The following is a 461,373-nucleotide window of genomic DNA, read 5'->3' as shown; positions in this document are numbered from 1 at the left end:
GAGTTCGGTTGAACCTTGGTGATTTCAATCCCTTTGATACCTTTTAAATCATAGTTTTTCAATGTCGCGCCATCTAACGCAGGTAATTCTGTTTTAGAGGAAAGTTGATTTCCATCATCAGCTTGTAATTTCACTTTAACATCGTGAGATTTACCATCGCGTAAGTAAGTTAAACTAATCTCTTTCCCGGCACCTGAGGTGGCAATTTTTGCACGCATTTCTGCGAAGCTTGAGATTTTTTGACCGTTCATCGCCGTGATAATATCTCCCGCTTTAATACCAGCTTTTTCAGCGGCTGATTTAGGTAATACTTCACTTACAAATGCGCCTTGTTGTGCGCTCACATTAAAGGCTTTGGCTAAATCAGCATTGAGTTCGCCACCTTTAATACCAAGCAATCCTCGACGAACTTCACCAAATTCTAAAATTTGTTGCACTAAATTGTTTGCTTGATTACTTGGAATCGCAAAGGCAATTCCTGCATTGCCACCGCTTGGCGAAATAATCGCGGTGTTGATACCAATGAGTTCACCATTTAGGTTGACTAATGCACCACCTGAATTACCGCGGTTTACAGCAGCATCAGTTTGAATATAGTTTTCATAAGCACCGCTATCAGAGCCAGTTGAGCGACCTAATGCAGAAACTATGCCTGATGTAACAGTTTGACCTAAACCAAATGGATTACCAATTGCAACAGTAAAATCGCCTACTCGTAATTTATCGGAATCAGCAAATTTGATTTCTGTTAAATTACTTGGTTTTTCAAGTTGAACTAATGCAATATCTGATTGCTCATCTTTACCCACTAATTTGGCTTTAAACTCACGGCCATCTTGTAATTGCACGGTAATTTTATCAGCCCCGTCAATAACATGATTATTCGTTAAAACATAGCCTTTATTTGCATTAATAATGACGCCAGAACCTAAACCACGGAAGTTCCGTTTTGACTCTCCGCGTCCACCAAATTGTTCAGCAAAACGATCGCCGAAGAAGAATTTAAATTCTTCAGGAATATCGTCTTGAAAAGGAGAACGTGAATCAACTTTTGCTTTTCCTTCAACAGAAAGTGTCACCACTGCAGGTTGAACTTTTTCTAACATGGGTGCCAAACTATTTTGCTCTGAAATAAAGCTTGGTAAATCTGCTTGAACCACAAATGATGTACCTAATACACTTAATCCGAGCGCAATACTGCTTAATACAAAACGTGTTTTTTTCATAAAATACTCCAAAATAGATTTCAGATAACGTGCTCTATGAGACAAAGAAATAAAAAAAATGTTCAATCCTGGATTTATTTCTCATATTTATTGAAAGTCTCTAAAGGAAATCGGAGCAGTACAAAAACGCCTTACAAGTAGCAAATTCTGCAAATTTATGCTCTAATACGCAGAATTTTCTAGTCAATAAAAAGGTTGAAAAATGAGCTGGATTAACCGAATTTTTAGTAAAAGTCCGTCTTCTTCTAGTCGAAAAGCAAATGTGCCGGAAGGCGTGTGGACAAAATGTACTGCTTGTGAACAAGTACTTTATAGTGAAGAACTCAAACGTAATCTTTATGTTTGCCCTAAATGCGGTCATCATATGCGTATTGACGCACGTGAGCGTTTATTAAAATTATTGGACGAAGGTTCAAGCCAAGAAATTGCGGCAGATTTAGAACCAAAAGATATTTTAAAATTTAAAGATTTAAAGAAATATAAAGATCGTATCAGTGCGGCGCAAAAAGAAACGGGTGAAAAAGATGCGTTAATTACCATGACTGGTACGCTTTATAATATGCCAATTGTTGTGGCTGCATCGAACTTTGCTTTTATGGGCGGTTCAATGGGTTCTGTAGTGGGTGCAAAATTTGTTAAAGCAGCGGAAAAGGCGATGGAAATGAATTGTCCATTTGTGTGTTTTTCTGCGAGTGGTGGTGCACGTATGCAGGAAGCATTATTCTCTTTAATGCAAATGGCAAAAACCAGTGCAGTACTTGCTCAAATGCGCGAAAAAGGTGTGCCGTTTATTTCGGTATTAACGGATCCGACTTTAGGTGGCGTATCAGCCAGTTTCGCGATGTTAGGTGATTTAAATATTGCCGAGCCAAAGGCTTTAATTGGGTTTGCTGGGCCGCGCGTTATTGAACAAACTGTACGTGAAAAACTTCCTGAAGGTTTCCAACGTAGTGAGTTTTTACTTGAGAAAGGTGCAATTGATATGATCGTGAAACGTTCAGAAATGCGTAAAACTTTGGCAAGTGTACTGAGTAAATTAACGAATCAACCTTCTCCTTTTGTAGAACCTGAACTCATTTCAGAAGATGAATAATATGCAACTTAAAGCCACTTCGCCACTCGCTGAGTGGCTTTCTTATTTAGAAAAAAGCCATTTTAAACCCATCGATCTCGGTTTAGATCGTATTAAATCCGTGGCAGAAAAATTGGATTTACTTCATCCTACCCCTTATGTGATAACGGTGGGGGGGACGAATGGTAAAGGCACGACTTGCCGTTTGTTAGAAACGATTCTGCTTAATCACGGATTACGTGTGGGCGTGTATTCTTCGCCTCATTTACTACGTTATAACGAGCGAGTACGCATTCAAAATCAAGATTTACCCGATGAAGCACATACTGCCTCTTTTGCTTTTATTGATGAAAATAAAACAGAATCGCTGACTTATTTTGAATTTAGCACCCTTTCTGCCTTGCATTTATTTAAGCAAGCGAAATTAGATGTGGTGATTTTAGAAGTGGGGTTGGGTGGCCGTTTAGATGCGACCAATATTGTGGATAGCCATCTTGCTGTGATTACTAGCATCGATATTGATCACACCGATTTTCTTGGGGATACCAGAGAGGCTATTGCTTTTGAAAAAGCAGGAATTTTCCGCGAAAATTGCCCTGTCGTGATTGGCGAACCTAATGTTCCGCAAACAATGTTAGATCAGGCTAAAAAATTACATTGCCAAGTTTCTCGACGTGATGTGGATTGGTCATTTGAGCAAAATGCTGAAAATTGGCAATGGCAAAATAAAAAAGTGCAGTTAGAAAATTTGCCGTTTTGTCAGATCCCATTGGCGAATGCCGCAACGGCTCTTGCAGCCGTTCAATGTTTACCTTTCGATATTTCAGAACAGACTTTGCGAAAATCTCTGCAAGAGGTAGAACTGGTTGGTCGTTTTCAAGCAATAAAAGCAGATAGACGTGAAAAATTAGCGGATTATCTTGGCGTATCAGTTGAAACTTTGCCAACAATCATCGTTGATGTGGGGCATAATCCTCATGCCGCAAAATATTTATCTGAAAAATTGACCTCACTTAAATGTAACATAGAGGGCAAAATGATTGCCGTATGTGGGATGCTCAAAGACAAAGATGCAAATGGTGTATTTGCGCATTTAACGCCTATTATTGATGAATGGCATTGCGTAACCTTAGGCGGTTATCGCGGGCAGTCAAGCGATGAATTAGCAGAGAAATTGAAAAGTCATTTCCCACATGTTCAAGCTACATCAGATACCTCGGTTATGGATGGTATGCGTAGTGCACTCAAAAGTGCGGTAAAAAATGATGTTGTTTTAGTTTTTGGATCTTTCCACACCGTAGCCGAATTTTGGTCTGTTGTAGAGTAAACATCAATTTACCTTATTTATTGGGGAGGGCAGTGGTTCTGGCTCTCCCAAAAAATAAGGCTCAACACCTAATGTCAAATCCAAAACCGCTTTTATACGCGCAAAAACTTCTCTTATTCGAGTAGATAGATGTAATTCAGGTTGTTTGGCTACAAAACAAATCGCATCAATATCATGTGCTTTAGCAATTAAAAGTGCACGTTCGCAATGAAATTTTTGACTGACAATCGTAAATGCTTGTACTTGGAAAATTTTATCTGCGCGGATAACGGAATCTAGCGTGCGGAAACCTGCAAAATCACGGAACATGGAGGCTTCAGATACGCCCATTTTTCGTAAATCACGAAACATTGCTCTTGGTTCGTTATATTGGACAGTGCGATTATCGCCACTTAATAAAAGGTAATTGACTTTTTGATGATCGATCAACTCTTTTGCAGCAGCTAAACGATACTCGTAATAAGCATTAGGTTTTCCACCAATAATATATTTCGATGTGCCCAGCACAAGAGCATATGCGCGAGGGGGGATTTCATCAATATTCGTGAATATCTTATCACGCACATAAAAACTTACGCCTTTATCGACAAGCAAGCAAAGCATAATCAGTGCAAAGATTGTATAGAGCGATATACGAAAAAGTGTGGTTAATTTTGATGGTAATTTTTTTATTATCATGCCTGTAAACATAATGAAAAATTCCCCGCACTTCAAGGAGAATTTGATGGATTTTATGAATTGCATTGATGTGTGATAATTTAGCCGTTTAGACGGCTAAAATTTCTTGACAACCTAATCGACTTACTGATAGTTTAAGTGCCATTCTCATTATTACAATAGGTTTCCAATGTCTGTGCAAAATGTAGTGCTTTTTGACACACAGCCTTTAACCATGACGCTTGGTGGCAAGCTTTCCCGTATCAATGTCGCGTATCAAACTTATGGTACGCTCAATGCCGAAAAAAATAATGCGGTATTAATTTGCCACGCTTTGACTGGCGATGCTGAGCCTTATTTCGATGATGGTCGCGATGGCTGGTGGCAGAATTTTATGGGAGCAGGTTTAGCATTGGATACGGATCGTTATTTTTTTATTAGCTCGAACGTATTAGGTGGTTGCAAGGGAACAACTGGGCCTTCATCAATTAATCCGCAAACGGGTAAACCTTATGGTAGCCAATTTCCTAATATTGTCGTGCAAGATATTGTCAAAGTACAAAAAGCCTTGCTTGATCATCTTGGCATTAGCCATTTAAAAGCTATTATTGGTGGATCTTTTGGCGGCATGCAAGCGAACCAATGGGCGATTGATTATCCTGATTTTATGGATAATATCGTGAACCTTTGTTCATCCATTTATTTTAGCGCTGAAGCCATAGGCTTTAACCATGTTATGCGTCAAGCAGTCATTAATGACCCTAATTTTAATGGTGGCGATTACTATGATGGTACACCGCCGGATCAAGGGCTATCTATTGCTCGTATGCTAGGTATGTTGACTTACCGTACTGATTTACAGCTTGCAAAAGCTTTTGGACGAGCAACAAAATCAGATGGCAGTTTTTGGGGCGATTACTTTCAAGTTGAATCCTACCTTTCTTATCAAGGCAAAAAATTTTTAGAACGTTTCGATGCCAATAGTTATTTGCATTTGTTACGTGCGTTGGATATGTATGATCCAAGCATTGGGTATGAAAATGTCAAAGAGGCATTATCACGCATTAAAGCTCGCTATACATTGGTTTCTGTGACAACAGATCAACTCTTTAAGCCAGTTGACCTTTATAAAAGTAAACAGCTTTTAGAACAAAGTGGAGTCGATCTACATTTTTACGAATTCCCATCAGATTATGGACACGATGCGTTTTTAGTGGATTATGATCAGTTTGAAAAACGGATTAGAGATGGTTTGGCAGGTAATTAATTAGTCATAAAAAAAGTGCGGTGAAATTTCACCGCACTTCTTCTTTTATAATAGGTTATTCTTCAGAACCGCTTTCTTCTAAAGAATCCTCTTCATCTGCATCACAAACACGCTCTAAACTGACTACATGTTCATCATCGGCAGTACGAATTAAACGAACACCTTGCGTGTTACGACCTACGATGCCCACTTCGCTTACTCGTGTGCGAACAAGAGTTCCTGCATCAGTGATCAACATAATTTGGTCTGTTTCTTCTACTTGAGTTGCGGCAACGACTTTACCATTGCGCTCACTCACTTTAATCGAAATCACACCTTTTGTATTACGTGATTTAGTTGGGTATTCACTTAATTGTGTGCGTTTTCCGTAGCCGTTTTGCGTTGCCGTTAAAATGGCCCCTTCACCTTTTGGCACAACGAGAGAAACCACTTTATCGATATTTAAGTCTAATGATGCTTCAGCGTTGTCATCAGAAATATCTTCAATTTCTACCGCACTTTCATCATCAGAAATATCGTTTGTTAAAGCGAGTTTGATACCGCGAACCCCTGTTGCTAAACGTCCCATTGCACGCACAGCATTTTCTGCAAAACGTACCACGCGACCTTGTGATGAGAACAACATAATTTCGTTGCTGCCATCGGTAATATCCACGCCGATTAATTCGTCTTCATCAAGTAAATTCAATGCGATGATACCGTTTGAACGTGGACGGCTAAATTCGGTTAAGGCGATTTTCTTCACAATACCGCCAGCTGTTGCCATGACTACGAATTTATCTTCTTCATAAGCAGAAACTGGCAAGATTGCAGTAATACGTTCGTTTTCTTGTAACGGAAGAATATTCACAATTGGACGACCGCGTGCGCCACGGCTTGCTTGTGGTAGTTGATATACTTTCAACCAATATAAACGGCCACGGCTAGAGAAGCAGAGGATCGTATCGTGAGTATTTGCCACCAGTAATTTTTCGATGAAATCTTCTTCTTTCATCTTCGTTGCAGATTTACCTTTACCGCCACGACGTTGTGCTTCATAGTCAGTCAATGGTTGGTATTTCACATAACCTTCGTGAGAAAGCGTCACAACCACGTCTTCTTGTGCGATTAAATCTTCTAAATCAATATCGCCAGAAGCTGCGGTAATTTCAGTTAAACGATCATCACCGAATTGTGCTTTTACTTCTTCTAATTCTTCACGAATCACTTCCATTAAACGTTCTGCGCTACTTAAAATATGAAGAAGATCAGCAATTTTAACTAATAATTCTTCATATTCTTTTACAACTTCTTCAAACGCAATGCCTGTTAAACGGTGTAAGCGAAGTTCTAGAATTGCGTTTACTTGCGCTGGCGATAAGTAATATTGTTCGCCTTGAATGCCAAGATTTTCTTCTAAATCATCAGGACGAGCAGAAACATCAAGAAGATTAATAATATCGCTATGTAACGTCCAAGAACGTGAACTGATTGCTGTTGCGGCCTCTTCACGGTTTTTAGAGTTGCGAATGATCGCAATCATTTCATCGATATTAGAACGTGCAACCGCTAAACCTTCCAAAATGTGCGTGCGTTCACGCGCTTTGCGAAGTTCAAAGATAGAACGACGAGTCACCACTTCACGACGGTGTAAAACAAAGGCTTCAATGATTTCTTTAAGATTAAATAAACGTGGCTGACCGTGATCCAATGCCACCATATTGATACCAAAAGTCACTTGCATTTGAGTAAGCGAGTAAAGATGGTTTAATACCACTTCACCTACTGCATCACGTTTAATATCAATTTCAATACGAATCCCTTCTTTGTTTGAAAGGTCAGTAATATTGCTGATGCCTTCGATTTTTTTCTCGCGAATTAATTCAGCGATTTTCTCGACTAATTTTGCTTTATTTACTTGGTATGGCAATTCAGACACGATAATTTGCTCGCGTCCTTTTTCGTTGGTTTCTACCGTTGCACGAGCACGAACATACACTTTACCACGACCAGTGCGATAGGCTTCTTCAATCCCTTTACGACCATTAATTAACGCAGCAGTCGGGAAGTCAGGGCCCGGAATATGTTGCATTAATTCATCAATGGTAATTTCATTGTTGTCGATATAAGCCAAACAACCATTTAATACTTCATTTAAGTTGTGAGGAGGAATGTTAGTTGCCATCCCCACCGCAATACCAGAAGAACCATTTGCTAAAAGTGCTGGAATACGAGTCGGCAATACATCTGGAATCATTAATTCGCCATCATAGTTTGGCGAGAAATTGACGGTTTCTTTATCCAAATCTGTGAGCAATGCTTGCGTAATTTTTTGCATACGCACTTCGGTATAACGCATTGCAGCTGGCGCATCACCATCAATTGAACCGAAGTTACCTTGCCCATCAACCAACATATAGCGAAGTGAGAATGGTTGCGCCATACGAACGATTGTATCGTACACAGCCAAGTCACCATGCGGGTGATATTTACCGATTACATCACCTACAACACGCGCTGATTTTACGTATTTTTTATTGGCAGTATTGCCTTCGCGATCCATTGAGAATAGTACGCGGCGGTGAACAGGTTTTAAACCATCACGAACGTCAGGTAATGCACGCCCAACGATAACCGACATCGCGTAGTCAAGGTAGGAAGATTTGAGTTCTTCTTCGATATTGACAGGGGTGATAGATGATTGGATTGAATCCGTCATTGGTATTCCTTTTTTGATCAAAAATTGTGGCGGATTATAGCATAAAGGTATGTTTTTTTACATTAGGATTTCGCCTAATGGCGACTTACTTTCTTTTGCTTGTACAAAAGAAAGTAAGCAAAGAAAAGTACTCCCAGTTAAATCGCTGATCTTTGCTTTGTTTCAATTTTCTTTACGGCAATTTTCTAAACTCGCAACTACGTTGCTCAAACAGACGAAAATTGCCTAAAAATTGAAAGTCGCAAAGGCGATTTATATGGGGCCCGAGTTTATCGGAGAATCATTTAAACAGTGCGGTTGGTTTTAGGGCGATTTTTATAGGTCGTTTTATTTGTAGGTAGAATTAAATGGGTTCCCTTCTTTTCCGCCTTTGTTTCATAGAATTTGTAGGAAATTTTCGTCTATTTGAGGCGTTTACGGCGAGTTTAGAAAATTTCCGTTAAGCAAATTGTATAAAACAAAGGAAATAAAGAAAAGCAGGGGCACTTTTCTTTTGCCTACTTTTCTTTGGCGAAGCAAAGAAAAGTAGGTCGTACTTTCAAGAATTGAAAGTACGAAATAAGCCTCATTTATTTTTGATGTGATCGCTTTGCTTTCTGCAACTTCCCATAAGCCCCTAGCAACGCCTGATGTTCCTTAAAGTTTTCCAAATTTTCATCACTTGCAGGAAGATTATAGAACGGATTACCACCTTCAGAGACAGCTGCCCAAGCTTGTTTAACTGCATTTTTACCATACATTTTCTCAAACACTGTGCGATATTGCGCTGGGTCTCGATTTTCATCTAAATGTAATTCAATGATAGAAATTAATGCACGGTAATAATTTACACGTTCTGTAGTGAATACGGAGCTATTCATATTCAGCGTCCAGTTTGCCCAATCTAATGCTTGTTCTAACTCACCTAATGCAAGGTGAAGCATTGATTTTAATTCACCGACGCGTAAGGTTGTCCAACCGCTATTTTTCGGTGCAACGATACCGATAAATTCACGCACGCGAGTTGCATCGTCAATATCTTGTCCGTCTAATTCATCTAATAATTCTTGATAGGTTTCCGCATCGTGATGCCAGTTTGGTAAATCGAGTAAAATTTCGCGCCAATCCATTCCCATATTGTTGTTGGCGTAAATTAAATCGTCTGCAGGATAAATATCAGACATGCCTGGCACAATAATACGGCACGCATAGACATCCAAGTGGTTGTAATCCATTACGTAAACTTCTTTTTCATCCGCACGGAAAATCGCCATTAAATTATTGTATTCTTCCTGCGTTGTGTCGCTGAAATCCCAATCAGAAAATTCATAATCAGGCGTTTCTTTGAATAAATCCCAAGAAATTAAACCGCTCGAATCAATAAAGTGGGTTTCTAAATTAGCGTGTTCAGCTACATCATCGTTATTGAAAGATGGCGGTGAGAAAACATCTAAATCTTTCAAGCTACGACCTTGTAAGAGTTCAGTCACCGTGCGTTCTAACGCTACTTGGAAATTTGGATGTGCGCCGAAAGAGGCAAAGCACGTACCGTTATTCGGATTTAATAATACGACGCAAATAACAGGGTATTTTCCGCCAAGTGAAGCATCAAAAGCATAAATTGGGAAACCTTCTTCCTCTAATTTTGCAATGGAAGCCTGAATAGATGGATAGCGATCCATCACTGATTTTGGAATTTCTGGTAGACTGATCGCTTCAGCGATAATTTTGTTTTTCACATAACGCTCAAATACTTCTGACAAGCCTTGCACGCGCGCTTCAAATTTCGTATTGCCTGCAGACATTCCGTTTGAGACATAAAGGTTGGCAATAATACTTTGCGGAATATAAACGGTTTGTTCATCCGATTGACGAACATAAGGCATCGCTACGATCCCACGATCATAATTGCCAGACTGTAAATCTACCAATAGTTCAGGCGTAAGCTCGGCATTAGGATCAAAATAATCCAATAAATAATCATCTAAAATGCCATTAGGCAGTAAGGCATCATCTTCAATCGGGAACCATTTTTCATTGGGATAATGCACAAAATCGCCGTTTGCAATTTTTTGCCCTAAATAGAAATCAGCAAAGAAATAATTAGTGGAAAGACGCTCAAAATATTCGCCAAGGGCAGAAGCTAACGCCGCTTTTTTGCTTGCCCCTTTACCATTCGAAAAACACTGTGGGCAGTCTTTATCGCGAATATGCACAGACCATACATTTGGCACCGGATTTAGCCAAGATGCCTCTTCAATATTAAAACCAAGTGCGGTCAATTTTTGTTGAAATTTTGCAATGCTATCTTCTAATGCGGCATCTTTGCCAGGGATAAACGTTTGTTCTGTCATTTTTGTTCCTAAATGAGAAAAAAGTGTGGTGAATAATAGGGGAGTTTTAATAGTGGGGCAAGATTTTTTCGGCAAAAATAAACCCCGAAATACTTCGGGGGTTTCTACCGAATTTTTAATGTATGTTTGATTGGCGTTAAAGTAACGTTGGATTGAACCGCATTTTCAAGGCAATCGTAATGGTGGCGAAAATTTTCTCATCGTTAAGAGGAAAGTTTTCGCGTAAAGTGCGGTGGAAATCAGTTATATTTATTTGGGCTTGTGATAATTCATTTAATAAAATCGGGAGAGAAAGATTAAGTTGCTCGGCGATTTGTTGAATAGAAAAATGCTCGAAAGTCATCATCAAACGATCCAAATTGCAATAAGAGGGCATGCGATTATGCGTAATAAGATCGGTAAATTGAGTGTTGATTTTTACCCATTTCTTCTTGCGGCTATAAAAATGCAGCAACAAACCAAATACGGCAAATCCTGCAAAGAAAAGATGAATGTCTAAGGCTTGAGTAAAAGGAAGTCCTAGCCACATTGAAATGCCACTTGCAACAACGAAAAGCAAACTTAAGGCTAATCCCCATACTAAGAAAAATTTATAAATTACTTCAAATTTCATTGAATAGTCCTTTTCTACAAAATAACCATAGGAAAATATAGAACACCTAATATTATAGAATTCTTTTATCTTATTTTACTACGTTATATTTGAATCAATATATCGATACTGTAGAATTGGTTGCAATGTCTCGTTTTTAAAAAGTTAAAATGAAAAAATGCTTTATCATTTTAACCGCACTTCACCTGAACTTTTACATCAACATTTGAATAACCACATTGAAAAATCACTATGACTATTTACGACATCAATTTTGCTGAACTTTATCAACAACACTTAATCGCTTGTAATCATTACAACTTGCCTCCGACAAAATGGGATAAAAAAGCCGTGAAAATGGCAGAAAATTTGGTCGGCAAGCCTTCAGCATATAATCAGCAATTATTGCAAGCTATGAATGTGCAATCCGATGAAACTGTGTTGGATATTGGTTGTGGCCCCGGTACCTTGGCTGTGCCTCTCGCACAACAAGGTTCAACCGTATATGCCTTGGATTATAGCAATGGAATGTTAGATTGCTTGGCACAATTCAAGCAGAAATTTGGTTTGCATCACCTCACGACATTTCATAAATCTTGGGCGGAGAATTGGGATGATGTGCCACAAGCTGATGTGGTGTTGGCATCTCGTTCAACATTAGTAGATGATTTGGATGATATGATCGAAAAACTCTGTGCCAAAGCGAAAAAACGTGTGTTTTTGACTTCTGTCACACAACGCCATTTCTTAGATGAGGGCGTATTTGAGGCGATTGGCCGTGAAGATATTGGTTTCCCCACTTATATTTATTTACTCAATCGGTTGTATCAAAAAGGCATTCAGGCAAATTTGAATTTTATTGAAACCGAATCCGGTTGTTTTCAAGGTGAAAGCTACGAGGATTTATTAGCCTCGGTGGAATTTTCTTTAGGCGAACTTTCCGAAAAAGAAAAACAAGGTTTAAAAGCCTTTTACGATCGTAAACAAGCTAACAACGAACGAATTTCTCACGGGCAGAAAAAATGGGCGTTGATTTGGTGGAATGTGGAGCGTGCCTAGCTTTTAAGCTTAAATGCATTTACTGGCTCTAAAAATACCGGTATTTTTGACCGCACTTTTTCTGGGGTAAGCGTCAGTGGATAGGTACGTTTTTGCGCAATGATTAACGTGAGTGAAGAAAAAATTGTTGCGCGTTTATTCTTGGTTGCGATAGGGCATTTTTCAATCACTTCAAAATTGAGCAATGAAAGCCAATCAATCACACGCCAAGTAGGGTAGTGACGCAACGGATAATCTCCCATTTTTCTTTTGAAAATCAGCGAACTTAATGGATTAAATAAAGCAATAAAAATCCAGCCATCGTCAGCTAGTACACGATGAGATTCACGCAGAATTTGATGTGGATCTTGTGCAAAATTAAGCGTATTCATTAAAAACGCGGCATGGATTTCTTTTTGAATGAACGGCAATTCGGTGAGGCTAGCTTGAACTAAGCTAACTTTAGCATTGCAAAGTGCGGCAAGGTTTGGCGTGATTTTTTCGCTCAAAATAATCTGGTGGTGCATAGGTAAATTCGTCGTAACTTCACCACTTAACCCACCGATTTTCAAAACCTGATGACCTAAAATTTTTGGTATCCAAGGCATTAACGTTTGGCGTAAGGCTTGGCAATAGTCATCACCCTTTGGCAAATTTTGCCAACTTTCAGGCTGAATGAAAGGCTTGGTTGCTTTGGCATTCCAGTTTACAATCATTTTATTCCTCCATCACAAATGAAAAGGACAATTATGTTATTTGCTTTGCCTGCGCTGAATGATAACTACATTTGGCTTTATCAACGAGAAAATCTGCCTCTTATTATTGTCGATTTACCTGAAACCGACAAGCTATTTACATGGCTAGATAAGCAAAACGCAAAAGTTGAAGCGGTGTTGCTTACTCACGAACATGAGGATCATACACAAGGTGTGTCGGAATTTAAAAAACGTTATCCAACAGTACCGATTTATGGGCCGCGAGAATGCGAGAAAAAAGGCGCAACTCAAATTGTGAACGAAGGGAAGATCCTTACCAAATATTATCAAATTGATGTCATTCCGACGGGAGGACACACTAAACAGCACGTTAGTTTTTTAGTGGATAATCATTTATTTTGTGGCGATGCGTTATTTTCTGCAGGTTGCGGACGTGTTTTCACAGGTAATTATGCGCAGATGTTTGAAGGTTTGCAGCGTTTGAATACATTGCCTGACGAGACGATTGTTTGCCCTGCTCACGAATATACATTGGGAAATTTAGCATTTGCGGAAACCGTGCTGGTGGAGAAAAGTGCGGTAGAAAAAAGTGCGGTAGAAAAACAACGTATTTTGGTTGAAACACAACAAGCTGAAAATAAACCAAGTTTGCCGACAACCTTAAAACTAGAGCGAGAAATTAATCCGTTTTTACAAGCAAAAACACTTGAAGAATTTACTGCACTTCGTAAAGCAAAAGATATTTTTTAATCATTTGGCACGATTCTAATAAATTTATGATGTGTGAATTTGCTCAATGCGTCACAATTCATTAGAATAATACACCGTATTTTTATCATTAATATGTAGGCAGGATGGAAATAAGGTGTGGTGCTTAAAGTATCATATCTATGTTTTTGAAATTTTGCTTTCTACAGATTATTTTTTAATTATTTTATGACACTTCTTGTTCTCGGCATTAATCACAAAACCGCATCTGTTTCAGTGCGTGAAAAAGTCGCGTTTTCAAATGAGAAACGCGAGCTTGCCTTGCAACAAATTTATCACCAAAACCTTGCTGAAGGTGCAGTGATTCTTTCTACGTGTAATCGCACGGAAGTGTATTTTCATCATCGACAAATCTCGCCACAAGAATGTGAAAAATGGTTGCATAATGCAGAGCAATGGTTTGCTGATATCCATCAACTTTCTTTATCAGAACTGAATCCGAGTATTTATACCTATCAAAATCAGCAAGCGGCAAATCACTTAATGCGTGTGGCTTGTGGATTAGATTCACTCATTTTAGGTGAGCCACAAATTTTAGGACAGGTAAAACAAGCATTTCAAATTACAGAAGATTATTATCAAGCTGCTCATTTACCTCTATCAACAGAGCTTTCTCGTTTATTTCAAAAAACATTTTCTACGGCAAAACGGGTCCGAACTGAAACCAATATTGGCGAAAGCGCGGTATCAGTGGCTTATGCTGCTTGTAGTCTTGCTCGTCAGATTTTTGAATCACTCCGAAACCTAAATATTTTACTGGTTGGTGCAGGGGAGACTATTGAACTCGTCAGCCGTCATTTATTGCGTCATGGTGTGAAAAAATTAATGATTGCAAATCGTACTCGAGAAAGAGCCGTGCAATTAGTTGAGAAATTAGCAACTGAGACGCAGATAGATGTATTTGGTTTAGATGAATTGCAATATGCATTGCATCAGGCTGATATTGTGATTAGCTCTACAGGTAGTCCAAATGTGTTGATCACTCAAGACATGGTGAAGCAATCTCAAAAAGTGCGTCATTATGCGCCAATATTATTGGTAGATATTGCGGTTCCTCGAGATATTGATGAAACGGTGGCAGAACTTGATAGTGTATATCATTATACTGTAGATGATTTGCAAGATATCATTCAACGTAATTTGAATCAGCGAGAGCTAGCTTCTGAACAAGCACAAGAAATTATTTCTCAAGAATGCCATGATTTCTTTGAGTGGTTAAAGGTTCATCAATTCTCTAATTTAATTAAATATTATCGCCAAGATGCAGAGCGGATTCGTCAAGAGCTACTTGAAAAAGCACAATTAAGTTTACAAAATGGCGAGCTCGCCGAAGATATTTTGCAAGAGCTGAGTTATAAACTTATGAATAAATTGATTCACGTACCAACACAGACAATGCAAGCAATGATGAAAAGTAGTAATGCCGAAGGATTACATGCATTTTCTAACGCATTACATTTGGATCATCCGTTGAATGAAAAATAAGGTAAATATTCAAAGAAGAAACCAATATCAATCAGTGATAACTTACCTACGTTCTTTTTAATAATGTAAAAGAACGTAGATTTCCTCCAAGTAACACTTCATTTCAGCTACACATATTGAATATGTTTAGGAAAGCCAATCTCAATATTTAAAGATCGGTTTGTCACAATAACGTTTTCCCTATCTGCGATAAAAAATCTTGATGTCATGGTTTTTTCACCATTATTTAAGAAAATTTCTACAATAGAACGATCAAAGAAAATTTCGATAGTATGAAGTTCGTGTACTTTGCAGTAACGTTGCGATCCAAATTTTATCATTAACTCAGTTTGTGTGGATTGATGACGATCTAAGCAAATTAGGCCATTTTCATAAGATAAGCTTAGCTTTTCCTTAGCTTTATTGGAAAAGAAATCTAATGTAAAGGGGCGATTTTGCGCATCAAATTTCAAATAAGCCAGATCTAAATGTTTAACTTCCATTTTTCCTTTTAATGTGAGGGATAAAAGTGCGGTCATATTTTCATAGATTTTTTTAATTGGGCGCTGGAATAGCTGATTGTTTTTTAACTGAATTTCGCGTGGCATGGTAAGGGCTGAATGCCATTTGAATTGATTTGTTGGATAAGTTAAATCAGGTAAGCCTATCCAGCCTAGTAGAATAGTATTCTCTTTATTTTCTAAACCTGAAAAGGTTTGCGGAGCATAGAAATCAAAGCCTTGATCAAGTTCTGCAATATATTCTGCATCAAAAGTATACTGGTTTAATTGACCGATAGCATAAGTAGCATGATAGTTATTTTGGAACTGATGCGTTTCACGCGCTTTTCCTTGCGGTGACCAAATAAAAATATCTTTATTGCCTAATTTCATCAAATCAGGGCATTCCCACATAAAAACCTGATGGTTATTAAATTTAGGGACGTCAAGTTCACCCAGTAAACGAGGCGTATCATCTAAACTATCCATTTCAAACAGGAGAGCGGTGCCTGTGCGATTTTGCCGTTGCGCACCACAGATAAAACGAATTTTACCTTCAGGAGTCAAGTAAGGTTTAGGATCCCGTACATGTTCTGTATAACCATTAGGTGCTTTTTCAATCAGCGGACGTTTACTGATAAGCATGCCGTTACAATCAAAAATAGCAAGGTTTTGGTAAGGGATTCGTTGATTATCAGTCAAACGGCGAGTATTCCCCGTATAGAATATTGCTAATTTAGCATCGACTTTTAATGCCCCTCCAGAATAACAACCATGAGATTCAAATGGCTCACATGGGATTAAATCATCTGCATGTTGGAAGACTTGAAAGTCATTTGTAATAAAATGTTTCCAGTGCTTCATCCCATGTAATGTATCAAAGGGAAACCATTGATAAAAAAGATGATATTTTTCACCATCAAACACTAAACCATTCGGATCATTTAATAATCCTGTTGGTGGGGCAATGTGATAGGTCGGATAGAAATCTTTATCGCTTTCCACCGTTTGACGTATAGTGTTGAGCTCACCTGGTTCTGCTGCAAGAATACTTTTGTATTTACCGTTGTTAAAAATGATCATTATGGTATTGTGCCTAAATTGAAATGTGCGAATTCAGTGAAAAAAAGTATGTGAACCTTGTATTCACACACTCAGCAACTAATTTTCTAAAAATTCAGTTAATTGATTTTTATTTGGTAGGGCGGACATCGCTCCTTTGGCTGTGGTTGCCAGTGCGCCACAAGCATTTGCCTGAAGAATAATACGAACGAGCACATCCCTATCACGCCAATTTTCATGTTGAGAAAGTCCTGCTAATAAACCACCTACGAAAGCATCACCTGCACCGGTAGTATCAATTGGTTTTAATGCCTTACCTGCAACGACATCCTTTTTCCCTGCAAGGTGATACAATGCCCCATCTTTACCTAAGGTGACAATAATCAATTTCTCAGGATAAAGTGCGGTGATTTTTTCAAATGCTTTTTCAAGGCTGTCAGTATTGGTTAAAAGCGTTAATTCTTCTTCGGAGAATTTCAATACATCAGCGAGGGCTACCGCATCCATAACAATGCTTTTCATTTCATCTAAGCTTGCCCATAGTGATTCGCGTAAATTGGGATCAAAGGAAAAAAATCCTCCTGCAACCTTAATACGGCGAATTGCTTCAAAAGTTGCTTCACGTGATGGGTTATTAATGAGAGCAATAGAACAACAGTGTAACCATTCTCCAGATTTAAAATGAGGGAGATCATTGGTTTGTAAAAACTGATCCGCACTTGGATTAACCATAAAAGTGAAGCTACGTTCACCATTATCTAATCCTACAACCACCGTTGATGTACGATGTTGAGGATCGAGAATCATATGGGTTGTATCTACTTTTTCCGAATTAAGAGTTTCTTGCATAAATTGACCGAGAGGATCATTCCCCACTCTTCCGATAAATGCACTTTGTCCACCTAAACGAGCAATCCCCACCGCCACATTTGCAGGTGCGCCACCCGCACAACGTAAATAGTGATTTTCACCGTCTGGAATTAAATCGACTACAGCATCACCGGTTACCCAAATTTTTTGATTCATTTTACGTTCCTTTATACGACAAAATTGATTAAAAATAACCGCACTTTAAAGCGCGGTTATGTTATGTTTTTATTCTACCGTTATACGAGCAAATTTTCGTTTACCCACTTGGTAAACATTTGTACCTTTTGGTGCATTGTCTTTTACGTTATCGACTTTTTCACCATTGATTTTTACACCGCCTTGTTGAGCAGAGCGAATCGCTTCTGAAGTGGAAGGCACAAGTCCCGCTTCTTTTAATAAGGTGGCTAAACCCATTTCGCCAGAGAACGTAAATTCAGGCATTTCATCAGGCATTGCGCCTTTTTGGAAACGATTAATGAATTCCTGTTCTGCGGCGTTTGCTGCCTCTTCATTGTGGAAACGGGCTATTAATTCTTTTGCTAATAAGATTTTTACATCACGAGGATTTTTGCCGTTTTCTACTTCCGATTTTAATTGTGCAATTTCACTTAATGGACGGAATGAAAGAAGGTTATACCAATCCCACATGAGTTCATCTGAAATAGACATCACTTTACCGAACATATCGTTTGGTGCTTCTGTTACACCGATATAGTTGCCAAGTGATTTGGACATTTTTTTCTCGCCATCTAAGCCAACGAGCAATGGAAGTGTAATCGCAACCTGTGGTTTTTTTCCTGCTGATTTTTGTAATTCACGACCAACAAGTAAGTTGAATTTTTGGTCTGTACCGCCTAGTTCTACATCAGCATCTAATGCAACAGAATCATAGCCTTGTAGTAATGGATAAATAAATTCATGGATGGCAATAGGTTGATTGTTGCCAAAGCGTTTTTTGAAGTCATCGCGTTCAAGCATACGCGCAACGGTGTAGTTGCTTGCAAGACGAATCATACCTTCTGTTCCAAGTTTGCTTAACCATTCAGAGTTGAAGACGATTTTGGTTTTTTGTGGATCGAGAATTTTATAAATTTGCTCTTTATAGGTTTCAGCATTGCGCAATACATCTTCACGGCTGAGTGGAGGACGTGTGGCATTTTTACCTGATGGATCGCCTACCATTCCAGTAAAATCACCAATTAAGAAATAGACTTCATGACCGAGTTGTTGAAATTGACGTAGTTTGTTTAATACAACGGTATGCCCTAAATGAATATCTGGTGCGGTTGGATCTGCGCCTAATTTTACTTTTAATGGGCGATTTTCTTTCAGTTTTTCGATTAAATCCGCTTCTGAAAGGATTTCATCAGTACCGCGCTTTAGTTCCGCGAGAACGGTATTAATGTCAGTCATTATTATTTCCTAATTATGTTTTTTGAAAGGTTTTATTATAGGGATTCTTAGCGATTTGTGAATAAAAAAAACGCCTATTTGTGGGGAAATAGGCGGGAATGTTGGAGTGATTATCTGTTGAACGCTTCAAATTAAGAAAACGCTCTGTTATTGTTGGAATGACTAGATGATAATCGTTATCAATAATCTTGTCAACAAGAAAATGAAAATAATTCTCAAAAAATATTATTTTATATAAGGCACCGATTCTGTTAAGGAAAGTGCGGTAGGAATTCCATTAGAAATTTCAAATTTGCCCGCATAAGCATAGGCTTCAACGCCTTGTTCCATTGCTTCTTTTAATAAGCGATCATATTCGGGATCGATATATTCTGCGATCTTGAAACGATCAAAACCATTGTGTAACCCAGCAAATAGCACTACTGAACGATAACCTTGTTTTTTCATTACGAGTAATTCACGGACATGTTTTTGTCCACGCGTAGTAACCGCATCAGGAAACATACCTAAATTTCCTTTGACTAAGGTGATGGATTTTACTTCCACATAGCAATCGGGTAAGCCTTCAGCTTTCAGTAAGAAATCAATTCGGCTATTTTCTTCACCGTATTTCACTTCAGGATAAATTTCGTGATACATTGCTAGTTCTTTGATTTGCTTATTTTGCAGTGCTTCAAAGACAAGTTGATTAGAACGATGGGTATTGATACAGCAAAGTTGCCCGTTTTCAAGTTGAGTGAGTTCCCAAGTATGAGGATATTTGCGGGTTTGGCTATCGGAATGTGAATACCAAATTGTGTCGCCTTTTTCACCGCACCCCGTCATCGCGCCTGTATTGGCGCAATGAATTGTCATCATATCACCCGTGGGTAGTTCAATATCCGCAAGAAAGCGTTTGTAACGACGAATCAACTTTGCTGATTGTAAAGCTGGAAGTTGCATAAAGTTCCTTATTTGAGTTTTTCTAAACGTTGTAAAATGGCGTTATCGCTCATAGCTTGCATTTTTTTCATTCTCAAAGAAAGTAAGATCGCTGCGAAAGTGAGTGAGACCACAAAGGCAATCCAGAAACCTTTCGCATCAATGTGTGGCACAAGCCAATCTGTACGACCCAGTATATAACCAAGTGGCACACCAATTACCCAATAAGAGAAAAGGGTAATATATAAAATGACTTTGGTATCTTTATAGCCCCGTAAAATGCCGCCAACCACCATTTGGATGGTATCTGAAAATTGATAAAGTGCGGCAAATAATAATAAATTTGCCGCCATAGCGATGACAATTTCATCGGTTACGAAAATAGAGGCAATTTCATAACGGAAAAAAATCGTAATTAATGCGGTAATGATTGTCACCGTTAGCCCTAATAATAATGCGGCATAGCTCATTTTTTTCGCATTTTGTGGTGAGCCAGCTCCCAATGCTTGTCCGACTAAAATCGTTGTTGCCATACCAATTGACATAGGGAACATAAAAATGAAAGAGCTGGTATTCAATGTAATTTGATGGCTCGCAACAATGGTTGAGCCTAGCGGAGAAAGCATTAACGAAGTGAGGGCAAATAACGCCACTTCACAACAAAGTGCAATAGCAATTGGCAAGCCTAAACGCAGTAGTTTTTTAAGCGTTTTGGGATTCGGCATTTCAATTAATTGGCTAAATACTTTTAGCGAGCGTTCTTGAGCATTCGTGTAGGAATAGAACATCATCATTAAGCACATTGCCCAGTTCACAATAGCTGTCGCAATGCCACAGCCCACCGCACCAAAAGCAGGCATGCCAAATTTTCCATAAATAAAAATGTAATTAAGCGGAATATTCAGCAGTAAACCTAAAAAGGTAATGACCATCGCTGGCTTAGTTTTGGCAATCCCATCATTTAAACAACGAAAATTAATTAGCATCAAATAAGCAGGCAATCCCCACAACATCGCATGTAAATAATCGCGTGCTAAATCTGACATTTTGCTTTCCATTTGCATATATTGCAGCGGAATTTCACAGAAATAAATCAGCAAACCTAAAGGAATACTCACGCCTAACACAAGCCAAATGCCTTGGCGAACTTGATGGGCAATGCGATGGCGTTGGCCTGAACCGTTTAGGTAAGAAATAGTCGGTGGTAGCGCCAATAATAAGCCTTGACCGAAAAGCACCAACGGCATCCAAATCGATGCGCCAACAGAAATCGCTGCCATATCAGTGGAACTCACTCGACCAGCCATAATGGTATCCGCTAATCCCATTGAGTTTTGTGCGATTTGCGCTAATAAAATGGGTAAAGAGATTTTAATTAATTTTTTAATATCAGCGTGATATTGGGACAAAAGACGAAAATTCATAAATTTGATATACTAAGAAAAATTTTTAGAAAAGGAGAAAATATGTTTACCGGAATTGTACAAGGCACGGCGCTTATTCATTCAATTACAGAAAAGGCTAATTTTAGAACACAAGTGGTAAAATTACCACCTGAAATGCGTAAAGACCTAGAAATTGGCGCATCGGTGGCAAATAACGGTGTATGTTTAACCGTGACTGAAGTCAATGGTGATCTCGTTAGCTTTGATCTCATGCAAGAAACCTTAAGAATTACGAATCTTGGCTTGTTGAAAGTAGGCGATAATGTCAATATCGAACGAGCCATGCAAATGGGAACAGAAATTGGCGGGCATTTATTATCTGGTCATGTCTATTGTACGGCAAAAATTTCAAACATTCTCGCCAGTGAAAATAACCGACAAATTTGGTTTGAGCTGCCTAGTGCAGATGTAATGAAATACATTTTAACGAAAGGATTTGTTGCGGTAGATGGCATTAGCCTGACTATTGGCGAAGTAAAAGGCACGCAATTTTGTGTGAATTTAATCCCCGAAACTTTGCAACGAACCTTAATGGGGCAACGTAAAGTGGGCGATATTGTGAATATCGAAATCGATCCTCAAACGCAGGCCATTGTAGATACCGTGGAAAATTATTTAAAAGCGAGAAATTTATAGTCTATTGAAATAAAAAGAGCGGTTAAAAAACACAGAATTTTTTAACCGCTCTTTTGTTTGATGACTTCGCTTATTTTTTCGATTTTTTCCATTTCCAGAACAGAAATAGGGCAAGTAAAGCGATGAGCATATAAATCACCATTTGACCTTTTTGGATTTGAGCATGTAACCAGTCTAAATTTTTTGCACCAAGTTCGCCTAAATAAACCCAAATTGGCACAGAAATAATAGCAGCACAGAAATCAATTAAGACAAAACGTGTGTAACTTACACGGCGAGTAATGCCAGAGACCATATAAATTGGAGCACGCAAGCCGGGTAAAAAACGTGCGACAAATAACACACGGTTGCCATATTGGCTGAATTTTTCACGCACCATTCTTAAACGTTGTAATGTCACGATTTTACGCATTGGGCGGAAACGTAAAATTTTTGTACCATAAATACGACCAAGCCAATACATGGTCGAATCTCCCGCAAGTACACCAATCATACTGACGAGCAACATTAAATGTGAATTAACACTTTCAGGATAAAGCCCCGCAATCACACCACCAGAAACTAACGTAATATCTTCAGGAATCGGTACACCAAATCCACAAATAATTAAAACAAAAAGAACAGCCCAATAGCCGTACTCAGTAAAAAATCCAATCAGAAATTCCATAATCTTCCTACTTTATTTTTTAATGAATATCGTAAAAAACTGTTAAGCATTCTAATCTTTTCAGGGTAAAAAGCCTAGAAAAAGTTTGCTTTGAAAAGAGGGATATTCTATAATTCGCCGTCTCAAAGCATAGCTCAATGCTTGTCTTTGAGAGCAATATTTGGAAAATTGCTGGGTCGCCTGCAATTTTTTTCTTTTAACATTAATTTAAAGAGAACATTAAAATGGCATTTAAATTTAACGCTGAAGTTCGTACAGCGCAAGGTAAGGGTGCGAGCCGCCGCCTGCGTCACAATGGTCAAATCCCTGCAATCGTTTATGGTGGCAGCGAAGAGCCAGTTTCAATCATCTTAAACCATGATGAGTTAAACAACGCGCAAGCACACGAATCTTTCTATTCTGAAGTGATCACTTTAGTGATCGGTGGTAAAGAGGTTGCAGTTAAAGTACAAGCAATGCAACGTCACCCATTCAAACCAAAATTGGTTCATATTGACTTCAAACGCGCGTAATTTGTATTTATACAGTTTTATGTAAGTTAAAAAAAGCTCGTCAAATTTGACGAGCTTTTTTGTTTTTATAAGTAATTATTTTTCACACTATATTAGTGATATAGTGTGAAAATGTTTACATATGTAAACATTAGGTTAAATTACTTGACTTATATTTTTTCGCTGTTACTATGCGCGCGTATTTTTCAGGTGTGGGGCGGTTTATGATAAATAGATCGCCCTCAGTTTTTATGACCTTTTAATCTTTAATAGGGAAGACATCTATGAATCAAATTTTCCGTGTAGTCTGGAATCACTCAACACAATCTTGGGTTGCCGTTTCTGAATTAACTAAAGCACATAAGAAAGCAAGTTCAAGTAATACTATTAAGACTTTCTTGGGAGCAACCGCACTTTTATTCAGTTTAAATGGGGTTGAAGCTGCGGTGAATATTGAGTCTACTTCAGGTTCTAATGTCAACTCAGGTAGTACAAAAGCCTCAGGTAACTCTATTGCTATCGGCTCTAAAGCGAATGCATTAGGTGGTGATGAGATTGTTATAGGTAGAGGTGCAGGACGAACAGAAAATAATGGTTCATTATATGGTTCTGATCTAACTAACAGTGGTTTTAATATATCTATCGGTACCAATAGTCGAGTGGGTGAGAAAGGTAAAAAAGTTTCTCAGTCAGTAGCGATTGGTGGTGGAAATGGTAGCTCTGAAAATAAACCTGATGGTGCTTGGGCTAGAGGGACTCAATCTGTTGCTATTGGTGGTAATGCCTATGCTTATGGTGATTCTTCTATAGCAATTGGTGGGGATGATGTAGATGAGGCTGTAACAAAAGAAATTACATATACTAATCCTAAAAATGATCAGTCTAAAAAAGCGACTATAAAGGATGCTTTTACTGATTTAACAGGGAAAAATATTTTGTCTCCTCGTTGGACGCCAACACAAGCTTCGGATGCTGCTGTCGCTGTAGGTATGAAAGCAACTGCAGCTGAGCTTGGTGTAAGTATGGGGACATTAGCTACAGCAAGTAAAGTAAATGCTGTTGCTATCGGTTCTGGCGCTACAGCAAATCGAGATAACTCAGTAGCATTAGGTGGCGGTTCAATTACAGATAAAGTAGGAACTAAACAAACTCAAACAGTGGTGAATGGGATTACTTATTCATGGGCTGGTGGTGCAGATACTGCAGAAGGAGATATTGTTTCTGTAGGTTCTGCTGGCTTTGAGCGTCAAATAAAAAACGTTGCGGCAGGTGAGGTGAGCAATGTATCTACTGATGCAATTAATGGTTCACAACTTTATGGTGTTTTGAGTAATTTAACGACAGGCGCGTTCTTAAATTATGCGGGTGATAATGCAGTCCAACCAAATGTGGATGATACTAAGGTCATCAAACAAAGCATAGCTAACAATCGTTTAGATATTCGTGGTGGTGCAGATAAAGCTGCTTTAACTAATGAGAACATTGGTGTAAACAATGAAGACGGCAAATTGTGGGTTAAATTAGCTAAAGATTTGAAAGGTTTAAATAGCACCACTGTTGGCGGCATTGTAACCAATGCTAGCGGCATTGATATGAGCAATAAACCAATCACAAATTTAGCAGCGGGAACAAATTCAACTGATGCGGTTAATAAATCACAGTTAGATAAAGTCGCAAATAATAATATTAAACTCGGTGGTGATTCCGGGAACACTGATGCTCAGCAGTTAGATAAAACTGGTGGTTTACAGTTTAATGTGAAAGGTACAAATGGCTTGACTACAACAGCCAGCGGTACGGATGTAACAGTTAAATTAGATGATGCCACGAAAGCAGCTGTAGATTCAATTGCGAATAAAATTGAAAATAACAAAATCAAACTATCCGCGACAAATGATTCAACTTCAACCGATCAACAAGATTTAAATAAATCGGGAGGCATTGAGTTTAAGGTCAAAGGTGACAACGGATTAACTGCATCTGCGTCAGGTGATACCGTTACATTAAAATTGGATGATGCGACAAAAGCTAAAGTAGATTCAGTTGATAGTAAAATCGGCGACAATAACATCTCTTTAGGAAGTGATTCAGGTAGTACAGATACTCAGGCATTAACCAATGCAGGTGGGATGAAGTTTAATATCAAAGGTGAAAACGGCTTAACCACAACCGCAAGTGGTAAAGATGTAACCGTTAAATTGGATGATGCCACTAAAGATAAAATTGATAATGCAGCGGATAAGAATTTAAGCAATATTACCGATGCTGGTAAAAAACAAATCAAAGATCAGGTAACTTGGAAAGCGAAGGCTAATAATTCTGGAATCGCCTTGACTGAAGATACGATTGATGACGATGATACCGCTGAAACTATTGGTGCAGACGGCATATTAACGCTAGATGCAGGTAAAAACTTACGTTTACAACGTAAAGGTAAGGTATTCACTTATGGATTAGATTCTGATTTAACAGGCATTAACAGCATCACTGGTTTAGCTAGTACATTGCCAGTAACAAAAAATGATGCAGCTGCACCAACAACCAATCAAGCAGCACCAACCAAAGTGGATGGAACAAAAGCTGCGTCTGTAAATGATATTTTAAATGCCGGTTGGAATTTAAAAGAGAATGATACAGACAAAGATTTTGTTAAAGCTTATGACACAGTGAAATTTGTTAATGGTACTGGTACCACTGCGAATGTAACAGTCACTGACAATGGAGCCGTAAGTGCGGTTAAATTTGATGTGAAAAAAACAACGATTGCCGAGGATATAGCTAAACCGGGTACGATGAAAGCGGGTGATGCAGGAGATAGCTTTGCGACAGCGAACGATGTTGCAAATGCGATTAATAGTGCATTCTGGACTGTAACTTCCGAGAATGATGGCGGAGTGTTAGAGGGTAATAAGACAGAAGAAAAAGTTAAAGCTGGCGATAAAGTCACATTTAAAGCAGGTGAAAACATCAAGTTAAAACAAGATGGTAAAAGCTTTACTTATTCTTTAAATCCTGTGTTAAGTAATATCACGAGTATTGGTGGTAATGGAACTACGATGACCTTTAATCCTGAGGGTGTTGATTTAGGTAGTAAAAAAATTACAGGTTTAGCGCCAGGTGAAGCTCCAACTGATGCAGTTAATAAGTCACAGTTGGATAAAGTAGCAACCAATAAAATTAAGTTAGCTGGAAATTCTGGAGAGACAGAGGAGCAGCAATTAGATAAAGATGGTGGCTTACAATTTAATATCAAAGGTGAAAATGGCTTAACCACAACCGCAAGTGGTAAGGATGTAACCGTTAAATTGGATGATACTACCAAAGATAAAATTGATAATGCTGCAGATAAGAATTTAAGCAATATTACCGATGCTGGTAAAAAACAAATCAAAGATCAGGTAACTTGGAAAGCGAAAGCGAATAACTCAGGAATTGATTTAGACGATGATACGGTTGATGACGATGATACCGCTGAAACTATTGGTGCAGACGGTATATTAACGCTAGATGCAGGTAAAAACTTACGTTTACAACGTAAAGGTAAGGTATTCACTTATGGATTAGATTCTGATTTAACAGGCATTAACAGCATCACTGGTTTAGCTAGTACATTGCCAGTAACAAAAAATGATGCAGCTGCACCAACAACCAATCAAGCAGCACCAACCAAAGTGGATGGAACAAAAGCTGCGTCTGTAAACGATATTTTAAATGCCGGTTGGAATTTAAAAGAAAATAATACAGACAAAGATTTTGTTAAAGCTTATGACACAGTGAAATTTGTTAATGGTACTGGTACCACTGCGAATGTAACAGTCACTGAAAACGGTGCTGTAAGTGCGGTTAAATTTGATGTGAAAAAAACGACCCTTACTGCAGATGCTGATAAAGGTACGGTATCAGCCGGTAATGCAGGGGATAGTTTTGCGACAGCAAATGATGTGGCGACAGCTATTAATAGTGCATTCTGGAATGCAACTTCTGCAAAAACTATAAATGGGGAGGTATCTGGTACTAAAGTACAACCAGTGAAAGCTGGCGATACTGTGACATTTGAAGCAGATAAAAATATCAAGCTTACTCAAGCTGATGGTAAGTTTACATTTGCAACTAAAGACGATGTTGAATTTAATACAGTAAAAGTTGGCGGCAAAGAGGATGGTAAATCTCCAGTTGAGTTCAAAACAGAAAAGGCTAAACCGGCGAGTAATAATGGAGACAATAATCCAACAATTGCGTTAAATGTAAGTTCTGCTGATGGAAAACCTACACAAATTACAGGTGTGGCTTCATCATTAAATAAAGCACCAGTAACAACTGCGCCAAATGGTAAGGATGGGGCTAAACCTGAATCAAATCTAGTTGATTTGGCAAATGCCACTACGCCAAATGCAGTTGCAACTGTAGGTGATTTACAAAACATGGGCTGGATTGTCGGCGCACCTGAAAATGGTTACGTGGATACAGTAAAGAACGCGAATAAAGTAGACTTCAAAGCTGGTTCTGGCGTTTCTGTAACGGGTAAAACTGTAAATGGTATCCGCGAAATTACTATTGCTGTTAAAGAGGGTGAAGTCGTAAAAGACGGTGATCTTACTGCAGTCGTAAATGGTGAAAGTACCCCAGTAACTAAAGTGGGAGATAAGTACTATAAAACCTCTGATATCGATCCTAAAACAGGTAAGCCTGTTGATGAGAAAGTATCACCAGTAACGCCAGATGAAGGCACTACACCAATTGCTAATGCAGGTGATGGCTATGTAACAGGTAATAAAGTTGCTACAGCGATTCAAAAATCTGGTTTTGTTGTTGGTAAGCAAACAGAGACATTATTGGATGCAGACTTTAAAAATGAAGATGAAAAAGTGAATCCTAATGATGAACTTCGTTTTGCAGACGGTAAAAATACAAAAGTTAAGTTGGCAACGAAAGACACTGTTGATAGGGAAGGCAATAAGGTTACGACCACAACCGTGAAATTTGATGTTGATACTGGCACGGTTACAAGTAATAAAGATGGTTCTGTTTCAGGCCCAGTTACGCCTGACATGAAGAAAGCCTTAGATGATGCTAAAAAAGCATTAGCAGATGCAACGACACCTGAAGCGAAGAAGACTGCACAAGATAAGATTGATGCTGCAGAGGCTAATATCAATAATGCTGGTAACCAAATTGCAACCGCTCAAGGTGTTGCGGATGCAATTAATAAGTCAGGCTTTACTTTAACAACTTCAGAAAATGGTGGTAAGAAACTTTCTGGTAAAGATGAAATTATCAATCCTGGTAAGAAAGTTGATCTTGCAGCAGGCAAAAATATGACTGTGAAACAAGACGCTGAAGGTAAAGTCACTTATGCAACAGCAGATGAAGTAAACTTTAGTAGCGTTCAATTTGGTGATAATGGTCCGAAGATTAATGCTGCAGGTGATAACATCAATATTGGTGATAAAGACGGTAATTCAACAAAAATTACTGGGGTTAAAGCAGGTGATATTTCTCCAACAAGTACAGACGCGGTAAATGGTGCTCAAATTTATGCATTAAGTCGTGGTAATGTACCAAATGTGGAAAACATCACGGTAACAAACCCTGATGGTTCAAAAACGACTTATAAAGATATTGTTGTTGATGAGAATGGTACACCAATCTTAAAAACCTATAATGTACAAGGTCAGAAAGAAATTATCACTAACTCTGTTGTTGAAGCAGTCCACAATATGAATGAACAAGGTATCAAGTTCTTCCACTCTAATGATGGTGTAAATCGTCCTAAAGTGGAAACTGCAAATAGCTTTGACTCAAGCGCAAGTGGTAAATTTGCGACAGCAATTGGTAAAAGCGCTGTTGCCCATGGTGATAACGCTGTTGCAATGGGGAATAGCTCTAAAGCATTGGGTAATGACTCTATTGCAATCGGTACAGGCAATATTGTTGAGGCTAATAACTCAGGTGCCTTTGGTGACCCTAACGTAATTAAAGCTGATGCAACAGGAAGCTATGCATTTGGTAACAATAACGTGATTACGACAAAAAATACATTTGTATTAGGTAATGACGTTAATAATGCAGGCAACTCCACTTCGAGAGAAGGCACCGTTGAAAACTCTGTATATTTAGGTAATAAATCAACAGCAACAGCTGGAGATGGAAGCCGTACAGCAAGTTTATATAACATTAAACAAGATGGCACGAAAGGAACAAGTACTACAGCAGGTTCTGTAGGCACTGTAATCACAGCAACGGTAGGTAATATGACTTACGGTGGTTTCCAAGGAGCGAAAGCAAATGGTGTTGTTTCAGTTGGTGCAGCAGGAGATGAACGTCGTATCCAAAACGTAGCAGCGGGTGAAATTTCATCAACTTCTACCGATGCAATCAACGGTAGCCAGTTATATAGCGTGGCTAAAGGTGTAGGTAATCGTATTAATAACTTACAAGGTCAGGTTAATAGATTAGGTAAACGTATGAATGCAGGTGTAGCTGGTGCGATGGCTGCTGCTAACTTAATGCAACCTCACAAACCAGGACAATCAGCTGCGATGGCTGCAGTAGGGCAGCATCGTGGAGAGGCAGCATTAGCCGTAGGTTATTCTCGTATTTCTGATAATGGTAAATATGGTATAAAATTATCCATGGGTGCAGATACACAAGGACAAGTAAGCACAGGTGCTGGCGTATCTTATTTCTGGTAATTCGATTTTACACTATGTTTGATTTAAAGCCTCCGTATATGCGGAGGCTTATTTTTTTATATTAATTTGGCATTATAATAGGTTTATGAGGCAGACAGTTTAATTGCAATAGTGAGTTTATTGAAAGTAAACGTTTACATATGTAAATATGTGTAAATTTCAGGCTAAATTTCTTGACTTATAGTTTTTCGCTGTTACTATTCCGCAGTATTTTTCACGTTTAGGGTGGTTTATGAAAGAGAGTAAGTCGCTTTAATTTTTTATAATTTTTAACTTTCAATAGGAATACATCTATGAATCGAATTTTCCGTGTAATCTGGAATCACGCAACGCAATCTTGGGTAGCGGTTTCTGAACTTGCTTCAGCAAAGGGCAAAACTAAATCAAAAACAATTTCAAAATTAGCCGCACTTTCGTTAGTCACTTGCTCTCCTCTTATGGCTGAACATGCGATGGCTGCTACTTATATTAATCAAGCTGAAGTTAGCACTAAAATTGCGGATCCAATTAAACAAATTGCAATATTGCAAGGATCTTCTCAGGCTGCGAAAAATTCAGACAGTACTATCCTTATTAGTAATAATCCTCTTGTTCGCGCAGGTTCTGTGAAGATTGGTTTTGATATTGCTGATAATCAAGATGGTAATGCTGGAGATACGTTAATTGGTAACCGTATCTCTGCTGGTGGACAGGGTGGTAAAGACTCAATGGCTACCGCTGTTGGTTATGGTGCTCAAGTAGCAGGGCCGGCTGTATCTTTAGGTATTGGTGCACGAGCTGATATTAATGATAATAAAGGTTGGAAGGCTGTACATAATAGTGGTGTTGCTATAGGTGCTTTTTCTTCAATCGGGGGTAATAGAGATGGTGGGGTTGCAATAGGAGCTATTGCTCAGGCTGATACTCATGGGTCAATTGCTATCGGACAATTATCAGGTGCATATCGCGAGTTTTTTGATCGTGATGCTACATCGCAAAGGCTAGGAACTGTTTATAGAAATTCTGAGTCAAATGCTGACTCGACAATTTCTATTGGTAAAGAGGCGGGTGCTCGAGCAACAAGTAGCATTGCTTTAGGTTATGGCGCTACTACTTCTACTATAGGTTCGAATACGATTGCATTTGGTACAAACAGCGTTGCAATTAAGAACAATTCAATAGCATTAGGTAATAATGCAGTTGCAGGTGGATATTCAGACTCTGATCAAACCAGTATCAATTCTAAATTGAATAATCTTAAAAGTGATCTTGCTAAAGCTGAAACAACCTTAACTCAAGAGGAGGAGAATCTAAAAACAACAGATACTCCAGAGCAGAAATTTAGAGTCGCTAGTGCAACTGCAGCGGTTGCTCGTTTGAATTTAGCTATAAAACGTTTGGAAAAAGATCTAGGATACTCTGCCTCAGGAAAAGACGCTACTACTGACGCAATTGCCATTGGTAATGCGTCAAGAGCAACAAACGAAAGTGCTCTTGCGTTTGGTAATACAGCTAACGCAACAGGTAAGGCATCTATTGCGCAAGGTAAAAATACACAAGCAACGGCTGAAAACGCTATCGCAGTGGGTACGAGCTCAAATGTAAGCGGTGCAAACTCCGTAGCATTAGGTGCGAATATTACTAAATTAACAACAGCAAATTCAGTTGTATTAGGTGCGAACTCAACAGAAGTAGATGGAACAACAGGTGCGTCTCATGCAGTTCAAACTGTAAATGATGCAACAGTTCGTACTATTGCTGGTCCTAACTTTACTTATTCTAATTTTGCAGGGAAAGTTGCTGACGCTGGTCGCTATGTAAGTATTGGTCAGGTAGGTACAGAGCGCCAAATTAAAAACTTAGCCGCAGGTGCAGTTACCCCAACTTCTACAGATGCAATCAATGGTTCTCAGTTATATGCATTGATGGATCGTGTTGAAAATAAACAAGAGCCTGTGGTTTATACCAATAAAGCTGGTGACAAGTTAGTTAAAGTTGGCGATAAATTCTATAAAACAACTGACTTAAATGATAAAGGTCAACCAAACAATGTAAATCAAAACGTGCCAAATGATGATGTAATTGCCTCAATGAATAATGCTGGTAATAACACTACAACCCCTATGGCATTGGCTAATATTGCAGGAAACTTACCTGGTGCAAATGGTTCAGATTCCCCTTTAGCTTCAGGTGAATTACCAACGGGAGATAAAGCACCTAAGACCTCAAATGCTGCAACTGTGGGCGACGTGTTGAATGCTGGTTGGAACTTAACAGAAAACAGTAAAGCACGTGATTTTGTTAAACCTTATGATACTGTTGATTTTATTGATGGGAACGGTACGAGCGTTAATGTCACTACAGATACTGATGGTAAAGTAAGCCATATTAAATATGACGTTAAAGCAGCAGACGATAGTATTACTGTTGGTAAGGATGGCATTAAAGTAAATACTGGTGAATTTGCAGAACCAGTATCACCAGCGAAAGATGATACTTCTGGTCAAGTTGCACCTAAGGAAGGCGATAACAAGAAAGTCGCGAGCGTAGGGGATGTTGCTAATGCAATTAACAATGCATTCTGGAAAGTAACTGGCGATGAAGATGGCGGTAAATTTACTGAGGATAACAAGACAAGCATTGAGAGCGTGAAAGCTGGTAATACAGTAACGTTCAAAGCAGGTAAAAACATCAAGTTAAAACAAGATGGTAAAAACTTTACTTATTCGTTAAATCCTGTGTTAAGTGACATCACGAGCATTGGTGGTAACGAAACCACTATGACTTTTAATCCTGAGGGTGTAGATTTAGGTAATAAAAAAATTACTGGAGTTAAATCTGCATTAGATGCTAAGCCAGTAACAACAACTCCAGGTACCCCGGTAACTGAGCAACCTAACTTGGTGAATTTAGGAACTAAACCAGGTGAGAAAGCTCTACCTGAGAATGTATTAAATTCTGCAGCTACAGTTCGTGATTTAGCGAATATGGGATGGATTGTATCTTCTGATAAAACAACTGATGCTACTGATGCTACTGGTGCTTTAGGTGCAGAATACAAAGATACAGTGAAAAATGCGAATGAAGTAAAATTCATTGGCACTGGCGCAGCAACGGTATCTGGTAAAACTGTAGATGGTATTCGTACTATTACAGTAGATGTAAAACAACCAGAAACTGAAACTTTAATATCGACAGGCGGAACGGTTACAAATCCTGAAGGTGATAATGCTAACAAATTAGTAACTGCAGGTAATGTTGCAGAGATGATTAACAATTCAGGCTTTACATTAAAAGCGGATAAAGTCGAAGGTGGTGAAAATACTACTGATGGTGATAATGCTAATAATGAAAAACTGACTGAAAAAGGTGAGTTAATCAAACCAGGTTCAACAGTAACGATGAAAGCAGGTAAAAACATGACCGTTAAGCATGAAGCAAACGGCAATATTACCTATGCAACAGCATCAAATGTTACTTTTGATAGTGTTCAGTTTGGTGAGAATGGTCCTAAGATCACTAATAAAGGTGGAAACATCAATGTTGGTGATAAAAATGGAAATCCTACACAAATTACAGGTGTAGCGTCATCATTGAAGACTGCACCAGTAGAAACTGCACCAAATGGTAAGGACGGGGCTAAACCTGAATCTAAACCTAATCTTGTTGATTTAACAAACGTAACTACGCCAAATGCAGCTGCAACAGTAGGTGATTTGCAGAATATGGGCTGGATTGTCGGTGCGCCTGAAAATGGTTATGTAGATACTGTGAAAAATGCAAATAAAGTAGACTTTAAAGGCGAAAACGGTATTTCTGTAACGGGTAAAACTAATGATAAGGGCGTTCGTGAAATCACCATCTCTGTTGCCGAAGGTAAAGTAACAAACGATGTGAATGTTACTAAAGCTGATGGTACAGTTGTAAATGGTGTAAAAGGTCCTGATGGTAAACTTTATGAAAAAGGTCAGGATGGTAAGCCAGATACTTCTAAACCAATTACTCTTGCAGAAGGAGATAAGGTTAACAACGAAGGTTCTAAATTTGTAAGTGGTAACGCTGTCGCTACAGCTATTCAAGAATCTGGATGGAACATTGGAAAAGCTGATGCTAAAGATGTAACTAAAGCATTTGAAAAAGAAGCTAAAGTTCATGACAAAGTAAATCCTAATGATGATGTTAAATTCGTAGATGGTCAAAATACTGTAGTAAAAATGGTCACTGTGGATGCAAAAAATGAGGATGGTTCGAAAAAAGCGACGACTTTTGTTAAGGTGGATGTAACAGGCTTACCAGTTCAATATACTGATAAGAATGGTACACCAGTAACTAAAGTGGGTGATAAATACTTTACTGTTGATGATAAAGGTAATCCAACTACAACAGAAGTTGCACCTGCAGATTTAACAACTAACATGGTTAATCCTGCGGCAAAACCAAATGAAATTGGTGCACCAACGACATTAGGTAATGTGAAATCTAATCTTCCATCTGTAAATGATGCAGATAAGAACGCTAAAGATGTTGATGGTAACCCTATTGCAGGTAAAGACAATAAATCTGCTCCAATTGGTGCGGCAAAAGCAGCAGATATTGCAAAAAATGCAGGCAATAATGCAGCGACCGTATCTGATGTGTTGAACGCAGGTTGGAATTTACAAAATAATGGTAAAGATAAGGATTTTGTAAAACCTTATGACACCGTAAACTTTGTAGATGGTAAAGGCACTAAAGCTGTGGTAAAAACTGAAGAAGATGGCACAACAAGCAACGTGAAGTTTGACATTGATACAGGTAGCATCACCAATAATGTTGATGGTAGCGTTCAAGGCCCAGTTGTGACACCAGAAATGACTAAAGCATTAGAAGATGCGACAAATACATTAAATAACTTACCAGCGAATGCTCCGGCTTCGGTTCGTAAGGCTGCTGAACAAGCAGTTGCAGATGCTGCAAATAATATTGCAAATGTTGCAAATAAAGTGGCGACTGCACAAGATGTAGCAAATGCAATCAACAAGTCAGGCTTTACATTAACCACTTCAGCAAATGGTGGTGAGAAAATTTCAGGTACGCCAGAAATGATCAATCCAGGTAAAAAAGTTGAAATGGTTGCAGGTAAAAATATGACCGTGAAACAAGAGTCTAACGGTAAAGTGACTTACGCAACTGCTTCTAATGTAACCTTTGATAGTGTTCAGTTTGGCGATAATGGTCCTAAGATTACTAACAATGGTGGAAATATCAATGTTGGTACAGCGACAGGCGCACCAACTAAGATTACAGGCGTAGCACCAGGTGAAATTTCAGCAACTTCAAAAGATGCGGTAAATGGTAGCCAGTTACATGCGATGGGCAATAAGTTACAGGGCCAAATTAATAAATTAGGCAACCGTATGAATGCGGGTATGGCGACTTCTGCAGCTATGGCAAACTTGTTACAGCCGCATAAACCGGGTCAATCTGTGGCAACAGCAGGTGTTGGTCAACACAAAAACCAATCTGCGGTAGCAGTGGGGTACTCTCGTCTTTCTGATAACGGTAAATACGGTGTTCGTTTCTCAATGGGTGCTAATACTCAAGGTGAAGTGACGGGTGGTGCAGCAGTAGGATACTTCTGGTAATTTCACCGCACTCTCGGCATTATGTAGCAGTTGCACAAAGTCCGAAAATTGACTAAAACCGTATTCCAAATTAAATGCCTTTCCGAGATGATCTCGCGAAAGGCATTTATTTTTTCTGAAATTTTACTAACAACATCATCATTTTTCACGCAAATTTTCCATTTTCCGCTGATTTGAGCGTAGCTAATCCGCTCGACCGCGATTTTGGTAAGCTAATTATCTCTTTCTATTTAAATCTGATGAAATATATCTAAGTCAGTTACAAGTTATGCAGCCAACAGCATTTCATCATACTTCATCTGTTCTTCTAATCGCTTGAAGTAATTTTGTGAAATTTCTTCGGGCGCAAAGGCTTGCATGCCAATTAACTCACCTTGACGGTGATTCCCTTGCCAATAACCGACCCATTCTTTGAGTGGTAATACCCATAAACAGCGTTGAAGTACATCAGAAAATAATTCACCATTGGATTTTCTACGATTATCCGACATAAATGCCGCTTGATTGGCGTAATGCAGGGCATATTTATTATCGGTTTTGTGATGTACGCCACGATGTAAATCACGAAAACGTGCGTTAAAGGATTCCGCAAGGTTGTTGTTTATGCCTTTGGCACTAAAGGCTTCTTGATGATTGACCGACCAACGCGTGTAATGGAAATCGAGGTTGTGATAGGCTGGATTTTCATCGCACATAATATCACTGCCTGCGGTGACAAAACGTTGATTTAAGGCGAATACGGTGTTGGCACTTTCGGTGTAATCCATCGCGACAATGGTGCGATTTGAACCCCACATTTGTTCATCGTTGGCGGAGCGTTGGTTCAAGCTGATAATACAGCGTTTAGTCGGGCGGAATTTGGGAAATCTCCGTCCTTTTTCATGTTGGCGTTGTTTGTAGTTGTTTTTGCGGTAGTTTGGCTTGCGTAGGGTAAAATTAATCTACGCCCCATCTTCGTGAATCTCACCTTTCATCGGGCGTAAATCACGCGTTTTAAACAGAGCTTCACGCAACTTATGACAAAGTACGAAAGCGGTTTTGTAATTGATGTTGAGGTGGCGACTAATATCAATGGCACTAATGCCTTTTGAGCTGTTTACCATCAGTAATGTAGCGGCAAGAATATCAACCAAAGGGAGCTTGTGAAAAGCAAAAATCGTGTTGGTGGTAATATAAAAATAACGTTGGCAATGTTTGCAACACCAGCGTTTGCGAGATTCGAGAAAATAGGCGTGGTGGCGAATGCCGCAATGCGGACAGCAGACATCACGAATGTTATCAGGATTGCCCCAGCGTTTTACTTTGAGCAGGTGAAAGGCTTCGCTTTCGGTTAAACGGAAAATATCTTTTAGTCCGATATTTTTGGATTTACTTGCCAATAGGTGATGTTGAGCCATTGTGAATTTCCTTGTGTAGTACAAGGCATTCGAGATTTGCTAAACGCTAGACATAAAAAATCGCCCACTTGAAAATTCAAGTCGACTCAAAGCGTTTATGTCTCGAATACCGTAACACCACAAAGAAATCCGTGGATTTTTAAATAAAAATGGCGACAAACTTAAAATAGAATCTTGATATAAATGCAAGGTTCTACGCCTATTGGTTCATCTTACTTCCAATAAGGAAATGTTAGGCTTAATTAAATAGTGGTTCGTTGGCAAATTGTAGTCATTCTTGGTGGGAATTTTTTCCTAAAGAATGAGATTTGAATGTAATCCTAAATGATGGATTCGTCAAGTAACCCCCCCTTCGGGGTTGATTTACAAGTATGAATAATCAGGTTCTAGTTGTTCGTTGAACCTTGATAACCTGTTCATAGCCACAACAAGGACATTTAGATTTTCTGTCATAAAAATTTGTGGTTTTATTATGTACATCTGTTGTGTAGTAATGAGAAAACTGATCTTGACCTAAATAACGCAATTGAGTTGTGCTTGTTTGGTGTGTACCTGTATGCTGCATATCAAGTTTCTCATATTCAGATAATTTGCTTGTAATGAAGCAATATTGACATTGGTACTGTTTCCTTTTTGACATATAAAATAGATAAAGACCAATAATGATAGCACCAATCAGATATAACCCATCTCTGATTTCTGTTGATGTGTTCATATTGAATAGAATCACTACTATTGCAATAATTAGTCTTAAATACCGTATTTACAAGATTATCTACTTTAGGTGAAAAATTGAATTTTCTACTAATAAATGGATAGATAATTTTAAACAGATTAACAATAATAAACTTTAACATAGTGAGTTCCTTTTAATAGGATATGTTATTTATAACATCGCAAGGTGATTTTCTAGTAATCTGTAATGGATTAGGTAAACAGCTTACACATACAATATCAGATTAGATCAGATAGAATATTGTTTCAATAAAAAGCAACCATTACTAGGTTGCCTAAACTATAATATAAAATTATTAGCGGTTTCTTATTCCCATTTTATTGGTATAGAAGCCACTAATTTCCAACGTAATTTTTCATCATCTGGAGAAGAGACGCGCGCATACGGAGTAGTCGAATCATTAGTGAACTCATCTTGATATTCTTCTTTAATACTATCATATTTTATAATATTAATTTCACCATCAACTAACTTTGTCGCTATACATGCAGAATCAGAACTGACCACCGTTCCATTAAGTAAACCCAAAGAACCTCTGTAAGTTTTAGTGTCTGCATTGCAACCATGACGCATAAAGTCTTTCAGACTACCTAATTTTAGATTCATTTTTACCCTATAAGATGCTTGTTCTGACCAATCCTTTAACTTAGAAATTAAATCTATTTGTTTCTGAGATGGTTCTATATAAAACACCAATTGGTCAAAAGGTTTTCCACTTGCTTCTTCAATACTAAAAGAGGAAACTAAATTTTCTAAATCTAATTTAACTCTTCCTTTATCTTTATAAAGGGCGTGTTCATATTCAATATTTGGACCATTAGCATTTTTAATTTCATAGGAACTCTCGGAAAGTAGATATTTTTTAGCCTTATCAAGGTGATCCTTATAATCATTCTGTAATGATTCAAAATTTTTCTCTAAATACTCTGTGGCTTCTGCCTGTTTACGCTTTAATGAATCATCATTGTTACAATCATATCTAGGAAAATACTCGCTATTTCTCAGATCTATCTTATTTTCAACAAAATAATCCATATATTCATGACGATATAGCATGCCCTTAGCAGAGATCATTTTCACATCTGAGCGACACATGTTTTTTACAGTATGAGGAAATTCAGCTTCATCTAAATTTCCTGATTCTCGATAAGAAAGATCATAATAGGACATGTCATCATATACCGACGATAAAACATCTAACGTACAAAGTGTAGCAACAGTAGGGAAAATAAATTTTCCAAATTTGTTAAAATTCATGATTATTTCCCTGTTTGTTGAGATTTATTGCTTTCTTCGTGTTGTTTCTTACTAAATTTTGCAAACAAGTCTTTCGGATATGTACATACTATCTTTAAGTAAGTTTTGAGAAAATCGGGAGAATTAACGTCAAGCCCAGCGGTTTTACGGTGAGCAACGTAGCAGCCAACAATGAGATAAAAGTAGATGATTTCTTTCATAATTTGTCCTTAAATGCCTAATTAGATAGGTTAAATTTGAATGAATATATGGTTCTGGGCGTGTGTAATTTATTTGTTTTATGATAGAATTTGACTTATAAATTAACTAGCAACAGGTAGTGTCTATTAGCTTCCCTCGTTGTGGGTAAGCTAACCTGATAGTGGGTGATACGGTGAGTGTGAACGAAAAAATCCGAAAAGTCAGAGAATCTAAAGCATGGTCGCAAGAGCAAATGGCTGAAAAGCTGAATATGTCATTAAATGGCTATGCCAAAATTGAACGCGGCGAAACGAAGCTATATTTAGACAAGCTGGAGCAAATTGCCCAAGTATTTGATATTGACGTAGTTGAGTTGATGCAATCTGATGGTAAGAATATCTGTTTTCAAATTGAATCGCCGCTAGGTTCAGTGTATCAAGGTGGTGGGGAAACTCAGTTACTGATTGAGATTGAGCGGTTGAAGTTGGAGCTTTCTCACGCTAGAGAAAAAGAAAGTTTGCTTACCAAAATGCTTGATCAAAAAGATAGTGAGATTCAAGCATTAAAAGATTTACTAAAAATGGTAATGCCTGAATAAGAGGTATATAGGACAAAAAAGTTGCTAATGTTTAGTTCCATAAATGTTAGCAACTCTTTTTTTAGAAAATCCTTTATAAACATGGACTTACGCTTTGGGGGTTAAACTATTGTGATTATTTTGCCTATACGCTCAACTATTTTGTCCTATATACCAAAATATTACTTACTAAAAAATAACAGAGCTAAAATTACGTTTAAAAAAAGTTAAGCTAGTATTTACTACATACACAAAGCCCTGTTTTTTAAATTCTATTTGTTTACGAAGTAGAGCAAATAAATTATTGTTACTATCTCCTTTTATCTCTGTTATACGTTCGATCTTTTCACTATGAGCTAGGATTATTCGTCTAACAATATCATTATTCAAAATGTCTGTTTTATTGATATTTGAATATTGAGCAGAAATACTTTTGTAATTTCCCCAATCACATTCATCTACTGTTAAATCTAAAAAGGAACGGTCTTCTTCACTTTGAAAATATTGATAATGCTTATATGATTCATGCATTGGATAATTTATCAATAACAAACCATATCCTGTTTCATCTTGGAAATGTTGAGATAATTGTAATAGAACTTCATCATTGAATTTAGGGTCATGCGGTTCAAAATCAAAAATCAAAATAATATCTGTAAATCTTTGATTTAATATCTCTAAGTATTGTTCTGAATTTGTATTATTCAAATTTCTAACTCTGCTCTTTAATAAATTAACAATATCTAAATTAGAAATGTCATCAAGATCATAATTATTTTTTATGTAATCATAAAGAGAATAGATTGAGCTTTGATATTGATATATACTTATATCTTCTTCTATTTCAAATAAGGTAATTATTTTATTAAATAACTTTGGTTCTGATTTTTTTCCTTCTGTAATCAATAATATTTTGCTTGGCATTTTCAATTCCTTTAATCAAACTCGCCCGCCTGATATAATTTTTCTAAATTATGCCCTTCCTGCAAATCTCTTTTTGTTAGATAAGGTAAGGATTTAATTTTCTTAGAACTTAGAATGAAATAACAATCAGGTCTTAAAAATTCATTATTCATCAAATCTGTATTATGAGTTGTAAATATACATTGTATTTTAGGAATCTTTTTAAATTTATCAATGATTTTCATGGAGGCTTGATAATGATAGCTTGCATCAAATTCATCTATATACAATAAGGAAATTGCATTTTCAGCCCATTTATAAATAGCAAATAAATTTAATAAACATTTTGAACCACTAGATGCATTCGTTGAAAAATCTAATAAATTTCCATTTTTAAACTTAAAATATAAGTTCTTTTGTTTAGTAGGTAATTCTTTTTGCACAACAGGAATATCTAAATCAATAATATCATTTAAAAACTTATTGAAATCATCAATATATTCATGTTCAAGAATATGATTTATTATTTTCTCTTTAGAATGTTTTGAATTATCTATCCCTAATTCATTTGGAGATGGTGAAAAAACATAAATTTTTCGTATAAAATCAAAAAGAGCAACAATACTTGAATTTCTATTGCCCGGAGATGTAGAGTTGTAATAATGCTTAATTATAGAATATGAACTATCAATTGAATCTAATTCTAGATTATCCAGAAGTTCTTTTGCCTGTATGAGTTTTTTATTTTGAAAATCAAATTCAAATTCTACTATATCATCTATTTCAAGCTTTTCATAAGTTAAAATATTTGAATCTTTTTTATGGTAAGAATATTTAACTTTAGTATCTTCAAATTTGAATTCAAACGAGAATCTAGCATCAGGATATAACCCATTTGCATTTAAATAGTTTGTGCCACTTTCGAATTGATTATCATTATTAGATAAGGTTCTCTTTAAATCTAAAAAAACCTTCCCTAAGTTAGACTTTCCTCGACCGCTTTTCCCATAAATTAAAGCTTTTGATATAATCCCATTTTCTACGCATTCTTTGTTGAAAGAGTATTTTTCATCTACATTAGATAAATCAAAAGTAAATTTATCTTCAAAATTCATAAAGTTTTCAAACGAAGCTCTCAACAACATAATTTTCTCTTTTTGATATAAAAAGTGCCATAACTCCCTGATTTCTTAGATAGAAAAAAACGAAGGTAACTTGAAAATAAGGGGGTATAGTCTTTTTAATATTACACTAAAATTTTAATCTTGTCAAGCCATAAGGAAAAGGTAGGTTAAGTTAACTTTTTGAATAGTACCTCAAACGCAGTTTTCGTATCATTCGACATCATTCGGTAATGATTGATAAGGGCTTGTTCTTTTGCTTCTAATTCATCATTAGGCAAGCCGTAGTACATTTCCCCTTTACCTGTTAGCAACCAGTTAATGTCAATGTTCATTGCTTCTTTAAACTTAATCAGAGCTTCTACGTTCGGTTCTCTTTCATTACGCAAATAATTCTGAATGGAACGGTAAGGAATACCAGAGGTTTCTGAGAATGCTTTGATATTCAAATTTTTATCTTCAATAACTTGTTTTAGTCTTTCACTTATGCTCATTTGAGTATTCCATATTGACTTTGTATGTTCTTTAGGGTAATATTAAAACGTGAAAATTACCCTAATGGGTATATTTTAATGTTAAGCTATCAATAAAGCAAAGTTATTATGACTCAACACTACCTTTTATCAAGCTCGGCAAGGAAGCTGCACCCTATCAAGATGGCACAGCTATCTGATAGTGAAGCGCGTGCGTTGCTATGCCAAATCCGTTGGGGAAGTGAGGAAAATGTCGTGTGTCCGAAATGCGGTGTACAACACGTTGCCTATCGCATTGCCAGCCGTAATCAATGGCGATGCAAACATTGCCATCATACTTTTAGTGTGACATCAGGCACAATTTTTGCTGACCGCAAATTGTCTATTCAGACTTACCTGTACGCTATCGCTTTATTCGTAAATGCCGCCAAAGGCTTATCTGCTTGTCAGCTTTCGCGTGATTTAAACGTACAGTATAAAACTGCATTCACACTTGCACACAAAATCCGTGAAAGTCTGCAAATTCAAAAACAGCTTTTCCCATTATCGGGCGAAATTCATATTGACGGCACTTACGTCCATTCTGCACCACGTCCTAAAAATAAGAAAAATGAACGTGTCGATAGACGTTTAAAAGCGAATGCAAATCCGAATAAACGTTCTATTTTGGTGATACGAAACCGTTATAGTGAAGCGGAAACGGCTCAAAATCCACATTTCATTGGAGCGAAGAAAACCTTAACATTTCAGATTTTATCGGAAAATACCCAAGTCGTGAATAAACTTGCCACCACCTACATTAAAGCAGGTAGTCGCATTCACGCAGACGAAAACTCGGCTTATGACGAATTGATGATTCACTACGATTTACGCCGTGTGAACCATCAAAAAGAATACCGTAGCGATGAAGGTATCACTAACAATCTTGCAGAAAGCTATTTCAGTCGCTTTAAGCGTATGATTATCGGCACGCACCATAAAATCAGCAATAAATACCTCGATAATTACGCCAATGAATGTGCTTATCGTGAAGATAATCGCCGTGTCGATAACCTTAGCTTGTTCAACAGTACGCTTGAGCAATGCCTTGCCACCGACAATGCAACCGACTGGCAAGGCTATTGGCAAGGTAATCACCGTCCAGCAGAAAGGCTCATGATGTAATGGCAAAGAAAATCTACCTTAGTCAAATTCAGGCGAAAGTCGACCGCTTGCAGCGTGAACGAAAGCAAGTATTAGAACACCTTGAATTGGTTGATAGCAAAATCAAAAAGCTCCAAGATGCCTTAGAGGTGATGGAAGCCGAAGCTTTGACTAATGAATACGATACCGAGGTTTACTCTTATCGTACTTATAAACGGCGATTTAAAGGGAAACTCCGCCAATTATTACTGGCAGAATTAAAAGCCGAACCCGACCGATATTTTACCGTGAATGAGTTGATTAAACGCGTATTAATCAAGTGCGGTCAAGAACCTATCATTCACCCTCAACATACCGTGTCGATGCGTGCTGCGTTAAAGCATTGGCTTGATAAAGGTGTTGTAGAACGATTGGAAATTAATGTGGTGGACGTGAAATGGAAATTCAAAGATAATGAGCTTAAAACATAATCAATTTAAGGAAAGTTTATGCTGTATATTCCTCAAACACACCCTAAACGCTATGTCAGTAGTATTGTGGCATTAAACGTGCATAGTCCAAATGGTACGGGCGATTGGCATAGTGCGGCAGCGTTAAATGATGATGCTTATCCGCAAGATTTTTACATTTACGGTGAAAACCAAAAAAGAAACACGAATCATCTATTGGGAAATCTAGGCGTAATTGATGGCACTAAACGATTAAATGAAATGGGATATTACCCTAAAAATTATCCTGTTTGGCTTGCCGACCACCCCCGTGCTTGCGTGGATTATCTCTATACCGCTGTACTTCAAACAGGCTCAATCGGACGTGTTATTTTAGATGATTGGTTCCCTAATGATGAAGATAAACAGTCAGTTTATGATTTGCTGAATCAAATTGAACCACACTTAACTGAACAAGAATGGGAAAATTTACAATTATGGAAACGCAAAAACCCGATAATGTAATGCTCACGGAACGTGATAAACATCACGAAAAATTGATGGTGAATATCCTAAAAAATCTTTCTGATACGCCTTTGGTTTTAAAGGGCGGTACAGCACTTTATCTCGGTTACGGCTTAAACCGTTTTTCCGAAGATTTAGATTTTGACTCTGGTAAGAAGTTAAATTTGCTCAATAAAATTAAAGCATCAGCTCCGCACGGTATTGTCATTGATGAGATTAATGTGAAAAAAGATACAGATACAGTGAGCCGTTATATTGTGAATTATCATATCCGTGATACAGGTGTCAAAGATGCCCTAAAAATGGAAATTTCTTACCGAACACCCGCATCAGATGAGCAAATTACGGTTAAAGATGGCATTCGTTTTTCATCGGTAGAACGCATTATTGATAACAAACTGCACGCCACTTATGATGGTGATAATATTCGAACGAAAGGGCGTGATTTATTTGATTTGCATTTCTTAGCAAGCCATTATGCTGAATATTTCGATGATGAACTTGCTGCACGTTTAAAAGGTTTTTCACAAGATCCTGATAAATTAGTGAGCTTATATCGGGAAGATATTGAAGCCGATCCATTACTAAATAAGATTATGGACGTTGAACAAATTGCACTTGAGCTAAATGAAATGGCAGAAATGATTTATTTCACGCAACAAATGCACAATCACCCAGCTATGCAGGCATTAACGCCTAATGCTCAAAAGCAATTTAAAGCATTGCTAGATGAAGCAACAAATAAGAAAGAAGAAACACCACAAAATGTTGTGTCGTCCTCGCTTAAAATGAAATTCTAAATGATAATAGCGGTATTTCTACCGCTATTCCTTCCCCCTATTCAAACGATTTTAACCGCCATTCTGATGTATCAAACATTCCTCTTTTCTTAATCTTATAATGTAAGTACTTCTCTTGTCGCTCAATGATTCCTTGTTTATATAACTTACGCAGTGCATTTCCGATAGCACATTTATGCTGTATTGTTACTTCAGGGTAATGAGTGGTTAATAACTCTTTATCTATTTTAATCGCATAAGAAGTGATTAAATATAAATCTAGCCATTGATTCTTTTGTTTAAATACTTCTGAAATTAGATACGATAAATTCTTATTGAATGGTTTTTGACGAAGTAATTTTGCAGCATCATAATCCTTTTTAATCGTGTTAAAATCAAAATTGGGATCGATATATCCTAAAGATGTTGTAAAAGAGCTAATCTGTGCTTCTAATAATTTCTCTTGATTAACCAATTCTTTCAATCTATAAGAGACAATCGTTTTTTCTTTATGGCATTTCTCAAGTAACTTTACCATTTGCGAAATTAGATAGGCTTCTGACATAATAAAAATCTCCATTGAATTGTAAGTTCAATGGAGATTGTAGTATTTTCAAGTGGTTAAATCTTTGTGCAACTGCTACATAATGCCGCGCACTCTTATAAATAAAACCGCTCCTTTGGGGCGGTTTTTTGTTTGTTGCCCCAATGCGTTTTTATTTAATGCCAACTTATCGTTCCATTGATATTGATTCCACACTTGATTTGCAATTAGCAGAAAGTTTAATTTCAAAAGAATTCTAAAAAAATTGGCCGCACGTTGCGGCCTTTGTTTTTTGATAAGCCTATTTGCTTTTTCTCAATAAAAAACGCCCCTAAAACTCACCGCACTTTTGTTTACTTCTTGTGCAAAAAAAAGCAAACGTTTGCTATTATTTTTCATTACACTTGATAAATGTAAATTATCGTAAAGATTGTATTTTTAAATTGAACTTCATGACTAAATCTGTATAATTTTTCCACTTTATTTACGCCTGACTTCTTTTATTAATTGAATAAGAGATTAAAGGTATTTTTTAACATCGTGAGATATATATTTATGAATAAAATCTTCCGTATCGTTTGGAGCCAAGCAACGCAATCTTGGGTGGTCGTTTCAGAATTAACCAAAGCACACAAAAAACAAAGTTCATCAAATTCACAAGGAAGTGCGGTCAAATTTTCAGGGAATTTTATTAAATCTTCAGCAGTCGCATTGGCATTATTAAGCGGTCATTCGGCTTATGCAGCTGTTGCAACGAATCCAGCTGGTGAAGGGGGAGCTGATAATGTTGCTTTTGGAGCACAATCGAATGCAAGTGGAGCGGGCGCTGTAGCCTTGGGGAAAACGGCTACAGCTAGCCGTTCTGGTGCAGTAGCCTTGGGAACAGAAACAAAGGCTGAGCACAACAATGCTGTAGCCATAGGTAAAAAAGCACAATCTACAGGAGACAGTGCAATTGCCCTAGGTTTTGAATCTAAATCTACTAGTGACCAGTCAGTTGCTATTGGGTTGCAGACTAATGCAAGTAATAAGCAAGCAGTGGCAGTAGGTTATACAAGTAAAGCAACTGGTGAGTATTCCATTGCTATCGGTAAAGATGCAAATGCATCGAAAGAATCTAGTGTTGCCTTAGGTAGTGGTACACAATCAACGAATAATTACACCACAGCGGTCGGCGGAAAAGCTTTAGCGAATCAAGAAGGAGCTACAGCTTTAGGATATGAAGCTAAAGCTACTGCTACAAATACAATTGCTATAGGTAACTCAGCGAAGGCAGAACAAGAAGGCGTCTTAGCCTTAGGCTCGGCATCGTTTGCACAAGGAAAAGATACAATAGCAATCGGTAACTCAGCAGCTGCCAAAAAAGAGGGAGATATCATCATTGGTAAGGATGCAAAAAGCCGTAACGAAGGTGGTGGACGTAGTGTTGCCATTGGCTTTAAAGCAAGTGCAGGTAGTAATAGAAATGGTCATGAAACAAATGATGCTAGTACGGGAACACGGGGCGATGACGGTAGTGTGGCTATTGGTACGAATGCCTATACAGGACTTAATAAGAATAATACTGCCGTTAACAATTCAGTCGCACTCGGTGCCGGCGCGGGTGTAGGGTATCGCTCTGTGGATACTGATGGAAAACCTCTTGGCGTTGGTACGGATGCGGATGATAACGATAAGGTATTGGTCAAAGCCTTTGGCGGCACTACAAGTACATTAAATTATTTTCAAAACTCAGGAAAGGCTAAAGATGACAACTTCTTCTCGTTCCAAGGTGTAGATATTAATGAAGGTACCGCACTAGGCCGTAACACCCGTGCCATTGGTGACCAATCGGTAGCCATTGGTGCGCAATCTGTAGCAGGTCAAGGCTCTATCGTTATCGGCGGTAATGATATTCAAGCCTATGACAGAAAGAAATATTTTAAAGCTGCGGACCCGAATAGTGCAGATGCCAGAGGTGTTAATGATTTTAATGCGGCAGTCACTCCGGGTACAGGAAAAAATGGACAGCCAATTACGATTACTGAAAAATATAAAGAACTAGTAGGCGCTGGATTAGATAACTCCTATCGTGCTAGCTATGGTCAAGATGGTTCAACCGTAATCGGTATGCAGGCCCACTCTACCACCCCATTGGGCGTGGCGATTGGTACTAACTCTATCGTTCGAAAAGGTGCTTTTGGTTCGACTGCCATCGGTTCCGGTGCGTCTATCTTGGCTAATGCGGAGGCAGCAGTCGCTATCGGTATGGGCGCGGAAGCTCAGGGTAATTACGCCGTCGCTGCTGGTACGGCTGCTCGTGCTAAAGAATCTGCGGTGGCCGCAGGTTATCAAGCAAATGCTAATGTATCTGCGGTAGCTATCGGTGATCATTCTAATGCGACAACCTCTTCTGTGGCTGTCGGTCAGTTAGCACAAGCAACGAAAGAAGCTGATATTGCAGTTGGTCAAGGGGCGAAAGCGTCAGGTGAACAAGGTGCGATTGCTATGGGGCTTGGTACTCAGGCACAAGGTGATTCCTCCATTATGATTGGTGGATCGGAAATCAATAAAGTCGCTGCACAAAAAGTGACATATCAAAAAGAGAAAAAAGATGCCCAAGGGCATGCTGTAATAAAAACAACGAAGAAAAAAGAACTTATTGGTGGTGAAGAAGTAGATCGTACCATTCGTTCTGTCGAAATGGTTGGGGCAACGGGAACCATTCAAGAGGCCTATGGTGAATTAACGAATGGCGCTACCTTAAATACTACTAAATTAGATTATTCTTTAGCTGCGAATAAAAATGGTCATGGATCCATTTCTATGGGTATTCATTCTTTGTCCACTGGAGATTTAGGTACAGCTATTGGTACTGGAGCACGTGTTACCAAATTAGGTGGCGTAGCATTAGGTACCGGTGCAATTTCTGAATTACAAAACGGTGTCGCTATCGGTACAGGTTCAAGAGCGGATGCTAACTCTATTGGTACTCGACAAACAGATATTTCTTACAATAAAGACGGTCATATCGTTCCATTTGATAGCAAGGACGTTGCCTATACATTTTATTGGGCTGGTGGTGTCAATACTTCTGAAGGTGATGTTGTCTCCTTTGGTACACCAGGTGCAGAACGCCAGTTGAAAAATGTCGCAGCAGGTCGTATTGCCGATGATTCTACAGATGCGATCAATGGTTCTCAGTTAAACTCCGTTACCAAACGTATGTCCAGTGGTTGGGCTGTAGAAGCTGAAAAAGATAAAGACAGCTCTGGCGTACTGAAACTCAATGGTGCTGCTGCTACAGCGGGAACTGAAGTACATTCTGCGGATGGTAAAACAACAAAAAGAGAAAACGACGGTACAGCTACAGGCCATGTAGATAAAGTGCGCCTTAACGATGAAGTAAAAATTCGTGTAGGTGATAACTTGGTATTAAATCAAGAAGATGCGACTAGAGCAGCCTATGAAGATCCCGATAACCCAGATCGTAAAACAGGGACTCGTGTTACTTCTAAATTCACGTACTCTTTGAATCCAGAATTAAAAAAATTAAAAAGTGCATCATTTAAAAATGATGAAGGGGATACAACTGTTATCAATGGAGCAGGAGTGACAGTAACTCCTGCAACTGCGGGGAAACAACCTGTTTCGTTAACGACTACAGGTTTGAATAATGGTGGCAATGCGATTTCTAATGTGGCAGGTAATTTACCGAGCACTAAAAATAATGATGCTGCAACAGGCCCAAGTAATGCGACTAAATCTCAAGCAGCCCCAATGTTAGGAAATGCTGCAAATCAAGTAAATCCGACGAATGCAGCGACTGTATCTGATGTGTTGAATGCTGGTTGGAATTTGCAAGGTAACACCAAAGATGTAGATTTTGTGAAAGCCTATGATACAGTGAACTTCCTCAATGGTGACGGTACAACCGCTACTGTAGAAAGTGCAGATGGTAAAACATCTACGGTGAAATACAGTGTGAACCTTGGTAATGGTTTGGAAAAAGGTGGTGATAGTAAGATCACTGTGAAAGCAGCAGATAAATCGTTAGCTGTAGACAATAATGGTGTAAAAGTTAATCCAGCGGATAAGTCGTTAGAAACAACTGACGCTGGCTTAAAAGTTAAAACTGATGGTAATACCATTACGGTTGGAGATAATGGATTAAAAGTTAATACCGGAGAAATTGAACCTGTTACAACTGGAACTAATCCAGGTACTGTAAAAGTAAAAGATAATGATGCTGGAAAAATTGCTACTGTAGATTCTGTGGTAAAAGCTGTGAATAGTGCAGCATGGACAGCGACATCAGCAGCAACATCTGCTGGTGAATTAGGTAAAGCAGCAACTAACCAACTTGTAAAAGCAGGCGACAAAGTTACATTCGAAGCTGATAAAAATATCAAGATTACCCAAGAAGCGGGTAAATTCACATTCTCGACAAAAGATAATGTTGAATTTAAATCTGTCAAAGTCGGCGAAGACAAAGACGGCAAAAAACCGGTTAACTTGACGACAGATAAAGCAACCGATGTATCTAATAACGATCCGGCAAACAAACCGACAACAGCATTGAACGTGTCTTCAGACGGCAAACCGACCCAGATTACGGGTGTGGGTTCCGTATTGAATACAGAAGCAGTGCCGACAATTCCTGCCGGTACGGCGACAAATGCCGCCCAACAACCAAAATTGGTTAATTTAGGTACAGCTCACGGTCAAACTGCATTAGACAATAACGTACTAAATGCCGCGGCAACCGTACGTGATTTGGCGAACATGGGCTGGAAAGTCTCATCAGATAAAGCGACGGGTGCAGAAGATAAATCATACAACGATGTTGTGAGAAATGCGGACGAAGTGAAATTCGTCGGTAAAAACGCAGCCAAAGTATCGGGTAAAACCGAGAACGGCGTGCGCACTATTACCGTTGATGTAGTAGTGCCTGATGTTAAAACAGCCGAGCTTGTTTCAAGCAAAGACGGCTCTGTTATTGCGCCGTCAACTAATCCTGAGCTTCAAAAAGCATTAAAAGCTGCAAAAGACGAGTTGGCTAAATTGCCTAAAGATGCGTCAGATGAACAGAAGAAAGAGGCTGAGAATAAAGTAAAAGCTGCCGAAACAGAATTAAACAAAGCTTTAGATAACAAAGGCGTTGCTACGGCTAAAAACGTTGCGGATATGATCAACAACTCCGGATTTACGCTGAAAACTTCTAACGTGGATGGTGGTGAGAAAGTTTCAGGTGATGATGAAGTCATCAACCCGGGCAAAGCTGTTGAAATGATTGCAGGTAAAAACTTAACCGTGAAACAAGAAGCGAACGGTAAAGTGACCTATGCAACCAAAGACGATGTGTCATTCAATACTGTACAGGTAGGTGGCAGTGACGGTCCTAAACTTACGAAAACTCAGTCTGGAGATCTTAAATTATCCGATAAAGATGACACTAACCCAGTTGCTATTACAAATGTAAAATCTAACCTTCCTGAAACAAAGAATGGTATTCCTGCAGAAGTAACAAAAGCACAGCCAGCACCAACATTGGGAACAGAAGCTAACCAAGTGAATGTAAGTAATGCAGCTACTGTAGGCGATGTATTGAATGCGGGTTGGAACTTACAAAACAACGGCGAAGCCCGCGACTTTGTGAAACCGTATGACACAGTGAATTTTGTAGATGGAATCAATACCAAAGCGGTAGTAACCACGGATGCAGAAGGAAAAGTAAGTAATGTACAAATAGATGTAAAAGACTTACCGATCGCATATACAAATGAAGCTGGAGATAAAGTAGTTAAAGCTGCAGATGGAAAATATTACAAAGAAAGCGATTTAGCTGGAAAGGTATATGATCCAAAAACTAAGAAGTTTAAAAATGCAGATGGAACAGCATTGGATGAGCAACCAACAGAAGTAGCTGGAAATACTGTAAAAACTAATTTAGTAAATCCAAATGCAGCAGTAGATAAGACAGCAATAACAGATCCAAGTACATTAGGAAATGTTAAGAGTGGATTAGATACAATAAAAGATGCGAATGGAGGAACAACACCAACTGCTAAAGATAAAGCAGCAGGATTAGTAAACTTAACTAATGATAAAGTATCTGATAATAATGCAGCAACAGTTGGAGACTTAAGAAAAATGGGATGGGTAGTATCATCTGATAAGACAACAGATGGAACAGGAGAATACTCAGACCAAGTGAAGAATGCTAATGAAGTAAGATTCGTTGGAAAAGGAACGGCTAAAGTAAGCGGTAAAACTGAAGGAAATGTGAGAACGATAACGGTAGAAGTAAATGATCAATTATCAACTAATAATTCAGTTACTCCAGTAGTTTATACAAAAGCAGATGGAACAAAAGTATATCCAATAAAACAAGCAGATGGTACAACCAAGTTCTTTACTAATCCAGATGGAACGGGTGAGGAAGTACCAAATACAGATGTAATTACATCAGTAAATGGTCCAGATGGTACGACAACTCCTACAGCATTAAAAAATGTAAAAGGAAACTTACCGCAAGTAAATGATCAAGATAAGACTGTAAAAGGGCCAGATGGAAAACCTTATACAAAAGATGGAAATAATGTAATAGGAAATACAAAAGCACCAATTACAGCTGTAGAAGCTGCAGATATTGTCAATAAATCAGGAAATAACGCAGCGACTGTAGGTGATGTATTAAATGCAGGTTGGAACCTGCAAAACAATGGTGATGCGAAGGATTTTGTAAAACCATATGACACGGTAAATTTTGTTAATGGAACGGGAACCGTGGCAGTTGTTGAAACAAATAAGGAAGGTTTAAAGAGTAATGTCACCTTTAATGTCGATATGGCTGAAATGACACCAGAAAGTGACGGAACAGTAAAAGGTCCAGTACCACAAGATCTATTAGATGCATTAGATAAAGCTCAAGCAAAAGTTGATGAAAATCCTAAGGATGAAGCTGCGCAAGAAGCGTTAAGAGCTGCGGAAGATGCAGTGAATAAAGCGGGAGGCAATAAAGTTGCTAACGCTCAAAACGTTGCAGATATGATTAACTCATCTGGCTTTACGCTGAAAACATCTGAAGTTGATGGTGGTAAAAAAGTTACTGGAACGACGAAAGGTGATGGTGAATTAATTAATCCGGGTAAAACCGTTGAAATGGTAGCAGGCAAAAATATGTCTGTGAAACAAGATAACAACGGTAAAGTGACTTATGCAACGAAAGATGATGTGTCATTCAATACTGTTAATGTGGGTGCTGACAACACTTATGTAGACGAAAATGGTAAGCCAGTTACTAAGAAAGAAGACGGTACTTACACAGATGAAAATGGTCAGCCAATTGAAGAAAGCAAAGTAACCAAAGTGGCACCAGTTGCAATGAAAGCGGAGAAAGCCAAACCTGCAACGAATAACGGCAATAAAGCGGGAGACAAACCGACGACCGCATTGAATGTATCTTCTTCAGACGGAAAACCGACCCAGATTACGGGTGTGGGCTCTACCTTGAACGTGAAACCTGTGGATACCAATCCGAACGGTACGGCGACAACGGGTGATGCGCGTCCTAACTTGGTTGATTTGGTAGGTACAGACGCTGCACCGGTGAATAAAAACGCTGCGGCAACCGTAGGCGACCTACAAAATATGGGTTGGGTGGTATCGACCAAAGATGGCAACGGCTATAAAGATGTGGTGAAAAATGCGAACCAAGTGGACTTCGTGGGTAAAAATGGCATTACCGTAACCGGCAAAACTAAAGATGGTATTCGTACTATTACTGTTGAAACGGCTCAATCGCCAGTAGTTTATACCGATAAAGCAGGTAACAAACTGGTGAAAGCAGGAGATAACTTCTACCCAGCAGATTCAGTGGTGTTTGGTAATAAGGCTTATCCTGCAGATTCAGTGGTAATTGGTGGTAAAGTGTATCCTAAAGGTACAACACCAGAACAAGTAACAGCTGGCACTGCAACACCAGCAACGGCATTGACGAATGGTAAAAAACCAGCAGATATAATTGCTTCCATGAACAATGGTGATGACAAATCTACGAATGCGCCAATGCAATTGGGTAATGTAGCGCAAGGTGCAGAAACTATCGCGCCAGTGGATGCTAATGGCAATAAACTCGTTAAAGCAAATGACGGTAAGTATTACCCAGAAGGTAAAGTAAAAGCTGATGGTTCATTAGAAGATGGCACAACAGATGCGGATGTAAAACAACCGCTTAAATTGGCGAACGATGGTAAATGGTATCCAGCGGATCAAATCAGTGCGAAAGGTGTTCCTACTAATACTGCAAAAGCTGTAACACCACCAGCGAAGATGGATCCAGCAGCAGGTTTAGTAGACTTTGCAAACTCTAACCCGAACAATGCAGCGACAGTAGGCGACTTGCAAAATATGGGTTGGATTGTTGGTGCACCAGCGAATGGCTATACAGACCAAGTGCGTAATACCAATAAAGTGAACTTTGTTGGAAAAGGAATCGCAACTGTTACAGGCGAAACGGATGCGAATGGTGTTCGTACGATTACTGTAAACGTATCAAATGGCTTAGTGGATGTTGCGAAGAATGACGTAGGTACGCCAACAGGTGCAGTAACAGGACCGAAGAAAGCGGCTGAAGATGCATTAAACGTGGCTAAAGCTAAATTAGATGAGTTAAATAATAAGCCAACAGCAACAGAAGAGGAGAAAAAAGCTGCTCAAGATGCAGTAAATAAAGCTCAAAGTGCGGTGAATAATGCACCTAGTTTGATTGCAACAGCCGAAAATGTTGCGGATATGATTAACAAATCTGGCTTTACGCTGAAAGCGGATAAAACAGAGGGAGATAACTTAACTGCGGCTGATTTGGCAAAAGGTGAGATGATCAACCCAGGCGATACCATCACTATGAAAGCAGGCAAAAATATGTCTGTGAAACATGAGAAAGATGGTTCGATTACCTATGCAACGAAAGACGATGTTGAGTTCAACACAGTTAAAATTGCAAATCCAAATGGTGCGACTTATACCGATAAAAACAACAATCCTCTTGTGAAAGCGGATGATGGTAAGTTCTATCCAGCAGATCAAGTGGAAAATGGTAAGGTGAAAGATCCTGCAACAGCAACACCAGTTGAAGCAGATAAAGTCACAACCAAAGCAGCTCCATCGGTTGAATTTAAAGCTGAGAATGCAACTCCTGCGACAAATAACACAGGTAAAGATAAAGATGATAAGACTGTTGAACCTACAACAGCATTAAACATCTCATCTGACGATGGCAAACCGACCCAATTAAAAGGTGTGGGCTCTGTATTGAATACTGCAGATGTTAATACTTCAACAGGTGATCAACGTGATACCGATGGCAATGTAACAACACCAGCTAAAGAAGCAAAAGACAAACTAGTTAACTTAGGCACTAACCCGAAAAAAGATGATAAACCTTTAAGCGAAGAGACTTTAAATTCTGCAGCAACCGTTCGTGATTTAGCGAATATGGGGTGGGTGGTATCTGCAAAAGATAACAACTACACCAACACCGTGAAAAACGCGAACAAAGTGGAATTCAAAGGTGATAAAGGTATCTCTGTAACAGGTAAAGATGTTACTCAAAAAGATGGTACTGTTACTCGCGAAATTACTGTTGCGATTGCAGATGGTAAAGTGACTGATAAGGTAACGATTAATAAAGGTGGTAAAGATATCCCTGCTATTAAGATTGGTAACAACTATTATGCAGTTGATGATAATGGTAAACCAGTAGGCTACGAAGTAGATGAAAATGGTAAACCGACAGCAAATAATAAACCGATTGATGTGGCAGGTGCGACTATTACGAATGAGGGTAATAAAGTCGTAACAGGTAATACTGTGGCAACAGCAATCCAAGAGTCTGGTTGGAATATTGGTTTGGCTGATTCATCTAAAGCTAATAAAGCATTTGATGATGGTAGTAAAGCGTTATCAGCAGATAAACTTGAGAAAGTAAATCCAGATGACAATGTTCGTTTTGCCGATGGTAAAAATACCAAAGTTCAAGCTGCAACTGTGGATGAGGTGAATAGAGATGGTAAAAAAATCACCAATACCTATGTGAGATTTAATGTTGATTTACCAATTAGTCAAATTACCTCTGAAGATAAGGATGGTAATAAGGTTGCTAAAGCTGCCGATGGTAAATGGTACCCAGTTAAAGAGGGTAAACCTGATACAACCAAAGAAGCCTTAGAACCAAGTAACGTTCGTACATCAGCTTCAATGGATCCTGATGGCTTAGGAGATAAATATACCTCAACAACAAGTCGTGAAGAAGGTTTAACTCCAACTCAGCTTGGTGAATTGACGGGTAAACAAGAGGCTGCTGCAAAAGCCGCAGAAGAGAAGATTAAGGATTTATTGAAAGGTCAATCTAAGGATGTTATTGAGGCCGCTTCTAAAGCTGCAGTGGATGCGGCAAAAGAAGAAGCTAAAGTACAATATCTAAAAGATAATGGCTTAGATAAAGGTACTGGCGGTACAGTCATCTCTAATGTTGCATGGGGTACGAAACCAAGTGATGCGGTGAATGTTGATCAATTACAAAATAGTGGCATCAATGTTCATTCTAGAACGGTAGAAGGTTCAACAGGTAAAGTCATTTCAGGCAATACTTCTCCAACTAAAGTTAAAATGGATGAGACGGTTAATGTTGATGCAGGTAACAATATCGAGATTACACGTAATGGTCGTGATATTGCGATCGCAACTTCAATGACCCCTCAATTTGATAGTGTCCAATTTGGTAAAGAAGGACCTAAGATTACAGGTAAAGCTGCACAACCTGCAAAACCAGCAACAGCGACTAGCCCAGCTACACCAGCTCAGCCAGCTGAACTAAGTGTGAATGGTGCGAAAATTACTGATGTTGCACCTGGTCAAATTTCAGCAACTTCTAAAGATGCTATAAATGGTAGCCAGTTGTATGCTGTAGCTGCAGGTATTGGGCATAAACTTGGTGACTTGAATAACAAGATCAACAAAGTTGGAAAACGTGGAGATGCAGGTACTGCAAGTGCATTGGCAGCGGCGAATATTCCTCAGGCTTATACACCAGGTAAGAGCTTAGTTGGTATTGCAGCGGGTAGTTACCAAGGTCAAAACGGTCTTGCAGTAGGTATGTCTCGTATCTCTGATAATGGTAAGATCATCATCCGTTTATCTGGTACGGCAAATAGCCAAGGTAAAACTGGCGTTGCAGCTGGCGTAGGTTATCAATGGTAATTATCTGATAGCGAAAACATAATAAAAAAAACACCGCACTTTGCGGTGTTTTTTTATATCGGCTTTAAAAATATGCTTTAATTAACATTAAAAGAGAGGAAAATATGCCCCTTATTATGTCATGCCATTTCACTTGCAATGCTTTATTAAAGATTGTTTAATAAGTCTGTTCTCATAATAAGCTTAAAAAAAACATAATGAACTAGTTTACTAGTACAAAAAATAAGTGTAGAGTAACAACATAATTAAACACAACATTTGAAAGCAAGAGAGTGATGTATGGCTAAAGAAAAAATTGAAATTGTCGTGGCAAACGATGATACGCGTATTGAGAAAGTCGATCAGGTTTTACCGCCCATTGCCTTATTAGAAAAATACCCAGCTAGTGAATATGCGGCTAAATTAGTAAAACAAACGCGTCATGAAGCACATAATATTATTCATGGTAAAGATGATCGTTTATTAGTGATTATTGGTCCTTGCTCTATTCATGATCCTAAAGCGGCAATTGAGTATGCAAACCGTTTAAAACCATTACGTGAAAAATATAAAGATAGCCTTGAAATTATTATGCGTGTGTACTTTGAAAAACCACGTACAACGGTGGGCTGGAAAGGTTTAATTAACGATCCGTATTTAAATGATACTTATCGTTTAAATGATGGTTTACGCATTGCACGAAAATTACTTTCTGATATTAATGATTTAGGTGTGCCATCTGCTGGTGAATTTTTAGATATGATCACGCCACAATATGTTGCAGATTTTATGAGCTGGGGCGCAATTGGGGCGCGTACGACTGAATCACAAGTTCACCGTGAGTTAGCTTCAGGTTTATCTTGTGCGGTTGGGTTTAAAAATGCAACTAATGGGGGCGTAAAAGTCGCTTTAGATGCAATTGGCGCAGCAGAAGCACCTCATTATTTCTTATCTGTCACTAAATTTGGTCATTCTGCGATTGTTTCTACAAAAGGGAATGAAGATTGCCATATTATTTTACGGGGCGGTGATAAAGGACCAAACTATAACGCTGAAGATGTGGCAAAAGTTTGTGCGGATATTGAGAAGTCTGGTCGTATTCCACATGTTATGGTTGATTTCAGCCATGCAAATAGCTGTAAACAATTTAAAAAACAAATGGACGTTTGCCAAGATGTATGCAATCAGATTGCATCTGGTTCTAAACAAATCTTTGGCGTAATGGTGGAAAGTCATTTAGTGGAAGGCCGTCAAGATTTAGTTGATGGCAAAGCGCAGACTTACGGACAAAGTATTACGGATGCGTGCATTGGATGGGAAGATTCTGAAATTCTTCTTAAACAGCTTTCTGATGCGGTGATTGCTAGACGTAAAGTGACGAGTAATTAATTGAAATATAATCTAGATACTAGATAGAAGTGCGGTTGATTTTCACCGCACTTTTTTATTTTGACTTTAACTATGCAGCCCATTTCATTTTATCGCGACGTTTCATTTGATGAATTGTATTGGTTACGGTGCCGACAATGGGTAAATTCGACCAATCTTTTGTATTTATATTTGGTGTAGTGGAATCCAATGCCATGAAAAGGTAATTGCCGCTATACGCCATAAATTCATAGACATGAAATTCGTTATTTTCTTCTAATACAACAAGATCACCTGAATAAAGATCATCATTTTTTTCGACAACTAGCATATCTCCACTTTCAATTCCCCAAGCTAACATGTTTGGATTGGTGACATGAATAAAACAGGTTTGCTTTGGACGCTTAATGCAATAAAGATTCAAGTCTAGTTTTTTATTGAATTTAAGGCTGTCATCCATATCACTGAAAAAAGGGAGTGGATTATAAGAAAAATCCATTTCATATTGTGCAGTCAAAGTTTGGTTGTTCATTCTCTTATCTCCTGTTAAATAATATGGATAAATAACCTTTTACCTTGTTTTTTTGTACAGTTAAATTTTACTGGTGTTTCATACAGTGTGTCAATAGCTTAAATAAAAAATTTTTTTATCAGTATGTTTTTAGAAAATATCTAACAAATTTAGAAAAAAGTTCACTTATTGGATAAAAAATAACAAAAAATATTTTCTTTCGATAAGAATTTACGCTATCTTTAATTCCCTTGTAGGTGGATTGGTAACAATCTGAAGTTAAATTTATTAAAAAGAAAGATAAAAGTATGAACACATCTCGTTTATTTCGTCTGTTATTCCAGGGCAATTTAGTAAAAAGAATTGCGACTGGTTTAGTTCTAGGGATCATTATTGCGCTTGTTGGACCTGCCCTCGAAGGTGCTTTAGGTTTTAATATTGCGGAAAAAGTGGGCGTTTTAGGTACCATCTTTGTTAAAGCATTGCGTGCTGTTGCGCCAATTTTGATTTTCTTCCTTGTTATGGCTGCGCTTGCAAACCGTAAGATTGGTACGAAAAGCAATATGAAAGAAATCATTGTGCTTTACCTTCTCGGTACATTCTTAGCAGCGATTGTTGCAGTTATTGCGGGTTTCGTATTCCCAACGGAAGTGGTTCTTGCAACCAAAGAAGATGCCAGCTCAGCGCCGCAAGCTGTTGGTCAAGTTTTATTTACCCTTATTTTAAATGTGGTAGACAATCCATTAAATGCGATTTTCAAAGCAAACTTTATTGGTGTATTAGCATGGTCTATCGGTTTAGGTTTAGCGTTACGTCATGCATCTGATGCAACTAAGAACGTATTATCTGATTTTGCAGAAGGCGTATCAAAAATTGTTCATGTCATTATTTCTTTTGCACCATTTGGTGTATTCGGTTTAGTGGCTGAAACCTTATCTGATAAAGGTTTAGTCGCATTAGGCGGTTATGCGCAGTTACTTGCAGTATTAATCGGTACAATGTTATTTACTGCTTTTGTTATTAACCCAGCATTAGTTTATTGGAAAATTCGTCGTAATCCGTACCCATTAGTATGGACTTGTGTACGCGAAAGTGGTGTAACAGCGTTCTTCACACGTAGTTCTGCGGCAAATATTCCAGTGAATATTGAATTAGCAAAACGTTTAAACCTTGATGAAGAAACTTATTCTGTTTCTATTCCATTGGGTGCGAACATCAATATGGCGGGTGCTGCAATCACGATCACAATTTTAACGTTAGCTGCAGTACACACATTAGGTGTGGAAGTCTCTTTTGTTAGTGCGATTTTATTAAGTATCGTCGCTTCTCTTTGTGCTTGCGGTGCATCTGGCGTGGCGGGTGGTTCATTATTATTAATCCCATTAGCATGTAGCTTATTTGGTATTTCTGATGATGTAGCAGCACAAATGATTGGTGTTGGTTTCATTATCGGTATTTTACAAGACTCAACTGAAACGGCATTAAACTCATCAACTGACGTATTATTTACTGCGGCAGTATGTATGGAAGAAGAACGTAAAAACGCAGCATAATGATGATGCAAATAAGAGAGCGGGCTATGCCCGCTTTTTTTATGTGATTTTATATGCAAAGTGCGGTCTATTTTGATAGACTTCTGCCACGTTTTATTTCCCTACAAATAGGTAAGAAAAATGAACCACTTAATTATTTTTGCTCATCCTAATTCAGAGCGTAGTTTTGGACGAGCGATTGCCAATCGTATTGAGCAAATTAGTCAAGAAAATGGTGTAAATGTATTTTTTCGTGATCTTTATGAAATGAATTTCAATCCAATTTTATCTCATGAAGAATTGCAGAATGCTAACAAAGGTATTATTCCAGAAGATATTCAGCAAGAGCATGATTTTATTCTTCAAGCGGATTTAATTACGTTGGTTTATCCCCTTTGGTGGATGGGATTTCCATCAATTTTGAAAGGCTATTTAGATCGTGTATTAAGTCACGGCTTTGCCTATAAAACGGAAAACGGCGAATCGGTTGGATTGCTCAAAAATAAGCAAATGCAGCAATTTATTACGATTGGCAGTAATGTTGATAAATATAAAGAATTTGGTGTAGATAAATCTCTCAATCATTGTTTAATTAATGGATTATTTAATTACTGTGGCATTGAAAATGTCGAGTTTGAATTATTCGGTGATATTCATTTAATTGATGATGAGGCGCGTAAAGCAATGATTGAACTTGCCGCTCAAAAAACAAAAGAAAAATTGACCGCACTTTTAAAGGAAAAAGCGTAATGTCTGAAAAACAAATTAATAATTTTTCATTAATTAGTCGATTATTCGGTAATCTTTTTTATCGTTCTCCTACCGATGAAGTACTTGCAGGCGCGTTTGCTTGGTTACAACAAAAAGGTTTAAGTCAAGTTTGGGCGTTAGATACTGATAAAGAAAGTGAATTAGCGCTGAATAGCCTACAAGCTAAAATTGATCTCGATTTATTGAACGAAGAGTATCAAAAATTATTTGGTACCCATGGTAAAGTCATGATCTCTATTTCAGCTTATGGAATTGATGTTGAAGAATTTATGAATTTTCGTCTTGTGCGCAATATGCCAGAGGTGGAAAGTGCGGATCATTTTGCTTTATTATTGCTTACCGCCTCTTGGCTTGAAGATAATTCGGATTCTTTAGTGGCTCAGCAAGAATTCTTTGAAACTTTTTTATTACCTTGTGCGGCGAAGTTTTTAACTCAAGTAGAAACGCAATCAACATTGCCTTTTTATCGTGCATTAGCCCTTCTTACACGAGAAATATTGGCAGCGATGGTGGATGAATTAGAAGAAGAGTAGAGCAATATTTTGCCTTCCTCAGAGTTTCGAGGAAGGCAAGAAATGTTTTATAGATAGGTTACAAAATCTTTTGTATCGATAATTCGGCATTCACGTTCGGCTTTTTCCATGCCTGTGCCAATCATGACTAATGCAATTACACGATCCTGTTCACGACATCCGAAAGCTTCTCGTAATGCAGTGCCATTAATCCATTTCCCTGAAATCCACACATTATCAAATCCTAAGGTTTGTGCTGCAAGTTGTAATCCATAAGTTGCACAACCTGCACTTAGCATTTGTTCCCATCCTGGTACTTTTGCGATTGTAGGATCAACTTTTGCTACAACACCGATTACCATTGGGGCTCGATGGGCTAAATTTTCAGCTTTCTTTAATTTTTCTTCATCTAAATCAAATTCGATAACCGCAGCTTTAAGCAGCGTTTCCAATTTATTAAGTCCTTCATTTTCCATGACAACAAAGTGATAGGGTTTTAATTTGCCATGATCAGGTGCACGCATTGCTGCTTGAAAAATTTGTTCTAATTGTTCAGCATTGGGCGCTGGTGCGGTTAATTTTTTATTTGATTTTCTTGTGGTTAAGAGGGTAAGTGCATTCATTGTATTATTCTCTGTCAATAAAAGTGCGGTAGATTATAGCATAGTTTTTGACAAGGCTTTGTGATACGCTAGCGCAAATTTTTTAAAGGTAATTCGTATGTTTCGAGTATTAAAATTATGTTGGAAAGCGCTGTGTTTCATTCGTGATCTCGTGATGAATGTGGTGTTTCTAGGTTTTGTCCTATTGCTAGTGGCGATTATTAGCTTTTCAAGTGGTGGAAAAAAATCTACAACATTAACAGAGGAAGGCGGCTTATTGCTCAATTTAGATGGTTATTTAGCGGATAATCGTGATGAAACACTTCGTTGGCAAGATGCGTTAAGTGAATTGAACGGTGAGTATGTACCAAGAAAAATTTCAACATTTGATGTTGTGTCAGCGATTGAGTATGCGCAACAGGATCCTCAAATTAAAGGATTAGTGCTCGATCTTAATCATTTTGAAGGAGCTGATTTACCTGCTTTAGATTTTATTGGTGCAACGATTAATCGCTTTAAAGAAAGTGGAAAACCTGTTATTGCTTATGCAGATAATTATACACAGGGGCAATATTATCTAGCTAGCTTTGCGAATGAGATTTATCTTAATACAATTGGTCAGGTGGATATACATGGGCTGGCTCAAGAGAATTTATATTTTAAAGATATGCTCGATAAATTGGCAGTGACACCACATATTTTCCGCGTAGGAACTTATAAATCAGCGGTAGAACCTTTTATGCGCAACGATATGTCAGTTGAGGCAAAAACGAATATGCAGCGCTGGTTAAATTTAATGTGGAATCACTATACCTCAATGGTAAGCGAAAATCGTCATATTAAATCAAATGAACTGTTGCCTGCGGCGAAACAATATTTAGCTGAATTGAAAACATTGAAAGGGGATTCGACACGCTATGCGCAAAAACGTGGTTTGGTGACCCATTTGACAACACGTTTTGATTTAGAGAAAAAATTAACCGCACTTTTTGGCAAAAATGCAGATGGGGAAGCTAATTTAGTCGCATTTGATGATTATTTAACACAATTCCCTGATCGTTTAACACCACAGGATAATTCGCCAAATAAAATTGCCGTAGTGAATGTGGAGGGCACGATTATTGATGGGGAAAGTGATGAAGAAAATGTCGGAGGAGATACCATTGCGCGTCTTTTACGAAAAGCTTATGACGATAAAGCTGTAAAAGCGGTGATTTTACGCGTTAATTCTCCAGGTGGAAGTGCATTCGCTTCGGAAATTATTCGACAAGAGGCTGAAAATTTACAGAAAATTGGTAAACCTGTTATCGTATCTATGGGAGCAATGGCCGCGTCGGGTGGTTATTGGATTTCATCTACTTCAGATTATATCATTGCCGATGCAAACACCATTACGGGTTCTATTGGTATTTTCGCGATGTTCCCGACTTTCGAAAATAGCATTAAGAAAATAGGCGTGAATGCTGATGGTGTGTCAACTACTGAATTAGCCAATACATCAGCTTTTTCTCCGTTAGCAAAACCTGTGCAAGATATTTATCAAACAGAAATTGAGCATGGTTATGACAGATTTTTGGAAATTGTCAGCAAAGGCCGTCAAATTTCAAAAACACAAGTAGATAAACTTGCTCAAGGTCAGGTTTGGTTAGGCAGTGATGCATTCCAAAATGGTTTAGTAGATGAGATTGGTTCTTTTAATGAAGCAATCAATAAAGCTGAACAATTAGTGAATCAACGTCAAGAAAAAGCAATGGAATCTTTTAGCGTAGAATGGTTGATAGATGATGATAGCAATAGTTTTGTAAAGACATTATTACACGATACGAAAAAAACAACGCAACGTGCTTTTGCTAGCTGGATAGGGATCCCTGCTCCAATTCAAAAATTACAAAAGGAATTGAATGTATTAACTAAATTTAATGATCCTAAAGGACAATATTTGTATTGTTTGAGTTGTGGAAGCGTGAAGTAAAATTTACGTTTATTATGTTAACAGCACAAGTTTAATACCTGTGCTGTTATTTTTTTGAAGTAAAATTATTCCACGATGCTTCCTTTCAACCACTTTCTCACCCAAGCTCGGTTAGCTGAAAGATTATGTAATATGGCTTCGCTTATTGGTAATGGCTCGCCATAAATGATTGAGGCTAAGGTTTCACCTAAGAGTGGAGCGGAGGTGAGACCTCGAGAACCTAAGGCGGCTGTTAAGAAAAGATTCTGAAAATTGGCCGCACTTTGAATAGGTTGTTTACGGCGGCGGAGGTTGAATAAATTGTAATAATCCGCTTGTTGCTGTTTAAAATGAGGCACGTTTCCCACTATTGGGGCAAGATCTCTTACGGAGCAGCGGATGCCTACACGAGCGAGATTGCCTGATGTATCCACATCTTGAGTCCAAGCTTGAGCGATATTTTGTTGGAGTTTTTGTTGATTTTCTTGTTGTTCTTGTTCGCTAAAATGGCGATCAACGTTATCACGAACATGGCTTGCTCCGATGCAATGTGAGGTTTTTAATTGATCGGCTGGGGTGAGATAACCATCATAACAAAGCACAGATTTCAGTTTGAGTAAGTTTTCTGATGTTGGAATTTGGCTGACTTGCCCGCGGATAGGATAGAGCGGTAGCTTTTCTGTTTGAACAAAATCAGTAATTTTATATCCATTCGCAAGAATGACGACTTCATGGCAGTATTTTTGACCTTGCGTATTTTCTAGTTCCCAACCATTTTCTTGTTGAGAAAGTGCGGTAATTTTTTGTGAGGTTTTAATGACAACACCCTGCTTTTCAAGAAATGAAAAGGCATTTTGAACAAATTGTCTTGGTGCAAGCCAAGCCCCTTGTTCAATCCAACCTCCTTCGCAATTAAGCGGTAATCCCACTTTTTTACTGAGTTGTTCAGCATTCAGCATTTGGAAGATTTCGTTCGGTAAACCAAGTTGAGAAATTTTTGTTAATTTAACCGCACTTTTTTCGTTGTAAGCACATAGTGCTACGCCACAAAATTCGTGTTCAAACGCTATGTTTTGTTCGATTGCCCAATCAAGTAATTGGCGACCGTAACTGAAAGCGTGCAGGTAAAAATCAACGGTGAGCCCATTATCATCGCTAAGTTGCGGATAAAATGCGCCTTGTTTATTGCCTGAGGCATTGAGTGCGAGCGCGTCATCCTCACAATAAATAGTGACTTTTGCCCCACGTTTTACTAAGGAAATAGCTGCACAAAGGGAAGCAACACCTCCGCCGATAATAGCGACATCTTGTTTTTCCATTTTCGCATGCTGAGCGAGATACCAAGGTGTAGAAAGTACGGTAGATTTTGATTGTATTTTTAGCCCACTTAAGCATTCTCGTTTCTTGCCGAAGCCTTTACGTTTTGTCACATTAAAGCCAGCGGATTCAAGTCCTTTTCTGACCGCACTTGCTGCGGTGAAGGTAGCAAAAGAACCATTGGGTTTCGTGAAACGAAACATCAAGTTATAGAGATCATCATTCCACATTTCAGGGTTTTTGCTTGGCGCAAAGCCATCTAAAAACCAAGCATCAATATGTTCATTCATATAATCGCCAAGTTGTGGCAAGTTTTCTGACACATCACCAAACCATAAATCTAACGTTGTCTCTCCAAAATGAATTCGATGACAACCTAGAATCAATGAAGGCCAATAACGTTGCAAATGAGCGCTTAAATCTTCAAACTGCGGATAGGCAAGGTGAGCTTGCGAAAGTGCGGTGATTTTTAGTGGATATTTTTCAAAGGAAATAAAATTTAGGCGTTTTAAAGGATGATTCTCGTGTTGCTGGCGAAATTTACGGAATAATTGGGTTGCTGCAAAGAAATTTAATCCTGTACCAAATCCCGTTTCAGCGATGACAAAATTAGCTTCTTTGTGTGTTATCCAACGTTCCCAAAGTTGATTACCTTGTAGAAAAACATAATCTGTTTCTGCCAATCCATTTTCGTTAGAAAAATAGACATCATCGAATTGATCTGAGACGGGAATATGGTTTTTATTGAAGTGAATCTCAGCATGTTGCACGCTAAAGGTCATTTTTTATTCCTTCCTTGCCTAATGAAATTTGCATATAATAACGCGATTTTCTAAACTGGTCGAACAAATGAATTATTGCTTGAAATATTTTTATTTCGTAGTAATTTTGAGCCGTTATTTTTATATATAAAACAATAAGGAAGAAGCAATGAGAAGAGCTGTAATTACAGGCTTTGGGATTATTTCAAGTATCGGTAACAACAAAGAAGAAGTATTGGCTTCATTAAAAGCAGGGAAATCAGGTATTGAAGTTGTGCCTGAGTTTGTGGAAATGAATATGCGTAGCCATGTTGCCGGAACAATCAAATTAAACCCAAGCGAGCACATTGATCGTAAAGTGTTCCGTTTTATGGGTGACGCAGCGGCTTATGCTTATCTTTCTATGCGTGAAGCGATTGAGGATTCTGGTTTAACAGAAGATCAAGTTTCTAATGATCGTACCGGTTTAGTGATTGGTGCTGGTACGGGTTCTGCACATAATCAGTTAGTGGCTTGTGATGCGGTACGTGGTCCTCGTGGTGTAAAAGCGATTGGTCCTTATGCGGTAACGAAAACTATGGCATCGAGTGTTTCAGCTTGTTTAGCAACACCGTATAAAATTCGTGGTGTGAACTATTCAATTAGTTCTGCTTGTGCAACCTCTGCACATTGTATTGGTCATGCGGTTGAGTTAATTCAATTAGGCAAACAAGATGTTGTTTTTGCTGGTGGTGCAGAAGAATTATCTTGGGAATGTGCTACTGAGTTTGATGCGATGGGCGCGGTTTCAACTAAATATAATGAAACGCCAGAAAAAGCATCTCGTGCTTATGACGCAAACCGCGATGGTTTCGTTATTGCTGGTGGTGGTGCTGTTGTGGTAGTGGAAGAATTAGAACATGCACTTGCTCGCGGTGCAAAAATCTACGCTGAAATTGTAGGTTATGGCGCAACTTCTGATGGTTACGATATGGTGGCACCAAGTGGTGAAGGCGCAGAGCGTTGTATGAAACAAGCAATGGCAACTGTTGATACCCCAATTGATTACATCAACGTACACGGTACATCTACACCAGTAGGTGACGTGAAAGAATTAGGCGCAATTAAAAATGTATTTGGTGACAAAATCCCAGCGATTTCTTCCACCAAATCAATGACCGGTCACTCTTTAGGTGCGGCGGGTGCACACGAAGCAATTTACACGTTGTTAATGTTGGATAATGACTTTATTGCACCAAGTATTAATATCGAAACCTTAGATGAGGCTGCTGAAGGTTGCAACATTGTTACTGAGACGAAAGAAAATGCAGGATTACAAACGGTAATGTCAAATAGCTTTGGTTTTGGTGGTACAAATGCGACATTAATTTTTAAACGTTATAACGGTTAAAACTAACCTATGAAAAAAGCCACTTTCGATTGAAAGTGGCTTTTTTGTAAATTAAAAAGAAAAATTAAGCAACGATACCAAATTGTTCTTTCATTAATGCTTCAAAATCAGTGCAACCACCGATTGGTTTTTCATCAATAAAGATTTGAGGTACGGTTTCTACTGGTTTACCAACAGATTTTGATAAATCTTCTTTAGTAATGCCTTCTGCGTGAATATCCACATAACGATAGTCAAAATCAGCAACTTCGCCTTTTAATTTTTCAGCAAGGTTTTTTGCACGCACACAGTAAGGGCAGCCAGGACGACCAAAAATAACAACGAACATAAGATTTCCTTTTTTGAGTTAAAAATTCTAGGCAATTCTACCTGATTTTTATCGTCTACATAAAGTGTTTTTATTCGTGTAATATACGGAACATCGTAGACAATGAGTTAAATATTATGAAATTACTAATGCTTTGCCGCGAACCTCGTCTTTACAGTTGCCAACGCTTAAAGGAAGCTGCTAAACATCAAGAGCATGAGATGGATATTTTAGATCCGAATCGATGTCTCTTAAAACTCTCACAAAATCCACCGCACTTTCATATTTTTTATCAAGAAAATTCCGAGTCGAAACCTTATTTATTGCCTGATTATGATGCTGTTTTGCCTCGATTTGGCACAACGAGTACGCAAATGGGATGTTCAGTCTTACAGCATTTTGAAGGAAAAGGGACTTTTTGTTTAAATTCATCTCAGGCATTTTTAAATGCGCGTGATAAATGGAAAAGTTTGCAACTGTTGCTGAATGCAGGTGTTCCAGTTCCCAATTCACTTTTAAGTGGCGGTGAAGTGCAAGCTCAGGCGACGGTCCCTCATATCAGTTCACCGACAATTTTAAAAACGCTAAATGGTTCACAAGGAATTGGGGTGATTTTAGCTGAAAAGCCACAAAGTGCGGTGAGCATTATGGAAGCTTTTAAGCAAACCAATATATCTATGTTGCAGCAAGATTTTATCGAAGAAGCGGGCAACGCGGATATTCGTTGTTTTGTGATTGGTGATCAAGTTGTGGCAACGATGCAGAGAATTGGACAAGATGGTGAGTTTCGAGCGAATTGCCATCGTGGCGGAAAAACCGAAAAAATTACCCTAAGCGATGACGAGAAACAAATAGCCATTAGAGCAACAAAAGCTATCGGTTTAGATATAGCTGGCGTGGATTTAATTCGTTCGAAAAATGGATTATTGGTTTTAGAAGTAAATGCAAGCCCAGGCTTAGAAATGATTGAAAAAACAAGCGGGATTGATATTGCCACTCAGATAATTGTTTATGTCGAAACGGCTATAAGCTGTCATGTGAAATAGTATTACTGCTATATTTGATAATAAAAGCGCGTGTTAGTATTCCACGCGTTTTTTATTAGTCAGATAAATTTGCGACTATCATTGCTTGCCCTAAACTCAACCCGCCATCGCCCATAGGGTATTGATGGGCACTTAACACATTAAATTCTGCTAAATTTTCTTTTAATAGTTTGCGTAAGAGTTGATTATGCATCACGCCACCAGAAAGTACGATAGTTTTACAATGATGATATAGTGCTTGTTTCCGTGCTAATTCTGAAAAGCCTTGTGCTAAGGCATAATGGAAAGCAAAGGCTTTATTAGCTTTAGATGTGTCGTAAGCAAGCCAGCTTTGCCAGAAAGTTGATAAATCTAATTGATTATCTTTAATTGCCATTTTAACGGGAATATTCATCGTGCTTTTGTTTTCTTTAATAAAATCAGATTGTGTAGCAAGCGCTTCTAAATGGCAAGCCGCCTCTCCTTCCCAAGAGAGTTTAGTCTCTGTAATCCCTAAACCATAGGCGACTGCATCAAATAATCTTCCTGCTGATGAGATGAGTGGTGAGTTAAGTTTTCGTTGAATCGCATTGGTGAGGGGCTCCCAAGGTAAATGAGAGCAAGTTTTTGTTGCAAATGTTTGCCAATGAGGAACAAATTGTTGTAAATGGGCGATCCAATTACGCCAAGGTTGAGTTGCTGCAAGATCACCGCCAGGTAACGCCACGGCAGGTAATCCACCAAGATGTTGGCAAGTTTCGCCCTCTACAAGCAAACATTCTCCGCCCCAAAGTTGTCCATTCGCACCCATACCAATACCGTCTAATGCGATGCCAATAGCTTTTTCCTTGCAATGATGTTCGGCTAATACGGCTGTAATATGTGCATGATGATGTAAGACGGTGACATAAGGAATAGAAAATTTTTTTGCCAGATTTTTGCCTACTTTTGATGAAAAGTAGCCAGTATGAGCATCAATCGCAATTAAATCTGGTTTAAATTGATAAATTTGACAAAATAAATCAATGTTATTTTCTAATTGTTGTTGTATCAGTTCATTCGCTGTGTCACCAATATGTTGGCTGACAATGGCTTTATTTTGTTTGAGTAGGCAAAAGGTATTTTTAAGATCGGAACCCAATGCCAAAATATTTTTTTCAGTTTGGGTATTTAGGACAATTTCATCGGGTACATATCCTCTTGCTCTACGTAAGCTTTCCACACCGTCAAAGGCTACACGAACTAAACTATCATCTGCGCGTTGCAAAATATCACGATTATGGCAAAGATAGAAATCAGCCAAATGACTTAATTTTTTTACCACACTTTGGTTATCTAGTACGGGCGGTTCTCCACTCGGATTGGCAGACGTCATCACAAGTGGTTGATTTATCTCTCGTAAAAGTAAATGTTGTAATGGATTACTTGGTAACATAATGCCGATTTCATTTAGATTGGGTGCAATATTTTCTGCTAAATTCGGCACTTTATATTTATTTAATAAGACTATTGGTGCAGCTGTGCTAGTGAGTAATTTAATTTCAGCTGGCGTTAGGTTTTGTAGAAAATCTAAACTAGGAACCATTACAGCAAGTGGCTTGCTAGGTCGATGTTTACGTTCACGTAATAATTGAACGGTATGAAAAGCTTGTGCATTACAGGCTAAATGGAAACCACCAATGCCTTTTATCGCAATAATTTTACCTTTTTTGAGTAAATCAGCAGTTTGTTTTAGCGCATTTTCATGTATTGAAAGTTGTTGATATTGATCTTGTAACCAAATGTGTGGCCCACAAACGTTACAAGCGTTAGGTTGGGCATGAAAACGACGATCTGCGGGATTTTTGTATTCATGTTCACAATCAGGGCAAAATGGAAAATCAGACATAGAAGTATTTTTACGATCGTAAGGGATTTTTTTTATGATCGTAAAACGTGGGCCACAGTGAGTACAATTTGTAAAAGGGTAGTGATAGCGGCGATTTTGAGTGTCAAACAAATCAGCGATACAAGCAGAACAGGTTGCCGCATCAGGTACAATTTGTGTATCCATGTCATTATTTTCACTTTCACGGATAACAAATTCTGAAAAGTGCGGTAAATCCTCCCAATATTTTTCTTGCTGTTGGATATCTGTAATTAATGCTAAAGGAGGGAGTTTTGTCTGTAAGTCCTGTAGAAAAGCAGTAAGAGTCTTTTCCTCTGGTTCGATAAAACGGATGAGTACGCCTTGACCATCATTATTGACATCGCCTTTTAATCCATATTCATTGGCTATAAGCCATACAAATGGGCGAAATCCCACGCCTTGTACTTTTCCTTTTATACGTAATTCGATTCCTTTCATCATTTTTCCTGATGTGATATTGAGTGTATTTATAGTAACTTGAAATAGAAAAGTGAAATCTGATCTTTGTCAAAATTTGTTATTTTTAAATCCACCACACCGGCAATGCCACCAAATCTTCTGCTAGCCATAATTTTTGCGGATATTGATTAATAATCACGCCGTTCCCTATTTGGATTTCATCGAGCGGGAGATTATCTTTCAAAATACCAAAGGCTTTTGTCATTTTCTTGTTGGGGCTGGCAGTAGTCTTAATTTCGATAGGGTAGAGTGTGCGATTATGTTCAATCAAAAGATCGATTTCTTTTTGATTGGTGTCGCGATAAAAATAAATGGGGGGCTCAATGCCGTTATTGTAGAAAGATTTAATGACTTCACTTACTACAAAAGTCTCAAAAAATTGACCGCTCTTTGCCCCTTGTTGAATAGTTTCCGGTGTCAACCATTTAGTTAACCAAGCCATTAAACCGGTATCCATCATATAAACTTTCGGGGTTTTGATGGCACGTTTTAGATGATTGTTATGATACGGCTGAAGCAGATAAATGATGCCTGATGTTTCGAGAATTGTCGTCCAGCGTTTAATGGTATCAACGGAAACACCAACTTCTTGCGCAACCTTGCTGTAATTTAGTAATTCACCACTTCGTGCGGCGATAGCGATCATAAATCGCGTGAAATCAGTGATGTTGGTGATATTGGTGAGTGCGCGTACGTCTCGTTCAATATAGGTGGAAACATAGGATGCATAATAAATATCCCAGTTGGTTTCTTGTTGATATAGGCGTGGCATATAGCCTTGGTGGATAATTTGCCAAATATTTTCTACAGGTTTAATAAGTCTTTCACGCGTATTGAGATAATCCATATTGGGCAGAAAAGGAGAATAAAACACCACTTCTTGAATTTCACGCAGAGAAAATCCTTGTAATTTTAATACTGCAATACGACCCGCTAAGGTTTCGGTAACATTTTGCATCAGTTGAAAAGCTTGTGAGCCGGAGAGCAAAAAGAGCCCATTGATTTTTTGTTTATCAATGGCAAGTTTTAAACTGGAAAATAATTCAGGCGCATATTGTACTTCATCAAGGATTAATTTGCCTTGATGGTTGAGCATAAATAGGGTGGGTTCGTTACGTGCTTGATCGAGCAAGATAGGATCATCAAAGGTAATATATTGATGTTCTTTGCTGATATGCTGTAACAACGTGGATTTTCCTACTTGGCGTGGGCCAGTAATGAGAATTGCTGGAAATTGTTTTATCAAAGTTTGCAATAAAGGTTGTATTTGACGTGAATAAAAATCTGACATGATGAAAATTAAATTTAATTTAAGATTGCATAGTAAATTAAACTAAAAAATAGATAGGAAGTAAAGATAAAATCAGTTTAATTTAAGATTATATCTTAAATTAAACTTAAAATCACCGCGCTTTCACATTTAAGTATCGACTTAAATGAAATATTATCAACAGCATTTTAACATTCTATTAATAATTATAACGCTAATTAATTCAATTGCTTACAATCATAACCTATGGAAATAAGAGTCAATCTCAATAATTATTTTACGCATTAAAAAATCGAAAAAATTTATGATCTCAGTCAATAAAACAATTGTTTTACTCTAGTCTGGGTAACTCCGAAGGAGTATCCTTATTTCCAGAGTGGTTATTGGACGTTTGGGTGTAATGCCCTCCACTTACTTTCTGTTTCTATCTATTATAATTTGGGGGAAAATATGAACCGTTTTGTTATAGGTGATCCGAAAGATTGCATTGGATGCAATACCTGTATGGCTGCTTGCAGCGAAGTACACAAAGCTTTTGGATTACAATCCTTTCCGCGGTTACAAGTAATGCGCAACGACGATATTACTGTGCCGATCTTATGTCGTCATTGTGATGATTCACCTTGTGCTACTGTATGTCCTGTGCACGCGATAAAGCATGATAATGACACTATTCAACTCAATGAAAGTTTATGCATTGGCTGTAAACTTTGTGCTATCGCTTGTCCATTTGGGGCGATTACACAGCATGGTAGCGCGCCATTAGACGCACCAAACCACTACGACAGTTTCTCTTTTACTGATGCGGTAAAACGTGATATTCGCACTGCACCGAATAATACCGATGTTCACAATATGCTTGCATGGGAACCTGGTGTAAAAGCCATTGCGGTGAAATGCGACCTTTGCTATTTCCGTGAAGAAGGTCCTGCTTGTATGCAAACTTGCCCAACAAAAACTTTATTCTTAATTAGTGATGAGAGTATCGAACAAGCAAATCGCAAAAAACGCGAAATGGCAATGATGGGTTCTCCTGTTGTGCCAAGATAAAAGTTTATTGTTTGTTTACTCGTTAATCAATGGAGTGAAATTATGAGTTCTTCAATCAGTTTACTCATCACGTCCTTGTTGATTTATGTCGTTGGTGCGTTTATTTCTCTCGCTGTGCGAAAAAATGAACAACTTTCAATCAATATATCCGGCGTGACCGGTGTACTTGGTGGCTTGTTAGGCATTGTTGCCTGCATTCCCGTGCTTATCAGCAACGATACGGTCGTTGATGTGTTTTCAACCCCTTTCGACTTCGCCCAATTTTCAATCCGTATTGACGGATTAGCTGCGTTTATGGTGTGTGTAATTTCTTTAATGGTTATTATCACCGCACTTTATTCCTTTTCCTATGTGAAAGAATACATTGGCAAAGGTGCTGGCACGATGGGCTTCTTTATGAATTTGTTTATTGCCTCAATGGTTGCTTTAGTCACCAGCGATAACGCTTTCTACTTTTTAGTATTCTTTGAAATGATGTCTTTGGCATCTTACTTCTTAGTACTGACCGAACAAGATGACAATGCAACCAATGCGGGCTTATTGTATTTCTTCATTGCTCACGCTGGTTCTGTGTTGATTATGATCGCTTTCTTTATTTTCTATTGCTACGCAGGTAGTTTTGAATTTGAAGCCTTCCGCCACACCGAGCTTTCAATGCCTTTAGCCTTTACGGTATTTATCTTGGCATTTCTTGGTTTCGGCGCAAAAGCAGGGATGATTCCATTGCATAGCTGGTTACCAAAAGCTCACCCAGCTGCACCTTCTCATGCTTCTGCAATGATGTCTGGTGTGATGGTTAAAATCGGTATTTTCGGGATTATCAAAGTTGGTATTGATCTACTTGGCGCGCACAATATGTGGTTTGGTGTGATTGTGCTTGCTTTTGGCGCAGTTTCTTCTGTGCTTGGCGTACTTTATGCCTTAGCAGAACATGACATCAAAAAACTTTTGGCGTATCACACCGTGGAAAACATCGGCATTATTATGATGGGTGTAGGTGTCGGTATGATTGGTATGGCAATCCATAATCCAGTACTTACTATTGTCGGTTTACTTGGCGGTTTATATCACTTACTTAACCATGCGGTATTCAAAGGCTTATTGTTCTTGGGGGCAGGTTCTGTGATGTACCGTTTACATTCAAAAGATATGGATTTAATGGGCGGACTTGGCAAATTAATGCCATTTACTGCTTTCTGTTTCTTGATTGGTACCATGGCAATTTCTGCATTACCACCGTTTAACGGTTTTGTGAGTGAATGGTTTACTTATCAATCTTTATTCAGCCTAAGCCAACACAATGATGTGGTATTACGTATCGCTGGCCCTGTTGCAATCATTATGCTTGCCTTAACAGGTGCGCTTGCCGCACTTTGTTTTGTGAAAGTGTATGGTATTAGCTTTGGTGGTGCGCCACGTAGCGAAAAAGCAGCACATGCACGTGAAGTGCCAAAACCAATGGTGATTGCAATGGCAATCTTGGCATTATGCTGCGTACTTTTAGGCGTGGGCGCTTCTGTGATCACTCCAATAATTGCCAATATTGCAACCGCACTTTCTCATAATGACATGCTTAATTTAGCGGAAAATGGCGTAGTGGTAGCAAGCAATACACCGAATACGGTGCTTTCTACACCAATGGTGAGCATTATGTTGATTGCATTCTTTGTGTTGCCGTTTATGTATTACGCTTACACCAAAGGCAATCGTATGGCAGATCGTGCAAAAGGCAATCCTTGGGCTTGTGGTTATGCTTACGAAATGGATATGGCAGCCTCTGCGGGTAGTTTTACTCGTCCGCTTCGTATTATCTTCAAACCACTTTATACCTTGCGTCAAGTGCTTGACCCTGCGCCTGCTGGTGCAAAAGGTATCAATGCATTAATTTCAGGTGCGACCAAAACAGAACCATTCTGGGAAGAAAAAGTAACAATGCCGATTGCGCATTTTATCCCATGGTTAGGTCGTAAAATTCAATGGCTACAACAAGGCGACTTTCGCGTTTATTGCGTGTATTTCGTGATTGCCTTGGTTGTGTTATTACTTTCCATTGCGTTGATGTAGGAGGAAATTATGATTTCATTACCTTCAGAAATTTCCACTTCCGCTGGAATGTTCCTTTTAGCCATTGTGCAAGCGTTAATTCTTCTCGCTTTGGCACCCCTCTTTTCAGGCATTTCACGGATGATTCGGGCTCGTATTCAATCTCGTCGTGGCCCGGGCTTGTTACAAGATTATCGCGACATTGCTAAATTAATGACGCGTCAAAATATTTGGCCAAATAATGCGGGTTGGGTATCTCGTGTTATGCCTTATGTGTTAATTAGCACAGTCATGGTGGTTGCGATGAGTTTACCCATGTTTACTCATCACTCTCCATTTGGGGCAGGCAGTGATTTAATCACCGTTATTTATTTGTTCGCGTTGTTCCGCTTTTTCTTCTCAATTGCGGGTTTGGATTCTAACAGTACGTTCTCAAGTTTAGGTGCAAGCCGTGAAGTGACATTAGGCGTACTTGTTGAACCAATCTTGATGTTGGCATTCATTGTGATTGCTTTAATTGCAGGTTCTACAAATTTTGCAGTAATTAGCACCGCACTTTCTAGCCAACCTTGGCAGTATCCCGTTGCAACAGTAATAGCCTTAGTTGCCGCTGCTTTTGCGATCTTTATTGAAATGGGCAAAATCCCATTTGACTTAGCTGAAGCAGAACAAGAACTTCAGGAAGGCCCACTTACTGAATATTCAGGCCCTTCTTTCGCCTTATTGAAAGTGGGTTTGAGTTTAAAATCAATGGTGGTTGCCTCTATCTTTGTGAGCGTGCTTTTCCCATTCGGTGCAGCACAAGAGTTCACGGTAAGTGCGGTCATTTTAGGTATCGTTTCTTTCTTTGTGAAATTGCTCGTGGTATTTATCGCCGCATGTGTGTTTGAAAACACATTGGCACGTACCCGCTTTATGCTAACAGGACGTTTAACTGTGGTCGGTTTCGGCATTTCAGTGTTGGCGTTTGTGTTTTACTTCACAGGATTGTAAGGAGGAAATATGGAACGTTTAGCACTAATTACAATCATTTTGCCGTTTGTCGGTGCGTTTATTGTGGGGTTGAACAAACAATCTTTCCCAAAAATTGCCACAATTTTTGCCGCACTTGCTACCCTTGGCACACTTGCTGTGGCAGGGCAGTGGTATGCAAATGGCGCACAATCTGTCACCTATGATTTAGTTAAATTTGGTGATACCGCCATCTTCGGCGTGACCTTAGATGCAGTGAGTACATTAATTGCCTTTGCCGTTGTAGGTTTAGGTTTCTTAATTTGCTTATATTCTTGTGGTTATTTAACCGATAAAAACCGCGAACATCCGCATAACGGATTGCCTCGTTTTTATGCTTTCTTATTGATCTTCATCGGTGCAATGGCAGGCTTGGTGTATTCATCAACTTTAGCAGGCCAGTTGCTTTTCTTTGAAATCACTGGGGGATGTTCTTGGGCATTAATCAGCTATTATCAAAGCCAAAAAGCAATGGCGGCAGCGATGAAAGCGTTGATTATCACTCACGTAGGTTCATTAGGTTTATATCTTGCGGCTGCTTATTTATTCAGCCAATCTGGCACATTCTCTATCACTGCGTTAGAACATCTTGCGCCAGAAGCGAAAACTATCGTGTTATTTGGCGTGATGTTTGCCGCATGGGGTAAATCAGCACAACTTCCAATGCAAATTTGGTTACCAAATGCGATGGAAGCACCAACACCAGTCAGTGCGTATTTGCACGCGGCATCAATGGTAAAAGTGGGCGTCTATATTTTCGCTCGTTCTGTGATGTCAGCTGGCGAAATTCCGCACATTGTGGGTGAAGTAGGGATCGTGATGGCAATGATTACATTGATTTATGGTTTCTTAATGTACTTGCCACAAGCAGATTTAAAACGCTTACTTGCGTATTCAACTATTACTCAACTTTCTTACATTTTCATCGGGCTGTCTCTTGCAGCATTAGGTTCTAAATTAGCCTTTGTTGCAGCGATTGCTTATATCTTTAACCACGCCTTTGCGAAAAGCTTATTCTTCTTGGTTGCAGGTTCATTGAGTTATGCCACAGGTACACGTTCAATGCCTCGTTTACAAGGGATTATGCGCACCATGCCTGTGGTTGGTACAGGATTTGGTATTGCCGCGTTGGCTATTGCTGGTGTGCCACCATTTAATGGTTTCTTCAGTAAATTCCCATTATTTGCCGCAGGTTTCGACCTTGGACAAGAATATTCATGGGTAACTTGGTTAATGGTGATTGCGTTGATTGAATCTACGGCAACATTTGTTTGGTTGCTTTATAAATTTGGTCAATGTGTTATCGGTAAACCATCTGAAGATGTGCAAAATGCGCAACCATTGCCATTCTCTATGACATTTGTTTTAGTGATTTTAATGGTGATGTCTGTGTGTTCTAGCTTTATCGCTGCCTATTGGTTAGGCCTTGCGGGTTAAGGAGAGAATTATGTTAATGATCAATGTATTAGCGAGTTTGCTCATCATTACATCGCTTTGTGTCATTATGGCAAAAACCGCAAAAAAATCCGCGTTGTGCTATGGCTTACAGTCTTTTGTATTGGTGGTGTTATTCGTTTATTTGGCATTTGAAATGCAAGCTCACGAACTTTATATGTGGTCCATTAGTGCATTCATCACGAAAGTATTATTAGTGCCAGGAATTTTAATCTTTTCTTTACGAAAAATTGACGAAAGTCAAACTCCTGCAGGAATGAATGTCGCTTGGTTGATCCCGATCACATCTATCATCGTTTGCTTATGTTACTTTGTTGTCATTCCAGTGAACTTACCGTTAGTTGAACATTTAAAACCAGCATTGTCAGTATCACTTAGCCACTTCCTTTTAGGTTTAGTGTGTATTGTGAGCCAACGCAATATTGTGAAACAAGTTTTCGGTTATTGTTTAATGGAAAACGGTGCGCATTTAACGTTGGCTTTACTTGCCAACAATGCGCCAGAATTAGTTGAAATCGGCATTGCCACCGATGCGATTTTTGCAGTCATCATTATGGTGGTGTTAGTGAATAAAATTTATCGCACTTTCAACACTGTTGATGCTAAACAACTTATGAGTTTGAAGGGGTAACGCTATGTATGAACAATGGATAATCGCGTTATTAGTCGCACCTTTAGTCATCGCTTTTGAAAGCTTTGCACTACGCGGAACAAAAAATCGGACAGTTTGTACCGCATTCCATGTTACCGGGTTAATTTTGATGTTGTTCTTTTCCGTACAAGTCATTTCTGGCGTGTTGGAAAAAGGCAGTATCAGTGCATTTAACAACTGGGTGTATGTTGATAGTCTTTCTGCCATTTTCTTAGGCTTAATTGCTGTAGTGGGTTCAATTGCTGGTGTGTATTCCATCGGTTATATGAACACAGAATTGGAAGAAGGGCATATTGATTTTAAAACCTATGCTCATTACCACGGTTTCTTACACTTATTCTTCTTTACGATGATTGTGTCAGTTATCACCAATAACTTGATTTTAATGTGGGTTGCAATTGAAGCGACAACATTAAGCTCTGCGTTTTTGGTCGGTACTTACAAACAAAAAACATCCCTTGAAGCCGCGTGGAAATACATCATCATCTGTTCTGTGGGCGTTGCCTTCGGTTTATACGGCACACTTTTAACCTTTGCTAATGCAAATGGCGTGCTTGCCGATCCAAGCCAAGCGATTTTTTGGTCAGCAGTGAATCAACAAGCCACTGGTTTAAACCCAATGTTGATGTATATCGCATTCGCTTTCGTATTGATTGGTTTCGGCACGAAGTGCGGTCTATTTCCAATGCATACTTGGTTATCAGACGCACATAGTGAGGCACCAAGCCCAGTGAGTGCAATTTTATCAGCGGTGTTATTAAACTGTGCAATGCTTGTGGTGTTGCGTTACTACACATTGGTTTCAAAAGCGGTTGGCGCAGAATTTCCACAAACTTTAATGTTGATCTTTGGTTTACTTTCAGTGCTTGTGGCGGCGTTATTTATCATCGTGCAATTTGATATTAAACGTTTGCTTGCTTACTCAAGTATCGAAAATATGGGCTTAATCAGCTTTGCTTTCGGTCTTGGTGGCCCAATTGGGGTATTTGCAGGTTTACTTCACACCATCAACCACAGCCTTGCGAAAACCTTATTATTCTGTGCATCGGGTAATATTCTATTGAAATATAAAACCCGTGATATGAATCAAGTGCGTGGATTATGGCGTGTTGCACCAGTGAGTGCGGTGCTTTTCGCTGGTGGTGCGTTGGCATTGGGTGGTATCCCTCCATTTAACGTATTCGTGAGTGAATTTAGTGTTGTGGTTGCAGGGATTACAGCGGGTAAAACTTGGTTAGTTATTTTATGCTTAATTTTACTCACTATCGTGCTTGCAGGACTTGCCTTAATGCTATTAAAAACAGTGCTTGGCAAACAACCTGATAATGTGGAAGCAGGCGAAGTTAGTAAAGTCTCTTTGGCGGCAATGGCCATACTATTGTTGTTAATGTTTGTAATGGGTATCCATATTGCAGAGCCAATCTTGCAGTTACTAAAAAGTGCGGTAGGAATTGTGCTTGGATCTGAACATGTGTCCTTTGGCGATATGCTAGTTTTACCTTGGCAAAGTTTAGCGAAATGATCGACAACTGGGGGAAAAAATGGAATTAACTAAAAATACATCGGTCGATCCGGTAAAAATGCTCGGCAAAAATTATATTGAAGCCGTTAATGCAAAATTTCCGAATACAATTTTAGATGAGGAGTGGTCTACACCGAATCAAGTCACTTTAACAGTGAAAACCAATATGTTACCTGATGTGGTGGAATATCTTTACTATCAACATGAAGGCTGGTTGCCATTAGTTTTTGGTAACGATGAACGTTCAATTCATGGTCATTATGCTGTTTATTACGTGCTTTCTATGGAAGGTGTCGTCAAAACTTTTGTGACGATTAAAGCACTCGTGGATCCTGTTACACTGGAATTTCCTTCCGTGACACCGAAAGTCAAAGCAGCGGTGTGGGGCGAACGTGAATTATTTGATATGTACGGTTTAAAAGCTGTCGGTCTTCCCGATCAACGTCGTTTAGTGTTACCAGATGACTGGCCAGATGATCTTTACCCATTACGTAAAGATTCTATGGACTACCGTTTGCGTCCCGATCCAACTACGGCAACGGAAACCTATGAGTTTATTAATGAAAAAGGCGAAGCGCGTATTGTGCCTATCGGTCCTCTCCATATTACATCAGATGAACCAGGACACTTCCGTTTGTTTGTAGATGGGGAAGATATTATTGATGCGGACTACCGTTTATTCTATGTACACCGTGGTATGGAAAAATTGGCAGAAACCCGAATGGATTACGATCAAGTCAATTTCTTGGCTGACCGTGTGTGTGGTATCTGTGGCTTTACCCATAGCGTTGCTTATGCTAACTCAGTCGAAAATGCGTTAGGTATTCAAATTCCTGAACGTGCACAATGGATTCGTGCAATTTTATTGGAAGTGGAACGCTTGCACAGTCATTTATTGAACTTAGGTTTATCTAGCCACTTTACTGGTTTTGATACAGGCTTTATGCAATTCTTCCGTGTTCGTGAAAAATCGATGACTCTTGCGGAAGTGCTTACTGGTGCGCGTAAAACCTATGGTATTAACTTAATCGGCGGTGTACGCCGTGATATGTTGAAACACCAACGTGAACAATGCATTAAGCTTATTGCAGAAATGCGTGAAGAGCTTAAAACTTTGGTAGATATTTTACTCAATACGCCAAATATGGAACAACGTACTGTGGGCGTAGGAGTGCTTGATCGTCAAGTTGCGCGTGATTTCAGTCCGGTCGGACCGATGATTCGAGGTTCTGGCTTCGCACGTGATGTGCGTAAAATTCACCCCTTCTCTGGCTATGGCGATGTACCATTCAATATGTTCACCGAACAAGGTGGCGATGTGATTTCTCGTGTGAAAGTGCGGGTAAATGAAGTATTTGAATCCATGAATATCATTGATTATATGGTAGATAACTTGCCTACTGGTGCGATTATCACTGAAGGTTTCAATTACACCCCAGGACGTTTTGCGTTAGGTATCACGGAAGCGCCGCGTGGTGAAGATATTCACTGGTCAATGCTTGGTGATAACCAAAAATTATATCGCTGGCGTTGTCGTGCAGCGACTTATGCAAACTGGCCAACTTTACGTTATATGTTGCGTGGCAATACGGTATCAGATGCGCCGCTTATCATTGGTAGCCTTGACCCTTGCTATTCTTGTACTGACCGTGTGACTGTGGTGGATGTACGTAAACGCAAAGCACAAACGGTTTCTTACAAAGAAATCGAACGCTACGGCATTGAACGTAAAAATTCACCATTAAAATAGGGGGCGCACAATGTTTAAATTACTTAAAACCGTATTAAATGCGGGGGATGTTACCACTAAATATCCGTTTAAACCCTATGAAGTTGATCCTGATTTCCGTGGTAAACCAGAACTGAACTCTGATCAATGTATTGTTTGTGCAGCCTGTACAATGGCATGTCCAGCTAATGCGCTTACCATGCGTACCGATCCAGAAACAGGCGAACGTACTTGGTCATTATTTTTAGGCCGCTGCATTTTCTGTGGCCGTTGTGAAGAAGTTTGCCCAACAAAAGCCATTCGTTTAAGCCAAGATTTTGAATTATCAGTCAGCAATAAACAGGATCTTTATCAAGAAACAACCTTCACTACAACGATTTGTCATCAATGTGGTCAACCTTTTGTTTCTCATAAAGAACTCAATTATGCCGTGGATTTATTCAAACAAACGTTGGATAACGATGAACTGGTAAAACATAAATTAGCGGTGCTCAACACTTGCCCAACCTGTAAACGCCAAAACAGTTTGGAAAAAACCGCCGATATGGAATCCAATATGCGCGTGAAATTGGCGTTATTTGATCACGTTAGGGAGATTGCAAGATGAACACACAAATCCCAATGCCCGTGAATGGTATTTCAACGCCATTTAGTGTGGATGAAAACATTGCGAAAATGAAACAAACTTTGTTGAAAAAGATTCAACGTTCCGCTTATGTTTACCGTGTTGACTGTGGTGGTTGTAATGGTTGTGAAATTGAAATTTTTAGTACCATTACACCAACCTTTGACGCTGAACGTTTCGGGATTAAGGTTGTTGCATCACCTCGCCATGCGGATATTTTATTATTTACTGGCGCGGTAACTCGTGCAATGCGTACACCTGCAATGCGTGCTTATCAAGCTGCACCCGATCCAAAAATCTGTATTTCTTATGGAGCGTGCGGTTGTGGTGGCGGTATTTTCCATGACTTGTACTGCGTGTGGGGCGGTAGCGATCAAATTGTGCCAATTGATGTGTATATTCCTGGATGTCCTCCAACTCCAGCTGCGACTATTTATGGTTTTGCAATGGCACTAGGTTTACTTGATCAAAAACTCAAAGGTAAACAAGAAATTGCCGATCCTAATGCTGAGGCTAAATTACGTTTCCCAAATATTCCATTAGATTTACGTGTGGAATTAGAACGTGAAGCGCGTCGTTTGGCGGGCTATCGACAAGGTGGAGACATTGCTAATCAATTTATGAGTATGATGTCTGAAAAAGATCAGGTTCCATTTGGTGTTCGTCTTGGCGAATTTTTGGAACGTGAAGCGGATCCTCGTTTGAGTGAAATCGTAAACCGATTACATGCAATTAGTATGCCGTTTTCGGGATAGTCTAACGATTGCTAAATAAACTAATAGCTCCGTTTTGATTTCTGCCAAATCTCCCCTTCCCCCTCTTTGCTAAAGAGGGGAATAGGAGCGGTCAATTTCAATCTAGTTTTCGGCACTAACAACAGAAAACTAAAATGAGAGAGACGATACTTTATCGCTAAAGAAGAATCTTCTCTTTAGCAAAGAGAGGAATAAGAGCCTCAACCTCAATCTAGTTTTCTGCATTAACAACAGAAAATTAAAATAAGAGAGAAGACACTTTATTGCTAAATAGAAATCCCCCTCTTTAGCAAAGAGGGGTAAGGGGAGATTTGGCAGTATTGATTAGCGAAGAAATTACTTTACAAGTTTTATAGGACGTACCATGACAACCCAAGTTTTTTTCTATTTACTCAATGAGCGTTTTGTTGAAAACGATGAACAAGTTCCAGAGCAAGCCAAGCAAGTAATGTATTATTCCCTTGCGATTGGTCACCACGTTGGAGTAATTGACTGCTTTAAAAAATTGCTAATTTGTGATTATGCAGATTACCAACGTTTTGTAGATACCTTCCCTGAAGGCGATGCAAAACGTAAATTTGCGGGCTTAATGAAATTTGGTGAAATAGTGATTGATTCAAGTCATGTGAATTTATTGGCTAAGGCACTATATGAAAATAGAGCCAATTTTTCGCCTGAACATCAAAAATGGATCGATATTTTAATGGACACGCTTGCTTCCATCCAGCGTGAACCTGTGATGTATATTATGGTGAAACGTCGTGATGAATGAAAATGTAATCCTAACTGTTGGTAACACAATGATGGGCGATGATGGGGCTGGCCCCTATCTTGCTCAGCTTTGTAGTGAAAATCCGTTGACAAATTGGATCGCACTTGATGGTGGTTCTGCACCGGAAAATCTTGTGCATCAGATCCGTGCCATGAAACCAAAGCGTTTAATTATCTTTGATGCCACAGAAATGGAATTGCCCGTTGGCAAAATTCGTATTATCGACAAAGAACTTATCGCCGAAATGTTCTTCGTCAGCACGCATAATTTGCCACTTAATTTTTTAATCGAGCAATTAGAGGAAGATATTCCTGAGGTTATTTTTATTGGTATCCAGCCCGATCTTGTTTCTTTTGGTTTTCCGATGAGTGAAGCTGTGAAAAGTGCGGTAGAATTTTTCTATGGATTTCTAAAAGAGGATGGTTCGTTAAACGAAATTGCAAGATTATAAAGTACATCTCAACGAAAGTGGGAATTTCACAAATATTGTTGAAATTCCCATAATTCTTAAAGATCATTGTCTAGCATTTTAATTTAATTAAACATAGCTGAAATTGACTCTTCATTACTAATACGACGGATAGCTTCAGCAAGCATTGCAGACAGAGTAAGTACGCGTACGCGACCTAATGCTTTAATTTCCTCAGAAAGTGGGATTGTATCTGTTACAACGATTTCATCAATAGCGCCACTAGCCAAATTTTTCGCAGCAGCACCAGAGAATACAGCATGAGTCGCATAAGCAAATACGCGTTTTGCACCACGTTCTTTTAATGCTTCAGCTGCTTTGCAAAGCGTACCGCCTGTATCGATCATATCATCGACAAGAATACAATCACGACCTGCGACATCACCGATAATATGCATTACTTGTGCTACGTTTGCACGTGGACGACGCTTGTCAATAATAGCCATATCAGTATCGTTTAATAATTTAGCTACCGCACGAGCGCGAACAACACCACCAATATCTGGAGAAACAACAATTGGATTTTCAAGATCAGATTTTTTCAAAATATCGTGAATTAAAACTGGAGAACCAAACACATTGTCTACTGGTACATCAAAGAAGCCTTGGATTTGTTCTGCGTGTAGGTCGCAGGTTAATACGCGGTCAATACCAACAGTTGAAAGTAAATCTGCCACAACTTTAGCGGTAATAGGTACACGTGCTGATCGTACGCGACGATCTTGACGAGCATAACCAAAGTAGGGAACAACAGCCGTGATACGACCTGCAGATGCACGACGTAATGCATCTACCATCACAATTAATTCCATTAGGTTATCATTGGTTGGAGCACAGGTTGATTGTATAATGAATACATCTGCACCACGCACATTTTCATTGATTTGAACTTGGATTTCACCATCACTGAAACGGCCAACAGTGGCATCGCCTAGTGAAATATATAAACGTTCAGAAATGTGTTTTGCAAGTTCTGGTGTTGCATTACCCGCGAAGAGTTTAATGTCAGGCATTTTATAAAACCTCAGGTTTAGATTGTCGATGAGTATGAATTGGTGATAGCTGCTTCAACATTGCGTGCAAGGGAGAAACATTGAGTCCTTTAGCGATAAAGCCAAAAAATTCTTCTGGTTTTTGTCTAAATACCGCTTGTGCTTCTGCTTCATGATCAAATTCAGCAAAAACACATGCTCCCGTTCCTGTTAATCTTGCCGGCGCATATTGTAGCAACCAGTTTAGCGCTTTTTCAACGTTTGAATAATGATTTATCACAACTTTTTCGCAATCGTTTACATAAGGTTCACTCAAAAGTTGTTCTAGGGATTTTTTCGGTGTATTACGTGGTAAATTTGGATCTTGAAATATGACAGCCGTCGATATTGAATCATCGGGTTTTAATACAACAAACCATTTTTCAGCAGGTTCACAATAAGTGATTTTTTCCCCGACACCTTCAGCAAAAGCAGCGTGTCCATGTACAAATATTGGCACATCAGCGCCTAGTGTTAAGCCTAATTTTGCCAGTTCATCAATAGATAAATTGGCTTGCCATAAATAATTTAATGCGACCAATGCGCTTGCTGCATTAGATGACCCCCCACCAACACCGCCTCCCATTGGAAGAATTTTATCTAAATGAATATTTGCACCCAATTGAATATTGGCTTTTTCTTGTAAAAGTTTTGCAGCTCGATAAATTAGATTATCTTCTGTTTTTAGATTTGGAATTTCTGGCGTTAAAACAATTCGATTATCTTCTTCACGGATACTCATTTCTAACCAATCGCCGAAATCTAAAAATTGGAAAAGTGTTTGTAATTCATGATAGCCGTTCGGCAATTTTCCGTTGATATAAAGAAATAAATTCAGTTTGGCTGGGCTAGGGAAGCGCAATGGCTTCCCATTTGATTGCGTTGTATTTTGAGAAAGTGCGGTAGAAAATTGATGTGATTTCATTAATGTATTCATTAGTAAATCCACTCATCTACGCGAATCTTTAGAGTTTGTTTCGTGCTGTCATTTTTTAGTAGAATATTTTCAGGCATCGAATTATTTGAGTGATAAGTTAGATAATCTGCTGTCCATTGAGAACCATCCACATGATAAGTAAATGCGCCAAGTAAATGGTTGGTACCGACTTGATAATCTGCATTTATTGCAGGTTGACCTTTTAACCAATAAGCTAAATGCTCTAATGGCACATCCATGCCAATGATCTCTTGTAATAGTAGTTTAGCATTGGCTGCAGATTGTTGATTGCCGTTGTTATCGGAAATTGTCATTCCACTTTGATGCATTTGAATCCAAAGAGTAGATTTACTGATTAAAGAATAGAGTTTAAGCGTATAAGATTTTGGATTTTGGTATTGCCATTCAAAGCGGCTAGAAAAACGTTCTGTAGGACTGATATAACCAATTTGTCCTTTAGCTTGATAGGATTGAATTTTTTGAATCTTTTGTAAATGCTGTTGCCATGTGGCGTCGGTTTTATCGATATATTGCACGTTAACTGGGCGTTCAGCATCCATCGTACAGGCTGTAAGTATGCTGGTTACAAAAAGTGCGGTGAGAAATTTAAACGTTTTCATATTATTCATCAAGTTAATAAGCTCGCGTATTTTAAGGATTTAGTTGAATTGAGTAAAGTTACTTTTATTTGTTAATTTTTGGGGTAATTTGCTTTTGTTTGTTTAACCGCTAAGATTCTTCGTTTCGTCAATTCATTTCTGATTTCTTGTTTCTCAAATCCATCTGCAATAACTTGCTGGACATCTACTTCATTGGCCGCTTGTAATAATTGATTGACGTAATCTATTTGTGGATAGTCTTTATTTTCAAAACCTGTTCTACCTCGAGTATCAGCTAGACATACTTGTAGAAATTCTTGAAAGCGTTGAGGTTTTCTCCACACATCAAAACGATTAAACAGCGTTATGACGGTTTCAGCTCGAAGCTCAAAGGCCTTGTGAATATGCGTATGAAATTCACAAGTCAGTTCTGCAAGTTCTTGAAAATAACTTGGGACTTTCAAGCGTTTGCACAATGATCTAGTCGGTTTTATGCCAGCTTGTTCATGCCCATAATGATGAGGAAGAATATTTTGAGGTGTAAGAGCCTTGCCAAGATCATGACAAATTGCGGCAAAACGGACCGCACTTTTATTTAGGATAGGGTTATTTTCAGTCAAATTAACCGCTTGTTCTAATACCAACATGGTATGAATAAAACTATCCACTTCTGGATGATGTTTTACTGGATTTGGCACGCCATAAAGGGCATCGATTTCAGGAAATAAAACTCTTAATGCGCCTGTTTTATGTAAGGTTTCAAAATAAATTTCAGGATTTTTTTCGTTTAAGGCTTTTTCTGTTTCTAACCAAACTCGTTCCGCCGTGAGATGTTGTAATTCTCCTGATTGGGCAAGTTCTGCCATTAGGGATATCGTTTCCGATGCAATTTTGAAACCGAGAGAATGATAACGGGCAGCAAAGCGTGCCACGCGTAATACTCGTAAAGGGTCTTCTGAAAAAGCGGGAGAAATATGGCGCAAAATTCGATTTTCTAAATCTTGTTTTCCTCCATAAGGATCGATAATTTCACCGTCTTCGCTTTGAGCCATGGCGTTAATAGTGAGATCTCGTCGAATTAAATCTTGTTCTAATGTAATTGTTGGGGAGAAATCACAAATAAAGCCAGTGTAACCTGCGCTAGATTTACGTTCTGTTCGGGCAAGCGCATATTCTTCTTTTGTTTTAGGATTGAGAAAAACCGGAAAATCTTTGCCTACTTGTTGATAACCGAGAGAGAGTAGCGTAGCGGGGGTTGCATCTACCACAATCCAATCACGATCTTTTACCGGTAAACCCAATAATTGATCGCGAACAGCCCCACCAACTAAATAAACTTTCATTCGTGATTATGCCCAGCCATCGCGACGGCGACGTTTTGGTAAAACATAAGGAATAAGTAAGCCGAAGAGTAAGCCTACGCCCAATACTGAACCGCCATAAATAAACCATTGGATAGCAATTTCTCGTTTACCTGCATCAAGCATCGCTTCTAAATCACGATTTTTATTTTTGGTCATTTCAAGTTCACGTTTCAATTGTGAATTTTGTTCTAAAAGATCTGCACTTTGTTGCTCAGCTTGTTTGGTTCGACGTTGCATTTCGACAGTACGTTGTTGCCAATCGCCATCTAAACGACTAAGTTTTAAAGTTAATTCTTGAACTTGAGCTTTTAATTTTGGATTTTCTTCTTTACTACTTGGCGTGTTGCTTAAGTCTGAATTTAAAATCCAAGCTTCACGATTTTTATTGTCGCGAATGAGTGTGTATTTGCCTTGGCGATCTAATACATTCACCGCTTCTCCAGCTTGAATTGAACCTGCAATTTTAAATTGTTCACCAGCACCACGGCGTAAGAAGGTACTGAGATTTTCAGTAACATATTGCGTTTCTGCATGAGCAGTTGCAATACCTGTACCAAGTAAAGCGCAAGATAAAAGTGTATTGTAGATTTTTTTCATGCTTTCTCCTTAAAAACAAAAACAACAAAAGTGCGGCTAAATAAACCGCACTTTTTGTTGCAATAAATTAATTAAACACCGCACGCAATAAATAGAAGATAATAATTGCGAAGAATGCGCCGGCTGGTAACGTGATTATCCAAGAACTAATGATGTTTCGGATAACCGTTAAATTGAGTGCCGCGATACCGCGAGCAAAACCGATACCTAAAATTGCCCCAACAAGTGTTTGTGTTGTTGAGATCGGTAAGCCTGTACCTGATGCAACTACAACAGTCATCGCAGTAGCAAATTGAGCAGCAAAGCCACGGCTTGGCGTTAAATCGGTGATCCCAGATCCAACAGTCGCCATTACTTTTTGCCCCATAGTAATTAAGCCTACAGCAATACCTAATGCACCTAGTGGTAAAATCCACCAAGTTAAGGCTCCACCTGAAACAATTTTACCGCCTTGTTCAACGATAGATACAACCGCTGAAAGTGGGCCAATTGCATTCGCTACATCATTCGAACCATGAGCGAAAGCCATCGCACAGGCGGTTAATAACATTAAAATGCTGAAGACTTTTTCTACCGCACCAAAAGTCCCTTTGCTTGCAGATTGGGTGAATGTTTTGCTTTTAAAATAGAAGTGGAAAAACAGCATGCCTACAAGGCTAATGACAAGTGAAATGACCAAAGTTTCTTTATTGGAAAGATTTAAACCAACATGTTTTAAACCTTTTGTCATTGTTACGATACACAGTACAAATACGGTTATCCCCATGTAATAAGGACCATATTTTTGTGCGTTTTTCAGAGGATATTCGGTATCAAAAATAAGCTTTTGCGTACTTGCAAAGATTGCATAGGCGAGAATACCTGCAATGACAGGCGTGATGAACCAGCTACCAACGATGCTACCAATATTTGACCAATCTACTGCGCCAGGGCCAATCGTAATGCACGCAAATCCAATAATTGCACCGATGATAGTGTGAGTACCTGAAACCGGCCATCCCATTTTTGTTGCGATAAATAACCAAGCACCAGATGCAAATAAAGCAGAAAGCATACCCAGTGCTAAAATATCGGGCGTATCAACAAATTGCATTGGATCGATTACGCCACTTTTAATGGTTTCTGTTACTTCACCACCGGCTAGATATGCGCCAGCAGATTCAAAAATTAACGCGATAATAATTGCTTGTTTGGCTGTTACAGTACCGGAACCTACGGATGTACCCATTGAGTTTGAAACATCATTGGCTCCAATACCGAAAGCCATAAAAAAGCCGAAGGCTGCTGTAATCCACACCAACCATGAACCATATTGACTAATAACTTCCATAGTTAATTTCCTATGTTTTGTTGATTATGAACGCGCCAGCATTAATTCGATGCGTGAGCCAACACGTTGTGCTTGGTCAGCTAGCACGCCAACCCATTCAATAATTTTATATAAGAACATCACATCAATTGGGTTATAACGGCTTTCGATGGTGTAAAGCATTTTACGCAATTTGATCTGCATTTGGTCGGTATCGTCTTCAATGGCATCGAGTTCTTGAATCATATCGTTAACTAATTTTAGTTCACGGCCTTTAAAACCGGTTTCTAAAAGTTGATCCATTTCTTCGATTACTCGATGTGCTTGGTGAATCGCGTCTAAACTACGTTTTACGTAATGTAAGAATTCTTCCTGCATTTCTTCAGGTATACCAAATTGACGGCCAATCATACGGCCTGCAATATCTTTAGCAAAATTTGCTAATTTATCTTGTTGCGTGACTAATTCTAAGAGATCAGTACGATCAATAGGTAAGAATAAACCACGTGGCAATTTCAAACGAATCTCACGTTTCAAGCTATCCGCTTCACGTTCACACTGAGAGATTTCTAAGCGTTTTTCTTCCGCTTTTTCCCAATCCTTTGAGAAGGTGGTTTCAAAAAAAGGAATTAAAAGATCGCAACATTCAGTGACTTTTTCCGAATGCTTTTGTAATGGTTTTAAAGGCGAATGGGCAAATAATCCGAGAATATTATTCATTGCCATAAGTGATTTACTCCATAAGGGGTTAAAAATTCGTGCGCATATTACCCGATTTTTATTAATAATTAAATGTATTTTAGGGGGCGATTCCTTCACTGAAAAGGAAAAGCCGAATTTTTCATCTTTTCAATGTATCATTAATATTTCTTACAACGCGATGAGCCGTATTTACTACCGCCAGGCAAGCATTCACAGGCTTCACCATCGCGATCTCGATCCAAATGATAAGCATGGTGGTTTTCATAATAGCGTTGTGCTTCTTCTTGTGTATTAAAATCTGAACAACGAACGCCAGCATTTATAGGCAATGTGATGGTTAGAAGCATAGAAAATAGAAACAATTTTTTCATAGAGATCTTTTATTAATTGGTTATTTAAAATTAAGTCAAATTATATCCCTTTATATCTATTTTTTGATGTTTAATTTTAAGGAATATAAAATGCTTGATTTATCTATTTTTATCTGTATATTTAAACAGTTTTAAGTTAAAGGGAGCATAATTTTATGAGTAATGAAATTGAAATTAAATTAGCGGTATCTGACCAAGCGTTTAATGAATTAGAAGAACATTTAAAAAACTTTACTTGTTTAGCGCATAAAAAACAGTTTTTGAGCAATACTTATTATGATTATCCTGATCATTTTCTTGCTAAACAAAAGATGGGATTACGTATTCGTCAGGAAGATCAGGAACTTACATTAACGCTTAAAACTAACGGTGAAGTTGTTGGTGGATTGCATAGTCGCCCAGAATATAATTTACCATTAACCGAAAAAGAAACGCCAACTAATGCCCAATTAAGAGAACTTTATTCTTTTGAACAATTACCTAGTTCTACACTACAACCTATTTTCTCCACAGATTTTAACCGCACTTTTTGGTTAGTTGAATTTCAACAATCCAAAATTGAAGTGGCGTTCGATCAAGGTAAAATTATTGCAGGCGAATCTGAGCAACCAATTTGTGAAATTGAGTTTGAATTGAAATCTGGCAATGTGCAGGATCTTTTTGATTTTGTGGAAACTTTGCCGTTCGAAAGAGATATTTATTTTAGTAGTGCAAGTAAAGCAAAGCGTGGTTATTTGCTGAGTTCAAAACAATTTTTAACAGATTGGTTAAATAAATGGCGTGATTTCTTAAAAGAAGAACGAGAAGAAAGTGCGGTAGATTTTTGTGCAAAATTTAATTCCGTGTTGAAAATGGAACAGAAACTTTTGGAAGAAACCTTATCCTTTTCTCCCGCACTTTTTAGCCAAGATTTTATGAAAACAGTGGAGCGAGTTGGGGCATTTTTTAATCTTTATCATTATTATGATGAAAATGGAAAAATCCTAGAAGTGGTGGCAATAGAGAAACAAAAAGAAGCGCTATTACCAGCTTTGTTAGAAAGCAATCAGAAAATTTTTGCTGAAATTCGCGATTTGATTCGTTTTCATAGTGAAACGAAAGACAATGAAAAAACTATTGAAAAATTGACTGCACTTTTGAAAAGTCGAGTTTATTTTGAGCGAATGATCAAATTAATGAGATTCTCGGCATAATACGAATCAACCGTGCAAATGGGTAAGCTATACTTCTAGGTATTATGTCAGCTTGCCCTGAATAATATAACGATATTTAGCCGTAGGTATATGAATACTCGGTTAAAGAATGAGAAGGATGAAAAATGGCTAAAGCCCCGAAAACAGCTTATGTATGTAACGATTGTGGTGCAGAGTTTTCTCGTTGGCAAGGGCAATGCTCGGCTTGTAAAGCGTGGAATACAATCACCGAAGTGCGGTTAATTTCCACGGCAAAATCAAAAAATGATCGTTTTAGTGGCTACGCGGGGGAAACTCAGGCAAAAATTCAAACGCTCTCTGAAATTAGTTTGCAAGAAACACCACGTTTTTCCAGTGGCTTTAATGAATTAGATCGCGTACTGGGTGGCGGGATTGTACCGGGAAGTGCGATTTTAATTGGTGGACATCCTGGTGCAGGGAAAAGCACCTTGTTATTACAAGTCATGTGTGGTTTAGCGAAAAACATGACCGCACTTTATGTGACGGGAGAGGAGTCGTTACAACAGGTTGCGATGCGTGCAAGTCGATTGGGGTTACCAAACGATCAATTAAAAATGTTGTCAGAAACCTCTGTGGAACAGATTTGTAATTTGGCGGATCAGTTAAAACCGCAAATTATAGTGGTAGACTCGATCCAAGTAATGCATCTGGCGGATATTCAATCATCGCCAGGTAGTGTGGCACAAGTGCGTGAATGTGCTTCTTTCCTCACTCGTTATGCGAAAACCCGACAAGTTGCCATTATTATGGTGGGGCATGTAACGAAAGACGGTACGCTTGCAGGGCCGAAAGTGTTAGAGCATGCGATTGACTGTTCATTACTATTAGAAGGCGAAGCCGATTCTCGCTATCGCACTTTACGTAGTCATAAAAACCGTTTTGGTGCGGTGAATGAATTAGGCGTATTTGGTATGACCGAGCAAGGTTTGCGAGAAGTAAAAAATCCATCGGCGATCTTTTTAAGTCGCGGGGATGAGATTACATCGGGTAGTTCCGTTATGGTACTTTGGGAAGGCACTCGTCCTCTTTTAGTGGAAATTCAAGCTTTAGTGGATCATTCAATGCTAGCAAATCCTCGCCGTGTTGCGGTGGGATTAGAGCAAAATCGCTTAGCACTATTATTGGCGGTGTTACATCGACATGGAGGCTTACAAATGGCTGATCAAGATGTCTTTGTCAATGTCGTTGGTGGTGTAAAAGTCAGTGAAACAAGTGCAGATTTGGCTTTGTTGCTTGCATTAATTTCTAGTTTCCGTAATCGCCCCTTGCCACAAGATTTAGTGATTTTTGGTGAAGTTGGATTAGCGGGAGAAATTCGCCCTGTGCCAAGTGGACAAGAACGTATTAGTGAAGCGGCAAAGCATGGCTTTAAACGCGCGATTGTTCCTTTTGGGAACAAGCCGAAAAGTGCGGTCGAAAATATGCAAGTTTTTACGGTGAAGAAACTTTCCGATGCGTTAGCTGTGTTGGATAATTTCTAAATACTTCCATTAGAGATAATTAATAGCCTCAATGGAAATGAATTATCTAATTCCGTTGTACTGAAAACATTAGCAAAATTTGTTAAAATAAACATACTTTTTATTCAAAGAAAAATAAGAAAATGGAAAAAAAACTGAATAAAGCGCTGGATGCGATTGATATAAAAATTCTTAATGAATTACAACGCAACGGTAAAATTTCTAATATTGATTTGTCAAAAAAAGTAGGGCTTTCACCTACGCCTTGTTTAGAACGTGTGAAACGTTTAGAAAAACAAGGTGTCATTATGGGATACCGAGCTCTACTCAATCCAGAATTATTAGATGCGCCGTTACTTGTAATTGTTGAAATCACTTTAGTACGTGGTAAGCCAGATGTATTTGAAGAATTTAATGCGGCGATTCAAGAGTTAGATGAAATTCAAGAATGCCACTTAGTGTCGGGTGATTTTGATTATCTTCTAAAAACTCGAGTTGCTGATATGGCAGAGTATCGTAAATTGCTTGGTTCAACTTTATTGCGCTTACCGGGTGTAAATGATACGCGCACTTATGTGGTGATGGAAGAAGTAAAACAAACTAATTATCTTGTATTGAAATAATAAACTATATGATTAAACGAATTACAGAACGCTTTACACCAAGACAGTATTTAGCTGAATTATTATTAGCATTAACCGCACTTTTGGGACTTTATTTAATTATTGCTTGGTCTAGTTATACACCTTTAGATAATTCTTGGGCAACGGCTGCATCTCATGATGGAACAATTAACAAGGCTGGAGCATTCGGCGCTTGGGTAATTGATCTCCTTTTTGTCTTTTTCGGATATGTTGCACATATTTTTCCTTTTGCTACGTTTTTAGTACCAGTTTATCTATTAAAAATTAAAGCGGTTAAACAGCTTTCATGTACGCGAATTATTTTACGTAGTTTTGGTTTTTTTACTTTAATCATCGGTCTTTGTGTGATGAGCATGTTGCTTTTATCAAGTAATTCTTTTTATTTGAGTGGCGGTGTGCTTGGTGGTTCACTTGTAGTGAATTGGATTTATCCTGTACTCGGTAAATTAGGTGCAATATTAATTGGGTTGGTCTTTGCTGTCATTGGATTCATTTTTTGTTCTGGTGCCTCATTTATTCGATTGCTTGTGACGTTTTATCATTGGCTTACTATGAAAAATGAACAAACTGAAGATGTTAAACAAGATGAATCGGGAGAGGAATTAGAGCAAATTTTGATTCAGAAACCAGATTTTATTCAAAATATGATATTGCCAGAAGTTGCGGAACAAAATGAACATAATCCAAAACTTGTGGAAGATAAGAATGATCGTGAGCTTGGAGAAAACGAAAAGTTATCTAATGAGCAAATGATAAATATTAGTGGATTAACACAGAATATCGCTATTCAAACAGATTATAACGAACTTAATTCACAAAATATTGATGAACAATTTATTTCTGATTTAGGTATGGAAAAATTGCCTAGTGTTCATATTTCAAATGAATTAAATCATCAAATGCCGAATGAAAATGATTTTGTCCCGGTGTGGATTAATAATAAAAAAGAAAAGGGACAGTTGAATAAATCAGAACATGAAATAAGTGCGGATAATTTTTCAGAAATTTCTTTACTACAAGATGATGAAATCCCAACGGTTTCCTTGCGTGAAGGTTTAGCGCATCAGAATGATGAAGAAAATAATTTTTCACATCTTGCTGAAGAATTTGCAGCTCGTGAAGCAGTACGTTTTGCTCAAGCTGATGAACAAGTTCGTTTAGCGGATAATAATTCAGAAATGATGGTTTCTTTACAGAATGAAGTGACTGAAGAACAAGTTAAAACCACAGAGAATACACCTCATTATCAAGGTTATAGTGGTTCACTAATTCATCCAGCATTCCAACAGCCGACAACTAAACGTGAAAAGCCTAGCACGCCATTGCCAAGTTTAGAGTTATTGTCAAAACATCCAGCAGTGGAACAAAATATTACGCAAGAAGAAGTTTTGGAAACATCTCAACGTATTGAGCAACAATTACGTAATTTTAATGTGAAAGCGACTGTAAAAGATGTGCTTGTTGGCCCTGTTGTGACGCGTTATGAATTAGAATTACAACCTGGGGTGAAAGCGTCAAAAGTCACGAGTATTGATACCGATTTGGCGCGTGCATTAATGTTCCGCTCGATTCGTGTGGCTGAGGCTATTCCTGGCAAGCCTTATATCGGTATTGAAACACCTAATCTTCATCGTCAAATGGTGCCATTACGTGATGTGTTAGATAGTAGCGAATTCCGTGATACTCATGCCACTTTGCCAATGGCTTTAGGTAAAGATATTAGCGGAAAGGCTGTGATTGTTGATTTAGCGAAAATGCCACATTTGTTGGTAGCAGGTTCAACAGGATCAGGTAAGTCTGTTGGCGTGAATACGATGATCTTAAGTTTACTTTATCGTGTTCAACCAGAAGATGTGAAATTCATCATGATCGATCCAAAAGTCGTCGAACTTTCTGTTTATAATGATATTCCGCACTTGTTGACGCCTGTTGTAACAGATATGAAAAAAGCCGCTAATGCGTTGCGCTGGTGTGTAGATGAAATGGAACGCCGTTATCAGCTGCTTTCTGCTCTCCGTGTACGCAATATTGAAGGCTTTAACGAAAAAATTGATGAATATGAAGCAATGGGAATGCCAGTGCCAAATCCAATTTGGCGACCTGGCGATACAATGGATACGATGCCACCTGCATTGAAAAAGTTGAGTTATATTGTGGTTATTGTCGATGAGTTTGCTGATTTAATGATGGTAGCGGGTAAGCAAATTGAGGAACTTATTGCTCGCTTAGCACAAAAAGCGCGAGCTATCGGTATCCATTTAATTTTAGCGACGCAACGTCCTTCTGTAGATGTAATTACCGGTTTAATTAAAGCGAATATCCCAAGTCGTATTGCCTTTACGGTTGCAAGTAAAATTGACTCACGAACTATTCTTGATCAAGGTGGGGCAGAGGCGCTTTTAGGTCGTGGTGATATGCTTTATTCTGGGCAAGGTTCATCGGATTTGGTGCGTGTTCATGGTGCCTTTATGAGTGATGATGAAGTTATTCGTATTGCGGATGATTGGCGAGCACGTGGTAAACCTGACTATATTGATGGCATTTTAGAAAGCGCAGACGATGAGGAAAGTGCGGAAAAAGGAATATCAAGCGGTGGAGAATTAGATCCACTTTTTGATGAAGTAATGGATTTTGTTATTAATACCGGTACAACTTCAGTATCTTCTATTCAACGTAAATTCAGCGTAGGCTTTAACCGAGCCGCGCGTATTATGGATCAAATGGAAGAGCAAGGAATTGTTAGCCCAATGCAAAATGGTAAGCGTGAGATTTTATCGCGTCGTCCAGAATACTAATTTAAAAGGAAAGTAAAATGAAAAAAACAACGTTAAAATTTGCCGCACTTGCCTTACTTGGTTTGAGTAATTTGGCATTGGCTGATGCGGCAAGTGAATTGCAAATGCGTTTAGCTAAAGTCGATGTGTTAAGCGCTGAATTTGTGCAAACAGTGACCTCAGGAAGTGGCAAAAATGTTCAACAAGGAAGTGGAAAACTTCAAATTAAACGCCCGAATTTATTCCGTATGGATACTAAAACTCCTCAAGAAACCCAGATTATTTCTGATGGTAAAACCTTGTGGTTCTACGATCCATTTGTGCAACAAGTGACCGCGCAATGGGTGAAAGATGCGGTGAATAACACACCATTCGTATTGCTTACAAGTAACGATAAAAGCCATTGGGATCAATATTCGGTTATGCAACAAGTGGATACTTTCGTATTGAAACCTAAATCTTCAAAAAGTAATATCAAGCAATTTGATATTCGCGTTGATGCTAATGGCGTATTAAGAAATTTCAGTACGACCGAGAAAGATGGGCAAACCAATCTTTATGTTTTACGTAATATTACGAATCAGACGTTGTCTGACAGCTTGTTCCAATTCAAGCCAGAAAAAGGTGTTGAAGTGGATGACCAACGTAAAAAATAACAAATGATTATTTGAAATAAGGGCGTAGAAATACGCCCTTCAATTTTGTGAGAAATAAACATGTCGAACCTCAACTTTGATTTTGCCGAAAATGATTTTCGTCCACTGGCAGCCAAGATGCGCCCAACGAGTCTAGAGCAGTATTTTGGGCAAACTCATCTTATTGGTGAAGGTAAGCCGCTGCGTAAAGCTATTCAAGCTGGGCATATTCATTCTATGATTTTCTGGGGGCCACCAGGTACAGGAAAAACAACGCTCGCAGAAATTATTGCGCAACGTATTAATGCTGAAGTTGAGCGAATTTCTGCGGTGACGAGTGGTATCAAAGAAATTCGTGAAGCCATTGATCGTGCAAAACAAAATCGTCTTGCAGATCGTAAAACTATCTTGTTTGTGGATGAAGTCCATCGTTTTAATAAAAGCCAGCAAGATGCATTTTTACCGCACATTGAAAATGGAACCGTTATTTTCATTGGGGCGACAACAGAAAATCCCTCTTTTGAGCTAAATAATGCGTTGCTTTCTCGTGCACGAGTGTATGTGATGAAATCACTTACAACGGCTGAAATTGAACAAGTTTTGCAGCAAGCTGTAGAAGATCCTGAACGTGGATTGGGTAAAGAGCGCTTAATTTTAGAAGAGAATTTACTGCAAGTACTTGCTGAATATGTTAGTGGGGATGCACGATTAGCTTTGAATTGCCTCGAATTAATGGTGGATATGGCGGATGAAACGGAAAATGGAAAGAAAATTGACCGCACTTTATTAAAAGAAGTCTTAGGCGAACGTCAAGCAAGATTTGATAAACAAGGTGATCGTTTCTATGATTTAATTTCTGCTCTACATAAATCTGTTCGAGGTTCTGCACCAGATGCGGCATTGTATTGGTATGCACGAATTTTAACGGCAGGTGGTGATCCTTTATATGTTGCGCGCCGATTACTTGCTATTGCTTCAGAAGATGTGGGAAATGCGGATCCTCGCGCTATGCAAGTGGCATTGGCTGCATGGGATTGCTTTACTTGCGTGGGGGCTTATGAAGGAGAGAGAGCCATTGCCCAAGCCATTATCTATCTTGCAGTTGCGCCAAAAAGTAATGCGGTTTATACCGCATTTAACACCGCCAAACAGCAAGCGAAAGATTTACCCGATTATGATGTTCCACCACATTTACGTAATGCACCAACTAATTTAATGAAAGAACTTGGCTACGGTGCTGAATATCGTTATGCCCACGATGAACCTAACGCTTATGCAGCAGGTGAAAATTATTTCCCGCCTGAATTAAAAGACACTCAATATTATTTTCCGACGAATAGAGGTATGGAAATTCAGATTAAGGAAAAATTAGAACGATTACGTGAGCAAGATAAAAGTGCGGTGAAAAAACGGTATAAATAATCTTTATTTAGGATATATAAATGCAAAAAACAAATTCAAAAGCCTTTTTAGTGATTTTACTTGGTGTACTTTCTGCCTTTGGACCATTTGTTGTCGATCTTTATTTGCCATCATTGCCACAGCTTGCACAATTTTTTGATACAACGGCTTCCATGACGCAATTAACGCTCACAACGGCAATGATCGGTTTAGCCGTTGGGCAGCTATTACTTGGCCCGATGAGTGATAAATTTGGACGCAAAATACCGCTGATTATTTCACTTTTAATTTATATCATCAGTACGATTTTACTGATTTTCTCACCGAATATTGAAACGATGATTGTATTAAGAGCGGTACAAGGGCTTTCCTCTGCTGGAAGTGTAGTAATTTCTCGTGCGATAGCGACGGACTTATATCGTGGTCGTGAAATGACACGTTTTTTTGGGCTATTAATGACGATTAATGGTATCGCACCGATCATTTCACCTATTTTAGGCAGCTTATTATTAGAATATATTGGTTGGAAAGGCGTATTTTTCTTTTTAGCAATTATTGGTATTGTTGTATTACTATTTTGTCTTCGTTTAAAAGAAAGCCTAATTATTGAAAAACGTTTGAAAGGTTCTGTACTTTCCACATTCTTTACATTTGGCAAGATTATAAAAAATAGAATGTTTATGAGTTATGTTGGTATTGAAAGCTTTTTGCTTGCTGCCATGTTTGCGTATATTGCCGCTTCACCTTTTATTTTGCAAAGTTTTTACGGATTAAGTGTGTTTACCTTTAGCTTATGTTTTGGAGCAAATGGTGCTGCATTAGTTATGGGAGCAAATATAGGTGGTAAGTTGTCAAATCGTACTGCACTTTCTTTTGGGGTATTAGGTTTTGGGATTGTCGTTCTTTACACCATTTCGACACTTATTATTCAACCTAACTGGTTTTTAGTTGAAATTGGCTTCTTTCTTATGCTATTGATGATGGGGCTTACCTTTCCTGCAATTTCTTCATTGGCAATGGAAAGTGAACGTCAATATGCCGGAAGTGCTTCTGCATTACTTGGTTTTACTCCCTTTTTTCTAGGGGGCGTTGTTTCACCATTAGTCGGTATTGGTAATATTTTCTATGCAACAGCTGTGGTGATTTTAGTTTGTGCTTTCATCAGTTTGATAATTTATTTTTTAATTCGTACTAATATTAAGGCATACACAGAATAAAATTTAAATGCGATTAATTTCAAAAAATTAATCGCATTTTCTTTATTTTTTTAATGTAGGAACAAGTTCAGATAAGTTTTTTATATCCTCTTCACTTAATTGGCTTTTTATCCTATTGCCCGCTCCTTCAATTTTTCCACTTTTTCGCTCAGAAAGTGCGGTATAAATTTCTTGAGGAGTCAGGTTATTGATAATTCTTGATTCTCCCATAGCAGATTTCTCACCAGATTTTCCATGGCATGTAGTGCAGCTTCGTTTGTAGAGTTTTTCGCCTTGGGCAAGATTAGTATCAGCAAAGGCCACTTTAGTTAAGCTAAGGCCGAAAATCATAATCAGAATTATTGGGTTAGTTTTTTTCATTGTTTATCCTTTAAACAATTTATCTAAATCATTAGATGGAATTGCGCCTTCATATTTAGCTTGAATGTTTCCTTCAGGGCTAATAATAAATGAAGTGGGCGTACCCATAAGCTGATAACGCTCTGCGGTAATTTTCATTTGATCTTTAATTACAGGCAAGTGGAGTTCACGTTTAGCCACTACGGCTTTGGTGTCCATTTTATCGCCATCCACATTAATTGCAATGAGCGAAACTTTGCCAGGATTGTCTTCTACGAGTTTTTCAAATTCTTTTAACTCTGCAATACAATGTCCACAGGTTTCTGACCAAAAAACTAATAATCGTGTGCCTTTCCAATTCTCAAGGTTTGCAGGATTGCCTTGAAGATCATAGGCGGCAATATCAGGCGCTTTTTGCCCTACTGAGGCAACTTCATCTTTACAAGAAACAGCACCAAAAATAACCGCACTTATGGCAACTAATTTCAATAGTTTATTTGTTCGCATGATTTTCTTCCTTTACAAATTTTCCGTGATGTAAATAAATAACACGATCGGTGAGTTCACCTAACTCTGGATTATGTGTCACCATCACAATGGTGCGCCCTTGTTGATTTAGTTTTGTGAGCAAATCTAGCACTAAAGATTCGTTTTGTTCATCTAAATTTCCTGTTGGTTCATCAGCAAAGATAACGGGCGGTTGATTAACTAACGCACGCGCAATGCAAACACGTTGTTGCTCGCCGCCTGAAAGTTGGCTTGGTCGGTGATCAATGCGATGGCCTAAGCCTACTTGTTCCAATACCGCTTTGGCGGATGCTTCATCAATCACGCTGTGATAATGTTGTGCCAGCATAACGTTTTCAAGTGCGGTCAAATAAGGGATTAAATGGAATTGTTGAAATACCAAGCCGATTTTTTCAGCGCGGAAACGTTGTCGACCGACTTCATCTAATTGAGCGGCATCCACGCCATCTAAAATGACTTTACCTTCACTAGCGGTATCTAAGCCTGTTAAAATATTCATCAGTGTGGTTTTTCCAGAGCCTGAAGCCCCCATAATCGCCACAAATTCCCCTTGTTTAATTTGAATATTAATGTCTTCCAGAGCGGTAACTTGCCCGAAGCGTTTATATAAATGTTGGGTTTCTATTACAAAGTTGGTCATGGTTTTTCTCTTTTATTATCTAATTTATAGGCGTTTCAGTTTTACTCACCCTTCAACACATTCGCAACATTAATACTCAATGCTCGACGTGTTGGAATAATAACAGCTACAAATGCCACTAATAACGAAAGTACAACCGTAATTGGTAACACTGGTAATCGCATATCAATATAAGATTTGAACACGGTTATTCCTAATACTTGAGCTAATAAATACCCCAAGCCAAGCCCGATAATAATCGCACAAAACGCGATAATTAAAATTTCGGTGCTGATTTGGCGAATGATGTCAAATTTTTTTGCACCTAGTGATTTTTGTAAGGCAAATTCTTTGGATCGTTCACCGACAATTGCAATTAATGTAGTGTTCACACATAAGGTTGCAAGCACCAAAATCACAAGGGAAATTAAGCCCATTAAGCCTTTAATTTTTTCTAAAATTTGTCCTTCTGAGGCGGAAACTTTACGGATCGGGCGAGCGGTTAAATCGGGATATTGTTGCATGATTTTTTCGGCAAATTGATCCACTGTATTAGCGCCTTGCTCATTTTGCACATTGAGTAATGCGTTGTTGACTACGCCTTCTTTATCTAACCAATTTTGTGCAAATTCAACATTCACAATAAGCATATTGTCAGTTGCATCACCAGCTTCTACAATTCCTTTAATGTTAAAACTATGTTTTTCTACGGCATTTTTAGACAGTTGTAGGCTATCTCCCACTTTAACATGTAATCGTTCAGCAAGGGTTTTCCCAATCATTGCATTGCGGTCGTCAAAGTTTACGTTGATTTCGGATCCCGTAACTTGCCAGTAAGGGGCGAGGATGCGCATGGCATCAAAATTTACGCCCATCAGAACAATTTTTTCTAAATCACTGCGTGTGACGCCATAAAGGTAAGGACTGGCAGCCGTGATAAAACCATCTGGTGCTTTTTGCAAAATTGCGTTTAATTCTGCTTGATTCATCATTCCGCCATCGGCTGAACCAATGTAGAAATTTGCTCCGAAAGTACGCAGTTCTTGGCTCATTTTGGTATTGATGTCGAAGTAAACGGCAGCCATTGCAGTGACAATACTTGCGCCCACAGTAAGTGCAGTGAAAATAATCAATACTCGTTGGAGGCGTAGTCGCAATGCGCGGAAAATTAATCGCCAGAACATGCTTTGAGTATTCGCGCTTTTATGCTCTGCCATAAAGCACCTCGACAGGGTAAAGTTTAGCGATTTTATGCGCAGGGAACCAAGTGCCAATTACAGCAATAAGAATGGAGAGTACGAGAACACAAGGTACGACGATCCAAGCAAAATCAAGAGGTGCACCAAATAGTGCAGCACCGATAAATTTGGCTAATCCCCATCCGGCTAAACAGCCAAATATTCCGCCTACTAATGCACTTAACACCGCTTCGCAGTAGAACAGTAAGGTAATTTGCCATTGATAAGCGCCTAGTGCTTTCATTAAGCCAATTTCTTTTGAGCGTTCTATAATTCCTGCACTCATTAAGGAAGCAATACCCATTGCTGCGGCGATTAATGCCGCGAAGGTAACGACCGCTAGTAAGAGTTGGATTTTACCAATCACTACACCTTCAGAAGCTGCAACTTGCCAAATTGGGCGAACCATTGCGCCAGAAATTGCTTCTTCTAATTGATGAGAAATTGAAGAAACATAAGCGGTGCAATACCAACGGTCATAGGCTTCCGCATCTAAGGCATCCGTATTGGCGCGCGCTTTACGGGAAAGATCGTTTTCTGGCACAGTGAGGGCAGATACGCGGACGGATTGCACTTTGCCTTCTAAACCTAGCAAATTTTGCACCGCACTGAGGGGCATCACAAGCTGATTATCTTCTGTTCCCCCCGTACTTAAAATGCCTTTAATTTCTACCGCACTTTGTTGGCTTTCGCCGTTATCGTTTGTGTAGCTTAAGCTAAGTTTATCGCCAATTTTCCAACCATTACTTTTGGCAAGTTGTTCGCCAGCAAGAGCAGGGGCGATTTCTCCAAAGTCATTGTTTAAATCATCAACCCATTCCCCTTCTACTTTCCAGTAAGGGCTAATGATTCGTTGTCCTGTGTGGTAATCTTCTTCATCAGGCACGGCAATATTATGATCAAAGAAGGTACCAAGCACATTAATCGTTTTCGGCGCTGAAAGTGCGGTGGAATTTTGTGAAGATTTTGTCACCTGTACATTTGCTGAAAGCAATGGGGCAAAACCCACGATATTATTTCGCCAGAAAATATCTTTGATATTGGGAAGCTCTTTTTCATCTAAAAAATCTTGGCTAGATAATGAAGCACTATGACTGAGTTCATCAGGCAATGCTGCATTGCTGGCTGGCTCCACCAAAATATTGGCACCGTAAGATTTCAGCTCTTTTGCCATTTTGTCACCAATATCAATGGAAACGGCAAGCAGCGCGGAGACTAAGCCAGCGGCTAAGAAAATAGTGATAATGGCGAGCAATTTACGTTTGATACCAAATCGCCAAGATTGAAATAACATTCGAGCAAGCATTGTTATTCCCCTTTTGGATTTTCGTTTTTGTTAATACCGAGATAGTTATCGGGATTATCGCGGAATAAATCGAGATTTTTTTCGTTCTCAAAGAAATAAGTATGCCCTTCGTGGCTATATTTATATTCAGTTTTAGTGTTTTTGAGTTTGGCGCCACTAATCGGATCTTGCACTTCAATTTCCACAATCGTACTGAATAGATTTAAGCCATCTTCAAGGCTTTTACGAGAAATCACGATTTCATTGTCAGTTTGTTGCCAATTTTCAATCGGTACAGGGTTGCAACCGCCCGGTTTACCGATAGATGGAATAAAGAGATGCACGCCACAACCAACACAGACTACTTGATTGCCTTGCATGACATAGCCTTGATCGCCGCAGAGTAGGCAAGCATCGAATACTGCCGCCATACTGACTTTATTCGGTTGGCGATTGATAATGAAAAAGCGTACGGCTTTGCCATCATCAGCAATCCAAACAAAGCGGTGAAGTTTACCGTCTTTAAGTGGCTCTAGAGCTAAATGCACTTCATTTTTGTCATTAAGTTGTACTGGAACTGCTTCAGAAAGCTGTGGTGGTTGAGAGGCAACTTTTTCCCAATAAAGTTGGCTTGCAGCAACAAATAAAATACCCAATATGCCCCAGTAAATGGTGCGTTTTGATGTTTGTACGAAGGCTAATTTTTTGCGTTTTTCAATCAGATCTTTTTCGGCTTTAGCTTCTCTTAAACGTTTTGAATGTGTTTGAATGGTAAAAATACACAAAACAGCGAGCATTAACACAACACAAATGATATTGAGCCAAGCGGTGATTTCCCCTGATTTTGCCACAAAACTTAACCGCACTTTGGTGAGTTCAATGAGTTGTAATTTCATTAGGGTAAGCAGTAGTTCTGCTACAATCGGAAGAATTAACGCGATAAAAAGTAAAAAGCTGAGTGCTAAAAGTGCGGTAGATTTTCCTTGTGTTTTTTGTTGCTGTTTAAGTAAGAAATAGAGCCATGCACTTGAGGCTAAACTAAAAATTACGCCAAAAATGACCGCACTTATATTTAAAATAAAATCAGTGTTGATGACATCTGTGTTGGTGAGTGCGGTGATGTTTGGATCTTTCGCCCAAGTTGCTCCCGCGATAAGCATTAATGCAAATTGCCAGAATGCGGCAAGGTTTGATGATTTGCTCCATTGGCTGATTGCAAAAAGTAAAAAGATAATTAAAAAGCCGATGGTTAGAATAAGATTGGTGGTTTGTCCATTAGGAATATTTAGTCGTAGGACAACACCCAAAGCCAAGCCAATAAGGCTTAACCAAATAAGCGTTTTAGGCGAAATATTGCCTTTTTTAATTGCCCAAGATGCACCGAGTAAAAGCGAAATTGGCAAAAGAGCTTGCAAAACAAAAATGAAAAAATAAGTCATAGAAAGCGGATTTTTAAATGGTAGGGTGGGCTTTAGCCCACCGTTTTTTTATGTCTGATTGTTAATTGGTGGGCTGAAGCCCACCCTACAGCACTATTATTTTAAACCAGTAAATTTAAATTCATAATTTACATCAAATGGTTTCCACCAACGACCCACGCCAGTTTCTTCGTCAGTGTGGCGGTGCATACCAGCTTTTGGTGGCGGATCGATATGGTAAGTTAATTTGTAGTTACCCACGCCCATCATTTTGATGTTTGCGCCATAGTGTGGGCCATCGCCAGCAACCATTGGCATGAAGGTACCTTCTTGTTTAGCACCAGTATCGGTATTAACTAAGGTATAGTTGATGGTTAAATAAGGCATCCATTCACCTTCACCAAAACCGTTTTTGTTACCTTTCACTGCATGAATGTCTGCTTCTAAGTGAATGTCAGATTTTGCTGCAGGTAAGCCCATGCCGCGAGGTTCCATATCTACTGGTTTTAAGTAAACCGCTGCAATTTCCATGTCATTCATAGTAACTGCTTCACCGATTGGATATTCTTGGAATGCGTAAGCAGAAGTTGCTGCAAACATTCCTGCTAATAAACTTGCGCTAAGAAGTGCTTTTTTCATAGTTTCTCTCCTGAGATGAGTTTTGAGTTAATTTGAAACCGCTTTTTTGCTTTGATATTTCATAACAAACAAAGCAAAAATAGCAGCAAGAATTAAGATTGCTTGTGGTACAAGGGTTTCCACATAAGGATAAACACCTAACCACGAGATTTCTGGTACACCGTTAATTAATGTCGGTTCAAACAGTTTACCTTCAATAAGTTCAAGTACAGATTTGCCAGCGAATACAAATGCCATTAAATACATAAATGAACCAGTAAACATAAAGAATGGTTTTAATGGCAATTTAACCACGGTGTAACGCATTATAAAGTAGCAAATCGCGAGTAAAATCACCCCGCAAATAAAGCCGGCAAAAAGATAGGCTAAACTAACCGCACTTTTCGCATCGCCAACTAGGGCATAATAGAACAATACGGTTTCTGCGCCTTCACGATATACAGCAAGGAAACTGGTCAGCCATAAGCCGAATAGAGAGCCTGCTGTTAATGCCGTTGATAGTTTACCTTCGAGATAGCGTTTCCAGTTTTGTGCTTCGACTTTAGAAAGCAACCAGTAACTCATACTAAACAACATGAAGACTGCAATAATCATTGTGAAACCTTCAAGCAATTCGCGGTTTTGGCCTGAGTTTTCAAAAATAAGTTGGAATATGAATGCGGTAACGACGCTTGCCCCTAACGCCACATAAACGGATTGGCGAATAAGTGGCAATTTATCGTGATGATTATTTTTTACCATATAAGCCACAATAGCGGCAACAATTAATAATGCCTCTAAGCCTTCACGTAAAATAATAAGCAAGCTATATAAGAACATGGACCAATCACTTTGTTCTCTGCCTTGTAATATTTGAACGGCTTTCGCTAAGTTTTGGCTTAAACCTGTAGCTTGTTCCTGTAATTTGTCGCCATTTCCCGCTTTCATCAGACTGACTAAACGGGTGAAATAACCTTCTAATTCTGCTTTAAAATTGCTATCGCGCGAGCCCACTTTATTTTCCATACCAGAATTTTCAAATACATCAAAGTAAGTGTCTTGTACAGAAAGCATGGCTTTTTTTGCATCGCCTTGTTCATAAAGGGCAATAGCTTGTTGAATACGTTGGTTGATTTCAGTCGTAATTTTTGCCCAATCTTGCTCCGCAACGTTATCTGAAGTTTGCGCTTGTGATTGTGTCGCTTGAGCGTTTTGTTCATCGCGAGTGGTAGGCAAATTAGGAAGCTGCTCTTCAATATCTTGCAAGAGTTGTGTGCTTTGGTAAGCAATTTCTGTCATTTGATCAGGTTGTTCACTCAAACGAATCAAATTATAGAATTGTTGATTGATCGCGGCTGAAATTTCAGAAGAGCGGTTAGTTCTAACCGACATTTCCATTTCAGAGTTTTTGTAGCCGTCATATTGAGCTTGTTGGAATGCTTTTTTAGCATTGGCAAAATCACCGCTTTCATAAGCGGTAATGGCTTGTGCAATAAAATCATCAATGGTTTTGAAACTTTGTTGCCAATAAGGTTTGATGGCTTGATTATCATAAACGCCGTGCTGACTATCAGCATTGAGTTGATGCCCTTCAACAAGAGAAGGTAAAACTTGCTGTAATTCATTTTTTAAACCGTTGATTTTGGCTTGAACCTCATTCATTGGTTTACCTTCGCCAATCATCTTGCGAATCTCACCAAAAGTGGCTTCCATTTGATAGCTTTTTTGCGCTGAAAAATTAATGCGAATCGGACCTTCTAAATTTTCAAATATTTCAAAATAGGCCATTTGTACTTCTGTTTTGGCATCATCAATTTTGTTTTCTTTAAGAAGTTGTTCGGTGTGATTCAAGCGTTGAGTGATGTCATCTACCCATTTTTGATAGTTGTTTGCAAAAACAGATTGAGACAAAAGAAAGAGGAAGGGAATCATTACGTAACGAAAAACGCGAAACATAAGAGTTAATCCTTTAAATGAAATTTATTCTTATTTAGAGGTTATATTAAATAATAAAAAACCGCAATAATGAAATCGTATTTTTGTGATGGAAATCAATTTATGCTGAAATATTTAGGATTTTTATACAGTGTTTTTGTATAATTTGACCGTTTTTTTATTGATGTACGGAGATTTTTATGACTGCGCAAACGGGTATTTTACTTGAATCTTGTAAAGCAGGTGTATTTTTAGAAGCAAATATTACGGATTATTCTGTTGCCTCTAAAGCTATTCATCAATTCCTTGATAGTCTTGAACAGTTACAACAAGCGTATCCTGATGCTCGTCTAGGTGCTGTGCTCGCTTTTGGTGATAGCGCATGGAAAAAGTTAGGTGGTCAAAGTGCGGCAGAGCTTAAACCTTTCGTAACCTTAGGCAAAGGTGATCTATCTGCGCCTAGTACGCAAACTGATCTTTTAGTGCATATTCAATCGTTACGCCCTGATGTTAATTTTTCTGTGGCACAAGCTGCAGTGAATGCTTTTGCTCAAGCTATTGATGTTCAGCAAGAAATTCATGGTTTCCGTTGGGTGGAGGAACGAGATCTCACCGGTTTTATTGACGGAACTGAAAACCCAAAAGATGCAAAGCGAGCAGAAGTTGCCTTAATTTCAAATGGCAATGATAAAGATGGGAGTTATGTGTTTACTCAACGTTATGAACATAATCTCGCTAAATGGGAAAAATTAAATACAGCAAAACAAGAAAATGTGTTTGGACGCACTAAAACGGATAGCGTAGAAATGGAAGACAAGGCGGATACTTCTCATGTTGGTCGTACAGATTTGAAAGAGAATGGCAAGGGATTAAAAATCTTACGTCAAAGCTTACCTTATGGTACAGCGAGCGGTACGCACGGATTATTCTTTATTGCTTACTGTGCAACGCTTTATAACATTGAACAACAGTTGCTTAATATGTTTGGTGAAAAAGACGGAAAAACTGACCGCATTTTAGGTTTCACCAAGGCTGTAACGGGCGCTTATTATTACGCACCATCTATTGAGCAGTTGAATAAACTTTAATTTATGAAAAACCTAAATTAAAAAAATTTAGGTTTTTTTATGTTTCTTAACTTTTTCTTAAGATTTATTTGTTTTAATACACACATCCAAGCAATGGTGCTTGAAATTAACTTAATTAAAAAGGAAACATTATGAAAAAATTTGCATTAGCAACAATCTTCGCATTAGCAACCACTTCTGCATTCGCGGGTTTTAACGGCGGAAATACTCAAGGCGGTTTTCAACAAGCAACCCCTTCAGCAATTAGTGTAAAACAAGCTTTATCTGCAGCAGATAATTCAATGATTACTTTAGTGGGTAATATCACACAACAAATTGATGACGATGAATTCTGGTTTAGCGATGGCACAGGTCAAATCAAAGTAGAAATTGAACGTCACGTTTGGAATGGATTAAATGTAGATCCAAGCGATAAAGTGAAGGTTTACGGTAAACTAGATAACGAAGCATTCGAGAAAGCAGATCTTGAAGTATTACGTATCGAAAAAGTAAAATAATCATTCTTTGAAAATGGCGAGCATTAGCTCGCTGTTTTTGTTTATAAAGAGCGGTCAATTTTTTATGAGAATTTTATTGATAGAAGACGATAATCTAATCGGCAATGGTTTACAGATTGGTTTAACGAAACTAGGTTTTGCTGTGGATTGGTTTACGGATGGAAAAACAGGAATGGATGCCTTAACCTCTGCGCCTTATGATGCGGTTGTGTTAGATTTAACTTTGCCGAAGCTTGATGGATTAGATGTATTGCAACAATGGCGCTCCAAGCATCAAGATGTCCCAGTATTAATTTTGACTGCCCGTGATACCTTAGATGAACGTGTAAAAGGATTGCAAAGTGGAGCGGATGATTATCTTTGCAAGCCTTTTGCTTTGGCTGAAGTTGCAGCGCGCTTGCAAGCGCTTATTCGTCGTCGTTATGGTCATCATCATTCTGTGATTGAGCATGCTGGCGTTAAACTCGATCCAAATCAGCGTTCTGTTTGGTTGAATAATCAACCCATTTCTTTAACAAGCCGTGAATATAAATTACTTGAATTATTTATGCTGAATAAAGATCGCGTACTGTCTCGCGCATCTATTGAAGAAAAATTATCAAGCTGGGATGAAGAAATTAGCAGCGGAGCGTTAGACGTGCATATTTATAATTTGCGTCAGAAATTAGGTAAGCAATTTATTCGAACAGTACACGGCGTTGGATATGCGTTGGGAGTAACCCAATAAATGAAAAACAAACGTTTAAGTTTTCGTCTTATTTCTGTTCTTTCTTTCACCGCACTTTTTGTGTGGGGCGTATCTACTGCTGTCGCATGGTGGCAGGTGCGTAGTGAAGTGAATGATGTTTTCGATGCCCAACAAATCCTTTTTGCTGAACGCCTTGCCAATTCAGATCTTAGTCATATTCTGTTAGAGCATGTGGAAGATATTAATAAAATCCAGCCACATTCGTTCAAGAAAAACTATGATGATGACGCATTAGCTTTTGCTATTTTTTCTAAGGATGGCAAACGTTTATTAACAGATGGACGTAATGGCGATAATTTTGTGTTTGATAATGAAATTGGATTTGCGAAAGGCTATATGCTGAATGATGACGATGAATGGCGTATTTTCTGGCAGCCTGTAGCAAATGGAAATTTGATTATTGCCGTTGGGCAAGAGCTTGATTATCGAGAAGATCTAATTGAGGAAATGATCTTTGGGCAAATGTGGATTTGGTTTGCAAGTTTGCCTATTTTGATCATCGTTTTAGGATGGTTGATTCATAAAGAACTTCGACCGATTAAACGTTTAAGCCAAGAAGTTCAAACGAGAAAATCTGGTGATGTGTCATTGTTGAATACAGAGGGCTTACCTGTTGAGATTTTACCCTTAGTAAAAAATTTAAATCAATTTTTTGACCGCACTTCGGCTATGCTACAACGTGAACGCCGTTTTACCTCTGATGCCGCCCATGAATTGCGTAGTCCATTGGCGGCATTGCGTATTCAAACTGAAGTTGCTCAACTGGCGGGTGATGATGGGGAATTGCGAGAACAAGCACTTTTGCATTTAACACAAGGGATTGATCGTGCATCGCAGTTAATTGAGCAACTTTTGACGCTTTCAAAACTGGATAATTTACAAGAATTGGAAGAATTACAGCCTATTGATTGGGAAGGCATCATTCAATCGCTGATTGCTGAGCGCTATTTTGTGGCAGAAAAACGTAAAATTACCTTGGCTTTTGAGAAAGAATCTGAACCAAAGCAGAAACAAGGGCAACCAATTTTAGTTTCATTGATGCTTAGAAATTTACTAGATAATGCCATTAAATATAGCCCAGAAGACACAACTGTTTCAGTGAAAATCGCATCTTCTCAGATTATTATTGAAGATAATGGTGGTGGTGTTGACTCTGAAGATTTGAAAAAACTTGGTCAGCGTTTTTATCGCCCAGCTGGGCAAAATGAAAAGGGTAGTGGCTTGGGGCTTTCTATTGTCATGCGAATTGCGGAATTACATGGATTCAAAGTGCGGTTAGAAAATGTTTTAAAAGAAGGGCAGCGAATTGGCTTAAAGGCTCAAATATTTTTATAGACATGTCCTTTAAAAAATAAAACCGAGTAAAGACTCGGTTTTTCTTTTTTAAAATAGGTTGCTGATAAAGATGACTAAAATAATCACTGGCACAACGAATTTCACATAGTTAAACCAGATTTTAGTGAATGTTGAGTTAGGTGTTGGAGAAAGTTCTTTTTTCGCTTCATCTTTTAACACAAAACCAACAAAAATAGCACAACCAAGTGCGGTCAGCATAAAGAGAATATTTCCACTGACATAATCATAGAAATCAAAAATGCTTTTGCCGAAAATGGTGACATCTTTCCATACATTATCCCCTAAAATTGCTGGAATATTACCTAAGACAAAAATACCACCAAGGGTTAAGACAATCGCTTTGCCACGGCGCATTCTGAGCTTTTCTTGTAATGCGGTAATGATTACTTCATAAATTGTGATAGAAGTAGTTAGCGCAGCTATTAATAATAAGCCGAAGAAAATAATTGCAAAGAATTTACCCGCCCATAAGTGAGAGAATACGATAGGTAAACTTTGGAATACTAAAGTTGGGCCTGCATTTGGTTCAATCCCAAAGGTGAAAAGTGATGGGAAGATCATAAAGCCCGCAAGTACGGCAATAATTGTATTGGTAAAACCAGTAATAACTGCAGTTTGTATTAAGTCTTCTTCTTTATTTAAGTAGCTTGAAAGCGTAATTAATACGCCAAAACCAAGGCTTAATGCGAAGAATACTTGACCTAAAACAAAGATAAATAATTGTGGTGTAATTTTGCTGAAATCTGGCTTCAAATAAAATGTAATTCCTTCCATTGCACCTGGTAATGTTACGTTGCGAATAACCATTCCAATGAGGAAGATGAATAGCAATGGCATTAAATATTTTACAGAACGCTCAATCCCACCAATGATCCCTTTAGCTAAAATAATGTAATTCACCACAACAAATAAGAAGGTGTACAGTATAATTTCATAAGGGCTATTGCCGATATGCAGCTCGTAGAAATCTTTGGCGACATCTTTAGTAATAGGTGTTGAGATATCTAAGGTACCGCTGATTAGGCTAATGACATAAGAAATAACCCAGCCACCAAGCACCATATAATACGCCATGATACCGAATGAACCAAGTAAGCCCATGTAGCCAAGGATTTTCCAATATTTGGAAATGCCTTTTCCTTTATCCAGAATTTTATCGCCAAAGGCATCAATGGAATTTACACGTAATCGACGACCGATCACGTTTTCAACGAGAATCATCGGAATACCGATTACGATCATTGCGATACAGAAAAGTAGAACGTAGGCTCCGCCACCATTTTCGCCCACAAGGTAAGGGAAGCGCCAAGTAGCGCCGAAACCGACAGTTGCGCCTGCGACAGTCATGACATAAGTGAGTCGGCTAGACCAAGTTTGTCGCTGTTTATTATTTGTTGTCATTTGTTTTCCTATTTTTAATAAAAAGTGCGGTAAATAATTAGAGTGTTTTATCGCAAAAATTAAAACTCAATTTTTTCTTTATATTCACACAGATCTTCAATAATGCATGAGCCACAACGAGGTTTCCGTGCGATACAAGTGTAGCGCCCGTGTAAAATTAACCAATGGTGAACATCCACTTTAAATTCATCAGGTACGACTTTAAGTAGTTTTTCTTCCACTTTTACAACGTCTTTACCTGGTGCAAAATTAGTTCGATTGCATACACGGAAAATATGGGTATCCACTGCAATAGTTGGGTGACCAAATGCCGTATTTAGTACAACATTGGCTGTTTTTCTACCCACTCCTGCTAATGCCTCTAAGGCTTCGCGATTTTCAGGCACTTCACCGTTGTGCTTTTCAATTAAATCACGGCAGGTTTTGATAATATTTTCCGCTTTGCTATTAAAAAGTCCGATAGTTTTAATATAGCTTTTTAAACCATCTAATCCTAAATCTAAAATTGCTTGTGGCGTGTTTGCAACAGGGAATAGTTTTTCTGTCGCTTTATTCACACCTTTATCGGTTGCTTGTGCCGATAGAATTACCGCAATTAATAATTCGAAAGGCGAATTATACTGTAATTCTGTGGTCGGGTGGGGATTTTGATCTCTTAATCGGGTTAATATTTCGATTCTTTTTAATTTATTCATCTTATTTATCAATTCGATTTTTTATTGCAAGGAGCAAGCCTAATCCTATAAATGCGCCTGGTGGCAGAATGAAAAGTAAAAAGCTACTGTCTGTATGGTAAATATGGAGCGTTAAAAATTGAGCTTGTTCGCCAAATAGATTTTCGATGCCGTCAAAAACCGTACCTTGTCCAATGATTTCACGCAATGCACCAAGTACTGTCAAGCTAAGTGCCATCCCTAATCCCATTGAGAAACCATCCCAAACGGAATGGAGTAAGCTGTTTTTTGAGGCGAACGCTTCTGCTCGACCAATCACAATACAGTTGGTAACGATGAGTGGAATAAAAATCCCAAGTGATTGATAAAGCGTATAGGTATAAGCATTCATTAAAAGTTGAACGACAGTTACTGTTGTCGCAATAATCATCACGTAGATTGGAATGCGGATTTCATTCGGAATATATTTACGGAAAAGCGAAATAACCGTATTTGTGCAAGTGAGAACAAGCATTGTCGCTAAACCTAAACCCAGTGCATTGGTGGCGGTGCTAGACACCGCTAAAAGCGGACAAAGCCCGAGAAGTTGAACAACCGCTGGATTATTTTTCCAAATTCCTTGAGTAAAGATTTCTTTCCACATGGACTTTTGTTGATTCTCAACCGCACTTTCTATTTTTTCTTCTTCAAGTGCGGTATTTTTTTCAGTTAAATCTGTCATATTATTTCACTTGTGTTGAAAGCTGTTGTAACAAGGCTTGGTTATTTAGCATGATTAATGCTGAGCGTTTAGTTTGATTCACCACTGCGCGAGGTGTAATGGTTGCACCAGAAAATTGATCAAATTTCCCACCATCTTTTTTTACCGCCCATTCGCTTAAATTATGCTCATTAATCGATTGATGAGTGAAATTTAGAATCCAGTTGGAAATACGAAGTTCAATTTTATCGCCTAAGCCTGGGGTTTCATGGTGTTCGATTACTCGTACACCTAATATTTCACCTTTCGGATCTAATCCCACAAGCAAGCGAATATCGCCAGAATAGCCATCAGGTGCAGTGGTTTCATAGGCATAGGCAGAAACATTTCCATCTTTTTTCGCAAAATAAATTTTCTGAATGCCCTCCAAATTTTTATCTTGAGGAATAACCGCACTTTCTAGCAAATTATTATTGAAATAATCTTGTGGAATGACCTGTAAAAGTAATTCTCGTTGTTGTGCCGCCATCACCGCGTCAATTTTATCTTTTGTTAGGAAAAAAATACCCGCAGAAATTGCTGTGCAGAGTAGGGCGACAAAGCCTAACAATATTCCGTAACGCGATGTGATTTTTACTGTGCCCATTATTTTTTCCCTTTTGTTGGATAACCAGATACTCGAGGACGCGTGTAATGATCGATAAGTGGAACGCAAATATTACTTAATAAAATTGCGAATGCTACACCATCTGGAAAGTTTCCGTGATAGCGAATGAGATAGACAAATAACCCCACTAATGCGCCAAAAATAATTTTTCCTCGTGGTGTAATGGAGGCTGTGACAGGATCTGTCGCAATAAAAAATGCGCCAAACATCATTGCGCCACTAACGAGTTGGCTAATCGCACTTAAATGCGTGAATCCAGTAAAAGCGGTCGCTGTGGCTAAACAGAAAAAGGTGACAAGCATCGCCACTGGAATTTGCCAATGAATGACACGTTTTAAAATAAGGAAAATTCCGCCCGCTAAGAAAGCCACGTTGACTTGCCACCATCCTTGAGCGAAATCGGTTCCATTACCCATAAAAATAGGCAGTTTAATTAACTCATAAAAATCATTTAATTGAGTGTGACTTTTATAGAAAATTTTTGCGCTATCCAAGGGCGTTGCTTGGGTGATGCCATCAATGTTATGTGTAAGTTGTGAAAGAGTAAATCCATCAGTGGTTAAACCTGAAAATATTAATGAAAACGCATCTGACAAAGTCGGGGGTTCCTGTAATAAATTAATTGGTGGCATCCAAGTTGTCATTTGTAACGGAAATGAAATTAGAAGAATTACATAGCCAATCATTGCTGGATTGAATGGATTTTGTCCTAAGCCACCATAAACCTGTTTACCTAATAAAACTGCACAAAGTGTTCCAATGATGATGATCCAATAAGGTGCATAAGGTGGAATAGCCATCGCCAAAATTAAAGCAGTCAGGGATACGCTGAAATCTGAAAGGTAATTTAACGGCTTTTTACCACGTAATTTTATTGCAATAAACTCAGCGATGATAGCTGTACCAATGGCTAATACAGATTGAAGCACCACGCCAAATCCAAAATAATAAATTTGAGTGAAAAAAGCTGGCATCATTGCCAACGTTACCCAAAGCATAATACGCGCTGTGAGTTTCCCCGAATGAGTATGAGGAGAGCTAACCATTTTAAACATTATTTTATTCCTGATTATTTTCTAATGTTGCTTGTGTTTTCGCCAATTTCTTTGCTTTTGCTCGAGCAATTGCTGCAGCTACCGCTGCTTTTTTCGGATTAAGTACAGTTGAATTTTCTTCTGTCTTTTCTACCGTACTTTCTATGGCTTGAGTGCTTGGAACTGATTCTGTGGTTCCCGCTTGTGCAAGTTTTTTTGCTTTTGCACGAGCAATAGCAGCGGCTACCGCTGCTTTTTTCGGGTCAAGTGTGGTTGAATTTTCTTCTGTTTTTTCTATCGCACTTTCTACGGCTAGAGTGCTTTGAACTGATTCTGTGGTTCCCGCTTGTGCAAGTTTTTTTGCTTTTGCTCGAGCAATCGCAGCGGCTACCGCCACTTTTTTCGGATCAAGTTCGGTTGAATTTTCTTCTGTTTTTTCTACCGCACTTTCTACGGTTTGAGTATTTGAGACTGATTCATCGGTTTCATTTGCTTGTGCAAGTTTTTTCGCTTTTGCTCGGGCAATCGCAGCGACTACCGCCGCTTTTTTCGGATCAAGTGCGGTTGAATTGTCGTCTATTTTTTCTACCGCATTTTCTACGGTTTGAATATTTGAGACTGATTCAGCGGTTTCATTTGCTTGTGCAAGTTTTTTTGCTTTTGCTCGAGCAAGTGCGGCAGCAACTGCTGCTTTTTTCGCATCGGTTGGTTGAGTTTGTTGTTCTTGGTTTTCGACTTGAGATTTCGCTTGCTGACGAGCCAGACGACGAGCTTTACGTTGTGCCATTAAATCAGCGTTATCAGGTAAAACTTCCCCTTTTTCTGAGGTAATCGTTTTAACTTGTACTGATTCTGTTTCATTAGATTTTTTCGCTTTCAAGCGTTCTAGCGCCGCTTTAACAGGATCTTCACCTTTGGTTTGCGCTAATTCTTCTCGACGTGCTTCTGCTGCACGTTGTGAACGTGCTTTACGCTCTTGTTCTTCACGTTCCATTCGCGCTTGTTTCGCTTCAAAGCGAATTTTAGCTTCATCTGATTTTTTCTGTTTTTCTTTTATTTGCCAAATTTTTGCTTTTTCTTGGCGGAAGTACTGAATCAGCGGAATATGGCTTGGGCATACGTAAGCGCAAATCCCGCACTCGATACAATCTTTGAGGGCGTATTCTTCCGATTTTTTGTGATCTTCACTACGAGCAAACCAGTAGAGTTGCTGTGGCATCAAGTTGACTGGGCAGGCATCAGAACAGCTAGAACAGCGAATACAAGCTTGTTCAGGCTCTGGTTCTGCATATTCAAAATAGTCTGGTGCAAGCAAGCAGTTGACAATTTTTGTCACCGGTGCATTGAGGTTGGAAAGTTCCAATCCCATCATCGGGCCACCCGCAAACACTGGATAACGTTCATCAAATCGATAGCCCGCATGCGTCAATACTTGAGAAATTGGTGTACCAAGTCGGACCCAATAATTACCTTTTTCAGGAATTTTATCACCTGTAAGGGTGACGACACGTTCGATTAAAGGTTCGTCATTTATCACCGCTCTTTTAATTGCAAAGGCTGTACCAACATTATGCATCAGTACGCCAATACTAGAAGAACGTGCACCACTAGGTACTTCCATTCCTGTAAGCAGATAAATAAGCTGTTTTGCAGCACCCGAAGGATATTTTGTTGGAATCACTCGAATGCTAATGTCATTTGCTCCCTGTAGCGCTTTGCGGATTGCCTCTATTGCTTCAGGTTTGTTATCTTCAATGGCGATGACTACATTTTCAGGTCGTAGGATATAACGCAAAATACGAATGCCTTCTATGATTTCATCGGCGCGTTCACGCATAAGACGATCATCACAAGTAATATAAGGCTCACATTCAGCACCATTGATAATTAAAAGTTTGACTTTTTTCTCTGCTGATTGAATTTTAGCGGCCGTCGGAAATACTGCACCGCCCAAGCCAGCTATACCAGCTTGATAGATTTTGTTAATGAGTTGTTCTGGCGAGAGTGTTAAAAAATCATCAATAGGATTACGCTCTAGCCATTGATCTAAGCCATCCGCTTGCAAATGAATTGCAGGTTCATCAAGACCAGACGGATGCGCGGCAACATAAGGTTTAATTGATTTAATTGTGCCTGAAGTTGGCGCATGAACGGGTAGCATACGCAAGCCATCGCCTTGCGTTAAAGCTTGACCTTTTAATACGTAATCGCCTTCCTTTACTAAAAGGTGACCTGTTGTTCCTGCGTGCTGTTTAAGAGGAATATAAAAATCTGTGACTAAAGGGTGATGACGTAATGGTTGTGTATTAGATTGTGATTTCATTTCAGGTGGATGAATGCCACCTTTGAAATCCCATAATTTACCGGAATTGAAACGAGATAATACGTCCGCCATTTATTCCCCCACAACCAATTTTTTTTCAGTACCATTTACATTTATTACTGGAATGACTAATTTTGCATCAAACTTCCAATCCCAATTATCGATATTTTTTTTCACGGGAATCATTGATATACAATATGTCGGGCAGGGCGCTACGCAAAGTTCACAACCTGTACAGAGATCTGGAATAATCGTATGCATGAATTTATTTGTACCAATAATGGCATCAACAGGGCAGGCTTGAATGCATTTTGTGCAGCCAATACACATATTTTCATCAATAAAAGCGACTTTCTCGATAGGTTCTTCTACGCCGTCCATAGCTGGCACATCAACACCTAAAATCTCTGCGATTTTTACGATAGTAGGTTGACCTCCAGGAATACATTTTGTGATGTCATCTCCATTGCAAATAGCTTCAGCGTATGGTTTGCATCCAGGATAACCACATTGTCCACATTGGCTTTGTGGCAAAATAGCGTCGATTTTTTCCACAATGGGATCGGCTTCAACTTTGAGTTTAAGTGAAGCAAAGCCTAAAATCGCACCGAAAATTAAAGCGAGTAAAGTGATTATGATGAATAGAAGGGTCATTATTTCTTTCTTTTTCCTGAAAAATACTGAGAGAACCCAATAAATAAAATCAAAATGGTAATAGCCATTAAAAGATAGATCATTTTATTACTTCACTAGTCCTGTGAATCCCATAAAAGCAAGAGACATTAAACCAGCTGTGATAAGTGCGATAGATGAACCTTTAAAAGTTAAAGGGACATCGGCCGCTACAAGACGTTCACGAAGCGCAGCAAAAAGCACTAATACAAGTGCAAACCCAAGAGATGCACCAAAACCATAAACGACAGATTCCGTTAAATTATGAGCAAGATTTACATTTAATAATGCGACACCGAGAACTGCACAGTTTGTGGTTATCAAAGGCAAGAAAATTCCAAGTAAACGATATAGCGTTGGACTAGTTTTATTTATTACCATTTCGGTAAATTGTACCACTACGGCAATAACCAAAATAAATACTAATGTACGCAAAAAAGTAGCATTCAAGGGAACAAGAATATAATGATCAACTAAATATGCGCAAAGGGAGGCGACGGTTAATACAAACATTGTTGCTAGTCCCATACCTACTGCGGTTTCAATTTTCTTTGATACCCCCATAAACGGGCATAGTCCTAAGAACTTTACAAGTACAAAGTTGTTAATTAATGCAGTACCGATAATCAATAAAATATAATTTGTCATTTTTCTTTGCCTTTTATGTAGGGAAGTATTATCGCTATTTATGAATTGAAGAACAATAGGTATTTTTAAATGCGATAACCCTACTATTTATCAGTATTCTTTGTGAAAATAACCATAAAAAGCGGGCAATAATTGTGTGATTAAATTTAGTTGCTGATAAGGCAAGCTAAATGCTGTGCGCTCTTGTTCTGTCATTTCTTGTTTCTCTAACTCCTTTAGGTGGGTTTCAATGTTTTTTTGGAGTTTAGCAAATATATCTGGCGGTATTTTTTCGATATTTTCAAGAGAATAAATAATTTTTTTGGCAACAGGATAGAAACCAGATAAAAATTGTGTAGTTTGTTGTAGAGTATTCATTTTTTCACGATAGGAACCTAGCGCAGAAATATAACTTAATAAGGAATAATTCAGTTTAAGTAAATCAAACCCTTGTTGTAAAAATGCTTTGTATTTTTCAGGTTCATTATTCATGTTTGAAAGCGTTGTACTAAGTGCTGCTGCATATTGATGTGCATTACGACGAGCAATGCGATACTTTAGATCATCACTTTTACCAAATTGTAGTTGACTAATAATATGTAAAAGATAAGTTGCATCACTTTGAACCGCTTTATGGCTAACTTTATCTAATTGTAAATATTTCCAATCAGGCCATAAATAAGAAACAGCAAACCATGAGATAGCCGAACCTAGTAATGTATCAAACAAACGAGGCATGAGTGCAGCTGAAGTATTAAAACCCATAACATCAAAGCTTAACAAGACCTGTAATGTGATAAAAAAGGTAGAGAAGCTGTAATTATTACTGCGAAAGAAGAAAAATAGTGTACTAGTAAGGACTACAAGACCCAGCTTAAGTTCTAAGGTTGGATTAAAATAGGGTAAAAGCGATCCTATTACCACGCCAAGAAAAGTGCCGATAATCCGCTGGCGTAAACGTGTTTTGGTGGCAGAATAGTTTGGTTGGCAGACAAAGACAGCGGTGAGTAAAATCCAATAACCAAGATTAAATTGGAAAAACTCTACGATGACACAGCATAAAAAAACCACTATCGATAAACGTATTGCATGGCGGAAGAGTTGAGATTCAAAGGTAAAGTGGCTAAAAATTGCAGTAGAGATATTTTTTAAGCCTGTAATTTGATCCGTATGAATTCTTGCTAAATGATCAGCATCATCTGTTTCTTGAGTAAGTTGTCGAAGTTGCCAGTTAATACTTTGCAAGTTGTCTAGTAGGGTCTGAATCTCAATAAGCTGATCTTTATCGTGGATGTGTTGTTCTCGATATAGCTGGAATGAGTGCAATGTCCCCGATAGTGCGCGCTCAACTCGTTCATTGAATTGATAGTTTTTATTTTGGCGTAAACTCGTTGTTACTTCTCGGCAAGATTGTGCTTGTAATTCTAGTAAGCGCTGAATACGAAAAATTAAGTCTGTATTTTTTAGTTTTTCAGTAATTTGCTGATAATCAAAATGAGTAGAATTTACACGTTCATGGATATCTTGCGCAGCAAAATAATAGCGGAGCATTCGTTGTGTGCGAGGATGTCGATGTTGACCACGAATACGATAGAATAGTGCTGTACGAACAATATTAAATGCAGAAACTACATTTGCATTTTTCATAGCGAAATTAAGATGTTTTTTTTCTATTTCATTTATTTCATCGGGATCAAAAAAATAAGATTTGGCATCTAAGTAATCACCTAGCGCACAGAAAGCTTTAGCAACACTTTCTTGTACGGGACGATTTGGAAAGAATAAATAGACAATGAGTGTTATTACACTATAAAGTAGCGTACCACATAGAATCATGACAGGGTTGATAAACCATTCATGTATTTCAGGTGTATAGGTTAGTGTAGTATAAAGTGCCACAACTAGTGTACCAAATGCAATGGTACTATAGCGTTGCCCAACAGCACCTATCATAGTAAAAATAAATGTAAGCGCAGTCATCAAGGCAATATATTGTATTGGCTTGCCGATATTTAATTGGACAATAAAGGATGAAATAGAGAAAGCTATCAATGTATAAAAGACATTTTTTAAACGCCCAGTTAAACGATTGTCTAAATCAACTAACCCTCCTGCAATAATACCTAGAATTAAAGGCATAGACTGTTGAGAGATATTAAATGCCCATACGCTAATTGCGGCAATATTTACAGCAATAAAAATAGGAATGGCAGCAATCACTTTAGCATTTAACCAGTTGTTCATTATTCATCCTTATTACAATAGAAAAAGTGAGCAGCAAGGCTCACTTTTATTATCTATATAAGCGTACTCAAACATCAAAGCTTTTTGAACGAGATGATGCGTTAATTGTGGGATTTTGCCCAGTTTAAGAAACGTATTTGAGTTTCCTTATCTGCTTGTTGGAACCAGTATTGAAGTTGCTGTTCTGCAACATTCTCACCTTGAACAACAACTTTCCCTTTGTTTATTTTAGCATTGCTTGCAGAAGCAATTGGCATTGTGGTTGGTATTGCTGCAGTCGAAAATGCTGCAACAGATGCGATTGCACCTGAGGAATTATATGTAGAAAGATCGTTTACCACGTTTGCACTAGGGAATAAACCCTCTTGTTTTAAAACATCCACTTTCGCTGCAATAGTATTACCTGATTTGCTAGTAATATTAATTGTTGGTGTACTATTAAATTTTTCACCTTCGGAGCGGCTACGGATTGAAGGTGCAGAGATAGTAATATCTTCTGGGGAACCTTTGAATGTAACAATGATAGGACTAGATTCAAATAAAGATTGATTAGAACCTGAACCAACAATATCACCTAAACGAACAACTACTTGATGTGTTTCAGTATCATTGATGTTAAATGATTTTGTTTCTTTTAATAATGCTTTTGATGCTTTTTGTCCATCAATGGCTAAAAACTCAAGATTAGATGACGTTGAAACCATTCCAGCAAAGCTCGTTGAGCTAGCACATAATACCGCTAGGCTTAATGCAATAGTGCGTAATTTCATAATTGCTCCTTTTAATAGATAAAAATGAGAACAATGCTTATGCTATGCTAAATTCACTAAAATGAAAATAAAAAAGTGCGGTTGGTTTTAAAAAAGTTTTTTTATGCTAGAATTCTCTACTAAATTAACGATAGCGATTTTTTAATAGGAAAAAATATGAAAGTTTTAGAAGGCTCAGTCGCAGCACCTAATGCAAAAGTTGCAGTAGCAATTGCTCGTTTTAACAGTTTTATTAATGAAAGTTTATTAGATGGTGCAATTGATGCATTAAAACGTATCGGCCAAGTGAAAAATGAAAATATCACTATCGTGCGTGCCCCGGGTGCGTATGAGTTGCCATTAGTTGCGCGTCGTTTAGCTGAAAGTAAAAAATTTGATGCGATTGTGGCATTAGGTACAGTTATCCGTGGTGGTACTGCGCATTTTGAATATGTAGCAGGGGAAGCAAGCAGCGGTTTAGGAAAAGTTGCAATGGATGCTGAAATCCCCGTAGCTTTTGGTGTATTAACCACAGAAAATATTGAACAAGCAATTGAACGTGCTGGTACTAAAGCAGGTAATAAAGGTGCAGAAGCAGCCTTAACCGCACTTGAAATGGTTAATCTTATTCAACAAATTGATGCGGCATAAATCATGACAGAACAAAAACAAGTGAAAAAGCCTTCTGCTCGTCGTCGTGCGCGTGAATGCACTGTTCAAGCCTTGTATTCTTGGGCGGTATCTGGCAATACTGCAGAACAAGTTGAATTAGCCTTTGTGTTAGATCAAGATATGGATGGGGTAGATAAACCTTACTTCCGTAAATTATTTCGTCAAACAGTAGAAAATATTGAAACCGTTGATTTTTCAATTTCGCCTTATATTGACCGCGCTTTTGATGAGCTTGATCCTATTGAAACTGCAATTTTACGTTTGGCCGTTTATGAATTGCGCTTCGAGTTAGATGTGCCATATAAAGTGGTTATCAATGAAGCGATTGAAGTGGCAAAAGTATTCGGTGCAGATGAAAGCCATAAATATATCAATGGCGTACTTGATAAAATCGCACCAGCATTAGGGCGTAAATAATCCTTTTAAATTGAAAATGGCGCGCGTTTTTAACGCGTGCCTTTTCTTTTATAAGATAGGTGAAAAATGGCAATGGGTGAATTTGATTTAATTAAACGATATTTTCAGCCACAAATATTAGTTGATGATTCAGTTCAATTATCTATTGGCGACGATTGTGCGCTGGTTTCCGTGCCAGAGAATTATCAGCTTGCCATTACGACTGATACAATGGTGGAAAATACACATTTTTTACCAATCATTTCACCTGAAGATTTAGCTTATAAGGCCGTTGCAACAAATTTAAGTGATCTTGCTGCAATGGGGGCACAGCCCAAATGGGTTTCTCTGGCATTAACTTTGCCAAATGTAGATGAAAATTGGATTTCAATATTTAGTCAAAGTTTATTGCACACGTTAAAACAATACAACGTCACATTAATTGGTGGTGATACCACAAAAGGCAACTTATCTATTACGATTACGGCACAAGGTTTTGTCGAAAAATGCAAAGGAATTTGTCGGCATAAAGCGCAAGTTGGTGATTTAATTTATGTTTCAGGCACATTAGGCGATAGTGCGGCGGGTTTAACGCAAATTTTATCGAGCAAAAGTGCGGTTGATTCTGATGATGTTTTTCTGCAACAACGTCATCTTAGACCCACACCTAGAATAGAACTTGGACAGGCGTTAATTGATATTGCTCATGCTGCCATTGATCTTTCCGATGGGTTAATCTCTGATTTAGGGCATATTCTTGAACGAAGTCAATGTGGCGCAGAAGTTGAACTTTCTGCTTTACCTCTTTCATCCGCGATTTTGCATAAATATGATCGCACTCAAGCGGAACAATTTGCCTTAAGTGGTGGAGAAGATTATGAACTTTGTTTTACCATACCGCCCGAATCTAAAGATGAATTAGAATTACGCTTGAAAAAATTGAACATACCTTGCACTTGCATTGGTAAAATCATTGAAAAGTACGGTGACTTTTCGACCCGTTTTTTATGGGATGGAAAACCTGTGAATATAACTTTTTCAAGTGGTTTCGATCATTTTAAGGAATCAAAATGACAGAAAATAATCCTCTTAAAAAAATCTCTCTTTTAAATCCTATTCATTTGCTTGCCGTTGGTTTTGGATCGGGCTTAATTCATCCTGCTCCCGGTACTTGGGGGAGTTTGGTTGGAACAATTTTAGGCGTGATTTTACTTTCTTTACTAGACGTAAAAACCTTTTTAATTTTTACCGCACTTTGTTTTCTGCTCGGCTGCTACCTTTGTCAAAAAACTACTGCAGATATGGGGGTTCACGATCATGGTTCTATCGTTTGGGATGAATTTGTCGGTGTATTTATTGTATTAGCGTCGATACCGTCATTATCTTGGCAATGGATTTTGACTGCTTTTGCGTTATTCCGCTTTTTCGATATTTTAAAACCGTTCCCAATTCGTTATTTTGACGAAAGACTAGAAAGTGGTTTTGGCATTATGGTCGATGATGTTTTAGCGGCAATTTATGCGGTGATTGTCGTATTTGCTATTCAGTATTGGATGTTGTGATGCTAAATTTAATCATTGTGCATTTATTTGGATTAATGACACCAGGGCCAGATTTCTTCTATGTAAGCCGAATGGCGGCAAGTAACTCTCGTCGTAATACAGTTTGTGGCATTTTAGGCATAACGCTTGGCATCGCCTTTTGGGGAATGCTTTCTATGTTGGGATTGGCGGTGTTATTCGTTACTATTCCTGCATTACATGGCGTTATTATGTTGCTAGGCGGTAGTTACTTAGCATATCTCGGTTTTTTAATGGCTCGCAGTAAAAAACACGCTCAATTTGAATCGCACTCTGATACTAAATTTAATCAGCAAACCACGATTAAAAAAGAAATTGTGAAAGGGCTTTTAGTGAATTTATCCAATGCAAAAGTCGTGGTGTATTTTAGTAGCGTGATGTCGCTTGTCTTAGTAAATATCACTGAAATGTGGCAAATTATCTTGGCTTTTATGGTAATTGTGGTTGAAACATTTTGTTATTTTTATGTGATTTCATTGATTTTTTCACGTAATATTGCCAAGCGTTTATACAGTCAATACAGTCGTTATATTGATAATATGGCAGGTATTGTATTTTTATTTTTTGGTTGTGTGCTTGTTTATAATGGCATCAACGAAATAATTCATTAATAAAAAAGGAAGTAAAATGACATTAAAAATTGCAATCGCCGGCGCTGGCGGAAGAATGGGGCGTCAATTAATTCAAGCGGTTCATTCTGCGGAGGGTGTAGAACTAGGTGCGGCGTTTGAACGCAAAGGATCATCTTTAGTCGGGACGGATGCGGGAGAATTGGCGGGAATTGGTCAACTTGGTGTAACAGTTTCAGACGATCTTGAAAGCCAAAAAGATAAATTCGATTTATTAATCGATTTTACTCGACCAGAAGGCACCCTTGAACATATTGCATTTTGCGTAGCGAATAATAAAAAAATGGTAATCGGTACAACAGGTTTTGATGAGAATGGTAAAGCGGCGATTAAAACCGCTTCAGATAAAATTGCTATTGTGTTTGCATCAAATTTCAGTGTTGGTGTGAATTTAGTCTTCAAGCTTTTAGAAAAAGCAGCAAAAGTGATGGGCGATTATTGCGATATTGAAGTGATCGAAGCACATCACCGTCATAAAGTTGATGCGCCATCTGGCACCGCACTTTCTATGGGCGAACATATCGCAAAAACCTTAGGTCGCGATTTAAAAACTCACGGAGTCTTCTGCCGAGAAGGAATCACAGGCGAACGTAAACGCGATGAAATTGGTTTTTCAACTATTCGCGCTTCGGATGTGGTGGGGGAACACACGGTGTGGTTTGCTGATATCGGCGAGCGTGTAGAGATTTCCCATAAAGCATCAAGTCGTATGACTTTCGCTAATGGTGCAGTGCGTGCTGGTAAATGGTTAGAAAATAAAGCGAATGGCTTATTTGATATGACCGATGTATTAGATTTAAATAATTTATAAATCAATTTCAATGTCACTTTCTACGTGACAGCAGCATAATAAAATCTCATCAGGTTGAATAAAGGCAAGGGGCGTATCTTTATATGATACCTTGCCTTTTTTGATCTTCACACGACAAGAACCACAATAGCCACTACGGCATTGATATTCATGATGAATATTATTTTTCTCGAGATGATCGAGTAAACTTGTTTCATTATTGAATTCTAATGTGGTTTTACTGTAGATTAGATGAATTTTCATAATAACAATGCAGTGAAATTTGCTGGGCATTATATAAGGAAAATCCATATGTTAAAAATACTGTGTTTTATAACCGCACTTTTTATTACGGCTTGTAGTTCTATTAGCAAAGAACCAGTGAAGACGGTGGATGTTTATATTAAACCTTATTATTCTGCTGAAAATGGAAAAGCAGAAAATGTATTTGTACATAAAGAAATCGATCCTATGCTACGTGAAAATACGATAAAAGGTTATGAAAGTGCGGTGAAATTTGTAGAAGAAAATCCGGCTCGCATTTCACCAATGACGATGTTCACGTTAGCCGCGCGGGCGTACGATTTTGGATTAAGAGATGAAGCTGTTACTTGGTTTTATCGTGGACAAAACCGTTTGATTACCGCACTTTATGTGTTGGATTTACCAAAACAAACGGTGCAGGATAATACAGGGTTCAGCCATGTTGTAGGGCAGTTTATTAATGCTTATGCGTTTTGCAATTTTGATAAACAAAGTCGTGCCGCCGAAAATGCGGTGAAATGGACAATTACGCATCCTTATGAAGTTATTTTCTTACCAACATTGTCCGCAAAATTTGCAGATCGTAGAAAAGCGTTAAAAGAAGCAGAAGAAAAATTAGTTCAACGTTTACAGGAACAAGCACATTTTTTTGCCAATCCAAACAATAAAGAAAAATGGCAAAAAGAGCGGTCAGAAAATTTTGTGAATGAACGATTTTGTTGGTAATAAGAAAAAATGGAATAGCGATAACGTTATTCCATTTTTAGTATGATAAACCATATATGGTTAGAATGTACTTGTTAAACCAAATTTAATGGTTCTTCCTGGCGCTGGCATAGATGAACGAGTCATTGGATCAAGATAATAACGATCAGTTAAGTTTGTCGCAGACAATGACAGCGCAAGATTCTCATTCACTTTGTAGTTCATATACGCATCAACCAAGAACACTGGCTGCCAACGTGGGTTGTTATTGCTATTGGCAAACCAGCCTGCATCACGTAAAGATTTGTTACGAGTTTCTTTCACATTAGTGTGATATACCATACGGGTGCCAACTTCTAATCGCTCATCTAAGAAACGTACACCGAGATTTGAGGTAATGCTGTATTTCGGCAAAATGGCATTTTTTAAGTAGCCGTTTTCATTACCACCATTAACGCATTCAGGATAGGCTTCAAATGTATGTATATCACCTATACCACCAACATCTCGAATTGCTGAACTTTTATCGCAGAATTTATTTTTGATGTTGTAGCTAATACCGATATCACCGAAGATTCGACCTTGATCATAACGAGCGGATAATTCTACACCTTCTAAAATCCGTTTATCAAACTGCTTCATCTCATAATTAATATCACGGTCAAAAATATTTTTCGTGGTATTTTTGTACCAATTTAGTCGAATATCCGCACGGCGTAAACTTGGGAAGAAACCACGTAAATCATGCACATATCCCACTTCAATATTTTTGCTGTGTTCCGGTTTACGTTTATAGAGCGGCGTGAGAATATCAATGGAATAGCCAATGGTATCTTCAAAAATACTCGGCATACGTTTGGTTTCATCATAGCGCACATAAATTCTGGCGTTATCACTTAAAAATGCGGTAGCACTAAAGGAAGGTGCCCAAGCGTGATCTTTACGCTCCGCCTTTTTCATTTTTTCCCACTGTTCTTTGGTTACTGGTGTTTTTTCTGGCGAACCGGAAAAATCAGTACTAATGTCATATAAATAATCTTCTTTCCCAGTTTGTGGATGGATTACTTTTTTTTCTAACATTTCTTTTGTAATGCGTCCATCCGTAAGCGGAAAATGCTCAACAGAAAAATTACCATATTCGTCTCGTTCCCAATAAATGGTCTGCGTTGCAGATTGATCCCATTCACCTTTATCACCACTGAGCTGTGACCAACTATCATATTCCTCATCTGTGGTTGGAGTCCCGCCATGTGAAACAACATACTCATCACGATCATCAAGCCATTTTTGTAATTCTGGTGAATCATCAGCAGGTATTGGATATAATTCTTTAAATTTTTCCTGAAGTGAAATTATTAAATCATTTTTCCTTTCAAAATTTATATAGTCTTGTGTTATTTTAGGGGCGACTTGCTTCAATTTTCTTACTGTAAATGGAATACGTGATTCGGTTAATACCTCTTCCTGTTTTAAGTGTGCAATTTTTTCCTGCAAACCGCGATCTTTAGATTTGTAATGGGTATATTTCATCCCAGCAGTCAGTAATAACCAATCGGTTGGTGAATATTCAAATTTGAAGCCTGCATTAAATTCATTTCGGTTGCCTTTTCGATTTCCTGAACGAGCAGTGTTTGATACTCGGCAAATACCATGTATATCGCCTTCCACACAGGTATAATTTTCCCCTTCTATTTTAGCATCAGTCTCGTATTGATTAAATGCAGTAAGTTGATATTTATCCCAAAGTTCATAAACATTGGTACTGTCTAAAGTTTCACGACGATAATTTGTCATGACACTTAAACGAAGTTTTGGACTTAGTTCCGTGACATTGCTAAAGGTTATTCCCATATGATTATCACGGGCAAATTGCACTTGCGCGGGTTGAGTATTAAAAATCCCATCAATATTTTTAAATTTAGGATTTTTCATATATTCCTTTATTTTGCTATTAAAAATTTCGTAAAAACGATCTTTTATACGTTTATATTCAACGGGATCTTTCACTTGATCTAATTCATAGGCTTTATCACCAAACTCATTTGCGAGATCAAATTGAGATAAAGTACCAATCAGTTGAGTATTATAATCACTAAAAAGTACATCACCCGGTGAGCCGCCCGATGTATTAGTTGCCGTATCATTTTTTACTGCCCATACACCTATTTTTAAATCAAGCCATTTGTTATCCGGCGGGTTATAGGAAAACTCAACATTACCTGTTTTTTGTTTTACATCTGCTAGTGGCCATTGTGTGACGGTATTACGCGCAGCATAGTTATAGCCAAGTCGGGAAGGCATAATGTCGCCGTAATTTATTTGCGTGTCTCGGAAGTTCGCAGAAAGTGAAGCATATTTATTAAAGTGGAGTTTCCCCTTTAATAACCAAGATCGGCTTTCATAAGATGTATTTGGTACTTCTTCACCCGGTTTATAAATTCGAGCAATGAGTGGAATATAAGGGTCATCGGAGTTTTTATCTAAATCAAGCGGGCCAGTTGTTCCTTCACCGTATTTTTTCCCTCCCCGTTTACCAGCAAAATAATTGCCTTTGTTGCGATAAGCATACGCCCCTAAGACTTCATAACCATCATCTTTTGCGGCTAACGCCAAACGTACGGCATTATCGTGTAAAGGTTTGTTTCTGCCTTTTTTTCTTGGGCTAATCCGATCATCATCTTTAAAATACAACGCCCATTCAGCTAATTCTGCACGCCCGTCTGGTGAAACAAGTCGATAATCCTGACCAATAGGTACACCTTCATAAGGATGAGCCTTAATGGAATTGTTGGCTGTCTCCGTTTTAAGTTCAATACCCCATTTTTTGCCAGGCTTAATGATCTCATTAGGATTTAGCGTCGACATACGAATCGTGCCTGCCGCCCCAGAGCGCAAAGTGCGGTCTAAATTTGGGCCTTTTTCCACATTCACTTCACTCACTAAAAATGGATCAAGATAGTTACGATTGCTTACTCCAGAATAACCACGCCAAACGGTAATCGCTTGTTCAGTATCATCAACTAATACAGGAATTCGCCCTTGCCCCCAAGAACTTCGAATGATTGGATCAATCGCACCGCCATTACGCGCATCGCCACTATAGACGCCTGTAATACCACTTAATAAATCAGATACAGATTGAGAATGATAAGTTTCAATTTCTTTTTTGCTTTTATATTCTGTTACGTTGTTTTTGCTATAAATGGAATCTTTTCCTTTTAATGCTATATCATCTGATGAAGCATTAACATTAATTGTGTCTAATTGACGTATCGACTCAGCTTGGCTAAGAGATGGGAGGATTCCGATTAAAGATAAAAATAATAAAGTAGCAGTGTTATATCGTTTTTGTGGATCATTCATATAAACCCCTTAATTTTGAGAATGATAACGCTTATCATACGCTTAAGTTAATGAAAATCCTACTATATAACTTGGTTTTACATTAAAAATGAGAAGATGATCACAATTTTTGTTTTTAGAGTTTGAGTCAACATTTAAATACTTTAAATATTATCATCTGATAAACCAATGATTTTTCGTATTATTCTTTTACTTTTTAAGTACTTGGTATTATCATTACTCGGTTTTTTATTTTATAGAGAAAAGAGAAGCAGGGGAAACTATGCAACATCTGAACGAGCTTGTTGAGAAAGCGAAATTAGCGATTGAATCCATTCAGGATAAAAGTTTAACGGCTTTGGATGAAATCCGTGTCGAATATTTTGGTAAGAAAGGGCATTTTACTCAATTAATGCAAGAATTGCGTAATGTGTCAGCAGAAGAACGTCCGGCTATGGGTGCAAAAATTAACGAAGCAAAACAAGCTGCGTTAGAATTTTTAAATGCAAAAAAAACGGAGTGGGAACAGGCTGAACTTAACGCAAAATTAGAAAAAGAACGTGTTGATGTCAGTTTACCTGGTCGCAAAGTTGAAACAGGTGGCTTACACCCAGTCACTATGACGATTAATCGCGTAACAAAATTTTTCTCAGAACTTGGCTTTTCAGTTGAAAATGGCCCTGAAATTGAAAGTGATTATTACAACTTTGATGCTTTAAATATTCCTAAACATCACCCAGCACGTGCCGATCACGATACTTTCTGGTTTAATCCAGAATTATTACTCCGCACTCAAACTTCTGGCGTGCAAATTCGTACTATGGAAAAAATGCAGCCACCAATTCGCATTATGGCTCCAGGACGTGTATATCGTAATGACTACGATCAAACGCATACGCCAATGTTCCATCAAATTGAACTACTTTATGTGGATAAAAAAGCAAATTTCACAGAATTGAAAGGTTTATTGCACGATTTCTTACGCGCTTTCTTTGAAGAAGATTTACAAGTACGTTTCCGTCCATCTTATTTCCCGTTTACAGAACCTTCAGCCGAAGTGGATGTGATGGGGAAAAACGGTAAATGGTTAGAGGTGTTGGGCTGCGGTATGGTGCACCCAAATGTGTTGCGTAACGTTGGTATTGATCCGAATGAATATTCTGGTTTTGCCGTGGGAATGGGCGTTGAGCGTTTAACAATGTTACGTTATAACGTAACAGATTTACGTTCGTTCTTTGAAAACGACTTACGTTTCTTAAAACAATTTAAGTAATTTCTCGGATTTGAATTAAAAGGATAACAACAAATGAAATTTAGTGAACAGTGGGTAAGAGAATGGGTGAACCCTGCGGTGTCCACCGAGCAATTATGCGAGCAAATTACCATGCTTGGCTTAGAAGTAGATGGCGTGGAAACCGTTGCGGGTAAATTTAATGGTGTCGTTGTTGGTGAAGTAGTGGAATGTGCACAACATCCAGATGCAGATAAATTACGTGTAACTAAAGTGAACGTAGGTGGTGATCGTTTATTGGATATCGTGTGTGGCGCACCAAATTGTCGTCAAGGCTTAAAAGTCGCTTGTGCAACAGAAGGTGCGGTATTACCGGGCGATTTCAAAATTAAGAAAACGAAATTACGCGGTCAACCATCAGAAGGAATGCTTTGTTCATTTTCTGAATTAGGTATTGATGTTGAAGCAGACGGTATTATTGAGCTGCCAGTTGATGCACCAATCGGTACAGATTTACGTGAATATTTAGGTTTAAACGATAATGCCATCGAAATTAGCTTAACGCCAAATCGTGCGGATTGTTTGAGCATTGCGGGTATTGCGCGTGAAATTGGTGTGGTAAATAAACAGCCAGTAAATCAACCGCACTTTGAAGCGGTTCCCGCAACAATTTCTGATAAAGTTCAAATTGATTTACAAGCACCAGAAGCCTGCCCGCGTTATTTATTGCGTGCGGTGAAAAACGTTAATGTGAAGGCTGAATCGCCAATGTGGATGCAAGAAAAATTGCGCCGTTGTGGTATTCGTTCTATTGATCCTATTGTTGATATTACTAACTATATTTTGCTTGAGCTTGGTCAGCCAATGCATGCGTTTGATGCGGCTAAAGTTGCGCAACCTGTTCAAGTTCGATTCGCAAAAGAAGGTGAAGAATTAGTATTATTAGATGGCTCAACAGCAAAACTTCAATCAAATACTTTATTAATTGCCGACCAAAATGGTCCTTTAGCAATGGCAGGAATCTTTGGTGGTGCAGCCAGTGGCGTGAATAGCGAAACGAAAGATGTGATTTTAGAATCCGCATTTTTCGCTCCATTAGCTATTGCTGGCCGTGCAAGACAATATGGTTTACATACGGATGCATCACACCGTTTTGAACGTGGTGTGGATTTTGAATTAGCACGTAAAGCAATGGAACGCGCAACCGCATTATTGCTTGAAATCTGTGGTGGTGAAGCGGGTGAGATTTGTGAAGCAAGCAGTGAAGCTCATCTTCCTAAAGTCAATACCGTTCAACTTCGCCGTAGTAAATTAGATGCACTTTTAGGTCATCATATTGAAACAGAAAGCGTAACAGAAATTTTCCATCGTCTTGGTTTCGATGTTACTTATGCAAATGATATTTGGACGGTAACTTCTGCAAGCTGGCGTTTTGATATTGAAATCGAAGAAGATTTAATTGAGGAAGTGGCGCGTATTTATGGTTATAACAGCATTCCAAACAATGCGCCATTAGCGCATCTCCGCATGCGTGAGCATAAAGAATCTGAGTTAGATTTAGCTCGAATTAAGACCACACTTGTGGATGCTGATTATCAAGAAGCGATTACTTATAGCTTTGTGGATCCAAAAATTCAAAGTTTATTACATCCACATCAAGAAGCACTTGTATTGCCAAATCCAATTTCTGTTGAAATGTCAGCAATGCGAGTGTCTTTGATTAGTGGTTTATTAGGTGCAGTGCTTTATAACCAAAATCGCCAACAGTCTCGTGTTCGTTTATTTGAAACTGGATTGCGCTTTGTGCCTGATGCCAATGCTGAATTTGGCGTGCGTCAAGAATTTGTTTTAAGTGCGGTGATTACTGGAACGGCAAAATCTGAACATTGGGCAGGCAAAGCAGAGTCTGTTGATTTCTTTGATCTTAAAGGTGATTTAGAATCAGTACTTTCTTTAACAGAAGGTGGTAATAGAGTTCGTTTTGTTGCAAAACAATTTGATGCATTACATCCTGGCCAATCTGCTGCTATTGAATTAGATGGTCAAGAAATTGGTTTTATTGGTGCAATTCATCCATCTATTAGCCAAAAACTTGGCTTGAATGGCAAAACTTTTGTATTTGAAATTCTTTGGAATGCAATTGCGGCACGTAATGTGGTGCAAGCAAAAGAAATTTCTAAATTCCCAGCAAACCGTCGTGATTTAGCTTTAGTCGTCGCGGATAGCGTACCAGCAGGGGAATTAATCGCAGCATGTAAACAAGCAGGCGGCGAAAAATTGGTGCAAGTGAACTTGTTCGATGTATATCAAGGTGTGGGCGTCGCTGAAGGCTATAAGAGTTTAGCCATTAGCTTGACTGTCCAAGATAATGAAAAAACACTTGAAGATGAAGAAATTAATGCAGTGATTTCAGCAGTATTAGCGGAGGTAAAACAACGCTTTAATGCTGAATTAAGGGATTAATATGGCTACGATAACTAAAATTGATATTACTGAGAATTTAATTGAAAAATATCAGTTACCTAAAAATGAAGCAAAAAAAGTTGTAGAAAACTTTTTTGAGGAAGTCCGGGTATCACTTGAATCTGGTCATGATGTAAAATTATCAGGGTTTGGTAACTTTGAATTACGTAATAAAGCTTCACGTCCAGGACGTAATCCTAAAACTGGAGATGTAGTGGCAGTTTCTGCTCGCCGAGTGGTAACATTTAAACCAGGGCAAAAGTTACGTGCTCGTGTAGAAAAAACTAAATAGTAAGCAACAAAAAGTGCGGTGAATTTCTACCGCACTTTTCATATGAAAAGGTATGAAAGTATATAAATCATTTTTAATCGCTACTGCCTCGCTGTTTTTATTCGCTTGTTCCAGCTTTCAAAACGATGATTATGCGATGAACTATAAAGGTCAAATCGGTGATCCTATTATGGCCATAGCCATGTTGAGCGAACAACAACATGAATGGGCGGGTACACCTTATGTGCTCGGTGGTGTTTCACGTCGTGGCGTAGATTGTTCCGGTTTTGTGCAGAAAACTTTCTTCGATCGTTTTAATCTTCGTTTGCCAAGAAGTACAACTGAACAAGCCAATTATGGTAAACATGTACGCAAAGAAGATATTCAAACGGGTGATTTAATTTTCTTTAAAACTGGCCGAGGCCCTAATGGTTATCATGTGGGGATTTATGTAAAAGAAGATAAATTCCTTCATGCTTCCACCAGAGGGGGAGTTGTCTATTCTTCAATGCATAACCCTTATTGGTCTAAGGCATTTTGGCAGGTTAGACGGATTTAGATGATTTAAGTATAAGTGCGGTTTTAACCGCACTTGTATTTATTAGAATTATTTAGCTGTTTTTAATTCTTGATAATATTGCTCATAGAATTGAATTGCATCGCCAACGTCATCTTGCCAGTGGCTATTTTTTAATACATCAGCTGGTGGATAAATCGCTGGATCTTCAGTGATTTCTTTTGGTAATGCTTTTTTCGCTTCTAAGTTAGCTGTTGGATAGCCAATTGCTAAGGTTAATTTTTCTGCAGCTTTAGCACCTAACATATAGTTAATAAGTTTATGTGCACCATCTGGGTTTTTAGCGGTTTTAGGAATTGCTAGAGTATCAACCCAAAGTACCGGGCCTTCTTTCGGGAATACCATGTCTAAAGGTGCTTTTTCTTTTTTAGCAATACGTACAGAACCATTCCATAATTGACCGACTTCAACTTCACCCGAGATGAAAGAGTTCGCAGGGTTATCGGAATTGAAAGAAAGTACGTTTGGACGTAGTTTTAATAATTCTTCATAGGCTTGTTTGATAATGGCAGGATCTTGAGTATTTGGATCTTGACCAATTTTCAATAAAGCGATGTTAAATACTTCGCGTGCATCGTCTAATAACTGAACTTTGTTTGCAAATTCAGGTTTCCACAAGTCAGCCCAAGAAGTGAATTGAGCGCCTTTATAAGTGTTGGTATTGAATGCAATACCTGGTGCACCTAATAATTGTGGGAGAGAGTATTTGTTACCTTTATCATAAGGTTTATCAAGCCAATCAGGGTCTAATTCTTTAATAACAGGTAATTTACTGTGATCGAGCTCCATTAACATGCCTTCTCTAGCCATCTTAGAAACAAAGTAGTTAGATGGTGCAATCACATCATAGCCACCAGCAGCACCTTGAGTTTTGAGTTTTGCATACATCGTTTCATTTGATTCTAGGCTTGAAACGATAACTTTGATGCCAGTTTCTTTGGTAAAGTCATCTAAAAGGCCATCTGGTACGTATTCAGTCCATGTGTAGAGGTACACGGTGTCATTGGCAGTAGCCGGAGATTTTGCAGCTTCAGCTTTGCTATCTTTATCATTACAAGCAGTTAAAGTTGCAGCTACTAAGCCTGCAGTAATTAAACCTGCGAATTTTTTCATTTTTGTTTGTTCTCCGTAAAGAGTCGTAAAAAAACCACCTGCCGAATGACAGGCATAAAAAAACGCCTTGATTGTGCGTCAAGGCGTATTCTATTTTAAATTCAAAGGTTTGTGAAACCTTTTGTTTATTAATGGTTATTTTTTCGTGTAATAAGCTGGCTTAAAACGACAAGAGCCAGTGAAAGCACGATCATAATCGTTGCTAAAGCATTAACTTCAGGTGTTACACCAGTTTTCACTAGAGAGAATATTCTCAATGGTAAGATTTCATAACTTACACCACTGACGAATGATGAAACCACAACATCATCTAATGAAATAGTGAAACTTAATAACCAACCAGATACAACTGCAGGTAATGCTAAAGGAAGGATAATTTTACGTAAAATGGTCACTTCGCTTGCGCCTAAGTCTTTCGCTGCTTCTAACATTCTAGAATCAAAGCCATTTAAGCGAGAGAAGATAGTTACGGTCACATACGGTAAACAGAAGGTCACATGAGCCAGTAATAAAGACCAGAAACCTAATGAAATACCCACAACCATAAATAATGCAAGTAAAGATACCGCCATTACAATATCTGGTGACATCATGACGATAAATAACATACCGCTTACCGCTTGTTTACCGCGGAATCGATAGCGGTAAAGTGCGATTGCCGTTAACCCACCAACAATAGTAGCTAGTGTAGCTGAAAAAAATGCAATAGTCACCGAATGAATTGCAGCTTGTATTAAGGTGTCGTTATTAAATAAACGCTCGTACCAGTTCCAGCTAAAGCCTTTCCAGCTTAAACCATAACGATCTTCGTTAAAGGAATTGGTAACCAAAATAATAATTGGGATATACAAATAAGCGTATACCACAAACATAAATGCATTACGTAGTAAACGACTCATTATTCTAACTCCACTTTCTTATTCAATAGTTTGTTCGCGCGGTAGTACACGAAAATCAACAATGCCATTAGAACAGTTAAACCAATACTGATTGCAGAACCAAATGGCCAGTTACGAGAAATTAAGAATTCGCTCTTAATTACGTTACCAACTAGCAATACTTTTGCTCCGCCAAGTAAGTCTGCAACGTAGAACATACCCATTGCTGGTAATAACACTAATAAACACCCTGCGATGATGCCTGGCATGGTTAGTGGTAAAATAACACGGAAGAAACGTTGGAATGCATTTGCACCTAAATCTCTTGCTGCCTCTAATAAGCGACCGTCTAATTTCTCAATCGCAGAGTAGAGCGGCAAAATCATAAATGGCAATAGCAAATAAACTAAGCCTATGATTACCGCAATTTCTGTATTCAAAATGCGAATTGGTTCACTCAAAATTCCCATATCCATCAACATGGTATTAAGCACACCTTTCACACCGAGAAACACTTTCATTCCATAAATACGGATCAACGAGTTTGTCCAGAATGGTAAAACCACAAGGAACAATAAGAGCGGTCGATATTTAGGATTAATTTTGCTCATCATGAAAGCAAATGGATAGCCAACTAATAAGCAAATAATGGTAGCTATGCCCGACATATACAATGAATTCCACACAACTTGTGCATAAAGCGGATTAAACAAGTTTGTGTAGTTTTCAATGGTGATTGGGAAAGCGTAAAAGTCGCTACCGTCTCTAGTCAGAAAACTTACGGCGAATACCAATAAGTTTGGAATCAACACAAAGAAGATGAGCCAACTGAAGATAATCGCAACAGTAATTTTCTGGAATTTATTATTGATTATCTTCATCGTTGAGAACAACCTCCCAGCCTTCATGCCATGTGATGCCTACGCGTTGACCTACGCTATGATCCATATGTGGATCGTCTTCGTTAAAGAATTCACTTACAAGTACACGCATGCCATTATGATCAAATTCTACAGTTGATTCTAATGTCATTCCTTTGTAAGTGCGGTCAACAATGTGGCCGATAATCGCTTTAGAATGTTCATTTTCATCTAATTCTTCAATCACAATATCTTCAGGGCGAAGGAGTACTTGAAGTTTTTGATCTTTCTCAACAGGCATGTCTGTGTAAATATCACAAACTCGACCTTCAACATTCGCGAGTACAACTTGTTCTGACTTACGTTCAATCACCGTTGCTTCAAATACGTTAATTTCGCCAATGAAACGAGCAACGAATAAGTTAGCTGGATCTTCATAGATTTCACGTGGAGAACCATCTTGTGCGATTTTACCTTTACGCAACAACACAACACGATCAGACATTGTAATTGCTTCTTCTTGATCGTGGGTGACGAAAATAAAGGTAATGCCAAGCTGACGTTGTAACATTTTGAGTTCATTTTGCATTTGTTTACGCAATTTGTAATCCAATGCAGATAAAGACTCATCAAGTAACAACACTTTTGGTTTATTTACTACGGCGCGAGCGATGGCAATACGTTGTTGTTGTCCGCCAGAAAGTTGGGTTGGCTTACGATCAGCCATTTCTTCTAGCTGTACCATACGCAAGGCTTCTAAAACACGCGGTTTAATTTCGTCGTTTGGTACTTTTTGCATACGCAAACCAAAAGCCACGTTCTCAAAAATTGTCATATGTGGAAATAGCGCATAGCTTTGGAATACAGTATTAATGTGACGTTTTTCCGCTGGTACATTGGTGATATCTTCACCATCTAAAATAATGCTACCTGAATCCAATTCTTCTAAGCCTGCAAGTAAGCGTAAAACTGTGGTTTTACCACAGCCTGAAGGGCCGAGAATAGTGACAAATTCACCGTTATTAATTGTAAGATTGAAATCGTTAATAATGGTGTTAGAACCATAGGATTTTTTGATTGAACGAAGCTCAATAATAGGCTTGTTTTGAAGCTGATTTTCCACTAGCTTTGGTTTTCTCCCTAATTTCACCAATGATTTGGTACTGAGTAGAAATAAAACCTGCAAGACTGCAGGGGCGACATATAAAAATAGACGCCTATGATATAGTGAATTGTTAATAATTAAAAGGACTTAATACCTTAGAAAGTAAAAAAACTGCCGTTCATAAAAATAACAAGAAATTTACCCGCACTTTCGATGAATTTTACTTCATTAATTTTATAAATATTGTTATATATCAAGATGTTTTCTATTTTTCTCGTTAAACTAAAAAAGATATTTTTAAAAGGAGCGAGAATATGATTTCTCAAACAGATAAAACAGAACTTTTAGAACGATTTTTACATTATGTGTCTTTTGACACTCAATCAAAACCTAATGCGAAGCATTCCCCCAGCTCTGTCGGGCAAATGAAGTTAGCCATGCAGTTGCAAAAAGAGCTCATCCAACTTGGTTTAGAGAATGTTCAAGTAAGTAAATACGCGGTTGTGACCGCATTTTTACCGGCTAATGATCCTAACTTAACGAAAACCATTGGTTTAATTGCGCATCTTGATACATCTCCGCAATGTAGTGGTAAAAATGTACGCCCTGAAGTGATAGAGCAATATCGTGGCGGAGATATTGCATTAGGTATTGGCGAGGAATTTATTAGTCCTGTTTACTATTCTTTTATGCAAAAATTGGTCGGGCAGACTCTGATTGTTGCCGATGGAACCACTTTGCTTGGGGCGGATAATAAAGCGGGAATTGCAGAAATTATGACCGCACTTTCCATTCTTCAAAAAGAGAATATTCCTCATTGCAATATTCGCGTTGCTTTTACGCCTGATGAAGAAATTGGCTTGGGAATCCATTATTTCCCAATGGAAAAGTTTTACTGTGATTGGGCATATACCATTGATGGGGGAGAAGTAGGGGAATTAGAATACGAAAACTTTAATGCTGCTACGGCAAAAGTGCGGTTTTTCGGGCGGAGTATTCATCCTGGTTACGCAAAAGGAAAAATGGTGAATGCACTGACTTTAGCTTGCGAGTTCCAGCAAGTTTTTCCAGTTGATGAAGTACCAGAAAAAACAGATGGGAAAGCGGGCTTTTATCATTTAGAAGATTTTTCTGGCGATATTGAGCAAGTAGAGCTCACTTATTTAATTCGTGATTTTGATGAGCAGAATTTCGCACAAAGAAAAGCTTTTATTAAAAGTCAGGTGGAAAAATTTAATGCTAAAAAAGGTTTGAAAAAGCCTATTGAGTTAGACATTCAAGATAGCTACCAAAATATGTATGATGTGGTAAAAAATGTTCCTCAATCAATTGAACTTGCTGATCGAGCAATGAAAGCGGTAGGGGTTAAACCAAGTCATAAGCCGATTCGAGGCGGTACAGATGGAGCATTTTTAGCCTCTAAAGGTTTAGCATGTCCCAATATTTTTACGGGCGGCTATAATTTCCATAGTAAACACGAGTTGGTTTCTTTACAAGGCATGGAAAAGACGGTCCAAGTAATTATCGAAATGTTAAAATGTAAAGAACTGTAAAGATTTGTAAAGAAATGTAAGGGTTTCTCTTGCTATTCTTTAGATTAATCAATATAATGACCTTGTTTTATCGAGATTCCTTTGATAAAGCTAAACTTTAGAGATTTTATTCATAAATTCCTTTTTGATGCCCCTAATTATTTAGGGGCTTTTTTTTACCTATTGTAAATGCGTTGTGTCATTTAGTTTTTTAAGGCTAAAGCCTTTTTCACTGTCATAATGCATGATGCTAATAGCAGTATTTAATAAAGATACTGATTTATCTTTATCTCGGTGATTTTGCCAAGTTGCGCCATTGAGTAAAGCAATCAATAGACGCAAGGTATGGCCATGCGATACCACTAAAATATTCCCTTCTTGATGAATCTTAATAATATCTTGTAAAGCTACGATAGCGCGTTTGGCTAGTTGTTCATAGGTTTCTCCACTATTCGATTCAGCTTTATAGTTTGCAGGATCATTAATCATTTGTTGGAATTCGGGCAAAGGTCGGATCAGTTCCACATTTGTTCCTTCCCAACTACCAAAATAATGTTCATTTAATCCACGATGTTGGAATAAGGGAATGTTTCGATCGCCAATAATATAATTGGCCGTGTCAATGGTACGTTGTAAACAGCTCGAATAGGCCGCAATAAAATCGACATTTTGTAAAGCTTGCCCAGTTTTGACCGCACTTTGAATGCCTTCTTCTGTTAATGGAGAATCTCCACTGCCTTGCATTAATCCTTGTTCGTTCCAAACAGTGCGGCCATGACGAATAAAATAAAAAGTAAGTTGTTTTTTCATTTTTAGGAATATTTATTGGTAAGGTTTATACCTTAATGAGGAATGTAATATTAAAAAGGGCGTTTAAAAACGCCCTATGTTTAGTTTTATTAACGAGAGTAATATCCCGCCATTGAGCTATATACCGCATTTTCACTTTGCAACACTTGATATTTTGCATTCAAAATTGCAAGTTGTGATGATTTTTCAGTATTGGCTGCAACTAACCATTCGCGCAATTCGGACACGCCCGCATTATAGCGATTTCGATAATATTGCGTGATACGTTGATTGTAACTATGGGTTTGCTGTAAATTACTTAATGTGCTTTGCGCTTGGGTAAATGCAAAGTAGTTGGTATCCACATTATTGAGAGCGGTGGTAATACGTTGTTCGTAATTTAAACGCGCGGTTTCATAGTCAGCTTCAGAAATTTTAACGTTCCATTTTACGGTGTTCCAATTTAAGAATGGCAAGCTAATTCCGACCGTGCCTGCAGCCACAGGATTGTGTAACGCCGTGCCAACAGTACTTGCTGTTGAAGATAGACTTCCACCTAAATTAACCTCTGGGAACCAGCTTTTTTGAGTTGCTTTCGCATTTTTGAATGCACTACTTAAACGGAATTGTGCTGCTTTTACATCAGGACGATTTGCAATCACAGATACAGGAACATTCAAATTCACCCCAGCTGTTTTCACATTCATAATATGTGGGAAAGTGATATTTAACGCATCGTTTGGTTTTAAGTTTAGCAGATTGCGCAAGGTTTGTTCTGCCGTTTTGCGTTGGGTTTCAAAATTTAATTTGTTATTACGCGCCGTTAATACTGCTTGTTGCGCTTGATCTACGCTGACCGCATCTGCCACACCCTGTGCTAAACGCGTTTGCATAATATTACCAATGTCAGTGTAATATTTGATCGTTTCGTTGGTTGTGCTAATTGCATCATTTAAATAAGCAATTTGATAATAAGTTGTTACTACAGAATTGATTAATGATAAACGAGCAGATTCCATGTCTTCTGCGGTTGCTTTGTGCGACCATTCCGCAGCATCAGCGGCATTGGCTAAACGTTGCCAAAGATCCAATGTATAGCTCACATTTAAAGAACCTTTGTGTGAAATGGCAGAGTTTGCACTGGTATCAACTCGACGTTGTGCCGCTGATGAAGTTGAACCATTAAATGCAGGCACTAAATTTGCGCCCACTAAATTTGCACTATAAAGCGCACGGTTTACTGCCACAGCTGCTTTAGCTAAATCTTTGTTGTTTATTAACGCTTGTTCTACGACGCGATTTAATTGCACATCGTTATACAATGACCACCAATTTTCTTTTACATTATATTGCTTGGTAATTTCTTCATATTGCTTGTAATCTTCAAGGCTTGCTTGATAAGAATCGCCAATATTGGCACATCCCACCAATGCACTAGACATCAACAAAGTAAGCGTGATATTTTTCATTTTAAACATTGAGTTTTCCTTCTTACGAAAATGAGTGGAAAGTGCGGATGATTTTAACCGCACTTTTGTGTTTTACAAAATTATTCCCTTGCGAACCCAATTATAAAACAAACCACTGAACGATTGTTCATGAGAGGCGGCATTGTAATGATTTATTCTATTTTTTGCACGAAAAATCTTGCGGTTAAACAAAAAATGCTGAAAAAGTCATAAGCTATTAAATAGAAAGTGCGGTTAGTTTTGGGATCAAATTCACAACGCCTGACTTTTCGTATAGAATGGGAAAATTATTTTCAATTTATTGAGAAATTTATGAGCAATACAGAACACACTCTAGAAAATGCGGAAAATACCCGCACACATAACTTCATTACTCAAATTATTGATGAAGATTTAGCTTCGGGTAAACATAAAAGCGTTCATACCCGTTTTCCGCCTGAGCCGAACGGCTATTTACATATCGGTCATGCGAAATCTATTTGTTTAAACTTTGGCTTAGCCAAAGAATACCAAGGTTTATGTAACCTACGTTTTGACGATACCAATCCAGTGAAAGAAGACGTGGAATATGTGGATTCCATCAAAGCTGACGTGGAATGGTTAGGTTTCAAATGGGAAGGTGAACCGCGTTATGCATCTGATTACTTCGATGCGCTTTATGGTTATGCGATTGAATTAATTAAAAAAGGCTTGGCTTATGTGGATGAGCTTTCTCCAGAAGAAATGCGTGAATATCGTGGTACGTTAACCGAGCCGGGCAAAAACAGTCCATATCGTGATCGCAGCGTAGAAGAAAACTTAGCGTTATTCGACAGAATGAAAAATGGAGAATTTGCTGAAGGTACATTAAGTCTTCGTGCAAAAATCGACATGGCTTCACCATTTATGGTCATGCGTGACCCTGTGCTTTATCGTATTAAATTTGCGAGCCATCACCAAACCGGTGACAAATGGTGCATTTACCCAATGTACGATTTTACTCACTGTATCTCTGATGCAATTGAGCGTATTACACACTCTTTATGTACATTAGAGTTCCAAGATAACCGTCGTTTATATGACTGGGTGTTGGAAAATATTAGTATTGAACGTCCATTGCCACATCAATATGAATTCTCTCGTTTAAATTTAGAAGGTACGTTAACGTCTAAACGTAAATTATTGAAATTAGTGAATGAAGGCATTGTTGATGGTTGGAACGATCCGCGTATGCCGACGATTTCAGGTTTACGCCGTCGCGGTTATACACCGGCTTCGTTACGTGAATTCTGCCGTCGTATCGGTGTGACTAAACAAGATAACGTTGTAGAGTATTCTGCACTTGAAGCATGCATTCGTGAAGATTTAAACGAAAATGCACCACGTGCAATGGCAGTGATTGATCCTGTTCGCGTAGTGATTGAAAACTTTGAAGGCGAAGAAACCTTGACTGCGCCAAATCACCCGAATCGTCCTGAATTAGGTGAGCGTCAATTACCGTTTACGAAAGATCTTTATATTGATCGCGCAGACTTCCGTGAAGAAGCGAACAAACAATATAAACGTTTAGTATTAGGTAAAGAAGTGCGTTTGCGTAATGCTTATGTGATTAAAGCTGAACGTGTAGAAAAAGATGCAAATGGTGAAATCACCACGATCTTCTGTACTTATGATCCTGAAACTTTAGGTAAAAATCCAGCAGATGGTCGTAAAGTGAAAGGGGTAATCCACTGGGTTTCTGCTGCACATAATCACCCAGCTGAATTCCGTTTGTATGATCGCTTATTTACCGTGCCAAATCCAGGTGCTGAAGATGATATCGAAAGCGTGTTAAATCCTCATTCACTCGTGGTAAAACATGGTTTTGTTGAACAAAGCTTGGCGGCTGCGGAAGCAGAGAAAGGTTATCAATTTGAACGTGAAGGTTATTTCTGTGCGGATAGTAAAGATAGCCGACCTGAACATTTGGTGTTTAATTTAACGGTAAGCTTAAAAGAAGGCTTCTAATTTTAATCAATCAAGTGCGGTCAAAATAAATGCGATTTTGACCGCACTTTTTATTTGTATCAACTATGCAATCTAGTATACAACTTGACCCCAATTTCTGGCAAACAAAATCCCTGCTTGAAATGACGGAATCTGAATGGGAAGCCTTATGTGATGGCTGCGGCAAATGCTGTTATCGCAAATATATTCAAGGGCGAGGTAAACGCCAAAAACTTTATTACACTCGAATTGCTTGCAACCTTTTAGATGTGGAAACTGGAAAGTGCGGTAATTATTCAGAGCGTTTTAAAATTGAAACCGACTGCACCAAACTCACCAAAAAGAATTTACCTGATTTTCATTGGTTGCCCGACACTTGTGCCTATCGTTTGCTTTATGAAGGAAAAAAGCTCCCTGAATGGCATCCACTCATTTCTGGCCATGCGGATTCCTTGAAAAATGCTGATGTTTTAATCAAAAATGGTGTGCATGAACGCGATGTAATTGATTGGTTTAAATTTATTATTGACGAAGATCACACTTTTAAATAAAGCCGGTTGTCATCACTTTCAGCTTGGTTATAATCCCTAACAAGAGTTATACAGTTGTCATGTGGTGTCTATGCAAATCTCGGATTCTCTCAAACAAAAAGCAGAAAAATGCGGTATCGCGCTTTCTCATTATGATATTGATGGACATCTTATTTTCGCAGATGAAAAGACGGTTTCAACTTTTGTTGAGCTTTTGCAGCCTCCGCCAAAAGCGAAAGGACAGTTTGACGATGTACAGGCTGCATTTGAAGATGAACCGATTGATTATCGACTCAATCGTCTAGATTTGCCACCATCTGTGGGATATCGTTATCAGTTGATTGATGAATCTAATGCCATTCTGTTAGAAAAAACACTTTCAAATTTATCCGCACTTTCCTTGCCTCCACTTCCTTTTGGCTATTATCAATTATCTATTTTTTCCGATACTGAACATTATATCGTTCGTTTACTGATTTCTCCTAAAACAGCGTTTCAACCACCCGTATTAAAAAATAAAAAAGTGTGGGGCGTAAATGTGCAACTTTACAGTTTACGCTCAGAACAAAACTGGGGTATTGGCGATTTTGGTGATTTAGCCACTTTAATTGAACAAAGTGCAAAACAAGGCGCAGATTATGTGGGAATTAATCCATTACATTTGCCGTATCCTGCTGTGCCAAACTGGGCCAGTCCTTATAGTTCATCCTCTCGTCGTTGGTTGAATTTTTTATATTTAGCGATTACAGAGTTACCAGAGTTTAAGCGTTGCCGTTCAGTGCAAAATTGGTTTAAGCGTGAGGATATTCAAGCAAAAATTGCTGCTTTACGTGAAAGTGACAGCGTCGATTATTCTTCAATATTTGCTTTAAAATTAACCGCACTTGAGTCCCTGTTTGATTTCTTTCAGCGTAGTCAATCCGCTGAAATTGTGATACGTCGAAAAATCTTTTCTGAGTATTTAAAAAACAAAGGTGAACCTTTGTTGTTACAGGGCTTATTTAATGTATTAGATTTACAAGAACACGCTGACCATCAAGCAGAAGAAAATACCATCGGTTGGCTTGGCTGGCGTAAGGAATGGCAATATTTAAGTGCGGTAAAAAGAAAAGCCCTATTAAAAACACACCATCAGAAAATCCAATTTTTTGCTTGGTTGCAATGGCTCACGGAAGAACAACTTTTCGCATTACAAAATCTTTGTAAACAATCTGGTATGAAGTTGGGGATTTATGGTGATTTAGCGGTGAATAGTTCTCGTGGCAGTGCTGATGTATGGAGCGATACTGATTTATATTGTGTCAATGCCTCTATTGGTGCGCCACCTGATCCGTTAGGCCCTGTCGGGCAAAATTGGAATTTGCCACCTTATAATCCAACGGTGCTAAAAGCACGTGGCTTTGCACCATTTATCGATATGCTACGTGCCAATATGCAATATTTCGGTGTACTACGCATCGATCATGTTATGGGCTTATTCCGTTTGTGGTGGATTCCAGAAGGAAAAACTGCGGCTGATGGTGCTTATGTACATTATCCTTTTGATGAATTAATGGCAATTCTTGCCATTGAAAGTGTCCGTAATGAATGTTTGATTATCGGTGAAGATCTCGGCACGGTGCCTGATGAAGTGCGGTGGAAATTAAACGAGTTTCAAATTTTCTCTTATTTTGTATTGTATTTTGCCCAACGAAATGGCGAATTTCCTCGTATATCTGATTATCCTCGAAATGCTTATGCCACTATTGGTACACATGATGTTCCCTCATTACAAAGTTTTTGGCATTGCCGTGATTTAGAATTATTTAATCAACTTAGTATTCTGAATGGGGAAGTACTCAAGCAAAAATACGATCAACGTGTCATTGATAAACAAGCCTTATTAAATCGTTTACATCGTGATAATTATTTACCGCCGCATTATGAAGGCGATGCGCTTTCTATGGCGATGCATGATCATTTAAACCGAATGATCCATCATTATTTAGCGGAAAGTAACAGCCGATTGATTGGTGTGCAATTAGAAAATTTACTTAGCCAAGAAATCAGTTTTAATTTGCCAGGTACCTCAAATGAATACCCAAACTGGTGCAAGAAACTTGCTCGACCGTTAGAGTTTATTTTTAGCAATGAAGCTTTAAAAACGTTCTTTGTGCAAATTAACCAAGGGCGAAATGTATAAGGAGTAAATATGACAACCGCAGTAACACAAGCAATTATTGATGGTTTTTTTGATGCGAGCAATGGTGATCCTTTTGCTACGCTTGGTATGCACGAAACAGAGCAAGGAATTGAAATCCGTACGTTGTTGCCAGATGCCAATCGAGTGGTGGTGATTGAGCGTGAAAGTGGTAAAGAAATAACGGAACTGGATTGTGTCGATGAGCGTGGCTTTTTTGTTGGTGTTATTCCAAATTGTCGTCATTTTTTTGCTTATCAATTACAGGTTTTTTGGGGCAATGAATCGCAAATAGTCGAAGATCCTTATCGTTTTCATCCCATGATTGATGATTTAGAACAATGGCTACTTTCTGAAGGTTCTATGCTTCGCCCCTATGAAGTGCTTGGTGCGCATTTTATGGAATGTGATGGTGTGAGCGGGGTGAATTGCCGCTTATGGGCACCTAATGCTAGACGTGTTTCTATTGTGGGGGATTTCAACTATTGGGATGGACGTCGTCATCCTATGCGTTTTCATCTAAAAAGTGGTGTATGGGAGCTCTTTTTACCAAAGGCCAGTTTAGGACAGCTCTATAAGTTTGAATTAATTGATTGCTATGGCAATCTTCGTTTGAAAGCCGATCCCTTTGCCTTTAGTTCGCAACTTCGCCCTGATACAGCATCGCAAGTGAGTGCATTGCCAAATGTGGTGGAAATGACGGAACAACGTCGTCAAGCAAATCAAGCGAATCAACCGATTTCCATTTATGAAGTACATTTAGGATCTTGGCGTCGTAATTTAGAAAACAATTTTTGGCTAGATTACGATCAAATTGCTGATGAATTAATCCCTTATGTAAAAGAGATGGGCTTTACCCATATAGAATTTTTGCCGCTTTCTGAATTCCCATTTGATGGTTCTTGGGGCTATCAACCACTAGGGCTTTATTCGCCAACCAGTCGCTTTGGCTCACCTGAGGCATTCCGTCGTTTAGTAAAACGTGCACATGAAGCAGGAATTAATGTGATTTTAGATTGGGTGCCAGGTCATTTCCCAAGTGATACGCATGGTTTAGTCGCGTTTGATGGTACAGCTTTGTATGAGCATGAAGATCCTCGCGAAGGTTATCATCAAGATTGGAATACCTTGATTTATAACTATGGACGTAATGAGGTCAAAAATTTCTTATCCAGTAATGCACTGTATTGGCTTGAACGCTTTGGTGTAGATGGTATTCGCGTGGATGCCGTGGCTTCCATGATTTACCGCGATTACAGCCGTGCGGAAGGGGAGTGGATTCCAAATCAATATGGTGGACGCGAAAACTTAGAAGCCATTGAATTTTTAAAACATACCAACTGGAAAATTCACAGTGAAATGGCGGGGGCAATTTCTATTGCAGAGGAATCAACCTCTTTTTCTGGTGTGACTCATCCGAGTGAAAATGGTGGATTGGGCTTTAATTTTAAATGGAATATGGGCTGGATGAACGATACGCTCTCCTATATGCAACTTGACCCAATTTACCGCCAATATCATCACAATAAGATGACTTTTGGGATGATGTATCAATACAGCGAAAACTTTGTGCTACCGCTTTCCCATGATGAAGTGGTGCATGGCAAATATTCGCTTCTCGATAAAATGCCAGGAGACGCATGGCAAAAATTTGCGAACTTACGTGCTTACTACGGTTATATGTGGGGGCATCCGGGTAAAAAATTGCTCTTTATGGGCAATGAATTTGCTCAAGGTCGTGAGTGGAATTACGAAGAAAGTTTGGACTGGTTCTTGCTTGATGAAAATATCGGTGGTGGCTGGCATAAAGGCGTTTTGAAATTAGTAAAAGATTTGAATCATATTTACCGAGAAAACTCACCGCTCTTTGAACTGGATTATTCGCCTGAAGGCTTTGATTGGCTTGTCGTTGATGATGCGGCAAATTCTGTATTTGCTTTTGAGCGTCGCAGCTCAAATGGTGAGCGCATTATTGTTATTAGCAACTTCACCCCTGTGCCACGCCATAATTACCGTATTGGGGTAAATGTTGCAGGCACTTATGAAGAAATTTTGAATACTGATTCTATGTATTATCAAGGCTCCAACGTGGGAAATTTTGGCTATGTAACAAGTGAAGAAATTGAAAGCCATGGACGAGAAAATTCTATTTCGATTTCTATTCCACCATTGGCGACAGTTTATTTGAAATACAATTTGTAAGATATGTTTACGATTTATAACAACGGCAAACCAGCGCCAATGGGCTATTCAATATTCACCGAGAATGGCGTGAAGGTGACTAATTTTGCACTGTTCTCTGATGCGGCGAGTGGTGTTGAAGTTTGCCTGTTTGATGGCGATAAGGAAACGCGCTTTCCTATGGTTCGAACAAATAATGTATGGCATTTAGCTTTAGCAGGCGTTGAGGTTGGGACAGAATATGGATTCCGCATTCACGGTGAACATGCCAATCCAAATAAATTAATGCTCGATCCTTATGCGAAAGCGGTGAATGGGAAACCGGATTTAAGTACCGAAGAAAGTCGTTCTTGGTTTTTAATGAATGATCATCGCGATAATGCTCATATTGCGCCAAGAGCGGTGATTATTCCAGAAGATTTTGATTGGGAAAATGAAACAGCACCCAATACACCTTGGGCGGAAACCATTGTGTATGAATTGCACGTTAAAGGTTTTAGTCAACTTAACGACAAGATTCCCGCTGAATTACGGGGCACCTATGCGGGCTTAAGTCATCCTATCAATTTAGCTTATTTAAAAGAATTAGGCGTAACAGCAGTGGAGTTGCTGCCTGTAAATTTCCATATAAATGAACCGCACTTACAGGCACGAGGCTTACAAAATTATTGGGGATACAATCCCTTAGCCATGTTTGCGGTGGAACCCAAATATGCGGCAACAAATAATCCATTAGCTGAATTTAAAGCGATGGTGAAGGCGTTTCACAAAGCGGGCATTGAAGTTATTTTAGATGTGGTATTTAACCATTCTGCAGAATCAGAGCAAACTTACCCAACATTTTGCCAGCGTGGTATTGATGATCAAACTTACTATTGGCGCAACGATCAAGGGCGTTATATCAATTGGACAGGCTGCGGCAATATGCTCAATTTATCCTCTGATGTTGGGCGAAAATGGGTCGTAGATTGTTTATGTTATTGGGCTGAACAGTGTCATGTTGATGGTTTTCGATTTGATTTAGCCTCCGTGCTTGGGCGTGATACACCAGATTTTAATGCGCAAGCTCAGCTTTTTACTGACATAAAAAATGAGCCAAGTTTACAAAATATTAAATTGATTGCAGAGCCGTGGGATATCGGACATTACGGTTATCAAGTCGGGAATTTCCCAAATTATTTTGCGGAATGGAATGATCGTTTTCGTGATGATCTTTGTCGTTTTTGGCTGTGGAAAAGTGGCGAAGTGGGTGCCTTTGCGGAACGCTTTGCAGGTTCTAGCGATTTATTTAAGAAAAATGATCGCTTGCCACACACAACACTTAATTTTATTACCGCTCATGATGGTTTTGTCATGCAAGATTTGGTGAGTTATAACCAAAAACATAACGAAGCGAATGGCGAAGAAAATAGTGATGGTCGCAATGAAAATTACAGTTATAACCATGGGGTAGAAGGTTCTACTGAATGCCTTTCTGAACCGCAAAAAAGTGCGGTAGAAAATAACCGCACTTTTGCACAAAGCGGATTATTAATGAGTTTATTGCTGGCGAATGGCACACCTATGCTTTTGGCGGGTGATGAGTTCGGCAACACTCAATATGGTAACAATAATGCCTACTGCCAAGATAACGAGATTACTTGGCTTAAATGGGCAAATTTTAACAAGGAATTATTTGAACTTACTAAGCAAACGATTGCAGTTCGTAAGCAAATTGGTAGTTTAAATCGGAATCAATGGTGGTCAGGTAACAATGTGCAATGGCTTAACATTCACGGTAACCAGATGACAGTTGACGACTGGCAAAATCAACAAACCAAAGCATTACAAGTAGTTTTAGATAAGCATTGTCTTTTATTGATTAATGCCAAAGCCGAATCGCAGGTTTTTTACTTACCCGATGGAAAATGGAAACCTCAAATCGGCACACATAATTTAACCCTCGATATACAACAAGCAGAGCTTAGTTCAATGGGCTTTTGTATGCTGAGTGACGAATAACTATAAGACTATGGAGATCCTTATGAAAGCTGGCGACCTTAACAAATATGATTTAGTTAAAAATACTTTGGTGCTTATTCTTGCGGGTGGACGTGGTTCACGCTTGCATGAACTTACGGATAAACGTGCAAAACCCGCCCTTTATTTTGGTGGTAACCGTCGTATTATTGACTTTGCACTTTCTAATTGTATTAACTCTGGTTTGAACCGAATTGGGGTAGTGACTCAATACGCGGCACACTCTTTACTTCGTCATTTGCAAACTGGTTGGTCTTTCTTACCACAAGAAAAAGGGGAGTTTGTTGATATGCTTCCTGCCCGTCAACAAATTGATGATTCAACTTGGTATCGTGGTACGGCGGATGCTGTTTATCAAAATATGGCGATTATTCGTGATCACTATCGCCCTAAATATGTTTTGATCTTAGCGGGTGACCATATTTACAAACAAGACTATAGCGTTATGTTGATGGATCATGTTAACAGCGGTGCAAAATGTACGGTAGGTTGTATTGAAGTACCACGCTCTGAAGCACATGAATTTGGTGTCATGGCGGTAAACGAAAATTTAAAAGTTAAAGCCTTTGTTGAAAAACCAAAAGATCCGCCAGCAATGGTAGGTAAACCTGATATTTCACTCGCATCAATGGGGATTTATGTGTTTGATGCTGACTATCTTTACAAAATGTTGGAGAGAGAGGTCAATACACCACAAACTAGCCACGATTTCGGTAAAGATGTATTACCAAAATGTTTAGCAGAAGAAACCCTTTATGCGCATCCTTTCAGCCGTTCTTGCATGGGACGTAATACTGAAGGTGAAATTTATTGGCGTGATGTGGGTACATTAGATAGCTTCTGGCAATCTAATATCGATTTAGTATCTGAAAACCCACAGCTTGATATTTATGACCAAAGTTGGCCAATCCGCGGTAATCCAATTCAAGCTTACCCGTCAAAATTCTTCTACAAAAATTCAAATGTTCATCCTGTAGATAATTCTTTAATTGGCGGTGGTTGTGTGATTACTGATGCGTCTATCAGTAATTCCGTGCTATTCGATCGCGTTAAAATTGATGCTTTCTCAAAAGTAGATCATTGCGTAGTATTGCCACAAGTTAAAATCGGTAAGAATTGTATATTGAAAAACTGTATTCTCGACCGTGAATGTATCATTCCTGATGGCATGGAAATTGGTGTGAATATGGAAGAAGATAAAAAACGCTTCCGTATTAGTTCAACCAGTAAAGTTATTTTAGTTACCCCGAAAATGCTGAAAAAATTAGAAGGGGAAGAAGTCGTCTCTGAAGAGCATTTAGATTAATGATGAAAAAAAGTGCGGTGAATTTTGACCGCACTTTCTTCCCCTATTTTCTAAAGAGGGGAGTTGATCGAGCGTTATTTATGTTTTATAGGGAAAATAAAAATTAAATGAAAGTTTTGCACGTTTGCTCAGAATTTTATCCGCTCCTCAAAACAGGCGGTTTAGCTGATGTTTTAGGGGCTTTACCGCAAGCCCAAAATCGAATAGGGCTTGATGCACGTATTTTATTGCCTGCTTATCCAGCGATTTCTGCAGGTATTTCTAATACACAAGTTGTGGCTGAATTTGACAATTTTGCGGGACATGTGGTGTTGCGTTATGGCGAATATAATGGCGTGGGCGTTTATTTAATTGATGCGCCACATTTATATGCGCGTGAGGGGAATCCATATCACGATTGTTACTACCATGATTATGGAGATAACTATAAACGTTTTGCCTTACTTGGTTGGGTTGGCGCTGAATTATCCACAGGTTTAGATAGCTGGTGGCGTGCAGATGTGGTTCATGCTCATGATTGGCATGCAGGTTTATGTGCCGCTTATTTATTTAATAAAGGTCGCCCAGCAAAATCTGTATTTACAATCCATAATTTAGCGTATCAAGGACAATTCCATTATCAGCATTTATTTGAAATTGGCTTACCAGCAGGCATGTTTAATGTTGATGGTTTAGAGTTATTTGGGCAGATTTCCTATTTAAAAGCAGGATTATTTTACTCCGATGCCAGCACTGCAGTGAGCCCGACGTATGCCAAAGAGATTACAACACCTGAATTTGCCTATGGCTTAGAAGGTTTACTTTCTGGTTTAAAATCTCAAGGGCGTTTAGTGGGGATTCTTAATGGGGTAGATGAAAATATTTGGCATCCAAATGTCGATCAATATATTCAGCATCATTACAAATTAAAATATATGGCGGGTAAAAAACAGAATAAAGCTGAACTGCAAGCTTATTTTAATTTACCGCAAGATGAAAATGCATTGGCATTTGTGATGGTAACCCGCTTAACCGAGCAAAAAGGCGTGGATTTATTGATTGAAAGTGCGGATGAAATTGTAAAACAAGGCGGCCAGTTGATGATTTTAGGTTCTGGCGCACCGCACTTTGAACAAGGTATTCGTGAGCTTGCTGAACGTTATCCACAAAATGTTGCAGTCAAAATTGGTTACGATGAAACACTGTCACATTTATTAGTGGCAGGTGGTGATGTGATTTTAGTGCCAAGCCGTTTTGAGCCTTGTGGCTTAACACAACTTTATGGTTTGCAATATGGCACACTTCCTCTTGTTCGTAAAACGGGGGGGTTAGCCGATACGGTGGTGGATAGCACACCGGAAAATATTAAAGATCGCACGGCAACTGGTTTTGTGTTTGAGCAAGCTATCGCTGAAGATTTACGTAGAAGTATCCAACAAGCGTTTGATATTTGGCAAAAACCGAGAGTCTGGTCAGCATTGCGAGCGAATGCAATGGCACAAGATTTCAGCTGGCGTAAAGCAGCAGAACAATATCGTGCACTTTATGAACGCTTGTAGTTTTATTTATAAACGTTAAGGGCAAAAGTCTGTTTGTAGATTATTGTTGCAAGCTCTGTGATTATGCTTGTTTTTCGACAAGATAAGCATAAAATTTGAACGAATTTATTAGAGGTATAAAGGTTCTCGGATACAAAGAGCGGTCTATTTCGATTGATTTTTTGAAATGTGCGTGAATTTTTAAATCAACATCTCTTTTATTATAGATAATTTTTTAACATTCAAACCGAGGTTTTACTTATGATAATGGATAATTTTGATTCTCCATTCCTATACAATCGCCCACAAATGACTGTTGAGGCAATCAAAAAATCAATTGTTTATAAGCTTATTTTTTTAATTGGTCGCTCTCCGCGTGAAGCGAGCCAACGCGATTGGCTTAACGCAACACTCCACGCTGTGCGTGACTCAGTAACAGAAGGGTGGATTACCACAGCTCGCCAAACTCGAGCAGAAGATGCTCGCCGTGTTTACTACCTTTCAATGGAATTCTTAATTGGACGTACCCTTTCTAATGCCATGATTGCAGAAGGTATTTATGGATTAGCACAAGAAGCCTTATCTGAATTAAATGTGGACTTAGAAGAAGTTTTAGAAAAAGAAGTTGATCCTGGCTTGGGTAATGGCGGTTTAGGTCGTTTAGCTGCTTGCTTTATGGATTCTATTGCGACCCTTGGTTTACCGGGTATGGGTTACGGTATTCGTTATGAATATGGTATGTTCCGTCAAAAAATTGAAAATGGTCAGCAAGTCGAGCGCCCAGATGCATGGCTTGAAAAAGGTGCACCTTGGGAGTTCATTCGTCCATCTAAACGCTTTACCGTAGAATTTGGTGGAAACATTCATTTCGAAGGCAAAAAATGTATTTGGCAAGATACCGAAAAAGTGACCGCACTTGCTTACGACCAAATGATTCCGGGTTATCAAAACAATTCTGCGGCAACATTACGCTTATGGTCTGCTCATGCGGGTGAAGTATTTAATCTTGCAGATTTTAACCGCGGTGAACACTTAGCGGCATTAGAAGAACATTCAGCAAATAAAAACTTATCACGTGTACTTTATCCGGATGATTCTACTTGGAATGGTCGAGAATTGCGTTTACGTCAAGAGTATTTCTTAGTCTCTGCATCACTTCAAGATATTTTACGCCGTCACAAACGCACTCACGATAGCCTTGAAAACTTGGCGGATAAAGTAGCGATCCACCTAAACGATACCCACCCAGCTTTAGCGATTCCTGAGTTAATGCGTATTTTAGTGGATGATGAAGGTTTTGAATGGAAAAAAGCTTGGGAGATGACGCGTAACATTTTCTCTTACACCTGCCATACTTTAATGTCCGAAGCATTAGAAACTTGGCCAGTGGAAATGATGGCAAAAATCTTGCCACGTCATTTACAGATGATTTTTGAAATCAATGATCATTTCTTAGAGTATGTTCGTTCTTACGTCACCACAGATAACGATTTTATTCGTCGTGTTTCACTGATTGAAGAAGGTTATCAACGTAAAGTGCGTATGGGATGGCTATCTGTTGTGGGTTCACACAAAATCAACGGGGTTGCCGAAATTCATTCAGATTTAATGGTGACTTCAACCTTTGCAGATTTTGCTCGTATTTTCCCAGAACGCTTTACCAATGTAACGAACGGTATTACCCCTCGTCGTTGGTTAGCTGTTGCGAATCCACAATTAGCAGATTTATTCGATAAATACATTGGTTCAGAATGGCGTTGTGATTTAAGTCAAATCGAAAAACTTAAACCATTTACGCAAGAAAAAGCATTTAAAGAAGCGATTGCAGATATTAAATTTGCGAACAAAGTGAAATTGGCAGAATATGTGAAATCCGAATTAGGTATTGAACTTGATCCACATGCGTTATTTGATGTTCAAGTCAAACGTATTCACGAATATAAACGTCAAATGTTGAACGTATTGCATATTATTGCTCGCTATAATGAAATGCTTGCTCATCCTGAAAAAGATTGGCAACCGCGCGTATTTATTTTAGCAGGTAAAGCAGCTTCGGCTTATTATGCAGCGAAACAAACAATCCATTTAATTAATGATGTTGCTAATGTCATCAATAATGATGAGCGTTTGAAAGGCCGTTTAAAAGTTGTATTTATTCCAAATTACAGCGTAAGCCTTGCCCAGTTAATTATTCCAGCAGCGGATATTTCAGAGCAAATTTCACTTGCAGGCACAGAGGCTTCTGGCACCAGTAATATGAAGTTTGCCTTAAATGGCGCATTGACACTCGGTACACTTGACGGTGCGAACGTGGAGATCTTGGAAAACGTGGGTGAAGATAACATCTTTATTTTCGGTAACACTGTCGAACAAGTTGAGCAACTTCGTCGAGAAGGGTATCGATCATTTGAATACTATCAAAATGATGCTCAATTACGCACAGTCGTGGATCAAATTATTGAGGGTAAATTCTCACCAGAAGAACCTCAACGTTATCATCAACTATTACAAGGCTTGCAATATCACGATTATTATCAAGCTTTCGCTGATTTCCGTAGTTATGTAGAAACTCAAAAAGCCGTAGATGAAAAATACAAACAACGCGACCAATGGATTGAAAGCACCATTCAAAATATCGTGAATATGGGCTTCTTCTCATCTGACCGTACGATTAAAGAGTACGCAGAGAGAATTTGGAAAGTTGAGCCAGTTCAATTAGGTGATTAATTTTATATTAATAGCCAATAAATAAATTATCTGCATCAAGCTCGAGTTTGATGCAGATTTTTTTATATTTAAACTAATGAAAAATAACAGAAATTACTGATGTAAACTTTATAGTCTTTTTAAATAGATTTTGATATCTTATCAACCATAATTTATTAATAACTTTATCTTTAGGGTAACAATGAAAAAATCCTCACACTTTTTTCTTTCTAGTTTATTATTTATTTCACCTTTTGGTTTTTCAGCGCCAAGCTCACCAAATGCCAATTTAGAAAAACAAATCGATGCCAAACAACAGAGGCAACAAGCGGAACAGGATGCGGCTATTTTAGCCCAGCAAACGCAATCCGCGAATGTGCGCTTGGAGGGTGAAAAAGAAGCCTCTCTAGGCTTTCCGCAGAATGAAGCGCAATGTTTTCCTATCAATCAATTGGTGCTGACCGATTATCAAGCTGAAGAAAATCCATCAGTCTCTTCCCTTAAATTAATCCAACCAAGCCAATTTTCTTGGACATTAAAGTCTGCTTATGCTGGGCGTGATTTTGCGCTGCCTGCTTGTATTGGCTCTGAGGGGATTAATGTATTACTTCGTCGTATTCAAAATCGCTTAATTGATTTGGGTTATGTCACTACACGCGTGGTGGTCGAGCCGCAGGATTTACGTTCAGGCATGCTCGTGTTAACCGTGATTCCAGGTAAAGTAGGCCGTATTCAATTACAAGACCAAAGTGCGATTCCGTTTGCGACCCGTGGTACCTTGTGGTTTGCCATGCCAATGGCGCAAGGGGATATATTAAATATTCGCAATATTGAACAAGGTTTAGAAAACTTAAAACGTGTACCGAGTGCTGATGCGAATATGGAGCTAGTACCAACGGATGCGGTAGGTGAAACCGATGTGGTGATTGCTTATAAGCAAAGCTTACCTTTTCATTTGACTTTGGGCTTAGATAATTCAGGCAGTAAAGCTACGGGGCGTTTACAGGGGGCAGCCACGTTTTCTTGGGATAACGTGCTAACACTTAATGATATGTTCTATATCAGCGGTACGCGCAGCTTTAAACGTGATAGCGATGATGCGGAAGAGGATTATGGCAGTAAAAATGTTAGCCTCTATTATTCTATTCCTTGGAAGAATTACCTCTTAACCCTTTCCGGTTCAAAATATTCTTATCACCAAACGGTGGCGGGTGCATTTGAGTCTTATACCTATTCGGGCGAAAGCCAGCAAATGAAAGCGAATTTAAGCCGTTTATTATCGCGTGGAAGTCTTTATAAAACCTATGTGAATGCCGCGTTATGGACGAAAAAATCGCATAACTACATCAATGACACTGAAATTGAAGTGCAACGTCGTCGTACAGCAGGTTGGGAAGTGGGACTTAATCACACTCAATACATTGGTGAAACCGTATTACAACTGTTTGCGAACTATAAACGTGGTACGGGTGGGAATAAATCCCTACCAGCTCCGGAAGAAGAGTTTGGTGAAGGAACTTCCCGCATGCAGATTTTTACTGCAGGCGTTGATTTTACCTATCCTTTCACTATCGGCAATCAACCTTTCCGCTTTAACACCAGCTGGAATGGACAATGGAACGGCACACCTTTAACACAACAAGATAAATTTAGTATTGGTGGTCGTTATACCGTACGCGGATTTGATGGTGAGCTATCGCTTTCCGGTGAAAAAGGTTGGTTATGGCGAAATGAGCTTGGTTGGGATATTGCGAATAAGGGACACGAGCTTTATTTAGGGATTGACCGAGGTAAAGTGCACTCTAGCCAAGAAGAGCTTCAAATTGGTGATAGCTTAATGGGTGGCGCAATTGGACTTCGTGGCAAACTATGGGGCATCAACTATGATTATTTTGTGGGTGTTCCAATTAAAAAACCGGAAGGATTTAGAACCAGTCATGTGACAACCGGATTTAATGTGAGCTACCGTTTTTAATGCTCACGCTTTTAGATGAATAAATTGATTAAAATCAAACAGAATTTAAAACTTTAAAGGAAATTACAAAATGAATAAACGTCATTATAAAGTGATTTTTAGCCGTGTATTAAATCAGCTAGTGGTGGTCTCTGAGCTGGCAAAATCTCAAGGTAAAGCGCAAAGTGAAAATGTGAGTCCAGAACAAGAAAAAACAGGGCTGTTTTCAACCGCACTCTCACTCAACCCTATTCATTTTAGCTTAATGCTAGCATTAGGCTTTGTGTTCCTTTCACCTTCAGTTCAAGCTGAAGATATGGCTATTCGTGCGGATAAATCAGCACCAGGTAATCAACAGCCGACAGTATTGCAAACAGGTAATGGTATTCCACAAGTTAATATTCAAGCACCAAGTCAGGCTGGAGTATCGCGTAACCAATATTCGCAATTTGATGTGGCGGAGAAAGGGGCTGTATTAAACAATGCTCGTAAAGCAGCACAAACGCAAATGGCAGGCTGGGTGCAAGGTAACCCGAATCTTGCTCGCGGTGAAGCGAAAGTCATTCTTAACGAGGTGAACTCAGCGAATCCAAGCCGTTTAAAAGGTTATGTAGAAGTGGCGGGTAAAAAAGCGGATGTGGTAATTGCCAACCCAAGTGGTATCCAGTGTGATGGCTGTGGTGTGATTAATGCGGGGCGTACAACGCTGACAACAGGTAAAGCAGAAGTAGAAAATGGCGAGTTGAAAGGCTATCGCGTACAGGGAGGTAAGGTCTCTGTAGGTCAAAAGGGGATGGATACCTCTAAAGCCGATTACACCGATATTATTGCAGATAAGGCTGAAATCAAAGGTGGTGTGTGGGTTAATAAAGTTAAGGTTACCACAGGTAAAAACAAAGTTGACCGTACCAATGATTCAGTGGTTTATGTTGGTGATAAAAATACGAATGAAACGGACCGCACTTTAGAGAGCACAAATGACCAAGCTCAAGTTTACAGTGTAGATGTGGGTCAGTTAGGTGGAATGTATGCAGAGAAAATTCATTTAGTGGACAATGGTCAGGGGCTTGGTGTACGTAATGCGGGGCATATTGGTGCTGCTGCAGGTGATGTGAAGATTGATAGCCAAGGAAAAGTTATCAATACTGGCACTATCAGCTCAACGCAACAAGCCGATATTAACGCCAAAAAATCCATTGAAAATACAGGTAAAATTGAAACTAAGCAAGGTAATGTTTCATTACGCTCTCAAGCTAATGTGGCACAACATGGTTCGATTGTTTCGCGTCAGGGTGGGATCTCAGTTCAAGCTAAGGATAATCTCACTCAAACAGGTGAAACTGTAGTGAAGGGTAATGTTGCTTACCAAGCGAAGAATATTGAGGCTAGTAAAGGTGCATTAATTGCCGCAGGTGTAACTGCTCAAGAAACTACACAAGGTGAGACTCGTTCATTAGATAGTCAAAGTGCCCAAGGTGCTAGTATTACACTCTCAGCTGAAAAGTCTATTTCATCTAAAGCTAAGCATCGAGCGAGTGGTCAAATTAATGCTAAAGCAGATACCCTTGATTTATCTGAAAGTCAATCAACAGCTGATAGTATTGCTTTCCAATCTACTTACTCACCTTTAAATTTGAAGCAAGCAACATTATACAGTGAGGGGGATACCACATTAATCAGTCCAAACGCTATTCTAGCGGAGAATACTAACCTAAATGCAGGGCATTTTTCGATAGATACCGCACAACTTAATAATAAGAAGAGTAGCTGGGTTCAGCGTGGTAAAGAGGCCTTTTCATTGAATTTGAAAAAAGGGTTAGATAATACTGAAGGGAAGATTGCTGCTGAAGGTTTGATCTCTATTCAAAGTCCGTTAATCCAAAATAATCAAGGTGTGATTTGGTCAAATCAAGGTGTGAAACTTAACACAAATGCAGGACATATAGAGTCTCAATCTGGTTATTTATTTGGAAAAAATAGTCTTGATATTAGTACCTCAACATTAAATAACCAGAAAGGTGAAATGTTAGGTGGTCAAGTTTTATTGACTGCGCAGCAAGTTAATAATGAAGATGGAAAATTGATTGCCGGAAATCGCGCAGATTTATCAGTTAATCAATTTAATAATCAACATGGTATTGTTTATAGCCAAGGTGAACTATCATTAAAAACAGAAAATTTACACAACCAAGATGGCATTATTTCATCGGTTTCTCGTGCGATATTGCTTGCAAATGATTTAAATAACCTTAAAGGAGTGATTCAGGGAGAGTCTGATTTAACGATTCAAACCCAAAATTTAAATAATACACAAGGTGATATTTCAGCGAAAACAGCAGCGATTTCTTCAGCTGCAATAAATAATGCACAAGGTGTCATTTCATCTCAGGATTTAACATTATCTGGTACAAATTTAAATAACAAAGGTGGCATTGTTCAAAGTGTGAATTCAACATTAAATTTGACCGCACTTGATAACCAAGCTGAAGGTGATAAAGGCTCTTTGGTTAGTGCAACAAATCGTTTAGTGTTAAATGTTACAAATGTAAATAATAAAAATACAAAAGCTAAGCAAGATACTCCTACTCAAGGTATTCAAACAGCTAATTTAGTAATGGATGCAGAGCATATTGAAAACCAATCTGGTGGTATTTATGCAGGAAAATCAGCAAATATTACAGTTAATCAATCTCTTGATAATCAAAAAGGTGAGATTTTATCAACTGGTCGAGTTGATATTGTAAATCCAGATTTGACCTTAGTTGTAAATAATGCACTAGGGACAATTGAATCAGTGATTGGAACGACATTGCAAGCTAAAACATTAGTTGATGAGGGGTCAATTAGTACAAAAGGAGATTTGGGTATTGAGTTAAATGATAGCTTTACCCTAAATAAAGCCTTTGGTGTAGGTAATAATCTTACTTTTAAAACAAAAGGTGATTTTGTTAATAACTCCAACCTTGTGGTAGGTAATTCAGCATCAGTTGAAGGATCTACTATTCAAAATAGTGCTAATGCAGAAATTTCTTCAATAAATACACGTATTCAAACTAATAAGCTAAATAACTTTGGCTTAATTGATGGCGATACCACAGTGATTAAAGCCAATGATGTAAATAACATTGGTACGGCACGTATTTATGGAGGACACCTTGCAATTCAAGCAAACAATTTAAATAACCTTGAGAATGCTGACGGAACAGCGGCGACAATTGCTGCTCGTGAGAGACTTGATTTAGGTGTCGGTAATTTAGTAAACCGTAACCATTCACTTATTATGAGTTTAGGTAATATCTATATTGGTGGACAGTTAAATGAAAATAATCAAGCAACTGGTTACGCAAATAGTATTGATAACGGTAGTGCAACCATTGAAGCTTTAGGAAGTGGTTGGATTAAAACCCATCGTCTGCTAAACCACGATTTACATTTAAGGTTAGGACATAAATATACTAAAAATCATTTTGTTACGTATTCCCCGTTTGATAGCAGTGCGACTTATTATAGTAATGAAGGAGAAAAAGGTGAGGGCTATTTAGATCATGTTAATAATAGTCGTCATAATAGCAATCAATATTTTCGTTTCAATGATGGACGTAAAGCTGTGGCAGCTCAAAATTGGCTGAAACAAGATTACATTCGAACCACAGATACAAATACCATTGAACACCAAGATCCAGGTAAATTGCTTATTGGGCAGTCTTTACATTTGGAAGGGGGGGAGTATACGAATAAACACTCCCGAATTGTGATTGGTGACACCTTATATTTAGCGGATAAAGCGATTAAGGAATCCGTCAGTACAGTAAGCCAAGGATCACTAAAACTTGATAATATTGATGTTGATGGTGAAATTCATCGTCGAGATATCGGTTTGAAAACAGATATTAAAAAAGAACATCGTTATCATGGTGTGAGAGGTAAAAAAGTTTGGGCTGTGTATGGACGAAATAAACAAAAAATCGACCGCCTATTACCTGTCGAACCGTTTAAATTTGGGCTGGAACTTTTAAAAATAGGTGAGCCGGTGGAGTCTACTGGCACAACTGTTGGGGATAAATCAGATTTCCAAGGCATTTCATTAGCGGAGAAAACACCTTTAAATACAGATTTAAATGTTCACCGCGTTAACCTGGAAGCAATCACGTCTGGAGTGATGAAAAATAAAGATAACCTTGATATCAAAACGCATTTACCAGATATTTCATTGCCACAGGCAAGCCTTTACAAAATTAACCCAGTGCTATCTAGTCAATACCTAGTGGAAACTGATCCACGTTTTATTCAGAAATCTAAATGGCTAAGTTCTGATTATATGTTTAAACAGATTCATAGCGATCCGAAAAATATTCTGAAGCGTTTGGGTGACGGTTTTTATGAACAGCGTTTAGTAAATGAGCAAATCAATCAACTCACGGGCAGACGTTTCCTTCAAGGTTACTTATCTGATTATGAACAGTATAAAGCCTTGATGGATAATGGTGCGCAATATGCGAAGAAACTTAATTTGATCCCTGGCGTGGCATTAACGGCTGAGCAGATGAAACAACTCACCTCAGATATGGTATGGATGGTAAAACGTGAAGTAACGTTAAAAGATGGTTCGAAAAAAGAAGTACTTGCACCACAGGTTTATGTAGTGAGCCGTAATGCAGATATTGATAGTCGAGGCGCAGTGATTTCAGCCAACGATGTAATTGTCAATATTCAAGGCGACATTCAAAACAGTGGAGTTATTTCGGGGCGTAATTTGACCCATTTGGCGGCAAATAATATAGAAAACCTAGGCGGAAAATTGCAAGGGCGTGAGCTTTACTTAAAAGCGAAAGAAACTCTTAATAATCTCGGTGGAGAACTCAATGCAGAAGAGCGTTTAGTGGCTCAAGCTAAAAACATTAATATAGAAAGCCGCACGAGTGAAACCGAGGATACTGGCAATTTTTACCGCAAATCCCTTGTTCAGCAAGCCTCAATTAATGTGGGTAGAAAAGATGCAGCTGATAAGGGGCAAAAAGGCACTGCTCTTTTAATGGCAACGGAAAATATCACAGTAAAAGGCGCTAACTTTAATATTAAAGGTGATGCGGCATTGCAAGCGGGTGATAAATTAAATCTTGACACGATTGAAACCCAAAACAAAGAACATTATGTCTCTAACGCTGATAATTATTACAAGCTTGATCAAAAACAAGAAGTTGGCAGTCAGTTAAATGTCACTGGAAATCTTGATGCTGTGGGTAAAAGTGCGGTTGAAATGCGAGGCGTTTCTGTAACCAGTAATGGCACCATGAATGTACTTTCTGACGGTAATATCAATGTTCAAGAAGCGCGTTATAAAGAGCAGTTATCGAGTGCCTCAAAAGGTAAATCTAGAGGTTTAACAAGCTCAACGACAGAAGTTTATAGACATAAACATAATTATGATACAGCAGAAGCCTCAAATTTAGATGCAGATAAAATTAATCTTCATTCAAATAATGGTAATGTCACTATTCAGGGCTCAAATGTGGCAGCTGGTAATGGTTTGACGGTGAAGGCCAAAAATATTGATATTCGTGAGGCTGAGAACCGAGTCTACTCTGATGATTATTACAGCAAGAAAAAATCAGGCATGTTGGGAGGTGGTATTGGAGTAACCTTTGGTTCTCAAAAACAAACCACAGAAAGTGATCAGACTAAGCTTTATGCACAAGGTAGCCAAGTAGGTAGCTTGAACGGTAATACTACGATGATTGCAGAAAACACTTATACTCAGACCGCTAGTAAGGTGAGTGCAATCAAAGACGGCGATGTGAATATTCTGGCGAAAAAAGTCGATATTAAAGCTGCAGATGACAAATATGAAACCAATACCAAACAAAAATTTGAGCAAAAAGGTTTAACGATTGCTATTACCTCTCCTGTTATTTCTGCTGTTCAAGCAGTACAAGGCGTGGTGCAATCAACTCGACAAGTAGGTGAGAGTAAGCATGATCGTGTAAATGCTATGGCAGCAGCTAATGCTGGTTTTGATGCTTATCGTGCAGCTGATAGCGTAATGAAAGCTAGCGACTCTATTCAAAAAGCAATGAGTAATAGCGATGTGGATTCCGTAGTAGGGGCACAAATCACTTACGGCCAACAAAAGAGCGAATCACGTACGCATACTGAAGGAAAAACCGCAGCCAAATCTCAAGTTAATGCAGGCGGCAAGGTGAATATTGTGGCAACGGGTGCAGGAAAGAATTCTGACATTAATATTAAAGGTTCGGATATCTCAGGCAAACAAGGCACAACATTGATTGCAGATAACCAAGTCAATATTAAAGCCACAGAACAAAACCACCAAGAACGTAGCACGAATAAATCGCGTGGTTTTAATGCAGGGGTAGCCATTAAAGTGAGTAATAGTGAGGCTGCTGGGGTTACTTTAGGCGGTAATTACGGAAAAGGTTACGGCAATGGTGATGAAACTACTTATGTTGCTAGCCATGTAGGTGATAGTCAAAGTAAAACTGTGATTCATGCAGGTGGTGATGCCAATATTATTGGTAGCCAAGTAAAAGGCAAACGAGTAGAACTTAATGCTGAAAACTTGAATATAGAAAGTTTGCAAGATAAATCTCGCTACTATGGTAAACAAATGAATGCAAGTGGTAGTGTGACAGTGGGGTATGGCGCATCCGTTGGAGGCAGTTTCAATAAATCGAAAATCAATGCCGACCACGCCAGCATCAATGAACAAGCAGGAATTTATGCCGGAGATGAAGGTTATGATATTAATGTTAATAAGCATACCGATCTTAAAGGTGCATTGATTACCTCTACACAAAAAGCAGAAGCAGATGGTAAAAACCATTTTAGTATCGGCAGCCTTACTCATTCAGATATTGAGAATCACTCAAACCATAGTGGCAGCAGTTTTGGTGTAAGTGGCAGTGTGTCAGCTAACTTTGAAACACCATTTGGCGAAAATGGTGCAGCTCAAAGTACAAAACAAGCTACGGATAAAGATGGTAATCTGCTTTATACCGATAAAAATGGCAACACAACTGTTAATTCTAAAGGAGTAGATGGACAAGAGAACACCAAGAAATTGGCTGAAGGCAAGGAGTCTCTCCAATTTTCTTATGGCATGGGCTATGGTAAAGATTCTGATAGTCAATCTAGCACAACAAAAAGTGGTATTAATACACAAAATATCATTATTAAAGATGAAGCAGAGCAGTTAAAACGTACAGGTAAAACGGTACAAGAAGAGATTGCGGTGATAAAAACCGATATCACTACAGAGAGTGCACCAAGTCAAAGTGGTAAATTAGAGAATCGTTTTAATAAAGATGATGTTCAAAAAGAACTTGATTTCCAACGTGAGGTAACAGAGAAATTTGGACAGAATGTCGTGGAAGCAGGAAGTTTGCTTGCTAATAAATTTGGCGAAGAAGCGAAAGCGAAGCGTCATGAAGCCGCAATTGCGTTAGAAGAAGCAGAAAAAGCCAAGGCAGAAAACAACAACGAAACTAACCGCGCTTTAGTCAAACAAGCACGAGATAATTTTGAGACAGCGAGTCGCAAAGCTAAAGAATGGGAAACAGGTGGAAGTCAACGCCTTGTCATTGATTCAGCATTAAATGTTATCAGCACCGCTTTAGCCGGCAGACCGGCAGCGGAAGTGGTGGCTTCAGGATTATCACCTGCAGTGAATAATCAAATTAAGAAAGCGACAACAGATGCAAAAGGCAATGTGAATACCGCGCTCAATTTGACTGCTCATGCACTTTGGGGAGCGGTAGAGGCTTATGCGGGCAATCGTAATGTTGCTGCGGGTGCGGCAGGTGCAGCGGGCGGAGAGGCGGCGGCTCATTTCCTTGCCTCGACACTTTATGATAAATCACCTGAAAAGCTCAGTGAAGAAGAAAAACGTACTGTATCGTCTTTAAGCCAAGTAGCAGCAGGTATTGTTGGTGGTACTTTATCAGATAGTTCTGATGGGGCAATTATTGCAGCTAAAACAGCGAAAGATTCAGTGGAGAATAACAGCATGGCTGATGACGTTCATCCTAGTGATGAGCGTAAGCAAAACATTGAAATGTATGCCAAGGTTTTATTCAATGGAGATGAAGATAAAGCTAAAGAATATCAAGAAGGCCTAGAGATTGCAGAAGCTCAAGGGCAACTTGATAGTGTTAAGGAAACAGCAGATGCGGTTGTCAATTTAGATGATACTGTTGTGTCTTTATGGGAAGCAATCTCAAATCCAAAGAAAACCTATAATAATGTTGTGGTCTCGTTGAAAGATTGGGATGAGGCTTATGCGATTGCCCTTCAAGAGAATCCCAAACTCGCGGGAGAAATGCAAGGTTACCGCCAAGGTAAAATGAAAGGTGTTTCAACTGGAGGCGTGGTTCTGAGTGGTGCGGGATTGGGGATAGCTAAGTCTATTGCCAAATTAAAAAATGGCACGATTGATGTAGCCCATTCCAGTGTTAATGTTGCGAAAATTAAACCCAAAACTTGTTCTTTCCGTGGTGACATGGAAGTGAAAACGGAGCAAGGTTACAAGCCGATAGCGTCTATTAAGGTCAGAGATAAGGTTTATGCGAAAAATGAACTGACAGGACAAATGACCTATCAGCGTGTACAAGCGCACTACAACAATCCGTATGATTTTACGGTATATGTAGAAGTGATTGATGAACAAGGCAAACAGCAAACCCTTGTTTCAAACAAAATTCATCCATTCTTTACCCAGGTAAATCAAGGTGAGCTAGTACCGAGTTCTGAGGGGCATCACTACAACGGAGAAATCCAAAACGCTCAGTGGGTAGATGCACAAAATCTGAAAGCCGGCTATAAGTTATTATCAGAAAATAATCACTGGCAAACGGTGAAAGGTGTCACTATCAAGGCTGAGAAGTTAAGTGCGTATAACCTGACAGTTGAGACTGACCATACTTACTTCATTAAAGGAGCGAATTCTGACCTTGATGGCGTTTGGGTGCATAATGATTGTTGGCATGCTTTACCTGATGGAGCTAAACGAGTAAAAGATATTGATGGATATAAGACATATCAATTTAAAGATCACAGTGGAAATGATGTTATAGTTATTCAAAAATCTAAAAATAGATTTGAGACTTTAGATCATTTTGGAGTAGAAGTCACATTGCCGAAACAGCATAGTTGGGAAGCAGCAAGAAATTTAGCTTTAACTAAAGTTGGAGATCTTGGGATAGATTCTAAGCCATTCATAGGAACTTTAGCTGTTAGTGATGGATATGGAAAAGTTGTAGGTAGAATATCATCTGATGGGAAGAAAGGGTGGCGATTAGATTATGATCCAAAGAAAGGAATGCATATTAATGTTTTTGACTACACTAAAGGAAAAAGTGATAAGGCTATTAAGGAGGTAATCCCATTTAATGGAAATAAAGATGATTTTAATCGATATCTTAAACAATTAAATAAATAAGGATTCATATGACATTATTTGATGAATGTAAAGAGGCTTTGTCGGAGAATTTCCACCTTCTGTCTGAAGATGAAAAGGAGCAAGTTCTAAAAGAGTTTTATACATATCCATTTGAATATGGAAGTATAGATAAAGATAGTAAGAAAATAAAAATATTGAATCTTGATAGGTTAATTGAATTAATTGAAAAGAAAATAATTAACCAAAATGTTTATGTTTTAGCAGATATAAACGATGTTCCAGTATTTAAAACTAATTTGCTATTAGCGCTAGATAAATTAGATGATATTTCTGCTTTATCAACAAGAGTTTTTATTCTTGGTATTGGGTATTTAGCTCAGGTTGTTTCTAGAGATCCACCTTTAGACATTGTAATTCCAATAAATGGAGATATAAGTAAATTTTTGTAAAACGTTTTAGACGGTTTGATAGAGCTAAAGTGCGGTCAATCTTCAAAGAGTTTTAAAACCTCTTAAAAATTGACCGTACTTTTGTATTTTCAAAGATGCTTATGTTAAGCAAACCTTATAATTTTACATTTAACTTATCGTAAGCTCGTTCTACTTTTTCTAATGCAGCCAATCTAGCACAACAAAGAATGGGAAACGGGTGGAAGTCAACGTCTTATCATTGATTCAGCATTAAATGTTATCAGCACCGCTTTAGCCGGCAGACCGGCAGCGGAAGTGGTGGCTTCAGGATTATCACCTGCGGTGAATAATCAAATTAAGAAAGCGACAACAGATGCAAAAGGCAATGTGAATACCGCGCTCAATTTGACAGCTCATGCACTTTGGGGCGCGGTAGAGGCTTATGCGGGCAACCGTAATGTTGCTGCGGGCGCGGCAGGTGCAGCAGGTGGTGAGGTTGCGGCTCATTTCCTAGCCTCGACACTTTATGATAAATCACCTGAAAAGCTCAGCGAAGAAGAAAAACGTACTGTATCGTCTTTAAGTCAAGTAGCAGCGGGTATTGCTGGTGGTACTTTATCGGATAGCTCTGATGGGGCGATTATTGCGGCTAAGACGGCGAAAGATTCAGTGGAGAATAACAGCATGGCTGATGACGTTCATCCTAGTGATGAGCGTAAGCAAAATATTAAAATGTATGCCAAGGTTTTATTCAATGGAGATGAGGATAAAGCTAAAGAATATCAAGAAGGTCTAGAGCTTGCAGAAGCTCAGGGTCAAATTGATAGCGTTAAAGAAACAGCGGATGCGGTTGTTAATTTAGATGATACCGTTGTCTCTTTATGGGAAGCTATCTCAAACCCAGAGAAAACCTATAATAATGTTGTGGTCTCGTTGAAAGATTGGGATGAGGCTTATGCGCTTGCCCTTCAAGAAAATCCAAAACTCGCGGGAGAAATGCAAGGTTACCGCCAAGGCAAAATGAAAGGTGTTTCAACTGGAGGCGTGGTTCTAAGTGGTGCGGGATTGGGGATAGCTAAGTCTATTGCCAAATTAAAAAATGGCACGATTGATGTAGCCCATTCCAGTGTTAATGTCGCGAAAATTAAACCCAAAACTTGTTCTTTCCGTGGTGACATGGAAGTGAAAACAGAGCAAGGTTATAAGCCGATAGCGTCTATTAAAATTGGTGATAAGGTTTATGCGAAAAATGAACTGACAGGACAAATGACCTATCAGCGTGTACAAGCGCACTACAACAATCCGTATGATTTTACGGTATATGTAGAAGTGATTGATGAACAAGGCAAACATCAAACCATTGTTTCAAATAAAATTCATCCATTCTTTACCCGGGTAAATCAAGATGAGCTAGTACCGAGTTCTGAGGGGCATCACTACAACGGAGAAATTCAAAACGCCCAATGGGTAGATGCACAAAATCTGAAAGCCGGCTATAAGTTATTGTCAGAAAATAATCACTGGCAAACGGTGAAGGGTGTTAGCATCAAGGCTGAGAAGTTAAGTGCATATAACCTGACAGTTGAGACTGACCATACTTACTTCATTAAAGGAGCGAATTCTGACCTTGATGGCGTTTGGGTGCATAATAACTGTTGGAATAGCTTACCGGCAGATGCAGTCCGTACTGTTAAAACTACTCCAAATGGAAGACCTTTATATACCTTTAAAGATAATACAGGTAAGCAGGTAACAGCTTATAAAGGTAAAGATGGACGTTATTATGATCCTAAAGTTTATTCCCCTGAAAAAGTTGATGCTGTAAATGCTAAAGCGGTTGATAACAATGCAATGTTAGGAGCCAATGGTACAAAAATATTTAGTTCAACAGTTTGGAAAGAAAATGGTTCAAAAGCAAGAATTGATATTGAAAATCCTTCTCCAGGTAAAAGACCTGGCCAGATTCATTATCAGGATCAAAATAATATAAAATATTACTATAATCCTAAGGATGATAAATTCTATGTTGGAAAAATATCTGATGGTAAGGTTGCTCCTAAGAATATACAAGAATTATTAAGTAACCCAGACTTTAGAAGGGGTATAGATAAAGGTTTAAATTATTTAGGAGAGAAAAAATGATTTATATGAATTCAAAGATGATAGACTCTTTTAATGAGGTTTATAGTCATAAGAGTCTATCTACAGAATTGTCTTGTATATTAGATAGTGGATTTGTTGAGATAAATAAATGTGTTTTTTTTAGTTTTTTATGGAGTGATGAGTATAGTGATGATATAACCATTGATAATATTAAAGAACAATTTTTAGATTTCTCTGGGTACGAGTTTTCTATTAATAAAATATATATTGAAGATTATGTATCTAAGAATACTAAAGAGGAATCATTTTGTTTTATTAATGCTTTTAAAGTTAAATGGAATAAAGTTTTTCCAGGTAAACCTTGTGTTTTGTTTTTGTATTTTAAAAGTAACGAGTATGGTTTTAGTTCTGTATTTAGTTTTCATGTTAAAAGAATTGATGAGTATGTTTTAGATATTTCTAGTATTGAGGACTTTGAGGATGAAATATATGTAGAAATATTAAATTGAATTTTAATGGCTAGATATTTCAGAAATATATCCCAGAAAATTGAGTTTTCTGAGGTTAAGCTTTTAGATATCTGAAATGCATATAACTTAAAGTATCTAATACAAAGTGCGGTCAATGTTCAAAGAGTTTTAAAACCTCTCAAAAACTGACCGCACTTTTTGTGTTTTAAATATAGGCTTTGTAGTATTTTTAAGCAAAATTTGATGCAACATTATAAGTTTTATTAATAGCTTAAAAAGAGCAAATCACGTACTCATACTGAAGGAAAAACCGTGATTAATGCAGATGGTGATGTTACTCTTGCAGGCAGTCAAGTGAAGGGTAAACGTGTTGAATTGGATGCGGAAAACCTCAACATCGAAAGCTTGCAAGACACTGCCACATACAAAGGCAAACAAATGAATGCGAGTGGGAGTGTGACAGTGGGTTATGGCGCATCCGTTGGAGGTAGTTTCAATAAATCAAAAATCAATGCTGATCATGCAAGCGTGAATGAACAGGCAGGAATCTATGCCGGAGATGAAGGCTATGATATTAATGTTAATAAGCATACCGATCTTAAAGGTGCATTGATTACCTCTACACAAAAGGCAGAAGAGGATGGCAAAAACCATTTTAGTACTGGCAGCATTACCCATTCAGATATTGATAATCACTCAAACCATAGTGGCAGCAGTTTTGGTGTAAGTGGTAGTGTATCGGCTAATTTTGAAACACCATTTGGTAAAGATGGTCAAGCACAAAGTGGCGTTCAGGCTAAAAATGCGGAAGGTCAGCCTTTGTATAGAGATGAGAACGGTAAAGAAACGACAGTAAAAACGGATAATCCAATTTTGGCAGCTGGATGGGATTCTGTAGAAACAACACATAGCGTTGGATTTGGTTATGACAAGGATAGCCAATCAAGCACAACAAAAAGTGGTATTAATACTAAGAATATTGAAATTCGTGATACAAGTACACAAGAGTCTCTAACGGGGAAAACGGTCAATGAAACTATTTCCGCTATAAAAACAGATATCACTCTCGATAGTGCTCAAAGTCAAAGTGGTAAATTAGAGAATCATTTTAATGGAGATGAGGTTCAAAGAGAAATTGATTTACAAAGAAATGTGACTCAAAAATTTGACCAAACTCGCCAAGATATTAAGAAAGAACTGTATAATATCGCAGATAAGAAACGAGCTGAAGCTGTTGAAATCCGTAAAAATACTCGCGGAGAAGATGGTAAAACAGGCTATAACACTGATGAATCTCTAGCATTAGATAATAGTGCAAATAAACTTGAGAAAGTTGCTTTTTATGTAGATTTGGCACTTGGAGGTTTACAAGGTTGGGGTAACACTGATGCAATAAAATATGTAGGAACAGCTGTTGCTTCAGACCCTGTTGTCAGAGCCGCTACCGCACCTGAACAAATTTGGTTAACAACTTGTAAACAAGATTCACTGTATTGCTCTAATTTCAATAGGGATGGCTCAAAACGTCCGACAGAAAATGGTAGAGCAGAAATAGGAAATAAACGTCAAATTTTTGATATTACCGAATTGAAGCCAAGTGATTCAAATAATGTTATTACCATTTCTAATAACGGTATTATGAATCCTTTAGATGACGCATTAAAAAATGCGATAAAACAGAACAAATGGGAAACTAATAAAGAAGGTGTTGCAGTGGTTTATAACCGACCTACAAGTAACCTGATTTCGGAATTGCTTTATGCTGCCTACGATAAAACCAATGATTTATTGGGAGGCAGATTACCGTTAACGACAGCAGAAAAAGCGAATGTGAAACTTTACCAATATGCTAAAGACAACAAGTATCAAATTGATCTTAGTAATCACAGCCGAGGCGGTCTAACGGCAAGTGTGGCGTTACAATATGCTAATAGAAACGGTTTAACCAATATTCCGATTCGAGAATCTCGTTTTTATGGTACGGCAACGCATGTACAGGATTACGCCAATCAACTTGCACATGTTAACGGAAGCTATCGCTATTTAGATAAAAATAACCAAGAGAAAACAAGTAACGGCACAGTAAAATCTGCAGTGCATTACACCGACTTTGTGGGAAGAACACCATTAATAGCCTTGCGTAGTAAATATATTGTAGGCGGTAATGAACCGACAGGCGGAGTGGAAAATACTTGGTTTACTTACTCGCATAGTAGTTATTTTGCGGAAGTGCCTAGTGAATATCTCATTAATGAAAAAGGAGATTATATTAATGAAAAAGGGGATGTAGTTTTGGATGCTAATAAAGTTAAAAATCCATATTACAAAGAATTTAATGAGAAGTGGGTTCCTATACCAGATAACCAAAATCCATCGTTACCTCAAATAATAAAAGCCAAATAGGATTTGATATGAAAGATAGATTTTATTATTTACTAATTTTGTTACTTACAACATCTTGTTGTACTAATGATACCTCCTGTATTGCAGTCAGATTCTGGGATGGTTATTATTCTAGTCTTAATGCTTCTAACGAATTTAACAAGAAGGAAAAAGAATTTTATGAAAACGAACCTCAAGAAGCAAAGTTATTGAGAGCTAAAAATGAACAATACTGCAACAATCTAACTCAATCATTGTTTTATGAGAAAAAACATAAATATGGTGATACTTATAGAGTTAATATGAGTGATATTTTTGTTCATTGTATGAGAGTAAATGGAACACCTTTATATAAAGACATACCTAAGGAGTATGAATGGCTTACTGATGAGGATGTAAGAATAAAATAACAAAGTGAGAAAAGTGGATTCATGTATTAATTTTTTTATTTTTGCATGAATATTTGATTCACATACCACATAGACTATTAAAAATAAAGGAGAGATATCTTTCTAAAGATAATGGAAACCTATAAAAGATAATCCCAATCTGTCTTTACCAATTAAAGCTAAATAGATAATAAAATGAATAAAAATATATTAATACCTTTATTTACATTACTGACTTCTTGTATTTCGGATGTTAATGATCCCATAGTTAGGTTTTGGAATGATGGTATTCGTCCTTCCGAATCTAAGATGAGTGAAATTAAAAAATGTCTTGATAAGGCTTATGAAATATATCCTAACGAAAGAGAAGGATACTATGATCGTATGGAATATGTAGATAGTTGCATGAAAGAAAAAAGGTATTAATAATAATTTCTTTTATGAAAAAATTTACACTCACTATCATAAATATTCTTACTTTATCTAGTTGTGGTATAGATCGAGATGATTATAACAATGCCACACAGCAAACGGATAACTACATGAAATGCATAAAATATTTTATTTTTATTTTACCTTTAATATTTTATTTATCTGGCTGTGGAGTGTTATTTGATGACCCCATTGAAAGATTTTGGAATAACGGAGTAGTGCCATCTCAAAATGAAATGGAGGCATATAGTCTATGTATACGTAAATCTGAAGAAATGTATCCTCAATCAATAGATCCTGATGGCTCGAAAAGAGTTCCATATACAAGAGCCTGCATGGAACAAGAACGAAAAGGGATTTTGGGATTAGATAGCAAAATCGAGTGAGAGGAAAAAACACTTATGTTTTTGTTTGCGAATAGTGGGCAAAACATAAACGTTAAGTGTCGTCAAAGTGCGGTAAGATTCTGCAGTGTTTTATTAAACGCGTAAAAATTGGACCGCACTTTTTATTATCCCCTATGATTACGCGCACCGGCGCGGTGCTGGCCTTACAGGGTTATCAGGCAATTAGTGACCTTAGCACCGGCACGATAAGCTCGAGTTGAGGTTGGCACCGGTATTAAACATGCTCACACAGACTATCACGAGCAAGACATTCGTGGAGGTAACATAATTAACGGCGCGAAAGGCATAGAAATCACAGCTCGGGAAGGCTATATTGATTTAAGCCAGTAGGTAGTGCCGATTTTATTGGGAGGAAACCCCGCAACGACATCTGAAAATAATCTCAATAAAGGTTGGATTGCACGTATTAGCGATATATTTGGTGACAATTCATCAGTACATAATTGCCATGGACTAGGACAACGACAATGTATTACTGATGGATATCGAACTGAGGGAGATCTTAAAATGGGTAATGAAAGAACGATTTTTGAATTAAATAAAGCGAAGGAGAAATAAAATGAAAATAAGATTTTTATTCTTAATACCCTCAATCTTATTGCTTACAAGCTGTAGTGGATGGTTTCAACCACTTCCACCACATGATCATTGGCGCTTACATAATGCAGATGCATTATTCCCTGAATCAGATCCTAATGTTTTAACTAAATATGTTGATAGAAAAGAAAAAGATATGAAGGATTGCGGTATGGATTTTGTTACCGGTGAAAGTGATAATCCAGAGGTCAATCTTTGTTTAGAGAAAAAAGGTTGGTATTTAGAAGGTGGACCAATCTGTGAAGAAAAAACAATGTGGAATAGACCTGCATGTATTCAATGGCGAAAAAAACACAGCAAGCCTGATGCTAAGCCTTGGCAGTAATTAACAAAGGTGCTTAAAAGTGCGGTCAATATTCAGTGAATTTTAAAATCCCTTGAATATTGACCGCGCTTTTCTAAAGGCAAGATCTGCCGCTAGATAACGCGCGTCTCCTGCGCGTGCTTGAATCTAACTAAAATAGACAAACTGAATAAAGTTGTTAATGAAAAACCAATACTGGCCGGCTGAATGTGGCTATCAAGATCCTAAGTAGGATAAGGGAAAGTGTAACTTATAATGCATTGAATTTATTATTTAAATAGAGTGCGGTCAAAAAATTGGAAGTTTTTAAATTTTAAAAACAATCTGAAAAATGACCGTGATCCGCACCATTTGCTGTATCTGATCTAATTAGTTCGGATATGATGGAAGTACTTTTTAAATTAGGAGGTAATTAATATGAAAATAATCTTATTAATTATTTCAGTGTTTTTGATAAGTGGTTGTTTATATTCTTTTGAGGGTGAATGTTTTAGACCAATCATTCAGGTTGTCTCAAGTAATTGCTATAAAAAAGGAGAAGTGTTCTCATCAATAGCTCATTATCAAAAGCCTTATAGTATAGGTAAAACTGATCAGCAACAGCGTTGGAAAGATGCTGTTAGCTGTGGTAGTAAATATGGAGATCAAGAACTTTACTACATTAATAAAACTGGTAAATACGAAGAATTTCAATCTTGTATGGAAAGGAAAGGATATAAAAGATTTTGGCCCGCAGAATGCGGTTATAAAAATTCCAAATGGGATAAGGGGATATGTAATGAATAGCCTACTAAGTAACAATTGCTATTGTAATTCCGGTATCCGCACCATTTGCTTTATTTGATGTAATGTTATCAGATATGTTTGAACTTTTTATGAAAATAGGAGGTAAATAAAATGAAATATTTTATGTTACTTATCTATTTGTTTTCCTTAAATAGCTGTTTGTTTTACTGGAAAGATGGATGTTTTCATTCTCCACAATTAGTGACTTGTGATGAACCTAGAATAGCATTTAGCTCGATTGCATATTATCAAAAAAAGCTTTCTGTCGGTAATACTGATATAGAACAACGTTGGAAAGATGCCTTTTCTTGTGGTTCTAAATATAGAGATAAACATTTATCTAGCATTATATATCCCGTGGATCATAGTTTGATTTTTGATAAGTATATGATTCAAAAGGGATATGTTATTTTTAGCTCAAATGAATGTGGATTAAAAAGTCCGAAAAGAATGAATAAAGGCTTATGTAATGAATGAAATATGTCAAGGAATGGGAAACTGGGGGACGCCAACACCCTTAGATAGCGCGCGTCTCCTGATGCGTGCTTGAATCTAACTAAAATAGACAGACTGAATGAAGTTGTTAATAAAAATAGTGAAAACCTGAATCAAACAAAACGGATGTTTTTGGCACGCGTTAGGAAACGCGCACTATCTGGGGCTTTATCCGATGTAATGTCATCAGATATGTTTGAACTTTTAATGAAAATAGGAGGTAAATAAAATGAGATACACCTTATTTTTTCTTTGTTTTATATTAAACGGATGTTGGTATTCAAACGGATGTTTTTATACTCCACAAATGGTTAATTGTGTTGATAAGGGGAAAGAATATCCATTAATTGCAGGGTATCAAAAAAAAGAACTACTAGGACATACAAACTCAAAACAACGATGGAAAGATCTTGTTTCTTGTGGAGGAAAGTATGGTGATATAAATCTACACTACTATCCGCAAAACTATCAAATAAATGACAAAAGATATAAAAATCTTGATGAATGTATGAATACTAAGGGGTATATATATCTTTCTCCCGCTGAATGTGGCTATCAAGATCCTAAGTGGAATAAGGGAAAATGTAACTTATAAAGCATTGAATTTATTATTTAAATAGAGTGCGGTCAAAAATTTGGGAGTTTTTAAATTTTAAAAACAATCTGAAAAATGACCGCGCTTTTTTTAGAGAAAGAAAATTAATTCGTCATCAAGGTAGCGTACGTTAATCGTTAGTTCAACGCACCTTGCGCTAGTTATGGAGATGGAAATAATGAAAATTTTATATTCTTTATGACTATTTTTATTCAATCATTGCTCCAATGATAGCGCCAGCGTTCACGCTGGGCTGTTTAATAAAAACATTGTGAATTTTACCCATAAACGTTGGGAGAACCAATGTTCAAAATCCTTTGGATTTTGTGACCGCACTTTTAGTTGATAGGCACAAGCGAGGACGCTTGCGCCATCGTGTGGGTGAGTAAGCCGAAAAGCTAGAAAAATAAGCCTAAAAATAAAAATTATAGGAATGCAAGTAAATAATTATTACTTATAAATCAATTATTTAACAAATTGCTATATGCTTAAAACAATAGATTCACTTCCTGTATATTGATTTCCCCCATTAGGGAGAGTATTATTCACTTAAGAGTAGGAGGGGGAAAGAAATATGGGGACTAAGAAAATAACAAAATTTACGACAATTCTACTACTTATACTTAAAGAATGTCGATTAGAAAGGAATATACATCAAGCTGTAATTGCTGATGGAATGGGAAAATCAGCTAATGCATTTACGAAAATAGAAACAGGAAGTACAGCATTACAAATGGATACTTTCTTATCTTATTGCAAGACTTTGAATGTAAGCCCTTCTACTGTAATGGCTACAGCTGAAAGATATGTAGTTTTATTTTCTAGTTTAGGTTGGTATATTTCAGGAAGTTCTGAAGCTGTTACTGAGGACGGAGATGCTTTATTGATACATTCTCAACAATACTATATTTCTGATTTATTTAAAAATCGTTCTATGCAAGACCTATGGGTTCTTAATAGTCCAATTTATCAACATGATCAATGGGGGAAAACTATTGTTAATGGAGCAAAAGTATTTTTATCTGCCCTTTATCCAGAACAATATCCTTTAAAACAACCTTTACTCATAGCTTAATAAAAAAGGTATTAGAAGTAACTAATACCTTTTGGGAGTCTGAATTAAGGTTTAAAGAGTGTCTTAATTCATAAATGCTTTTAATTAATTCAAGCATTTGTTGTTTCCTGGCCGAAACATACATAGTTTAAATCAATTATTGCATATAGACAATCTCACTCTCTTAATATAGGAGAATATGCGATGATTTCTTGTAATTGCATAAAACCCATTCATGTACGACCTTACCGAAGATTTCGTTTAGGTAAGTGGGAGCTAGTATGCGAACATTGTCGTTCATATCCTAAAATTTAATTTAGGATAAAAAATTATGATCTGCCCCCCAAAAGTTGGACAGGTTAGTTAACTTAAATATTGAGCTCGGTATTGCACCGGGCTCAATCCTTTGAAAGCAAGTTTAATGCGTTTTTGGTTGTAATACACTAAATATTCTTCAATTTCAGCCTGTAATTCAGCAATTGAATGATAAGTCCGAGAGTAAAAACACTCTGATTTTAGTATCGCAAAAAAACTTTCAATCACCGCATTATCGTAGCAATTTCCTCGGCGACTCATACTTTGCACTGCTTTACCCTCCAACATTTTCTCCCATTCCGCCGTGCCATACAATACACCTTGGTCACTATGAATAATCGGGCATTCTGTCGGTTTAAGCCGACTAAGCCCTTGTGCTAATATCTTTTTTACCAATGAAAACTTCGGGCGTGTCGCAAAGTTATAGGCAATAATTTCTCGGTTAGCCAAGTCCATCAACGGTGAAAAATAAAGCTTTTCTTGCCCAACATGAAACTCCGTTACATCCGTTACCCATTTTTGATTGAGTGCCGTTGCGGTAAAATCACGATTCAGTAAATTCGGGGCAATATGCGATGTTTTTCCACGTTTTCCATGTCTTTTCTTGCGTAAAATGGAATGAATACCTAACTCATTCATCAGCTTTAACACCGTTTTATGATTCAAATTAAAACCCAGTTGGCGTAATTTAAACGTCATGGGGCGATAACCATCTCGTTTTCTGCTCTTTTTATACAGCAATAAGATAGCCTCTTTTACCTCGTGATAATTTCGCTTAATCTCTTTATAGTAAAAGCTTGAATGAGGCATTTTAGCCACATGAAGTAAATCATTTAACGCATGGTCAGGCTTCAATCTTTCAATGATTTTTCTTTTTTCTGTCGTTGTTTTTGACGGTCGAGCGCCTCCAACTCCTTTAGATAAGCAATCTCCGCTCGAGCCAAGGCAAGCTCTCGTTGTAACTTTTTAAACGCTTTAGGTGAAAAGTCTGTAGTTTCTAGAATTTCAATGTCTTTCTTTTTCATCTTTGGCTTCACTATTTTCGGTGTTTGAAAGTTCGTATAAGGCGATTTTACGCCATCAAGCCCCCTTTCCCGAAATGCTTTTAGCCAATAAATGACGAGAGCATGGGAAATTTTATGAAGTTTAGCCACCTCACGGATACCATAATCCTGTTCGGTAACGAGTTTGATAATTTTCAAACGAAATTGATAAGAGTAGGACATAATCTGCACCTCAAAACCTGGATACCTAATTTGAGGTGTTTTTATGTGGGGTTTTTCGTGATCCCTATCACAATATCTTGTAAAACCACTTAAAAACGTTACCTATTTTCATTCAATCAATGATACAGTTGTATCCGTTTGACTTTTTGTCATTTTAACGATGAATAGGCGAAAGTTTGTTCATTAATCTCATCAACCCAATCATCAATCAGAGGGAAACAGTATGTTAATTGGTGTACCTAGAGAGCTGCTTGAGAATGAGAGCCGTGTGGCGGCAACGCCGAAAACGGTTCAGCAAATATTGAAATTGGGCTTTGACGTGATCGTGGAACACGATGCAGGTTTTAAAGCTAGTTTTGAAGATCAAGCATTTTTAGAGGCAGGCGCGAAGATCGGTACGTCGGCTGAAATTTGGCAATCGGATATTATCTTCAAAGTAAATGCACCGACAGATGAAGAAATCGCTCAAATGAAGGAAGGGGCAACGCTTGTGAGCTTTATTTGGCGTATGCAAAATCCTGAGTTAATGAAAAAACTCACCGCGAAGAAAATTAATGTGTTAGCAATGGATGCAGTGCCTCGTATTTCTCGTGCGCAAGCATTAGATGCGCTTTCTTCTATGGCGAATATTTCTGGTTATCGTGCTGTTATTGAAGCTGCGCATGAATTCGGTAGCTTCTTTACCGGGCAAATTACTGCTGCAGGTAAAGTTCCACCAGCAAAAGTGTTGGTGATTGGTGCGGGTGTGGCTGGTTTGGCGGCAATTGGTGCGGCAAATAGCCTTGGGGCGATTGTTCGTGCTTTTGACTCTCGTCCTGAAGTGAAAGAGCAAGTTCAAAGTATGGGTGCAAGCTTCTTAGAAATTGATTTTAAAGAAGAAGGTGGCAGTGGTGATGGTTATGCGAAAGTGATGTCGGAAGAATTTAACCGTCGTGCGATGGAGCTTTACGCAGAACAAGCTAAAGAAGTCGATATTATTATTACTACGGCAGCCATTCCGGGTAAACCAGCGCCTCGTTTAATCACCAAAGAAATGGTGGATTCAATGAAACCAGGTTCGGTGATTGTGGATTTAGCAGCTGCAACAGGCGGTAACTGTGAATATACGCAAGCAGGGAAAGTTGTTACAACTGAAAACCAAGTGAAAGTGATTGGTTATACAGATTTCCCAAGCCGTTTACCAACGCAATCGTCTCAACTTTATGGCACAAACTTAGTCAATTTATTAAAACTTTTGTGCAAAGAGAAAGATGGCAATATCAATATTGATTTTGAAGATGTGGTTCTTCGTGGTGTAACCGTTGTTCGTGATGGGGAAGAAATTCCACCAGCACAAATTCAAGTGTCTGCACAACCAAAACAAGAAACCAAATCGGCACCAGTGGCAGAGAAAAAAGAATCTAAACCAACAGATCCTCGTGTGAAATACGGTGTGATGGCAGGTGTTGGCGTGTTATTCCTTTGGTTAGCTTCCGTTGCACCAGCTGCATTTTTATCACATTTCACTGTATTTGTTTTAGCTTGCGTGGTGGGTTATTACGTGGTTTGGAATGTTAGCCATGCACTTCACACACCATTAATGGCAGTAACAAATGCAATTTCAGGCATTATTATTGTAGGCGCGTTATTACAAATTCGTCAGCCAACAGGCAATCTATTTATTGATGCCTTAGCTTTTGTGGCGATTTTGGTGGCAAGCATCAATATTTTTGGTGGTTTCCGTGTCACACAACGTATGTTAGCAATGTTTAGAAAAGGTTAAGGAGCGCACAATGTCTGAAGGTTTAGTACAGGCTGCGTATATTTTAGCAGCATTACTTTTCATTATGAGCTTGGCAGGACTTTCTAAACATGAAACTGCTAAAGCGGGTTGTTGGTTCGGTATTGTTGGTATGACCATTGCCCTTATCGCAACAATTTTTGGCCCTCATTCTGAAGGAACATTTTGGATCATTATTGCGATGATCATCGGTGGTGCAATCGGTGTTCAACGTGCATTAAAAGTAGAAATGACTGAAATGCCAGAACTTGTGGCGATTCTTCACAGTTTTGTCGGTTTAGCGGCTGTACTCGTAGGCTTTAATAGCTATGGTTTACACCATGAGGCGTTAATGCCAGAAGGATTAGATGCAGCAGCACAAGCCGCATTTGTAGCAGAGCAAGCAGTATTAACGAATATTCATAATGTTGAAGTATTTTTAGGTATTTTTATCGGTGCAGTGACTTTCACTGGTTCTGTTGTCGCATTTGGTAAATTAAGCGGAAAAATTAATTCAAAAGCATTAATGTTGCCACATCGCCATAAATTAAATTTAGCCGCACTTGTGGTATCTGCATTATTGATGGTTGCATTCTTGAATAATCCAGAAAGCATTTTCCCTGTGTTATTAATGACAGCGATTGCGCTTGCATTTGGATGGCACTTAGTGGCTTCAATTGGTGGGGCAGATATGCCAGTTGTGGTATCAATGCTTAACTCCTATTCAGGCTGGGCAGCGGCTGCAGCAGGTTTTATGTTGAATAATGATTTGCTCATCGTTACAGGTGCGCTTGTTGGTTCTTCTGGTGCAATCCTTTCTTACATTATGTGTAAAGCAATGAACCGTTCATTTGTGAGCGTAATTGCAGGTGGTTTTGGTAATGATGTTCAAGTTTCTTCAAGCGAAGAACAAGGCGAACACCGTGAAACTACGGCAGAAGAAGTGGCTGAATTGTTGAAAAATGCAAGTTCTGTCATTATCACACCGGGATATGGTATGGCTGTTGCACAAGCACAATATCCAGTTGCTGATATTACGGCAAAATTGCGTGAACGTGGTGTGAACGTTCGTTTTGGTATTCATCCTGTTGCGGGACGTTTACCTGGCCACATGAACGTGCTTTTAGCCGAAGCGAAAGTACCTTACGATGTGGTACTTGAAATGGATGAAATCAACGACGATTTCGCTGATACCGATGTGGTATTGGTTATCGGTGCGAACGATACGGTAAACCCAGCTGCGATGGAAGATCCAAATAGTCCAATCGCGGGAATGCCTGTGTTGGAAGTATGGAAAGCACAAAATGTAATTGTGTTCAAACGTTCAATGGCAGTGGGTTATGCTGGCGTACAAAACCCATTATTCTTCAAAGAGAATACGCAAATGCTCTTTGGGGATGCAAAAGATCGTGTTGAAGACATCTTAAAAGCATTATAAAAAACACGCATAAAAATAACCGCACTTGGGGTTGCCTAAGTGCGGTTTATTTTTAGGTATTTTATTGTCCCATATTTTTCACTGATTTTAGGAAACCTTGGGCGCTATCAAACACAGAAGATTTTCCCTGAGCTTGTAAAATCATATCGGACATTTCACGGAATGCGCCTTTTCCTCCATTAGTGGAAAGTACATGATCAACAGCATTTTTCACATAAATAGGGGCATCAGCCACAGCAAAAGAAGCACCACAAACAGAAAAGGCGGGGAGATCTACGCTATCATCACCAATATAAGCGGTTTGCTCGGCAGTGACGCCTGCTTGTTTCATAAGATCAAAACAAGCCGTTTCTTTTTCAAGTTTGCCAAGAAAGAATAATTTAATACCAAGATCGGCAATACGACGACGTAAAATAGGGGAGTCTCGACCAGAAAGCACTGCTACTTGAATACCTGCATCCATCAGCATTTTTATGCCTAAACCATCTCGCACATGAAAACTTTTAATCGCTTCACCATTAGCATCATAATGGAGTTGTCCATCGGTGAGCACGCCGTCCACATCAGTAATAACAAATTTAATATTTTCTAATTTTTGTTGCATTGGGATTCCTTAGTTTGAAAATTCCACTAAACCCACCACGTGATTTTCATCATTAACAACAACTAGCGAGTGAATTTTTTTCGCTTTCATAAAGTCTTCTGCTTTTGCTAGGAATTCATCTTGGTGAATTGTCTTAGGTGAGTTTGTCATAAAATCTTGTGCAGTTTTATTTAAGGTATCAGCGCCATTTGTCGTTAATGCTCGACGAATATCGCCATCCGTAATAATGCCTTTTAATTGATTATTCTCCATGACTAATGCAACGCCCATTCGGCCTTCATTCATTATAGTTAAGCAATCAGTGAAATTGGTTTCCGGTTTGATAATTGGTAAACGAGTTTGCATTTGATCTTTTACTTTACAGAGTAAACGGCGACCAAGACTACCACCTGGATGGAATTTAGCAAAGTCAGCGGGTTGGAAATTGCGTGCCGTAATGAGCGACACAGCGAGTGCATCGCCAAGGGCAAGCGTTACAAGTGCGGAGGTTGTTGGCGCTAGATTATTTGGACACACTTCTCGCTCAACAGTAATATCTAGAACATAATCTGCATGGCGTGCGAGCGTGGAGTTTTTGTTACTCGTCACGGCAATAATTTTATTACCAAAATTTTTTAAACTTGGAATTAGTTTATTGACATCATCAGTTTCACCGCTATAGGAAATTAACATCACGATATCAATTGGTTTCAACATACCTAAATCACCGTGGAAGGCTTCCGTTGGATGTAAAAAGAAACTTGGCGTGCCCGTAGAGGCAAATGTAGCCACCATTTTTTTGCCGATTAAACCAGATTTTCCTATCCCGCCGATGACTAATCGTCCTTCGCAAGCAAGGATTAAATCGACGACCTGATTAAAATCCTCGCCTAAACGCTGGCTGAGTTGTAAAAGTGCGTTGCTTTCCACTGAAAGGGAATCTTGTGCGATTTTTAGATAGTTCATTTTTCTTCCTAAAAGAGCGGTTGAAATTGGCGCTATTTTAGCGGAATCATAAAAAAATACGAATGAAAAATTAGGCATTATTGTTTATAAGATTGATGAGCAATATTCAAAAATTGGGGATTTTATTGACCGCACTAATGATTGCCCCTATACTACTCACCGAGTTGGTTAGACAATCGCTGGTTTATTGAAGCCCTTAACCGTATTTATACGACCTAGTGGGACAAGTAAACGAGAGGAAAGTCCGAGCTACACAGGGCAGAGTGCCGGATAACGTCCGGGCGGCGTGAGCCGACGACCAGTGCAACAGAGAGCAGACCGCCGTGTAAACGGTAAGGGTGAAAGGGTGCGGTAAGAGCGCACCGTGCCTCCGGTAACGGTTGGCAGCAGGGTAAACTCCACTCGTAGCAAGACCAAATAGGAATCCAATGAGTGGCCCGCTCAGGATTCGGGTAGGTTGCTTGAGCGGCAGAGTAATTTGTCGCCTAGAGGAATGATTGTCCACGACAGAACTCGGCTTATCGACCAACTCAATTTTTTCTAATTATTTATCCAAGCGTTCTCATCAAGAATTTTTCCAAAATGACTTTCAACTAAACGACGAGTAATTTCAGTTTGCGGTGCGCTAAATAATGTTCTTGGTGACCCATATTCAATCATTTTTCCCTCATCCATTACAATAACTTGATCGGCAATATGTTTAATCATGCCAAGATCTTGTCCAACATAAATATAGGAAATACCAAGCCGTTGTTGTAAATCTAATGTTAAGTTGAGTAGTTGTATGCGTACGGAAGCATCAAGATTACCCAGTGCATCATCAATAATGATAATTTCAGGTGATAGAATAAGAGCTCGAGCTAATGCAATTCGTTGTTTCTGGCTTACAGAAAGGTTTTTGATTTTCAAATTGGTGTAATCAGGATAAAGTCCAACAAGTAAAAGTGTATCAAAGATTTTTTGATTACGGTGCGACTCATCCCAATTAGTAGCCAGACGTAAAGGGGTATCAAGTATCTCACCAATATTTAATCGTGGATTGAAAGCTGAATTAGCATCTTGGAAGACCATGCGAATATGCTGGGCTCGATATTGGATATCATCATGTTGTAATTCATGATGATTAAATATAATACGACCTGAAGAGGGTGGAATTATACCCGCGATCATTTTGACCAATGTGGATTTTCCTGAGCCATTTTTCCCAATAATAGCGATTGTTTGCTGGCGTTCAAGAGAAAAACTTATATTTTCTACTGCATTAAAATAGCTGGTACCAAATAAGCGTTTTCGACCTTTGAAGGTTTTAGTTAAATCTTCTACTTTTAATAACGGCATTATTCATTTCCTTTACGATGGAGCGTTAATGGTGTAGTAGTGGTTTTTTCTTTAAAATTTTTCTCGCGAAGATTAACGGGGTAATGGCAAGAAAATTCATGTTGCTTAATTTTGGTCTTGTTCGGCTTTTCAATACATTTCTTTTGTGCGAAAGGACAACGTGGTCCAAGACGACAACCTATAGGCATTTGTTCTAGAATTGGTACTGTTCCTTCTAATGTACCTAATTTAGTTTTAAATCCTAAAGGCTGAGTAAAATCCGGGATCGCATTGATTAATGATTGAGTGTAGGGATGGTGTGGCGATGCTAATAATATTTCTGTTGGGGCAGATTCAGCATTTTGTCCACAATAAAGAACAGAAATGTGATCACACCATTCACTGATGCTTTTAATATCGTTATTTGCAAGTAAAATAGTCGTACCTTGGTTTTTGTTCATGCTAGAAAGTAATCGAAAAACTTGTAGCGCAGTCGTAGATTCTAGAGTATTCGTAGGTTCATCTGCAATGAGTAGACGAGGTTGGTTTGCTACGGCAATAGCAATCATTACTTTCTGACCTTCACCTTCAGTAAGTTCGCTTGGATAGCTGGACATAATATCATGGTGATCTTTAATACCAACACGGTGTAATAATTCAATAGCACGGCGTTTTTTCCATCCGAACCATTGCCACCATTTTCCCTTAAATGTCCAATTAGGAATATTTTGGATAAGCTGCTTACCGACTTTTCGACTTGGTTCAAGGCAAGAAAGAGGATCTTGGAAAATCATAGATATTTCTTTACCGACAAGTTTACGACGTTGATTTGGATTAAGCTTTAGTAATTCTACATCGTCAAATCGGAAACGATCTGCGGTGATAATCCAGTTTTCTTTGACCGCATTACAAATAACTTTGGCGATTAAACTTTTACCAGAACCTGATTCACCCACAAGTCCACCGATTTCTCCTTCATTGAGTGATAAATTAATACCGTCCACAATTTTAATGCGACCGTTTGGTGTTTTTATTTCAATATTTAAGTTGCGAATATCTAATAGTGCCATAAGTTATTCATAATATTGATTAATGGCTTTAATTAAGCCGTTACTAAAAATAATACTGAGTAAAATGGTGAAAATAATAGCAAAACCAGGTAAAAGTACTGTCCATGGCGCAAGATAGAGTAGCTCAAGTGAATCTTTGATCATCGCTCCCCATTCAGGTGTAGGACGTTGAGCGCCAAGAGATATAAAACTTAGTGCGCTGATATCTAGTACTGCAACAATAAAAGCCCGTGAGATTTCTTGAATATACACAACTGTGATATTAGGCAAAATGGTGGTTTTTAATAATGTCCAGTTAGAAATCCCCTCAAGTTTGAGCATGATGACATAATCTTTTTTTAATTCTTCTTGAATTGCGCGATAAATAGCATGAATAAAATAAGGTAAAATTGCGAATAGCGTTGCAAACATAGCATTCCATAAACTAGGCTCCATTAATGTGGAAATGATGATTGCAATAAGTAAAATAGGTAAAGATAAAAAAGCATCGAAAATATGCCCCACAAAACGTGCCTTTATCCCTTTTAACATACCAGCAATAATGCCAAGAGCCCCCCCAATGAGTGCGGTGGCAATGAGTACCAATAAGGAAGAGCCCAGGGTATAGCGAGTACCCATAATTAAGCGACTTAAAATATCTCGTCCTAGATCATCTGTGCCAAAGAAAAAAGCTATTTGCCCTTTATCAACCCAAGATGGTGGCATTAATTCTTGCCCAACAAACTGTGTGTTATCAGAATAAGGCGCTATCCAACTGCTGAAAAGTGCGGTCAGAGTTAACAATATTAATAAATAAAAGCTGAACAACGCAATGGTATTTTTGCGAAATAGTAGCCAAATTTGGAATATTGAGGTATTTTCTCGAAATTCTTCAGGTTCTTTATCTTGCATACCAACCTTTCTTTTTAAATGGATCGAGTATAAAAGTGATACTTTTAATTAAGGTATCAATTAAAATAATACATATACCAATAACTATAACTCCTGCTGCAATACTGTTATAGTCTTGTTCAGCTACAGCATTAATAAGCCAACGACCAATACCTGGCCAACCAAGTGCTGTTTCGACTAACATACATTGCGTTAGCACAAGTGTAAATACACGTGGCACTTGGGGTATCAATAATGGAAGGGTATTACGAAAAACATATTGATGTAAAATTTTCCATTTTGACCAACCTCGTGTTGTTGCTACTTTAGCAAAGTTTTGACAAAGAATGTATTCAGCCTGTTGTTGAATAAGACGAATAATTTCCATTGTAGGTAAAATACATAAAACAAGCGTAGGCAATGCTAGATGTTGTAAGACGTTTTGTATAATCTTAGTGCGATATGGCTCATTAACGAACCAAACATCAATAACTGGAAAGCCTGTAATCGGTATGATTTCATAGAGTAAATTATATTGTCCTATAGCGGCAATCTCCCAATGATTGATGGATGCGGTGTAGAGTAAAAGAGGTGCAAGCCAAAATATAGGAATGGATAAACCTAAATAGGATAAGCTTTGTAAACTTTTAGCAAAAATTTGTTGAGAGCTAACCGCTCTGATGATACCGAGAGGTAAGCCAAAGATAAAAGCTAATAAGAGTGCAGTAAAGCAAAGCTCTAGAGTAGGAGGTAATACAGTCAAAATTAAATCAATTAAGGATTTTCCTCCGTTATAAGTGATGCCAAAATCACCCTGTAACAATGTTTTTAAATAGATGTAATAAGCGTTATAGATATTTTGTGTGACAAGATCAGCATTGAGTGGATCACGCAATAAGATCATAAAACTGATTAAGGATAATACTAATAATAATATGATTATCCAGATAATATGACGAATAGCAGACCACAACATTAAGGTTTCTCCTTACTTAAATGTAAAGTCGAAAAATTTAGGCTACCAAAAGGTGTCATTTCAACACCTTTTACACGAGTATTGGCAACTAAGATGCGTTTTACATTCGCAATGGGAATAATGGGTAATTCATGTAATACGAGATTTTGAGCATCGTTATAAAAACGAACACGTTCTGCTAAGTGTGTTGTTGCAATAGCACTATCCATTAAATGATTAAAATCCTGATTACACCAATTAGATAAGTTAGTTACTTCATTTTGTGTATTACAACTTAAAATTGGTCGCATAAAACCATCAGGATCAAGATTCCCAGCTAACCATCCTGTAAGAATTAAATCATAATTTTCTGTTTTATTACGAAGTTGTTCACTTAAAAAAGTACGTGTTACTGCTCGAACGTTAATTTTAACTCCAGTTTGTGCTAAATCCCATTTTATCATTTCAGCCATTTTAAACGGTGCGGGATTATATACTTGTTCTTCATTAATGACCCATAAATTAAGTGAAAGATGTTTATTTTTTAAGACTTTTTGAGCAATTTTGGGATTATAATCAAACTCAAATTCTGGGCTATTAACATTTGATGCCCAAGAAACCTCAGGAATAATATTATTCGCAACAGTTGCTGTATTATGATAAATATTGTGAATAATACGCGCCCGATTTAAACTTTGCGAGATAGCTTCCCGAATAGTACGATCCTGCATGATCGGCTTATCAAAATTAAATGCTAAATATGCCAAGTTCATTCCATCAGTAGATTGCATATAATAGTGTTTGTCATCGCTTTTTAATAAACCAATTTGGCTAACATCAGGATAAGAAGCAATTTGGCATTCGTTGTTAAAAAATTTAACTAAACGACCATTTCGGTCAGTAGAAAGATCAACAACAATATTTTTGATTTTCGCTTCTTTTTTCCAGTAATTTTCATTACGCACTAAGCGGACATGTTGGTTATATACATAGTCTTTCACTTGATAGGGTCCCGTACCAACAGGGTGGGTATCTAATTGGGCAAGATTATCATCGGCACTGAGTTGATACGCATATTCTTGTGAGAAAATAATTGCATATTGGCTAGCAAGATGTGACAAAATAGATGAGTCTTGTGTAAATAACTCAATTTTGACTTGGTAAGGTGAAAGAGCGGTAACAGATTTAATTTTTTCGTTTAGCTTTATACTTTCAAAATATGGGAAATGTACTTTCTTAGCTTGTTCGTGAAATACACGATACTGTGGATTTTTATACGTAATAAGGTTTTCGCTTAATTGTGGCAAATAAGTTGTATGGCCAAGTACCCGATTAATAGAAAATACTACATCTTCTGCATTAAAATCGCGTGTTGGGGTAAACCATGGCGTTTGGTGAAATTTAACACCACGACGCAAATTGATTAATATTTCTTTTCCATCAGGTGAAATAGTATAAGACTGAGCAAGCACGGGTGTAACGTTCGCACTATGGTTTTTTATTTCAAAAAGTTTGTTATAAATTTGCTCTGTGACGACATTCATACTTGTGCCAGCGTCAGCAGTTTGTGGATTAAAAGAAAATCCAGAGGCATTAGTACAATAAGTTAATCCGTTTTCTGTTAGGTGTTCTGGTACGCGCGGAGCCGCTTGAAGTTGGGAATTCAAGCCAATACTAAATAGAAAACAGAAAAACGTAAGATTTTTGCGTAACATAACAAATGCATTGTGATAAATTATGTGTCAAATTGTAAGGCATATTAGTAAAAATGGCTAGGATATTGAATGTTTAATAGGGTTCAAAACGAAATCAATCAAATTATTAATCGTGGTTTTGACCGCACTTTGCGTTTAGCGGTAACGGGGTTAAGTCGGAGTGGAAAAACGGCGTTTATTACAAGTTTGATCAATCAACTTCTCTCCATTAATCAAAATTCATCACAGCACTTGCCCTTGTTTGAAGCAGCTAGAAATGGTGCGATCTTGGCGGTGAAACGAGTATCCCAACAAGATCTCAGCGTGCCACGTTTTGATTATGAAAGTAATTTAAATGATTTGTCACAAAATCCGCCTCAGTGGTTTCAGTCTACTCGTGGTGTGAGTGAAACACGTTTAGCAATTCGTTTTCAACGTCAATCTGGCTTGCTACGTCATTTGAAAGAACGCGGCACACTTTACCTGGATATTTTTGACTATCCGGGTGAATGGCTGCTCGATTTGCCGTTGCTAAATCTAGATTTTCAACAATGGTCACAAGAGCAAATCAAGGTTACAACTGGCATTCGTGAAGAATTGGCGCAGAATTGGTTTTCCATGTTGCAGGATTTGGATTTAAGTGCGGTTGCAAATGAAGATATTTTAGCCAAGATAGCAAAAAGTTATACGGATTATTTATACCAATGTAAGTCGCAAGGTATGCAATTTATTCAGCCTGGGCGATTTGTGTTGCCAAGTGATTTAGAGGGGGCGCCCGCATTACAATTTTTCCCATTAATTCATCTTTCGGAAGAACAGTGGCAAACCTTGAAAAAAACAGCCAAATCGAATAGCTATTTTGCTGTGCTGACAAAACGTTATGATTATTATCGCAATAAAATTGTGAAAGGTTTTTATGAAAATTATTTTTCTACTTTTGATCGTCAAGTTATTTTGGCGGATTGTTTAACGCCTTTAAATCACAGTCAGCAAGCCTTTTTAGATATGCAAATGGGCTTAAATCAGTTATTTAATAATTTCCATTATGGTAGCAGAAATTTTCTTCATCGTTTGTTTTCTCCACGAATTGATCGATTAATGTTTGTTGCGACGAAGGCGGATCATATTACTCGGGATCAAATTCCTAATTTAGTGAGTTTAATGCGCCAAATTGTGCAAGAGGGTGGTCGTCATGTGGAATTTGAAGGAATCGATACGGAATATACCGCTATTGCGGCTGTTCGTACCACAAAGCAAGTGATTGTAAATCAGCAAGGAAAAGAAATTAAAGCAATTCAAGGGATTCGTTCTATTGATAAACAACCGATTACGCTTTATCCAGGAACGGTGCCGAGCAAATTACCAAGATCAGAATTCTGGCAAAAACAACCGCACTTTGATTTCGATAGTTTTGAACCTCAGCCTTTAGAACAAGGAGAGAGCATTCCTCATTTGAGAATGGATGCGGTTTTACAATTTTTATTAAGTGATCGATTTGAATAAAAAAGTGCGGAAAATTTTCCGCACTTTTTTCATCTTTCTAGCCCGTATTGCGCATCCCTGCCGCGATACCTGTGATGGTAATCATCAATGCTTGTTCCACATCGGGATTGACTTGCTCAGGATTTTCACGGAAACGGTGAAGCAATTCTACTTGCAGAAGATTGAGTGGATCCGTGTAGATATTACGCAATGCGATTGAATCTGCAATCCAAGGTAAATCAGACATCAATTCACTTTGGTGAGAAAGTGAAAGGACAGTTTGAATATCATCTTCAAGTTGTTTACGCAAATTTTCGCCTAAATACCAAAGTTCTTTTTTCACTAATCGTTGATCATATTGTTGGGAAAGCCAAGCATCTGATTTACTAAATACCATTTCCAACATACCGATTCGAGTTGAAAAGAACGGCCAGTTTTCGCACATTTCATGAATGATATCGCCTTTGCCTTGTTCAATAATCTGACGGATAGAGGCACCCGCGCCCAACCAAGCTGGCAGCATTAATCGATTTTGCATCCACGCAAAAATCCAAGGAATGGCGCGTAAACTTTCCACGCCGCCATTTGGATTGCGTTTTGCTGGACGAGAGCCAAGCGGCAATTTGGAGAGCTCCTGTTCTGGCGTCGCACTGCGGAAATAAGGAACGAAATCTTTATCGCCACGCACCACGCCACGATAAATGTCGCAAGAGATAGTAGAAAGCTCGTCCATTATAGTGCGCCATTCTGGTTTCGGTTCTGGTGGTGGTAAAAGATTTGCTTCTAAAATGGCGCTGGCGTAGAGATCAAAGGTTTCTATCGCCACAGCTGGTAAACCCAGTTTGAAGCGGATCATTTCACCTTGTTCTGTTACACGTAAACCATTTTTTAGTGAACGAGGTGGTTGAGAAAGTAATGCCGCATGTGCTGGCGCACCGCCACGACCAATCGTTCCACCACGTCCGTGGAATAAAGTGAGTTCAATGCCAAGTTTTTCAGTTAAATTCACTAAGGCTTCTTGTGCACGGTATTGCGCCCAAGAGGCTGCCATCATTCCCGCATCTTTTGCCGAATCCGAATAGCCAATCATCACCATTTGACGATTATTGATAACGCCACGATACCAACCCACATTGAAAAGTTGAGTCATCACTTTTTCGGCTGCATCTAAATCATCTAAGGTTTCGAATAATGGCACAACAGGAATATGATATGGCACGCCTGCTTCTTTTAAGAGTAAATGAACGGCTAAAACATCAGATGCACTGCGTGCCATTGAAATAACATAACACGCAATGACACCTTGTTTTTGTTGAGCAATGACTTTGCAAGTATCTAAAATTTCTTTGGTTTCAGGCGATGGTGTCCAGTTTTGCGGAATTAATGGACGGTGTGAGCTTAATTCGCGAATTAAGAAAGCCTGTTTATCGTCTTCCGTCCATTGAGAGTAATCACCTAAACCAATATAGCGCGTGATTTCAGCAATGGCATCGGTGTGACGTGTGCTTTCTTGGCGAATATCCATTTGAGAAAGCGTTACGCCAAAACAACTAATACGGTGCAAAATATTCAACAATGAGCCATTTGCAATAATGCGCATACCGCATTGAATTAAAGATTGATAACAATCGTAAAGTGGCTCCCAAAGTTGATTATCTTCTAAAATAATTTCGCTTTCAGATACGCGCGGTGTGCGATCTGATAGGTGATCATCAAAATAAGCTAATGTTGCCGTAAGCTGATTGCGTAAATTTTTCACCACAAAGCGATAGGGTTCTAAATGCTCGCCATATTTAGCACAAAATTCATCGCTACATTTCACCATTGAAAGTTCATCGGCTAATTTGCTGATGTCTTGTAAGAATAAATCCGCCGCTTTCCAACGGGCAAAATAAAGCACTTTTTGGGTGATTTGTGCGGTAACAAATGGGTTTCCATCACGGTCACCGCCCATCCAAGAGGAAATGCGTACGGGTTTTAATCCTACTGGCAAATCGTAACCTAAAAATTCACGGGCGGTTTCGTTGAGTTGGCGTAAAAATTCTGGCACAGCTTGCCACAAACTGTTTTCCAACATCGCAAAGCCCCATTTGGCTTCATCAAATGGCGTTGGGCGAACAGTACGAATTTCGTTGGTATGCCATGCTTCAGCGATTAAGCGAAGTAATAGGCGCTCAATAATATTGCGTTCTTTTTCAGTTAAATCATGGTGTTCTAGCTTGCTTAAACATTTATTGATTTCAATATGTTTATGAATGAGTGAACGACGTGTTGTTTCTGTTGGGTGTGCGGTCAGAACAAGCTCAATTAATAATTTTTCAACGGTTTTATGCACCTCTTCCACTGAGGCATTTTGTTCTTTTAAGCGTTTGAAAAGTTCGATTAAGGATTGAGAAGAACTTTGAGCAAGAGAATGTTCACGCGAAATTGTTTGATATTGTTCAGCTATGTTAGTGAGGTTTAAAAATTGGCTGAAAGCACGTGCGACAGGAATAATATTGTCATTAGAAATACTACCGAGCGTGTCGAGCAATTCTTGTCTTGCTTTATCATTACCAGCACGAGAATTACGAGAAAGTTTACGAATATTTTCGATTAATTCGAGAATATCGGCACCTTGTGCATCGTTGATTGTTTCTCCGAGAAAACGCCCTAACATACTAATGTTATTGCGCAGAGTGCGGTACTCTTGTGTCATATGAACTCCTAAAAGTAAAAAATAAAATTCGTAAGTTGGCGATAGATATAGCTAAAAACGGAAGATTGGGCAAATGCTATTCATAGAAACATTGAAGATAATCAAGAAAAGCTAAAAAATAGATAAAAAAGAACTGCACTTTTTATGGATTGTTTAAAAAGTGCGGTTTATTTTTAATAAGTTTTATTAAATTGATTTAACGGATTTTCGAATAATAAGCTCAGGACCAATGTCAATACGGCTATATTGCTGAACGCCTTGATCTTTTTGACTGATTCGTTCTAATAAAATATTAACCGCCTGTCTGCCTAATCGTAGCTTAGATTGGTGAATGGTGGTTAATGGTGGCGCATAGAAACGTGAAGCATGAATATCATCATAGCCGATAATTGACATATCATCTGGCACGCGTAACCCTTTTTCTGTTAGTGCAGAAATTGCACCAAGCGCCATCACATCGTTACAACAGAATAGGGCAGTTGGTAATTCCTCTTGAGCCAGTAAACGATTCATACATTCATAACCGTCTTCAGGCTCAAATGCACCTTCCAGTACCCAAGATGGATTGATTGTTAATTTAGCTTCTTTCATTGCTTTTACAAAGCCTTCATAACGAGTTCTTGCAGTAGTTTTATTGAGTTCACCGCAGATAATACCGATTTTTTTATGACCGCAATCAATGAGATGTTTGGTTGCTAAATAACCGCCATCAAAACTATGATCATCAATTACATCCGTATTAGCATTTGGGCCCCAATCCATTACAACCATTGGAATACTGGAAAATGACGAAAGCAAATCCAATGAGTCTTGCGTATATTCAGAACACATCACCAGCAAACCATCTACCCGTTTTTTCGCTAACATTTCTAAATGGTTTTTGACTTTTTCAGAATCATTTTGTGTATTACATAAGAAAAGGGAATAACCTTGACGATAACAATGTTCTTCGACGGAATGAATGATCTCAGCAAAGTAGGGGGCTTCACTAGTGGTGACAATCATGCCGATCGATTTGGTTGTATTCACTTTTAAACTTCTTGCAACAGCGCTTGGTGAATAATTCAGTTGTTTAATTGCAAGTAATACAGATTCTTCTGTTTCTTTTGCAACAAAACGCGTTTTATTTATTACATGTGATACTGTCGTGGTAGATACGCCAGCCATTTTTGCGACATCTTTAATTGTTGCCATACATTGACCCCTAGAAAATTTTTCCTATTATAAAGGTTTATAGAATATTTCGTTACTTTTATTATAATTTTTTTGTAAAAGAGATGATTTTTCCTAATAAATATTGCTAGAATGTACGCAAATTTTTTATTTAGGAGAAAAAGATGAGTGATTTTGGTTACGCCATGATAATGGTTGTTTTTAGTATGACTGTTGTTGTAGGGCTAGCACTATCAATTTTTTAATTGTGTTTATTTTATGAATTACCGCGCTTTGTTAGAAAACAAAGGGCGGTATTTTTTTAGGTTTTTGCTTGAGACGCAAAAGTATGGTAAAAATAATAACGTTTTATTCATTAACTAATAGGAATTATCATGTCAAATTTACAACAAATTATTGAAGTTGCATTTGAGAAACGTGCAGAAATTACACCAAAAACCGTTGATGCAGAAACGCGCACGGCAATTGAGGAAGTGATCGAAGGATTAGATTCGGGTAAATACCGTGTTGCAGAAAAAATTGATGGCGAATGGGTAACACATCAATGGTTAAAAAAAGCGGTTTTACTTTCATTCCGTATTAATGACAACCAAATCATTGACGGTGCAGAAACAAAATATTACGACAAAGTAGCATTAAAATTTTCGGATTACACCGAAGAACGTTTTACTGAAGAAGGTTTCCGTGTTGTGCCTTCTGCAACGGTGCGTAAAGGTGCATACATTTCTAAAAACTGCGTATTAATGCCATCCTATGTAAATATTGGTGCTTACGTTGGCGAAGGCACAATGGTAGATACTTGGGCAACGGTTGGTTCATGTGCACAAATCGGTAAAAACGTTCACTTATCTGGCGGCGTAGGCATCGGCGGCGTATTAGAGCCATTACAAGCTAACCCAACCATTATCGGTGATAACTGCTTTATCGGAGCTCGTTCAGAAGTGGTAGAAGGCGTTATCGTAGAAGATGGCTGTGTTATTTCAATGGGCGTATTTATTGGTCAATCAACCAAAATTTATGATCGTGAAACCGGTGAAATTCACTACGGCCGTGTACCAGCAGGCTCTGTGGTGGTATCTGGTAGCCTTCCATCAAAATGTGGAAAATATAGCTTATACTGCGCCGTGATCGTGAAAAAAGTGGATGCAAAAACTTTAGGTAAAGTTGGCATCAACGAATTACTACGTTCTATTGAAGAATAATAGAACGTAAATAAAATAATGACCGCTCTTTTTTCATAAAGGCGGTCATTTTTTATAAATGAGTGATTATTTCTTTCTCGCTAACATCGTAGCAAATTTCATTTTAATGCGATTGCCGTTTTCATCGGTTTTGTGTAATTCGCCCATATTTTCGTTATATTCTAAGAATTCCCAATCTTTGTAATATTCTTTCAATTCATTTTCAGCAAAAGTGAAAGAGAACGGAAGTGGGCAAGGCACATCATCTGTGGACATCGCGGCAACGATTAAGTTATACCCACCGACATTGGTATGTTCTTGCATATTTTTAATGATTGATGGCACACGTTCACGATTTAAGAACATAAACACCACAGTTGAGACAATAAAATCGTAGTTTTCTTGAATGTTGGCAGAGTTAATATCGTAAAGTGCGGTAGAAATATTAAGGTTTTCTTTCTCTTTGGTTTCATTTAAAAAGGCAATGCTATTTTCATTGTGATCCCAAGAGATCACATCATAGCCTAATAAACTTAAATAAAGTGAATTACGCCCTTGTCCGCAACCTAAATCTAATACTTTACAAGGCGAGATAATTTTTGCTGCATCCACTACATCGCCGTGAGTGGCTGTCATATTGTATTTTTTACTGAAGTAATCTTCTTTTTTGCAATAGAAACCTAGGGTACATTCTAAATCATCAGAAAGCGCTTCAACACGATGCCATGCTTGAGGTTCAACAAAAGGAATGTCACTTTCTGGGGTAAAAATATGCTCGGCAATAACATCGCCATTTTCGGCTAGCTCATAAAATTTAAGCTTACCTTTTAATACAGTTAATTTTCCCCAAGTGCCAACTTTAGTATTGTGTTTTTCTTGGAACATTTGTGGCAATTTGTCTTTTGTCCACACTGGCATTTGTTTATAGCAAATTAATTCGTTTTTCATAATATTCTCCAAACAGATAAATAGTTGAGTGTTATAGTAGGTTATAAGTCGCCTATTTTCAACAAGAAAATAAAAGGGCAACGTAATGTTGCCCTCATTTAGATTGAATTGATTATTTGACTTGCATACCTGCAGTGACACCGCTATCGACAGATAACAAGAATAAATCACTACCGCCTGTTCCTGCGGATAGAATCATTCCCTCTGATACGCCGAATTTCATTTTACGTGGTGCAAGGTTTGCCACCATAATCACAAAACGACCTTCTAATTCTTCAGGCTTATTGTAAGCCGCTTTAATGCCAGAGAAGACTTGACGAGTATGATCGCCAAGATCCAATTCAAAACGTAAAAGTTTATTAGATTCTGGCACCGCTTCGCATTTCAACACTTTTGCTACACGCATATCAAGTTTAGCAAAATCATCAATGGTGATGGTTTCAGCAATAGGTTCAACGGCAGAAAGTGCGGTTGGTTTTGCTTCAGTTTTTTCTGCAGCTTTATTGGCTGCAGCAAATAAGGCTTTGGTTTCTTCCACAACCGCATCAATTTGTTTTTTCTCTAAACGAGAGAATAAGGCTTTGAATGGTGCAAGAGTATGGCCAAGTAATGGTTGATGAATATTATCCCAACGTAATTCAGCTTGTAAGAAGGCTTCTGCACGTTCTGCTAGTTTTGGAAGAACAGGTTTTAAGTAAGACATCAACACGCGGAAAAGCTCAATTCCCATTGAACATACGGCTTGTAATTCTGCCTCTTTGCCTTCTTCTTTTGCAATCACCCAAGGGGCTTTTTCATCAATGTATTTATTGGCTTTATCTGTTAATGCCATAATTTCACGAATGGCTTTATTGTATTCACGGCTTTCGTAATAAGCGGCAATTTGCTCAGCTTGGGCGGTAAATTCTGCAAATAATGTTTCATCTTCCAGTTTATCCGCAAGTTTGCCTTCAAAGCGTTTCGCTATAAAGCCCGCATTGCGTGAAGCTAAATTCACTAATTTGTTTACAATATCCGTATTTACACGTTGTACGAAATCTTCAAGGTTAAAGTCTAAATCTTCAATGCGATCATTTAATTTTGCTGCATAGTAATAACGCAAACATTCAGGATCGATATGATTCAAATAAGTGCTGGCTTGAATGAAAGTCCCGCGAGATTTTGACATCTTCGCCCCATCCACCGTGACATAGCCATGAGTGAACACATTAGTCGGTTTACGGTAGCCACTACCTTCAAGCATTGCAGGCCAGAATAGACTGTGGAAATAAACGATGTCTTTACCGATGAAATGATAAAGCTCCGCATCGCTGCCTTCAGCCCAAAATTCATTGAAATCAATGCCTTTATGATCGCATAGATTTTTGAATGAAGCCATATAGCCGATTGGCGCATCTAACCAAACATAGAAGAATTTATCTTTTGCACCTGGAATTTCAAAACCGAAATAAGGCGCATCGCGTGAAATATCCCATTGTTGTAAACCGCTTTCAAACCATTCTTGCATTTTGTTCGCAATTTCAGATTGAAGTGAGCCAGAACGTGTCCATTCTTTTAACATGCCTTCAAATGCAGGTAAGTCAAAGAAAAAGTGTTCAGATTCTTTTACAACAGGAGTTGCGCCAGAAACAGCTGAACGAGGATTAATTAAATCCATTGGGCTATAAGTTGAAGCACAAACTTCGCAGTTATCGCCATATTGATCTTCTGCTTTACATTTTGGGCAAGTGCCTTTCACAAAACGATCAGGCAAGAACATATTTTTTTCAGGGTCGAATAGCTGAGAAATAACTTTACTCTTAATAAAGCCATTGGCTTTGAGTTTATTGTAAATTTCTGCGGTGAGCTGTTTGTTTTCTTCGCTGTGAGTGGAATGGTAGTTATCAAAACTAATATTAAAACCTGCAAAATCACGCACGTGATCGGCTTTTGCTTTAGCAATTAATTCTTCAGGTGTAATGCCAAGTTTATCGGCATTCAGCATAATCGGAGTACCGTGTGCATCGTCTGCACAGACAAAATGGATTTTATTGCCACGCATACGTTGAAAACGCACCCAAATATCCGCCTGGATATGTTCTAACATATGGCCTAAATGAATTGCCCCATTGGCATAAGGCAAAGCGCAAGTGACTAAAATTTTACGGGGTTGAGTTGTCATTTATTATTCTCTTTTTTAGCATATAAAAATTGTGGACATCTTACCCGATACAGGGCTTTTTTTCTAGTTTGAAAAACTTTAACTTAACATACCGCACTTTCCGTGATTAAATATGCCCGACAAATTTACTCTACTAAACAGGAAGTTATTATGGCAACCTACTTTTCTGATAATTTGACTGCCGAGCAGCAAAATAAAGTTCAGCAGATTATCCAACAATTTCAGCATCCAACCCTGCAAAAGGATCTGATTGCGCTTAATACTTTGAAAAAAGTGGAAAAGGGCGGTGATACTTTACGCATTGAATTGAAATTACCTTTTGCGTGGAATTCTGGTGCAGAACAGTTAAAACAAGCGGTTTCAGATGCGTTATTGAAAGCAACAGATTGCAAGGCAATTAAATGGGCGATCTCGTATCAAATCGCTACACTTAAACGTGCGAATAATCAACCCGCTGTAAAAGGTGTGAAAAATATTATTGCTGTGAGTTCTGGTAAAGGCGGTGTAGGGAAATCATCGGTTTCTGTTAATCTAGCTTTAGCATTACAAGCACAAGGCGCACGTGTCGGGATTTTAGATGCGGATATTTATGGCCCTTCTATTCCACATATGTTAGGCGCAGCGGATCAACGCCCGACTTCGCCAGATAATCAACACATCACCCCAATTAAGGCACATGGTTTATCTGCAAATTCCATTGGCTTTTTAATGAATGAAGACAGCGCAACAATTTGGCGTGGCCCGATGGCGAGTAGCGCATTAAGCCAATTATTAAATGAAACTCTATGGGATAGTTTAGATTATCTTGTTATCGATATGCCTCCGGGCACGGGTGATATTCAACTTACTTTATCACAACAAATCCCTGTGACTGGTGCAGTGGTAGTGACAACCCCACAAGATATTGCTTTGCTTGATGCGGTGAAAGGTATTTCAATGTTCGAGCGAGTATCCGTACCGGTATTGGGTATTGTGGAAAATATGTCAATGCATATTTGTAGCGAGTGCGGTCACCACGAAGCAATTTTTGGCACAGGCGGTGCAGAAAAAATGGCTGAAAAATACAATGTGAAAGTATTAGCTCAACTTCCTTTACACATTCGTATCCGTGAAGATTTAGATGCGGGCAATCCAACTGTTGTGCGAGTGCCTGAAAATGAAATTTCACAAGCATTCTTACAACTCGCTGAGAAAGTCTCTACAGAACTTTACTGGCAAGGTTCCGTAATACCAAGTGAGATTTTATTTAAAGAAGTGAAATAATCGAAAAAAAGATAGGGCTGCATTTGCAGCCCGTTTTTTCCTAGGTTGATCTTCTTACTGTTTCTCAATAAAATCTAGCGCAATTTTTTATTTGGTGGATCATTATGATGAAAAATATATCAAAATATGCTTTGATAGACCTCCATCTTCATTTGGATGGTTCGCTTTCTCCTGAATGGATTTTTGAGTGGGCGGAAAAACAAAACATCAACTTACCTGTAAATGACATTGAATCACTTCTTAGATTAATTTCGGCGCCCAAAGATTGTAGTGATTTAAATCAATATTTAAATTGTTTTGCAATTCCCGTTTCTTTATTACAAACACAAGATTCCATTTCTTCTGCAGTTTTTGACTTGGTAAAACGTTTAGATAAACAAGGTGTAGTTTATGCTGAAATTCGTTTTGCACCACAGCTTCATATAAAAAAGGGATTAAATCAATCAGAAGTGGTGGAAGCCGCATTAGTTGGCTTAAAACAAGGACTGAAAGATACCGCACTTTTTAGAGTAAATTTAATTTTATGTTGTTTAAGAGGTATTGGCTCTTTAGAAAATAACTTAGAAACTATTAATATAGCCAAAAAATATCTGACTATAAAAGATGCCGGGGTCGTTGCGGTGGATTTAGCTGGACCAGAGGCAGGTTATCCAACCCAAAATTTTTCCCAAGAATTTCAGCTTGCTAATCAACTTGGTATTCCTTTTACGATTCATGCAGGTGAAGCAGCCGGGGCCGAAAATGTGCAACAGGCAATTAATCTTGGTGCTAGTCGTATTGGGCATGGTATTCGAGCGGTAGAATCTGAGCAAGTTATGTCTGATTTAGCTATAAAAAATATTGCTGTAGAGATGTGTCCTTGTAGTAATTTACAGACAAAAGCAATTGATAATTTAAAAAATTATCCACTTAGAACTTTTTTACAAAAGGGGATTATGGCGACGCTAAACACAGATAATATGACCGTATCACAAACTGAAATTAAACAGGAATTTGAATTATTAGAGTCTGATTATCAATTAACTGAATTTGAAGCAAAAAAATTGCTGAATAATGCTATTAATGCATCATTTCTTAGTATAGAAGATAAAATTGCATTAAAAACATATATTAAAATGAAAGGAATAGATTAATTTATGTTGTGTGCAATTTATAAGAGTAAAAAGAAACCAGGAAGTTATTTATATTTAGCAAAACGCGATGATTTTTCTTCTTTGCCTGAAGCACTGTTAGAGCAATTTGGTAAACCTGAAATCGTGATGATGTTTAATTTATTAGGCTCAAAAAGATTGCATTCTGTAGATAATCAAGAGATTTTGGAAAAAATTAAACAACAGGGATTTTATTTACAAATACCTAAACAGGATGATGGTTTATTTAATAGTTTGAGTGAGATCAAATAATCTGTTTATTTTCAAAGCTAAAAAACAAAAGTTTGCGTTACCTCAATTTCTTTCTTCAAAAATTCTTTTAGAATCGCCCGCAATTTTTTTAAGGAGAACGAAATGAGTAGCTTTTTTGTTGCGGGGACTGATACAAATGTGGGAAAAACCACTGCTTGTCGAGCAATTATACAAGCCTTACAAAATAAGGGTGTTCAAATAGTAGGATATAAACCTATTGCCTGCTGTGGTGAGGAGGGGGTTTATCCTACAGTTCAAGTTGAGAAAAATGATTCAGATTATGACAGTTTCAGCAATTCTGATGTTTTAACATTGATGGCTTCAACAAATCAGGATGTAAAGTATCAAGATATTAATAGCTATACATTTACTCATCGTTTTCCGATGCTTACAGAAGATAGAACGAGAATTAAGTTAGAGAAGATCAATCAGGATCTTATGCGTTTAACTTCCCAGTATCAGTCTGTTGCGGTAGAGGGATCCTTTGGATTAATGACTCCAATGTCAGAAGAAAAAAGTTTTGCAGATTGGATTGTTTCCCATAAAATGCCTTTAGTGCTTGTGGTGGGAATTAAAGACGGTTGTGTTAATCATGCTTTATTGACAGTTCAAGCAATTCAACAGCTAGGCGTACCTTTATTAGGATGGGTAGCCAATCGTGTTAATCCTTTATTAGGTCATTATGCTGAAATAATTAGTCTTTTAGAGAAGCATATTGAGGCACCTCTATTAGGACAAATACCCTACTTACATAAACCAGAAGAACAGGAATTAGGGCATTATTTAACAAATATTGAACGTTTAATGTATATGAAAACAGAATTAGTTAAATAAAATTCTTAATAACGAGTACTACTTGTTATTTAAAAAATTCCTGTATCCAATGTAAGTTTACCTTGTTCAATTAAAATCTTTTTTGCAAATTTTTTTATAAGCACATCACGCATATTGTTTTTATCTAATGTATAAACAGGAATATGTTCTAGTAATTTAGCGACATTTTCATTTAAAAAAGGCATGATTGTTTGCATTTGTTGCATATATTGCTGTGGTTCTCCTGACCAACGTAAAATACGCATTTTCTTTAAATAAACCGCACCTTCTTCGGAGTTATAATAAGGAACTGTATCGAAGGTCAGATTTAATTTTCCTGGCAAATTTTTATTGCCAAATTGAAATAAACCCTCTAAAGTACCGCTCATTTCTACGCGTTTATCATTAGTTTGCCCAATTTTTGTACTTAAATTTCTTACTTCATAATCAAGAAAAAATAATCCTGGTAAGCCAAATTTATCCGCAATAGCTCCTTTTTCCTGTAGATATTGATTGATTTGAGATTCAGTTATTGAAAAAGGTGAGGCCGATATATTAGGGGATACCGCTAAAATAGACGTTAACGTAAGAAATAATAATTTAATTTTTTTCATATTTTAGTTAAAAGCAAAATAAAAATGGTGGACAAATATACCATAAATAGTAATAGAGTGATGTAGTTATGAGTCATGAGTTTAGGCAATATGTTAATCAATTAGTTATAGAGCATCGTGGTGAACGAATTTATCCTTTTCACTATGAAGGCAAAAAATTCTGGTTGAAGCAACCTGAAAAATTGAAGGGGATTTGGCTACTATTGAAACCGTATCCGAAGCAATCTTTTAAAAATGAACTACAAACTTTGTTGAATCTTGCTGAAAAAAAAGCACCTGTTCCAAAAGTCTCTTATCATAATGAGGATTTTTTTGTATTGGAAGATGTGGGAATCACTTTATCACAATGGTTATGTGATAAGAGGGCAAATAATCAGCAAAAATTTTCTATCATTTATGATGCTTGTCTCGCTTTGATTGATTTACATGATAAAAATCTGGTACATGGTCGTCCTGCTATTCGAGATATTACTTGGGATAAAGGAAAAGTTACTTTTCTTGATTTTGAATCTCGTTCAAGTAGTCAAAATCAAAATTGGTTAATCGTTCGAGATATGCTATTTTTCTTTGATAGTTTATGTCGAGAAGAAGATATTTCAGACGATTTTATTCAAAAAGTGGCATTGTATTATCAAGCTCATTGTAGAGTAGAAAATTGGCAGAATATGATCGTATTTTTGCACCGTTTTCGCTGGGTTTATTATCTTTTACTGCCTTTTAAACCTATTGCAAAGACAGACTTAATTGCCGTTTATCGATTATTTGAAATTTTATTAATAAAGGAAAAATGATGAAGAAAACACTTTTTATTATTGTATTATCAAGCATATTAGCGGCTTGTACTGTAGGTGGTGGCGCCAGCGCTGGTGGCGGAAGTAACGGCGTTGGATTAGGACTAGGGATTGGCTCTGGTATTCGATTTTAGTGATGATGGAAAGTGCGGTAAGTTTTGACAAAGTTTTTAATGAACTTAGTAAAACTTCTTGCATTTTAAATTTTTATCACTATAATGCATCCCATATTTCGGACGCGGGGTGGAGCAGCTTGGTAGCTCGTCGGGCTCATAACCCGAAGGCCGTCGGTTCAAATCCGGCCCCCGCAACCAATAATAAGTTCAGTAAAAGAACCCCAGTTTTGGGGTTTTTTTCTATAAGAAATTTAATAAAAACTGGGCTTAGGTTCCTGTGACCTAACCCTTTTTTTATGCCTAAAATTTTTTGTAGAAGTTTTTAGATTAATCAAAAGCAGTTATTTTGACTAAAAACTGACACCACAGTATAGGAGTAGAAATTGGCTACATTAGAACAAAATTTACAAGAAATGCTACAAGGCGCAGTAGAGGATTTAGGTTGTGAACTTTGGGGCATTGAATGTCAACGAGCAGGCCGTTTTATGACTGTGCGTTTATTTATTGATAAAGAAGGTGGCGTGACTGTCGATGATTGTGCTGATGTAAGTCGTCAAGTGAGCGCAATTTTAGACGTGGAAGATCCAATTGCGGATAAATACAATCTAGAAGTGTCTTCACCAGGTTTAGATCGTCCGTTATTTACCTTGCCACAATTTGAACGCTATATTGGGCAAGATATCGCAGTGCATTTGCGAATTCCAGTGATAGAACGCCGTAAATGGCAAGGTAAGTTAGAGCGTATTGAAAAAGATATGGTTACTTTAATCGTTGATGGACAGGAACAAGTTTTAGTCTTTGGTAACATTCAAAAAGCGAATGTTGTTGCAAAATTTTAAAAGGAGTAAAAGAAAAATGAGTAAAGAGATTTTACTGGCGGCAGAAGCCGTATCTAATGAAAAGTTATTACCACGTGAGAAAATCTTTGAAGCGTTAGAAAGTGCTATTGCGCTCTCTACCAAGAAAAAATATGAATACGAAATTGATATCCGAGTGTCAATAAACCCAAAAACAGGTGATTTTGATACTTTCCGTCGTTGGTTAATTGTTGATGAAGTCAAAGTGCCAACGAAAGAAATCACTTTGGAAGCGGCACAATTTGAAGATCCAAATCTTCAAATTGGCGATTATGTAGAAGATCAAATCGAATCTATCGAATTTGATCGTATTGCAATGCAAACAGCACGTCAGGTCATTAGTACTAAAATTCGTGAAGCAGAGCGTGAGAAAGTGGTTGAACAATTCCGTTCAGAAGAAGGTAAAATTGTAACGGGTACGGTGAAAAAAGTTACTCGTGATAATATTATCCTAGATTTAGGAAATAAAGCAGAAGCCATTATTGCCCGTGAAGATATGCTTCCTCGTGAAAATTTCCGTCCGGGTGACCGCGTACGTGGTGTGCTTTATAAAGTGAACCCTGAAGGCAAAAATGCACAATTATTTGTGACGCGTTCTAAACCAGAAATGTTGATCGAATTATTCCGTATTGAAGTGCCTGAAATTGGCGAGGAAATGATTGAAATTCGTGGTGCGGCTCGTGATCCTGGTTCTCGAGCTAAAATTGCAGTGAAATCAAACGATAAACGTATTGACCCAGTTGGTGCTTGTGTGGGTATGCGTGGTGCGCGTGTTCAAGCCATTACTAATGAACTTGGTGGTGAGCGCGTTGATATCGTGCTTTGGGATGATAATCCGGCACAATTCGTGATCAATGCAATGGCTCCGGCTGATGTATCTTCTATCATCGTTGATGAAGATAATCATTCTATGGATATTGCAGTTGAAGCAGCTAACCTTGCGCAAGCAATTGGTCGTAATGGTCAAAATGTGCGTTTAGCAACACAGTTAACAGGTTGGACACTAAACGTAATGACTACTGATGATTTAAATGCAAAACATCAAGCAGAAGATAACAAAGTGTTAAACTTATTTATTAACTCATTAGAACTTGATGAAGAATTTGCACAAATCCTTGTAGAAGAAGGCTTCACAAGTTTAGAAGAAATTGCTTATGTGCCAATGAATGAATTGACTGCAATTGATGGTTTAGAAGATGAGGATCTTGTAGAAGAACTTCAAACTCGTGCTAAAAATGCGATTACAGCCGCAGTAGTAGCTGAAGAAGAAGCATTGAAAAAAGCGAATATTGAAGAGCGCTTATTGAATTTAGATGGCATGAATCGCCATGTGGCATTTAAATTAGCTGAAAAAGAAATTACTACTCTCGAAGAACTCGCCGAACAGGGTGTAGATGATTTAGCAGATATTGAAGAATTAACAGCAGAACAGGCAGCAGATTTAATTATGGCTGCACGTAATATCTGTTGGTTTGGCGAAGAATAAGGAGAGTAGTAATGACTGAAGATGTTAAGGCTGATGCGCCAAAAAAATTAAGCATTCAACGCAGAACAAAAACAACAGTGAGCAGCACCACAACTGGTGGTAAAAGCAAAGAAGTGCAAGTAGAAGTACGTAAAAAACGCACAGTAAAAACTGATATTGCTCAACAAGAAGAAGCAAAATTAAAAGCACAGCAAGAAGCGGAAGCGAAAAAAATTGCTGAACAAAAAGCGGCAGAAGAAAAAGCTCGTTTAGAAGCTGAAAAAGCAGCAGCTAAGAAAGAAGCTGATGAAAAAGCAAAAGCTGAAAAAGCGAAAGCAGAAATAGCTAAGCCAGCAAAAAGTGCGGTAGATTCTAAAGCTAAATCTGTTGATCCTGAAAAAGAGAAACGTAAAGCAGAAGAAGCTGAACTTCGTCGTAAAGCTGAAGAATTAGCTCGTCAAAAAGCTGAAGAACAAGCTCTCCGTGCAGCAGAGGAAGCAAAACGTTATGCTGAAGCAGATGATTCAGACAATGAATCTTCTTCAGAAGACTATTCTGATTACAACTTAAGTTCAAGATATGCACTTGAAGCAGAAGATGAAGAAGATCGTCGTAACGAAAATCGTGGCCGTGGCAAAAATAAAGTAGCGAAAGCGAAAAAAGGCGGTCGCGACGATGAAAATAGCAAAAACTCGAAAAACGAGCGCGAATCTAATCGTAAAAATCAAAAAGACGCTAAGTTTGGTAAAGGTAAAAACGGCAAAAAAGGTGCCGCACTTCAACAAGCCTTTACTAAACCAGTTCAAGCTGTAAAAGCGGATGTTGTCATTGGTGAAACCATTACTGTTGCTGAATTAGCGAACAAGATGGCTGTAAAAGCAACTGAAATCATTAAAACAATGATGAAGATGGGCGAAATGGTTACTATCAACCAAGTTATCGATCAAGAAACCGCTCAATTAGTAGCGGAAGAACTTGGCCATAAAGTGATTCTTCGTAATGAAAATGAGCTTGAAGAAGCGGTATTAGGCGATCGCGATGTAAACGCAGAAAAAGTAACGCGTGCGCCAGTTGTAACCATCATGGGTCACGTTGACCATGGTAAAACTTCTTTACTTGACTATATTCGTAAAGCGAAAGTGGCAGCAGGCGAAGCGGGTGGTATTACCCAACATATCGGTGCGTATCACGTAGAAATGGATGATGGCAAAATGATCACCTTCTTGGATACTCCAGGACACGCTGCATTTACATCTATGCGTGCGCGTGGTGCAAAAGCAACAGATATTGTTGTTCTTGTTGTTGCTGCTGATGATGGTGTGATGCCTCAAACTATTGAAGCGATTCAACACGCAAAAGCAGCGGGCGCGCCTTTAGTGGTTGCAGTAAATAAAATCGATAAACCAGAAGCCAATCCAGACCGTGTTGAGCAAGAATTATTACAACATGATGTAATTTCTGAAAAATTCGGTGGTGATGTGCAATTCGTTCCAGTATCTGCGAAGAAAGGTACAGGAGTTGATGAGTTATTAGATGCAATCCTACTTCAATCTGAAGTACTTGAATTGACCGCTGTAAAAGACGGCATGGCAAGTGGTGTAGTCATTGAATCTTACTTGGATAAAGGTCGTGGCCCTGTGGCAACTATCTTGGTTCAATCAGGTACATTACATAAAGGTGACATCGTACTTTGTGGTTTTGAATACGGCCGTGTGCGCGCAATGCGTGATGAAAACGGAAAAGAAGTTGATGAAGCAGGTCCTTCAATTCCAGTTGAATTATTAGGTCTTTCAGGTGTGCCAGCAGCGGGTGATGAAGCAACCGTTGTACGTGATGAGAAAAAAGCACGTGAAGTGGCGTTATATCGTCAAGGTAAATTCCGTGAAGTGAAATTAGCTCGTCAGCAAAAAGCGAAACTTGAAAATATGTTTAGCAATATGTCTGAAGGCGATGTGGCTGAATTGAACGTCATTGTGAAAGCGGACGTACAAGGCTCTGTAGAGGCGATTGTTCAAGCGTTAAATGAACTTTCTACCAATGAAGTAAAAGTTAAAGTGGTTGGCTCTGGTGTAGGTGGTATTACTGAAACTGATGCAACTTTAGCGGCAGCATCTAATGCCATTATTGTTGGCTTTAACGTTCGTGCTGATGCATCTGCGCGTCGTGTCATTGAAGCTGAAAACATTGATTTACGCTACTACTCAATCATCTATGAATTGTTGAATGAAATTAAAGCAGCAATGAGTGGTATGTTAGAGCCTGAATTTAAACAAGAAATTATTGGTTTAGCTGAAGTTCGTGATGTATTCCGTCATCCGAAATTTGGTGCAATCGCAGGTTGTATGGTGACCGAAGGTATAGTGAAACGTAACAACCCAATCCGTGTATTACGTGACAACGTCGTTATCTTTGAAGGGGAATTAGAGTCTCTTCGCCGTTTCAAAGACGACGTATCTGAAGTTCGTAACGGTATGGAATGTGGTATCGGCGTGAAAAACTACAACGACGTGAAAGTCGGCGACCAAATCGAGGTGTTTGAAGTGGTTGAAGTTAAACGTTCAATCTAATACTAGATAATTTATGTAGGGCATAGTGAGATATGCCCTTTTTATTTGCAGATTATTATCCTTAACCTTAAAATACACTTGATTAAGTATAAAAATCCTCCTTTCTTTATTACAGTAAACTATCCTGAGAGATAAACGCGTATGTATAAATTATTTCGATATGCCATTTTCCAAATGGATGCTGAAAAAGCCCATGATTTTACGCTTCAGTGTTTAAAAATGACTGCTCATCCATTATTTTATCCACTTTTTAAATCACTCATTGATACGCCGAAAGGTTTATCTAAAACAGTAATGGGAATAAATTTTTCTAATCTTATTGGTTTGGCGGCAGGAGCGGATAAAAATGGTGAGGCAATTGATGGTTTCGGCATGCTGGGGCTGGGGTTTATTGAAGTTGGTACGGTAACACCATTTGCTCAGGATGGTAACGCAAAGCCTCGTCAATTTCGTTTAATAGAAGCTGAGGGTATCATTAACCATAATGGATTTAATAATAAAGGTATTGATTATCTGATTGAAAATGTAAAAAGCACCCATTATAAGGGAGTAATAGGCATTAATATTGGCAAAAATAAATGGACCCCATTGGAAAGAGGCAAGGACGATTATATTTTCTGTTTAAATAAAGCTTATAATTATGCAGGTTATATTACAGTGAATATTTCATCACCTAATACGCCAGATTTACGTCAATTACAATATGGTGATTATTTTGATGATTTATTAAAAGAGATTAAATCTCGCCAATCAGTCTTAGCTAAACAATATAATAAGTACGTACCTGTTGTAGTGAAAATTGCACCAGATTTGAGTGATGCTGAACTTGTCCAAATTGCAGATGGGTTAATCCGTCATAAAATCGATGGGGTGATTGCCACAAATACGACCACTTCCCGTGACAATGTCACTGGATTAAAATATTCAGAACAAGAAGGTGGATTAAGCGGAAAACCCTTACAATATAAAAGTACAGCTATTATCAAACGATTACATGAAGAATTACAAGGGCGTATCCCTATTATTGGTTGTGGTGGTATTGATAGCGTATCAGATGCACAAGCTAAAATGAACGTTGGGGCAACATTACTGCAGATTTATTCGGGGCTAATTTATCATGGTCCTAAATTGGTTGCGGAATTAATAAGAAACATAAAATAATGACAAAAATATTTGATTTACATTGCCATAGTACGGCATCTGATGGTGTACTTTCACCTCGTGAAGTAGTTCTACGTGCTCATGAACAAGGCGTAAATGTACTAGCATTATGCGATCATGATACAGTTGATGGTATTGATGAGGCACAATTAGCGGCAAAAGAAATAGGGATCAAGCTAATTACAGGCGTTGAGATTTCAACCAACTGGGAGGGGCGCGGAATTCATATCGTTGGGTTAAATTTTAATAAAATGCATCCAAAAATTACCGCACTTTTGGAAAGTCAAAAAATACTACGTGCTAAAAGGGCAATTGAAATTGGTACAAAATTAGAAAAGGTAGGTATACCGAATGCTTATAACGGTGCAAAATTATTCGCCAATGGAGAGGTCACACGCGCACATTATGCACGCTATTTAGTACATATTGGTAAAGTATCAAATGATGGACAAGCCTTTAAGCGTTATTTAGGACAGGGACAATCTGCTTTTGTTAAATCACAATGGACTGATATTCCCACTGCAATTGAAGCTATTCATGCGGCAGGTGGCATCGCCGTTATTGCCCATCCATTACGCTATAATATGACAGGGAAATGGGTACGTAAGTTAATGGCCGATTTTAAAACCTGGGGTGGTGATGGTATGGAAATGGCAGATTGCGGTACAACAAAGGATCAGCGTCAAATGCTTACACGATTAGCAGGTGAATTTAAATTCGTTGGTTCAGTAGGGTCTGATTTTCATTTTCCTTGCGGATGGATTGAATTAGGAAAAAATTTAACCTTAATGGATGAAGTCACCCCAGTTTGGACGTTATTTTAGTACGTAGGACAAGTAATATTTGCCTACTATATATTTAATTAGATCTCATTACACAAACCTAATCCAGATAAAAATTCAATAAATGCCCGCACTTTTATCGGTAAATGTCTTCTGTTCGGATAGACCACATGAATTTCTAATCTTTGTTGTTTATATTCTGGTAATATTTCAATCAATTCACCTTTTTCGAGAGATTGACCAATAATAAATCTAGGTAAATTCACAATGCCTAGTCCTGCTTTTGCCATTTCTAATAAGGCTAAACCACTATTGCTTACCACTTTGGGTCGGATTTTGAAACGTTGTGTTTGATTTATGCGTGAGCCAACCCAATTCACTTGATTCATTACATTTTTATAAAGTAAGCCATTGTGATGTTCCAAATCATCAGGTGTTTGTGGAATACCATTCGCTTCAAGATAGTTTGGTGATGCCACAAAGTGTAGCGTATTTGTGCTGATTTTTCGTGATACAAGAGAACTGTCCGCCATATGGCCGATATGTAATGCAAGATCATAGCCTTCTGCCACAAGGTCAATTTTTTTGTCATTAAACTCAATTTCAACATGTAGATTAGGATGTTCAGCAATAAATTGCGGTAAGTTCGGTACGATGAAAAGTAAACCAAAATCCCGAGGAACAGAAATGAGTAAATTTCCTTGTAATGAACTGGTAAGGTGGGTGATGCTAGAATCAGCCTCATCTAAATCAAGTAAAATTCCTTGGCAGAGTTGGTAATACATCATTCCCGCTTCAGTAGGCATAATTTTTCTGGTAGTACGTTGTAACAATCGTGTTTTTAAATGTTCTTCTAACTGTGAAACTAATTTGCTTGCCATCGCCACAGAAATATTTTGTTGCTTTGCCGCCAATGTAAAACTTTGGGTTTCAATGACTTTGCAGAAAATAGAAATCGCGTTGAGTTTATCCATTTATAGACCTTTTTTGAAAAAATGCTTGATTTTGCCTACATAACTTTGCACTATACCCCCAATTTTACAAAATTCTAGTGATATTAGGTAATCAAATGAGTAAATCCTTGGTGATTGTGGAGTCGCCGGCAAAAGCAAAGACCATTAATAAATATTTAGGTAGCCAATATGTGGTGAAATCGAGTGTTGGACATATTCGTGATTTGCCGACGGTTGGTTCTAGTACAGGTGAAAAAGCTAAACCAATTTCAACCAAAGGTATGGATGCCGAAGAAAAAGCAAAAATTAAGGCTGAAAAGGAACGTAATGCCTTAGTTAAACGTATGGGAATTGATCCTTATCACGATTGGAAAGCAAATTATCAGATTTTGCCTGGTAAAGAAAAAGTGGTTTCCGAATTAAAATCGCTTGCTAAAAAAGCAGATCATATTTATCTCGCAACCGACTTGGATAGAGAAGGGGAAGCGATTGCATGGCATTTACGCGAGGTGATTGGTGGCGATGATGAGCGCTTTAGCCGAGTAGTGTTTAACGAAATCACTAAAAATGCCATTAAACAGGCTTTTGAAAAGCCTGAACAATTAAATATGGATCGCGTTAATGCACAACAAACTCGTCGCTTTTTAGATAGAGTAGTGGGCTTTATGGTGTCGCCATTACTTTGGAAAAAAGTCGCGCGCGGGCTTTCTGCTGGTCGAGTTCAATCGGTTGCGGTTAAATTATTAGTAGAACGCGAGCGTGAAATTAAAGCCTTCCAGCCTGAAGAATATTGGGAAGTTGCCGTCCTTACGAATAATCAGAATAAACAAGCTATACGCTTAGATGTCACGGATTATAAAGGTAAAAAATTTGATCCAAAAAATCAAAAAGAAGCACAAAGTGCGGTAGATTTTCTTAATGTTTCAGATTACGTTGTCACAGATTTGGAAACTAAGCCGACAAGTTCTCGTCCTCGTGCGCCATTTATTACGTCAACACTTCAACAAACTGCAAGTACTCGCTTGGGATTTGGTGTTAAGAAGACAATGATGTTAGCCCAACGTTTATATGAAGCGGGTTACATTACTTATATGCGTACGGATTCAACCAATTTGAGTCAAGATGCGCTTAATATGGCACGTAGCTATATTGAAAATCATTTTGGTGCACAATATTTACCAGAAAAACCAAATTTCTATTCTAGTAAGGAAAATGCGCAAGAGGCGCATGAGGCTATTCGTCCATCAGACATTCGAGCATTGCCTGAATCTTTAGAGGGAATGGAAAAAGATGCGGTACGCCTTTATGATTTAATTTGGCGTCAATTCTTAGCATGTCAAATGCCGCCAGCACAATATGATAGTAGTACATTGACTGTTTCTGCTGGCGATTATACCTTAAAAGCAAAAGGCAGAATTTTACGTTTTGATGGTTGGACAAAAGTATTACCACAGATAGGCAAAAATCCTGAAGATCAAGAATTACCTTTAGTTACTGTTTCAGAAAAACTTGCTTTAAAAGAAGTCCAACCCACTCAACACTTTACTAAACCACCAGCTCGTTTTACTGAAGCGGCTTTAGTAAAAGAATTGGAAAAACGTGGTATTGGCCGACCTTCTACTTATGCGGCAATTATTTCTACTATCCAAGAACGTGGCTATGTTCGTACTGAAAATCGTCGTTTCTATGCAGAAAAGATGGGCGAAATTGTGACTGATCGCCTCAATGAGTCTTTTGGTGAATTAATGAATTACGATTTCACCGCGAATATGGAAGATACCTTAGATAAAATTGCCTCCGGTTCAGTGAATTGGAAAACTGAATTGAATCAATTCTTTAAGGATTTTTCTAACCAGCTTTCTAAAGCTGAATTGGATGAACTTGAAGGCGGCATGCGCCCCAATAGCCTTGTGGAAACCGATATTAAATGCCCAACCTGTGGTAGAAAAATGGCAATTCGTACGGCAAGTACAGGGGTATTTTTAGGGTGCACGGGTTATGCATTGCCGCCAAAAGAGCGGTGCAAAACGACGATTAATTTAATTCCTGAAGCAGAATTATTGAATGTTTTAGATGAATCTTCAGAAACCAAAGCATTAATGGATCGTAAACGTTGTACAAAATGTGGAACGGCAATGGACAGCTATATAATCGATGCCCATCGTAAGATCCATATTTGTGGTAATAATCCAAATTGTGATGGATATTTGATTGAAGAAGGTTCATTCAAAATTAAAGGCTATGATGGCCCTGTTGTTGAGTGTGATAAATGCGGTGCGGATATGCATTTAAAACTTGGTCGTTTTGGCAAGTATATGGGATGTACAAATTGCGATAACACGCGCAAAATTTTGAAAAATGGCGAAGTCGCCCCACCAAAAGAAGAGCCAGTACATTTCCCTGAGTTAAAATGCGAAAAATCTGATGCATATTTTGTATTGCGTGATGGTGCGAGTGGTGTATTTATGTCAGCGCATAACTTCCCGAAATCACGCGAAACACGCCCAGTTAAAATCGCTGAACTAGTGCAATATCGCGAGCGTTTACCTGAAAAATTAGCTTATTTAGCAGATGCCCCACAAAAAGACCCAGAAGGGAATGAAGCGATTGTTCGTTTTAGTCGTAAAGAGAAGAAACAATATGTGACTTCTGAAAAAGATGGGAAAGCGACGAAATGGATTGTTGATTTCACCAATGGAAAATGGGTTGAACGAAAAAAATAAGAAGAAAAGTGCGGTAAATCACCGCACTTTTTAGTATATAAAGAAGAAAAAATAAAAGCCCGCAATGGCGGGCTTATTCGATAGAACTTTATAAATTAAGCATGACAGGTTTGACAAGCTGCTTGGAACATCCACACTAATTTTTCTTGTTCTTTAATGTAATCACTCATTTGTGAAGCGGTACCTTCATCATCTGCTTCACCTGCTAGAGTAAGAATTTCACGTTGTTGTTCTAGTAGTGTTTTTAGGCCTTGTAATGTACCTGATAAACATTCTTGTGCACCGCTTACAGCGATATCTTCTTTAATGCGTGAAATTTCTAAATACTGGCTATAAGCATTATTCGGTACATAGCCTAATGTAAGAATACGTTCTGCAACTTCATCAACTTTGGTGATTAAATCGGTATAAATTTCTTCAAATTTTGCATGTAATTCGAAGAAATTTACACCTTTAATATTCCAGTGGTAGCCACGTACATTTGTGTAGAAAACTTGATAGGTGGCAAGTAATTCATTTAGTTTATTTGCTAATTCAGCTGATTGAACTTTATCTAAGCCTATTGATGTTTTTGACATAGTATTTTCCTTCTATCAATGTTAATAATTTGAGCTAATGCTCTCCCTTTGTTGAGAGTCATTATACGTCCCTAAAATATACTGTGAAATTGTTCTATTCAATAAAATTGATAGTTATTAGCTATATGTTAATAAAATGTAATAATTTAAATCTATCAAATTAAGTGATCCAGATCACAGTTTTAAGGAATATTTAGTGAGACACTCGCAGTAAGTAATAAATTTTGTTCTAATAAGTAACATGTATTTTCGATGTTTTAAAAAGGATAATTTATGCAAGAACTTATAAAAAATGCATTACCACAAGAAAATATAATGAATCAAGCGATTGTAGAAGCACTTCGTTTACAACATTGGGCAGGCTTTTTAAGCCACTCACAAGTGTTACAACTTTGTCGTGATTTTGAATTAACACCATTAAAACTTGCGATACATTTATTACCAATTGCGGCCTGTTATAGCCATACAGCAGTTTCTCATTTTAATGTTGGTGCAATAGCGATTGGTGAACGAGGAGATTTTTATTTTGGTGCCAATCAAGAATTTGCAGGAAAAGCGATTCAACAAACTATTCATGCGGAGCAAAGTGCGATTAGTCATGCCTGGTTACGTAATGAAAGCCGAATTACGGATATAGTGGTGAATTATACGCCTTGTGGTCATTGCCGCCAATTTATGAATGAATTAGATAGCGCTGATAAACTATCAATTCACTTACCACATAGCCAAAATAATTTATTGCATACTTATTTACCTGATGCATTTGGTCCTAAAGATTTAGATATCGAAACACATCTTTTAGCGAAAGAAGAGCATCATTTAGCAGCAGACTCCCAAGATCCGCTTATAAATCATGCAATTTTAGCCGCTAACCAATCCCATTGTCCTTATTCGCATAGTCCACACGGTATTGCGATTTTATTTAAAGATGGAGATATCGTAACTGGACGCTATGCGGAAAATGCTGCATTTAACCCAAGTTTACCCGCTTTGCAAACTGCGCTTAATTTTGCTTATTTAAATGATAAAAAATTAAGTGAAATTGAAAGGGTTGTGATGGTTGAAAAAGCACTTACACTAAGTCATCGAGTCATGGCAGAATCTTTATTATTGGGGCTGTCAGCAATTAAATTAGAATATATCGCATTATAGAAATTTAAAGAACTATCTTGTCATTATTATAAATATATGAAAAAGCCGCACTTTAAAAGTACGGCTTATTAAGTTCTATCTTTATGGAAGAAATTATTCCACACCAACCATTACAGAAGTTGCTTTGATGATTGCGTACGCTTCTTTACCAACTTCTAAGTTTAATTCTTTAACTGCTGCTAAAGATACAGTAGAAGAAAGTACGTTACCGCCACCGATATCAATGTGAACGATCGCGTTTACTGAACCGTTTTCGATTGAAACAACTTTACCTTTTAATTGGTTTCTTGCACTAATTTTCATAACATTTCCTTGTTAGTTGGGGTTTGAAAGAGCCTATATATTATCTTACAAAAAGCCAGTCGTAAATAAACCTAGAGTTTAAAACTCTCAAAAAATTGACCGCACTTTTATAGGCATTTTGCAGGTTTCGGCAAGCCTGCTAGTTTTGTAGCTTGTTTTGCGGGGCCTTCAGGAAATAAGCGTTGCAAATAACGGCTATTACCTTTATCTGCCCCAAGCTTTTCTGCCATTGCTTTTACCAACATACGGATGGCTGGGGAGGTGTTATATTCTTGATAAAAGTCTCGTACAAAGTAAATCACTTCCCAATGGGCATCTGTTAATTCAATATTTTCTAACTGCGCAATAGAACGAGCGACATCTTCGTTCCATTGTTGGCTATTAAGCAAATAACCATCTTTATCAGTTTTAACTTCTATTCCATTGATATTCAACATATTAATTTACTTCTTTAAAGTTAATCATTTCGTTGTTTGAAAAATCTGTTTGATCTTCATCCTCAAATTGCATTGGCGTGATTCGTTCTTCATCAAATGCGGTATCGCCTTCAATGCCATCAATTAGTTGGCCATGTTTGATTCCTTTGAAATCAAATAATTTTGGATCACACATATGTGACAATGTAATGTTTTGCATTGCGCTGAACATAGTTTCTAAGCGTCCCGGATATTGGCGATCCCAAGTATTAAGCATTTCTTTTACCACTTGGCGTTGAAGATTTGGTTGTGAGCCACATAGGTTACAAGGAATAATCGGAAATTCCTTCGCGATAGCATATTTTTCAATGTCTTTTTCTTTGCAGTAAGCAAGCGGACGAATCACAATTTGTTTGCCATCGTCAGAAATCAATTTAGGTGGCATGGATTTCATTTTGCCGCCATAAAACATATTTAAAAATAGTGTCGCTAACATATCGTCTCGGTGGTGTCCTAAAGCAATTTTGGTTGCACCAAGTTCTGTGGCAGTACGGTATAAAATTCCACGACGTAGGCGAGAGCAGAGTGAACAAGTGGTTTTTCCTTCTGGAATTTTTTCTTTCACAATTCCGTAAGTATTTTCTTGTACGATTTTGTAATCTACGCCAATGCTTTCTAAATATTCAGGCAATACATGTTCTGGAAACCCCGGTTGTTTTTGATCAAGGTTTACCGCAACAATATCAAATTTAATCGGCGCACTTTGCCGTAAATTCAACAAAATATCGAGAAGCGTATAACTGTCTTTTCCTCCGGACAAACACACCATGACTTTATCGCCATCTTCGATCATTCCAAAATCTGCAATAGCATTACCTACGTTGCGGCGAAGACGTTTTTGTAATTTATTGAAATTATAGGTTTGTTTTTTTTCTTGTTGGGCTAACTGGGTTAATTCGCTCATTCTGTTATCTTTAGTTATTCATGAAAGGCGCACATTATACGTGAAAAATCAGATCAAGATCGCATTTTCCTAAAATTTAGGAGTAATATGTTCTTAAACTGTAGAAGATTAGATCTTAGCTGACAATAATGACATTCTATAAACAAGTTAGATTCTCTGTAATCTTCTACATCTATTTGATTACATAACTGAACGATAATTTTATCTGTATAGGTAGCAGATTATTCTAAATGCTCCTTCATTTAGAAATTGGGAGAGTGTTTAGCATAATCTAGAATACCCATAAAAAATTACTTAAAATGACCGCACTTTTACAAGGAATTTTTATGCCCATTCGTCCTAATTTTGCTGAAAAAAGTACCATTATACAACGACATAAATTGAAACTAGATAAATCCTATTTTACGCAACCTACCGTTATTTGGGTTCTGCGCGGTCGGAAAATTTTACGTTGGATAAATGGAGAGAAAATTATCCAAGCTGGTGAAATGGTAATGTTGGCAGGAAATCAACGCTTTGATGTGATTAATGAACCTGATGAACTAGGTGTATATCAAGCGGATTGGTTATCTATTGATAATGCAGTGGTTGAGAGATTTTTTGGGTTGCTTTCGGAGCCAAAACCCTTTGAAAGCCTGTTTCACTTGCCTGCACATCCTTTTATACAGCAAGCTTTTTCGATTGTTTCAAAAGCACTTTCCAGTGATGAAATTCCTGATCGTATTGTGGAAATTCGCTTGTGGGAATTGCTAGCTTGGTTGTCGGAACAGGGTGGTGTATTTAATCCATTTTCTACACCATCCTTAAAGTGTCAAATTAGTAAGAAAATTTCAGAAAATTTTGAGTATCACTGGAAAATTGGAGACATTGCAAAATTGTTAAATATCAGTGAAGCTACATTGCGCCGTCATCTCTCTGCAGAAAAAACATCGTTTCGGGAAGTATTAACAACAGTTCGAATGATGAGAGCGTTGAATTTGTTACAACTCACTCAACGCCCAATTTCACAAATCGCCTATGAAGTTGGCTATGAAAGTCATTCACGTTTTTCCGTGAAATTTAAACAACATTTTGGTTGTTCTCCGTTAGAGGTTCGGCAATCGAGTGCTGTTTAACGACTATGTTCCACAATAATAGAAGCTTCGGCAATGGCATTAGCTTTAGTAAAATAACCGACTACAGCAGGCATTGTATCTGCCGTCACATTTGGCAAGGTTTCTACACTTACTGCTGTGACTTTAATTTCGTAACGATGTTTTTGTCCTGCGGGTGGACAAGCTCCGCCAAAAACTGGCGCGCCAAAATCAGTGCGAGTTTGCAGCGCACCTTGTGGTAAATTAGTACCATCAGCTTTAATGCCTTCAGGAAGAGCGGTCGTTTTTGCAGGAATATTTACAACTATCCAATGCATCCAGCCAATGCCTGTTGGTGCATCTTTATCATAGATCGTTACTACAAAACTTTTCGTCCCTTTCGGAGCATTCGCCCAAGATATTGCTGGTGACAGATTTCCTCCATCGCAACCAAAATCATAATCGGCACTTAACAAGTTTTTAGCGTGAAATCCGTGTTCAGGTAAATCTGGCACATTAATGCTAAAAACTGCTGAGTTTGCGTAAGATGTACCAGCAATAAGCAAACAAAATACTGTTGAGATCATTTTTTTCATGATTTTTCCTTTTCTGATGATGTACATGAGGTATCAGTATAGGAAATCTTATTAACTAAAACTGTGCAAAAACGCTCAAATATTTTTTATTTCCAATATTTTTTGAAGATTTTCGAAAAATTAACTTCTTTCTTTTATTTTACCAACTACCACTTTTCACAGTAGAAATCTCCTGAAATGAATTATCTAAAGTATTATATTTTTAGAAATCTATAAATATCTTTATTTTTTAATAGGTTACAAAGTATCAGTCTATATGTGTTCGAAAAAATAAAGTATGAAAAGTAAATTCACAATCGTTTCTTATTCCAATGAATTTAGAAATGAGTTATTGATAGATTTAATGAGTGGCCAATAAATAGGTAATATTTGTGTTTCTCCTGTATGAAAAATAGGAAAGTGCGGTCAATTCAAAAGAAGATTTTTAAGATCCGCAAAAAATCCTGTATAATCTTTCCAATTTTTTGTTCAATTTTAACGCTTTGCAATTCAATGATTGAAACATCCCAAACTATTCCTGAACTCGTCTCTTGGGCAAAAGATCGCGAGTTTTCTTTGAATTTACCTACCGAGCGCTTGGTTTTCCTGCTAGCGATTGCAATTTATAACAACGAACGTTTAGACGGCGAAATGTTAGAAGCCGATCTTGTGGATATTTTCCGCCACACGATGAATGCTTTTGAGCAATCTACGGATGCCATTGCAACACGAGCGAATAATGCAATTAATGAATTAGTGAAACAACGTTTGTTAAACCGTTTTAGTAGCGAATTTACTGAAGGCTTGGCGATTTATCGTTTAACGCCATTAGGTGTTGGCGTGTCGGATTATTACATTCGTCAGCGTGAATTTTCCGCATTGCGTCTTTCAGTACAACTTTCCATTGTGGCAGATGAAATTCAACGTGCTTCTGACTCTGCAGAAGAAGGCGTGGAGAATAATGAAAGTGAACATTATTGGCGTCGTAATGTGTTTGCGCCATTAAAATATTCCGTTGCAGAGATTTTTGATAGCATCGATCTTTCACAACGCATTATGGATGAAAACCAGCAAAGCATTAAAGATGAAATTGCAGAGCTTCTTACTAAAGATTGGCAAGCGGCAATTTCAAGCTGTGAACGTTTATTAGATGAAACATCTGGGAATTTGCGTGAATTGCAAGATACGCTAAATGCCGCAGGGGATAAACTTCAAGCGCAATTATTGCGTATTCAAGATTGTGTGATTGGGCGAGATGATTTGTATTTTATTGATCAATTAATTACTGATTTACAATCTAAACTTGACCGAATTATTAGCTGGGGGCAACAAGCCATTGATTTATGGATTGGTTATGACCGCCATGTGCATAAATTTATTCGTACTGCCATTGATATGGATAAAAATCGTGTATTCTCACAACGTTTACGTAATTCTATTCATCATTATTTTGATCATCCTTGGTTCTTATGGACAGCGCAAGCTGAGCGTTTAGTCGATCTGCGCGATGAAGAAATGGTGTTGCGTGAAGATGATGCTTTAGGTGAATTGCCAGAAGAATTGCAATACGAATCCCTGTCTGATTTACACGATCAAATTGTAGAGCATATGCAAGGTTTACTGATTGCTTATCGTGAAAATAACCGTCCGATTGATTTGAGTTTAGTGTTAAAAGAACAACTGGAAAATTATCCACTTTCTCGTCATTTTGATGTGGCTCGAATCATTGTTGATCAAGCTGTGCGCCTTGGTATGGCAAATGATGATTTATCGGGTATTTACCCAGATTGGCAAGTAATTAATAAACGTGGCGCAGAAGTGCAAGCGCATGTGATTGATAAGTATTGATTTTAAGATAATTTAAAAGCTAATTTCAACGGAATTACTTCTGTTAAATATGCCCAAACCTTCTTTAGTAAAGAGGGGCTAGGGGAGATTTAGCAATAATGATTAACGAAGAAAGTAACTGAATAAAGTTTTAATAGAGAAATAACCTATGACAGACAACCTTCAAGATGTAATTTCCCCAAAACTCGCTGTGGCGATTGCAAATCCAATATTTCCAGCGGTAGATAGTCTATTGCGCTCAGGTCGCCATATCAGCACAGAGCACTTAGATAATCACGCATTTTTAATGGATTTCCAAAATGAATTAGACGGATTTTATCGCCGCTATAACGTGGAACTAATTCGTGCTCCAGAAGGATTCTTCTATCTTCGCCCGAAAGCAACGACATTAATTGCGCGTTCAGTACTTTCTGAGTTGGAAATGCTTGTTGGTAAAGTGCTTTGTTATCTTTATTTAAGCCCAGAACGTTTAGCTCAACAGGGCATTTTTAGCACCCAAGAAGTATATGATGAATTATTAAATCTTGCCGATGAAGGAAAATTATTAAAAGCAGTTAATCAGCGTTCAAGTGGTTCTGACTTAGATAAACAAAAATTGGCAGAAAAAGTGCGGGCTGCAATTGGTCGTTTACGTCGTTTAGGTATGATTCAAACTGTTGGCGAACAAAATAGTGGGAAATTTACGATTTCTGAATCTGTATTTCGTTTTGGTGCGGAAGTGCGTAGCGGAGATGATCCATTAGAAGCACAAGCTCGACTCATTCGTGATGGGGAAGCGGCAACACCAGAATCCTTAGCGTTGGAAAAACAAGCGCAATTAGTGGAAAACGATGCGGAAAGTGCGGATGAAATTGACGAAGAATTTGACGGAGAACAAGAATAATGTCTGATGTTTTTGAATTAGAAAATGAAATCGAATTAGAGAGCGATGAAGTCATTATGGAAAATGAAAACGTCGAAGAAATCGTTGAAACGCCAATGCCTTTTAGCATGACGACAAATAATGGTGTAGAGCGCGGTAAATTCCGTTCTTTAACCTTAATTAACTGGAATGGTTTTTTTGCCCGTACTTTCGATTTAGACGAATTAGTTACTACGCTTTCTGGGGGGAACGGTGCAGGTAAATCAACTACAATGGCTGGGTTTGTGACCGCATTAATTCCTGATTTGACCCTTTTACATTTCCGTAATACAACAGAGGCTGGCTCTACAGGCGGTTCTCGCGATAAAGGTTTACATGGTAAATTGCGTCCGGGTGTTTGTTACGCGGTATTAGATACCATTAATTCTCGCCATCAACGTATTCTTGTTGGTGTGCGTCTGCAACAAATCGCGGGTCGTGATAAAAAAGTTGATTTAAAAACTTTCTCAATTCAAGGTGTTGAATTATCTCAAAATCCGACCGCACTTTTCACAGAAACCGTGGGCGAACGTCAAGCACGTGTACTTAATTTAAACGAACTCAAAGATAAAATTGAAAATATCGGTGCGCAATTTAAACAATATCATTCCATCACCGATTATCACGGCATGATGTTCGATTTAGGTATTATTCCGAAACGTTTACGTTCAGCATCAGACCGAAGCAAATTCTATAAACTTATCGAAGCGTCTTTATACGGTGGTATTTCCAGCGCAATCACACGTTCTTTACGTGATTATTTATTGCCAGAAAATTTAGGTGTGCGCAAAGCTTTCCAAGATATGGAAAGTGCATTGCGTGAGAACCGTATGACTTTAGAAGCGATTAAAGTTACGCAATCAGATCGCGATTTATTTAAACATTTAATTACTGAAACCACTAATTATGTTGCTTCGGATTATATGCGTAATGCGAATGAACGCCGTGGCAATATTGAGGCTGCATTAGAATCTCGTCGTGAGTGGTATAAAGCAAAAGCAGAGCAGAATTTATCTCAACATCGTTTAGTTGATTTAAGTCGAGAAGCGGCTGAATTAGCAGAAAGTGAACGTACTTTAGAAGTTGATCACCAAAGTGCGGTTGATCATCTTAACTTAGTGTTAAATGCTTTGCGTCACCAAGAAAAAATTACGCGTTATCAAGAAGATATTGCAGAACTTACCGAGCGTTTAGAAGAACAAAAAATGGTGGTTGAAGATGCGAATGATGCGTTAGAAGAAAGCCAAGCCCAATTTGAACAAACCGAAATTGAAATTGATGCGGTACGAGCTCAATTAGCAGACTATCAACAAGCATTAGATGCCCAACAAACTCGCGCACTTCAATATCAACAAGCCATTGCAGCTCTTGAAAAAGCGAAAACATTATGCGGTTTAGCTGATTTAAGTGTTAAAAATGTAGAAGATTATCACGAAGAATTTGAAGCACATGCTGAAAGTTTGACGGAAACCGTGCTTGAACTCGAGCACAAAATGTCTATTTCTGAAGCAGCAAAATCTCAGTTTGATAAAGCGTACCAATTAGTATGCAAAATTGCGGGTGAAATGCCTCGTTCTGCGGCGTGGGAAAGTGCCAAAGAATTATTACGTGAATATCCAAGCCAAAAATTGCAGGCACAACAAACGCCACAACTTCGTACAAAATTACATGAACTTGAGCAACGTTATGCTCAACAACAAAGTGCGGTCAAATTACTTAATGATTTTAATCAACGTGCTAATTTAAGTTTACGAACGGCAGAAGAATTAGAGGATTATCACGCAGAGCAAGAATCGTTAATTGAAGATATTTCTGCTGAACTTTCAGAACAAGTGGAAAATCGTTCTGCGCTTCGTCAAAAACGTGAAAATTTAACCGCACTTTATGATGAAAATGCGCGTAAAGCCCCAGCATGGCTGACAGCTCAAGCTGCATTAGAACGTTTGGAACAACAAAGTGGCGAGACGTTTGAACATAGCCAAGATGTGATGAATTTTATGCAATCACAACTTGTGAAAGAGCGTGAACTCACGATGCAGCGTGATCAACTTGAACAAAAACGTTTGCAATTAGATAAACAAATTTCTCGTTTAAGTCAGCCAGATGGTTCAGAAGATCCTCGTTTAAATATGTTGGCAGAACGTTTTGGTGGGGTGTTGCTTTCAGAGCTTTACGATGATGTAACCATTGAAGATGCGCCTTATTTCTCCGCACTTTACGGGCCTGCACGTCATGCTATTGTTGTGCGTGATCTCAATGCTGTGCGTGAACAACTTGCGCAATTAGAAGATTGCCCTGATGATTTGTATTTAATTGAAGGCGATCCTACCGCATTTGACGACAGCGTATTATCCGCACAAGAACTTGAGCTAGGTGTTGTCGTGCAAGTTTCAGATCGTGAATTACGCTATTCAAGATTCCCTGAAATCCCATTATTCGGGCGTGCAGCACGTGAAAAACGTTTAGAAGAATTACAAATTGAACGTGATGAAGTGGCAGAACAACATGCCCAAATTGCATTTGATGTACAAAAATGCCAACGTTTACACGAACATTTCAGCCAATTTGTTGGGTTGCATTTGGCGCTGGCATTCCAGCCAAATCCAGAAGAGTTAATGTCTGAGATTAATCGCGAACGCAATGAAATTGATCGTGAATTAAACCAATTTAATAGCGGCGAACAACAATTACGCATTCAATTAGATAATGCAAAAGAAAAACTACAGTTACTCAATAAGTTAATTCCACAATTAAATGTATTGGCTGATGAAGATTTAATTGATCGTATTGAAGAATGTCGCGAGCAATTAGATATTGCAGAGCAAGATGAATATTTTATTCGTCAGTATGGCGTAACGTTGTCACAATTAGAGCCGATTGCAAATAGTTTACAAAGTGATCCAGAAAATTACGAAGGCTTAAAAAATGAATTAACTCAAGCGATTGAGCGTCAAAAACAAGTTCAACAACGTGTATTTGCGTTAGCTGATGTTGTACAACGTAAACAGCATTTTGGTTATGAAGATGCAGGGCAGGCTGAAACTTCTGAACTCAACGAAAAACTTCGCCAACGTTTAGAACAAATGCAGGCTCAGCGAGATACGCAACGTGAGCAAGTTCGTCAAAAACAAAGTCAATTTGCCGAATATAATCGCGTATTGATTCAGTTACAAAGTTCTTACGATAGTAAATATCAGCTCTTAAATGAGTTGATTGGTGAAATTAGCGATCTTGGCGTGAGAGCTGATGATGGTGCTGAAGAACGTGCTCGTATCCGTCGTGATGAATTACATCAACAACTTTCAACGAGCCGTCAGCGTCGTTCTTATGTAGAAAAACAACTGACATTAATTGAAAGCGAAGCGGACAACTTAAATCGTCTAATCCGCAAAACCGAACGTGATTATAAAACTCAACGTGAATTAGTTGTGGCAGCGAAAGTGAGTTGGTGTGTGGTTTTACGTTTATCACGTAACTCTGATATGGAAAAACGCCTCAATCGCCGAGAACTTGCTTATTTATCTGCAGATGAGTTACGTTCAATGTCGGATAAAGCATTAGGTGCGTTGCGTACAGCGGTGGCGGATAATGAATATCTACGTGATAGCCTAAGAGTGTCTGAAGATAGTCGCAAACCTGAAAATAAAGTGCGGTTCTTTATTGCGGTGTATCAGCATTTACGTGAACGTATTCGCCAAGACATCATTAAAACGGATGATCCGATTGATGCCATTGAACAAATGGAGATTGAGCTTTCTCGTTTAACGGCTGAATTAACTGGCCGTGAGAAAAAATTGGCTATCAGTTCTGAAAGTGTTGCAAATATTATGCGTAAAACGATTCAGCGTGAACAAAATCGTATTCGTATGCTCAACCAAGGCTTACAAAACATTGCGTTTGGTCAGGTGAAATCTGTTCGTTTGGTAGTGAATATTCGTGATACCCATGCCATGTTGTTGGATTCGCTTTCTGGTCAGCAAGATGAATATCAAGATTTATTCAACGATAACCGCATCACCTTCTCTGAAGCTATGGCGAAGCTCTATCAACGCATCAATCCACATATTGATATGGGGCAACGCACAGCGCAAACAATTGGTGAAGAATTGTTAGATTACCGTAATTATCTTGAACTTGAAGTAGAAGTATTCCGTGGTGCTGATGGTTGGTTACGTGCTGAAAGTGGTGCATTATCAACAGGTGAAGCTATTGGTACAGGTATGTCAATTCTCTTAATGGTTGTTCAAAGCTGGGAAGAAGAAAGCCGTCGAATTCGTGGTAAAGATATTGTGCCTTGTCGTTTGTTGTTCTTAGATGAAGCAGCACGTTTAGACGGTAAATCTATTTCTACCTTATTCGAACTTTGCGAACGTTTAGATATGCAGTTACTTATTGCGGCACCAGAAAACATTAGCCCAGAAAAAGGGACAACTTATAAACTCGTGCGTAAAATCGCAGGCAACCAAGAGCACGTACACGTTGTTGGTTTACGCGGATTTGGTGCGACAGAATAAGAATATAAATAGGAGCAGAGAAGTGCGGTTGAAAACTTCGGTGTTTTTTACCGCACTTAAGCCTTTAAGGAAGGAATAATGAAAATCTTTACATCAAAAAAAGGACAATTATCACAGCTGAAGCAGCAAAAATTTAAGCTGGAAAAGGATATTCAGCGTTTATTTGAAGAAAATCTTACCTTATTAAGTGGCTATATTTTTATTCGCTCGGAATTTTCTATTAAAAATTCACGTATTGATACCTTAGCTTTTGATCCTGAGACTCAAGCCTTTGTCATTATTGAATATAAAAGACAACAAAATTCTAGTGTGGTTGATCAAGGGATTTCTTATCTTAATTTGATGCTTGAATACAAAGCTGATTTTATTGTGGAATATAATGAAAAGCAAAAATTCCCACTTAAAAGAAATGATGTGGATTGGTCACAATCTAAGGTGATTTTTGTTTCACCTGCTTTTAATGATTTCCAAATTCAAGCCACGAATTTTAAAGATTTACCTATTGAATTATGGGAAGTTAATCGCTTTGATAATGATATTATTACGCTCAATATTATTAATAAATCAAAATCAGCACCGAATATTAAAGCTGTTTCTATTGAAAAAAATGAAGAATTTTCTACATTAAAAGAAATAAAAGTTTATCAAGAATCTGATCACTTAAGTGATAAATCAGATTTTATTCAAGAACTATACGAAGATTTTAAACAAGGCATTTTAAATTTAGATCCTGATATCGAAATTAATACCAGAAAACTTTACATTGCATTCAAAAAAGATCGAAATATTGCAGATATTCGTATCCAACAAAAGAATTTAAAAATTTGGATTAATCTTCCTTATGGAGAGTTAGATGATCCTAAAAATTTAGCAAAAAATGTATCTAATACTGGTCACTGGGGGAATGGCGATTATGAAATCACCATTGAAAGCACCCAATATCTTGAATACATTATGAGTTTAATTAAACAAGCTATTAAGGATTAATAAATGCACAATCTTATTCTTGCCATTCTCTGCAGCGTAGCTGTTTCAGTTTTACTGAAAATAGCCCGTAAAAAAAATATCATTATTGAACAAGCTATCGCATTCAACTACATTACAGCCATCACTTTCAGTTATTTCTTACTCAAACCTGATTTTAAAGGCTTAGCATTTACTGATTACATTGTACAAAGCGAAAACTCACCCATTTTTTTAGTGCTAGGTTTATTGTTACCTAGCGTGTTTATTATTATGTCAAAAGCGGTGGAGTTTGCTGGAATTGTACGTTCTGACGCAGCACAACGTCTTTCGTTATTTCTTCCTATTTTATCAGCGTTTTTAATTTTTAATGAAACACTAAGCCAATCTAAAATCATTGGCGTTGTATTAGCCTTTATTGGTTTATTTTGTTTATTAACTAAGCCAAATCAAGGGCAAAGTGCGGTCAATTTTAAAAGTGTTTTAGGATTAATCGGTGTATGGTTTGGTTACGGCATCATTGATATTTTATTTAAGCAAGTGGCGAAAACCGGCGGTGCATTTCCTGCAACATTGTTTATTTCTTTCTCGCTTGCAGCTTGCATTATTTTTATTTATTTATTCTTAAAACGAACCCAATGGACAACATCAAGTGTAATTGGCGGCATCGTTTTAGGTGTATTGAATTTCTTTAATATTTTATTCTACATAAAAGCACATCAAAGTTTTGCTGGAAATCCAACGCTTGTTTTCGCAGGAATGAATATTGGCGTAATTTGCCTAGGTACGATAACTGGCGCATTAGTTTTTAAAGAAAAAATCAGTAAGCTAAATTGGATTGGTATTATTTTTAGTTTATCGGCTATTTTCTGCCTATATTATTTAGATAAATTTATCGCGTAAAAGAGAGTAGTCATGGCAAAAGATTTCAGCTTTTTTATTTACGATTATGAAAGTTTTGGTGTAAATCCAGCAACAGATCGCCCTGCGCAATTTGCGGGTATCCGTACTGATGCTGATTTTAATATCATTGGTGAACCAATAATGTTTTATTGTAAACAAACCAACGATTATTTACCGGCTCCTGAAGCGGTAATGGTGACAGGAATTACACCGCAAGAATGTAATGAAAAGGGGCTTTCTGAGCCTGAATTTGCCGCAAATATTTTAGCCGAATTTTCTCAACCAAATACTTGTGTCATGGGCTATAACAATATTCGATACGATGATGAAATGACGCGTTATACATTTTATCGTAATTTTATTGATCCTTACGAATACAGCTGGAAAAACGGGAATTCACGCTGGGATTTGTTAGATTTAGTGCGAGCTTGTTATGCCTTGCGTCCAGAAGGGATTAATTGGGCTTATGACGATGATGGAATGCCAAGTTTCCGCTTAGAAAAACTCACTAAAGCAAATGGTATTGAACATGAAAATGCTCACGATGCAATGGCGGATGTATATGCAACTATTGCTATGGCGAAATTAATTAAAGAAAAACAGCCTAAATTATTTCAATATTTCTTTGAAAACCGAGGTAAAAAAGAAATCGAAAAATTGGTTGATACAGGCGCAATGGCGCCTTTAGTCCATGTTTCTGGTATGTTAGGGAATTATCGTGGAAATTGCACTTGGGTTGCACCTTTAGCTTGGCATCCGACAAATCAAAACGCACTCATTGTTTGTGATTTAACTGGCAATATCGATAATTTATTAGCCAAAAGTGCGGATGAATTGCGGACAGATTTATATACCAAAAAATCGGAATTAGAAGAAAGGGGAGTTTCATCTGTTCCATTAAAGCTTGTGCATATCAATAAATGTCCTATTTTGGCGCCAGCCAAAACCTTGTTACCAGAAACAGCAAATCGCTTGGGCATTGATCGACAATTATGCTTGGATAATCTTACAAAATTACGAGCATCTTTTGATATTCGTGAAAAAGTGGCAGATATTTTTAATGAAGAACGTCAATTTGAATCGAATGATAATGTAGAAACTGAATTATACAATGGCTTTTTCAGCAATGCTGATAAAAATAATATGTCTATTTTACGTAGTTTACCTGCAGAAAAATTAGCTGAACATGGTTTAGCTTTTGAAGATAAACGTATCCCTGAATTATTATTCCATTATCGAGCGCGCCATTTTTATAAAACCCTCACACGCGCTGAACAAATTAAATGGCAAAAATACCGACAGAATAAACTTGAAAAAAGAGCGGTAGATTTTGAATCAAGTTTACAACGTTTAGCTGAGGAACATTCAGATAACCCTGAAAAACTATCTTTGCTACAACAAGTATATGAATATGGTATAAAACTACTAGGTTAGTCGATACGTTGTCACATTTTTTTAGAAGAGCACGTTTTAATAAAAACGTGCTTTTTTGTTTTTTTCTGGGAAGAATTATCCAAAAAATCACCACATTAAATTCGCCCCTGTAAATAACAAAGCGATAGTTAACTACTTACAGGACTTAATGCGAAACGCTCGAATACATATTTTATTTAGGCATTTTTCTATAGAACATCACTTTTTTTCTTGCATCAGGGCTTCTGACATAAATAAGCAAAATGTACATAGATAAAATAAACAGAATAAATGCAAGAATGCCAAAAAGGCTAAAGCCTGCAGATCCACTTAGATTTTGTATAGACGTAAAAATATGTTCACCCAAGAAACGTAAGGTGAAATAAGCACCTATAACGCTGATAATTAATGAGATGATGAAATAAGGCATTAAACTTTCACCATACTTAACGGTAGCTTGGCAACCTCTGCAAACCTTAATACCTCTTTCTGACTCTGTAAAACAGAATGGGCATTTAATAATTTCATTTTTATTATCAGTCATGCTGACTCCTTTCTATCTAACTAAGTTGGAATTATATATAAATGTAGGTTTTTCTATCAAGTTGCAAGCTCAGCCTTGAACATAGATAATCTTTACATTTCATTGACATTTTAACCTAACCATTCAATAAAACGATAAAATAGCACGTTACAACGTGTTATCCAGCCTTATTTTGTCTTGTTTTGCTAGTACCTGTGACTTGTGTATAACTGTGTGATTTATTTAATCCGTAGTTTCCGCTAACCTGATAACTAATTTCGCATAATGATTTTTCGGATTATGTTGAATTCGAAGTGCGGTATAATTGGCGAAGCACCGCACGAGAATTTACACATAATCCGCCATTATGCGAAATTACAACTTATTGATTTTATGGCAAATATTACATTAAAAGATATCACACCCATTCATTTTCTAAATACAGTTAAATTACTCAAGGCTGACGATTATCGGGTTTACTGTACGTTAGATACGATTGAGATCAGGTTTGAAACGAAGCGATTTTATACACGGGAAGAAACTCAGGCTCGATTTGATCTTTGCGACCATTTGGCGGCGTTTTTGAGTGAATTAAGAAATTCGAGCGTGCCGATAGACAAGGAAGAGTTTATTCAGGCATTTAGCCCGATTGCACCAAAACCTAGATTTTATAGACGAAAATAGCCGATAATTGCCAGCTATTTATATAGTAGTAAGATAATTTTAACCTCTAGCTATACGCCCTGGTTCATCTTCAAGAACTCTCCATCTCCAATATAATTCGGTTCTCACCCAAACAACATCATCTTCCGTGTGTTTTTTAAATTCTTCTAACAATTTTCGATTGAGAACCTGATTGCCTTCGCTATTCTCAATTAGATATTGTTCAAAGCTATTTTTTACTAAATAATCAACAACATCATCTTGGTACAAACAGGCTTCTCTTTCTAGCTTAGAAAGCATCCACGAAATTATATTATTTATTGACACTTTCCAAAGACTCCTCAGGAAATCGCCCTTTTTCCAATTTTTTTCCAGCAAACCATTGACAGGTGTAATACCCATTGAATTCTCTTGGTGCATCAATAGTTAAACCCGTGGAGCTTTTTTCGACAGCTTGTACGGTCATATCAGGTCCTCCTGATTTTAATTTGACAATATCACCGACATTAAAAAGATTTTTCTGTTTTCTAGTCATCTTATATCTCCATATGTACTGTTTAAATAATGCTCTATGTAAATTAGGGATCTCTGTAACACCCGAACTTTGGTTCGAAATCCCGCAATTTTTATTTACCCCAAGATAGTGTTTTATCAAATACATCTGTGCTGTAGGTGCTACATTTTAGAGTTACTCCTTCAGCTTTTATAACACTCCCTTTAGAATAGGGTTTACCATCGTAGATACAATATTTTGTATCGTCTGATTTTTCTGTTGGAAGTGATTTGAGAACTTTTCTTTCAAAAGAAGGTTGTTGGCAAGCAACTAATAGCAAAGTTGTAGCAGAAACAATTAATAATTTTTTCATATTTACCTCACGCTTTTTCAAATTTCTTAACATTTTTTTTAATTAGTACATCAACATCGACATTTTTAGAGTTTGCCGGTGTAATCTTACTTAGGATATTTCTGTTATCTTGTGTTTGTCTTAACCCATTTTTTCTAAGGTGGTAATTTTGTTCATGTTCTTGACTTTGATTATGGAATTTATGATCTGATTTAGGCATAACTTACCTCCTAGTTTAATAAAACTTTATGCAAAATGTTGCATAGTCCATTTGGGCTTTTGCCCGAGTGGACTCTCTTTAATAGTCCACTCTTGTGTCAAAATGACACAAATCAGTTTATTAATTAATCAATCTTTAAATGATTGCTACAGTCTTGAGTGAATAATTATTTCTTTATTTTTAATAATTATGTACTTTTGGTTTTATCCTTACCTGAATTTTCAGCATTATGAAGTAAATCCTGTTTTGCTTCTTGAAGGTAGTTATCCAATAGATGATTAACTATATCACTCATTTTAGTTAGTTTTCCGCTCTTATGACTGATTTCAATAGCTAACATTTCTAACTTATTCCTTCTCATTTCATTAACTCGAACAGATGTATCTTTTCTCATTATTTCTATCTCAAAATCTGGTTTGTAATTGATGTCCTATTATACTTTTTTTGTCTCAAAGTATGTAAATATGCTTGTATGCGGTATGCAAAAGTTGTATATTTTATTTAATGTATGTACACATGCGGTATAGAGGCATAAGTGATCGACTTCTTGAAGCTATCAATTCCATTCAAAACAGAGCATATCCTCGTTTGCAAAGACGGGGAAACCTCTTTTTTGAAAGAAACCCTGATAGAGATAGCCAAGAGAACAGGTCTTAAACTACGGGCAGGCAATGTCACCTTTGAGATTGACGGTGATCTTGATGTTGCCGAACTGTCCCACCCTTATGAAGCCATTCCTAGTCATTTTGGTTCGTTAGCAATGAAAGTCTTCAACGGCAGCGATAGAATGAAAAACCCGCCTTATATTGAGCTGAAAGCCAGTCCCGCAAAATTACTTCAAGGGCATAATGTCTTTGGTTCAACCAATCTTGATGTTTGTTGTTTTGTGATGCTGAAAACCTTTTGTGAAGCCTTGCCAGAACTCTACGAAATGACTGACACTGAAAATACGATGATAGATTGGATTGATGTCACCTATTCAGCTCATATTCCGTCTGAAATGATGCAAAAGCAGGTGATTAGCTTTTTGCAAAATGTGAGAGCAAAGCAAACCAAGAAAACGCGATATAACCGAGAATATGAGACAACAGCAGAATGGAACAGTCGTTCAGAGCATAGAGTCCTTAAAGTCTATTTAAAAGGGGCAGAGTTGCAAAAACGTTTGTCCGAAATCCAATCCGAATTAAAACGTACGCCAAATAAACAAAATCTTCTTAATGTGCTAAACGTGTTAAGCAATCCAAATTTAATTGAATTTTCCAAGCAATGTGTGCGTTTTGAGGCTCGGCTAAAACAACGTTATTTAGATAAATACCGTATTCCACGCAAATTATGCGATTTAATCCAGTATCAAAGACAGTATGAAAAACAGGGAAAAAGCCTGATTAAAGACCTATGGCAAGATGCCTTTAACGATATTATCCAAGCGGTTGGAGAAAGCAAAATGAATGTATATAACCGAGACAATATTCAGAAATTACTGAAAAAACAGTATTACACAGTAACACCTAAGGGCAATATTAGTTATGCGAAGGCAGATAGATTATTTGGTTTTTATAAAAACTTATTAACTTATGGATATTTAGAAACTCAGTCAGAAATGGATAGAAAAACGTTCTGGCGACACGAAAAAGACTTATTAGCTGTCGGGCTAACGAAAGCCCAGTTGCAAAACCTCAAAGCCCACGAACACCATAACATCATTCCGTTAATGAAACTTGTTGAAATTGATTTTAGTTGTCAGCGTCCTGATTGGTATGTTGAACCAACATTAGATTTTGTCCAAATGCAGTTAGCTGCGTAATTTAACTAACCGAGAGGTATAAAAATGAGTAATCAAAACATTGAACAGTATTTATTGAAAGTACAAATTTTTTCAACTTCCAGAATTGATGAACGGTCAGGGGTAAGTGAGAAAACGGGAAAAGATTGGTTTATTCGCACGCAGGAAGCCTATATTGAATTAGGTGGTCAGTTTCCTGTTCAAATTAAAGTGCCCTTGAAAAAGGATCAAGTTCCTTATTCTCCTGGTAATTACTATGTTCATCCAACTTCTTTTAAAGTCAGTGGTTATTTTGATTTAAAAGTAAGTGATATTGTTTTAGTTCCCGCTATTGATAAGTGATGAATGAAGAAATAGAAATTACAACTAAGTTTTGCCACCCTTATATGAGTTTTGGCGGTGATGGTTGTAGTGATGTCGTATTGAAAGTGCCACGGACAGAGGCGGTCAAACTTCAATCTGTGGCACATTCAGGGAATGAAAATCAAGGCTTTTCAGTGGGTGATTTTTTTCATCATACCGATAGCTTTGGTTTTTCATTTGGTCTTGTGCTTATTTTTTATTTAATCGCTAAATCTGTGGGAACATTTTTAGCGCTTTTCAAATAAGCACATAATTTTAACTCAATATAAGGAGTTTCTTATGTCAAATTTAAAAAAATACCTTATTGCTGCTGTAGCTTTGGGATCTTCCGTTGGTGCTTTTGCTGGCAGTGAATCGGCACAAAAAGTACAAATTGATGTTTCCGGTATGCTTAACCAAGTTGATTTTTCAACGGTGATTGCCGGAATTATCGCCGCAGGCGGTGTGTTAATTGGCCCGCGTATTGCCAAAATGGGTATCCGCTTTATTTTGGGACTATTTGGAAAATAACAATAACAAGGGGGGATTTGCGTCCCCTTTTTTCTTTGGGGTGCGTATGTTATGGGATTTTGCTTATTTTCTTTTGGGTATGGTATGCGGTTTAGTCGTGGTGCTTGGCTTAAATGGATAGTAATTTTTAGTTTTATTTTTAACGTTGTTTTATCCTATAAAGCCAACGCTAATCCGTTACTTGCCCGCGTGGTATTAGCTGAAGTGTTTGAAGGGATTATTGCAAGACGAGCTGCTGTTTCTGTGGTTGGGAGAGCTGCCGCAAATGATGCCGCTTATTTAGCGGCAAATGAAGCAGCAATAGGATTACGTGCAGCACAGACTTATCGGGCATTGGGAACGGTTGCGGCAAATGATGCAACATTTGCTGTTGGCGCAACATCAACATTACGCAATGCGAAAGATATTTCATGGGTTGCGTTAGCGTTAACATCAGGTGCAATTACGCTTAAGGATTTGAATGTAGAAAGTAATAGCAAAATCGGGGTTGCTTTTGAGCCTACTGCAGTTCCTTTGGCTGATGGTCGTTATGCGATAAATGTGAATGGTGAAACAAAAGTTGTCAACGCAATGCCGAGTATGAAAGATCCAATTATTTATCAGTATTCAAAAGAAAAGAAACAGATTTCGGAAAACTCACAGGATATTTATAAATCCGATGTCTTAGATAAACATTATAAATATTTCAATACGTTAAGAACGGGGGAGTACGCGCAATCAAATTCTATTGAAAAATTGGCTGAATATATCGCGCAAGAGGAATGGGGAGGAAAAGGAGAAGAAAATTATTCAGAAGTCGATATTGAGGGCAAGAAATACCGTTATCTACGTTCACAAACTACCGTAGAAAATCGTTATTTACGTCATCAAAAAATAGGTAATATGATTTATCCTGAAGTTCGTCAGATATTTACCGAAAAACAATTAAACTATGATTTTGAGCCGATTTTAGAGGGAAATACTGGCTCGCAAATCGTTTATTCTTTTAATCCACCTAAACCTTCGGATTATGAAGTTTCTACGCGTGTAAATAATTTAACCTACATTAGATTTGAAGAAAATCAACATTGGGTAGGCGATTTTCCAACAACTTCATCAGATAAGCAGTTAAATTCAGTCGCAGATTTAGATTTAAATCTTTATACCAAACCCTTAACCGCCAAACAATTAGCGTTATTGTATAACGCCTTATTGATGTCTGCTGCGTCTCAGCCTGGTTATATTGGAGTTCCGTTTAGTGCATCTGATCCGATTACATCGGCAGAAGTACAAGCACAATTAAATAAATTAGGTAAAACAGCAACTTTTGCCGATTTATTTGCTAAAGCAGGTGTAGGAAATCAATTATCCATAGGCACATCAAACCAACCACAACCTATTCCACAACCCACACCGAATCCCGGTACGCGTCCAGGTGAAGAAAAAGATGATAAAGATATTGATGATAAACCCGAATATCCTGAACTTGAGTCACCCACAGCACGACAAATTTTAGAGCCATTTAATCAGTTTTTTCCGCAGCTCAAGAATTTTCATTTAGCCGATCGTGCTGTGCAGTGTCCAACGTGGGAAGGGCATATTGATTATTTAAATATTGATGTTCGATTAGATAAGCATTGCCAATATGTAGAGCAAAATAAAGCCGTGATTACTTCCTTGATGCTGCTTATTTGGGGAATTGTCGCATTAAGAATTTTATTGAGTGCATAAGGAATAACAATGGGTAGCTTAATTTTACGTTTATTTAGTGGTTTTCTTGGGTTTGCTTTTAAAGGTATTGTTGCAAAATTTTTTGTTTTTTTCGCACTTTTCTTTGTTACAACGGAATTTATTCCCGTAGTGATTGAGTTATTTTTGCCAAAAGAGATACCAAATTTAAATGCGTTATTTAGTGGTTTACCTGATTCTATTTGGTATTTTCTATCAATATTGCAAATTCCAACAGGAATAACATTGGTTATTTCGGCAATGTTGGCGCGCTTTATTATTCGTCGTTTACCAATTATTGGTTAGGGATCATTATGGCTATTTCGGCTTATGTGGGATTACCTGGACACGGCAAATCTTATGAAGTGGTAAAGTCTGTCATCATTCCCGCCATTGCTTCGGGGCGTAGGGTAGTTTCAAATATTTACGGATTAAACAAACAATTAATTGAAGAATATTGCCTATCAAAAGATAAAAAATTGTCGCCTGATAACTTAGGTGAATTGGTTATTGTCGATAATGATTTATGCTTAGGTGTTGATTTTTACCCTTACAAGAACGCAATAGATAATAACATTGAAACCTTTTGTAAAGCATGAGATTTAATCATTATTGATGAAGCGTGGCGATTTTTCCCAAAGAAAGAAAAAATCAATGATAACCACTTTTCATTTTTATCAGAACACCGACATTTTACAGATAGTAACGGCATTTCTTGTGATTTTGTTATTTTGAATCAAGATTTAACCAATTTACAAAAAGAGCTTGTAGAGCGAATTGAAACGACATTTAAAATGACAAAGTTGGTTGCTGCTGGATTAAAAAACCGCTATAGAGTTGATGTATTTTCAGGTAATAAATGTTGGAAAACCGCAAAGACGGCAAGTTATCAGGAAAAGTATGACAAGGCTATTTTTCCACTTTATAAAAGCTATGAAACTGATAATGGACGGGAATTAGTTACAGATAAACGGCAAAACGCGCTGAATAAATCCAGTATTAAATATTTTGCTGTGTTTGCCTTACTGATTGTTGGTTTTTCGTTATATAAGCTCATTGGCTTTTTTACGCCACCTGAACAGGACGGGCCAAAAGTAGAGCAGACATTAAACGAAAATAAGGAAATTGAATCGATTCCATTAAATAATCAGCCACAATTTCAAGTCATTCCGCCATTATCAACGCAATGGCGCATAACAGGGGAGTTGCAGAAATCGGGCAAAGCTTTTGTTATTTTGGCAGATAATAAAGGTAATTTACGGCTAGAGCCGCGTTCTAACTTTAATTTCACGGGGAGAATGTTGGAAGGAATTATTGATAATCAACGGGTTAATTATTATTCTGGAGTAAAACAATGAAATTACAACGTAACATTTTATGCTTTTTTTCCTGTTTTTTGTTTGGCGTCGCGCAGGCAAAAAATGTTGATTTTAAGCTTGAAGCCGTACCGTTACCGAAAGCGGTAGGAATGATCTATGATGAAGTTTTAGAAAAGCCTTATATGCTTGATCCAAAATTATCAGCAGATACGCGGTTAATCAGCTTTCATACCACAGAAAATCAAGATTTTAACCAGTTCATTACGCGTTATTTTGAGAATATGAACATTAAAGTTTATGAGAAAAATGGCGTAGTTTATCTTGCGCATATTGAGCCAAAACCGCCCAAAATTATCAAACACAGTTTTGTTTATAATCCTGTTCATCGTGATACAGAATATCTTGCGCAGTTTTTACAAGGAGAGGGGCAAGTCTCGGCAAGTGGTGATAAGCTCGTTTATTATGGAACAGCGGAAGATATTGCAAGAATTAAATCAGTTTTAAAATCGGTTGATACGCCAAGCCGTGAAGTCGTTGTAACGGGTTATGTTTTTGAAGTGCAGGACATTGCCAAAGAAGGAAGCGGAATTAATTTATTGGCAAAATTGCTATCGGGAAAACTGGGTATCAACATTGGTTACAAACAAAACTATGAAAATTTTATTACGGTTAATGCAGGGAATTTGGATGCAATGATTGAGTTATTTCGCACTGATGAACGCTTTCAAGTCGTTAGTAGCCCAACGTTGCGTGTAAAATCAGGTTCAAAGGGAAATTTTTCAGTAGGTTCTGATGTGCCTGTTTTATCAAATGTTACCTATCAGGACGGCAGACCTATTCAATCGATTGAATATCGTTCTTCTGGTGTGATCTTTGATATACAACCAACGATTAAAAGTAATGCGATAGACTTAAAAATCAATCAACAACTTTCTAATTTTGTGAAGACGGATACGGGCGTAAATCAATCGCCAACACTGATTAAACGCGATATTGTTACTGATGTTACGCTTAAAAGTGGTGATATTGTGGTTTTAGGCGGACTGGCTGAAAACAAATTAACGGAGGGTGAAACAGGTTTTTCATTCTTGCCGAAAGGCTTCTTGACGGGAAAATCTAAATCAAACACTAAGACAGACATTGTAATTTTATTGCAAGTTAAAATGATCTAATTGAATTTCACAAAGTAAAAACCACAAAGGGTAAAGGCGTTACACGCCTGCGCTTTGTGGTTTTTACCTTGTTACTTCATCATTAAATTTGAATTAGCAATATTATAGGGGGGTGTCGGGGGAAAATGCCACGCATTTTCTCCTGACGTAAGGCGCAGCGGCTGCAGCGCCGGAAACAGAGATATTTATTTGAAAAAATGAATTCATTGCGCTCGGCATTCTTCAAAAAATCACAGCAATTAATGCGCCTTCTGCAGAACCTTTATAGCCACGTCCTTTAAGCTGATTAGATAATGCGAAACGCACCGTGCGTCTTTACATTTCCCTGACATTCCAATTTAACCATTCAATAAAACGATAAAATGACGCGTTACAACGTGTTATCCAGCCTTATTTTGTCTTGTTTTGCTAGTGCTTGTGACTTGTGCATAACTGTGTGATTTATTTAATCCGTAGTTTCCGCTAACCTGATAACTAATTTCGTATAATGTATATTATGTTAAATTAATTGATTGTGAAGTAACGCTTATAGGATGAATTTCTACTCTTCTTTCAAAGCTTTTTTCAGTCCGCCCGATGGAAGTCAAAAAATAAGATCGCGCTACGTAAAATCTGAGCACTTTATTGCAGGATAACCTCATTACAATTTAAAACTTAGCATTAAGATGTGACGTTGTATTATTAATCAGAACATTAATTCAACATAAATGAGAATAGTTGTTATTGATTTTACTCTTTAAAATTAATAGGTTATAAAAAAAAATCAAAGAAAAAACTTGCAAATTCTCATTTAGATACCTAAAATGAGAATCGCAAATTGAGCTTTATTGCATTTTTATCAATCAAATGGAAAGGAATTAGTTATGCTTAATCAAGCCATCACAAACAAACTCAATGAACAAATCAATTTAGAGTTCTACTCTTCTAATGTTTATCTACAAATGAGCGCATGGTGTTCAAAACACGGTTATGAAGGTGCAGCCGCATTTTTGCTTCGTCACGCTGATGAAGAATTAGAACATATGCAAAAATTGTTCCAATATGTAAGCGAAACCAGTGGTATGCCACTTTTAGGTAAAATTGATGCACCAAAACATGAGTATGCTTCATTAAAAGAGGTGTTTGAAATAACTTTAGAACACGAAAAATTAGTTACATCAAAAATTAATGAATTAGTTGAAGTTACTTTCGCAAACAAGGACTACTCTACTTTTAATTTCTTACAATGGTACGTAGCAGAACAGCACGAAGAAGAAAAATTATTTAGTAGTATTATTGATAAATTTAATCTTGTTGGTGAAGATGGAAAAGCTCTATTCTTTATCGATCGTGATTTAGCAACTTTAGAATAATATAGGAGAAATAAAATGTTATCAGCAAATGTAGTAAAACTATTAAACGATCAAATGAATTTAGAATTTTATTCTTCTAATTTATATCTTCAAATGAGCGCATGGTGTGAACAGCAAGGTTTCGAAGGTGCTGCAAAATTTTTATCTGCACATGCGGCAGAAGAAATGCAACATATGCGTAAGTTATTTACTTATTTAAATGAAACTGGTGCATTAGCAATTATTTCTGCTATTGATGCTCCATCACATGAATATAAATCATTAAAAGATGTGATTGAAATTACCTATGAACATGAAAAATTGATTACTAGTAAAATCAATGAATTAGTAGGTAAAACTTTTGAAGAAAAAGACTACTCTGCATTTAATTTCTTACAATGGTATGTAGCTGAACAGCATGAAGAAGAAAAATTATTCAGTAGTATTTTGGATAAACTTAATCTTCTTGGTGACGATGGTAAAGGTTTATTCTTAGTTGATAAAGACTTAGGTAATCTTGCAGCGGCTTAAATTTACTTTTTTGAAATACCTAGCTTTTAGCTAGGTATTTTTTATTCAAAAAAATTATATTGACTATTTATAAATCAAATAAGATTTTTTATTAAATTTTTTCTTGCTCATAGACTAAATATCCGTATAATTCGATTCATAAATATGGCCTGGGTGGCGAAATTGGTAGACGCAGCGGATTCAAAATCCGCCGGTGAATAACCGTGTCGGTTCGAGTCCGACCCTAGGCACCAAATATAGATCCCTGCTCTTTGAGCAGGGATTTTTATTTTATCAGACTTTATGACTATAATATATATTCCCTCATTAGTTATGAGGGAGTATATGTATCTATTTTAATGATTAAAAATTTAATACTTTATCGGCTTCCATCGTCCAGTCTGCCAGCTCTGCTAACGTGCCTATTTCCACCCCGTCCGCCAACGGCAATTCGGTGATACCACGAGCATTGGTGCAGGTTTTACAAAGTTTAATTGTCGCCCCTTGTGCCGTTAAAATTTCCAACATTTGTTGTAAATGATACCCTTCTGCTGGATTTTGTTTTGCTAAACCGCCAGTTACCGCATCAGACATTAAAAATATTTTTAAATTAGCCGCACTTTTATGCTGCTCTTGCAACTGTAAAGCCAAACGTAATGCACTAAAAAAATGCTCGTCACCATAAGGGGATGAATGGATAATAAATAGAATATTTTGCATACTATTCTCCTTAATTTCCTTGGTATTAATAACCTTGCTGATAAATTCCTTCCAACAATTTCACTGAAAGTAAGGCGAGATTAAAGCGTTGTTCATCTGCCACAGACCAAAATTCTACGCCATTTTCTACCGCACTTATTTGACTTAAATGAAGTTTTACTGATTCTTCCCCATTTTCTTGTTCTCCATTAAGAACAGGCGTAATTAGCGTTTCTTCTAAAGCGATAAGCTCACTATTTTGAGGTTGATAGTCGAAATCATAGTCTGAAAGTGCGGTGACTTTTTGTCCCAATCCATAAAATACAGGCACTTGGATTGCGTGGAATGTAGCACGATCTAATTGAGGAAAGATTCGTTGTAATTGATTCAATAAACTAGGTGCTTGATGTGGATAAACATCAAACGCTAAGCGAGTTTCTCCTTCATCCAATGGAATACCATTTAATAAACGGGCTGTTTGTCCCGCAAGTTTAGCCACGGTTTCTGCATCCGTATAAGAAGCCGGCAATAAAGAAGTGACAAACACTTGATTAAGATTCGTTTCTTGTAAAATCGGGGCAAGCGTTAAAGCAAGTTGGCTTACTTGTGGATCAGGCAAGCTAACAATGTTACGTTGTCTCAGTTCAAATAATTGTGATTCATTTAAAGTTGGAACAACAACTGGCACATCCGAAAGCGTACTGCAAACGCCTAACATATCAATGACAATACAGCCCTGCTCTGCTGCTTGCGCAATATGGGAAACTTGCTCAACTTTTCCTGCAAAAAAGACATAATTAAAATCAGCCCACTCAACTTCATTTGGCGAAAGTTGTTCAACGCCTTTATTGCGAAAACGAATATTTTGTTCTTCTTCAAAAGGTGTTATTTCAACAATAGAAACACTGCTAATTTCAAGCGCACTTTGTTCTAAACGCTCTACAATTTTTTCACTTAATTCAAATTCTGCTGCTATCGCAATATTTAAGGTTGCGTCCATTTTTCTCTCCGCTGTAAAATAATCGGCATTATTTTACACCAAAACCAGGAACGAAATAATGACACCTGCAATTGATTTACTTAAAAAACAAAAAATCCCGTTTATCTTGCACACTTATGATCATGATCCAAACAATCAACATTTTGGTGATGAAGCGGCAGAAAAATTAGGCATTGATCCTAACCGCTCTTTTAAAACCTTACTTGTTGCAGAAAATGGCGATCAGAAAAAACTCGCTTGTTTTGTGCTTGCAACGGCCAATATGCTGAATTTAAAGAAAGCGGCAAAATCTATCGGTGTTAAAAAAGTAGAAATGGCGGATAAAAATGCGGCGCAAAAAAGCACAGGTTATCTTGTAGGGGGAATTAGCCCGCTCGGTCAAAAGAAACGCGTGAAAACCGTGATAAATTCCACCGCACTTGAGTTTGAAACGATTTATGTTTCAGGAGGAAAACGTGGGCTAAGCGTAGAAATTGCGCCACAAGATTTAGCAAAAGTATTAGGTGCAGAATTTACTGATATTGTTGATGAATAGTTAGCGATTTAAAAGGCGGATTCATTCCGCCTTTTGACTAATTCAACTCTTCCAATAATTTACCCAATCCGCTCTGGCGTCTCACTATCTGGCGAATCGCTATTTTCCATATTTTTTCATCGGCAAATACAGTGAGTTCTTTTTTCGCACGAGTGACACCCGTGAAAACTAATTCCCGAGACAATACTGGATTCACTTCTGTTGGAAGCACCATTACAGTGTGTTCAAATTCTGAACCTTGAGATTTATGAATCGTCATCATAAAAGCGGGCTTATGTGCTGGAATTCGGCTTGTCAGCACTTCTCGATTGCCAAACCATACTTTGCCATTTGCCAAGCAAAGTCCAATATCTCCGTTATAAAGGCGAACGTTATGATCGTTTTCAGTAATCATAATTGGCTTGCCAATATACCAATCTTGTTCATTACGGAACCAAAGCAATTTTTCCTCTCGCAACGCTAACGCAATTTCTTTATTGAGGTTTTCAACTCCTAAATTGTTATTACGAAGTGCGGTTAAAAATCTCACAGAATTAAATTGTGCTTGAATAGCCTCGGCATAGGAAATGCCTTGTTCATTTCTAGTGTTAAGATCAATTTTTTGTTTACGTAAATCATCCAACATTTTTAAGAAAGTGCGGTAATTTTCCACCGCACTTTTCACCACTTGATTGACTGCATCGCTTTCATCATTTAAGGCATTAAAGTGCAATTCTTGCGGATAATGTTCAAATAACCCAAGGCTATCGTCTGCTTTGCCTTTTTGAATGAATTCAGCTAACTTGCCAATACCTGAATCTTTATCAAAACGGCGACTTTCTGTTAGATGGCATAAGCAATCACGTATTGGATTTGAACAATCAGAACCTTCGACTTTATAGCCTGTTGTCACTTGTAAATACGCAGCTTGTTCATGACTATAAGGTTGAGTAACAAATTGAGCCAATTCCCCCAATACTGCCCCCGCCTCAACAGAGGCTAATTGCGCCTGATCACCTAATAAAATTAATCGAGTTTCAGGCTTTAACGCATTGATAAGTTTTGCCATCATCGGCAAATCAATCATTGATGTTTCATCAACAACTAATACATCCAACTGCAAAGGGTTATGACTGTTATAGCGTGTGTAATCATTAAAGGCATTCACGCCCAGTAAACTATGCAAAGTGCTGGCTTTTTGTGGAATCGAATTGAAAAGTGAATCGGATAAATTCATTTTTTCTTGCATAAAACCTAACGCATTTTTAATCGACTCTTCCAAACGAGAGGCAGCCTTACCAGTCGGCGCAACTAATTTGATATGTAATTTACAATCAAATAATTCTTGTAAAACGAGCAATAAACGCGTAACTGTGGTAGTTTTTCCTGTTCCTGGGCCGCCTGTAATAATCGAAAATGGACTTTTAATCGCTGTCGCCACTGCCACTTTTTGCCAATCTGTTTTTTCCTGCTTTTTAGGAAAATATTTATCTAATTTTTGACGAATTTCATCATAAGAAAAGGCTAAAGTGCGGTTATTTTTTAAGGTATTTTTTATATATTGTGCGATGCGATATTCATCTTGCCAAGCTCGATAAAAATACAACGCGCCAAATTGAAATGCCATTGGTGCAGTTTGATTGACGGGATCTTGCGTAAATGCCATATGCCCGCACAACGCACATTGCCAATCTTCCACAGGTAAATAACCAATCTTTTCAAGGATTTCTGCTAAATAGTTTTCTTCTGTGGTGCGATAAGCCAAACCAAATAAATTATGTTCTAAATAGCGATCTAATTGGCTGCAAGTATTTCCCTGCGTATAACGCCAACTACAAAGTGCGGCTAATAATATAGCTAAATTTTTGACTGGTTCTGCATAATCCGTATGGCATTGTTTATCAGCTATCAACTTAGCAAAATAATAATCACCTTGAGAAAGAATGCCCTGCTCTTTAAGTTTTTGTAATACGGATAACATTAAAACACCCCGTCTAATTCTGTGATTAATTCAACGCTTGGACGATCATAAAATAAGCCAGATTGTGGCTCACCGTTCATTCCACGTAAGAAAAGATAAAATACCCCACCGAAATCTCGCGCATAATCATAATCAGGCACAACGCTTTGCAAATAACGATGTAATGCCAGTGTATAAATTAAATATTGCCAATCATAGTGACTGTGTAACATTTCTTTTTTCAATGCCTCTTGATTGTAATCAGCAAGGCTTGAACCTAAGAAATTAGATTTATAATCAACAAGATAATATTTCCCATTATGGCGGAAAACTAAGTCAATCGAACCTCTCACCATGCCCTGAATTTGTTCAAATTGAAGTGGCTCGCTTGGCAAATGATGATTAGTTTTCAACGCGCGATTAAACGCTTCAACATCAAAATGTTCCCGAATAGCCAGATAAAATGGCATTTCTTTAATGCAATCTTTATTTGCTAAATCAGCTAATGCTATTCCTATTTCTATTTCATTAGAAAGTGGTGTATGTGAAATCTGTTGTAGCCAATTTTGTAGCGGTTCTGTAAAGGTTTCATCTAACTGTAAGGATTGTCGTAATTTGTCAATTTCTTCTGTATTTGCCAAGTCAGAAAAATAGCAATTTTCAAAATGGCGATGCAATACAGTCCCGACTTGTTTACCTCGTGGCAAATCTAAAATATTTGATTCATTTTCGTTTAAAAGTGCGGTGGACATTTCAATAGCATTTTGGCTATCGTAATCTTTTGCGTCATCAAAAACAGCGTGTTTTTTCCCCGTACTTTCAGCTAAATAATTTTGTCGGCGATGTGCTTGTTCAATTGAAGTAAAACTGGTTATTCGCCAATCTTGCTCAATATTGCCCGTAAATTCTGCGGCTTTAAGCTCATCATTTTTTGTATTGATAGATAAAGCCGGAAAAGCCTCTAGATTTGGCCTAGTGCAGATTTCCACATTATCTTGCATTTTTTCTTTGAAGGTTTGCAACAATGTTTCTGTATCTTTAGGCGCTGATAAGGCTATTTCCTTACCTATTTCACCTTGGCTTAATACATAATGTAAGGCATTCCATTTTTTATCAAATTGCGTAGGCAAAGCGAATGCCATTTGATATTTGGCACGCGTTAAAGCTACATAAAGTAAACGTAACTCTTCTGCAAAAGTTTCTTCATAAAGTGCGTTTAAATTACGATTTTCCATATCCCATAAGGTTTCATCTCGTTCTTTAGAATAATAAACATTCATGTCACCAGCCGTTGGAATTTTGCTTGGTACAGCTAAAAATGGTAGCCAAACTAAATCGTATTCTAAGCCTTTGGATTTATGGATACTCACGATTTTTACCAACTGGCGTTCGCTTTCTAAACGAATTTGAGCCTCTTGACGACCTTCGCCTTGAATTTGCTTTTCAAACCAACTGAGCAATGCCGCTTCAGTTTCGTGTAGCGTGGCAGCTTGTTGTAAAATTTCTGCCAAATGTAGGAAATCCGTTAAATCTCGCTCGCCCGTGGCTTGGCTTAATAATCGCTCTGAAATGCCTTGCTCCAATAAAATTTGATGTAACATTGCCAATATTCCTTGGCGTTGCCAAGTTTGTTGGTATTGAGCAAAGCTATCTGCCCAACGTTGCCAGTCTGCCTCATTTTGCTGAATTTGATGAATATCCGCCGCATTTAAGCCGAAAAGTGCGGTCGCAATAGCATTCAAAATTGGACGTTCAGCAACATTTAAGCAAGCTTTTAAAATTCTGAGTAATTCCACTGCTACATGGCTATCAAAAACACTACTTTGATCTGAAAGATAAACTGAGGCAATACCAAGTTTTTGTAGCTCTTGAATAACATCCTCGGCTTCATAACGATTTTTTACAAGTACAGCAATATTTGCCGCTTGCAATGTTTTACAAGTATCTTCATTTTGAAAAACTGCCTGATTTTCTGCCGCACTTTTCAGCCAATGTTGAATAGAAATAGCACATATTTTTGCCATTTCAGTTTTATTCACTTTGTCACTTTCGGTTAGATAAAAACGATAAGCTGGTTCGGCTTTACCGTTTAAATAAAATCGCAGATGATCATCACGAGAATCAACAGCAGTAAAGTTAATATTTTGATAAATAAATGGCGATTGAGGAAAATCAAACAACGCATTGACGCCATCAACCAGATTCTTCTCTGAACGATAATTTTTAGTGAGTTCAAAGCGAGATTGGGCTTCATCCGATGCTTTTAGATAAGTAAAAATATCTGCGCCACGGAAACGATAAATCGCCTGCTTCGGATCACCAATCATAATAAAACCAGTATTTTTTTCGGGATTATCACGATAAATTTTTGAAAAAATAGCGTATTGTTGTGAATCCGTATCCTGAAATTCATCAATCATCGCGAAAGGATATTGGAAACGAATCATTTCCGCTAATTCATCCCCTTGCGCACCTTGCAAGGCTTCGCAAAGCAAACGCAATAAATCATCAAAGGATTTTTCTTGGTGATTAAGTTTATAGTCTAAAAGTTTTTGTTGTAGAGCTTGTCGATAATGATAAAGAATAACTCGACGAAGTAAATCTGGAGACATTAAAGCATTTGCACGCTCTTCTAATTCAGTAAAAATCGGGGCAATAAAGGGAGATGCGCCCTCCTCACCTTTTTCATCTAAAGCTGATTGAGTGAAATACGACATCAAGGTTTCATTCAGTACATAATCACGGGGATCATTTGCCCAGGCGTTTACTTGATCAATCCATTTCGCTAAACGTGATGTATTATAACTTCGACGGCTTAAGGATTTAGGCTCGCCTTTTGCATAATCTTTATTCAATTCTTCTGTGATTAATTCAGAAATTTTACCCGCACTTTCTAACCAAAAGCGTTTTAGTGCCTTGATATCTTTAAAATACTCACCAAGATATTGGTGTAAAAATTCTGTGATAGAAATAGATAATGCCTGTTGGTTCTCCAAATCAACAATTAAATTTTTGCCTAAATCAGATTCTAATAGGGATAACACGTAATCTGGTGAACCTAGTTCATTCGCAATAAAATCAGCCATTTCAAAAGGCAATGGATAAAAATGTTCTCGCCAAAATTCATTAGCAAAACGAACTAACAAATCAGATTGATCTTTTATTAATTCTAAATTGAAGTGAATGCCAGAATGGAAAGCATATTGCATCAACATACGGCGACAAAAGCCATGAATGGTATAAATCGCCGCCAAATCCATATTTTGCTCGGCTAATTTCAAGCGATGAATTGCCTCAAAAATATCTAAATCATGATAAAGTGCGGTAAGAAATTCATCATTTTTAAATGCGGATTTATCTTTGGTTTCTGCAAAGGCTGTGAGTTTATCAATCGCATCTGTTATACGCTCACGAATTTTTTTCTTGAGTTCTTCTGTTGCCATTTCCGTAAAGGTTACCACCAGAATTTCTTCCACATTTAACGGACGAGAAAAGTTATTTTCTCCAGCCTTTAATAAAAGTCGGAGATATAAAGAACCGATAGTGTAGGTTTTCCCCGTACCAGCGGACGCTTCGATTAAGCTAATTTGATTTAAAGGCAACGTGATAGGATTAAGTGGGATTGTTTCGGCCATAGATTTTAATAGATGAGAACTAATGGCATTATTTTACAAAATTTAAAGTCACAAATGCAAAAAAGGACGCTTTTCAGCGTCCTAATTCTTCTTTATCTAAACTTTAAAAATTAAAGTGCAGATTTTGCTTTTTCAACTAATGCAGCGAACGCTACTTTGTCGAATACAGCGATATCAGCAAGAATCTTACGGTCGATTTCAACAGATGCTTTTTTCAAGCCGTTGATAAATTTGCTGTAAGATAAACCATTTTGACGCGCTGCAGCGTTGATACGTGCAATCCATAATTGACGGAATTGACGTTTACGTTGACGACGGTCACGATATGCGTATTGACCAGCTTTGATCACCGCTTGGAAAGCAACGCGATACACGCGTGAACGTGCACCATAATAACCTTTAGCAGCCTTAAGAACTTTCTTATGGCGTGCTCTTGCAATAACACCACGTTTTACACGAGCCATTATTTAATCTCCTATGTAATATTTTTCTAAAATGAACTAATCGTACGTTTTGCTTAAATAACGGCTTATGCGTATGGTAAGCAAGCTACTACTAAAACTTGGTCTGCTTTCGCAACCATTGATTTATGACGTAAATGACGTTTACGTTTAGTTGTTTTTTTAGTCAAAATATGACGTAAGTGAGATTGTTTACGCTTGAAACCACCAGAAGCAGTTTTTTTGAAGCGCTTCGCTGCGCCGCGTACTGTTTTGATTTTAGGCATTGTTAAAATAACTCCGCATTTTTCGTTTAAAACAACATAATCAGGCGAACTTAAAAAGTTACTTGGAAGCACTGATCATTTCCATCATAAGGCAAATTAAATTGCCTTTTCAAAAGCAGTTAGGCTGCGTAGTGTGCCCAACATGCAGTTGTCTTTTCATTTAAGTCAAACTTAAACAAAAAGATTTGCTGAGAAATCTCAGCAAAATTCTTATTTTTTCTTAGGTGCTAACACCATTACAGCCTGACGGCCTTCTAATTTACCTGGTGCAGATTCAACAACAGAAATTTCAGCTAAATCATTTTTTACGCGCTCCAACACATCAAAACCGATGTCTTGGTGAGCCATTTCACGACCGCGGAAACGCACGGTAATTTTCGCTTTGTCACCTTCTTCTAAGAAACGGATTAAGCTACGTAATTTAACTTGATAGTCACCTTCGTCTGTGCCTGGACGGAATTTAATTTCCTTAACTTGCACAACTTTTTGTTTTTTCTTTTGTTCTTTAGCGGTTTTACTTTTCTCGTAAAGGAATTTACCGTAGTTCATAATGCGACAAACCGGCGGCTCTGCATTTGGGCTAATTTCAACAAGATCAAGCTCTACTTGCTCTGCCATTTCTAGGGCTTGTTGAATAGAAACAATCCCTGCTTGTTCACCATCTTGGTCAATTAAACGAACTTCTTTTACACGAATCTCTTCATTGATACGGTTTGGGCGATTTACTGCCGGCGCTTTTTTTACGGTTTTAATAATCGTATTCCTTCTATTGGTTAATCGTAAAAATCTTTTCGCTAAAAATAAAAGATTTCAAATTTGTTGCCCGTAAGGAACGAGCAAAATCCCGCGAATTCTATAGTATTCACACCACTTATGCAACAAAATTTAGCCTTTAAGCGAAATTTCTACGCTTAAACTTTCGCCAAATTCAAGCAAATGATGAATGCGTGCAGTTTCTAAGCACAACATTGTTTGATAGCCAATTTCACTCATTCCACTCATTTTTTTGTGCCAAGGATTCCAAAGGACAAATTGGCTTGCATTATGATGATACAGTGCAATTGTGCGATTAAAACTTTTATCTAGAATTTGATTCCGCATGTTTTCTGCGGAATAAATGCAATCAACATGTTCAGAAATGTGACGCGGTGACGGAACATTTTCTTGTTGTTGGTTTAAGCTATTAAAACAAGTTTCAGGTAAACCTTGTACTTCCACTTGATTAATATCCCCAATATTGAAATAGGTATGCAATGCTGCTTGTGCAGGTTCTTCGCCATAATGTGTAAAGGTTAAATGACATTTGTCTGTGAACACCATTACAATTTTAGCTTCGATAAGATTTAAATCAGAAAACAACTCAAATTCTAACCGCACTTTATGCGCTGAAATATCGTAATGACTCAACTGCCATAAGCGAATACGAGCTGTGCCGTGTGCAGGTTGTTTTACACCACCAAACCAAGGATAACAAATCGGGACACCACCACGAATAGCATTGCCATTTTCGAATGGTTCTACTTCACTTAACCATAATACATCTTGCTTCGCATTTTGCGGTTTCCAACTGATAAGCTGTGCGCCTTGCAAGGAAATTTTTGCCGTTCCAACAGCATGTTTTAAGTGAAGAACAGGGATATCATTATATTGAACTAAATTTAGCTCTGACGTTAATGTTTTAAGAAAAGTAATCTTCATATTTATTCCCTATATGAGATGAAAAAACCGCACTAAAGTGCGGTCTCTTTTTTCAAAGTTTTTTATTCTTCATTAAGTAATTTTAATTCACGATTTCTTACTTGATTTTTCAAGATTTCCGCAAATTCTTCCACTGTAAATGTACCTAAATCAGCACCTTTACGGGTACGTACGGCCACTTTGCCTTCTGAGATTTCTTTATCACCACAAACAAGCATATAAGGCACGCGACGTAAAGTATGTTCACGAATTTTGAAACCCACTTTTTCGTTACGTAAATCAGTTTTCACACGTAAACCTACATCAGAAAGCTGTTTTGCGACTTTTTGTACGTAGTCGGCTTGGCTATCGGTGATATTCATTACAACTGCTTGGGTTGGCGCTAACCATGCAGGGAAGAAACCTGCATATTCTTCGGTAATGATACCAATAAAGCGCTCAATAGAACCTAAAATTGCACGGTGAATCATGACAGGGGTTTTACGGCTATTATCTTCTGCCACATAAGTTGCATCTAAACGACCAGGTAATGCGAAGTCTAATTGCACGGTACCACATTGCCATTCACGGCCAATGCTATCACGTAATGCAAATTCAATTTTCGGACCATAGAATGCACCTTCACCTTCTTGAATTTCATATTCAAGACCGTTATGCGCTAACGCTGCAGCAAGACCTGCTTCTGCACGATCCCACATTTCATCTGAACCGATACGATTTTCAGGGCGAGTAGAAAGTTTTACTGCGATATTAGTGAAACCAAAAGTGCTATAAATGTCGTACACCATTTTGATACAGCTAGTTACTTCGCTCTCAATTTGATCTTCAGTACAGAAAATATGCGCATCATCTTGGGTAAAGCCACGAACACGCATTAAACCGTGTAAAGAACCTGATGGTTCATTACGATGGCAAGAACCAAATTCCGCCATACGGATTGGTAAATCACGGTAAGATTTTAAACCTTGATTAAAAATTTGAACGTGTCCTGGACAGTTCATCGGTTTAATTGCATATTCACGGTTTTCAGATTGAGTGGTAAACATTAAATCTGCGTAATTTTGCCAGTGACCTGTTTTTTCCCACAATACGCGATCCATCATAAACGGACCTTTCACTTCTTGGTAATCGTATTGTTTTAATTTAGTACGCACAAACGTTTCAAGCTCACGGAAAATTGTCCAGCCATCATTGTGCCAGAACACCATACCCGGCGCTTCTTCTTGCATATGATATAAATCTAATGCTTTACCAATTTTACGGTGATCGCGTTTTGCTGCTTCTTCTAAGCGTGTTAAGTATTCAGCAAGTTGTTTTTTATCCGCCCAAGCTGTACCATAGATACGTTGTAACATTTTATTTTTACTGTCACCACGCCAGTACGCACCTGCAACTTTTTGTAATTTGAAATGCTGACAGAAACGCATATTTGGCACGTGTGGGCCACGGCACATATCAATATATTCTAAATGATGATATAACGCAGGCGTTGCAGTACGTTCAATGTTTTCATCTAAAATTGCCATTTTGTATGGCTCGCCGCGTTTTTCAAAGGTATCACGCGCTTCTTGCCAAGTAACACGTTTTTTCACGACGTCATAATTGGTTTTTGCCAATTCCAACATACGTTTTTCGATTGCATCTAAATCTTCTTGCGTTAAAGAGCGGTCTAAATCAATGTCATAGTAGAAACCGTTTTCAATAGTTGGACCGATTGCCATTTTTACATCTGGGAATAATTGTTTAATGGCATGACCAAACAAGTGTGCACATGAATGGCGAATAATTTCTAAACCATCTTCATCTTTAGCGGTAATGATTTCAAGCGTTGCATCTTGGTCGATAATATCGCATGCATCACGACGCTCACCATTTACACGGCCTGCGATAGTAGCTTTAGCAAGACCTGCACCAATATCTTGTGCGACTTCAAGAACAGAAACAGGATGATCGAATTGACGTTGGGAACCGTCAGGTAAAGTAATAATTGGCATTGTTTTTTCCTTATACAGTGGTCACCCATACGAAAGGTGACGTGTTCGTTTAAAATTCTATAAAAATTAACCGCACTTTTGCCCTACTTGGCTTCATTCCTACCATTGAACGAGCGAAATTAGGCAAAAAATGAGTGGCAAATTCTATCACTTTCTTAAGACATTGTTAAATAAATGCCCATATTTTACAAAAAGGAAATAATGTTTTTCTGGCTAGGGACTTTATATCCTAAAAATAAAGGATAGAATAACCGCACTTTTAAATACACAGTTAAGGAATAAAAATGAGCAACGTATTAGTATTAAAATCTAGCATTTCAGGAAATAACGCCCAGACCAATCAATTAGCCGATTATGTTATCGAAAAATTACAAGGTAATCACATTGTGGTACGCGATCTAGCCCAACAACCACTTCCATATTTTGATGCCACAGCAGCAACGGCTGTACGCGGTGAACCTAAAAATAATGAAGAAAAACAACTTCTTGCACTTTCCGATGAATTAGTCTCCGAATTAAAAAATGCAGAGACTCTGGTTATTGGTGCTCCAATGTATAATCTTGGTATCCCAACACAATTAAAGACTTATTTTGATTTTATCGCACGCCCACGCGTCACTTTCCAATATACGGCAAATGGGCCAGAAGGGTTATTAAAAGGTAAAAAAGCGATTGTGTTATGTGCATTTGGTGGGTTGTATGATGAAGAAAATTTGGTGACCCAGTATATGAAAGCTATTTTGGGCTTTATTGGTATCACCGATGTAAAATTTGTCTATGCAAAAGGCATCGGACTAGGCGCTGAAGCCATTGAAAAAGCACAAGTATCAGCAAAAGCAAAAATTAATGAAATTATTACCGCTCTTTAAGCCTTCATTTTATTTCATCTGAAACTTATAAAATGACTACACTAGATAGATTCAAATACTTCTAGTGTAGTTTTTTTATAGAAAATAAAATTCCTACATTTTCTTCATAAATTTATATATTTTTTTGTACTAGTGTAGTAGTATAAAAATATTCTACATAAGAAAGGAGAAAATGATGTCTAAAATTGCCCTTATTACTGGTGCTACTGCAGGATTTGGTACTGCAATTTGTAGAGCGCTTATTCAAGCTGGATATTTTGTAATTGGTACTGGCCGTCGTACTGAACGTTTAACTTCACTAAAAGCTGAATTGGGTGAAAAATTTCTTCCTCTTGCTTTCGATATATCTGATCGACTAGCGACTCAAGAAGCAATTACATCTTTACCTACACAATGGAAAAATATTGATTTACTCGTTAATAACGCAGGATTGGCTCTTGGCTTAGAATCTGCCGATAAAGCGAATCTTGATGATTGGGAACAAATGATTGATACCAATATTAAAGGATTGGTAAATATTACTCGATTTGTTTTGCCTCAAATGGTTGTACGAAATACGGGCCATATTATAAATATTGGTTCAATAGCAGGCAATTATGCTTACCCGGGTGGTAATGTATATGGTGGTACGAAAGCTTTTGTGAAGCAATTTAGTTTAAATCTAAGGGCCGATCTCGCGGGTAAAAATATTCGTGTAACAAACTTAGAGCCAGGCCTTTGTGGTGGAACAGAATTTTCTAATGTGCGCTTTAAAGGTGATGATAAACGAGCAGAAAAAGTTTATGAAAATGTGCAATACGTTACACCACAAGATATTGCAAATATGGTTTTATGGCTCAATCAACAACCAGAACACGTTAATATTAATCGCATTGAAGTGATGCCAACTGCTCAAACTTTTGCACCGCTTAATGTGGCAAGAAATTCAAATTAAAACAATAAGGAAACACAATGTCAGAAACTCTTTTAAACCCCTATTTTGGCGAGTTTGGGGGGATGTACGTACCAGAAATACTCGTGCCAGTGCTTAAACAGCTTGAGAAAGCATTTGTAGAAGCGAAAGACGATCCTGAATTCCAATGTGAATTTCAAGATTTACTCAAAAATTATGCGGGAAGACCGACCGCACTCACCCTTTGTCGTAACCTAACAAAAGGTACTAAAGCGAAAATCTATCTTAAACGTGAAGATTTATTACACGGTGGTGCCCATAAAACTAACCAAGTATTAGGGCAAATTTTATTAGCTAAACGTATGGGTAAAACACGTATTATAGCCGAAACAGGTGCGGGTCAACATGGTGTTGCTACTGCCCTAGCTTGTGCTATGTTAAATATGCCATGCCGTATTTATATGGGCGCAAAAGATGTTGAGCGTCAATCGCCGAATGTATTTCGTATGCGTTTAATGGGCGCGGAAGTGATTCCTGTACAAAAAGGCTCTTGCTCTTTAAAAGACGCTTGTTGCGAAGCTATGCGTGATTGGTCAGCAAACTATGAAACCACCCATTATTTACTTGGAACGGCGGCAGGCCCTCATCCCTTCCCAACGATTGTGAGAGAATTTCAAAAAATGATTGGAATTGAGACGAAACGTCAAATTCTCGAACGAGAAGGTCGTTTACCTGATGCAGTAATTGCTGCTGTTGGCGGTGGTTCGAATGCAATTGGCATGTTTACTGATTTTATTGATGAAGCAAATGTGCATTTGATTGGCGTTGAACCTGCGGGTAAAGGCATTGAAAGCGGTGAACATGGCGCACCATTAGGTCATGCAAAAGTGGGTATTTATTTCGGGATGAAATCCCCTTTAATGCAAACTGAAGATGGTCAAGTAGAGGAATCCTACTCTGTTTCAGCCGGGTTAGACTTCCCTTCTGTTGGTCCTCAACATGCTTATTTACAAAGTATTGGACGAGCAGAATATCCAAGTATTACCGATGATGAAGCATTGAATGCTTTCCAAGAGTTAGCTAAACATGAGGGTATTATTCCTGCATTAGAAAGCTCACACGCCCTTGCTCAAGCATTAAAAATGATTCATCAAGAACCTAACAAAGAACAAATTTTAGTCGTGAATCTATCTGGCCGTGGTGATAAAGATATTTTCACCGTAGATAAAATTTTGACAGAAAAAGGAATGAAATAATGAGCCGTTTTGAAACTCAATTTGCTGCGCTTAAAGCAAAAAATGAAGGGGCATTTGTTCCTTTCGTCACCTTATGTGACCCTACTTTTGACCGCTCTTTTGACATTATTTGTACGCTTGTGGATAACGGTGCAGATGCTTTAGAGCTTGGCTTCCCTTTTTCTGATCCACTACTCGATGGCCCCGTGATCCAAGCTGCGAATAATCGTGCTTTAACTGCAGGCCATAGTACTGAAGATAGCTTTAAGTTATTAGAAAAAGTGCGGTCAAAATATCCAGAGATTCCGATTAGCTTGTTACTTTGTGCCAATTTAATTTTTGCCAAAGGACTAGATACTTTTTATCAACGTTGTGCAGAAGTCGGTGTTGATGCTGTGCTTGTGGCAGATATTCCGTTACTCGCAAAAGAAGATTATGTACAAGCAGCCAAAAAACACGGCATTCAACCGGTATTTATTTGCCCGCCAAATGCGGATGAGAAAACGATCCAAGGTGTAGCACAAAATAGCGAAGGATATACCTATTTAGTCTCACGCGCAGGCGTAACCAGTGCTGAAAATCAAGCTCATGCAGCAAATTTAGATACCCTTGTAGAACAGCTTAAGGCACATAATGCTCCGCCAATTTTACAAGGCTTCGGTATTGCTCAACCAGAGCAAGTTAAAGAAACATTGACTTTGGGGGCAGCGGGTGCGATTTCAGGTTCTGCAACGGTGAAAATCATTGAGCGGAATCTGGATAATCACGAGCAATGTTTAGCTGAATTAGCTGAATTTGTTCAAGCGATGAAAGCAGCAACAAAATAACTTATAAAATACAAAAAAAGCGGTGAAATCCACCGCTTTTTTATTACCATTTCTTTAATGCTTCTTTATCTGAATCTCTCGCCTTTATCCAGCGATCCCCTTTGTTGGTTTGTTCTTTTTTCCAAAAAGGTGCCTTAGATTTTAGATAATCCATAATAAATTCATTTGCATGATAGGCATCGCCACGGTGAGCAGAGCTTATTCCTACTAATACAATTTCATCTCCCGTATGCAATAATCCTACTCGATGAATCACACTAACTCGTTGGATATTCCAACGGGATTGAGCTTCAGAAATAATTTCTTGTAGTGCTTTTTCGGTCATTGCAGGATAATGTTCTAAGTATAGACTCGAAACATCATCACCTAAATTAAGATCACGAACTTTTCCAACAAAAATTACTGTTGCACCAACAGAGTGAGATTCAGAAAGCCAATGATAAACTGCATTTTGATCAAACTCCGCTTCCTGTACTGAAATATGAACATTACTCATCTTATCCCCCTGTTACTGGTGGAAAAAATGCAATTTCATCACCTGATTTTACCGCACTTTCAAGAGGCATTAAGGTTTGATTTATCGCAACTAGCAGTTTTTCTTTTTCTAAAGCTAATGCCCATTTATCACCTTTTTGCGCTAAATGTTCACGTAATTTATCAGCTGTAGTAAATTCTGCCTCAATAGAAAGTTCATCTACACCAATTAATTCTCGTGTTTGAGCAAAAAATAATACTTTTAGCATGTTATTTCCCTATTTATATTGGGCAACAAAGTGACCTGATTTTCCACCACTTTTTTCCAATAAACGTACATATTCAATAACCATATCTTTTTGAACAGCCTTACACATGTCATAAATAGTTAAAGCAGCAACACTTACCGCTGTTAATGCTTCCATTTCTACGCCAGTTTTTCCCGAAAGTTTACATAAAGACTCAATTCGTACTTGGTGTTTTTCCACTAAAGGTTCAAGACTGACCTCTACTTTAGAAAGTAGCAAAGGATGACAAAGCGGAATTAATTCCCATGTTCGTTTAGCTGCTTGAATACCTGCAATACGCGCAGTTGCAAAAACATCACCTTTATGATGCTGCCCACTAAGAATCATAGTTAAAGTTTCAGGCGCCATTGTCACTAAAGCTTCTGCACGTGCTTCGCGTACAGTTTCTATTTTGCCAGAAACATCCACCATATTGGCTTCACCTTGGCTATTGATATGCGTAAATGTTTTCATAATTTAAAAGTGAGGTTAATTTTAAGAAATTTATCCACCGATAGATGCTAAATGCTGACGAATGCCAGTGTCGCCTTGGTGTAAGTAATGGTGTTCACGCTTACCTTGAAGCGCAGAAAAAATCCGAGCCTGTAAAATTGATTGCTGATCATCTGAACGTAAAAGATCGCGAAGTTCAATTCCCTCTTCACCAAATAAACAAAGATGTAATTTTCCTTTTGCTGACACACGAAGACGATTACAACTTGCACAGAAATTCTTTTCATATGGCATGATCAATCCTATCTCACCCATATAATCAGGATGTTTAAATACCTTTGCAGGACCATCTGTTATAGCTTTTTGTTGTAATTGCCAACCTTGCTCTAATAATTTCTTGACTAAAATTTCACCAGAAAGATGGTGGTGATGAAAGAAACTATCCATTTCTCCCGTTTGCATTAGCTCAATAAAGCGCATTTGGATTGGTCGATTCTTTATCCAAGCTAAAAATTGATTGAATTCATGATCATTTAAATTTTTCATCAATACTGAATTGACTTTAACTTTTTTATAACCAATCTCAAAGGCTCGCTCAATTCCTCTCATCACCTCATCAAATTTATTAATTCCTGTAATTTGATGAAACATTTTAGGATCAAGGCTATCAACACTAACATTAATTGAAGTAATGCCCGCACGTTGCCAAGCATCTACATCTTTTGCCATACGATAGCCATTTGTAGTTAAAGCTAACTGACGAATGCCACTTACATTCGCTACATTTTCAGCAATCGTAATAAAATCTTTACGTAAAGTGGGTTCTCCACCAGTTAAACGAATCTTTTCTGTCCCCATAGCGGCAAATGCTTCTGCGACACGAACAATTTCACTTAAGGTAAGAAAACTTGGTTTGTTTGCTTCAGGCTGATAACCATTGGGTAAACAATAGTTACAACGAAAGTTACACTGATCAGTTATTGACAGTCGTAAATAATAATAGGCACGCTGGAACGCATCGACTAATCCCACGTTCCCTACGTTTTTAATGGGAATTGATTGCATGTGACACCTTTCTAATATGGAGAGGATAAACCGTTTCCAGCGTATCCCTGAATAACAAACATCGTTATTGGCATTGCGACCCTATTTTGAATATAAACGTAGGTCAACAAGCTCGGAGTTATGCGTAAAATTTATTGCTCGTGATTTTAAAAGATTTCACTCCGCTAACACAATTACTAATTTTGATGAAAAACAAAATTTATATAAATTCTTAAAAATTAATTATATAAAAAAATACATAATGGTATTTTAAAACAACATATATGCTTACTAATATATAGTAAATTTAAACATTATTTTTTTGAGAAAACTTGCACATTTGAAAAACCATTTTCTTTTAAATATAAGGCTTGTAATTTGCTCATCACACCACGTTCACAATACAACACGTAATTTTTACTTTGATCAAGGCTACCAAATTGTGAGGAAAGTTTGTAGAACGGCATTTGAATGACTTCATGTGTATCCGATTCAAATGGATTTTCATCCGTTTCTTCTGGGCTACGAATATCCAAAATCACCTCATTTTCACCTAATACAGAAATTGCCTCAACTTCTACCACTTCTTTTTCTGTTTCTTCTGCAATCTGACGAATATCTAAATATTTCGCATTTTGCACCGCACTTTCAAGAATCTCAAAATTAAAATGCCCTTCTTCTTCTAGAATCTTTTCACGAACAGCTTTAATCGTAGGATTTTTTGAAATCACGCCACAAAATTCCGGCATAGATTTTGCAATATCGTCAGTGCCAATTTCTTTCGCCATCGCGATAATTTGTTCTTTATCATGCGTAATTAACGGGCGTAATACTAAGGCATCAGCGGCTTCATCAATCAAGCGTAAATTGGTTAAAGTTTGGCTAGAAACTTGCCCTAATGCCTCCCCTGTCACAATCGCTTCAATATTAAAACGTTGAGCGACCTTACTTGCTGCACGCACCATCATCCGTTTTAATACAACGCCCATTTGGCCGTTATCGACTTTCTCTAAAATCTCACCGACAACCCCTTCAAAGTTAATCGCAATAAAGCGTACTTTATGTGAAGCGCTATAGCGTTGCCAAATATGATAAGCCATTTGTTTTACGCCAATTTCATGGGCTGCACCGCCAAGATTAAAGAAACAATAATGAACTCGAGAACCACGACGAATCAACATATAACTCGATACACCTGAATCAAATCCCCCCGAAATTAAAGAAAGCACATCCTCTTGCGTCCCAATCGGATAACCGCCAATCCCTGCGTGACGTGCTTTAACTAACATCATTTTGTCATCTTCAATATCAATACGAACAGTCACATCTGGATTTTTCAACCGCACTTTTGCGCTTTCAATATGTTGATTTAATCCACCGCCGATATAACGTTCTGCTTCAATCGAACTAAATTTATGTTTCCCCTTACGTTTTACTCGAACGCAAAAGGTTTTGCCTTGAAGTTGTTGCGCAACGTCAGCAAGCGTCAATTCAAAAATATGATGTAAATCGGTAAACGGTTTTTCTTCAACTTCTAAAAAATGATGAATACCAGGAATACGTTGTAACAAGGCGATTAATTCTTCACGATTTTCTTCATTTTTTGACCGCACTTCAATGTAATCCCAGTGACGTACAACTGCAGTTTCTTCATCATATTTCTGTAAAATATTGCGGATATTAGAGGTTAAAATTTTTGCGAAACGTTTACGAACAGTTTCGCTCTTAATCATAATTTCAGGAAAAAGTTTAACTATAAATTTCATATGAATAGCTTGGGTATTTAAAGTGGCGAGTATTTTACGCAAAGATAGTGAAAAGTCCACTGGTCCTAGCTTGAAATAATTTTTTAACAACGCAAGTAAAATACAGTACAATGGCAAGCAATTTTTACCGTGAAAAAGGATAATTCCATGGCGCGTAAACCAGCATCTTCGCAAGATTTTGAGACAACATTAGCGCAGTTAGAAAATATTGTTACACATTTAGAAAATGGCGATCTGCCGTTAGAAGAAGCGTTAAAAGAATTTGAACAAGGTGTGCAACTGGCTAAGTTAGGGCAAGAACGTTTACAACAAGCAGAACAACGTATTCAGATCTTATTGCAAAAAACTGAAGATGCCCCACTGAATGATTATGAAGGGAATGCTTAATGGGTAACTTTTCTGAAGAATTACAGCAGGTTCAAACTCGTATCAATCGCTTTTTAGAAGCCCAATTTGAGGGTATTGAAAGTTATAATGCACCTTTGCTTGACGCGATGAAATACGCATTATTACTTGGTGGTAAACGGGTTAGACCTTTTTTAGTTTACGCAACAGGTCAAATGCTTGGCGCCGAGAAACAAACCTTAGATTACGCCGCTGCCGCTATTGAAGCCATTCATGCCTATTCCTTAATTCACGATGATTTACCTGCAATGGATGATGACAATCTACGTCGTGGGCATCCAACTTGTCATATCCAATTTGATGAAGCTACGGCTATTCTTTCAGGCGATGCGCTGCAAAGTTTTGCTTTTGAAATGTTAACTAAAACGCCAAATATTTCTTCTGAACAAAAACTGGCTTTAGTTAAAATTTTAGCTCAAGGTTCTGGCGTACAAGGAATGTGCTTAGGGCAAAGTTTAGATCTTATCTCTGAAAATAAACAAATTAGTTTAAGCGAATTAGAATTAATCCATCGTAACAAAACGGGCGCATTGCTGATTGCTGCATTAAAATTAGGTTTTATTTGTTCTCCGTATTTTGCCGACAAAACGTTAGAACAATCCTTAACACAATATGCGGAAGCCATTGGCTTAGCCTTTCAAGTTCAAGACGATATTTTAGATATTGAGGGTGATAGTGCAGAAACTGGCAAACAAGTCGGCGCTGATCTTGATTTAGATAAAAGTACGTATCCAAAATTACTTGGATTAAGTGGCGCAAAACAAAAAGCACAAGATTTATATCAAAGTGCTTTGTCTGAATTAGAAAAAATTACTTTTGATACGACCGCACTTCGTGCATTAGCTGAATTCATTATTACTAGAAAAAGTTAATACCGACCGCGTCAATGCTCACAAAGTGCGGTCAAAATTATAACGTTTTTAAAATGACTAACAATATGAACAATTACCCCTTATTATCTTTGATTAATTCACCAGAAGATTTGCGTCTTTTAAATAAAGAGCAGCTACCACAACTCTGCCAAGAATTACGCGGTTATCTTTTAGAATCGGTTAGTCAAACTAGCGGGCATTTAGCGTCAGGTTTAGGCACTGTAGAGCTAACCGTTGCACTACATTACGTATATAAAACACCATTTGATCAGTTAATTTGGGATGTTGGACATCAAGCTTATCCCCACAAAATTTTAACGGGTCGTCGAGATCAAATGTCCACAATTCGTCAAAAAGACGGTATTCATCCTTTCCCTTGGCGTGAAGAAAGTGAATTTGATGTATTAAGCGTTGGTCACTCCTCTACTTCTATTAGTGCTGGATTAGGGATTGCTGTCACCGCAGAACGAGAAAATGCAGGTAGAAAAACAGTATGCGTAATCGGTGACGGCGCAATTACTGCAGGAATGGCTTTTGAAGCGCTGAATCACGCAGGTTCTGTTCACACTGATATGTTGGTCATTTTAAATGACAATGAAATGTCTATTTCAGAAAATGTTGGCGCGTTAAATAATCACCTCGCTCGTATTTTCTCTGGTTCTATCTACTCCACATTACGAGATGGAAGTAAAAAATTTCTCGATAAAGTTCCACCTGTAAAAAACTTTATGAAAAAAACTGAAGAACATATGAAAGGAGTGATGTTCTCGCCAGAAAGTACATTATTTGAAGAACTCGGTTTTAATTATATTGGCCCGGTGGATGGACATAATATTGACGAATTAGTGGCAACACTTACGAATATGCGTAATCTGAAGGGACCACAATTCTTACATATCAAAACGAAAAAAGGTAAAGGATACGCCCCCGCAGAAAAAGATCCGATTGGTTTCCATGGCGTACCAAAATTTGACCCAATCAGTGGTGAATTGCCTAAACACAATACTAAACCAACTTATTCGAAAATTTTTGGTGATTGGCTATGCGAAATGGCAGAAAAAGACTCCAAAATTATTGGTATCACACCAGCAATGCGCGAAGGCTCTGGCATGGTGGAATTTTCTCAGCGTTTCCCAGAACAATATTTTGATGTGGCTATTGCTGAACAACACGCCGTCACGTTTGCCACTGGACTTGCTATTGGTGGATATAAACCCGTAGTTGCGATTTACTCGACATTTCTACAACGCGCTTACGATCAATTGATTCACGATGTTGCTATTCAAAATCTGCCTGTATTATTTGCGATTGATCGAGCGGGTATCGTAGGCGCTGATGGCCCAACACACCAAGGAGCATTTGATCTCAGCTTTATGCGTTGCATTCCCAATATGATCATCATGACACCAAGTGATGAAAATGAATGCCGTCAAATGCTCTATACAGGTTATCAATGTGGGAAACCAGCGGCAGTGCGCTATCCTCGCGGAAATGCCATTGGTGTTCAACTAACACCTTTAGAAATGCTTCCTATCGGTAAATCACGTTTAATTCGAGAAGGTCAAAAAATTGCGATTTTAAATTTTGGTACCCTATTACCATCCGCTTTAGAGGCAGCAGAAAAACTCAATGCAACAGTTGTCGATATGCGTTTTGTGAAACCGATTGATATTGAAATGATTAATGTGCTTGCACAAACTCATGATTATTTAGTCACATTAGAAGAAAATGCAATTCAAGGTGGAGCGGGATCTGCTGTAGCGGAAGTGCTAAATTCATCTGGAAAATCGACCGCACTTTTACAGCTTGGTTTGCCAGATTATTTTATTCCACAAGCAACACAACAAGAGGCATTAAAAGATTTGGGATTAGATTCAAAAGGAATTGAAGAAAAAATTCTCAACTTTATTACAAAACAAGACAATTTATAAAAATAAACGCGATGGTAACTTCATCGCGTTTTTTCCTAATCAACAATTCTTAAATGGGAAACTGATTTTGTTTTCTTTTTTTCTTCTCGTTTTCTAGGGCTATCTACTACTTCATGAAAACTAGTTGGTTGCTCTGTATCTGGCTCAGAATTAAGTTCATCGTAAACCTCTTCTGGCTCAAACATCACGCCATCACCATTTTCACGAGCATAGATCGCAAGCGCTGCGCCCATTGGAATATACAGTTCACGAGAGACACCTTTAAATCGGGCATTAAACTGGATGAAATCATTTGTAAGTTGTAAATTTCCCGTAGCATTGGCAGACAAATTCAATACAATCTGTCCATCTTTTACATATTCAACAGGAACATTTACACCTAAGTAAGTCGCATCAACAACTAAATAAGGCGTAAAACTATTATCTACTAGCCAATCATAATAGGCGCGTAATAAATAGGGACGCTTAGGGGAAGATTTATATTCCATTATTTATCATCCATTAAATTTTTTGGTGCAGCTTCACCTACAGACTGCAAGAATGAATCTCGACTAAATACACGATCCATATATCCCTTAATTGGTTTACTACCTGGACCTGTAAATTCCACGCCTAAATGTTTTAATTTCCATAATAATGGCGCAACGTAACAATCCACTAAACCAAACTCTTCATTCATGAAATAAGGCATTTGCTGGAAAACTGGTGTGATTGCTAAAAGTTCTTCTTTTAATTGTTTGAGCGCTTCAGCTTTTTCACTTTCTGTACCATTTTCTGCTTTCTTGAGAGTTGGATACCAATCTTGTTCAATTCGTAACATCAAAAGACGATCTTTTGCTCGAGAAACTGGATACACTTGCATTAATGGTGGATGCGGAAAACGCTCGTCAAGGTATTCCATAATAATTCGCGAACTAAACAAAACAAGATCACGATCAACTAACGTAGGCACTGTAGCATACGGATTTAATTCCATTAAATCTTCTGGTAATGCTTGCAAATCAACTTCTTCGTTCTCATAAAGTACACCTTTTTCAGCTAAAACAATTTTTACCTGATGACAGTAAATATCATCTTTATTTGAAAAAAGGGTCATTACTGAACGTTTACTTGATGCGCTGGACATTTATTCCTCCGAAGATCCAAAAATATTCTATATTTTATAAGGGGTGTGTATTCTACCACAAAGCGTAAGTCATTTGCCAAACAATTCTTTTTTATTGTTTTATAATCAATAAGTTAGATAACAAAAAAGCAGAGATTTCTCTCTGCTTTTCTTTTTCGAAACGAAAATAAAAATTAACGTTTTGAGTATTGTGGACGACGACGTGCTTTGTGTAAACCCACTTTTTTACGTTCAACGCGACGTGCGTCACGAGTAACGAAACCAGCTGCACGAAGTGCTGGGCGTAATGTTTCATCGTATTCCATCAATGCACGAGTGATACCGTGACGGATTGCACCCGCTTGACCAGAAATACCACCACCTTTAACAGTGATGTATAGGTCTAACTTATCAGTTAACTCAACCAATTCTAATGGTTGACGTACTACCATGCGCGCAGTTTCACGGCCGAAGTAAACGTCTAATTCACGTTGGTTGATAGTGATTTTACCACTGCCCGGTTTGATAAATACACGAGCTGAAGAGCTTTTGCGGCGACCTGTGCCGTAGTTTTGATTCTCTGCCATTTTCTAAACCTCGTGATTAAATATCTAATACTTGTGGTTGTTGTGCAGCGTGTTGGTGTTCAGCACCCGCGTACACTTTCAATTTACGGAACATTGCACGGCCTAATGGACCTTTTGGCAACATACCTTTAACCGCAATTTCAATCACTGCTTCAGGACGGCGAGCGATCATTTCTTTGAAAGTCGCTTGTTTAATACCACCTACATAGCCAGTGTGCCAGTAGTAAAGTTTATCTGTTTCTTTACGACCAGTTACTGCCACTTTGTCTGCATTGATAACGATGATGTAATCACCTGTATCTACGTGTGAAGTGTACTCAGCCTTGTGTTTACCACGAAGACGACGTGCTAATTCAGTCGCTAAACGACCTAAAGTTTTACCTGTCGCATCTACTACGTACCAGTCGCGTTTAACCGTTTCTGGTTTTGCTACAAAAGTTTTCATTAATTAATTACCAAAAATTAGTTTGATACCCAGTGTTCTTACGAACACAACCATTGATCTTAATCGCCACCCCTTCGAGTGAGATCTCGATAAAATAATGTACGATGGGAATTCGCACATTTACAGGGTCGGTGTATTATACATATTTATTTCATTAATGCTAATTTTTTATGCAAAATTTTAGTATTTTTGCTGAAACCTATTTACATTAACTAAATTAATATTTTTAATGAATTTATTAAAATTGACTCATACATAAAGTTATTTTATTGTTAACTCAAATATCATCATATTATAGGAATTTTTATGAGCTACGCTAAAGAAATTGACACGCTTAATCAGCACATCGCTGACTTCAATAAAAAAATTAATGTTTCTTTTGAATTTTTCCCACCCAAAAATGAAAAAATGGAAACGCTTTTATGGGATTCGATTCATCGTTTAAAAGTGTTAAAACCGAAATTCGTTTCTGTTACTTATGGCGCAAACTCTGGAGAACGTGACCGCACTCATAGCATTGTAAAAGCAATCAAACAAGAAACTGGATTAGAAGCGGCTCCGCATTTAACTGGTATTGATGCCACACCTGAAGAATTAAAACAAATTGCTAAAGATTACTGGAACAGTGGTATTCGTCGTATCGTTGCGTTACGCGGTGACGAACCCAAAGGATATGCCAAAAAACCATTTTATGCGTCAGATCTTGTGGAATTACTCCGTTCTGTCGCTGATTTTGATATTTCGGTAGCAGCTTACCCAGAAGTTCATCCAGAAGCAAAATCAGCACAAGCAGACTTGATTAATTTAAAACGAAAAATTGATGCAGGTGCAAATCATGTTATCACTCAATTTTTCTTTGATATTGAAAGCTACCTACGTTTCCGTGATCGTTGTGCATCAATTGGTATTGATACTGAAATCGTGCCAGGCATTTTACCTGTAACTAACTTTAAGCAATTACAAAAAATGGCTTCTTTCACTAATGTGAAAATTCCTGCATGGCTTGTTAACGCTTATGAAGGATTAGACGATGATCAAACTACTCGTAATCTTGTAGCAGCAAGTGTTGCAATGGATATGGTGAAAATTTTATCTCGTGAAGGAGTGAATGACTTCCATTTCTATACGCTAAATCGTAGTGAATTAACTTATGCAATTTGTCATATGTTAGGTGTAAGACCTAGCTAATATACGACTTATTTAATATTCAAAACCCACGCTCTTTCAAAGCGTGGGTTCTTTTTTCTTTACAATTTTTATCATAGATAAATGATTATCAAAAAAACCGAGCCTTTGGAAAATGCCGTGACGGAATAATTGATACATACTCGTTTATCTCTCAGGATAGTTTACTGTAAGAAAAGTGCGGCTAATTTTCACCGCACTTTAAAGGTAAGATTGCTCGTATTCTACGAGGAACATAAATAATGTGCAAATAATAAAAAATGTGATGATCACAACGCAATCATCACATTTTAATATCAACCTTTCATTCGAAAGTTAAAGGAAAATCAGGTTATTACCAGAAATATGCTACACCAGCACCGGCACCAACATTACCTTGTGTATTAGCACCTAATGAGAATTTAACCCCATATTTTCCATTATCAGAAAGGCGACTATAACCAACAGCAACCGCAGATTGGCCACGATATTCACCTACTGCAGCAGTAGCAGCTGACAAACCAGGGCGATAAGATTGGAGCAAGTTTGCCGTAGCAATTGCACTTGCCGTACCCGCATCTGCACGTTTGCCCACTTTATCGATGCGATGGTTTAACTTATCTATATTGCCACTCAAACGGCGTTCAACAGCATGTAACTGACCACCATTCACGGCATCTTTACTGTCTTTAGCAACACGTCCATTAGCCACATTACGGATTACACCTTCCTCATTTAAGCTAATTGACTTATCTTTTGCATTTTTAGTAAACGGTAAGTCGGCAGAAACAGTATATTCATTGCCACTAGACGTGACTTTAATGCCATTTCCAGCAACTACTTTAGTTTTCGCAGACTTAATCGCTTCCGCTACTTCGCCAGCTTTCGCCAGTTTATTCGCATCAGCTGTAGCAACAGATGGAGTCTCTCCAGCTGTAATCGTACCCGTTACCGCTGAAACTTTACCTGACTTCAATGTGATTGTTGTGTCATCAGTATCGATAGAAAGACCTTCGCCTTGTGCGCTAATACCACCGTTTGGTTTGGTTTTTTGCTGCAATCGTTAATGTATTATCTGTATTTACTGTAGCAGTAATACCCTTACCCTCAATTACTTGACGGCCATCCGCACCATCTTGACCTTTAAGTGAAGCTAAGAAGTCTGCTTCAGATTTATCAGCATTGCCATCTTTTGCTTTCCAGAGGTCGTAAGCTGATTTACCGTCAGTACCATTAGTACCGTTCTCACCTTTATCACCTTTATCACCTTTAAGTGAAGCTAAGAAGTCTGCTTCAGATTTATCAGCATTGCCATCTTTTGCTTTCCAAAGGTCGTAAGCAGACTTACCGTCAGCACCACCAGCAGTATCACCACCTATCCAGCTAATTGTGGTTTCACCTTTTTCAGAGACAACTTTTATTTTATCCGTACTACCAGATTTAATCACGGATTTAATGATTGTATGACCTGCTTTCTCTTTACCATCAGCACTATCTACCACAGGTTGTTTTATTAATATCGCACCGCTACCCTCAGCAGCTTCAACTGGTGCATCAAAGGTGATTTTATGAGCCGTATGTTCATCGTTCTTTCTTGTAAATCTAATCCCTTTATTCCCTTCTAAAACCAATCTGGAATTATCGCTCTTTCCGCCCGCTTCTTCTAGCTTATCTTCTGCTAGATCTCCTGGCTGTAATACGCCTATATTCATCTCAGTCTCTGGACAAGCACCATCAACATTTCCATCGGGGCATCCAAGATAGCCATCATTCTTATCACCAGTGTTAGTAGTCGTAACACGAAAATAGTGTTCTGTTCCCAAGTCCTTAGGTTCAGGATTCGTAAGAGGTGCTGGACCACCACCCGACTCACCAAAACCCGCCTCCGCGAAGGGAGAAAGCACACCTGCAACAAGAGCAACTGCAACGGCGGTTGCAGAAGCACGCTTTTTGTGTTTTTTAGTCAGTTCAGAACGGCGACCCAGGCTTGAGCTGCTTCGTTCCATACAATTCTAAAAATTTTGTTCATAAATTTCCTCTTTAAATAGTCACATTAAAAAAATTGTACACGGATTATACACAATAACATAATTATAACAATTATCTATTTTATGTTTCACCATAAACATAAAGGACTGAATTTGTAAGATACAACTTCAGTCCTTAAGTTACAGTTAAGTAATAAACTTAAAATTTATGCTAATTCCGCACGTAATTTTTTCGTTACATCCACCATCACTTTTAATTGATCGATAGTTTCTGTCCAACCACGTGTTTTTAAACCGCAGTCTGGATTTACCCATAAGCGTTCTTTTGGAATTACTTTTAACGCTTTGCGTAATAAGTGTTCAATTTCACCTGCGGTTGGTACACGAGGGCTGTGGATATCATATACGCCTGGACCGATGTCATTCGGGTAGTTGAATTTCACGAAGGCATCTAATAATTCCATATCTGAACGTGAAGTTTCGATGGTAATCACGTCCGCATCTAATGCCGCAATCGCAGGTAAGATGTCATTAAATTCAGAGTAACACATATGAGTGTGAATTTGCGTATCATCTTGCACGCCCATTGAACTTAAACGGAATGCCTCGCCTGCCCATTGTAAGTATGCGTCCCAATCAGCACGTTTAAGTGGTAGCCCTTCACGAATAGCGGGCTCATCAATTTGGATAACTTTAATGCCTGCTGCTTCTAAATCTAACACTTCATCAGATAATGCCACGCCGATTTGTTTACATACGGTTGAACGTGGAATATCGTTACGCACGAATGACCATTGTAAAATAGTCACAGGGCCTGTGAGCATTCCTTTCATTACACGGTTTGTGAGGCTTTGTGCATATTGAGACCAACGCACTGTCATTGGTTCTGGGCGGGTGACATCACCGTAAATTACTGGTGGTTTTACACAACGTGAACCGTAGCTTTGTACCCAACCAAACTTGGTGAACGCAAAACCGTCTAATAATTCCCCAAAGTATTCCACCATATCGTTGCGTTCTGCTTCACCGTGAACTAACACATCTAAATCCAATTCTTCTTGGCGACGTACCACATATTCGATCTCTTTTTTCATTGCTGCTTCGTAATCTGCAAGAGATAATTCACCTTTTTTGAAACTTGCACGAGCATGACGAATTTCAGTCGTTTGCGGGAATGAACCGATATTTGTGGTTGGCAGAAGCGGTAAATTTAACCACGCATTTTGCTTAACAATACGTTCTGCAAATGGTGATTTACGTTGATCCGCACCTTTTGGTAAGTTTGCTAAACGCTCAGCCACTTCAGGACGATGAATTTCTTTTGACGTTGCACGTGCATCTGCTGCCGCTTGGCTTGCATCTAATGCTGCTTGCACAGAAGCTCTACCATTATTTAACGCTTGTTTTAATACGTTTAATTCTTCCACTTTTTGTAGCGTGAAAGATAACCAGCTATAAAGTGCAGGATTTTTCTCTTTTAATTGTACTTCCACTTCTAAATCAAATGGGGTGTGCAATAATGAACAGCTTGGTGCAATCCATAAACGCTCGCCTAATTTTGCTTTTAATGGCTCTAATACATCTAACACTTTGTTTAAGTTTGCACGCCAGATATTACGACCTTCAATCACGCCTGCTGAAAGCACTTTGCTGTAATCTTCAAATGCCGCAAGCTGTTCTGGTGCACGCACTAAATCTAAATGCAAGCCCGCAACAGGTAAAGCTTTTAATAACTCAGCGTGTTCTGCAACGGAACCAAAATAAGTGGCTAATAATAATTTTGCGTTCACTTTGCTTAATTCAGCATACACAGATTTATAGGCTTCAACCCATTCTGCTGGTAAATCTAATGCTAATGCAGGTTCATCAATTTGAATCCACTCCGCACCTTCAGCGACTAATGCGTTTAAGATTTCAACATAAACAGGCACTAATTGATTTAACAAATCGAAACGGTTAAACGCTTCGCCTTTTTCTTTACCTAACCATAAGAATGTTAATGGGCCAACAATCACCGGTTTGAAGTTTAAACCTAAGGCTTTTGCTTCACGGATTTGGTTTACATAATGTGCTGGATTAGCTTTGAATTGTGTATTTTTATGAAATTCTGGCACAAGATAATGATAGTTCGTATCGAACCATTTGGTCATTTCAATTGCGAATTGATCTTTGTTACCACGTGCAAGTTGGAAATATTGATCAAGAGTTAAATTTTGGCTATCAAAACCAAAACGAGCAGGAATTGCCCCTGTTGCCACTTGTAAATCTAAAATATGATCGTAGAACGTGAAATCGCCCACTGCAACGAAATCCGCATTCGCTGCGGCTTGATGTTTCCAGTTTTTTTCACGCAATGCTTTCGCTAAATCTAATAAATCTTGCTCGGCTAATTCTTTACGCCAATAACGTTCTTGTGCAAATTTTAATTCACGTTTTGCCCCTACACGAGGAAATCCTAAGATATGTGATGTTGTCATAATAACTCCCGTTTTAAAGTAATCTTCTTAATCATTTAGACGGCTAAACGTCTGTACGGGTATAGAATGCGTCATCTTAGTGTATTATGCAAACTTATTATTTTCAGGATTTGTATGAAATAAATTAATATTAAAACCACATATAAAACAAAGGGGCATACTAAATGCCCCAACACTATTGAAAAATTTACCGCACTTTTACTGCAAAGCTTTCTCAATTTTTTCAAATAAATCTTTTGACAGATTTTCTACAATGCTTAGACGTTCTAAAGCTCGTTTCATGAGCGTTTGGCGTTGAGCATCAAAGCGAGAAAAACGAATTAATGGCTCGATTAAGCGTGCAGCCACTTGCGGATTACTTTCATTTAAACGGATTAACACATCCGTTAAGAAACGATAGCCTGATCCACTTACATTATGGAATGCTTTTAAGTTGTGATTTGCAAAGCTACCTACTAATGCACGTAAACGATTTGGATTATTAAAGTTAAAACTTGGGTGATCCATTAATAACTGAATAATTTCCAATACATTTTCATCTGGGCGAGTAGCTTGTAATGCAAACCATTTATCCATCACTAATCCATCGTGTTGCCATTTTTGTTCAAAATCAGCTAACAACGCATCTCTGCAAGGTAATGCCGCTTTAGTTGCAACACTTAATGCGGCCAATGTATCTGTCATATTATTCGCATTATTGTAGTGTTTTTGCACGAGATTGTTGCCCAAATTGGTGTAAGCCAAATAAGTTAAGCAAAGATTACGCATTGCACGCAAAGCGATGTCTTGTTGCGTAACTTGATAATCATCAAGGCGAATATGGGTATAAACACGTAAGAAATCATCTTTTAACGATTCTGCAATTTGCGCTTGCAGAAATGCTCTTGCGGCTGAAATACCATCAGGATCGATAGTTTTGAAACCTTCTGCAAATTCCATTTCTTTTGGAAGGGTGAGAATTAAGGTTGCCAGTTCAATATCTTTCTCATAATGATTGAGAACATAAGAAAGTGCAGTCAAAATTTCAGGCGAAATTTCTAGTACCTCGCCTTGTTGGAAACGCACAACATTACGACGTAATTCTTGCGCAAATAACATCTGAGCCGCATCCCAACGGATAAATTGATTATCTGCAAATTTCAGCAAGCCTAATAACTGCTCGGTTTTATAATCATAATCCAGTTTTACTGGCGCAGAAAAATCACATAATAATGCTGGAATTGGACGACCATAAATGCCATGAAACTCAAAGACTTGGTCTTTTTCAGTAACATTTAATACGTCACTCAACAATTCGCCATTATGTTGCAGCATTTGTTTCGTGCCATTCACATCATAAAGCGCCACTTTTAATGGAATATGTAAATTCACTTTTTCCATTTGATCGGCGGTTGGCGGTGTGGATTGAGAAACTGTTAAACGATAAGTATGTGTTTTTTCGTCATAAGCATCACTAATCAATAATTCTGGTGTTCCCGATTGACTATACCAACGGCGGAATTGGTTTAAATCGAGGTTATTTGCACGTTCCATGGCAGAAACAAAATCTTCACAGGTTGCCGCTTTGCCATCATTTTCAGCAATATAAAGTTGCATGCCTTTTTGGAAGCCTTGTTCACCTAATAAAGTGTACAACATACGAATGACTTCCGCCCCTTTTTCATATACTGTCACTGTATAAAAGTTATTCATTTCAATCACTTTTTCAGGGCGAATTGGGTGTGACATTGGGCTTGCATCTTCGGCAAATTGTACCGTACGCAAGAATCTCACATTATTAATGCGATTCACCGCACGCGAACCTGTATCTGAAGAAAATTCTTGATCACGGAAAACCGTTAAACCTTCTTTCAAACTTAATTGGAACCAATCTCGGCAGGTTACACGGTTACCTGTCCAGTTATGGAAATATTCATGAGCAATTACACTTTCAATGGCAAGATAATCTTCATCTGTTGCCGTTTGTGGATTGGCTAATACAAATTTAGAGTTAAAGATATTTAACCCTTTATTTTCCATTGCGCCCATATTGAAGAAGTCCACGGCAACGATCATGTAAATATCTAAGTCATATTCTAAATTAAAGCGATCTTCATCCCATTTCATCGCTTTTTTCAAACTTTCCATTGCCCAAGTTGCACGATCAAGATTGCCACGATCAACATAAAGATCTAAGACTACCTCACGACCACTTTTAGTAATAAATTTATCTTGTAATAAATCAAAATCCCCTGCCACTAAAGCGAATAAATAGCTTGGTTTTGGGAAAGGATCGTTCCATTCCACCCAATGGCGACCATCTTCTAATTCACCACTTGCAATGCGGTTACCATTCGAAAGTAAGAATGGATATTTGGTTTTATCTGCCGTAATTTTGGTTGTGTAACGCGCCAGCACATCAGGGCGATCAAGCATATAAGTGATTTGACGAAAACCTTCCGCCTCACATTGCGTACAAATACCCTCACCAGACTGATATAGCCCTTGTAATGAAGTGTTTTCGGCTGGTACAAGGAAGGTCACAATTTCAAGTTCAAATTCTTCCGCACTTTTGCCTTTTAAATCGAGCGTTAAACTCTCGCCATCTTGTTGATAGGCAGAAAATGGCTCACCATTAAATTTAATAGAAGAAAACTGGAAGCTATGCCCATCTAAACGTAAAGAAGTCGCCTCATCATTTAAGCGTTGGAATTTTGTGGTTGCAGTCACCACAGTATGTTTAGGATCAAGTTGAAAATCTAAATAAATGTCTGTGACCGTAAAATCAGGTTGTTTGTAATCTTTTCTATATTTTGCTTTGGCTAACATAATTTGCCCTATTCTTATAAAAATTGTGCTTAGGATAAAATTTTATCCTTAAAGTTGCAATGGTATTTTCCTATAAAACCCATTTAGCAAACGTTTGCTTGATATGTGTAAGATGTGATATTCTACGCCACGTTTTTAAGTAAAAAATTGAGAAAATAGCATGTCAAAAACTGTACAAATTGCTGTTGTAATGGGCTCAAAAAGCGATTGGGCTACTATGCAAGAGGCAACTCAGATTTTAGATGAATTAAAAGTACCTTATCATGTAGAAGTCGTCTCTGCCCATCGTACGCCTGATAAACTTTTTGAATTTGCCGAAAATGCACAAAAAAATGGCTACAAAGTGATTATTGCTGGTGCAGGCGGTGCGGCACATTTACCTGGTATGATTGCAGCGAAAACACTTGTGCCGGTGCTGGGGGTGCCAGTAAAGAGTTCTATGTTAAGTGGCGTAGATAGCCTTTATTCAATTGTGCAAATGCCAAAAGGAATCCCTGTCGGAACATTAGCAATTGGCCCTGCAGGCGCGGCAAATGCTGGATTGCTAGCAGCCCAAATTCTAGCGAATTGGGATGCAGAATTGCTTTCACGCTTGCAATCTTTCCGTGAAAGCCAAACTCATTCAGTATTGGACAATCCCGATCCACGCACATAAAAATATCTTTAGATCTGACCGCACTTTTAAAGTGCGGTTGTTTTTTTCGTAAATTTAACGAGAAATATTATGCAAAACTCCACCTTATATCCAACCGTTTATGTACTTGGCAACGGGCAACTAGGCAGAATGTTACGTTACGCGGGCGCACCTTTAGATATTTATGTTGAACCCTTAGCCTTCAATGCGCCAGTTTTTGACTTACCTGAAAATGCAATCATCACGGCGGAAATTGAACGCTGGGAAAAAACGCCTTTGACTGAATTACTCGGCAATCATAAAAACTTCGTTAATCAACATGTATTTGGATTATTAGCCGATCGTTTTACTCAAAAATCCTTACTAGATGAACTCAATCTTTCTACCTCGCCTTGGTGTTTATTAAAAGATAAAACGCAATGGAATGATGTTTTCCAAACTGTTGGCGAGAAAGTTGTCGTTAAACGCAGAACAGGCGGATATGATGGACGTGGTCAATGGATTATCAACAATGAAAACAAAGCGGACATCACCGATGACTTATTTGATGAAGTGATCGCAGAAAAATTTATTCCTTTCGATTATGAAGTGTCTATTGTAGGCGCAAGATTTAAAAATAGTGAAAAACGTTTTTATCCCGTTACGCATAACCTGCAACAAAACGGTATTTTGCGTTACAGTGTGGTTGATATTGCGTTTCCTCAACAATCCGCACAACAAAAGCAAGCTGAAACAATGCTCGGCAAAATTATGGATAAACTAGGCTATGTGGGTGTAATGGCAATGGAATGTTTTGTTGTAGACGACAAATTACTGATTAACGAACTTGCGCCTCGTGTACATAACAGTGGACATTGGACACAACTAGGATGCTCGATTAGCCAATTTGAATTACATTTACGTGCGCTGCTCGATTTGCCGACACCTGAATTACAAACTTTCGCTCCAAGTGTGATGGTAAATTTAATCGGCACAAACCATAATCCAAAATGGCTTAATACACCGTTTGCACAACTTCATTGGTACGGCAAAGAAATCAGAACTGGGCGTAAAGTTGGGCATATCAATCTTTCTCATCCAAATAGAGCAGTCATTATTCAACAATTAGAAAAACTTCGCTCTGAATTACCGGAAGATTATCAATCGGGATTAAATTGGACAATTGAAAAACTAAAATAATGTAAAAAATGACCGCACTTTTTGATGAATATTTAAAAATATCAAAGTGCGGTTAATTTTTATAAAAATCTTTCTTGATAAAATAAAACGGCTGAAGTATAAAATTATCCACCACACAACACATACATAAGGAAAAGCTATGTTTGAACATATCAAAGCGGCACCAGCCGATCCAATCTTAGGCTTAGGCGAAGCATTCAAATCCGAAACTCGCGAAAATAAAATCAATTTAGGTATTGGTGTTTATAAAGATGCACAAGGTACAACACCGATTATGCGTGCAGTGAAAGAAGCAGAAAAACGCTTATTTGATAAGGAAAAAACAAAGAATTATCTGACTATCGATGGTATTGCTGATTATAACGAACGAACAAAAGAACTCCTTTTCGGTAAAGATTCTGAAATAATTAAATCTAATCGTGCGAGAACGGTACAAAGTTTAGGAGGCACAGGTGCATTACGCATTGCGGCTGAATTTATTAAACGTCAAACCAAAGCACAAAATGTTTGGATTAGTACGCCAACATGGCCAAACCACAATGCGATCTTCAATGCTGTGGGCATGACGATTCGGGAATATCGTTATTATGATGCTGAACGTAAAGCCCTTGATTGGGAACATTTACTCGAAGATTTAAGCCAAGCAAGTGAAGGTGATGTGGTGCTTTTACACGGTTGCTGCCACAATCCAACTGGTATTGATCCAACTCCTGAACAATGGCAAGAATTAGCTGCACTTTCAGCAAAAAACGGCTGGTTACCACTCTTTGACTTTGCTTATCAAGGTTTAGCCAATGGCTTAGATGAAGATGCTTATGGCTTGCGTGCTTTTGCGGCAAACCACAAAGAATTATTAGTCGCAAGTTCATTCTCGAAAAACTTTGGTTTATACAATGAGCGTGTAGGCGCCTTTACCCTTGTGGCTGAAAATGCAGAAATTGCTTCAACCGCATTAACACAGGTGAAATCAATTATTCGCACACTCTACTCTAACCCGGCATCTCACGGTGGAGCGACCGTAGCAACAGTATTAAACGATCCACAACTCCGTCAAGAATGGGAAAATGAATTAACTGAAATGCGTGAACGCATCAAAAAAATGCGTCATTTATTCGTTCAGTTATTAAAAGAATATGGTGCAGAACAAGATTTCAGCTTTATCATGAAACAAAACGGTATGTTCTCTTTCAGCGGCTTATCACCTGAACAAGTTGATCGCTTAAAAGAAGAATTTGCGATTTATGCTGTTCGTTCTGGTCGTATCAATGTGGCAGGTATTACGGAAGACAATATTCGTTATTTATGTGAAAGCATTGTAAAAGTGCTTTAATCATCCTGAGTTTAAGGGGGCTAAAATTTAAAAAATTTTAGCCCTTATTCTTTACCAATATCCCTCAATGTCAAAAATATCGACAAACAAATGCGATTATAAGAATGCACAACATAATCAAAATTTGAATCAAACGTTTTTTGGTTAATTTCTCAGCAGGCATTGATGATTTACTCTTCTTTATATGACTAATTAGTGGTATACTTTTTTGCGTTAGATCAATTTTACACTAATTTCTCGAAATATTTGAGGTTTACATGAAGAATTTCGTTGCAGAAACCAAGGCAGGACGCCGGATTCAATCGGGAGGTTGTGCTATTCATTGCCAGGATTGCAGTATTAGCCAACTTTGTATCCCTTTTACGCTGAACGAACACGAATTAGATCAGCTTGATAATATTATCGAACGAAAAAAACCCATTCAAAAATCCCAAGTACTTTATAAAGCCGGTGACACACTCAATTCTATTTACGCTATTCGTTCTGGCACCATAAAAACCTATACCATTAGTGAATCTGGTGAAGAACAAATTACCTCTTTTCACTTACCTGGTGATTTAGTTGGTTTTGATGCAATTACTCAAATGCAACATCCTAGTTTTGCTCAAGCATTAGAAACTGCAATGGTATGCGAAATTCCTTATGATATTTTGGATGACTTAGCCGGTAAAATGCCAAAATTACGCCAACAAATTTTACGCTTAATGAGTAATGAAATTAAAAGTGATCAAGAAATGATTTTGTTACTGTCTAAAATGAATGCAGAAGAACGTTTGGCTGCTTTTATTCATAATCTTTCTAAACGATACTCTGCTCGCGGTTTTTCAGCTAAAGAATTCCGTTTAACCATGACTCGAGGCGATATTGGAAATTATCTCGGTTTAACTGTTGAAACTATTAGTCGTTTATTAGGTCGTTTCCAAAAATTGGGTATCCTCACCGTACAAGGAAAATATATTACTATTAATGATATTGACGGTTTGATTGAGTTAACTGGAACAAATAAAACCAAAATTACAATGGTTGAATAATGAAAAAAGGCGTGCAAATTCACGCCTTTTTTACATAGATAAAAATAATCTTAGAATAAGATCACCTTTTTATCTCTCACACCTTGCCATTCTAAAGATTCTTTTTTATTCTATGAAAAGCTTCGGAGGTTATGATGAAATTTAAAAATATCCTAGTTGTTCTTAATCCTGAAAACGAAAAACAATATGCTCTTGCTCGTGCTGTTCGTTTAGCGAAAGAACAAAAAAATGAAACAAAAGTAAAAATTACCGCCCTTTTATCTGTATATGATTTATCTTATGAAATGTCTGCCTTACTTTCTTCAGAAGAACGTTCTGAAATGCATCGTCAGGTGATTGAAAAGCATCATCATGCTGTACAATATTACTTAGATAAATATGCCGATCCAGAAATTGAATTACAATCTCACATTGTTTGGCACAGTAATGAGGCAGAGGCGATAAAAGAAGAAGTTGAAAATAATGATTATGATCTTGTAGTGAAATACACCAAAGATCAAGAAAGTTTTACTTCTCTAATTTTCACGCCAGTTGATTGGCAATTACTACGTAAATGCCCGATTCCTGTATTAATGGTACGCGATGGCGACTGGAAACATCAACGCCGTATTTTAGTAGCAGTAAATGTTTCAGGCGAACAAGAATACCAAAATGAATTTAATCTAGAACTTGTTGAAACTGGTATGTCATTAGCTGAAAACTTAAATCGTGGCAATGTGCATTTAGTTGCAGCCTACCCTTCAACACCAATCAACATGGCCATTGACTTACCTGAATTTAACACATCAGGTTATGAAAATGGTATTCGAGGCCAACATCTTATTAATATGAAAGCCTTACGACAACAATTTGGTATAGCAGAAGATCATACTCATGTACGTGAAGGTTTCCCTGAGGAGGTTATCCCTACTGTAGCTAAAGAAATCGAAGCAGAACTAGTTATCCTTGGCACTGTTGGTCGTACAGGACTATCTGCCGCCTTACTTGGTAATACTGCAGAACATGTTATAAGTAAATTAAGTTGTAATCTCTTAGGTATCAAACCATCTAAAAAGGATGAATAATCCATCTCACACACAAAAGTGCGGAAAATATTACCGCACTTTTGTTATTTAGATCACAAATCCACACTTTTCCTACAAAACCCCTTTAAATGAGATTCGTTTTTATTTAAAATCCATGAAATTATTTCCCCCTCATTTTTAATTTAAGGACAAAAAATGAAAAAAACACTTATTGCAAGCTTACTTGCATTTATAAGTATCGCCCAAGCTCATGATCTTTGGGTTGATGTTCCTGCTCAAATTCCATCAGATAGTATATTAAAGGCTAATATGGGATATGGTCACTATCCTTATGTAGAAAAAATTCCTGAAGCTCGTTTAAAAATTTTTGCGCCAATGGAAGTTATCAGCCAAGATGGCGAAAAACAAATACTGGTTCAAAAAGGAGAAAATTACCAATATCAATCAAGTAAACCTTTAACTAATGGCTCTTACTGGGTAACAGCAACATACAAACCAACATTCTGGTCACAAAATGCAGAAGGTTGGAAAATGGAAAATTTAAAAGGTTTACCTAATGCAACCTATTGTGAAGAAACCCAAATGTTTGCTAAAAAACTTATTACTGTAGGCAAACAAAAATTAAATGTTGAAATGGCAAAAACACGTATTGGTTTGCCACTTGAAATTGTACCATTAGAAGATCCAAGTAAAGTAAAAGCAGGCGAACCGTTCCCTGTTCAAATCTTCTATAATGATCAGCCTTTAGCGGGAGAAACCGTCATTGCGACATCCGATACCATCGCAATGAAAGATTTTGAGGCCGTTGATGGACATCGTGAACCACAAGGATTCTCAGGGAAAACAGATGAACAAGGTCGTGTAAATATTATTCCTCTTATTGAGGGAATTTGGAAAATCAAAGTTATTCATAAAACTTCATTTCCAGAACAACAAATTTGCCAACAATCGGCAAACTACTCAACATTGATTCTTCCAATTGGAAAAGGTTTAGATAAACTGCCGCCACGACCAGAGCATCACCATCATTAATGTCTATACACCACAAAATAGTGGTGATAGAATGCAAAAACGCTAACAATAAAATGGATATTTTTCTTACGAAGAATATCCATTTTTATTCAATATAGCAAAATAAAAAGAGATGTATATCAATGAACAAACAAAATAGTAAAACCGTTGCAGTAGTCACTTCAACAATTGGTCGTCCAGAATTAGTTTTAGCTATTGAAAGCGTACAAAATCAAACTTATCCATGTAAGCATTATGTATTTGTCGATGGCAATATATTTTGCGATAAAGCAAACTCCATATTGGCACAATTCCCCAATGTCGTACCAATTTATTTACCGATGAATACCGGTAAAAATCGTATTCTCAATGGGGCCATTAATGCTGCTGCAGCTTTTCTTGTTGAAGAAGACATTATTTGTTATTTAGATGATGATAATCAGCTACGAGAAGATCACGTGGAAAGCTTAGTAAACATGATTGAACAAGGTGCTGATTTTGCTTATTCCTTACGAGCTTTTTACGATTCAAATCATCAATTTATTTGCAATGATGACTTTGAATCTCTCGGGACTTGGAATACAAAAAGCGATATTTTCGTAGATGTTAAAATAGAGGATATTCAGCAACAAATACATTTTAACTTTAATGGAATCAATTCTCATATCGATACTAATTGTTATGCTGTACCTCGTGAAATAGCCCAGAAAGCAGCGTATGGCTGGTATACCCCATCTATCGGTGACCGAGGATTTTTATCAGCCCTAAAAGATTTAGGTTTAATGGGACAAACTTCTGGAAAATATACTGTCAAATATACCGTTGATTTTAATAAATTAATCGTTGCTCGTAGTTTCTTCCCCCAATTAACACTATCAGATGAATTAAATGATCATATTTCTGCCAGCATATTAAAGCTAATTAATCAGCAAAATATTGAATATTACGGAGATCGCCCTTGGGCAAAGGAATAAAAGTAAACATTTTTCATCAAAAAACATAAAAAATCTTAATTCAGGCTTGACTTATTTCTCATGTACTAGTTTAATAGTACAAAAGTTTCCAAAAGGATATCAATATGCAAACTCAAGCCTTTATTGCGGTGACAGCTCAACCCGTTCCTTATTATGCTGACACTACTGCTATTTTTAATACACTTTGCCAACCTAATTCAAATTCTCTTCTACTCGACTCAGCCGAAATCGGGAGTAAAAACAGTTTACAAAGTCTTATCTTAGTCAATGTTGCGGTTAAAATAACTTGCTTAGGTCACAACGTCACATTTAAAGCATTAAATGAGAATGGAAAACAAGTGTTAAAAGAAATTCATCCAAAATTAACCGCACTTGGAAAAGTAAGTGCGGTCAATTTTGAAGATGAATTTTCTGTACAATTTTCACCACTTAATAATCAACTTGATGAAGATAGCAAATTACAGTCTGCTACTATTTTTGATGGACTGCGTGTTATTTCTAGTCTTTATCAACATAGCCAAACGCCTATTTTCTTAGGTGGATTGTTTGCTTACGATCTCGTCGCAAATTTTATTCCAATGGATGGTATTACATTACAACATGATGGTATCAACTGCCCTGATTACAGTTTCTATCTTGCCGAACACCTCATTACTATCGATCATCAAAATCAACAAGCGACACTCAAAAGTTTCTGTTTTGCTCAAGAAGAACAAGTCAATATTGCGAAAACCTCGCTTTCTATTGCGCAAAAGCTAAAAAATATTGATAACGTTCTTTCTATTAAAGCGGCAAGTGATGAAGTTAAAACAAACTTTGACGATCCTGAATTTACTGGCATTGTGAAAGCCTTAAAACACCATATTAACATTGGTGATGTTTTCCAAATTGTGCCATCTCGCCGTTTCTCCCTGGCTTGCCCGAATACATTAGCTAGTTACGCCCAACTCAAACAAAATAATCCAAGCCCTTATATGTTCTATATGAATGATGAAGACTTTATTTTGTTTGGTGCATCGCCAGAAAGTGCACTGAAATATGAACCTGAAAATCGTCAATTAGAAATTTACCCAATCGCAGGTTCACGCCCTCGTGGTTTTGATGCTCACGGCAATATCGATCCTGAATTAGATGCACGTTTAGAACTAGAACTTCGCCTTGATCATAAAGAACAAGCGGAACATCTGATGTTGGTTGATTTAGCGCGTAACGACATTGCTCGAGTTTGCCAAAGCGGTACCCGTAAAGTGGCTGAATTAATGCAGGTGGATCGCTATTCTCACATCATGCATTTGGTCTCTCGCGTAGTGGGTAAATTACGCCCTGAGTTAGATGCACTCCACGCCTATCAAGCCTGTATGAATATGGGTACATTAACTGGTGCACCAAAAATCAAGGCAATGCAGCTTATTTATCAATTTGAGCAGCAAAAACGCCATAGTTACGGTGGTGCGGTGGGTTATCTCACTTCCGATGGACATTTTGATACCTGTATCGTGATTCGTTCTGCTTTTGTACAAAATGGGATTGCCCATGTACAAGCTGGTTGCGGCGAAGTATTGGATTCTGATCCACAAATGGAAGCCGATGAAACACGCCATAAAGCTGCGGCTGTCTTAAAAGCAATTCGTCAAGTTAATACACAAGCAAAATAAGGAAGAATTATTATGGCTAATATTTTATTTTTAGATAACTTCGATTCCTTCACTTACAACCTTGTGGATCAATTCCGTGTGTTGGGTCACAACGTAACAATTTACCGCAATGACTGCGATTTAGAAAAACTGGTAGAAACCGCACTCAATACACCAGATACCATTCTTGCACTTTCTCCAGGGCCAGGAACACCATCAGAAGCGGGGATTTTGCTGCCATTGATCGAACGCTTAAAAAATCATGTTCCAATTATTGGAATTTGTTTAGGCCATCAAGCATTGATTCAAGCCTTTGGCGGGAAGGTTGTTCACGCTGGCGAAGTATTGCATGGTAAAGTTTCTCGTATCACCCATGATAACGAAGCCATGTTTAAAGATCTTTCTAATCCAATGCCAGTGGCGCGTTATCATTCTTTAATGGGACAAGATTTACCAAAAGAATTTATCGTCAATGCGGAATATAATGGCATTATCATGGCAATTCGTCATCGCGATTTACCTATTTGTGCATTCCAATTTCACCCTGAAAGTATTTTAACTGTGCAAGGTTCGCAATTATTACAACAATCCATTGAATGGTTGTTAAATAGATAAGACATCAAAAAGTGCGGTGATTTTTAACCGCACTTTAAAGGAGAAAAAATGATCACCGTATTCGGACTTAAATCCAAACTCGCACCACGTCGTGAACAACTGGCAGAAGTCATTTATAACAGCCTCTACCTTGGCTTAGATATTCCGAAAGGTAAACACGCGATTCGCTTTTTGTGTTTAGAAAAAGAAGATTTTTACTACCCTTTTGACCGTAGCGATGATTACACAGTCATCGAAATTAACCTGATGGCTGGTCGTATGGAAGGCACGAAAAAACGCTTGATAAAAATGCTGTTTAGCGAATTGGAGTATAAGCTCGGCATCCGAGCTCACGATGTGGAAATTACGATTAAAGAACAACCTGCGCATTGCTGGGGATTCCGTGGAATGACAGGCGATGAAGCACGCGATTTAGATTACGATATTTATGTTTAATAAAATATATAAAATTAACAAATCCACATACAAAGAAGAACAGGAATAGACTATGCAACACAACCCATTATTAGAACAACTTTACAGCGGATATTCACTTTCAACCTCAGAAAGCACCGCACTTTTTAATGCAGTCATCCAAGGTGAGCTTTCCAATGAACAAATTGCTGCAATGCTTATCGCTTTAAAAGTACGTGGAGTAAATACTGAAGAAATTACTGGCGCGGTTGCCGCATCATTACAAAATGCCAAAGCATTTCCACATCCAAATTATCCTTTTGCGGATATTGTAGGAACGGGTGGTGATGGACAAAACACCATTAATATTTCCACTGCTAGTGCGATTGTTGCGGCATCAATGGGAACAAAAGTAGCAAAACATGGCAATCGTAGCGTGTCAAGTAAATCAGGTGCTAGCGATGTGTTAACCGCACTTGGCGTGAATGTGAATGTCACACCTGAGCAAGCTCGACAAGCATTAGATGAAATTGGTGTCTGCTTTTTATTTGCTCAACAATATCATTCTGGCTTCCGTCATGTTGCGCCAGTCCGTGCTGCTTTAAAAACGCGCACTATCTTTAATATTTTAGGCCCGCTTATCAATCCTGCTCGTCCGACTTATCATTTACTTGGCGTATATGCACCAGAATTAGTGAAAACCTATGCTGAAACCGCCGTTGCCTTAGAACATCAACATTCCTTTGTTGTGCATGGTTCTGGCTTAGATGAAGTCGCATTACACGGTGAAACACAAGTGGCAGAAATTAAAAATGGCAAAATTGAATATTTCACTTTAACGCCTGAAGATTTTGGCTTAAAAGCGCAATCCCTCGAAACTCTTCGCGGTGGTGAACCACAAGAAAATGCCCAAATGCTCACCGCACTTTTACAAGGTAAAGGAAAGGCTGAACACGCAAATGCTGTCGCGGCAAACACTGCATTATTATTGAAATTATTTGGGCATAATGACTTAAAACAAAATGTGCAAAATGTTCTAACCCATCTCGCATCAGGTAAAGCCTTTGAAACATTACAGAAATTAACCACATATTAATAAAAAGCTAATTTGATACGCCACAATAAGAAGAAAAATAATGATCACTCAAGATTTTACCAAACCCATTGATTCCGCTACGGTGCTACAAAAAATCATCTTAGACAAAGCGCAATGGATTCAAGCAAAAGAAACTGAATTTCCGCTTTCACAATTTAAACAAAACATTCAACAATCTGACCGCTCTTTTTATGCAGCGTTAGCAAAAGGCACGCATCAAAAGCCCTCCTATATTTTGGAATGTAAAAAAGCTTCCCCTTCCAAAGGATTAATTCGTGCTGAATTTAATTTGGAAGAAATCGCCAATGTCTATAAACATTATGCCTCTGTTGTATCTGTGCTAACAGATGAAAAATACTTCCAAGGGAATTTTGAGTTCTTGCCTTTAGTTCGCGATATCGTGAGCCAACCTGTGCTTTGCAAAGATTTTATGATAAGCGAATATCAGGTGTATCTTGCACGCTACTACCAAGCTGATGCTATTTTATTGATGCTTTCAGTAGTAAATGATGAAACCTATCGTGTGCTGGCAGATCTTGCGCATTCTCTTGGCATGGGCGTATTGACTGAAACCAGCAATGAAGAAGAATTTGAACGCGCCCTTGCGCTTGGTGCAAAAATTATTGGTGTTAATAACCGTAACTTGCACGATTTAACTGTGGATTTAAATCGTGTTGTTGAACTCACTAAAAAATACGCCGACCGAATCCCTACTGATGTACGTATTATTAGCGAATCAGGCATTTACAATCACAAGCAAATTCGTCAATTACAAGAAGTGGCGCATGGTTTCTTAATTGGGAGCAGCTTAATGGGCAACCAAGATTTGAATAATGCGGTTCGCTCGGTGATTTTTGGAGAAAATAAAGTATGCGGCTTAACACGCGCGCAAGATGTCAAAATCGTTTACGAAAACGGTGCAGTTTACGGAGGATTAATCTTCGCAGAACATTCAAAACGTTGTGTAAGTTTACGCCAAGCACAAGAATTGGTAACCGCTGCTCCACTTCGATTTGTTGGTGTTTTTCAGAATCAAGAAATTGACTTTATCGTAAAAATAGCCAACCAGTTACAGCTTTATGCGGTGCAATTACATGGTGCAGAAACTGAAGCATTTATTACCGCACTTCGCCAACAACTACCAAAAAACACGCAAATCTGGAAAGCGATTTCGGTCAATACTGAAACCCAAAGTGCGGTCGATTTTACCGATGATTTGAATGTGGATCGTTATATTTTTGATAGCCAAACAGCGAACCAACAAGGTGGCACAGGAAAAACTTTTGATTGGTCATTAATTCCTGAAAATCTTAAACACAAGATTATTTTAGCTGGAGGCATCTCACCAAATAATGTGGAACAAGCCATTCAACAAAATTGCTTAGGCTTGGATCTTAATTCTGGAGTAGAAAGTTCTGCAGGCGTAAAAAATGAAGAAAAAGTGCGGTTAGCTTTTGAAAAAATTTGTGCTTAATCCAATCTAAGGCTGTATTCTACAGCCTTTATTTTTGTTCCTTTTCAAACAAATAAGAACTCCTCTCAAATACAATAACATTACGTTCACAATTTGGACATATTTTTTCTATAAATTCTTCATTTCATGATTATGATCAAATTTTTTTTGAAGAAAACATTTATCATTGGCCAATTTCCACAATAAATGTGTGTCTTTGGAGTGATACTATGAATAATCCAGATGGCGTTTTTTCTGCATTGGCAGATGTTTCTCGCCGAGATTTTATGAAATTATGTACCGCACTTGCGGCTACGATGGGGTTAAATTCTAAAGCTGGCGCAGAAATGACGGCAGCAATGACCAGTCCAGCACGCCCACCAGTGCTTTGGATTGGTGCGCAAGAATGTACTGGCTGTACCGAATCTTTACTGCGTGCAACCCACCCAACTGTTGAAAATCTCGTGCTAGATTTGATTTCCCTCGAATATCATGAGGTACTTTCTGCCGCATTTGGTGAACAAGCGGAAGAAAATAAACATAATGCTATCCATAATTATTACGGCAAATATGTGCTTGTAGTGGATGGTTCCATTCCAATTAAAGACGGCGGTGTGTACTGCATGGTGGCAGGCAAACCAATTGTGGAACATATTCGTGAAGCCGCAAAAGGTGCTGCTGCTATTATTGCGATTGGCTCTTGCTCATCTTGGGGCGGTGTTCCATCTTGCGGGGGCAACCCAACAGGTGCGGTCAGTCTCTCTGAAGTTTTACCAAAAGGTACACCAATTATTAACATTCCAGGTTGTCCTCCTAACCCACATAATTTCTTGGCAACCGTTGCCTATATCATCACTTATAAAAAATTACCAGCAATGGATAAATTAAATCGTCCATTGTTTGCTTATGATCGTCTAATCCATGAAAACTGTTATCGCCGACCGCACTTTGATGCAGGCCGTTTTGCAAAAGAATTTGGCGATTATGGGCATCGTCATGGCTGGTGTTTATACCATTTAGGTTGTAAAGGGCCCGAAACTTACGGCAACTGCTCTACACTAGAATTCTGTGATGTTGGTGGTAATAACTGGCCAGTGGGTATCGGACATCCTTGCTATGGCTGTAACGATCAAGGTATCGGCTTTACCAAAGGCATTTTCCAATTAGCGAACGTCGAAAATCCAACGCCACGGGTGGAAAAACCAGATGTAAACAATGTTGAAGGCGAAGGTGCCTCAATGACGGCGATTGGCTTATTAGGCGGTGCTGCAGCCATTTTAGCAGGTGTCAGCGTGATGACCTTGAAAGAATTGAGCAAACAACATAAAGCGAACAAAGTTGCAGACAATCAAGCCAATCAAGATCAAGGACACTAAAGATGGATAGACGAAATTTCCTTAAAGCAGGTCTGCTGGGAACTGTCACATCAGGTCTGCCTGTTGCAAAAGCCGAAGCGGTGGAAAATCTTCCGCCCATTCCTGGCGCACTTGGGATGCTTTATGACTCCACACTTTGCGTTGGCTGTCAGGCTTGCGTTGCAGAATGTCAGCAAGTGAATAAAACACCTGTCAATCCAAAAGGTGAGCAAACTTGGGCAAACAATGACAAACTCACTCCGTTCACACGCAATGTGATTCAAGTATGGAGTGATGGCGACGGAAAAAATAAAGATAAAACAGAAAACGGTTATGCTTATGTTAAAAAACAATGCATGCACTGTGTTGATCCAAACTGCGTTTCTGTTTGCCCTGTACAGGCTTTAACCAAAGATCCTAAAACAGGTATTGTTAAATACGATCCTGATATTTGTACTGGTTGCCGTTATTGCATGGTGGGCTGTCCGTTTGACGTGCCAAAATATGATTACGACAATCCATTTGGTCAAATCAGCAAATGTGAACTTTGCAACCAAAAAGGTGTGGAACGCTTAGATAAAGGTGAATTACCAGGTTGTTGTCATGTTTGTCCAACTGGGGCAATTATTTTTGGTACCCGTGAAGAACTTTTAGCAGAAGCAAAACGTCGTTTAAGTTTATTACGTGGCACGGAATATGACTATCCTCGCCAACACGTAAACAGTAAAGACACTTATCGTGCAACTGTGCCAGCCTATCAATATCGTATTTACGGTGAAAAAGAAGGTGGCGGGACACAAGTATTAGTGTTAAGTGCGGTTCCACAAGAAAATTTAGGTTTCCCTGAGTTAGATGATATTGCTACAGGTGCACGCGCAGCGCATTTACAACACTTCTTGTATCGCGGTTTGGCATTGCCACTGGTGGCGTTAGCTGGTTTAACAATGATGACTTATAAGAATATGCATGGCGATAAGATTCGCGAACGAATTGAAGCGCAAAAAGAAGCGATGCGCCAAGCACGTAAGGAAATGGAAGAAGCGGAGGATGAACATCATGGGTAATCCACGTCCGGTGGGCGGCAGATTAGTTTCCGCCAGTATTCTCTTTTTTGCACCTTTGGCCGTAATTTGTATCTTATTAATTATCAAACGTTTGTTCTTAGGTATCGGTTCCGTCACCGCACTTAACGGCGGTTATCCTTGGGGCTTATGGATTTCCTTTGACTTACTTGTAGGTACAGGTTTTGCCTGTGGGGGTTGGGCATTAGCGTGGACAGTATATATTTTCAACAAAGGGAAATATCACCCTCTTGTGCGTCCAGCATTGCTTGCCAGCTTATTCGGCTATTCATTAGGTGGTCTTTCCATCACCATTGATATGGGGCGTTACTGGCACTTGCCTTACTTCTACATTCCAGGCCAATTCAATACAAACTCGGTGTTATTTGAGACCGCATTTTGTATGACAATTTACATCATTGTCGTCACCCTTGAATTTGCGCCAGTCTGGCTCGGGTTCTTAGGATTGAAAAAATGGTTCAATAAGCTCAACAAAATTATGTTTTTTGTCGTCGCACTTGGCGCACTATTGCCAATGATGCACCAATCATCTATGGGCTCATTAATGATCGCTGCTGGTCATAAAGTTCATCAAGTGTGGCAAAGCTATGAAGCATTACCAATCTTATCCTTGCTCACCGCATTTATTATGGGCTTTTCTATCGTCATTTTTGAAGGTTCTTTAGTGCGCGCAGGCTTGGCAGGAAAAACACCAGATGAACGTTCACTCTTTACCCAGCTTGCGAAAGTGACCGCTGGATTAATCGCACTTTTCCTTGCAGTACGCTTTGGCGAATTGATTTACCATGACAAACTCCATTATGTATTCGGATTCGATAAACTTGGTAAATTTGAAGCTTGGATGTTTTGGATGGAAGTATGGCTAATGACATTGCCATTACTCACTTTATTCCTTGGTGAGAAAAAATCTGATTCACGTTGGCTGTTTATCTCAGCCTTGAGCATGTTACTCGGCGCAGCCCTATGGCGTTTAAATTATTCAATGATTATGTACGATCCAGGTAATGGCTATCGTTACTTCCCATCAGCAGAAGAATTGCTAATTTCTATTGGTTTCGTATCCATCGAAATTTGCGCCTATATTTTAATAATTCGTCTATTCCCAGTCTTACCAGTGTTGAAAGAAAAACATCATGAAGACTCGGAACAAATTATTGCCGAAAAAGCACAATTCAGTAAAAAAATGAGCGGAGCAGAATAATGACTGAAAAAAAACGTATCTCAATCGACCCTATCACACGCATTGAAGGTCATTTGCGCATCGATTGCGAAATTGAAAATGGCGTAGTAACAAACGCTTGGTCATCAGGCACAATGTGGCGTGGTATGGAAAATATCGTGAAAGGTTCAGATCCGCGTGATGCTTGGATGATTATGCAACGTATTTGTGGCGTTTGTACAACCGTTCACGCCATTATGAGTGTGCGTGCAGTAGAAGATGCTCTCGGTGCTAAAGTGCCAGTGAATGCACAATATATCCGCAATATGATTCTTTCTGCTCATAGCATGCACGACCATATCGTTCATTTTTATCAACTTTCTGCGATGGACTGGGTGGATATCACTGCGGCACTGAACGCTGATCCCGATAAAGCAGCTGAAATGCTTAAAGGTGTTTCAACATGGGGACTAAACAGTGCTAATGAATTCCGCAACGTCCAAAATAAAATTAAATCTTTAGTTGAAAGCGGTCAGCTTGGTATTTTTGCCAACGGTTATTTCGGTCACCCTGCCATGAAATTACCGCCAGAAGTAAACCTAATCGCTGTAGCCCACTATTTACAAGCGCTTGAATGTCAGCGTGATTGTAACCGTATTGTGGCATTACTCGGCGGAAAAACACCGCACATTCAAAACTTAGCAATTGGTGGCGTAGCAAACCCAATCAACTTAGACTCTCAATCAGTATTAAACTTAGAACGTTTAATGTTTGTAAAATCCTGTATTGATCGTTTAAATGACTTCGTGACTCAAGTTTATCGTGTTGATGCAGCGATCATTGCAGCTTATTACCCTGAATGGCTTAATCTTGGTAAAACATCGGGTAACTACCTTTCTGTGCCTGAATATCCAATTGACGGTGATAATTCTAAATTTGCTCTAACGGGTGGCTATATTGAAAACTTCGATATTTCGACCTTCCGCTCAATTACGCAACAAAAAGATGAATTTGTTGTAAAAGGAATTAAAGAAAGTGGTAAACACGCTTGGTATGAAGACGATGAACCGCTTGAACCTTGGGCTGGTTTAACACGTCCGAAATATACAGGCTGGCAAGATGAAGGCAAATATTCATGGGTTAAAGCACCAAGTTTCTACGGAAAAGTTGTTGAAGTTGGCCCTCTTGCCTATTTAATGTGTAACTTAGCCAATGAAAATAAAGATACATTACATCACTTTAACCATATTAAAGGGTTGTATGAAAAACTAAGCGGCAATACCTTATCTGTTGACCATTTACATTCAACCTTAGGGCGTATTATTGCTCGTACCGTACATTGTTGCGTGCTAAATAATATTCTTGAACAACAATGGAAACTACTTGTTGATAATATTGGCACAGGTGATACCGTTGCTTATCTCAAAACAGACATTCCACAAACTGGTGAGTTTAAAGGTGTTGGGTTTGGTGAAGTGCCTCGTGGCATGCTCTCTCACTGGGTTGTCGTTAAAAATGGCAAAATTGAAAACTATCAAGCCGTTGTGCCATCGACTTGGAATGCAGGTCCTCGTAACCAAAATGATGAAATGGGACCTTATGAGCTTTCCATCATCGGTACACCTGTAGCAGATCCGACAAAACCATTAGAAGTTGTGCGCACAATCCACTCTTTCGACCCTTGCATGTCATGCGCAGTGCATGTTGTGAACACAGAAAATGGTGAAGTCACACACGTGAAGGTGCTCTAATGAAGCCATTAATCTTAGGCGTTGGTAATATTTTACTCGGCGATGAAGGCGTGGGCGTGCGAATCGTCCAAGCCTTAGAAAATCGCTCTGAAATTTTACCGCACTTTGACGTGGTTGATGGTGGCACTTGTGGCATGGAATTATTGGATGAAATGGCGAATCGTGAGCACATCATCATCATTGATGCTGTACTTGCCAATAAACAGCCAGGAGAAATCATTGTGCTTCATGATGAGCAAGTGCCGGTATTTTTCTCGCGTAAAATTTCACCACACCAACTTGGTATTTGCGATGTGCTTTCTGCGTTAAAATTAACGGATGAATTTCCTAAAAATCTATGTTTAATTGGGGTTCAACCAGAAACTTTTGAGCCACAGATTGCATTAAGTGAAACAATTCAAAAACAATTTCCAGAAATTTTTAAAACATTAGAAAACGTTTTGAAAGAGTATGGATTTCACGTTCAAATGTAGATGAGAAATAATACATTCCACGCACGCCATAATTTGCTCTTATGGTATGCGTGAATTGTTGAAATTCACCTCGCTATAAATTTTAATAATTATGTATCGACACGAAAAAACACCAGAAAATACCACCGCACTTGAAGGGGTTATTCAAGGCTTCTCCGAAGAACCATCTTCAATCTTCCATAACGAAATGCGAAAAGTTGCAGAAGAAATGAAAGATCTTCCTTTCTATCGAAAAGGTATCGACTGCTATTGTCCTAAATTTGTACTTTTTGAAAACCAATGGATAGGTACAGTTGTGACACCTTGGATGTTAAGTATTGTCATTTTGCCAGGCAAAGATCAAGAATGGGAACCGCGCGAAATTGGCGATAAACTTTCAGTGCGACTGCCCTATAAAACCTTCACGTTCACAGTGAGTAGTTTAGAAAATATTCCACAATATCTTAGTTGCTCCCTTCATTCTCCGATTGATCCTGCAATGACAAATACTCAAGCAACTCAACTCGCGCAAGATTGCCTCAGAATAATTTTATCTATGCCAACAAAAGCAACAACTTTTGATCCAGATCGACGTAACTTATTCCGCGCGATAGTAAAATAGGTACAAATTTCAATAGGAGTGAAAGTATTATGTGTTTAGGTGTTCCAGGCCAAATTATTAAAATTGGCGAAAGCGCTCTTCAACTTGCCACCGTGGATGTATGTGGCGTACAACGTGATGTGAATATTTCTCTAGTCTGCACTGGAGATCCTGCCGATTTACTTGGCAAATGGGTTCTCGTTCATGTTGGCTTTGCAATGAGTGTTATTGATGAAGATGAAGCCAAGAAAACTCAAGAAGCTTTACTTGCTATGAGCCAGCTCGAACACGAAGTTGGGGATTTTTTAGGATTGAATCAAAAATAAAGATAACATACTGATCCGATGTAATTTATCTCATCGCTTAATCCTATAAGAGTAGGACAGGATATACCTGTCCGCTCTATAAAACTAAAATGCTGAAGTATCTTGAAATAAACCTACCTTTAAATCTGTAGCGGTATAAATGATACGTCCATCAACTTCAACTTCACCATCAGCCATACCCATTACAAGCTTACGATTAATAACACGTTTCATATTAATTCGATAGATCACTTTTTTAGCCGTTGGCAAAATCTGTCCAGTAAATTTTACTTCACCAACTCCTAATGCCCTACCTTTTCCTTTGCCACCAATCCAGCCTAAGTAGAATCCTACAAGTTGCCACATTGCATCTAACCCTAAACACCCAGGCATAACTGGATCACCAATAAAATGACAGCCAAAAAAAGGTAAATTAGGGGTAATATCAAGCTCTGCTTCAATATAACCTTTACCAAATGCGCCTTTTTCTTCATTCATTTCGATAATTCTGTCCATCATTAACATCGTTGGTGCAGGCAATTGAGGCCCATCGTTACCAAATAACTCACCACGACCTGATGCAAGCAAATCATCATATGAATAACTGCTTTTTTTATTAGGTGTACAAGTGTTTTGCATTTTACCTTCCTATATACATGATAATTTCAGCACTATACTGATTAAATATATTCTAGAAAGAATAAATAAATCTGTAAATAGCGAACACTTGTTAGCAGAACTAGTCGGATCAGTGTCGTTTAATTATAATTAAAAGAAAAGCGAACAAATGTTCGCTTTTTTAATTAAGATTTAAAAAAATCCCAAAATCCTTTTTTTTCAGAATCGAGCCGATTTTCAATCCTACGTTGAATTAAACGAGAAATAGGCATTGTTTTTTCTGAATATTCTTTATTTTCATCTAATAAATCACGTTCAAATAAGTACTCACAGGCTTGATAAATATCTTCTACTGGATAAATAAAAAATTCATTATTTTTTACCGCACTTTTAACTTCATCAGATAGACTCAGTTGCTGTATAGTTGTCATAGGAATAATCACTCCTTGCTTGCCTGTTAATCCACGACGCTGACAAATTGTGAAAAATCCTTCAATTTTATCATTTACACCTCCTACTGAATGAACCAAACCAAATTGATCGATAGAACCTGTAATCGCAATGTTTTGAGGTAGTGGTAAATCAGATAAAGCACTCACCAATACACAGAAAATTGCAAGCGATGCACTGTCACCATCAATTTCACCGTAAGACTGTTCAAACACCAATGATGCAGAAAAAGGCAATTGAGAAGGGAGATCAAGAATATTAGAAAGACAAGCTTGAGCAATCATCATACCTTTACTATGAATATTTCCTGCAAGCTCATTTTTTCTTTCAACATCAATAACTTCCCCTTCACCAAACTGGACAATACAACTAATACGTGAGGGTTCACCAAAACTCACCGGCGTGCCTGGATATTCAATCACTGAAAGCCCATTTATCTGTCCAACAATTTCCCCTTGGGTCTCTACATAGACTTGTTCATTTAAAATATCAGCATAAGTTTGCTCTTTCAAAAAGCCATATTGTATAGATTTTCTTTGAAAAACAGCTTCAAAATCATCCGCACTTAATATTGAATTACCCGTTAATGTCACTACATCTTGTAACATTTCTTTAAGTTTAAGAGGTGAAATATTAATGAGAAATCGATCTTCACTTTCTCGTACTAATAATTTATATAATTTATTGAGTGCAGAAAAATTCATTTCAACATTAAGTGTTTGTGCTATTTTATTCACATAACCAGCCCACATCTTTTGAGATTCAACTTCTGCCACTGAAATATAACTCTCAATTTCAGCATAATCAGCAAAAGAATATAATGATTCTTCTAACTCACCTAAAGTTGCCAATTCTGTGCGATTTCCAAGCACAATAACTTTCAAATTAAGCTTATAACTAGGCACATCGCAGGGCAAGTGTTTAAAAGGATGAGCTGAATACCAATCAAAAGTTTGTGTTTGTAAAATTTGCTTTAGTCGTAACCATAAGTCAAACTGAGATAATAGCATTGCTGCACTTAAAATTAATACTCCTCCATTTGCACGATGAACTAATCCAGGATTTAGTTGAATATCATGCGAACTAGGATGAACACGAAGAGAACCAAACAATTGAAATTGATCACAATAAAGTGCGTTCACCACCTCACCTAGCGTAGCAAAATTATCGTCTAGGGAATGGGCCATCTCTGTATAAACACGTGGAAAAGAAAAAGCGTCTCCTTGCTCAACAACATAATTTACGCCAAAAACCGATTGTTCACGATGATGATGCAACTTAGTAAAGGATTCCAATAACGAAGCATATTCAGCTTGATCATCAGCTTTAAGCATTAGCAAAAAACGACTAGGATGACGTAAAAATACAGATAGAGCCTGTTTAGCGTTAGGTTGTAATGACCAAAAATCAACCGTCTCTGGTGGGAATTCAGTTATAGCTAGATCTGGTTGCAACGCTTGCCAATCCAAGGCTTGTTGAGGAAAAAATGAACTCACAGTCACTCTCTTTTTGAAAAAATTAGGGCTATTATCGCATATTTCATACGCTTGTAAAAATCTGCTAGAAAATTCATTTAAAAAGACTTACACTAGTCGAGTTACCACGTCACTGAATAGTTAAAACATGAAATATCAAAAACTTGAAAATCAAGAAGCTAATTGGAAATGGATTTATCTCATTCGAAAATACCGTGAAGGAGAAAATATTACATGTTATGAAGAACGCAGTCTACAAGAGGCAAAATCACAAGAATTATTAGCCTGTCAACATTATCCCGAAAAAATAGAAGCGTGGATAAAAAACCATCTTTCTCCAGCACTTCCAATTAAATTAGATCAGGCTATTCGGGCGCGCCGTAAACGCTTTTTTAATGGTGAAAAACAGCATACAAAAAAGAAGTCTATCGATTTAGAATATGCTGTATGGCAACGTCTTTCAAGATATTCTCGCAAAATGAAAATGACATTATCAGAAACTATTACCTATATGATTGATGAGCGAGAAAGTAAAGCACAATTTGAAAATCAAATGGCTGCAATGAAAAACAGCTTGAAGAATTTACTCAAATAAAAAAGACAAGCTGCAATTCTTGTCTTTTTACTTAGGACTAAATAGAGAAAATCAGAGCAATATAATTACTCCTGGTTATCCACTATAGGGATAATTTTCGTGGCATGAGAGCCTTTGTCTCCATGAATCACTTCAAATTGTACTTTTTGCCCTGCTTTTAAAGAGCGATACCCTTCCATTTCAATAACAGAATAATGAGCAAAAATATCGGCATCTACCCCCTCAGCGGAAATGAAACCAAATCCCTTTGCATTATTAAACCATTTCACTACACCAATTTCCATAAAAGACCTCTCTAGGCTTTGCCTATTAAAACAAAATACCAATAAGGCGATTGCCTTATCACCTCGTATGGTTAATATGTTCAGTCATTTTATGAAATAATGCAATGAGAAATCTTCAAAAATGATAACTAGATCACAAAAAATTAGTTTTATGATGCCTTTTTATTATGATTATGTGCTTCTCGTATTGCCTTTGCTACAATTTGGATAGCCTCACCACTACTTACACCTTTAGCCATCAACGCTTGAATTTGTTCTACTGCTTTTTGTTGTTGTTCATGCGTTAAAATAATATCAAACATTCTCCCATCCTAATTTATTCATTAATTTTAACCATTGTTCATCTAAACCTGCAGTGAGCTTTATCTCTACTTTTGTTATAGGGTGAATAAATATTAATTCATAGGCATGCAAAAATAATCGTTGACAACCTGTATGAGTAGTTAATGCACGATTCTGATGTAAATCGCCATATTGAGTATCCCCTAAAATTGGATGAAAAATATGTTTCATATGTCGCCGCAATTGATGTTTTCGCCCCGTATAAGGAATCAATTTCACTAAAGAATAACGTGCAGTTTGGTAACGCCCAACCGGATAAGGCATTTCTGCAGTTCTTATCCCTTCATATTTAGTTATGGCATCTTGAGGAGGTTTATCTTCTTGGGATAATTTATCTGCAATTTTATCTAACTGAATTTTTAATGGATAGTCAATGATGTCCCTTCCCTCCAAATATCCTCTTACGACGGCTAAATAAGATTTATCCACACATCGCTGTTCAAATTGCTGACATAATATATTGGCAATTTCGCTATTTAATGCAAACAATAAGACACCAGATGTGGGACGATCGAGACGATGAATAGGAAACACATGCTGACCAATTTGATCTCGTAAAGTTTGCATGACAAATTGTGTTTCGTGAGGATCAAGCCAGCTACGATGTACCATCATTCCTGCAGGTTTATTCACCGCAATCAGTACATCATCTTGATATAGAATCTCTAATATCATTGATTTTTCAATAATTCTTCTAAGGCTATTAAAGGAGACAATAATTGTTCTAATTCATCAAACTCTTTCATTGCTTCTTCAATATAAGGGGAAATTGCAATCTGATTTGGCAACGGCGCACCACTTTCCAGTAATGCTAGCATACGTGGAATAAATACCCATTGTAACCATTCTTGAGCAGACATCGTATCAATAGAAAACGGTTCTTCACTGAGAAAAGCATCCGCAGCTGGAGGAATGCTTTGCCATAATGACAAAGAATGCATAACATTTTGTAATTGCTGGATATACTTTTTTGTTTGATTACGCATAATAATTCCTCTAAAAAATATAATGCTTATTCTACAAAAAATCATACTATTTCGCAAAAGTACTATAATTTTAATCGTTAATCATCATCTTCCTTACTACTTAATCTCACTATTGAAGTATTTTTCTTGATTTAAGTCATCATTTTATCAAGAAATGAATATAAACACTTTCCATCACAAAGAAAATATCCTACTATTTTAATCGGTTTTATTCTATTTCATTTAAGAAGGAGTGATTTATGTCTTTTGCCCAACAAAAACTTAGCGAATTAGCAGTTTCTATCCCGGGAGCAACCAAAATTTTTCGTGAATATGATTTAGATTTTTGTTGCGGTGGTTCTATCTTACTAGAAGTTGCTGCACAGCAAAAAAATCTTAATCTCGCTGAGATTGAAACGCGCTTAGCTCATTTACAACAAAGTAAATCAGAAAATAATGATAAAGATTGGAATGTTGCACATTATGACGAAATTATCGATCATATTATTACACGCTACCATAATCGCCATCGAGAGCAGCTACCTGAATTAATTACCTTGGCTCAAAAAGTTGAAAATGTACATGGTGATCGTGAAGATTGCCCAATTGGTGTAGCCGCACAACTAGAAAAAATTTACATCGAATTAAGCCAACATTTAATGAAAGAAGAACAAATTCTTTTCCCAATGATTAAGGCCAAAAATTATATGATGGCAGCTATGCCAATCCGTGTAATGGAAATGGAGCATGATGAAGCAGGGCAAGATGTAGAAGTCGTTAAATCTCTCACTAATCATTGTACAGCACCTTCTGATGCTTGTTTTAGTTGGAAAGCTCTATACAGTGGAATTAATGAGTTTATTGATGACCTTATGCATCATATTCATTTAGAGAATAATATTTTATTCCCTAGAGTATTAAGAGAAAAATAATTTATGTAAAAAGGGCTAGATAAAATATCTAGCCCTATGTTTTTAATGACGTAAATACCTAAATTATTTTTGGTATAAAGGAGCTGGTCCTTGAGTACCGCCATTAGATTGACTACCTTCCTGTAATTTTAATACAGAACCAGAAGCCGTCACTTCTACACGACGGTTAGGTCTTAAACACTCTCTTAACGCTTGTTTATCTGTTACATCATCACAAGCCTTAACTTGTGGATTTTTACCATATCCAACTGCGTTGATCTGAGCAACAACACCATCTTCTAATAAACGTGCTTTAACACGATTTGCACGACGTTGAGAAAGATTTAAGTTATAAGAATCTGAACCTAAACGGTCAGTATAACCTGCAACTTTAACATCTTTTGCACCAGTTGCCTTTAATTGATTTGCAACGTTATCAACGACTTCTTTACCACGCGCAGTTAAAGTATCTTTATCAAAATCAAATAAGAAATCACCGCTTAAACTGAATGCAGAATTACCATTACAGCCATTAGGGAACCAAAAGAAAGATTGTGCATTATGATTTTTATCAAATAACACTTTATACTGACAAACTTTGTGAACCCCATTTTCACGATAATTAAATACATAATCCCATTCTTCTACGCCGTATAAACCTTCAGCAAAATGAGGATCACCGATTAATTGACGAATTTGATCTTTATTTTGACCACGTTCGATCAAACGAACATTAGACCAATTTGGCCATGTACCAAATTGACTACCATCATGATTAAAACCTGATGTATCAATTTTTGGCCATACTAATTGTGGTACTTGCTCACCATTTACATCTTTATATTCAGGTGTACCTGCATCTGTTACTTTGCTTAAGTTACCACAAGCTGTCACAGTTGCGATTGCAACAGTAGATAATAAAATACGAGATAATTTCATTTGTTTTACCTTTTAATTTGTAAAATCCCTAAATTAAAGGGATAACTAAACTTTATAAATTTCAAAGAACAAAACTTTCAAAGTTTCGGCGCATATACTAATGGCAAAACTTTACCTTGTAAATAACAAATTACTTGATTTTGCCTAAATCAACCGTTTTTTTTGTAAAGATAATGTAAAGAAATTAAAGTTTATTGAATAAAATTATTTACCTTCTTCATCATATAACTATAAATAATATTCGCTAAACTTTCTTCTGCTTGGCGACCTAATTTTTTTATTAACGATTTTTTCAATCGATATTTCACTGCTAGAACTCTTTTTTCTTTCATCTTATCTAAAATCAAATCATCACTTGTAGTGATTTCATCAACCAATTTCAATTCTAGCGCTTGCGTCCCAAACCAATGCTCTCCTGTTGCTATTTTATCTATATCTAAGTGAGGACGGTTTTGTAAAACAAATTGTTTAAATAATTGATGTGTTTCTTCTAATTCTTGTTGGAATTTTTGTTTACCTTTTTCGGTATTTTCACCTAGCATTGTTACAGTTCGCTTAAACTCTCCAGCGGTCATTACATCTACATCCACATCATATTTTTTCAATAAACGATGAATATTAGGAATTTGTGCAACCACACCTATCGACCCAATGATAGCAAACGGAGCTGATACAATTTTATCAGCAATACAAGCCATCATATAACCTCCACTTGCTGCTACTTTATCCACCGCAATCGTTAACTTAATTCCTTTTTGTTTTAAACGAGCTAATTGAGATGCGGCAAACCCATAATCATGCACAATACCGCCTGGGCTTTCTAAACGTAGTAATACTTCATCTTCTGGTTTTGCGACACTTAAGATTGCTGAAATTTCTTCTCTAAGTGCGGTTGTTTCTGATGCTGAAATATCACCATGAAAATCTAAAATATATACACAACCTTTCTTTTCGTCATCTACAGTTTCACCTTTTTTTAATTTCTCTTTACGTTTTTTGGCTCTTTGTTTTTCAGCTTTTTTCTCTGCTTTAGCTTGTTGTTTTAGCTCTTCTTCAGAAAAATTAAAATCGCGCAACACTCGAACTTGACTATCAAATTCTTCCAATAAATCCTTAATTTCCAGCTCGCCTACTTTCACTTTATTGTTCTGACGATGTGAAATAATTAAGCTCACAATGACTAAAATCACTAATAAAACCGTCAAAATTTCTAAAACAAAAATTCCATAGCCCGTTAAAATATCGTTTAACATTGTTTCTCCTCACGATGAATAATCCGCTCCATTCTATACTTTTTTATGGAAAAAATTCCATACTCAGGTAAAATATCTCTATTTTTACGTAAAATTACATTTAGTTGTAGAGGTTTATATGTCTAACGTAGCATCAATTGTTGATGTATTACAAGGGAAAGTGGCGATTGGTGAAACCGTCACTGTGCGTGGTTGGGTGCGTACCCGTCGCGATTCTAAAGCAGGTTTATCTTTCTTAGCGGTTTATGACGGTTCTTGCTTTGATCCAATTCAAGCGATTATTAATAACGATATTGAAAATTACGAAAGCGAAATTTTACGTTTAACGACTGGCTGTTCTGTGATTGTAACGGGTAAAGTCGTTGAATCACCAGCAGAAGGACAAGCGGTTGAATTACAAGCAGAAAAAGTGGAAGTGACAGGGTTTGTTGAAGATCCAGATACTTACCCAATGGCAGCAAAACGCCACTCTATTGAATATTTACGCGAAGTAGCTCACTTACGCCCTCGTACCAATATTATTGGTGCAGTTGCACGTGTTCGCCATTGCTTATCTCAAGCAATTCACCGTTTCTTCCATGAGCAAGGTTTCTATTGGGTGGCAACCCCATTAATTACTGCATCAGACACTGAAGGTGCGGGTGAAATGTTCCGTGTTTCTACACTTGATTTAGAAAATCTTCCGCGTGGTGAAAATGGAAAAGTTGATTTCAGCCAAGATTTCTTCGGTAAAGAATCATTTTTAACGGTTTCAGGTCAGTTAAACGGCGAAACCTATGCTTGTGCATTAAGCAAAATTTATACCTTCGGTCCAACATTCCGCGCAGAAAACTCAAATACCACCCGTCACTTAGCTGAGTTCTGGATGGTTGAACCAGAAGTAGCATTTGCAACGTTAGCGGATAACGCAAAACTTGCAGAAGATATGTTGAAATACGTATTCCGTGCAGTATTGTCTGAGCGTAAAGATGACTTACAATTCTTTGAAAAACACGTAGATAAAGATGTTATTACGCGTCTAGAAAACTTTGTAAACTCAGATTTTGCGCAAATTGACTATACTGACGCCATTGATGTGTTATTAAAATCGGGTAAGAAATTTGAATTCCCTGTTTCTTGGGGTATCGATCTTTCTTCTGAACACGAACGTTTCTTGGCGGAAGAATATTTTAAATCACCAGTTGTAGTGAAAAACTATCCAAAAGACATTAAAGCATTCTATATGCGTTTAAATGATGATGGAAAAACTGTGGCGGCAATGGACGTGTTAGCACCAGGAATTGGTGAAATCATCGGTGGTTCACAACGTGAAGAACGTTTAGACGTGCTTGATAAACGAATGGAAGAAATGGGATTAAACCCAGATGATTATTGGTGGTATCGCGATCTGCGTAAATATGGTAGCGTTCCACATTCTGGTTTTGGTCTTGGTTTTGAACGCTTAATCGTCTATGTAACTGGCATGCAAAACATTCGTGATGTAATTCCATTCCCACGCGCGCCAAGAAATGCGAATTTCTAATTCAATTTAACTTTAATATTGACCGCACTTACGCCAAAGTGCGGTCAATTTTTTCAGAATTTTAAGGAAAGCAAAATGGATAAAATTAAACAACTCTTTGCCAATAATTACAGTTGGGCACAAAGAATGAAAGAAGAAAATTCGACTTACTTCAAAGAACTTGCGGATCATCAAACGCCACATTATCTTTGGATTGGTTGCTCTGATAGCCGTGTCCCCGCTGAGAAATTGACGAATCTTGAACCGGGTGAGCTTTTTGTACACCGTAATGTTGCTAACCAAGTAATTCACACCGATTTTAATTGCCTTTCTGTTGTGCAATATGCCGTCGATGTACTTAAAATTGAACATATTATTATCTGTGGCCACACCAACTGTGGCGGTATTCATGCTGCTATGACAGATAAAGATTTAGGACTTATCAACAACTGGCTTCTTCATATTCGCGATATTTGGTTTAAACATGGCCATCTTCTCGGTAAACTTTCCCCAGAAAAACGCGCGGATATGTTGACTAAAATTAACGTAGCAGAACAGGTTTACAATCTTGGGCGCACTTCAATTGTCAAAAGTGCTTGGGAACGTGGACAAAAACTCTCATTACACGGCTGGGTATATGACGTAAATGATGGATTTTTAGTGGATCAAGGGGTAATGGCAACCAGTAGAGAAACCTTAGAAATTTCTTACCGTAACGCTATCTCCCGTTTATCAACACTTGATGAAGAAAGCATTTTGAAAAAAGATCATCTTGAAAATGTCTAAAGAAAACGCCCTTTAGGGCGTTATTTTTTTAAGCTTTACCTTCAGCCAAATTTTTCTTTTCTTCCAATTCTTCCCAGCGTAAAAATGCGGTTTCTAATTCGGCTTCAGTATCCGCCAATGATTTTAATTTAGCGTCGGTAATATCATGAGCCTGTTGGAAAAATGCGGGATCGGCTATTTCAGCTTGCAGTGCGGTGATTTTAGTTTCTAATTCTTCCAATAGTTGTGGAAGTTGTTCTAGCTCACGTTGTTCTTTATAAGAAAGTTTTACTGATTTCGGCTTAGAAGTGCGGTCATTTTTTACCGAATTTTCTTCTTTTAGCGGTTCAGTTTTTCTCGCTTTAGCCTGCTCTTCTACTGCTTTGCTTGCCCAGAAATTGGCTTGTTGCTGTTTCGCATCAAAGAATCCCCCCACATACTTATTCAAACGCCCTTCACCTTCAAATAAATAACATTCTGTCGCAGTATTATCAATAAATTGACGGTCATGGCTCACAATTAACAATGTGCCTTGATAATCAGTCAAAATTTCTTCTAAAAGCTCTAATGTTTCTACATCGAGGTCATTGGTCGGTTCGTCAAGAATCAATAAATTATTTGGCTTGAGTAATAATTTTGCGAGCAATAAACGATTTCGTTCTCCCCCCGATAAGGCTTTAACTGGGGTCATTGCACGTTTTGGCGGGAATAAGAAATCTTGCAAATACCCTAGCACGTGGCGTTTTACACCATTGACTTCAATATCTTGTTTGCCATCCGCCACATTATCCATTACAGTTTTTTCAGGATCTAAATCAGCACGATATTGGTCAAAATAAGCAATATCTAATTTGGTGCCACAACGAATTTTCCCTGATGTTGGCTGAATCTCACCCAACAATAATTTAATGAACGTGGTTTTTCCACAGCCGTTTGGCCCAACAAGCGCAATTTTGTCTCCACGTAAAATCGTTGTTGAAAAATCTTTTAATAAGGTTTTTCCTGCGATTTCATAGCTCACATCCTCCATTTCAAAGACAATTTTGCCTGAACGACTTGAGGTATCTAACTGTAATTTGGCAGTTCCCATTACCTCACGGCGTTGACGGCGTTCCTCACGCATGGCTTTTAATGCTCGCACTCGCCCTTCATTTCTTGTACGGCGCGCCTTGATACCTTGGCGAATCCACACTTCTTCCTGTGCAAGACGTTTATCAAATAATTCATTCTGTAAGGCTTCAACGCGTAGATTTTCTTCTTTCGTGGTTAAATATAAATCATAATTGCCTGGATAAGACACTAATTGGCCGCGATCTAAATCTACAATCCGTGTTGCCATTTTTCGAATAAAAGAACGGTCATGGGAAATAAATACAATGCTACCTTGGAAATCCTGTAAGAAATTTTCTAACCATTCAATGGCTTCCACATCCAAGTGGTTAGTTGGTTCATCAAGTAATAACACATCAGGATCGCATACCAATGCGCGCGCTAATGCTGCTTTACGTAACCAACCGCCCGAAAGTGCGGATAATTTTGTGTTTGGATTTAATCCTAGTTTTAACAACACTTCATTGATTTTATTTTCAAATCGCCAGCCATCAGCGTGTTCTAATTTAGCTTGAACTTGCTCTAATTGACTTAAAATTTGATCACTGTAATTTTCTTCCAATTGAACAGAAATATGATGATATTCTTTCAATAAATCCGTTAAATGCCCTACACCTTCTGCGACATAATCAAAAATATTGCCTTGCGCATTACGCGGTGGATCTTGCTCTAAACGAGAAACCACAAGATCTTTCTCGTATTGGATTTTGCCATCATCCATAAGCACATCGCCTGCGATGATTTTCAATAAAGTTGATTTACCTGCGCCGTTACGCCCAACTAAACAAACACGCTCATTCGGTTCAATATGTAGTTCTGCGTGATCTAACAAAGGTGCATCACTAAAGGAAAGGTATCCATTGGTTAAACTAATTAATGCCACAACTGCCCCATAAAACTCTGTAAAAATTAACCGCACTATTCTATACGGTTTGCATAAAAAATCCCATCAATTCAATGGGATTCTCTATGAAATCAAAGTTGTTGATATACCCGCAATGCGTGTGCATCTGACATGCCTGCAATATAATCACAAATAATCCGTTTCTTCCCTTCTTCTGGTGCATTACGCCAACGATTTGCAGTATTTCTCGGTAATAAACGCTCTGGATCAGATTCAAAAATTTGGAACATTTCTGTCAACATTCTCTGCCCTTTATATTCGATTCGTTGAGTATCCACATTGCGAATAACATAATCCCAAACAAATTTTTTAAATACACCAAGCGCAACAATCACTTCAGGTGGCAATTCCGCGTTATAACGTAACAAAGGTTCATCAAAATTTGCCGTTAATTTCCACCGCACATTGGTAATAAAAAAGTTCACCAATGCACCAATCGCTTGTTTGCGCTCAAAATGTTTATCAGAGAAAAGTCGTTGGCTAATTGAATCAATATTTTCATGCAACCAAGCTGAAGGAATTTGTTTCAATGCAGCATGTGCCGCTTGCCATTGATGAGGATTTACCACGCCAGTTACAATCGCATCTTCTAAATCATGCACACCATAGGCAATATCATCTGCCAATTCCATAATGCTGCAATCCAGAGATTTAAACCGAGTATGTAGAGATTCAGCTGGATTTTCCCGCACTTTTTTAAATTGACAGAATAAAGTGCGGTCATTTTCAGAAAGATTTTCCAACAACCAATTAAACATTTTTAAATCATCGCGGAAAATGCCTTTTCCCGGAATCCAATCATGAATACGTACAAAACGCGGATCAATATTGCGAGAAAAATTAAGTTCTGAATACTGAGGCGAGGCAACATCTAACAACGCGGGATATTTCACTACACCCAATAGTGTTCTACGTGTTAGATTCATCCCTGCATTTTCAGTGTAAGGCTCAAGTTTTGTTAAAATTCTAAAGGTTTGTGCATTGCCTTCAAAACCGCCCTGCTCTGCCATCATATAATTTAATGCCGTTTCGCCACCATGCCCAAAAGGTGGATGCCCAATATCATGCGCAAAACACAAACTCTCAATAAGATCATTACTCGGCAATAAAGATTTTAACTGCTTTTGTAATTCGTTTTTATCAATATTTAATGTTTGCGAAATGCTTTCAAAGGTTTCTAAAAATTTAAGTTGTGCAACGAGGCTACTACCAATCTGTGCGACTTCTAAAGAGTGAGTTAAGCGAGTACGATAAAAATCATTTTCGCCAATTGCGTGAATTTGGGTTTTTGCTTGCAAGCAACGAAAGGCGGCAGAATGTAAAATTCGCCCACGATCCCGACGAAATGGTGGACGATTATCTTTTTCGCGTGGAGGATCGGGGAGAAAACGTTCTGTCCAAGAAGAATCAATGATAAGTGGTTTCATATCGCTTTGTTTTATTTCGTTTTTCTGCATTATCTAATCATTTAGCACAAAAAACAACCGCACTTTATCTAGAACAAACAAAATCTAGAATGAATAAAGTGCGGTTGAATTTTCATTGATATTTAAACAAAGAAATAAATCAGCTTAAATACAAATGGCGCGAGAATAGAACTAATAATCCCACAAAGCACAAGAGAAATAGAACTGTAACTTCCTGCCGTTGAGTTAGTTTCCATACAGCTTACTGTTCCAAGTGCATGAGAAACAGAACCAACGGAAAGTCCTATAGCTTCTTGATGTTTAATACCTAATTTTTTTAATACAAGGTAACCAAAAACAGAGCCTTGCAAACCTGCAACAACAACCCCTACAGCGGTAACAGCAGGAATTCCGCCTAAATGGCGAGAAACCTCCATCGCGATAGGCGTTGTAATTGATTTAGGTAAAACTGTTGCGACCATTTCGGGAGTTGCGCCTAAAAGAAATGCTAAAAGTGCACCACTTAACATTGCTAAAAAAGAGGCAATGAAAACCGTTGAAAGAATGATTTTCCATTGTTTGGCAATTTGGCGAAGTTGCTCATAAAGCGGCAAAGCAAGAGCAACGATACTTAATGAAAGCAAATTGTTTATTGGTGCATTCCCAGCCATATAATCATCATATGGAATTTTGCCTACAACCAAAATTACCACAAGAATCAACACGGTTAAGATAAATGAATTGAAAATGACTGATTTCCAACGTTTACTAATTTGTAATGCAAGCCAAAATCCGAAAATTGTTAAAAATGTATAAAGATAAATTGCGTACTGCTGCATAATTGACATCCAAATAAAGACTACATGTTTTCAGTTATTTGTTTCTCTTGAACTTGGCGACGTTTTATTACTTTTTTCCGTTTATGTGTAAAAGATTGGAGTTGATATAAATGATTGGCAAAAAAACCAATCACAACTAATGTAATACATGTGCTTACAATATTGGGAAGTAATAAAATATTAACCTGTTCTCTTAATAAATCAGAATATTTAATAATGCCTACGCTTACAGGTACAAAAAGTACGGCCATAAAGCGAATAAGAAAACTCGCCCCCAAATAAATCCAATCTAAATGAATAAGTCTTGTTGTTAACCCCAAAAAGAGTAATAACAATCCCCAAATACTCCCAGGTACACCTACAGGTACATAATGTGCAATAAGATTTCCGAGATATAACATAATGTATAAAATGACCAAAGAACGGGTCAATAAAAACACCTTTTGAACCATATTCGACCTTTTTCAACTTTTTTGATAATGTTTAAAAAAGATTTTACGCCTTTTAAGAGAAAATTGACCACCTATTTTTAAATAAAATCGGGCGTAATCTGAAAAAAATGTGAGCTCGATCAAATTTTGATATCAAATTACAAAGAGTTAAACACAATCAAATCACTAGCTATTATTCATCAGGCTTAAGATTTGCTACAATGTTCCAACTTATTAACCATAAATCTTAAACAATCTATCTCCACATTTATCACCCATAAGATGAAATACTCTACACGCTTATTGGCACCAATAGCGCCAATTTACCAAGGTTAATGATGAAAAACTGCTTAATTTTAATTTCTTTACTTTTTTTAACCGCACTTTCCGCTTGCTCCAGTGAGAAAGGTAATTGTCGTGTTGTGGGTATCAGCGATGGCGACACTTTAACTTGCCTTACAAGAGGCAATAAGCAAGTCAAAGTGCGACTAGCTGAAATTGATGCGCCAGAGAAAAAACAAGCTTTTGGACAAAAATCTAAAAAAGCGTTGTCTGATATGGTCTATCTTCGTGATGTGCGTCTTTCTTTAAAGGGCCAAGATCGTTATCAACGTACATTGGCGATTATTTATTATCAAGATAAAAATATTAATTTAGAAATGGTTAAACAAGGTATGGCATGGGCTTATAAGCAATATTCCCATGATCCGATTTATCTTCAAGCACAAGAAAATGCACAAGCCAAACGAATTGGTCTCTGGGCAGACAATAATCCAATTGAACCAAGTCAATGGCGCAGACAAGAGAAAAATCAATATGGCTTTTGATTATCAAACTTTCCGTCAAGAATTTCCCTATTTTCAACATGAAGATGCGGTTGTTTATTTAGATAACGCTGCCACCGCGTTGAAACCTCAAGTGTTAACTGATCGCACCGCCGAATTTTATGCTTCTGCGGGTTCAGTGCACCGTAGCCAATATGATGCTGCCCAAACTGCGCAATATGAACAGGCTCGCACACAAGTGAAAGAATGGGTTAATGCTGAAGATAAACGCGCTGTTATTTGGACTTCGGGTACAACTCACGCGATTAACTTAGTGGCAAATGGATTACTACCACAATTAAACTCAGAAGATGAAATTCTGATTAGCCAAGCAGATCATCACGCTAATTTTGTCACTTGGCACGAAACGGCGAAAAAGTGCGGTGCAAAAATTCGAGTTTTACCGATTTTAGATAATTGGCTAATTGATGAAAATGCGCTTATTTCTGCCCTTTCTGAAAAAACAAAACTCGTTGCGCTGAATTTTGTTTCAAATGTCACGGGCACAGAACAGCCGATTAAACGCCTGATTCAACTTATTAGAAAACATAGTCATGCGTTGGTTTTAGTGGATGCTGCACAAGCGATTAGTCATATTAAAATCGATTTACAAGATTTAGATGCCGATTTCCTCGCATTTTCTGCCCATAAAATTTATGGTCCAAATGGGCTTGGCGTTTTAACAGGAAAATTAACCGCACTTTCTCAACTTCAACCGCTCTTTTTCGGCGGAAAAATGATTGATCGTGTATCAAATGATCGTATTACTTTTGCCGAATTGCCTTATCGTTTAGAAGCTGGCACTCCCAATATTGCTGGGGTTATTGGCTTTAATGCCATACTGGAGTGGTTACAAAAATGGGATTTTACCGCAGCAGAACAGCACGCTATATCCTTGGCAGAATCCGTCAAAGTGCGGTTAAAATCTTACGAGAATTGCCGATTATTCAATTCCCCTCAACCAAGCACCGTTGTTTGCTTTATATTTGATAGCATTGACTGTTCTGATCTTTCTACACTTTTAAGCGAACAAAATATTGCGCTTCGTGTGGGCGAACATTGTGCCCAGCCTTATTTAGCACGCTTAGGCGAACGCACCACATTACGCCTGTCTTTTTCCCCTTATAATACGCAGGAAGATGTAGAGGCATTTTTTACCGCCTTAGACAAAGCACTGGATTTATTACAATGATAGAACAATTAAAACAAGCTAAAAATTGGGAAGATCGCTATCGCCTGATTATTCAAGCTGGCAAAAATTTACTTCGCCCAAGCGACGATGAACTTGCTCAAATGCAACCTATTACTGGCTGCGAAGCACAAATGTGGTTTCAGATTATGCCTAAAAATGACCGCACTTTTCAATTCAATGGATTTAGTGAAGCCAGAATTATGAATGGTTTGCTTTGGATTTTACTCAATCAAATTAATGGCAAAACAGCGGATGAATTGAATACATTTGATATTACTGCATTTTTTAGCGAACTCGGCATTTCACAACGTTTAAGCGAAACACGTTTAAACGGCTTAAACCAAATCGGACAGCAATTAAAAAATTTATGTATTTAATCGAGACCTATTTTCGCCTGACGGCCCTTGAAAATAACATTGAATCACAAAGCCGTTTACTCAATGCCGTGATCGATCAATGGCGATATAACGGGCAAATTATCGGACGTGAAATTCCTTTATATTTAGCGGAAGAAGATGGCGCACAAGGCTTTGCTATGCGCGTCATTTGCCCTGAGCAAGATAGTCTTTTCCCGCAAAATAATAACGCAGAAGTAAATCGAACATTACAAAAAGCAGAAAAGTGCGGCGTAATTTTTAATGGTTTTCAACTTGTGGGAAATGATTTCAATTCAGATCAAACAGCAGAAAATGCCTCACCAGCTTGGCAAGTGCTTTACACAACCCATTTACAAAGTTGCTCACCGATTCACAGCGGAGAAAATTTCGCACCAATCCCTTTGTATAAACAACTAAAAAATCAACCGCACTTAAGCCAAGATCTGATTAAATGGCAAGAAAATTGGCAAGCCTGCGATCAGCTACAAATGAATGGTTCGGTATTAGAACAACAATCTTTGGCAGAAATTTCTGAGTATCAAAGCACGCTTTCAAAACACGGACGCTATTTAGCCCAAGAAATAGAAAAAGAAACGGGTATACCGACTTACTATTATTTATATCGTGTAGGTGGGCAATCTTTAGAATCTGAAAAATCCCGTTGCTGCCCTTCTTGTGGTGCAAACTGGGCGTTAAAAGACGCGATTTTTGATACCTTTCATTTTAAATGCGATACCTGTCGATTAGTTTCGAATCTATCGTGGAATTTTTTGTAATGAACTTATAAAGTATCGAAATTTGCAAAATTCGAAACACCTAATCGGAGAAAAGATGAATTACCAAGACAACAGCTTAAAATCCTTAAAACTCGGTCAAAAAACAGAATACACCTCTCAATATGACCGAACGTTATTACAGCCTGTGCCACGCGTGTTAAATCGTGATGGATTGAGCATTACCCAAAAACAACCATTTACTATCGGCGCGGATATTTGGACGGCTTATGAAATCTCGTGGCTCAACGAAAAAGGCTTACCGCAAGTAGCTATCGCAGATATTTATCTGGATTACCAAAGCCAAAATTTGATTGAGTCAAAAAGTTTTAAACTTTATTTAAATAGCTTCAACCAAAGCAAATTTGCCGACTTCAATGCCGTTCAACAAACTATGCAACGCGATTTAAGCGAATGTGCGCAAGGCGATGTAACAGTGCGGTTAAATCCAGTGGCAGTTTACGATTCTCAAAAAATTGATCACTTACAAGGTGATTGCATTGATGAACAAGATATTGAAATTACCAGCTATGAATTTAACGCTGATTGGCTGAAAGATTGCGTATCGGATGAAATTATCGAAGAAAAATTAGTCAGCCATTTATTGAAATCTAACTGCCTGATTACCAATCAGCCAGACTGGGGAACATTACATATTCATTATGTTGGTAAAAAAATCGATCACGAAAAATTATTGCGTTACGTTGTATCGTTCCGTCAACACAATGAATTCCACGAACAATGTGTCGAGCGTATTTTTTGCGATTTAATGCACTATGCCAAACCAGAAAAACTCACCGTTTACGCACGCTATACTCGTCGCGGTGGATTAGATATCAACCCATTCCGTTCTAATTTTGAGAATTTACCTGAAAATTTAAGATTGGCGAGACAGTAAAAGAAAAGTGCAGTGAAATTTCACCGCACTTTCCCCTACCCTTGCTTCAAATCATTTGCCTGCTGCAATAGCTGACGGCTTTCTTTTAAGAATTGTTCGGAATAATCGCCAAACCAGTCACGCACCTTATGGAAAGCATCAATAAAACCTTGACGATCATTATTTTCAAAGAAAGTTAAGGCTTCTTCGTAAGTTTGTTTTAGTGTTTCAATTACCGCTAAATTTTCTGGCTTATCCATAATAATATCGGCGTAAAGCTCTGCATCTTGCGCAAATAAACGACCGATCATCGCAAGTTCTAAGCGATAAATAGGAGAAGAAAGTGCCAATAAATTAGCAAGATTAACAGGCTGTTTGGAAAGGTGTAAACCATTCGCGAAAGTTGAAAAATGGCGCAAGGCTTGTATATAAGTCATATTGTGATCGTGTTCTGTGGCATCGGTTTGATAAACCTTTGCGCCCCAAATTTGAATTTGCTCAAGTAACCATTCGTAACGTTCGGGGAAACGGCCATCACAACGTACAACCACTTGTTTCGCCATACTTGCAATATCTGGCCCAAACATCGGATGTAAACCTAAAACAGCACCAGAATGGATTTCAAGCATTTTGGCTAGCGGTTCACGCTTAACAGAGGTTAAATCTGCAAGTAGCATATTTTCTGTTAAATAAGGTTTTAAGCGTTCGATTGTTTCTAAGGTGAGATTAATAGGGACGGAAACGAGCACGACATCAGTATTCGTTAAAATATTTTCAGCTACCGCCCAATCTTCACGATCTAAAATAGAAATTGGGTAGCCAGATGCACGTAAATAGCGGGCAAATAAACTACCCAATTTACCATACCCACCCACGATAACAATTTTTTGAATATCAGGATTGATGGTTTTAAAGCCAAATTGGTTTTCATTGGCATAGGATTCGCGCATAAAACGGCGTAGAACATCTTCAATCAGATCTGCTGAAATGCCTGCTTTTTCAGCTTCTAAACGACGCGCTTGGAGCATTGCTATTTCACGCTCTGGCGCATAAATAGGTAATCCATGTTGATGTTTAACTTTACCGACTTGAGAAACCAACTCAAGACGTTTAGCAAAAAGTTGGATAAGTTCGCGATCAAGCGAATCAATTTCAGAACGTAAATCCTTAAGGGCTTCCATAAAACTCACCTGCAAAATTTAATTTACATATGTTGTAAAAAATTAATTACAGATGAGATTACTAGAATTTTACAGGAAAGGCAATGAAGTTATGAGGATTGCGTGATTAACCTTTGTGGGCGAATAATATTCCCATCGATCAATGCCACGCCTAAGAATAAATTCTCCGCTGAAAATAACCGCACTTGGCCGCTTAATTGCTGTTCGTTAGCAAATTTCACTCGCTGACCAAAACCAATGGCTTTACTCTGCTCTGCATCCAAATGCAAAGCGGGCAATTTACTTACAGCAGTATCAGTTGGCAGTAATAGACGATCTAATTCACTTAATGGAAAACTTTCAGCAAGTAATTGTAACTCATCGATTGGCATCATTTCCGCTACGGGGTAATCAGCTACGGCTGTACGGCGTAACATTGTCACATGCGCGCCACAACCTAGCACTTCACCCAAATCATCTACTAAGGTGCGAATATAAGTGCCTTTTGAACAATGCACTTCTAAGGTTAAATAAGGTGCGTGATATTCAATAAAATTGAGTTCAAAAATTGTAATTGGACGCGCCTCACGCTCAACCGTAATACCTTGTCGTGCATATTCATAAAGCGGTTTACCTTTATGTTTTAGTGCGGAAAACAGGGTCGGCACTTGCAAAATATCACCACGAAATTGTTCAAGTGCGGTCAAGATTTGCTGGGTTTCAATATGAACTTCACGCATTTCCACGACTTGCCCTTCCGCATCGGAAGTATCGGTACGTTCGCCTAATTTTGCCGTAACAAGATAACGCTTATCGGCATCAAGCAAAAATTGTGAAAACTTAGTTGCTTCGCCCAAGCAAATCGGCAACATTCCCGTAGCCAACGGATCGAGCGCACCTGTATGCCCGGCTTTGTTCGCTTGAAATAAACGCTTCACCTTTTGCATGATGTCATTTGATGACATGCCTTGTGGTTTATCCAACAAAAACACACCATCAACATCACGCCAGCGTTTACGAGGTCTAGACATTAGTTGCTTTCCTCAACGTGTTTTTTCTCATCTTCACGCACAACATTTGTCACAAGATTTGACATACGCATCCCTTCCACTAAGGATTGATCGTAAATAAAGCGAATCTCTGGCACGATACGTAAACGCATCGCTTTGCCTAGTAACGAACGAATATAAGGCGATGCTTTTTCTAAGCCTTTCATGCCTTGCTCGATTGCCGTTTCATCGTGATCGAATAAAAAAGTCACGAATATTTTTGCGTAAGATAAATCACTCGACACTTCCACATCAGAAACGGTTACCATCCCAATACGGGGATCTTTCACTTCGCGTTGTAAAATGACGGCTATTTCTTTTTGTATTTCTTGAGCGACGCGATCGCTACGTTTAAATTCTCTTGCCATAGTTATTCCTTATTTATAAAAGCGCCCCATTCTACTGGAAATCATTGGATTTAGCACGCAAAAATCCCTTTCAACCTGATACTGTTTTTCGATAAAATGACACCTGATAATTTGTTTGAATATTCAAACTTCCGATAAAAATCACTTTACAGAGGGCATAATTTATGCAAGCGAGACGAGACGAGACGAGACGAGACGACCAAGATTGTCGATGAAAATCACGTATTACAACAAGCATTTTTAAATGAATTAGATGAAAAATTTTGGGTATCTGCTGATAAACTCCGCCAACAACTTGATGCCGCCAATTATAAACATATCGTTCTTGGTCTTATCTTTTTAAAATACATTTCTGATAATTTCACCCATCAACAGGAAAAAATTCAGGCGGAACTCTCCACACCTGAAAATCCCCTCTATCTTGACCGCACTTTTTTTGATACTGAAGAAGAGTATCAAGAAGCCTTAACTGCAGAACTAGAAAACCGTGATTATTACACCGCGGATAACGTATTTTGGGTGCCAGCTTCTGCACGTTGGCAAGCCTTACAAGAAGTCTCTATTCTCAACACTGGGGCAGAATTGCCTTGGGGTGGAAAATTCTCAGGCGTCGCCAAACTGATTGACGATGCCTTCGATGCCATTGAAAAAGACAACGAAAAACTCAAAGGCGTCCTCCAACGCATCAGCGGCTATGCCGTAAACGAAGACACCCTGCGCGGACTGATTATCCTCTTCTCCGATACCAACTTTACCCGCCCGACTTACAACGCCGAGCCTGTGCATTTAGGCGCAAAAGATATTCTTGGCCACGTTTACGAATACTTCCTCGGTCGCTTTGCCCAAGCCGAAGGCAAACGCGGCGGACAATATTTCACGCCGAAATCCATTGTTTCCTTGATTGTCGAAATGCTCGAGCCATACTCAGGCCGCGTCTATGACCCGGCCATGGGCAGCGGCGGCTTTTTCGTGCAAACCGAACGCTTTATCACCGCCCACCAAGGCAACATCAACAACGTTTCCATCTACGGGCAAGAATTCAACCCTACCACCTGGAAACTCGCCGCCATGAACATGGCCATCCGTGGCATTGATTACGACTTCGGCAAACACAACGCCGACAGCTTCACACAGCCGCAACACATCGACAAAAAGATGGATTTCATTATGGCAAATCCACCCTTCAACATCAGTGATTGGTGGAGCGAATCCCTTGCCGATGATCCACGTTGGGCATACGGCACGCCGCCCAAAGGCAATGCCAACTTCGCTTGGCTGCAACACATGATTTACCACCTCTCGCCAAACGGCAAAATGGCATTATTGCTGGCCAACGGCTCCATGAGCAGCCAAACCAACAACGAAGGCGAAATCCGCAAAACCATCATCAATGCCGACTTGGTCGAATGTATGGTTGCCCTACCTGGTCAGCTCTTTACCAACACCCAAATCCCCGCCTGTATTTGGTTTTTAAACCGCAACAAAAAGCGCAAAGGCGAAGTGTTGTTTATCGACGCCCGCCAAATCGGCTACATGAAAGACCGCGTATTGCGTGATTTCACGGCTGAAGACATCGCCAAAATTGCCGACACCCTCCACGCTTGGCAACAATCAGACGGTTATGAAGACCAAGCCGCTTTCTGTAAATCCGCTACTTTAGAAGAAATTAAAGACAACGACTTCGTCCTCACACCGGGGCGCTACGTCGGCACCGCAGAACAAGAAGACGACGGCGTGCCATTTGCAGAAAAAATGCAAAATCTGACCGCTCTTTTGAAGGAACAATTTGCGAAAAGTGCGGAATTGGAAGCGGAGATTAAGAAGAATTTAGGGGGATTGGGGTATGAGTAAAGTTGAATTTGGAGCTTTATTTTTAGAACCATTAAGAAATGGTGTTACTAAACCAAAGAGAGTTCGTGGTTCAGGTTATAAAATGGTAAACATGGGAGAAATTTTTTCCCTGAGTTTCATACAAAATCAAACAATGGATAGAGTTCCATTAACAGATAAAGAGAAAGCGGCAACACTACTACAAAACAATGATCTGCTTTTTGCTAGACAATCATTAGTAAGAGATGGTGCTGGAAAATGTTCTATATTCTTAAATGATAATGAACCTGTATGCTTTGAATCCCATATTATTAGAGTAAGACTAAATCAGGAATTATGTTATCCGATGTTTTATTACTATTTTTTTAGTAGTAGATTAGGTAAAAACACGATGGATAAAATAATAGAACAAGGTGCTGGAGCCGCAGGAATTAGGGGGAGTGATTTAGCTAAATTAGAAGTTCCCTATATTGAATACAGTAAACAAAAAGAAATAGCTGATTCGTTATATTCTTTTGACCAAAAAATCCAACTCAACACCCAAATCAACCAAACCTTGGAACAAATTGCCCAAGCCCTGCTTAAAAGCTGGTTTGTCGATTTCGATCCCGTGCGTGCCAAAGTCCAAGCCCTTTCAGACGGCCTTAGCCTTGAACAAGCAGAGCTGGCAGCCATGCAGGCAATCAGTGGAAAAACAGCCGAAGAGCTGACCGCACTTTCACAAACACAGCCTGAACGTTACGCCGAATTAGTCGAAACCGCCAAAGCGTTTCCGTGTGAGATGGTGGAGGTTGATGGGGTTGAAATTCCGAAGGGGTGGGAAATTAAAGCACTACCTGAAATCATTGACTTTCTTGAAGGTCCAGGCATTCGTAATTGGCAATATACAGATGAAGAAGATGGTATCAAGTTTATCAATATTCGCTGCATCCAGAATGGAGACTTGACATTAACAACCGCAAATAAAATCACGAAGGAAGAAGCTTTTGGAAAATATAAACACTTCCAGCTTGAAGAAGACGATATTGTTGTTTCAACATCTGGAACATTAGGACGATTTGCTTTTGTAAGGAAGGAACATTTACCTTTATCACTCAATACAAGCGTTATCCGTTTCCGTCCTATTAAAAATAAAAGCACATTAGGCTTCATTGCTGGCTTTGTTGAGAATCAATTACAACATGAATTGGAAATCCGAGCTTCAGGTTCTGCCCAGCGTAACTTTGGACCTACACATTTGAAACAAATCTCTTTATTAGTACCCGATTTTAAATTACTTGAATTACATCAGAAATATGTTTCTTCTTTATTTGAAAAAAGAAAACAGCTTCTATCTGAAATTGATTTATTGAAAGATACTAGAGATTTGTTATTACCTAAATTATTAAATGGAGAAATTTAAAATGGCTAGAGGTAAACCTTGCTACTTAAAAAGACGTAACGTTACATATCCTACTAAAGATACATTTCTTCAACGAATAAAAGAAATTAGAGATTCACATATTTCTAATAGAAGATGCCACATCGAAAATCCTGAATACATTGCAGATTTAAAGGATTTTTTAGAAGATTTCTATTCTGATGTAGAAAGAATCCTATCAAAACATGATTTTGATAACTGTAAATTCTTTGTTCAAAAATCACCTAATTACTCTACATCTTGCATTTATATTGAATCTAATGGAGTAGCTGATGATTTTTCTACAAGCAAATTTAATCCACCTTCTAAAAAAGCAAAATTTTCTCAAGCTTGTTCTTATATTTTGATTCCTAAAAAACAAACAATAAAAATAATAAAAATGCAAGAGATGGGATTAGTAGGTAACCTGAATGATTATGAACTTAATCACAAATCTCCAGTTTGGGGAGAAATCGTTGACCAATTTATTCTTAAAAAGAATTTATCAGAAATATTAGGTGATATTATTTCTGATGATACCCAAGGAAATAATGCCCCAGTATTCAAAGATGAATACTCAAATCTAAATCAAGAATTCTTAGATTTCTATGATTCTCTTGATTTGGAATATGAATTACAAGGTTGATTTCACTTCTGCCAAATCTCCCCTATCCCCTCTTTACGAAAGAGGGGGATTTATTCAGAGGTTTGTTGGCTGCAAGGGGGCGAATTAACAGAAAAATTACTCATAAAAAACACCTAAACTAAAACTACGCGCAATACCATTCCCCTCTTTCGTAAAGAGTGGTTAGGGGAGATTTAAACCACACACTAAGGAACACATCATGCTCAATGAAAACGACATCGAACAACTCACCCTTCAACGCCTGCAATCCCTCGATTGGGAATATCGCTATGGTAAAGACTTGCCTGTTCATGAGGGCGAGTTTGCCCGTGGCGATTTGAGCGGTGTAGTTTTTATTGAGCAACTGCGTGAGGCGGTGCGTAAACTTAATCCGCAGCTGCCTGAAAGTGCGGTTGATTCTGTGGTCAAATCGGCAACGAAAAGCGATATTGGCGACTTGGTGGTACGCAATCAGGCGTTTTATAAGCTGTTGCGTGATGGCGTGCGGGTCGAATATCAGGCTCCCAATAGCCACGGACAACATGAGCAGAAAATCGAGATGGCGCGCTTGGTGGATTTCGAGCATTGGGAAAACAACCGTTTTGTTGCCGTCAATCAGCTGGAAATCCGTAGCCGTAAAGGGGGCAAGCGGATTCCCGATATTATCGGCTTTGTCAATGGTCTGCCGTTAGTGGTATTTGAGCTCAAAAATCCGTTGCGTGAATCCGCGGATTTGTTACAGGCGTTTAATCAGTTTGAAACCTATAAAGATGAAATTGCTGAGCTGTTTGTTTACAACCAAGCCTTAATTATTTCAGACGGTATTGCCGCACGCTTGGGCTCGCTTTCGGCAGATTTCCAACGCTTTACGCCGTGGAAAGTGGTCGATGAAAAAAATAAAAGCGCGCGGTTATATTTTGACGATGAATTACAAAGCCTGCTTAATGGCTTGCTGAAGCCTGAGGATTTATTGGACTATATCCGCTATTTCGTCTTATTTGAGCGGGATTCCAACGGTAAAACCATTAAAAAAATCGCAGCTTACCATCAATATTACGGCGTAAATGAGGCGGTAAATTCCACCATTTGGGCGACCTCAGAAAAAGGCGACTGCCGCATTGGCGTGATGTGGCATACGCAGGGTTCTGGTAAATCTATTTCCATGTTGTTTTATGCCGGCAAACTGCTTGCGCAGCCTGAATTGAAAAATCCGACGATTGTGGTGGTCACCGACCGCAACGATTTGGACGGTCAACTTTTCCAAACCTTTTCTTCAGGCAAAGATTTAATCAAACAAACACCGCAACAAGTGGAAGACCGCGATCAACTGCGCCAACTACTCGCACAAAATGAAGTTGGCGGCGTGTTTTTTACGACGATTCAGAAATTCGCCCTAAATGAGGAAGAAAACCGCTTCCCTGTTTTAAATGAACGCAGCAATATTATTGTGATCAGCGATGAGGCACACCGCAGCCAATATGGCTTTACGCAAAAATTGCATAACGGCAAATTTCAGGCAGGTTACGCCCGCCATTTACGCGATGCGCTGCCTAATGCTTCATTTATCGGTTTTACCGGTACGCCGATTAGCCTAGAAGATAAGGACACGCAAGATGTGTTCGGTCGCTATGTGTCAATTTATGACTTGCAAGATGCAGTGGAAGATGGCGCAACCGTGCCGATTGTGTATGAAGCGCGCCAAATCCGCTTAAACGAAAAAGAACACGATGAGCTATTCAAAGAAATTGATGATTTACTGGAAGAGGAGCAATCCCCTGCCCTGCGTTTGCAGGAAAAATTGCTGGGTTCGCAAGCCCGCTTGGCTAATTTAGCCGCGGATTTTGTGCAGCATTTTGCCAAACGCAATGAAGTGGTGGACAGCAAAGCGATGATGGTGGTTTCCAGCCGTCAGATTTGCGTGGATTTATACAATGAAATCATCAAACTGCGCCCTGAATGGCATTCGGACAATATTAACGAAGGGGCGATTAAAATTGTGATGACGGGTTCTGCTTCTGATGCACCAGAAATGCAGAAACACGTTTACAGTAAACAAGAAAAACAAACGCTTGAACGCCGCTTTAAAGATCCGAACGATGCGCTGAAAGTGGTGATTGTGCGCGATATGTGGCTGACGGGCTTTGATGCGCCTTGCTGTAATACGATGTATATCGACAAGCCTATGCAAGGGCATAACCTGATGCAAGCCATCGCCCGAGTAAACCGTGTATTCCGTAATAAAAGCAGAGAAAATGGCGGCTTGATTGTGGATTATGTCGGCATTGCCGAAAAACTCAAAGAAGCGACCAAGCAATACACCAATTCGCAAGGCAAGGGCAAGCTGACGGATAACGTGATTGATGTGTTCTTTAAAATGAAAGAGCATTTAGAGTTCGTCCGTAGCCTGTTTGCAACGCCGGTTGAAGGGAAAACCTTTGATGTTCAGACGGCCTTAGAAAAAGATAATCCGAATGCTCTTTTGATGGCTATTCGGTTTGCCGCCAATCATATTTTAAGCCTCGATCAATTACCATTTGATGGCAAAGCGCACGATCAACATTGGTTTAATAAAAAAGAAACCGAGCCGCGCAAAAAAGCCTTTTTGAAAGCGGCGGGTTTGGTGAAAAAAGGCTATATGTTGTGTGGCGCATTGACTGAAGTTGAGCCGTATAATCAAGAAATCGCCTTTTATGATGCCGTACGGGCAATTTTAACTAAACGTGAACAAAAAGGCACTGGCACAAATGAAAGACAGATTTTATTAAAAAAACTGGTTAATCAAACTGTGTATTCTGAAGGCGTGATTGATTTATTCGATCTGCTAGAAAAACCACAACCACAAATTAGCTTGCTTTCCGAGGAATTTTTACAAACTGTTAAAAATAGCCCAACTAAAAATTTATGGATTACGGCAATGGAACGTTATTTAGCAAGTGAAATTAAAGTTAAATCAGGCTCAAACTTAACCTTGCAAAAAGATTTTGAACAACGTTTGAAGGAAGCATTGAATCAATACCACAACCACAATTTGAGCGTATTAGAGATTTTGGAGGAACTCTTTAAAATGAGCCAAGATTTTCAAGAACGTTTAGCATTAGGGAAAAAACTAGGATTAACCAAGGAGGAACTAGCTTTCTATGAAGCCCTATCTCAAAATCAAAGTGCAAAAGATTTGATGGGGGATGAAGTGCTTTCTAAACTGGCGAAAGAAATCACGGAAACACTTAGAAAATCGGTCACAATCGACTGGCAATACAAAGAGGCGGTACGAGCCAAAATGCGTATTCTCATTAAACGCGCCCTACAACGCTACAAATACCCCCCCGATAAACAGGAAGAAGCAGTAACTTATGTGATTAAACAAGCTGAAGAAATTGCAGAGGATTTAACTAGATTCTAATCTATACAGTAAAATCACTTTAATTTGAATGAATAATAACCTTACATCTTATATCACTTAAATAAAGTTTATTATGAATAAAAAAACAGCTAATCTATATTTAATAAATTAGCTGTTTTTTAATATCAAAAACTACAACGCCTCAATCGCTTTATACTGCTCTTGGATTTTTTCTAATCCAGATTGGTATTCTGTTTGTTTTTCTCGCTCTTTTGCAATCACTGCTTCTGGTGCTTTAGCCACGAAAGCTTCGTTGCTGAGTTTGTTTTCGATACGTTTAACTTCGTTTTGATATTTTTCAATCTCTTTAGTTAAACGCGCAAGCTCAGCTTCTTTATTGATAAAGCCAGCCATTGGCACGAGTAATTCCGCATTGCCGACGAGTTTCGCTACCGCAAGCGGTGCGGTTTCGTTTGCAGCTAACACTTGAACGTTGTCTAACTTCGCCATGGCTTTTAAAAGAGCGGTCTGTTTTTCGAGAATTTTTGCGTTTTCTGCACTTAAATTACGGAATAACAGATCTAAGCCTTTGCTTGGTGCGATATTGCTTTCTGCACGGATATTACGTACTGCAACAATCACTTCTTTTAACCAATCAATTTCAGCTTCTGCTTCAGGATCAAAGCCGTTCTCTTCCACTTGTGGGAAAGGTTGTAACATAATGCTGTCTGCAGTGATGCCCACGAATCCTTTCACTTTTTGCCAAATTTCTTCGGTAATAAATGGAATGAGCGGATGTGCTAAGCGTAATAATTTTTCTAACACGTGAACCAAAGTTTGGCTTGCCGCACGGATTTGTGCTGCATTGCCATTTGCAAATACTGGTTTAGTCAATTCTAAATACCAGTCACAGAATTGATTCCAGGTAAATTCATAAATTGCGTTAGCACAAAGGTCGAAACGATATTGGCTTAATGAGTTACGGAAAGTTTCCACTGTGCGATTGAATTCGGATTGAATCCAACGATCGGCTAATGAGAATTCGATCTCGCCTTCGCTTAAATCCAATTTTTCATTCGTTAACACGAAACGGCTTGCATTCCATAATTTGTTACAGAAGTTACGGTAGCCTTCTAAACGTTTCATATCCCAGTTGATATCACGACCATTTGAAGCTAATGCCGCTAATGTGAAACGTAATGCATCTGTACCGTGAGCTGCAATACCTTCAGCGAATTCTTTGCGCGTTGCTTTAGCAATTTTCTCTGCCAATTGCGGCTGCATCATATTGCCAGTACGTTTTTCAAGTAAATCTTCAAGGCTGATACCGTCAATCATATCGATTGGGTCAAGTACGTTACCTTTCGATTTCGACATTTTTTGGCCTTGCTCATCACGGATCAAGCCTGTTACATACACCGTTTTGAATGGCACTTGTGGTTTGCCGTTTTCATCTTTCACGAAGTGCATCGTAAACATAATCATACGTGCAACCCAGAAGAAGATGATGTCAAAGCCCGTGATTAACACATCCGTTGGATGGAACATTTTGAGTTCTTTGGTTTGCTCTGGCCAACCTAAAGTTGAGAATGTCCATAAACCAGATGAGAACCACGTGTCTAACACGTCTTCATCTTGCTTGAGTTCAACCGCAGAATCTAAGTTATATTTTGACCGCACTTCATCTTCGTTGCGCGCGACATACACGCTACCTTCAGCATCATACCACGCCGGAATACGGTGTCCCCACCAAAGTTGGCGAGAGATACACCAATCTTGAATATCACGCATCCAAGAGAAGTAAAGGTTTTCATATTGTTTCGGTACGAATTGGATTTCGCCGTCTTCTACTGCTTTGATTGCTACATCAGCAAGCGGTTTCACGCTAACATACCATTGGTCAGTTAGCATCGGCTCAATCGGCACGCCGCCACGGTCGCCATAAGGCACTTTCAAATCGTGTGGTTTAATTTCGTCTAATAAACCTAGTGCTTCAAAATCTGCCACGATTTTTTTACGTGCAGCAAAACGCTCTAAACCACGGAAATCCGCAGGAATCATCGCTTCATAACCCGCAAGTGGTTTGCCGTCAGTACCGATAATTTCGGCTTCATCACGAATATCTGCATTTAAAGTTAATACATTAACCATTGGCAAGCTGTGACGTTTACCTACTTCGTAGTCGTTAAAGTCGTGCGCAGGGGTAATTTTTACCACACCCGTACCGAATTCACGATCAACATATTCATCCGCAATAATTGGAATTTCACGATTAGCTAATGGCAGAACCACAGTTTTACCGATTAAAGATTGATAACGCTCATCTTCAGGATGCACCGCCACCGCTGTATCGCCCAACATGGTTTCTGGACGCGTGGTTGCCACCACTAAATAATCTTTACCATCCGCCGTTTTTGCACCGTTGGCTAACGGATAACGGAAATGCCAAAGAGAACCTTTGCTCTCTTTGTTTTCCACTTCTAAATCAGAAATCGCGGTGTGAAGTTTTGGATCCCAGTTTACCAAGCGTTTGCCACGGTAAATCAACCCTTCTTCGTGCAAGCGCACAAACACTTCTTTTACAGCGTTAGATAAACCATCGTCCATAGTGAAACGCTCACGTTCCCAGTCGATTGAGTTACCTAAACGGCGCATTTGTTGGCTGATTGTGCCGCCTGAATAGGCTTTCCAATCCCAAATTTTGTTGATGAACGCTTCACGACCATAATCATGGCGAGTTTTGCCTTCTTCAGCCGCAATTTTACGTTCCACCACCATTTGGGTCGCAATACCCGCGTGGTCTGTCCCCGCTTGCCATAAGGTGTTATGCCCTTCCATACGGTTAAAACGGATTAAAGTATCCATTAAGGTTTGTTGGAAAGCGTGCCCCATGTGTAGGGAACCTGTGACGTTCGGTGGCGGAATCGCAATGCAATAGCTTGGCACGTTTTCATTTTCAGACGGTTTAAAATAACCGCTATCTTCCCAATGTTGATAAAGGGCTTGCTCTACCGCAGACGGATTAAAACGGTCTGCCATTTCGAATTTTTGTGTCATTTATTTTTTCTCTTTGGTTTATTAATTATTTTTCACTAGAATTTCCCTAAATTCCATATACTTGTAAATATCTAATAGACGTTTTTTGTCAATTTTCTCATTATCTTCAAGTCTATCGTATAGCGATAAAATCCGACTCTCTGTATATGTTGAGGTAATATTTGATAACCTTTCAATTAAGAAAAAAGACTCCTCCCATGTGAGACTATAATTATTCTCAGCAAAAACATTTGTAGTATTATGTTTATATGAAAAAAAATGTGATATAGCACCAATAACCCCATTAACCCCTTTATCAAATCTCACCGAAACCAGATAATATTTTAAAATATCTTTTTTAGAGAATTGATTGTCTAACCAAAAAGCCAATAAAACCTCAATAAACTTCCGTCTAAACTTATATTTTGAACTAAATATAAACAGCGTTCTACATAACTGCATTGATATCGTAGAACCACCACTTTTCAACCAACCAGTCTTTTTTCTAATATAGCAAAATGAGGATAAAAATCCTCTAACCAGAGCCTTAAAATCAACACCATTATGTGAAAGGAACTTACGATCCTCGATATTCACAAGCAATTCATTTAATTTAGAAAAATCACACTTTATACGCTCGCTTTCACATGAACTTAGTTTTAATCTATACAAAACATACTCAAAATCATCAACTAACTTAATGCCAAGTACTTTTGAAATCATCTTTGTTAACAATAAGAATAAAGTTTCATGTAACTCTAAAAACTTAACTCTATAATAAATAGCTGATAAAAATGTTATTAATAAATTTATTACCCACCAATAATCTCTTACAAGCTCAATTGAAATAACATTACAGTTAGACCACCATAAAAAATTTAAAACGAGTATTATTAACCAAAACGGACAACTACCAAATCGGAACCAACCAGGAAATAACTTTATACAAAATGGATTAGTTGCACCCTCAATTCTCCAATTAGGTATTGTTAACTGCAAAGAACCATAATCTAGACCAAGTATCCTTCTAAGAGTAATAACTTTCCTTACATTCACTACAATAGTTTTTTGTAATTCAATAAAATAAGTTAAAACAAAAAAACATATAAAAAATATAAAAACATAAGAAATAAAAAAATGATTACTAAAAAAACTAACAGCTCCACTATTAGGTTCTTTACTAAACAAAGTAAAACCTAAAGTGATAATAGCCAAAAAAGCATTAGCTAGTTGGTTATAAAGCTGACTTTGAGTATTGGAAATACGTAAAGCATCCTCAAATTCTTTTAATACGATATCTCTATTCTCATATCCATATGTTGGATAGTATTGCTGAAAATACATAAAATCACCTAAATAAAATATCCCAAATATCGTCCTTTCACTTTAGCATTTAAATAATATCAATATACACTTATAGCTTTCTAAAAGCTTAGGCATCTATAAATTTAAACTCAATCATATAGAAACTATTTTCATTTGGATAAATCCCCCGAATCACCTCTTTCAATTCTTCCAACCTCATATTCTCCTGCTTCGCATGCAGTTCCGTTAGTTCATCAAGGGTAATCGGCGCAACACTTAACACTTCAATCATGCAGAAATATTGATTATCTTCAAAGCGACCAACACGCAAAATATCGCCTGCTTTAAAATGGCTTTCGGATTTATCTCGAATGGTGATGATTTTACGCCCTGCGAGAATATCGGCTTCAAAGCGTTGATAAAAGGTAATGTCGTTCATTTATTAACCCACGTTTTCAGTAGAAAGATTCCAACCTTGCAGACGTAATTGTTTATAGCGTTCTCGGGCTTGTGTTTTTAAGACGTCATCTTTCGGTACAAAATCAATAATTTGGGTAAAACTATGACTAAAATCTGGGATTTCTTGTTGCAAATTAATTAATACATCACGGCGTTGTAAATTTCGTTTTCCAAACCATGAAATCTCAATCGGTGTGGGATATTGTGTTGCCTCACCCGATAAATTATGTGGAACAAATTCATTAGGATCTCGTTGCCACAAACGCTCATCAATTTCTAGCGCTTGAGCCTCACTTTCACAGCTAATCAATACTTTTTTCCCTGATCGCCATATTGAGGCAACAAGATTACAGGCTATTTCTTCGACAGTTAACGTACAATCTTCCGTAAGAATGTAAAATTGTGCAGTTTTTGCCATTTTAGCCCCATTATTTTCTCAATCTTGCCCAATAAAAAGAGCGAAATTTTAACGAAAAAACCCTAAAAAATAAATAATTAAATATACATTATTACAAATGCGTGGAAATCCACCGCACTTTTATGATCTATGTCACAAAACTGATTTTTAACGTTTTTGTTACGTTCCACTCATAACTCTGAAGTGTTAAAATCAATCCGATATTAATTTTCATTCAATTCATAGGAGTACAGAATGGCATTTCGTATTGAAAAAGACACAATGGGTGAAGTTCAAGTTCCCGCAGATAAATACTGGGCTGCGCAAACTGAACGTTCACGCAATAACTTTAAAATTGGTCCTGCCGCATCAATGCCACATGAAATTATCGAAGCTTTTGGCTATTTGAAAAAAGCAGCCGCATTTGCTAATCATGATTTAGGTGTATTACCTCTTGAAAAACGTGATTTAATTGCTCAGGCTTGTGACGAAATTTTAGCAAATAAATTGGATGATCAATTCCCACTCGTTATTTGGCAAACCGGTTCTGGTACACAATCCAATATGAATGTGAACGAAGTAGTTGCAAATCGTGCTCATGTGTTAAACGGTGGAAAATTAGGTGAAAAATCTATTATTCACCCAAATGATGATGTGAACAAATCACAATCTTCAAATGATACTTTCCCAACAGCAATGCACATTGCGGCATATAAAAAAGTAGTTGAATACACCATTCCTTGTGTTACACGTTTACAAAAAACTTTTGCGGCAAAATCTGAAGCTTTTAAAAACGTGGTAAAAATTGGCCGCACTCACTTAATGGATGCTACCCCATTAACATTAGGTCAAGAATTTTCAGCTTATGCAGCTCAATTAGATTTCGGCTTAAAAGCATTAAAAAATACTCTTCCGCATTTAAGTCAATTAGCATTGGGTGGTACTGCGGTTGGCACAGGTTTGAACACGCCGAAAGGCTATGATGTGAAAGTGGCAGATTACATTGCGAAATTCACCGCACTCCCGTTTGTTACTGCAGATAATAAATTTGAAGCATTAGCGGCTCATGATGCGATTGTTGAAACTCACGGTGCATTACGTCAATTAGCAATGAGTTTATTTAAAATTGCGAACGATATTCGTCTATTAGCATCAGGCCCACGTTCAGGAATTGGTGAAATTTTAATTCCTGAAAATGAACCAGGTTCTTCAATAATGCCGGGTAAAGTCAACCCAACTCAATGCGAAGCGATGACAATGGTCTGTGCACAAGTATTTGGTAACGACACCACAATCGCATTTGTAGGTTCACAAGGTCACTTCCAATTAAATGTGTTCAACCCTGTGATGATTGCAAACTTCTTACAATCTGCTCAATTATTGGGCGATGCTTGCATATCTTTCGACGAACACTGTGCAATGGGAATTGAGCCGAACTATCCACGAATTAAACAACAACTTGAAAATTCATTGATGTTGGTGACCGCACTTAATACGCATATTGGCTATGAAAACGCCGCTAAAATTGCAAAAACGGCGCACAAAAATGGCACAACATTGCGTGAAGAAGCGATTAATTTAGGATTAGTTTCTGCCGAAGATTTTGATAAATGGGTTCGCCCAGAAGATATGGTGGGTAGCTTAAAATAATTCATCACATAAATTAACATTACAACGATCAAAGGCGAGTAAAATTACTCGCCTTTTTACTCATTTCTAATTTGTTTTTTGATGCGGTTTGTTATAATCAACACAATTTTATTCACGGCAATTTATTATGAAAATGAAATCCCTTTTTGTGGCAATAATCACGTTTTTTTCTGCCGCACCTTTTGCTCATTGGCAACCCATCGGAAATGCCGAATACACTTGGGGGCCCTTCCATGTTTATACCATTGGCTTATTTTCCGAAACTGGCACTTATCAAGAAAATGAACACCCATTAATGCTCTCTTTCAAATATGAAAAACCCATTGAAGGAAAAAATTTTGCGATTACGCTTATTAAAGAAATCGAAACCTTAAAACTTAATGATGGCGATACTCAAAGCTGGCTTAAAGAAATGCAATCCATATTTCCGGATTTCTCACCAAATGATATCTTGAACTATATTGCCTTACCAGATAGAGGCTACTTTGTCTTAAACGACACTGTTTTGGAACACGATTTTGATGCTAAATTTAATCAGGCATTTATAGGCATCTGGCTTGCACCTAATAGCACTTTTGTAAAACTGCAGCCGCAATTATTAGGCAAAACGAAAAGCAATCATGAAGCGGCTGAATTTTATCTCAAACCTGAAATTGAATCCTTTGATGAACAAGATTCTACGCCTGAACTACCGCCAAACTATCTGTTAAATCAAGAGAGAAAATCTTTTGGATAAATAAAAACGCCGCCTTTTGTCAAAAAGTGCGGCGATTTTATTTCCATTTTATTTTTGAATAGTAGCAAGAAATTCTTTACGCGTATCACGATCTTTTAAAAATACGCCTCCATAAGCAGAAGTAATAGTATAACTATTTGTATCTTTAATTCCCCGCGCTTTCACACAAAAGTGTGTTGCCTTAATATAAACGGCGACATCATCTGTTTCTAAAATAGTTTGAAAAGCTGTGAGAAGTTGTTCTGTTAGCCTTTCTTGTACCTGTGGACGCTGTGCAAAAAACGACACAATACGATTAATCTTCGAAAGACCAATAACCCAATCTTTTGGATAGTATGCCACACAAACTTTACCATCAATCGTAACAAAGTGATGCTCACAAGTACTCGTCAATGTAATATCATTAACCTGCACCATTTCGCTCACTTTCATTTGGTTTTTAATTTTTGTCATTTTAGGGAAATTTGCATAATCCATTCCACTAAAAATCTCATCAATAAACATTTTTGCCAAACGATTAGGTGTTTCTTCAAGACTATCATCTCGTAAATCTAATCCAATTAATTTCATCACTTCATGCATATGTTTTTCAATACCTAAGCGACGTGCTTCTTTACATTGGTTTAGATCTATCATCGGCGTTTCAATGCCCTTAGCAATTAAAGCATTGCGTACACTTATTGCATCTTGTGAAATATCGGTCATAACAGTCTTTCCTAAAAAAATAATGAGTTATTCTAACAAAGGATAAAGCGAACGCAAAATGAGAAAAATCACTAAGTAAAATGAAATCTTTAGTTTTAAGATTTTTCAGACTACAATACTTTAAGTTTTACTTTAATTAAGGAATCTCTATGCTCACGTTGGATCAAGCCCGTAATAATATGCTAGAACAGCTCACCTTTCCTACACAAATTGAAACACTTAATTTACAACAAGCCGCTAATAGAATTTGTGCAGAAGATGTTATTTCCCCTATTAATGTCCCTTCTTTTGATAATTCTGCGATGGATGGATATGCTGTACGTTTAGCTGATTTAGAAAAATCACTGACCCTTTCTGTTGCAGGTAAATCCTTTGCAGGAATACCATTTCAAGGATCATGGCCTGCTCAGAGTGCAATAAGAATTATGACTGGGGCAATGATTCCTGAAGGAGCTGATGCTGTCGTAATGCAAGAACAAGTCAACATAAATGAAGACGGAACAATCACCTTCTCTGAATTACCTAAAATCAATCAAAATATTCGTCGTATTGGAGAGGATGTTAAAAAAGGAGATATTGTATTAACACAAGGTGGTGAATTAAATGCCGTTTCTTTACCATTATTAGCTTCTTTAGGTATCTCAGAAGTAAAATGTTATCATCGATTAAAAGTTGCCATACTTTCCACTGGGGACGAACTTGTCGAGGTAGGTAAACCGTTACAAATTGGACAGATTTACGATACAAACCGATTCACCGTAAAATTACTGCTAGAAAAACTTCATTGTGAAGTTATTGATTTAGGATTATTACCAGATAATGAGGCTGAATTTGAAAAAGCCTTTATATCTGCACAAAAGCAGGCTGATTTAGTGATTACCAGTGGTGGGGTATCTGTTGGAGAAGCCGATTTCACTAAAACAGTATTAGAAAAAGTAGGTGAAATTAATTTCTGGAAACTTGCCATTAAACCTGGTAAACCTTTCGCTTTTGGTAAACTAGAAAATGCATGGTTTTGTGGCTTACCTGGTAACCCTGTCTCTGCACTTGTTACTTTTTATCAACTCGTTCAGCCCCTTATTGCAAAATTGCAAGGTCAAAAACAATGGAAAAATCCAGCACGTTTTTCAGCAATTGCTTCAACAAACTTAAAAAAATCTCCTGGTCGCGTAGATTTCCAACGAGGTTTTTATCACATCAACTCACAAGGACAAATTGAGGTTAAGTCTGTTGGGTTTCAAGGATCTCACTTATTTAGTGCATTCATAAAAAGTAATTGTTTTATTGTATTAGAACAAGAGCGTGGCAATGTATCAGCAGGTGAACGTGTAACCATAGAACTCTTCAATCATTTATTGGGATAACCTATGACTGAATTAAGTTACGAAGAAGAGCTACGATATAACCGGCAAATCATTCTTAAATCGATTGATTTTGAAGGACAAGAAAAACTAAAAGAGAGCAAAATTCTCATTGTAGGTTTAGGTGGATTAGGCTGTGCGGCTAGTCAATATTTAGCCGCTTCAGGTATAGGACACCTAACCCTATTAGATTTTGACCATGTTTCACTTTCCAATCTACAACGTCAAGTGCTTCATTGTGATGCTAGACTGAATATGCCAAAAGTTGAATCTGCTAAAATAGCTCTAGAACAGCTTAACCCACATATTGATATTCAAACAATAAATGCAAAACTAACCGAAGAAAAACTGGCCGAATTAATACCGCACTTTGATCTTGTCTTAGATTGCACTGATAACGTCGATATTCGCAATCAACTTGATCACCAATGCGAGAAAGCTCACATTCCCTTAATCTCTGGTGCGGCAATCCGAATGGAAGGCCAGATTTCAGTCTTTACCTATGAATCAAATACACCAACCTATCGTGAACTAAGTAAATTATTTGGACAGAATATATTAAGTTGTGTAGAAGCAGGAGTAATAGCCCCAATTGTTGGGATTGTTGGTTCTATTCAAGCATTAGAAGCAATTAAAGTACGTTTAAAAATTGGCAAGAATTTATGTGGTAGATTACTCATTATTGATGGCTTTTCAATGAACATTCGAGAAATAAAATTACCAATAAATACCCCTTAGTTTTATGAGAATATTTTATGATGACTGAAATCAAAAAACTTGATCCTGATACAGCAATTGATATTGCGTACGATATTTTTCTAGAAATGGCAAGTGAAAATCTTGATCCTGCCGATATCCTTCTCTTCAACCTACAATTTGAAGAACGAGGAGGTGTTGAGTTTGTAGAAACTGCCGATAACTGGGAAGACGAAATTGGCGTACTCATCGATCCAAATGAATATGCCGAGATTTGGGTTGGATTAGTAAACAATCAAGATGAAATGGACGATATATTTGCAAAATTTTTAATTTCTCACCGAGAAGAAAATCGTGAATTTCATGTTATCTGGAAAAAATAATATCAAATACTAAAAAATCCCTATTGAATTCACAATAGGGATTTTTCTATTTAATCACAGAATTATTTAGCAGCTTCTTTCACCGCATCAATTGTTTGATTCGCTTTTTCACCTATAGATTGTTTCATTTCTTCCATTTTTGAAGATGCTGCATTTTTGGCTTGTTCAACTTTTTCCATTGCCACATTCTTCGCATCTTCAACTTTAGCCATAGCTGCATCTTTAGTTTCAGCTATTTTTTCTGCTGCCGCTGATTTTGCAGAATCTACAGCGTTGCTCGCCATATCCTTCACATCAGATACAGCTTGCTGTGCAGTAGTTTTTACATCTGCTGCAGCATTAGTTGCAGCTTCTTTCACATCTGTAACAGCTGAAGTCGCCGCTTGTTTTGCCTCTGCAACTTTTTGTGTGGCCTCATCTTTATCAAAACAACCGGTTAACGCGACCGTTGAACCCAACACCAATGCAGCTAATGCTAATTTTTTCATGATAAATCTCCATCTACTATTCATTTTGCAAAGCCCTATTGCTTTGTGTGGCGTAGTTTACGCATATTTCTTAAAAAGGAAATAGGTAAAATAAAAATTTACATTTCTTTAAAAATCTTTACAAACAGAAATACACCTAACCAATTGATAAATAAAATATATTTATAAAGTTCCATGGAGAATATTTATTTTTTGTAAAGATAAACAACCATTAGTTTGATCATTAATAATACAATTAGATCAACGTATCTGCATTTTTATACATGAGAATTTTTGCATATTGTCCAGACCAATTTAAACATGCAATAGTGGCTGGGTAAAAACTGATTGGATTTCGCTTTCCATAGAGCTCTGCTACAATTTCATTGACTAAAGGTAAATGAGAAATAATAAATATAGATTTTATACCTTCATTACGCAATACAGAAAAATAATCCGTCACCATTTCTGCATGGCCATAAGGGGTAACGCCGTCCCAAATTTCTATTTTTGATGATAGTTCACCATTAAAAGCCTGATTTACCTGCTCGAAAGTTTCTTGTGCTCGCACATAAGGACTAATAATAATACGATCTGGCGTGGCTAACTCTAACTGTTTTCTTAACCATTGCCCCTGAGTAAAGGCTTGTTTAATACCATAGGCAGTTAAGCGACGAGCTTTATCACTATTAGCCATTACTTCAGCCTCGCCATGACGCATAATAAAAATATTCATTTTGCTTTCCTAAGCATTTGATAAAAATAAACCGCACTAAATAAAGTGCGGTTAAAAAATTAATGAGATTTAACTACTTCTGCAATTTCTTCTGCACATTGTTGTGCAAGTTCAGCATCTTGGCATTCCACCATAACGCGAATAAGTGGTTCCGTACCCGATTTACGCAATAAAATACGACCTTTGCCTTCTAAACGTTTTTCAACGTCTGCGGCAACAGATTTTACAGCGTCACTTTCAAGTGGATTATCCCCACCCGCAAAACGTACATTAATTAACACTTGTGGGAATAATTTAACCGCACTCGCTAATTCATTTAATGATAATTTATGCTGTGCCATTGCCGCCAATACAGCTAATGACGCAACAATGCCATCGCCAGTTGTATTTTTATCCGCAATGATAATATGTCCTGAATTCTCACCACCAAGCGTCCAATCGTTTTCAACCATTTTTTCCAATACATAACGGTCACCTACATTTGCACGTAAAAAAGGAACGCCAAGCATTTTCAACGCAATCTCTAAGCTCATATTACTCATTAATGTGCCAACGACACCGCCTTTTAATTGACCTGAGCGCAATGCTTCACGCGCAATAATAAAGAGAATTTGGTCGCCATCGACTTTATTTCCTAAATGATCAACCATCATAATGCGGTCGCCATCACCATCATAAGCTAAACCAACATCAGCTTTCGTTTCAATAACCTTAGCTTGCAACGCTGTCACATCAGTTGCGCCACATTTTTCATTAATGTTCAAACCATTTGGATCCGTACCAATTTCAATGACTTCTGCACCAAGCTCTCTCAACACGTTAGGTGCAATATGATAGGTTGCACCATTTGCACAATCTACCACGATCTTATAACCTTCCAGGCCTAAGTGAGCTGGGAATGTGCCTTTACAAAACTCAATGTAGCGTCCTGCTGCATCATTAATACGACTTGCTTTACCTAATTCTGCAGATTCCACACAATCCATAGGTTGCTCTAACATCGCTTCAATTGCTTCTTCAATTTCATCAGGTAATTTAGTCCCTTTTGCTGAAAAGAATTTAATGCCATTATCATAATAAGGATTATGAGAGGCTGAGATCACGATCCCCGCTTCAGCACGGAAAGTTCTGGTTAAATAAGCAATAGCAGGAGTAGGCATAGGGCCGGTAAATGCAGCAGATAATCCCGCCGCGGCTAAACCTGCTTCAAGGGCTGATTCCAACATGTATCCAGAAATTCGGGTGTCTTTACCGATTAAAACCATTTTAGAACCTTGAGAAGCCAATACTTTTCCCGCAGCCCAGCCTAATTTTAATGCGAAATCTGGTGTAATTGGATAAGCCCCTACTTTTCCGCGCACACCATCTGTTCCAAAATATTTACGATTTGCCATAATAAAATTCCTTTAATTTTTTATCGTTATAAAACCATCAGGCATTTTCTGTTGCCTGCCAAACTTTGAGCATATCTGATGTTGCAGCAACATCATGTACGCGTAAAATTTTTGCACCTTTTTGCGCTGCAATAAGCGCACCTGCCGCACTACCTATCACTCTCTGATCGACGGGTTTATCAAGCACCGCACCAATCATTGATTTGCGAGATAATCCCGCTAACACTGGATATCCGCTATGACAAAATTCATTCAGATTTTGTAATAATTGATAATTATGCTGTACAGACTTACCAAAACCAAATCCCATGTCCCAAATTAAGTTTTCTTTTTTAACACCAGCAGAAAGACATTCATTAGTACGTTTCTGTAAAAAAGCCAATACATCTTGCACGACATTTTCATAATGAGGATTTGTCTGCATCGTTCTAGGTTGACCTTGCATATGCATAATGCAAACAGGTAAAGCAAGTTTCACCGCCGTTTCTAACGCATTTGGCTCTTGCAAAGCACGAATATCATTAATCAAATCCATTCCAACACTTGCCGCCTCACGCATCACAACTGCTTTTGACGAATCGACAGAAATCCAACAATCAAAACGGCTTCGCACCGCCTCCACGACAGGCACAACACGATGCAATTCCTCTTGTTCAGATACTTCATCCGCATTAGGGCGCGTAGATTCACCACCAATATCAATAATTGTCGCACCTTCTCTCAACATTTTTTCAACTTGAAAAAGCGCTTTATCTAAACTAAAAAATTGTCCGCTATCAGAAAAAGAATCAGGCGTAAAATTAAGGATTCCCATAATCTTAGGAACGCTTAAATCAAGACATTTATTATTCGCGTAAAGTTTCATAAAGTGCGGTGAATTTTTAGATTAATTTTAATCGGGCGATTATAGCGGAATACGCTCAAGAAAAAAATCATTAGGGGAAAAATAAAGCCTTTCCGAAGAAAGGCCTTGTTGATTAGAGAGTTGATTAGGAATTAGAATCTACCGAATTTTCACCCGCACTTTGAGCATTATTGCTATTTGCATAAGCTGCTTGCCCAGTGTGATCTTCCCATCCAGACGGCGGGGTGACTGGTTCACGATTCATCAATTGTTTGATTTGTTCTTCTTCAATGGTTTCATATTTGACTAATGCATCTTTCATCGCATGAAGAATATCCATATTATCAATCAAAATCTGTCTTGCTCTCACATAGTTACGATTTACAATTGCACGAACTTCTTCATCAATAGCATGAGCCGTTTCATCTGACATATGTTTTGCTTTCGCCATTGAACGACCTAAGAAAACCTCGCCCTCATCTTCCGTATAAAGAATTGGACCTAATTTGTCAGAGAATCCCCATTGCGTCACCATATTACGCGCAATATTAGTCGCTACTTTAATATCATTTGATGCACCCGTTGAGATATTTTCCTCACCATAAATCAAATCTTCTGCTAAACGCCCCGCATACAAGGTAGAAAGCTTACTTTCTAATTGTTTTTGGCTAATACTAATTTGATCACCTTCAGGCAAGAAGAATGTCACACCCAACGCACGACCACGAGGAATAATAGTCACTTTATGTACAGGATCATGCTCAGGAACTAGATAACCTACAATCGCATGACCTGCTTCATGATAAGCAGTCGACTCTTTTTGTTTATCCGTCATAATCATGGTACGACGCTCTGGTCCCATATTGATCTTATCTTTCGCTTTTTCAAACTCAAGCATGGTTACCGTACGTTTATTTACTCGAGCAGCAAATAAGGCTGCCTCATTCACTAAATTTGCTAAATCTGCACCGGAATAGCCAGGCGTACCACGCGCCAATGTCATTGCATCAACATCTTGTGCTACAGGCACTTTGCGCATATGCACTTTTAAGATTTGCTCACGGCCTTTCACATCTGGCAGGCCAACAACAACTTGTCGGTCAAAACGGCCTGGACGAGTTAAGGCTGGATCAAGCACATCTGGACGGTTAGTTGCTGCAATAACAATTACCCCATCATTACCGCTAAATCCATCCATTTCAACTAGCATTTGGTTTAAGGTTTGTTCACGCTCATCATGTCCACCGCCTAAACCCGCACCGCGTTGACGACCTACTGCATCGATTTCATCAATAAAGATTAAGCAAGGTGCATTTTTCTTAGCCTGTTCAAACATATCACGTACACGTGATGCGCCAACACCCACAAACATTTCTACGAAATCAGAACCAGAAATAGTGAAGAATGGAACTTTTGCTTCCCCTGCGATAGCACGAGCAAGTAAAGTTTTACCAGTACCTGGAGGACCAACCATCAGAATACCTTTTGGAATTTTACCGCCCAAGTTTTGGAATTTATTCGGATCTCGCAAGAAATCAACAATTTCGCCCACTTCTTCTTTTGCTTCATCGCAACCTGCAACATCCGCAAAAGTCACCTTAATCTGATCTTGATTCAGCATTTTTGCGCGGCTTTTACCAAAGCTCATCGCTTTGCCACCACCGCCTTGCATTTGGCGCATAAAGAATACCCATACACCAACAAGGAATAACATTGGGAACCAAGAAATTAAAATTTGGGATAAGAAACCACGTTTTTCAAATGGCGTACCTTCCACTTTCACTTTTTTGCTTAACAAGTCATCAAGCAATTTTTTATCTTCAAGTGGCGGCATTACGGTTGAATATTTAGAACCATCCGTTTTCGTTACCGTAATTTCATTAGCATCAAAACGTGCTTCTGTCACTTGTCCGTTACTTACATCGTAAACAAAGGTTGTATAATCAGTAGAATTATCTACCGAAGAGGAATTAAAACTCTGGTATGCTGTCATCATAATGACCGCTACTACCACCCAAAGCACCAGATTTTTGACCATATCGTTCAAAGTCTAACCTACCTTTCCTAAGTTAAAAAATTTTTTACAAGATACTACACATCATTAGCGATGAAAAGCTATCAAAGCAATTAGCCTTTATAGCCTGTCGCCACAATATATACTTCACGAGAGCGTCCGCGTGATGCTTCAGGCTTACGCACTTTCACCACATTAAATAAAGAACGAATTTCTCTTAAATATTCATCAAAGCCTTCACCTTGGAAAACTTTAACAACAAAGCTTCCTTTGGTTGCCAAGACTTGTTTACACATATCTAAAGCAAGCTCGACCAAATACATCGCGCGTGGAATATCCACTGATGGCATTCCACTAAAATTTGGTGCCATATCAGACATTACCACATCAACTTTATCTTCGCCTACGCGCGCTAATAAAGCATTCAAAACATTTTCATCACGGAAATCGCCTTGTAGAAAATCAACGCCTACAATGGGATCCATTTCCAAAATATCACAAGCAATCACTCGACCTTTTCCACCAATCTGTCCCACCACATATTGAGACCAACCGCCAGGTGCAGCGCCAAGATCGACCACAGTCATTCCTTGTTTAAATAATTTATCCGTTTGTTGAATTTCATCAATCTTAAAATAAGCGCGTGAACGCAACTTTTGCTTATGCGCTTTTTGCACAAATTGATCACTAAAATGTTCATTTAGCCAGCGAGAAGAACTCGCTGAACGTTTTTTCTTTCCCATAATCTTCTATTTTTGGTAGTACTTTTGCTTATATTTGGTTACAATCTGCCGAATTCAAGCCGAGGCTGATTGAAATCAGTGAAAAACATTGAGAAAATCAACCGCTCTTTTTAATTAGGAATCCTTATGACAACCTTATCAACCAAACAAAAACAATTTTTAAAAGGTCTTGCGCACCATCTTAACCCAGTCGTTATGCTTGGTGGAAATGGCTTAACCGAAGGTGTACTTGCTGAAATTGAAAATGCACTTAATCATCACGAACTCATTAAAGTAAAAGTTGCTGGTGCAGATCGCGAAACAAAACAACTTATTATCGATGCGATTGTGCGTGAAACTAAAGCAGCACAAGTACAAACTATCGGGCATATTTTAGTGCTTTATCGCCCAAGCGAAGAAGCAAAAATTCAGCTTCCACGCAAATAACAACAAAAGTGCGGTTATTTTCAACCGCACTTTTTTATTTAAATATAATTCACTTCAATAATATCAAACTCAACGACACCGCCAGGCGTTGTAATATTAACGGTATCATCTAATTCTTTACCAATTAAACCTCGCGCAATGGGAGAATTAACCGAAATCAAACCAGATTTAATATCAGCCTCATCATCGCCCACAATGCGATAAGTGACTTCTTCATCTGTATCCGTATTTACAAGCACAACTGTTGCACCAAAAATAACTTTACCATTATTTGGCATTTTTGTGACATCAATAACTTGAGCATTACCAAGTTTACCTTCAATCTCTTGAATACGACCTTCACAAAAACCTTGTTGCTCACGAGCCGCATGATATTCTGCATTTTCTTTTAAATCACCGTGCTCGCGGGCTTCTGCTATCGCCTTAATAATTTCTGGACGACGTACATTTTTTAAGAAATCCAATTCTTCACGTAATTGTTCTGCGCCACGCACAGTCATTGGAATTTGTTGCATTGTTTTTCCTTTTACTAAATAAAACAAAAACCACGTCAAAATCCTAAAATCTTGCCGCAGTATTATTAAAAATAAACTTGAAATGAGAAAATGATTTACTCAATTTCATTCGGGGCTTATTATTGTTCGTCTAAAAAAAAATAGCAACCATAACAAACCTAATATGAAAAAATTATCTTCAATTTCTACCGCACTTGGATCCTTTTTACTTTCCGTAAGCTTTAGCCTTCCAACCTTCGCAAACATTAATGTTTCAGATTTAACACAACAATTGCCTGAAGGCTCTAGCGTGGGTTTCATCGCAAAAAATGTAAATCAAAACCAAATTATCGCGGATTATAATGGCTCAACCTTTATGCTTCCTGCGAGTACACAAAAAGTTTTTACTGCCGTTGCCGCTAAACTCGCATTAGGCGATCAATTCCAATTTGAGACCGCTCTTTTAAGTAATGGGAAAATTCAAAATGGGAATTTAGATGGTCACTTAATCGTGCGTTTCACTGGCGATCCTGATCTCACAAGTGGCCAACTTTATAGCTTACTTGCAGAATTAAAAAAACAAGGTATCAAAAAAATTAATGGCGATTTAGTATTAGATACCTCTGTTTTTTCGAGTCATGACCGAGGGTTAGGTTGGATTTGGAACGATTTGACCATGTGTTTCAACTCTCCCCCATCCGCTGCGAATATTGATAACAACTGTTTTTACGCAGAACTAGATGCCAATCAAAATCCAGGTGAAACAGTAAAAATCAATGTGCCAGCACAATTTCCAATTCAAGTGTTCGGACAAGTCTATGTAGCGGATAGCAATGAAGCGCCTTATTGTCAGCTCGACGTTGTTGTACACGACAATAATCGCTATCAAGTAAAAGGATGTTTAGCCCGTCAATCTAAACCTTTTGGGTTAAGCTTTGCCGTGCAAGATACGGATGCTTATGCTGCCGCGATTATTCAACGACAATTAAGACAATTAGGTATTGAGTTTAATGGCAAAGTCATGTTGCCACAAAAACCACAACAAGGTCAGCTATTAGCTAAACATTTATCAAAACCATTACCAGATTTATTGAAAAAAATGATGAAAAAATCGGATAACCAAATTGCCGATTCATTGTTCCGAGCTGTGGCATTCAATTACTATAAACGCCCAGCATCCTTTCAATTAGGCACATTAGCGATTAAGTCGATATTACAAAAACAAGGAATTCGTTTTGGCAACAGTATTTTAGCCGATGGTTCGGGTCTGTCTCGTCATAATCTTGTGGCACCTAAAACGATGCTATCTGTTTTAGAATACATCGCCAAAAACGAAGATAAATTACATTTAATGGAAACTTTCCCCATCGCCGGTGTAGATGGCACGATCAGTGGGCGAGGTGGATTAATTAGCCCGCCATTAGTAAAAAATGTTATCGCTAAAACCGGTTCTTTGAAAGGGGTTTATAACCTAGCCGGATTTATGACAAATGCTCGAGGGGAAAAAGTGGCCTTTGTTCAATTTATTAATGGCTACTCAACTGGTGATTTAGAAAGCAAAACAAAACGAGCACCATTAGTACAATTTGAGAGTGGCTTGTACAACGAAATCTATAAATATTAATAAAACCTTCTAAAAAAACACCGCACTTAAAATGACAAAGTGCGGTGTTTTTTTAATTATTTAACATACTCATTACCTAAAAATAATGGTCCTAAATGTTTTTTAGGAATGCCAAATTTTTCAGGATAAATTACATCTACTAAATATAGTCCATCAGGTTTTGCAGTTGGTGCCGAAAGCTGACGATTTTTTTGCTCTAGTAGCCATTTCATCCATTCAATTGATTCTTTACCTGCACCAACTTCAATCAAACTCCCAACAATATTACGGACCATATGATGCACAAAAGCATTGGCTTGAATATCCACAATAATATATTGCCCAATCCGAGTAACTGATAAGTGATGAACATTACGCCACGGCGTGTTTGATTGACATTGTGCGGCACGAAAAGAGGAAAAATCATGCTCGCCTAGTAAATACTGACCAGCTTGATGCATTTTTTCTGCATCAAGATCTAAATAACAGTGAGTAATTCCTCCGTGTAAAATAGCAGACCGTAATTTGTTACAATAAAGAATATAGCGATATCGACGAGCCATCGCTGAAAAACGCGCATGAAATTCATCATCAACTTTTTTTGCCCAAGTAACCGCAATATCATCAGGTAAATTCGCATTTGTCCCGAATGTCCATGCTTTATCAGGGCGTACTGCACTGGTTTCAAAATGTACGACCTGCCCTGTTCCGCTCACCCCTGAGTCAGTTCTCCCAGCACAAAAAATTTCAATTTTTTCATTGGCAATAATAGAAAGCGCGTTTTCAAGTTGTTCTTGTATGCTACGCACATTTTCTTGACGTTGCCAGCCATAATAATTTGTGCCTTGATATTCAATACCTAATGCGATTTTCATCTTATGCCTTATTTTTGATAGAGTGAAATTATGGTAACGCAACTTTATAAGGTACGCAAATTTCATTATGTAAGAATAAACATATTTTTTATTAAATGATAACAATTACCATTGATATAAATTAACCTTTTAGATATACTCGTGCCTCTTTTTACCTATATCTAATCTACGGAAGCATTTTATGAAATTTAAATTAAGCCTAATTTACACCGCACTTTTTGCCGGAGTTTCGGTTTCTGTGTTAGCGGAAACACAACATAAAGCTAGTACTGAAACGATTGAACAAATTAACGTTCAAGATACAGGTATTAAACAAAATGGCTATCAAACAACAGGAACATCCGTCGTATCAAAAGCTGAAGTACCAGTATTCGACACGCCAAACACAGTAAATATTCTTTCAACCAAACTACTAGAAGATCGCAAATCTGAATCACTTATTGATGCGCTTTATAACATCAGTGGTGTGAGTCAAGCGAATACGCTAGGAGGTATGTTTGATGCAATCCAAAAACGTGGTTTTGGTGGAAACCGCGATAACTCAATTATGCGTAACGGTTTACAAGCCGGCCCAGCTAAAAACTTTAGCGCGACAACTGAAACCGTTGAAGTTTTAAAAGGTCCTGCATCTGTGCTTTATGGTATTCAAGATCCAGGTGGCGTGGTCAATATCATTACTAAAAAACCACAACAAACACCTCGTTATGTCATTGGTGGAACTTTAGGTAATCATAGCCTCTGGGGAACACAATTAGATTTCACTGGGGGTTTAGGAAATGGTTTTGCTTACCGCTTTATCTATGACAAACAAGAAAAGGACTACTGGCGTAATTTTGGAAAAGTGAAAAATACGACTTACGCACCGTCACTTTCTTGGGAAAATGATAAAACTAAAGTGCTTCTTTCTTATGAACACAAAGATATTCTTGAGCCATTTGATCGTGGTACAAATCTTTTAACAGCAACTAATGCATTACCAGATATTCCTGTATCGCGTCGTTTAGATGAACCAAATAATGAAACAACCGCAAAAACCGATAACATTGATTTTAAAATTGAGCACAAATTAAGTGATAGTTGGAAATTAAATGCGGGTTATAGCTATGCTCGTTACAAATATTTCTACAATCAAGCTCGTATTACAAATATTAACGTCACAGATGTTACTATCCCTGCAGTTAAAAATAAAAAGGGTGAGATTACCTCTCCTGAATTAAGCGCGCATTATGTACGCCGAGCCATTGAACAGCAACAAGGTGATCAACGTGTTCATAGCGGTACATTAAATATCGTTGGTGAATTTGGTATTGGTGATATTGCTAACCGCTTTGTAGCTGGTATTGATGCAATGCGTAATATTCGTGATCTTGGTCCAATTTATAACCAAGGTATCATGAATTCTGATATCAATATTGATAATCCAAACTATACTAGCCCTGTTGCGGCACATAAAAATGGTAACGGCAACGCCTACCAATATAACTATCTCAAAACCGTTGGTGTTTATATTCAAGATACCGCTTACTTTACAGATAACTTTATCATGACAGGTGGTTTGCGTTATGAGTACTTTGATCAATTTGCAGGACGTCATTGCTTAAATGCGGCAAACTGTAAAAAAGGTCAAAATCTAACAAAAACCGGAAATACCGATCAGCACGATGGCAAGTTATTGTATCAATTAGGTGCCGTATATAAATTTACGCCACATATTGCGACCTTTGCAAACTACTCTGAGTCTTTCCGTCCACAAATGAGTGTGGCAACACCTGTTAGCGGAGATTTAAAACCAGAACAAGGTAAATCTTTTGAAATTGGTGCAAAATACGAAAACTCTGGCTTCAATGCAACACTTGCATTATTCAATATCAGTAAACGTAATGTAGCTGAGACTGTTGGTTCTGGTTCAAATGCGCAATTGAATATCGTCGGCAAACAACGTTCTCGTGGTGTGGAATTCGATCTTAATGGTCAAATTACGGATAGTCTAAGCGTAGCGGCTAACTATACCTACACCAAGGTAAAATCACTTGAAAATGAGCTTTATCCTGATGCGGTAAATCAACAACTTTCAGGTGTACCAAAACATCAAGCTTCTCTATTCTTAGCTTATAACGTAGGTGAATTTGATTTTGGTAACATCCGTGTTGGTGGTGGTGCTCGTTATTTAGGTTCTTGGCATGCTTATAACAGTGATTACACAAAAGCATACAAATTACCTCATGCCGTGGTATATGATGCCTTTATTGCTTACGACACCAAAATCTCTGGCAAGAAAGTATCCTTCCAACTTAACGGTAAAAACTTAACAGATAAAACTTACTATCCATCTACCTCGGGTAATGCAACAAACACGTTAATCCCTGTTGCATTAGGTTATGGACGTGAATTTATCTTCAACACTAAAATTGAGTTTTAATTGAGCGCACAAAAAGGGCGAATACTTCGCCCTTTTTGTTTTACTTTTATGGATAATAAATGAACTGGCAAACCGAACTTAATAATAGTTTAAACTGGATTTTAACCGCACTTTTTTGGGTGATATTGTGCTTTAGCGTAACAATGTTAGCCTTAAAACAAACTACTTTCGGCAAAAAATTCTGGTGTATCGTGTCACCATCGATTAATAAAAAAACCAGCATTAAACTAATTTTAATGCTGTTAGTACTCTTTATGATGATATTGCTGGAAGTTAGATTTAGTGTGCTTAATTCATTCTTCTATAATGGATTATATAGCTCAATGCAAGAAATGAATATAGAAAAATTCTGGTTCTTTGCTAAACTTAATGCTCTTCTTGTACTTGTTCAAGTCATTCACTCGATTACTGATTACTTCTTCCGTCAAGTATTTGAAATTCGCTGGCTTGAAAGTTTAAACTCATCACTGATTCAACGTTGGCTAAATAATAAAAAATACTATCGTTTAAAATACGAACAAGATTTACCCGATAATATTGATCAACGTATTGAACAAGATGCTCGTGAATTTATTACTAGTACCGTACAAATTGTGCGTGGAATGATTAATTCTATTCTTACAACGATAGAATTTACTATTATCCTATGGTCACTATCTGGTGTATTAAGTCTATTTAGTTTAAATATTGAGAAAGGTGTCGTATTCTTTATTTATTCCTTTATTATCTTTGCAACTTTAATGTCAGTCTGGATAGGTAAACCTCTAATTAAACTAAATTTTAATAAAGAAAAACTCAATGGGGATTATCGTTACTCTTTAATCCGTGTACGTGATAATGCGGAAAGCATTGCTTTTTATCATGGTGAAAAAAAGGAACAACTATTCTTACAACACAAATTTACTCAAATAATTCATAACCGTTGGGCTATTGTATTAAAAATGCTTGGATTGGATGGATTTAATTCTGGAGTTACTCGAGTAGCAAAACTCTTACCATTAATGTTACAAGCACCACGTTTCTTTGCTGGACAAATTAAACTTGGTGATATGCATCAAACTGTACAGGCTTTTAACCGGTTAATGACTGCCCTTTCATTTTTTAGATTGTTTTATGAGCAATTTACACTCTATCAGGCTCGTTTAAACCGTTTATATGGTTTTATGAAAAAAATGGATGATTTAGATAATCAAGAGTTTTATCAACCATTTCTATGTTCTCATCGTGTCGCATTAAAAGACTTCGGTATTAAAGATGAAAAAGGTCGTGTATTACTTAATAATTTAAATATTAATTTAGTTAATGGTGATGCACTATTAATTCAGGGCGCATCAGGCACAGGGAAAACTTCATTATTAAAAGCAATTGCGGGAATTTATCCTTTTGAAACGATTGGTATTGCAGAACATCCTTGCTCTGGAAGTTTATTCTTACCACAACGTCCTTACATGCCACAAGGCACTTTACGGGAAGCAATTTGTTATCCTAATATCAATCCCAACCATCCAGATCTAATTCAAACAATGGAAGATTGTGCCTTAGGTAAATATATCCATGCCCTTGATCATATAAATGACTGGCAAGTTATTTTATCCCCCGGCGAATTACAACGTGTTGCCTTTATTCGTATTTTACTCACTAAACCCGATGTTGTATTTTTAGATGAAACAACATCTGCATTAGATGAAACAACTGAGTATTTGCTCTATCGAAAAATTCGATATCATTTACCTGAAATGATTATTTTAAGTATAGGCCATAGAAGTACACTTCAACAATTCCACAATAAACAATTGAAATTAGATATATGTTTATTATGTGAATAATCGTTTGTTTTAACATATTTTAGATAATAAAAAAGCGAACCAAACGTTCGCTTTTTATATAAATTTAATTTATAGCACTGAAACGTTAAGATCAGAACCGCCACCGACAATTCTAACCCGTTTTCCAGCTACAAAACTGCTGTCAGCCTTTTGAACAACAACGATCTCTTGACCATCATCTTTCTTAATTACAAGTTCAGCACCGTTTACTTGACTCATTTTTTCTTCGATTTTGCTTCCAGCTACTGCACCACCAATGGCGCCAACTACTGCTGCAATAGCTTGACCACGACCACCGCCAATTGCACTACCTGCAATACCACCTAAAGCACCGCCACCAAGTGTACCAACTACACCTTGATTATCAGCTTGGATTTTAACAGGACGCACAGAAACAATCGTACCATAAGTAATTGAACGAGCTTCTTTAGCTTGAGATGCACTATAAACATCACCGCTGAAAACATCAGTATTCGCACAACCAGTTACACCAAAGGCAACTAACAGTGCTAATGCCATACTTGTTTTTTTCATATGCTATGCTCCCTCTGAAAAGGAATTAAAGTGGATTTCTCGGAGAAAAAGTTGAAATGTTTTTAGTATTACCATTCTCAGATACTAAAACACAAGCACCAACAACTAAGGTTGAATCATACTTGTGAGTAAGCACAACTTGCTCACCATCTTGTTGACGACCTGAACAATCATTTTTACGGATGGTTAATTTAAGATTGTCACCTTCCATTTGGCTAAAAACGATTTGACCTTTATAAGCATTTTCATCTTTTTGGAAAGAAGAACAAGCACTTAAACCTACAGCTGCTAAAACCGCTAATGCAAGAGATAATTTTTTCATTTTGCTAAACCTCGAGTATTTTCTTTATAGAATAAGGATGAACCTTAATACAAGTATGATTTGATGTCTTATCAACAAAACTTACTGCAATAGATGGATTAGGCAATCTCTCGCCATCCACTTTAGGCTCGCTCACTTTAATGGTTAATTGAGTTAATTCGCTCCATAAAAAACGCATATTAATACGCTGTACCCATTCATTTATCGATTCATTCGGTAAAAATGGCATTACAACCTCAATATGCTCCCAACCCTCTACGGGATACCGCTTATTTTTAGGGAACGGAAGTTCAATAACATCAACGAACTGATTAGCGAATTTCACTGCTTTTTCTAACTGAATTAGATAAATCTTACGTCCGTTGACAATGTTATCGGACAAAATTCTACCGTATTTCAATAAAAGTGTCAGCCAGTTTTTTGCATTTTGTTCATTATTTACACGCACGGCAAGGTGATCGATCTCATAATTTGAAAAATCGATTGACATCATTTGAGCTAATTGTTGAATTTTTTTTTCAAATTCCGCCAAATCAGAAAAAAGTGCGGGTGATTTTTCCTGTAAATTTGTCATTTTGTCCCTTTGAGAAACTCATAAAGAACGGTATCATAGCCGATTATTTTCATTATTCAATTTGAACATAGGAAAAAACGTGAATATTCAATCTATTTTATCCGACAAAATCAAACAAGCTATGATTCTTGCTGGAGCAGATCAATCTTGCGATGCGCTTGTTCGTCAATCAGGAAAACCACAATTTGGCGATTATCAAGCCAATGGCATTATGGCTGCGGCGAAAAAATTAGGTTTAAATCCACGAGAATTTGCTCAAAAAGTTTTAGATAATGCTCAACTATCTGATATTGCAGAAAAATTAGAAATCGCAGGGCCGGGCTTTATCAATATTTTCTTAAATCCAACTTGGCTAACAACTGAAGTTTCAACTGCGCTTTCCCAAAAGAATTTAGGTATTCAAGCTACGGATAAACAAACGGTTGTGATTGATTATTCATCTCCAAACGTAGCAAAAGAAATGCATGTAGGTCACTTGCGCTCTACTATCATCGGTGATGCGGTTGTGAGAACCCTAGAATTTTTAGGTCACAATGTCATTCGTGCAAACCATGTTGGTGACTGGGGAACACAATTCGGAATGCTTATTGCTTATCTTGAAAAAATGCAAAACGAGCATGCGAGTGAAATGGAATTGCAAGATCTTGAAGCCTTTTATCGTGAAGCCAAAAAACACTACGATGAAGATGAAGTTTTCGCTGAAAAAGCGCGTAATTATGTTGTGAAATTACAAGGCGGTGATGAATATTGCCGAGCGATGTGGAAACGTTTAGTTGACATCACGATGCAACAAAATCAGCACAACTATGATCGCTTGAATGTGACTTTAACCGAAAAAGATGTGATGGGTGAAAGTCTTTATAATCCTATGTTACCAAGCATCGTAGAAGATCTTAAAAAACAAGGTTTAGCTGTAGAAGATGATGGTGCATTGGTTGTTTATTTGGATGAATTCAAAAATAAAGAAGGCGACCCAATGGGCGTGATCGTTCAGAAAAAAGACGGCGGTTTCCTTTACACTACAACCGATATTGCTGCAGCAAAATACCGTTATGAAACATTAAAAGCTGATCGCGCACTTGTTTTTTCAGATACTCGCCAAAGCCAACATATGCAACAAGCTTGGTTAATTACTCGTAAAGCAGGTTATGTACCAGACAGTTTCTCTTTAGAGCATAAAAACTTCGGGATGATGCTTGGTAAAGATGGTAAACCATTTAAAACCCGTACCGGTGGCACGGTGAAATTAGCCGATCTATTAGATGAGGCGATTGAGCGTGCCACTGTATTAATTAATGAAAAAAATACAAATTTATCTAATGATGAAAAAGAAGCCGTGATTGAGGCTGTCGGTATTGGTGCGGTTAAATATGCGGATCTCTCCAAAAACCGCACTACTGATTACGTTTTTGATTGGGATAACATGTTAAGCTTTGAAGGTAACACTGCACCTTATATGCAATATGCTTATACCCGAATTCGTTCGATCTTTAATAAAACAGATATAAATTCGACCGCACTTTTAGCAGCACCTTTAACGCTTGAAAATGATAAAGAAAGAGCGCTTGCAATTAAACTTCTACAATTTGAAGAAGCAGTGCAAACTGTCGGAAAAGAAGGCACACCACACGTGCTTTGTGCTTATTTATACGAACTAGCAGGCATATTCTCGTCATTCTATGAATATTGCCCAATTTTAAATGCTGAAGATGAGTCCGTAAAATTAAGCCGTTTGAAATTGGCATTATTAACGGAAAAAACCTTAAAACAAGGTTTAGAGTTACTCGGTATTAAAACCGTAGAAAAAATGTAATTTAGATAATTTTAAAATCCCTTTCTTACGAAAGGGATTTTTTATGCTTATTTATAGAATAAAAAAAGTGCCCCAATGGGGCACTACTCGGAAAGCAAAATAGATGTCGGCTATTTAAGATAGCACTTGTTTTTAGTGGTTTCAGAATAAAGAAATCCGATCAGTTATGCAAATACATATTTTCAGATTTGTGAAGTTGGTCACGGTTTTTTTATCAAAATCAAGTTTTTTAAGCTTTTAAATAGGAAAACTCGAGAAAAAGACTAATAACAGCGGTGGTAATAAATTTGTCACCATACCAAAAGAAATGGCGATAGGCGTCACTTCAATTCCGCCTGATTTTTGAATAATAGGCAATGTACAATCTAATGCCGTTGCGCCTGTAATCCCAATGGCTGTAGAACGATAATGTTGCATAAACAATGGAATTAAAAATAAGCTCAATATTTCACGCGATAAATCATTGAAAAAAGCAATACTGCCCTGCATCGGTCCCCAAGCATTTGTCAGCACGACGCTTGATAAAGAATACCAACCAAATCCCGATGAAAAGGCTAAACCTTGAGTAATCGGCATACTTAGAAAAAATGACGAAATAACGCCACCAATTAAAGAACTTAGGATAAAAATTGCCCCCATCATTAAACCTTGCTTATTTAATAAGACTTCTTTCAAGGAAATGCCGTTATTGCGAAGCTGAATCCCGACAAAAAAGATCAATGCAATAAGCACGTAAAGATTGGAACCATGTGGGAAATGCAACCAATCATTGCACAACCAACCTAAAACGACGCCGATCATCACTGCACTTAATAATTTAATTGAGTCCATTAACGAATGCCAACGAGATGGCAATTCTCCCTGTAAATAATTAACAGGCTTAGGCAAAGTGCAGTCATAAATAGCCAAACCTACGATATTACAAGTCAAAATAATAGCCGATAGTCCTAAAGCGGTCATACCAATAATTGGCAATTTTTGTTCTAAATGCTCGAGTTGCCCAAGCATAAATCCCATCATAAATAAAATGATGTAAAGCAATAACATCACAATTTTATTAATGAACGCCAACGCATTTTGATTCTGTATTTTGACTAAATAACCCAACATCATCGGCACAAGCACGATAAGCAATCCGTTAATAATTTCTTCCATTGTTTTCCTTTTTGTAGATCACTGCACTTTATTTAATTTTCAAAGATAATTTGAATAAATATTACAGTAAAAATAAAAATTACTTATACAAGCAATAAAATCATACTGCTTATAATATATATTTTTTATCAATCTACCAAATGCTCAATGTACAAACGCCAATCTTAGATACTTTGTATCTTTACTCTGTAAAAATGGAATATAAAAAGCGGCTTAAAAATAAGCCGCTTGTCATCGTTATTTTTCAGCAAACACTCGAATTTGCTCTGCCCCTAAATGCCCTGGCACAGTTTTCTTCACATTTAAATCAGCATCTAAAAATAGATTAAACGGATAACCTCGAACATGAACACGATCAATAATATCACCATTTTCATCTAGCAAGACTTTAATATTTTTATATTCTAGCCCTTTGTACCACTCAATAAAATCAGCAGTGCCTTTTTCGCCTTTGTGATCGGGCGAAACAATGGTTATGACTTCAAATCCACGATCTTTTTCCGCACTTAAATCATCAATTTCAGCTAAGCCAGCCAAGCAAATTGGACACCAAGATGCCCACATTTTTACATACACAGGTTTGCCTTTATATTGGCTTAAAGTAACTGGCTGATTGTTTAAGTCTTTGAGTTGAACATCCGCCAAATTAGTTTGTGCAAAAGTGTTTAGGCTGAATGCCATTAAAAATATTGATAGTAGTTTTTTCATTGTTTTTTTCCTTTTATAGATTTCTTTTGTTGAGGTTATGTCTTACGAAAAATTATTCGTAATCAATAAAATGCCCATCACGATAATTAAAATTCCGCCACCGATTTTAAATTTGTCTAAGTGTTTATTTAACCCTTTGGCACGTTTTAGCAAGCTATCAGAGAAAAACGAAAACAGCACAAAAGGCGTTGCTAAACCAAGTACATAAACAAACATCATTGATGCACCGTAAAGTGCAGAGCCTTCATCGCCTGATAAAGCTAACACGGAAGCCAAAATCGGGCCAATACAAGGTGTCCAACCAAGACTAAACGTTAAACCAAGCACAAATGCCTCAAGTGCGGTCGATTTTCCTGATGTTTTGATTTCCACTAATTTCGTGCGTTCCAACAAACCAATTTTGAAAATGCCAAGTTGATGAATACCCAAAATAATCACGATAACGCCAGCGATAATGCGGGTAGTGTTACTAAATAAAATATTCCCTAAAAAACCAAAACTAAAGCCTAAACTGACAAATGTAAGGGAAAGCCCTAAAATAAATAAAAAAGTATTTAGGACTTTTTTACCGCCTTTACTCAAAATACCAAAATAAATTGGAATAATCGGGAAAATACAAGGCGAAAGAAAAGAAGCAAGCCCAGCTAAAAATACAGTTCCAATAAGGAGTTGTTGATCTAACATCCTGCATCTCCTTATTTTTTAATTGATTGAATCAAATATCCGTATCCTGCTTTTTCCATTTCAGCTAACGGAATAAATTTAATTGATGCGCTGTTAATGCAATAGCGCAAACCGCCTTTATCTTTCGGGCCGTCATCAAATACGTGACCTAAATGAGCATTGCCCGCACGACTTAACACCTCGGTACGTTGCATATTGAAGCTGTTGTCGGTTTGATAATGCACCACCTCTTTCGCTATTGGTTTCGTAAAACTCGGCCACCCACAACCCGATTCAAATTTATCATTTGAAGAAAAAACAGGCTCACCTGTGGTGACATCAACATAAATACCCGGTTGGAAATTATCCCAATATTCATTACTAAAAGAGCGTTCAGTATGTTTATTTTGAGTAACGGAATATTGCAATGGTGTTAATTTCGCTTTGAGTTCTGCATCACTCGGTTTCGGATAATCTTTCTCGTCAATCACAGGTTCATCTGCTTTGGTAATATCAATATGGCAATAACCATTTGGATTTTTCTTCAAATAATTCTGATGATATTCTTCCGCTACGATGTAATTTTTAAGCGGTTGCACCTCAATTTGCACTGTTTTTTTATATTTGGTTTGAAGCTGAGCGAGCGCTTGTTCGATCACCGCTTTATCTGCCCCATCTTGATAATAAATCCCTGTGCGATATTGTCTGCCACGATCGTTGCCTTGTTTATTTACGCTGGTTGGATCAATCACTTTAAAATAATATTGTAATAATTTATCGAGTGAAATTTTATTTGCATCGTAAGTGACTTTTACCGTTTCTGCATGATCGGTTACGCCAATCATCTGATAACTAGTTTTCTCCGTATTACCATTAGCATAGCCAGAAATCGCATCTTTCACACCGTGAATACGCTCCATATATGCTTCCATACCCCAAAAACAGCCACCAGCAAGATAAATTTCACGAATGTTTTGCATATTTTCCATTGCCATTTTTTGTTCTCCAGATGATGTTGAATTTTGTATTGCTAAAGTTGGTGTTGCACAACAAAGTGCGGTAATAAATAGAAATGTTTTTGATAGTTTCATTGTTTTTCCTTATGATGTAAAAATTAACGTTACATAAGGTTAGACGGCGGACAATCCGATTTCTTACAGATTTTTGTAAAATTTTTAAAGAAATTGACTAAAATTCATTGTTATAATCAATAATAAAGGGTTAAAACACGCTATTTTCTAAGGCAAAAAAATCTATATGCAATCACATTCCACTCCTTCGCTTTATCACAAAGCGATTAGTTTTATGGTATCAGCGTACTTTTCCATTACCTTGATGAATGTATTTGTCAAAACTGCATCTCAAACAATCCCTGCAAGTGAAACCTTATTTTCACGCTTTTTAATCGGCTTTCTTTTCTTACTGCCTTTTGTGATTAAAGATCGCGATTTTAAAGTAGATACCCGTCAATGGAAATTTTTAATCCTGCGGAATGCCGCGGGTGTATTGAGCATGTTGATTAACTTTTATGTCGTGAAGTTCTTACCTCTCTCCATCGCGGTCTTATTGATGAATACCTCTGCCCTATTTATCCCGATTTTATTGCTCTTTTTCCATCAAAAAACACCGCTTAATGTACTTTTGTGTAGCTTAATCGGTTTTCTTGGCGTTTCCATTATTTTACTCACCAATCACAATGGCGAGGTTGATCCTATTTATGTGCTGATTGGATTATCTGGTGCCATATTGGCAGGAATGGCATTTATTGGCTTACAAGAATTAAACAAATACAACACACCGAAAAATATCGTATTTTATTTTCATCTGATTGGTACATTCATGTTACCGATCTTCTTTATTCATCAATGGAAAATCCCTAATTTATACGAGCTTGGTTTATTGCTATTGGTGGGCGGATTTGGATTGATTTTCCAATTATTGCTCACTCGCGCTTTCAGATATGCGCCAGCCAACGTTATTACCCCTTTTGCTTTCACTGGTGTCATTTTCTCTAGCGTTTTCGACTGGCTCTTTTGGCATCATACGCCTAACCTCTATTTTTGGTTCGGCGCAGTTGTAATTGTGGGAGCGGTAAGTTTATTGGCAAAAATGAAGAAATAAACACTTTATTTATAAGAATATGAAATTCTGTACAATTAGGTTATAGCTGGCTCAATAAAGTGCGGTAAAAAATAACGGTGTTTTTCACTCCGTCAAAAATTCCTAATGTGAATCTTTAAATTTCTTCATCATCATACTTAAGGTTTTGCAATTTCGTTGAAAACGACGGCAATGAGGGCAAGTTAACAAATGCATTTTTAAACTCATTTTTTCTTGCAATTCTAATGGTCGCTCATGAGAATCAGAAATTATTCGAGTGGCTTGAATACAACGCATAATTTTCTCCTAAAGTTTTTTTGATAAACAATTTTGCAACTGCAAACGGGCCCGATAAAGTGTGGTATGCAAGTTGGATGTGGTAAGCTGAGCCTCTTGACAAATTTCATCCGATGACAATTCTAAAAACTCTCTCATCATAAAAATTTTGGCATGTTTAGCGGGTAAACAAGTCAGGCAAGTTTCGAAAATCAACCAAAACTCATCAGAATACACCGTTTCCTCTTCGCCCTGTAATTCGCTCGGATAATATTCTATTTTCCAATGCCCAGTATCATCAAAAAATGTATTAGTTGACTGTTCATCTTCAATCTCACTTTCTAATACAAAGCGTCCTTTCTGGCGAAGATAATCAATAATTTTATTTTTTAGAATGGCAAAAACCCAAGTTTTAAAAGCGGATTGATGCTTGAAATTCGCGAGATTGTTAAATGCACTTAAAAATGCTTCTTGTACTAAATCCTCAGCAAGGTCAGCATGATGCAACTGTAACATTGCAAATTTCAACATCTGCGTACGAATTTGTTGTAGTTCCGTATCAGAAATAGCATTCATTTTAATTCCTTTAAAATTTTTGTAAGAAATGAAAAAGTGTTTCGTCTAATAAGATGAAAGAAACAATTTCTTTCACTACTATTTTTACCACTCAAACAAGGAAATTTAAAATGAAAAATATTACATTAAAAAGCACAATCTTAGGTATGACTATGTTATTTGGTGCGACAACCGTTTATGCAGAAGAAATGAAATCTGATACCATGCCAATGAAATCAGAACCGATGATGAATACCCCAATGAAAAAAATGATGGAATCAGATGATATGAAAATGCACTCTGACCACATGATGAAATCTGACAATATGATGAAGTCTGATGAAATGGGCATGAAATCTGATATGAAAATGAAATCTGATAAAAAGATGAAATCAAATAAAAAGATGAAATCAAATAAAAAAATGAAATCAAATAAAAAAATGAAAATGACAAAAGAAAAAATGTAAAAAATTGTCTGTAAAAGTGCGGTAAAAAATCTCAAAATTTTTCACCGCACTTTGTTAAATCGGAGTTTACATCACCACAACATCAAACTGTTCTTGGTTATAAAACTGTTCTGTTTTCACCTTCACTCGTTTGCCAATAAACATTTCCACTTCTGGTAGCAAACCGTGAGATTCTTCATTAATAAGATATTCGGAAACCGCTGGCGAGGCATAAACAACAAATTGTTCACTACTGAATAAATGATACACCCGAATAATTTCACGCATAATTTCGTAGCAAACTGTCTCGACCGTTTTCACCCGACCGCGGCCATGGCAAGTTGGACATTCATCACATAGCACATGCTCAAGGCTTTCTCGGGTTCTTTTACGAGTCATTTCCACAAGACCTAATTGCGTAAAGCCATTCACATTGGTTTTCACACGATCTTTAGAAAGCGCATCACATAAAGATTCTAATACTCGATTGCGGTGTTCATCTGTTTGCATATCAATAAAATCAATAATGATTATGCCACCAAGATTACGTAGTTGGAGTTGCTGAGCAATAGCTTTAGTTGCTTCAATATTGGTATTGAAGATGGTTTCTTCTAGATTACGATGCCCCACAAATGCACCGGTATTAATATCAATGGTGGTCATGGCCTCTGTTTGCTCAATAATTAAATAGCCACCTGATTTGAGATTAACACGTTTATCTAAGGCTGTTTGGATCGCATTTTCAACCCCATACACATCAAATATAGGTTGATTGCCAGAATAAAGAACAAGTTTATCGCTTAATTCAGGCATAAATTCATCGGTAAATTCTTTCACTTCGCCAAAGCAAAGTTTAGAGTCGATACGAATTTTTTCTAAGTTTGTGCCGATAAAATCACGCAAAATACGTTGTGGAAGCGCTGGCTCGCCGTAAATTTTTGATTTGGTTGGATACTTAGATTTACGCTCTAAGACTTTACGCCATAAGCGTTTTAAAAATTCAGCGTCTTGACGTAATTCTTCTTCGCTTGCCCCTTCTGTGGCGGTACGAATAATAAAACCACCGAGTTCATCACAAAATGGTTCAACCAAGGCTTTTAAACGGGCGCGTTCTTCTTCGCTTTCAATACGTTGTGAGACGCCTACGTGGCTATTTTCCGGCATAAAAACAAGATGACGCGATGGCAATGTGATATCTGTTGTTAAACGTGCACCTTTTGTACCTAGCGGATCTTTTACCACTTGTACAACAATATCCTGTCCTTCGCGTACTAATTCTGAAATGCTCTTAACTTTAAATTGCTTTTGTTCATTTTCATCTACACATTCCGTGTGGGATACAATATCAGCAGCATGTAAAAAAGCCGCTTTTTCCAAACCAATATCAACAAAAGCAGACTGCATTCCCGGTAGCACTCGAGTTACACGACCTTTATAAATATTTCCGACAATTCCTCGTTTGGCTTGGCGTTCAATATGCACTTCGCGCAACATTCCTGTTTCTACTAGCGCAATGCGTGTTTCGTTAGGCGTTACGTTCATCAATAACTCTACAGCATCCATTTTATATTCCTAATTTCTTAAATTTCATCAAATATTTAGTCTAAATAGAATAATAGCCCGAAATAAGGTAAAATGCACCCTTTATGAAATTTTCAACCCATTTTGGACTTATTAAATGTTTGGATTCGACCCAACTCTTGTTACTTTTACTATTTATATTTTCGGGATGTTGCTGATTGGCGTACTAGCCTATTATTACACGAATAATTTATCAGATTACATTCTCGGTGGACGTCGTTTAGGCAGCTTTGTCACGGCAATGTCTGCTGGTGCTTCAGATATGTCTGGTTGGCTTTTAATGGGCTTGCCTGGTGCGGTATATTTATCAGGCTTAGTTGAAGGCTGGATTGCTATCGGCTTAACGCTTGGCGCTTATTTTAACTGGCTTCTGGTGGCTGGTCGTTTACGTGTTTATACTGAATTAAATAATAATGCCCTCACTCTTCCAGAATATTTTCACAATCGTTTTGGTTCATCACACAAATTATTAAAACTTGTTTCTGCCACCATTATTTTAGTGTTTTTTACTATTTATTGTGCGTCGGGTGTAGTTGCAGGTGCAAAATTATTCCAAAATTTATTTTCGCTCGAATATTCCACCGCACTTTGGTATGGAGCATTAGCCACTATTCTTTACACTTTTATTGGTGGTTTTTTAGCAGTAAGTTGGACAGATACCATTCAAGCAACCCTTATGATTTTTGCGCTGCTTTTAACGCCTATTTTTGTGTTATTAAGCATTGGCGATACCGCTCAATTTTCCTCGGTATTAGCGCAAGCTGAAGCAGCTGCCAATAAAGATTTTACAGATTTATTTACTGCCACTACGCCACTTGGTCTATTAAGCCTTGCCGCTTGGGGATTGGGATATTTTGGGCAACCACATATTTTAGCGCGTTTTATGGCGGCTTATTCTGTCAAATCACTTATCAAAGCCCGTCGCATTAGTATGACATGGATGGTGCTTTGCTTAGGTGGAGCAATTGGTATTGGCTTCTTCGCGATTCCTTATTTCTTTGCTAATCCAAACATTGCAGGCACAGTCAATAACGAACCAGAGCAAGTGTTTATTGAACTTGCTAAACTTTTGTTTAATCCTTGGATCGCGGGTATATTACTTTCAGCTATTTTAGCTGCAGTAATGAGTACATTAAGCGCGCAATTGTTAATTTCATCTAGCTCAATTACAGAAGATTTCTACAAAGGTTTTATTCACCCTAACTCATCTGAAAAAGAGCTCGTATGGCTTGGAAGAATAATGGTGTTAGTTATTGCCGCACTTGCGATCTGGATCGCACAAGATGAAAACAGCAAAGTATTAAAACTTGTCGAATTCGCTTGGGCTGGTTTTGGTAGTGCATTTGGCCCTGTTGTACTTTTCTCTCTTTTCTGGAAACGAATGACATCATCAGGTGCGATGGCGGGTATGCTTGTAGGCGCAGTGACAGTATTTGCATGGAAAGAAGTTGTTCCAGCTGATACCGATTGGTTTAAAGTATATGAAATGATCCCTGGTTTTGCTTTCGGTAGCCTTGCAATTATTGTTGTCTCATTGCTGTCTAGCAAACCAGAACAAAATGTTCTAGATACCTTTGACAAAGCAGAGAAGGCCTATAAGGAAGCAAAATGATCGACTTTCGCCCTTTTTATCAACAAATTGCGACCACAAATTTATCAGACTGGTTAGAGACCTTACCACTCCAATTAAAAGAATGGGAAACTCAAACTCATGGCGATTATGCGAAATGGAGCAAAATTGTTGATTTCCTACCTGATTTACATGCTGATGAAATCGATCTCAAAAGTGCGGTGAAATCTGACCGCACGTCTCCCCTTTCAGAAGGTGAAAAACAACGAATTATCCATCATTTAAAACAATTAATGCCATGGCGAAAAGGGCCTTATCATCTTTTCGGCATTCATGTAGATTGTGAATGGCGTTCAGATTTTAAATGGGATCGTGTTCTTCCTCATTTAGCTCCACTGCAAGGTCGCACTATTTTAGATGTGGGTTGTGGCAGCGGTTATCATATGTGGAGAATGGTAGGCGAAGGAGCAAAAATGGTCGTCGGGATTGATCCTACAGAGCTTTTCCTTTGCCAATTTGAAGCAGTACGCAAGCTGCTTAATAATGATCGTCGAGCAAATCTTATCCCGCTTGGTATTGAGCAAATGCAACCATTAGCGGCATTTGACACTGTATTTTCAATGGGCGTACTCTATCATCGTAAATCCCCATTAGATCATTTAAGCCAGTTAAAAAATCAATTGGTAAAAGGTGGTGAATTAGTATTAGAAACGTTAGTGGTGGATGGCGATGTAAATACTATACTTGTACCCGCAGATCGCTATGCGAAAATGAAAAATGTTTATTTTATCCCCTCTGTCACCGCATTAATTAACTGGCTAGAAAAAGTTGGGTTTACTAACGTGCGTTATGTTGATGTAGCGACAACTACATTAGAAGAACAACGTAAAACTGATTGGCTAGAAAATGAAAGCTTGATTGATTTTTTAGATCCAAATGATCACAGTAAAACCATTGAAGGTTATCAAGCACCGAAAAGAGCGCTCATTTTAGCGAACAAATAAGCTTTCAATCAAAAAAGGGGGATATTATCCCCCTTATTTTTACCTACTACTATAAGATATTCTTTTCACCACGAGATAAACTAATTAATCCTGAACGAACTATTTCAAGCAATGTTGCTTCCTCTTTTAATGCATTAATAAAAGCATCAATTTTATCTTTCGTACCGCTAAGTTGAACGGTATAAGATTTTGGCGTCACATCTACAATCTGTCCACGGAAAATATCCGCTAAACGTTTGATCTCATCACGAGATGAACCGACCGCTCTTACTTTAACCAAAACTATTTCACGCTCTACATGCTCTTGCTCACTCAAATTAATCACTTTAAATACATCAACTAATTTATGAAGTTGCTTTTCGATTTGCTCTAAAACCTGCTCATCTCCCACAGCTTCTATCGTCATACGAGACAATGTAGGATCGTCCGTTGGTGCAACTGTCAAACTTTCAATATTAAATGCACGTTGGGAGAATAAACCAACAACACGAGATAAAGCACCAGACTCATTTTCGAGTAAAACAGATAAAATTCTACGCATTAGTTTGTCTCCTCTTGAGGTTTACTTAAAATCATTTCATTCATTGCGCCACCACGAATTTGCATTGGATACACATGCTCAGATTCATCTACATTAATATCTACAAATACTAATTTATTTTTAATACTGAATGCTTCTTGCAATTTACTTTCAAGTTCATCTGGCGTCGCAATTTTTATACCAACATGACCGTAAGATTCAGCCAATTTCACAAAATCAGGCAAGGAATTCATATAGGTTTGCGAGTGGCGGCCAGAATAAATCAAATCTTGCCATTGTTTTACCATTCCTAAGAAATGATTGTTCAAACAAATAATAACAACAGGGATGCCATACTGAGTTGCAGTAGAAAGCTCTTGAATATTCATTTGAATACTTCCATCACCAGTAACGCAAACCACCGTTGCTTCCGGATGAGCCAATTTCACGCCTAATGCAGCGGGCAAACCAAATCCCATGGTACCAGCGCCACCAGAGTTAATCCAATGACGAGGCTCATCAAATGGATAATGTAACGCTGCAAACATTTGATGTTGCCCTACATCAGAAGCCACATATGCCTGTCCTTTAGTAAGACGATATACCGCTTCCATGACTTGTTGCGGTTTAATCACGCCAGAAGTGCGGTCAAATTCCAAACATTTTTTTGCTTTCCATTGGTTGATTTCTTGCCACCAACTTTCAAGATCTGTTTGAGATTTTAATCCCTCTTCATTCAATAAACTCAGAAATTCTTCCAATACATTTTTCGCATTTCCGACAATTGGAATCGCCGCTGGAACATTTTTAGAAATGGAGGTTGGATCAATATCAATATGAATCACTTTAGCATTTGGGCAATATTTTTCTAAGTTATTTGTTGTACGATCATCAAAACGAACACCAACCCCTAAAATAAGATCACTTTCGTGCATTGCCGTATTGGCTTCGAAAGTACCGTGCATCCCTAACATTCCTAGGAATTGTTTATCTGTGCTTGGATACGCGCCTAATCCCATTAGAGAGGCTGTTACAGGTAAATTTAAACGATGTGCTAAAATTGTTAATTCTTCACTACACTCCGCTGAAATTGCCCCTCCGCCCACGAAAAGCACAGGTTTTTTCGCCACTAAAAGTGCTTTTAATGCTTTTTTAATTTGGCCTTTATGTCCATTTACTGTGGGATTATAAGAGCGTAACTCGACAGATTTTGGATATTCATACGGATATTTAAAATTAGGATTTACTGTATCCTTTGGAATATCCACCACAACAGGACCAGGACGACCAGTTGAGGCAATATAAAAGGCTTTTTTTAGTATCGCCGGAATATCTTCTGCTTTTTTCACAATAAAACTATGTTTTACAACCGGGCGAGAAATCCCTACCATATCACATTCTTGGAATGCATCTCGGCCAATTAAATTACTCATGACCTGACCAGAAATAATGACCATAGGAACAGAATCTGTATAAGCCGTTAAAATACCAGTGATTGCATTTGTAGCTCCAGGGCCAGATGTTACTAACACACATCCCACCTTACCTGTTGAACGTGCATAACCATCCGCCATGTGAACAGCCGCTTGTTCATGGCGAACTAAAATATGTTCAATACCACCTAGTGTATGGATTGCATCATAAATATCTAATACCGCTCCACCAGGATAACCAAATAAATACTCTACGCCTTCATCGCGTAAAGACTGAACTACCATCTCTGCGCCAGATAACTTCTTCATCTTTTACTCCTAAAACGAACCGCACTTTTCAAAAGTGCTCATGCTTTGTATCAATTATTTACATCATACTAAGCAAAAAGTTTTTGTCTAGTGTACATAACAGCTAAAAACAGCATTTAAACAGAATAAAAAATTAAATAATAACTAAATTTCAGATTATTATAAAAAAATAATAATTTTAAATAAAAAAAATGCGACTATATGTCGCATTTTATAAATTAAGCAAAATTTAATTTTTTATTCAGTTTTTTGAACTAGATCACATTTTTAACGTTTTTTCACTGCAAATACGATTAAAAATAATGAAACCGCTGTCGCAACAAAACCTGCTAAACCTGAATAAGTGAAACCTACCACGATGTAACCGATAGCCGTTGCGGCTGCAACTGTCGCTGCATAAGGAAGCTGAGTGGTCACATGATCCATATGGTTACATTTTGCACCAGTTGAAGATAAAATCGTTGTATCAGATACTGGCGAACAGTGGTCACCACATACCGCTCCCGCCATTACCGCTGATAAACAAGGGAGTAATAATTCTGGCGCAGCATTTGCAGCCATAGCCGCTGCAATTGGTAACATAATACCGAATGTCCCCCAGCTCGTACCTGTTGAGAATGCCATTGCAGAACCAAGAATAAATAAAATTACAGGTAAGAATTGCATTGGGATATTACCAGAAACAAGAGAAGATAAATATTTACCAGTTTGCATATCCCCAACGACTTTATTAATTGTCCACGCAAAGAATAAAATCGCAATTGCACCAGACATTGATTTAATACCTACGATCCAAGAACGTGCATATTCTGGGACACTTACTTGACGATCAATAATAATTAATAAAGTAGAAACTAGAATTGAGCAAGTACCACCCACAACTAAAGAAGTTCCAACAACCGTATTTTCAAATGCACCTAAAATGCTAAATTCTTTACCATCCGCTGCTAATGCTGATGCACCAGTGTAAATCATCATTGTAACCGTTGAAAAAATTAAAACTAAGATAGGTAATACGAGATTACGTACGTGACCTTTTGCACCCGTTTCTTCTTCTAATTCATCTTCAGAATTTTCCAAAGCTAATTTTTCATGGCGTGCCATTGAAGCAATATCGAAAGAAAAATATGCTACAAAGAACACCATAATAATTGAGAAAATTGCATAGAAGTTCATTGAACTCATTGCCACGAATGCGCCAATTGGTGTGTACTCAGTGATGGAATAAGTCGCTAATAAACCGCCTACTAAAGTAATAATGTATGCGCCCCAACTTGAAACAGGCATCATTACACACATAGGTGCTGCCGTTGAATCCAAAATATAAGCAAGTTTAGCACGAGAAACTTTAAAACGATCTGTCACAGGACGAGCAATTGCGCCTACAGCAAGACTGTGGAAATAATCGTCAATAAAAGTAACAAAAACTAATGATGCAGCTAATAATTTAGCACCACGACGACCTTTAATACGGCTTTGTGCCCATTCAGCAAACGCACGATTACTACCTGATACAGTTAAAAGTGCGGTTAAAACACCAAGCAATAATAAGAACAAGACAATGTTCATATTAGAGTTAATTGCACCATCAGCATAAACAAGTGAAATCACGTTGCTTGATAGATAACTGAAAGAGGGGCCAATATTCCAGCCACCTAACATTAACGCACCAACAATAATCCCTGCACTGAGAGACACCAATACACGACGAGTTGCAATCGCCAAGACAATCGCCAGTAAAGCTGGGATGATTGACCAAACTGAGGATGAAAAATCGATAAGTTCCATTAAGAGATACCTACAATTAATGGAGAGAACGGAAAGCAAAGGACAGAATAAGACCAGAACAACCGTAGCGCTCCATAGTTAATCAAAAAAACTATGACAGTGACGCCCCTTTCAAGTACGCCACCAACTAGCTGAAATGACTTTCAACTAATTTCGGCAATCATTCCTTTCTTTTTTCTTCATCGTTATCCACTCAGAAAAAATACTTATAATAATTGCACCTCTACTTTTGTAGTGTCTAACAAGATTACCTTAAAAATCTTGCATTGCCAACAAAAATAATATTATTTTTATAATAAATTTAGATAAATACACCTTAATTTTAAAACAAAATATTAACATAATTTAATTTTAATATATTTATATAAATTCAGTATTTACAAATTTTTTAACTTTCTCTATTATTAATAGAGCTAATTTTAAATTAACAAACATTGATTTTTACTATGAGGTTTATAATGAATGAATTAACAAAAGGATTAATGAATCTACGTAGTTTACGTGTTGCTGTACGTGAACTCACTTTAGAACAAGCAGAAAGTGCGCTTGAAAAACTACAAACTGTAATTGAAGAAAAACGTATTGCTGAAGAGGAATTGATTAAGTCTGAAGCAGAACGCAAAGAGCGTATTGCAAAATATAAAGAATTAATGGAACAAGATGGTATAACGGCTGAAGAATTCCAAGCTATTTTTAATGTATCATCTGTTACTCCTAGAGTTAAACGTGCACCTCGCCCAGCAAAATATGCCTTTATTGATGAAAATGGAGAGCGTAAAACATGGACTGGTCAAGGCCGAACACCTCGCCCAATTCAAAATGCATTAAATTCAGGTAAATCATTATCTGATTTCGAAATTTAATTTTTCTATTTGAAACTAGAACCCATTTTTATGGGTTCTATTTTTTCATCTAAACCTAGCACACAACATTATGATCGAAAAAAAAATATTACTCACCGATTGTCCTGATGATAAAGGCCTAATAGCTAAAATAACTAACATTTGTTACAAACATCAACTAAATATTCTGCATAATAATGAATTTGTGGATTTTGAAACCAAACATTTCTTTATGCGCACAGAATTGGAAGGTATTTTTAACGAAGCTACTTTATTAGAAGATCTAAAATATAGCTTACCCGAAGGAACACATTGTCGATTAATTGGTGCAAAACGTAAACGAATTGTTATTTTAGTCACAAAGGAAGCTCACTGTCTTGGCGATATTTTAATGAAAAATTATTATGGTGCGCTTGATGTAGAAATTGCAGCAGTAATCGGCAACCATGATAATTTACACGAGCTCGTTGAGCGCTTCAATATTCCATTTCATTTAGTTAGTCATGAAGGCTTAACTCGTATTGAGCACGACAAATTATTAGCTGAAAAAATTGATGAATACATGCCAGATTATATTGTTCTCGCTAAATATATGCGTGTACTAAATCCCGAATTTGTTGCTCGTTATCCAAATCGAGTGATTAATATCCACCATTCATTTTTACCTGCTTTCATTGGCGCCAAACCTTATCAACAAGCCTATGAACGAGGTGTAAAAATTATCGGTGCAACAGCACATTTCATTAATAATGAATTGGATCAAGGTCCAATCATTATGCAAAATGTCATTAATGTGGATCATACTTATAGCGCAGAAGCGATGATGCGTGCTGGTCGTGATGTAGAAAAAACAGTATTAAGTCGCGCACTTGATCTTGCTTTACACGATAAAATTTTTGTTTATAAAAATAAAACGGTGGTGCTGTAATGGAAAAAATCACCCTTTCTCCAATAAGTGCGGTTGAAGGAACAATTAATTTACCAGGTTCTAAAAGTTTATCAAACCGAGCATTACTTTTGGCTGCCTTAGCTAAAGGGACAACAAAAGTAGCCAATTTATTAGATAGCGATGATATTCGCCATATGCTTAATGCATTCAGCTCCTTGGGCATGAAATATCAACTTTCTGATGATAAAACAATTTGCGAAATTGAAGGCTTAGGAGGTTCATTTAATATTCAAGATGGACTTTCTCTTTTCCTTGGCAATGCAGGAACCGCAATGCGTCCCCTAACTGCCGCGCTTTGTTTAAAGGGGCAAAAAATGGGGGAAATCATCTTAACAGGTGAACCTCGTATGAAAGAACGGCCAATTCTACATTTAGTAGATGCATTACACCAAGCGGGTGCAGAGATTCGCTACTTAGAAAATGAAGGTTATCCTCCGCTCGCAATTCGCAACACTGGGATAAAAGGGGGAAAACTCAAAATTGATGGTTCTATTTCATCCCAATTTTTAACCGCACTTTTAATGTCTGCTCCACTTGCAGAAAATGATACAGAAATTGAAATTATAGGTGAATTAGTCTCTAAACCTTATATTGACATCACCCTTTCAATGATGAAAGATTTTGGTGTTCATGTTGAAAATCATGATTATCAAAAGTTCCACGTAAAATGCAATCAGTCCTATATTTCACCGGGTAAATATTTAGTAGAAGGGGATGCCTCATCAGCCTCTTACTTTCTCGCAGCTGGAGCCATTAAAGGAAAAGTAAAAGTAACGGGAATTGGCAAAAACTCAATTCAAGGCGATCGTTTATTTGCTGATGTATTAGAAAAAATGGGGGCAAAAATCACTTGGGGAGAGAATTTTATTCAAGCCGAACATGATGAATTACACGGTATTGATATGGATATGAACCACATTCCTGATGCTGCAATGACGATCGCAACCACTGCTCTTTTTGCCAATAGAGAAACCGTCATTAGAAATATTTATAACTGGCGCGTAAAAGAAACAGATCGATTAACAGCAATGGCAACTGAGCTACGTAAAATTGGTGCAGAAGTCGAAGAAGGCGAAGATTTTATTCGTATTCAACCGCTTGCATTCAATCAGTTTAAACATGCTGATATTGAGACTTATAACGATCACCGCATGGCAATGTGCTTTTCGTTAATTGCACTTTCAAATACATCAGTCTCAATACTTGATCCTAAGTGTACAAGCAAAACATTTCCGAAATTCTTCTATGAATTTGAAAAAATTTGTATAAGAAACTAACTTGAAGTGCGGCTAAAAATATGACCGCACTTTTCGTGCATTATAATCCTACATTATCTTTAATCCGTTCAGCAAACATGCCGATGCTCAACGCAAAATAATTAGATTTATTCCAATCCAAAATAGTACGGAAATTATTTGAAACTAAAAACGCTCTGCCCGCTTCACGATCAGGGCGAACTAACCAAAGCTGAGCATTTTCAAGTGTACTTAACTTGGCTTGCTCCTGTGGATTGGCGCTTTTTAAAATTAGCCCCATCGCTTGCCAATCTTTTAAAGAGCGAGCTTTATTACTTTCTGTACCAGAATAACTCAAATCAATAGGTTGCGTAAGCATCACCTCTACGCCCCAAGGCAAACTATTATCCCAGCCTACTGTATGCAAATAATTTGCGATAGAAGCGAAAGTATCAAACTGGTTTTTCCAAATATCTTTTACACTATCATTATTTCCATCAGCTGCATAACGTAAGAAAGTGCTTGGCATAAACTGAGTTTGTCCCATCGCGCCCGCCCACGAACCTAACATACGTTCACGTTGAATATGATCTTTTTCAAGCATTTTCATGGCTGAGATAAATTCTTTCGTAAATAATTTTTCTCTACGACCTTCAAAAGCCAAGGTTGCTACTGCAGAAAGTACATCATATTTGCCTTGATAATGCCCGAAACTACTTTCCATTCCCCATAACGCAAGCAAATACTCCTGCTGAACACCATATTTTTGGCTTGCTTTTTGCAATGGTGCTTGTACTTCCCAATAACGCTCAACCGCGACATTCACTTTATTTTGAGTTAGCACTCTATTGAGATAATTGCTCGTGCCATTCGGATTAGCCACTGGAGGGGAATTAGGATCTCTTTTACGAATTTTACCGGCTTGTTCACGATCTAAATCCACTGCCTTTTGCATATAGAGAATATTATTTTGAGCATTTAATACCGATAATGACACACCTTCAGCAGCAGCTTTACCTTTTAAAAATTGAACATAATCATTAAAATTTTCTGGCGTTCTTTGCTTAGTATAACTGGTGCTATTGACCACTGGCTTAATATCAGATGAACTAGAACAACCAACTAAAAAAAGTGCGGTGGATAATGCAGAAATTTTAAATAAAATATTTAATTTCATCGTATTTCCTATTTACGTAAAAAAATTTGATAAAGGTTCTTCAATAACGAGGTTGGCAATAAACGAGAACCAAAACGCAATGCGAAAGTAAATAATCCAGATAACAATCCTTGAATTCCCAAACGATATTTTAATTTGAACAAACGCCATTCTGCTTTGGCTTGATTGACTCCACGGCGACGACTCACCATGCCATTTCCTACTCGTGCATAAACTAAAATATCAGGCAAATTCGCCACATATAAACCTTGTGCGACAAGTTTGATCCACAAATAATAATCTTCTTGAAGATCTTCATATCCACCACAATTAATGACCGCACTTTTTTGATATGCCACCGTCATATGATTAAATGGACAACGTTTTTGCGTGAATTTGATAATTTCTTGACCCGATGTTGGCACATTACGATATGCCACAATATCATTTACATTTTCACCAAATTCAGCAATTTGTCCGCCAAAAATAATGGTTTCAGGATGCTGTTCAATAAATGCCACTTGCTTTTCAAAACGATTAGGCACGCAAATATCATCGGTATCCATACGGAAAACCCAATCATAAGCACAATGCAATAAACCTTCATTTAAGGCTTTGCCTAAGCCTAGATTTTGCGGCAATTTAACTAATGTTAATGGCAGTTTTGTTTCAAACTCCGTCACAACAGATTCTAATTCTGGTGTTACTGCACCATCAAAAACCAATACAATTTCATCTGCTTGACGAGTTTGTGCAACAAGACTTTCAAAACACTCCCGCAAGAATTGAGGATTTTCCTTAATATATAAGGACATTAGGACTGAAAATTTCATTTTATTTTCCTACATAAACCGTTTTAAATTGATGGCTAATTTTGGCGAAATTAAAATAACCAACGTAATAATGAATTGCTTAATGCTTTTTGTTTTCTTAAAAAGATCAAAATAATATTTTGCTGCTTTACGCGATAAATTCATGATATGGGGATAAGCCAAAATATAGCTCGCGTTAATATCAAAATTATGAGCTTGCTCTACCGTTTTCACATAATGCTCGCGAATATAGTCAATCGCTTTTTGCGTATTAGTAGTATCCGTAGACACACTTGAACGTTTAGTATGGAAAGTACAATAAGTCAGTGGCTCATTAATTTTATAAGGGGTAAAACTCGGCTCTTGTAGCAGTTTTAATAAGAAATCATAGTCTTCCAAAGAACGAAGTGCGGTGGATAATCCACCTATTTTTAAAAACATCTCTTTTTTAATCGCAACCATTGGCATACCACCAATCTTATTGGCTAATAAAATACGTTCTGTCGAGATTTCTTGGGGTTCAATCGGTTGAGTCACATAAGTAAACCCTTCATTGACCATTTCACACTTAGCTGGATGATAAATAAAATTAATATTTGGATTTTGCTCAATCACTTGTAGTACTTTTTCACATTTTTCCGGCATAAATCGATCATCATCATCGAGAAAAAGCAACCAATCTCCCTTTGATGCACGTGCACCAATATTGCGACTTTCCGCTGCACCTTGATTCGTTTCATTACGAATCACTGTAACTGGGAAAGAATAGCGTTGCTCAACGACGACTTTTTCTTTTGAGCAATCATCCACAATAATCACTTCAAAATGAGTCGATGTTTGTTGAGCTAAACTTTCTAATAAAGCTGGCACTTCTGCTTTTCGATTATAAGAAGGCACAATAATGCTTAACATAATTCCTTCCTTTAATTAGCCAAATTTTTCTTAATCGCAAAAATTTTTTTCAATGGATATTTCATTAATTTTTTAAACAAATTATTGGATAAAGATCCACGAATACTTTCTAAATTGCTTATCAATACAGGATTTTCAATTACCATGAGAGGGCGAACCACTTTATTTCTTATATTAAAATCCTGTTCAAAGAGTAAAAAATCATCCGCCAACCAAAATGGTTTATTTTGAGAAATTTGCTGGATAAATCTTCTTGCAGCAGATTTTTTAATAAGATAACCCACCGTGCCGGCAAAATAACTTTTATAAGGGAAAGCGTAATTTACATTGCCTGTTTTTTTGCATAGAAAAGAAAAAGTTGTCGGATAATTAATTTCTAAATCAAAATCATTGAAATCATTAATTTTGGACTGTCCAACCAATATAATTTCAGACTCAAGTTTTTCTGATAAAAGCGCGGTTAAATTTTGCTGAAAATCTGAGTGGAATAAAGCGTCATCTTCACAGACTAACGCATAGCTATCTTCATCGATGTCATTGTCTTCAACAATTTTTTGGTACACAGAAAGATGGCTTAATGTACAGCCTATTTCACCCTTAGTGACATTACGGCCATAATGTGCTTTAAATTGTTCAATATTAAAAATAGAGGCTAATTCATCCCAATCTTTTTGCATGGTATTAATAGCAGAAAACACTTGGAAATCCTCAGTATTTTTTTGAGAAAAGAATAATTCCCGACGTTGAATATCTTTATCTAAAGAGATCAAATATTTTTTTAACATAAAATTATTCCTTATAAAATCGCTTTCCATTCTTCAATAATTTTCTCAATGCCATAATCTTCACTCATTAAACGAGATTTGTCTGACATCTGTTGATAAAGTTCAGGATTATTCATTAATAAATCCAAACTATTAACCATTTCTTCAATATTATTTTTTTCACAAAGAAAACCATTTTCTTTATGCTCCACTAATTGATTTACACCCGGAGAACAATTAAAGGCAACAATAGGCAAACCAAATGCCATCGATTCAATAACAACTAAAGGCAAGCCTTCTGTTTGTGAAGGTAAACAATAAATTGAACTGCTTTCATAATAAAAAGCGACATCATTGGTACGAGGAATAAAATTAACTGAATCTTCAATACCTAACGCTTTAGCAAGATTTTTTAAATTCTGTTCTTCCTCACCCGACCCCACTATTTTTAAATTCCAATCTGGGTGATTTTTTGCTAAAACTTGCCAGGCTTTTAATAAATAATCAAAACCTTTATAAGAAAATAAATGCCCTACAGATAAAATAGTTTTATTTTCCCATTTTGCTAATTTATTCTTTGGCAAAAGAGTATTTGGGTTAGCTATACTGATTATATTGTTCGTTTTAAATTTTTCTTGCCACAGCGTTTTTTCTGACTCGGTTAATGTGACGACTTTATCACATCTTGTTGAAGCTAAATATTTACCGAGAGTGCGAACTAGACGATTGCCAGTAAAGTTAAAAGAATAATGCTCCCATAAAATATGCTTTACATTTACATTGACCAACGCCAAAGCAGAAAAGAGCATTATCGCACCATCAACCACAATTAAAGTATCCAGCTGCAATTCTTTAACCAATTCTCTTAATTTTTTTGTGATAGAAAAATAATCTTTTTTCAATGAATAGGGCAATTTATTCATTGCGTAAATATTAATTTTTTCATCGACTTGGAAAAAAGGCTTATTACCGCCAATGCTAATAAAAGAAACATCATATCCCTGTTTAGCAAGAGCATTAGCAACATTAATGGAAACGCGCTCTGTTCCACCCGCACTTTCGATATTCATAATAAAGAAACCAATTTTTTTCATCTTAAATTTCCTTATAAATCGTTAATCCAAGTTCTGGGAATGAATCATAACAAAATTGCCATCTTGGAATACTCGTTCTAATAAAACGAATTTCTACATTAGGATGACTTAATAAATTAAACGCAACTGAACTGAAGAACGTGTAAATAATCACTTTTTTATCTGCTAAATTCTTAAATACGTAATCTTCAAAAATGAGTTCTGATTCAACATAATTTACCCCATCTACTCGGTAATCTTCTGCAGGATGAGGGAAATAATAGTCAAAAGGAATCTGATCTTTTAATTTTTTTATTAATGAGATATTTTCCTCTTTTGTATTTAACAAGGGTTGTCCAATAAAAAATGAAACTTCGCCATCTATATCACAATTGACTTTATTATCCCATAAGGAAATGGGTTCAATATTGGGAACAATATTTCTGTAACTAGGATAAACCGTATAATGTTTTTTTATTTTGTTAAATAATTTATGCACATTATATTTATCGCCAATAAAAGCTTTAATCAGTTTATATTTAAATGTGTCAGGTTCTCTCAATAAATTGGGGTGTGGGAAAATATTATCTGAGCCATCATCAAAGGTATAAAGCTCTTTAAATGAAACATGACTAAGATAAGTTTGTAGCCATAATGAATTAAGATTGGCGAGAAAAACCTTATCAAAACCTTTGTGCGTAATTTTATTCTTAAGCTGGCGCATTAACTTGAGAGAATCGAAACCTTTTAGATCCTTTCCCGTATCAATGTTGATCGAATCATTACAAACTTCTGCTAATTTACTCGCATACAAGGTTCTTTTTTTATCCCATACGCCACCAAACATGACGCCAAAGAATTGCTCGTTAGGATGTAATTCAATGATTTTTCTCGCAATTAATACTTGCAATGGTGTGCAACAAAGAATGAGATTCATAGGGTTTTACTCACTTTAGATGTCATAAAATAAAGAATAGGAATAATGGAAAGCGAACCAATAATTCCAGCATAAGGGATATATTTAATTTCTGTAAAAGTTAAAACTACAAGGCTTGCTACATAAATGATTGTAGATAAAACCGAACATTGGGAAATAAGTTTATTTTTTCCATAATAGAAAAGATAATTAACTAAAATCAAATAAGGAATACTTAATGTGGTCGAAATTAAAAATAAAATAAAATAATATTTCGTTCCTACAAATTGGCTACCTAAAATCCAAACTAGCACATCTTCAGGAATAATCCCTATGACTAAAGCGGGAATAGGTATCAGCAAAAAGGAAAATAGCGCCCATTTATGCAGCTGTTGAACTACTAATTTTTTTTGTTTTAAGGCTTCATAAAAATAGGGAATAATCGCTTTATTAAGTGCTTGAATCGCAATAGAAACTACCAAAGCAAGTTGAGCACCCATGGCATAAAGCCCTAAATCTGTTTCACTGAATTTGTGATAAATAAAAATACGGTCTAACTGCCCTTTTAAGAAAAAGCTCGCATGATGCAAAATAAGCGGTAATCCAAATCCTAAAATATAAAATAATGCAGATTGATAATGTTTAAATTGATATTTTTTAGATGTTGCACTCTTTCTGTAAAGAAAATAAGAAAAAAACCAAACGACTAAATTACTCAACAAAATAGCCAAAATTCTTTTTTCAACAAGATCATTTTGATAATACTCGAGTAATGCGACGGTAAATACCGCACCAGTAACAGTGAGTGAAAATTGAATAAAAGCATAAGACCAAGCCTTTTTCTGGCATTGTCTTACACTTAACTGAACATTTAAGAAAGATTGAAAAATTGAGGAAAGTGCAGCGTAAAATAATATTTCAGACTGAGCAATCCAACAACCCATTAAAATAATGCAGCCAATTATCGTGGTATAAGCATAGCCGGTATTCACCACTAAATTTAATGAACGTTTTCCGTAAAAATAAAAATAACGGGAAATTGCGCCTTCTTGAGTTAAAGAAACCACAATTAAAAATAAACTTAAAAAAGTTTGATAATAAGAAAGTGAGCCATACCCTTCTACGCCCAATTTACGCGATAAATAAGGCAAAAGTAAAAAAGGAACTAACTTTGACGATAATTCCCCAACAAGGTAAATGACACTGTCTTTAAAAACTTTCATAAATATAACCGCACTTTTTGTGAATTCGAGCGTTTGTTTATCAAAAAATAAGGGGCTTATTTTAACAAAATCAACATAGACAAGCTATGACTAATCATTATAATGAAACCGCTCTATATCAAGGATCTTATCTATGTTGGAACTAGGAAAACTTCTTACCGCACTTATCGCGCCACCTCTCAATACCTTTGTATTACTGATTATTGCAGCAATTTTTTATCGTGTTCATTTCAAAAAATTAGCCAAATTTATTGCGTTTATCAGTTTCACTTGGCTTTATGTCATGAGTGCGCCTTTTACTAGTTTATTGCTAACAGATAATGATGATTCTCCAGCCCTTACCCTAGATGACTATAAACAAGCTCAAGCCATCGTCATATTAGGCGGTGGATCTTATCCCACTAAAGAACTGTATGCAGAAACGGCTTCTGGCGCAGCGCAACTAGAACGTTTACGTTATGCGGCATTTTTACAAAAAGAAACGGGCTTACCTATTTTAACCACGGGCTATTCTTTGATAGGCATTTCTGAAGGCGACTTAATGGCAAAAGAACTGAACCAATTCTTTAATGTGCCAACGCAATGGATCGAAAATAAAGCCCGTAATACAGAAGAAAATGCCAGTTTCACTAAAAATATTTTAATTAAAGATCATATTCAAAAAATTATTTTAGTAACAAATCAATGGCATATGAAACGAGCCAAATACCTTTTTGAAAAACAAGGATTCTATGTACTTCCTGCTGCAGCGGCAAGCTATGGCAGTAAAGGAAATCTATCTGCAAAATCTTTTGTTCCTGACTTAGGTGCGTTAAATAGCAATATGGTTTTATTAAAAGAGTGGATTGGTTATTGGAAAGTTCATTAATCTGATATAAAAGAGGTCGCAAAATGCGACCAATCTTCTAAAATTCTTTTGAGATTAAACTTTCAGCTAATTGCAAATCCAGAGTTGAATCAATATCAATCGAGCGATAAGTAGGCATTAAATAAAAACGCATAGGCTCAATAAAAAAACGTTTTTCTACAAATAAACTCTCAATATCATTAATATAAATAGCTCCATTTGCACGGTAAGATTTAGGTAATTTTTGACGCGGTGCTTCAAAATCACTTATTTCGTGAATAGGTTTTACATCTTCATTTTCTAAAGTAAATGATTTATAAGGATGATGTTCGCATTCACAAGCTGATATCACCGACTTACATTTTCCTCCTAGGAAAATTTCCATTGCATTACGAATATCTAAAGCATTGCGCAATGGACTTGTTGGCTGTAACAAAACAGCTACTCCCTCAGAAATGTTTAGGCTCTCTAAGCAATGTAAAATAGCATCAATTGTGCGAGTATCACTTTGTGCTAAACTCTCAGGGCGAGCCACCGAAATTGCACCATATTTTTCTGCTTCTTTCAGAATCTTCTCCCCATCAGAGGTTACAACAACCTGATCAAACATTCCTGATTCTTGTGCAGCTAAAATGGCACGACCAACTAAAGACACACCTCCAACAAGCTGTAAATTTTTATCTTTAATTCCTTTTGAACCAGCCCTAGCGGGTATAATTGCAATTCTTTTCATTTTTTCGCTCCACATGACAAAGTGCCTTTCATTTTAGAATGTTTCCCTTGTTTTAGCAAAAATTAATCTTTAACATATCCTCATCTATTTGCTAATAAAAGGAAAACAAATGATTCAACTTACTCGCGAACAGCTTATTGAACTATTCAATAGACGTAGCTCTACACGCTATTACGATCCAAACAAAAAAATTAGCAACGAAGATTTTCAAGCTATTTTAGAATGCGCAAGATTATCACCAAGTTCTGTTGGTTCCGAGCCTTGGAAATTTTTAGTCATCCAAAATAAAACCTTACGCGAAAAAGTGAAACCATTCAGCTGGGGAATGGGCAATCAATTAGATAACTGTAGCCATCTAGTGATCATCCTAGCAAAGAAAAATGCACGTTATGATAGTAAGTTTTTTACCGATGTGATGACACGTAAAGGTCTAAATATAGAACAACAACATGCGGCACTAGAAAAATATAAGAGCTTTCAAGAAGAAGACATGAAATTACTTAAAAATGAACGCGCTTTATTTGATTGGTGTAGCAAACAAACCTATATTGCCCTTGCCAATATGTTAACTGGGGCAACCGCACTTGGTATTGATTCCTGCCCTATTGAAGGATTCAATTATGATAAAATGAATGAATGCTTAGCTCAAGAAGGTCTATTGGATCCTAATGAATACGGCGTTTCTGTTGCAGCCACCTTTGGTTATCGCTCACGTGATATTACTAAAAAATCTCGAAAGGAATTTGATGAAATCATACAGTGGGTAGAATAATCCTGTATAAATTAAAAAGCTCCCAACTTGGGAGCTTTATTTTTAGCATTTAAAATTAGCGACGTAAACCTAAACGAGCAATAGTGCTTTGGTATAAAGCAAGATCAGTACGTTTTAAGTAGTCTAAAAGTTTACGACGACGAGAAACCATACGTAATAAACCACGACGACCATGGTGGTCTTTTTTGTGCTCTGCAAAGTGAGCTTGTAAGTGGTTGATTTGTGCAGTTAATAATGCGATTTGAACTTCAGAAGAACCAGTATCTTTCGCATCACGACCAAATTCAGCAACGATTGCTGCTTTTTTTTCAGTACTTAGAGACATTTTTTACTCCTAAAAGGTAGTGTTGTTAATACATCATTCGCCGATCTCTAACTCAGCGATGATAAGGAGCCGGCATTCTAGCATTCAATGAGCTTAAATGCAAGGTTTATTCTAGTAAAAAGCCATGATTCTTAATGATGTCTTTAGCTTTATTAGAGCATAAAAATTCAAAAAATTTAACCGCACTTTCAACATTATTTAATAAAGCCATGACATATTCAGCTTTTACCTCAAATTCAATAGGGAACATATGAGTCAAAAATGCTTGATTATTCAGACCAATACTAGAATTTATATTTATAGATGCATCGTACCTATTTGGCTTAACTTCAGATCTTAATTGATAATGCGCATAACCGAGCATCATATCAGCATAACTATTTAATAATAAATAATGAGATACGATTTTCCCTTTTGGAACTATATTTGAAGAATTTCCGCCTACTAATTTCAACGCTCGTCGTTTCAATGCCTCCCCTTCACCAGGAAAACATTGCTCAATTTTATCAAATAACAGCCAAGTATAATCTCCACAAGGATCACAAGATGGCGTTGATGTTGCGAGGCGTAAAGAGCGATCAAATAGCAATTCAAAAATGGATTTATGACGGAAGTGTTCTAAATTTAACGTAGTTAATGCTAATTGATTAAAGGCTATCGTTAATTTTTGATAAATTTTTTTAGAATCAGCTAATTGAAGCACATTTTCAGGATTTGCACTAATAAAAATATCACATCTATTCCCTTGCTCAATTTGTTGACGCAATATTCCGGCTGGACCACAAAATGCTTTAATCTCTATATGATGAATTTGTCGAAAAATATCAGATAATTCTTGCAGAGCATAACGAAAACTACCTGCACTAAAAACAGTAATTGATTCCACAAGTTTTCCTTACTTTAATAACGTTTTATACAAGGGAACAAAATGCGTAAAAAAAGATTCTTTATATTGGGCTTGTTGTTCAAACATCGGTAAATGAAAAAGTGCGGTCAAATTTTCTGAGGTTAAAATATTCCTTGTTTCGCCAAATTTAAAATTTTGTTTATTTAACAATAAAGTTTTATTGGCTATCGCTACAGCTTGATTAGGCTGATGTGTTGTGAATACAACAGTCATGTTCTGTGATTGTGCCAAATCTATAAGTAAAGACAGTACAATATCTTGATTTGCAAGATCTAATGCTGAAGTTGGCTCATCCAACAGCATTAATTTACATTCGGAAGTAATGGCTCTAGCAATTAAAATCAGTTGTCGCTGCCCACCTGAAAGCGAAGCAAATTCGCGATTTGCCAAATGGGTCAAGTTCAAATAATCCAGTGCCTGCATGGCGATTTGATAATCATGCATTTTGGGTTTAGCAAAAGTATTAATATGGGCTGAGCGTCCCATTAACACAATATCCAACACCGAATAAGCAAAAGGCGAAGAAAAGAATTGAGGCACAAAACCGATAGATTGATACGCCTCAATCTTGCCCTGAATCGGGCGGTGAATACCAAGCAGTAAATCCAACAAGGTGCTTTTCCCACAACCGTTTTGCCCTAAAATCGCCAGGATATCCCCTTTATTCAAATCAAAATTCAGTTTTTGAAACAGAAAGTTTTCCGCTTGGTAATAAAAGCCTAAATTTTCCACGGAGAGCGCTTTATTCATTCATGCCTCCGCGTTTTAGTTTATACACCAATACACCGAACAAGGGTGCACCGATAAGTGCGGTCAAAATACTGATCGGAATTTCAGCATCAGACAAGGAACGCGCAACATTGTCCACGAGTAACATATAAGTTGCGCCGACCAGCATGGTGCAAGGCAATAAACGTTGATGATTGGCGCCCACCAGCATACGACTAAGATGAGGAATAATCAGACCGACCCAACCGATACTACCGCTAATTGCCACCTGACACGCTACTAATGAACCACTTAAAAAGATGACTAACCAACGTAATAGCGTCACTCTCACGCCCAAAACTTTGGCTTCTTTCTCATCTAAAGACAGTAAATTCAATCGCCAGCTTAAACCAAGCAAAATCGAACTACAAAGCAAAAACGGAACAAAGAAAAAGAGGAATTTTTCCCAGTTAGAGGTGGCAAAACTCCCCATCAACCAAAACACGATGCTTAGTAATTTTTCTTCCGTGTCGGAAATGTATTGCAATAGACTAACGAGGGCAGAAAAAAGCCCACTTAAAATCATGCCGATAAGAATAAGCATCAACAGGCTACGTTGATTAAATTTGAAGCTAAATAGAAAAACTAAGGCAAGCGTGCCGAAGCCAAATAAAATCGTACTGGCAAATAAGCCGTACAAACTAAACCCGAAAAAAATCGCCAACGCCCCACCAAAAGCAGAACCGGAGGTCACACCGATAATATGCGGATCGACCAATGGGTTACGAAAAATGCCTTGTAATACCACTCCACTCAACGCCAAACCGGCGCCCACGCAAAGTGCGGTGAAAATTCGAGGTAAACGCACTTGAAAAATCACTTGCTGTTGCACCGGGTCAATCTCAAGTGCGGTCGCTTTTGCCCACAGAATTTGTCCAATTTGCGCTACAGACAAGGAATACCGCCCAATTCCCAAAGAAATCACGGCGGTAATCACAAGCAATAGCGTTAAGCCAAAGAGAATTTTAGGGTAACTATTGGGCTGCATTGTCGGCTTTATAAGATGTGCGGTAGAATTTTTGATAATAATCGTTCACCATTTTATCTAAATTCACATCTTGGAAATGTTGCGGATAAAGCGCTTTCGCCAACCATACTTCACCCAACGCTAAGGCTTCCGGCATCGGATATCCCCAGGCTTTAGCATATTCCGGCATCAACAAAACTTTTTTATCTTTTACCGCTTGAATATTTGCCCAACCTTGATCATTCAAAATTTTTGGTACCACATCAGGATAACGATCTTGCACTAAAATCACTGCAGGATTCCATTCCAACACATTTTCTAGAGAAACCTGTTTGAAACCTTTAATAGTTGCCGCTGCGACGTTATAAGCCCCCGAATGCTCCATCATAAGCCCCGTATATTTACCAGAACCATAAGTGCCTAAATCAGGATTTGCCATATAAGTACGGATACGTTTGTCTACTGGAATATTTCCTAAACGATCAGCCAATAATTTTCTATTAGCAAAAGCCGCTTTGATCAATTCATTACCCTGCTGTTTTTTCTCAAACACCTCAGCAATCAATTCAATCCCCTGTTTTAAGCCTTCATTATAAGCTTTATCTTCATCAGTTAATGTTGGATTAAGTTTACCTTTTTCGCCCGCTTCACCGGTACGCAAGGAAATGGCTACCACTGGAATATTCACATCACTGATTTGCTTGATCATTTCAGGCGGTGCGTAGTTAGTCACAAACACCACATCCGGTTTTAATGTCAACAGACTTTCAATATTAACGGAATTCAAATCGCCCGGCATTGCCATGTTTTCCAGCTCTGGTGCAAGGCGAACATAGTTTTTGCCTAATTGTTTCTTCCAGTTAGAAAGCACACCCACAATCTGTTTTGTGGCATCCAATTGCACAGCAATATTCAGAGTCTGATGCTGTAACACCACAGCACGGTGAATGTGATCGGGAATGGTTACTTTGCGATCGAGTTGGTCTGTAATAATCCGATCAGCTAATGCTGAAAAAGAAAGGGAACCAAGTAAGCCGGCAATAAACAATGATTTAAGCTTCATAAAATATCCTTATATTAAGTAACAAGGATTTCATTATACACTCAATTACACAACGATAAATACCTAAATTATATCTTTTCAATCACCACCTTTATATCCTCTGGCGGTGCATAATAAGGTGCAGAAGTGATAAATAAACGAATACCCAATTTGGCATAATCTGAAACATTATTTTTATTTACCCCTCCAGCGATAGAAAGTAGAATATCTTTCTGTTTTGAGTGAAGTAGATCTAAAGCCTTTTTCACATCCTCCAGTGACCATTTATCAAGTTGAATAATATCTGGCTCAGCTACATACATTTGCTCAAATTGAGCATAATTATCTGCTTCTAAAGTAATTTTATTTTCAGGCGCTTCTTGACGTAATCTATCCACAATTTTCACCCAATCATTTGGATCAGAAAGTAAGTTTCGATGATTAGTAAAAACCAAAAGAGTTTCGCTGATGCCTTGTCGATGAATATGTCCACCAGCAGCTAATACAGCATTTGTCGCAAGTTTACGCGTATTAGGAATGCTTTTACGCGTGCAAGCCACAACAGCGCTTGGGTTAACTGCTTTGGCATTGGCAATCATTTCTGCCGTATATTGAGCAACTCCACATGACCATTCAAGTACCAATTGCACCACTTTCCAAGCTTGATGTAATTGTTCAGATATTCCTTCCGCACTTATCAGCAAAGCACCTGATTCAACCCACTCACCTTCTTTTACATATAAGTGCGGTTGAATATCCAGTTTTTTTAATAATTTTTCCGCAACAGAAACACCCGCCACAATACCTGCATTTTTACGCTTAAAAAGAATTTTCGCCGGAATATTTTCAATACCAAGAGCATGAGTGGTTAAATCACCACGATAAATATCCTCAAGCAATAAATCATCCAATTCTTTATCTGAAAAATAAATCATTGTCACTCCTTAAATTAGTTGTCCTTGATATAACTGAATCTGCTTACCTGAGAAATACTCAGCTTCTTTTGGCTCGTGCGTCACTAAAATTGTGGTAATTTCACCGGCTTCGATTAGATTTTTTAACACTTTCCAAATATCTTTACGCGAAGACCAATCTAAAGAAGAAAAAGGTTCATCTAAAAGTAATAAATCAGGACGATAAATTAATGCTCTTGCTAAAGCCACACGTTGTTGTTCTCCCCCAGATAACTGGTGAGGATAGCGATTAATAAGATGCTCTATTTTTAGGTCAGATAATAATGTCTGTTGTTCATCATCAGATGATGATGGATTTGCAAGTATTAAATTCCCTCGCACCGTTTTATGAGGAAACAAATAAAGTCGTTGATTTAAATAACGAAAATTTCTCTTCCAAGGAGGACTGCTTTCTAGAACTTGATTATTCCATAAAATAGAGCCTGAATAATCAATATAACCAGCAATCGCATTTAATAAAGTCGTTTTTCCACTACCTGATTCACCAACAACAGAAAGGCATTCGCTTTTTTCAATTGAAAAGGAAATAGATTTTAAAATATTAGTTTGAAGATTTTGAACTATCAGCATACTAAACAGCCCTATTAATCATCCGTAAAACTAGCAACAAACATGTAGAGATAAATAAAAGCCATAATGATGCACCAATAGCAATTTCAAAATCACCACTTGAAATATTCAAATAGACTGCCATAGGTAAAGTTTCAGTTTTAAATCGCGTTGCTCCTGCCAACATTAATGTGGCTCCGAACTCCCCTATTGCGCGAGACCAAGCTAAAACTGAAGCACAAACCAAAGGCTTCCAACACATCGGAATCTCTATTTTTATTAAGGTTTTAAAAGGTGATAAACCAAGACTATAAGATGCAAATCGATAACCTGATTCAAAGGAAGAAAAAATGCCACGAGTGCTGCGCAATAAAATTGAACTAGCAACATAAGTTTGAGCAATAATGATTCCTATAGGGGAAAAAATCCATTTGCTTATAAAGGGAAGCAATTCAGCTAATATCCCTTGTGAACTAAAAAGTAGAAGCAAACTTAGTCCTGTGACTAATGGTGGCAAAACCATTGGTAAATCAAACAAAGTGTCAAAAAATGATTGAAAAGGCAACCGCACTTGACTCATTAGCCATGCCGATGGAACAGCAACACATAATGCTAATATCAAAGAAAAAAGAGACGTTGCTAATGACATTAGCAATGCAAAATGCAATTCGGAATTAAATAATATCTGTTGAAAAAAATAAAAATCTAATTTTACGATTAAAGAAAACACTGATCCCATAACAACAAATAACAGTATTAATAGTGGGATCAGCGATAACTTTAAACTTAGACTATTATTTAGCTGGTAAGAAACCTTCATCAGTAAAATACTTCACCCCTTGAGGAGATTTAAAGAAATCAAATAACTGTTGAGCTTCTTTCGGATATTTAGAAGAAGAAAGTAGACCAATAGTAACTCTTTCTTCTGGTGTGCCTTTTGGACTTGGTAATAATTCAACCTTATCTCGAACTTTCCAAGCACCTGAACGACCTACTACAGCCGCATCTACATCACCATTTAGTAAATATAGCATTAATTGTTTTACCGTCGCAGCTTTCACAACAACTTTATCATTAAGTTGCTTTTGATATCCTGATAATTCAAACATTTTTTCAGCGCCTTTACCAAGAGCCATTGCTTTACTATCACCAATACCTAAACGTAATGAGCTTTCAGCTAATGCTTTAAAAGAATCAATTCCTGAAATTTTATCTTTACGAATAGCCATAACTGGAACATGTAATACTATTGTTCCTACATTGTTTACATCATTAGTTTTCTGTAATTTTGTAACATAATCCTCTGAGCCAGCTAAAAAAAGATCCCCGCTTTTTACCGTGTTATAACGAGCTAAAATCTGTCCAGAACCACCATATTCAACAGTTACTTTATTTCCTGTTTCTTGTTCATATTGGTGAATAATTTTTTCAACTGGATCCTTTAACCCAGCACCAGCATATAAATACAAATCTGCTGCTTGTGCAGAAAATGTAGTTAAAATCATTGAAGTTATCGCAACTAATTTTTTCATTTTCTCTCCTTATAAAATAAGTTTCAGTGAAAACTGATATATAATAGAGTATATAATGAATTATTCAAAAGATTTATTCAACCTTTAGTTTATAAATCAATCGATTTTTTCTAATTTCATGATAAGACACTAATTGACTTAATTTTGAAACAATAAAAAAGGTTGGGACGCCCCAACCTTTCACCTAATCTTTCAATAATTTAATTTTTTCAATCACATTTGTTGTTGAACAACCATTTTCAAAGTTTAGCACTTTAACATTACCGCCATTTGCCCAAACTTCTTTTGCGCCAGCAATATCTTCGGGTTTGTAATCTCCGCCTTTGACTAAAAAATCTGGTAGAATTTCACCGATTAAACGCTGTGGTGTATCTTCGGTGAATGGCACCAACCAGTCCACTGATGCCAAACCAGCCAATACCGCCATACGAGTTTCAAGATTATTAATTGGGCGACTGTCACCTTTTAAGCGTTTAACGGAATCATCACTATTTACCGCGACAATTAAACGATCGCCCAATTTGCGTGCATTTTCTAAATAAGAAACATGGCCTGGATGCAAAATATCGAAGCAGCCATTAGTCATCACAATTTTTTCACCGCGCGCTTTAGCTTGTGCGACAGCATCTTTTAATTCAGCTTCACTCATAATGCCAAATCCAGTGTCAGGGCGAGCATGAATAGCATTTTCAAGTTCCACATTCGAAACCGTTGAAGTCCCCAATTTACCCACCACAATTCCAGCCGCGACATTGGCTAGATAACAGGATTCTTCGAAAGAACGTCCATCTGCTAATGCAGTTGCTAATACGCTAATAACAGTGTCGCCAGCTCCCGTCACATCAAACACTTCTTTTGCGACAGTTGGCAAATGATAAGGTTCTTGGTTTGGACGCAATAATGTCATGCCTTTTTCAGAACGCGTCACCAAAAGTGCGGTTAATTCAATATCAGAAATTAATTTTAAACCTTTCTCAATAATCTCTTCTTCTGTATTGCATTTGCCCACAACAGCTTCAAACTCAGACATATTTGGTGTCAATAATGTCGCACCACGATAACGTTCAAAATCAGTTCCCTTTGGATCGATTAACACAGGCACACTCGCTTTGCGTGCAATTTGAATCATTTTCTGAACATCTTTAAGCGTGCCTTTACCATAATCAGAAAGAATCAAAGCACCGTAATTTTTCACCGCACTTTCTAACTTCGCTAATAAATCCTTGCAATCTACATTATTGAAATCTTCTTCAAAATCAAGGCGAAGTAACTGTTGGTGACGAGATAAAATACGTAATTTGGTAATGGTTGGATGGGTCTCTAATGCAACAAAATTACAATCGATTTTTTGTTTTTCTAATAAGTGGGAAAGTGCAGAACCAGTTTCATCTTGTCCAATCAGCCCCATTAACTGAACGGGTACATTAAGTGACGCAATATTCATCGCCACATTTGCTGCACCACCCGCGCGCTCTTCATTTTCTTGTACACGAACCACTGGTACCGGCGCCTCTGGTGAAATACGGTTGGTAGCGCCGAACCAATAACGATCAAGCATCACGTCGCCTAATACAAGTACTTTTGCTTGCTTAAATTCTGCTGAATATTGAGCCATTTTAAAATCTCTCTATTTGAATAACCAAAATTGTGGCGATTTTACCACAACTCAAATTTACGATAAACTACGCCCCTAACTTAGGTGGAAAGAACAATGAAAAACGAAAAACTCCCTCAATTTCAACCGCACTTTTTAGCCCCAAAATACTGGCTGTTTTGGTTAGGCGTGGCAATTTGGCGAAGTATTTTATGTCTTCCCTACCCTATTTTGCGCCATATTGGTCATGGTCTAGGTTGGTTGTTTTCACATTTAAAAGTAGGTAAACGTCGCGCTGCCATTGCACGCCGCAATCTTGAACTTTGTTTCCCTGATATGCCTGAAAACGAACGTGAGGCGATTTTGCAAGAAAATCTCCGCTCAGTAGGCATGGCAATTATCGAAACTGGCATGGCTTGGTTTTGGTCAGATTCACGTATCAAAAAATGGTCAAAAGTTGAAGGCTTAGATTATCTAAAAGAAAATCAAAAAGATGGAATTGTTCTCGTCGGTGTTCATTTCTTAACGCTAGAACTTGGCGCACGCATCATTGGTTTACATCATCCTGGTATTGGGGTTTACCGCCCAAATGACGATCCAGCATTTGATTGGCTCCAAACACAAGGCCGTTTACGCTCTAATAAAGATATGCTTGATCGTAAAGATTTACGCGGAATGATCAAAGCCCTACGCAATGAAGAAACCATTTGGTATGCACCTGATCATGATTACGGCAGAAAAAATGCCGTTTTTGTACCATTTTTTGCGGTGCCCGATGCTTGCACAACCACTGGTAGTTATTATTTATTGAAATCCTCACAAAACAGCAAAGTGATTCCATTTGCGCCATTACGCAATAAAGATGGTTCAGGCTATACCGTGAGTATTTCAGCGCCTGTTGATTTTACAGATTTACAAGATGAAACAGCGATTGCTGCGCGAATGAATCAAATCGTTGAAAAGGAAATCATGAAGGGCATATCACAATATATGTGGCTACATCGCCGTTTTAAAACACGTCCAGATGAAAATACGCCTAGTTTATACGATTAAAAGTGCGGTCGAATATCACCGCACTTTTTGATAGAATTTTCTCAAATTTAAAAATTAACGAATAATCTCACCATGACAACCAATTATTCAGCTCAAGAAATTACCGTTCTTAAAGATCTCGAGCCGGTGCAAATTCGCCCCGGTATGTATACAGACACCACCCGTCCGAATCATCTCGCACAAGAAGTTATTGATAACAGCGTAGATGAAGCCCTTGCGGGTTTTGCCACAAAAATTGAAGTAATTTTACACCCTGATCAATCCATTGAAGTCACAGACAATGGTCGCGGTATGCCTGTGGATATTCATCCTACGGAAGGTGTTTCTGGCGTAGAGGTGATCCTGACAAAACTACATGCGGGGGGAAAATTCTCCAATAAAAATTATGAATTTGCGGGTGGTTTACACGGTGTGGGGATTTCTGTGGTGAATGCGCTTTCTGAACGCGTGGATATTCAAGTCAAACGTAATGGTGAAGTGTATAAAATTGCCTTTGAAAACGGCAATAAAGTGGAAGAATTAGAAGTTATTGGGACTTGTGGTAGACGCACAACAGGAACAACCGTTCACTTCAAACCGAATCCAAAATATTTTGACAGCGCAAAATTTTCCGTTAGCCGCCTACGCCATTTATTAAGAGCGAAAGCGGTACTCTGCTCAGGGCTTGAAATCAAATTCATTGATAAAGTAAACAATACTCAAGATATTTGGTTATATGAAGATGGTCTTTCCGATTATCTTATCGAAGCAGTTAACGGCTTTGAAACCCTTCCGGAAAAACCATTCGTTGGTGAATTTAAAGGCACAAATGAAGCGGTTAGCTGGGCATTACTTTGGTTGCCAGAAGGAGGCGAGCTGATTGGCGAAAGCTATGTAAACTTAATTCCAACAATTCAAGGCGGAACACATGTTAATGGCTTACGTCAAGGTTTGTTAGATGCCATTCGTGAATTTTGCGAATTTAGAAATTTATTACCACGTGGCGTAAAACTTACCGCTGATGATATTTGGGATCGTTGTTCTTACATTCTTTCCCTTAAAATGCAGGATGCACAATTCGCGGGGCAAACTAAGGAACGCTTATCATCACGCCAAAGTGCGGTGTTTGTTAGCGGTGTTTTAAAAGATGCGTTCAGTCTATGGCTAAATCAAAATGTACAAGATGCTGAAAAATTAGCAGAAATTGCGATCAGTTCTGCACAACGCCGGTTACGCGCAGCAAAAAAAGTCGTACGTAAAAAACTTGTTAGTGGCCCTGCATTACCAGGGAAATTAGCAGATTGTGGCTCACAGGATTTAGAAAAAACGGAATTATTTTTAGTGGAGGGCGACTCTGCGGGCGGCTCAGCAAAACAAGCGCGTGATCGCGAATATCAAGCGATTTTGCCATTACGTGGAAAAATCTTAAATACATGGGAAGTTTCACCTGATCAAGTATTAGGTTCAACAGAAATTCACGATATCGCCGTTGCTCTAGGGATCGATCCTGACAGCAATGATTTATCACAACTTCGCTATGGTAAAGTATGTATTCTCGCAGATGCTGATTCCGATGGTCTGCATATTGCCACTCTGCTCTGTGCCCTATTCTTACGTCATTTTCCGAAATTGGTACAAGACGGTCACGTTTACGTCGCAATGCCGCCTCTTTATCGTATTGACTTAAATAAAGAAGTCTTCTACGCATTAGATGAAAGTGAAAAAGAGGCAATTTTAGATCGGTTAAAAAATAAAAAAGGCAAACCGAATGTTCAACGCTTTAAAGGTTTAGGTGAAATGAATCCATCGCAATTGCGTGAAACAACAATGGATCCTAATACTCGTCGCCTTGTTCAATTAACTTATGATTTAGAGGAAGACCAAGGAGTGGATACATTAGAACTGATGGATATGTTGTTAGCGAAAAAACGTTCTGAAGACCGTAAAAATTGGTTGCAAGCGAAAGGCGATCAGGTTGATTTATCTGTTTAGACTAAATTAATCTCAGCAAATCCGAATTTTAATAAATTAAGAATATATTCAATTAACAGAAACCAAAATGACAAATATCAATTATGAAGGCATTGAGCAAATGCCTCTACGCACCTTCACAGAAAGAGCTTATCTCAACTATTCCATGTATGTCATCATGGATCGTGCGCTGCCTTTTATCGGTGACGGTTTAAAACCCGTTCAACGCCGCATTGTATATGCAATGTCTGAACTTGGCTTAAATGCTACGGCAAAATACAAAAAATCTGCCCGTACCGTCGGTGATGTACTCGGTAAATTCCATCCACATGGTGACAGCGCTTGTTATGAAGCGATGGTATTAATGGCACAACCCTTCTCTTATCGTTATCCGCTCGTAGATGGTCAAGGTAACTGGGGGGCGCCAGATGATCCAAAATCCTTCGCTGCCATGCGTTATACGGAATCACGCCTATCTAAAATCTCTGAAATCTTGCTGAGTGAACTCGGACAAGGAACGGTAGATTATCAACCAAACTTTGATGGAACCTTGGCTGAACCACAATATTTACCTGCTCGTTTACCTCATATTTTATTGAACGGCACAACAGGTATTGCAGTGGGTATGGCGACAGATATTCCACCACACAATATTAACGAAATTGCTGATGCGGCAGTAATGTTGCTAGATAATCCGAAAGCGGGATTAGATGATGTACTTAAAATTGTTCAAGGTCCAGATTTTCCAACAGAAGCGGAAATTATTTCGCCCAAATCAGAAATTCGTAAAATTTATGAGCAAGGTCGTGGCTCAATAAAAATGCGTGCAACTTGGAAAAAAGAAGACGGTGAAATTATTATCTCAGCACTTCCGCATCAATCTTCGCCATCCAAAATTATTGCCCAAATAGCCGAACAAATGACGGCAAAAAAACTGCCAATGCTAGAAGATATTCGTGATGAAGCGGATCACGAAAATCCAATTCGGATTGTGCTAGTTCCTCGCTCAAATCGCGTCGATACCGATGCATTAATGGCACACTTATTTGCGACTACAGATCTTGAAAAAAGCTACCGTGTAAATATGAATATGATCGGGCTTGATCATAAACCTGCGGTAAAAGGCTTATTAGAAATCTTAAATGAATGGCTTACTTTCCGCCGAATAACCGTGACTCGTCGTCTTCAATATCGTTTGGATAAAGTGCTCTCTCGCTTGCATATTTTAGAAGGTTTGATGATAGCCTTTTTAAATATTGATGAGGTTATCGAAATTATACGCCATGAAGATGATCCAAAAGCAGAGCTTATGGCACGCTTTAATTTAAGCGATGAACAAGCCGATGCAATTTTAAATTTACGCTTACGTCATTTAGCGAAATTAGAAGAAAACCAACTCAAAGCTGAACAAAATGAACTTGAAAAAGAGCGGTTAAATTTAGAAGCAATTTTAGGATCGGAACACCGTTTGAATACGCTTATCAAAAAAGAAATTCAAGAAGATGCGAAAAAATATGCCAGTCCACGAATGTCTCAACTGGTCGAACGAGAAGAAGCCAAAATGATCTCTGAAAGTGACATGACACCAGCAGAGCCTGTCACTGTCATCTTATCCGAAATGGGCTGGGTTCGTTGTGCTAAAGGACACGATATTGATCCTAAATCATTAAGCTACAAAGCTGGTGATAATTATCGAGCTCACGCTTGTGGCAAGAGTAATCAAGCTGTTGTATTCATTGATAGTACAGGGCGAAGTTATGCACTCGATCCGCTTTCATTACCTTCCGCGCGTTCGCAAGGTGAACCCCTCACAGGTAAACTAAATTTACCCGCTGGTGCGACCATTGAATATGTCGTAATGGCCAGCGAACAGCAAGAATTATTGATGGCTTCTGATGCGGGTTATGGTTTTATTTGTAAATTTGAAGATTTAATTGCACGCAATAAAGCAGGAAAAGCCTTGATTTCTTTACCGGAAAATGCCAAAGTGATGGAGCCTAAGACGCTGGCGAATGCCACCGCACTTGTTGTTGCTATGACATCCGCTGGCAGAATGTTGATTTTCCCGGCAAAAGATTTACCGGCATTATCAAAAGGCAAAGGCAATAAAATTGTTACAATTCCTGCCGAAAATGCAAAAGAGCGCGGTGAATTGTTAGTGAAATTATTGCTTATTTCAGATCAAGCAAGTCTTGAATTTCATTCCGGAAAACGAAAAATTGTATTAAAACCGGAAGATCTGCAGAAGTTCCGTGCTGAACGAGGCAGAAAAGGTTCGACATTACCACGTGGATTACATACCAATGTTGAAATAGTGGTAATCGAACCGCAACACAACGCATAACTTAAACACAACATAGGGAGATCCAATTTATGAGTCATACATTTAGCACGTATGAAACCCTTGCACTAGCAAGCTTAGTCTTGCTCTTGGGTTATTTTCTCGTTAAACGAATCAGCATCTTAAAAACATTCAACATTCCTGAGCCGGTTGTTGGTGGATTTATTGTTGCTATTGGTCTTTTAATTTGGAATAAAGTTGATGGAACATCCTTTAACTTCGATAAAAATTTGCAAACTACCATGATGTTAGTGTTCTTCACTTCCATTGGTTTAAGCGCAAACTTTTCCCGTTTAATTAAAGGCGGAAAACCACTTATCGTATTTTTGTTCGTCGCTGGTTTGCTAATTATTTGCCAAAATGTTATTGGTGTCGTAGGTTCATTAGCATTAGGTATCCACCCAGCATACGGTTTATTAGCGGGTTCTGTCACATTAACTGGCGGTCATGGTACTGGCGCAGCATGGGCTGATACCTTCGTTCATCAATTCAATTTACAAGGTGCTACTGAAATCGCAATGGCATGTGCAACCTTTGGTTTAGTCTTTGGTGGTATCATCGGTGGCCCTGTTGCACGTTTCTTATTAAATCGCCAAAAACAAGGTGAAAATCCTGAAAATGATGAAGTAGATGATATTCAAGAGGCTTTTGAACATCCAACTTACAAACGTAAAATTACTTCACGTTCATTAATTGAAACTATTGCAATGATGTCTATCTGTTTGCTTATCGGTCAATATTTAGATGCACAAACAAAAGGCACCGCATTCCAATTACCAACATTCGTATGGTGTTTATTTACCGGTGTAATTATCCGTAATATTTTAACCAATATCTTCCGTTTCCAAGTAGCGGATTCGGCTATTGATGTACTAGGTAGCGTGGGTTTATCTATCTTCTTAGCTATCGCCCTAATGTCATTAAAACTTTGGGAACTTGCAGGCTTAGCGGTAGATGTATTAATCATCCTTGCAGTACAAGTTGTCTTTATGGCGGTATTTGCAATCTATGTTACTTATCGCGCAATGGGTAAAGATTATGATGCGGTTGTATTAAGCTCTGGTCACTGTGGTTTCGGTTTAGGAGCAACCCCAACAGCCGTTGCAAATATGCAAGCCATTACCAGCCGTTTTGGGCCATCACACAAAGCATTTTTAATCGTTCCAATGGTCGGTGCATTCTTTATCGACTTAATCAACGCTGCGCTATTAAAAGTTTCATTTGCAGTTGTAAATATGCTCGTGTAAAGTGCGGTTGAAATTGACAATGTTTTAGAGAAATGCCTTTATCTTGAATTGATAAAGGCATTTGTTTTAAGGAAGAAAAACAAAAGGAAAAACTATGCACGAATTGTCTCTTTGTCAAAATATGCTGGAAATAGTAGAACAACAATGTAAAAGTCATGATATAAAAAAAGTTACGGATCTTTGGCTGGAAATTGGCGCGCTCTCTTGCGTAGAACCTGACGCATTAGAATTTTGTTTTGACATAACCTTTCAAGGTACCGCTGCTGAAGGATGTAAACTTCATCTAATTCCTATTGCTGCGCAAGCCTGGTGTTGGCAATGCCAAAAATTAGTTGAGATACAAGCTCATCATGATTCTTGTCCTAATTGTGGCAGCATACACTTGCAACGACAAAGCGGTGATGAGTTACGTATTAAAGAAATTGCCTTTGAATAAACCGCTCTTTTTAACATTTCCAATATTCTTACCCATATCATATTTCATTAATCATAAAAAAGGACAGGCATAAAGCCTGTCCTCATCATGATAAATATGATAATTAAGCCACAAGTGCGGTTTCTTTTAAACGAGATTTGAGCTTAGTATATTCAGTGACAACATAGTGCTCAGCCCAACGTTGATCTTCAATTTTTTCGATACGCACTGCGCTGTATTTATATTCCGGAGTACGAGATCCCGGATTTAAATGTTCAGCCGTGAGTTCATTACATTTTCCGATCCACCATTGGTAAGTCATATAACACGCACCTTTATTAGTACGAGAACTTACATCAGCACGAGATATCACTTTACCACGAGATGAAGAAATCCAAACAAGCTCATTATTCTTAATGCCTAAAGCTTTCGCATCTTGATCGTTCATTTGAACAAACCCTGGTTCATCAGCCAACGCAGCAAGTGCACGGCAGTTACCCGTCATTGAACGGCAAGAATAGTGACCAACTTCACGCACGGTAGAAAGGACTAATGGATATTCTTCAGAGACTTCTTCCATTGGTGGCTCCCAATCACAAGCAAAGAATTCAGCTTTACCATTTGGACGGTCGAAGATTTGACCTTCATATAAGTATGTAGTGCCTTGATCTTCAGGACCTTCATCTGTACATGGCCATTGAATATAACCCAAGCCTTCCATTTTCTCGTAAGTTGCACCTTTATAAATTGGGCAAAGCTCACGCAACTCATCCCAAATTTCTTTGGTGTTGTTGTAATGCATTGGATAACCCAAAGCTTGTGCCATAAGACTGATGATTTCCCAGTCGTCTTTCACATCACCCACAGGATCCACCGCTTTATAGAAACGTTGGAAACCACGGTCAGCTGCACTATAAACACCTTCGTGTTCTGCACAAGATGTTGCAGGTAAAATCACATCCGCTTCCGCGGCGGTTTGAGTCATAAAGATATCTTGAACAATAATAAACTCAAGATCTTTAAAGGTTTGTTTCATTGCATTCAAATCAGGTTCAGTTTGTAAAGTATCTTCCCCCATAATATAGAATGCTTTGAGTTTACCTTCTGCCACTGCATGTGGCACTTCACTCAATGGTACACCTGGTTTGGTTGGAATAGACGGTACGCCCCATGCTTTCGCAAATTTAGCGTTGATTTCTGGATCCGCATAACTTTGATAACCAGGTAAAGTATTATATAAAGCCCCCATGTCACATGCGCCTTGTACGTTGTTTTGACCACGCACAGGGTTTACACCAACATTTGGTTTACCTAAGTTACCAGTAAGCATTGCTAAACTTGCCAACGCACGTACAGTTTCCACACCTTGACGGAACTGACATACCCCCATACCCCAAAGAATTGTCGCAGTTTCAGCTTTCGCATAAGTGCGGGCAATTTCTCTCAACATTTCAGGCTCAACGCCAGTGATATGTTGAGTTGATTCAGGTGTATAAGCTTTTACAGTTTCATAGAACGCATCGAAATTTTCGGTATGTTCATCGATAAATTTTTGATCTTGTAATCCTTCTTCAAGAATCACGTTCATCATTGCATTCAAAAATGCGACGTTGCTACCATTAGCAAGAGGCGCATAAATGTCAGCAATACGAGCGGTTTCAATTTTACGAGGGTCACAAACAATAACTTTCGCCCCTTTTGCTTTTGCGTGGTTAATACGACGCGCCACAATAGGGTGAGATGTTGAGGCATTATAGCCAAAGATAAATACGCATTTAGTGTCTTCAATCTCAACGATTGAGTTGGACATCGCGCCATTACCCACTGATTTGAGCAGACCTGCTACAGATGGGCCATGTCAGACACGTGCACAACAGTCAATGTTGTTATTGCCTAATACCGCACGAGCAAATTTTTGCATAACGAAATTCACTTCGTTACCTGGTCCACGAGAAGAACCCGTTACCATAATTGACTCGTTGCCATATTTTTCTCTAATTTCTTGTAAACGTTTTGCAGAATAGGAAATAGCTTCTTCCCAGCTCACTGGCGTGAACGGCTCGCCACGTTTGTAGCGAATCATCGGTTGAGTTAGGCGAGGAGTGAGGATTTTTGTATCATGCACAAAATCCCAGCCATAATATCCTTTCAGGCAAAGCTCCCGTTCGTTTGTTTTACCGTTTGCACCTTCAGCACCCACAATTTTGTTGTTTTCAACCAATAGATTGATCTTACAACCTGAAGCGCAATACGGACAGACAGTAATCACTTTTTTAATTGCCATAATAATGTCCTTATTGTAGATAACCAGAATGAATTAATCATTCCGAGTAATATAATACGACTAAATAAGAAAAATAGTCTTATTAATTTTATGGTTTTCTTGATATAGAACAGGTTTTAAGCAATTTTTTAGAATATTTAAAACAAGTAAAAAAATAGCCGCACTTTATGCGGCTATTTTTATATAACATTGGAAATAAATATATTTATTTTCCCCAGACCTCTTCAGCGATGTCACGGATAAACTCTAATTTTTTCCATTGTTGTTCTTCAGTTAAAATATTGCCTTCTTCTGTAGAAGCAAAACCACATTGAGGGCTTAAACAAAGCTGATTAATATCGACATATTGTGTTGCTTCCTTAATGCGTGCAATAATTTCATCACGATTCTCTAAGTCACCTGATTTGGATGTCACTAATCCTAGAACAACTTGCTGATTTTTAATAAAACGTAACGGTTTAAAATCACCCGCACGATCACTATCATATTCTAAGAAGAAACCATCTACATTACAGTGGCCAAATAAGATTTCTGCTATAGGTTCATAACCACCAGCAGAGAACCAAGTAGAACGGAAATTACCTCGACAAATATGCATTGTAATAGCTAGATCAGCTGGTTTAGCCGCAACAATTTTATTAATCATATAGACATAATCTTTTGCGATTTGATCAAGATCTAAACCTCGCTCTGTATAGGCCTTGCGTTTATCTTCAGCACAAAACTCACCCCAACTTGTATCATCCAATTGCAAATTGCGACAGCCTGCAGCATAGAAAATATTCATTGCTTTAATATAAGCATCAGCAATATCATCAAGTAATAATTGATTATTATCTTGATAACGTGCAATAGGATGATAATCTGTTTCACGTACTGTACAAATTAAATGCAACATGGAAGGAGAAGGAATGGTTAATTTTACTTCTGTTTCACCTGAAATTTTTTGTAAAGCACGATAATGTGCTATGAATGGATGATTCTCAGAAAAATCAATTTTATCAACAATACGTAAAGTTTTTGGGCGGACACTATGATGCTTAAATTGTACCGAAAATTTTTCTACATCCACTTCTTTTACACCATCTAAAGCGGCTAAGAAGTCAAGATGCCAGAAAGTTCGACGAAACTCCCCATCTGTTACAGCAGATAATCCCACTGACTTTTGATGCTCAACTAATTTTGAAATTTCACTATCTTCTACTTGAGTTAAGTCGGCACAAGAAATGTCGCCACAGCTACATTGATGTCGTGCTTGTTTTAATGTTTCTGGACGTAAAAAGCTTCCGACAATATCAAAACGATAAGGGGCTTGAGTTCGAATTTTGGCATTTGGAAATAATTTGCTCATGATGCTTTCCTATAATTAAATTTTAAATGAAATGAGGTCGATTCTAACAAAGAATATCTAGCGATTGAAGTTTTGGCCATCTAGATGTATATGAATTTTCTTTATGGTTTTAAGAAATAAATTTCATATAAGTCATTGAAAGCAGATTCTTACAATATTAAAAATACCGCACGTTCATGCGGTATTCACAAAATTAATGGCTACTTAATACTTGGGCTGGTTGTAATTTAGCTGCTCGGCTTGCTGGATAAAGACTAGCAATTAAACTCAATGCAAGCGCTGCAACTAAAACCATCAAAACATCCAACCAATGTAACTCGCTTGGCAAAAAATCGACAAAATACACATCTCCCGATAACAATTTCTTACCGATAACCCACTCAATGCCTTGAATAAAAGTTGTCAGATTTAATGCAAGTATAATGCCTAACACAATACCAATTAAGCAACCTTTCATTCCGGCCTGTAAGCCATACCAAATAAAAATACGTTTAATGAACGCATTATTCGCCCCAAGCGTGCGCATAATGGCAATATCGCCTTGCTTATCTTTTACCGCCATAATCAGCGTAGAAACAATATTAAAACATGCCACCCCAATCACGAGCACCATAGCGATGTACATCACTGTTCGAATAAGTTGAATATCGCGATACATATAACCAAATTTACCAATCCAGTTTTGAATATAAAGCATCTGTGGATAGTCGTTAAGCATAGATAAATCCAGATTTTTTACAGAAAAAGGATCATCTAATTTCAATTCAACACCTGTTATTTGATCTGATTTATAAATCAAAAATTCTTGTGCTTGAGCAAGCGGTAATAAGGCATAACTATAATCAAGTTGTCCATCTAAACGTAAAATTGCAGTGACTTGCACGCGTTCACGAGTGGGTTGAGCAAGTTGTTCATCGCCGTTTTGCTGAGAAATAAGTAAAGTAACCCAATCACCCGCTTTTACATCAAGTTCTCTAGCAATCCCCGCTCCCAAGACTAATCCACCTTCTTTCCCAAATTTATCCCAGCCTTGCTCTTGTACGAAATTACCAAGAGAGCTCACACGATCTTCTGCTTGTTTTTCAATGCCCTTCACCTGAACCACTTTCAGTTTTGAACCATTTTCTACCAATGCAGTAAAACTAACAAAAGGGGAAATACCTTTAATTTGGGCATTTTGTTGTAAGCGTTTTTCCAAATTTTGCCAATGGTGAATGGTTGGATCCGTCGCATTGGACGCAGACAAAATCTCTGCATGAGGAACCACAGCAAGAATTCGTTGATTAAGCTCACGCTCAAAACCATTCATCGCACTTAATCCAACAATTAAAACGGCAACACCCAGCGCAATGCCAATTGCAGAAAATTTTGCAATTAACGCAACTAAAGGATTTTTCTGCTTACCACGTTGATAACGCCAGCTAATGAAAAAAGGCGTATTCATTATGCACCTTCCTTCAAAATACCATCTTGCATAACTAAACGGCGTGATAATTTTTCAGCAAGCCCCATATCGTGAGTGACTAATAAAAAAGCGATATTTTGCTCTTGGTTAAGTTGTTGAATAAGTTCAAAAATGCTTTCTGTGGTCTTGTGATCGAGATTCCCGGTGGGCTCATCCGCTAAAACTAACGATGGATTATTCACTAAAGCTCGTGCAATAGCCACACGCTGACGTTCTCCACCAGAAAGTGCAGAAGGACGATGCGTCATTCGATGACTTAATCCCACCGAACTTAGCATTTTTTCGGCACGATCTTTCGCTTCTGTTTTATTTTGATGACCAATCAACATCGGCATCATCACATTTTCAAGTGCGGTAAAATCTGCCATTAAATGATGGAATTGATACACAAATCCTAAATAACGATTACGCAAAGCAGCTAATTCATTAGCCGATGCTTTTTGCAAGGATTGTCCATTAATAAACACTTCCCCGCTACTTGGCTGATCAAGTCCCCCTAAAGTATGCAATAACGTACTTTTTCCTGAACCAGAACTCCCCACAATCGCCACCAACTCTGCAGGTTCCATAGAAAAAGAAACGCCTTTTAACACTTGCGTTTGATTTTCACCTTCTTGATAAAATTTATTGATATTTTCACATTTTAATAAATAGTTATTCATTTTTTACTCGTTTTAACCGCACTTTAGCAGCAAATCATCTCATTAAAAACTGGCGCGAGTCTATCACACTTTTTCCTGAGCTTAAATTTCAATGCGCCCAAAGTATTCAAATCCCGTTTCAGGAAAATATTTTTTAAGATAACCCTTTAAATAATCTTGCGTCTCTTGACTAATGATAGGATCGTATTCTGGATAACCGTTATACATTACGCTTAGCACTGACACCCCATGAGAACGACAGGCATCTAAACTTAATAATGTGTGGTTAATACTACCTAATTTTCCCGATGTCACCAAAATCAAAGGGTAATTGTTTGACTGGATATAATCTAACGTCGTCTCATCGTCACAATAAGGCACCATTAATCCTCCCGCCCCCTCCAACAATACATAATCATATTTTTCTACCAAAAGTGCGGTGGATTTTTCAATAATTTTTTCACTAATTTCTTGCCCTTCGAGCTTTGCCGCTAAATGAGGAGAACAAGGATATTCAAAAAGATAAGGGCAGGTTTCGCCTTGTAAATCTTCTTCCGTCAAATCAATGCCTTGAATCTTTCGATGTACAAGCAAATCATCAGCAATATTTTTACAGCCTGTTTGAATCATTTTTTGTGTAATAACGGAAAAGCCTTGTTCCATCAACTTTTTAGCATAAATGCCTGTTGCAACCGTTTTACCTACATCGGTATCAATGCCCGATACAAAAATAACCTTGCCCATAAATACGCCCTACTAATTTCCAGCACGAGAATAACGTGCGATAAAAAACAATGGATGATAAGTTAACCCCACTTTACCCGATGGCAAACTAAAAGCCTTCACATAATCATCAATAAATTTGTTGAGATTTTTTCTTGTCCAATTTTTCTGGTTAGTCGCTGTTACACCGGTATATTTCAGATGTTTGAGTACATCCAATGGCGTACCAAACTCTAGTATTACATTAACATCGTCATGCCATAAAAGATCAAAATCATTGGCTAACCAATTTTGCCATTGAGATAAATTAGGATAACTTAACCCCACATTCGTCATTTGGCGAATCTCTTTTAAATTATCTTCACCAAAAGTCGTCATCGCCAATAAACCATTAGGTTTCAATCCTGTTTTACAATGGGAAATAAAATTGTCAGGATGATGAAACCACTGTACAGCTGATGCACTTGCAATCAAATCAAATTGTTGTTGAAAAGGAAAGTTCTCTGCATCACCACAATAAAAATTAAAGGGTTGAATCAGCTTTTCAGCGAGTAGAGCGCGCACATCGCACAAATCATTAAATAACCAATAATTGGCCGAAATCTGTTTTTGCAACAACGTACTCAACATACCAGAACCGCAACCTAGCTCCAATACGCTATCTAATGATCCATTTGGTAAATAGTCTTGCAAATGAATCATTAACTTAATATTCATTTTTTGTTGAATTAACGCATGTTCATCATAGCTATTTAAGGCTTTTTGGAAGGCTTGTTGAATGCGCGATTTATCTACGGAAGTTAATGATTCCATAATGCCGACCAGTGGGTAAATCTTGAAAACACATAATGCTCACCTTCTATTTCCTGAACGGCACAACGCGAGGTCCAATATTGGTGCTGATTAGCTGGCATAAAAATTTTATCGCAAGAACTAATCCATGCATTTGTCCAGTGAATAAGATCTGTGCGTTTATCCTGCTGAATCATCGCAAAAAGTGCGGTGAGTTCTTGATGAATTTCGTTAAATGGTCGTGCAGAAAATTGTTGATAACGTTCAAAAGATACTTTGTCACCACAGATTCTACGTTCAAACTTTGAACGAGTATTTTCTGCGAGATTTTCTAATGTGCCTTTAAAAATGGCGTAGGGAATACCGAAGCCATCATCACAAGGTAAACCTGTGCCATTCACTGCTGTTGCTGATTGTAAGGTGATTCCTTGTAATACTCTCTCAGCCACCCAAACACCCATCGACCATGCCACTACACGAATTTGCTGATAGGCAGAAAAATCAAAATCTAACTTCAAATCTTGATAATCGTAGCAAATTAATAAATTGTGATTTGTTGGCAAAATCAAATGAGCTACAGCATCAAGAGGTGTCCCCCAACCAGCAAAATAAACTATTAAATGCTCACCTTGATGATCATAAAATTTCGTTTTCACATTATTTCCTTATAAGCATGCCACAAACTGTTTTACTTCATCCATTGTCATATCTGCCGTCAAAGATAATCGTATTCTGGATGTACCTTTTGGTACTGTCGGTGGTCTAATCGGCAAGCAATAATAACCTTGCTCTTGCAGAGCTTTCGCCTTAGCAAGGGTTGCTTCATTCTCGCCTAAAATATAAGGAACGATGCAAGTTTGGCTTGGCATTATTTGCGTTCTATGCTCCACTTCTTGGCGTAAAAATGCACTTAACTGCTCAAGACGCGTTCTTTCTTTTGAAAATTGTGGCAATCGTTCAAAAATAAAATGAGTCCAAGCCACATTAAACGGCGGAAGTGCGGTTGAAAAAATTAATGGGCGCATTTGATTAATCAAACACGCTTTTAATATTTGATCACAGACGACATAAGCCCCCATTGAAGCTAAGGCTTTGCCAAAAGTGCCAACCAATAAATCTATATCAGATATCACATTAGCTCGCTCAGCAATACCTAATCCGTTTTTACCGTAAACGCCTATTGCATGGGCTTCATCCACATAAAGATAAGTATTGGGAAACTGTTTTTTCAGTTGCACAAGATGTTTTAAATCAGCTACATCGCCATCCATACTAAAAACCGATTCCGTCACAATAAAAGTGCGGTCAAATTTTCCAGCATTTTTTTCGAGCAGATTCTTTAGATGTTCATAATCATTATGACGATAACGAAAGAACTCACATTGGCTTAAACGAATGCCATCAATCATACTGGCATGCACTAATTTATCTGCCAAAATTAAACTTTTTGTTGTCGTCAACGCCGGTAAAATACCAAGATTGGCGTGATAGCCACTGTTAAATAATAAAGCGCCTTCTCGTTGGAAACGTTGAGCAATGAGCTGTTCAAGATCGGTATAAATAGGGAAATTTCCCGTTAATAAACGAGACGAAGAACTGGTAAAAGAAGGAAAATTATCGCCATATTGCTGTAAAAAAGACTGGCGCAAATTTTCATTTGATGCCAAACCTAAATAATCATTAGATGACATATTCAACATTTTGCGATTTTCTCGCGTAATATATCGTCCTTGATGAACTAAGTCTGGAATTGAACGATATTGATTTTGTGCCCTAAGCTGTTCCAGTTGCTGTTTAAAAGCATCCATTTTTTATCCTAATGTTCATATTCCTGCGTTAAAGCCAGAATCATGCCTTCTATTAATTTCTGAAGTTCATCATCTTTAATCACAAATGGTGGCATTACATAAACCAATTTTCCAAAAGGTCGAATCCAAACACCTTGTTCCACAAAACGTAGGACTAAAGTTTTCATATTTACCGCACTTTTCATTTCAACCACCCCAATCGCCCCTAATACACGAACTTCTTTGACATAATCTTTTTCAGTTAAAGGCGAAAGCTGTTGTTTTAAGGAAGACTCAATTCGCTGAATATTTTGCTGCCAAGGGCTTTCCAACAATAAACGGATAGATTCTACCGCAATTGCACAGGCCAACGGATTTGCCATAAAAGTGGGTCCGTGCATAAAGCATTTAGCCTCACCGCGACAAATAGTTTGCGCAATTTCAGTGGTCGTAATGGTTGCTGATGAAGTTAAATAACCACCCGTTAAGGCTTTACCGATACACATAATATCTGGCGAGATCCCAGCATGCTCGGCTGCAAATAATTTCCCTGTACGGCCAAAACCCGTGGCAATTTCATCAAAAATTAGCAATACACCATATTGTTTACAAAGCGCTTGCGCTTTCACTAAATAAGTTGGCGAATAAAAATACATACCGCCCGCACCTTGCACGACAGGCTCTAAAATAAGTGCGGCGATTTCGCTACCTTTTTTCTTAAGTAAATCAGCTAAAGGTTCAATCGCTCCATCATTCCAAGACTCATTAAATGGAATATTGGGTTGAGGAAGAAAATATTGTACGGGCAGGCTATGATGAAATAAATGATGCATCCCAGTGGTTGGATCACACACCGACATCGCATTCCAAGTATCGCCATGATAACCCGAACAGATGGTGGCAAATTTTTGTCGTTGTACTTCCCCTTTAGCGTGCTGATATTGAATAGCCATTTTCATCGCCACTTCCACAGCAACAGAACCACTATCAGCAAAAAAGATCTTATCTAAGCTATTTGGCAAAATTTTTACCAATAATTGAGCTAATTCCACCGCGGGCTCATGAGTAAAACCGCCAAACATAATATGGCTCATTTTTGCCAACTGATTCTGTGCCGCTGCATTTAAACGAGGGTGATTATAACCATGCAGTGCCGCCCACCAAGAAGACATGCCATCAATCAAACGACGACCATCTTTTAAGGTTATTATCACGCCATCTGCACGTTCTACCGCATAAAGCGGCATATCAGAAGAAACTGAAGAATAAGGATGCCAAATATGTTGTGTATCAAAAGCTAAAATTGATTGTTCATCCATCATTCATTTACCATTAAAAACTTATTCGTATCGCAAGGCAGCTGCTGGTTCGACTTTCGCTGCACGATAAGCGGGATAAAGGGTAGAAAGTAAAGAAAGCAACAAGGAAAATCCAATGACAAAAATCATTTGAATAAAAGACAATTCTGTCGGTAAAAAAACACCTTGTGGATTTACCTCACTTACAATCTCCGTTAAGTTCAAGGTGACTAAAACACCTAAAATAGCACCGAGCAATGTGCCAACAAATCCCACCAGTAATCCTTGATAAATAAACACTGAACGCACTTGGGATTTTGTTAAGCCCTGAGTTTGCAAGATCGCAATTTCCCCTTGTTTATCCACCACCATTAAACTTAAAGAGGTGACAATATTAGAAATCGCCACGACAATGATCAAACTAATCAGCAATCCCATCATATTTTTTTCCATTCTCACTGCTTGGAAAAATTCACCTTTTTGTACGCGCCAATCCGTGATTGTTTGTGTTGGGAAATGTTGTGGGAGTTCTGTAATTTGGAACGGATCATTCAAAAATAAACGATACCCTTGCGCTTGCTGAGGTTGAATACGCATTAAGCGACCAATATCTGTAATATTAGCAAAGGCTTCATAACCCGATGCTTCGCCATAATCATAATAAATATCGCTAACCGTAAATAAACGCTGCATTGGCACGCGACCGAATGGTGTATATTGGCTATTTTCCGTAATCATCAAACGGATTTTATCCCCAATATTCACGCCCAATTTTTGTGCCAGTTTATCACCAATGACCAATTTAAATTCACCAGTCGGTAAAATTTCATTAAATTTAGTCTGATCAAAAGATTCAACCAAAGGATCATCAGAAAATGATTGAATACCAATGATTTGTCCTGCACTCACGCCTTTTGTCGTTTGGTAAATCACATTTGTTGTATTGATCGGCACCGCTTTTTGGATAAAGTGCGGTAAATTTTCTAATGTTTTTTCTGTAGAAATGGGCTGTTCTTCACTCACAATCGCGTGAGGAATGGAAGATAGCACCTGTTGTTTTTGGTAACCTTCTAATCCATTCATCACAGAAAGCACGATAATCAATGCCATCACACCTAGCACAATCCCTAGGCTTGCTAGATTAGTCACTAATCGGCCAAAACGATCCGCACTTTTAGCACGCCAATAACGTAGTGCAATATAAAGAGAAATAGGAAAATTCATTATTTTTGATTTAATTGTTGTACAAATTCTTCGATGTTTTGCATTACTTTGCCAACTAATGTTGTCACTGCACTATCACTCGCCCAAGCAATATGCGGAGTGATAATTAAATTAGGCATAGTTTTTGCAGCTAAAATTAATGGGTTATCTTTTTCTGGTGGCTCTTTTACCATTACATCCAAAGCCGCTCCGCCTAAATGCCCCGTTTTTAACGCATCAACTAATGCAAGTTCATCAATCAAAGGCCCACGCCCTGTATTAATCAAAAATGCACCTTTTTTCATTTTAGATAAAGTTTCTGCATTAATTAAATTCTTGGTTGTTTCGGTTAATGGGCAATGCAACGTCACAATATCCGCTTGTTTTAAGACTTCCTCAAAGGGCATATAACCTTCACGGCAAAAAGTGGCATCTTTATGTTCTGCATAAAGCACTTTCATTCCCACGGCATTAGCCAAACGCCCCACTTCTGTCCCTAAGCAACCTTTACCAAATACGCCTAATATCGAACTTCGCACATCTGTAATTGGGTAATCAAAATAACAAAATTGTTTACTTTCCGCCCATTTTGCTTCCGTTTGATCGCGTAACCAAGCTGCCAAACTGTGTTTTAAAGCGAAAATTAATCCCATGACATGTTCTGGTACTGTTGTGCTGGAATAACCTGTCACATTGCGCACGGCGATGCCCATTTCTTCTGCAGCCACAAGATCAACATTATTTGTACCAGTTGCAGTAATCGCAATTAACTTTAACTTAGGTAATTGTTTTAACATTTCTCGATCAAAAATGACTTTGCTCGTAATAACAATATCAGCATCTTTCGCTCGTTCAATCGTTTCAGCATAAGAAGTATACTCATATTCAGTCCAAGTATGCGCAAAACTTGGACGAGGAATAGGGATATGTTTAGGGATAGCCGTACTATCTAAAAAGACGATATTCATCATTTCTACTTTTATATACAAAGTGATCTGCCCCCCAAAAGTTGGACAGGTTAGTTAACTTAAATATTGAGCTCGGTATTACACTGGACTCAATCCTTTGAAAGCAAGTTTAATTCGTTTTTGGTTGTAATACACTAAATATTCTTCAATTTTAGCCTGTAATTTAGCGATTGAGTGATAAGTCCGAGAGTGGGGTACAGATCACTTAAGCCGATTATTTATCTAATTGAATAGGAAGAAATAAGCTTAATGGACGTTTTTTTACAATTTGACAAACTTCATACCAAATTGGCCACCAGCTATCAATTTCCGCATTCAAAGAACGCAGTGCAACCCAAAGCGTTAATGAAAAACTGACAATTAAATTAACTAAACCAATCAACAATACAAAACCAATGCATTGTAAAAGCAATGAATAGGTGAATTGTCCGCTCACAGCAATATAGCCTACATTCGCAGATGAAAATGCCACATGACGAATATCTAACGGAAGGTGCATTAAGTAACCTACCACACCCGTAATACCAAGCAGCATACCAAAGCAAAGGTTACCGATAAGCGAGCCATAATTCTCATGCATATAATTAGCAAATTTAACGCGAAATTTCTCAGACATTAATTTTTTCAATAACGGATGTTGGGTTAAACGAATACGCATATTCAAATAATTGCTGCGGTTATCAAAATAGCCTGAAATAATCCCTGAGCAGAATAACCACACCCCCGCAATGGCTGCAAACCATAAGGTTCCCGCAAAAGGATCAATGCTATGCAACTGATAAGCAATTTGATCAGCATTCATCAATGGCTCACCTGTTTTATATTGGTAACCAAACGCAATCAATGCGGCTAAGCCCATCGCAATGAGGACATTACCTAGCACCGCAATACTTTGAGAGCGAAATACATCCACTAATAATTGAGCTAATTTCATATTGACGCTTTTACCTTGAGGCGTTTTCTCAACAGCCTCAGCAAAACGGGCTGCAGTCATGGCAGGCTGTTTCGTCGCTACCGTAAAATGCAACATAAAGATCACCATAAAACCTAAGCCGTAATTTAAGCCTTCGGCAAGCCCTTTCCAGACTTTGTCATCAATAATGCTGCCTAGATAGATTTTAAATAGCGCCATCAGTGCAATTAATACACCACCACCTGCCGCAGAATAAAACATTGCCCAATACTCTTTTTTATCTCGAGTAATGTAATGCTCGCCGTGATCGCCCGCATTTTGGGTAATGCTACGTGAAATTAATCTAGAGCTTTGTTTCCATAATCGGGTAATGCTATGTTTTTCTGCTGCTGTGCGGGCAAAACAGCCAGTTAATAACAATATTCGGCGTGGTAAATAGCGATTTGAAACAAAAATCGCCATCAAGATTTCTAATCGTTCTAAGGTCTGAGAAAGACGCTCCAATAAATAAGCCGTATTTAAAGAAGAGCCCACCACTGCTCCACGTTTTTGCAAACGCTCAACCAATTTTTTACATTGGTTAAACATTACCTGTAAATGGCTATCATCAAAAACGGTTGATTGGCGGTGCGCCTGTAACCAATTCACCACTTCATGGTGCAATGCCACAAAAGGGGAATCTGCATTCAACAGAGAAGGCTCCATTCGCATCAGCTCAGGATCCATATCTTCAGCAGCAATCCAAATTGAAAGCATCTCAATGGCAAATAACCCTTCACTTTCAATATGATTTTTTAAACGCTCACGATCTTTTTGTTCTGTACAACGGGTTAAGACGCCAAATACACCTCGCCACGTTTTTAAAGGAACAGCATCAATCCAGCGTGCATCATTTTTATCTCTAAATAATAAATAAAAAATATCACGTAAATCATTAATATCTTTAAAAGAGGGGTTAAAACGCTCATAAATACGTGTTTTCATCTCCTGTCCAAAACCGCCACGTGTAAGGATACCGCTACTAATAAACAAGGGGTAAAGGCGTAAACCACATAACCAACCACATAATAATTTCGAAACAGAACAGCCTAATTCTTTATCGTTCTTTAAGATAAACTTAAACAAATGCAAAGTCGGAGCAATTTTTTCTGTGGGGCTGCTACGTAATAATTGGCACAAGCCTTCCACGAGACCAAAGGCATCGTTTTCCGCCACTTTGTTACGTAAAAATTGCGGTAAGGTATCGATTTTAATCATGAGCTTCCCCCTCATATCGTTTATATTCAAAAGCGTGACATTATACAGCGCTGTTGGATAAAGTAAAAATTAGCGGAAAAAGCGATCTGCCCCCCCAAAAAAGTTGGACAGGTTAGTTAACTTAAATATTCTTCAATTTCAGCCTGTAATTCAGCAATTGAATGATAAGTCTGTGAGTAAAAACAATCTGATTTTAATATCGCAAAAAAAACTTTCAATCACCGCATTATCGTAGCAATTTCCTCGGCGGCTCATACTTTGCACCGCTTTACCCTCCAACATTTTCATCCATTCCGCCGTGCCATACAATACGCCTTGGTCGCTATGAATAATCGGGCATTCTGTCGGTTTAAGCCGACTAAGTCCTTGTGCTAACATCTTTTTCACCAATGAAAATTTGGGGCGTGTTGAAAAGTTATAGGCAATCACTTCTCGGTTAGCCAAGTCCATCAACGCTGAAAATAAAGCTTTTCTTGCCCAACCTGAAATTCCGTTACATCCATTACCCATTTTTGATTAAGTGCCGTTGCTGTAAAATCACAATCCAGCAAATTCGGGGCAATATGCGATGTTTTTCCTCGTTTTCAATGTCTTTTCTTGCGTAAAATGGAATGAATACCTAACTCGTTCATTAGCTTTAACACCGTTTTATGATTCAAATTAAAACCCATTTGGCATAATTTAAACGTCATTGGGTGATAACCATCTCGTTTTCTGTTCTTTTTATACAGCGATAAAATAGCTTCTTTAGCTTCGTAATAGTTTCGCTTAATCTCTTTATAGTAAAAGCTTGAGCGAGGCATTTTAGCCACTCGAAATAAATCATTTAACGCGTGGTTTGGCTTCAAGCTTTCAATGATTTTTCTTTTTTCTGTCGTTGTTTTTGACGGTCGAGCGCCTCCAACTCCTTTAGATAAGCAATCTCCGCACGAGCCAAGGCGAGCTCTCGTTGCAGCTTTTTAAACGCTTAGGTGAAAAGTCTGTGGTTTCTGGAATTTCAATGCCTTTCTTTTTCATTTTTTGGCTTTACTATTTTCGGTGTTTGAAGGCCTGTATAAGTCGATTTTACGCCATCAAGCCCTCTTTCCCGAAATGCTTTTAGCCAATAAATAACGAGAGAGTGGGAAATTTTATGAAGTTTAGCCACCTCACGGATACCATAATCCTGTTCGGTGACCAGTTTGATAATTTTCAAACGAAATTGATAAGAGTAGGACATAATCTGCACCTCAAATTAGGTGTCCAGGTTTTGGGGTGCAGATCAAAGTGCGGTCAAAATTAACCGCACTTTTGCTTAAATATTTTCTTAGATTGAAGTATCCAATTCTGGGAAAGATTTTACTAAATCATCAATCGCTTTCATTTGAGAGACAAAGCCTTCAAGTGCAGAAAGAGGCAATGCAGATGGGCCATCACACTTCGCTTGATTTGGATTTGGATGCGCTTCTAAGAATAAACCAGCAATTCCTACCGCTAAACCAGAACGCGCTAATTCGGTTACTTGCGCGCGACGGCCACCTGATGCGGCCCCAAATGGATCACGGCATTGAAGTGAATGGGTTACATCAAAAATAACCGGGCTGCCCTTAGATGCCTTTTTCATCACGCTGAAGCCAAGCATATCCACAATTAAATTATCGTATCCAAAGTTTGTACCGCGATCACAAAGAATGATTTTATCATTACCGCATTCTTCGATTTTTTCCACGATATTACCCATTTGACCCGGGCTTAAGAATTGTGGTTTTTTCACATTAATCACTGCACCTGTTTTTGCCATGGCTTCAACGAGATCTGTTTGACGCGCCAAAAAGGCGGGAAGTTGAATAATATCGACAACATTAGCAACAGGCTGACATTGGTAGATTTCGTGTACATCAGTAATAATTTTTACCCCAAAGGTATCTTTTAATTCTTGAAAAATTTTTAAGCCTTCTTCCATACCTGGGCCACGGTAAGAATGAATAGACGAACGATTCGCTTTGTCAAAAGAAGCCTTAAACACATAAGGCACGCCAAGTTTCTCTGTCACTTTCACATAAGCTTCACAGACTTGCATTGCCATATCTCGGCTTTCAAGTACGTTCATTCCACCAAAAAGCACGAAAGGTTTGTCATTTGCAACATCAATATTGCCAATTTTTACAATTTTATTTTGCATAAATTTTCCTTAAATCAATGGAGGGCAAAAGGATCTTTATCAATCTCGCCCTTTAGTTCTAAAAGTTGAGTTCGGATTAAGGCCGCAGTCGGGTCTTCCGGACAACGTTCTACAAAAAATTCTAAATCTTTTAATGCCGAAGGGTAAGCACCCATCTGAGCTAAAACTAAACCGCGATCACGGATGTGATAAGGATCTTTATCATTACCAATCAATAAATTTTCAATATAACGGTATGCCATGTCGTTATGTTCTTCGCGGATAAGCGCATTCTTCGCCAGTTGTTCAAAACGAGAATAAAGTAAAGAAAGATCGGCTCTATCAAGTTCTTCAGGTTGAATTTGCACACCAAAGCCAAATGCCCCTTCATAAAGTTGCTGCAATTTTTCTTGCGATATATAAGTGCCATCCCAAGGATCAATAAAAGCTACTTCATCTCTTACTTCGGCACGTAAAATGAGTTGTGTTGGGAAATTTACGGGGTAAATAGGCAAATCCAATACCTCGGCTAAATAAAGCACAATTGCCCCAAGCGTCACTGGCATTCCTTGACGATGCTCCAACACATAAGGCAAATATAAATTGCGTGTATAGAAATACTCTTCTGGATCGCAATGAAAGCCCCAATCACCATAAAATAGCTGTAGTAACTGATGAATCTGCTCTTCTTTCGGCCAATCTGGCGAAATTTCTTTACGCGCTCGACGTACAAACCCGCCAATTTTTCCCCGAATTTGTGCTTCTGATGATCCATCATCTGAGATGGTATTATAAAAATGCACAAATTGATCGTATAACGCACGTCGATAATATTTCATTACTTCTTCCAAAAACCTAAAGTGACGCGCTCATTGTCACCATAATCACGCACGGTTTCAACCATTTCCCAATGATTTTCTTGGAAAATTGACCGCACTTTTTCGCCTTGTTGCCATCCGTGTTCAAGTAGTAATGCGCCATTAGAGTTCAAATAACTCGACGCTAATTCAATAATATGACGTAAATCAGCATAACCGGCATCATTGGCAACTAATGCAGAAAGTGGTTCAAAACGCACATCGCCTTGACCTAAATGTTCATTTTGCGCATCAATATAAGGCGGGTTGCTGACGATAAGATCAAACTGCCCTGTTATATTTTCAAACCAACTACTCTGTAAAAATTGTACATTTAAGTTATTTCTTTCCGCATTAGATTGAGCTAACGCCACAACATCGGGCATAAGATCAACTCCAATGATTTCTAATGAAATCTGTTGTTTTTGACAAATAGAGGAAAGCTCCGATGCTAATGCTAACGCGATAGCGCCTGTGCCTGTGCCAAGATCAAGAATACGAAAGTGCGGTGGATTTTTTTCCAGTTTTTCCAAAGCAATTTGTAATGCCTTTTCCACTAAAATTTCGGTATCTGGTCTTGGAATCAAGGTGCCTTTTGAGACATTTAATGGCAACGACCAAAATTCTTTTTCGCCAAGAATATAAGCGATAGGTTCACCTTTTAGACGACGATCTAAAAGTGCGGTCAAATTTAACCGCACTTTCTCATCAATTTCGCTATCATCAAAAGCAAGGATTTGGGTACGCGATTTGCCAGTAGCATGTTGAAGAAGCACAAGCGCATCAATTTTACTATTTTCAGTGGGATTTTTTTGTGCCAAATCCGCAATTGCTTGTGCCAGCCATTCTTTATAATTCATTATTTTTCGTCTTTTAACACAATCGTGCCAGCCACTAAATCAGTTAAAGAACGACGATCATCGCGCACAAGTGCAACAATACCGCTAATAATCAATAAGAAACTTGTCCACGCTAATAAAATATCAATAATTTCGCGACCGATGTATTTACCAAATTCAACGGGTTGATGGGTATGATAATTAAATACACGTAAGCCTAACCAGCGTTTTGCCATTGTTTGACCATAAGTTTTCATGAAATATAACTGAAAACCAGCATATACAATCGTCCCCACTACACCGGCAAAATCCCCCAATGCAAAACCGAGACCAACCATCACCCAAAGCACAAGCCCATTAATCATACTCGCAAGCCAACGTTTAAAACGGCTTGCTTGAGCAGGTTGAGAAGGTTTGAAAACAGAAGAAAATTCCGCATCTTTTTGATTTTCAATGATCATTTTATTTCCCTGTAAAGTTAAAAAGGACATCTGAAATCAGATGCCCCTATCATTAATTCTGTTCAGACAATGCCGCCAACTGATCCGCTTGATATTCGGTAATAATCGGCTGAATCAGTTCATCAATTTTACCATTCATCACTTCATCCAAACGGTAAATAGTGAGATTGATACGATGATCAGTCACTCGACCTTGCGGATAATTATATGTACGAATTTTATCAGAACGATCGCCCGAACCTAATAAGTTACGGCGCATATCTGTTTGTTCCGCAGCTTGGCGTTCTTGCTCTGCTTGAACAATACGTGACGCTAATACCGACATCGCTTTCGCTTTATTTTTGTGCTGTGAACGCTCATCCTGACATTCCACCACAATACCAGTTGGAATATGTGTAATACGCACCGCAGAATCCGTCGTATTTACATGCTGACCACCAGCGCCTGATGAGCGATAAGTATCAATACGTAAATCTGCTGGATTAATTTCTGGCATTTCAGACTCTGGCAATTCTGGCATTACCGCAACGGTACAAGCAGAGGTATGAATACGACCTTGTGATTCAGTTTTTGGTACGCGTTGCACACGATGACCGCCAGACTCAAACTTCAACTGTCCATACACACCTTCACCAGTGACTTTAACAATCACTTCTTTATAACCGCCTTGCTCACTTTCGTTAGCACTGAGCATTTCGACGCGCCAGCGTTTACTTTCTGCATAGCGGCTATACATGCGGAATAAATCCCCAGCAAAAATACCCGCTTCATCGCCACCTGTTCCCGCACGGATTTCTAAATAGCAGTTATATTCATCATTAGGATCTTTCGGCAGTAAAAGAATTTGAAGTTGTTGTTCCACTTCTTCAATTTCCGCTTTGGATTCTTCGATTTCTATTTGCGCCATTTCTTTCATTTCAGGATCGTCGAGCAATATTTCAGCTTCTTCAATATTTTGATTTAATTGCGTCCAACGATTAAAACATTTCACCACTTCTTCAAGTTGCGAATATTCTTTAGAATAAGCACGGAATTTATCCTGATCACTAATTACAGAAACATCGCCCAATAAGGCTTCTAGCTCTTCATAACGTTCTTTTAAACTTTCTAATTTTGCAATAATGGAATCTTTCATCATTTGTAAATCACCGAAAATAAAATCGGCGTATTCTAGCCGATTTTAGGGAAAATTGACAGTGTCAAAAGTGCGGTTAAAAATCACCGCTCTTTAAATACGTGTCACATCAAATTTACTTAAATCAATACGATCTTCTGTGCCATAAAACATAGCAAGAGCATGGCGTAACGTTTCAGCTCGTTTTGGTAAACCTTTTTCCGCATAGATTTTCACTTGTTCATACACGGCTTGTTTAAAAGGCTGTGTATCGCCCGGATTGCCATTCAAATTATCCGCACTGGCAAAATAACGAAAACCTGCCGCCGTCGCCAAAATCCACTCTAATGCTTGCGGTTTAACTTCAACTTTTTCAAAGTCACGCTGGCGTTCTTCTGAACGTCCATCTGGCTCATACCAATAACCAAAATCTTCTAGTTTACGGCGTTCTTTGCCTGCCACTAACCAATGGGCAATTTCGTGCAATGCACTGCTGTAAAATCCTCGCGCAAAATAAATCGCGTTATAAGGCACGTCATCATTTGCGGGTAAATAAATGGGTTCTTCACCGCCTTTGACTAAGCGAGTGTTGTATTCCTCTTCAAAACATTGATTAAAAATCGCGATAATATCTTCTAATTTATGTTCCATGGTATCGACTCCTAAAAAACCGTGAGATTATATCACCAGAGGCTCATTTGTTCTTGTTTATTTTCTTCGGGTAAATTGACATGTAGCCCGATCAAACGAATCGATCGCCCTTTTGCTCGCATAAAAATTTGAGGAAGTAATTGCTGAAAACTCTCCAAAGAAAGGGGTAAACCTGTTTTCTCTAAAGTAGTTACTTGAAAATCTTCAAATTTAAGCTTTATGCCAATTTTACGTAATGAAGATAACGGTATATTACGGCTAACACGATCAAGGCGACGAATTAGCTCTTGATAAAGATTATTCAATAAGGCTGAAGCTTGCTCAATTGTGTGAATGTTTTCAAGCAAAGTTTGTTCTACGCCGACTGATTTACGTTCACGATGGGCTTGTACTTCACGATCATCAATGCCGTGGCTAAAATCCCAAATTCGTTTACCTGCCTTACCAAATTGATTTAATAAGGCGATTTGATCAAAGTTTTGAATGTCAGCACAAGTTTCTAATCCCATATCGAGTAATCGTTGTGATGTCACTTTACCCACACCAGGAATCTTATTTAAAGATAAGGTTTTAATGAATTCCTCGACTTCATTAGGCTTAATCACAAATTGCCCATTAGGTTTATTCATATCCGAAGCGATTTTGGCAAGGAATTTTAAAGGCGCCACGCCTGCCGAGGCAGTTAAATTCAACTCATCAAAAATTGCTTGGCGAATTTCTTGTGCGATCCAAGTCGCTGAGCCAGAACATTTTTGGCAGTGCGTGACATCTAAATAAGCTTCATCTAAAGAAAGTGGTTCAATTATATCGGTGTAACGCTGGAAGATTTGATGAATTTGTGCCGAAACTTGTTTATACAACGTCATATTCACGGGCACAAGAATAAGATTAGGACACTTTTTTATGGCTTGAGCTGTTGGCATTGCACTATGCAAACCAAATTTTCTCGCCTCATAATTACAAGTTGTTAATACACCACGTTGACGAGAAGAACCACCTACAGCAACAGGCTTTCCCTGCAAATTAGGGTTTTCACGAATCTCAATCGATGCGTAAAAACAATCCATATCAATGTGAATAATTTTTTTATCTTGTAGCATAAAAAAAGTGCGGTTAAATTTTATTTAGTATAACCGCACTTCAATTACTGTTCAAGCATACATATTTAATTATCAGAAACGACTTTCTTATCTTTAAACATGACTGAACGTTCAATTTTATAAACATGAATAGGTTCTTGCGTATTCATAAAAATTGAACGGTATTTTTCATCAATTTGAGCAAATGGAATTTGTAAATTAATTGTCAGTGTCTTACCTGGCAATAAGGTATTTTCTAATTCTATTTGCATATCTTGGCTATGCACAACTTGACGATTATGTACATACACACTCATCCATTGAATATTTTGAATCGGGAATTCACTTTTATTTGTAATGGTATATTTAAAGCGAGAAAGCGCTTGACCATCCTCGCCTACCACAATATCTCTATCGCCAACATCAATAGAAATAGCATAGTTAACATACTTAGGGTAGCTTTTTTCTGCAGTTGCAGTTTTTTCTACACTTTTAGGTTTTTCCTTTGAAACATTTTCTTTTGCAATTGCAGAAGAAATTGAACAACTAGCTGCAAACAAAGCTAGTACTAAATATTTAAAAAATGACATTATTTTCTCCTATAAAAAACGCCGAAATTTTACCCTAACTCACACATTTAATAAATACCGCTCTTTTTCTTCTGCTTGTTTTTTGTTAGACTAGCGCATAATTTTGGGGCTGATTCTGGATTCGACGGGATTAGCGAAGCCCAAGGTGCACGTCGAGGTGCGGTAGGCCTCGTAAATAAACCGCAAAAAATAGTCGCAAACGACGAACAATACGCTTTAGCAGCTTAATAACCTGCATTTAGCCTTCGCGCCCCAGCTTCCGCTCGTAAGACGGGGATAACGCGGAGTCAACCCAAAACGAGATCGTGTGGAAGCCGCCGTTTGAGGATCGAAGCACTAAATTGAATCAAACTAGCTTAAGTTTAGCGTGTCTGTCCGCATGCTTAAGTGAAATTAAAGACTAGACTAAACGTGTAGTGCTGAAGGTAGAGTAATTTCGGACGGGGGTTCAACTCCCCCCAGCTCCACCACCCCTTTATTTTTCCTCTTCTAAGTTTTCAATAAAAGCAATAATTTAGTTTTTCTACTCACCTTAGTTTTAGTAACTGCTACCTTGTTATTACCTAGCACATTATTAGCGGAATCACTCATATTCGTTACTCGATGGGATATGGATATGAAATAATAAAGAGAGATTTTATGACCAGAATTAACCTTGTTCCTCCTGCTGAACTTTGCGATCAGCATCTATTAGCGGAACATAGAGAGCTAACACGGATTCCAAATGCTGTTGCGAAAGGAAAATTTAGCTTAAAAGGGCAGCCTGAAGATTATAAATTAGGCGAAGGACATGTACGATTTTTCTTTAATAAACTTGCTTTTTTAAAGCAACGTTACAATCTATTGCATGAAGAGTGTCTTGCTCGTGGTTTCAATGCCCAATATTTTTGGGCAGAGGAGCTACCAGATGATCCTAATCTTTGGCAAAATTATTTGCCCACAGAAAATGCTTTAGCATTAAACCGTGAGCGAATTGCATTGCGTATGCCTGTAAAGGCACGATTTACCGCAAGAAAATAAAGCCCAGAAAGGGCTTTAGCTCTCATTGTTTAGGATGAAATATAATCAGCACCCACACCAATCATTGTAGTTTCTATAGTGCGGTAGCCTTCTGCACCATTTGAGAGAAATTGCCAGTGATGGATAAACTACTCTAGCTGTTCTAGGGGATTTCTGCTAAGTTGAGAAATCACTTCGCCTATTTAATTTTTATAAAGTATTGATTTTATCTAATCATTAACAAATTCTTGGCAATGGTTCATTTGTTGGTAAATCTAATAATCGACTTTGTCCAAAAATGCCCACTAAACGGACTTTTTTATCGGTTGTCACTTCACCAATCACAGCCGAATTTTCACCTAATGGATGACGATGAAGTGCGGTCAAAATTTCTGGTGTTTTTTCAGCGGAGGCAACAATAACTAATTTCCCTTCATTAGCGAAGTTTAATGCTTCAAGACCAAGTAATTCACAAATTCCCCGCACTTCTTGGCGAATTGGCAAGGCTTGTTCATCAATATTCATGCCTAGCTGTTGCGCCTGTGCAAATTCATGCAAAACAGCATTAACTCCCCCACGGGTCGCATCTCGAACCGCTTTTACGCCATCTACTTCGCGTAAATTTTCAATCAATGGATAAAGCACGGCGCAATCACTATGAAGATCCGTTTGGATACCCAGTTTTTCACGTAAATTTAAGATTGTTGCGCCATGATCCCCAATAGTGCCGCTAACAATGATTTTATCGCCAGCCTGAATGTTATGAACACCCCAATCCAAATTTTGAGGAATAACACCAATTCCACTGGTATTGATAAAAATCTTATCCACTGCGCCTTTTTGTACCACTTTTGTATCGCCAGTAACAACTTGAATACCTGCCGCTTTTGCGGTTTCAGCCATTGATTGAATAATTGCTTTAAGATCCGCAAGTGGCAATCCTTCTTCCAAAATAAAGCCACAGGATAAATATTTTGGTATCGCCCCGCACACCGCCACATCATTTGCCGTGCCGCACACCGCTAATTTCCCGATGTTACCACCAGGAAAAAAAATGGGATCAATGACAAAACTATCCGTACTAAATGACAGTGTTTCGCCTTGCTTTGCTAATTCTGTTAATGGAATTCTTGCCTGATCTTCTCCTTGCGCCAAAATAGGATTAGCAAAGGCTTCAACAAAATAATCTTGAATCAATTTTTGCATGGCTGCACCACCATTACCGTGAGCCATAGTGATAAATTCGCTCATTTTATTCTCTCCGATATTGATAATAGGCTGCACATGCGCCTTCGGAAGAAACCATTAATGCGCCATAAGCGTTATCAGGATTACAACCTGTACCAAATAATGGGCAATCAGATGGTTTACAACGCCCAGTCAAGACATCGCCACAACGAGAATTAGGATCATCCGCCACCTGTTGTGCTTGGCTTTGGAAATAAATTTCGGCATCAAATTCACGATAAGCCTCCGTCAATTCCACACCTGATTGTTCAATTTCCCCCAAGCCACGCCATTCACTGCTTGCTTTAAGCTGGAATACTTCTTGCATTGAATGTTGGGCCAAAGCATTTCCGTGATCATCAACAATGCGTTTATATTGATTTTCGATTTCACAACGGCCATCAACAAATTGCTGCACTAACATCACAATCGCCTGCAAAATATCTAAAGGTTCAAAACCTGTAATCACGAAAGGTTTGTGATATTTATCGACAATCCCTTGATAAGGCGATGAACCAATCACCATACTCACATGCCCTGGCGCAAGAAAACCATCAATTTTGACTTGATCTTGAGCCAGCAAGCTATGTAACGTTGGAATAATGGTGATGTTTTGGCAAACAATCCAGAAATTTTTTGTTCCCAGTTTTTTAGCTTGTTGAAGCGTTACTGCCGTGCTCGGCATTGTCGTTTCAAATCCTAAGGAAAAAAAGACGACTTTTTTATTCGGATTATTTTGTGCAATATTCAATGCATCCAAAGGTGAATACACAATGCGAACATCTGCGCCTTTCGCTTTTGCTTCTAACAGCGAACCTTTGCGGCCTTTCACTCGCATTGCGTCACCAAAAGTACAGAAAATGACATCAGGTTTTAGCGCAATTTCAATACAGACATCAATACGCCCCATCGGAAGCACACAGACAGGGCAACCTGGGCCATGAATAAATTCGATACTTTTTGGCAATAGCCGATCCAACCCAAATTTAAAAATCGTATGGGTATGCCCGCCACACACTTCCATTAAATACAATGGATTCTGCGCCGTAAAGTGCGGCATTTTCTCCATCAATTTTTCAAGTTGCGCCACTAAACTACGGGCAAGTTCAGGATCGCGAAATTCATCAACAAATCGCATCGATTATCCTTGTTTACGTTGTTGTTCTAGCCAATTTAACCACTCACTGAGACCTTGTTCAGTGGTAGCAGAAAGTTGAATCACTTCAATATTTGGATTCACACGTTTTGCATTGGCAATGCATTGTTCTACATCAAATTTCAAATAAGGTAATAAATCCACTTTATTTAAAATCATCAAACTTGATGCGGCAAACATATGCGGGTATTTAAGCGGTTTATCTTCGCCTTCTGTCACAGATAAAATCACCACTTTCGCTTTTTCACCAAGATCAAATTCAGATGGACAAACTAAATTTCCCACATTTTCGATAAACATAATGCTGTCAGCTTGAGGTCTTAATTTCACCATTGCTTCGCTAATCATTTGTGCATCCAAGTGGCAGCCTTTGCCTGTATTTACTTGAATAGCCGGCACACCAGTCGCACGAATACGATCTGCATCATTTTCAGTTTGTTGATCGCCTTCGATTACATAACAAGTGCGGTCATTTTTGAGGGCATTTAGCGTCGTCGTTAAAAGGGTAGTTTTACCTGAACCCGGACTCGATACAAGATTTAAGGCTAAAATATGTTGTTTAGCAAAGAATGCTCGGTTGTGATCCGCGAGTTGATTATTTTTTCCGAGAACATCTTGTTCGATTTTTAACAAACGTTTTTGAGTATCGTCTGCATCGACTGGTTTATTGAAATGAAATGTTGAATGTGAAAAGTTTGGCGTACCTGATTGATGACTTCCTTGATCATCATGAGTATGAGGCAATTCACCAATACGGACTTGCTCTGGATGTCCGCAGCCACAGGTTGTACACATAAATCCTCCGTTTTAATGTGCTTATTTGGGCTGAGTTTTCAAACTGACTTTCAACAGAAATAATGTTTAAAACACTCAAAGCCCTGAGCTTTGTCAACAAATTTGCAACAAGCATAGCACAATCAAAATTCGGCTTTTTGATGAAGATCATAAACTGATAATTTCTGTGGCTAATTCGTTAATAAATCCATGATGATGGGATGAAATCAACATTGGTAAGGAAAGTTCACGCAAAAGTGCGGTCAATTTTTCAGTATTTTTTCGATCTAATCCATTGGTGGGTTCATCTAATAATAAGATTTTTGGCTGCATCGCTAAGACACCCGCAAGTGCGGTAAAATTTTTCTCACCACCAGATAAGGTATGCACCATACGATCTTTTAAACGTGTAATACCAAGACGCTCTAATTGCTGCTCTGCGATATGATACGCCTGCTCTCTAGGCACATTTTGGTTTAATGGTCCAAAGGCAATATCATCCAATACTGTTGGGCCAAAAAGTTGATCATCGGCATTTTGAAAACAAATACCAATCGTGCCACGAAAGGGTGCGAAATCTTTTTCTTCACGACAAACTTGACCAAATAATTGAATTTCACCTTTAGTTACGGGAACAAATCCCAATAAAGCAAGCAGTAAAGTGGTTTTTCCTGAGCCAATTTCCCCTTGTACGAAAAGACGTTTTTGACCTTCCAAGGTAAAACTCAAATCTTGAATAATCGCTCTACCATTGCGTTCTATATAAAGATTATTTACAGCTAACATATTATTTTTCTCTCTTTTTAGCGAACTGAAAACCACGACATTTTAAAGCCATTTGCGCCGTTTCGGCTTTCAATAGGGCATGAATCAATAATAAAGCGACACTTTGAGCGGTCACATAAAGGGTTCGGCGATTAAGCCGAGGACGAAATCCACGAGCGCGCATGGCAATATCCATCTTTTGACGCAATTCGCCAAGCAGTGCAATGTAACGTACGGTCAGTACAAAAAGTTGAATTAATTTTTCTGGCAAAGGCAATTTCCCCATGGCTTGAACAAGCACCGCATCATTAATATTCCATAAAAAAAGCCAAAGAGAAATCAACAATAAATGAGTCCTTAAACTCAATTTTTCTGCTAATTCTATCCCTTGGAAATTGAGTTCAATGCCATTTCCGCCAATTTTCCAACTTAATGTCGCCCACATTAAAGCAATAAAAATGACTAAAGCAAACCAACGTTTAAGGTAAGGGAAAAAAGATTTTTGACTGAACCGCAGTGAAATAAAAAAGAGAGAAACTGCAAGCACATTAAGGGGGATAAGCCAAGTGAGATCACTCAATCCACTAATGATTAGCCCCCAGATAAACAGATAAATCAACCTAAAGTGCGGTTGAAATAAACGGTGAATTTTCATTAAGAGACATTCTCGGTACGATTCATGACTTCAGGATACATTTTACCAAGCAAGCTAATCACCCCTACGCTGATAATGCTATCCAAAATAAATACCGGAATATGAGAGACTAGCAAGAGCCAAACAAGATTCAGATAACTTTTTCCACCATCTAACATCAGCACAAAAGAAGCAAGTGCGCCTGCCCCGCCAACGCCAATTACGCCAGCTCCAATACCGACTAATAAGCGATCTTTTAAAGCCATGTGTGGTTGTAAACGAGAACGGAAAAGATAATGAGCGATCACCGCTGGCGTTGCCATCACGCAGAGATTGACACCTAACACTGCAAATCCGCCAAAAGAAAAGAAGATGACTTGCAATAAAAGTGCGATGAGGAATGCAGGAAATACAGCCCACCCTAGGAATAAACCAGCCATGCCATTTAAAATTAAATGCACGCTACCAATTCCTACGGGCACATGAATGGTTCCTGCCACAAAAAATGCCGCAGCAAAAAGTGCGGTGAGCGGTAAACGTTCTGATTCTAAACGACGTAACCCCACAGCAATGCCCGCAACAGCAAGCACTGCGCCAGCTAATAAAATAGGCGTATGTAACACGCCTTCAGATAAATGCATTAAATACGTCCTTGTTTAATTTTACGCGCATTACGTAAAGCAATAAGTCCAGCAATACCAACGATATAACCGATTCCACCTAAAATATCATGCAAATAAATTTTATCTTTTAAATGCGCAATATCTTCACGAATCAGCATTAAATCTGCACCGCTTTGATTTTCGGCAGATGTATGAGCAGCAACAACTGATGCACGGTGTCCTTCATCGCCTTCTACCACCACTTTTAAGGTGGTATGTGGCACATCAGCAATCGAAAGTTTAAATGCGCCTTGGCGGTCAGTTTTTCCAGTTAAAACCGGATCAGCAACACCTGAGCGGAAAACTTCCAAATAAGTTTCAGCCGCTGGGGTCATATCAGAATAATAGGATTTGCCAGAGAGTGTTTGCCCATCATATTGGGCAAACACATAAAGCGCGTGGGCATAAGCATTCGGGAGATAGCAAGCCGCAAAAAGTGCGGTTAAAAAAACAATTTTCTTCATCCCAAATCCATATTATTGCGCATCAAAAGTTAACATATATTCTACAGAGCGACGATCGTAATCCGCATTATTAGTTACTTTTTCCTCAAACTCAGCCCATACTTTGTTGAAGCCTTTAACTGGCGTAAATTGAGCAACACCTTTTTCATTAGTTAAATTAAACGGTGCATCTTCACTCACGCCCACTTTAATGCCTTGAACTGGTTTACCATTATGTAAAACAAGGATAGAAAGTGGTTTGTTTGCTTGTGCTTTTTCTTGAGGAATCAATTCGTAAGCTTGTTGATGAGATTTGAAAGATTCAGCATCCCATTTCAAAATTGCTTTACCAAATTTAACAGGATTGGTACTAAATTCTGCTGTTGGTTCTTCACGTTTTGTTTTTTCAACGTATTTACCGCTTGGTAATTTTGACCATACACCATTATCGAAATGAACGAATACTAAATCTGATTTAGGCATAAGATAGGCTTCACCATTTCTGAATTGATAGTCAACTGCGGTTAATTTTCCTTGAGCATTTAAGGCTTGGATAGATTTAAGTTTAGATTCTGGATAGGTTTCAGTTTGTTCATGTCCAAATTTCACCACGTATTCACCTTGGGCTGAAGCAGGTTCAAGCCAAACATTGTGAGCGTTAGCAACAGACATACCTAAAAGTGCGGTTAATCCCACTGCGATTTTTTTTAATTCCATTTTGGATGCTCCTTGTTTGTTTTTGTTTAAGAAAATCTGAACGCATGATAAAATATAAAGTAACTTTAGAGTCAAGTCATTTTTTAAGGAAACTGATGAAAATTGGAGCACTTGCTAAAGCCTTAGGCTGTACCGTAGAAACCATCCGTTATTATGAACAACAAGGTTTAATCCCGCCCCCCAAACGCACTTCAGGCAATTTTCGGCAATATAATGAAGAACACTTGCAACGTTTATCATTTATTTGTAACTGCCGAAATTTAGATATTTCATTAAGTGAAATAAAAAGCCTACTGAATTTAGAAAATGCCTCCAAACAACAAGCCGAAGAAATAAATCGCGTGTTAGACAAACATATTAAAGAAGTGGCAACACGAATTCATGAACTCGCCCATTTACGGATGAAATTAATTGAATTACGTGAGAAAACAGTCTCGAATGATGAAGATCCAATGAAATTGCTATTGCAGCACAGTGGCGTGAAATTTGTGCGATTAAAATAACCGCACTTTTAGATTATGGCTGACTAGATAAACGCTGTTTTGCTTCCTTATTGCCTAATTCAGCGGCTTTCTTCAGCCATTCCAATGATTTTTCAGGTTGGTTTTGTGAGCGATAAATATTACTTAACATCATCATTCCATCCGTATCTTTAGCTCGAGCTGTACGTTCAAAAAGCTTAATGGCTTGCTCTGTATTTTGTTTGACGTAATCGCCACGTAGGTACATAACGCCAAGGTTATTTAGCCCTTTCACACTGCCCTTCTCTGCTGCTTCGCTAAACCACCAATAAGCCTTTTCGTAGTCTCTCACCGTGCCACGCCCAAGGTTATATAACATGCCTAGATTGCTTTGAGCGGTGATATTTCCTTCTAACGCCATCGGATACATAATATCGAAAACTGAGATCCATTGTTGTTTATTCGCAAACTCTTGTGCCAAATTCATTCTTGCTTGATCATCCATTTTCGAATTCGCTGTAATATCAACGGTTTTCATCGCCCAAATAGGCAAGCTACAAGAAAGTAATACTGTATGAAAAAATAACTTCAGTTTCATTTATAAGGTTGCTATTAAAAGTAAAATAAAAAATACAGCAGTAATCGCAAACTCGGTTAATCCAACTTGCATAACAGAAAGCTTTTTAGTGGGAAGATAAACCGCTCGCACTAATCCGGGAACAAAAGCTAATGCTAAAATAAATTGTTGCGAAACCACAAAAATCAGCACACATAATAAGTGAAAAATCACTGACGCCCAAAAATAACGTGGATTTTTTCGCTCACGCATCATCGATTTCACATAAAGTGTTGTTCCAATAAAAAATAATGTTGGATAAATCGCCACCCAAAGTATTTTTTCATCAAAAGTGCGGTCAGAAAAATAATAAGATCCCATTCCTGCTAGGGCAAAAATTAAGATCCCAGCTAAGTCATTCCATAAGTTACGCTCATCTTTTTTCTTGGTGAAATAAATGTTCACCGCGACAAACGGCAGCATGGCAAACATAAAATACAGCACTTGCCAATTATAAATTAACGCCGGAATCGCAAAAATCACGGAGGCAGCAAAATAAATCACAGACCATTTTTTGTATAACTCAAGATTTTTACCTTTAAACAAATTCAAAAAAGGATACGTCATCAAATAAAGTGAAAACCATGCTAGTAACAAAAATACGTGCGCCCATACAGGATTAGCAAGTAGCATGCCGTAAATAAAAGGCACCAATGCCATAACAATAGCACCATGCTGATTAGAGATAAGCAGTTTCATAATGATTAAATAATTGAGAATAATTATCGGGTATTCTAGCCTAGTAAAGAGGATTTTACAAAGTGGTAAACGCTATTTAGAATAGAAGAAAATACCCCAAAGGAGAACACTATGACAATTCAACGCATTTTACCCAGCGCACGTTTAAGTGAAGTTTCAATTCATAACAACCTCGCCTATTTTGCAGGGCAAGTTCCTGAATTAACCATCGAGCAAAATGCTTATGAACAAACCAAAGAAGTATTAGGTTTAATTGATAAATTGTTAGCAGAAATTGGCTCCAATAAAAGCAATATTTTAACCGCGCAAATTTTCTTGGCAGACATTCAAGATTATGCACAATTAAATCAAGCTTGGGATGAATGGGTCGATCATGTTAGCCCACCTAGTCGAGCAACAGTCGAAGCTAAATTAGCGGATCCTCGTTGGAAAGTTGAAATTGTTATCATTGCAACCTGCTAGTTTTTAAGCCAAATAAACAGGAGAATATTATGGAAAATTGGACAAATGAAATTTGGGTAGCGATTGGTATCGCTTTTATTGTTGGATTATTTATTGGTTACATTATTGTGCGTTTAACCAAAGGTTCCGTAAAACATCAAGCTAAAACAGAAGCTGAATTAAAAACAGTCAAAAACCAACTTGATACACAAAAAGCGCAAATCGAAAAACATTTCGCAGAAAGTGCTGAGTTATTCAAAACCTTAATTAACGATTATCAAAAACTTTATCGCCACTACGCAACCTCCTCCAATAATTTACTGGGCGAAAAAGATCAAAAAGGTTTATTCACCCAACAGTTGATTACTGCAACAGATAAATCTCAAAATGAACAGCCAAGAGATTATTCTGAGGGCGCATCAGGCTTATTTAAAGAAAATAAAGAAGAAAATTAAAAAGTGCGGCTAAAAATGGAAATGTTTTTAGCCGTTTTGATATAGGAACAATTTATTGTTCTCTTATACCACTCATAAAACCTAGATAAAACAAAACCCCGCGATTAGTTTCGCGGGGTTATGAAAAGGTTAGATGGTGCGACTAGCTGGACTCGAACCAGTGACCCCCACCATGTCAAGGTGGTGCTCTAACCAACTGAGCTATAGTCGCACTGCATAAAGTGCTAGGAATTATAAATATTTTTAATCTGAAAACAAGTATTTTTCTTAAAACCCGAGATAACTGGCAAAAAAGTAAACAGTATTGCCTTAAATAACTGGGCCGTTTTTGATTTCCCCAATTTTTAAGCGTATAATGCGCACCGATTTTTCATCTGGCTAATATATAGCCAAGTAAAAATAGTATTTTTAAAATTTTGTAATTATTGACGGAGTAAATAATGTCTAGAAGACTAAGAAGAACGAAGATTGTATGTACTATGGGCCCATCAACTGACCGTGATAACAATCTTGAAAAAATTATCGCAGCGGGCGCAAACGTAGTTCGTATGAACTTCTCTCACGGTACACCTGATGACCATATTGAACGTGCTGAACGTGTACGTTCTATTGCGAAAAAATTAGGTAAAACTGTGGCAATCTTAGGTGATTTACAAGGTCCTAAAATTCGTGTTTCTACCTTTAAAGATGGTAAAATTTTCTTAAACATTGGTGACAAATTCATTCTTGATGCAGAGTTACCAAAAGGTGAAGGCACACAAGAATCTGTTGGTCTAGACTATAAAACCCTTCCGCAAGATGTTGTTCCTGGCGACATTCTTTTATTAGATGATGGCCGTGTTCAATTAAAAGTATTATCAACTGATGGGGCGAAAGTTTTTACTGAAGTTACTGTTGGTGGTCCATTATCAAATAATAAAGGTATCAACAAATTAGGCGGCGGTTTATCTGCAGATGCCTTAACAGAAAAAGATAAAGCAGACATTATCACCGCTGCACGTATTGGCGTTGATTTCTTAGCTGTTTCTTTCCCTCGTTCAAGCGCTGACCTAAATTATGCGCGTGAACTTGCCCAACAAGCTGGTTTAAATGCAAAAATCGTTGCTAAAGTTGAACGTGCAGAAACAGTGGCTACTGATGAAGCGATGGACGATATTATTTTAGCATCTGATGTTATCATGGTTGCTCGTGGTGACTTAGGTGTAGAAATCGGTGATCCTGAATTAGTCGGCGTACAGAAAAAATTAATCCGTCGTTCACGTCAATTAAATCGTGCGGTAATTACAGCGACTCAAATGATGGAATCAATGATTAGCAACCCAATGCCAACTCGTGCTGAAGTGATGGATGTTGCAAACGCAGTATTAGATGGTACTGATGCGGTTATGCTTTCTGCAGAAACAGCAGCTGGTCAATATCCCTCTGAAACAGTAACCGCAATGGCTGGCGTATGTTTAGGTGCAGAAAAAATGCCAAGCATTAACGTTTCTCGTCACCGTATGGATAAAGAGTTTGAAACCATTGAAGAATCTGTTGCAATGTCTGCAATGTATGCAGCAAACCACATGAAAGGTGTTGCAGCAATTGTCACTTTAACTAGCACAGGCCGTACTCCATTATTAATGTCACGCATTAGCTCTGGCTTACCGATCTTTGCTTTATCTCGTAATCAAGAAACTTTAAACCTTTGTGCACTGTACCGTGGCGTAACTCCAGTTTACCATGGTGAAGATAGCCGCACAGAAACCAGTGCAAAAGTAGCACTTCAATCATTAAAAGAAAAAGGTTACTTATCTACTGGTGATTTAGTGCTTGTTACTCACGGTGGTCAAGGTGCGACACAAACCAATGTATGTCGTACATTAATTGTTGAATAATCAACAATCTAGATACGTTAAAATGAAAGAGCGGTGGATTTTTCCACCGTTTTTTATTTCCTTTTTCTGCCGCACTTTTCACTTAAATCCAATAGATATTTGCGGTATCATAGGTGATATTCTAGTATCGAAATAAGTCCTATGGCATCACAACCTCAAATCAAATCTTCTGACAAAAAAACGGCACAAATAAGTATTCCACCACACTCACTTGAGGCTGAACAAGCCGTGTTGGGTGGCATCATGCTGAGCAATCAACATTGGGATGGTATTGCTGAACGTGTGATTGCCGACGATTTTTATACTTTTCAGCATCGTCTAATTTTTACAGAAATGGAACATCTCATGCGTAATCAATCACCTATTGATTTAATTACGCTAGATCAAGCCTTAAGAAGCCGTGGCGTAAGCGATGAAGTGGGTGGATTTGCCTATCTAGCAGAGCTTTCCAATAATACGCCGAATGCGATTAATATCTTGGCTTATGCGGATATTGTGAGAGAAAAAGCCATATTACGAGAACTTATTTCGGTAGGAAATCGTATTGCTGAAAATAGTTATTCACCCAAAGGGCAAGACATCAAGTTAATTCTTGATGAGGCTGAGCGTGAAGTGTTTGCGATTGCAGAAAAGCGGACGACTTCTAGCGAAGGCCCACAAAATGTGATCAATGTGCTGGAAAGTACTATTGAAAAAATCGATATTTTGAGCAAACTTGAAAATCATTCTGGCGTAACGGGCATTACGACCGGTTTCACTGATCTTGATAAAAAAACGGCAGGTTTACAGCCTTCTGACTTAATTATCGTTGCGGCACGTCCGTCAATGGGTAAAACCACTTTCGCCATGAACCTTTGCGAAAATGCCGCAATGGCAAGTGAAAAACCCGTTTTAGTATTTAGTTTAGAAATGCCAGCAGAACAAATTATGATGCGTATGATCGCATCGCTTGCTCGTGTTGATCAAACTAAAATTCGAACAGGTCAAAATTTAGATGAAATCGAGTGGAACAAAATTGCCAGCGTAGTTGGGATGTTCAAGCAAAAAAATAATCTTTATATCGATGACTCTTCAGGCCTAACGCCTACTGATGTTCGTTCCCGTGCACGCCGAGTTTATCGTGAAAATGGTGGATTAAGTATGATTATGGTGGATTATTTGCAATTAATGCGCGCACCAGCATTTTCAGATAACCGAACACTAGAAATAGCGGAAATTTCTCGTTCCCTCAAAGCGCTCGCTAAAGAATTACAAGTGCCTGTGGTCGCCCTTTCTCAGTTAAATCGTACTTTAGAACAACGTGCAGACAAACGCCCTGTAAACTCAGATTTACGTGAATCAGGCTCCATTGAACAAGATGCAGACTTGATTATGTTTATTTACCGAGATGAAGTCTATAACGATAACTCGGAAGATAAAGGGATTGCAGAAATTATTATCGGTAAACAGCGTAACGGCCCGATTGGTCGAGTGCGATTAAAATTTAATGGACAATTCTCACGCTTCGACAATCTCGCCGAACAACGTGAATATCATGATGATTATTAAGGAATAACAATGAATGTAAAACCGGCGACAGCGAAAATTAGCTCGCACGCCTTAAAACAGAATTTAGAAATCATTAAACAAAAAGCACCAAATAGCAAAATTATTGCTGTGGTTAAAGCAAACGCCTATGGTCACGGTGTTGTGTTTGTTGCATCAACTTTAGAACAAAATGTAGATTGCTTTGGCGTGGCTCGTTTAGAAGAGGCTTTGGCATTACGTTCAAATGGTATTACTAAACCAATTTTATTGCTTGAAGGCTTTTTTAATGAACAAGATTTGCCCGTCTTAGCGGTCAATAATATCGAAACTATCATACATAATCGTGAACAATTGGAAGCACTAAAACGTGCGAATTTACCAAGCCCAATTAAAGTTTGGTTAAAAATAGACACAGGCATGCATCGTTTAGGTGTTGCATTAGATGAAGTCGATTTTTTCTATAATGAACTTAAAAAACTTCCATATATTCAACCGCACTTGGGCTTTGTCAGCCATTTCAGCCGCGCTGATGAATTAGAATCAGATTACACCCGACTTCAAATAAATCGTTTTTTATCCGCTACAAAAGATAAACAAGGTGAACGTACTATTGCAGCGTCAGGCGGCATTCTTTTCTGGCCTGAATCTCATCTGGAATGTATCCGCCCTGGCATTATTATGTATGGAATTTCACCAACTGATACCGTCGGTGCTGAGTTTGGTTTAACACCAGTGATGAATTTAACTTCATCATTGATTGCTGTTCGCAACCATAAACAAGGTGAACCAGTTGGATACGGTGGCATTTGGACTAGTTCACATGATACAAAAATCGGCGTTGTGGCTATTGGTTATGGCGATGGATATCCTCGAGATGTTCCTGAAGGCACGCCTGTTTATTTGAATGGTCGTATCGTGCCAATCGTTGGAAGGGTTTCAATGGATATGTTAACCGTTGATTTAGGACCTGATAGCCAAGATCAAGTAGGTGATGAAGTCATTCTATGGGGTAAGGAATTACCTATTGAAACCGTAGCTAAATTCACAGGAATTTTAAGCTATGAGCTAATTACAAAATTAACACCGCGTGTTATAACTGAATATGTTGATTAATCTGTTAATCACTGCATTTTCTGAAAAGAGGGATTCAGTCCCTCTCTAATAGAAATTCTAGAAAGTGCGGTTAAAATTTTGATTATTTTTAATGAAAGGAAATACCATGAAAAACATTAACCCGACTCACACCCATGCGTGGAAATCTCTCGAAACACATAAAGCTGAATTGTCAAACATCACCATCCAAGATTTATTTAAACAAGAAAAAAATCGTTTTGACGATTATTCTTTAACATTCAATAGCCAAATTCTTGTAGATTTTTCCAAAAACAACATCAATCAAACTACCCTTTCACATCTTCGCCAACTTGCTCAAGAATGCTCTCTTGATAGCGCAAAAGAAGCCATGTTTACTGGTGAAAAAATCAATCGTACTGAAAATCGGGCTGTACTACATACCGCACTTCGCAATCGCGCTAATACTCCAGTGCTTGTTGATGGTAAAGATGTTATGCCTGAAGTCAATGCAGTGTTAGCTAAAATGAAAGATTTCTGTCAGCGTATTATTTCTGGCGAATGGAAAGGCTATACAGGCAAAGCGATTACTGATGTAGTGAATATTGGTATTGGTGGCTCTGACTTAGGCCCTTATATGGTAACCGAAGCGCTTCGCCCATATAAAAATCACCTAAATATGCACTTTGTTTCAAATGTCGATGGCACACACATTGCAGAGACCTTTAAAAAAGTCAATCCAGAAACAACGCTTTTCTTAGTGGCATCGAAAACTTTTACCACTCAAGAAACCATGACAAATGCGCAAAGTGCACGTGATTGGTTACTGAAAGCAGCGAAAGATGAAAGTGCGGTTGCAAAACATTTTGCAGCATTATCAACCAATGCTAAAGATGTAGAAAAATTTGGTATTGATACCAATAACATGTTTGAATTTTGGGATTGGGTTGGCGGTCGTTACTCTTTATGGTCAGCTATTGGTCTTTCAATTGCACTATCAATTGGCTTTGAAAACTTTGAAGAGTTATTGAATGGCGCGCATGAAATGGATAAACATTTCCGCTCTACTCCAATTGAAAAAAATATTCCAACCACTTTAGCATTAGTTGGATTATGGAATACTAATTTCCTTGGTGCACAAACAGAAGCGATCTTACCTTATGATCAATATTTACATCGCTTTGCTGCCTACTTCCAACAAGGTAATATGGAATCAAATGGTAAATATGTGGATCGTGATGGCAATGTCATTAATTATTACCAAACTGGCCCGATTATTTGGGGAGAACCAGGTACAAACGGACAACATGCGTTCTATCAATTAATTCACCAAGGCACCACTTTAATTCCTTGTGATTTTATTGCGCCAGCCCAAAGCCATAACCCATTGGCAGATCATCATAATAAATTGCTTTCTAACTTCTTCGCACAAACAGAAGCATTAGCGTTCGGAAAAACAAAAGAGGAAGTCGAGGCTGAATTTGTAAAAGCAGGTAAATCTTTAGATGATGTAAAAAATATTGTTCCATTTAAAGTATTTACGGGTAATAAGCCAACTAATTCAATTCTTGTTCAAAAAATCACGCCATTTACCTTGGGGGCATTAATTGCTATGTATGAACATAAAATCTTCGTACAAGGTGTGATTTTTAATATCTTTAGCTTCGATCAATGGGGTGTAGAACTAGGCAAACAACTTGCAAACAGAATTCTTCCTGAATTAACAGATTCTGAAAAAGTATCAAGTCATGACAGTTCAACCAATGGGTTAATTAATCAATTTAAATCATGGCGTTAGTTTTTAATATATAAATAATCTGCACTCTAATTACTGATAGATAATCAGATTTTTAAAGTGCAGATTAATAATTACAATTTTAATTCATTTACTCTCTCTAATAGTACTCTCCCCAGAGGACTTGGATCGCCTATAAAAAGTGTATTCAATCTATTATTTTCGATAATGTGTTGACGTAATTTAAGTCGTTCTCTATGATTTTCTGCAAGACTAACAGCACAATCAATGTATTCATCTATAGTTTTAGCTATAAGCCATTCAGGTAAACCTAAACGTTTAAATAAACCTTCATCAATATGCTCATGTACTTCTATACCAGTTTTACAAACGCCTACTAAGCCCAAAGTAACCATATCAATGATGCCATTGGTATTGCCAAATGGAAATGGATTTAACATCATATCGCATTGACCTAAAATATTGAGATATTGATGATAAGGCGCATGAGCATAAGCTGTTGCGCTATCCCCTAAATAGCTCTCAATAAACCACTTAACATAGGGATGGGTGATACCTAAAGATTGACCTAAAGCAAAGTGAAAATGTATTTTTACTTTAGCTCTATCCCGAATCTCTCGTAGAGTCTCAAGAAATTTAGGGTTCATTTTCATTGTCGTTGCAGCAATACCAATATTGACAATCTCTGGATCTTCTCTAAGTAAATAGTCTACTTTTTCTGGCGCTAATGCTGATGGTACATAAGGTAATGAATCTTTTGGTAAACGTATTAAGGTTTCACTAAAACAATCTTCCGAGCCCACATAATCATCCTCTACAACTACATATTCAATAAAATCAGAATATGTAGTTGCAGGATGCCCTAGCGCAATCGCTTGAATTGGAGCAAGACGCGTATTACTTGCAAAAATGGTGATTAAATCCATCCCAATACTTGGCATATAAAATACTGCCGCACCATATTCTTCACATGTTCTACGAATAAACTCAAGATTCTTTAGAATACTATTCCCTTCAAGTTGAAAAAACTCATCAAATACATCACGCCCAGCTTTATCAACCTCTTTTCTCCCGATGCCAATTAAATAAAATCGTTCACGAGCGGCAATCATTGAAGTTGAATGAGTACGATAAATTGAATGAGCTGAATTAAAATGCTCTAGTAATACAATCATTACTGGCTTATCATTATAACGCCCCAAAGAAATTATCTTACGATCTTCCCACCCCAGAGCTAATAAATGCCCCCGAATTACTTTATTTAAAGCTCGCTTTACATAGTGTTTATTACTTGCAAAATCATAACTACAATGCATATAAACATCATGAGAAATACCTGAAGGTAATTCATCTAAATTCTCAAACTCTGCTAATTTTTCAGGAAACCACTGTAAAATAGCAGCTCTCTTATTAAATGCCGTACTTGTTCCAATAAAACGAGGTGATTGCAATGCAAAACAAAGTGAAGCACAAAGCGCTTTGTTAATTTCCCAGAGTGCATTTAAATCTACATTAATATTTGATTCTGGCAAATATAAAATACAGAATTTTGCGAATGACGAAAAATCAGTCTTTAAACACATATCACCTTTAGGATCAGGATTAATATTATAAGTTCTTAAAATATGATCTGCATTAACATAAGGGGAGGTTGAAAAAATCATTGTCAACCAACGTTGTAAAGTAATAAAACGCAGTGCTCCACTTTCTGAAATATGTAAATCAGGATCTATAAATAAATTAGTTACTGCATTTGCAACGCGTGTACAAAAATACGTCAAATGTTTTTCCGATAAATCAGAAAGCTGTTTTGGATAATCGAATTGTATTCCTTCAATTCCACCAAAATTACAATCAAGTTTAGTTAAAATTTTTATAAGTTCTAAACAAGCTAGTTCATAATTTTTAGCTGAGATTTCTTGTTCTAAACGATTAACACTAGGTAGAATTTCTTCTGACATATATATCCTTCTTACATTAATCAATATTATGTTCTCGTTATATTTTTACCATTCTATTGAAATCTTAAGATGAAATAAATAAAAATTCATAGACTATAAAAATACAGTACCCATTATAGTAATAAATTTTATTATTGAAAAATTGACTAATTGTAGATTAAATATATCTATAATGATTGATTGACCATTATAGCCTGTTTGATTAAATGTTACTAATATGTGATCTTGATCACATTTTTACACTCTTTCATTAGCATTATTTTCACTAGTTTTCTATAATTAAGTCATAATTAAAGACTAAAGGAAAATTATGAAAACATTAAGTGAATTTATTGTAGAACGGCAAGCTGAATACCCTAATGCAAAAGGGGAGTTAAGTGGAATTTTATCGTCAATACGATTACTTGCTAAAATTATCCATCGTGATATCAATAAAGCGGGCCTAACTAATATCCTTGGACAATCAGGTATAGAAAATGTGCAAGGTGAAAGCCAAATGAAGCTAGATTTATTTGCACACAATACAATGAGAGCAGCCTTAATGGCACGAGAAGAAGTCGCGGGATTTGCATCAGAGGAAGAAGAAAGCTTTATCGCTTTCGATACAGAACGTGGTCGCAATGCAAAATATATTATATTAACAGATCCTCTTGATGGTTCATCTAATATTGATGTAAATGTATCTGTCGGAACAATTTTCTCTATTTATCGTAGAGTTTCACCAATTGGTACACCAGTAACATTAGAAGATTTCTTGCAACCTGGAAATAAACAAGTTGCTGCTGGTTATATTGTTTATGGTTCATCAACAATGTTAGTATATACCACTGGTAACGGAGTTAACGGCTTTACCTATGATCCATCAATCGGCACATTTTGTCTTTCTCACGAAAATATGCAAATGCCAAAAGATGGACGTATTTATTCTATTAATGAGGGACAATATTTAAAATTTCCTCAAGGTGTAAAAAAATATATCAAATATTGTCAAGAAGAAGACAGAACCACTAACCGTCCTTATGCATCTCGCTACATTGGATCGCTTGTTGCTGATTTCCATCGCAACTTACTTAAAGGTGGAATTTATATTTACCCAAGTGCAACTAATTACCCGAATGGTAAGTTACGCCTACTTTATGAAGGTAATCCTATAGCCTTCTTAGCCGAACAAGCAGGAGGAATTGCGAGTGATGGTTATCGTAGAATTTTAGATATAAAACCAACTGCACTTCATGAACGAATCCCATTATTTGTCGGTTCAGAGAAAATGGTGAAAAAAGCGCAAGAAATGATGGAAGAATTTAAAGAAAATTAAGAGATCTTTCATCAAATCCTTTTTATTTCTTAATCTTAATATAAATGGGGGGAGGACATCCTCCCATATTATTTTCAACATCAGATGAGCTTGAATACAACTGATCTAGATAACAATATAATCTATTTTATAACTATCTTACTTACTAAATTTCTAAAAATAAATTATTTGTTTAGCTTAGTAAACAATATCAAATAGTAATAATACAGGAAATATGGCTGGGGTACTAGGATTCGAACCTAGGGATGCCGAGATCAAAACCCGGTGCCTTACCGCTTGGCGATACCCCAACAGAGAAATCGTTGATTAGATATAAAGAAGATTTATTTGATAGCATGGCTGGGGTACTAGGATTCGAACCTAGGGATGCCGAGATCAAAACCCGGTGCCTTACCGCTTGGCGATACCCCAACTACTATTTGACTTACAAAGCGATAAATGGTGCGGGACGAGGGACTTGAACCCACACACCTCTCGGCGCCAGAACCTAAATCTGGTGCGTCTACCAATTTCGCCAGTCCCGCAAATCTGGTGGCTACAGCGAGATTCGAACTTGCGACCCCAACATTATGAGTGTTGTGCTCTAACCAACTGAGCTATGTAGCCATTACCTTAATTTGCCTAACCATATCGGCTTTGCGGGGCGTATTATGCTGATTTTAAGAGACCTCGTCAAATACTTTTTTGAAAAAATTTGTGTTTATATGTTTATTTGATTATTAAAAAAACACTTTACTTGTTTTTTACACGTTTGCAGTTTGCATTGTAAGCATTCCTATTCTGTGTCTCCAATTTTTTATTTTTCACATTCATATATAAATTTTATTTATATTATGATTAAAAAAATGGCATTTTTTCATTTGTCAATAAAATCTATTTGACAAAAAATGCCTAAATCGTTATTTCTATACCAACTATTCTAAAAAATCACAACATCTCAGGAGCATCTTATGTCCCATCTCTCAGTCGCCAAATTTGGCGGAACATCTGTAGCCAACCACGCCGCAATGACAGCTTGCGCCAAAATTGTCATCACTGATCCAAATACACGCGTAGTCGTGCTTTCTGCATCAGCTGGCATGACGAATTTATTAGTCGCTTTAGCAAATGGTGTAGAAGCGACAGAACGTGAAAAATTAATTGGTGAAATCCGTCAAATTCAAGAGAATATTTTGAATGAATTAAAAGACGACAGCCGAGTTCGTCCGATTATTGAAAAATATCTTGAAAATATTACCGCACTTTCCGAAGCAGCTAGCCTTGCAACCTCTCCCGCATTAACTGATGAACTCATCAGTCACGGAGAAATGATGTCAACTCAAATCTTTATTGAGATTTTACGTGAACAAAACGCATCGGGCACTTGGGTTGATGTCCGTACGATTGTTGCAACCAATAACCATTTTGGTAAAGCTGCACCAAATGATGAACAAACTCAATCAAACAGTGATAGCATTTTAAAACCATTAATAGACCGCGGCGAATTAGTCATCACCCAAGGTTTTATCGGACGTGAACCAAGCGGTAAAACAACCACATTAGGCCGTGGCGGTAGCGACTACTCTGCTGCCTTGTTAGCCGAAGTATTAAATGCAAAAGACGTTTTAATTTGGACTGATGTTGCTGGTATTTACACAACCGATCCACGCATTGTTCCAGCTGCACAACGTATCGACACAATGAGCTTTGCTGAAGCAGCTGAAATGGCAACCTTTGGCGCAAAAGTGCTACATCCAGCCACATTACTCCCTGCAGTACGCAGCAATATCCCCGTTTATGTAGGTTCAAGCAAAGCCCCTGAAGCGGGCGGAACTTGGGTCACTCGCGATCCTCAACCACGTCCAACTTTCCGTGCAATTGCGCTACGCCGAGATCAAACCTTACTTACGCTTTCCAGCTTAAGTATGCTGCATGCACAAGGTTTCTTAGCGAATGTATTTAACATTTTGGCTAAACACAAAATTTCTGTGGATACTATCACCACATCAGAAGTGAGCGTTGCATTGACATTGGATAAAACAGGCTCCGCATCTTCAGGGGCAGAATTACTTTCAACCGAATTGTTAGATGAACTTCGTCAATATTGTTCAGTGAAAGTCGATACTGGATTATCATTAGTTGCATTAATCGGCAATAATTTACATACTGCAACAGGTGTAGCAAAAGGAATTTTTGATACTCTTGAGCCTTATAATGTAAGAATGATTAGCTATGGTGCAAGCACCAACAATATTTGTATGCTCGTGCAAAGTGAACATGCTGACGAAGTCGTTCGTTCATTACACAAATCCTTATTTGAATAAAGTCTAACCCCAAAGTGCGGTGAAAAATCACCGCACTTTTTCTTTTATATAATTGAGATTAAAGCCGAAAAAGAGTAAAGTAAACGGCTGTTCATTTGACTAATTTAACCGAATAAAAGGCGGAAATTATGGGAAAAAGTGTTGTTATCTTAGGCGCTCAATGGGGCGATGAAGGTAAAGGGAAAATCGTCGATCTTCTAACGGATCGCGTAAAATACGTAGTTCGTTACCAAGGCGGTCACAACGCAGGCCATACACTTATCATCAATGGAGAGAAAACAGTATTACGTTTAATTCCATCTGGTATGTTACATCCAAACGTAACTTGCTTAATTGGTAATGGCGTTGTGGTTTCACCTGAAGCATTAATGAAAGAAATGGGCGAACTTGAAAGCCGTGGTATTAAAGTTCGTGAACGTTTGTTAATTTCTGAAGCTTGTCCTTTAATCTTACCTTATCATGTGGCTATGGATCACGCCCGTGAAGCAGCACTCGGCAAAAAAGCTATCGGTACGACTGGTCGTGGTATTGGACCTGCTTATGAAGATAAAGTGGCTCGTCGTGGCTTACGCGTAGGCGATTTATTTGATAAAGAAGCCTTTGCCGAAAAACTCAAAAATATCCTTGAATACTATAATTTCCAATTGGTGAACTACTACAAGGTTGAACCTGTCAATTATCAAAAAACCTTAGATGATGTAATGGCAATTGCCGATGTAATCACTGGTATGGTGGCAGACATCACTACAATTCTTGATACAGCACGCAAAAATGGTGAGCACATTTTATTTGAAGGTGCGCAAGGTACCATGTTGGATATCGACCATGGTACTTATCCGTATGTAACCAGCTCAAACACAACGGCTGGTGGTGTTGCAACAGGCTCTGGTTTTGGCCCGCGTAACTTAGACTATGTACTTGGAATCATCAAAGCTTACTGTACTCGTGTAGGTGGCGGCCCATTCACAACAGAATTATTTGATGATGTGGGTGCTGAAATTGCGCGTAAAGGTAACGAATTTGGTGCGGTAACAGGCCGTCCACGTCGTTGTGGTTGGTTCGATGCCGTCGCCATTCGCCGAGCAATCCAACTTAACTCTATTTCTGGCTTCTGCATGACCAAACTGGACGTATTAGATGGTTTTGATGAAGTAAAAATCTGTGTTGCATACAAAATGCCAAATGGTGAAATCGTTGAATATGCACCATTAGCAGCGAAAGATTGGGAAGGTGTAGAACCAATTTATGAAACATTACCTGGTTGGAAAGAAAATACTTTCCGCGTCACAGATGTAAATAAATTACCACAAAACTGTATTAATTATATTAAACGTATTGAAGAAGTAACTGGGGTACCAATTGATATTCTTTCAACAGGTCCTGATCGTGTAGAAACCATGATTTTACGTGATCCATTTGCAAAATAATGAAAATGGCGAATGTAAATACTTTATTTACATTCGCCTTTATTATTTTATTAAATATAAATACTCTTATGTAAAAAATGAACTAAATATTCATTTCTTTCTATACTACATAATACGACGAGATTGTGTATAAACTCTCGCCCAATAATCTTCATCAAGAGAACTAATAGTCACTCCCTGGCTTGTACTTGCATGCATAAATTGGTTGTTACCAATATAAACACCGACATGGTTATTTTTACGGAAGAATACTAAATCGCCTTTTTTCAACTCTGATTTACTAATTTGTTTACCCAAATAACGTTGTTCAGCCGTAGAACGAGGCAACTCAATGCCAAATGCTTCAGAAAAAGTCGTTTGCATAAATGCAGAACAATCAATACCACGTTTAGTTGTACCGCCCATACGATAAGCGGTTCCCACCCATTCATCATACACACCAGCTAAAGCCTTATCACCCATCAATGCAGATGAACGGTTTGTTCTCACTTTATGGAAAATCCCTGAACGATTACCTTTTTCTAAATTACTAATCAAACCCGTTAATTGAGCATCATCACTTTCTGAAATAACCTGATGATTTGCCGTTCGTGGACCATTAGAACAAGCGGTTGCGAGCGTCGCTAAACCGATAATAACTAAAATTCTTTTTAACATAATTTAAAATAATTAAAAGATATAAAATAAATTTCTGCCCGAGACTATCAAAATTTGAATAAGATTGCCAGTAAAAATCCAATTTTAATGGGATTTTTGTGATCTTTTGCACAATTTTGGTTTAATTTGTACCACCAACAGTAATTTCATCAATTTTTAGTGCGGGCTGTCCAACGCCGACTGGCACACTTTGCCCCTCTTTGCCACAAACCCCGATACCTAAATCAAGTTCTGATTTATCTGCAACCATAGAAATTTTTTGCATCACTTCAATGCCGCTACCGATTAAAGTTGCGCCCTTCACAGGTTTCGTGATTTTTCCTTTTTCAATTAAATAAGCTTCTGAAGTAGAAAATACAAATTTACCAGACGTAATATCCACTTGCCCACCACCAAAGTGCGGTGCATAAATGCCCTGTTCTACAGAAGCAATCAAATCATCAAACTGACTTTGTCCAGCAAGCATATAGGTGTTAGTCATTCTAGGCATTGGTAAATGGGCATAAGACTCACGTCGTCCATTCCCTGTTGGTGCGACGCCCATCAAACGAGCATTCATTTTATCTTGCATATAACCTTGTAAAATGCCATCTTTGATGAGTACATTGCATTGGCTTGGCACACCTTCATCATCAATAGTTAATGAACCTCGACGATTTTCAATCGTGCCATCATCCACAATCGTACATAACGCTGAAGTCACTTGTTCACCAATCTTGCCTGTGAAAAGTGAACTTTCTTTACGGTTAAAATCCCCTTCTAAACCATGCCCTACCGCCTCGTGTAACAATACGCCTGGCCAACCAGCACCTAATACAACAGGCATTAATCCAGCTGGGGCTGCAACTGCGCTAAGATTTACTAAAGCTTGACGAACCGCTTCTTTAGCAAATTGTACTGCTCTAATATCGCCATCAATCACTTCAAAGAACCAATCTAAACCGAAACGCCCACCAGAACCACAACTGCCTCGTTCACGTTTGCCATTTTCCTCTACTAGCACAGAAATAGATAAGCGAACTAAAGGACGAATATCTGCAGCTAGCGTACCATCCATCGCCATGACTAATACTTCTTCATAAACGGAACTAAGACTTGCTGATACGCGAGTTACGCGATGATCTTCTGCGCGCGCTGTACGATCAACCAAATGTAATAGCTCAATTTTTTTCTCTTTAGTCAAACTTTCCAAAGGATTAATCGCTGCATAACGAGCAATAGGATTTACAACATTAAAAGCGGATGGCAAAATCAAATTTCCCTGTTTTACTTGCGCAATTCCCTTTACCGCCTCCGCACATTGCTGCAAAGAGGCAAGATTAATTTGATCGGCATAAGCAAAGCCTGTTTTCTCACCAGAAACTGCCCGCACGCCAACACCACGATCAATATGAAAACCACCTTCTTTTATAATGCCATCTTCCAATACCCAACTTTCATCTTGGCTAAGTTGAAAATACAAATCAGCATAGTCAATATTGCGATGCGACATCATGTCGAAAATATTGAGCAATGCTTTAGTTGAAAGATTACTTGGTGTCAGTAATGTATTTGAAACTTGGTTTAACATATTTTTTCCAGCCTAAAAGTAAATATCTTATAAAAGTTCACATCCATTTAGTGCAATAGCATAGATTAAAATCGGATGAATAAAGTGCGGTTGATTTTGAGGTTATTTTTCCAAATGCACTAATCCAAATTGATACAAAGCATTCTTCTTATAACCATACAACTCAGCAACAATAGCAGCCGCTTTTTTTAGCGGTAATTCCTCTGCAATTAATTCAAGCGCCTTCACCGCTTGTGGGGAGATTTCATCGTTATTGTCAGACTTTGGTTTGCCTTCAACAATCAAAACGATCTCGCCTTTTGTACGGTTTGGATCGTCTAAAAGCCATTCGCGTAAATTTTTAATCGTATTACCCGTAATCGTTTCCCAAGTTTTAGTAATTTCACGGGCTAACACAATATATCGTTCTTCCCCTAACACCGATTGCATATCTTCTAGCGTATCTAAAATACGGTGAGTGGATTCATAAAAAATTAAAGTGCGGTCTTCTTCTGCGATATTTTCTAATTTATCTTTGCGGGCTTTACTTTTCGCAGGTAAAAAACCTTCAAAACAAAATCTATCAGAAGCAATCCCCGATGCGCAAAGTGCGGTAATTGCCGCACAGGCTCCCGGCAAAGGAACAACACGAATGCCAGCTTCACGGCATTGGCGTACCAAATGAAAACCAGGATCACTAATTAATGGCGTCCCAGCATCAGAAATCAAAGCAATATGGCTACCTTGCTTGAGTTTTTCCACCAAAATATGGGCTTTTTCTTGTTCATTGTGATCATGCAAAGCAAAAAAGGGCTTTTTGATACCGTAATGGCTTAATAAAAGGCCACTATGACGGGTATCTTCTGCTGCAATTAAATCCACTTGCGCAAAAGTATCTAAAGCACGCTGGGTAATATCCTGTAAATTGCCAATCGGTGTGGCAACAATGTATAAAATTCCGGTTAAATCAGTCATTTTTGTTTGCTTTTAAGTTATGAGATAAGTAAGATCTGCCACAACTATTGTCTGTTCATAATGGAGCGAGAATGTCTATTCTATTACAAGGCGGACGTTTTAAAAAACGTTTAATGCCAATTTTATTGTCAATGGCCTTAGCTGGCTGTTCAAATTTACTTGGCAGCAGTTTTACGCAAACTTTACAACAAGATGCGAATGCAAGTTCTGAATTTTATATGAATAAATTAGGACAAGCACAAGAACTTGAAGATCAACAAACCTATAAATTGCTCGCAGCTCGCGTATTAATCAGTGAAAATAAAGTTGAACAATCTGAAGCTTTATTAAGTGAGTTAGGTGAATTAAATGATGCGCAAAAATTAGATCGTGCATTAATTGAAGCGAGAATTTCTGCTGCAAAAAATGCCAATGAAGTGGCTCAAAATCAATTACGTGCATTGGATTTAAATAAATTAAGCCCATCACAAAAATCTCGTTATTACGAGACCTTAGCGGTTGTTGCTGAAAACCAAAAAGATACCATTGAGGCCGTAAAAGCGCGGGTAAAAATTGATGAGAATTTAACGGATGTACAACGTCGTCAAGATAATGTTGATAAAACTTGGGCATTATTACGTTCAGCAAATACTGGCGTAATCAATAATGCTTCAGATGAAGGCAACGCAGCTTTAGGTGGTTGGTTAACCTTAATCAAAACCTACAATGATTATATTCGTCAACCCGTTCAATTAAGCCAAGCATTACAAAGTTGGAAAAATGCTTATCCAAATCATGCAGCCGCAACGTTGTTCCCAAAAGAATTGCTTACATTGCTGAATTTCCAACAAACGAATGTGTCGCAAATTGGTTTATTATTGCCATTAAGTGGTGACGGACAAATTCTTGGTACCACCATTCAATCGGGTTTCAACGATGCAAAAGGTAACTCAACCATTCCCGTGCAAGTATTTGATACCTCAATGAATTCTGTACAAGATATCATTGCACAAGCAAAACAAGCGGGGATTAAAACGTTAGTTGGTCCCTTACTAAAACAAAATCTTGATGCGATTTTAGCGGATCCAGCACAAATTCAAGGTATGGATGTGCTTGCATTAAACGCTACACCAAATTCTCGTGCAATTGCTCAACTTTGCTATTATGGACTTTCACCAGAAGATGAAGCTGAGTCAGCCGCCAATAAAATGTGGAATGATGGAATTCGTAGTCCACTCGTCGCTATGCCACAAAATGATTTAGGGCAACGCGTAGGTAATGCCTTTAACGTACGTTGGCAACAACTTGCTGGCGTCGATGCGAATGTTCGTTATTATAATCTACCTGCTGATATCACCTACTTTTTACAACAAAATGGTGAAAATACAACCGCACTTTATGTGGTCGCCAATCCAGATGAACTGGTCGAAATGAAAGGCTATTTAACGAATAGTGCACCAAATTTACGTATTTATGCGAGCTCACGCTCAAGCTCCAATACCACAAGCAGCAATCCTGAGTTTGTCGCTCAAATGAATGGTGTTCAATTTAGTGATATTCCATTTTTTAAAGAAACCAATTCACCACAATATCAAAAACTCGCTAAAACAACTGGCGGTGAATATCAATTAATGCGTTTATATGCAATGGGTGCAGATGCTTGGTTACTCATCAACCAATTTAATGAATTGCGCCAAGTACCAGGATATCGCTTAAGTGGTTTAACTGGTGTTTTAAGTGCAGGTACAAATTGTAATGTTGAACGTGATATGACTTGGTATCAATATCAAAATGGTGCAATTGTACCGGTCGCAAACTAATGTTTTCTTTAAAACGTCAACAAGGGGCGAGCTTTGAGCATCAAGCTCGCCTTTTTTTAGAATCAAAAGGCTTAAAATTTATTGCGGCTAATCAAAATTTCAAATGTGGTGAACTTGATCTTATTATGAATGACAAAGGAACCATCGTTTTTGTTGAAGTTCGCCAGCGTTCTAATCATGCCTTTGGCTCGGCAATAGAAAGCGTAGATTGGCAAAAACAACAAAAATGGTTAGATGCGGCAAATTTATGGCTAATGAAACAAAACATGAGTTTAGAAGACGCCGATTGTCGTTTTGATTTAATCGCCTTTGGCAAAACGCCCCAAGATATTCAATGGATTCCTAATTTTCTCGATTAATGGCTTTTTATAATGTTACAAAAAGTAAAAGATATTTATAGCGAAAGTATTCAAATTCAAATTGCTGCGTCTAGTATGCTTTCAGAAAATATTGCTAACGCTACCCAAATGGTGATGCAATGTTTGCTAGGTGGAAATAAAGTGATCGCTTGTGGTGTGTCGCGCTCTTATGCCAATGCGCAATTTCTCGTATCTAACTTACTTAATCGATACGATTTAGCAAGACCAAGTTTTCCCTCTGTGCTCTTAAGTTTAGAAAGTGCGGTGGGTTCTTCTCTTGTTTTTGAACACTCGCCTGAGGAATTATATTGTCATCAATTTAATGCCATTGCCAAACCAGGTGACTTACTTATTGCTTTTGCACCTTTGGGAACAGAGAAAATTGTACTAAACACTATTTCTCATGCAGTAAATAAAGAAATTAATGTCATTGCACTCACTGGCTCTAATAACGATGCAATTCAAGGAATTTTAGCTGATAGTGATTTAGAAATATCGATTCCGGCGACAAAAGAAAGTCGAGTCCTAGAAAACCATCTTTTTGTTATCAATGCCCTTTGTGAATTAGTCGACCATACGTTATTCCCAAGTGCTTGACAGCACAATAAATCAATTTCAAACTAGCAGTAATTTAATCTCAAAAGGAGTTAATTATGACATTATCCCCGTTAAAAAAACTGGCTATCGTGCTTAGCACAACATTCTTTTTACAAGGCTGTATCGTTGCCGCTCTAGGTGGTGGCGCAGCAGCAGCTAAAGTCGGTACCGATCCTCGAACAGCTGGCACACAAGTTGATGACGAAACACTCGAATTCAAAGTCGAAAATGCTGTTGAAAAAGATGCTCAAATCAAAACTGAAGGTCGTATAAATGCAGTGTCTTACAATGGTCGAGTACTTTTAATCGGTCAAGTTCCTAATAGTGGTGTAAAAGACACTGCCGCAGATCTTGCAAAAGGCGTTGAAGGTGTCAATGACATTTATAACGAGCTGACTGTTGGTCCAAAAATCTCTTTTGCACAAATCAGCAAAGACAGTTGGATTACCACTCAAGTTAAATCAAAAATGTTAGTCGATGGTCGAGTTAAAGCAACCGATGTTAAAGTTATTAGCGAAAATGGAGAAGTTTTCCTACTCGGTACAGTGACTCACGCTCAAGCTGATGCCGCTGCAGATATTGCGAGCAAAATCAGTGGCGTGAAAAAAGTAATTAAAGTTTTCAAATATCTCAACTAATCTTCAAAGTGCGGTAAAAATTCAACGAATTTCAACCGCACTTTTCTCATTTTTACAAGTAAAAAAATTTGATTTTTTTGCTCTTTCGAAAAAACCATTTATTTTAAATAAGTTACCTATTGTCAATAATTCAAGCAAAAAATTTATTGCTTGATCTCAAGCAAAAAACACATTACCTTGTGCATAATTTTATTACAAACACTATATCTTGTGTTTAACATCGCATAATAACAAGGGTCGTACAATGAATAAAAGCTTAATGGTAACCAAGCGTGATGGCACGCAGGAACAGATCAATCTTGATAAAATCCACCGTGTTATTACATGGGCAGCAGAAGGTCTAGACAATGTGTCTGTTTCCCAAGTTGAGCTTCGCTCACACATTCAATTTTATGAAGGCATTCGCACTTCAGACATTCACGAAACCATTATTAAAGCAGCTGCAGATTTAATCAGCAAAGATACGCCTGATTATCAATTTTTAGCTGCTCGCTTAGCGATTTTCCATTTACGTAAAAAAGCCTACGGTCATTTCGATCCCCCTCGTTTATACGATCACGTCAAAAAATTAGTACGCATGGGCAAATATGATCACGCCTTATTGGATGATTATACTCGTGAAGAGTGGGACACAATGGACGGATTCATCGACCATTGGCGTGATATGACATTCTCTTATGCTGCCGTAAAACAATTAGAAGGTAAGTATTTAGTTCAAAACCGTGTGACGGGAGAAATCTACGAATCAGCACAATTCCTCTATTTACTGGTTGCCGCTAGTTTATTCTCTAAATATCCAAAAGAAACGCGTTTGGATTATGTAAAACGTTTCTACGATGCAACATCTACCTTCAAAATTTCCTTACCAACGCCCATTATGGCGGGCGTGCGTACACCAACTCGTCAGTTCAGCTCTTGCGTATTAATTGAATGTGATGACAGCTTAGATTCAATTAATGCAACAGCATCTGCTATTGTGAAATATGTTTCACAACGTGCGGGGATTGGTATTAATGCAGGTGCAATTCGTGCATTAGGCAGTGAGATTCGTGGTGGTGAAGCATTCCATACGGGTTGTATTCCATTCTATAAATATTTCCAAACTGCAGTGAAATCTTGCTCACAGGGTGGCGTTCGTGGCGGTGCTGCGACACTTTATTACCCAATTTGGCACTTAGAAGCAGAAAGCTTACTTGTGTTAAAAAATAACCGTGGTGTAGAAGACAACCGTGTTCGTCATATGGATTATGGCGTCCAATTAAACAAATTAATGTATCAACGCTTAATTAAAGGCGGCGAGATTACTTTATTTAGTCCATCAGATGTACCTGGACTTTATAAAGCATTCTTTGCGGATCAAGACAAATTTGAAGAACTGTACGTAAAATACGAACAAGATCCAACTATCCGCAAACGCTCTGTCAAAGCTGTTGAGATTTTCTCTTTATTAATGCAAGAACGTGCATCAACAGGCCGTATCTACATTCAAAACGTAGACCACTGTAATACTCACTCTCCGTTTGATCCACAAGTGGCACCGGTTCGCCAATCTAACTTATGTTTAGAAATCGCGTTACCTACGAAGCCGCTTGAACACATTAATGATGAAAATGGAGAAATCGCACTTTGTACCCTTTCCGCATTTAACTTAGGTAAGATTGAAAACTTAGATGAATTAGAAGAACTTGCCGATCTTGCGGTTCGTTCGCTTGATGCATTATTAGATTATCAAGATTACCCTGTTGTGGCGGCAAAACGTAGTTCACTTGCTCGTCGTGCATTAGGTATCGGTGTCATTAACTATGCTTATTATCTTGCGAAAAATGGTGTTCGTTATTCTGATGGTTCAGCTAATGATTTAACTCACCGCACTTTTGAAGCCATTCAATATTATTTATTGAAAGCCTCTATGAACTTAGCAAAAGAGCAAGGTGCTTGCGAATACTTCAATGAAACCACTTATGCAAAAGGCATTTTACCTATCGATACCTATAAAAAAGATTTAGATGCCTTAACACAAGAGCCATTACATTATGATTGGGAAAGCTTGCGTAAAGATATTCAAGAATTTGGCTTACGTAACTCAACATTAACCGCCTTAATGCCATCAGAAACCTCATCGCAAATTTCTAATGCGACTAATGGTATTGAACCACCGCGTGGTCATGTAAGTATTAAAGCGTCAAAAGATGGCATCCTAAAACAAGTTGTACCTGAATACGAAAACTTAAGCGACAACTACGAATTACTTTGGGATATTCCAAGTAATGATGGCTACTTACATTTAGTCGGTATTATGCAAAAATTCGTAGACCAAGCGATCTCTGCCAATACCAACTACGATCCAAAACGTTTTGAAGACGGTAAAGTACCAATGAAGGTGTTGTTAAAAGACTTATTAACCGCTTACAAATACGGCTTAAAAACCCTTTACTACCAAAACACTCGCGACGGTGCTGAAGATGCTCAAGAAGATCTTGATGAGGGCTGTGCTGGTGGGGCTTGTAAAATCTAACTATTTACTTTCAAATTATAAGCGGGCTTTAGCTCGCTACTCGTAATCTATTAATTACTATTGGCAAAATTAAGGTTGCCAAAATGGGGAACAATATATGGCATACACTACTTTCTCACAAAACAAAAACGACCAATTAAAAGAACCAATGTTCTTTGGTCAAAACGTTAACGTTGCACGTTACGATCAACAAAAATATGAGACGTTTGAAAAACTCATTGAAAAACAACTTTCTTTCTTCTGGCGTCCAGAAGAAGTAGATGTGTCGCAAGACCGTATCGACTACGCAGCGTTGCCTGAGCATGAAAAACACATTTTCATCAGTAACTTAAAATATCAAACCTTGTTGGATTCCATTCAAGGCCGTAGCCCGAACGTGGCGTTGTTACCGTTGGTATCAATTCCGGAATTAGAAACCTGGATTGAAACTTGGACATTCTCTGAAACCATCCACTCTCGCTCTTACACTCACATTATTCGTAATATTGTGAACGATCCGTCTATTGTGTTTGATGATATCGTGACTAACGAAGAAATCATCAAACGTGCACGTGATATTTCTTCTTACTACGACGATTTAATCCGTGATAGCCAACTTTATAGCCTGTACGGCGAAGGCACTTACACCGTAGATGGCAAAGAATGTATCGTCACATTGCGTAATTTGAAAAAACAACTTTACCTTTGCTTGATGAGCGTGAACGCACTTGAAGCCATTCGTTTCTATGTGTCTTTCGCGTGCTCCTTTGCCTTTGCAGAACGTCAATTAATGGAAGGTAATGCGAAAATCATTAAATTTATCGCACGTGATGAAGCCTTACATTTAACTGGTACACAGCACATTTTAAATATCATGGCAGCAGGTCAAGACGATCCGGAAATGGCAGAAATTGCGGAAGAATGTAAACAAGAAGCCTATGATTTATTCTTAGCTGCTGCGGAACAAGAAAAAGACTGGGCAGATTATTTGTTCAAAGACGGATCAATGATTGGTTTGAACAAAGATATTTTGGTGCAATACGTGGAATATATCACCAATATCCGTATGCAAGCTGTTGGTCTTCCATTACCATTTGGTGCGCGTTCTAACCCAATTCCATGGATTAACGCATGGTTGGTTTCTGACAATGTGCAAGTGGCGCCACAAGAAGTGGAAGTAAGTTCTTACCTTGTTGGTCAAATTGATTCCAAAGTAGATACCAAGGATTTTGGCGATTTTGATTTATAAAATATTTAGAATCTAGAATCACTTCATATAAAAGGCCCCGCAATAATAACGGGGCCTAATTTATATTTCATTTATCCATTACTCTTGCTGAGCCTTTACTGCCGCATAGGCTACCATATTAATGATTCTACGAACGGATGCACTCGGATTAAGAATATGCGCAGATTTATTCATACCCATTAAGATTGGGCCAACGGTAATTGCCGTAGTGGTGCCGCGTAATAAGCTATAACTAATACGTGATGAGCTCAAATCAGGGAACACCAATAAATTTGCACTTCCTTTTAATGGACTATCAGGCATGACTTCTCTTCTGTGAGCTTCATTCATTGCTAAATCGCCACGCATTTCACCATCAATCATTAAGTGTGGATTGCGCTCATTGACCATATACAATACTTCTCGCATTTTTGGTGCCCCCAATGAATTCGATGAGCCAAAGTTAGAATGAGAAAGTAATGCAATAGCAGGTTCAATACCAAAACGATGAATTTCTTCCGCTGCCATTAACGTAATCTCTGTAAGCTCTTCCGCTGTTGGGTTAGTATTTACATGAGTATCGGTTAAAAATACATTTCCTGTTGGTAATACAAGACTATTTAATGCAGCCGCAACTTTAACGCCATCTTTTAACCCAATAATATCCTTAATAGATGCTAAATGTTTACCATAAGAACCAAATAAACCACATACCAAGCCATCAGCATAGCCCAGACTCACTAAAGTAGATGCAAGCACAGTTGTATTAGAACGCACGACACGTTTTGCGATTGCAGGTGTAATGCCTTTACGTTTAGTAAGTTCGTAGTAATGTTTCCAACATTCTTCATAACGAGGATTATCTTCGTTATCCACAATTTCAAAATCAACACCCGCAGTTAAACGCAAACCAAGTTTTTTAATTTTTTCTTCAATCACACTGCGGCGACCAATTAAGATTGGATTTGCCAAGCCCATTGAAATCACTTCTTGGGTGGCATGCAATGCTTTATTTTCTTCTCCTTCCGCCAAAATAATGCGTTGTTTTGCCACTTTTGCTTGGCTGAAAATAGGACGCATAAACAAGCTCGTTTTGTAAACAAACTGAGTTAGTTTTTCAACATAAGCATCCCAATTTTGAATTGGACGAGTTGCCACACCAGATTCCATTGCGGCTTTTGCTACCGCTGGCGCGATACGCACAATTAAGCGAGGATCGAATGGACGAGGAATTACATAATCTGCACCAAATGTCGCCCCTTCACCACCGTAAGCAGAAGTTACAACTTCGTTTTGCTCTTCTAACGCAAGGTCAGCAATGGCATAAACTGCCGCACGCTTCATTTCTTCATTAATAGTGGTTGCGCCCACATCTAATGCGCCACGGAAAATAAATGGGAAACAAAGCACGTTATTGACTTGGTTTGGATAATCAGAACGGCCTGTACACACAATCGCATCAGGACGAACCGCTTTCGCTTCTGGCGGGGTAATTTCAGGATTTGGATTAGCTAAAGCAAGAATAATTGGATGTGCAGCCATGGTCTTCACCATATCTTGTGTAAGCGCACCAGCTGCGGAACAACCTAAGAAAATATCTGCATTTGGAATCGCATCGCCAAGTTTACGCCAGCCATTATCTTCAATTGCATAATCTTTTTTGGTTTGATCCATTTTGTCATCACGGCCTTTATATACCACGCCTTTCGAGTCACAAACTGTGATGTTTTCACGTTTCATACCTAAAGAAAGCAATAAGTTCAAGCACGCAATAGATGCAGCGCCCGCACCAGAGGCAACAAGTCGAACATCTTCAATTTTTTTACCTACAATACGAAGAGAATTGATAATCGCAGCAGCACTGATGATCGCCGTACCATGTTGGTCATCATGGAAGACAGGAATATTCATTCTCTCACGCAATTTTTGTTCAATATAGAAACATTCTGGTGCTTTAATATCTTCTAAATTGACCCCACCGAAAGTTGGCTCTAATGAGGCAATAATATCGACAAGTTTATCGGGATCATGTTCATTCACTTCAATATCAAATACGTTGATACCCGCAAATTTTTTGAACAATACGCCCTTCCCTTCCATTACAGGTTTGCCCGCAAGCGCGCCAATATTGCCAAGACCAAGTACCGCTGTACCATTGGAAATCACCGCCACTAAATTTCCACGCGCCGTATATTTGTAAGAGACTGCAGGATCTTTTTCAATTTCTAAACAAGGCTCTGCCACACCTGGTGAATAAGCTAAAGCCAGATCGCGTTGCGTTGCTAATGATTTTGTTGGGGTAACTTCGATTTTTCCAGGAATTGGAAATTCGTGGAAATCCAAGGCTGCTTGACGTAATTGTTCACTCATAATAAATGCTCCATTTTATTGAAACAGGATTGAAATATTACGTCGATTATAGCGGTTTTTTATTCAAAAAATTGTGACAGACTGCAAATTTTCACAAAATCATTACAAAATTTTTTGATGCGAGGCATTAGCTAGACTTTTCATTTTTCAGCAAAAAAGGTAGGATTTTCACAAGAGAATCATTGAGGATAATAAAATGAATCCATTTCAAAAACTTAAAAGTGCGGTAAATAAATGTCAAAGATTTTTTATCAATCGTTCATTACAATGTAAATTGACTAACCAAGGCATGACTGTCATTTCTGCCAATTGCGTGGGAGCTTTTATCTTACATGATTTGCACCAGCCGTTTAATTCCCCTTTTGTGAACCTCTATCTCTCACTACAGGATTTTTTGCGTTATTTACAAAATATGGATTTCTACCTCACTCAACCTCTCACATTCGTACAAACAGAAAAAAGTTATCCAGTGGGAAAACTTGCCGATCTTGAAATTCATTTTATGCACTATCACAGTGAGCAAGAAGCCTATGAAAAATGGCAACTTCGCACGTCACGAATGAATTTAGACAATCTTTTTATTATGATGACAGATCGAGACGGGGTGACCGAAAAAGACATTCAACTTTTTGATCAACTCCCTTTCAAAAATAAAGTAATTTTTACTCATAAGCCCTACCCTGTTTTTAAATCGGCTTATTATATAAAAGGCTTCGAGAAGCAAAATCAGGTGGGAGATCTTTTTGAATTTTCTGGCTGGAATGGGAAAAAATATTACGATCAATTCGATTACGTGAAGTGGTTTAATCAAGCTTAATCGATAAAGGCTGCATTGCAGCCCTTTTTGTTTCGTTCTAAAAGCAAAAACCTGTACAATGCCTAGCGAATTTTAACAAGAGAAAACATAATGAGATTAGATAAATTTATTGCTGAAAATACGGGATTAACGCGTTCTCAGGCAACAAAAGCGATCCGCCAAAGTGCGGTAAAAATTAATGGTGAAATTGTCAAAAGTGGTTCGGTTCAAATTTCACAAGAAGACGAAATTTATTTTGAAGATGAATTATTAACTTGGGTAGAAGAAGGCCAGTATTTTATGTTGCATAAGCCACAAGGCTGTGTTTGTTCTAATGATGACGGCGACTATCCAACAATTTATCAATTTTTCGATTACCCTTTGGCCGGGAAATTACATAGCGCGGGTCGCTTAGATGTGGATACGACAGGTCTTGTATTGCTTACCGATGATGGACAATGGTCACATCGCATCACTTCGCCAAAACATCATTGTGAAAAAACCTATTTGGTGACATTAGCTGATCCCGTAGAAGAAAATTATGCGGCGGCTTGTGCGGAAGGCATTTTATTACGCGGAGAAAAAGAACCCACTAAACCAGCGAAATTAGAAATTTTAGATGATTACAATGTGAATCTGACGATTTCTGAAGGTCGCTATCATCAAGTAAAACGTATGTTTGCCGCACTTGGGAATAAAGTCGTTGGATTACATCGCTGGAAAATTGGTGATGTCGTGTTGGATGAATCCTTAGAAGAAGGCGAATACCGCCCATTGACTCAAAGTGAAATCGAAAGTTTGGTGAAATAAGATGAGTCAACAAAAATCTACTTTTATCTTTATTCTTACACTCGGTATTCTCTCCATGCTACCGCCTTTTGGCGTAGATATGTATTTGCCGTCTTTCTTAGAAATTGCGAAAGATCTCGGCGTGAGTCCAGAACAAGTACAACACACGCTCACCTCTTTTGCTTATGGCATGGCGTTTGGTCAGCTTTTCTGGGGGCCTTTTGGTGATAGTTTTGGACGAAAACCGATCATTTTGCTCGGTGTCATTGTAGGCGCGCTCACAGCTTTAGTACTCACCGAAATAAATTCAGTCGGAAATTTCACCGCACTTCGTTTTGTGCAAGGTTTCTTTGGTGCCGCACCTGTTGTACTTTCTGGCGCATTATTGCGTGATTTATTTAGTAAAGATCAACTATCCAAAGTGATGTCCACCATCACGTTAGTATTTATGCTTGCACCTTTAGTTGCGCCAATCATTGGTGGTTATATCGTTAAATTTTTCCACTGGCACGCGATTTTTTACGTTATTTCGCTTGTGGGATTATTAGCCGCAGCATTAGTCTTTTTCATCATTCCAGAAACCCATAAAAAAGAAAATCGTATTCCTCTGCGCTTAAATATTATTGCTCGCAATTTCCTTCTACTTTGGAAGCAAAAAGAAGTGCTCGGCTACATGTTTGCCGCCTCTTTTGGATTTGGTGGGTTGTTTGCTTTTGTTACTGCAGGATCAATTGTCTATATCGGCATTTATGGAGTTCCCGTTGATCAGTTCGGTTACTTCTTCATGATGAATATCGTTACGATGATCTTTGCCTCCTTTTTGAATAGCCGATTTGTCACTAAAGTGGGCGCAGAAACAATGTTACGGATAGCCCTCACAATTCAATTCCTTTCTGGAATGTGGCTAATTTTAACCGCACTTTTAGATCTCGGATTTTGGCCAATGGCAATTGGCGTTGCCTTTTTCGTCGGTCCAAACCCTGTGATTTCCTCAAATGCAATGGCATCAGCTTTAGAAAGATGTCCTCAAATGGCGGGAACTGCAAATTCTTTGATTGGCAGCGTACGTTTTGCAGTGGGCGCAATTATGGGAAGTTTAGTCGCGTCAATGAAAATGGATACTGCCGCACCAATGCTCTTTACTATGGGGGCATGTGTTGCGATTTCCGTATTGGCGTATTACTTTCTAACCAGCCGAAATCTTAAAAAATCTATGGGTAAATAGCTCACAATTCATCATAGTTCCCTCAATGTTAGTGAGGGAACATTAATTTCTAACGTTTTGAGCCTAAATAAATCGCAAATAAAGTGAGCAATGCACCAAGCCATTGACAAAGATTAATCACTTTATCCAAATAGAAATAATCAATCAACAATGCAGCTACTGGCTCCGTGAGTAACAATAATCCTGTAACACTTAGCGAAAGCAAAGGGATTGAATAAGCAATCATGCCCCAAGCAATGCACTGCATTACTACACCGTAAATGACGACTAATCCCCAATCCTGCCATGTTGTTGGATAAAGATTGTTTGAATTGAAAATTAAAGAGGGGATAAATAGCGCTAAGGCACCACTCAAACTGATCATTAACATCAACGGAAATAATGCCATTGGCTCTTCTTGATGAACTTTTTTCACCATCACCATAGAACCAGCCAACATTACCGCTGAAATTAAACCAATCACAATGCCATAAATTCCGTTAATATTATGCTGTAATTCTTCGACAGAAATTAACGCTACGCCAAGCACGGCTAAAAACAAGCTGAGTATTTGTAGTTTGCTTTGACGTTCGGCAAAAAAGACAAAACCAATGGCAGCTAAACAAAAAATTTGCAAGCTATTTAATAAGGTTGAAATGCCTGGACCTACGGCATAAATACTTTCATGCCAAAAGGCAAGATCAAACGCTAAGAATACCCCGGAAAGTGCGGCGAAAAATAAGGCTTTTTTACTTTTGGGAAAAGGTTGGCGTTTTAGTTTCATTAAAAAATAGAAAATGCCCGATGCAATTAATAATCGCCAAAAAGCAATTGCATAAGCACCGACAGGCACAAACTTAACAATCAAGCTACCTAAGCCAAATAAAATACAGCCTACCACCAACATCAAAGAGGCAATATTATTTTGCTTTTCCATTAAGCGAAGACCATCCATAACGGCAAGCAAACCGCAATAAATAATAGGATAAATAAACTATTGGCAGATAATTTCCACTTTTGGAAACTATGCAGAATCAGAATAGCCGCAATCACAAAATGGCAAATAAAATAAATGATGTAAGCGAAAATACTGTCAGAATTAACCGCACTTTCCATGCCATTTAAAAGTAAAAATAAGAACATTGCTAAAGCATTTAAGGCCAGCAATATAATCATGGATAAGGGCAACAATGCAATAAAACCTTGTAAACGATTTCGTGCAATAACAAGCGCAAGATTTGCCAAAATCACGCCAGATAAAATCTGCGCAAACGGGTTATATTCCGCAAAATCGCTTGCAGGAAGCACGGTAAAAATCATTAAATAACTCAAGCAACCTAAACCCGCAATTAATGCAGCCATCAATAAAAAACTGTTACGGATTTTTTCAGTTTTTGGTTGTTTCCAAATAAAATACACGACAGAAAGACCACATACGCTCATCACGTTAGTAAGCGTGTGATTATTCTGTAATAGGCTTATCAGCAACCACACCGCCCAATAAATAGCAAAAGTCAGATTCACTTTGATTAAACGACCACGTTGTCCTGGGCAAATTTCGCCGCGATAAAACACCAACAACGAAATTAGCTGCGCAACCAACACGCCTACACCTAAATGAGGCATTGTTTGCTTTTCAGGTTGCAAAGAAAAAATAAATAGATCGATGCCAAGCACCATTGAGATCGATAATACCGCAAGCAATGCCGCGATATATTTAGAAGATTGTTCTGACATAATTTTGACGTCTGAAAAAATAATGCGCCATTATGCTAAAAATTCATTAAATTTTAAAGTAGAATGAAACCAATTATAACCGCACTTAGGTACATGAATGTTACTTAGTATTTTATATATCATCGGTATCACCGCTGAAGGAATGACTGGTGCACTTGCGGCTGGTCGTGAAAAAATGGATATTTTTGGCGTGATAATTATCGCATCCGTTACTGCCATTGGTGGCGGCTCTGTGCGTGATGTACTACTCGGACATTACCCTCTCGGCTGGGTTAAGCATCCAGAATATTTTTTAATGGTGGCAAGTGCAGCGGTGATTACCGTATATGTCGCGCCATTCATCAATCATTTTATGCGCTATTTCCGCACTATTTTCTTGGTGCTCGATGCGATGGGTTTAGTGGTGTATTCCATTATTGGTGCACAAATTGCAATGGATATGGGACATAGCCTCACCATTGTAAGTATTGCAGGCTGTATTACAGGTGCCTTTGGCGGGGTTCTACGCGATATGCTATGCAATCGAATTCCTCTCGTGTTCCAAAAAGAACTTTACGCCAGCATTGCGCTATTTGCCACACTGACTTATTACGCATTAAGCACACTTCAAGTAGAACATACACTTGCCGTGTTACTCACACTTATTAGCAGCTTTACTTTACGCCTTTTAGCTATTCATTTCGAATGGGGGTTACCAGTGTTTAATTACCAAGAACTCACATCGGAAGAACAAGATAAGCTGCCAAATAAAAAGAAATAAATACAATAAAGGAAATAACTATGTTAGAACAAATGGGTAAACAAGCCAAAGATGCGGCATTTATCTTGGCTCAACTCACCACTGCTGAAAAAAATCGTGCATTATCCATTATTGCAGAACAACTCGAACAACAAGCACCGCTTATCTTAGCTGAAAACGCAAAAGATATTGAACTTGCTAAACAAAATGGATTATCAGATTCTTTGATTGATCGCCTACTGCTCACGCAAGAACGTTTGCAAGGCATTGCTAATGATGTACGCCACGTTATTTCTCTTGCAGATCCTGTGGGAAAAATCATAGACGGCGGTACATTGGATAGCGGACTTAAAATCGAACGCGTACGCACTCCGCTCGGTGTTATTGGCACAATTTATGAAGCTCGCCCAAATGTGACCATTGATGTGGCAAGTCTTTGCCTTAAAACGGGTAATGCAGTGATTTTACGCGGCGGTAAAGAAACACAGTTTTCTAACAAGATTTTAATTAAAGTTGTACAAAATGCTTTGGAGCAAGCTGGCTTACCAAAATTTGCAGTGCAAGCCATTACCGATCCAAATCGTGAACTCGTTATGCAATTATTAAAACTAGATCGCTATGTGGATATGATTATTCCTCGTGGTGGTGCGGGTTTACATGAATTGTGTAAACAACATTCGACTATTCCTGTTATTGTAGGTGGCGTGGGTGTTTGCCATACTTTCGTTGAAGAAAGTGCGGATCAAAATAAAGCGATTTTTGTTATTGATAACGCCAAAACACAACGCCCAAGCACCTGTAACACATTAGAGACATTGTTAGTTCAACATTCTATTGCTGAAGAATTTTTACCCAAACTCGTCTCTCACCTCGCATCCAAAAATGTAAAATATCATGCAAAATCCACCGCACTTAATATATTGAAACAAGCGGGTGCGAATGTCCGCGAAGTGACTGAAAAAGAATTACGCGAAGAATGGGGATCATTGGATTTGAATGTCGTTGTTGTAGAAGATATTCATGCCGCTATTGAGCATATTCGCCAATATGGTACACAACATTCTGAAAGTATTTTAACTTCCTCACAAAACCTCGCACGTCAATTTATCAATCGGGTCGATGCTGCTGCCGTTTATGTGAATGCAAGCACACGATTTACTGATGGCGGACAATTTGGATTAGGTGCAGAAGTTGCCGTGAGTACCCAAAAACTTCACGCTCGTGGCCCAATGGGATTAGAAGCATTAACAAGTTATAAATGGGTTTGTGAGGGGGACTATACTGTACGTGGATAATGCGTTCTGAATAAATAAAGATCAAGCTATAGCTAAACTGGACGAATACTCTCTACGTCTAGTTTAGCATCAAACTCTTTCTGTAAAAGTAGAATTTTATTGTCTTGTTGAAGTGCGGCTCTCGCTTGCTCCCGTAAGGTTTGATAAATATTACGGCGATATTCCATCGGCGTGGTGACAGAGCTGTCATCAATGTTAATTTTTACATGAATAGCCTTGCCTTGAAGTTTACTCAATGCTTCAGTTAAATGCTTGATACTTCTCTCTTGGCGTAGATGGGATTTTTCTGAATGTAATCCAAGATTGATTTCATCATCAGTTTTACTTTGCAAGAAACAATTTAACGCTAATTCTTTGCTAAATCCGGTTACCCCTGAACGTTCCACTATATCAGCCCACTCATCTTGTTGTTGAGTTTGGGTAATGATTTTTAAACGTAATTCAGGCGTAATATCTTTCAAAATAGCCTGTTTTATATCGGAAGGACGAACGCCTGTATCGGCTTTAGCAAGCTCTGGATTACTCCATTCCCAACGATAAGTCTCTGCATCTAAAATCTCCCGTTCTTCCTGCATTATTTCGGCATTATCCTCCATAGAATTTTCAACAATAGCTACGTCTTTAGCCATACTAGCTATTTGAGGAGAAAAAGAGGAAAGTTTTTCATTTTTTAATTTTGGTGCAGACATTTCGCGCACAGGAAGTGCGGTCATTTTTTTATTCGATTTTTCTTCGTCTAGTTCTTGGATGTGATGTAAAGTCTCACTTACTGCAGCTAATGATTCGGCTTTGTGTTCTTGACGTTCTTGGTTT

General features: G+C 37.9%; 405 protein-coding genes, 7 tRNA genes, 2 other RNA genes, 7 pseudogenes and 2 riboswitches (2 of these 423 running past the window's edge). Of the genes and pseudogenes, 207 read left to right on the top strand and 214 right to left on the bottom strand.

Annotated features, from left to right (window positions below; genetic code table 11):
- Nucleotides 1-1,226: the 5' portion of a DegQ family serine endoprotease gene (locus tag KP712_RS03740; protein WP_111407943.1), read on the bottom strand. It extends 166 nt beyond the left edge of the window; only the first 1,226 of its 1,392 coding nucleotides appear in the window; the start codon lies at nucleotides 1,224-1,226; its stop codon lies beyond the left edge, outside the window.
- A gap of 202 nt (nucleotides 1,227-1,428) precedes the next feature.
- Here KP712_RS03740 and accD point away from each other — a divergent pair, with 202 nt between their 5' ends.
- Together accD and folC are read left to right on the top strand one after the other, a co-directional pair.
- Entirely contained in the window at nucleotides 1,429-2,319 is an 891-nt protein-coding gene (gene accD, locus KP712_RS03735) for an acetyl-CoA carboxylase, carboxyltransferase subunit beta (RefSeq protein WP_111407942.1), read from the top strand.
- Nucleotide 2,320: 1 nt separating this feature from the next.
- Entirely contained in the window at nucleotides 2,321-3,625 is a 1,305-nt protein-coding gene (gene folC / locus KP712_RS03730; RefSeq protein ID WP_165818759.1) for a bifunctional tetrahydrofolate synthase/dihydrofolate synthase, read from the top strand.
- Between the two features lie 3 nt (nucleotides 3,626-3,628).
- Here the strand turns inward: folC and KP712_RS03725 are convergent, their stop codons facing one another.
- A complete protein-coding gene (locus KP712_RS03725) occupies nucleotides 3,629-4,315 on the bottom strand; it encodes a vancomycin high temperature exclusion protein (RefSeq protein WP_111407940.1) in 687 nt (228 codons plus the stop codon).
- A gap of 157 nt (nucleotides 4,316-4,472) precedes the next feature.
- On the opposite strand from KP712_RS03725, the gene KP712_RS03720 reads away from it, so the two are divergent.
- Nucleotides 4,473-5,549 carry a homoserine O-acetyltransferase gene (locus KP712_RS03720; protein WP_215770576.1) on the top strand — a complete coding sequence of 359 codons (1,077 nt, stop codon included), beginning with the start codon at nucleotides 4,473-4,475 and terminating at the stop codon, nucleotides 5,547-5,549.
- A gap of 55 nt (nucleotides 5,550-5,604) precedes the next feature.
- Here KP712_RS03720 and gyrA read toward each other — a convergent pair whose 3' ends face one another.
- The 3 genes from gyrA to KP712_RS03705 form a co-directional block, all read right to left on the bottom strand.
- On the bottom strand, nucleotides 5,605-8,247 hold the full coding sequence (gyrA, locus tag KP712_RS03715; protein ID WP_215770575.1) for a DNA topoisomerase (ATP-hydrolyzing) subunit A: 2,643 nt from the start codon (nucleotides 8,245-8,247) through the stop codon (nucleotides 5,605-5,607).
- 569 nt (nucleotides 8,248-8,816) lie between these two features.
- On the bottom strand, nucleotides 8,817-10,580 hold the full coding sequence (ycaO, locus tag KP712_RS03710) for a 30S ribosomal protein S12 methylthiotransferase accessory factor YcaO (RefSeq protein ID WP_111407937.1): 1,764 nt from the start codon (nucleotides 10,578-10,580) through the stop codon (nucleotides 8,817-8,819).
- Nucleotides 10,581-10,716: 136 nt separating this feature from the next.
- A complete protein-coding gene (locus tag KP712_RS03705) occupies nucleotides 10,717-11,193 on the bottom strand; it encodes a hypothetical protein (RefSeq protein WP_215770574.1) in 477 nt (158 codons plus the stop codon).
- 231 nt (nucleotides 11,194-11,424) lie between these two features.
- On the opposite strand from KP712_RS03705, the gene KP712_RS03700 reads away from it, so the two are divergent.
- Complete coding sequence (locus KP712_RS03700; RefSeq protein WP_215770573.1) at nucleotides 11,425-12,231, top strand: methyltransferase domain-containing protein; 807 nt, start codon at nucleotides 11,425-11,427, stop codon at nucleotides 12,229-12,231.
- Here KP712_RS03700 and KP712_RS03695 read toward each other — a convergent pair.
- Complete coding sequence (locus tag KP712_RS03695) at nucleotides 12,228-12,926, bottom strand: methyltransferase domain-containing protein (protein WP_065265130.1); 699 nt, start codon at nucleotides 12,924-12,926, stop codon at nucleotides 12,228-12,230. The genes KP712_RS03700 and KP712_RS03695 overlap by 4 nt on opposite strands.
- A 33-nt stretch (nucleotides 12,927-12,959) precedes the next feature.
- On the opposite strand from KP712_RS03695, the gene gloB reads away from it, so the two are divergent.
- Together gloB and hemA are read left to right on the top strand one after the other, a co-directional pair.
- Complete coding sequence (gene gloB, locus KP712_RS03690) at nucleotides 12,960-13,676, top strand: hydroxyacylglutathione hydrolase (RefSeq protein WP_215770572.1); 717 nt, start codon at nucleotides 12,960-12,962, stop codon at nucleotides 13,674-13,676.
- A 186-nt stretch (nucleotides 13,677-13,862) separates the two neighbouring features.
- Nucleotides 13,863-15,179, top strand: coding sequence for a glutamyl-tRNA reductase (gene hemA / locus KP712_RS03685; RefSeq protein ID WP_215770571.1), 1,317 nt, complete (start codon nucleotides 13,863-13,865; stop codon nucleotides 15,177-15,179).
- A gap of 107 nt (nucleotides 15,180-15,286) precedes the next feature.
- Here hemA and KP712_RS03680 read toward each other — a convergent pair whose 3' ends face one another.
- The 5 genes from KP712_RS03680 to hmrM form a co-directional block, all read right to left on the bottom strand.
- The gene (locus tag KP712_RS03680; protein ID WP_215770570.1) at nucleotides 15,287-16,741 is read right to left on the bottom strand and encodes a glycoside hydrolase family 32 protein; all 1,455 of its coding nucleotides are present in this window, start codon (nucleotides 16,739-16,741) and stop codon (nucleotides 15,287-15,289) included.
- A 78-nt stretch (nucleotides 16,742-16,819) separates the two neighbouring features.
- Nucleotides 16,820-17,746, bottom strand: coding sequence for an aminoimidazole riboside kinase (locus KP712_RS03675; protein ID WP_111407934.1), 927 nt, complete (start codon nucleotides 17,744-17,746; stop codon nucleotides 16,820-16,822).
- 69 nt (nucleotides 17,747-17,815) lie between these two features.
- Nucleotides 17,816-19,003, bottom strand: coding sequence for a tyrosine--tRNA ligase (gene tyrS / locus KP712_RS03670; protein ID WP_048953048.1), 1,188 nt, complete (start codon nucleotides 19,001-19,003; stop codon nucleotides 17,816-17,818).
- A gap of 225 nt (nucleotides 19,004-19,228) precedes the next feature.
- Nucleotides 19,229-19,945 carry a DNA/RNA nuclease SfsA gene (sfsA, locus tag KP712_RS03665; RefSeq protein ID WP_048953047.1) on the bottom strand — a complete coding sequence of 239 codons (717 nt, stop codon included), beginning with the start codon at nucleotides 19,943-19,945 and terminating at the stop codon, nucleotides 19,229-19,231.
- An 8-nt stretch (nucleotides 19,946-19,953) separates the two neighbouring features.
- A complete protein-coding gene (gene hmrM, locus KP712_RS03660; protein ID WP_215768133.1) occupies nucleotides 19,954-21,348 on the bottom strand; it encodes an MATE family efflux transporter in 1,395 nt (464 codons plus the stop codon).
- Nucleotides 21,349-21,390: 42 nt separating this feature from the next.
- Here hmrM and ribE (KP712_RS03655) point away from each other — a divergent pair, with 42 nt between their 5' ends.
- Nucleotides 21,391-22,005 (top strand): riboflavin synthase, encoded by a 615-nt coding sequence (ribE, locus tag KP712_RS03655; RefSeq protein WP_048953045.1) that lies wholly within the window; start codon nucleotides 21,391-21,393, stop codon nucleotides 22,003-22,005.
- A 70-nt stretch (nucleotides 22,006-22,075) separates the two neighbouring features.
- Here ribE (KP712_RS03655) and KP712_RS03650 read toward each other — a convergent pair whose 3' ends face one another.
- A complete protein-coding gene (locus KP712_RS03650; RefSeq protein ID WP_048953044.1) occupies nucleotides 22,076-22,672 on the bottom strand; it encodes a DedA family protein in 597 nt (198 codons plus the stop codon).
- 224 nt (nucleotides 22,673-22,896) lie between these two features.
- Here KP712_RS03650 and rplY point away from each other — a divergent pair, with 224 nt between their 5' ends.
- From rplY to KP712_RS03635, 3 genes are all read left to right on the top strand, one after another.
- Nucleotides 22,897-23,184: a 50S ribosomal protein L25 gene (gene rplY / locus KP712_RS03645; RefSeq protein WP_005633680.1), complete on the top strand. Its 288-nt coding sequence runs from the start codon at nucleotides 22,897-22,899 to the stop codon at nucleotides 23,182-23,184.
- A 263-nt stretch (nucleotides 23,185-23,447) separates the two neighbouring features.
- The gene (locus tag KP712_RS03640) at nucleotides 23,448-29,855 is read left to right on the top strand and encodes an ESPR-type extended signal peptide-containing protein (RefSeq protein WP_215770569.1); all 6,408 of its coding nucleotides are present in this window, start codon (nucleotides 23,448-23,450) and stop codon (nucleotides 29,853-29,855) included.
- 293 nt (nucleotides 29,856-30,148) lie between these two features.
- On the top strand, nucleotides 30,149-35,458 hold the full coding sequence (locus KP712_RS03635) for an ESPR-type extended signal peptide-containing protein (protein WP_215770568.1): 5,310 nt from the start codon (nucleotides 30,149-30,151) through the stop codon (nucleotides 35,456-35,458).
- A gap of 266 nt (nucleotides 35,459-35,724) precedes the next feature.
- Here KP712_RS03635 and KP712_RS03630 read toward each other — a convergent pair.
- From KP712_RS03630 to KP712_RS03615, 4 genes and pseudogenes are all read right to left on the bottom strand, one after another.
- Nucleotides 35,725-36,855: pseudogene (locus tag KP712_RS03630) on the bottom strand (IS1595 family transposase).
- Between the two features lie 379 nt (nucleotides 36,856-37,234).
- Nucleotides 37,235-37,495 carry a hypothetical protein gene (locus tag KP712_RS03625; protein WP_140450212.1) on the bottom strand — a complete coding sequence of 87 codons (261 nt, stop codon included), beginning with the start codon at nucleotides 37,493-37,495 and terminating at the stop codon, nucleotides 37,235-37,237.
- 402 nt (nucleotides 37,496-37,897) lie between these two features.
- A complete protein-coding gene (locus tag KP712_RS03620; RefSeq protein WP_083071903.1) occupies nucleotides 37,898-38,848 on the bottom strand; it encodes a hypothetical protein in 951 nt (316 codons plus the stop codon).
- Nucleotides 38,849-38,850: 2 nt separating this feature from the next.
- A complete protein-coding gene (locus KP712_RS03615) occupies nucleotides 38,851-39,048 on the bottom strand; it encodes a hypothetical protein (protein ID WP_111408044.1) in 198 nt (65 codons plus the stop codon).
- A gap of 173 nt (nucleotides 39,049-39,221) precedes the next feature.
- On the opposite strand from KP712_RS03615, the gene KP712_RS03610 reads away from it, so the two are divergent.
- Nucleotides 39,222-39,626 (top strand): helix-turn-helix domain-containing protein, encoded by a 405-nt coding sequence (locus KP712_RS03610; protein WP_111408045.1) that lies wholly within the window; start codon nucleotides 39,222-39,224, stop codon nucleotides 39,624-39,626.
- 168 nt (nucleotides 39,627-39,794) lie between these two features.
- On the opposite strand, the gene KP712_RS03605 is transcribed toward KP712_RS03610, so the two are convergent.
- From KP712_RS03605 to KP712_RS03595, 3 genes are all read right to left on the bottom strand, one after another.
- Nucleotides 39,795-40,529 (bottom strand): hypothetical protein, encoded by a 735-nt coding sequence (locus KP712_RS03605; protein ID WP_140450211.1) that lies wholly within the window; start codon nucleotides 40,527-40,529, stop codon nucleotides 39,795-39,797.
- Nucleotides 40,530-40,540: 11 nt separating this feature from the next.
- Nucleotides 40,541-41,653, bottom strand: coding sequence for an ATP/GTP-binding protein (locus KP712_RS03600; RefSeq protein ID WP_111407857.1), 1,113 nt, complete (start codon nucleotides 41,651-41,653; stop codon nucleotides 40,541-40,543).
- A gap of 146 nt (nucleotides 41,654-41,799) precedes the next feature.
- Nucleotides 41,800-42,123, bottom strand: a complete 324-nt coding sequence (locus KP712_RS03595; RefSeq protein WP_111407858.1) for a helix-turn-helix domain-containing protein — start codon at nucleotides 42,121-42,123, stop codon at nucleotides 41,800-41,802.
- A 108-nt stretch (nucleotides 42,124-42,231) separates the two neighbouring features.
- Here KP712_RS03595 and KP712_RS03590 point away from each other — a divergent pair, with 108 nt between their 5' ends.
- Genes KP712_RS03590 through KP712_RS03575 form a run of 4 tightly spaced genes read left to right on the top strand, consistent with a single transcriptional unit; the run spans nucleotide 42,232 to nucleotide 44,998 of the window.
- Nucleotides 42,232-43,266, top strand: a complete 1,035-nt coding sequence (locus KP712_RS03590; RefSeq protein WP_111407859.1) for an IS1595 family transposase — start codon at nucleotides 42,232-42,234, stop codon at nucleotides 43,264-43,266.
- Nucleotides 43,266-43,715, top strand: coding sequence for a DNA repair protein (locus KP712_RS03585; RefSeq protein ID WP_065265161.1), 450 nt, complete (start codon nucleotides 43,266-43,268; stop codon nucleotides 43,713-43,715). The genes KP712_RS03590 and KP712_RS03585 overlap by 1 nt, the downstream gene beginning before the upstream one ends.
- 18 nt (nucleotides 43,716-43,733) lie before the next feature.
- The gene (locus tag KP712_RS03580; RefSeq protein ID WP_111353937.1) at nucleotides 43,734-44,198 is read left to right on the top strand and encodes a hypothetical protein; all 465 of its coding nucleotides are present in this window, start codon (nucleotides 43,734-43,736) and stop codon (nucleotides 44,196-44,198) included.
- Complete coding sequence (locus tag KP712_RS03575; protein ID WP_065265163.1) at nucleotides 44,171-44,998, top strand: nucleotidyl transferase AbiEii/AbiGii toxin family protein; 828 nt, start codon at nucleotides 44,171-44,173, stop codon at nucleotides 44,996-44,998. The genes KP712_RS03580 and KP712_RS03575 overlap by 28 nt, the downstream gene beginning before the upstream one ends.
- A 37-nt stretch (nucleotides 44,999-45,035) precedes the next feature.
- Here the strand turns inward: KP712_RS03575 and KP712_RS03570 are convergent, their stop codons facing one another.
- Entirely contained in the window at nucleotides 45,036-45,542 is a 507-nt protein-coding gene (locus KP712_RS03570; protein WP_065265164.1) for a hypothetical protein, read from the bottom strand.
- A 131-nt stretch (nucleotides 45,543-45,673) separates the two neighbouring features.
- Between KP712_RS03570 and KP712_RS03565 the strand changes: the two are divergent.
- The 3 genes and pseudogenes from KP712_RS03565 to aroG form a co-directional block, all read left to right on the top strand.
- Nucleotides 45,674-45,781, top strand: a pseudogene (locus tag KP712_RS03565) (acylneuraminate cytidylyltransferase); the annotation flags it as partial.
- A gap of 295 nt (nucleotides 45,782-46,076) precedes the next feature.
- Complete coding sequence (locus KP712_RS09115; protein ID WP_252346402.1) at nucleotides 46,077-56,762, top strand: YadA-like family protein; 10,686 nt, start codon at nucleotides 46,077-46,079, stop codon at nucleotides 56,760-56,762.
- Nucleotides 56,763-57,041: 279 nt separating this feature from the next.
- Nucleotides 57,042-58,130: a 3-deoxy-7-phosphoheptulonate synthase AroG gene (gene aroG / locus KP712_RS03525; RefSeq protein ID WP_065265012.1), complete on the top strand. Its 1,089-nt coding sequence runs from the start codon at nucleotides 57,042-57,044 to the stop codon at nucleotides 58,128-58,130.
- Between the two features lie 70 nt (nucleotides 58,131-58,200).
- Here the strand turns inward: aroG and KP712_RS03520 are convergent, their stop codons facing one another.
- The gene (locus tag KP712_RS03520) at nucleotides 58,201-58,641 is read right to left on the bottom strand and encodes a LexA family transcriptional regulator (RefSeq protein ID WP_111407861.1); all 441 of its coding nucleotides are present in this window, start codon (nucleotides 58,639-58,641) and stop codon (nucleotides 58,201-58,203) included.
- 287 nt (nucleotides 58,642-58,928) lie between these two features.
- Between KP712_RS03520 and sstT the strand changes: the two genes are divergently transcribed.
- The 3 genes from sstT to KP712_RS03505 all read left to right on the top strand — a co-directional run bounded on the left by sstT (nucleotide 58,929) and on the right by KP712_RS03505 (nucleotide 61,456).
- Complete coding sequence (gene sstT, locus KP712_RS03515; RefSeq protein ID WP_048953555.1) at nucleotides 58,929-60,173, top strand: serine/threonine transporter SstT; 1,245 nt, start codon at nucleotides 58,929-58,931, stop codon at nucleotides 60,171-60,173.
- A gap of 120 nt (nucleotides 60,174-60,293) precedes the next feature.
- Nucleotides 60,294-60,902 (top strand): NAD(P)H-dependent oxidoreductase, encoded by a 609-nt coding sequence (locus KP712_RS03510; RefSeq protein WP_111407862.1) that lies wholly within the window; start codon nucleotides 60,294-60,296, stop codon nucleotides 60,900-60,902.
- Nucleotides 60,902-61,456, top strand: a complete 555-nt coding sequence (locus KP712_RS03505) for a molecular chaperone (protein ID WP_048953558.1) — start codon at nucleotides 60,902-60,904, stop codon at nucleotides 61,454-61,456. Before KP712_RS03510 ends, KP712_RS03505 begins: the two co-directional genes overlap by 1 nt.
- Before the next feature lie 47 nt (nucleotides 61,457-61,503).
- Here KP712_RS03505 and KP712_RS03500 read toward each other — a convergent pair whose 3' ends face one another.
- Entirely contained in the window at nucleotides 61,504-62,058 is a 555-nt protein-coding gene (locus KP712_RS03500; RefSeq protein WP_111407863.1) for an NAD(P)H nitroreductase, read from the bottom strand.
- 97 nt (nucleotides 62,059-62,155) lie between these two features.
- Here KP712_RS03500 and sppA point away from each other — a divergent pair, with 97 nt between their 5' ends.
- Complete coding sequence (sppA, locus tag KP712_RS03495; RefSeq protein WP_111407864.1) at nucleotides 62,156-64,009, top strand: signal peptide peptidase SppA; 1,854 nt, start codon at nucleotides 62,156-62,158, stop codon at nucleotides 64,007-64,009.
- Between the two features lie 65 nt (nucleotides 64,010-64,074).
- Here the strand turns inward: sppA and mnmC are convergent, their stop codons facing one another.
- Complete coding sequence (gene mnmC / locus KP712_RS03490; protein ID WP_111407865.1) at nucleotides 64,075-66,087, bottom strand: bifunctional tRNA (5-methylaminomethyl-2-thiouridine)(34)-methyltransferase MnmD/FAD-dependent 5-carboxymethylaminomethyl-2-thiouridine(34) oxidoreductase MnmC; 2,013 nt, start codon at nucleotides 66,085-66,087, stop codon at nucleotides 64,075-64,077.
- Between the two features lie 148 nt (nucleotides 66,088-66,235).
- On the opposite strand from mnmC, the gene fabB reads away from it, so the two are divergent.
- Nucleotides 66,236-67,456: a beta-ketoacyl-ACP synthase I gene (gene fabB / locus KP712_RS03485; RefSeq protein ID WP_005633515.1), complete on the top strand. Its 1,221-nt coding sequence runs from the start codon at nucleotides 66,236-66,238 to the stop codon at nucleotides 67,454-67,456.
- Nucleotides 67,457-67,520: 64 nt separating this feature from the next.
- Here fabB and KP712_RS03480 read toward each other — a convergent pair whose 3' ends face one another.
- Nucleotides 67,521-67,784 (bottom strand): GrxA family glutaredoxin, encoded by a 264-nt coding sequence (locus tag KP712_RS03480; RefSeq protein ID WP_005628952.1) that lies wholly within the window; start codon nucleotides 67,782-67,784, stop codon nucleotides 67,521-67,523.
- A 116-nt stretch (nucleotides 67,785-67,900) separates the two neighbouring features.
- Here KP712_RS03480 and KP712_RS03475 point away from each other — a divergent pair, with 116 nt between their 5' ends.
- Nucleotides 67,901-68,809, top strand: coding sequence for a RimK family alpha-L-glutamate ligase (locus KP712_RS03475; protein WP_111407866.1), 909 nt, complete (start codon nucleotides 67,901-67,903; stop codon nucleotides 68,807-68,809).
- 55 nt (nucleotides 68,810-68,864) lie between these two features.
- On the opposite strand, the gene hypF is transcribed toward KP712_RS03475, so the two are convergent.
- Together hypF and KP712_RS03465 are read right to left on the bottom strand one after the other, a co-directional pair.
- On the bottom strand, nucleotides 68,865-71,135 hold the full coding sequence (hypF, locus tag KP712_RS03470) for a carbamoyltransferase HypF (RefSeq protein ID WP_111407867.1): 2,271 nt from the start codon (nucleotides 71,133-71,135) through the stop codon (nucleotides 68,865-68,867).
- Between the two features lie 85 nt (nucleotides 71,136-71,220).
- Nucleotides 71,221-72,447, bottom strand: a complete 1,227-nt coding sequence (locus tag KP712_RS03465) for an ATP-binding protein (protein WP_111407868.1) — start codon at nucleotides 72,445-72,447, stop codon at nucleotides 71,221-71,223.
- A 429-nt stretch (nucleotides 72,448-72,876) separates the two neighbouring features.
- On the opposite strand from KP712_RS03465, the gene KP712_RS03460 reads away from it, so the two are divergent.
- The 11 genes from KP712_RS03460 (at nucleotide 72,877) to hycI (ending at nucleotide 84,491) form a co-directional block, all read left to right on the top strand.
- The gene (locus KP712_RS03460) at nucleotides 72,877-73,476 is read left to right on the top strand and encodes a 4Fe-4S dicluster domain-containing protein (RefSeq protein ID WP_046938549.1); all 600 of its coding nucleotides are present in this window, start codon (nucleotides 72,877-72,879) and stop codon (nucleotides 73,474-73,476) included.
- Between the two features lie 42 nt (nucleotides 73,477-73,518).
- Nucleotides 73,519-75,540 carry a hydrogenase 4 subunit B gene (hyfB, locus tag KP712_RS03455; protein WP_111407869.1) on the top strand — a complete coding sequence of 674 codons (2,022 nt, stop codon included), beginning with the start codon at nucleotides 73,519-73,521 and terminating at the stop codon, nucleotides 75,538-75,540.
- Between the two features lie 9 nt (nucleotides 75,541-75,549).
- Complete coding sequence (locus KP712_RS03450; protein ID WP_111407870.1) at nucleotides 75,550-76,512, top strand: respiratory chain complex I subunit 1 family protein; 963 nt, start codon at nucleotides 75,550-75,552, stop codon at nucleotides 76,510-76,512.
- A 9-nt stretch (nucleotides 76,513-76,521) separates the two neighbouring features.
- The gene (locus KP712_RS03445) at nucleotides 76,522-77,967 is read left to right on the top strand and encodes a hydrogenase 4 subunit D (protein WP_005631962.1); all 1,446 of its coding nucleotides are present in this window, start codon (nucleotides 76,522-76,524) and stop codon (nucleotides 77,965-77,967) included.
- 10 nt (nucleotides 77,968-77,977) lie between these two features.
- Nucleotides 77,978-78,616: a hydrogenase 4 membrane subunit gene (hyfE, locus tag KP712_RS03440; RefSeq protein WP_048953577.1), complete on the top strand. Its 639-nt coding sequence runs from the start codon at nucleotides 77,978-77,980 to the stop codon at nucleotides 78,614-78,616.
- Between the two features lie 4 nt (nucleotides 78,617-78,620).
- The gene (locus KP712_RS03435) at nucleotides 78,621-80,159 is read left to right on the top strand and encodes a hydrogenase 4 subunit F (RefSeq protein ID WP_048953579.1); all 1,539 of its coding nucleotides are present in this window, start codon (nucleotides 78,621-78,623) and stop codon (nucleotides 80,157-80,159) included.
- Nucleotides 80,160-80,178: 19 nt separating this feature from the next.
- Nucleotides 80,179-81,909, top strand: a complete 1,731-nt coding sequence (locus KP712_RS03430) for an NADH-quinone oxidoreductase subunit C (protein ID WP_005634689.1) — start codon at nucleotides 80,179-80,181, stop codon at nucleotides 81,907-81,909.
- 10 nt (nucleotides 81,910-81,919) lie between these two features.
- The gene (locus KP712_RS03425) at nucleotides 81,920-82,495 is read left to right on the top strand and encodes a formate hydrogenlyase complex iron-sulfur subunit (protein ID WP_005626087.1); all 576 of its coding nucleotides are present in this window, start codon (nucleotides 81,920-81,922) and stop codon (nucleotides 82,493-82,495) included.
- The gene (locus tag KP712_RS03420) at nucleotides 82,492-83,268 is read left to right on the top strand and encodes an NADH-quinone oxidoreductase subunit B family protein (protein WP_065246297.1); all 777 of its coding nucleotides are present in this window, start codon (nucleotides 82,492-82,494) and stop codon (nucleotides 83,266-83,268) included. Before KP712_RS03425 ends, KP712_RS03420 begins: the two co-directional genes overlap by 4 nt.
- A gap of 364 nt (nucleotides 83,269-83,632) precedes the next feature.
- Nucleotides 83,633-84,040 carry a formate hydrogenlyase maturation HycH family protein gene (locus KP712_RS03415; RefSeq protein ID WP_048953583.1) on the top strand — a complete coding sequence of 136 codons (408 nt, stop codon included), beginning with the start codon at nucleotides 83,633-83,635 and terminating at the stop codon, nucleotides 84,038-84,040.
- Nucleotides 84,033-84,491: a hydrogenase maturation peptidase HycI gene (gene hycI / locus KP712_RS03410; RefSeq protein WP_048953585.1), complete on the top strand. Its 459-nt coding sequence runs from the start codon at nucleotides 84,033-84,035 to the stop codon at nucleotides 84,489-84,491. Before KP712_RS03415 ends, hycI begins: the two co-directional genes overlap by 8 nt.
- Before the next feature lie 83 nt (nucleotides 84,492-84,574).
- On the opposite strand, the gene KP712_RS03405 is transcribed toward hycI, so the two are convergent.
- The 8 genes from KP712_RS03405 to KP712_RS03370 all read right to left on the bottom strand — a co-directional run bounded on the left by KP712_RS03405 (nucleotide 84,575) and on the right by KP712_RS03370 (nucleotide 91,419).
- The gene (locus KP712_RS03405; RefSeq protein ID WP_048953587.1) at nucleotides 84,575-85,522 is read right to left on the bottom strand and encodes a ribose-phosphate pyrophosphokinase; all 948 of its coding nucleotides are present in this window, start codon (nucleotides 85,520-85,522) and stop codon (nucleotides 84,575-84,577) included.
- A 1-nt stretch (nucleotide 85,523) separates the two neighbouring features.
- On the bottom strand, nucleotides 85,524-86,465 hold the full coding sequence (gene ispE / locus KP712_RS03400) for a 4-(cytidine 5'-diphospho)-2-C-methyl-D-erythritol kinase (protein WP_048953688.1): 942 nt from the start codon (nucleotides 86,463-86,465) through the stop codon (nucleotides 85,524-85,526).
- A gap of 11 nt (nucleotides 86,466-86,476) precedes the next feature.
- A complete protein-coding gene (gene lolB / locus KP712_RS03395; protein WP_032825167.1) occupies nucleotides 86,477-87,097 on the bottom strand; it encodes a lipoprotein insertase outer membrane protein LolB in 621 nt (206 codons plus the stop codon).
- A gap of 71 nt (nucleotides 87,098-87,168) precedes the next feature.
- A complete protein-coding gene (locus tag KP712_RS03390) occupies nucleotides 87,169-88,419 on the bottom strand; it encodes a multifunctional CCA addition/repair protein (RefSeq protein ID WP_048953589.1) in 1,251 nt (416 codons plus the stop codon).
- Between the two features lie 6 nt (nucleotides 88,420-88,425).
- Nucleotides 88,426-89,037, bottom strand: coding sequence for a TIGR04211 family SH3 domain-containing protein (locus KP712_RS03385; protein WP_005641802.1), 612 nt, complete (start codon nucleotides 89,035-89,037; stop codon nucleotides 88,426-88,428).
- A gap of 67 nt (nucleotides 89,038-89,104) precedes the next feature.
- Nucleotides 89,105-90,367 carry an inorganic phosphate transporter gene (locus KP712_RS03380; protein WP_111407871.1) on the bottom strand — a complete coding sequence of 421 codons (1,263 nt, stop codon included), beginning with the start codon at nucleotides 90,365-90,367 and terminating at the stop codon, nucleotides 89,105-89,107.
- A 24-nt stretch (nucleotides 90,368-90,391) separates the two neighbouring features.
- Entirely contained in the window at nucleotides 90,392-91,072 is a 681-nt protein-coding gene (locus KP712_RS03375; protein WP_111407872.1) for a TIGR00153 family protein, read from the bottom strand.
- A gap of 134 nt (nucleotides 91,073-91,206) precedes the next feature.
- A complete protein-coding gene (locus tag KP712_RS03370) occupies nucleotides 91,207-91,419 on the bottom strand; it encodes an excalibur calcium-binding domain-containing protein (RefSeq protein ID WP_111407873.1) in 213 nt (70 codons plus the stop codon).
- Nucleotides 91,420-91,574: 155 nt separating this feature from the next.
- Here KP712_RS03370 and KP712_RS03365 point away from each other — a divergent pair, with 155 nt between their 5' ends.
- From KP712_RS03365 to KP712_RS03335, 7 genes are all read left to right on the top strand, one after another.
- Nucleotides 91,575-92,612 (top strand): inorganic triphosphatase, encoded by a 1,038-nt coding sequence (locus tag KP712_RS03365; RefSeq protein ID WP_111407874.1) that lies wholly within the window; start codon nucleotides 91,575-91,577, stop codon nucleotides 92,610-92,612.
- A 125-nt stretch (nucleotides 92,613-92,737) separates the two neighbouring features.
- Nucleotides 92,738-94,114: a DNA repair protein RadA gene (radA, locus tag KP712_RS03360; RefSeq protein ID WP_005644699.1), complete on the top strand. Its 1,377-nt coding sequence runs from the start codon at nucleotides 92,738-92,740 to the stop codon at nucleotides 94,112-94,114.
- Between the two features lie 122 nt (nucleotides 94,115-94,236).
- The gene (gene lrp / locus KP712_RS03355) at nucleotides 94,237-94,716 is read left to right on the top strand and encodes a leucine-responsive transcriptional regulator Lrp (RefSeq protein WP_048953599.1); all 480 of its coding nucleotides are present in this window, start codon (nucleotides 94,237-94,239) and stop codon (nucleotides 94,714-94,716) included.
- A gap of 8 nt (nucleotides 94,717-94,724) precedes the next feature.
- Nucleotides 94,725-97,532: a DNA translocase FtsK gene (locus KP712_RS03350; RefSeq protein WP_048953600.1), complete on the top strand. Its 2,808-nt coding sequence runs from the start codon at nucleotides 94,725-94,727 to the stop codon at nucleotides 97,530-97,532.
- Nucleotides 97,533-97,549: 17 nt separating this feature from the next.
- Complete coding sequence (lolA, locus tag KP712_RS03345; protein ID WP_005633722.1) at nucleotides 97,550-98,167, top strand: outer membrane lipoprotein chaperone LolA; 618 nt, start codon at nucleotides 97,550-97,552, stop codon at nucleotides 98,165-98,167.
- 60 nt (nucleotides 98,168-98,227) lie between these two features.
- On the top strand, nucleotides 98,228-99,568 hold the full coding sequence (locus KP712_RS03340) for a replication-associated recombination protein A (protein WP_111407875.1): 1,341 nt from the start codon (nucleotides 98,228-98,230) through the stop codon (nucleotides 99,566-99,568).
- 20 nt (nucleotides 99,569-99,588) lie between these two features.
- Nucleotides 99,589-100,764 carry a multidrug effflux MFS transporter gene (locus tag KP712_RS03335; protein WP_111407876.1) on the top strand — a complete coding sequence of 392 codons (1,176 nt, stop codon included), beginning with the start codon at nucleotides 99,589-99,591 and terminating at the stop codon, nucleotides 100,762-100,764.
- A gap of 42 nt (nucleotides 100,765-100,806) precedes the next feature.
- Here the strand turns inward: KP712_RS03335 and KP712_RS03330 are convergent, their stop codons facing one another.
- From KP712_RS03330 to KP712_RS03295, 8 genes are all read right to left on the bottom strand, one after another.
- On the bottom strand, nucleotides 100,807-101,094 hold the full coding sequence (locus tag KP712_RS03330; RefSeq protein ID WP_373454881.1) for a cytochrome c: 288 nt from the start codon (nucleotides 101,092-101,094) through the stop codon (nucleotides 100,807-100,809).
- A 33-nt stretch (nucleotides 101,095-101,127) separates the two neighbouring features.
- Entirely contained in the window at nucleotides 101,128-101,610 is a 483-nt protein-coding gene (locus KP712_RS03325) for a TlpA disulfide reductase family protein (protein ID WP_111407877.1), read from the bottom strand.
- On the bottom strand, nucleotides 101,597-102,271 hold the full coding sequence (locus KP712_RS03320) for an ABC transporter ATP-binding protein (RefSeq protein WP_005636775.1): 675 nt from the start codon (nucleotides 102,269-102,271) through the stop codon (nucleotides 101,597-101,599). Before KP712_RS03320 ends, KP712_RS03325 begins: the two co-directional genes overlap by 14 nt.
- Before the next feature lie 41 nt (nucleotides 102,272-102,312).
- Nucleotides 102,313-103,467, bottom strand: coding sequence for an FtsX-like permease family protein (locus tag KP712_RS03315; RefSeq protein WP_111407878.1), 1,155 nt, complete (start codon nucleotides 103,465-103,467; stop codon nucleotides 102,313-102,315).
- Complete coding sequence (locus KP712_RS03310) at nucleotides 103,454-104,794, bottom strand: ABC transporter permease (RefSeq protein WP_111407879.1); 1,341 nt, start codon at nucleotides 104,792-104,794, stop codon at nucleotides 103,454-103,456. Before KP712_RS03310 ends, KP712_RS03315 begins: the two co-directional genes overlap by 14 nt.
- Before the next feature lie 2 nt (nucleotides 104,795-104,796).
- Nucleotides 104,797-106,212: a Fe-S-containing protein gene (locus KP712_RS03305; RefSeq protein WP_048953616.1), complete on the bottom strand. Its 1,416-nt coding sequence runs from the start codon at nucleotides 106,210-106,212 to the stop codon at nucleotides 104,797-104,799.
- Nucleotides 106,213-106,308: 96 nt separating this feature from the next.
- Entirely contained in the window at nucleotides 106,309-106,830 is a 522-nt protein-coding gene (locus tag KP712_RS03300) for an iron transporter (protein ID WP_005626197.1), read from the bottom strand.
- 27 nt (nucleotides 106,831-106,857) lie between these two features.
- Nucleotides 106,858-108,741, bottom strand: coding sequence for an FTR1 family protein (locus tag KP712_RS03295; protein ID WP_226385893.1), 1,884 nt, complete (start codon nucleotides 108,739-108,741; stop codon nucleotides 106,858-106,860).
- Between the two features lie 203 nt (nucleotides 108,742-108,944).
- On the opposite strand from KP712_RS03295, the gene KP712_RS03290 reads away from it, so the two are divergent.
- The 4 genes from KP712_RS03290 (at nucleotide 108,945) to qseC (ending at nucleotide 112,412) form a co-directional block, all read left to right on the top strand.
- A complete protein-coding gene (locus KP712_RS03290) occupies nucleotides 108,945-109,832 on the top strand; it encodes a Dyp-type peroxidase (RefSeq protein ID WP_111407881.1) in 888 nt (295 codons plus the stop codon).
- Nucleotides 109,833-109,963: 131 nt separating this feature from the next.
- Complete coding sequence (locus KP712_RS03285; RefSeq protein ID WP_005636761.1) at nucleotides 109,964-110,329, top strand: YgiW/YdeI family stress tolerance OB fold protein; 366 nt, start codon at nucleotides 109,964-109,966, stop codon at nucleotides 110,327-110,329.
- Between the two features lie 64 nt (nucleotides 110,330-110,393).
- On the top strand, nucleotides 110,394-111,056 hold the full coding sequence (locus KP712_RS03280; RefSeq protein ID WP_048953620.1) for a response regulator: 663 nt from the start codon (nucleotides 110,394-110,396) through the stop codon (nucleotides 111,054-111,056).
- Nucleotides 111,057-112,412, top strand: a complete 1,356-nt coding sequence (gene qseC, locus KP712_RS03275) for a quorum sensing histidine kinase QseC (protein ID WP_215770567.1) — start codon at nucleotides 111,057-111,059, stop codon at nucleotides 112,410-112,412. It abuts the gene before it with no gap.
- Between the two features lie 48 nt (nucleotides 112,413-112,460).
- Here the strand turns inward: qseC and KP712_RS03270 are convergent, their stop codons facing one another.
- The 10 genes from KP712_RS03270 to KP712_RS03225 form a co-directional block, all read right to left on the bottom strand.
- Nucleotides 112,461-113,834: a sodium-dependent transporter gene (locus KP712_RS03270; protein ID WP_111407883.1), complete on the bottom strand. Its 1,374-nt coding sequence runs from the start codon at nucleotides 113,832-113,834 to the stop codon at nucleotides 112,461-112,463.
- A 59-nt stretch (nucleotides 113,835-113,893) separates the two neighbouring features.
- Nucleotides 113,894-114,529, bottom strand: coding sequence for an endonuclease III (gene nth, locus KP712_RS03265; protein WP_005626177.1), 636 nt, complete (start codon nucleotides 114,527-114,529; stop codon nucleotides 113,894-113,896).
- A gap of 1 nt (nucleotide 114,530) precedes the next feature.
- A complete protein-coding gene (locus KP712_RS03260; RefSeq protein ID WP_111407884.1) occupies nucleotides 114,531-115,229 on the bottom strand; it encodes an electron transport complex subunit E in 699 nt (232 codons plus the stop codon).
- Nucleotide 115,230: 1 nt separating this feature from the next.
- Nucleotides 115,231-115,854 carry an electron transport complex subunit RsxG gene (gene rsxG / locus KP712_RS03255; RefSeq protein ID WP_005645362.1) on the bottom strand — a complete coding sequence of 208 codons (624 nt, stop codon included), beginning with the start codon at nucleotides 115,852-115,854 and terminating at the stop codon, nucleotides 115,231-115,233.
- Nucleotides 115,854-116,930 (bottom strand): electron transport complex subunit RsxD, encoded by a 1,077-nt coding sequence (gene rsxD / locus KP712_RS03250; RefSeq protein ID WP_111407885.1) that lies wholly within the window; start codon nucleotides 116,928-116,930, stop codon nucleotides 115,854-115,856. The genes rsxG and rsxD overlap by 1 nt, the downstream gene beginning before the upstream one ends.
- A 4-nt stretch (nucleotides 116,931-116,934) precedes the next feature.
- Nucleotides 116,935-119,304: an electron transport complex subunit RsxC gene (gene rsxC, locus KP712_RS03245; RefSeq protein WP_111407886.1), complete on the bottom strand. Its 2,370-nt coding sequence runs from the start codon at nucleotides 119,302-119,304 to the stop codon at nucleotides 116,935-116,937.
- Nucleotides 119,305-119,886, bottom strand: a complete 582-nt coding sequence (rsxB, locus tag KP712_RS03240) for an electron transport complex subunit RsxB (protein ID WP_111407887.1) — start codon at nucleotides 119,884-119,886, stop codon at nucleotides 119,305-119,307.
- An 87-nt stretch (nucleotides 119,887-119,973) separates the two neighbouring features.
- A complete protein-coding gene (rsxA, locus tag KP712_RS03235; RefSeq protein ID WP_048953635.1) occupies nucleotides 119,974-120,552 on the bottom strand; it encodes an electron transport complex subunit RsxA in 579 nt (192 codons plus the stop codon).
- Between the two features lie 90 nt (nucleotides 120,553-120,642).
- On the bottom strand, nucleotides 120,643-122,775 hold the full coding sequence (gene yccS, locus KP712_RS03230) for a YccS family putative transporter (protein WP_111407888.1): 2,133 nt from the start codon (nucleotides 122,773-122,775) through the stop codon (nucleotides 120,643-120,645).
- Between the two features lie 101 nt (nucleotides 122,776-122,876).
- Nucleotides 122,877-123,545 (bottom strand): DUF2057 domain-containing protein, encoded by a 669-nt coding sequence (locus KP712_RS03225; protein WP_048953638.1) that lies wholly within the window; start codon nucleotides 123,543-123,545, stop codon nucleotides 122,877-122,879.
- A 156-nt stretch (nucleotides 123,546-123,701) separates the two neighbouring features.
- Between KP712_RS03225 and ribE (KP712_RS03220) the strand changes: the two genes are divergently transcribed.
- The 6 genes from ribE (KP712_RS03220) to dapB all read left to right on the top strand — a co-directional run bounded on the left by ribE (KP712_RS03220) (nucleotide 123,702) and on the right by dapB (nucleotide 127,612).
- Complete coding sequence (ribE, locus tag KP712_RS03220; RefSeq protein WP_048953640.1) at nucleotides 123,702-124,175, top strand: 6,7-dimethyl-8-ribityllumazine synthase; 474 nt, start codon at nucleotides 123,702-123,704, stop codon at nucleotides 124,173-124,175.
- Between the two features lie 3 nt (nucleotides 124,176-124,178).
- Nucleotides 124,179-124,613, top strand: coding sequence for a transcription antitermination factor NusB (gene nusB / locus KP712_RS03215; protein ID WP_005628659.1), 435 nt, complete (start codon nucleotides 124,179-124,181; stop codon nucleotides 124,611-124,613).
- Between the two features lie 66 nt (nucleotides 124,614-124,679).
- Nucleotides 124,680-125,666 carry a thiamine-phosphate kinase gene (gene thiL / locus KP712_RS03210; protein ID WP_048953641.1) on the top strand — a complete coding sequence of 329 codons (987 nt, stop codon included), beginning with the start codon at nucleotides 124,680-124,682 and terminating at the stop codon, nucleotides 125,664-125,666.
- A complete protein-coding gene (locus KP712_RS03205) occupies nucleotides 125,663-126,154 on the top strand; it encodes a phosphatidylglycerophosphatase A (RefSeq protein WP_215770566.1) in 492 nt (163 codons plus the stop codon). Before thiL ends, KP712_RS03205 begins: the two co-directional genes overlap by 4 nt.
- On the top strand, nucleotides 126,154-126,783 hold the full coding sequence (locus KP712_RS03200; RefSeq protein ID WP_165818752.1) for a LysE family transporter: 630 nt from the start codon (nucleotides 126,154-126,156) through the stop codon (nucleotides 126,781-126,783). The genes KP712_RS03205 and KP712_RS03200 overlap by 1 nt, the downstream gene beginning before the upstream one ends.
- Nucleotides 126,784-126,799: 16 nt before the next feature.
- On the top strand, nucleotides 126,800-127,612 hold the full coding sequence (gene dapB / locus KP712_RS03195) for a 4-hydroxy-tetrahydrodipicolinate reductase (protein WP_065264967.1): 813 nt from the start codon (nucleotides 126,800-126,802) through the stop codon (nucleotides 127,610-127,612).
- On the opposite strand, the gene yfaE is transcribed toward dapB, so the two are convergent.
- Nucleotides 127,607-127,855, bottom strand: coding sequence for a class I ribonucleotide reductase maintenance protein YfaE (yfaE, locus tag KP712_RS03190; RefSeq protein ID WP_044232385.1), 249 nt, complete (start codon nucleotides 127,853-127,855; stop codon nucleotides 127,607-127,609). The two genes, dapB and yfaE, sit on opposite strands and share 6 nt — an antisense overlap.
- A 48-nt stretch (nucleotides 127,856-127,903) precedes the next feature.
- Between yfaE and KP712_RS03185 the strand changes: the two genes are divergently transcribed.
- A complete protein-coding gene (locus KP712_RS03185) occupies nucleotides 127,904-128,581 on the top strand; it encodes a hypothetical protein (RefSeq protein WP_226385877.1) in 678 nt (225 codons plus the stop codon).
- Nucleotides 128,582-128,641: 60 nt separating this feature from the next.
- Here KP712_RS03185 and KP712_RS03180 read toward each other — a convergent pair whose 3' ends face one another.
- Nucleotides 128,642-131,923 (bottom strand): TonB-dependent receptor domain-containing protein, encoded by a 3,282-nt coding sequence (locus tag KP712_RS03180; protein ID WP_065264965.1) that lies wholly within the window; start codon nucleotides 131,921-131,923, stop codon nucleotides 128,642-128,644.
- A 262-nt stretch (nucleotides 131,924-132,185) separates the two neighbouring features.
- Between KP712_RS03180 and pheS the strand changes: the two genes are divergently transcribed.
- From pheS to KP712_RS03160, 4 genes are read left to right on the top strand one after another with little or no spacing between them, the layout of a single operon-like run.
- Entirely contained in the window at nucleotides 132,186-133,175 is a 990-nt protein-coding gene (gene pheS / locus KP712_RS03175) for a phenylalanine--tRNA ligase subunit alpha (RefSeq protein ID WP_021035163.1), read from the top strand.
- A gap of 33 nt (nucleotides 133,176-133,208) precedes the next feature.
- On the top strand, nucleotides 133,209-135,596 hold the full coding sequence (gene pheT, locus KP712_RS03170; RefSeq protein WP_215770565.1) for a phenylalanine--tRNA ligase subunit beta: 2,388 nt from the start codon (nucleotides 133,209-133,211) through the stop codon (nucleotides 135,594-135,596).
- 1 nt (nucleotide 135,597) lies between these two features.
- Nucleotides 135,598-135,888 (top strand): integration host factor subunit alpha, encoded by a 291-nt coding sequence (locus KP712_RS03165; RefSeq protein WP_048953654.1) that lies wholly within the window; start codon nucleotides 135,598-135,600, stop codon nucleotides 135,886-135,888.
- A gap of 52 nt (nucleotides 135,889-135,940) precedes the next feature.
- The gene (locus KP712_RS03160) at nucleotides 135,941-136,426 is read left to right on the top strand and encodes an NlpC/P60 family protein (protein ID WP_048953656.1); all 486 of its coding nucleotides are present in this window, start codon (nucleotides 135,941-135,943) and stop codon (nucleotides 136,424-136,426) included.
- Between the two features lie 48 nt (nucleotides 136,427-136,474).
- On the opposite strand, the gene KP712_RS03155 is transcribed toward KP712_RS03160, so the two are convergent.
- The 4 genes from KP712_RS03155 to potA all read right to left on the bottom strand — a co-directional run bounded on the left by KP712_RS03155 (nucleotide 136,475) and on the right by potA (nucleotide 140,418).
- Nucleotides 136,475-137,557 carry an extracellular solute-binding protein gene (locus tag KP712_RS03155; protein ID WP_048953658.1) on the bottom strand — a complete coding sequence of 361 codons (1,083 nt, stop codon included), beginning with the start codon at nucleotides 137,555-137,557 and terminating at the stop codon, nucleotides 136,475-136,477.
- A 128-nt stretch (nucleotides 137,558-137,685) separates the two neighbouring features.
- Entirely contained in the window at nucleotides 137,686-138,456 is a 771-nt protein-coding gene (gene potC / locus KP712_RS03150) for a spermidine/putrescine ABC transporter permease PotC (protein ID WP_215770564.1), read from the bottom strand.
- Nucleotides 138,456-139,316, bottom strand: coding sequence for a spermidine/putrescine ABC transporter permease PotB (gene potB / locus KP712_RS03145; protein ID WP_005638601.1), 861 nt, complete (start codon nucleotides 139,314-139,316; stop codon nucleotides 138,456-138,458). The genes potC and potB overlap by 1 nt, the downstream gene beginning before the upstream one ends.
- Nucleotides 139,300-140,418, bottom strand: coding sequence for a spermidine/putrescine ABC transporter ATP-binding protein PotA (gene potA / locus KP712_RS03140; protein ID WP_165818753.1), 1,119 nt, complete (start codon nucleotides 140,416-140,418; stop codon nucleotides 139,300-139,302). Before potA ends, potB begins: the two co-directional genes overlap by 17 nt.
- Nucleotides 140,419-140,714: 296 nt before the next feature.
- On the opposite strand from potA, the gene pepT reads away from it, so the two are divergent.
- The gene (gene pepT, locus KP712_RS03135) at nucleotides 140,715-141,953 is read left to right on the top strand and encodes a peptidase T (RefSeq protein ID WP_111407892.1); all 1,239 of its coding nucleotides are present in this window, start codon (nucleotides 140,715-140,717) and stop codon (nucleotides 141,951-141,953) included.
- Between the two features lie 159 nt (nucleotides 141,954-142,112).
- On the opposite strand, the gene KP712_RS03130 is transcribed toward pepT, so the two are convergent.
- Together KP712_RS03130 and KP712_RS03125 are read right to left on the bottom strand one after the other, a co-directional pair.
- Nucleotides 142,113-142,742, bottom strand: a complete 630-nt coding sequence (locus KP712_RS03130; RefSeq protein ID WP_111407893.1) for a histidine phosphatase family protein — start codon at nucleotides 142,740-142,742, stop codon at nucleotides 142,113-142,115.
- An 89-nt stretch (nucleotides 142,743-142,831) separates the two neighbouring features.
- Nucleotides 142,832-144,199 (bottom strand): efflux transporter outer membrane subunit, encoded by a 1,368-nt coding sequence (locus KP712_RS03125; RefSeq protein WP_111407894.1) that lies wholly within the window; start codon nucleotides 144,197-144,199, stop codon nucleotides 142,832-142,834.
- A 303-nt stretch (nucleotides 144,200-144,502) separates the two neighbouring features.
- Between KP712_RS03125 and glnS the strand changes: the two genes are divergently transcribed.
- The 23 genes and pseudogenes from glnS to KP712_RS03010 all read left to right on the top strand — a co-directional run bounded on the left by glnS (nucleotide 144,503) and on the right by KP712_RS03010 (nucleotide 180,407).
- Nucleotides 144,503-146,176 (top strand): glutamine--tRNA ligase, encoded by a 1,674-nt coding sequence (glnS, locus tag KP712_RS03120; RefSeq protein WP_215770563.1) that lies wholly within the window; start codon nucleotides 144,503-144,505, stop codon nucleotides 146,174-146,176.
- 65 nt (nucleotides 146,177-146,241) lie between these two features.
- Nucleotides 146,242-146,706 carry a YcgN family cysteine cluster protein gene (locus KP712_RS03115; RefSeq protein WP_215770562.1) on the top strand — a complete coding sequence of 155 codons (465 nt, stop codon included), beginning with the start codon at nucleotides 146,242-146,244 and terminating at the stop codon, nucleotides 146,704-146,706.
- Between the two features lie 70 nt (nucleotides 146,707-146,776).
- Nucleotides 146,777-148,867 (top strand): 4-alpha-glucanotransferase, encoded by a 2,091-nt coding sequence (malQ, locus tag KP712_RS03110; protein ID WP_215770561.1) that lies wholly within the window; start codon nucleotides 146,777-146,779, stop codon nucleotides 148,865-148,867.
- Nucleotides 148,868-148,876: 9 nt separating this feature from the next.
- Nucleotides 148,877-151,066: a 1,4-alpha-glucan branching protein GlgB gene (gene glgB / locus KP712_RS03105; protein WP_215770560.1), complete on the top strand. Its 2,190-nt coding sequence runs from the start codon at nucleotides 148,877-148,879 to the stop codon at nucleotides 151,064-151,066.
- A 3-nt stretch (nucleotides 151,067-151,069) separates the two neighbouring features.
- Nucleotides 151,070-153,046, top strand: a complete 1,977-nt coding sequence (glgX, locus tag KP712_RS03100; RefSeq protein ID WP_215770559.1) for a glycogen debranching protein GlgX — start codon at nucleotides 151,070-151,072, stop codon at nucleotides 153,044-153,046.
- Nucleotides 153,047-153,068: 22 nt separating this feature from the next.
- A complete protein-coding gene (gene glgC, locus KP712_RS03095) occupies nucleotides 153,069-154,370 on the top strand; it encodes a glucose-1-phosphate adenylyltransferase (protein WP_215770558.1) in 1,302 nt (433 codons plus the stop codon).
- Nucleotides 154,371-154,477: 107 nt separating this feature from the next.
- Entirely contained in the window at nucleotides 154,478-155,908 is a 1,431-nt protein-coding gene (gene glgA, locus KP712_RS03090; RefSeq protein WP_215770557.1) for a glycogen synthase GlgA, read from the top strand.
- Between the two features lie 240 nt (nucleotides 155,909-156,148).
- Complete coding sequence (locus KP712_RS03085; RefSeq protein WP_215770556.1) at nucleotides 156,149-158,614, top strand: glycogen/starch/alpha-glucan phosphorylase; 2,466 nt, start codon at nucleotides 156,149-156,151, stop codon at nucleotides 158,612-158,614.
- A 181-nt stretch (nucleotides 158,615-158,795) separates the two neighbouring features.
- Entirely contained in the window at nucleotides 158,796-160,568 is a 1,773-nt protein-coding gene (locus KP712_RS03080) for a ShlB/FhaC/HecB family hemolysin secretion/activation protein (RefSeq protein ID WP_215770555.1), read from the top strand.
- Nucleotides 160,569-160,638: 70 nt separating this feature from the next.
- Nucleotides 160,639-170,001 carry a hemagglutinin repeat-containing protein gene (locus KP712_RS03075; protein ID WP_215770554.1) on the top strand — a complete coding sequence of 3,121 codons (9,363 nt, stop codon included), beginning with the start codon at nucleotides 160,639-160,641 and terminating at the stop codon, nucleotides 169,999-170,001.
- A gap of 8 nt (nucleotides 170,002-170,009) precedes the next feature.
- Entirely contained in the window at nucleotides 170,010-170,411 is a 402-nt protein-coding gene (locus KP712_RS03070; protein ID WP_111407449.1) for a hypothetical protein, read from the top strand.
- Between the two features lie 279 nt (nucleotides 170,412-170,690).
- Nucleotides 170,691-172,514, top strand: a complete 1,824-nt coding sequence (locus KP712_RS03065; protein ID WP_215770553.1) for a polymorphic toxin-type HINT domain-containing protein — start codon at nucleotides 170,691-170,693, stop codon at nucleotides 172,512-172,514.
- Nucleotides 172,511-172,984 (top strand): hypothetical protein, encoded by a 474-nt coding sequence (locus tag KP712_RS03060; RefSeq protein WP_048953547.1) that lies wholly within the window; start codon nucleotides 172,511-172,513, stop codon nucleotides 172,982-172,984. Before KP712_RS03065 ends, KP712_RS03060 begins: the two co-directional genes overlap by 4 nt.
- Nucleotides 172,985-173,242: 258 nt before the next feature.
- Nucleotides 173,243-175,348, top strand: a pseudogene (locus tag KP712_RS03055) (hemagglutinin repeat-containing protein); the annotation flags it as partial.
- 8 nt (nucleotides 175,349-175,356) lie between these two features.
- The gene (locus tag KP712_RS03050) at nucleotides 175,357-175,737 is read left to right on the top strand and encodes a hypothetical protein (protein ID WP_215770551.1); all 381 of its coding nucleotides are present in this window, start codon (nucleotides 175,357-175,359) and stop codon (nucleotides 175,735-175,737) included.
- Between the two features lie 174 nt (nucleotides 175,738-175,911).
- Complete coding sequence (locus KP712_RS03045) at nucleotides 175,912-176,142, top strand: hypothetical protein (protein WP_009500283.1); 231 nt, start codon at nucleotides 175,912-175,914, stop codon at nucleotides 176,140-176,142.
- 14 nt (nucleotides 176,143-176,156) lie between these two features.
- Nucleotides 176,157-176,534: a hypothetical protein gene (locus KP712_RS03040; RefSeq protein ID WP_215770550.1), complete on the top strand. Its 378-nt coding sequence runs from the start codon at nucleotides 176,157-176,159 to the stop codon at nucleotides 176,532-176,534.
- Nucleotides 176,535-176,888: 354 nt separating this feature from the next.
- Complete coding sequence (locus tag KP712_RS03035) at nucleotides 176,889-177,113, top strand: hypothetical protein (protein ID WP_193388687.1); 225 nt, start codon at nucleotides 176,889-176,891, stop codon at nucleotides 177,111-177,113.
- A 1-nt stretch (nucleotide 177,114) separates the two neighbouring features.
- The gene (locus KP712_RS03030; RefSeq protein ID WP_215770549.1) at nucleotides 177,115-177,477 is read left to right on the top strand and encodes a hypothetical protein; all 363 of its coding nucleotides are present in this window, start codon (nucleotides 177,115-177,117) and stop codon (nucleotides 177,475-177,477) included.
- A 396-nt stretch (nucleotides 177,478-177,873) separates the two neighbouring features.
- On the top strand, nucleotides 177,874-178,242 hold the full coding sequence (locus KP712_RS03025; protein WP_118805286.1) for a hypothetical protein: 369 nt from the start codon (nucleotides 177,874-177,876) through the stop codon (nucleotides 178,240-178,242).
- A gap of 123 nt (nucleotides 178,243-178,365) precedes the next feature.
- Entirely contained in the window at nucleotides 178,366-178,719 is a 354-nt protein-coding gene (locus tag KP712_RS03020) for a hypothetical protein (RefSeq protein WP_215770548.1), read from the top strand.
- A gap of 247 nt (nucleotides 178,720-178,966) precedes the next feature.
- The gene (locus tag KP712_RS03015; protein WP_252346401.1) at nucleotides 178,967-179,332 is read left to right on the top strand and encodes a hypothetical protein; all 366 of its coding nucleotides are present in this window, start codon (nucleotides 178,967-178,969) and stop codon (nucleotides 179,330-179,332) included.
- Nucleotides 179,333-179,906: 574 nt separating this feature from the next.
- Nucleotides 179,907-180,407 carry a helix-turn-helix transcriptional regulator gene (locus KP712_RS03010; RefSeq protein ID WP_215770547.1) on the top strand — a complete coding sequence of 167 codons (501 nt, stop codon included), beginning with the start codon at nucleotides 179,907-179,909 and terminating at the stop codon, nucleotides 180,405-180,407.
- A gap of 342 nt (nucleotides 180,408-180,749) precedes the next feature.
- On the opposite strand, the gene KP712_RS03005 is transcribed toward KP712_RS03010, so the two are convergent.
- Together KP712_RS03005 and KP712_RS03000 are read right to left on the bottom strand one after the other, a co-directional pair.
- Nucleotides 180,750-181,556, bottom strand: coding sequence for an IS3 family transposase (locus KP712_RS03005; RefSeq protein WP_252346400.1), 807 nt, complete (start codon nucleotides 181,554-181,556; stop codon nucleotides 180,750-180,752).
- A complete protein-coding gene (locus KP712_RS03000) occupies nucleotides 181,553-181,927 on the bottom strand; it encodes a transposase (protein ID WP_215770546.1) in 375 nt (124 codons plus the stop codon). The genes KP712_RS03005 and KP712_RS03000 overlap by 4 nt, the downstream gene beginning before the upstream one ends.
- Nucleotides 181,928-182,150: 223 nt before the next feature.
- Here KP712_RS03000 and pntA point away from each other — a divergent pair, with 223 nt between their 5' ends.
- Both pntA and pntB read left to right on the top strand, forming a co-directional pair.
- A complete protein-coding gene (gene pntA, locus KP712_RS02995) occupies nucleotides 182,151-183,689 on the top strand; it encodes a Re/Si-specific NAD(P)(+) transhydrogenase subunit alpha (protein ID WP_118793831.1) in 1,539 nt (512 codons plus the stop codon).
- A gap of 10 nt (nucleotides 183,690-183,699) precedes the next feature.
- Complete coding sequence (gene pntB, locus KP712_RS02990; RefSeq protein ID WP_005637794.1) at nucleotides 183,700-185,124, top strand: Re/Si-specific NAD(P)(+) transhydrogenase subunit beta; 1,425 nt, start codon at nucleotides 183,700-183,702, stop codon at nucleotides 185,122-185,124.
- Nucleotides 185,125-185,185: 61 nt separating this feature from the next.
- Here pntB and KP712_RS02985 read toward each other — a convergent pair whose 3' ends face one another.
- Nucleotides 185,186-185,728: an HAD family hydrolase gene (locus tag KP712_RS02985; protein WP_215770545.1), complete on the bottom strand. Its 543-nt coding sequence runs from the start codon at nucleotides 185,726-185,728 to the stop codon at nucleotides 185,186-185,188.
- Between the two features lie 9 nt (nucleotides 185,729-185,737).
- On the bottom strand, nucleotides 185,738-186,673 hold the full coding sequence (locus KP712_RS02980) for a KpsF/GutQ family sugar isomerase (RefSeq protein ID WP_215770544.1): 936 nt from the start codon (nucleotides 186,671-186,673) through the stop codon (nucleotides 185,738-185,740).
- Between the two features lie 160 nt (nucleotides 186,674-186,833).
- Between KP712_RS02980 and rnpB the strand changes: the two genes are divergently transcribed.
- An RNA gene (gene rnpB / locus KP712_RS02975) (RNase P RNA component class A) lies at nucleotides 186,834-187,210 on the top strand.
- A gap of 3 nt (nucleotides 187,211-187,213) precedes the next feature.
- Here the strand turns inward: rnpB and KP712_RS02970 are convergent.
- Genes KP712_RS02970 through KP712_RS02950 form a run of 5 tightly spaced genes read right to left on the bottom strand, consistent with a single transcriptional unit; the run spans nucleotide 187,214 to nucleotide 192,600 of the window.
- Entirely contained in the window at nucleotides 187,214-188,011 is a 798-nt protein-coding gene (locus tag KP712_RS02970) for an ATP-binding cassette domain-containing protein (protein WP_215770543.1), read from the bottom strand.
- The gene (locus KP712_RS02965) at nucleotides 188,011-189,060 is read right to left on the bottom strand and encodes an oligopeptide/dipeptide ABC transporter ATP-binding protein (protein WP_215770542.1); all 1,050 of its coding nucleotides are present in this window, start codon (nucleotides 189,058-189,060) and stop codon (nucleotides 188,011-188,013) included. The genes KP712_RS02970 and KP712_RS02965 overlap by 1 nt, the downstream gene beginning before the upstream one ends.
- Before the next feature lie 3 nt (nucleotides 189,061-189,063).
- Nucleotides 189,064-189,951: an ABC transporter permease subunit gene (locus KP712_RS02960; protein WP_215770541.1), complete on the bottom strand. Its 888-nt coding sequence runs from the start codon at nucleotides 189,949-189,951 to the stop codon at nucleotides 189,064-189,066.
- Nucleotides 189,941-190,906 (bottom strand): ABC transporter permease subunit, encoded by a 966-nt coding sequence (locus KP712_RS02955; RefSeq protein ID WP_215770540.1) that lies wholly within the window; start codon nucleotides 190,904-190,906, stop codon nucleotides 189,941-189,943. The genes KP712_RS02960 and KP712_RS02955 overlap by 11 nt, the downstream gene beginning before the upstream one ends.
- Nucleotides 190,906-192,600, bottom strand: a complete 1,695-nt coding sequence (locus KP712_RS02950) for an ABC transporter substrate-binding protein (RefSeq protein ID WP_215770539.1) — start codon at nucleotides 192,598-192,600, stop codon at nucleotides 190,906-190,908. Before KP712_RS02950 ends, KP712_RS02955 begins: the two co-directional genes overlap by 1 nt.
- A 69-nt stretch (nucleotides 192,601-192,669) precedes the next feature.
- On the opposite strand from KP712_RS02950, the gene KP712_RS02945 reads away from it, so the two are divergent.
- A complete protein-coding gene (locus tag KP712_RS02945; RefSeq protein WP_215770538.1) occupies nucleotides 192,670-194,082 on the top strand; it encodes a YcjX family protein in 1,413 nt (470 codons plus the stop codon).
- Between the two features lie 37 nt (nucleotides 194,083-194,119).
- On the opposite strand, the gene ppc is transcribed toward KP712_RS02945, so the two are convergent.
- Both ppc and purR read right to left on the bottom strand, forming a co-directional pair.
- A complete protein-coding gene (gene ppc, locus KP712_RS02940) occupies nucleotides 194,120-196,759 on the bottom strand; it encodes a phosphoenolpyruvate carboxylase (RefSeq protein ID WP_215770537.1) in 2,640 nt (879 codons plus the stop codon).
- A 186-nt stretch (nucleotides 196,760-196,945) separates the two neighbouring features.
- Nucleotides 196,946-197,953 carry an HTH-type transcriptional repressor PurR gene (gene purR, locus KP712_RS02935; RefSeq protein WP_215770536.1) on the bottom strand — a complete coding sequence of 336 codons (1,008 nt, stop codon included), beginning with the start codon at nucleotides 197,951-197,953 and terminating at the stop codon, nucleotides 196,946-196,948.
- Between the two features lie 353 nt (nucleotides 197,954-198,306).
- Between purR and dapD the strand changes: the two genes are divergently transcribed.
- A complete protein-coding gene (gene dapD / locus KP712_RS02930; RefSeq protein WP_215770535.1) occupies nucleotides 198,307-199,134 on the top strand; it encodes a 2,3,4,5-tetrahydropyridine-2,6-dicarboxylate N-succinyltransferase in 828 nt (275 codons plus the stop codon).
- A gap of 66 nt (nucleotides 199,135-199,200) precedes the next feature.
- On the opposite strand, the gene tehB is transcribed toward dapD, so the two are convergent.
- Entirely contained in the window at nucleotides 199,201-200,061 is an 861-nt protein-coding gene (gene tehB / locus KP712_RS02925; protein WP_215770534.1) for an SAM-dependent methyltransferase TehB, read from the bottom strand.
- A 112-nt stretch (nucleotides 200,062-200,173) separates the two neighbouring features.
- The gene (gene metG, locus KP712_RS02920) at nucleotides 200,174-202,222 is read right to left on the bottom strand and encodes a methionine--tRNA ligase (protein WP_215770533.1); all 2,049 of its coding nucleotides are present in this window, start codon (nucleotides 202,220-202,222) and stop codon (nucleotides 200,174-200,176) included.
- Nucleotides 202,223-202,372: 150 nt separating this feature from the next.
- Here metG and apbC point away from each other — a divergent pair, with 150 nt between their 5' ends.
- The 4 genes from apbC (at nucleotide 202,373) to bioD (KP712_RS02900) (ending at nucleotide 205,722) form a co-directional block, all read left to right on the top strand.
- A complete protein-coding gene (gene apbC / locus KP712_RS02915) occupies nucleotides 202,373-203,485 on the top strand; it encodes an iron-sulfur cluster carrier protein ApbC (protein ID WP_111407439.1) in 1,113 nt (370 codons plus the stop codon).
- 104 nt (nucleotides 203,486-203,589) lie between these two features.
- Entirely contained in the window at nucleotides 203,590-204,618 is a 1,029-nt protein-coding gene (gene add / locus KP712_RS02910; RefSeq protein WP_111407438.1) for an adenosine deaminase, read from the top strand.
- Nucleotides 204,619-204,621: 3 nt separating this feature from the next.
- On the top strand, nucleotides 204,622-204,888 hold the full coding sequence (locus KP712_RS02905; RefSeq protein WP_048953264.1) for a YcgL domain-containing protein: 267 nt from the start codon (nucleotides 204,622-204,624) through the stop codon (nucleotides 204,886-204,888).
- A gap of 102 nt (nucleotides 204,889-204,990) precedes the next feature.
- On the top strand, nucleotides 204,991-205,722 hold the full coding sequence (gene bioD / locus KP712_RS02900; protein WP_048953265.1) for a dethiobiotin synthase: 732 nt from the start codon (nucleotides 204,991-204,993) through the stop codon (nucleotides 205,720-205,722).
- A gap of 29 nt (nucleotides 205,723-205,751) precedes the next feature.
- Here the strand turns inward: bioD (KP712_RS02900) and KP712_RS02895 are convergent, their stop codons facing one another.
- A complete protein-coding gene (locus KP712_RS02895) occupies nucleotides 205,752-206,315 on the bottom strand; it encodes a DUF1439 domain-containing protein (RefSeq protein WP_111407437.1) in 564 nt (187 codons plus the stop codon).
- A gap of 68 nt (nucleotides 206,316-206,383) precedes the next feature.
- Between KP712_RS02895 and KP712_RS02890 the strand changes: the two genes are divergently transcribed.
- From KP712_RS02890 to KP712_RS02860, 8 genes are all read left to right on the top strand, one after another.
- Nucleotides 206,384-207,106 (top strand): hypothetical protein, encoded by a 723-nt coding sequence (locus tag KP712_RS02890; RefSeq protein ID WP_111407436.1) that lies wholly within the window; start codon nucleotides 206,384-206,386, stop codon nucleotides 207,104-207,106.
- A complete protein-coding gene (locus KP712_RS09160; RefSeq protein WP_258183674.1) occupies nucleotides 207,106-207,240 on the top strand; it encodes a hypothetical protein in 135 nt (44 codons plus the stop codon). The genes KP712_RS02890 and KP712_RS09160 overlap by 1 nt, the downstream gene beginning before the upstream one ends.
- 103 nt (nucleotides 207,241-207,343) lie before the next feature.
- A tRNA-Met gene (locus KP712_RS02885) sits at nucleotides 207,344-207,420 on the top strand.
- Nucleotides 207,421-207,605: 185 nt separating this feature from the next.
- A complete protein-coding gene (gene rimP, locus KP712_RS02880) occupies nucleotides 207,606-208,061 on the top strand; it encodes a ribosome maturation factor RimP (protein ID WP_111407434.1) in 456 nt (151 codons plus the stop codon).
- Between the two features lie 16 nt (nucleotides 208,062-208,077).
- Nucleotides 208,078-209,565 (top strand): transcription termination factor NusA, encoded by a 1,488-nt coding sequence (gene nusA, locus KP712_RS02875; protein WP_111407433.1) that lies wholly within the window; start codon nucleotides 208,078-208,080, stop codon nucleotides 209,563-209,565.
- An 11-nt stretch (nucleotides 209,566-209,576) separates the two neighbouring features.
- Nucleotides 209,577-212,111, top strand: a complete 2,535-nt coding sequence (gene infB, locus KP712_RS02870) for a translation initiation factor IF-2 (protein WP_111407432.1) — start codon at nucleotides 209,577-209,579, stop codon at nucleotides 212,109-212,111.
- 141 nt (nucleotides 212,112-212,252) lie between these two features.
- Nucleotides 212,253-213,272, top strand: a complete 1,020-nt coding sequence (gene pyrD, locus KP712_RS02865; RefSeq protein WP_111407431.1) for a quinone-dependent dihydroorotate dehydrogenase — start codon at nucleotides 212,253-212,255, stop codon at nucleotides 213,270-213,272.
- A complete protein-coding gene (locus KP712_RS02860) occupies nucleotides 213,272-214,096 on the top strand; it encodes a PHP domain-containing protein (RefSeq protein WP_111407430.1) in 825 nt (274 codons plus the stop codon). Before pyrD ends, KP712_RS02860 begins: the two co-directional genes overlap by 1 nt.
- 38 nt (nucleotides 214,097-214,134) lie before the next feature.
- Here KP712_RS02860 and KP712_RS02855 read toward each other — a convergent pair whose 3' ends face one another.
- Nucleotides 214,135-215,028, bottom strand: a complete 894-nt coding sequence (locus tag KP712_RS02855) for a LysR family transcriptional regulator (protein WP_111407429.1) — start codon at nucleotides 215,026-215,028, stop codon at nucleotides 214,135-214,137.
- 95 nt (nucleotides 215,029-215,123) lie between these two features.
- Here KP712_RS02855 and topA point away from each other — a divergent pair, with 95 nt between their 5' ends.
- Complete coding sequence (topA, locus tag KP712_RS02850) at nucleotides 215,124-217,730, top strand: type I DNA topoisomerase (RefSeq protein ID WP_111407428.1); 2,607 nt, start codon at nucleotides 215,124-215,126, stop codon at nucleotides 217,728-217,730.
- Between the two features lie 95 nt (nucleotides 217,731-217,825).
- On the opposite strand, the gene KP712_RS02845 is transcribed toward topA, so the two are convergent.
- Nucleotides 217,826-218,308: a Dps family protein gene (locus tag KP712_RS02845; RefSeq protein WP_111407427.1), complete on the bottom strand. Its 483-nt coding sequence runs from the start codon at nucleotides 218,306-218,308 to the stop codon at nucleotides 217,826-217,828.
- Nucleotides 218,309-218,581: 273 nt separating this feature from the next.
- Here KP712_RS02845 and cdd point away from each other — a divergent pair, with 273 nt between their 5' ends.
- The gene (cdd, locus tag KP712_RS02840) at nucleotides 218,582-219,460 is read left to right on the top strand and encodes a cytidine deaminase (protein ID WP_111407426.1); all 879 of its coding nucleotides are present in this window, start codon (nucleotides 218,582-218,584) and stop codon (nucleotides 219,458-219,460) included.
- Nucleotides 219,461-219,553: 93 nt separating this feature from the next.
- Here cdd and KP712_RS02835 read toward each other — a convergent pair whose 3' ends face one another.
- The 3 genes from KP712_RS02835 to ttcA all read right to left on the bottom strand — a co-directional run bounded on the left by KP712_RS02835 (nucleotide 219,554) and on the right by ttcA (nucleotide 221,143).
- The gene (locus KP712_RS02835; protein WP_005631673.1) at nucleotides 219,554-219,763 is read right to left on the bottom strand and encodes a TOBE domain-containing protein; all 210 of its coding nucleotides are present in this window, start codon (nucleotides 219,761-219,763) and stop codon (nucleotides 219,554-219,556) included.
- Nucleotides 219,764-219,870: 107 nt separating this feature from the next.
- Nucleotides 219,871-220,200 carry a TusE/DsrC/DsvC family sulfur relay protein gene (locus KP712_RS02830; protein WP_111407425.1) on the bottom strand — a complete coding sequence of 110 codons (330 nt, stop codon included), beginning with the start codon at nucleotides 220,198-220,200 and terminating at the stop codon, nucleotides 219,871-219,873.
- Between the two features lies 1 nt (nucleotide 220,201).
- A complete protein-coding gene (gene ttcA / locus KP712_RS02825; protein ID WP_111407424.1) occupies nucleotides 220,202-221,143 on the bottom strand; it encodes a tRNA 2-thiocytidine(32) synthetase TtcA in 942 nt (313 codons plus the stop codon).
- 326 nt (nucleotides 221,144-221,469) lie between these two features.
- Here ttcA and KP712_RS02820 point away from each other — a divergent pair, with 326 nt between their 5' ends.
- Complete coding sequence (locus tag KP712_RS02820) at nucleotides 221,470-222,258, top strand: AraC family transcriptional regulator (RefSeq protein WP_243583117.1); 789 nt, start codon at nucleotides 221,470-221,472, stop codon at nucleotides 222,256-222,258.
- Here KP712_RS02820 and KP712_RS02815 read toward each other — a convergent pair.
- The gene (locus KP712_RS02815; RefSeq protein ID WP_111407422.1) at nucleotides 222,255-222,812 is read right to left on the bottom strand and encodes a YbhB/YbcL family Raf kinase inhibitor-like protein; all 558 of its coding nucleotides are present in this window, start codon (nucleotides 222,810-222,812) and stop codon (nucleotides 222,255-222,257) included. The two genes, KP712_RS02820 and KP712_RS02815, sit on opposite strands and share 4 nt — an antisense overlap.
- 492 nt (nucleotides 222,813-223,304) lie before the next feature.
- Here KP712_RS02815 and mukF point away from each other — a divergent pair, with 492 nt between their 5' ends.
- The 6 genes from mukF to sbcB all read left to right on the top strand — a co-directional run bounded on the left by mukF (nucleotide 223,305) and on the right by sbcB (nucleotide 233,354).
- Entirely contained in the window at nucleotides 223,305-224,639 is a 1,335-nt protein-coding gene (gene mukF / locus KP712_RS02810; protein ID WP_215770532.1) for a chromosome partition protein MukF, read from the top strand.
- A gap of 148 nt (nucleotides 224,640-224,787) precedes the next feature.
- Nucleotides 224,788-225,522, top strand: a complete 735-nt coding sequence (mukE, locus tag KP712_RS02805) for a chromosome partition protein MukE (RefSeq protein WP_048953190.1) — start codon at nucleotides 224,788-224,790, stop codon at nucleotides 225,520-225,522.
- Nucleotides 225,522-230,054: a chromosome partition protein MukB gene (mukB, locus tag KP712_RS02800; RefSeq protein WP_215770531.1), complete on the top strand. Its 4,533-nt coding sequence runs from the start codon at nucleotides 225,522-225,524 to the stop codon at nucleotides 230,052-230,054. Before mukE ends, mukB begins: the two co-directional genes overlap by 1 nt.
- Before the next feature lie 78 nt (nucleotides 230,055-230,132).
- Nucleotides 230,133-231,041 (top strand): DUF5655 domain-containing protein, encoded by a 909-nt coding sequence (locus KP712_RS02795; protein ID WP_048953192.1) that lies wholly within the window; start codon nucleotides 230,133-230,135, stop codon nucleotides 231,039-231,041.
- Between the two features lie 3 nt (nucleotides 231,042-231,044).
- The gene (locus KP712_RS02790; RefSeq protein ID WP_048953193.1) at nucleotides 231,045-231,920 is read left to right on the top strand and encodes a DMT family transporter; all 876 of its coding nucleotides are present in this window, start codon (nucleotides 231,045-231,047) and stop codon (nucleotides 231,918-231,920) included.
- A 12-nt stretch (nucleotides 231,921-231,932) separates the two neighbouring features.
- The gene (gene sbcB, locus KP712_RS02785) at nucleotides 231,933-233,354 is read left to right on the top strand and encodes an exodeoxyribonuclease I (RefSeq protein WP_215770530.1); all 1,422 of its coding nucleotides are present in this window, start codon (nucleotides 231,933-231,935) and stop codon (nucleotides 233,352-233,354) included.
- Between the two features lie 172 nt (nucleotides 233,355-233,526).
- Here the strand turns inward: sbcB and KP712_RS02780 are convergent, their stop codons facing one another.
- Complete coding sequence (locus KP712_RS02780) at nucleotides 233,527-233,877, bottom strand: hypothetical protein (protein ID WP_053087830.1); 351 nt, start codon at nucleotides 233,875-233,877, stop codon at nucleotides 233,527-233,529.
- Between the two features lie 372 nt (nucleotides 233,878-234,249).
- Between KP712_RS02780 and KP712_RS02775 the strand changes: the two genes are divergently transcribed.
- Nucleotides 234,250-234,540: a hypothetical protein gene (locus KP712_RS02775; RefSeq protein ID WP_215770529.1), complete on the top strand. Its 291-nt coding sequence runs from the start codon at nucleotides 234,250-234,252 to the stop codon at nucleotides 234,538-234,540.
- Between the two features lie 39 nt (nucleotides 234,541-234,579).
- Here KP712_RS02775 and KP712_RS02770 read toward each other — a convergent pair whose 3' ends face one another.
- The 5 genes from KP712_RS02770 to KP712_RS02750 form a co-directional block, all read right to left on the bottom strand.
- The gene (locus tag KP712_RS02770; protein WP_308163007.1) at nucleotides 234,580-234,846 is read right to left on the bottom strand and encodes a hypothetical protein; all 267 of its coding nucleotides are present in this window, start codon (nucleotides 234,844-234,846) and stop codon (nucleotides 234,580-234,582) included.
- Entirely contained in the window at nucleotides 234,833-235,054 is a 222-nt protein-coding gene (locus KP712_RS02765; protein WP_252346399.1) for a YodC family protein, read from the bottom strand. The genes KP712_RS02770 and KP712_RS02765 overlap by 14 nt, the downstream gene beginning before the upstream one ends.
- A gap of 91 nt (nucleotides 235,055-235,145) precedes the next feature.
- Nucleotides 235,146-235,385: a DUF1496 domain-containing protein gene (locus KP712_RS02760; protein ID WP_215770528.1), complete on the bottom strand. Its 240-nt coding sequence runs from the start codon at nucleotides 235,383-235,385 to the stop codon at nucleotides 235,146-235,148.
- Nucleotides 235,386-235,392: 7 nt separating this feature from the next.
- Entirely contained in the window at nucleotides 235,393-235,584 is a 192-nt protein-coding gene (locus tag KP712_RS02755; protein WP_215770527.1) for a hypothetical protein, read from the bottom strand.
- A gap of 187 nt (nucleotides 235,585-235,771) precedes the next feature.
- On the bottom strand, nucleotides 235,772-235,924 hold the full coding sequence (locus KP712_RS02750; RefSeq protein ID WP_005697569.1) for a hypothetical protein: 153 nt from the start codon (nucleotides 235,922-235,924) through the stop codon (nucleotides 235,772-235,774).
- A 195-nt stretch (nucleotides 235,925-236,119) separates the two neighbouring features.
- On the opposite strand from KP712_RS02750, the gene KP712_RS02745 reads away from it, so the two are divergent.
- The 11 genes and pseudogenes from KP712_RS02745 (at nucleotide 236,120) to KP712_RS02695 (ending at nucleotide 244,533) form a co-directional block, all read left to right on the top strand.
- The gene (locus tag KP712_RS02745; RefSeq protein ID WP_215770526.1) at nucleotides 236,120-237,388 is read left to right on the top strand and encodes a phage/plasmid replication protein, II/X family; all 1,269 of its coding nucleotides are present in this window, start codon (nucleotides 236,120-236,122) and stop codon (nucleotides 237,386-237,388) included.
- A gap of 24 nt (nucleotides 237,389-237,412) precedes the next feature.
- A complete protein-coding gene (locus KP712_RS02740) occupies nucleotides 237,413-237,709 on the top strand; it encodes a single-stranded DNA-binding protein (protein WP_005697568.1) in 297 nt (98 codons plus the stop codon).
- Nucleotides 237,709-237,975, top strand: a complete 267-nt coding sequence (locus KP712_RS02735) for a hypothetical protein (RefSeq protein ID WP_005697574.1) — start codon at nucleotides 237,709-237,711, stop codon at nucleotides 237,973-237,975. The genes KP712_RS02740 and KP712_RS02735 overlap by 1 nt, the downstream gene beginning before the upstream one ends.
- 34 nt (nucleotides 237,976-238,009) lie before the next feature.
- Nucleotides 238,010-238,240, top strand: a complete 231-nt coding sequence (locus KP712_RS02730) for a hypothetical protein (RefSeq protein WP_105882792.1) — start codon at nucleotides 238,010-238,012, stop codon at nucleotides 238,238-238,240.
- A 51-nt stretch (nucleotides 238,241-238,291) separates the two neighbouring features.
- A complete protein-coding gene (locus KP712_RS02725; RefSeq protein WP_215770525.1) occupies nucleotides 238,292-239,950 on the top strand; it encodes a hypothetical protein in 1,659 nt (552 codons plus the stop codon).
- A 9-nt stretch (nucleotides 239,951-239,959) separates the two neighbouring features.
- The gene (locus tag KP712_RS02720; protein ID WP_105882790.1) at nucleotides 239,960-240,253 is read left to right on the top strand and encodes a DUF2523 family protein; all 294 of its coding nucleotides are present in this window, start codon (nucleotides 239,960-239,962) and stop codon (nucleotides 240,251-240,253) included.
- 8 nt (nucleotides 240,254-240,261) lie between these two features.
- Nucleotides 240,262-241,305, top strand: a pseudogene (locus KP712_RS02715) (zonular occludens toxin family protein).
- Complete coding sequence (locus KP712_RS02710; protein ID WP_105882788.1) at nucleotides 241,302-242,438, top strand: type II secretion system protein GspD; 1,137 nt, start codon at nucleotides 241,302-241,304, stop codon at nucleotides 242,436-242,438. Before KP712_RS02715 ends, KP712_RS02710 begins: the two are co-directional and overlap by 4 nt.
- Before the next feature lie 863 nt (nucleotides 242,439-243,301).
- Nucleotides 243,302-243,790: a non-heme ferritin gene (gene ftnA / locus KP712_RS02705; RefSeq protein ID WP_048953195.1), complete on the top strand. Its 489-nt coding sequence runs from the start codon at nucleotides 243,302-243,304 to the stop codon at nucleotides 243,788-243,790.
- 15 nt (nucleotides 243,791-243,805) lie between these two features.
- A complete protein-coding gene (gene ftnA, locus KP712_RS02700; protein ID WP_048953196.1) occupies nucleotides 243,806-244,300 on the top strand; it encodes a non-heme ferritin in 495 nt (164 codons plus the stop codon).
- A gap of 147 nt (nucleotides 244,301-244,447) precedes the next feature.
- Nucleotides 244,448-244,533 (top strand) — tRNA-Leu (locus KP712_RS02695).
- Nucleotides 244,534-244,642: 109 nt separating this feature from the next.
- Here the strand turns inward: KP712_RS02695 and KP712_RS02690 are convergent.
- The gene (locus KP712_RS02690) at nucleotides 244,643-244,999 is read right to left on the bottom strand and encodes a DsrE/DsrF/TusD sulfur relay family protein (protein ID WP_118795721.1); all 357 of its coding nucleotides are present in this window, start codon (nucleotides 244,997-244,999) and stop codon (nucleotides 244,643-244,645) included.
- 25 nt (nucleotides 245,000-245,024) lie between these two features.
- Nucleotides 245,025-245,978, bottom strand: coding sequence for an oxidoreductase (locus tag KP712_RS02685; RefSeq protein ID WP_140524494.1), 954 nt, complete (start codon nucleotides 245,976-245,978; stop codon nucleotides 245,025-245,027).
- A gap of 58 nt (nucleotides 245,979-246,036) precedes the next feature.
- Between KP712_RS02685 and ybaK the strand changes: the two genes are divergently transcribed.
- Nucleotides 246,037-246,513 carry a Cys-tRNA(Pro) deacylase gene (gene ybaK / locus KP712_RS02680; RefSeq protein WP_140524491.1) on the top strand — a complete coding sequence of 159 codons (477 nt, stop codon included), beginning with the start codon at nucleotides 246,037-246,039 and terminating at the stop codon, nucleotides 246,511-246,513.
- 37 nt (nucleotides 246,514-246,550) lie between these two features.
- On the opposite strand, the gene recD is transcribed toward ybaK, so the two are convergent.
- The 7 genes from recD to thrS all read right to left on the bottom strand — a co-directional run bounded on the left by recD (nucleotide 246,551) and on the right by thrS (nucleotide 256,506).
- On the bottom strand, nucleotides 246,551-248,473 hold the full coding sequence (recD, locus tag KP712_RS02675) for an exodeoxyribonuclease V subunit alpha (RefSeq protein ID WP_215770524.1): 1,923 nt from the start codon (nucleotides 248,471-248,473) through the stop codon (nucleotides 246,551-246,553).
- Nucleotides 248,473-252,087 carry an exodeoxyribonuclease V subunit beta gene (recB, locus tag KP712_RS02670; RefSeq protein WP_215770523.1) on the bottom strand — a complete coding sequence of 1,205 codons (3,615 nt, stop codon included), beginning with the start codon at nucleotides 252,085-252,087 and terminating at the stop codon, nucleotides 248,473-248,475. The genes recD and recB overlap by 1 nt, the downstream gene beginning before the upstream one ends.
- Before the next feature lie 110 nt (nucleotides 252,088-252,197).
- A complete protein-coding gene (gene rplT, locus KP712_RS02665; protein WP_005596075.1) occupies nucleotides 252,198-252,551 on the bottom strand; it encodes a 50S ribosomal protein L20 in 354 nt (117 codons plus the stop codon).
- A gap of 65 nt (nucleotides 252,552-252,616) precedes the next feature.
- Nucleotides 252,617-252,814: a 50S ribosomal protein L35 gene (gene rpmI, locus KP712_RS02660; protein WP_005596065.1), complete on the bottom strand. Its 198-nt coding sequence runs from the start codon at nucleotides 252,812-252,814 to the stop codon at nucleotides 252,617-252,619.
- 210 nt (nucleotides 252,815-253,024) lie between these two features.
- The gene (gene infC / locus KP712_RS02655) at nucleotides 253,025-253,567 is read right to left on the bottom strand and encodes a translation initiation factor IF-3 (protein WP_080351543.1); all 543 of its coding nucleotides are present in this window, start codon (nucleotides 253,565-253,567) and stop codon (nucleotides 253,025-253,027) included.
- Between the two features lie 132 nt (nucleotides 253,568-253,699).
- On the bottom strand, nucleotides 253,700-254,512 hold the full coding sequence (locus KP712_RS02650; protein ID WP_048953202.1) for a D-hexose-6-phosphate mutarotase: 813 nt from the start codon (nucleotides 254,510-254,512) through the stop codon (nucleotides 253,700-253,702).
- 62 nt (nucleotides 254,513-254,574) lie between these two features.
- Complete coding sequence (thrS, locus tag KP712_RS02645; protein WP_048953203.1) at nucleotides 254,575-256,506, bottom strand: threonine--tRNA ligase; 1,932 nt, start codon at nucleotides 256,504-256,506, stop codon at nucleotides 254,575-254,577.
- Between the two features lie 284 nt (nucleotides 256,507-256,790).
- Between thrS and KP712_RS02640 the strand changes: the two genes are divergently transcribed.
- The 4 genes from KP712_RS02640 (at nucleotide 256,791) to trpA (ending at nucleotide 260,329) form a co-directional block, all read left to right on the top strand.
- Entirely contained in the window at nucleotides 256,791-257,375 is a 585-nt protein-coding gene (locus KP712_RS02640; protein ID WP_048953204.1) for an FMN-dependent NADH-azoreductase, read from the top strand.
- A 175-nt stretch (nucleotides 257,376-257,550) separates the two neighbouring features.
- Complete coding sequence (locus tag KP712_RS02635) at nucleotides 257,551-258,309, top strand: SDR family oxidoreductase (protein ID WP_080351544.1); 759 nt, start codon at nucleotides 257,551-257,553, stop codon at nucleotides 258,307-258,309.
- Nucleotides 258,310-258,326: 17 nt separating this feature from the next.
- The gene (gene trpB, locus KP712_RS02630; protein WP_048953206.1) at nucleotides 258,327-259,523 is read left to right on the top strand and encodes a tryptophan synthase subunit beta; all 1,197 of its coding nucleotides are present in this window, start codon (nucleotides 258,327-258,329) and stop codon (nucleotides 259,521-259,523) included.
- Complete coding sequence (gene trpA, locus KP712_RS02625) at nucleotides 259,523-260,329, top strand: tryptophan synthase subunit alpha (protein WP_048953207.1); 807 nt, start codon at nucleotides 259,523-259,525, stop codon at nucleotides 260,327-260,329. Before trpB ends, trpA begins: the two co-directional genes overlap by 1 nt.
- Nucleotides 260,330-260,372: 43 nt before the next feature.
- Here trpA and moaE read toward each other — a convergent pair whose 3' ends face one another.
- From moaE to thiI, 5 genes are all read right to left on the bottom strand, one after another.
- On the bottom strand, nucleotides 260,373-260,825 hold the full coding sequence (moaE, locus tag KP712_RS02620) for a molybdopterin synthase catalytic subunit MoaE (protein ID WP_215770522.1): 453 nt from the start codon (nucleotides 260,823-260,825) through the stop codon (nucleotides 260,373-260,375).
- A gap of 1 nt (nucleotide 260,826) precedes the next feature.
- On the bottom strand, nucleotides 260,827-261,072 hold the full coding sequence (gene moaD / locus KP712_RS02615) for a molybdopterin synthase sulfur carrier subunit (protein WP_048953209.1): 246 nt from the start codon (nucleotides 261,070-261,072) through the stop codon (nucleotides 260,827-260,829).
- 9 nt (nucleotides 261,073-261,081) lie between these two features.
- The gene (moaC, locus tag KP712_RS02610; RefSeq protein ID WP_111407402.1) at nucleotides 261,082-261,564 is read right to left on the bottom strand and encodes a cyclic pyranopterin monophosphate synthase MoaC; all 483 of its coding nucleotides are present in this window, start codon (nucleotides 261,562-261,564) and stop codon (nucleotides 261,082-261,084) included.
- 30 nt (nucleotides 261,565-261,594) lie between these two features.
- A complete protein-coding gene (gene moaA, locus KP712_RS02605) occupies nucleotides 261,595-262,608 on the bottom strand; it encodes a GTP 3',8-cyclase MoaA (RefSeq protein WP_140527665.1) in 1,014 nt (337 codons plus the stop codon).
- A riboswitch (molybdenum cofactor riboswitch) is annotated at nucleotides 262,597-262,738 on the bottom strand. It overlaps the preceding gene by 12 nt.
- Before the next feature lie 163 nt (nucleotides 262,739-262,901).
- Nucleotides 262,902-264,353, bottom strand: coding sequence for a tRNA uracil 4-sulfurtransferase ThiI (thiI, locus tag KP712_RS02600; protein ID WP_111407400.1), 1,452 nt, complete (start codon nucleotides 264,351-264,353; stop codon nucleotides 262,902-262,904).
- A 147-nt stretch (nucleotides 264,354-264,500) separates the two neighbouring features.
- On the opposite strand from thiI, the gene xseB reads away from it, so the two are divergent.
- Genes xseB through dxs form a run of 3 tightly spaced genes read left to right on the top strand, consistent with a single transcriptional unit; the run spans nucleotide 264,501 to nucleotide 267,561 of the window.
- Nucleotides 264,501-264,740, top strand: a complete 240-nt coding sequence (gene xseB, locus KP712_RS02595; RefSeq protein WP_005628882.1) for an exodeoxyribonuclease VII small subunit — start codon at nucleotides 264,501-264,503, stop codon at nucleotides 264,738-264,740.
- Nucleotides 264,740-265,630, top strand: a complete 891-nt coding sequence (gene ispA, locus KP712_RS02590) for a (2E,6E)-farnesyl diphosphate synthase (RefSeq protein ID WP_111407399.1) — start codon at nucleotides 264,740-264,742, stop codon at nucleotides 265,628-265,630. The genes xseB and ispA overlap by 1 nt, the downstream gene beginning before the upstream one ends.
- A 53-nt stretch (nucleotides 265,631-265,683) precedes the next feature.
- Nucleotides 265,684-267,561 (top strand): 1-deoxy-D-xylulose-5-phosphate synthase, encoded by a 1,878-nt coding sequence (dxs, locus tag KP712_RS02585; RefSeq protein ID WP_111407398.1) that lies wholly within the window; start codon nucleotides 265,684-265,686, stop codon nucleotides 267,559-267,561.
- A 35-nt stretch (nucleotides 267,562-267,596) separates the two neighbouring features.
- On the opposite strand, the gene KP712_RS02580 is transcribed toward dxs, so the two are convergent.
- From KP712_RS02580 to rplM, 4 genes are all read right to left on the bottom strand, one after another.
- Nucleotides 267,597-268,049, bottom strand: a complete 453-nt coding sequence (locus KP712_RS02580; protein ID WP_111407397.1) for a ClpXP protease specificity-enhancing factor — start codon at nucleotides 268,047-268,049, stop codon at nucleotides 267,597-267,599.
- Entirely contained in the window at nucleotides 268,049-268,687 is a 639-nt protein-coding gene (gene sspA / locus KP712_RS02575; RefSeq protein ID WP_111407396.1) for a stringent starvation protein SspA, read from the bottom strand. The genes KP712_RS02580 and sspA overlap by 1 nt, the downstream gene beginning before the upstream one ends.
- Before the next feature lie 173 nt (nucleotides 268,688-268,860).
- A complete protein-coding gene (rpsI, locus tag KP712_RS02570) occupies nucleotides 268,861-269,253 on the bottom strand; it encodes a 30S ribosomal protein S9 (RefSeq protein WP_005631594.1) in 393 nt (130 codons plus the stop codon).
- 16 nt (nucleotides 269,254-269,269) lie between these two features.
- Complete coding sequence (gene rplM, locus KP712_RS02565; RefSeq protein WP_111407395.1) at nucleotides 269,270-269,698, bottom strand: 50S ribosomal protein L13; 429 nt, start codon at nucleotides 269,696-269,698, stop codon at nucleotides 269,270-269,272.
- A gap of 306 nt (nucleotides 269,699-270,004) precedes the next feature.
- On the opposite strand from rplM, the gene metF reads away from it, so the two are divergent.
- Nucleotides 270,005-270,886, top strand: coding sequence for a methylenetetrahydrofolate reductase (gene metF / locus KP712_RS02560; protein WP_111407394.1), 882 nt, complete (start codon nucleotides 270,005-270,007; stop codon nucleotides 270,884-270,886).
- Between the two features lie 331 nt (nucleotides 270,887-271,217).
- Here the strand turns inward: metF and KP712_RS02555 are convergent, their stop codons facing one another.
- From KP712_RS02555 to pepN, 4 genes are all read right to left on the bottom strand, one after another.
- Nucleotides 271,218-271,922: a YadA-like family protein gene (locus KP712_RS02555; RefSeq protein WP_111407393.1), complete on the bottom strand. Its 705-nt coding sequence runs from the start codon at nucleotides 271,920-271,922 to the stop codon at nucleotides 271,218-271,220.
- Nucleotides 271,923-272,825: 903 nt separating this feature from the next.
- Entirely contained in the window at nucleotides 272,826-272,891 is a 66-nt protein-coding gene (locus KP712_RS09220; protein ID WP_207929715.1) for an ESPR-type extended signal peptide-containing protein, read from the bottom strand.
- Nucleotides 272,892-273,056: 165 nt separating this feature from the next.
- On the bottom strand, nucleotides 273,057-275,327 hold the full coding sequence (metE, locus tag KP712_RS02545; protein WP_111407392.1) for a 5-methyltetrahydropteroyltriglutamate--homocysteine S-methyltransferase: 2,271 nt from the start codon (nucleotides 275,325-275,327) through the stop codon (nucleotides 273,057-273,059).
- Between the two features lie 198 nt (nucleotides 275,328-275,525).
- Entirely contained in the window at nucleotides 275,526-278,135 is a 2,610-nt protein-coding gene (pepN, locus tag KP712_RS02540) for an aminopeptidase N (protein ID WP_111407391.1), read from the bottom strand.
- Between the two features lie 160 nt (nucleotides 278,136-278,295).
- Here pepN and purE point away from each other — a divergent pair, with 160 nt between their 5' ends.
- The 19 genes from purE (at nucleotide 278,296) to hybG (ending at nucleotide 297,236) form a co-directional block, all read left to right on the top strand.
- Nucleotides 278,296-278,790: a 5-(carboxyamino)imidazole ribonucleotide mutase gene (purE, locus tag KP712_RS02535; RefSeq protein WP_111407390.1), complete on the top strand. Its 495-nt coding sequence runs from the start codon at nucleotides 278,296-278,298 to the stop codon at nucleotides 278,788-278,790.
- A gap of 69 nt (nucleotides 278,791-278,859) precedes the next feature.
- Nucleotides 278,860-279,948 carry a 5-(carboxyamino)imidazole ribonucleotide synthase gene (gene purK, locus KP712_RS02530; RefSeq protein ID WP_111407389.1) on the top strand — a complete coding sequence of 363 codons (1,089 nt, stop codon included), beginning with the start codon at nucleotides 278,860-278,862 and terminating at the stop codon, nucleotides 279,946-279,948.
- Nucleotides 279,949-280,087: 139 nt separating this feature from the next.
- Nucleotides 280,088-281,278, top strand: coding sequence for an amino acid aminotransferase (locus KP712_RS02525; protein ID WP_111407388.1), 1,191 nt, complete (start codon nucleotides 280,088-280,090; stop codon nucleotides 281,276-281,278).
- Between the two features lie 257 nt (nucleotides 281,279-281,535).
- Nucleotides 281,536-282,309: an FNR family transcription factor gene (locus KP712_RS02520; protein ID WP_048953226.1), complete on the top strand. Its 774-nt coding sequence runs from the start codon at nucleotides 281,536-281,538 to the stop codon at nucleotides 282,307-282,309.
- A 134-nt stretch (nucleotides 282,310-282,443) separates the two neighbouring features.
- Nucleotides 282,444-283,373 carry a universal stress protein UspE gene (gene uspE, locus KP712_RS02515; RefSeq protein ID WP_111407387.1) on the top strand — a complete coding sequence of 310 codons (930 nt, stop codon included), beginning with the start codon at nucleotides 282,444-282,446 and terminating at the stop codon, nucleotides 283,371-283,373.
- Between the two features lie 156 nt (nucleotides 283,374-283,529).
- Nucleotides 283,530-284,366: a DUF4198 domain-containing protein gene (locus KP712_RS02510; RefSeq protein WP_111407386.1), complete on the top strand. Its 837-nt coding sequence runs from the start codon at nucleotides 283,530-283,532 to the stop codon at nucleotides 284,364-284,366.
- 122 nt (nucleotides 284,367-284,488) lie between these two features.
- A complete protein-coding gene (locus tag KP712_RS02505; RefSeq protein WP_111407385.1) occupies nucleotides 284,489-285,319 on the top strand; it encodes a glycosyltransferase in 831 nt (276 codons plus the stop codon).
- A 104-nt stretch (nucleotides 285,320-285,423) separates the two neighbouring features.
- On the top strand, nucleotides 285,424-286,974 hold the full coding sequence (gene trpE, locus KP712_RS02500; RefSeq protein ID WP_215770521.1) for an anthranilate synthase component I: 1,551 nt from the start codon (nucleotides 285,424-285,426) through the stop codon (nucleotides 286,972-286,974).
- A gap of 12 nt (nucleotides 286,975-286,986) precedes the next feature.
- The gene (locus KP712_RS02495; protein ID WP_005636020.1) at nucleotides 286,987-287,568 is read left to right on the top strand and encodes an aminodeoxychorismate/anthranilate synthase component II; all 582 of its coding nucleotides are present in this window, start codon (nucleotides 286,987-286,989) and stop codon (nucleotides 287,566-287,568) included.
- A gap of 48 nt (nucleotides 287,569-287,616) precedes the next feature.
- A complete protein-coding gene (locus tag KP712_RS02490; RefSeq protein WP_005636019.1) occupies nucleotides 287,617-288,003 on the top strand; it encodes a tautomerase family protein in 387 nt (128 codons plus the stop codon).
- A 52-nt stretch (nucleotides 288,004-288,055) separates the two neighbouring features.
- Nucleotides 288,056-289,057, top strand: coding sequence for an anthranilate phosphoribosyltransferase (gene trpD / locus KP712_RS02485; RefSeq protein WP_005636018.1), 1,002 nt, complete (start codon nucleotides 288,056-288,058; stop codon nucleotides 289,055-289,057).
- Nucleotides 289,058-289,097: 40 nt separating this feature from the next.
- Nucleotides 289,098-290,531 (top strand): bifunctional indole-3-glycerol-phosphate synthase TrpC/phosphoribosylanthranilate isomerase TrpF, encoded by a 1,434-nt coding sequence (gene trpCF / locus KP712_RS02480; protein WP_005636017.1) that lies wholly within the window; start codon nucleotides 289,098-289,100, stop codon nucleotides 290,529-290,531.
- 209 nt (nucleotides 290,532-290,740) lie between these two features.
- On the top strand, nucleotides 290,741-291,886 hold the full coding sequence (hybO, locus tag KP712_RS02475; protein ID WP_005636016.1) for a hydrogenase 2 small subunit: 1,146 nt from the start codon (nucleotides 290,741-290,743) through the stop codon (nucleotides 291,884-291,886).
- Between the two features lie 2 nt (nucleotides 291,887-291,888).
- On the top strand, nucleotides 291,889-292,929 hold the full coding sequence (gene hybA, locus KP712_RS02470) for a hydrogenase 2 operon protein HybA (protein WP_005636015.1): 1,041 nt from the start codon (nucleotides 291,889-291,891) through the stop codon (nucleotides 292,927-292,929).
- Complete coding sequence (hybB, locus tag KP712_RS02465) at nucleotides 292,922-294,148, top strand: Ni/Fe-hydrogenase cytochrome b subunit (protein ID WP_046952856.1); 1,227 nt, start codon at nucleotides 292,922-292,924, stop codon at nucleotides 294,146-294,148. The genes hybA and hybB overlap by 8 nt, the downstream gene beginning before the upstream one ends.
- The gene (hybC, locus tag KP712_RS02460) at nucleotides 294,148-295,857 is read left to right on the top strand and encodes a hydrogenase 2 large subunit (RefSeq protein WP_111407380.1); all 1,710 of its coding nucleotides are present in this window, start codon (nucleotides 294,148-294,150) and stop codon (nucleotides 295,855-295,857) included. The genes hybB and hybC overlap by 1 nt, the downstream gene beginning before the upstream one ends.
- Nucleotides 295,857-296,330 carry a HyaD/HybD family hydrogenase maturation endopeptidase gene (locus KP712_RS02455; RefSeq protein ID WP_046949271.1) on the top strand — a complete coding sequence of 158 codons (474 nt, stop codon included), beginning with the start codon at nucleotides 295,857-295,859 and terminating at the stop codon, nucleotides 296,328-296,330. Before hybC ends, KP712_RS02455 begins: the two co-directional genes overlap by 1 nt.
- Before the next feature lie 91 nt (nucleotides 296,331-296,421).
- The gene (gene hybE, locus KP712_RS02450; protein WP_215770520.1) at nucleotides 296,422-296,931 is read left to right on the top strand and encodes a hydrogenase-2 assembly chaperone; all 510 of its coding nucleotides are present in this window, start codon (nucleotides 296,422-296,424) and stop codon (nucleotides 296,929-296,931) included.
- A 29-nt stretch (nucleotides 296,932-296,960) separates the two neighbouring features.
- Entirely contained in the window at nucleotides 296,961-297,236 is a 276-nt protein-coding gene (hybG, locus tag KP712_RS02445) for a hydrogenase maturation factor HybG (RefSeq protein ID WP_118788296.1), read from the top strand.
- Nucleotides 297,237-297,320: 84 nt separating this feature from the next.
- Here the strand turns inward: hybG and fabA are convergent, their stop codons facing one another.
- Nucleotides 297,321-297,854 carry a bifunctional 3-hydroxydecanoyl-ACP dehydratase/trans-2-decenoyl-ACP isomerase gene (gene fabA, locus KP712_RS02440; protein ID WP_048952668.1) on the bottom strand — a complete coding sequence of 178 codons (534 nt, stop codon included), beginning with the start codon at nucleotides 297,852-297,854 and terminating at the stop codon, nucleotides 297,321-297,323.
- 164 nt (nucleotides 297,855-298,018) lie between these two features.
- Entirely contained in the window at nucleotides 298,019-299,779 is a 1,761-nt protein-coding gene (locus KP712_RS02435; protein WP_065264784.1) for a Lon protease family protein, read from the bottom strand.
- A 127-nt stretch (nucleotides 299,780-299,906) separates the two neighbouring features.
- Between KP712_RS02435 and matP the strand changes: the two genes are divergently transcribed.
- Nucleotides 299,907-300,353, top strand: a complete 447-nt coding sequence (gene matP, locus KP712_RS02430) for a macrodomain Ter protein MatP (protein WP_048952670.1) — start codon at nucleotides 299,907-299,909, stop codon at nucleotides 300,351-300,353.
- Nucleotides 300,354-300,418: 65 nt separating this feature from the next.
- On the opposite strand, the gene cspD is transcribed toward matP, so the two are convergent.
- The 4 genes from cspD to KP712_RS02410 form a co-directional block, all read right to left on the bottom strand.
- Nucleotides 300,419-300,637 (bottom strand): cold shock domain-containing protein CspD, encoded by a 219-nt coding sequence (cspD, locus tag KP712_RS02425; RefSeq protein ID WP_048952671.1) that lies wholly within the window; start codon nucleotides 300,635-300,637, stop codon nucleotides 300,419-300,421.
- A 149-nt stretch (nucleotides 300,638-300,786) separates the two neighbouring features.
- Complete coding sequence (locus KP712_RS02420) at nucleotides 300,787-300,939, bottom strand: YoaH family protein (protein WP_048952672.1); 153 nt, start codon at nucleotides 300,937-300,939, stop codon at nucleotides 300,787-300,789.
- Complete coding sequence (gene truC / locus KP712_RS02415) at nucleotides 300,932-301,651, bottom strand: tRNA pseudouridine(65) synthase TruC (RefSeq protein WP_215770583.1); 720 nt, start codon at nucleotides 301,649-301,651, stop codon at nucleotides 300,932-300,934. Before truC ends, KP712_RS02420 begins: the two co-directional genes overlap by 8 nt.
- Nucleotides 301,651-301,965, bottom strand: a complete 315-nt coding sequence (locus KP712_RS02410) for a YqcC family protein (RefSeq protein ID WP_048952673.1) — start codon at nucleotides 301,963-301,965, stop codon at nucleotides 301,651-301,653. Before KP712_RS02410 ends, truC begins: the two co-directional genes overlap by 1 nt.
- Before the next feature lie 239 nt (nucleotides 301,966-302,204).
- Between KP712_RS02410 and ytfE the strand changes: the two genes are divergently transcribed.
- Nucleotides 302,205-302,876: an iron-sulfur cluster repair protein YtfE gene (gene ytfE, locus KP712_RS02405; protein WP_139989959.1), complete on the top strand. Its 672-nt coding sequence runs from the start codon at nucleotides 302,205-302,207 to the stop codon at nucleotides 302,874-302,876.
- A gap of 63 nt (nucleotides 302,877-302,939) precedes the next feature.
- On the opposite strand, the gene KP712_RS02400 is transcribed toward ytfE, so the two are convergent.
- Nucleotides 302,940-303,794: an OmpA family protein gene (locus KP712_RS02400; protein WP_048952675.1), complete on the bottom strand. Its 855-nt coding sequence runs from the start codon at nucleotides 303,792-303,794 to the stop codon at nucleotides 302,940-302,942.
- Between the two features lie 191 nt (nucleotides 303,795-303,985).
- Nucleotides 303,986-305,047 (bottom strand): protease SohB, encoded by a 1,062-nt coding sequence (gene sohB / locus KP712_RS02395; protein ID WP_215770519.1) that lies wholly within the window; start codon nucleotides 305,045-305,047, stop codon nucleotides 303,986-303,988.
- Between the two features lie 118 nt (nucleotides 305,048-305,165).
- On the opposite strand from sohB, the gene asnS reads away from it, so the two are divergent.
- Complete coding sequence (gene asnS, locus KP712_RS02390; protein ID WP_215770518.1) at nucleotides 305,166-306,569, top strand: asparagine--tRNA ligase; 1,404 nt, start codon at nucleotides 305,166-305,168, stop codon at nucleotides 306,567-306,569.
- A gap of 75 nt (nucleotides 306,570-306,644) precedes the next feature.
- Nucleotides 306,645-307,334 (top strand): carbonate dehydratase, encoded by a 690-nt coding sequence (can, locus tag KP712_RS02385; protein ID WP_032803425.1) that lies wholly within the window; start codon nucleotides 306,645-306,647, stop codon nucleotides 307,332-307,334.
- Between the two features lie 28 nt (nucleotides 307,335-307,362).
- On the opposite strand, the gene KP712_RS02380 is transcribed toward can, so the two are convergent.
- The 4 genes from KP712_RS02380 to KP712_RS02365 all read right to left on the bottom strand — a co-directional run bounded on the left by KP712_RS02380 (nucleotide 307,363) and on the right by KP712_RS02365 (nucleotide 312,024).
- A complete protein-coding gene (locus KP712_RS02380; protein WP_215770582.1) occupies nucleotides 307,363-309,306 on the bottom strand; it encodes an ABC transporter ATP-binding protein in 1,944 nt (647 codons plus the stop codon).
- Between the two features lie 92 nt (nucleotides 309,307-309,398).
- Entirely contained in the window at nucleotides 309,399-310,784 is a 1,386-nt protein-coding gene (locus KP712_RS02375; protein ID WP_215770517.1) for an anti-phage deoxyguanosine triphosphatase, read from the bottom strand.
- A gap of 92 nt (nucleotides 310,785-310,876) precedes the next feature.
- Nucleotides 310,877-311,572, bottom strand: coding sequence for a CidB/LrgB family autolysis modulator (locus tag KP712_RS02370; RefSeq protein WP_065264778.1), 696 nt, complete (start codon nucleotides 311,570-311,572; stop codon nucleotides 310,877-310,879).
- A 20-nt stretch (nucleotides 311,573-311,592) separates the two neighbouring features.
- Nucleotides 311,593-312,024 carry a CidA/LrgA family protein gene (locus KP712_RS02365; RefSeq protein ID WP_046939567.1) on the bottom strand — a complete coding sequence of 144 codons (432 nt, stop codon included), beginning with the start codon at nucleotides 312,022-312,024 and terminating at the stop codon, nucleotides 311,593-311,595.
- Between the two features lie 314 nt (nucleotides 312,025-312,338).
- Here KP712_RS02365 and KP712_RS02360 point away from each other — a divergent pair, with 314 nt between their 5' ends.
- Genes KP712_RS02360 through queF form a run of 5 tightly spaced genes read left to right on the top strand, consistent with a single transcriptional unit; the run spans nucleotide 312,339 to nucleotide 316,067 of the window.
- Nucleotides 312,339-312,830 (top strand): thermonuclease family protein, encoded by a 492-nt coding sequence (locus tag KP712_RS02360; protein WP_215770516.1) that lies wholly within the window; start codon nucleotides 312,339-312,341, stop codon nucleotides 312,828-312,830.
- Complete coding sequence (locus KP712_RS02355; RefSeq protein WP_215770515.1) at nucleotides 312,820-314,019, top strand: cysteine desulfurase; 1,200 nt, start codon at nucleotides 312,820-312,822, stop codon at nucleotides 314,017-314,019. The genes KP712_RS02360 and KP712_RS02355 overlap by 11 nt, the downstream gene beginning before the upstream one ends.
- Nucleotides 314,016-314,396: a SufE family protein gene (locus tag KP712_RS02350; protein WP_215770514.1), complete on the top strand. Its 381-nt coding sequence runs from the start codon at nucleotides 314,016-314,018 to the stop codon at nucleotides 314,394-314,396. Before KP712_RS02355 ends, KP712_RS02350 begins: the two co-directional genes overlap by 4 nt.
- Entirely contained in the window at nucleotides 314,387-315,172 is a 786-nt protein-coding gene (locus KP712_RS02345) for a Zn-ribbon-containing protein (protein ID WP_215770513.1), read from the top strand. The genes KP712_RS02350 and KP712_RS02345 overlap by 10 nt, the downstream gene beginning before the upstream one ends.
- Before the next feature lie 55 nt (nucleotides 315,173-315,227).
- Nucleotides 315,228-316,067, top strand: a complete 840-nt coding sequence (gene queF, locus KP712_RS02340) for an NADPH-dependent 7-cyano-7-deazaguanine reductase QueF (protein ID WP_140523829.1) — start codon at nucleotides 315,228-315,230, stop codon at nucleotides 316,065-316,067.
- Nucleotides 316,068-316,102: 35 nt separating this feature from the next.
- Here the strand turns inward: queF and tyrA are convergent, their stop codons facing one another.
- The 3 genes from tyrA to rbfA all read right to left on the bottom strand — a co-directional run bounded on the left by tyrA (nucleotide 316,103) and on the right by rbfA (nucleotide 318,623).
- The gene (tyrA, locus tag KP712_RS02335; RefSeq protein WP_181153965.1) at nucleotides 316,103-317,227 is read right to left on the bottom strand and encodes a bifunctional chorismate mutase/prephenate dehydrogenase; all 1,125 of its coding nucleotides are present in this window, start codon (nucleotides 317,225-317,227) and stop codon (nucleotides 316,103-316,105) included.
- Nucleotides 317,228-317,316: 89 nt separating this feature from the next.
- Nucleotides 317,317-318,237, bottom strand: a complete 921-nt coding sequence (gene truB / locus KP712_RS02330; protein ID WP_140523826.1) for a tRNA pseudouridine(55) synthase TruB — start codon at nucleotides 318,235-318,237, stop codon at nucleotides 317,317-317,319.
- A complete protein-coding gene (gene rbfA, locus KP712_RS02325; protein WP_005628626.1) occupies nucleotides 318,237-318,623 on the bottom strand; it encodes a 30S ribosome-binding factor RbfA in 387 nt (128 codons plus the stop codon). Before rbfA ends, truB begins: the two co-directional genes overlap by 1 nt.
- 115 nt (nucleotides 318,624-318,738) lie before the next feature.
- On the opposite strand from rbfA, the pseudogene KP712_RS02315 reads away from it, so the two are divergent.
- The 4 genes and pseudogenes from KP712_RS02315 to KP712_RS02300 all read left to right on the top strand — a co-directional run bounded on the left by KP712_RS02315 (nucleotide 318,739) and on the right by KP712_RS02300 (nucleotide 325,877).
- A pseudogene (locus tag KP712_RS02315) lies at nucleotides 318,739-320,474 on the top strand (type I restriction-modification system subunit M).
- A complete protein-coding gene (locus KP712_RS02310) occupies nucleotides 320,467-321,855 on the top strand; it encodes a restriction endonuclease subunit S (RefSeq protein WP_215770512.1) in 1,389 nt (462 codons plus the stop codon). Before KP712_RS02315 ends, KP712_RS02310 begins: the two are co-directional and overlap by 8 nt.
- Nucleotide 321,856: 1 nt before the next feature.
- Nucleotides 321,857-322,498 carry a hypothetical protein gene (locus KP712_RS02305; RefSeq protein WP_140523752.1) on the top strand — a complete coding sequence of 214 codons (642 nt, stop codon included), beginning with the start codon at nucleotides 321,857-321,859 and terminating at the stop codon, nucleotides 322,496-322,498.
- Nucleotides 322,499-322,697: 199 nt separating this feature from the next.
- The gene (locus tag KP712_RS02300) at nucleotides 322,698-325,877 is read left to right on the top strand and encodes a type I restriction endonuclease subunit R (RefSeq protein WP_215770511.1); all 3,180 of its coding nucleotides are present in this window, start codon (nucleotides 322,698-322,700) and stop codon (nucleotides 325,875-325,877) included.
- Nucleotides 325,878-326,009: 132 nt separating this feature from the next.
- Here the strand turns inward: KP712_RS02300 and valS are convergent, their stop codons facing one another.
- From valS to KP712_RS02280, 4 genes are all read right to left on the bottom strand, one after another.
- Nucleotides 326,010-328,874, bottom strand: coding sequence for a valine--tRNA ligase (valS, locus tag KP712_RS02295; protein WP_215770510.1), 2,865 nt, complete (start codon nucleotides 328,872-328,874; stop codon nucleotides 326,010-326,012).
- Between the two features lie 21 nt (nucleotides 328,875-328,895).
- A complete protein-coding gene (locus tag KP712_RS02290) occupies nucleotides 328,896-330,197 on the bottom strand; it encodes a biosynthetic peptidoglycan transglycosylase (protein ID WP_215770509.1) in 1,302 nt (433 codons plus the stop codon).
- An 88-nt stretch (nucleotides 330,198-330,285) separates the two neighbouring features.
- The gene (gene yqfB, locus KP712_RS02285; RefSeq protein ID WP_215770508.1) at nucleotides 330,286-330,597 is read right to left on the bottom strand and encodes a N(4)-acetylcytidine aminohydrolase; all 312 of its coding nucleotides are present in this window, start codon (nucleotides 330,595-330,597) and stop codon (nucleotides 330,286-330,288) included.
- 3 nt (nucleotides 330,598-330,600) lie between these two features.
- On the bottom strand, nucleotides 330,601-331,035 hold the full coding sequence (locus KP712_RS02280) for a DNA polymerase III subunit chi (RefSeq protein WP_215770507.1): 435 nt from the start codon (nucleotides 331,033-331,035) through the stop codon (nucleotides 330,601-330,603).
- Nucleotides 331,036-331,269: 234 nt separating this feature from the next.
- Between KP712_RS02280 and fumC the strand changes: the two genes are divergently transcribed.
- Together fumC and KP712_RS02270 are read left to right on the top strand one after the other, a co-directional pair.
- Nucleotides 331,270-332,664: a class II fumarate hydratase gene (fumC, locus tag KP712_RS02275; RefSeq protein WP_215770506.1), complete on the top strand. Its 1,395-nt coding sequence runs from the start codon at nucleotides 331,270-331,272 to the stop codon at nucleotides 332,662-332,664.
- A 127-nt stretch (nucleotides 332,665-332,791) separates the two neighbouring features.
- Complete coding sequence (locus tag KP712_RS02270; protein ID WP_215770505.1) at nucleotides 332,792-333,400, top strand: chalcone isomerase family protein; 609 nt, start codon at nucleotides 332,792-332,794, stop codon at nucleotides 333,398-333,400.
- A 48-nt stretch (nucleotides 333,401-333,448) separates the two neighbouring features.
- Here the strand turns inward: KP712_RS02270 and folE are convergent, their stop codons facing one another.
- Nucleotides 333,449-334,105, bottom strand: a complete 657-nt coding sequence (gene folE, locus KP712_RS02265) for a GTP cyclohydrolase I FolE (protein WP_215770504.1) — start codon at nucleotides 334,103-334,105, stop codon at nucleotides 333,449-333,451.
- 149 nt (nucleotides 334,106-334,254) lie between these two features.
- Here folE and moeA point away from each other — a divergent pair, with 149 nt between their 5' ends.
- From moeA to KP712_RS02250, 3 genes are read left to right on the top strand one after another with little or no spacing between them, the layout of a single operon-like run.
- On the top strand, nucleotides 334,255-335,469 hold the full coding sequence (gene moeA, locus KP712_RS02260; RefSeq protein WP_215770503.1) for a molybdopterin molybdotransferase MoeA: 1,215 nt from the start codon (nucleotides 334,255-334,257) through the stop codon (nucleotides 335,467-335,469).
- A 3-nt stretch (nucleotides 335,470-335,472) separates the two neighbouring features.
- Nucleotides 335,473-336,204 carry a molybdopterin-synthase adenylyltransferase MoeB gene (gene moeB, locus KP712_RS02255; protein ID WP_215770502.1) on the top strand — a complete coding sequence of 244 codons (732 nt, stop codon included), beginning with the start codon at nucleotides 335,473-335,475 and terminating at the stop codon, nucleotides 336,202-336,204.
- Nucleotides 336,205-336,224: 20 nt separating this feature from the next.
- Nucleotides 336,225-336,545: an HI1450 family dsDNA-mimic protein gene (locus KP712_RS02250; RefSeq protein ID WP_179222760.1), complete on the top strand. Its 321-nt coding sequence runs from the start codon at nucleotides 336,225-336,227 to the stop codon at nucleotides 336,543-336,545.
- Nucleotides 336,546-336,607: 62 nt separating this feature from the next.
- Here the strand turns inward: KP712_RS02250 and KP712_RS02245 are convergent, their stop codons facing one another.
- The 6 genes from KP712_RS02245 to rlmE form a co-directional block, all read right to left on the bottom strand.
- The gene (locus KP712_RS02245) at nucleotides 336,608-337,033 is read right to left on the bottom strand and encodes a perilipin family protein (protein ID WP_215770501.1); all 426 of its coding nucleotides are present in this window, start codon (nucleotides 337,031-337,033) and stop codon (nucleotides 336,608-336,610) included.
- A gap of 235 nt (nucleotides 337,034-337,268) precedes the next feature.
- Entirely contained in the window at nucleotides 337,269-337,748 is a 480-nt protein-coding gene (gene sixA, locus KP712_RS02240; RefSeq protein WP_215770500.1) for a phosphohistidine phosphatase SixA, read from the bottom strand.
- Between the two features lie 59 nt (nucleotides 337,749-337,807).
- Complete coding sequence (gene glmM / locus KP712_RS02235; protein WP_111407353.1) at nucleotides 337,808-339,142, bottom strand: phosphoglucosamine mutase; 1,335 nt, start codon at nucleotides 339,140-339,142, stop codon at nucleotides 337,808-337,810.
- A 37-nt stretch (nucleotides 339,143-339,179) separates the two neighbouring features.
- Nucleotides 339,180-340,007 carry a dihydropteroate synthase gene (gene folP, locus KP712_RS02230; protein WP_111407352.1) on the bottom strand — a complete coding sequence of 276 codons (828 nt, stop codon included), beginning with the start codon at nucleotides 340,005-340,007 and terminating at the stop codon, nucleotides 339,180-339,182.
- A gap of 124 nt (nucleotides 340,008-340,131) precedes the next feature.
- A complete protein-coding gene (ftsH, locus tag KP712_RS02225; RefSeq protein ID WP_111407351.1) occupies nucleotides 340,132-342,024 on the bottom strand; it encodes an ATP-dependent zinc metalloprotease FtsH in 1,893 nt (630 codons plus the stop codon).
- Nucleotides 342,025-342,113: 89 nt separating this feature from the next.
- A complete protein-coding gene (rlmE, locus tag KP712_RS02220) occupies nucleotides 342,114-342,743 on the bottom strand; it encodes a 23S rRNA (uridine(2552)-2'-O)-methyltransferase RlmE (RefSeq protein WP_005637911.1) in 630 nt (209 codons plus the stop codon).
- Between the two features lie 126 nt (nucleotides 342,744-342,869).
- On the opposite strand from rlmE, the gene yhbY reads away from it, so the two are divergent.
- Nucleotides 342,870-343,169: a ribosome assembly RNA-binding protein YhbY gene (yhbY, locus tag KP712_RS02215; protein WP_005628915.1), complete on the top strand. Its 300-nt coding sequence runs from the start codon at nucleotides 342,870-342,872 to the stop codon at nucleotides 343,167-343,169.
- Nucleotides 343,170-343,207: 38 nt separating this feature from the next.
- Here the strand turns inward: yhbY and greA are convergent, their stop codons facing one another.
- A complete protein-coding gene (greA, locus tag KP712_RS02210; protein WP_005628917.1) occupies nucleotides 343,208-343,684 on the bottom strand; it encodes a transcription elongation factor GreA in 477 nt (158 codons plus the stop codon).
- Nucleotides 343,685-343,847: 163 nt separating this feature from the next.
- On the opposite strand from greA, the gene dacB reads away from it, so the two are divergent.
- Complete coding sequence (gene dacB, locus KP712_RS02205) at nucleotides 343,848-345,287, top strand: serine-type D-Ala-D-Ala carboxypeptidase (RefSeq protein WP_070046994.1); 1,440 nt, start codon at nucleotides 343,848-343,850, stop codon at nucleotides 345,285-345,287.
- Between the two features lie 56 nt (nucleotides 345,288-345,343).
- Here dacB and truA read toward each other — a convergent pair whose 3' ends face one another.
- On the bottom strand, nucleotides 345,344-346,141 hold the full coding sequence (truA, locus tag KP712_RS02200) for a tRNA pseudouridine(38-40) synthase TruA (protein WP_111407350.1): 798 nt from the start codon (nucleotides 346,139-346,141) through the stop codon (nucleotides 345,344-345,346).
- Between the two features lie 181 nt (nucleotides 346,142-346,322).
- On the opposite strand from truA, the gene KP712_RS02195 reads away from it, so the two are divergent.
- Both KP712_RS02195 and KP712_RS02190 read left to right on the top strand, forming a co-directional pair.
- Nucleotides 346,323-348,560, top strand: coding sequence for a TonB-dependent siderophore receptor (locus tag KP712_RS02195; protein ID WP_215770499.1), 2,238 nt, complete (start codon nucleotides 346,323-346,325; stop codon nucleotides 348,558-348,560).
- 59 nt (nucleotides 348,561-348,619) lie between these two features.
- The gene (locus KP712_RS02190) at nucleotides 348,620-350,386 is read left to right on the top strand and encodes an ABC transporter ATP-binding protein/permease (protein ID WP_111407348.1); all 1,767 of its coding nucleotides are present in this window, start codon (nucleotides 348,620-348,622) and stop codon (nucleotides 350,384-350,386) included.
- 69 nt (nucleotides 350,387-350,455) lie between these two features.
- Here KP712_RS02190 and KP712_RS02185 read toward each other — a convergent pair whose 3' ends face one another.
- The 3 genes from KP712_RS02185 to KP712_RS02175 are packed head-to-tail and all read right to left on the bottom strand — an operon-like array spanning nucleotide 350,456 to nucleotide 351,816.
- Complete coding sequence (locus KP712_RS02185) at nucleotides 350,456-350,920, bottom strand: glycine zipper 2TM domain-containing protein (protein ID WP_111407347.1); 465 nt, start codon at nucleotides 350,918-350,920, stop codon at nucleotides 350,456-350,458.
- 25 nt (nucleotides 350,921-350,945) lie between these two features.
- The gene (locus KP712_RS02180) at nucleotides 350,946-351,242 is read right to left on the bottom strand and encodes a hypothetical protein (RefSeq protein WP_111407346.1); all 297 of its coding nucleotides are present in this window, start codon (nucleotides 351,240-351,242) and stop codon (nucleotides 350,946-350,948) included.
- A gap of 4 nt (nucleotides 351,243-351,246) precedes the next feature.
- The gene (locus KP712_RS02175; protein ID WP_111407345.1) at nucleotides 351,247-351,816 is read right to left on the bottom strand and encodes a VOC family protein; all 570 of its coding nucleotides are present in this window, start codon (nucleotides 351,814-351,816) and stop codon (nucleotides 351,247-351,249) included.
- Nucleotides 351,817-351,895: 79 nt separating this feature from the next.
- Here KP712_RS02175 and argS point away from each other — a divergent pair, with 79 nt between their 5' ends.
- Nucleotides 351,896-353,629 carry an arginine--tRNA ligase gene (argS, locus tag KP712_RS02170; RefSeq protein WP_111407344.1) on the top strand — a complete coding sequence of 578 codons (1,734 nt, stop codon included), beginning with the start codon at nucleotides 351,896-351,898 and terminating at the stop codon, nucleotides 353,627-353,629.
- A 237-nt stretch (nucleotides 353,630-353,866) separates the two neighbouring features.
- Here argS and KP712_RS02165 read toward each other — a convergent pair whose 3' ends face one another.
- The 4 genes from KP712_RS02165 to msrAB all read right to left on the bottom strand — a co-directional run bounded on the left by KP712_RS02165 (nucleotide 353,867) and on the right by msrAB (nucleotide 357,246).
- Nucleotides 353,867-354,784, bottom strand: a complete 918-nt coding sequence (locus KP712_RS02165) for a lysine exporter LysO family protein (RefSeq protein ID WP_165818721.1) — start codon at nucleotides 354,782-354,784, stop codon at nucleotides 353,867-353,869.
- A 237-nt stretch (nucleotides 354,785-355,021) separates the two neighbouring features.
- Nucleotides 355,022-355,492: a redoxin family protein gene (locus tag KP712_RS02160; RefSeq protein WP_111407343.1), complete on the bottom strand. Its 471-nt coding sequence runs from the start codon at nucleotides 355,490-355,492 to the stop codon at nucleotides 355,022-355,024.
- A 42-nt stretch (nucleotides 355,493-355,534) separates the two neighbouring features.
- A complete protein-coding gene (locus KP712_RS02155) occupies nucleotides 355,535-356,176 on the bottom strand; it encodes a cytochrome c biogenesis protein CcdA (RefSeq protein ID WP_005628783.1) in 642 nt (213 codons plus the stop codon).
- An 11-nt stretch (nucleotides 356,177-356,187) separates the two neighbouring features.
- Nucleotides 356,188-357,246, bottom strand: a complete 1,059-nt coding sequence (gene msrAB, locus KP712_RS02150) for a bifunctional peptide-methionine (S)-S-oxide reductase MsrA/peptide-methionine (R)-S-oxide reductase MsrB (RefSeq protein ID WP_111407342.1) — start codon at nucleotides 357,244-357,246, stop codon at nucleotides 356,188-356,190.
- 166 nt (nucleotides 357,247-357,412) lie between these two features.
- Here msrAB and KP712_RS02145 point away from each other — a divergent pair, with 166 nt between their 5' ends.
- Nucleotides 357,413-358,276 carry a DMT family transporter gene (locus KP712_RS02145; protein ID WP_111407341.1) on the top strand — a complete coding sequence of 288 codons (864 nt, stop codon included), beginning with the start codon at nucleotides 357,413-357,415 and terminating at the stop codon, nucleotides 358,274-358,276.
- 102 nt (nucleotides 358,277-358,378) lie between these two features.
- Here the strand turns inward: KP712_RS02145 and KP712_RS02140 are convergent, their stop codons facing one another.
- Together KP712_RS02140 and KP712_RS02135 are read right to left on the bottom strand one after the other, a co-directional pair.
- Complete coding sequence (locus tag KP712_RS02140) at nucleotides 358,379-358,552, bottom strand: zf-HC2 domain-containing protein (protein WP_111407340.1); 174 nt, start codon at nucleotides 358,550-358,552, stop codon at nucleotides 358,379-358,381.
- A 9-nt stretch (nucleotides 358,553-358,561) separates the two neighbouring features.
- Nucleotides 358,562-359,107 (bottom strand): sigma-70 family RNA polymerase sigma factor, encoded by a 546-nt coding sequence (locus KP712_RS02135; protein ID WP_111407339.1) that lies wholly within the window; start codon nucleotides 359,105-359,107, stop codon nucleotides 358,562-358,564.
- Nucleotides 359,108-359,217: 110 nt separating this feature from the next.
- Here KP712_RS02135 and KP712_RS02130 point away from each other — a divergent pair, with 110 nt between their 5' ends.
- Nucleotides 359,218-359,553, top strand: a complete 336-nt coding sequence (locus KP712_RS02130; RefSeq protein ID WP_111407338.1) for a hypothetical protein — start codon at nucleotides 359,218-359,220, stop codon at nucleotides 359,551-359,553.
- A gap of 66 nt (nucleotides 359,554-359,619) precedes the next feature.
- Here KP712_RS02130 and rng read toward each other — a convergent pair whose 3' ends face one another.
- The gene (rng, locus tag KP712_RS02125) at nucleotides 359,620-361,095 is read right to left on the bottom strand and encodes a ribonuclease G (RefSeq protein ID WP_046950290.1); all 1,476 of its coding nucleotides are present in this window, start codon (nucleotides 361,093-361,095) and stop codon (nucleotides 359,620-359,622) included.
- A 115-nt stretch (nucleotides 361,096-361,210) separates the two neighbouring features.
- On the opposite strand from rng, the gene putP reads away from it, so the two are divergent.
- Together putP and cmoB are read left to right on the top strand one after the other, a co-directional pair.
- Complete coding sequence (gene putP / locus KP712_RS02120; RefSeq protein WP_111407337.1) at nucleotides 361,211-362,725, top strand: sodium/proline symporter PutP; 1,515 nt, start codon at nucleotides 361,211-361,213, stop codon at nucleotides 362,723-362,725.
- The gene (cmoB, locus tag KP712_RS02115; RefSeq protein ID WP_111407336.1) at nucleotides 362,722-363,687 is read left to right on the top strand and encodes a tRNA 5-methoxyuridine(34)/uridine 5-oxyacetic acid(34) synthase CmoB; all 966 of its coding nucleotides are present in this window, start codon (nucleotides 362,722-362,724) and stop codon (nucleotides 363,685-363,687) included. Before putP ends, cmoB begins: the two co-directional genes overlap by 4 nt.
- Nucleotides 363,688-363,736: 49 nt before the next feature.
- Here the strand turns inward: cmoB and ilvN are convergent, their stop codons facing one another.
- The 3 genes from ilvN to KP712_RS02100 form a co-directional block, all read right to left on the bottom strand.
- Nucleotides 363,737-364,228, bottom strand: a complete 492-nt coding sequence (gene ilvN, locus KP712_RS02110; protein WP_048952595.1) for an acetolactate synthase small subunit — start codon at nucleotides 364,226-364,228, stop codon at nucleotides 363,737-363,739.
- Nucleotides 364,228-365,949 carry an acetolactate synthase 3 large subunit gene (locus KP712_RS02105; protein ID WP_065264739.1) on the bottom strand — a complete coding sequence of 574 codons (1,722 nt, stop codon included), beginning with the start codon at nucleotides 365,947-365,949 and terminating at the stop codon, nucleotides 364,228-364,230. The genes ilvN and KP712_RS02105 overlap by 1 nt, the downstream gene beginning before the upstream one ends.
- A gap of 267 nt (nucleotides 365,950-366,216) precedes the next feature.
- Complete coding sequence (locus tag KP712_RS02100) at nucleotides 366,217-367,737, bottom strand: Na+/H+ antiporter NhaC family protein (protein WP_129587483.1); 1,521 nt, start codon at nucleotides 367,735-367,737, stop codon at nucleotides 366,217-366,219.
- 57 nt (nucleotides 367,738-367,794) lie between these two features.
- Nucleotides 367,795-367,971: riboswitch (Lysine riboswitch) on the bottom strand.
- 224 nt (nucleotides 367,972-368,195) lie between these two features.
- Between KP712_RS02100 and KP712_RS02095 the strand changes: the two genes are divergently transcribed.
- The 3 genes from KP712_RS02095 to aroA all read left to right on the top strand — a co-directional run bounded on the left by KP712_RS02095 (nucleotide 368,196) and on the right by aroA (nucleotide 370,805).
- A complete protein-coding gene (locus KP712_RS02095; protein ID WP_111407335.1) occupies nucleotides 368,196-368,600 on the top strand; it encodes an H-NS family nucleoid-associated regulatory protein in 405 nt (134 codons plus the stop codon).
- A gap of 70 nt (nucleotides 368,601-368,670) precedes the next feature.
- Entirely contained in the window at nucleotides 368,671-369,507 is an 837-nt protein-coding gene (gene purU / locus KP712_RS02090; RefSeq protein WP_111407334.1) for a formyltetrahydrofolate deformylase, read from the top strand.
- Nucleotides 369,507-370,805, top strand: a complete 1,299-nt coding sequence (gene aroA, locus KP712_RS02085) for a 3-phosphoshikimate 1-carboxyvinyltransferase (protein ID WP_111407333.1) — start codon at nucleotides 369,507-369,509, stop codon at nucleotides 370,803-370,805. Before purU ends, aroA begins: the two co-directional genes overlap by 1 nt.
- Nucleotides 370,806-370,845: 40 nt before the next feature.
- Here aroA and KP712_RS02080 read toward each other — a convergent pair whose 3' ends face one another.
- Genes KP712_RS02080 through lsgA form a run of 7 tightly spaced genes read right to left on the bottom strand, consistent with a single transcriptional unit; the run spans nucleotide 370,846 to nucleotide 377,619 of the window.
- Nucleotides 370,846-371,940, bottom strand: a complete 1,095-nt coding sequence (locus KP712_RS02080; protein ID WP_111407332.1) for a lytic transglycosylase domain-containing protein — start codon at nucleotides 371,938-371,940, stop codon at nucleotides 370,846-370,848.
- A gap of 8 nt (nucleotides 371,941-371,948) precedes the next feature.
- Nucleotides 371,949-372,752: a lipooligosaccharide biosynthesis galactosyltransferase LsgF gene (gene lsgF, locus KP712_RS02075; protein WP_165818720.1), complete on the bottom strand. Its 804-nt coding sequence runs from the start codon at nucleotides 372,750-372,752 to the stop codon at nucleotides 371,949-371,951.
- 9 nt (nucleotides 372,753-372,761) lie between these two features.
- Nucleotides 372,762-373,643 carry a lipooligosaccharide biosynthesis N-acetyl-glucosamine transferase LsgE gene (gene lsgE, locus KP712_RS02070; RefSeq protein ID WP_111407331.1) on the bottom strand — a complete coding sequence of 294 codons (882 nt, stop codon included), beginning with the start codon at nucleotides 373,641-373,643 and terminating at the stop codon, nucleotides 372,762-372,764.
- Nucleotides 373,644-373,654: 11 nt separating this feature from the next.
- Nucleotides 373,655-374,428, bottom strand: a complete 774-nt coding sequence (lsgD, locus tag KP712_RS02065) for a lipooligosaccharide biosynthesis galactosyltransferase LsgD (protein ID WP_111407330.1) — start codon at nucleotides 374,426-374,428, stop codon at nucleotides 373,655-373,657.
- Between the two features lie 11 nt (nucleotides 374,429-374,439).
- Nucleotides 374,440-375,501, bottom strand: a complete 1,062-nt coding sequence (gene lsgC, locus KP712_RS02060; RefSeq protein ID WP_111407329.1) for a lipooligosaccharide biosynthesis family 4 glycosyltransferase LsgC — start codon at nucleotides 375,499-375,501, stop codon at nucleotides 374,440-374,442.
- Between the two features lies 1 nt (nucleotide 375,502).
- A complete protein-coding gene (gene lsgB / locus KP712_RS02055) occupies nucleotides 375,503-376,417 on the bottom strand; it encodes a lipooligosaccharide biosynthesis sialyltransferase LsgB (RefSeq protein WP_111407328.1) in 915 nt (304 codons plus the stop codon).
- Nucleotides 376,414-377,619, bottom strand: coding sequence for a lipooligosaccharide flippase LsgA (gene lsgA, locus KP712_RS02050; protein ID WP_111407327.1), 1,206 nt, complete (start codon nucleotides 377,617-377,619; stop codon nucleotides 376,414-376,416). The genes lsgB and lsgA overlap by 4 nt, the downstream gene beginning before the upstream one ends.
- Nucleotides 377,620-377,752: 133 nt before the next feature.
- Here lsgA and KP712_RS02045 point away from each other — a divergent pair, with 133 nt between their 5' ends.
- The gene (locus tag KP712_RS02045; RefSeq protein ID WP_048952608.1) at nucleotides 377,753-378,487 is read left to right on the top strand and encodes a YdcF family protein; all 735 of its coding nucleotides are present in this window, start codon (nucleotides 377,753-377,755) and stop codon (nucleotides 378,485-378,487) included.
- Nucleotides 378,488-378,524: 37 nt separating this feature from the next.
- On the opposite strand, the gene KP712_RS02040 is transcribed toward KP712_RS02045, so the two are convergent.
- The gene (locus KP712_RS02040; RefSeq protein WP_048952632.1) at nucleotides 378,525-379,199 is read right to left on the bottom strand and encodes a cytidylyltransferase domain-containing protein; all 675 of its coding nucleotides are present in this window, start codon (nucleotides 379,197-379,199) and stop codon (nucleotides 378,525-378,527) included.
- 109 nt (nucleotides 379,200-379,308) lie between these two features.
- Here KP712_RS02040 and KP712_RS02035 point away from each other — a divergent pair, with 109 nt between their 5' ends.
- On the top strand, nucleotides 379,309-379,971 hold the full coding sequence (locus KP712_RS02035; RefSeq protein ID WP_048952609.1) for an NAD(P)H-dependent oxidoreductase: 663 nt from the start codon (nucleotides 379,309-379,311) through the stop codon (nucleotides 379,969-379,971).
- Between the two features lie 55 nt (nucleotides 379,972-380,026).
- Here KP712_RS02035 and rpsO read toward each other — a convergent pair whose 3' ends face one another.
- The 10 genes from rpsO to hldE all read right to left on the bottom strand — a co-directional run bounded on the left by rpsO (nucleotide 380,027) and on the right by hldE (nucleotide 388,650).
- Nucleotides 380,027-380,296, bottom strand: coding sequence for a 30S ribosomal protein S15 (rpsO, locus tag KP712_RS02030; RefSeq protein ID WP_005628925.1), 270 nt, complete (start codon nucleotides 380,294-380,296; stop codon nucleotides 380,027-380,029).
- A gap of 106 nt (nucleotides 380,297-380,402) precedes the next feature.
- Complete coding sequence (locus tag KP712_RS02025; RefSeq protein ID WP_111407326.1) at nucleotides 380,403-381,182, bottom strand: substrate-binding domain-containing protein; 780 nt, start codon at nucleotides 381,180-381,182, stop codon at nucleotides 380,403-380,405.
- Nucleotides 381,183-381,191: 9 nt separating this feature from the next.
- A complete protein-coding gene (gene molC / locus KP712_RS02020) occupies nucleotides 381,192-381,953 on the bottom strand; it encodes a molybdate ABC transporter ATP-binding protein MolC (protein ID WP_009500573.1) in 762 nt (253 codons plus the stop codon).
- Nucleotides 381,946-382,959, bottom strand: coding sequence for a molybdate ABC transporter permease MolB (molB, locus tag KP712_RS02015; RefSeq protein WP_215770498.1), 1,014 nt, complete (start codon nucleotides 382,957-382,959; stop codon nucleotides 381,946-381,948). Before molB ends, molC begins: the two co-directional genes overlap by 8 nt.
- Nucleotides 382,946-384,001, bottom strand: a complete 1,056-nt coding sequence (locus tag KP712_RS02010) for an ABC transporter substrate-binding protein (RefSeq protein WP_111407324.1) — start codon at nucleotides 383,999-384,001, stop codon at nucleotides 382,946-382,948. The genes molB and KP712_RS02010 overlap by 14 nt, the downstream gene beginning before the upstream one ends.
- 68 nt (nucleotides 384,002-384,069) lie before the next feature.
- The gene (modD, locus tag KP712_RS02005; protein ID WP_111407323.1) at nucleotides 384,070-384,915 is read right to left on the bottom strand and encodes a ModD protein; all 846 of its coding nucleotides are present in this window, start codon (nucleotides 384,913-384,915) and stop codon (nucleotides 384,070-384,072) included.
- Between the two features lie 9 nt (nucleotides 384,916-384,924).
- Complete coding sequence (locus KP712_RS02000; RefSeq protein ID WP_046950084.1) at nucleotides 384,925-385,524, bottom strand: ABC transporter ATP-binding protein; 600 nt, start codon at nucleotides 385,522-385,524, stop codon at nucleotides 384,925-384,927.
- 1 nt (nucleotide 385,525) lies between these two features.
- Nucleotides 385,526-386,323 carry an ABC transporter permease gene (locus tag KP712_RS01995; RefSeq protein ID WP_046950085.1) on the bottom strand — a complete coding sequence of 266 codons (798 nt, stop codon included), beginning with the start codon at nucleotides 386,321-386,323 and terminating at the stop codon, nucleotides 385,526-385,528.
- The gene (gene modA / locus KP712_RS01990; protein ID WP_111407322.1) at nucleotides 386,298-387,035 is read right to left on the bottom strand and encodes a molybdate ABC transporter substrate-binding protein; all 738 of its coding nucleotides are present in this window, start codon (nucleotides 387,033-387,035) and stop codon (nucleotides 386,298-386,300) included. The genes KP712_RS01995 and modA overlap by 26 nt, the downstream gene beginning before the upstream one ends.
- Nucleotides 387,036-387,219: 184 nt before the next feature.
- The gene (hldE, locus tag KP712_RS01985) at nucleotides 387,220-388,650 is read right to left on the bottom strand and encodes a bifunctional D-glycero-beta-D-manno-heptose-7-phosphate kinase/D-glycero-beta-D-manno-heptose 1-phosphate adenylyltransferase HldE (RefSeq protein ID WP_111407321.1); all 1,431 of its coding nucleotides are present in this window, start codon (nucleotides 388,648-388,650) and stop codon (nucleotides 387,220-387,222) included.
- A gap of 96 nt (nucleotides 388,651-388,746) precedes the next feature.
- Between hldE and htrB the strand changes: the two genes are divergently transcribed.
- The 5 genes from htrB (at nucleotide 388,747) to hypA (ending at nucleotide 395,656) form a co-directional block, all read left to right on the top strand.
- Entirely contained in the window at nucleotides 388,747-389,682 is a 936-nt protein-coding gene (gene htrB / locus KP712_RS01980; protein WP_111407320.1) for a lipid A biosynthesis lauroyl acyltransferase HtrB, read from the top strand.
- Between the two features lie 72 nt (nucleotides 389,683-389,754).
- The gene (gene parE, locus KP712_RS01975) at nucleotides 389,755-391,653 is read left to right on the top strand and encodes a DNA topoisomerase IV subunit B (RefSeq protein ID WP_111407319.1); all 1,899 of its coding nucleotides are present in this window, start codon (nucleotides 389,755-389,757) and stop codon (nucleotides 391,651-391,653) included.
- 67 nt (nucleotides 391,654-391,720) lie between these two features.
- On the top strand, nucleotides 391,721-393,976 hold the full coding sequence (gene parC, locus KP712_RS01970; RefSeq protein ID WP_111407318.1) for a DNA topoisomerase IV subunit A: 2,256 nt from the start codon (nucleotides 391,721-391,723) through the stop codon (nucleotides 393,974-393,976).
- A gap of 29 nt (nucleotides 393,977-394,005) precedes the next feature.
- Nucleotides 394,006-395,220 (top strand): sodium/glutamate symporter, encoded by a 1,215-nt coding sequence (gene gltS, locus KP712_RS01965; RefSeq protein ID WP_048952622.1) that lies wholly within the window; start codon nucleotides 394,006-394,008, stop codon nucleotides 395,218-395,220.
- Between the two features lie 94 nt (nucleotides 395,221-395,314).
- Nucleotides 395,315-395,656, top strand: coding sequence for a hydrogenase maturation nickel metallochaperone HypA (hypA, locus tag KP712_RS01960; RefSeq protein WP_005633520.1), 342 nt, complete (start codon nucleotides 395,315-395,317; stop codon nucleotides 395,654-395,656).
- A gap of 103 nt (nucleotides 395,657-395,759) precedes the next feature.
- Here hypA and fdhF read toward each other — a convergent pair whose 3' ends face one another.
- The 24 genes and pseudogenes from fdhF to KP712_RS01835 form a co-directional block, all read right to left on the bottom strand.
- Nucleotides 395,760-397,913: a formate dehydrogenase subunit alpha gene (gene fdhF, locus KP712_RS01955; protein ID WP_080565539.1), complete on the bottom strand. Its 2,154-nt coding sequence runs from the start codon at nucleotides 397,911-397,913 to the stop codon at nucleotides 395,760-395,762.
- Nucleotides 397,914-398,124: 211 nt separating this feature from the next.
- Nucleotides 398,125-399,270, bottom strand: coding sequence for a 5-methyltetrahydropteroyltriglutamate--homocysteine S-methyltransferase (locus KP712_RS01945; protein WP_111407317.1), 1,146 nt, complete (start codon nucleotides 399,268-399,270; stop codon nucleotides 398,125-398,127).
- A 193-nt stretch (nucleotides 399,271-399,463) separates the two neighbouring features.
- Nucleotides 399,464-400,714: a lipoprotein-releasing ABC transporter permease subunit LolE gene (lolE, locus tag KP712_RS01940; protein WP_111407316.1), complete on the bottom strand. Its 1,251-nt coding sequence runs from the start codon at nucleotides 400,712-400,714 to the stop codon at nucleotides 399,464-399,466.
- Nucleotides 400,714-401,397 (bottom strand): lipoprotein-releasing ABC transporter ATP-binding protein LolD, encoded by a 684-nt coding sequence (gene lolD / locus KP712_RS01935; RefSeq protein WP_215770497.1) that lies wholly within the window; start codon nucleotides 401,395-401,397, stop codon nucleotides 400,714-400,716. Before lolD ends, lolE begins: the two co-directional genes overlap by 1 nt.
- 81 nt (nucleotides 401,398-401,478) lie before the next feature.
- Nucleotides 401,479-402,120, bottom strand: coding sequence for a dethiobiotin synthase (gene bioD / locus KP712_RS01930; RefSeq protein ID WP_215770496.1), 642 nt, complete (start codon nucleotides 402,118-402,120; stop codon nucleotides 401,479-401,481).
- A gap of 12 nt (nucleotides 402,121-402,132) precedes the next feature.
- Nucleotides 402,133-402,912: a malonyl-ACP O-methyltransferase BioC gene (bioC, locus tag KP712_RS01925; RefSeq protein WP_215770495.1), complete on the bottom strand. Its 780-nt coding sequence runs from the start codon at nucleotides 402,910-402,912 to the stop codon at nucleotides 402,133-402,135.
- Nucleotides 402,900-403,547: a DUF452 family protein gene (locus KP712_RS01920; RefSeq protein ID WP_111407313.1), complete on the bottom strand. Its 648-nt coding sequence runs from the start codon at nucleotides 403,545-403,547 to the stop codon at nucleotides 402,900-402,902. Before KP712_RS01920 ends, bioC begins: the two co-directional genes overlap by 13 nt.
- A gap of 9 nt (nucleotides 403,548-403,556) precedes the next feature.
- On the bottom strand, nucleotides 403,557-404,699 hold the full coding sequence (gene bioF / locus KP712_RS01915; RefSeq protein WP_111407312.1) for an 8-amino-7-oxononanoate synthase: 1,143 nt from the start codon (nucleotides 404,697-404,699) through the stop codon (nucleotides 403,557-403,559).
- Nucleotides 404,700-404,707: 8 nt separating this feature from the next.
- Nucleotides 404,708-405,997 carry an adenosylmethionine--8-amino-7-oxononanoate transaminase gene (gene bioA, locus KP712_RS01910; RefSeq protein WP_165818729.1) on the bottom strand — a complete coding sequence of 430 codons (1,290 nt, stop codon included), beginning with the start codon at nucleotides 405,995-405,997 and terminating at the stop codon, nucleotides 404,708-404,710.
- Nucleotides 405,998-406,018: 21 nt separating this feature from the next.
- The gene (locus KP712_RS01905) at nucleotides 406,019-407,200 is read right to left on the bottom strand and encodes a lipoprotein-releasing ABC transporter permease subunit (RefSeq protein WP_111407310.1); all 1,182 of its coding nucleotides are present in this window, start codon (nucleotides 407,198-407,200) and stop codon (nucleotides 406,019-406,021) included.
- Nucleotides 407,200-408,147 carry a 2-hydroxyacid dehydrogenase gene (locus KP712_RS01900; RefSeq protein WP_048952630.1) on the bottom strand — a complete coding sequence of 316 codons (948 nt, stop codon included), beginning with the start codon at nucleotides 408,145-408,147 and terminating at the stop codon, nucleotides 407,200-407,202. The genes KP712_RS01905 and KP712_RS01900 overlap by 1 nt, the downstream gene beginning before the upstream one ends.
- A gap of 78 nt (nucleotides 408,148-408,225) precedes the next feature.
- Nucleotides 408,226-408,324 (bottom strand): annotated as a pseudogene (locus KP712_RS09215) (IS3 family transposase); the annotation flags it as partial.
- A gap of 37 nt (nucleotides 408,325-408,361) precedes the next feature.
- Nucleotides 408,362-410,317 carry a site-specific recombinase gene (locus KP712_RS01890; RefSeq protein WP_111407309.1) on the bottom strand — a complete coding sequence of 652 codons (1,956 nt, stop codon included), beginning with the start codon at nucleotides 410,315-410,317 and terminating at the stop codon, nucleotides 408,362-408,364.
- A gap of 116 nt (nucleotides 410,318-410,433) precedes the next feature.
- A complete protein-coding gene (locus tag KP712_RS09210; protein WP_111407308.1) occupies nucleotides 410,434-410,535 on the bottom strand; it encodes an IS3 family transposase in 102 nt (33 codons plus the stop codon).
- A 366-nt stretch (nucleotides 410,536-410,901) separates the two neighbouring features.
- Complete coding sequence (locus tag KP712_RS09155; RefSeq protein WP_111407306.1) at nucleotides 410,902-411,120, bottom strand: IS3 family transposase; 219 nt, start codon at nucleotides 411,118-411,120, stop codon at nucleotides 410,902-410,904.
- Between the two features lie 41 nt (nucleotides 411,121-411,161).
- Nucleotides 411,162-411,536, bottom strand: a pseudogene (locus tag KP712_RS09180) (transposase).
- A gap of 87 nt (nucleotides 411,537-411,623) precedes the next feature.
- A complete protein-coding gene (kdsA, locus tag KP712_RS01870) occupies nucleotides 411,624-412,478 on the bottom strand; it encodes a 3-deoxy-8-phosphooctulonate synthase (RefSeq protein WP_048953954.1) in 855 nt (284 codons plus the stop codon).
- 14 nt (nucleotides 412,479-412,492) lie between these two features.
- Nucleotides 412,493-413,296: a SirB1 family protein gene (locus tag KP712_RS01865; protein ID WP_048953955.1), complete on the bottom strand. Its 804-nt coding sequence runs from the start codon at nucleotides 413,294-413,296 to the stop codon at nucleotides 412,493-412,495.
- Nucleotides 413,296-414,174: a peptide chain release factor N(5)-glutamine methyltransferase gene (gene prmC / locus KP712_RS01860; protein WP_111407305.1), complete on the bottom strand. Its 879-nt coding sequence runs from the start codon at nucleotides 414,172-414,174 to the stop codon at nucleotides 413,296-413,298. The genes KP712_RS01865 and prmC overlap by 1 nt, the downstream gene beginning before the upstream one ends.
- Nucleotides 414,174-414,614 carry an RDD family protein gene (locus tag KP712_RS01855; RefSeq protein WP_165818719.1) on the bottom strand — a complete coding sequence of 147 codons (441 nt, stop codon included), beginning with the start codon at nucleotides 414,612-414,614 and terminating at the stop codon, nucleotides 414,174-414,176. The genes prmC and KP712_RS01855 overlap by 1 nt, the downstream gene beginning before the upstream one ends.
- A gap of 52 nt (nucleotides 414,615-414,666) precedes the next feature.
- Complete coding sequence (gene prfA / locus KP712_RS01850) at nucleotides 414,667-415,749, bottom strand: peptide chain release factor 1 (protein ID WP_165818728.1); 1,083 nt, start codon at nucleotides 415,747-415,749, stop codon at nucleotides 414,667-414,669.
- Nucleotides 415,750-415,842: 93 nt separating this feature from the next.
- Nucleotides 415,843-416,379, bottom strand: a complete 537-nt coding sequence (locus tag KP712_RS01845; protein ID WP_048953958.1) for an elongation factor P hydroxylase — start codon at nucleotides 416,377-416,379, stop codon at nucleotides 415,843-415,845.
- A 32-nt stretch (nucleotides 416,380-416,411) separates the two neighbouring features.
- The gene (gene dinB / locus KP712_RS01840; protein WP_111407302.1) at nucleotides 416,412-417,479 is read right to left on the bottom strand and encodes a DNA polymerase IV; all 1,068 of its coding nucleotides are present in this window, start codon (nucleotides 417,477-417,479) and stop codon (nucleotides 416,412-416,414) included.
- A gap of 65 nt (nucleotides 417,480-417,544) precedes the next feature.
- Nucleotides 417,545-418,048: a hypothetical protein gene (locus KP712_RS01835; protein WP_111407301.1), complete on the bottom strand. Its 504-nt coding sequence runs from the start codon at nucleotides 418,046-418,048 to the stop codon at nucleotides 417,545-417,547.
- A 105-nt stretch (nucleotides 418,049-418,153) separates the two neighbouring features.
- On the opposite strand from KP712_RS01835, the gene ssrA reads away from it, so the two are divergent.
- Nucleotides 418,154-418,518: a transfer-messenger RNA gene (ssrA, locus tag KP712_RS01830) on the top strand.
- Between the two features lie 169 nt (nucleotides 418,519-418,687).
- Complete coding sequence (locus tag KP712_RS01825) at nucleotides 418,688-419,068, top strand: pyrimidine dimer DNA glycosylase/endonuclease V (RefSeq protein ID WP_111407300.1); 381 nt, start codon at nucleotides 418,688-418,690, stop codon at nucleotides 419,066-419,068.
- Between the two features lie 216 nt (nucleotides 419,069-419,284).
- Here KP712_RS01825 and hypE read toward each other — a convergent pair whose 3' ends face one another.
- From hypE to KP712_RS01785, 8 genes are all read right to left on the bottom strand, one after another.
- Nucleotides 419,285-420,298, bottom strand: a complete 1,014-nt coding sequence (hypE, locus tag KP712_RS01820; RefSeq protein ID WP_111407299.1) for a hydrogenase expression/formation protein HypE — start codon at nucleotides 420,296-420,298, stop codon at nucleotides 419,285-419,287.
- A gap of 1 nt (nucleotide 420,299) precedes the next feature.
- A complete protein-coding gene (gene hypD, locus KP712_RS01815) occupies nucleotides 420,300-421,412 on the bottom strand; it encodes a hydrogenase formation protein HypD (RefSeq protein ID WP_111407298.1) in 1,113 nt (370 codons plus the stop codon).
- Nucleotides 421,413-421,415: 3 nt separating this feature from the next.
- Entirely contained in the window at nucleotides 421,416-422,225 is an 810-nt protein-coding gene (gene hypB / locus KP712_RS01810; RefSeq protein WP_005645020.1) for a hydrogenase nickel incorporation protein HypB, read from the bottom strand.
- Nucleotides 422,226-422,372: 147 nt separating this feature from the next.
- Nucleotides 422,373-422,990, bottom strand: a complete 618-nt coding sequence (locus tag KP712_RS01805) for an energy-coupling factor ABC transporter ATP-binding protein (RefSeq protein WP_111407297.1) — start codon at nucleotides 422,988-422,990, stop codon at nucleotides 422,373-422,375.
- A 1-nt stretch (nucleotide 422,991) separates the two neighbouring features.
- Complete coding sequence (locus KP712_RS01800) at nucleotides 422,992-423,624, bottom strand: energy-coupling factor transporter transmembrane protein EcfT (RefSeq protein WP_111407296.1); 633 nt, start codon at nucleotides 423,622-423,624, stop codon at nucleotides 422,992-422,994.
- The gene (cbiM, locus tag KP712_RS01795) at nucleotides 423,624-424,244 is read right to left on the bottom strand and encodes a cobalt transporter CbiM (protein WP_111407295.1); all 621 of its coding nucleotides are present in this window, start codon (nucleotides 424,242-424,244) and stop codon (nucleotides 423,624-423,626) included. Before cbiM ends, KP712_RS01800 begins: the two co-directional genes overlap by 1 nt.
- The gene (locus tag KP712_RS01790; protein ID WP_111407294.1) at nucleotides 424,244-424,729 is read right to left on the bottom strand and encodes a carboxypeptidase regulatory-like domain-containing protein; all 486 of its coding nucleotides are present in this window, start codon (nucleotides 424,727-424,729) and stop codon (nucleotides 424,244-424,246) included. Before KP712_RS01790 ends, cbiM begins: the two co-directional genes overlap by 1 nt.
- A gap of 12 nt (nucleotides 424,730-424,741) precedes the next feature.
- A complete protein-coding gene (locus tag KP712_RS01785) occupies nucleotides 424,742-425,425 on the bottom strand; it encodes a DUF4198 domain-containing protein (RefSeq protein ID WP_215770494.1) in 684 nt (227 codons plus the stop codon).
- Nucleotides 425,426-425,520: 95 nt separating this feature from the next.
- Here KP712_RS01785 and KP712_RS01780 point away from each other — a divergent pair, with 95 nt between their 5' ends.
- Complete coding sequence (locus KP712_RS01780; RefSeq protein ID WP_005633867.1) at nucleotides 425,521-425,928, top strand: Cd(II)/Pb(II)-responsive transcriptional regulator; 408 nt, start codon at nucleotides 425,521-425,523, stop codon at nucleotides 425,926-425,928.
- A gap of 13 nt (nucleotides 425,929-425,941) precedes the next feature.
- Here the strand turns inward: KP712_RS01780 and KP712_RS01775 are convergent, their stop codons facing one another.
- Both KP712_RS01775 and KP712_RS01770 read right to left on the bottom strand, forming a co-directional pair.
- Complete coding sequence (locus KP712_RS01775) at nucleotides 425,942-426,484, bottom strand: tetratricopeptide repeat protein (RefSeq protein WP_065246691.1); 543 nt, start codon at nucleotides 426,482-426,484, stop codon at nucleotides 425,942-425,944.
- On the bottom strand, nucleotides 426,485-427,201 hold the full coding sequence (locus KP712_RS01770) for a YwiC-like family protein (protein ID WP_065246692.1): 717 nt from the start codon (nucleotides 427,199-427,201) through the stop codon (nucleotides 426,485-426,487). It abuts the gene before it with no gap.
- A gap of 111 nt (nucleotides 427,202-427,312) precedes the next feature.
- Between KP712_RS01770 and KP712_RS01765 the strand changes: the two genes are divergently transcribed.
- Both KP712_RS01765 and KP712_RS01760 read left to right on the top strand, forming a co-directional pair.
- Nucleotides 427,313-427,663 (top strand): RidA family protein, encoded by a 351-nt coding sequence (locus KP712_RS01765; protein WP_215770493.1) that lies wholly within the window; start codon nucleotides 427,313-427,315, stop codon nucleotides 427,661-427,663.
- Nucleotides 427,664-427,692: 29 nt separating this feature from the next.
- Nucleotides 427,693-428,097, top strand: a complete 405-nt coding sequence (locus KP712_RS01760) for a YhcB family protein (protein ID WP_215770492.1) — start codon at nucleotides 427,693-427,695, stop codon at nucleotides 428,095-428,097.
- A 134-nt stretch (nucleotides 428,098-428,231) separates the two neighbouring features.
- Here the strand turns inward: KP712_RS01760 and KP712_RS01755 are convergent.
- A tRNA-Val gene (locus tag KP712_RS01755) sits at nucleotides 428,232-428,308 on the bottom strand.
- Between the two features lie 229 nt (nucleotides 428,309-428,537).
- On the opposite strand from KP712_RS01755, the gene pyk reads away from it, so the two are divergent.
- From pyk to pgi, 4 genes are all read left to right on the top strand, one after another.
- On the top strand, nucleotides 428,538-429,974 hold the full coding sequence (gene pyk, locus KP712_RS01750) for a pyruvate kinase (RefSeq protein ID WP_111407289.1): 1,437 nt from the start codon (nucleotides 428,538-428,540) through the stop codon (nucleotides 429,972-429,974).
- A 132-nt stretch (nucleotides 429,975-430,106) separates the two neighbouring features.
- A complete protein-coding gene (locus KP712_RS01745; RefSeq protein ID WP_258038567.1) occupies nucleotides 430,107-431,522 on the top strand; it encodes a replicative DNA helicase in 1,416 nt (471 codons plus the stop codon).
- A gap of 9 nt (nucleotides 431,523-431,531) precedes the next feature.
- Nucleotides 431,532-432,614 (top strand): alanine racemase, encoded by a 1,083-nt coding sequence (gene alr / locus KP712_RS01740; RefSeq protein ID WP_133498052.1) that lies wholly within the window; start codon nucleotides 431,532-431,534, stop codon nucleotides 432,612-432,614.
- A 106-nt stretch (nucleotides 432,615-432,720) separates the two neighbouring features.
- Nucleotides 432,721-434,370: a glucose-6-phosphate isomerase gene (gene pgi, locus KP712_RS01735; protein WP_215770491.1), complete on the top strand. Its 1,650-nt coding sequence runs from the start codon at nucleotides 432,721-432,723 to the stop codon at nucleotides 434,368-434,370.
- A 71-nt stretch (nucleotides 434,371-434,441) separates the two neighbouring features.
- On the opposite strand, the gene KP712_RS01730 is transcribed toward pgi, so the two are convergent.
- The gene (locus tag KP712_RS01730) at nucleotides 434,442-436,289 is read right to left on the bottom strand and encodes an adhesin (protein WP_111407286.1); all 1,848 of its coding nucleotides are present in this window, start codon (nucleotides 436,287-436,289) and stop codon (nucleotides 434,442-434,444) included.
- A 310-nt stretch (nucleotides 436,290-436,599) separates the two neighbouring features.
- On the opposite strand from KP712_RS01730, the gene fbp reads away from it, so the two are divergent.
- On the top strand, nucleotides 436,600-437,604 hold the full coding sequence (gene fbp / locus KP712_RS01725; RefSeq protein ID WP_048954010.1) for a class 1 fructose-bisphosphatase: 1,005 nt from the start codon (nucleotides 436,600-436,602) through the stop codon (nucleotides 437,602-437,604).
- Nucleotides 437,605-437,819: 215 nt separating this feature from the next.
- Here the strand turns inward: fbp and KP712_RS01720 are convergent.
- From KP712_RS01720 to KP712_RS01705, 4 genes are all read right to left on the bottom strand, one after another.
- A tRNA-Gln gene (locus KP712_RS01720) sits at nucleotides 437,820-437,894 on the bottom strand.
- 46 nt (nucleotides 437,895-437,940) lie between these two features.
- Nucleotides 437,941-438,015, bottom strand: a tRNA-Gln gene (locus KP712_RS01715).
- Nucleotides 438,016-438,043: 28 nt separating this feature from the next.
- Nucleotides 438,044-438,128, bottom strand: a tRNA-Leu gene (locus tag KP712_RS01710).
- Nucleotides 438,129-438,133: 5 nt separating this feature from the next.
- Nucleotides 438,134-438,210 (bottom strand) — tRNA-Met (locus KP712_RS01705).
- A gap of 344 nt (nucleotides 438,211-438,554) precedes the next feature.
- On the opposite strand from KP712_RS01705, the gene lysC reads away from it, so the two are divergent.
- Nucleotides 438,555-439,907, top strand: a complete 1,353-nt coding sequence (lysC, locus tag KP712_RS01700; RefSeq protein ID WP_111407285.1) for a lysine-sensitive aspartokinase 3 — start codon at nucleotides 438,555-438,557, stop codon at nucleotides 439,905-439,907.
- A 128-nt stretch (nucleotides 439,908-440,035) separates the two neighbouring features.
- Nucleotides 440,036-441,334 (top strand): adenylosuccinate synthase, encoded by a 1,299-nt coding sequence (purA, locus tag KP712_RS01695; protein ID WP_111407284.1) that lies wholly within the window; start codon nucleotides 440,036-440,038, stop codon nucleotides 441,332-441,334.
- A gap of 105 nt (nucleotides 441,335-441,439) precedes the next feature.
- On the opposite strand, the gene KP712_RS01690 is transcribed toward purA, so the two are convergent.
- From KP712_RS01690 to rsmI, 3 genes are all read right to left on the bottom strand, one after another.
- Nucleotides 441,440-441,991 (bottom strand): NlpC/P60 family protein, encoded by a 552-nt coding sequence (locus tag KP712_RS01690; protein ID WP_111407283.1) that lies wholly within the window; start codon nucleotides 441,989-441,991, stop codon nucleotides 441,440-441,442.
- Nucleotides 441,992-442,112: 121 nt separating this feature from the next.
- Nucleotides 442,113-443,561, bottom strand: a complete 1,449-nt coding sequence (gene tldD, locus KP712_RS01685; protein ID WP_215770490.1) for a metalloprotease TldD — start codon at nucleotides 443,559-443,561, stop codon at nucleotides 442,113-442,115.
- A gap of 102 nt (nucleotides 443,562-443,663) precedes the next feature.
- The gene (gene rsmI / locus KP712_RS01680) at nucleotides 443,664-444,515 is read right to left on the bottom strand and encodes a 16S rRNA (cytidine(1402)-2'-O)-methyltransferase (protein WP_111407281.1); all 852 of its coding nucleotides are present in this window, start codon (nucleotides 444,513-444,515) and stop codon (nucleotides 443,664-443,666) included.
- Nucleotides 444,516-444,586: 71 nt separating this feature from the next.
- Between rsmI and KP712_RS01675 the strand changes: the two genes are divergently transcribed.
- The 6 genes from KP712_RS01675 to nrdB all read left to right on the top strand — a co-directional run bounded on the left by KP712_RS01675 (nucleotide 444,587) and on the right by nrdB (nucleotide 451,651).
- The gene (locus KP712_RS01675; RefSeq protein ID WP_111407280.1) at nucleotides 444,587-446,314 is read left to right on the top strand and encodes a penicillin-binding protein activator; all 1,728 of its coding nucleotides are present in this window, start codon (nucleotides 444,587-444,589) and stop codon (nucleotides 446,312-446,314) included.
- A complete protein-coding gene (locus KP712_RS01670; protein WP_048954017.1) occupies nucleotides 446,314-446,673 on the top strand; it encodes a YraN family protein in 360 nt (119 codons plus the stop codon). The genes KP712_RS01675 and KP712_RS01670 overlap by 1 nt, the downstream gene beginning before the upstream one ends.
- Before the next feature lie 12 nt (nucleotides 446,674-446,685).
- Nucleotides 446,686-447,270: an SIS domain-containing protein gene (locus tag KP712_RS01665; RefSeq protein WP_111407279.1), complete on the top strand. Its 585-nt coding sequence runs from the start codon at nucleotides 446,686-446,688 to the stop codon at nucleotides 447,268-447,270.
- A 56-nt stretch (nucleotides 447,271-447,326) separates the two neighbouring features.
- The gene (gene dolP, locus KP712_RS01660; protein WP_111407278.1) at nucleotides 447,327-447,908 is read left to right on the top strand and encodes a division/outer membrane stress-associated lipid-binding lipoprotein; all 582 of its coding nucleotides are present in this window, start codon (nucleotides 447,327-447,329) and stop codon (nucleotides 447,906-447,908) included.
- Nucleotides 447,909-448,152: 244 nt separating this feature from the next.
- The gene (nrdA, locus tag KP712_RS01655) at nucleotides 448,153-450,423 is read left to right on the top strand and encodes a class 1a ribonucleoside-diphosphate reductase subunit alpha (RefSeq protein WP_111407277.1); all 2,271 of its coding nucleotides are present in this window, start codon (nucleotides 448,153-448,155) and stop codon (nucleotides 450,421-450,423) included.
- 97 nt (nucleotides 450,424-450,520) lie between these two features.
- Nucleotides 450,521-451,651, top strand: coding sequence for a class Ia ribonucleoside-diphosphate reductase subunit beta (nrdB, locus tag KP712_RS01650; protein ID WP_111407276.1), 1,131 nt, complete (start codon nucleotides 450,521-450,523; stop codon nucleotides 451,649-451,651).
- Between the two features lie 78 nt (nucleotides 451,652-451,729).
- On the opposite strand, the gene KP712_RS01645 is transcribed toward nrdB, so the two are convergent.
- Complete coding sequence (locus tag KP712_RS01645; protein ID WP_215770489.1) at nucleotides 451,730-454,000, bottom strand: NADP-dependent malic enzyme; 2,271 nt, start codon at nucleotides 453,998-454,000, stop codon at nucleotides 451,730-451,732.
- 196 nt (nucleotides 454,001-454,196) lie between these two features.
- Between KP712_RS01645 and KP712_RS01640 the strand changes: the two genes are divergently transcribed.
- The 3 genes from KP712_RS01640 to KP712_RS01630 all read left to right on the top strand — a co-directional run bounded on the left by KP712_RS01640 (nucleotide 454,197) and on the right by KP712_RS01630 (nucleotide 456,810).
- Nucleotides 454,197-454,817, top strand: coding sequence for a DUF1919 domain-containing protein (locus KP712_RS01640; protein ID WP_111407274.1), 621 nt, complete (start codon nucleotides 454,197-454,199; stop codon nucleotides 454,815-454,817).
- A gap of 90 nt (nucleotides 454,818-454,907) precedes the next feature.
- Nucleotides 454,908-455,606 (top strand): 16S rRNA pseudouridine(516) synthase RsuA, encoded by a 699-nt coding sequence (gene rsuA, locus KP712_RS01635; protein ID WP_005642146.1) that lies wholly within the window; start codon nucleotides 454,908-454,910, stop codon nucleotides 455,604-455,606.
- 1 nt (nucleotide 455,607) lies between these two features.
- Nucleotides 455,608-456,810 carry a Bcr/CflA family multidrug efflux MFS transporter gene (locus KP712_RS01630; RefSeq protein WP_111407273.1) on the top strand — a complete coding sequence of 401 codons (1,203 nt, stop codon included), beginning with the start codon at nucleotides 455,608-455,610 and terminating at the stop codon, nucleotides 456,808-456,810.
- Nucleotides 456,811-456,859: 49 nt separating this feature from the next.
- Here the strand turns inward: KP712_RS01630 and KP712_RS01625 are convergent, their stop codons facing one another.
- Both KP712_RS01625 and KP712_RS01620 read right to left on the bottom strand, forming a co-directional pair.
- Nucleotides 456,860-457,744, bottom strand: a complete 885-nt coding sequence (locus KP712_RS01625; protein WP_373554064.1) for a DMT family transporter — start codon at nucleotides 457,742-457,744, stop codon at nucleotides 456,860-456,862.
- On the bottom strand, nucleotides 457,726-458,526 hold the full coding sequence (locus KP712_RS01620; protein WP_065264657.1) for a hypothetical protein: 801 nt from the start codon (nucleotides 458,524-458,526) through the stop codon (nucleotides 457,726-457,728). The genes KP712_RS01625 and KP712_RS01620 overlap by 19 nt, the downstream gene beginning before the upstream one ends.
- A 97-nt stretch (nucleotides 458,527-458,623) precedes the next feature.
- Between KP712_RS01620 and KP712_RS01615 the strand changes: the two genes are divergently transcribed.
- Entirely contained in the window at nucleotides 458,624-459,286 is a 663-nt protein-coding gene (locus KP712_RS01615) for a trimeric intracellular cation channel family protein (protein WP_005634779.1), read from the top strand.
- Between the two features lie 20 nt (nucleotides 459,287-459,306).
- Nucleotides 459,307-460,560, top strand: a complete 1,254-nt coding sequence (gene proA, locus KP712_RS01610) for a glutamate-5-semialdehyde dehydrogenase (RefSeq protein WP_065264655.1) — start codon at nucleotides 459,307-459,309, stop codon at nucleotides 460,558-460,560.
- Between the two features lie 32 nt (nucleotides 460,561-460,592).
- Here the strand turns inward: proA and dnaX are convergent, their stop codons facing one another.
- A protein-coding gene (dnaX, locus tag KP712_RS01605) for a DNA polymerase III subunit gamma/tau (protein WP_111407272.1) crosses the window boundary here: on the bottom strand, nucleotides 460,593-461,373 show its end. 1,286 nt of this gene lie beyond the right edge of the window; only the last 781 of its 2,067 coding nucleotides appear in the window; its start codon lies off the right edge, out of view — the gene reads right to left on this strand; its stop codon occupies nucleotides 460,593-460,595.

Origin of the sequence: Haemophilus sp. SZY H68 (assembly GCF_018829685.1) — a bacterium.
Classification (GTDB): Bacteria; Pseudomonadota; Gammaproteobacteria; order Enterobacterales; family Pasteurellaceae; genus Haemophilus; species Haemophilus haemolyticus_K.
The sequence above is the reverse complement of the archived record's forward strand: the minus strand, read 5'-3'. Positions and strand labels throughout refer to the sequence as shown.

What these genes read in the sequence shown, in the direction of transcription:
- accD (WP_111407942.1), top strand. Translation starts at nt 1,429, where the DNA reads ATGAGCTGGATTAACCGAATTTTTAGTAAAAGTCCGTCTTCTTCTAGT.
- folC (WP_165818759.1), top strand. Translation starts at nt 2,321, where the DNA reads ATGCAACTTAAAGCCACTTCGCCACTCGCTGAGTGGCTTTCTTATTTA.
- KP712_RS03725 (WP_111407940.1), bottom strand. Translation starts at nt 4,315, where the DNA reads ATGTTTACAGGCATGATAATAAAAAAATTACCATCAAAATTAACCACA.
- KP712_RS03720 (WP_215770576.1), top strand. Translation starts at nt 4,473, where the DNA reads ATGTCTGTGCAAAATGTAGTGCTTTTTGACACACAGCCTTTAACCATG.
- gyrA (WP_215770575.1), bottom strand. Translation starts at nt 8,247, where the DNA reads ATGACGGATTCAATCCAATCATCTATCACCCCTGTCAATATCGAAGAA.
- ycaO (WP_111407937.1), bottom strand. Translation starts at nt 10,580, where the DNA reads ATGACAGAACAAACGTTTATCCCTGGCAAAGATGCCGCATTAGAAGAT.
- KP712_RS03705 (WP_215770574.1), bottom strand. Translation starts at nt 11,193, where the DNA reads ATGAAATTTGAAGTAATTTATAAATTTTTCTTAGTATGGGGATTAGCC.
- KP712_RS03700 (WP_215770573.1), top strand. Translation starts at nt 11,425, where the DNA reads ATGACTATTTACGACATCAATTTTGCTGAACTTTATCAACAACACTTA.
- KP712_RS03695 (WP_065265130.1), bottom strand. Translation starts at nt 12,926, where the DNA reads ATGATTGTAAACTGGAATGCCAAAGCAACCAAGCCTTTCATTCAGCCT.
- gloB (WP_215770572.1), top strand. Translation starts at nt 12,960, where the DNA reads ATGTTATTTGCTTTGCCTGCGCTGAATGATAACTACATTTGGCTTTAT.
- hemA (WP_215770571.1), top strand. Translation starts at nt 13,863, where the DNA reads ATGACACTTCTTGTTCTCGGCATTAATCACAAAACCGCATCTGTTTCA.
- KP712_RS03680 (WP_215770570.1), bottom strand. Translation starts at nt 16,741, where the DNA reads ATGATCATTTTTAACAACGGTAAATACAAAAGTATTCTTGCAGCAGAA.
- KP712_RS03675 (WP_111407934.1), bottom strand. Translation starts at nt 17,746, where the DNA reads ATGAATCAAAAAATTTGGGTAACCGGTGATGCTGTAGTCGATTTAATT.
- tyrS (WP_048953048.1), bottom strand. Translation starts at nt 19,003, where the DNA reads ATGACTGACATTAATACCGTTCTCGCGGAACTAAAGCGCGGTACTGAT.
- sfsA (WP_048953047.1), bottom strand. Translation starts at nt 19,945, where the DNA reads ATGCAACTTCCAGCTTTACAATCAGCAAAGTTGATTCGTCGTTACAAA.
- hmrM (WP_215768133.1), bottom strand. Translation starts at nt 21,348, where the DNA reads ATGAATTTTCGTCTTTTGTCCCAATATCACGCTGATATTAAAAAATTA.
- ribE (WP_048953045.1), top strand. Translation starts at nt 21,391, where the DNA reads ATGTTTACCGGAATTGTACAAGGCACGGCGCTTATTCATTCAATTACA.
- KP712_RS03650 (WP_048953044.1), bottom strand. Translation starts at nt 22,672, where the DNA reads ATGGAATTTCTGATTGGATTTTTTACTGAGTACGGCTATTGGGCTGTT.
- rplY (WP_005633680.1), top strand. Translation starts at nt 22,897, where the DNA reads ATGGCATTTAAATTTAACGCTGAAGTTCGTACAGCGCAAGGTAAGGGT.
- KP712_RS03640 (WP_215770569.1), top strand. Translation starts at nt 23,448, where the DNA reads ATGAATCAAATTTTCCGTGTAGTCTGGAATCACTCAACACAATCTTGG.
- KP712_RS03635 (WP_215770568.1), top strand. Translation starts at nt 30,149, where the DNA reads ATGAATCGAATTTTCCGTGTAATCTGGAATCACGCAACGCAATCTTGG.
- KP712_RS03625 (WP_140450212.1), bottom strand. Translation starts at nt 37,495, where the DNA reads ATGTCAAAAAGGAAACAGTACCAATGTCAATATTGCTTCATTACAAGC.
- KP712_RS03620 (WP_083071903.1), bottom strand. Translation starts at nt 38,848, where the DNA reads ATGAATTTTAACAAATTTGGAAAATTTATTTTCCCTACTGTTGCTACA.
- KP712_RS03615 (WP_111408044.1), bottom strand. Translation starts at nt 39,048, where the DNA reads ATGAAAGAAATCATCTACTTTTATCTCATTGTTGGCTGCTACGTTGCT.
- KP712_RS03605 (WP_140450211.1), bottom strand. Translation starts at nt 40,529, where the DNA reads ATGCCAAGCAAAATATTATTGATTACAGAAGGAAAAAAATCAGAACCA.
- KP712_RS03600 (WP_111407857.1), bottom strand. Translation starts at nt 41,653, where the DNA reads ATGTTGTTGAGAGCTTCGTTTGAAAACTTTATGAATTTTGAAGATAAA.
- KP712_RS03595 (WP_111407858.1), bottom strand. Translation starts at nt 42,123, where the DNA reads ATGAGCATAAGTGAAAGACTAAAACAAGTTATTGAAGATAAAAATTTG.
- KP712_RS03590 (WP_111407859.1), top strand. Translation starts at nt 42,232, where the DNA reads ATGACTCAACACTACCTTTTATCAAGCTCGGCAAGGAAGCTGCACCCT.
- KP712_RS03585 (WP_065265161.1), top strand. Translation starts at nt 43,266, where the DNA reads ATGGCAAAGAAAATCTACCTTAGTCAAATTCAGGCGAAAGTCGACCGC.
- KP712_RS03580 (WP_111353937.1), top strand. Translation starts at nt 43,734, where the DNA reads ATGCTGTATATTCCTCAAACACACCCTAAACGCTATGTCAGTAGTATT.
- KP712_RS03575 (WP_065265163.1), top strand. Translation starts at nt 44,171, where the DNA reads ATGGAAACGCAAAAACCCGATAATGTAATGCTCACGGAACGTGATAAA.
- KP712_RS03570 (WP_065265164.1), bottom strand. Translation starts at nt 45,542, where the DNA reads ATGTCAGAAGCCTATCTAATTTCGCAAATGGTAAAGTTACTTGAGAAA.
- KP712_RS09115 (WP_252346402.1), top strand. Translation starts at nt 46,077, where the DNA reads ATGAATAAAATCTTCCGTATCGTTTGGAGCCAAGCAACGCAATCTTGG.
- aroG (WP_065265012.1), top strand. Translation starts at nt 57,042, where the DNA reads ATGGCTAAAGAAAAAATTGAAATTGTCGTGGCAAACGATGATACGCGT.
- KP712_RS03520 (WP_111407861.1), bottom strand. Translation starts at nt 58,641, where the DNA reads ATGAACAACCAAACTTTGACTGCACAATATGAAATGGATTTTTCTTAT.
- sstT (WP_048953555.1), top strand. Translation starts at nt 58,929, where the DNA reads ATGAACACATCTCGTTTATTTCGTCTGTTATTCCAGGGCAATTTAGTA.
- KP712_RS03510 (WP_111407862.1), top strand. Translation starts at nt 60,294, where the DNA reads ATGAACCACTTAATTATTTTTGCTCATCCTAATTCAGAGCGTAGTTTT.
- KP712_RS03505 (WP_048953558.1), top strand. Translation starts at nt 60,902, where the DNA reads ATGTCTGAAAAACAAATTAATAATTTTTCATTAATTAGTCGATTATTC.
- KP712_RS03500 (WP_111407863.1), bottom strand. Translation starts at nt 62,058, where the DNA reads ATGAATGCACTTACCCTCTTAACCACAAGAAAATCAAATAAAAAATTA.
- sppA (WP_111407864.1), top strand. Translation starts at nt 62,156, where the DNA reads ATGTTTCGAGTATTAAAATTATGTTGGAAAGCGCTGTGTTTCATTCGT.
- mnmC (WP_111407865.1), bottom strand. Translation starts at nt 66,087, where the DNA reads ATGACCTTTAGCGTGCAACATGCTGAGATTCACTTCAATAAAAACCAT.
- fabB (WP_005633515.1), top strand. Translation starts at nt 66,236, where the DNA reads ATGAGAAGAGCTGTAATTACAGGCTTTGGGATTATTTCAAGTATCGGT.
- KP712_RS03480 (WP_005628952.1), bottom strand. Translation starts at nt 67,784, where the DNA reads ATGTTCGTTGTTATTTTTGGTCGTCCTGGCTGCCCTTACTGTGTGCGT.
- KP712_RS03475 (WP_111407866.1), top strand. Translation starts at nt 67,901, where the DNA reads ATGAAATTACTAATGCTTTGCCGCGAACCTCGTCTTTACAGTTGCCAA.
- hypF (WP_111407867.1), bottom strand. Translation starts at nt 71,135, where the DNA reads ATGAAAGGAATCGAATTACGTATAAAAGGAAAAGTACAAGGCGTGGGA.
- KP712_RS03465 (WP_111407868.1), bottom strand. Translation starts at nt 72,447, where the DNA reads ATGTCAGATTTTTATTCACGTCAAATACAACCTTTATTGCAAACTTTG.
- KP712_RS03460 (WP_046938549.1), top strand. Translation starts at nt 72,877, where the DNA reads ATGAACCGTTTTGTTATAGGTGATCCGAAAGATTGCATTGGATGCAAT.
- hyfB (WP_111407869.1), top strand. Translation starts at nt 73,519, where the DNA reads ATGAGTTCTTCAATCAGTTTACTCATCACGTCCTTGTTGATTTATGTC.
- KP712_RS03450 (WP_111407870.1), top strand. Translation starts at nt 75,550, where the DNA reads ATGATTTCATTACCTTCAGAAATTTCCACTTCCGCTGGAATGTTCCTT.
- KP712_RS03445 (WP_005631962.1), top strand. Translation starts at nt 76,522, where the DNA reads ATGGAACGTTTAGCACTAATTACAATCATTTTGCCGTTTGTCGGTGCG.
- hyfE (WP_048953577.1), top strand. Translation starts at nt 77,978, where the DNA reads ATGTTAATGATCAATGTATTAGCGAGTTTGCTCATCATTACATCGCTT.
- KP712_RS03435 (WP_048953579.1), top strand. Translation starts at nt 78,621, where the DNA reads ATGTATGAACAATGGATAATCGCGTTATTAGTCGCACCTTTAGTCATC.
- KP712_RS03430 (WP_005634689.1), top strand. Translation starts at nt 80,179, where the DNA reads ATGGAATTAACTAAAAATACATCGGTCGATCCGGTAAAAATGCTCGGC.
- KP712_RS03425 (WP_005626087.1), top strand. Translation starts at nt 81,920, where the DNA reads ATGTTTAAATTACTTAAAACCGTATTAAATGCGGGGGATGTTACCACT.
- KP712_RS03420 (WP_065246297.1), top strand. Translation starts at nt 82,492, where the DNA reads ATGAACACACAAATCCCAATGCCCGTGAATGGTATTTCAACGCCATTT.
- KP712_RS03415 (WP_048953583.1), top strand. Translation starts at nt 83,633, where the DNA reads ATGACAACCCAAGTTTTTTTCTATTTACTCAATGAGCGTTTTGTTGAA.
- hycI (WP_048953585.1), top strand. Translation starts at nt 84,033, where the DNA reads ATGAATGAAAATGTAATCCTAACTGTTGGTAACACAATGATGGGCGAT.
- KP712_RS03405 (WP_048953587.1), bottom strand. Translation starts at nt 85,522, where the DNA reads ATGCCTGACATTAAACTCTTCGCGGGTAATGCAACACCAGAACTTGCA.
- ispE (WP_048953688.1), bottom strand. Translation starts at nt 86,465, where the DNA reads ATGAAATCACATCAATTTTCTACCGCACTTTCTCAAAATACAACGCAA.
- lolB (WP_032825167.1), bottom strand. Translation starts at nt 87,097, where the DNA reads ATGAAAACGTTTAAATTTCTCACCGCACTTTTTGTAACCAGCATACTT.
- KP712_RS03390 (WP_048953589.1), bottom strand. Translation starts at nt 88,419, where the DNA reads ATGAAAGTTTATTTAGTTGGTGGGGCTGTTCGCGATCAATTATTGGGT.
- KP712_RS03385 (WP_005641802.1), bottom strand. Translation starts at nt 89,037, where the DNA reads ATGAAAAAAATCTACAATACACTTTTATCTTGCGCTTTACTTGGTACA.
- KP712_RS03380 (WP_111407871.1), bottom strand. Translation starts at nt 90,367, where the DNA reads ATGGAAGTTATTAGTCAATATGGTTCATGGTTGGTGTGGATTACAGCA.
- KP712_RS03375 (WP_111407872.1), bottom strand. Translation starts at nt 91,072, where the DNA reads ATGGCAATGAATAATATTCTCGGATTATTTGCCCATTCGCCTTTAAAA.
- KP712_RS03370 (WP_111407873.1), bottom strand. Translation starts at nt 91,419, where the DNA reads ATGAAAAAATTGTTTCTATTTTCTATGCTTCTAACCATCACATTGCCT.
- KP712_RS03365 (WP_111407874.1), top strand. Translation starts at nt 91,575, where the DNA reads ATGAGTAATGAAATTGAAATTAAATTAGCGGTATCTGACCAAGCGTTT.
- radA (WP_005644699.1), top strand. Translation starts at nt 92,738, where the DNA reads ATGGCTAAAGCCCCGAAAACAGCTTATGTATGTAACGATTGTGGTGCA.
- lrp (WP_048953599.1), top strand. Translation starts at nt 94,237, where the DNA reads ATGGAAAAAAAACTGAATAAAGCGCTGGATGCGATTGATATAAAAATT.
- KP712_RS03350 (WP_048953600.1), top strand. Translation starts at nt 94,725, where the DNA reads ATGATTAAACGAATTACAGAACGCTTTACACCAAGACAGTATTTAGCT.
- lolA (WP_005633722.1), top strand. Translation starts at nt 97,550, where the DNA reads ATGAAAAAAACAACGTTAAAATTTGCCGCACTTGCCTTACTTGGTTTG.
- KP712_RS03340 (WP_111407875.1), top strand. Translation starts at nt 98,228, where the DNA reads ATGTCGAACCTCAACTTTGATTTTGCCGAAAATGATTTTCGTCCACTG.
- KP712_RS03335 (WP_111407876.1), top strand. Translation starts at nt 99,589, where the DNA reads ATGCAAAAAACAAATTCAAAAGCCTTTTTAGTGATTTTACTTGGTGTA.
- KP712_RS03330 (WP_373454881.1), bottom strand. Translation starts at nt 101,094, where the DNA reads ATGATTTTCGGCCTTAGCTTAACTAAAGTGGCCTTTGCTGATACTAAT.
- KP712_RS03325 (WP_111407877.1), bottom strand. Translation starts at nt 101,610, where the DNA reads ATGCGAACAAATAAACTATTGAAATTAGTTGCCATAAGTGCGGTTATT.
- KP712_RS03320 (WP_005636775.1), bottom strand. Translation starts at nt 102,271, where the DNA reads ATGACCAACTTTGTAATAGAAACCCAACATTTATATAAACGCTTCGGG.
- KP712_RS03315 (WP_111407878.1), bottom strand. Translation starts at nt 103,467, where the DNA reads ATGGCAGAGCATAAAAGCGCGAATACTCAAAGCATGTTCTGGCGATTA.
- KP712_RS03310 (WP_111407879.1), bottom strand. Translation starts at nt 104,794, where the DNA reads ATGCTTGCTCGAATGTTATTTCAATCTTGGCGATTTGGTATCAAACGT.
- KP712_RS03305 (WP_048953616.1), bottom strand. Translation starts at nt 106,212, where the DNA reads ATGACTTATTTTTTCATTTTTGTTTTGCAAGCTCTTTTGCCAATTTCG.
- KP712_RS03300 (WP_005626197.1), bottom strand. Translation starts at nt 106,830, where the DNA reads ATGAAAAAAGCACTTCTTAGCGCAAGTTTATTAGCAGGAATGTTTGCA.
- KP712_RS03295 (WP_226385893.1), bottom strand. Translation starts at nt 108,741, where the DNA reads ATGATTCCCTTCCTCTTTCTTTTGTCTCAATCTGTTTTTGCAAACAAC.
- KP712_RS03290 (WP_111407881.1), top strand. Translation starts at nt 108,945, where the DNA reads ATGACTGCGCAAACGGGTATTTTACTTGAATCTTGTAAAGCAGGTGTA.
- KP712_RS03285 (WP_005636761.1), top strand. Translation starts at nt 109,964, where the DNA reads ATGAAAAAATTTGCATTAGCAACAATCTTCGCATTAGCAACCACTTCT.
- KP712_RS03280 (WP_048953620.1), top strand. Translation starts at nt 110,394, where the DNA reads ATGAGAATTTTATTGATAGAAGACGATAATCTAATCGGCAATGGTTTA.
- qseC (WP_215770567.1), top strand. Translation starts at nt 111,057, where the DNA reads ATGAAAAACAAACGTTTAAGTTTTCGTCTTATTTCTGTTCTTTCTTTC.
- KP712_RS03270 (WP_111407883.1), bottom strand. Translation starts at nt 113,834, where the DNA reads ATGACAACAAATAATAAACAGCGACAAACTTGGTCTAGCCGACTCACT.
- nth (WP_005626177.1), bottom strand. Translation starts at nt 114,529, where the DNA reads ATGAATAAATTAAAAAGAATCGAAATATTAACCCGATTAAGAGATCAA.
- KP712_RS03260 (WP_111407884.1), bottom strand. Translation starts at nt 115,229, where the DNA reads ATGACAGATTTAACTGAAAAAAATACCGCACTTGAAGAAGAAAAAATA.
- rsxG (WP_005645362.1), bottom strand. Translation starts at nt 115,854, where the DNA reads ATGGGCACAGTAAAAATCACATCGCGTTACGGAATATTGTTAGGCTTT.
- rsxD (WP_111407885.1), bottom strand. Translation starts at nt 116,930, where the DNA reads ATGTTTAAAATGGTTAGCTCTCCTCATACTCATTCGGGGAAACTCACA.
- rsxC (WP_111407886.1), bottom strand. Translation starts at nt 119,304, where the DNA reads ATGGCGGACGTATTATCTCGTTTCAATTCCGGTAAATTATGGGATTTC.
- rsxB (WP_111407887.1), bottom strand. Translation starts at nt 119,886, where the DNA reads ATGACCCTTCTATTCATCATAATCACTTTACTCGCTTTAATTTTCGGT.
- rsxA (WP_048953635.1), bottom strand. Translation starts at nt 120,552, where the DNA reads ATGACAAATTATATTTTATTGATTATCGGTACTGCATTAATTAACAAC.
- yccS (WP_111407888.1), bottom strand. Translation starts at nt 122,775, where the DNA reads ATGAACAACTGGTTAAATGCTAAAGTGATTGCTGCCATTCCTATTTTT.
- KP712_RS03225 (WP_048953638.1), bottom strand. Translation starts at nt 123,545, where the DNA reads ATGAAATTACGCACTATTGCATTAAGCCTAGCGGTATTATGTGCTAGC.
- ribE (WP_048953640.1), top strand. Translation starts at nt 123,702, where the DNA reads ATGAAAGTTTTAGAAGGCTCAGTCGCAGCACCTAATGCAAAAGTTGCA.
- nusB (WP_005628659.1), top strand. Translation starts at nt 124,179, where the DNA reads ATGACAGAACAAAAACAAGTGAAAAAGCCTTCTGCTCGTCGTCGTGCG.
- thiL (WP_048953641.1), top strand. Translation starts at nt 124,680, where the DNA reads ATGGCAATGGGTGAATTTGATTTAATTAAACGATATTTTCAGCCACAA.
- KP712_RS03205 (WP_215770566.1), top strand. Translation starts at nt 125,663, where the DNA reads ATGACAGAAAATAATCCTCTTAAAAAAATCTCTCTTTTAAATCCTATT.
- KP712_RS03200 (WP_165818752.1), top strand. Translation starts at nt 126,154, where the DNA reads ATGCTAAATTTAATCATTGTGCATTTATTTGGATTAATGACACCAGGG.
- dapB (WP_065264967.1), top strand. Translation starts at nt 126,800, where the DNA reads ATGACATTAAAAATTGCAATCGCCGGCGCTGGCGGAAGAATGGGGCGT.
- yfaE (WP_044232385.1), bottom strand. Translation starts at nt 127,855, where the DNA reads ATGAAAATTCATCTAATCTACAGTAAAACCACATTAGAATTCAATAAT.
- KP712_RS03185 (WP_226385877.1), top strand. Translation starts at nt 127,904, where the DNA reads ATGTTAAAAATACTGTGTTTTATAACCGCACTTTTTATTACGGCTTGT.
- KP712_RS03180 (WP_065264965.1), bottom strand. Translation starts at nt 131,923, where the DNA reads ATGAATGATCCACAAAAACGATATAACACTGCTACTTTATTATTTTTA.
- pheS (WP_021035163.1), top strand. Translation starts at nt 132,186, where the DNA reads ATGCAACATCTGAACGAGCTTGTTGAGAAAGCGAAATTAGCGATTGAA.
- pheT (WP_215770565.1), top strand. Translation starts at nt 133,209, where the DNA reads ATGAAATTTAGTGAACAGTGGGTAAGAGAATGGGTGAACCCTGCGGTG.
- KP712_RS03165 (WP_048953654.1), top strand. Translation starts at nt 135,598, where the DNA reads ATGGCTACGATAACTAAAATTGATATTACTGAGAATTTAATTGAAAAA.
- KP712_RS03160 (WP_048953656.1), top strand. Translation starts at nt 135,941, where the DNA reads ATGAAAGTATATAAATCATTTTTAATCGCTACTGCCTCGCTGTTTTTA.
- KP712_RS03155 (WP_048953658.1), bottom strand. Translation starts at nt 137,557, where the DNA reads ATGAAAAAATTCGCAGGTTTAATTACTGCAGGCTTAGTAGCTGCAACT.
- potC (WP_215770564.1), bottom strand. Translation starts at nt 138,456, where the DNA reads ATGAGTCGTTTACTACGTAATGCATTTATGTTTGTGGTATACGCTTAT.
- potB (WP_005638601.1), bottom strand. Translation starts at nt 139,316, where the DNA reads ATGAAGATAATCAATAATAAATTCCAGAAAATTACTGTTGCGATTATC.
- pepT (WP_111407892.1), top strand. Translation starts at nt 140,715, where the DNA reads ATGATTTCTCAAACAGATAAAACAGAACTTTTAGAACGATTTTTACAT.
- KP712_RS03130 (WP_111407893.1), bottom strand. Translation starts at nt 142,742, where the DNA reads ATGAAAAAACAACTTACTTTTTATTTTATTCGTCATGGCCGCACTGTT.
- KP712_RS03125 (WP_111407894.1), bottom strand. Translation starts at nt 144,199, where the DNA reads ATGTTTAAAATGAAAAATATCACGCTTACTTTGTTGATGTCTAGTGCA.
- glnS (WP_215770563.1), top strand. Translation starts at nt 144,503, where the DNA reads ATGAGCAATACAGAACACACTCTAGAAAATGCGGAAAATACCCGCACA.
- KP712_RS03115 (WP_215770562.1), top strand. Translation starts at nt 146,242, where the DNA reads ATGCAATCTAGTATACAACTTGACCCCAATTTCTGGCAAACAAAATCC.
- malQ (WP_215770561.1), top strand. Translation starts at nt 146,777, where the DNA reads ATGCAAATCTCGGATTCTCTCAAACAAAAAGCAGAAAAATGCGGTATC.
- glgB (WP_215770560.1), top strand. Translation starts at nt 148,877, where the DNA reads ATGACAACCGCAGTAACACAAGCAATTATTGATGGTTTTTTTGATGCG.
- glgX (WP_215770559.1), top strand. Translation starts at nt 151,070, where the DNA reads ATGTTTACGATTTATAACAACGGCAAACCAGCGCCAATGGGCTATTCA.
- glgC (WP_215770558.1), top strand. Translation starts at nt 153,069, where the DNA reads ATGAAAGCTGGCGACCTTAACAAATATGATTTAGTTAAAAATACTTTG.
- glgA (WP_215770557.1), top strand. Translation starts at nt 154,478, where the DNA reads ATGAAAGTTTTGCACGTTTGCTCAGAATTTTATCCGCTCCTCAAAACA.
- KP712_RS03085 (WP_215770556.1), top strand. Translation starts at nt 156,149, where the DNA reads ATGATAATGGATAATTTTGATTCTCCATTCCTATACAATCGCCCACAA.
- KP712_RS03080 (WP_215770555.1), top strand. Translation starts at nt 158,796, where the DNA reads ATGAAAAAATCCTCACACTTTTTTCTTTCTAGTTTATTATTTATTTCA.
- KP712_RS03075 (WP_215770554.1), top strand. Translation starts at nt 160,639, where the DNA reads ATGAATAAACGTCATTATAAAGTGATTTTTAGCCGTGTATTAAATCAG.
- KP712_RS03070 (WP_111407449.1), top strand. Translation starts at nt 170,010, where the DNA reads ATGACATTATTTGATGAATGTAAAGAGGCTTTGTCGGAGAATTTCCAC.
- KP712_RS03060 (WP_048953547.1), top strand. Translation starts at nt 172,511, where the DNA reads ATGATTTATATGAATTCAAAGATGATAGACTCTTTTAATGAGGTTTAT.
- KP712_RS03050 (WP_215770551.1), top strand. Translation starts at nt 175,357, where the DNA reads ATGAAAGATAGATTTTATTATTTACTAATTTTGTTACTTACAACATCT.
- KP712_RS03045 (WP_009500283.1), top strand. Translation starts at nt 175,912, where the DNA reads ATGAATAAAAATATATTAATACCTTTATTTACATTACTGACTTCTTGT.
- KP712_RS03040 (WP_215770550.1), top strand. Translation starts at nt 176,157, where the DNA reads ATGAAAAAATTTACACTCACTATCATAAATATTCTTACTTTATCTAGT.
- KP712_RS03030 (WP_215770549.1), top strand. Translation starts at nt 177,115, where the DNA reads ATGAAAATAAGATTTTTATTCTTAATACCCTCAATCTTATTGCTTACA.
- KP712_RS03025 (WP_118805286.1), top strand. Translation starts at nt 177,874, where the DNA reads ATGAAAATAATCTTATTAATTATTTCAGTGTTTTTGATAAGTGGTTGT.
- KP712_RS03020 (WP_215770548.1), top strand. Translation starts at nt 178,366, where the DNA reads ATGTTACTTATCTATTTGTTTTCCTTAAATAGCTGTTTGTTTTACTGG.
- KP712_RS03015 (WP_252346401.1), top strand. Translation starts at nt 178,967, where the DNA reads ATGAGATACACCTTATTTTTTCTTTGTTTTATATTAAACGGATGTTGG.
- KP712_RS03010 (WP_215770547.1), top strand. Translation starts at nt 179,907, where the DNA reads ATGGGGACTAAGAAAATAACAAAATTTACGACAATTCTACTACTTATA.
- KP712_RS03000 (WP_215770546.1), bottom strand. Translation starts at nt 181,927, where the DNA reads ATGTCCTACTCTTATCAATTTCGTTTGAAAATTATCAAACTCGTTACC.
- pntA (WP_118793831.1), top strand. Translation starts at nt 182,151, where the DNA reads ATGTTAATTGGTGTACCTAGAGAGCTGCTTGAGAATGAGAGCCGTGTG.
- pntB (WP_005637794.1), top strand. Translation starts at nt 183,700, where the DNA reads ATGTCTGAAGGTTTAGTACAGGCTGCGTATATTTTAGCAGCATTACTT.
- KP712_RS02985 (WP_215770545.1), bottom strand. Translation starts at nt 185,728, where the DNA reads ATGCAACAAAAATTAGAAAATATTAAATTTGTTATTACTGATGTGGAC.
- KP712_RS02980 (WP_215770544.1), bottom strand. Translation starts at nt 186,673, where the DNA reads ATGAACTATCTAAAAATCGCACAAGATTCCCTTTCAGTGGAAAGCAAC.
- KP712_RS02970 (WP_215770543.1), bottom strand. Translation starts at nt 188,011, where the DNA reads ATGCCGTTATTAAAAGTAGAAGATTTAACTAAAACCTTCAAAGGTCGA.
- KP712_RS02965 (WP_215770542.1), bottom strand. Translation starts at nt 189,060, where the DNA reads ATGGCACTATTAGATATTCGCAACTTAAATATTGAAATAAAAACACCA.
- KP712_RS02960 (WP_215770541.1), bottom strand. Translation starts at nt 189,951, where the DNA reads ATGCAAGATAAAGAACCTGAAGAATTTCGAGAAAATACCTCAATATTC.
- KP712_RS02955 (WP_215770540.1), bottom strand. Translation starts at nt 190,906, where the DNA reads ATGTTGTGGTCTGCTATTCGTCATATTATCTGGATAATCATATTATTA.
- KP712_RS02950 (WP_215770539.1), bottom strand. Translation starts at nt 192,600, where the DNA reads ATGTTACGCAAAAATCTTACGTTTTTCTGTTTTCTATTTAGTATTGGC.
- KP712_RS02945 (WP_215770538.1), top strand. Translation starts at nt 192,670, where the DNA reads ATGTTTAATAGGGTTCAAAACGAAATCAATCAAATTATTAATCGTGGT.
- ppc (WP_215770537.1), bottom strand. Translation starts at nt 196,759, where the DNA reads ATGACACAAGAGTACCGCACTCTGCGCAATAACATTAGTATGTTAGGG.
- purR (WP_215770536.1), bottom strand. Translation starts at nt 197,953, where the DNA reads ATGGCAACAATTAAAGATGTCGCAAAAATGGCTGGCGTATCTACCACG.
- dapD (WP_215770535.1), top strand. Translation starts at nt 198,307, where the DNA reads ATGTCAAATTTACAACAAATTATTGAAGTTGCATTTGAGAAACGTGCA.
- tehB (WP_215770534.1), bottom strand. Translation starts at nt 200,061, where the DNA reads ATGAAAAACGAATTAATTTGCTATAAACAAATGCCAGTGTGGACAAAA.
- metG (WP_215770533.1), bottom strand. Translation starts at nt 202,222, where the DNA reads ATGACAACTCAACCCCGTAAAATTTTAGTCACTTGCGCTTTGCCTTAT.
- apbC (WP_111407439.1), top strand. Translation starts at nt 202,373, where the DNA reads ATGGCAACCTACTTTTCTGATAATTTGACTGCCGAGCAGCAAAATAAA.
- add (WP_111407438.1), top strand. Translation starts at nt 203,590, where the DNA reads ATGATGAAAAATATATCAAAATATGCTTTGATAGACCTCCATCTTCAT.
- KP712_RS02905 (WP_048953264.1), top strand. Translation starts at nt 204,622, where the DNA reads ATGTTGTGTGCAATTTATAAGAGTAAAAAGAAACCAGGAAGTTATTTA.
- bioD (WP_048953265.1), top strand. Translation starts at nt 204,991, where the DNA reads ATGAGTAGCTTTTTTGTTGCGGGGACTGATACAAATGTGGGAAAAACC.
- KP712_RS02895 (WP_111407437.1), bottom strand. Translation starts at nt 206,315, where the DNA reads ATGAAAAAAATTAAATTATTATTTCTTACGTTAACGTCTATTTTAGCG.
- KP712_RS02890 (WP_111407436.1), top strand. Translation starts at nt 206,384, where the DNA reads ATGAGTCATGAGTTTAGGCAATATGTTAATCAATTAGTTATAGAGCAT.
- KP712_RS09160 (WP_258183674.1), top strand. Translation starts at nt 207,106, where the DNA reads ATGAAGAAAACACTTTTTATTATTGTATTATCAAGCATATTAGCGGCT.
- nusA (WP_111407433.1), top strand. Translation starts at nt 208,078, where the DNA reads ATGAGTAAAGAGATTTTACTGGCGGCAGAAGCCGTATCTAATGAAAAG.
- infB (WP_111407432.1), top strand. Translation starts at nt 209,577, where the DNA reads ATGACTGAAGATGTTAAGGCTGATGCGCCAAAAAAATTAAGCATTCAA.
- pyrD (WP_111407431.1), top strand. Translation starts at nt 212,253, where the DNA reads ATGTATAAATTATTTCGATATGCCATTTTCCAAATGGATGCTGAAAAA.
- KP712_RS02860 (WP_111407430.1), top strand. Translation starts at nt 213,272, where the DNA reads ATGACAAAAATATTTGATTTACATTGCCATAGTACGGCATCTGATGGT.
- KP712_RS02855 (WP_111407429.1), bottom strand. Translation starts at nt 215,028, where the DNA reads ATGGATAAACTCAACGCGATTTCTATTTTCTGCAAAGTCATTGAAACC.
- topA (WP_111407428.1), top strand. Translation starts at nt 215,124, where the DNA reads ATGAGTAAATCCTTGGTGATTGTGGAGTCGCCGGCAAAAGCAAAGACC.
- KP712_RS02845 (WP_111407427.1), bottom strand. Translation starts at nt 218,308, where the DNA reads ATGTCAAAAACATCAATAGGCTTAGATAAAGTTCAATCAGCTGAATTA.
- cdd (WP_111407426.1), top strand. Translation starts at nt 218,582, where the DNA reads ATGCAAGAACTTATAAAAAATGCATTACCACAAGAAAATATAATGAAT.
- KP712_RS02835 (WP_005631673.1), bottom strand. Translation starts at nt 219,763, where the DNA reads ATGAAAATTAGTGCAAGAAACCAATTAAAAGGTAAAGTTGTTTCAATC.
- KP712_RS02830 (WP_111407425.1), bottom strand. Translation starts at nt 220,200, where the DNA reads ATGTTGAATATCAATGGAATAGAAGTTAAAACTGATAAAGATGGTTAT.
- ttcA (WP_111407424.1), bottom strand. Translation starts at nt 221,143, where the DNA reads ATGAGCGAATTAACCCAGTTAGCCCAACAAGAAAAAAAACAAACCTAT.
- KP712_RS02820 (WP_243583117.1), top strand. Translation starts at nt 221,470, where the DNA reads ATGCCCATTCGTCCTAATTTTGCTGAAAAAAGTACCATTATACAACGA.
- KP712_RS02815 (WP_111407422.1), bottom strand. Translation starts at nt 222,812, where the DNA reads ATGAAAAAAATGATCTCAACAGTATTTTGTTTGCTTATTGCTGGTACA.
- mukF (WP_215770532.1), top strand. Translation starts at nt 223,305, where the DNA reads ATGATTGAAACATCCCAAACTATTCCTGAACTCGTCTCTTGGGCAAAA.
- mukE (WP_048953190.1), top strand. Translation starts at nt 224,788, where the DNA reads ATGACAGACAACCTTCAAGATGTAATTTCCCCAAAACTCGCTGTGGCG.
- mukB (WP_215770531.1), top strand. Translation starts at nt 225,522, where the DNA reads ATGTCTGATGTTTTTGAATTAGAAAATGAAATCGAATTAGAGAGCGAT.
- KP712_RS02795 (WP_048953192.1), top strand. Translation starts at nt 230,133, where the DNA reads ATGAAAATCTTTACATCAAAAAAAGGACAATTATCACAGCTGAAGCAG.
- KP712_RS02790 (WP_048953193.1), top strand. Translation starts at nt 231,045, where the DNA reads ATGCACAATCTTATTCTTGCCATTCTCTGCAGCGTAGCTGTTTCAGTT.
- sbcB (WP_215770530.1), top strand. Translation starts at nt 231,933, where the DNA reads ATGGCAAAAGATTTCAGCTTTTTTATTTACGATTATGAAAGTTTTGGT.
- KP712_RS02780 (WP_053087830.1), bottom strand. Translation starts at nt 233,877, where the DNA reads ATGACTGATAATAAAAATGAAATTATTAAATGCCCATTCTGTTTTACA.
- KP712_RS02775 (WP_215770529.1), top strand. Translation starts at nt 234,250, where the DNA reads ATGGCAAATATTACATTAAAAGATATCACACCCATTCATTTTCTAAAT.
- KP712_RS02765 (WP_252346399.1), bottom strand. Translation starts at nt 235,054, where the DNA reads ATGACTAGAAAACAGAAAAATCTTTTTAATGTCGGTGATATTGTCAAA.
- KP712_RS02760 (WP_215770528.1), bottom strand. Translation starts at nt 235,385, where the DNA reads ATGAAAAAATTATTAATTGTTTCTGCTACAACTTTGCTATTAGTTGCT.
- KP712_RS02755 (WP_215770527.1), bottom strand. Translation starts at nt 235,584, where the DNA reads ATGCCTAAATCAGATCATAAATTCCATAATCAAAGTCAAGAACATGAA.
- KP712_RS02750 (WP_005697569.1), bottom strand. Translation starts at nt 235,924, where the DNA reads ATGTTAGCTATTGAAATCAGTCATAAGAGCGGAAAACTAACTAAAATG.
- KP712_RS02740 (WP_005697568.1), top strand. Translation starts at nt 237,413, where the DNA reads ATGAGTAATCAAAACATTGAACAGTATTTATTGAAAGTACAAATTTTT.
- KP712_RS02735 (WP_005697574.1), top strand. Translation starts at nt 237,709, where the DNA reads ATGAATGAAGAAATAGAAATTACAACTAAGTTTTGCCACCCTTATATG.
- KP712_RS02730 (WP_105882792.1), top strand. Translation starts at nt 238,010, where the DNA reads ATGTCAAATTTAAAAAAATACCTTATTGCTGCTGTAGCTTTGGGATCT.
- KP712_RS02725 (WP_215770525.1), top strand. Translation starts at nt 238,292, where the DNA reads ATGGGATTTTGCTTATTTTCTTTTGGGTATGGTATGCGGTTTAGTCGT.
- KP712_RS02720 (WP_105882790.1), top strand. Translation starts at nt 239,960, where the DNA reads ATGGGTAGCTTAATTTTACGTTTATTTAGTGGTTTTCTTGGGTTTGCT.
- KP712_RS02710 (WP_105882788.1), top strand. Translation starts at nt 241,302, where the DNA reads ATGAAATTACAACGTAACATTTTATGCTTTTTTTCCTGTTTTTTGTTT.
- ftnA (WP_048953195.1), top strand. Translation starts at nt 243,302, where the DNA reads ATGCTTAATCAAGCCATCACAAACAAACTCAATGAACAAATCAATTTA.
- ftnA (WP_048953196.1), top strand. Translation starts at nt 243,806, where the DNA reads ATGTTATCAGCAAATGTAGTAAAACTATTAAACGATCAAATGAATTTA.
- KP712_RS02690 (WP_118795721.1), bottom strand. Translation starts at nt 244,999, where the DNA reads ATGCAAAATATTCTATTTATTATCCATTCATCCCCTTATGGTGACGAG.
- KP712_RS02685 (WP_140524494.1), bottom strand. Translation starts at nt 245,978, where the DNA reads ATGGACGCAACCTTAAATATTGCGATAGCAGCAGAATTTGAATTAAGT.
- ybaK (WP_140524491.1), top strand. Translation starts at nt 246,037, where the DNA reads ATGACACCTGCAATTGATTTACTTAAAAAACAAAAAATCCCGTTTATC.
- recD (WP_215770524.1), bottom strand. Translation starts at nt 248,473, where the DNA reads ATGTTATCCGTATTACAAAAACTTAAAGAGCAGGGCATTCTTTCTCAA.
- recB (WP_215770523.1), bottom strand. Translation starts at nt 252,087, where the DNA reads ATGGCCGAAACAATCCCACTTAATCCTATCACGTTGCCTTTAAATCAA.
- rplT (WP_005596075.1), bottom strand. Translation starts at nt 252,551, where the DNA reads ATGGCTCGTGTAAAACGTGGTGTTATTGCAAGAGCACGCCATAAGAAA.
- rpmI (WP_005596065.1), bottom strand. Translation starts at nt 252,814, where the DNA reads ATGCCTAAAATCAAAACAGTACGCGGCGCAGCGAAGCGCTTCAAAAAA.
- KP712_RS02650 (WP_048953202.1), bottom strand. Translation starts at nt 254,512, where the DNA reads ATGAAGATTACTTTTCTTAAAACATTAACGTCAGAGCTAAATTTAGTT.
- thrS (WP_048953203.1), bottom strand. Translation starts at nt 256,506, where the DNA reads ATGCCAATTATTACTTTACCTGACGGTTCCCAACGTCAATTCGATCAT.
- KP712_RS02640 (WP_048953204.1), top strand. Translation starts at nt 256,791, where the DNA reads ATGAGCAACGTATTAGTATTAAAATCTAGCATTTCAGGAAATAACGCC.
- KP712_RS02635 (WP_080351544.1), top strand. Translation starts at nt 257,551, where the DNA reads ATGTCTAAAATTGCCCTTATTACTGGTGCTACTGCAGGATTTGGTACT.
- trpB (WP_048953206.1), top strand. Translation starts at nt 258,327, where the DNA reads ATGTCAGAAACTCTTTTAAACCCCTATTTTGGCGAGTTTGGGGGGATG.
- trpA (WP_048953207.1), top strand. Translation starts at nt 259,523, where the DNA reads ATGAGCCGTTTTGAAACTCAATTTGCTGCGCTTAAAGCAAAAAATGAA.
- moaE (WP_215770522.1), bottom strand. Translation starts at nt 260,825, where the DNA reads ATGAGTAATGTTCATATTTCAGTACAGGAAGCGGAGTTTGATCAAAAT.
- moaD (WP_048953209.1), bottom strand. Translation starts at nt 261,072, where the DNA reads ATGCTAAAAGTATTATTTTTTGCTCAAACACGAGAATTAATTGGTGTA.
- moaC (WP_111407402.1), bottom strand. Translation starts at nt 261,564, where the DNA reads ATGAAAACATTTACGCATATCAATAGCCAAGGTGAAGCCAATATGGTG.
- moaA (WP_140527665.1), bottom strand. Translation starts at nt 262,608, where the DNA reads ATGCAATCAATTCCCATTAAAAACGTAGGGAACGTGGGATTAGTCGAT.
- thiI (WP_111407400.1), bottom strand. Translation starts at nt 264,353, where the DNA reads ATGAAATTTATAGTTAAACTTTTTCCTGAAATTATGATTAAGAGCGAA.
- xseB (WP_005628882.1), top strand. Translation starts at nt 264,501, where the DNA reads ATGGCGCGTAAACCAGCATCTTCGCAAGATTTTGAGACAACATTAGCG.
- ispA (WP_111407399.1), top strand. Translation starts at nt 264,740, where the DNA reads ATGGGTAACTTTTCTGAAGAATTACAGCAGGTTCAAACTCGTATCAAT.
- dxs (WP_111407398.1), top strand. Translation starts at nt 265,684, where the DNA reads ATGACTAACAATATGAACAATTACCCCTTATTATCTTTGATTAATTCA.
- KP712_RS02580 (WP_111407397.1), bottom strand. Translation starts at nt 268,049, where the DNA reads ATGGAATATAAATCTTCCCCTAAGCGTCCCTATTTATTACGCGCCTAT.
- sspA (WP_111407396.1), bottom strand. Translation starts at nt 268,687, where the DNA reads ATGTCCAGCGCATCAAGTAAACGTTCAGTAATGACCCTTTTTTCAAAT.
- rpsI (WP_005631594.1), bottom strand. Translation starts at nt 269,253, where the DNA reads ATGGCAGAGAATCAAAACTACGGCACAGGTCGCCGCAAAAGCTCTTCA.
- rplM (WP_111407395.1), bottom strand. Translation starts at nt 269,698, where the DNA reads ATGAAAACTTTTGTAGCAAAACCAGAAACGGTTAAACGCGACTGGTAC.
- metF (WP_111407394.1), top strand. Translation starts at nt 270,005, where the DNA reads ATGAGCTACGCTAAAGAAATTGACACGCTTAATCAGCACATCGCTGAC.
- metE (WP_111407392.1), bottom strand. Translation starts at nt 275,327, where the DNA reads ATGACAACATCACATATCTTAGGATTTCCTCGTGTAGGGGCAAAACGT.
- pepN (WP_111407391.1), bottom strand. Translation starts at nt 278,135, where the DNA reads ATGTTAGCCAAAGCAAAATATAGAAAAGATTACAAACAACCTGATTTT.
- purE (WP_111407390.1), top strand. Translation starts at nt 278,296, where the DNA reads ATGTCAAAAACTGTACAAATTGCTGTTGTAATGGGCTCAAAAAGCGAT.
- purK (WP_111407389.1), top strand. Translation starts at nt 278,860, where the DNA reads ATGCAAAACTCCACCTTATATCCAACCGTTTATGTACTTGGCAACGGG.
- KP712_RS02525 (WP_111407388.1), top strand. Translation starts at nt 280,088, where the DNA reads ATGTTTGAACATATCAAAGCGGCACCAGCCGATCCAATCTTAGGCTTA.
- KP712_RS02520 (WP_048953226.1), top strand. Translation starts at nt 281,536, where the DNA reads ATGAAGAATTTCGTTGCAGAAACCAAGGCAGGACGCCGGATTCAATCG.
- uspE (WP_111407387.1), top strand. Translation starts at nt 282,444, where the DNA reads ATGAAATTTAAAAATATCCTAGTTGTTCTTAATCCTGAAAACGAAAAA.
- KP712_RS02510 (WP_111407386.1), top strand. Translation starts at nt 283,530, where the DNA reads ATGAAAAAAACACTTATTGCAAGCTTACTTGCATTTATAAGTATCGCC.
- KP712_RS02505 (WP_111407385.1), top strand. Translation starts at nt 284,489, where the DNA reads ATGAACAAACAAAATAGTAAAACCGTTGCAGTAGTCACTTCAACAATT.
- trpE (WP_215770521.1), top strand. Translation starts at nt 285,424, where the DNA reads ATGCAAACTCAAGCCTTTATTGCGGTGACAGCTCAACCCGTTCCTTAT.
- KP712_RS02495 (WP_005636020.1), top strand. Translation starts at nt 286,987, where the DNA reads ATGGCTAATATTTTATTTTTAGATAACTTCGATTCCTTCACTTACAAC.
- KP712_RS02490 (WP_005636019.1), top strand. Translation starts at nt 287,617, where the DNA reads ATGATCACCGTATTCGGACTTAAATCCAAACTCGCACCACGTCGTGAA.
- trpD (WP_005636018.1), top strand. Translation starts at nt 288,056, where the DNA reads ATGCAACACAACCCATTATTAGAACAACTTTACAGCGGATATTCACTT.
- trpCF (WP_005636017.1), top strand. Translation starts at nt 289,098, where the DNA reads ATGATCACTCAAGATTTTACCAAACCCATTGATTCCGCTACGGTGCTA.
- hybO (WP_005636016.1), top strand. Translation starts at nt 290,741, where the DNA reads ATGAATAATCCAGATGGCGTTTTTTCTGCATTGGCAGATGTTTCTCGC.
- hybA (WP_005636015.1), top strand. Translation starts at nt 291,889, where the DNA reads ATGGATAGACGAAATTTCCTTAAAGCAGGTCTGCTGGGAACTGTCACA.
- hybB (WP_046952856.1), top strand. Translation starts at nt 292,922, where the DNA reads ATGGGTAATCCACGTCCGGTGGGCGGCAGATTAGTTTCCGCCAGTATT.
- hybC (WP_111407380.1), top strand. Translation starts at nt 294,148, where the DNA reads ATGACTGAAAAAAAACGTATCTCAATCGACCCTATCACACGCATTGAA.
- KP712_RS02455 (WP_046949271.1), top strand. Translation starts at nt 295,857, where the DNA reads ATGAAGCCATTAATCTTAGGCGTTGGTAATATTTTACTCGGCGATGAA.
- hybE (WP_215770520.1), top strand. Translation starts at nt 296,422, where the DNA reads ATGTATCGACACGAAAAAACACCAGAAAATACCACCGCACTTGAAGGG.
- hybG (WP_118788296.1), top strand. Translation starts at nt 296,961, where the DNA reads ATGTGTTTAGGTGTTCCAGGCCAAATTATTAAAATTGGCGAAAGCGCT.
- fabA (WP_048952668.1), bottom strand. Translation starts at nt 297,854, where the DNA reads ATGCAAAACACTTGTACACCTAATAAAAAAAGCAGTTATTCATATGAT.
- matP (WP_048952670.1), top strand. Translation starts at nt 299,907, where the DNA reads ATGAAATATCAAAAACTTGAAAATCAAGAAGCTAATTGGAAATGGATT.
- cspD (WP_048952671.1), bottom strand. Translation starts at nt 300,637, where the DNA reads ATGGAAATTGGTGTAGTGAAATGGTTTAATAATGCAAAGGGATTTGGT.
- KP712_RS02420 (WP_048952672.1), bottom strand. Translation starts at nt 300,939, where the DNA reads ATGTTTGATATTATTTTAACGCATGAACAACAACAAAAAGCAGTAGAA.
- KP712_RS02410 (WP_048952673.1), bottom strand. Translation starts at nt 301,965, where the DNA reads ATGCGTAATCAAACAAAAAAGTATATCCAGCAATTACAAAATGTTATG.
- ytfE (WP_139989959.1), top strand. Translation starts at nt 302,205, where the DNA reads ATGTCTTTTGCCCAACAAAAACTTAGCGAATTAGCAGTTTCTATCCCG.
- KP712_RS02400 (WP_048952675.1), bottom strand. Translation starts at nt 303,794, where the DNA reads ATGAAATTATCTCGTATTTTATTATCTACTGTTGCAATCGCAACTGTG.
- sohB (WP_215770519.1), bottom strand. Translation starts at nt 305,047, where the DNA reads ATGTTAAACGATATTTTAACGGGCTATGGAATTTTTGTTTTAGAAATT.
- asnS (WP_215770518.1), top strand. Translation starts at nt 305,166, where the DNA reads ATGTCTAACGTAGCATCAATTGTTGATGTATTACAAGGGAAAGTGGCG.
- can (WP_032803425.1), top strand. Translation starts at nt 306,645, where the DNA reads ATGGATAAAATTAAACAACTCTTTGCCAATAATTACAGTTGGGCACAA.
- KP712_RS02375 (WP_215770517.1), bottom strand. Translation starts at nt 310,784, where the DNA reads ATGCAGAAAAACGAAATAAAACAAAGCGATATGAAACCACTTATCATT.
- KP712_RS02370 (WP_065264778.1), bottom strand. Translation starts at nt 311,572, where the DNA reads ATGCAGCAGTACGCAATTTATCTTTATACATTTTTAACAATTTTCGGA.
- KP712_RS02365 (WP_046939567.1), bottom strand. Translation starts at nt 312,024, where the DNA reads ATGGTTCAAAAGGTGTTTTTATTGACCCGTTCTTTGGTCATTTTATAC.
- KP712_RS02360 (WP_215770516.1), top strand. Translation starts at nt 312,339, where the DNA reads ATGATGAAAAACTGCTTAATTTTAATTTCTTTACTTTTTTTAACCGCA.
- KP712_RS02355 (WP_215770515.1), top strand. Translation starts at nt 312,820, where the DNA reads ATGGCTTTTGATTATCAAACTTTCCGTCAAGAATTTCCCTATTTTCAA.
- KP712_RS02350 (WP_215770514.1), top strand. Translation starts at nt 314,016, where the DNA reads ATGATAGAACAATTAAAACAAGCTAAAAATTGGGAAGATCGCTATCGC.
- KP712_RS02345 (WP_215770513.1), top strand. Translation starts at nt 314,387, where the DNA reads ATGTATTTAATCGAGACCTATTTTCGCCTGACGGCCCTTGAAAATAAC.
- queF (WP_140523829.1), top strand. Translation starts at nt 315,228, where the DNA reads ATGAATTACCAAGACAACAGCTTAAAATCCTTAAAACTCGGTCAAAAA.
- tyrA (WP_181153965.1), bottom strand. Translation starts at nt 317,227, where the DNA reads ATGGAAGCCCTTAAGGATTTACGTTCTGAAATTGATTCGCTTGATCGC.
- truB (WP_140523826.1), bottom strand. Translation starts at nt 318,237, where the DNA reads ATGTCTAGACCTCGTAAACGCTGGCGTGATGTTGATGGTGTGTTTTTG.
- rbfA (WP_005628626.1), bottom strand. Translation starts at nt 318,623, where the DNA reads ATGGCAAGAGAATTTAAACGTAGCGATCGCGTCGCTCAAGAAATACAA.
- KP712_RS02310 (WP_215770512.1), top strand. Translation starts at nt 320,467, where the DNA reads ATGAGTAAAGTTGAATTTGGAGCTTTATTTTTAGAACCATTAAGAAAT.
- KP712_RS02305 (WP_140523752.1), top strand. Translation starts at nt 321,857, where the DNA reads ATGGCTAGAGGTAAACCTTGCTACTTAAAAAGACGTAACGTTACATAT.
- KP712_RS02300 (WP_215770511.1), top strand. Translation starts at nt 322,698, where the DNA reads ATGCTCAATGAAAACGACATCGAACAACTCACCCTTCAACGCCTGCAA.
- valS (WP_215770510.1), bottom strand. Translation starts at nt 328,874, where the DNA reads ATGACACAAAAATTCGAAATGGCAGACCGTTTTAATCCGTCTGCGGTA.
- KP712_RS02290 (WP_215770509.1), bottom strand. Translation starts at nt 330,197, where the DNA reads ATGTATTTTCAGCAATACTATCCAACATATGGATATGAGAATAGAGAT.
- yqfB (WP_215770508.1), bottom strand. Translation starts at nt 330,597, where the DNA reads ATGAACGACATTACCTTTTATCAACGCTTTGAAGCCGATATTCTCGCA.
- KP712_RS02280 (WP_215770507.1), bottom strand. Translation starts at nt 331,035, where the DNA reads ATGGCAAAAACTGCACAATTTTACATTCTTACGGAAGATTGTACGTTA.
- fumC (WP_215770506.1), top strand. Translation starts at nt 331,270, where the DNA reads ATGGCATTTCGTATTGAAAAAGACACAATGGGTGAAGTTCAAGTTCCC.
- KP712_RS02270 (WP_215770505.1), top strand. Translation starts at nt 332,792, where the DNA reads ATGAAAATGAAATCCCTTTTTGTGGCAATAATCACGTTTTTTTCTGCC.
- folE (WP_215770504.1), bottom strand. Translation starts at nt 334,105, where the DNA reads ATGACCGATATTTCACAAGATGCAATAAGTGTACGCAATGCTTTAATT.
- moeA (WP_215770503.1), top strand. Translation starts at nt 334,255, where the DNA reads ATGCTCACGTTGGATCAAGCCCGTAATAATATGCTAGAACAGCTCACC.
- moeB (WP_215770502.1), top strand. Translation starts at nt 335,473, where the DNA reads ATGACTGAATTAAGTTACGAAGAAGAGCTACGATATAACCGGCAAATC.
- KP712_RS02250 (WP_179222760.1), top strand. Translation starts at nt 336,225, where the DNA reads ATGACTGAAATCAAAAAACTTGATCCTGATACAGCAATTGATATTGCG.
- KP712_RS02245 (WP_215770501.1), bottom strand. Translation starts at nt 337,033, where the DNA reads ATGAAAAAATTAGCATTAGCTGCATTGGTGTTGGGTTCAACGGTCGCG.
- sixA (WP_215770500.1), bottom strand. Translation starts at nt 337,748, where the DNA reads ATGAATATTTTTATTATGCGTCATGGCGAGGCTGAAGTAATGGCTAAT.
- glmM (WP_111407353.1), bottom strand. Translation starts at nt 339,142, where the DNA reads ATGGCAAATCGTAAATATTTTGGAACAGATGGTGTGCGCGGAAAAGTA.
- folP (WP_111407352.1), bottom strand. Translation starts at nt 340,007, where the DNA reads ATGAAACTTTACGCGAATAATAAATGTCTTGATTTAAGCGTTCCTAAG.
- ftsH (WP_111407351.1), bottom strand. Translation starts at nt 342,024, where the DNA reads ATGGTCAAAAATCTGGTGCTTTGGGTGGTAGTAGCGGTCATTATGATG.
- rlmE (WP_005637911.1), bottom strand. Translation starts at nt 342,743, where the DNA reads ATGGGAAAGAAAAAACGTTCAGCGAGTTCTTCTCGCTGGCTAAATGAA.
- yhbY (WP_005628915.1), top strand. Translation starts at nt 342,870, where the DNA reads ATGACAACCTTATCAACCAAACAAAAACAATTTTTAAAAGGTCTTGCG.
- greA (WP_005628917.1), bottom strand. Translation starts at nt 343,684, where the DNA reads ATGCAACAAATTCCAATGACTGTGCGTGGCGCAGAACAATTACGTGAA.
- dacB (WP_070046994.1), top strand. Translation starts at nt 343,848, where the DNA reads ATGAAAAAATTATCTTCAATTTCTACCGCACTTGGATCCTTTTTACTT.
- truA (WP_111407350.1), bottom strand. Translation starts at nt 346,141, where the DNA reads ATGAAAATCGCATTAGGTATTGAATATCAAGGCACAAATTATTATGGC.
- KP712_RS02195 (WP_215770499.1), top strand. Translation starts at nt 346,323, where the DNA reads ATGAAATTTAAATTAAGCCTAATTTACACCGCACTTTTTGCCGGAGTT.
- KP712_RS02190 (WP_111407348.1), top strand. Translation starts at nt 348,620, where the DNA reads ATGAACTGGCAAACCGAACTTAATAATAGTTTAAACTGGATTTTAACC.
- KP712_RS02185 (WP_111407347.1), bottom strand. Translation starts at nt 350,920, where the DNA reads ATGAAAAAAACAAGTATGGCATTAGCACTGTTAGTTGCCTTTGGTGTA.
- KP712_RS02180 (WP_111407346.1), bottom strand. Translation starts at nt 351,242, where the DNA reads ATGAAAAAATTATCTCTTGCATTAGCGGTTTTAGCAGCTGTAGGTTTA.
- KP712_RS02175 (WP_111407345.1), bottom strand. Translation starts at nt 351,816, where the DNA reads ATGACAAATTTACAGGAAAAATCACCCGCACTTTTTTCTGATTTGGCG.
- KP712_RS02165 (WP_165818721.1), bottom strand. Translation starts at nt 354,784, where the DNA reads ATGGAAGAAATTATTAACGGATTGCTTATCGTGCTTGTGCCGATGATG.
- KP712_RS02160 (WP_111407343.1), bottom strand. Translation starts at nt 355,492, where the DNA reads ATGAAAAAACTACTATCAATATTTTTAATGGCATTCAGCCTAAACACT.
- KP712_RS02155 (WP_005628783.1), bottom strand. Translation starts at nt 356,176, where the DNA reads ATGTTAGATCAACAACTCCTTATTGGAACTGTATTTTTAGCTGGGCTT.
- msrAB (WP_111407342.1), bottom strand. Translation starts at nt 357,246, where the DNA reads ATGAAACTATCAAAAACATTTCTATTTATTACCGCACTTTGTTGTGCA.
- KP712_RS02145 (WP_111407341.1), top strand. Translation starts at nt 357,413, where the DNA reads ATGCAATCACATTCCACTCCTTCGCTTTATCACAAAGCGATTAGTTTT.
- KP712_RS02140 (WP_111407340.1), bottom strand. Translation starts at nt 358,552, where the DNA reads ATGCGTTGTATTCAAGCCACTCGAATAATTTCTGATTCTCATGAGCGA.
- KP712_RS02135 (WP_111407339.1), bottom strand. Translation starts at nt 359,107, where the DNA reads ATGAATGCTATTTCTGATACGGAACTACAACAAATTCGTACGCAGATG.
- KP712_RS02130 (WP_111407338.1), top strand. Translation starts at nt 359,218, where the DNA reads ATGAAAAATATTACATTAAAAAGCACAATCTTAGGTATGACTATGTTA.
- rng (WP_046950290.1), bottom strand. Translation starts at nt 361,095, where the DNA reads ATGGATGCTGTAGAGTTATTGATGAACGTAACGCCTAACGAAACACGC.
- putP (WP_111407337.1), top strand. Translation starts at nt 361,211, where the DNA reads ATGTTTGGATTCGACCCAACTCTTGTTACTTTTACTATTTATATTTTC.
- cmoB (WP_111407336.1), top strand. Translation starts at nt 362,722, where the DNA reads ATGATCGACTTTCGCCCTTTTTATCAACAAATTGCGACCACAAATTTA.
- ilvN (WP_048952595.1), bottom strand. Translation starts at nt 364,228, where the DNA reads ATGCGTAGAATTTTATCTGTTTTACTCGAAAATGAGTCTGGTGCTTTA.
- KP712_RS02105 (WP_065264739.1), bottom strand. Translation starts at nt 365,949, where the DNA reads ATGAAGAAGTTATCTGGCGCAGAGATGGTAGTTCAGTCTTTACGCGAT.
- KP712_RS02100 (WP_129587483.1), bottom strand. Translation starts at nt 367,737, where the DNA reads ATGGAACTTATCGATTTTTCATCCTCAGTTTGGTCAATCATCCCAGCT.
- KP712_RS02095 (WP_111407335.1), top strand. Translation starts at nt 368,196, where the DNA reads ATGAATGAATTAACAAAAGGATTAATGAATCTACGTAGTTTACGTGTT.
- purU (WP_111407334.1), top strand. Translation starts at nt 368,671, where the DNA reads ATGATCGAAAAAAAAATATTACTCACCGATTGTCCTGATGATAAAGGC.
- aroA (WP_111407333.1), top strand. Translation starts at nt 369,507, where the DNA reads ATGGAAAAAATCACCCTTTCTCCAATAAGTGCGGTTGAAGGAACAATT.
- KP712_RS02080 (WP_111407332.1), bottom strand. Translation starts at nt 371,940, where the DNA reads ATGAAATTAAATATTTTATTTAAAATTTCTGCATTATCCACCGCACTT.
- lsgF (WP_165818720.1), bottom strand. Translation starts at nt 372,752, where the DNA reads ATGAAATTTTCAGTCCTAATGTCCTTATATATTAAGGAAAATCCTCAA.
- lsgE (WP_111407331.1), bottom strand. Translation starts at nt 373,643, where the DNA reads ATGTTAAGCATTATTGTGCCTTCTTATAATCGAAAAGCAGAAGTGCCA.
- lsgD (WP_111407330.1), bottom strand. Translation starts at nt 374,428, where the DNA reads ATGTTAAAAAAATATTTGATCTCTTTAGATAAAGATATTCAACGTCGG.
- lsgC (WP_111407329.1), bottom strand. Translation starts at nt 375,501, where the DNA reads ATGAAAAAAATTGGTTTCTTTATTATGAATATCGAAAGTGCGGGTGGA.
- lsgB (WP_111407328.1), bottom strand. Translation starts at nt 376,417, where the DNA reads ATGAATCTCATTCTTTGTTGCACACCATTGCAAGTATTAATTGCGAGA.
- lsgA (WP_111407327.1), bottom strand. Translation starts at nt 377,619, where the DNA reads ATGAAAGTTTTTAAAGACAGTGTCATTTACCTTGTTGGGGAATTATCG.
- KP712_RS02045 (WP_048952608.1), top strand. Translation starts at nt 377,753, where the DNA reads ATGTTGGAACTAGGAAAACTTCTTACCGCACTTATCGCGCCACCTCTC.
- KP712_RS02040 (WP_048952632.1), bottom strand. Translation starts at nt 379,199, where the DNA reads ATGAAAAGAATTGCAATTATACCCGCTAGGGCTGGTTCAAAAGGAATT.
- KP712_RS02035 (WP_048952609.1), top strand. Translation starts at nt 379,309, where the DNA reads ATGATTCAACTTACTCGCGAACAGCTTATTGAACTATTCAATAGACGT.
- rpsO (WP_005628925.1), bottom strand. Translation starts at nt 380,296, where the DNA reads ATGTCTCTAAGTACTGAAAAAAAAGCAGCAATCGTTGCTGAATTTGGT.
- molC (WP_009500573.1), bottom strand. Translation starts at nt 381,953, where the DNA reads ATGAATAAAGCGCTCTCCGTGGAAAATTTAGGCTTTTATTACCAAGCG.
- molB (WP_215770498.1), bottom strand. Translation starts at nt 382,959, where the DNA reads ATGCAGCCCAATAGTTACCCTAAAATTCTCTTTGGCTTAACGCTATTG.
- KP712_RS02010 (WP_111407324.1), bottom strand. Translation starts at nt 384,001, where the DNA reads ATGAAGCTTAAATCATTGTTTATTGCCGGCTTACTTGGTTCCCTTTCT.
- modD (WP_111407323.1), bottom strand. Translation starts at nt 384,915, where the DNA reads ATGATTTATTTTTCAGATAAAGAATTGGATGATTTATTGCTTGAGGAT.
- KP712_RS02000 (WP_046950084.1), bottom strand. Translation starts at nt 385,524, where the DNA reads ATGCTGATAGTTCAAAATCTTCAAACTAATATTTTAAAATCTATTTCC.
- KP712_RS01995 (WP_046950085.1), bottom strand. Translation starts at nt 386,323, where the DNA reads ATGAAGGTTTCTTACCAGCTAAATAATAGTCTAAGTTTAAAGTTATCG.
- modA (WP_111407322.1), bottom strand. Translation starts at nt 387,035, where the DNA reads ATGAAAAAATTAGTTGCGATAACTTCAATGATTTTAACTACATTTTCT.
- hldE (WP_111407321.1), bottom strand. Translation starts at nt 388,650, where the DNA reads ATGGCTCAATATTCAGCAGAATTTAAGCAAGCAAAAGTACTTGTATTA.
- htrB (WP_111407320.1), top strand. Translation starts at nt 388,747, where the DNA reads ATGAAAAACGAAAAACTCCCTCAATTTCAACCGCACTTTTTAGCCCCA.
- parE (WP_111407319.1), top strand. Translation starts at nt 389,755, where the DNA reads ATGACAACCAATTATTCAGCTCAAGAAATTACCGTTCTTAAAGATCTC.
- parC (WP_111407318.1), top strand. Translation starts at nt 391,721, where the DNA reads ATGACAAATATCAATTATGAAGGCATTGAGCAAATGCCTCTACGCACC.
- gltS (WP_048952622.1), top strand. Translation starts at nt 394,006, where the DNA reads ATGAGTCATACATTTAGCACGTATGAAACCCTTGCACTAGCAAGCTTA.
- hypA (WP_005633520.1), top strand. Translation starts at nt 395,315, where the DNA reads ATGCACGAATTGTCTCTTTGTCAAAATATGCTGGAAATAGTAGAACAA.
- KP712_RS01945 (WP_111407317.1), bottom strand. Translation starts at nt 399,270, where the DNA reads ATGAGCAAATTATTTCCAAATGCCAAAATTCGAACTCAAGCCCCTTAT.
- lolE (WP_111407316.1), bottom strand. Translation starts at nt 400,714, where the DNA reads ATGAATACGCCTTTTTTCATTAGCTGGCGTTATCAACGTGGTAAGCAG.
- lolD (WP_215770497.1), bottom strand. Translation starts at nt 401,397, where the DNA reads ATGAATAACTATTTATTAAAATGTGAAAATATCAATAAATTTTATCAA.
- bioD (WP_215770496.1), bottom strand. Translation starts at nt 402,120, where the DNA reads ATGGGCAAGGTTATTTTTGTATCGGGCATTGATACCGATGTAGGTAAA.
- bioC (WP_215770495.1), bottom strand. Translation starts at nt 402,912, where the DNA reads ATGGAATCATTAACTTCCGTAGATAAATCGCGCATTCAACAAGCCTTC.
- bioF (WP_111407312.1), bottom strand. Translation starts at nt 404,699, where the DNA reads ATGGATGCTTTTAAACAGCAACTGGAACAGCTTAGGGCACAAAATCAA.
- bioA (WP_165818729.1), bottom strand. Translation starts at nt 405,997, where the DNA reads ATGGATGAACAATCAATTTTAGCTTTTGATACACAACATATTTGGCAT.
- KP712_RS01905 (WP_111407310.1), bottom strand. Translation starts at nt 407,200, where the DNA reads ATGAATTTTCCTATTTCTCTTTATATTGCACTACGTTATTGGCGTGCT.
- KP712_RS01900 (WP_048952630.1), bottom strand. Translation starts at nt 408,147, where the DNA reads ATGAATATCGTCTTTTTAGATAGTACGGCTATCCCTAAACATATCCCT.
- KP712_RS01890 (WP_111407309.1), bottom strand. Translation starts at nt 410,317, where the DNA reads ATGATTAAAATCGATACCTTACCGCAATTTTTACGTAACAAAGTGGCG.
- KP712_RS09155 (WP_111407306.1), bottom strand. Translation starts at nt 411,120, where the DNA reads ATGCCTCGCTCAAGCTTTTACTATAAAGAGATTAAGCGAAACTATTAC.
- kdsA (WP_048953954.1), bottom strand. Translation starts at nt 412,478, where the DNA reads ATGCAAAATAAAATTGTAAAAATTGGCAATATTGATGTTGCAAATGAC.
- KP712_RS01865 (WP_048953955.1), bottom strand. Translation starts at nt 413,296, where the DNA reads ATGAAATATTATCGACGTGCGTTATACGATCAATTTGTGCATTTTTAT.
- prmC (WP_111407305.1), bottom strand. Translation starts at nt 414,174, where the DNA reads ATGAATTATAAAGAATGGCTGGCACAAGCAATTGCGGATTTGGCACAA.
- KP712_RS01855 (WP_165818719.1), bottom strand. Translation starts at nt 414,614, where the DNA reads ATGATCATTGAAAATCAAAAAGATGCGGAATTTTCTTCTGTTTTCAAA.
- prfA (WP_165818728.1), bottom strand. Translation starts at nt 415,749, where the DNA reads ATGAAAGATTCCATTATTGCAAAATTAGAAAGTTTAAAAGAACGTTAT.
- KP712_RS01845 (WP_048953958.1), bottom strand. Translation starts at nt 416,379, where the DNA reads ATGGAACATAAATTAGAAGATATTATCGCGATTTTTAATCAATGTTTT.
- dinB (WP_111407302.1), bottom strand. Translation starts at nt 417,479, where the DNA reads ATGCTACAAGATAAAAAAATTATTCACATTGATATGGATTGTTTTTAC.
- KP712_RS01835 (WP_111407301.1), bottom strand. Translation starts at nt 418,048, where the DNA reads ATGTCATTTTTTAAATATTTAGTACTAGCTTTGTTTGCAGCTAGTTGT.
- KP712_RS01825 (WP_111407300.1), top strand. Translation starts at nt 418,688, where the DNA reads ATGACCAGAATTAACCTTGTTCCTCCTGCTGAACTTTGCGATCAGCAT.
- hypE (WP_111407299.1), bottom strand. Translation starts at nt 420,298, where the DNA reads ATGAGCGAATTTATCACTATGGCTCACGGTAATGGTGGTGCAGCCATG.
- hypD (WP_111407298.1), bottom strand. Translation starts at nt 421,412, where the DNA reads ATGCGATTTGTTGATGAATTTCGCGATCCTGAACTTGCCCGTAGTTTA.
- hypB (WP_005645020.1), bottom strand. Translation starts at nt 422,225, where the DNA reads ATGTGTACAACCTGTGGCTGCGGACATCCAGAGCAAGTCCGTATTGGT.
- KP712_RS01805 (WP_111407297.1), bottom strand. Translation starts at nt 422,990, where the DNA reads ATGTTAGCTGTAAATAATCTTTATATAGAACGCAATGGTAGAGCGATT.
- KP712_RS01800 (WP_111407296.1), bottom strand. Translation starts at nt 423,624, where the DNA reads ATGAAAATTCACCGTTTATTTCAACCGCACTTTAGGTTGATTTATCTG.
- cbiM (WP_111407295.1), bottom strand. Translation starts at nt 424,244, where the DNA reads ATGCATTTATCTGAAGGCGTGTTACATACGCCTATTTTATTAGCTGGC.
- KP712_RS01790 (WP_111407294.1), bottom strand. Translation starts at nt 424,729, where the DNA reads ATGAAGAAAATTGTTTTTTTAACCGCACTTTTTGCGGCTTGCTATCTC.
- KP712_RS01785 (WP_215770494.1), bottom strand. Translation starts at nt 425,425, where the DNA reads ATGGAATTAAAAAAAATCGCAGTGGGATTAACCGCACTTTTAGGTATG.
- KP712_RS01780 (WP_005633867.1), top strand. Translation starts at nt 425,521, where the DNA reads ATGAAAATTGGAGCACTTGCTAAAGCCTTAGGCTGTACCGTAGAAACC.
- KP712_RS01775 (WP_065246691.1), bottom strand. Translation starts at nt 426,484, where the DNA reads ATGAAACTGAAGTTATTTTTTCATACAGTATTACTTTCTTGTAGCTTG.
- KP712_RS01770 (WP_065246692.1), bottom strand. Translation starts at nt 427,201, where the DNA reads ATGAAACTGCTTATCTCTAATCAGCATGGTGCTATTGTTATGGCATTG.
- KP712_RS01765 (WP_215770493.1), top strand. Translation starts at nt 427,313, where the DNA reads ATGACAATTCAACGCATTTTACCCAGCGCACGTTTAAGTGAAGTTTCA.
- KP712_RS01760 (WP_215770492.1), top strand. Translation starts at nt 427,693, where the DNA reads ATGGAAAATTGGACAAATGAAATTTGGGTAGCGATTGGTATCGCTTTT.
- pyk (WP_111407289.1), top strand. Translation starts at nt 428,538, where the DNA reads ATGTCTAGAAGACTAAGAAGAACGAAGATTGTATGTACTATGGGCCCA.
- alr (WP_133498052.1), top strand. Translation starts at nt 431,532, where the DNA reads ATGAATGTAAAACCGGCGACAGCGAAAATTAGCTCGCACGCCTTAAAA.
- pgi (WP_215770491.1), top strand. Translation starts at nt 432,721, where the DNA reads ATGAAAAACATTAACCCGACTCACACCCATGCGTGGAAATCTCTCGAA.
- KP712_RS01730 (WP_111407286.1), bottom strand. Translation starts at nt 436,289, where the DNA reads ATGTCAGAAGAAATTCTACCTAGTGTTAATCGTTTAGAACAAGAAATC.
- fbp (WP_048954010.1), top strand. Translation starts at nt 436,600, where the DNA reads ATGAAAACATTAAGTGAATTTATTGTAGAACGGCAAGCTGAATACCCT.
- lysC (WP_111407285.1), top strand. Translation starts at nt 438,555, where the DNA reads ATGTCCCATCTCTCAGTCGCCAAATTTGGCGGAACATCTGTAGCCAAC.
- purA (WP_111407284.1), top strand. Translation starts at nt 440,036, where the DNA reads ATGGGAAAAAGTGTTGTTATCTTAGGCGCTCAATGGGGCGATGAAGGT.
- KP712_RS01690 (WP_111407283.1), bottom strand. Translation starts at nt 441,991, where the DNA reads ATGTTAAAAAGAATTTTAGTTATTATCGGTTTAGCGACGCTCGCAACC.
- tldD (WP_215770490.1), bottom strand. Translation starts at nt 443,561, where the DNA reads ATGTTAAACCAAGTTTCAAATACATTACTGACACCAAGTAATCTTTCA.
- rsmI (WP_111407281.1), bottom strand. Translation starts at nt 444,515, where the DNA reads ATGACTGATTTAACCGGAATTTTATACATTGTTGCCACACCGATTGGC.
- KP712_RS01675 (WP_111407280.1), top strand. Translation starts at nt 444,587, where the DNA reads ATGTCTATTCTATTACAAGGCGGACGTTTTAAAAAACGTTTAATGCCA.
- KP712_RS01670 (WP_048954017.1), top strand. Translation starts at nt 446,314, where the DNA reads ATGTTTTCTTTAAAACGTCAACAAGGGGCGAGCTTTGAGCATCAAGCT.
- KP712_RS01665 (WP_111407279.1), top strand. Translation starts at nt 446,686, where the DNA reads ATGTTACAAAAAGTAAAAGATATTTATAGCGAAAGTATTCAAATTCAA.
- dolP (WP_111407278.1), top strand. Translation starts at nt 447,327, where the DNA reads ATGACATTATCCCCGTTAAAAAAACTGGCTATCGTGCTTAGCACAACA.
- nrdA (WP_111407277.1), top strand. Translation starts at nt 448,153, where the DNA reads ATGAATAAAAGCTTAATGGTAACCAAGCGTGATGGCACGCAGGAACAG.
- nrdB (WP_111407276.1), top strand. Translation starts at nt 450,521, where the DNA reads ATGGCATACACTACTTTCTCACAAAACAAAAACGACCAATTAAAAGAA.
- KP712_RS01645 (WP_215770489.1), bottom strand. Translation starts at nt 454,000, where the DNA reads ATGAGTGAACAATTACGTCAAGCAGCCTTGGATTTCCACGAATTTCCA.
- KP712_RS01640 (WP_111407274.1), top strand. Translation starts at nt 454,197, where the DNA reads ATGAATCCATTTCAAAAACTTAAAAGTGCGGTAAATAAATGTCAAAGA.
- rsuA (WP_005642146.1), top strand. Translation starts at nt 454,908, where the DNA reads ATGAGATTAGATAAATTTATTGCTGAAAATACGGGATTAACGCGTTCT.
- KP712_RS01630 (WP_111407273.1), top strand. Translation starts at nt 455,608, where the DNA reads ATGAGTCAACAAAAATCTACTTTTATCTTTATTCTTACACTCGGTATT.
- KP712_RS01625 (WP_373554064.1), bottom strand. Translation starts at nt 457,744, where the DNA reads ATGGATGGTCTTCGCTTAATGGAAAAGCAAAATAATATTGCCTCTTTG.
- KP712_RS01620 (WP_065264657.1), bottom strand. Translation starts at nt 458,526, where the DNA reads ATGTCAGAACAATCTTCTAAATATATCGCGGCATTGCTTGCGGTATTA.
- KP712_RS01615 (WP_005634779.1), top strand. Translation starts at nt 458,624, where the DNA reads ATGTTACTTAGTATTTTATATATCATCGGTATCACCGCTGAAGGAATG.
- proA (WP_065264655.1), top strand. Translation starts at nt 459,307, where the DNA reads ATGTTAGAACAAATGGGTAAACAAGCCAAAGATGCGGCATTTATCTTG.